This is a genomic window from Streptomyces sp. NBC_00414, from assembly GCF_036038375.1.
In the GTDB taxonomy this organism is placed as follows: domain Bacteria; phylum Actinomycetota; class Actinomycetes; order Streptomycetales; family Streptomycetaceae; genus Streptomyces.
Map to the genome: position 1 here is coordinate 3786819 of NZ_CP107935.1, position 461373 is coordinate 4248191.

Here is a 461373-nt window from a genome sequence, read left to right on the forward strand (position 1 = left end):
TGGCGGGCGAGAACGGCAACAAGTCGCGAGCGCCGCTTAGCACTCCTCCTACCGCGCTCTTGACCGATCCGGCCATGGATTTGATTCCGTTGATCAAGCCACGGATAATCGACTGCCCAGCGTTGTAAAGGAAAGAGGCCGCACCGGATAGGGCGCCGACCACTCGTCCTCGGATGCTGGATACGGTGGAAGAAATCCCGCTCACCGCCGAAGCCACAGCGTTTCGTGCGCCGTTGATTCCGCTGGTGATGATGCTCTTGATCCAGCTCCACGCTGCGGACGTTGCAGACTTCACGGAAGACCAAGCGCTAGAGACCCTGGAAGAGATGGCCCCTGTCACAGTGGAAATCGTGCTTCGCACGGCATTGATCTTCGAAGTGACTTGGTTTTGCACCCACTGCCAAGCGGCAGAGGTAGCCGACTTGATGGTATTCCAGTGCTTGATCAGAAGCCCCGGACCAGTGAAGTTCAGGAAGAGGTTCTTCAGGAAGTTGAAGCCGCGCGAGACAACCGTCTTGATGAACTCCCAAGCGGCAGAAGCAGCTACCTTGATCGCGTTCCAACAGACCTTCCAAAGCCTCTGGAACCAATCGGTCTTGGTCGCGATGACGACGATGACCGCTACGAGCGCCAAAATTCCAAGGATGATCCACGTAACCGGGTTGGCCAGCAAAGCGGCCGTCCATGCCCACGTGGCCGTAATGAGAGGCCACATTGCGGTTCCCGTCAGCATCGACGCAATGCGGAATCCGAGCAGAGCTATCTTCAGTGCCGTAATGGCGGCAGCAATAGCCAGGATGACCGGAGGTGGAAGCTTGGACACGAATTCAGCGATAGCGGCCAGCGCCGGAAGTGTGATACCAGCCAGCGGAGCAAGCGCCATAACTAACTTGCCGACCGTGACCGCAATGCTCCCGAGCGTCTGAGCAATGATCGGACCGTTCGTCTTCACGTAGTCTATGAAGGTTTTGAATCCGCTGCTCTGTCCGAGCTGTGCTCCCCATGCGGCGAACTTGGCTGTGAGGTCTGCCAGACCACCGGACATGGTGACCGACATAGGCATGAAGGCGTTGAGGATGCCTACGAAGCCAACTGCGATGTTTTTGAGGATCGTCAGGAAGTTGTTCAGCGACCCACCTGCGTGATGCTGAGCGCCCTTGGCGAATTCCCTGAAGACCGCGCCGGCCTGTCCCTCGCCCAACGTGTCCAAGAATTGCTTGAACTGAAACGAGGCGATGCGAACGAACGGTGTCAGCTTCGGCAGAGCCGACCGCAGCATATTGATGCCCTTGGTGTAAACCGGCATCGTGCTGCTAGCCAACGAGTCGGACCACTCCTTGTGCTCGGTCTTGAGGGCCGAGAGGGCAGTAGCCGTGTCTCGCGTCGCAGGTGGGAGTTTGGCGAGAGCCTTTTCATATGCCTGTTGCTTCTGAGTTGCATCAGCAGCTCCGTCAGCAGCGGCTTTTTGAGCTTCCTCGTAGAGCTTGGTCACCTCAGTGACCTCAGTAAGCTGCGGCTTGGCCGCTAGTCCGAAGGCACCAACGGCAGCACCAGCGGCGGAGAAAGCCGCTGTAATGCCGCCTACGGCTGCGGCTGTGGCAGCACCCGCGGCGATAGCAACCGGACCAACCAAGGTCATCTTGGTTACTAAGTTGCCGATATTGCGCATTGCGTCTTGTACGTCTGCATCGACTTCGATGTGACCTGACGCGATTAAGAATCCGGCCATTGCATATCGATCACCCTTCTGCCCTCAGTAAGTTCGTTGCGGTCTCCCTTCACCTGGGAAGTAGGCCGGTTCTAAGTTGTCTTTTTGCCGCGACTGCCTAGGCGTTCAGCCCAGTACATTGCCTTGCGGTCTTCATCGCTCAGCGCGTTTGCGCGCTTGAGCTGTTGGAGTTCTTCTCGTGACTTCGGGCGGGTCTTCTCTGCCTCCGCCTCCATTCGCGTTCTCATGACGCCTTTGTAGGCAGCCATGCGGAACGCCATTCGAAAGAAGCGCGGGCCTGACAGGTCGTACATGTCCTGGACCCCGTGAAGAGCCGAGAAGTCAGATTCGAGGTCTTCCAGATAATCCAGAATCCATGCGACTTCCTGAGCCCGCGCGACTAGTTTTTTGAGGACTCAGATCCTCCGAGGGCCAGCCGGCCAACCAGCTCCATCACTGCTTCGAACTCCTCAGTGGTGACCTTCTCGCGGTCACGTAGAACGGCGTAAGCGTCGCCACCCAGTAGTTCCTTCATCAGATTCAGTTGCGCAACCTGGGGGTCTACCCCCTCGGTTAATGCTTCCGCGTAGTCGAGCCCAACACGAGGGTCGACCTTCTTTGGAATCTGGTACTCGACGTCATCGAGAATGAACAGGGTCACCTTCTCTACCTCTGCCTTGACCTTGCCACCGATGGTGATCGGCGCAAGGTTGTCCAGAGAGGTATCGACCTTTGATGTCTTCTTTGTAGTCATGATTTGGAATCTCCTTTTGATTGGTGGTGCGATTAGTCTTCGGTGATCATCTTCCAAGGTGCAATGACCTCGCTGACGTAGAATCCTTCGAACTCGACTTCAAAGACGGTCTGGTCTTCCTTCGAGTATTTCCACTTGACGTTGTCCGTGCTGAGAACCTTGCGGATAATGAGGCGCGCACGACCGCCACCAGGCGCCCAACCGTCGACAATGAGCGCGCGGTAAGTGGGCTGAGTCGCGCTGGTCATGAACGCAGGCTCGTAGGTGTGGTAACCCGTGCCAGAAGCTACGGTTCCGTCATTAAGGACGTAGACCAGGTTTTCGAGACTTGGCTCCGCTAGGGAAACCTTCGCCTTGAATGAGCGCTCCTGAAGTCGAGCACCCATCTTGTCTACGGTCTGGTCTGCTACCAGTTCCTTGTAATCCTGCTCTACGGATAGCTCGCAACCGTCCATGGTGAATCCCAAGTCGGTCCAAGCTCCGGAAGCGGGTGGTGTTGCATAGGCCGATGCGGCGGGCTCGGTAGCGCCAAAAGCGCCAATGTAGAGGGTCGCGGGACCCATGACTAAAACGTCTTCGTTTGCCATTTGGTTTACCCCTTTCTTGGGTATCAGTCAGTTGTGTTCCAGACGAGTTCGAAATCAACGGTGTACTTCGCATACTCGGCTTCATCTCCAAAAACCCTTCGGGGAGCCTGGATGACGGTTGCTTGCAAGGTGCGAGCGTGGGGAGCCCCTGTCACTGACAGGGAGAACACTCCTGGGGTGAAACCCCAGCAACCTTCGGAAATGGTTTCCGCTAGGTCGCACGCCTTTCCCCAAGGAGGGGTCTGCTTGGCTGGATTAACCGCCCAGCACACTGCGGTGATTACCGGCCTGCGAAGCCGGTAGTACGTGTGGCTTGAGTCGCCGGTAACGGTGATCTGCACGAATCCGTCCGTAGACCAAGTGGCTTGGTTCTGCGGAAGGGTGGTGCCCACGTTGGTCAGTCCAAGGGAGTGGAGCCACGCACGGGCCACTAGTTCATCGTTGGCGAAGGTGATTGCCATACAGGCTCTCCTCTCTGCTAGCGCTTTTGGTAGAGGGCTCGACGCATGAACCACTGAGCGCGTGAGCCAGGGTGATTTACCTCGTTGACCGGATGCTGTGCGCCCTCCCAATTGAGGGCACCTCCGGCTTTGGCCTTGATGGGGTGAGGGGAAGTGCCCTCTTCAACGAAAATGGCGTACTTCAACGTCCTCGCGCCGATTCGCGCTTCAAGCCCGTTGACTTCCCAATCCAGATCGTTGCGGAGCCGTCCTGTCTCTACAGGTGCGTAACGGACCATGTCCCTGTGAATCTCGCGCGCAATGCGCGTCAGGAAGTCGTGTCCGGCTTCCTCTACGTGCTTTGGCCAACCGGGGTTGACGCGTAAGCGGTAGTTCTTGGGCATGTTGTTTCACGGCTCCTTCTCTTTGCGAGTTGAGGAAGATGTTCACGGGCCCTGTCTGCCAGGACTGTTTCCGTACGCCATCTGTAATGGATGTTCATTTATGTGGTGCGCTTGAGATCCAATTTGGTATCCAGCACACAGACTGGGTTCCTTACTCGGGTTGCCGAGACGATGACCCAGGTCTCTTGGTATTTCTCGTCATAGATGCGGTCGTTGGTCTGCACGTCGACTTCAGAGCCGACACGGCCAACGGCTTTTCGGATGACGCGGGGCATGCCCGAAGTCTCCGTAGTGGCGTCCTCGTTCATCTCGATGATTGAGGCTGCGATGCCTGAGCCGGCTACCGTGTCGTTGTCCACCGGATCACCCCAGTCGTCTTCGGTTTGCCCGCGATAAATGGTGATGGTGGTTGTGGCTGATGCAATCATTTCGACACCCGCCTAAAGATCGATCGGACGCCAGTCCGTACGGTCATCGTCCAGATCAGCGTTAGTTGTGTTGAGGTAGTTCGGCACGTAGTTAGCGGCTCCCCCACCCATGGGGCGGATGTATGTGTTGCGATTGCGTTTCCAGGACAGACGGTCAATGCATCGCTTCGCCATGGGGGCGAGGATCATCGAGTTGGCGTGTCGGTTGTCGACCGACAAACCGTCTTGCTGGAAAGCCTCAAAGTCTGAGTTCGTGAACTGGTCAGGATGCGCGTTCATCCACGCTGCCTGATAGGCGACCGCGGCCTTGAGGAGACGAAGGTTCGTTGTGGAGATGATTCCTAAGTCCGAGGCGTCTTCGGTCGTATCAGCAAAAATCTCAATGAGTAGCTGAGCCATGTCTACTTTGGCCTCAGTTACAGTTACTTCGGTGTAGGCGAGAACATCGCTGGTTGTGCACCAGGCCATTTCGTCACCACCCTTCATGGCTAGAGACCAAGACCGGAGAGGGAGAGGAGATAGGAACTCCCTCTCCGGCGTTCTTGATCAGGCGACTTACGCGGTCTTCTCCAGAACCGCCACAGCCGCAGGGTGAGAAACCTCGAATGCCTTACGCACACGTAGCTTCAATGCGGTCTGGTCAGTGCTGTCGTGAGCACGCGCACGGTCGACCAATGCCTCAGGAGATAGACGGTCACCGCGCATAAGAGCGTCAGTGTCACCAACCACAACGAGAACGGGGTTACCGGCGGGCGCTGCGGAACGAGTCGCAGAAGTCTTGGCTCCGTTGCTCCAAGCAACCGGAATACCAAACAGAGTGTCCGGAGTACCGGCGATTCCCTGAATGAAGATCGGCATACCGGATGTGTCCTTGGCACCACGGAATACGGCACGGAACGCGTTGTGAGCGACAACGAGAGCGCGTGATGAGTTGAAGTAGAGACCCTGCTCAACCTTGGCAACAACGCTGGAAAGCTGGTCGTACGCGGCAGAGGCAGTTCCGTTGTATGCAACGTAGTTGTCGTCTGCTGTGTAACCCTCACCAGTCTCACCATTGGTACGAACGGTCTTGTAGACAGAGGTGAACGGAACAGTGGTTCCGTTGGCAGCAGCGGTAACGGCTAGACAAGAGTTGTCGAACGCGACGGCATAAGAAGTTGCCCAGTCAGTTGACTTGACGGAAATAGTGTTGATGACGGAGTCAGCGTCTGACAGGTCATCTTCGTCAATCTTGAACTGTCCGGTGAACTTCACCGCGTCGAGTAGGACGTAGTCGTTGACGCTTGAGTCGTCGGTGTAAGTTCCACCGGTACCAACGTCGGCTCCGAGAGAACGGAGTACGCGCTGAGTGTCAGTGGTCATATTGAAGGCGCGTGCGTAGGTCTCAACGGCAGAGTTCTGCGAGACACGCTGTAATGCTTCACTGGACCACTCGATGGGAATCCAGTTGGTTAGAGATACAGCCATGAGGGAGGCCAACCTTTCTAAGTAGTTTCGATAGATCGCCTCCACTCGGCAGTAACCTGGGACTTTGAGCGCGGTCCCTGCGCGCTAGGGGTTAGTTGAAGAAAGTTCCGTTTTCGATACGGCGCCTTGCTTCGTCCTCCCAACTTCCAGTATTGGAAGCCTTGGATACGGTCTTCTTACCGGCACCTGCGGTGTTCGCATCGGGCGCCTTCTGACGCTGACGCTTGAACAACTCGGGGTAGTCGGTTCTCAGAGACTCGATCTGCTCAGATAGACCCTCGATGCCGTCCTCATCAATGAGCACGGAAGAGGTGTCGATGAATCGGGCGAGACGCCCGAGCTGTCCGGCCGGAACCCCGGCACCAGCGAGACCGCTGTAGATAGCCTCGTATTTCTTGGCGAGGCCGGTCTCCACAGTCTTGGTGTCGACCGGTTGAACTACCGGCTTGGCTGCGTCGTCGACCACCGCGGCACCCTCGATGCGGTTGCCGTTCTTGTCATAGCCGAGTTCACGCAGAAGACGCTTACGGGTCGCAGCCTCAGAGTTGGCCTTTTTGGCCTCTGCTGTAATGCGCTCCCACTCGTCACGAGCGGGCGGTGCCCAATCCTCAACGTCGGTGTCGTCATCGATCACGTCGTCTTCGAGGTCATCGGCTGAGTCATTCGATGTCGTTGCTGTCATGTGGTTCTACTCCTTTTAATGGGTCCCCATCCTGGGAAACTTTCGTGTTGGTATCGGTGGTCGGCTCTTCCTGAGCCAGCCACTCGTCAATGGTTCGGCTGTCGTATCCGGCCTCAGACAGAAGCTCGTCACGAGGTACGCCAAGCTGCATCTTCAGAAGCAACATCTGAATACCGTTCAGGTCATTGATGTTGCGGACCGGACGCCAATTCACCTGAATCGGGGTTCCGGTGTCCTCTCCCAGCACCTCTAAGGCGAACTGGTAAGAGCGACGGATTGTTGAGCCGAAGCTTCGCTGTAGGTGCTCGACGCGGTTGTACATGGACTCATTGGCCACACGTCGGCTCTCGCCGGAGATTGCGTCTCCGGTGCTGTCGAACGCCTGGAACGGAATCTGTGTCGCTTGAGCCAACACCTTGATGTAGCGGTCGAGAGGCTTCAAGAAGTGATCCGGATTAGCAGCCTCGAACTGTCCGACTTCCTTGTAACCCTGAAGATTCCAGAGGGCGTTGGGGGAAGCGTCTAGTTGGCTCTGTACGGGTACCTCGGGGTTGGAGCCGTCCCTCGGATGCTCCGGGGCGAAATCGCCGCTCTGAGAGCCACTGAGGTCTGCCGCAGGGTCGACCAGTGCATAGCGCTGCGGGAAGGACTGGTAGTCCACGGTCGCCAAGTGGCTGCGAACCAACTTGTCGATGGCGAGCTGCGGGGCGTACGCGTTCACGTGCAGCGGGATGCCGTACGGGCGCGCGGTCCTGTAGTGGAAGTACGGCACCTGTCCGAAGGGGTTCGGCAGGTGAGCCGGCGCCCCATCCTCAGTGAACGGAATCCACTTCGCACGCTTGGGGTCCTTGGGCACCTTGCCCTTGTGCACCCAGCGTTCGATGTGGTCAGGGAAGTACTGGTTCGCACGGATGCGCAGGGTCTCTTTGGCTCCGGTCTCCCATGACTGAATCGCCCGGTCCATCAGGGTCGGGTTCTCCACGCTGTAGAAGACGCGGGCGGTACGGGGGTCCTGCTGTTCCATGCGGACACCGACGGGGGTTCCCTCGATGTCGGTGTCAGGCCAGACGAACAAGTACGCGTCGCCCAACTTGCATGCGTTCAGCAAGAGGACCGGTAGCTCTTCGTCAAGGTCGTTGGAGTCGCGGACGTCGTCCAGGACGTTGTCAAGACTGTTGTTCTCGACGGTCACAGAGTTCAGGTGAAGGAGATCTGTGAGCGCGTCTACCGCGATGTGTGCCAGATTGAAGCTCGGGAAGTCGTTCAGCCCGAAGCGGTTGAGAAGTTGCGCAACCCGTGGGCTCGCATATTTCTCCTCGATGTTGCCTTGATAAAAGGCATCCGCCCGGTCGTACTCCGGTCGTGCTTGGCACAGTTCGAGATAGTCGACATGGAGGGTGTCCAGGCCGATTAAGTCAGGTTCAGAACCTGGCTCTACAGGCATACGCATACAGCTCACCTAAATTCTTGGTAACTCGACCTCCTTTGGAATGGGCGAAACCTGCCGTGATCCGGAGTTCATAGGAATGGGGGTAGCGCCACACCTGGCAACTTGTTTGAGCACGCTCCACAACCGGGAGCGTGAGAATGAGGGGTGAACCAGCCGAGGGAATCGGCAGAGGGCACTACGAGGAACCTCGGCTGGTCGACTGGGGTAGAGAGGCGTCCCGCCCCTGGCTCTACGAACACGGCTCTGAAAGGACGAAAGAAGCCGTATAGGTGTCGGAGTCACAGGAGCGGAACGCTATCTTCTCTCACTTCATATTATAAAGGACATTTCTCAAGTGACGTTCTGCATCTCGGAACTAGGTGGGATAGCGCATGTCCATGCGGGCCACCCTGCGCTTCTCCGGCTTGAGAGACCTCAAGACCGCTCCCCCAATGGCGTCCGTGATGTCGTCGCCCATGTTGGGGTAGGTGAACATCTCGGTCTCCGCTTGGTGGAAGCGATCTAGGTGATACACCAGCGGGTTGGGTCGGTACTGGTAGAGCTGCAAGAGACGGCCGGCTCGTACTTCTTTGTTCTCAGAAGCCTTGTACGTGACGGTGCGGATGCGCAGATCCTCAAACACTTCCTTGAAGAGGTCTCCACCCTGGTTCGTCTCAACCAGGAGGCACGTCGCCTCTGGGAAGGACTTCATGACACCTTCGAGGTAGAGCTTCAGATCCTTACCCGTCATGCGGACACCCACAGCGAGCTTCACCAGGGCCCGCATGGGGTCTTGGTCGGTAGCTGAGGCGATGCCCACCACGGCCACACCCGTCAGGTCGGACTTCAGGTTGCCCTTCGACACGATGGGGTCCACGGAGATGTACGTCCCGACGTCACACGGGAAGTCCGCGTAGCGGATGTCTCCGGGCTGCCACAGCAGACCCGCAGCACCAAGGGGGTCGTTCTCGAAGTTGAGCTTGAACGACGACGTGTGCCTGATCGCGTTCATCTCGTCCAGGTCGAACAGGGGGTTGTCCGGCCACACCGAGGACTCGGCGCCCGTGGTGGGGTCCTCGATGAACGGCTTGTGGTGGTGGACCTGAAACCGCTCCTCCTGGACCCAGTCAAGGTCTGTGGAGGTCTCCCCCTTGGCGTGCCTCACAGCGTCGTGCACGCATGATCCATGCATGGTGACTGTCCCCGTCCAGACGACGTCTGCACGGCGGTTGAGAAGCAGCGTGGCGTTCTGAATCGTGGTGAGGCGCTGAGCCTTCATGTAGGCGGAGTAGTTGGCCGCGTCGGGCTCGACGTCGTCGATGACGATGCAGTCCGGTCGGAGGTTTCCCACCTTCATACCGAGGTTGCTGGAGTCGATTCCCTTCGCGATGAACACGAAGCCACTGCCACAGAAGCGCGCTCCCGCAGAGTCCCCATCCGACATGCCTCGCACGCGCCTCTTGGGGGCGCACAGCTCCGGGAAGTCCTCACGTAGGCGCTCGTTCTCGTCCAACTCCTTGCGGAACGTGCGGAGATGGCTCTGAGCCTGCGTGTCGGCGTTGGCGAACGCCACCGTGAACTTGCTGTACCCGTACGCAGCCCACCAAATCGGGAACACGAGATACCACCACGTGGACTTTCCCAGGTTCCTGGGAGCCACGATGATGTGCCGGTTCTCAGCGGGCTTCTTGGGCCCGGGGCGGTTCCACTGCTTGGCTAGCTCTGCCCACTCCTCATGGACCGGGGAGAAGCTGATTTCCCCCGTGTCCGGATCGCGTACCGAGTCGGGTAAGTACAACAGCGCGAACCTGATGGGGTCATCCTTACAAGCGAAGCGGCGATACTCCGCGCTGCTAGCCAGTGCTTCAGGGTCCAGGTCTTTCATATGACGCTCAAAAATGGGGTCCATCGGTTTCCTCTCGTGGTGGGGTGTCCTCCCGTCGGTGTGCGGTTGGCATGGGTGGGGCGGGGTTTGGGTTTTCGCGACTGGTCAGAGATTGGAATGCCGCTTCTCCTGTGCTTTTCCAGGATTGTCAAATCTAGGTGTACCCCCCATCCACTTTGCTTTCACTAACTCGCCCCAACTAAGTTCGACGTTTTAGCGGCCAAGATCGGCTCTGACCAGTGCATCCTTATGCGATGCATAACGAGCGCGCATGGATATGCGGTCGCGCGTCGGGAGGGAAGCAAGCAGACCGTGCGTACGGTCTGGCATTCCAAGATCACCAAGGCTCTGAAAGAAACTGCCAGGGCTGTGACCTGCAACGATGTGCTTGGCTGGCCTGGACGCGCGAGATCGCGAGGGGAGCAAGGAGAGCGGCCGTACCCCGCCGGCCGAACTCATTGCCTCAGGCAACCATTGGTCGTGAGGAAAGACCAGCACGCTTATGCACTGACGCACGGTCACGAATCGGGGTGCACAGAAATGGCCAGCGGAATTAGTCAGCGGTTCCGAGAATTCGCTTAGCATCTTTGATTGCCAGTTCTTCCATTGCATTGAGGATGGATGGTTCCACTACAGATGTAGTAGTTACGGTGTGCTCGGTCTTGGTTGGCATATTGAGTCCCCATAGCGAGGCACGTCGTTCGGCAATGCGACCGAGGGCAGTATCAACCTTGAGCAATGGGTCGATGTCCTTTACGGGCTCGCCTGTGGCCGTGTCGATGACTACCTTGCCGTGACTGACAACCTTGTACTTCTCGTCCCTGAGAGCCCACAGGAGGGCTTCACGGCGGTTGAGCTTGTCATCCTCGCTCTTACGCATCTGCTCTGCCATGGGGACCGTGAGACCGTCAATGTATTCCTTGATGAGCGTGCGCACGGTTTCACGCGAGACGCCCAACTCCTCACCAATGGCGGTATTGGATTTGCCTTTCAGGCTGAGTTCATAGGCTTTTAGTCGCACTTCGGAACGCTGAGCCGGATTACCTAACTTGCCATAACGCTTTGTAGCCATAGCTTTTCCTTTTCTGTATAGGGGTGAATAGTGGGTGCATAAAGAATAGATAAGGAACAAAAGGCGGGTAAACTCCAGTGCCTTTTAATCCAGGGTTGAATAGCAAATTTGCAGGGTAAATGTGGGTAGAGGGGTCAAAGAATCATGGAAAAAGTTTTCCGAATCGGCTTGACATACACAAAACAGAGGGGTAAGGGGTCAATGCGCCCTTTGGTCCTTACCTAAATGATAAACCCCAACCCCTTTCCCGCCTTCCGCAAGTCGCATGAGCTGCTAAGCAACCGCTTAGTTGGTAACTCGCATAGGGCTTGATAGCCGATCCAGGTGCCTTGCAGCCCCCCTCAATGGCAAGTCGACCCTTACATTTCCCTTATCTCCTACCCCATCTCCTACCCCTTCTCCTACCTTTTCGGGGCTATCTCCTACCTTTTTGGCCCTATCTCCTACCCTTCTCCTACCTCGATTTTCTTTACCTACAACGCTCTGACCTGCACTTATATATATTTTCTTCTTTATTTTTTAAGAAAAGGTAGGAGAGTAGGAGTAGTTATAGAGAAAAGTTCTGTGAGATTAAGGAGGGGATATCTCTTCTCTGAAAAAACTCTTCGCGAATTATCTCCTACCTCTCCTACCTTTTGGCCCGAAACCGCCTCTGACCTGCGGTTATATAGGTAGGAGAAGACTCGATTCATCTCCTACCCCTGGGCTAAAAGGTAGGAGATAGCTCTCCTACCCGCACTCCTACCACCCCTCCTAACCGACGGTCGACGTGCCGCTTACGTCCGGCACCCACCACCAAGACCGGAGAGAAGCATTCCGTTCGCCCACCGATTAGGCCGATTGACTGAAATCACTGGGCCTTTGGGGTCTCTCACCTGCACCGGAGCTTGCAGCTACTCACGGTTACCTCAATGAAGCCAACTGTGCGCGACAGATGCGTCCACCGCGCTCTAGGGTTTTCGACCAGCGGCGCCCAACTCCCTAGTTCAGACACCCCGGTGCGGGGTGTCCTCGGGGTGCCCGGAAACGAGAGGCAGTACAGCGCATGGACGTAGGCACGTGGGTGTTGGTGGCGACGGGGGCTCTCGTCGGAGTGGGGGTCGTCGCGTCCCACGCGAGCGACACCGCGGTGAAGGTGATCAGCTCGGTCGCGAAGGTGCGCGACGCCTACCGCGCGTTCCGGGGGCGGTAGTCCCCTACCGCCCCACCCACGAGATCTGCTGAGAAGTCTCAATCCGAGGGTGCCGAAGATCGCGTTTTGGTCGTTGCCCCTCAACTGACGTACCTACGTTGGACGTGCTCCCACAGGGCGACCGACCGCAGCACGGTCGGACCGAGCAGCGAGAGGCGACCGAGTTCGTGAACGTAAGCGCGTTGGTGGTACTGGTGACAGGGGTGATCGTCGCGTTGGGGCTCTTGCTGGTATGCCTGAGTGACACAGCGGTGAAGACAATCCAGTCATGGGGCAGGGTCCGGGACGCTTGGAGGGACTTCCGAGCGGGGTAACCCACCGCCCAACCACCGCGGGCGGCCCCGGTCCGGCCCCACACCGGACCGGAACCCCCGCTCGCTCGCCCCCACCGGGGTGGGACCAGGCGAAGACGACGGTACACAGAGCCCTCGGAGACCAACGCGGGGGCGCTCCGTATGCACCCCGGACGCGTCGAGCCTCCCCGCTCCTGGTCGTCCCCGAGCTGCACCACGTACGGGCGCGTGACTCCCGCGCCGGCCCAAGCGCTGAGGTTCCTCAAGTCCGGCATGCCGCACATGGCGGGTTGGGCATCCTGCCCTCATGACAACCGCGCAATGGGCCCTGTTGGTGGCCTGTGGCAGTGCCCTCTTCACGGGCTTCAACATGTTGGCCTCATGGGCCACCTACCGACGTGTCCCTCCACGCTTGATCGCCAAGCCAAAATTGGTTTGGGATAGAGACTGGGATACCGGAAGCAAGACTCTCGAAATGATGTTGATCTTGATCAATCGAGGCCAAAGCCCCATCACCTTCCCAACCGGTGGGGTTCTGCAAATACAGCAGATTTCAAAGTTCTGGTGGAAAAGTCGTGGGGATCGCGGTCGGTATATCGAACGGACCTACTTCCCTCTCCCGGAGAATCCGCAGGTACCTGCCCACGACGGAACCCGTATTGTGTACAGATTTACTGATGAGGAGGTACACGTTCACCGTTTCCACCGAGATGGTTTCTACCGCGCACGAGTACGTGTTCAGCTAGCCGATAATTCCTGGGTGGTATCCAAGTGGACAGGCATCGACATTCCCTGAAGCCCTCCCGTGGGTAACTCAGTCGGAATCATAATCGGGGCTCTTCGGGCACTCGGGGTTCCGGCACGTCTCGAATCGGATGTAGTGCTCGGTGGGCCCCGTGCTGAACGAGTCTGGGGTAAGCCAGTCGACCTTTCGAGCCTCCCCGCACTCCGGACACGGTGACTCGTACTCGGCTCGTTCTTCGTCGCTGAACGCTCGTTGCTGGGTCATCTCTCCACGGTAGAACTACATGCGGTGTTAGGCCCCGCAGATACTCCTACGTTCGGGACCGATCCCACGAACCTATTCACGGGGTCCGGTCGACCCCCAAGGGCGGCAGACCGTACCTCATACATGGGCCGAACCACGACACGGGGCACGCACCACCAGGGCGAGACCCCCTCGACGCGCCCTCAACAAATTGCACGGGCCCTCTGAGGCCCTGCGAGGTCTGGCCGGCGGGTGAGTGCCGGACCCGCGGTCGACCCCTGTACGGGCCTCTGGGGGCCGCCTGGGAGCCGCTTGACGTCGGAATTTTTTGAGTGGTTCTATCCGCTTCCCACCCCGGATCAAAGCGGAGGAACCCATGTTTTCCAGGTCACCAGAAGCCAAGGCGCGTAAGGCCGAGAAGCAGGAAGCGAAGCGGGCCCTGGCCGCGTGGCGGGAGGCCCACCCTGCGGAGAAGACGATGCGCGGAGCGTCCATGCTCAAGCCCTGGCCGTCCTCGGAGTACGGCATCACGCGGTACGGGCCCGTGCTCGGAGCCACCGCTGAGTTCTTCGACGCGGGTGCGCACAAATCCTGGACAGCAACCCGTCTCGTAGCGGGTGCCGCAACCCTCGGCGCGTCCGCTGCACTCACGGGGCGTAAGAACAAGGGTGCCGCATCGGTGGTCCTTGTCTACGCGGACGGGGACGTGAGGAACTTCCCGCTCTCCGGCGACCGCACCGTTCTGATAGCGGCGAAGAGTTATGTCACGGCGTTCAATGCCCTTGCCGCTCAGCTTGCGGCAGAGCAGTCCGCACAGGGGCTCTGAAAATCCCTCGATAAACCCCAGGTAAGTAGGCTCCGGCTAAAAAAGTTGCGGAAAGGCAAACCGGACATTACTGGTATACTTATATCAATGCAGTTCAACAAGGAATAACCCTCGAAAGGACCCTCATGCATCGCGTATCAGAACCATCCTCCTACAACCGAAAAATGGCAGACCACGCACGCTTAGCGTGGGAGATCTACCAGTCCACCACCAAGGGTCAAGGGACGATGGAGGAATTCATTTGGGATCTCCTTACCCTGGTCAAGGTGGATGACCTCCACTGGGAGGACGCTCAGGGAGAGCTATGGGCTCTCCGTTTGGCCCACGAGGCTTACTACGACGAGAGCCAATTTGAACCCGACGAGTGGGACGACAAGCCGTTCCTACCCTGGGCATCCTGATACACCCCTACCTTGCACACACCTTTTGAAAGGAACCACCATGTCCAAGTACGACCTTGAAGCACGTGAAGCACGCGAGATGATGGCACTTGAGCAGGAGAAGCGCGAAGAGCGTGAAGAAATGGAAGCGCAGTTGGCGTATCTCGATAGGAAGGACGCCTATCGTCGCGCAATGTGCCCGTGCGACGAATGCGGTGCGAAGCGCCAAGCGCACACCCCTATGCCAACGCCTTAATTAGCTCCACACGCGGGCAACCGCACTTGCGGAAAGCGGCGAAGGATCATTGCCGTACCATATGTATTACAGGTTGAGAACCGGTCATGCAGACCGGGATTTTCTTTCGCCGCTTTCCGTTTACAACACAAACAAACCTAAGGAGATTCACCATGATGGTGCCCAAAGCATTCCGTATCGAGGATTACAAGGCCCGTGCCGTACACGACTACGCCACCAGGGCTCGCAAGTCCGATGGAGAGTTACTGCGGGACATCGTTTCCCGATACCTGGAAGACCAGGGATATGACCCGTACGACTACATCGAGCCCACCACAGGCTCAACCCGCAGCAGCAATCACTAACCCCCACCCAACCTATGACCCGCTGTCGGGTCGAAAAGGAGTGTCGCTATGACTCACCCATTATTAACCTCAGCTCTTGACTATCTGGCCAGGGGACGAAAAATCCTGCTCATGTCCTCGGACAAGATCCCCTTAGGACTGTGCACCGATTGCGCTCCCTACAAGAGCCACGCTGCACACCGTGAAGTGTGTGCTTGCATTAAAGATCCTTACGGCGTATGCCACTCCTTCTACAGCGCCACCGATGATCCCGCAGTCCTAACCGATTGGTTGACTGGTGATTACGCAGACGCTCCTTGTATCGCTCAGGCCACGGGGACCCCCAGCGACATTTTCGTCATGGAGATTGACCTCAAGAACGGCGGATTGGAGAGCCTAGAGAAGCTGATTGACGAACACGGACCGATCCCCGAAACCGAGATGCACCTGTCCCAGTCGGGCGGCACTCACTACACGTTCCCCATGCCTGAGGGTATGGACGTACGCAACCACACGGGCGAGCACGCACCGTGGCCCGGAATCGATATTAAGGGAACGGGCGGATATGCCCTTCTGCCGCCCTCTCGTGGCGAGAAGGGGCAATACCGCGTCCTGAGTTCTGCGAAGCCGGCACAGGCCCCTCAGTGGCTTCTCGACCGCATCGCGGAGCTACAGCAGCCCCGTAAGCCGAAGGGTCCCGTTAGGGTCTACGACCTTGCCGAGGCTGAGGAGATGTCCGAGGACGTGCGACGCTTCGTCGAAGCGCGTCTGAATCGCATCATCACCGCCGAGGATGGAACACAAAACAACACCCTGTTATGGGTGGGACATCAGCTCTTCTCACTCGTCTTTGCCGAGTTGGCCGATGAAGACTTCATCCGAGAAGCGCTCGCAGATGCCGCGTACAAAGGGGGTCACCCCGACCACCGCGCGGTAGCCACCATCGAGAGTGCGTTCAACCGCGCTGAGCAAAACCCCGATAGTGTGGAAGATTTGTTGGGCACGTCGGGCAACGTCTACAAAGGGTGCTTCACCCGTCGCTACTCGCTTGATCTCCCTGGGAACTACAGCCGATTACTGGCCAAGCACGGAGACAATTTCGGGTACATGACCGACCGCGGAGTGTTCGCCGCGTACTCGGAGCGCACGGGGTTCTGGAAGCTAGGACGCCCGTCCGAAAGCGCTAAGGACAAGTCTCCCGTTCAGCACTTGGTCACGGATGTGTTCTTCAATCTGAGGGAGACCGAGGGCGACCAGTGGCCAGACGAACCGATGGTTCCAGGCAAAGACACCACGTGGAAGGACGTGTTCGAGGGCTTCTGTAAGAGGGCCAATGCCAATACAGCCGCTCAGGACTCCGTCTTGAAGGTGTTGAACTACGAGACACCGAGCAACGCCAACGAATACATCAGCTCGCTCTCGTCCAAGGAGTTCGACGCTCAGGGTGACGTTCTTCCGTTCCGCAATGGCGTGTTGGAGCTGGAGAGCGGAAAATTCCGCAGGACCCGCAAGGAAGACAAGGTGACCACCTACCTTCCGTGGGATTACGCGGGCTCTACTGATTGCACTAACTTCCTAGAATTTTTGAAGCGCGCTCAGCCCGACCCCGCTGTCAGGGATTACCTACAGCGCCGTGCGGGGTATGCCCTGTCTGCCTCCACCTCGGAGAAGAAGTTCTGGATTGACCAGGGTATCGCGGACGCGGGTAAGTCCACGTACGACCTGATCTTGAGTGAGATCCTGGGACCGTTTGCGTACTCCGCTGACAAGAATCTCTTCTATGCCAGTGGCGAGGAGAACCCCGAAAAGAAGGGGAACCTTTTCCACAAGCGCATGGTGCTGCTCGATGAGTGGGATTCACGACAGAAGATCAACTCTTCCTTGATCAAGAGTATCGCTGCGGGCGGACCGGACAACGGACGATTCCTCTACGGGGACCCGTTCGGCTTCAACCACACGGGAAAAGTCTTCATCACCACGAATGCCAACGTGAAGATGGACCTGGACTCAGGACTCATCACTCGCCTTGTGGTGGTCCCGTGGAACGTTCCGATTACTCCGACTCAGAAGACACAGCAGCAGTCCTTAACTGGTGGCGTTGATTTCTTCCGTTGGGTCGTGGCGCGTGAGCGCATGGGCATCATCAATTGGATGGCTGAGGGTTACCGCATGTGGCGTGAACGTCCTCTGTCGGTCGACGTGCCGGAGAGTATTCAGGAGACCACTCGTGCGTATCTCGACAACAACCCTGTGAACGCGTATTTCTTCGACAAATGGGTTCGCACCAGTGACCCCAAGGACAAAGTGAAGTGCTCCGACTTCCACAGGATGTTCGTGGAGTCCTACGACGGGGATGACCGACTTGAGTGGACCGTCAAGAAGGTTACTCAAACCATCATCGGATTACAAGTTGAATATAAGAAGTCCATCAATTTCGGAGTCAATCCGGAGACCGGTAAGAAGGAAGTCACCTCAGGCTTCACCGGAATTAAACCAAAGGAGAAGTGACATGGCTAGGAAGCACGTTTGGTACACGAACAAGAACAGCAAACCAGAAGTGGTGAGGGCTTGGGCTGATGAGTTCAGCTTGTCTGTATCTCACGAATGGCCGCTTTGTTTCTGTGTCTTGTTCAAGAGCGGTGAAACTTCCGTAGTACACAAGTTGGTATGCATGGACTACGAAGATGTTTTCTCCCATGGGCACGTGATCCGACGTTATGAAAGGTCGCCGGAGGGTCTGCTTTTCCACCCGTACCGAAGCGACAGGGGACAGCATGCCGAAGAACGTCTGAAAATCCACCTGAACAGGCTGGAAACTGCTCTGGAACGACTGGGCTACAGCCTTTTGTTCAGCACGGAAAACGACCCTTACAACCCCGGCATGTGCGCGACTTATTTCATCTATCCCAAAGATTGGCCAACGTTCCTGAACGTGTGCCTCCCTCAGGAAGTACCTATGCGGGAGGGATTGAGGGCATGACCCATGGAAGACAACTTAGGCGACTTACCCTCAGGTGAAGCAGAGGCCCGTGAAGCCGAGGTTCATTTCAACAGGATCACGGCAACAGCAGCCCGTGCCACTGCCATTGTCGGTAGCGATTGGAGGGACGATGCGTCTTGCGCGTCGCACCCTGATCCCGAACTGTGGTTTCCGTCGACCGGGCATCCGCTCAACAAGCGTGTGCGTGAGGCAAAGGCGATTTGCCGCGCGTGCCCGGTCAAGCTCACGTGTCTACGGGCGGCATGCCTCATGCGTCCGCTCGGGATTTGGGGAGCGACCACCCACGGCCAACGCAAGGACCACAAGCACGATTTCGACGCTCTGTCCAAACTGACCAACATTTAGCCCAAGGGTGAGTAGCCCCCACCCTGCACGCCATACGTCACGCTGCGGGATCAGCAGCACCAGTAACCACCGGGATGAGGTGAAGCCACTGAACTAATTTCTTCCGAAAGGATGCATCACCCTGAGTATCAAAGATCTCACCACCATCGCGTTCATGGGCAACGAAATGGTCATTGTCTGCACGATCTGCAACCCGACTGCCCGCGTCTGTGGCGGAGCGATGTACACCGCCAACAGTTGGGGCAACAAGGCCATTGCCGAGCACTTCAGGATTCACGCCGACTACTCGGACGGCACCAAGGATGACACCATGGCAGTCAGCTCCATCTAGGACATGAGAAAGCCCCCACCCGAAACGGTGGGGGCTTCTTTGTGCCTGCGCCGCTCTGAGCCGGCCTCAGACGCTCGGGGTGGCGTCTGCCTTCACGGAGGCCACGAACGCGCCCCAGGGAGCCGCAGAGAAAATCAGGGCCGGACCCTCGGGCCTCTTACTGTCACGGACGGGAACTATGCCCGGGACGTTGGCGCACTCGACACAGTTGTTGTCTCCGTTTGAGTAGCTGGACCTGAACCAGTCGTACTCAGTTGTGGTGGAGTCGCTGATAGCTGACATCGTCAGTCCATTTCCTTGATGTGCTCTTTGATGAGAGAGAGTGACTGTTCCACGGGGAGCGCTTCCGAGTTGAGCCGACGGAACAACGCCGTGTAGAACTCGACCTGACTCGGGTCCTCGTAATAGACGATGCTCATGAGATCGTCCCGATAGACAATGTCGGTCTCAACCGGCTCCGGGAACGCGAGAATTCCGAACGGTCCGTAAAGTGCGACATTGATAGACGCGCTGGACGGGAGTACTTGGATTTGGATATTCGTCTCTCGCGCCATGGCGAGAAGCGATTCAAGCTGTTCCCGCATGATGCCGTTACCCAGGTCCGGCTTTAGGGCCGCTTCCGCGATAACAGCCCACATACGCAACGGAGTTGAGCGGGCAAAGGTTTGTCGCCTCTGTCCTCTCACCTTGACCTGGGCGGCAACGTCCGCATCTGATTTATCCGGGCTCTGCATCCGCACGACCGCTTCCGTGTACGCGGGAGTTTGCAGAAGCCCCGGAAGAATGGACGTCTCGACCAGATACAGATCCGACGAGTCCCACTCAAGAGCAATTAGGTCGCTATAGGCCGAGTTCAGCGAACCCTCGTACTGGCTCCACCAACCGCGCTCCCGCCCGTTGCGGGCGAGATCTTGGAACCGTGCGCGCCGGGTTTGATCATCGATCCCGTAGAACTCGAAAAGTGCTTTGAGGTCAAGGGATCGGACGCCACTCTGTGCAGATTCGATCCGGCTGACCTTTGATTCCGCGCAGTCCAGCACTCCGGCCGTTTGAGCAAGGGTCTTCCCTGCTGCCTCTCTGGCCTCTTTCAGCATCCGACCGAGCCGCCGTTGCCGCACGGTCGGATTGCGGTTGACTGGCACGTTTGTGCCCCTTCTGGTCGTCGTCAGGTCTCAGTCTCGCTTCTGGCTTACCCCACAGCAAACACAATGCGTGACTCTCAAAGTGGGGACTTGCACCGTGGGGTGACTTTCCCCCACTGTAGGGATTGTTCCGGAACGCAGGGAGCAACTTGACAGGTCGTCAAGTGCTCTGAGTGGCACGGCTGGTTGGAGAGGTGATCATGAGCGGATTCCGCACAGATCGGATGCGCTACCCGAACCGAAGCGCCTACGTGAAGACGGCACGCGACCGCGTCCGAACCGTCGCCACCGATTGGGGGTTGGCTGAGTCGGTGGTCGACGATCTCGCCCTGGTCGTCTCGGAGCTGGTGACCAACGCCGTGCTGCATGTCGGCCCTGTCGGTAGCCGAGAGATCGGCGTAACGCTCTTCCTGAACCCGGAGTACGTCCGTGTGGAAGTCCGGGACTCGGGGACCGGACTCCCGGTCGTGAAACCCCTGTCAGCAGGGGAACCAGACGGACGCGGTCTGATCCTGGTGCGGCATCTTGCAGACCGCTGGGACGCGCTCCCTCAGGTAGTCGGGAAGATCGTGTTCGCCGAGATCGACCTGAAGTCCTCAACTCCCCTTGCAGGATGCGGAGTTGGCCATGTTTAGGCTCCGGAAGAGTCGACCCCCGCCTGAGCCGGCGAGGGGCACGGCGTACGAAGGTTCGCCGCAAGGTTGGTGGTCCGAGTACGGCGGTCTCCTGGACGTTACATCCGGGGTTGTGGTGCTGCCCCCAGGGACGCCGTTACCGCCGTGCCCCTTCCCCTGCGATCAATGCCGGATCAAGGGGCTTGGCTATGGCCCTTCGGACGACTGATCCCGACACCCTGTCCGCCGAGTGCGCCGTAGCCCAGAGACCCGGTTACCGGGACCTCCACAAGGAGTGTCGGCAGACGGAAGACGTGCCCTTGATCCACGGGGGCGGAATCCTGCTCGTTCGCCGGTGTCGGTGTCTCTGCCACCGGTACAACCGCTAGGGAGACAGCACATGAGCCGTCCGCCTGAGGGCTCTGATCGACAGGCGAGAGCCGCTTACTGCCGTTGGGAAGGCAAGAGTTTCCCGTTCATCGCTTCGGTGTTCGGCTACCCCTCGCCCGAAGCAGCAGAAGCGGACTACGTGGCCTACATGGAGTTCCGCAGGGTCACGCGAGAAGCAACACAGGCGCCGGACTTTCCGGCCGTCTGACCCCCGTTACGGGTCCGTATGGCGACCACACCGCGTCAGGGTCGTGAACCACCACAGACGAGAGGGGCAGCCTCCCACCCCCGAGGGGCTGTCCCTCTCTTGCACCCCACAGACGGGGCCCTCCTAGAGTCGGCGCTAGGAGGGCCCTCTGTTGTCCTCAGACAGCCTCAGAGCAGACCAGAGCCCCAACCCTCAGGCAATCCAGGGTTGGGGCTCTCAGGACGTCTGACAGTCGTTACGCAGCCTGCCTCAGGTGCTCCCTCAGCAAGGGCTCAGGGACGTACGTCGACAGCGCGCTTGCCGCATCTTCGCCCTTGATCTCGTCGCGCATCTCCCACCCGACGCGGTACCAAAGACCGGTCGGCCCACGGCGAATCTTGGTGCGCCACCCCAACATGCGCGCCCGACGTGTCTGGGGATCACCCTCCGTCTGAGCCCACCAGTCCGCGAACGTCGTACCGGTGTCCCGCCACCCCCAAGTAGCTTTCTGCTTCGGCCCGTTGGCCAACTTCTCGTGTTCCTGAGCCGTCTCCGCAGCCATGGCGGCGAACTCGGATGCTGACAGGTGGCCTGTCTTGAACTCTGTACTGAGCTGGTTGAGGCGCCCTTCCAGCACGGCCAGTTCGACGGCCGATTTGTCATCGGAGAGCTTGATCTTTTCTTGGATGGTGTACGTCCCCACCTGCCGCAGGAAGATGTACGCGACTTCCTTGTAGATCTGCTCTGCCGGGTACGACTGTCCGGCGCATGCAGGGATGCCCTTGGACTTGTTCCCCTGGCAGCGGAAGCGAGCGCGCTTGTTCCCGCTCGCCTTCACGAAATACAGCGGTTGCTCGCAACCAGCACAGAAGATCACGCCGAGAAGCGGGCTCGTGTTGGTCGCGCCCTTCACGTACTTGACGGTCGCGACGATCTCTTGCAGTGCTTCGAACTCCTCCGGGGTGAGCACCGGCACGGACCGCAGGATCGGTGTCCCGTCGGCGTTGCGCTCCACGCTTCCGTCTCGCCTGACGTACTCCCCGAGAAGGTTCCGGTTCGTGAGCACGGCCTGTACGGACGTGGCTGTCCACTTGGACCCACGGGGCTTGGCTTTTTCCTTGCTCAGCCGCGTGTTTGTGCTGCCTGCCGCACCCGCGCGCATGCGCGCGATGTCCTGCGACGTCGGGACCTTGTTGTCGTTCAGCCACTCAGCCACCGCAGAGAACGACCGGATCTCCTGGAACTTCTCGATCATCTTGAGCAGCCATGGACCGTACTTGGGGTCAAGTTCGAGCGTGTAACCCTCCCCGTCCTCAGCAGCTACGGCGACGCGTCCGAACGGCACCAGACCACCAGGCCAACGGCCCTTGATCCGCATCGCAAGCCGAGAGTTCGAGATGCGCTCCTTGATCATCTCTAGCTCGGCTTCGGCCAGCACGGCGAGGATCTTCGCGATGGTGCGACCCCACGGCTTGGAGAGGTCAAAGCCCTCTTCCACCGACACGAGGGACTTCCCGTGTTCGTCGCACCAGTCCAGGAGATTGGAGAGGTCCCGAACGGACCGCACGATGCGGTCCAGCTTGAACACGTAGATCACATCAAAGTCATCGACGTGTTCCTTGAGCCACTTCCCGAGGTGCGGACGGTCCCATGGGCTGAAACTTGCCGAGACGTCCAGGTCAACAGCCCAGTCAACCAACTCGATCTCGTCCGCAACGCAACGGTTGTGGATCTTGCGACGTTGCGTGTCTTCACCAGTCTGATTGACGTTGCCGACCGACAGTCGGATGACACCTAGCGCTCGTTTCGTCACGGGAAGCCCCTCTCAGGTGGGGCACCCCGAGGTCTCCTCTACCTCCGTCGCGTGACCAACCGACCAGGCAACGTCTCAAAACGGGACGATATTCCCGCGTCATATGAAACGTCCCTGGTCAGAGCCCTACAGCGTCGGAGGAAAGTCCCCGGACCGTGCCCACCGTCCTCTTCCCGGACGGTTCGACGCTGACGAACCCTTCGCTGGCGCAGGTCAAGCAGAAGATCGGCGCCTAGGACCTGTTCGGCAGGTGCCTCAGACGGCCGCTCCGCGCGTCGGCAGGGGCTTGCCGTACCAGAGCTCGATCAGACGGGCCGCAATCGAGATGCCGTACGGAGGCAGGACCTCCCCGGACTCGAAGGCGGCCCGCAGGTCTTCGCGGGAGAACCAGCGTGCTTCCTCGATCTCCTCGCCGTCGACGTTGATCTCCGCCGAGGTCGCCCGGGCCATGAAGCCCAGCATGAGGCTGGAGGGGAACGGCCAGGGCTGGCTGGCGATGTACTCGACCTCGCCGACGGTGATGCCGGCCTCTTCGAAGACCTCGCGGCGCACCGACTGCTCGATGGACTCCCCGGGCTCGACGAAGCCGGCGAGGGTGGAGAAGCGGCCCTCGGGCCAGTGCACCTGACGGCCGAGCAGGATGCGGTCCTCGTTGTCCGTCACGGCCATGATCACGGCGGGGTCGGTACGGGGGTAGTGCTCGGCGCCGCAGGCGGGGCAGCGGCGGATGTGGCCGGCCGCGGCGATCACGGTGCGTTCACCGCAGCGGGAGCAGAAGCGGTGCAGCCGCTGCCAGTTCTCCAGGGCGACCGCGTGCACCATGAGGCCCGCGTCACGGGGTGACAGGAGCAGGCCCGCCTCGCGCAGACCCGCCGCGCGCGCGGACTGGTCCATGCGGCCGGGCAGGGTGTCCTTCTGGAGCGCGAAATAGCTCACGCCGTCGTCGTCGGTGCCCAGGAAGTAACGGTGTGCCTCGGTGAGGGGCGCTTCGAAGGACGGGGTCATGACGAGTTCGGTGGTGCCGTCGGACGTCTCGTCGATGAGGACCTGACCGCCGGAGACCACGAAGGCGCGGGTGGTGGGGTGGCTCCACGCCGCGGCGAGCCAGGCCTCGTCGAGCCGGTGGTGGGCGGCCCGGTCGATGCCGCTCGGGGCGGTGAGCGAGATGGGACGGTCGGCGGTGTGGTCGGTCCAGGTGGTCACGGGTGCTTCCAACTCCCCCGGTGAAACGGTTGGTTCGGCGGGCTGTTCAGCCGGATGTCCGGATGTACGGCAGGACGTGTGCGGCGGGGCTTCTTCAGTGTGCATCTCGCCAGTTCCGGGCCAGATCGCCCCACAGGTGGGCGGAGGTCTCGACGCCTTTGAGGAGGAGGTCCAGTTCGACCTTCTCGTTGGGGGCGTGCCAGCCGTCGGACGGGACCGAGATGCCGAGGAACAGCACCGGGGCGGCGAGGACGTCCTGGAGGTCCGCCGCGGGCCCCGATCCCCCTTCGCGGGTGAAGAGGATCTCCTTCTCGAAGGCGCGGCCCATGGCGCGTACGACGGACTGCAGGGCGGGGTGGTCGAGCGGTGTGAGGCACGGGCGCGTGGCGGCGCCGAAGGTGATCTCGTGACGGATCCCGGCGGGCAGTTGCTCGGCGGCCCAGCTGCGGACGGCCTTCTCGATGTGGTCGGGGTCCTGTCCGGCGACGAGCCGGAAGGAGAGTTTGACCATCGCGGAGGACGGGACGATCGTCTTGTTCCCGGGGCCCTGGTAGCCGCCGCCGATGCCGTTGACCTCTGCGGTCGGGCGGGCCCAGACGCGCTCCAGGGTGGTGTGGCCGCTCTCTCCGTGGGTGGCCGTGGACCGGGCGGTGCGCAGCCAGCGCTCCTCGTCGAAGGGCAGCTCGGCGAAGAGTTCCCGCTCGCGGTCGGTTAGCTCGGTGACGCCTTCGTAGAACCCGGGGATCGCCACGCGCGCGTGCTCGTCGTGCAGGGCGGCGACGAGGCGGGCGACGGCGGTGGCCGGATTGGGCACGGCGCCGCCGAAGGAGCCGGAGTGGATGTCCTGGTCGGGCCCGTGCAGCCGGATCTCGCACTCGGCGAGGCCGCGCATGCCGGTGCAGACCGTGGGGGTGTCCTCGGACCACATGCCGGTGTCGGAGACGATCACCGCGTCGGCGGTCAGGCGGCCCTTGCGGGCTTCTACGAGAGCACGGAAGTGCGGGGAACCGGACTCCTCCTCGCCCTCGATCAGCAGCTTGAGGTGGACCGCGGGAGCGGTGCGGCCCGTGGCGGCGAGGTGGGCGCGGACGCCGAGTGTGTGGAAGAACACCTGGCCCTTGTCGTCGGCCGCCCCGCGCGCGTGGAGGCGGTTTCCGCGGACGACGGGCTCGAAGGGGTCGGTGTCCCAGCCGTCCTCGCGGGCGGCGGGCTGCACGTCGTGGTGGCCGTAGACGAGGACCGTGGGTGCCTGCGGATCGTCGGAGGGCCACTCGGCGAAGACTGCGGGTGCGCCGGGAGTCGCCCAGACCTCGCAGGTCGGGAAGCCCGTCTCCTGCAGTTTCGCGGCAAGCCAGTCGGCGCTGCGCCGTACGTCCGCGGCGTGCTCGGGCTGGGCCGAGACGGACGGGATGCGCAGCCATTCGGCGAGGTCGTCGAGAAAGGCTGCGCGGTGCTGCTCGATGTACGCGCGGACGGCGCTGTCCGGAGTCTTGCTCATGGTCACGAGCCTATCCGTCCACGCGTGCGTGCTGGTCCGGCGGTTCGTCGGGAACCCCTTCGGGTGGATCTTCCAGGAGGAGCCGCTCCAGCGCGGCCCGGTCCGGCAGGCTCTCGGGGCGTACGACTTCACCGCTGCGCACGTACAGGAAGGCCGCCCGTACGGATTCCAGGGGGATGCCGTGCTGCTCGGCCCAGGCCAGCCGGTAGACGGCGAGCTGGAGGGGATCGGCGGTGCGGGTGCGGCTGGTCTTCCAGTCGACGATCTCGTACGTGGTGGTCCCTGCCCCGTCTCCGTCCTCGCCGTCGCCGCCCTCTTCCTTGTAGACGGCGTCGATCCGGCCCCGTACGACACGGCCTGCGATGGCGAGCTGGAACGGGGCCTCGATCCGGTGGGGCGTGCGGTGGGCGTAGGGGGTGCGTTCGAAGGCGTTCTTGAGGGCTTCCAGGTCGCGTTCGTCGGCGATCTCGGCCTCGGTGCCGGGCAGCTCCTCCGGCTCCAGCATCGGGAGCCGCAGCTCTTCGAAGCGGGCTTCGACCCAGGCGTGGAAGCGGGTGCCGCGGCGGGCGGCGGGCTGGGGCGGGCGTGGCATGGGGCGCGCCAGTTCGGTTGCGAAACCTTCCGGGTCCGCGGCCAGGCGCAGCAGCTGGGACGCGGTGAGAGAGGCCGGCAGGGGGACGTCCGTGACGCTCTCGCGGGCGCGCAGGAGTTCTCCGGTGAGGGCGTCGAGGTCGCGGTCCCAGGAGGCGATGGTGCGGGCTTCCTCGGGGGTGAGGCGCGTGGTCGCAAAAGGGTGCGGGCGGGCGTCCGGGGCGGGGCTGGGGTGCGGGACCCGTGGGCGGTTCGCGGTCCACGTGTCCCGGTCGTCAGGGTCCTCGTCCGCGAAATCGGCCTCTTCGTAAGGAGGCGCGTCGGTGGAATGTCCGTCCCCGTAGGAAGGCGCGCCGGTGGAGGGGCCGTCTCCGTAGGGGGGCTCGTCGGCGAAGTGGTCGTCCCCGTAGAGAGGCTCGTCGTCGTCCGGCGGGGGCGGCCAGTCCGGGTCGTCGTACGGGCCCGGGTCATCGGGAGCCGAAGGGTGCGCCGTCTCGTGGGAGTGGGCGGACTCCAGGTGGGCCAGCACCGTCTGCGCGGCCTCGCGGCGGCGGGCCATCGCCAGGTCGTCGAGCGGGAGCGGCCAGGCGTGGTCACCGCCTGCCGCCTGAAGTGCGGGGTTCTCCTCGTCCTCCTCCGGTTCGTCCTCCCAGGCCTCGATCTCGCCGTGCCCGGCCGCGCAGTGCTCGTACAGGGCGTGCAGGAAGTCGGAGGGGCCGCGGGGCTTCTTCTGGGAGGGGCCCCACCAGTGGCCGGAGCCGAGCAGCAGGGAGCGGGGGCGGGTGAAGGTGACGTAGCCGAGGCGCAGTTCCTCGGTGTGCTGGTGCTCCTTCATGGCCTCGTGGAAGGCCTTCATGCCGCGGGAGTCCCAGGCGTCGATGTCGGGCAGGGTGTCGGCGTCGCCGCGCAGTTCGTGCGGGAGGACCTTGCCCTGGGCAGTCCATTTCTCGCGGCCCTGGCCACTGGGGAACGTGCCGGTGACGAGCCCGGGGACCACGACGACGTCCCATTCCAGGCCCTTGGACTTGTGCGCGGTGAGCACCTTTACGGTGTTCTCGCCGCCCGGCAGGGCGTTGTCGAGGCCCTTCTCGTACTGGGCGGCGGTGCGCAGGAAGCCGAGGAAGGCGAGGAGGCTCGCCTCGCCCTCGTTCGCGGCGAAGGAGGCGGCGACGTCCAGGAAGTTGGACAGCGTCTCGCGGCGGCGGGCGGCCAGGGCGTGCGGGGACGCGGAGAGCTCCACCTCCAGGCCGGTGGTGGCGAGGACCCGGTGAAGGACGTCCATGAGGGGGTCGGCGAGCGAGCGGCGCAGGTCGCGCAGTTCGGTGGCGAGCCGCGCGAACCGTACGCGCGCGTCGGCCGAGAACGGCAGCCCGTCGTCGTCCCCGTCACCGCCGAGGGGTGTCTCCAGGAACGTTTCCAGCGCGTCCGCGAGGGAGATCACCTCGGCCGGGTCGACGCCTTCGACTGCCGCGGCGAGCCGCAGGTCGGGGTCGTCGTCGGCGTCCACGCGCGTGTGGGACACGAGCCGCCGGGCCCGGCGGCCCAGGAGGGCGAGGTCGCGGGCGCCGATGCGCCAGCGCGGTCCGGTGAGCAGGCGGACCAGGGAGGCGTTGGCCCCGGGGTCCTGGAGGACCTCGCAGACGGCGACCAGGTCGGCGACCTCGGGCAGGTGCAGCAGTCCGGAGAGCCCGACGACCTCCACCGGGACGTCGCGGGCGACGAGCGCGCCCTGGATCTGGGCGAAGTCGGTGGCGGTGCGGCACAGGACGGCGATCTCGCCGGGGGCCTTCCCCGTGCGTACGAGATGGGCGACGGAGTCGGCGAGCCAGTCCATCTCCTCGGCGTGGGTGCGCAGCAGGGCGCAGCGCACCATGCCGTCGCGCTCGGCGCCGGGGGCCGGGCGGAGGGCCTCCACGCCCGCGTGCATGGCGCGCAGGGGTTCCGCGAGGCCGTTGGCGAGGTCGAGGAGGCGGCCTCCGCTGCGGCGGTTCTCGCTGAGCGACTGGCGGGTCGCGAGGCGGCCGTCGGGGTGCGCGAAGTGTTCGGGGAAGTCGTCGAGGTTGGCCACGGAGGCGCCGCGCCAGCCGTAGATGGCCTGGCAGGGGTCTCCGACGGCGGTCACCGGGTGGCCCGTGCCGCCGCCGAACAGGCCCGCCAGGAGGATGCGCTGGGCCACGGACGTGTCCTGGTACTCGTCGAGGAGGACCACCCGGAACTCGTCGCGCAGGATGCCGCCGACCTCGGCGCGGGTGCGCGCGAGGGTCGCCGAGAGGGCGATCTGGTCGCCGAAGTCGAGGAGGTCGCGCTCGCGCTTGGCCTTCCGGTAGCGGCTCACCAGCTCGGTCAGTTCACGCCGGGCGGCTGCCGCCTCCGGGACCTTGCGCAGGTCGGGGTTGGTGAGCTTGACGCCCTCCAGCTCGTGCAGCAGCCGGGCGTCGTACGCGCGCAGTTCCTCGGGGCGTACGAGGTGTTCGGAGAGCTCGGAGTCGAGGGTGAGGAGGTCGCTGACGAGGTCGGGGAAGGACCGGGTGAGCGACGGGTAGGGGCCGGGTGCCTCGCGCAGGACGCGTGCGGCGAGCTGGTAGCGCGTGGCGTCGGCGAGGAGGCGGGCGGTGGGTTCGAGCCCGATGCGCAGCCCGTGATCGGTCAAGAGTCGGCCGGCGAAGGCGTGGTAGGTGGAGATCACCGGCTCGCCCGGCGGGTTGTCCGGGTCGATCACGTCCGGGTCGGTGACTCCGGCCTTGATGAGCGCCTTCCGTACGCGCTCGGCGAGTTCGCCCGCCGCCTTGTTGGTGAACGTCAGGCCCAGGACCTGCTCGGGGGCGACCTGTCCGGTGCCGACCAGCCACACCACGCGCGCGGCCATCACCGTGGTCTTGCCGGAGCCCGCTCCGGCCACGATCACCTGCGGGGCGGGCGGTGCGGTGATGCAGGCCGTCTGCTCCGGGGTGAACGGGATACCGAGGAGCTCCTTGAGCTGCTCGGGATCGGAGATACGGGCTGGCACGTGAGAGAGGCTAGCCGCGCCCACTGACAGTCGGTGCCCATTCGGCGGCCGGGCGGGAGGATGCGCAGGTCAGCACACGTGGTGCCGTATGTCACTTCACATCACTTCGTACGCAGGGGCCGGCGTTTGACCCGCATCGCCGCGCAGGCGGCGGACACCCTTCGGACAGCTGCCCGGGGCCCGCCCGCTCACTCGACGACGTGGCGTCCCTCCGGGCGGGCGCTGCACGAGGCCCGGAACGCGCAGTGCGTGCAGTGCTGGCCGGTCGTCGGCGTGAACCGTTCGTCGAGGACCTTGCCCGCGGCGGTGGCGAGCAGGTCGCCGACCCACTCCCCCTCCAGCGGCTGTTGGGCCTGCACCTTGGGCAGGGTCTCGCCGCCGTCCTTCTTGGGGGCGCCCTGGCGGAGCTGGACGAGTTCGGCGCCGCCGGGCTCGGGGCGTGCACCGTCGAAGGCCTCGTCCACGGCGCCCTCGCCGACCGCGAGCTGGTAGACGGCGAGCTGCGGGTGGTGGGCGACGTCGGCGGCGCTCGGTGCCTGCTTGCCGGTCTTGAAGTCGACCACGTAGGCGCGGCCCTCGGCGTCCCGCTCGACGCGGTCCATGGAGCCGCGGATGCGCACTTCGTAGGAGCCCGCTTCGAGGGTGACGTCGAAGTCGTGCTCGCTGGCCACCGGAGTGCGTTCGGCGCGGTCCATGACGTGCCACTTCAGGAAGCGTTCGAGCGCCACGCGCGCGTGCTCCTTCTCCTGCGCCGACTTCCACGGCGCGTCGAAGGCGAGCGCCTCCCACACGGAGTCGAGGCGCTCCATGAGGACGGCGAGGTCGGCGGGCGTACGACCGGAGGCGACCTCGTCGGCCAGGACGTGCACCACGTTGCCGAAGCCCTGGGCGACGGTCGCGGGGGCGTCGGCCTTCACCTCGCGGCCGAGGAACCACTGCAGGGCGCAGGTGTTGGCGAGCTGGTCGAGGGCGCTGCCGGAGAGCACGACGGGATGGTCGCGGTCGCGCAGCGGCACCTTGCTCTCGGTGGGTTCGTACATGCCCCACCAGCGGTAGGGGTGCGCGGACGGCACCAGGGGGCGGCCGTCCTCGTCGCCGAGCGCGGCGAGCCTGCCCAGGCGGCGGGCCGCCGCCTCCCTGAGGGTGGCCGAGACGCGGGGGTCGACCGTGGTGGCGCGCAGCTCGGCGACGAGTGCGGCGACGGACAGCGGCCGACGGGGGCGGCCCGTTATGTCCTTGGGCTCCGTGCCGAGTTCGGTGAGGAAACGCGAGGGCTGGTCGCCGTCGTCGGCCGGGGCCTTCACGGCGGTGACGACGAGCCGTTCACGCGCGCGCGTGGCGGCCACGTAGAACAGGCGGCGCTCTTCGGACAGGAGCGCTCCGGGGGTGAGCGGCTCCGCGAGACCGTCACGTCCGATGCGGTCGGCCTCCAGGAGGGAGCCCCGGCGGCGCAGGTCGGGCCACAGACCCTCCTGGACGCCCGCGACGACGACCATGCGCCATTCCAGGCCCTTGGAGCGGTGCGCGGTCATCAGACGCACGGCGTCGGGGCGCACGGCCCTTCGGGTGAGGGTGTCGGCCGCGATGTCCTGGGCCTCGACCTCTTCGAGGAAGTTGAGGGCTCCGCGGCCGCCGGTGCGCTCCTCGGCGCGGGCCGCGGTCGCGAACAGCGCGCACACGGCGTCGAGGTCGCGGTCGGCGTTGCGTCCGGCCGCGCCGCCGCGCCGGGCGGCCCGCTCCAGGCGCTGCGGCCAGGGAGTGCCGTCCCACAGCTCCCAGAGCGCGTCCTCGGCCGTGCCGCCCCCCGCCAGGCGCTCTCGTGCCTTGCGCAGGAGGGCGCCCAGGCGCTGGGCCCCGCGCGCGTACGAGGGATCGTGGGCGACCAGCCGCTCCGGCTCGGCCAGCGCCCGCGCGAGCAGCACGTCGGAGGGCGGCGGCACGTGGTTGCCCCCGGCGCGCTCCTCCTCGCGCAGGGCGCGGCCCAGACGGCGCAGATCGGCGGCGTCCATACCGGCCAGTGGGGACGCGAGGAGGGTGAGCGCGGTCTCGACGTCGAGCCACGGCGTCTCCGCGACGGACTGCTCCTCCGAGGGGGCGTCCTCGGAAATCGCCTCCTCCGGAGTGGGCGTTTCCGAGACAGCCTCCTCCGGAGTGGGCCCCTCGGCTCGCTCAGCACCTTCGGAGCCCGGCTCTTCGGATCCGGCCGTTTCGTGGTCGGCCGTCTCAGATTCGGCCGTCTCGGTTCCGGCCGTCTCGGTTCCGGCCGTCCGGGACTCGGCCGCCTCGGACTCGCCGGTCCCGGGTTCGGTCGTCCCGGGCTCACCCGCCGACACCGTCTCCTGTGCCGTCTCCCCCAGCTCCGCCGCGGCCACCGCCTTGAGGGCCGTCAGCAGGGGCGTCACCGCCGGTTCGTGGCGCAGGGGCAGGTCGTCGCCGTCGATGTCGAGGGGGACGCCGGCCGCGGTGAGCGTGCGGCGGATCGTCGGGATGGTGCGGGACCCGGCGCGTACCAGGACGGCCATGTCCTTCCACGGAACGCCGTCCTCCAGGTGGGCGCGGCGCAGGATGTCCGCGATGTTCTCCAGCTCCGTACCGGAGGTCGGGTACGTGTAGACCTCCACGTGGCCGCCGTCCCGTACGGGGGCGAGTTCCCTGTGGGCGCGTACCTTCTCCGCCGGGAGACGGGTCAGGGGCATGCGCTGGGTCAGCAGCCTGGTGGCCTTCAGCAGGCCCTCACCCGACCGGCGGGACGTCCTCAGGACCTCGACCGGCGCCGGGGTGCCGTCCGCGCGCGGGAAGATCTCCGGGAACTCCAGGATGCCGTTCACGTCGGCTCCCCGGAACGCGTAGATCGACTGGTCGGGGTCACCGAAGGCCACCAGGGTGCGGCCGCCTCCCGCGAGCGCGTCCAGGAGCCGCAGCTGGGCCGGGTCGGTGTCCTGGTACTCGTCCACGAAGACCGCGTCGTACCTCTCGGCGAGCCGCTCGGCCACGCCCGGGCGCCGGGCGAGCAGCACCGCGCGGTGCACCAGTTCCGCGTAGTCGAGCACTCCCTGCATGTCGAGCACGTCGAGGTACTCGGCGAGGAAGGCGGAGGCGGCCAGCCAGTCGGGGCGGCCGATGCGCCTGGCGAAGGTCTGGAGGGCGTCGGGGCTCAGGCCCAGCTCACGGCTGCGGGCGAGGACCGCGCGGACCTCGTCGGCGAAGCCGCGTGTCGTCAGACAGGCGCGCAGTTCGTCCGGCCAGCGCACATGGGCGAGGCCGAGCCGCTCCAGGCCGGGCTGGCCGGCGAGCAGTTCCCGTACCGCCACGTCCTGTTCGGGGCCGGAGAGCAGCCGCATCGGTTCCACGAACAGGTCGGTGTCCTGGTGGGCCCGGACCAGGGCGTAGCAGAAGGAGTGGAAGGTCGTCGCCTGGGGCGCGCGGGCCGCTCCTATGCGCAGCGCCATGCGGTCACGCAGTTCCACGGCGGCCTTGCGGCTGAACGTCAGTACGAGGATGCGCTCGGGGTCCGCGCCGCGGGCGATCCGGGCCGCCACGGACTCGACCAGCGTGGTCGTCTTGCCGGTCCCCGGACCTGCGAGAACGAGCAGCGGACCCCCCTCGTGGTCAACCGCCGCGCGCTGGGCTGCGTCCAGCAGAGGGGGAGCCACCCGCACCGGCGGGGTACGCACCAGCCGGTAGGCGCCACGGGCCCCCTGCCGACCCTGGGGGTACGACAGGCGCCTGGTGGAGAAAGAGGAGCTCACGTGGTTCGCCGGTCCTGGTGGGTGTGCTGGGGGTTGTCACTGTCGACGCGGAACGCCGTCGGTGAGGGATCGTGCTCGGGCGACGGGTGGGAGATCGGCGGCGCGAGGTGGGCGGTGGCAGCGGGATGAAGGGGGTGCGTGCCGTCGACGCTACGCCGGTGGATGCCGTGGAAGCAGCGCTTCCCCGGGTTCCCTCCCGGCACCGGCGTCTCCCGCATCACGAACGTACGGCATGCCGCGGGCGTGCCCGCATTCCCCCGTACGGGTCACCTGTCCCCCTCCTGCCGGTCCCGTGCCGGAAGCTGTCGGGTGTGACCCTCCGCGCGATCGCCGCCGTCCCACCTGGCCCGTTTCATGTCGATGCGCGGAAGGTGGCCCTCGGAGGCCCTGCTCGCCTCCTTGAGGGGCGTGCCTTCGGCCCGGTAGTTCTCCAGCGCCCTGAGTTCGTGGCCGGGGAGCAGCGCCCCGTCCGCGCGGACGACCCGCCACCACGGAACGGCTCCTCCGTAGAGGGCCATCACGCGTCCGACCTGTCGCGGACCGCCCTCCTCCAGCCATTCCGCGACGTCTCCGTACGTCATGACGCGCCCGGGCGGAATCTGCTCGGCGACATCGAGGACCCGCTCCGCGTACTCCGGCAAGGCGTCCGCCGGGAGGCTCTGCTCGCTCATCCGGTCCATCCTGCACCACCCCGCCGACAACGTGACGCGGCGGCGACTGTGCGTATCCCTCGCCCAGGAACAGCGCTTCAGGCAGACTGTGCGCCCCCGCATTGCACCCTGATGCCCCCCTGTGTCAGCGGGGCATGCCACCATCGTGCGGGCGGTTACTGGTGATACGAGACCAAGAAGAGACGATGAAACAGCAGGGTGTGCACCCCGAAGACGCGGAGGGCACCTCTGAGGTTTCGTCGCGCCCGGATTCCGGCGACGATACGGACGAGAGCCTTCCGCGGACATCAGAGGCGTCCGGGACGCCCGTGACGTCTGTGACATCCGTGACATCCGTGAATCCGGATACGTCCCGGAAGAAGGACATGCGCAAGGAGAGCGGAGCCGAGGAGACCGACGGCGCGGCCGGCGTCGACGACGACGCCCCCGCCGAAGAGGTCGAGGGCGACGAACCGTTGCTCCCCGCGCGCGTGCACCGTCCCTCCGACCTGATGCGCCTCCTGGTGGGCGTCCTCGCGATCGCCGTCCTGCTGTCGATCGCCGCGTTCGCGCACGGCACGACGTCGGGGCTGGCGCAGGACATCAACAAGGGCACCGACGAGGCACCCGACCTGCTGATCAAGATCGCCGGGCTCGCGTCGAGCATCGCGATCCTCCTGGTGCCGGTCGCCTTCGCCATCGAGCGGCTGATCAAGCGGGACGGGCTGCGGATCGCCGACGGTGTGCTGGCCGCGGTCCTCGCACACGGGGTGACGCTCGCCACCGATCTGTGGGTCGCCAAGGGCGCCCCGGACTCGATCCAGAAGGCGCTCACGCAGCCCTCTCCCGGCGACATCCACGCCCTGACGGACCCGGTGCACGGCTACCTCGCGCCGGTCATCGCCTATATGACGGCCGTCGGAATGTCGCGGCGGCCGCGCTGGCGTGCGGTCCTGTGGGTCGTGCTGATGCTCGACGCCTTCTCCATGCTGGTCACCGGCTACACGACCCCCTTCTCGATCATCCTCACGGTACTGATCGGCTGGAGCGTGGCGTACGGGACCCTGTACGCGGTCGGCTCACCGAACGTCCGGCCCACGGGCCGGACCCTGATGGCGGGCCTGCGGCACGTCGGCTTCCACCCGGTGAGCGCCGCGCGGGACGAGACCCCGGAGGCCGCGGACGGCGACCGTGGCCGCCGGTACTTCGTGACACTCCAGGACGGCCCACCACTGGACGTCACGGTGGTGGACCGGGAACAGCAGGCGCAGGGCTTCTTCTACCGCGTGTGGCGCCGCCTGACGCTGCGCGGCATCACCACGCGCCGCAGCCTCCAGTCGCTGCGCCAGGCACTGGAGCAGGAGGCGCTCCTCGCGTACGCGGCCATCGCGGCCGGAGCCAACGCGCCGAAGCTGATCGCGACCTCCGAGCTGGGTCCGGACGCCGTGATGCTGGTCTACGAGCACATCGGCGGGCGCACCCTCGACGCACTGCCGGACGAGGAGATCACCGACGACCTGCTGCGCGAGACCTGGCACCAGGTGCAGGCGCTGCAGTCTCGGCGCATCGCGCACCGCAGGCTGGCCGGCGACGCGATTCTGGTGGATCGTTCCGGCACGGTGATCCTCACGGACCTGCGCAACGGCGAGATCGCGGCCGGTGAACTGATGCTGCGCATGGACGTCGCCCAGTTGGTGACCACGCTCGGCCTGCGGGTCGGCGCGGAGCGCGCGGTGGCCTCCGCCGTCGGTGTGCTCGGCCCGGACGCGGTCGCCGACTGCCTGCCCATGCTGCAGCCCATCGCGCTCACCCGCTCCCACCGCGCGACGTTGCGCAAGCTGGCCCGGGAGCGTTCGGAGCGCGAGCGCGAGGCGGTCCTGGAGGCGTCCCGGCAGGCCAAACTGGCCCGCGCCGCGGAGCACGAGGCCACTCCCGAGGAGACCAGGCCCGTCCTGGAGAAGCCCGACAAGAAGGCCGTACGGGCCGAGCAGCGGGCCGAGAAGCGGGCGATCGACGAGGCGCTGGACGAGGCCCGTGAGGAGGATCTGCTCACCCAGATCCGCCACCAGGTGCTGCTGATCAGACCGCAGGCACCGGTCGAGCCGGCCCGTCTGGAGCGCATCCGTCCGCGCACGCTGATCAGTTTCATCGCGGGCGCGTTCGGCGCGTACTTCCTGCTGACGCAGCTCACGCACATCGAGTTCGGCACGCTCTTCGACAACGCCAAGTGGGGCTGGGTCGCCGCGGCCGCGCTCTTCTCGATGTTGAGCTACTTCGCCGCGGCCATGAGCCTGCTGGGCTTCGTGCCCGAGCGGGTGCCGTTCGTCCGGGCCGTGGCGGCGCAGGTCGCCGGCTCCTTCGTGAAGATCGTGGCACCCGCGGCGGTAGGCGGTGTCGCGCTCAACACACGGTTCCTCCAGCGCGCGGGGGTCCGGCCGGGACTCGCGGTGGCGAGTGTCGGCGCGTCGCAGCTGTTCGGACTCGGCTGTCACATCCTGATGCTGCTGTCGTTCGGATATCTGACCGGTACCGAGAAGACACCCTCCTTGTCGCCGTCCCGGACGGTCATCGCGGGTCTGCTGACCGTCGCGGTCCTCGTCCTCGTCGTGACCTCGGTGCCGTTCCTCCGGAAATTCGTGGTCACGCGCGTGCGGTCGCTCTTCGCGGGTGTCATCCCGCGCATGCTGGACGTCCTCCAGCGACCGCAGAAGCTGATCACCGGCATCGGAGGCATGCTTCTGCTGACAGCCTGCTTCGTGATGTGCCTCGACGCGTCGGTCCGGGCGTTCGGCACCGAGGACATGCCCGCCATCAGCATCGCCAGCGTGGCCGTCGTCTTCCTCGCCGGAAACGCGCTCGGCTCCGCGGCGCCCACCCCGGGCGGTGTGGGCGCGGTCGAGGCCACCCTGACGGTCGGTCTGATCGCCGTCGGACTCCCCAAGGAGGTCGCGGCTCCCGCCGTCCTCCTGTACCGCCTTCTCACCCTGTGGCTGCCCGTGCTGCCGGGATGGTTGTTCTTCAACCACCTGACGCGCAAGGGCGCGCTCTAGGCCCTGCCGTCACAGCGGGACCCGGGAGCGGGCGGGAATTCTCACCCGCACGGCCCGCGCCCCGAGCGGCCCGCTCTGAGCGACCTCAGGATGGGTTCATGCCGAACCCCTCCCCGCCGCGTGCCGCCGTTCTGACCGCCACCGCCCTCCTGCTGCTGGCGGCGCTCGCCGGATGCGGCGAGGACGGCGGCTCCGAGGACGAGGATCTGTCGGCGCAGAAGCTCAGCTGGAAGGACTGCCCGGAACCGTCCGAGTCCGAGGGCGGCGGAGACGCTCCGTCGCCTCTGCCGGACGGCGACAACTGGAAATGCGCCACCCTGAAGGCACCCCTGGACTGGGACAAGCCCAAGGGGGACACCATCGGGCTCGCGCTGATCCGCGCGGAGGCGAGCGGCGCCAAGGACCGGCGCATCGGCTCCCTGCTCTTCAACTTCGGCGGTCCCGGCGGCTCGGGCGTGACCACGCTCCCCGCGTTCGGCCAGGACTACGACCGGCTGCGCACCCGCTACGACCTGGTGAGTTTCGACCCGCGCGGTGTCGGCCGCAGCGCCGGTGTGAAGTGCGAGGACAGCGAGCAGCTCGACGAGTACTTCCAGCAGGACGCCACCCCGGACGACGCCGCCGAGCAACGGGCCCTTGTGGACGGCACGAAGGAGTTCAACAAGGCCTGCGAGAAGAACTCCGGCAAGGTCCTCCCCCACGTGCGCACCACCGACGCGGCCCGCGACATGGACCTGATGCGCCACGTCCTCGGCGACGACCGGCTGCACTACTTCGGCATCTCGTACGGGACCGAACTGGGCGGCGTGTACGCGCATCTGTTCCCCGAGAAGGTGGGGCGGGCGGTCTTCGACGCGGTCGTGGACCCGACGCAGAACTCCGAACAGGGCTCCCTCGGGCAGGCCGAGGGCTTCCAGCTGGCGCTCGACAACTTCGCCGAGGACTGCGCGTCCAAGGCGGACGATTGCCCGCTCGGTGACAGCGCGCAGGACGTGAAGGACCGGATCGCCAAGCTGTTGAAGGACCTCGACAGCAAACCGATCCCGGGCGTCTTCCCCCGCAGCCTCACCCAGACCGCCGCCACGAGCGGCATCGCGCAGTCCTTGTACTCCAAGGAGTTCTGGGAGTACCTCACCGAAGGGCTCCAGCAGGCGTACGACGGGGACGGCAAGGTTCTGATGCTGCTGTCCGACTCGATGAACGGGCGGAACCAGGACGGCGAGTACAGCAACATCAGCGCCGCCAACGTCTCCATCAACTGCGCCGACGACAAACCGCGTTACACCGCCGCCGACGTGACGGCGAAGCTCCCGGAGTTCCGGAAGGCCTCTCCCGTCTTCGGCGACTATCTGGCGTGGGGCATGGTCGGCTGCACCGACTGGGCGGTGGCGGGCGACGCCGACCACCCCGATGTGAGCGCGCCCGGCTCGGCGCCGATCCTCGTGGTCGGGAACACCGGCGACCCGGCGACACCGTACGAGGGCGCCCGGAAGATGGTGGACGCGCTCGGCAAGGGGGTCGGTGTCGAGCTGACGTACAAGGGACAGGGGCACGGGGCGTACGACAGCGGGAACAAATGCGTGCGTGACGCGGTGAACGGCTATCTGCTGAACGGCGGGGTCCCGACGGCCGGCACGGTCTGCTCCTGAGGTGAAACTCGTGAAACAGCAGGTCAGAGAGTTATCCACAGGGCTCCACGGTGCTCGCGGAGATCTGCCTAATATGGCCTGACTGTCATCCGCGACATCCGGCGGACGACGATGCGAGGGGGGAAGTTCATGGCGCGTATCGCACGGTGGACGGCACTGGCCGCCGCCGCGTTGCTGGTGGCCGGCTGCAGCGGCTCGTCGGGGGACGACGGCGGGGACGACAAGAACGACGACGCCGGCAGGCCGCCGGGCGCCGCCTCCTCCGCCGACACGATGCCGGGACTGCCCGCCTCCCTCACCTCGCAGAAGCTCGACTGGAGCAGGTGCAAGGCCACCGAGACCGGTCCCGCACCGGGCGGGGACTGGCGGTGCGCGACCCTCAAGGTGCCGCTCGACTGGGCGAAGCCGGCGGGCGAGACCATCGGACTGGCGCTGATCCGCAGCGAGTCGAGCGGATCGTCGGACGACCGCATCGGCTCGCTGTTGTTCAACTTCGGCGGACCGGGCGGCTCGGGCGTGGACTACCTGCCGCCGTACGGGCCGACGTTCGCGAAGCTCCACGAGCGGTACGACCTGGTCAGCTGGGACCCGCGCGGAGTCGCCGCCAGCGAGGGGGTGCGCTGTCGCGGCGACAAGGAGGTCCAGGCGGCCGAGGCGGTCGACACCACTCCGGACACCGCCGCCGAGGAGACCGCGTTCTTCAAGGACGCCACGGCCTTCGGCGAGGGCTGTCAGAAGTCCGCGGGCAAGCTCCTGGGACATGTCTCGACGACCGACACGGCCCGGGACATGGACCTGATGCGGCACGTCCTGGGCGACCGGAAGATGCACTACTTCGGCATCTCGTACGGCACCGAACTGGGCGGCGTGTACGCCCACTTGTTCCCCAAGAACGCGGGACGGCTGGTCCTGGACGCGGTCGTCGACCCGAGCGCCGGCACGGTGGGCCACGCGGAGAACCAGGCGCGGGGTTTCCAGCGCGCTCTGGAGGACTATCTGGAATCCACGGGCCAGGACCCCGAGCAGGGCTCGCAGAAGATCGCGGCGCTGCTCAAGCGGATCGACTCCGAACCGCTGCCGACCACGAGCGGCCGCGATCTCACCCAGCAGCTCGCTCTCACCGGCATCGTCTACCCGCTCTACAGCAAGTCGTCCTGGCCGGCCCTCACCAGCGCGCTCGAAGCCGCCGAGGACGGTGACGGTACGGAGCTGCTCGCGCAGGCCGACAGCTACAACGACCGTGACGCCTCGGGCAGCTACGGCACGACCACGCATTCCCAACGGGTCATATCGTGCCTGGACGACAAGGAGCGGCCGACGCCCGAGGAGGCGAAGAAGCGGCTCCCCGAGTTCCGGAAGATCTCGCCCGTGTTCGGGGACTCGATGGGCTGGGACACGGCCGGCTGGTGCCACGACTGGCCGGTGGCCGGGCAGTACGAGACGCCGGAGGTGAGCGCGCCCGGCGCGGACCCGGTCCTGGTGGTGGGCAACACCGGCGACCCGGCGACACCGTACGAGGGTGCTCGCAAGATGGCGGACGAGCTGGGCGAGGGCGTCGGTGTGCAGCTCACCTGGAAGGGCGAGGGGCACGGGGCCTACGGGAGCGGGAGCGACTGCGTCGACAGCACGGTGGACGACTACCTGCTGGACGGATCGGTACCGGACGACGGCAAGGTCTGCGGTTAGTAGGAGGTCTGCGGTTCGTGGCGGCCTCGGCCGCCCGGGCGACGGAAAGGGGCCCGGCACACGCGGTGCCGAGCCCCTCCCCACAGACGGTGCGTCTAGTAGATCGGCTTCTCCGGCTCGATCTGGTTGACCCAGCCGATCACGCCGCCGCCCACGTGCACGGCGTCCGAGAATCCGGCCGACTTGAGGACCGCGAGGACCTCCGCGCTGCGGACACCCGTCTTGCAGTGCAGGACGATCTTCTTGTCCTGCGGGAGGGTCTCCAGGGCGGTGCCCATGAGGAACTCGTTCTTCGGGATCAGCTTGGCGCCGGGGATCGAGACGATCTCGTACTCGTTGATCTCGCGGACATCGATGATCTCGATGTTCTCGCCGTCGTCGATCCACTCCTTGAGCTGCTTGGGAGTGATCGTCGAGCCGGCGGCCGCCTCCTGCGCCTCTTCGGACACGACGCCGCAGAAGGCCTCGTAGTCGATGAGTTCGGTGACGGTGGGGTTCTCGCCACAGACCGCGCAGTCCGGGTCCTTGCGGACCTTGACCTGGCGGTACTGCATCTCCAGGGCGTCGTAGATCATCAGGCGGCCGAGGAGCGGCTCGCCGATGCCCGCGAGGAGCTTGATGGCCTCGTTGACCTGGATGGAGCCGATGGACGCACACAGCACGCCCAGGACGCCGCCCTCGGCGCAGGAGGGGACCATGCCCGGGGGCGGGGGCTCCGGGTAGAGGCAGCGGTAGCACGGACCGTGCTCGGACCAGAAGACGGAGGCCTGGCCGTCGAAGCGGTAGATCGAGCCCCACACGTACGGCTTGTTGAGCAGCACGCACGCGTCGTTGACCAGGTAGCGGGTCGCGAAGTTGTCCGTGCCGTCGACGATCAGGTCGTACTGGCTGAAGATGTCCATCACGTTCTCGGCTTCGAGCCGCTCTTCGTGCAGGACCACGTTCACATAGGGGTTGATGCCGAGCACGCTGTCGCGGGCCGACGCGGCCTTGGAGCGGCCGATGTCCGCCTGGCTGTGGATGATCTGGCGCTGCAGGTTCGACTCGTCGACCTCGTCGAACTCCACGATGCCGAGCGTGCCCACGCCCGCGGCGGCCAGGTACATCAGCGCCGGCGAGCCCAGGCCGCCGGCGCCCACACAGAGCACCTTGGCGTTCTTCAGCCGCTTCTGCCCGTCCATGCCCACGTCGGGGATGATCAGGTGGCGGGAGTACCTGCGGACCTCGTCTACGGTGAGCTCAGCAGCTGGCTCGACCAGGGGTGGCAGCGACACGGGGACTCCGTTGGTCGGTCAATCACTACAGTTGTTCTCCCCGTAACACTGCCACGCCCTTCTTCATTCCGAGACACCCGTTCCGATCCGCGAGACGAGTTCGTCCCAGTAGCCGGGCAGGCACTCCCAGGGATCGGCCGAACCACCGCGGTCCGTGCGGTCGGTGAAGTAGATCGTCGAGGCCCCCTGCCAGCGGGCGATGCGCAGCGCCTCGTCGAGATGCCCTCGGGGCATGCCGTGCACGAAGTGGCAGAAGCGCTCGGGCGGGTACTCGGCGGTCCACTCCGCCACCTGCGACCAGCGGTAGTCGCTCCAGGGCCCGGAGAAGGTCACCAACTGGTCGGCGGTCTCGGCGTAACCGGGATACGGGTGGGTGCCGTGGCCGAGGACGAGGTGGCCGTCGCCGGTGAGTGCCCGCAGGGTGTCGGTCGTGCGCCGGATCTCCGGAAGCGCCGTCCGCTCCGTGGGACAGCGGTCCAGGAGGAAGCCGTCGACCTGGTACCAGTCGAGATAGCGATGTGCCTCGGAGACGAGTTCGCCGAAGGCGCGTGCGCCGTACGTCACGTCCAGGTGGCCGAGGACGCGGACGCCCGCGTTGCGCAGGCGTCCGGCGGCTTCGAGACAGTGGGGGTCGGGGCGTGCGCCGGGGCCGTCGGAGACGTTCAGGACGACCCAGTGCAGCGGGGTTCCGGGGCGGGTGAGCCCGCCCCATTCGACCGGGGCGACCAGGGGGTGCGCATAGCCGGGGACACCGAAGCCCATCCTCAGGTCCGTGCTCGCGGTGCCCTTCGGTGTGCTGGTCAGATACGGCATGCGGCCTCCATCCAGATGTCGGCGAGGGATTCCTCGAGGTTGATCCGGGGCCGCCAGCCGAGCCGGTCGCGTGCGGTGCGCACGTCGGCCTGCTGCCAGCTGCCGCAGCCGTCCGGGTAGGGGTACGCGGCCGGGGCCGTGTGCTCTGTTTCGGAGCGGGGGTGGCCGATGGATGGCCGGGTGGGGCCGGGAGTTCCGTCGAGTTCGTGGAGGGCCCCGCCGTAGCCGGCGACGCGCGCGAGGACGGACGCGGCGTCGCGCAGGCGTACGGCACGACCGGATCCGATGTTGATGACGCCCTGTGCGGCGGAGAGGGAGGCGGCATGGACGGCACGGGCGACGTCGCGTACGTCGATGAAGTCGCGCTGGACACCGAGACCGGCCAGTTTGAGTTCGCCGTCGCCGGACTGCATGGCGCGGCGCATCCCTTCGGCGAGGCGTCCGAGCGGGGAGCCCGCCGGGGTGCCGGGTCCGCACGGCGAGAACACCCGCAGGACGACGGCGTCCAGACCGGATCCGAGGACCAGTTCGGTGGCGGCGAGCTTGCTGACGCCGTACGGGCCGCCGGGTCGGGGCACGGCGTCCTCGGCCGTGGAGGAGCCGGGCTGGCTGGGGCCGTACTCCGCGCCGCAGCCGATCTGTACGAGGCGCGCCCCGCAGCCGCTGCGGCGCAGTGCCTCACAGACGGTGGCGACGGCGACGGTGTTGTGCCGGGTGAGCTCGCGGGCGCCGCCGCGGGTGGCACCGGCGCAGTTGACGACGACCCCGGGGTGCACCGCGTCCAGGAAGCGGGTGAGCGCTCCCGGGCTGCCGCTGGCGAGGTCGAAGCGTACGTCCGCGTCGTCACCCCGGCCGAGCGCGGTGAGCTGCACGGCCGGGTCGGCGAGGAGTCGGTCGGCGACGAAGCGGCCCAGGTAGCCGTTGGCTCCGATCAGCAGCACCCTCATCGGGCGGCTCCCGGGGTGGACTCTCCGATGCGGAGGGTGATCATCTGGCGTTCTCCTTCAGGGTGTTGCCGTGGGTCGTTCGGAAGGCCCGCGGTGTCGGCCCCGCGGGAAGGGGTGCGCTCGGCGCGGAGTTCCATCAGGAATCTCCTGGGGCCGAGAGTCGGTGGCGGTTCACGGCGCGTCGCCGTGTGCCGCGTGGGCGGAGGCCCGGGTGAGGGTCCTGGTCGAGTGGAGCAGGAGCACGAGCGCCCCGGCCCCGCACACGAGAGCCGGGATCGCGCCCGCCCCCCAGGCCTCGGTGACGGCCTCGACCGGCACGGCCAGCGCCTCGCAGCCGGGCAGGCGACCCCCGAAGACGCTCAGGAGCGCCGTGGCCTCGGCCACGCCCGCGGCAGCGAGGACGACGGCGGGAGCGTGCCTGAATCCGTGCACGGTGAGGAGTCGGGCGAGCATGAGGAGCGCGCCGAGGGCGCCGGCTCCGGCGTATGCGGCGGGCTCGTCCAGTACCGCCCCGCACAGGGCGAGCAGGCCGCCGAAAGCGCAGAGGAACAGTCCGAACACGCCCAGGAGCAGGGGCCGCACGGAGGCGGCGAAATCCTCCAGGGCCCGGCTGGTGGCAAGTCGGCGCCGGGCGCGTACGGCGAAGAGGTGCGCGCACCAGGCCGCCGGGGCGCAGGCCGCGCTGAGGGCCAGGACGGACGAGAGGGCGATCGGCCAGGAGCTGCCGGAGCTGCCGGTGGGCGGTCCGTCGGGGCCGCCCTCGATGCCGGCGGAGAGCAGGCCGTCGCCGAGGAGTGCGTAGGCGACGAGCCAGTAGGTCCAGGCGCGGGTGGGCGGTGTCGGGGACCATACCCGCGTGGCGCGCAGGGGGCCTCGGCTGCGGGCCGCGCGCACGCCGAAGGCCACGGCGAGTACGCCCACGACGGTCACGGCGAGGCGCGGCCGGCCCTCGGTGTACCGCAGCCCGGTCACGACCGCCGCGCACAGGGCGCCCGGCAGCAGCGTGAGGACCGCCCAGTCGGCGCGTGCCCCGGGGGTGTCGGGTGTCTCGGACGGCGGTGCCGTGTCACCGGCGCGGGGTACCCGCGCGTACATCTCCTCGGCGAGGGAGAAGACGTCCCGGTGCCGGAACTGGGTGGCGGTCCGGTCGGTCACGCCGTGCGCCTCCAGGCCGGCCGCGATCTCCAGCGGGTCCACCGCGCGCTCGCACAGCTGCCGATGGCGATGCATCAGAGCCTTCACCGGGTCGGCGGCGCCGCGACGGGCGGAGGGCGTGCGGTCGGAAACCTGCCCGCCGGAAGGCTGCCTGTCAGCAGGTTGCCGGTCGGCAGGTTGCCCGTGGGGAGGCTGCTGCCGGTCAGAAGGCCGGCGGTCGGCGACCGTGGTGGAAGCCTCCGCGACCGTCACGGCGTCCCAGGCGAGCCGGGTTTCCGTCGTCGTCGATGTTCCCTGCCCGGTATGCGCGACGCGTGCCGCGCCGGGCGGGACAGCCGAGTCCGTCGGCCGACCGGGGCGCGCGCCCGTCGTTCCCGCTTCGGCCGATCGTGCGTCCGCGATGCGCGACTCGCCCAGTTGAACGTCCACGACCCGTGTCTCGCCGGGCTGGATGTCCACCACCTTGGTCTCGCCCACCTCGGCGTCCATGGCCCGCGCATCCCCCCGGTCTCCCGACTTCCCGATGTTCGTGCCCTCGGCGCCGACACCCGCACCCACAGCGGCACCGGCACCGGCACTCGTCGACCGCTCCTCGGACCGTGCGTCCCACGCACCACGACGCGCGCTCACCACGCCCCCTCCCCCGCGGGCACCGGCTCGCCCGGAGCTCCGGACGTGGCCGACGCGGTGGACGTGGCGGACGTCGTCGGAGTGACGGACACGGCGGGGCCGGAGCTGGAAGCGAGCCCCAGCGGTACGCCGCGTACCGGCGGTCCTGCCGCCCAGCCCGGCCCCGGTCTTCCGGGCACCAGCCGCGTCCCCGGTTCCGACCACCGTCCCGGCACCTGTGCCTCGACGGGTATGGCGAACGGAAGGGGCTCGCCCGAAGGGTCGACCACGACCCGTCGGACCGGACAGCGCGAGACGATCTCAAGGTAAATGCTGTGAAATGCCGTGATGTTCTGCTCGACGGTGAACAGTTCGAGCGCGCGGGCACGGGCCGCGGCGCCGAGGCGCGACCGGCGCTCCGGGTCGCGCAGCAGGGAGACGCAGGCCTCGGCGAGCGCCCGCGGATTGCGGGGCGGGACCACGAGCCCCGTACCTCCGATGACCTCGACGACCGCGCCGACGTCCGTGGACACCGTGGCGCGTCCGGAGAACATCGCTTCGACGAGGCTGATGGGGAAGCCCTCGACGACGCTGGACAGGACGACGAGGGCGCCCGCCGCGTACGCCTCCGGGAGGGTCGGTGCCTCCGGTCCGCCGATCTCCTCGAAGGAGACCGGGTTGTCGCCGACGGCGTGCACGCCGTCGGCCTCGTCGGGGAAGAGTTGCGCGGCCAGCGCCTTGCAGTGGGCCAGGTATGTGGCGCCCTCCGGCCCGTCGGCGGGCGCTCCGACGATCCGCAGCCGTGCCTTCGGCTCCTCCTTGCGGATGTCCGCGAAGGCGTGCAGCAGCGAGATCAGGTCCTTGGCGGGCTCGATGCGTCCGACCCACACCAGGGTGTCCGGGTCGGCGTGTTCGACGCTCTCGCCCACCTCCGAGAAGCGGGACGCCTCCATGCCGGGGTAGACGGTACGGATCCTGGTCCGGTCGGCGCCGCAGCGCTCCTGCCAGCGGCGGGCGTGCGTGTTGCCGGGCGTGATGATCGCGGCCTGCCGGTAGGTCTCCGCGGCGAGCCGGCCGTGGAACGCCGCGAGGAGGGCCCGCGCCGGGGCCGACGCCGCGCCTCCCCGCAGATCCTCACGCGGGCCCAGATAGTGCGCCCGCAGTTGCACTCCGTACTCCGTGACCAGCAGCGGGACGTCCGAGAAGTGGCGGGCGAGCAGCCCCGGGAGGGCCGCGGCGCCGCCGGACGTGGCGTGGCACAGGTCGACCGAGCCGAGCCCGTCGCCCTCGTACCAGTCGAGGGAGAGCGGGCGCAGCGCGCGTTCCACCTGGGCGGCGACGGTGAGGAGGTCCGGCACGCGTGCGGTACGCGCGGCGCGCAGTGCGCCGGGCGCGCGGCAGGCGCGTTCGAGGGCGCGCACCGCGGCCTCGGAGCGGAGGGCGCCGACCATGCCGCCCTCGTCCCGGGCGAGTTCGGCGAGTCCGTACAACGCACTGCCGAAACGGTCCGCCGCGCCGGCCGGGGCCTCCTCCACGCGATGTCCGGCCTCGGCGGAGGCGCTCTCCGCGGCGCCGCCGAGTGCGTCGGCCGCGCATATGGCCGCCGCCAACTCCCCGTAGTGCTCGGCGAACCGGCGCCGGGACCGGCGTCCGTATCCCACGCCGTCCTGGTCCGCCGTCCAGAGCGGGGCGGTGCGCACGCGGCTGACCTGGGAGGGGAGCTGGATCCAACCCTCGTCCTCCTGTTGCTCGCTGCGACTCAGGGCGTAGATGTCGAACTCGTGCTGCCCGAGCCCGCGCACGAGCCGGTCGCACCAGAGCCTGGCCTCACCGCTCACATACGGATAGCCACCCTCCGTAAGCAGTCCGATGCGCACGTGCGCACCCCCGATCTCCCTTGTGGGGAGCCGCCGTTGACCCGGCGGCTCGCAGCGGGACGAACGTATGCGGACATGGCGGTGGCGCGATGGACGGTTGTCCATCGCACCACCAGAAGGGGTGAACGGTCGTAACTTTCCCGTGCGGGTCGCGTTCCGTCGCGCTAAGAGATCAACCGAACACGTTTCGTCATACCGCGGCCAGTTGTTGACGGGCGGCTCGACGGCTCTCGCGGCGGGCGGCGGCGACCGCCGGATCCAGCGCGGGGACGGCGGCGAGCAGCTGCTTCGTGTACGGGTCCCGGGGCGACTCGTAGACCTCGTCGGCGGATCCGTACTCGACGATCCGGCCGCGGCGCATCACCGCTACCCGGTCGCTGACCTGGCGTACCACGGCGAGATCGTGTGCCACGAAGACCAGGGCGAGGCCGAGTTCCCGCCGCAGCTCGTCGAGCAGGGCGACCACCTGGGCCTGGGTGGTGACGTCGAGCGCGGAGACCGGCTCGTCGCACACGATGACCCGGGGATCGGCGGCGAGTGCCCGCGCGATGCCGACGCGTTGGCGCTGGCCCCCGCTGAACTCGTGCGGGTAACGGTCGTAGTGCGCTCCTTCGAGCCCCACCCGTTCCAACAGCTCCCTCACACGATTCCGTACGCCCCCTTCGTCCCGTTCACCCCGGGCCCGGAGCGGGTCGGCGATCGACTCGCCCACGCTGCGCCGGGGGTTGAGGGAGGAGACGGGATCCTGGAAGACCATCTGCACGTCGGGGCGTACTCCGCCGCCGGGGCTGATGCTCCCCGCCGTCGGTTCCAGCAGGCCGACCAGCATGCGGCCCAGTGTCGTCTTGCCGCTGCCGCTCTCCCCCACGATGCCGAGCGTCTCGCCCCGGCGGACGGTGAGCGACACGTCGTCGACGGCCGCGAACGCGCGCTTCCCGCGCCCGAACTCGCGCCGCAGACCGACCGCCTCCAGGACGACCTCGGAAGCCGAGGTCCCGGAGGCCGCGGTCCCGGGGGCAGCAGTCCCGGGGGCCGCGCCGGACGCCGTGACCGACGCACCCCCCGCGGGCACCACGCGCGCCACCTCGACCCCGGCCGCCTCGATCCCGGCCGCCTCGACCCCCTGCACGTCAGCCCTCGCCACGTCGGTCCCCGCCACGTCCACACGCGGCAGGCGCGCACGGGGTACGTCCACGCGGGGCACCGCGCCCAGCAGTTCGCGGGTGTAGGGCTGCGCGGGGGCTCCGAGGACCGTGGCGACAGGGCCGTGTTCGACCACGCGCCCGTGTCGCATGACCAGGATGTCGTCGACGCTCCCGGCGGCGACACCCACGTCGTGCGTGACGAGCAGGAGGCCCATTCCGGTCTCCTCCCGCAGCGTGTGCAGCAGATCGAGGATCTGGGCCTGGACGGTCACGTCCAGCGCGGTGGTCGGCTCGTCGGCGATCAGCAGGTCGGGCTCGCAGGCCAGCGCCATGGCGATGAGGGCACGCTGGCGCATCCCGCCGCTGAACTCGTGCGGGCGGGAACGGGACCGCCGGCCCGCGTCCGCGATCCCCACGCGGTCCAGTACCTCCACGGCACGCGCGCGTGCCGCTCGCCGTGACGCACGCGTGTGCACGCGGTACACCTCGGCGATCTGGTCCCCGATCGCGTAGTACGGGTCGAGGGACGACAGCGGGTCCTGGAAGACCATCGCGGCCCGCGCGCCGCGCAGCCGCCGCAGTTCGTCGTCCGACGCGCGCTGTACGTCGACTCCGGCGACCTCGACGGAGCCGCCGACGTGCGCGCCCGTGCCCCGGTGCAGCCCCAGCAGGGCCGAGGCGACCGTGGACTTGCCCGAGCCGGACTCTCCGACCAGGGCGAGCGCCGCGCCCCTCGCCAGCCGGAAGGAGAGCCCGTCGACGGCACGCAGTTCGCCGAACCCGACGGTGAGATCACTTACTTCGACCAGCCCCGCCCCGGCCCCGTCCGTCGAGCTCACACCCGTACCACTCGTCGAACTCACACCAGTTCCACCCGTCGGACTCATGCCAGTACCACCCGTCGGTCGGCCACCGCGTAGAGCACGTCCGCGAGGGCGTTGGCGATGACGACGAAGAATCCGACGACCAAAACCATCCCGACGACCACGGGAAGGTCGACGACATCGACGGCGTGGACCAGCTCCCTTCCGATGCCGGGCAGCCCGAAGAGCGTCTCGGTGAGCACGGCGCCGCCGACGGCCGAACCGACGTTGTTGGCGTTCAGCGCGATGACCGGGGCGAAGGCTCCGCGCAACGCGTGCCGCCCGATGACCGAGCGCTCGCCGACGCCGTACGCGCGGAAGGTCCGGATGTGGTCCTCAGCCAGTGTCTCCAGCATCGAGGACCTGGTCAGCCGGGCGAACGCGGCGGCCTCGATGAGCGCGAGGGAGAGCCACGGCAGCAGCAGGTTCCACGCCCACTGTTCGGGGTCGTCGGTGAGGTTCACGTACTGCGGGAAGGGCAGCAGTTCCAGTTCGCCGCAGACGACGATCATCAGGACCAGGCCGATGACGAAGACGGGGGTGGCCACGCCCACGAGCGTGATGCCGGTCAGCACCCGCTCGGAGAGCCGCCCCCGCCGCCACGCCGAGAGCACGCCGGTGCCGACGCCGAGGATCAGCCACAGCACCATCGACCCGAACACCAGCGACAGGCTGACCGGCAGTTTCGTCAGGATCAGCTCGGTGACCTGCTGGTCGCTCTGGTACGACAGCCCGAGGCAGGGCGCCGGGCAGTGCTCCACCGCGGTGCCGGTCGAGTAGTCCTGGCCGGCGACGAGCCCTTCCAGGAAGTGCCAGTAGCGCACGTACAGCGGATCGTCGAGGTGCAGTTGGTCGGCGACCTGCTGGACCTGGGCGGGCGAACAGCGCGGGCCGCAGGTGATCTGGGCGACGTTGCCGGGGGTGACGTAGAAGATGACGTAGATGATCACCGAGATGGCGAGCAGGGTGATCAGGACGCCGACGGCCCGGCGCAGGACGAACCCCGTGAACCCGTTCATGAGGCACCTCCCCGCTCCGACCCACCGGCCGTCGCCGCCTCCTGAGACCCGCCGATCCCCTCGGACCCGTTGGCTTCCTCAGACCCGCCGGTCCCCTTGAACCTGTTGGCCTCCTCAGACCCGCCGATCCCCTCGAACCCGCCGATCTCCTCAGACCGCTCAGCCGCCTTGGCCGCCACGACCCCAGTGACCCCGGTGATCCCACTGCCCACAGTGACCCCCGCGCCCCCCTGGGCCACCTTGGCCTCCCGCCGCCTCCCCGTCCCCACCCGCAGCCGCGAGGCGGCACGCGGGTCGAGGGCCGTGCGCACCCCGTCGCCGAGGACGGTCAGCGCGAGCACGGTCACGAAGAGCGCCCCCGCCGGCAGCAGTAGGTACTGCGGTGCGGCCTGGTACCAGACGTCGGCCGCGGTGAGCATCTGCCCCCACGACGGCGTCGGGGGCTTCACACCGACGCCGAGGAAGGACAGGGCCGCCTCGACGCTGATGTTCTGCGGGATGAGGATCGCGGCGTACGTGATGACCGGCGCGGCCAGTCCCGGCAGCAGTTCGCGGCGGGCGATCCGCCAGGTGCCCCAGCCGCTGAGCCGGGCGGCGGAGACGTAGTCGAGCCCCTTGAGGGTGAGCGTCTGCGCGCGCACGATCTTCGCGATGTTGCCCCAGGCGATCAGGCCGATGACGAGGGCGACCAGAACGGGCCGCGGGAAGCTCGACGGCACGATCGCGAGCAGCGCCAGCGACATGATCATCAGCGGCATGGCGACGATGATGTCGGTGAACCGGCTGAGCAGCTGGTCGACCCAGCGGGTCCCGAGCGCGGCCGCGACTCCCATCACCACGCCGATGACGATCTGCACGACGGTCGCGGCCAGCGCGACGCCCAGCGAGACCCGGGCCCCGTACACCAGCCGGGCGAACAGGTCGCGTCCGGTCTGCGGCTCGACGCCGAGCCAGTGCTCGCCGCTGATGCCGCCGAACGATCCGACGGGCACACCGCCGCGCGCGGAATCGATCAGGTCGGGGTGGTACGTGGTCGGGTCCTGGCCCTCGATCGCGGTGAGCAGCGGCGCGGCGAGCGCGACCAGGACGAGCAGGGCGACGACGCCCGCCGCGACGAGCGCGGCGCGCCGGGCGCGCAGCCGACGCCAGAACTGACGGGCCCCCGAGGCCCCCGTGGGGACGGGCAGATCCGTCCCCACGGGGGCCTGGGAGGCGACGAGTACGTCACTCACGGCGCTACTTCACCGAGGCCTGCGAGATGTCCAGCACCCCGGTCCAGTCGCTGATGACGATGTTCTTGACGTCCTTGCCGTACAGGCGCTTGTAGACGGGGTGGAACAGGGGCACGGTCAGTGCCTGCTCGCCGATCTTCTTGTCGAGCGCGCCCCAGCGGGTGGCGGCCTCATCGAGGTCGGTCAGCTTGTTGATGGCGTCGATCTCGGCGTTGACCGACTTGTCGTCGAGGAAGCCGGTGTTGAAGTTGGCGCCGTCCTTCACGATCTGCCGGCCGTCGAAGATCGGGGCCAGGAAGGGGCCGCCCGAGGGCCAGTCGGCACCCCAGTGCGCGAGGAAGAAGCCGGGCTCGGTCCTGGCGTTGTGGATCTTGTCGCTGTAGTCGTTGTCCTCCAGGCCCTGGAGTTTGACGGTGATGCCGGCCTTCTTCAGGGCGTCCTGGATGGCGGTCGCTATCTCGGGGCTGGTCTCGAAGTCCTTGGCATTGGAGTGGGTGAGCGTCACGGTCAGGCCCTTCGCGTGGCCGGCCTCCTTCAGCAGTTCCTCGGCCTTGGCCGCGTTGCCGGACCTGCCCGCCGGGAAGTGGTCGTACGCGGTGTAGCCGAAGGACTTCTGGTTGGGCAGGTAGGTCGTCGCGGCCTCGGCCAGGGAGGACCCGCCCGCCGCGTTGATCACGGAGGAGCGGTCGATGGCGTACGAGATCGCCTGGCGCACCTTCGGGTCGTCGAACGGCTTCACCTTCGGGTTGAAGGCGATGTAGTTCGTGTAGCCGAAGTGCCCGGTGCCGACCCGCTCGGCGAGGTTCTTGTCACCGCTGACCTTGGCGAGTTCGGCAGGACCGAGGTTGGTGTCGGTGGTCACGGCGGCGGCGTCCGCGCCCTGGGAAGAGGACAGCCGCTGGTTGATGACGGACGAGTCGAGCCCGGACCGTACGTCGATCTTGTCGGGGTAGGCCTTGCGCTCGGCGTCCGTCGACGCGGACCAGTGCGTGTTGCGCTCCAGGGTCAGCCGCTCGCCGTCGTTCTCGTTCTCGACGACCTTGTACGGGCCGGACGAGACGGGGTGCTCCTCGTACTTCGTACCCGTGTCCTTGGCCTCGGGGACGGGCGCGAACTGCGTCTGCGTGGCGAGGTAGGGGAACTCGCCCTCGGGCTTGTTCAGGCGGAAGACGATGGTTCGCTCGTCGGGCGTCTCGATGGAGTCGAGGCCCTTCTTGTCCTTGTAGGGCCCCTGGTAGTCGGCCCCGCCGATCAGCCAGTCCCTCAGGTAGGGCGCGCCGCCGGAGAGTTCGGCCGCGAAGGACCGCTCGATGCCGTACTTGATGTCGGCGGAGGTGATCGCGGTGCCGTCCTCGTACTTGAGGCCCTTCTTCAGGGTGTACGTCCACACGGTCGCGTTCTCGCTGGGTCTGCCGGTGTCCGTGGCGAGGTCGGGGACGACCTTGGCGCCCTCGGCCCCGTCCTCGCGGTTGCGCGTGGTGAGCGTACGGAAGACGAGGGAGGGGACGTTGCCGCCGCCGGAGGTGTAGAGCCGGGCGGGGTCGAAGTCCTGCTGCGGGTCGGAGTTGAGGACGGTGAGGGTGCCGCCCTTGGCCGGCTTGGCGTCCGCACCGCCGGCTGTGGCCTTGGCATCGTTGTCTTCCGGCCCGCAGGCGACTGCGCCCGCTGCCACGGCGAGGCTGACGGATACGGCGGCCAGACGGCGCGCTGTGACGGACGATCGACGCATGGGAGGAAACCCCTCGGAGAATTCGGCGAATACCGCGCGCGAACAGGGCGCAGTGGGAGGAAAATCGCGGAAATCGCCCCGAGGGCACGCTGGCACAAGAGCACGAGGGCACGCCGGAAAACACCCGGCACCGAAATCTCGGTGCCGGTGAGAAAAGCGGGAGAAGGCCGACGCGCGCCAGGGGCGAAGGTCAGCGACAGAGAATGTCGGCCACGCAGAGCGCGGTCACGCCGAACAGCGCCAGCTCAAGGGCTGCGCGTGCGGAGATGTGACGAGGCGACATGCGAGAAAATATGAACGAACTTTCCCCGCCTGTCAATGTGAGCCGCCCGCCCCTCGACCACGCCTCGGCCGCCCCCGCGGCCCTCCCGCTCAACTCGACGGGAACGGCCAGGGGTTGGGCTTGCACTTGATCCCGTCGTGGTTCAGGAACTTGGTCTGCTGCTGCATGACGGGGGCGAGCCCGCCGTCGACACTGCAGCTCACATGCCCGTACCCGAGCCGGTGCCCCACCTCGTGATTGATCAGCATCTGACGGTACGAGTACATCTTGTCCCCGTATGTCTCGGACCCCTGGGCCCAGCGATATGCGTTGATCATCACGCGGTCGGTGGCGGCCGAGTCGCAGGAGACGTTGTCCACGGTGGTGTCGAGACCCGACTTCGCGCACCAGAACGCGGTGGTGCCGGGACTGGCCAGCGTGATGACGAAGTCGGGCTGCCCGGAGGAGACCCGCTCGAAGGTACGGCCGCCGTCGTGGGCCCAACTCCGCTTGTCGTTCAGGGTTTTCTGCACGGCCTGCGCGAAGAGCTTTCCGTCGAGGCCGAGGGATTTCTCGACGTCGACGCGATAGGTGTATTTCTGTCCGCTTCCCGGCGCCTTGTCGAAGCCGGGGACCGCGTCGAATTTCCCGCCGCCCTTGAGTTCGGCCGCCAGGGGATACTTCTCCGCCATCTGCTGGGCGTACGACAGCGTGACCGGCGGCTTCGCGGAGGGGGCGGGCCGCTTGTCGGTGCGCGACGCGGAGTCCTTGGCCTCCCGGTCGGCGCCGCCGGACGCCTGTGAGCGCGCGGTGTCGTCCTCGCCGCCGTCGGCGACCTGGCCCGCCACGACTACGGCCAGCACGGTGGTGACGGCGGCGGCCGCGATGCCGGTGAAGGCCCGGCCCTTGCCGCCCTTGGTCTTCTCCGGCCGGGCGTCCGGCGTGCGCGGATCCCGGGGCGGCGCCTTGTGCTCGACCTCCTCGTCCCAGTCTGTGACGGGAGTGAAGGGGTCCGCGCGGAGCGCCGCCGCCACCGGGGTGGTGGCGCGGGGCGCGGAGGGGGCGCCGTTGCCGCCGAAGGTGTCGTTGTTGCCACCGAAAGCGTCGACGTAGGCCTGGCGGGGGCCGTTCGCTCCCGCCCCCGCCGGCCCGTACCGCTGCCCGGGGATCGGGGCGCCCGGCCGGTCGCGGGGCACACCTTGGCCCGGGCCTTGCGGGGACGTCCGGGGTACGCCGTACCCGGTGCCCGCCCTCGCCTCCCCCCAGCCGCCGCCCGGCTCCCGCTGCTCGGGGTGACCGCCGCGGACTCTGGGCGCGCCCTGAGTCGGGGTGCCCTCGGCGGGCCGCGGCGCACCCTGCGCCGTACCGCCGTCGGGCAACCGCGGAAAGCCATGAGCGGGGGTCCCGTCCTGGAGACGCGGGAACCCGTGCGCGGGAGTGCCGTCCGGCAGCCGGGGGAATCCGTGGGCCGGGGTGCCGTCCTGGAGGCGCGGGAACCCGTGGGCGGGTGTCCCGTCGGGCAGGCGCGGGAATCCTTGCGCGGGCGGACGGGGAGTTCCCTGGCCGGACGGGCCCGCGGGCCCTTGCGGCACCCAGCCCTCAGGCAGGCGCGGCACCCCCCGAGCGGGCGCTCCGCCCATCGGCGCCGCCGCGGGCTGCTGCCCGGCGGGCGGCCGTCGGCGCCCCGCCGCACCCGCGGTCGCCGCTGTTCCTGGCGTCCCCGGCTCCGGCCGGGCAGCCGGAACCGCGGGAGGGGCGGCGGTGTCGCCCTTGGGGGCGGGCCCGCGCCGGCTGTGACGTCCCACGTCCCGCTTCAGCTCCTTGCGCCGGTAGCGCCGGTGTCGGTCAACTCGCCTGTGTCCGCGAGGAGTTCGCGGAAGGCCGTGGCCATGGTCTCCGGGTATTCCATCATCGCCACATGCCCCGCGTCAGGCAACGTCAGCAACCGCGAGTCCCGGAAAGCACGCGCCGCACGCTGGGCCATACGGTACGAGACGAGTTGGTCGCGACCCCCGTAGACAAGGAGTGTAGGTGCGAGCACCCGCTCGGCCTGGCGCCACAGCCCGTGCTGGCCGCCCAGCGTGTACGCGTTCACGATGCCGCGTGCCGAGCGTGCCATGACGTCCCAGAAATAGGGAAGCGCGAGCCGCCGCTCCATCTCGTCGACGGCGTTCTGGAACCCCTCGGGCGTCACCATGCCGGGATCCCCGTAACAGAGCGCGGTGACGCCCCGTACACGCTGCTCGGCGGTCCAGCCCCTGGTGAACCTGGTGAACAGGGCCGCCACACCGGGCAGGGCGAGCAGCGCCGTCGGTACCGCGCTGCGCTGCACCCGCAGTTCCGGGAGCGCGGGCGAGACGAGCGTGAGCGTGCGGACGAGATCGGGCCGTACGGCGGCGACGCGCGTCGAGACGGCGCCGCCCAGCGAATTCCCGAAGAGGTGCACGGGCCCGCGCTCGGCCGCGTCGAGATAACGGATGACCGCCCGCGCGTGTCCGGTCACCGAGTAGTCGCCGTCGTCCGGCGGCGGCGAGTCGCCGAAGCCCGGCAGGTCCACGGCCTCACTGTCCACGAGACCGTCGAGGAGCGGCATGAGCGCGGACCAGTTCTGCGAGGAACCGCCCAGCCCGTGCACGTACAGCGCGGGCGGCAGCCCTTCCCTGGCCGGCGGCCTCGAACGGACCGTCAGCGTGATCCCGGGGAGCCCGACCGTACGCAGTCGCTCCCCCGCCGCCACCCTGACGGAACTGACCTTCGGCGCAACGGAAGTGGCCAGCACTGACGGCAGTTCGGTCGAAGACATGCAGCAATGTTACGAGACGATCACGCACTGGATCGTGTGTTCGCCGTCACAGAAGGAAGTCATGCCCCGGACGGCCACCGGTCCCGTCGCGGGGCGGATCGCGTAGCGCCTCCACCGCAGGTCTCATAGGCTTCGTGAATGAGGGCACTCGTACCCATGCAAGAGCGCACTCGCACAGCTCGGGAAGAGGACTCATGACTGTCGACCCCACCGACCCCGAGGCACTTGAGGACACGGACGGCACCGACGCGACCGAGATCGGCGTGGAGGCCCCCGAGGCCGACGCCGCCGAGCAGCAGACGGACCTCGCGCCCCGCCGGGACGACCCACTGACCGACACGGACACCGACAACGCCAGCGAGGCGGACCTCGTCGAGCAGGCGAGGGTCGTGGAACTCGACGAGGACGACTATCGGTGACCCCGCTCCGGGGCGCCCGACCGCCGTTCCCGGGCACCCGCCGGGAACTGGTGAGGTCGCCATGCCCCCGTATGGCGTGATCTGCACTGTTTCACCGGCGTCCGGTCCGTGAAATTCTCCGCTCGCACCGCGCACACCACGGTTACCGAAAAGTACGATGGCCGCGCGGCGCTCACCGCATGTGGACGATCTTGGGAGGCGGCGTGACAGCCATCGAGCAGACAGAGGCGGCACGCCCGCGGGGCACACGCCTGCCGCGCCGTGCCCGACGCAACCAGCTCCTCGGCGCCGCCCAGGCAGTTTTCGTTGCGCAGGGATATCACTCGGCCGCGATGGACGACATCGCCGAACGCGCGGGCGTCAGCAAGCCGGTGCTCTACCAGCACTTCCCCGGCAAGCTGGACCTCTACCTGGCCCTGCTTGACCAGCACTGCGAGTCGCTGCTGCACGCCGTACGGACCGCGCTGGCGTCCACCACGGACAACAGCCTGCGCGTACGGGCCACCATGGACGCCTATTTCGCGTACGTGGAGGACGAGGGCGGCGCCTTCCGGCTGGTCTTCGAGTCGGACCTGACGAACGAGCCCGCGGTGCGCGAGCGGGTCGACAAGGTCACGTTCGAGTGCGCCGAGGCGATCTGCGAGGTCATCGCGGAGGACACCGGTCTGTCCAAGGCCGAGTCGATGCTGCTCGCCTCGGGCCTGGGCGGACTCGCCCAGGTGGTGGCCCGTTCCTGGCTGCACAGCGACCGCAGCGTGCCGCGCGACCAGGCGGTGCAGCTGCTGACCTCGCTGGCGTGGCGGGGCATCGCGGGTTTCCCCCTGCACGGCAGCGAGCACCACTGACCGCGGCCGACCCCGGCGGATCACCGCCGGCCGCCGTTTTGTTCCCACGGGGTGTTCGCTCCTGGCGTTCTCGGGCGGAGCATGTACGTCCCCTCACCGGGCTAATGTGTGCTGCGTACGGCGCGGAGACACGCGCACATCAGTGACCGTCGGAGGGACATAGCCGTGGAGGTCAAGATCGGCGTGCAGCACGCGCCCCGCGAGATCGTTCTGGAGAGCGGTCAGACCCCGGAAGAGGTCGAGCGCGCGGTGTCCGAGGCGCTGGCAGGCAAGTCGCAGCTGCTCAGCCTCGTGGACGACCACGGCCGCAAGGTCCTGGTACCGGCGGACCGCCTCGCCTACGTGGAGCTCGGCGAGCCGACGGCCCGCAAGGTGGGCTTCAGCGCGCTGTAGGTCGCGGGACAGACGTAGGAGCAGGACAGGAGAGGGGTTCGGCGGCTTCGGCCGCCGGGCCCCTTTTCATGTCCGCCCCCACGCCCGCGCGCTTCACAGATGGAACACAACTCTTCCACACGGGAGGATTGCATTCCGCAGGTCACGGGTATGACGGGCTACGACCGAAGTGCACACAGCCGTGCGGAAGGGACCCCCCTCATGTTCTTGGAAGCGCTCGGCTCGGCCATCCTCGGTCTGGCCCTCGCCTGGGCGGCGGCATACCGCCTGCCGCACCGCCTGCCGGCTCGCAGCCTCGTCCTCTCGACGGGCGTCGCCGGCGGCCTCTTCGGCGCCTTCCTGACCCACACCGCGCTGGGATCCGTCGGTTTCCTGCCGGTGATGCTCGGCGCGGTCGCGGTCGCGGCGGCCTCGCTCTCCCTGCTCCTACGCCCAGCGGGAAGACTCCACCGCCACCACTCGGCCACCGTCTGAAGGACGACGACTGAGGGGCGGCCCCCAGAAGATCGCCCCGCCCCGTTCAGGGGCCCGGGGAGCGGCGCGGCCGACCCCGACGGACCCGCGGACAGGAACCCACGGTCCCAGGCACCCCCCAAGGGGCGCGGGGAACGGCGCACTCAGCACCCGCCGACCCACACCCGAAAACCCACGACCCCAGACACCCCCTCAAGGGGCGCGGGGAACGGCGCAACCAGCCCCGCCCTCCCGCAGACGACCAATCGCCGGCCCCGGGGGGGGGCAAAGGCTCAGGCGGCCAGCCCCAGCGCAGCCATCCTCTTCGTGTGCGCCTCGGTGATCCGCGAGAACATCCGTCCCACCTCGGCGAGATCGAACCCGTCCGCGACCCCACCGACGAGCATCGTCGAAAGAGCGTCCCGGTCGGCGACCACCCGCTGCGACTGCGACAGCGCCTCACCCATCAACCGCCGCGCCCACAGGGCGAGTCGACCGCCCACGCGCGGATCCGCGTCGATGGCGGCCCGTACCTTCTCGATGGCGAACGAGGCGTGTCCCGTGTCGTCGAGGACGGCGAGCACGAGCTTGCGGGTGTCGGCGTCGAGCCGGGCCGCGACCTCCCGGTAGAAGTCACTGGCGATCGAGTCACCGACGTACGCCTTCACGAGCCCTTCCAGCCAGTCGGACGGCGCCGTCTGCTTGTGGAACCCGTCGAGCGCGGCGACAAAGGGCTCCATCGCCTGGGTCGGCTCCGCGCCGATCTCCGTGAGCCGGGCCCTGAGCTGCTCGAAGTGGTGGAACTCGGCCGAGGCCATCTTCGCCAGCTCCGCCTTGTCCCCGAGCGTCGGCGCCAGTTTGGCGTCCTCCGCGAGCCGCTCGAACGCCGCCAGCTCCCCGTACGCGAGCGCGCCGATCAGATCCACGACCGCGGCACGGTACTGGGGGTCCACGGAGGCCGTGGCCCAGTCCTGGGCGGCGACTCCGGTGGGTTCGGCGGGTGCGTCGGAAGATTTGGCAGGCGTCGTCATGAAGCGCACAATAGCCCGCTCGCCGCACGGCGTAAGGCCCTGGTCAATCAGTGTGACGACGACTACGTGACCAAATCGGCCATCGCATATGCGCGGATCCAGGGTATGGTGGTAATGCGCTCGCTGAGTTGATCTACGTAACTCGACGGGTCCGCACGAATGAGGATGCCCGGTCGGTGGCCCGATCGGCTCCGACCCGACAGCCCTCCCAGCCCGTACGGCACAGTGCGTACGGCATGCGGAGGGACCCTCAGCGGTACGAACGCTTGAGCGTCGGCAGTGGTCCCATGCCACCCGGCTGCTGGTCAATAGCGGCCGACGTCCCCGGCACGGTCCCCGACACGACCCCCGCGCTCGCCTCGCACCGCGTACACAGAAGAGGCAGCACCCTGACTACTTTCCGAGACCTCGGGATCCTTCCCGAGACTGCCGAGGCCCTTGAGGCCGTCGGCATCACGAGTCCCTTTCCCATCCAGGAGATGACGCTCCCCGTCGCCCTCGCGGGCAACGACGTCATCGGCCAGGCGAAGACCGGCACCGGCAAGACGCTGGGCTTCGGCCTCCCGCTCCTTGAGCGCGTGACCGTCCCCGCGGACGTCGAGGCCGGCCGGGCACAGCCCGAGCAGCTGACCGACGCCCCGCAGGCCCTCGTCGTCGTCCCGACGCGCGAGCTGTGCACCCAGGTCACCAACGACCTGCTGACGGCCGGCAAGGTCCGCAACGTACGCGTTCTCGCCATCTACGGCGGCCGGGCGTACGAGCCGCAGGTCGAGGCCCTCAAGAAGGGCATCGACGTCGTCGTCGGCACCCCGGGCCGTCTGCTGGACCTCGCGGGCCAGAAGAAGCTCAACCTGAAGCACGTGCGCGCCCTCGTCCTCGACGAGGCCGACGAGATGCTCGACCTGGGCTTCCTGCCCGACGTCGAGAAGATCATGAACATGCTTCCGGTCCGCCGCCAGACGATGCTGTTCTCGGCGACCATGCCGGGTGCGGTCATCGGCCTCGCGCGCCGCTACATGTCGCAGCCCACGCACATCCGCGCCTCGGAGCCGGACGACGCGGGCGCGACCGTCCGGAACACCGCGCAGTTCGTCTACCGCGCGCACAACATGGACAAGCCCGAGCTCGTCTCGCGGATACTGCAGGCCGACGGCCGCGGTCTCGCGATGGTGTTCTGCCGTACGAAGCGCACGGCGGCGGACCTCGCCGACCAGCTGCAGCAGCGCGGGTTCGCCTCCGGCGCGGTCCACGGCGACCTCGGCCAGGGCGCCCGCGAGCAGGCGCTGCGCGCGTTCCGCAACGGCAAGGTGGACGTGCTCGTCTGCACCGACGTGGCCGCGCGCGGCATCGACGTCGAGGGCGTCACGCACGTCATCAACTACCAGTCCCCCGAGGACGAGAAGACGTACCTGCACCGCATCGGCCGTACGGGCCGCGCGGGTGCCAAGGGCATCGCCGTCACCCTCGTCGACTGGGACGACATCCCGCGCTGGCAGCTCATCAACAAGGCGCTGGACCTCGGCTTCCCGGACCCGCCGGAGACGTACTCCACCTCCCCGCACCTCTTCGAGGAGCTGAAGATCCCGGCGGGCACCAAGGGTGTCCTGCCGCGTGCCGAGCGCACCCGTGCCGGTCTGTCGGCCGAGGTCGTCGAGGACCTCGGTGAGACCGGTGGACGTGGCGCACGCGGTCGCGGTGGCCGTCCGGCCGCCGCCGCTCCGGCCTCGGCCCCGGTCGCCGAGCGCGAGCGTGACCGCGACCGTCCGGCGCGCACCCCGCGCCGCCGCCGTCGTACGCGCAACGGCACGGCGCTCGACGCCGCGGAGCCCCAGAACACGCCGCAGACGGCGGCGCAGACCGCGCCGGGGTCCGTGGCGGAGAGCACCGACTCGGGCCCGGCGACGGAGTCGCGCAGCGCGCGCCGGCGTCGTCGTACGCGTACCGGAGGCGGGTCCGAGGCTGCCGCGAACGCGGTCGCCACCGCCGAGGGCACGGCCGTCGAGATCCCCGAGCCCGCTGTCGTACCCGCTGTGGCGCCGGCTGCCGTACCGGCCGTCGAGCCGGTGGCGGACGGCGAGGCCAAGCCGCGCCGCCGTCGCACCCGTCGTACGGCGGAGGCCGCACAGCCCGAGGTCGCCGTCGTCGAGGAGGCCCCCGCGGCCGAGCCGGCCGTCGTGACCGAGGCCGCCGAAGCCGTGGTGACCAAGCCGCGCCGCCGCACCCGCAAGGCCGCGGTCGCCGAGACCGCCGTTGCCGCGGTGGACGCCGTCGTCGACCCGGTCGAGGCCGTCGAGGCCAAGCCGCGCCGCACCCGCAAGGCCACGGCCGCGGTCGCCGCCGAGGCGGCCCTGGACACGGCCGAGACCGCTGAGGCCAAGCCGCGCCGTCGGACCCGTAAGGCCGCCGTCGCCGCCGAGAGCGCCGAGGTCACCGCGGTCGCCGAGGCCGGTATCCCGGCGCAGGCGACCGAGGAGCCCGAGGCCAAGCCGCGCAGGCGTACGCGCAAGGCCGCCGAGACGGTTCCCGCCGCCCCGGCCGCCGTGGCCGCTCCGGTGGAAGAGGCACCCGTCGCGGAGACCAAGCCGCGTCGGCGTACGCGCAAGGCCGCCGAGACCGCGGTGGACACCGCCGAAGGCACGACGGTCGAGGCGCCGGCCGCCACCGCGACCAAGCCGCGTCGTACGCGCAAGGCCGCCGCACCCGCGGAGGCCGCCGAGGTCGCCGTGGACACGGCCGAGACCGCCGAGGCGAAGCCCCGCCGCCGTGCCCGCAAGGCCGCGGTCGCCGAGGCCGACATCCCGGCCCAGGCCACCGAGGCCGCGGCGGACGTCGCCGAGGCTCCGGTCAAGCCGCGCCGCACCCGCAAGACGGCCGCCAAGGCGACCGCCACGGACGCGGTCACCGAGTCGGTCACGGCCGAGCCGGAGGCCAAGCCGCGTCGCCGCGCGCGCAAGACGGCCGCGACCGTCGAGCCCGCGGAGGGCTAGGTTCGTGTCCGACGGCCCGGTCCCCCTGGCATTCGCCTGGTGGGGGCCGGGCCGTCGGCGTTCCACCGTGTGGCCGCCGGGCCCGGTGCGGCCTCGGACGCCCGGTGCGACCGCCCGGCATGCCGCTCGTCAGGTTGCCCGGATAGCCTCGTTCCCATGAGCCGGCCCTTCACCTTCGTCCCGCCCTCCGGGGCCCGCGCGTATCGCCTCGGCACCGCGCGCGGGGAGTTCGCCGTGATCGACGCGGGCAGCCCCGCGAAGGGAACCGTGCTGCTGCTGCCGGGGTTCACCGGCAGCAAGGAGGACTTCATCTCGCTGCACGAGCCACTGGCGGCGGCCGGGTACCGGACCGTCGCGGTGGACGGTCGCGGCCAGTACGAGACACCCGGCCCGCGCGATGACGAAAAGCCTTACGCTCAGGGCGAGTTGGCGCTCGACGTGCTCGCACAGCTCGACGCGCTCGCCGGTGGACCCGGGAGTCCCGGCGGTCCGGAGGAACGTTTCCACCTCCTGGGCCATTCGTTCGGCGGGCAGGTGGCCCGCGCGGCCGTCCTGCTGGCGCCGGCCCGCTTCCGGTCCCTCACCCTGGTGTCCTCCGGGCCTGCGGAGATCTCCCCCAGCCAGCAGCAGCGTGTGAAGCTGCTGCGGGACGCGCTGACCGTGATGGACATGGCGCAGGTGTGGGAGGCCATCCGGGCGCTGGAGCCGCCGGAGGACGCCGAGGGCGAGCTGGACGCCGGCCTCGACGACCAGGAGGACCTCAGGCGGCGCTGGCTCGGCAACAGCCCGGCCCAGCTCGCCGCCGCGGGACGGCAGCTGTGCGAGGAGTCCGACCGCGTGGCCGACCTGGCGGCCCTGCGCCTGCCCGTGCACGTCCTGTCGGGCGAGAGCGACGACACCTGGTCGGTCCCGCTCCTCGACGACATGGCCGCACGCCTGAAGGCACACCGCACGATCGTCCACGGCGCCGAACACTCCCCCAACGCCGACCGCCCCCTGGAAACGGCCAAGGCCCTGGCCACATTCTGGAACCAGCTGACCTAGACGACCCCGCAAGGGGCGCGGGGAACTGCGCGCTCAACCCCCACCAGCCCGCAGATCCATCACCGCCGAGCCCTCACCCCGCTCCAGCGAAGCAAAGCGCAGCGCATCGCAGCCGTTCAGTACTGCCCTTGAAGGTGCTCCCAGAACCCGTCCCGCAGCGCCCGCCGCAGATCGGCCTGCCCGCGCAGCGAGTACTGCAGCAGCCCCTCCGACTCCACGAGCAGCTCCTGATCGACCGGCCCGGGCAGATACGGATGCCCGGGCAGCAGCTCGGCCAGCGACTCCCGCCCCCGCTCGGACAGCCACTTCGCGGCGATCTGCGCCCCCACGAACCGCACGTCCTCCCGGGCGGGTCTGGCCACCGCCGACGTCTCGTACGAGGTGCCGGTGCGCCGGGCGACGTACGGCTTGAAGAAGTCCAGGTCGAAGGTGCGCTGGCTGTCGACCTCCCACAGCAGCGGCTCCGCCTGATTGCGGCCCTCGGGGGCCTCGATGCCCCAGAGATGGACCCGGGCCCCGTACCCCTGTGCCGCCTCGACGGCCGAGACCAGGTCCTCGTCACCGCCGATGAGCGCCGCGTCGCTGATGGCGCGGTGCCGGGCCAGTGACTCCAGGTCGGAACGGATCAGGGAGTCGACGCCCTTCTGCTGGTTGTTGGCGTTGAGGTTGCCGAGCCGGACCTTGACGTCGGGCAGTTCGGCGATGGACTGCTGCTCCGCCGTGTGGATGCGGCGCCGCGCCCCGTCGTACCAGTAGACGCGCAGCAGCCTGCTGTCCGCGAAGATCGTGCGGGCCCGGTCGATGAGCGCGTCGATGAGCCCCTCGGCGTCCAGCTCGAAGGCCCGGCGGTCCTCCGTCCCCGCCACGAGCCGGCCCGCGGCGGCGTAGAGATACCCGGCGTCGACGAAGATCGCGTGGGTCGACGGCGTCTTCGCCACCTCGGCGAGCATGCGCTGGAGCAGCTCGTTCGAGCGGTCGATGCGCGCGCCGAGGTCGGCGAAGTCGTCGGTTGCCGCGAAGTCGTCATTCATATGCGCCTCATTGTCGCAGGCCGTCACTGTGCGTACACAGGCGGTTCCCATACTCGCAAGTAATTAGACGTTCGAAAGTTTTCTTTAGCGTAGGGAATGTTCGTGACAAACATCCCGTTGACTCCTATGGGAACGCGGGACACAGATGACTCGCTCACCCACCCCACCCAGTAGTTCTCCTTCAGGAGGATGACCAGACGAAGGGAGAAGCCCTTGCGCTTCGAAATCATGCGACTCGACGACGTCGACGGCACGCCCGTGGACAGCACCGTCGTGGACGCCGCCTCCGTCAACCGGATCGTTCAGCAGGCCGCCGCCATCGGGCAGCGCCTCTGGATCCGCCCGGCCGACACCTCGGCCTCATAACAGCGGTTGTACGGCAGTCTTCACCGACAGTCTTCGAAACCCCCGTCCGGCACGATGCCGGGCGGGGGTTTCGCGTTCGGCCGCACGCGAACCGCCCGCCGACCGCGCTCCAACCGCCCTTCGGGCGCACCTCAGCTGTTCTGGACGACCTGGGTGACGCCGTTGATGATCTGCTGCACGGCGATCGCGGAGAGCATCATGCCCGCGAGCCGTGTGACCAGCACGACACCGCCGTCCTTGATGACCCGGATGATCAGCAGCGAGTACCGCATCACGATCCACAGCACGACATGGATGGCGAGGATCGCCGCCCACACCGACACCTGGGTCGCCACGCTGTCGGCCTTCTGCACGGCGAGGATGACGGACACGATCGCGCCGGGGCCGGCGAGCAGCGGCATCCCCAGCGGTACGAGGGCGACGTTGACGTCCTTCGTCTGCTTGGGCTCGTCCGTCTTGCCCGTGAGCAGGTCGAGCGCGATGAGCAGGAGCAGCAGGCCGCCGGCGATCATCAGCGCGGGGACCGACACGTGCAGGTAGTTCAGGATCTGGTGGCCGAGCAGCCCGAAGACGGCGATGACCCCGCCGGCCACGCAGACGGCCTGGAAGGCCATCCGCTTCTGCACCTTGGCCGGGCGGCCGGATGTCAGCGCGAGGAAGATCGGGGTGATCCCGGGGGGATCCATGATCACGAAGAGGGTGAGGAAGAGGGAGCCGAAGACGGCGAGGTCGAACATGAGGAGTTGCGCCTTGCTGAGGTGTCGAAGGTGAGTGGGGGGGGCGGACGTGGGTGGGGTGAACGCGTCCGGGGCCGCCGCGGGTGCGTCGTGGCTGGTCTCGCCCCGCGGCGGAGCCGCATATCGGCACAGCCCCGCGCCCCTGCGGGGCCCCACCGGGCGGAGTGTTACGCGCTCGCGGGTCCGCCCGCGCCCGGGACGGGGAACGCGCCCGTCGCCCGGCGGGTGATCTCGGCGTAGATCTCGGGGTCCGTCGTGTACTCGCCGAGCTCGCACGCCTTGCGGCTGCCGTGGTAGTCGCTGGAACCGGTCGTCAGCAGCCCCAGTTCGCCCGCGAGCCCGCGCAGTCGGGCCCGGGTGGCCGCGTCGTGGTCCATGTGGTCGACCTCGATCCCGTCGAGCCCGGCCGCGGCCAGCTCGGCGATCGCGGACTCCGGCACGGTCCGCCCCCGCTTGGCGGCGGCGGGATGCGCGAAGACGGTCACCCCGCCCGCGGCCTTGACCAGCCGGATCAGCTCGAAGGGGTCGGACTCGTGCTTCTTGATGTGCGCCCGGCCGCCGTCGGCGAGCCACTCGCCGGTGAACGCGTCCGAGACGGTGGGCACCACACCCAGTTCGACCATCGCGGTGGCGATGTGCGGCCGGCCCACGGACCCGCCGGCCGCGATCCGCGCCACCTGCTCCCAGGTGATGGGCACGCCCAGTTCCCGCAGGCTGCCGATCATCGCCTGGGCGCGGGGCACCCGGTCGTCGCGTACGAGTTCGCGCTCGCGGAGCAGGTCCGGCTCGTCGGGGTCGAAGAGGTACGCCAGCATGTGCAGGCCGACGCCGTCGAGGCGGCAGGAGAGTTCGGCGCCGGTCACGAGCGTCAGTCCGGCGGGCAGGGCCGCGATGGCCTCGGCGTATCCGCGGGTGGTGTCGTGGTCGGTCAGCGCGACGACGTCCAGACCGGCCGCCGACGCGTTGCGCACCAGCTCGGCCGGGGTGTCCGTACCGTCGGAGGCCTTGGAGTGGCAGTGCAGATCGATGCGCACGAGCGGACTCCAGACACGGCCAGGACGAGGGGAACCGTCCAAGGATAACTGGATCAGGAACAGCTCCTGTCACACCCGCGGCAGGGGGTCGCCCCCTACACCTGCCCTCAGGGGCACGAGGCCCCGAAGCCGCCCGACCGGCGGAGCCTACGGTTCCAGGATCCGCGGGGACAGCGCCCCTATGGGCAGCAGATCCACTTCCGCGCCGGCGTCCCGCAGATCCGTCAGCACCAGTTCGTCGTACATCATCATTCCCGACTGCTCGGGCCACACGACCGCCCACAGCCACAGCCCGAGCGCCTCACCGGCGAAGACCGCCCGGTCGCCGGGCACCCCGGGGACGTGCCAGAGAGGCGTCGGCCGCCCCGCGGCCAGCACCTTCGCCTGGGCGGGCTTCTCGACGTTCATGTACGGGCCCGGGTCGAGCCCGTCGATGCCCGCGTACCGCGCGCCGAGCCCCACGCCCAGTTCCTCCGCGACGAGCATCAGCTCCCCGAATCCGCCGAGCGGCCCGGGGCCCGAGCAGGCCACCGCGGTCGCACGGCCGCCGCTGCGGTCGTCACCGGCGAACGCGGCACCCGTGAAGAGCCAGCCGACGGGCAGCGGCCACGGCATCCACACCGGCACGCGCGCACGGCGCACGACCACTTCGAGCGCCTCGACGCTGGGCGGGATCACGGGCTGCAGCGGATGCACGATGCCGTGCACGTCGCACTGCCAGGAGTCGGCAAAGAGGCCGGGAGCCCTGACCCGGCCACCACACTTCGGGCAACTGGGTTCGCCCCTCATAGGGCACAACGGTCCTCCCCGTCTTTCGCCGCGTCAAGGACGATCACCCGTCCGGCGCGCGCCTGTCACCTGCCCGCCGCGCCCTTCCGCCGCACAGAAGTAGATGTAGCTTGCATTCATTAGCCGATCTAACTTATTATGTGTATACGCCAACCATCTCTCCGCGAGCAGTACGAAGGAGCGGGCATGAACAGCAGCACGGGAGGCCCCACCGAAGGGGACACCTTCGACGCGGGGGCCACGAGCCTCCTGCGTCAGCCGAAGGCGGTCTGGGCGACCGCCGGGGCATCCGTCGTCGCCTTCATGGGCATCGGCCTCGTCGACCCGATCCTGCCGTCCATCGCCAAGGGCCTGGACGCCACCGCCGGCCAGGTCTCCCTGCTCTTCACCTCGTACTTCCTGATCACAGCCCTCGCGATGCTGGTCACAGGCTTCGTCTCCAGCCGGATCGGCGGCCGCCGGACCCTGCTTCTCGGCCTCGCGCTGGTCGTGGTCTTCGCCGGACTGTCCGGCACATCGGGCTCGGTCGGCGAACTCGTCGGCTTCCGGGCGGGCTGGGGCCTCGGCAACGCCCTCTTCGTCTCCACCGCCCTCGCCGTCATCGTCGGCGCGGCGGCCGGCGGCAGCGCCGCGGCGATCCTGCTGTACGAGTCCGCCCTGGGCCTCGGCATGGCCTGCGGACCCCTGCTGGGCGCGCTGCTCGGTGACGCGAGCTGGCGCTACCCGTTCTTCGGCACCGCGTTCCTGATGGCGATCGGGTTCCTGTGCATCACGGTGTTCCTCAAGGACCAGCCGAGGCCCGCGCGGAAGACAGGCCTGCTCGACCCGCTCAAGGCGCTCGGCCACGGCGGCCTCGCCTCGGTCGCCGCCTCCGCCTTCTTCTACAACTACACGTTCTTCACGGTGCTGGCCTTCACCCCGTTCGTGCTGAACATGACCCCGTACAAGTCCGGCGCGGTCTTCTTCGCCTGGGGTGTGCTGCTCGCGGTGTTCTCGGTGCTCGTGGCGCCGCGCGTGCAGGCCCGGTTCGGCTCGCTGAAGGTGCTGGGCGGCTCGCTGGTGCTGCTCGCGGCCGACGTGCTCGTCCTCGGCTACGGCAGCCACACCACGGCGGTCGTCTGCACGATCGTCTCCGGCGCCTTCATCGGCGTGAACAACACCGTCTACACGGAACTCGCCCTCGGGGTGTCGGACGCGCCCCGACCGGTGGCGAGCGCCGGCTACAACTTCGTGCGCTGGTTCGCGGCCGCCGCGGCGCCCTTCTTCGCGCCGAGGATCGAGGGGTGGACCGACATCCACATCCCGTTCGTGGTCGCGGCGGTCACGGCGGCACTGGGCGCGCTCGTGGTCCTCGTACGCCGGGACGCGCTCACGCACGAGGCGGAGGAGCTGGAGGAGCGGCACGCGGTGGAGGACGGTGTCACCGTCTTCGCGAACTGAGCCCCGCACCCACAGCCTTCACCGAGTGTGAGATACCCAACTGACCGGTTCTGGTCGGCCGTTGGGGGGTCAGTCCAGGGAAACGGACTTGCGTGCGGGATCGCGCAGGTCCGTTCCGCTTGCCAGCCAGCGCTCCTGGAGCGCCCCCGCGCCGTGCACCCGCTTCCACGCGGCCTCGTTCGGCGTCATGGGCAGCAGCGGCAGGAACCGTACGGGGTCCAGGGGTGCGTCGAGTTCCAGATCCTCGACCAGGCCGCCCGGCTCGGCGACCAGGACGGAGGTGAAGGGGGCGCCCGGCCACAGCGGATCGCCCACGTCGAGCGAGGCTCCCGGGGCCACGACCAGGCCCTCGACCTGCGGGGACGCGGCCAGTACGGCGAGGGGGCGGAGCACCTTGTCGGTGTCGACGGCACCTGCCCGCACCGACAGGACCAGCTCGGCGCGCGGTCCCGCGACCGGGTCCACGACGACCGCCGTGGGGTCCGCCATCGGCTGGGCGGACATGCCGAGCGTCGCGTACCGGACGATCCCGGTGGGGGCCGTACCGGAGGTGTCCAGGTCCGTGAAACGGAGCACCTCGATGCGGTCGGTGCCGAGGAAGGTCACCGCTGCGCGCGCGTCCGGTTCGCCCAGCGCGCTGCGCAAACGGGCTTCCACCAGAGCAAGAACATCAACCATGCGCCGAGCATAGAACTCGTCAGCAGCGGGCAAAGCGACGACTTGACACTTCAGTCGGCTGATACTCTTGGCCGCTGGCCGGGGCAGCACGCAGAAGCGTCGCTCTCAAGTCCCGGCCCACGTCTCGACGCATGAGACTCCCCTGCGGGGGATGGACCTCCCCTACGGGGGACCGGCCGGAGGAGGTGGGGCTCCATGGATCGAAGTCGACCAGGTAGTACCACCCGCTCTTCCGGCTGCTGAGTTCCTCTCAGCTTCCCGAGCTCACGCTCTGCCGGCTGCCACCTCTCGCGCTCGTGTCGTTTCCCGCACTCGCGTCATGGCCGGTCCGGTACACCACGGAAGAGCACTTCGTTTTCCCTGATCTGTCTGAATTTTTCTGATCTGTATCAGTAGCGAAGCCGCCACCGTGACGGTGCGGTGCTCCCCGCTTTGTGGACGTGCCAAACATCCGCAGTCAGGACGTCCCCATTCCGGGCAGTTCCAACCGTCGTCGGCGGCCTTCGTTCGCGAAGGAGCCACCCATGTCGATGATCCACAACCTGCGTGCCGCGGTCCGCCCCTCGCTCCGCAAGGACGGCGGCGCGTACGACACCACCCGGTCCGCCGCGGAGAGTTCGGCCGTCGTGGACTGCGCGGTCTACCGCGACGGCGTCCGCCTGCCGTCCGACGACAGCCTCACGCCACGTATGGCGATCCGTCAGGTGCGGCGCGACGGAGGGTTCGCGTGGATCGGCCTGCACGAGCCCACCGAGGACGAATTCTCGGGCGTGGCAGCCGAGTTCGGGCTGCACCCGCTCGCCGTCGAGGACGCCGTCCACGCCCACCAGCGGCCCAAGCTGGAGCGGTACGACGACACCCTGTTCGCCGTCTTCAAGACCATCCACTACGTCGAGCACGACGAACTCACCGCCACCAGCGAGGTCGTGGAGACCGGCGAGGTGATGTGCTTCACCGGGCGGGACTTCTTCATCACCGTGCGGCACGGCGGGCAGGGCTCGCTGCGGGCGCTGCGGCACCGGCTGCAGGACGACCCCGAGCTGCTCGCCAAAGGCCCCTCCGCCGTACTGCACTCCATCGCCGACCATGTCGTGGACGGCTACATCGCGGTCGCGGACGCCATGCAGGACGACATCGACGACGTCGAGACCGAGGTGTTCTCGCCCGGCCGCCGGGGCGGGGTGTCGCGCGGTGTCGACTCCGCCCGGATCTACCAACTCAAGCGTGAGGTCCTGGAGTTCAAGCGCGCCGTGTCGCCGCTGATGCGGCCCATGCAGCTGCTGAGCGAGCGGCCGATGCGGCTGGTCGACCCCGACATCCAGAAGTACTTCCGGGATGTCGCCGACCACCTGGCGCGGGTGCACGAGCAGGTCGTCGCCTTCGACGAGCTGCTCAACTCGATCCTGCAGGCCAACCTCGCGCAGGCGTCCGTCGCGCAGAACGAGGACATGCGCAAGATCACGTCCTGGGCGGCGATCGTCGCCGTGCCGACGATGGTGTGCGGGGTCTACGGCATGAACTTCGAGCACATGCCCGAGCTGCACTGGCGGTACGGATACCCCGCGATCATGGGCATCACGGTGGTGCTCTGCCTGGGGATCCACCGGACGCTGAAGCGCAACGGCTGGCTCTGAGGGGCCGTACGGGGCCACCGCTAGGGTGGCCCTCATGACGGATCAGGCTCTTGCCGAACAGGCCCTTGTCGAGGAGGCCACCAAGAAGTCCGGGCTCATCTGGGTGCGGGGAAGCGGTGTCCCGTCGCTGGATCCCCAGGACCAGGGAGCGCCGACGCGTGCGCTGTGGCACGTATGGCACGACGGGGCGGTGTGCCTCGTCGGGGACGGTCCCGGTGAGCAGCCGCTGCCCGGGCTCGTGGACGGCCGGGAAGCAGTCGTCACGGTCCGCAGCAAGGACAAGGGCGGGCGGCTGGTCTCCTGGACCGCGGCGGTCGTGGAGCTGGCTCCCGGGTCCGAGGAGTGGGCCGTTGCCGTCGGCGAGCTGAAGGGGAAGCGGTTGAACGCGCCCGACGGTGAGGCCATGACGGAGCGGTGGGCTCGCGAGTGCCGGGTTCTTCGGCTGACGCCGACGGGTTCGACCGCGGCGTTGCCCGAGGGGTCCTTGGCGGCGGCGCCTGTGCCCACGTCGGCGACCACGCGGCAGGCTGCGCCGGCGGGGTTGCAGCGGTTGCTCTTCAAGAAGCGGGGGCGCTGAGCGCTGCGCTTCGCGGGTGGGGGTGGGTGTTCGGCTGCGAGGCCGGTGGGGGTTGCTCGCGCAGTTCCCCGCGCCCCCAAAAACGCTTTCGCCTGCGGGCGCATGAGGGTTGCCCGCGCAGTTCCCCGCGCCCCCAAAGACGCTTTCGCCTGCGGGCGCGTGAGGGCTGGCCGCGCCGTTCCCCGCGCCCCCAAAGGGCGAAAGGCAGGGGCGCAGCCCCGCTTTTCAGGGGCGCGGGGAACGGCGCAGTCTTTGCCTTGAGGGGCGCGGGGAACTGCGCGGCCAGCCACAGCGGGCCCGCACCCGCCCACGGCCTTTCAGGGGCGCGGGGAACTGCGCGGGCACCCCCACCGGCCCGCAGCCGGATACCCGCCCACGGCCCTCGCCGCCGCGGCGGCAGGCGGAGGGTCAGGACGGTGGGAGCTGTTGGCCGTAGTCCACCGTGTCGGCCTTGTCCGGCGCCTTCAGCGCGAAGTCCTTGCCCCAGTCGGTCAGACGGATCGTGCCCGCGTCACCGGCCCGCACCAGCAGCAGGGGATACGGCTTGCCCTCCAGGGAGATGTCGATCTGACCGCCGGAGCCCTTGTCGCTGGTGAGGCGAATCGTGCGGGTGCCGTTCAGCTCGTGGTGACCGTCGGTGGCGAGCTCCCCCTGCAGGGAGAGCAGCCCGTCGAGCAGCACGTCCTTGTCGGTGAAGACACTGAGCTGCCGGTACGCGGGGTCACCCTTGGGGACCTTCACGTACATGCCCTCCAGCTTCCCCGCCGCGGCCGTGTCGGACGTACTGTCGTCGCTCTTGCCGTCCTGGTGGGTCCAGAAGTCCGCGTCGGCGTTGATGAAGAGGTGCTCGTCCACCCGCAGCAGGCGGAACGTCACGCCCTTCGAGGTGACCGATCCCGTACCGCCGTCCTTCTTGAGCTGCATGTCCAGCTTGTAGGTCCGCTTGTTGCTGACCACGGCTCCGGACAGCCGTACCGTCTCGGCGGCCTTCGCGGCCGACTGGGTCCGGCTCTGGATCTTGGCGGGGGGAAGTTTCCCGACCCCGTTCGTCCCCGCGTCCGGATCCTCACCGCCGCACCCCGTCACCCCTGCCCCCGCCACGAAGAGCGCGCACACTGCCCTCGCCAACGCGGCCTTACGGGTTCGTCCCCGGGGAATCGCAGTCACAGGTGGCGCTGCCTCTCGTGCGGTTGTCCTCAACGGCGTACCGCAGCGTACCGGGGCCCACTACGCCACTCGGAGTCAGTCCGTCCGCACCGCTCACCAGGGCGTATCCGACCGGGACGGGCTAGCCTGAAGCCCACCCGAGCGGACATGACACTCCATAACGCCCGAACCGAAGCCCGTACGAAGAAGGAGGCGCCCGGATGGCGGCAGGCGCCCCCAGGATCTTCGTCTCGCACCTCGCCGGTATCGCCGTCTTCGACCCCAACGGCGACCAGGTGGGACGCGTGCGCGACCTCGTCGCCATGCTGCGCGTCGGACGGCGGCCCCCACGGCTGCTCGGCCTCGTCGTCGAGCTGTCCACCCGGCGCCGCATCTTCCTGCCCATGACCCGGGTGACCGGCATCGAGTCGGGCCAGGTCATCACCACCGGCGTACTGAACGTCCGCCGTTTCGAGCAGCGCCCCACCGAACGGCTCGTGCTCGGCGAGCTCCTCGACCGGCGCGTCACGCTCGGGGAGACCGGGGAACCGCCCGAAACGGTCACCGTCCTGGACGTCTCCATCCAGCAGTTGCCCGCCCGCCGCGACTGGGAGATCGACCGGGTCTTCGTACGGAAGGGGCGGGCGGGCAGCACGTTCCGGCGGGCCAAGGGCGAGACGCTGACCGTCGAGTGGTCGGCCGTCACCGGGTTCTCGCTGGAGGAGCACGGGCAGGGCGCCGAGAACCTGCTCGCCACCTTCGAGCAGCTGCGCCCCGCCGACCTCGCGAACGTCCTGCACCATCTGTCCGCGAAGCGGCGCGCCGAGGTCGCCGCGGCCCTGGACGACGACCGGCTCGCCGACGTCCTGGAGGAGCTCCCGGAGGACGACCAGATCGAGATCCTCGGCAAGCTCAAGGAGGAGCGTGCCGCGGACGTCCTGGAGGCCATGGACCCCGACGACGCGGCCGACCTGCTCGGCGAGCTGCCGGAGGAGGACAAGGAGCGTCTGCTGGCTCTGATGCGCCCGGACGACGCGGCGGACGTCCGGCGGCTGATGGCGTACGAGGAGCGCACGGCGGGCGGTCTGATGACGACCGAGCCGATCGTGCTGCGGCCCGACGCGACCGTCGCGGACGCGCTCGCCCGGGTGCGCAACCCCGACCTCTCCCCCGCGCTGGCCGCCCAGGTGTACGTGTGCCGCCCGCCGGACGAGACCCCGACCGGCAAGTACCTGGGGACGGTCCATTTCCAGCGCCTGCTCCGCGATCCGCCGTACACGCTCGTGGGCTCGATCATCGACGACGATCTGCAGCCGCTGGACCCGGAGGCCGTACTGCCCGTCGTGGCCGGCTTCTTCGCCACGTACGACATGGTCGCGGCGCCCGTCGTCGACGAGAGCGGCTCACTGCTCGGCGCGGTCACCGTGGACGACGTCCTCGACCACATGCTGCCCGAGGACTGGCGGGAGCGGGAGTTCCACTTGGACGAGGAGCCGGTCGGATCCGGCGCCGAGGAGGTCCCCGATGGCTCCTGAGCGCGAGGCCCGCGAACGGGCCGCCACCGGGACCGGTGCCGCCGCCCGGCCGCGCCTGCGGCTCGACCAGCCGCAGCCGCCGCGGCGCAGGTTCCTGCCCGAGTACGACCCGGAGGCCTTCGGACGGCTCTCCGAGCGGATCGCGCGGTTCCTGGGCACGGGCCGGTTCATCGTCTGGATGACGTTCGTCATCATCCTGTGGGTGGTGTGGAACGTGTCCGCGCCCCGCGATCTGCGCTTCGACAACTACCCCTTCATCTTCCTGACCCTGATGCTCTCGCTCCAGGCCTCGTACGCCGCCCCGCTGATCCTCCTCGCGCAGAACCGGCAGGACGACCGCGACAAGGTCAATCTCGAACAGGACCGCAAGCAGAACGAGCGGTCGATCGCGGACACCGAGTACCTGACCCGGGAGATCGCCGCGCTGCGCGTGGGACTCGGCGAGGTCGCCACCCGGGACTGGATCCGCTCCGAGCTGGAGGACCTGGTCAAGGAGCTGGACGACCGGCGTTCCGACGGGTACGGCGGCGGGCCCGGCGAGGGCCGGGGCGTATTCCCGGCAGAACACCCGCGGAGACGTGACGTAGACGACCGGTGACGGGGCTTTCCGGCCCCCGGGCCGGGCGCCGTACCATCGACACCATGGCTACGGAAGACGCGGTGCGTGAAGCACTGTCGACGGTGAACGACCCCGAGATCCAGCGACCCATCACCGAGCTGGGGATGGTCAAATCGGTTGAGATCGGTGCGGACGGTTCGGTTGCGGTCGCGGTGTACCTGACTGTCTCCGGGTGCCCCATGCGCGAGACCATCACGAACAACGTGACCGAGGCCGTCGCACGCCTTGAGGGCGTCACGCGCGTCGACGTCACGCTGGACGTGATGAGCGACGAGCAGCGCAAGGATCTGGCGTCCGCGCTGCGCGGCGGCCAGGCCGAGCGGGAGGTCCCCTTCGCCAAACCCGGCTCGCTCACACGCGTGTACGCGGTCGCCTCCGGCAAGGGCGGCGTCGGCAAGTCGTCCGTGACGGTCAACCTCGCGGCGGCGATGGCCGCGGACGGCCTCAAGGTCGGTGTCGTGGACGCCGACATCTACGGCCACTCCGTGCCGCGCATGCTCGGCGCCGACGGCCACCCGACCCAGGTCGAGAACATGATCATGCCGCCGTCGGCGCACGGCGTGAAGGTCATCTCGATCGGCATGTTCACCCCCGGCAACGCGCCGGTCGTGTGGCGCGGCCCGATGCTCCACCGCGCCCTGCAGCAGTTCCTCGCGGACGTGTACTGGGGCGACCTGGACGTCCTGCTCCTGGACCTGCCGCCGGGTACGGGCGACATCGCGATCTCGGTCGCGCAGCTCGTCCCGAACGCGGAGATCCTCGTCGTGACGACGCCTCAGCAGGCCGCGGCCGAGGTCGCCGAGCGGGCCGGCTCGATCGCCGTACAGACCCACCAGAAGATCGTCGGCGTGGTCGAGAACATGGCGGGCATGCCGTGCCCCCACTGCGACGAGATGGTCGACATCTTCGGCACGGGCGGAGGGCAGTCGGTCGCCGACGGGCTGACCCGCACCACGGGGGCGACCGTGCCTGTGCTCGGTTCCATTCCCATCGACGTGCGGCTGCGCGAGGGCGGCGACGACGGCAGGCCCGTCGTCCTCACCGACCCCGACTCTCCGGCCGGGTCGGCCCTGCGGGCCATCGCCGGCAAGCTCGGGGGGCGGCAGCGGGGTCTGTCGGGCATGTCCCTGGGCATCACCCCCCGGAACAAGTTCTAGACCTTGGGCCGGGCCCCTGGCGGGGGCCCGGCGATGTCTGTCCGGGCCGAGTGGAACTGCGCGGGCCGACCGCGGGGTGGCCGCGCAGTTCCCCGCGCCCCTGAGAGGGGCCCCTTGCGGGGGCCCGGGCGATGTCTGCGCCAAGTGCAACCGTGCGGGCCGACCACCGCCGACCGCGCAGTTCCCCGCGCCCCAAAAAACCGAAGCCGCGCCCCAGCCTCCCGTCGTCGGCGGAGGGCGCGAGGACCCGCGCAACCCACCAGCCTTTCGCCTCAGGGCCGCGAGGAACCGCCCGCAGCCCAGCCCCCACAGACCCCGGTGCATCGGCCGGAATCCCTCAAGGGGCGCGAGGAACCGCGCAGCTCAGCCCCCACAGACCCGCACAACCCATCCGCCGCAAGCCCCGCAGGGAACCGCACGACCGGCCCCGGCCCCCCGCCCGCACCCGCCGTAACACGCGTGGGAGGGGCCACCGTAAGCAAACGGCGCCCCCTCCCACGCAGCCCGCCGCCTAGGCGTACGTGCCGATGTCCTTGATCATGGCGAAAGCCACCCCGTACGCGCTCATCCCCCGCCCGTACGCCCCCACATGAACCCCTTCCTGCGTGGACCCCGCGAGGACCCAGCCGAACTCGGATTCTCTGTAGTGGAAGGGCGTCGGCACCCCGTCCACGGGAAGGGACAGCGTCGACCAGTCGGACCCCGACAGGTCGTCCGCGAGGACCCACGCCGTCTCGGTCTGCTGGTCCAGCCAGTCGTCGCGCAGGGTGTGGTCCATCTGCCCCGGCCAGGTGAAGGACAGCAGCCCCACCCCGGCGAGCCAGGCCGCGGAGGACACCGAGGTGGCCTCCAGCAGCCCCGTACCGTCGGCGCTGCGCCGCACGGGGTTGGCCGCGACGGTCACCACGACCGCGAACCGCTCCTTGTCCTCGGTGGACTCACTGCGTACCGACGGTTCGTCACCGTGCCCGATCGAGCCGTGTTCGATGGCTCCGTCGGCCGCGGCGCCGACCTGCATCAGCCAGCGCGGACCCGTGAACGCCTCGTCGAGGCCGTACCACGGGAAGGGCGCCAGCAGGTAGCCGTCGACCGTACGCCGGGCGGAGGGGAGCTGTTGTCCACCCTCCGCAGCCGGCGCCTGCGCGCCTACCCGACTTGTCGTCTCCATCTGCCCGTACGCCTCCTCGCTCTGGTCGGACCGGGCGGCCCGCCCCCCTTCGGGCGTCCTTCCGGTCCGCACAACAACTAGGCAGGATAGCCACAGGTCCGCGGCGGACCGGGAAACCGGTCGGCACATGGCTCACATACGCACCTGATCCGGCCCATCCCGAACGGGTCATGAACAGGTCGGAACCCAGGCGAAGTACGGGGAGACGGACGGCGTTCGACTGAAAGTGAAGCGCTTTCCGGACGGCGGGCGCGCCGCCCGGGAACGGACCGCGGGCGTACGCCCCGGACGGGACCCGGGAAGCGTCAGGTCGCGTCGGCGTCGAACGGCGGGTGCTCCTCCGGCGCGAGCTTCTCGCGCTTCTTCGTCATGTCGACGGTCCCGCCGGTGGAGCCCGACGAAGGAGTGGAGGAGGACGGTGTCTCGGACTCGCGGCCGTGCACGGCGTCCGTGACCTCGGCCATCTCCTTCTTCAGGTCGAAGCCGTTACGGATCTCCTTGAGCCCCAGCTCGTCGTTGTCCAGCTGCTTGCGGATGAACGTCTTGGGGTTGAGGTCCTCGAACTCGAAGTCCTTGAACTCCGGTCCCAGCTCCTCGCGGATGTCCGCCTTGGCGCTCTCCGAGAACTCACGGATCTTGCGAATGGTCCGCGTGACGTCCTGGATCATCTTCGGGAGCTTCTCCGGACCGAAGACGAGCACGGCAAGGACAACGAGCGTGACCAGCTCAAGCGCTCCTATGTCATTGAACACCTTGCAGCTCCTTGTGATGTCCTCGGCGCTCGGCAGGTCGTACGTGGTCCGGGCCGGGTCCACGGTACCCGGGGTTCCTGTCCGTCCGGTACTGTCCTGGGCCTCCGGACCGCCTGTGCGCGGCGGGTTTTCCCGGTTGTTTGCCTTGTGGGGCAGGGGGCCGGGCGGTTTCCTGTGAAGTTCCTGTCGGATTCGTGATCCGCCGTCCGCGCCCGCTTCCGGCCCGGTTCACCCGCTGTACGCATCGGCCGCCCACCGGGTCAGTTCCCGTCGGCCGAGCCGAGGACGAGGGTGACCTTCCGCTCCCTCCCGTCGCGCTCCAGCGTCAGCTCAAGCCGGTCGCCGGGCCGGTGGGAACGCGTCTTGACGATGAGCTCCTCGCCGGAGTGCACCCGCCGGCCGTCGACCTGGGTGATGACGTCGCCGGCCCTGATGCCGGCCCGGGCGCCCGGGCCGCCTCGCGTGACCGCCGAGCCGCCGTCGTTGCCCTTGGTGCCGACGCGGGCGCCGTCGCCTGAGTACTCCATGTCGAGCGTCACGCCGATCACCGGGTGGGTCGCCCGGCCCGTGTTGATGAGCTCCTCGGCGACGCGCTTGCCCTGGTTGATGGGGATGGCGAAGCCCAGCCCGATCGAACCGGACTGACCGCCCTCCAGGTCGGAGCCGCTGTCGGCGGAGCGGATGGCGCTGTTGATGCCGATGACCCGGGCCTTGGAGTCGACCAGAGGGCCGCCGGAGTTGCCGGGGTTTATCGGGGCGTCCGTCTGCAGCGCGTCCACGTACGAGATGTCGCTGCCGTCGCCCTCCTCGCCGCCCGCCGTGATGGGGCGCTCCTTGGCGCTGATGATGCCCGCGGTGACGGTGTTCTCCAGGTCGAAGGGCGCGCCTATGGCGACGACGGGGTCGCCGACCTGGACGCTGTCGGAGTTGCCGAGCGAGAGGGGCTTGAGGCCGCTGACGCCGCTGACCTTGACCACGGCGAGGTCGTAGCCGCTGTCGTGGCCCACGACCTCGGCCTTGGCGGTCTCGCCGCCGCTGAAGGTCACCGATATCTCGCCGCTGCCGTCCGCCGGTTCGACGACGTGGTTGTTGGTGAGGATGTGGCCGCGCCGGTCGAGGACGAACCCGGTGCCGGTGCCCTGCGCCTCCGAGCCGCTCACGTGCAGCGTCACCACGCTGGGCAGCGCGCTGGCCGCGATACCCGCCACGCTGTCCGGTGCCCGTCCCCTGGCCTCGGCTCCGGCCTGTGGCAGCTCTACGTCGTCGATCCCCCCGGTGCGCTCCAGATAGGCGCCCACGGCCCCTCCTACGCCTCCTGAGACGAGGGCGAGCAGTGCGGCGCCGAGGACCAGGGCGCGCCTGGTCCGCCTGCGGCGCCCGCTCGGCGCCTCGGCGGCGGCTCCGTGGTGCTGGAGGGGCGCGGCGGCCCAGGGGTCGTAGTTCTGCCAGGGGGCGTGGGGAGCGGGGTCCTGCGGGGCCGGGTCCTGTGGGGTGGAGGCCTGGTGCGGGGCGGAGCCATGGTGCGGGATGGGCGTCTGCGGCGCCGGCACATGAGGAGCGGGCACATGAGGAGCAGGCGTGTGAGGAGCAGGTGTATGGCCGGCGGACGTATGACCGGCGGGCGCGTGAGTGACAGGCGCGTGCGGGGCGGGCTCGTGCAGAGCCGCTGCAGGCGCAGGGGCGGCGGCTCCGGGTGCGGCCTCCAGGGGAGCGTCCTGGGGTGGCGCCACGGCCTTCACCGTCGTGCCGTGCGCGGGTGTTCCGGGGTGCTGCACCGGCGGGGCGGGCGCCCAGGGGCCGGGCCCGCCGTACGGCGGTGTGCTGTAGGGGTCCGGATCGTGCAGGGGCCTGGGCCGCTCACCGGGGGCGGGCGCGCTCGCACCACCGACCGTGCCACCGCTCACGTCACCCGGGAACGGCCCGTCGGCCGGATGTCCCGCACCCGCGACAGCGGTCGCGCCCGCGCCCGTACCAGCGGGCTTCTCCAGCTCGAAGTCGCCGTCCATGTCTCCCCCGTGCGACCCGCTCGCACCGTCCCCCGTGGAAACCGGGTCCGCCGAAACGGAATCCGGCACGGGGGTGCGTGGCCGGCTCCACCACTTCGGCTTCGTGGGCTTCCCCTCGTCCATGCTCTCCCCACACCTGACCCGCGGCACGGCATGTCGGCGGTCGCCGCGTCGTCTCGACCTCCGCGCCCGGATCCCAGCGGCGGGCGCGGCCCATCCCTGGATTCAACCAGGTTCGCGGGCCGCCGCGCAGAGGGCCGGTTCAGCCCGAGGAGGAAGGAGCGGGTGAGGCGGACGGGTCGAACGACGGCACGGCCGACAGCACGGACGCCTCGAACTCCGGTCCCGACGACCATGTGGTCAGCGTGACCTTCGGGGCCGGCGCGAACGGACGTATGAGTGGGGACATCGCGGCGGCGCCCGCCACCACGGGGGTGGTCAGCGCGTGCACCGAGCCCTTGTCCCGCTCGCCGGCCGGGGGCAGTCCGGGAGCCGGCACACCGGGCAGCAGCGGCGCGGACATCTCGGTCTGCGCGCCTCCCTCGGCGCCGAAGGAACGCTGTCCCTGGGCGAGCAGCGGTGCGAGGGACCGGCGGCGCTGCGAGTCCGAACCGGTGGCACCGGTCGTGCTCGACGTGCGCATCGGGGTCACGTTGCTTCCCGTGCCCGATCCGCCGCGCGCGTCCGCGGTGTCGGCCGGGACGCCGGTCGACACCCCGCCGAGCGCGATCGCGGCCAGCGAGACGGCACCGGCCGCGGCGGCCGCGAAGCGCAGTCCCCGGGAGGCGGAGCGCTCGGCCTCGCGCCGGCTGATGTCATGGATGCGGAATCCGCGCTGCTCCGAGGGCAGCACGGTCGCATGGGGGCCGGAGGGCATGTAACCGAAGGAGTCCGGTGTCATGTCGAAGACTCCGGACGCTCCGAACGCTCCCCGGCCCAGTCGCGGGCCGTCGCCGTCCGGGTCACCTCCTCCGGGGAGCCCCTGCAGTCTGGCCAGGAAACTCTCGGAAGGGGGCGGCGGGGCGACCTCCGCGAACACGTTCTTCAGTCGTCGCTGCTCGTCGGCCTCCGACTTGCACTTCGCACAGGTGGCGAGGTGGGACAGGACGCGCTCGCGCGCCTCATGCCCCAGCTCACCGTCCACCAGGGCGGAGAGTCGGTCGCCGAGATGCTGCTCGGCAAGGGGTCCGTCGGCAGGATTCAGCCGTGATCCAGTCACGCGCTCGCGCCCCCTCCTCCCAGAGCGGGCACTCCGGTCACCGCGAAACCGCGGCGCTCGGCACGGGCCTCGGGAGAACGGTGGGCGAGCGCCTTGCGGAGCTGGGAGCGGCCGCGGTGGATGCGGCTGCGGACCGTACCGAGCTTGACGCCCAGGGTCGCGGCGATCTCCTCGTACGAGAGTCCCTCGATGTCACAGAGGACGACCGCCGCGCGGAACTCCGGCGCGAGGGTGTCGAGGGCCTGCTGGACGTCCGCGTCGAAGTGCGTGTCGTTGAAGACCTGCTGCGGGGAGGGCTCACGGCTGGGCAGGCGCTCGGCCGCGTCGTCGCCGAGCGCGTCGAAACGGATGCGCTGCTTGCGGCGGACCATGTCCAGGAAGAGGTTCGTGGTGATGCGGTGGAGCCAGCCCTCGAACGTGCCGGGGGTGTAGGTCGACAAGGAGCGGAAGACCCGGACGAAGACTTCCTGCGTCAGGTCCTCGGCGTCGTGCTGGTTGCCCGTCAGGCGGTACGCGAGCCGGTACACCCGGCCGCTGTGCGTGCTGACGATCTCCTCCCACGTGGGGGGAGTCCACGCCTGCGAGTCCGCGTCGGACGTGAAGGTCGCGGTCTGAGCGGAGTCAGCGATGCGGGATCGGTCAGCAGTGTTGTTCACGGATTTCGGCTCCCCCGACGATCTGAGCAGGCGCCGGAGCACCCCTCCTCGATCCACAGGTTCAGCCGCACCTCCCCTGTCGGCTCTGGTGGTGTCCAGTGGAGCCCCTACCATAGCCACCTCGCCCGTTAGCTCCGGATAAGCGGTTTTACGAGAAATTGATACGCGCTCATATGGCTGCGCCGGCACTCGCCGGCCGTCCTGCTCCATACGCCACCCCCGTGCAGTTCCCCGTCCTCGATCCCCACCCTCTCTAAACGCCTGGTCCCATCTGCGGGTTCCCGGCGGCAACGGATACAGTCACGCCCAGGCAACCACGGGGACAGGAGAGGGCCATTACCGGCAACCGGCTGACGAGCTGGGCGTTCGCCGACGCCTTTGTCGCCGAGGACGAGGCACTGCACTGGGCCCGGGACCGGGCCCGGGAAGCAGGCCTGCGCTCGGTGTCGCCCGGCACGGGCGCCGCGCTGCGACTGCTCGCCGCCACCGTGGACGCCAAGGCGGTCGCGGAGATCGGTACGGGAACCGGAGTCTCCGGTATTCATCTGTTGCACGGGATGCGGCCGGACGGCGTACTGACGACCGTGGATCCGGAGCCGGAGCACCAGCAGTTCGCCCGCCAGGCCTTCCGCGCGTCCGGCTTCGCCAGCAACCGGGCCCGCTTCATCCCGGGCCGCGCGCTGGACGTGCTGCCCCGGCTCGCGGACGCGGGGTACGACCTCGTCTTCTGCGACGGTGACCGGCTGGAGTGCCTCGACTACCTCGCTGAATCGTTGCGCCTGCTCAGGGTGGGCGGCCTCGTCGTCTTCGAGGGCGTCTTCGCGAACGGGCGGACCGTGGAGTCGGGCCCGCAGCCCACGGAGGTGCTGCGGCTGCGCGAACTGCTGCGCGCGATCCGCGAGAGCCAGGAGCTGGTTCCCTCGCTGCTGCCGGTCGGCGACGGCCTGCTGTGCGCGGTCAAGCGCTGATCCCGTCCCGCCCGGACGCCCCGTAACCCCTCGAATCCCTTACGGCCCTTGCCTTCCCCCTTGCCATTCCCCTTTGCATTCCCTGCGGCCTTCGAAGCCCGGGAAGCCCCCTGTGATCCCTCACGGTCCCGTGGGACACCACTGCCCCGGCATCGCGTGGATGCCGGGGCAGTGGAAGGGTATGGTCGCGTTCCGCGTCAGCCGACGACCTTCTTGAGGGCGTCGCCGAGCGCGTCAGCCTCGTCGGGGGTCAGCTCGACGACGAGCCGTCCGCCGCCTTCGAGCGGAACGCGCATGACGATGCCCCGCCCCTCCTTGGTCACCTCGAGCGGGCCATCGCCCGTTCGCGGCTTCATGGCCGCCATGCTCGTTCCCCTTCCTGAAACCAGCTCATCGTCGCCGACGGCCCCATTGAAGGGCACGCATCCTCTCGTCGGACACGCGTCACCGGCATCGAACACATTGCTTCCAAGCCATTATCCCGCATCTCAGGACCCGATGACCAACATCAGTCGGCATCGCTTGCGCAACGCGCTCGATCAAAACCACCCAATTCGGCGGTGTGGCTGCGATACTGCGCCACCGCATGGACTTTCGGACACCGGAATTCTTTGACGCAGGTCACATGTACGAACCCCGCCACCCCTCATGATCTCCGCCATGCTGTCCTCGGAAGCAGTACGTACCGACGGGTACGACGGAGCCGCGACACCTGAGGGGACCATCATGGCCGACACCGTGCTCTACGAGGTGAGCGACGGACTCGCGACGATCACGCTGAACCGCCCCGAGGCGATGAACGCGATGAACACCGGCACCAAGGTCGCCCTCCGGGAGGCGGCGCGGTCGGCCGCGGCGGACGAGTCCGTACGGGCCGTGCTGCTCACCGCCGCGGGCGACCGGGCGTTCTGTGTGGGCCAGGACCTCAAGGAACACGTCGGCGGCCTGCTGGCGGCGCGCGAGTCGGGCTCGGGCGAGGGCGTCATGAGCACGGTCCAGGAGCACTACAACCCGATCGTGCGGGCCCTGACCGGCGCGGCGAAGCCGGTGGTGGCGGCCGTCAACGGCGTCGCGGCCGGAGCGGGTTTCGGATTCGCGCTCGCCGCGGACTACCGCGTCGTCGCCGACACGGCCTCCTTCAACACGTCCTTCGCCGGGGTCGCGCTCACCGCCGACTCCGGGATCTCCTGGACGCTCCCCCGGGTCGTCGGCCCCTCCCGAGCCGCCGACCTGCTGCTCTTCCCGCGCAGCATCACCGCGCAGGAGGCGTACGAGCTGGGGATCGCGAATCGGATCGTGCCCTTCGCCGAACTGGCCGCGGAGGCCGTGAAGGTCGCCCGCGGGCTGGCCGAGGGGCCGACTCTGGCGTACGCCGCGCTCAAGGAGTCCCTCGCCTTCGGGCTCACGCACTCTTTGGACGAGACGCTGGAGAAGGAGGACGAGCTGCAGTCGCGGGCCGGGTCCTCCGAGGACCACTTGATCGCTGTGCAGGCGTTCGTCGACAAGGAGAGGCCGAAGTACCTGGGCCGGTAGCGGGGGGGGTGGGTCGGGTCATCGGGTGGGTCGGGTCATCGGGTGGCTCTGGACGCGCAGTCCGCCAAGTGGTCGTCGACCAGGCCGCACGCCTGCATCAGGGCGTACGCCGTCGTGGGGCCCACGAAGCGGATTCCTCGCTTCTTGAGGGCCTTGGAGAGGGCGGTCGACTCGTCGGTCACGGCCGGGACGTCGGACAGCGTCTTCGGGGCCGGGCGCGTGTCCGGGTCGGGGGCGAAGGACCAGATCAGGTCGTCCAGTTCGCCCGGCGCCCAGTCGACCAGCACGCGCGCGTTGGCGACCGTCGCCTCGATCTTGGCGCGGTTGCGGATGATCCCCGTGTCGGCGAGGAGGCGCTCCTTGTCGGCGTCCGTGAAAGTCGCCACGTCGGCGATCCTGAAGCCCGCGAAGGCGGCTCGGAAGCCCTCACGTCGACGCAGGATCGTGATCCAGGACAGACCCGACTGGAAGGCCTCCAGACACAGCCGCTCGTACAGCGCGTCGTCGCCGTGGACCGGACGGCCCCACTCCTCGTCGTGGTAGGCCACGTAGTCCTCGGTCGACAGGGCCCAGGGGCAGCGCAGGGCCCCGTCCGCCCCCTTCAGGGCGTCACTCACCGGTGGTCCTCCTCCGCGGGCTTCTCCAGGGAGGTGGCCGGGGAGGACGCCGGGATCGAGCGGGCCCCGGCCAGCGCGGCCTCCAGGTCGGCGATCCGGGCGTCCCGCTCGGCCAGTTCGGCGCCGAGGCGGGCCAGGGCGTCGTCCACGTCGGCCATCCGGTAGCCGCGCAGGGTCAGGGGGAAGCGCAGTGCCTCCACGTCGCCCCGGTGCACGGGACGGTCCAGGGGCAGCGGGTCCCGCAGACGCTCCGGCAACGCGTCGGGAAGCGCGCCGTTGTCACCGCCTCCCACCACGGAGAGGGTGACCGCGCCGACCACGACGACGAGGGCGACGACCAGGAACAGGAACATGAACATCTCTGAGGTCCCCACGCTCTGATGCCGACGCGGGGCGCGTCGGCACGGTAAGTGTCAGGCACCGATCGTGCCATGCGACTCTGACCGTTAGGGTCGCAGGCGGTCCGACAGCGACAACTACTGGGAGAGGTCACAGGGGATGCTCAGGCTGGGCAGGCGCGAGTTCGACGCGCACGAGCCGGTGATCATGGCGATCGTGAACCGGACCCCGGACTCCTTCTACGACCAGGGGGCCACCTTCCGCGACGAGCCGGCCCTCGCGCGCGTGGAGCAGGCGGTGTCCGAGGGAGCCGCCATCATCGACATCGGCGGGGTCAAGGCCGGGCCGGGCGAGGAGGTGACAGCCGAGGAGGAGGCGCGGCGGACCGTCGGATTCGTCGCCGAGGTGCGGCGCCGCTTCCCCGACGTGATCATCAGCGTCGACACCTGGCGGCACGAGGTGGGCGAGGCCGTGTGCGAGGTCGGCGCGGACCTGCTGAACGACGCGTGGGGCGGGGTCGATCCGCGGCTCGCCGAGGTCGCCGGGCGGTACGGGGTGGGGATCGTGTGCACGCACGCGGGTGGCACACAGCCTCGTACGCGGCCGCATCGCATCGCCTACGACGACGTCATGGCCGACATCCTTCGGGTGACGGTGGGGCTGGCCGAGCGGGCCGTGTCCTTGGGGGTGCCCCGGGAGTCAGTGCTGATCGATCCCGGGCACGACTTCGGGAAGAACACCCGGCACAGTCTTGAGGCGACGCGGCGGCTCGGGGAGATGGTGTCCACCGGGTGGCCCGTGCTGGTGTCGCTGTCCAACAAGGACTTCGTGGGGGAGACGCTCGATCGGCCGGTCAAGGAGCGGGTGGTGGGGACGCTCGCGACCACCGCCGTGTCGGCTTGGCTGGGGGCTCAGGTGTACCGGGTGCACGAGGTCGCCGAGACTCGGCAGGTTCTGGACATGGTGGCGTCGATCGCGGGCCACCGTCCGCCGGCGGTCGCCCGGCGGGGGCTGGCGTAGGGATTTCCTCGCCCCCGCCGCCCCTACCCGTCCCGTCACTGATCGGGGGCGCTGCCCCCAGACCCCCTCTGTCCTCAAACGCCGGACGGGCTGGATTTTCCAGCCCGTCCGGCGTTTGAGGACCGCGGGTTCGGGGGCCGGCCCCCGAGGCAGGGGCTGAAGCCCCGCCTACCTCCCCGCCTCCTTCGACACCAAAGACACCGCCTCGTCCACGTCGTCCGTGAGGTGGAACAGGAGCAGGTCCTTCTCCGAGGCCTTGCCCTGGGCGATCAGGGTGTTCTTGAGCCAGTCCACGAGCCCGCCCCAGTACTCCGTACCGAAGAGCACGATCGGGAAGCGGGTGACCTTCTGGGTCTGCACGAGGGTGAGCGCCTCGAAGAGCTCGTCGAGGGTGCCGAGCCCACCGGGCAGCACCACGAACCCCTGCGCGTACTTGACGAACATCATCTTGCGGACGAAGAAGTACCGGAAGTTGAGGCCGATGTCGACGTACTCGTTGAGCCCCTGCTCGAAGGGCAGCTCGATGCCGAGGCCGACGGAGATGCCCTCCGCCTCGCAGGCGCCCTTGTTGGCGGCCTCCATGGCCCCGGGACCACCACCGGTGATCACCGCGAAGCCCGCCTCGACCAGACCGCGGCCGAGCGCGACCCCCGCCTCGTACTCGGGCGAATCCGCCGGTGTGCGCGCCGAGCCGAACACACTGATCGCGGCCGGGAGTTCGGCCAGCGTGCCGAAGCCCTCGATGAACTCCGACTGGATGCGCAGCACGCGCCAGGGATCGGTGTGCACCCAGTCCGACGGCCCGCCGGCGTCCAGCAGCCGCTGGTCCGTCGTGCCCGCCTGCACCTGTCCCCGCCTGCGCAGCACGGGGCCCAGCTGCTGCTCCTCCGGTGGCCGATTGCTGCCCTGGGGGTTGCCGGTAGCCATGTCCGCTCCCTCCGCTTGCCGATCGTTCCACCTCAGCGTAGATCTACGCGGGTTACGGAGGGGGGACCTGAGCATGTCCGCCACGAACCGCCGTAGCGGAACCAGGGGGTCCGGGGGGTTCGGAGGGGGGACCAAGGGGGCCAGGGGCCGGTCGGGCCGTCAGGCGTCGTCAAACGCCGTCAGGCCGTCAGCCAGGCCCTCAGGCGTTCCTCGCCCGCCAGGATCTTTGCGGTTTCCACCCTTTCGTCCCTCTTGTGCGCCAAGTGCGGGTTGCCGGGGCCGTAGTTGACCGCCGGGACGCCGAGCGCGCTGAAGCGGGAGACGTCCGTCCAGCCGTACTTGGGCTGGGGAGTGCCGCCCACCGCCTCGATGAAGGCGGCAGCGGCCGGGTGGGACAGACCGGGCAGCGCGGCTCCGCTGTGGTCGTCGACGACGAACTCGGCGACACCGCAGTCGGCGAAGACCTCGCGGACGTGCGCGAGGGCCTCCTCCTCGCTGCGGTCGGGGGCGTAGCGGAAGTTGACGCTCACCACGCACTCGTCGGGGATGACGTTGCCCGCCACCCCGCCCGAGATCCCGACCGCGTTGAGGCCCTCGCGGTATTCGAGGCCGTCGATGACCGGGTAGCGCGGCTCGTAGGAGGCGAGGCGGGCCAGGATCGGGGAGGCCGCGTGGATGGCGTTGGAGCCCATCCAGCTGCGCGCGGAGTGCGCCCGCTCCCCCGTGGTCCTCAGCAGCACCCTGAGGGTCCCCTGGCAGCCGCCCTCGACCTGCCCGTCGGAGGGCTCCAGGAGGACCGCGAAGTCGCCCTCCAGCCACTCGGGGTGCGCCTCGGCCACGTGCTTGAGGCCGTTCAGGTCGGCGGCGACCTCTTCGTTGTCGTAGAAGATGAAGGTGAGGTCACGGTTGGGGGCCGGCACCGTGGCCGCGATCCGCAGCTGCACCGCGACGCCCGACTTCATGTCGCAGGTGCCGCAGCCCCAGAGCACCCCGTCGTCGTCCAGGCGCGAGGGCACGTTGTCCGCGATGGGCACCGTGTCGATGTGCCCGGCCAGGATCACGCGCTCGGCCCGGCCCAGGTTCGTACGCGCGACGACGTTGTTGCCGTACCGGTCGACGGTGAGGTGCGGCAGGGCGCGCAGGGCGGTCTCGACGGCGTCCGCGAGGGGCTTCTCCGTGCCGCTCTCCGAGGGGAAGTCGACGAGCCGCGCGGTGAGCCGGGCGGCGTCCAGCGTGAGGTCAAGTGGGGTGTCGGCCATGCCGTCGACCCTAACGCGCCGGGCGGTCCCGGCCCTCCCGGCCGGCTTCTCCACACCTTCACAGAACCCCGACAGTACCCTCCAGTACCTTGTACGCGTGCCTGAGCCGTCCCCCACTTCCGCCGCCCCCGTGCGCCGAGGCCGCTTACTCCGTTCCGGAGCGGCCCTCGTCGTGCTGCTCGGCGTCGCGGCCTACCTCACCGTGCAGTACCTGACCGGCGGGAGCGGAGTGCCCAAGTGCACGGTCGTCTCGGGCAGAAGCGACGGCGCGTCGTACGAGTTCACGGCGGAGCAGGCGGTGAACGCGGCGACGATCTCCGCGGTCGGCACCAACCGCGGCATGCCCGAGCGGGCGGTCACGATCGCCCTCGCGACGGCGCTCCAGGAGTCCGCGCTGCGCAACCTCGGCCATGGCGACCGGGATTCACTGGGCCTCTTCCAGCAACGGCCCTCTCAGGGCTGGGGCACCGAGAAGGAGATCCTGGATCCGGCGTACGCGGCGGGTGAGTTCTACGAGCACCTGGACAAGGTGCGGGGGTACGCGCGACTGCCGCTCACCGTCGCCGCGCAGCGCGTCCAGCGCAGCGGCTACCCCGAGGCGTACGCGAAGCACGAGCCGGACGCGACGCTCCTCGCGGCGGCCCTGACCGGGCGCGCCGCCGCCACGCTCACCTGCGAGGGCCGCCCGGACACCCGGCCCGGCGGCCCGGAGTCTGTGCGCACGGCGCTCGTACGGGACTTCGGGCGCGGGGTGTTCCAGGAGGCGGGCGCCGCGGTGGCCGCCGGCCCTTCGGCCGATCCGGCCGCCGATGCGGCTGCCACGCCCTCGGCCGCGCCGTCCACCGCCGCGAGCGGTTCCGGCGGCACGGGGACGGTGACCGTGCCCGTCCCGAAGACCGCGGCCGGCGGGGGCGGGGAGCGGCAGCGCGGCTGGGCCCTCGCACACTGGGCCGTGGCCAACTCGTCCGCGCTGCATGTCGAACGCGTCTCGTACGCGGGCCGGGTGTGGCGGGCCGGGAGCACCCGGAGCGAATGGCGGGACGACGACCCGGCTTCCCGGAACGCCACGGGCGAAGTCCGAATCGTCACCGGGCAGTAGTACCGGGCAGCAGTGCGGACCGTCACCCGTTGGTGGCACTTCCGGCGTGCCGCGTCGACTGCCCGTCCCAGTTTTCTGCGGGCTTTCCGCGCACCTGTCCCACGCTTGGCCCGCGGGCGGCAAATCCCTTGCGGGCAAAGGGCCGTAGGGATTCGTCAGACTTTCCGCCCGGCCCTTCTTTGCCCGGGTTTCTCCGCAGCCGATAATGCGACGCATTACCAACTCTTTACTTCGGGCCACCGCAACCTTCGCGGACTTCGAGCGGTAGTCACTGCGTCCGAGCCCGGAACGATCAACAGCCGGTCGATCGACAGCCGTCCGACAGCCAGTCGGTCAACTGCCGGGCACGGTGGAACATTTCATCGTTCTCTTCCGTCAAAGGAGCACCATGTCCCTCCCCCTGACCCGTCGGATCGCCCGTGTCGCGCTGCTCATCGCGGCTGGAGCGGCGCCCGTGGTCGGTGCGGCCGGCTCCGCGAGCGCGGCCGAACTGCCGGCCACCCCCGACCTCGGCGGCCTCAGCGCGCTGGACAACGCGGGCACCACCGTCGACGGTGCCGCGCAGAACGCCACCGGGATGGCCGGCGACACGGGCAGCAAGGCCGTGAAGAAGGCCGTGCCGACCGCGGGCAAGACGAGCGGCAAGGCCGTCAAGACCGCTACGCCCGCCGCGCAGAAGACCGCGGGGGACGTTGCCGGGACCACGGGTGACGTGCTCGGTGACACCGCGGGGTCGGCCACCGGTGGCGGGCTGCCGACCGACGCGGTCTCCAAGGGCGGGCTGCCCACCGAGGGTCTGCCGCTGCAGGGGCTGCCGCTCGGCTGATCGGCCTGCGGCCGGGTCGGCTTGTGCGGTGAAGGGGTTCAGGGGGGTTCCCCTGGGCCCCTTCGCCTCTTCCCGGGCGCGGGCGCCTGCGGCGCTGTGGCGCTGTGGCGCTGTGGCGCTGTGGCGGGGTGATGGTGGGGGTTGGCGGTCAGGTGCGGGTCCGTCGTTGCTGGGCGCGCAGTTCCCCGCGCCCCTGAACGGCGGCCCTTCGGGCGCCGATGGATGCTGGGCGTCGGCAGACCGTGGATGGCCTCAGGTTGTGGGGTGTGTCAGGCGGGATGTTGCTGCCCGGACCCTTTCGTCTGTTGCTGTGAGGGCTACTCGGATGAAGTGGGCGCCTGCCGGGCCGTAGAAGTCGCCCGGGGCCACCAGGATGCCGAGGGTGGCCAGGTGGGACACCGTGTCCCAGCAGGATTCGTCGCGGGTCGCCCAGAGGTAGAGGCTCGCCTCGCTGTGTTCGATACGGAAGCCGTGGCTCACGAGGGCTTCCCGGAGGGCCTTGCGGCGGGCCGCGTACCGCTCGCGCTGCTCGTGGACGTGGGTGTCGTCCGAGAGGGCGGCGACGGTGGCGGCCTGCGTGGGCGCGGACGTCATCATGCCGCCGTGCTTGCGGATCTGGAGCAGATCGCCCAGGACGGCGGGGTCACCGGCGAGGAACGCCGCCCGGTAACCGGCGAGGTTGGACCGCTTCGACAGCGAGTGGACCGCGACGATCCCCTCGTACGAGCCGCCGCTCACCTCGGGGTGGAGCACCGAGACCGGGTCGGCCTCCCAGCCCAGCTCGATGTAGCACTCGTCGGCGAGGACGAGGATGCCGTGTTCGCGCGCCCAGGCCACGATCCGGGTCAGCTCCTGCTGGGAGAGCACCCGGCCCGTGGGGTTCGACGGGGAGTTGAGCCACAGCAGCTTCAGGCCGGTGGGGTCCAGCTCGGTCGGGTCGTCGTAGGCGACGTGGTCCGCGCGGGCCAGCCGGGCGCCGACCTCGTACGTCGGGTACGCGAGGCGCGGGTAGGCCACCCTGTCCCCCGGGCCGAGTCCCAGCTGGGTCGGCAGCCAGGCCACCAGTTCCTTGGAGCCGACCACCGGCAGGACGTTGCGGTGGGTGAGGTCACGGGCGCCCAGCCGACGCCCGCACCAGCCGACCAGGGCGTCCCGCAGTTCCGGTGTGCCCCACACCGTCGGATAGCCGGGCGAGTCGGCGGCCTCGACCAGCGCCTTCCGGATCAGCTCGGGCACCGGGTCGACGGGGGTGCCGACGGAGAGGTCGACGATGCCGTCCGGGTGGGCGGCGGCCGTCGCCTTGTAGGGCTCCAGCTTGTCCCAGGGAAAGGCGGGAAGCCGGTCGGAGACTGCGGACACGGTTTCTGGCTCACTTTCTGCACGGCGAGAACGGCGCCGAACACGACGGCGAAACACGGCGGTCCCGTACGGCCGCGGGCCGTACGGGACCAAGGCGGCACTCCCCCGGCCGACGCCGAGGGGACCGCGAACGCACGAGTCGCTTACTGGTTCTGCGGCGGCAGCGCTGCGACGAAGGGATGGTCGCGCTCGATGAGTCCCAGCTTGCTGGCACCGCCGGGCGAGCCGAGCTCGTCGAAGAACTCGACGTTCGCCTTGTAGTAGTCCTTCCACTCCTCGGGAGTGTCGTCCTCGTAGAAGATCGCCTCGACCGGGCAGACCGGCTCACAGGCACCACAGTCGACGCATTCGTCCGGGTGGATGTACAAGGACCGGGAGCCCTCGTAGATGCAGTCGACCGGGCACTCCTCGATGCACGCCTTGTCCTTGACGTCGACACAAGGCTGCGCGATGACGTAGGTCACGCTGTCGTTCCTCCTCGATAGGGCGCTGGCGAGCCGTCTTCAGGCTCCGCCACCTGGCGCGCGGGAGCGCGGCGTCGTCGATGCCCGCACCTAGTATCTCCGTTCTTGGGCATGATCCGAACAGGAGGGTTGGACTGAGCTGTGGATTTCTCTCCACACTTCCGGCTGGAGGTCCGTGTCACCCCCGCTGACGTGGGCAAACGTGTATCGGTGCGACGGTTGCGCGAAGGAGCCCCCGAGGGTGAGAAGTTCACCGACACGGTCGGTGTTCTCACATCCTGGGACAACGGTGTGCTGCTGATCACACGCCGGTCCGGGGAAAGCGTCCACATTCCGGAATCGACGCTGGTCGCGGGCAAGGTCGTCCCCTCCGCGCCGGCCCGCAGACGGGGCCCGGCGGCCTCGTACGAAGAGCTGGCGCGGGTCGCCGCCCGGGCCTGGCAGCCGGTGGAGCGTGAGCGGCTCGGAGAGTGGGAACTGCGCGCCGCGTCCGGTTTCACGCGGCGCGCCAACTCGGTGCTGCCCCTCGGCGGTCCCGGCGTGCCCCTGGACGAGGCGCTGTCGCTCGTACGGGAGTGGTACGCGGCCCGGGGGCTGCCCGCGTACACGCAGACGGCCACGGGCGCGCAGGGCACGCAGGAGTCGCTGTGCGCGGAGCTGGAGTCTCGGGGGTGGGTGCGTGAGGTGTCCGCGGAGCTGTGGACCGGGGCGCTGGCGCCGGTGGCGGACCTTCCGGACCCCGGGCCCGACCGGCCGGTCGCGTTGTCGCGCGAGGCGGACGAGGGGTGGCTGGGGCGGTACCAGCGCAAGGGGGTGAGCGAGGTGGCGCTGAAGGTGCTGGGCAGCGGGCCCTCGGTGTGGTTCGCGACCGTGCCCGGCAGTGAGCCGGGCGTGCCCGCGGCGATCGGCCGTTGTGTGGTCGACGGCCGCTGGGCCGGGTTCGCCGCGGTGGAGGTGGATCCCGCGCTGCGCCGCCAGGGCCTCGCCACGACGGTCATGACGGCGCTCGCCCGCCGGGCCCTGGCGGAGGGCGCCTCGGCCGCGTGGCTCCAGGTGGAGACGGACAACAAGGCAGCACGCTCCCTCTACACCCGAATGGGCTTCACCCCCCACCACGCCTACCACCACTACCGAGCCCCACGAGCCCCGAGCCCCACAAGGGGCGCGGGGAACAGCGCGAGCAACCCTCACCGGCCCGCACCCGACAACACACCCGCACCACCTCCCACCGGGGGCGCGGGGAACGGCGCGACCAGTCACAACGCTCACGCACCCGACAGCACCCCGGCACCATCCCCCACCAGGGGCGCGGGGAACTGCGCACCCAACCACGACGCTCCCGCACCCGGACGCACCCCGGACGCACCCCGGAAAGTCCCCCACGCCTCCCGCAGGGAACTGCGTGGCGGAGCCACCGACCGGTATCGATCGGCGTGAAAGGGCACGAAGCAGCTATGCGTCCACTACATCCCCCCGACCCGGCGCGAAGCGCCGAATGGCGGCGGCGGTTCGGCGAAGAGGCACGGGCCGACCGCCCCGACCTGTCGGCCCTGTGCCTGCTGGTGGGCGCCCAGGCGGACGGGGCGCTGACCGAGGCCGGACTGGACGCGGCCCAGATCGAGCTGGACCGGCTGGCCGGGGAGCTGCCGTTCCGGCCGGGCGGACCGCGTTCCTGGGCCACGGCGCTCTCCGAACACCTCGGCGGCCTCGGGTTCCGCGGCTCACCCGGCGACTACCAGCGGCTGGAGTCCTCGCTGCTGCACAAGGTCCTGAGCCGGCGCCGCGGACTGCCCATCCTGCTCTCGGTGGTGTGGATGGAGGTCGCGAGGAGGGCCGGGGCGCCCGTCTACGGGGTCGCCCTGCCCGGTCACTTCGTCGTCGGCTTCGGCCCGCCCGAGCAGCAGGTCCTCGTCGACCCCTTCGACGGCGGCCGCGTACTGACCGGCACCGACGCCGAACTGCTGGTGGCCGGCGCCACCGGCTCACCGCTCGACCCGTCGATGCTCTCGCCCGCCGATCCGCTCGACGTCGTCCTGCGCATCCTCAACAACATCCGGGCCTGGGCCGCCGCCCGCCCCGAGCGCTCCGACGTCGCCCTCTGGGCGGTCGACCTCTCCCTGCTGCTGCCCTCGCACCCGGCCCGCCTGCGCTACGAGCGCGCCCAGCTCCTCGTCCAGCGCGGCGACTTCCTCACGGGCGCCACGGAACTCGACGCGTACGCGGAGATCGTGGCCGCCGTCGACGAACCGGCGGCGGCCCGCGTACGGAGCCAGGCGCACGCGGCCCGCGCGATGCTCAACTGAGACCCGTCCCGCACTGTCAGGACCTCTCGGCGGCATTGCCAGGGCCTCTGGTGTCGTTGTCAGGGCCCCTTGACGGCGTTGTCAGGCCCCCTTGGCGGCCAGTTCCTCCAGCGTCCGGGCCACCGACCCGAGGAAGGCGGCGTACGCCCGGGCGCTGCACGGCAGTTCGGGGTTCCAGGGCCGTACGGTCGCGGCGGCGGTCAGGGCCTGCCAGGCGGGTACGGAGTCCAACTCCGCAGCCGGGGCGGCGTTCCCCCGGACGTCCGCGAGGACCAGGTCGGGAGCCAGTGCCACCGCCTGCTCCCAGGTGGTCGTGGCCCAGTTCGCGCCGCCCTCGCCCGGCTCGATCAACTCCACGCCCAGCTCGGCCAGACGACGCAGCTCGGGCCAGGCCCGGGGACGGGCGAGATGCACCTGGCCCGGCCCCGCGGCCGACAGCGCGAGCACCTTCGGCGGCACCGGGACCACCGACCGTACCGCCGACCGGACAGCGCCCTCCGTCTCCGCCAACTCGTGCTCGTGACCGGCCGGTTCACCGCCGAGGGCTGCGGCCAGTGCGGCGAAGCGCGCCAGGATGCGGGGCAGCGAGGTGTCGGCGCCCACCGCGAGGGCGAGTACGGGCGCGCCCGCCCGTTCGGCCGCCGCCTCCGTGACGGCGTACGGCTGCTGTCCGTCGTAGGTGACGTCGACGACCAGGTCCGGCCGCACGGAGGCTATCGCCGAGCTGTCGAGGGTTCTGCCCGCGCCCAGGTAGGGGACGTCCGCGAGCGAACCGGACTTGGCCCGGTCGGGCTCGTCGCCGTCGTGCCCGGATCCGTACACCGCTACGGGCCGCACCCCCAGGTCCCACAGCCCGGCGCCCGCGCGTACGTACGCGGCGACCCGCTCGGGCCGCCCGGTGCGCCCGGTGCGCCGAACCGTGATTCCCCGGTCGTCCGTGAATTCCCAGCCCATACGGCATCCGCCCCTTCGGCACCCGCCCAGCGCGGCCCTCTCGGGCAACGATGCGGCGGAGGTCCGAACAGGACAAGAGGGCACCCGGCCATCACCGGGTGCCCTCTCGACCCTTCGCTCGACCTTTCGCGAAGCTGGGTTCTACGTGGGGTTGGTCTCGATCACGCCGACGCGGTCCGTCGCCGACTTGCCCAGGAGCGCCTGGCGCAGTGCGCCGACCACGTCCTGCGGGGTCACGGCGGTCTTCTTGCCGTTGCCCCGGGCGATCGTCACACCGTCGAACGCGCCGCCGTACAGCTCCTTCAGCGCGGGCAGGTCGTAGTAGTCGACCAGCTTGCCCTCGGGGGTGGCCTTGACGCCGAGGAACTTCCACAGGGAGTTCTCGGGGCTGAACTGGACCACCGCCGTGCCCGCCTTGACGGTCACGAGTCCGGACATCGCGGGCTGCGCGAACTCCTTCATCATGCGGTCGACCTCGGCCTTGGAGACCTTGGGCTCCTTCGCCGTGGTGGGCACCCGCACGGCGGGCGACTTCCCGGTCTCCACCTGGGTGCGGTACGCGTCCTCGACGGCGTCCGTCGACCGGCCGATGTCGATTCCCTTGCCCGCCTTGCCGTACACGGCGACGGCCTTGCCCGACTGGAACTTGATCGTGCCCTCGGTCGCCGAGCCCGAGCCGCCCGCGGCCCCTTCGAGCGCGGCGGCCAGCTTCTCCTCGTCGACGGGCATCACGGGGGCGACGACCCGCTCGTTGCCGAACAGCGAGCCGATCACCGAGACGGGGTTGTAGTCGCTGCCCGCGGCGGCCCGCACCGTGGCCTGGCTGTCGAGCTGCAGCCCGGCCTGGTCCGGCTTCAGCGCGACGGTGTCGCCCTCGACCGACAGCTGGAGCGGCTTGGCGGCCCGCGCCTTGAAGGCGTCGTCGAGCTTCTGGACGGCCTCGTCCCGGGTGCCGCCGCCGATGTCCACGCCGAACACGCTGGTGCCCTTGGGTACGTCGGAGTGGTTCATGAGCAGCCCGGCGCCGTACGCGAGGCCGCCCAGGGTGACCACGCCGGTGACGAGCAGCACCAGCTTGTTGCGCCCCTTTTTCTTCTTCTTGGTCCGGGCGGCCGCGGGCGCGGCCGGTGAGACCGGTTCCGGCAGCTTCGGGGGCTGGTGCGGCAGCGGGCCGTCGGTGTGCGCGCCCGGTCCGAACGGCGAGTTCGGGGCGGGGGGCACGACGGGGATGCCGCTGGTGAGGGTGTGCCCGGAGACGTTCTCACCTGCGCCGCCGTAGCCCGGCGCACCCGGTTCGGGCGCGGGGACCTGCGGGGTGAGGATCGCGGTGTCGTCGCTCATCCCGCCACCGGGACGACCCGCGCCCGAGGGGGTACCGGGGAAGGCGGAGCCGCTCTGGGCCCCCTTGCCGCCGGGGAAGCCGGAGGCGTCCGGGGCACCGGGAGCGCCCGGACCGCCGGGTCCGGGGTTGCCGGGGGCACGGTGACTGCCGGGACCACCGGGGCCGGCAGGGGCGCCGGGGTTGCCGGGAGCGCCCTGGCCGCCGGGGGCACGGTGGCTGCCCTGACCGCCGGGAGCACCGGGGCCCGCGGGACCGCCGGGGAAGCCCTGCCCGCCGGGCCCGCCCGGAGCACCGGGTGCCGCCAGGGGTGTGCCACCGCTTACGGGTCCACCGGTCGGGCCCGAGGGCCCGCCCTGACCGCCCTGGCCGCCGTCGGAGAAGTACGGGAGGCCGTCGCGGCGCGGCTCGCCGCCGCCGTCGCCCGCCGGGTACGGCGACCCGCCGGGCCCGGAGCCCAGCGGCCCCGCCGCCAGCGCCCGGGACACGTCGAAGGAGCCGGTGCCGCCACCGTGGCCGGGTGCCACCGGTCCGGTGCCGCCCGCGCCGGGCAGCCCCGCGCCGTTGGTACCGCCGGGCCTGGCTCCGCCGGGCCGGGCCGCGGGGGCGCCGGCACCGCCGGGCCGCGCCGCGGGCGTACCGGAGGGAGCAACTCCCGCACCGGCACCCGTCCCGGGGCCCTGGGTGTTCGAACCGGCGGCCATTCCGGCGCCGTTGGCGTTGCCACCGCCCGGTCCGCCCTTGGGCGCACCGGACTTGCGCGGGGCGAACCAGTCGCTCGGCTTTCCGTCGGGGCCGGTACCGGCGCCACCGGCGCCGGGCATGGGGTGGGACCCGGTGTCGGAGTCCACGGGGCCGCCCGGAAGAGCGGCCGGTCCGGCGTCCGGGGAGGCGGGCCGGGACGCACCTGTGCCGTCGGAGGACTCCGCGCTCGCCACGGGCGTGCGCACGACGACCGGCGGAATCGGCCGGGATCCGGGGATGTTGATACGGATCCGCGTCGTCAGCGTGGTCTCGGTCTTGGGCTGTTCCGGCCGGTCACCGGCGGTACGAGCCGCTTCGGCGGCGGCTTCGGACACCGTCGGCGTTCCGTACGGCGGAGTCCCCGACGGGTATGCGGTTCCGCCGCGCCCGTTGGGCCCGGAGGACGAACTGTCAGTTTCACGACTCAAGGCAGGTTCTCCTGGTTGGCTCCACCGCCCGGTTACTCGACCTCGATTCGGGCGGCTCGGCGGCGCGCTCCACCATACTGGCCACTTGTCTCCCGCATCTTGCGGCCATCGGGGAAACCCACACCGGACTTGCACCTGCGCGCTGTGGCGAAGTGGTACGTCACTTGCCAAGTCGGGCGGCGGCGCCGCCTGGTTGCCGCCCTTGGCCAAGGGTGGCGCACATCACAGCGACAGCCATCCCGCCGAGCAGGAAGAGATAGGAGCCCGCTCCCGCGGCGAAGAGGAAGTCGCCCTCGGGGCGGCTCGCGGTGAGCAGGACCACGGCGATCATCCAGCCGGCCGCGGGCGCGACCGCCCCGGCCCGGCCGCCGGTCGCCCGCGATCCCCCCAGGAACAGCCCCGCCGCACCGGCCAGCGCGAGCAGCAGCCCGCCCGGGAACCAGCCCGACTGGACCAGCGCCCCGGCCACCGCGACCACGGCGCCGAGCACGAAGAGCCCCAGGTGGACGACGATCCGGGCGGCCGAGGGTGCCCGCAGGGGCTGGGCGAGCACGGTGCCCGCGTTCGACCGGTCGGCGTACGACCTGTCCGCCGTGTTCATCGGGTCCCGCCCTCGGTGGTTGCTTCAGTAATTCCTGCGAACGGATCCGCGAACGGATCCGTGATTCCCGCGAACAGATCGGTCTCACGTGCCGTACCGGCGCGCTCGCCGCGCACCAACTCGTAGTACTCCACGAGGAAAAGGGGCTGCGCGAGCCGGTTGGAGAGGGCGAACCACGGTTCGGCGACCTCGATCTGGGTGGCGTGCGCCCGCATCGCGGCGGCCTTGGCGGCGCCCTGGGCGGTGCCGTCGATCTCCGTGGTGATCACCGGGTCGTCCACCACGCCCGGCACGTCGTCGATCGCTGCACCGGCGGGGAACGGCAGTTCGCCGAGTACGCCCTTGAGACGGGCGAAGCCCTCTTCGGCGACGGAGCGCGGCACGCGGTTCCAGTAGATCTTCGTGATCGTCCACGGTTCGCCGAGGCCGGGCCCGAAGTCCGGCTCGGCCGCCAGGTCGGCGGCCCGCATGGCGACGCGGTGGGCCTGGATGTGGTCCGGGTGGCCGTATCCGCCGTTCGGGTCGTAGGTGACGAGCACCTGGGGGCGTACCTCGCGGATCACCCGGACCAGGTGCGTGGCGGCCTCGTCGACGTCCGCACGCCAGAAGCAGCGCGGGTTGTCGTTCTCCGGGACGCCCATCATCCCGGAGTCCTGGTACCGGCCGACGCCGCCGAGGGAGCGGACGTCACGCACGCCCAGCTCGCGCATCGCCTCGCCGAGCTCCGCCAGGCGGTGCTCGCCGAGGTCCGCTCCCGACAGATGCGCGAGTCCGGGCGGGATGACTTCGCCCTGTTCGCCGAGTGTGCAGGTCACGAGCGTGACCTGGGCGCCCGTGGCCGCGTACCTGGCCATGGTCGCGCCGTTGTTGATCGCCTCGTCGTCCGGGTGCGCGTGCACCAGGAGCAGACGCCCGGCGGAGCCGTCGGGGGGTCCCCCGGGCCGGCCGCTGGAAGAGGGCAGTTCCGTCATGGGCCCCACCCTACGAGGCGGGTGACCAGGTCAGAACTTGATGTCCCCGATCATGCCGGCGATGTTCGTGGTCAGCTCGTTGATCGTCGGAGCGATCGTCGAGCTGGCGAGGTAGAAGCCGAGCAGGACGCAGACGATGGCGTGAGGCGCCTTCAGGCCTGATTTCTTGACCAGGATGAAGACGATGATCGCCAGTAGCACCACCGCCGAAATCGAAAGTGCCACGGCGGCTCACCTCCAAAGATCCCAGGGACAACGGGGGGTGGGGTCGAACATTGGGGGGCAGCAAATCCATACAGCAGCCAGCAGGTTGATACCCACACAGCGCTAGTGATCATAACTATTCGTGCGTGCGCATTGATCGGCGCACGGCCGCACAAGGGGGCGCATGGCCAATATGGTCGGAGCATGACGACCGAGCCTCTCTCCTTTCCGCGCCGGCAGGCGCGCACCCTGCGTTTCACGCTGGGCGCGCCCCGCGCGTTCACCGTGGCGCCCGACGGTTCGCGTGTCGTGTTCCTGCGCTCCTCGTCCGGCACGGACCGGGCGAACCAGCTGTGGGTCCTCGACGTGGCGAGCGGCACGGAGCGCCCCGCAGCCGATCCGGGGGCGCTGCTCGGGGGTTCCTCCGAGCGGCTGTCGGCGGCGGAGCGGGCCCGGCGCGAGCGCAGCCGCGAGGGTGGCGCGGGCATCGTCGGCTACGCCACGGACGCGGCCGTGGAGTTGACTGCCTTCGCCCTGTCGGGGCGGCTCTTCACCGCCGAGCTGAGGGCCGGAACGGCGCGTGAACTGCGGGTTCGCGGACCGGTGATCGATCCCCGCCCGTCCCCCGACGGGCGCCTCGTCGCGTACGTCGCCGGGGGCGCCCTGCGGGTCGTCGGCGCCGAGGGCGAGGACGACAGGGCGCTCGCGGAGCCCGAGTCGGAGACGGTGACCTACGGGCTCGCCGAGTTCGTCGCGGCCGAGGAGATGGGCCGTTCGCGGGGGTTCTGGTGGTCCCCGGAGTCGGACCGGCTGCTGGTCGCCCGGGCCGACGACGCCCCCGTACGCCGCTGGTGGATCTCGGACCCCGCACACCCGGAGCGGGAGCCGCAACAGGTCGCGTACCCGGCGGCGGGTACCGACAACGCGGAGGTGCGGCTCTTCGTGGTGGGGCTCGACGGGGCGCGCACGGAAATTCTGTGGGACCGGGCCCGTTACCCCTATCTGGCGCGAGTGCACTGGTCGGCCGCCGGGGCTCCGCTGCTGCTCGTGCAGGCCCGGGACCAGGCAAGTCAGCTGTATCTGGCCGTCGATCCGGACTCCGGGACGACCCGGATGGTCCATGCGGACGAAGATCCAACTTGGCTTGATCTTTTCCCCGGTGTGCCGAGCTGGAGCCCGAGCGGACAGCTCGTGCGGATCGCCGACGAGGGCGGGGCGCGTGTGCTGGCGGTGGGCGAGCGCCCCCTGACGGGACCGCAGTTGCACGTGCGCGCCGTGCTCGACGTGTCGGACGACGACGTGCTCGTGTCCGCGTCGGCCGGGTCGGCCGCGGCCGACCCGGAGATCGGGGAGGTGCACGTCTACCGGGTCAACGACCTCGGCATGGAGCGCGTTTCGCAGGAGCCCGGCGTGCACTCGGCGGTCCGGGCGGGCGGTGTGACCGTGCTCGTGTCGGCCGTGCCCGACCGGCCGGGAGCCCAGGTCCAGGTGGTGCGCGACAGCGGCCGGAGGGAGCCGGGGAGCGCCCGCGCCAAAGGCCGGACGGAGGCCTTGACCGTGGTCTCGTACGCCGAGCACCCCGGAATGAGCCCGCGCGTGCACCTCACGGAAGCCGGTGAGCGCCGGGTGCCGTGCGCCGTTGTGCTCCCCACGGGTTACGAGAGCGGTCCGCTGCCCGTCCTGATGGACCCTTACGGCGGCCCGCACGGGCAGCGCGTGCTGGCCGCGCACAACGCGTACCTCGCTCCTCAGTGGTTCGCCGATCAAGGTTTCGCCGTGGTCGTGGCGGACGGGCGGGGCATGCCGGGCCGCTCACCGGCCTGGGAGAAGGCGGTCAAGGACGATCTGGCGGCGGTCGTCCTGGACGACCAGATCCACGCGCTGCAGGCCCTCGCCGAGCGTTTCCCCCTGGATCTGACCCGGGTGGCGATCCGCGGCTGGTCGTTCGGCGGCTATCTCGCGGGGCTCGCGGCGCTGCGCCGCCCGGACGTCTTCCACGCGGCCGTGGTGGGCGCGCCGGTCACCGACCAGCGGCTGTACGACACCCACTACACGGAGCGGTACCTGGGCGATCCGAACCGGCAGCCCGAGGTGTACGCGGCGAACTCGCTGATCGACGACGACGGCCTGGTGGGTGCGGTCGAACCGGCGCGGCCCATGATGATCGTGCACGGTCTCGCCGACGACAACGTGGTGGTCGCGCACTCCCTGCGGCTGTCCTCCGCGCTGCTGGCCGCGGGCCGCCCGCACGAGGTGCTGCCGCTGTCCGGGGTCACGCACATGACCCCGCAGGAGCAGGTCGCCGAGAACCTGCTGCTGCTCCAGGTGGACTTCCTGAAGCGGTCGCTGGGACTGCGGTAGGGCCACCGCACCGTGCGGCCGGGTCCGGCCGCCCGCACGGCCTCTATCGCAGAGCTCGGACGAGCAGGTCGACCAGCCGCCGGTAGGTGTCCTGCGAGCCGGACACCTGCCCTATCCCGCCCGCCTCCAGGTGGACCGCGCCGTGCAGGGCCGTCCAGACCACCTGCGCGGCCTCCCCCGCGTCGGCGAAGCCCCGGGGCGTGCGATGTCCGGCGAGGTCCTGGACCAGCTCGATCAGGACCTCGAAGACCGCGTGGCCGTACACCGACGCCTCGGAGCCCGTCCGGGCGACCGGTCCGCCGCCGCCGAAGATGAGCGCATAGCGCTGCGGATGCGCGAGCGCGAAGCGCCGGTATCCGTCGCAGGCCTGACGGAAGCGCGGCTCGGGATCCACCGACCGGTCCACGTCGACCGCCTGCCAGAGGTCGTTCAGAGCCCGGACGGCCAGAGCGCCGAGCAGTCCGTCCTTGTTGCCGAACCGGTTGTACACCCCCATGGGCGCGACCTCCGCCTCACGGGCGACCGCGCGCACGGTGACGCCGGCCAGGCCCTCGCGGTCGAGCACGCTCTGCGCCGCGTCCAGCAGCACCTCGTACAGCCGTTCGCTCGCCGTACGGCGCCTGGACGGCGGACCTGCTCCGGCGCTCATCCGCCCCGCTCCTCCTGTTCGGGCCACCCGGCGGGCCACCCTGTATAACATCGTTCTACAGGGTGCCTCGTCGTGCCCACCGTGCGGCAACCGGAGTGATCACTCGTGCGATCCCACGCATGGACGCGATCCGATCCATGGGCGGCCGGCGGCACGCTCACCGTGGCGGTCGCGCTGGCCGTGGGCGCGGCGTCCGCGGTCTTCGGCGACCATGCCGGTTCGGCGACACTGTGGGGGATCGTCGCCCTGGGAGCGGTCGGCCTCGTCCTGGCCGTGCGGGCGTGGAGTCCCGCCGTCGCCGTCGCCGCCCTGCTGGCCGCCCTGGAGGTACGCGATCCGGCGCCGTGGGGCACCTGGGCGGTCGCCGGAGGGTTGCTGTTCCTGTTCACCCTCCGCCGCCCCCGCTTCGACGCGATCGCCGCCGGCGCGGTGGTCGCGGGCGGCACGATGCTCGCCGCGTACAACCCGTACTCCCCGTGGCAGGACAGCGGCAGCGTCGGAGCGTTCGGGATCGTCACTCTCGCGGCCGCCATGGTCGGGGTGGGGCAGTGGGTGCAGGCGCAACGGCGCTACGTCGTCGCGGAGATGGGGCGCCGGCGTCAGGAAGCCGAACGCCGGCGGGAGGAGGTGGCCCGCCACGTGGCGGAGGAACGGCTGCGGATCGCCCGCGAGCTCCACGACAGCGTGGCCCATCACCTCGCGGTGGTCAGCGTCCACACCAATGTCGCCAAGGCCAATCTCGACTCCTCGCGGGAGACATCCAGGCGCGCCCTGGACGAGGTGCAGGCCGCCACCCGGTCGGTGATGGAGGAACTGGGAGTCGTCCTGGGCGTCCTGCGCGCGTCGGAGTCCGAGGTCGCCCCGGCCGCCCCCGTGGACGTCACCGTGGTCGACGAACTCCTGGAGAGCTTCGAGGGCATCGGGCTGAAGGTCGAGGCCGAGGGGCTGGACCACCTGCTCGCCCTCGCCCCGGTCGCCCGGACCGCCGCCCGGCGCATCCTCCAGGAGTCACTCACCAACGCACGGCGGTACGGCGACGGCGGCGCCACCGTGACAGTGGACCCGCCGGCCGGCGGATACGTCACTCTGTCGGTCCGCAACCCCTGGGTACCGCGCGAGACCGAGTCCGCCGGAAGCGGGCTGGGGCTCGTGGGCATGGAGGAGCGGGTCCACGCGCTCGGTGGCACCTTCCACGCGGGCCCGGACGCGAAGGGATTCCTGGTGGCCGCACAACTCCCGGCCGCCGCGCCGCGAAGAACAGCGAAGGAGACATCCGGATGAGCGTCGTACGCGTACTCGTCGTCGACGACCAGGTCATGATCCGCTCCGGTATACGGGCCCTTCTGGAGACCGGCACCGGAGTCGACGTCGTCGGCGAGGCGGCCGACGGGCGCCGGGCCGTCGACATGGCGCGGGCCCTCGTGCCCGACGTGGTCCTCATGGACCTGCGGATGCCGGTGCTCGACGGGGTGGGAGCGATCACCCGGCTGCGGGCCGACGCCGTCACCGCGGACATCGGGATCCTGGTGCTGACCACCTTCGACACCGACCAGGACATCCTGGCCGCCCTCCAGGCCGGGGCCAACGGCTTCCTCGGCAAGTCGGCGGACCACGAGGAACTCATGCGGGCGGTCGAGCGGGTCGCCGCGGGCGGCTCCTCCCTGTCCGCCGTCGCGACGGACACCGTCGTCGGGCACCTCACCCGCACGGCACGCGAGCAGCGGCCGCCGGAACCGGTCTCCCCCGAGGACCTGCGCAAGGCCGGGTCCCTGACCTCACGCGAACGCGAGGTCACCGTGCTGGTCTCCCAGGGACTGACCAACGACGCCATCGCGGAGCGTCTGTTCATCTCGCCGCTGACGGTGAAGACCCACGTGAACCGGGCCATGAGCAAGATGCACGTCAGGGACCGGGCGCAACTCGTGGTCGCGGCCCTGCGGGCGGGCCTGCGCGAGGACTGACCGCTCCGGGCGGCGAAGCCCCACGGCCGACGAACCACTGCGGGCGGAGGAGAAGCGGGGAGCCGGAAGTACACCAGCGGCGGTAGATCCGCTACCGCCGCTGTGCGACGACCACCGGGCACCTCCCGGCGGAGGCTGGGCACCGGTCGCACGAGCGGCCCGCGCACCGCTTTCCGCAGGAGTCCCGATGTCCCGATTGTTGTCCAGGATCGGCGCGTTCAGCGCCGGTCACCGGCTCGTCGTCACCGGAGCATGGTTCGTTCTGACCGTCGTCCTCACCGTCGTGACGATCAGCGGGGCGAAGTTCTCCGACGCCGAGTTCAGCATCTCGGGCGCCGAGTCGACCACCGCGCTCGCCACGATGAAGAAGGCGTTTCCCGAGGCGGACCCCGGCGCCGGCGAACTGATACTGGTCGTGGAGGCGCCCGACGGCACCTCCCTGACCCGGCCGGCGGGCCGGGAACTGGTCGCGGGCCTCGTCTCGCGCGCCACCGGCGTCCCCGACGTGAAGTCCGCCGCGGACCCGTACGCGAAGGGCCGTCCTTATGTGTCGGAGGACGGTTCGGTCGCCGTCTCGACGCTCACCGTCGACCTGGAGGCGGACCAGGCCGTCGTCGAGGGCGACCTCCGGGAGGCCGCGGCACCCCTGACGGACCAGGGATACCGCGTCGAACTCGGCGGGGCCCTGGACGACGGGCCGCCCGAGATCGCCGGCGTCACCGAAATCGTCGGCGTCGTGGTCGCCTTCGTCGTGCTGCTGCTGACCTTCGGCTCGCTGGCCGCTGCCGGCGCGAACATGCTGACCGCCCTGAGCGGGGTCGTCGTCGGCGTCCTGGGCATTCTCGCGTGGTCGGCCACGGGCGAGGGCATCCAGTCCACCACGCTGATCATCGCGGTGATGCTCGGGCTCGCCGTCGGCATCGACTACGCCCTGCTGATCCTCTCGCGGTTCCGCGACGAGCTCCGCCGGGGCGCCGACGTCGACGCCGCCGTGGCCCGTGCCTCCGGCACGGCCGGCACCTCCGTGGTGGTGGCCGGGACCACCGTGGTCATCGCCCTGACGGGGCTGGCGATCGTCCGGATCGCGTTCATCACCGAGATGGGGCTCGGTGCGGCACTCGCCGTGGTCGTGGCCGTGGCCGCCTCGCTCACCGTCGTACCGGCCGTGCTGAAGACCCTCGGCCACCGGGCGCTGCCGCGCAGGGAGCGCCCGGCACGGGGCGCGGCGTACGCGGCACCGGCGGCCGAAGCGGCCGGAACACCGGCCACGGAGACCGCACCGGACGCGGGGGCGGCATCCGCCGCGCGGGGGCCGGGCGGCAGGCGCGGGACGGGCCTGCTGGGACGCTGGGCCCGGGTGGTGGTCGACCGGCCCGTCCTCACGATGCTGGGCAGCACCGTCGTCGTCGCCCTGCTCGCCGTTCCGGCCCTCTCGCTCAAGACCGAACTCGATCCCCCGGGCGGCCCCGACCCGGCCAGTTCCCAGCGCGCGGCCTACACCACGGTGAGCGACGCCTTCGGCGCCGGCGAACAGAACCCCCTGGTGGTGCTCTTCGAAGGCCCGGACGCGGCGGACACCGCGGCCGGCACGGCGAGGCGGATCACCGCGCTGAAGGGTGTGGCCGACGTCAGTCCGGTCCAGCGCGCCGAGGACACGGGTATCGCCTTCCTCGCGGTCACCCCCGACCACGGCCCGACCGACTCGCGCACGAACGACCTGGTGAACTCGCTGCGCACGGCGATGGACGACGTGGCGGGCGCCGAGGTCTCGGTGACGGGCCAGACCGCGGTCGACGTGGACGTCAACGAGGCGCTCTCGTCGGGCCTGATCATCTATCTGATCGCCGTGGTCGGCCTCTCGCTGCTCCTGCTCACGCTCGTGTTCCGTTCCGTCATGGTGCCGCTGCTGGCCACCGCCGGGTTCCTGATGTCCCTGGCCGCGGGCCTCGGCGTGACGGTGGCGGTGTTCCAGTGGGGCTGGGCCGGCGCGCTGGTCAGCCTGGACGAGGCCAGGCCGCTGGCCAGTCTGACGCCTCTGATCGTGGTGGGCGTGCTGTTCGGCCTCGCCATGGACTACCAGGTGTTCCTGGTGGCCCGTATGCACGAGGCGCACCGCAGCGGACTCCACACCCGGGCGGCCATCGTGCGGGGCTTCGGGCAGGCCTCGCCCGTCGTCGTCGCGGCGGCCGCGATCATGGCGTCGGTGTTCGCCGGCTTCGCCTTCAGCGGCGGCGACCAGATGGTCGCGTCCATCGGGCTGGCCCTGACCGTCGGGGTGCTGGTCGACGCGCTCGTCGTCCGCATGCTCCTCGTACCGGCGGCCCTGCGGCTCCTCGGTGAGGCGAGCTGGTGGATACCCCGCGCGCTGGACCGCGTACTGCCGGACATCGACACGGAGGGTTCGTCCCTGGACCGGGAGGAGCCGCAGGTGGAGGACGGGCCGCGACAGGAACTCGCCGGGTCCGCGCGGCCCTAGCGGATCCGGGGGGGGACGGCGACCGGCCGGGGAGACATGGCGCTCCCCGGCCGGTCTACGGCACCCGCACGGCCGTACGCTGTTCAGAGTGACGCGTCCGTATATCGGTGCCGGGTCGGCCAAGTTGCCTGCGTGTTAACGAAGTTGATGCGTATTTGTCAGTCTATTTCAGCCCGTCCGTCGGCTCGTCCGGGAACTTTCCCAGGGTCTTGCCCGGCGGTTCCACCGGCTCCTCGGGCGGCACCACCTGCTTCTCCTCCGCAAAGTGGCAGGCCGAGTCGTGGGCGGCTGGGCCGGCCTCGTAGCGGAACTCAGCGGGCACCGCGAGCAGCGGGACCTCCATCGCGCAGCGCTCGGCGGCCTTCCAGCAGCGGGTGCGGAAGCGGCAGCCGGAGGGGATGTTCGCGGGCGAGGGCACGTCGCCGAAGAGGATGATCCGCTCCCGGTGCGCGCGAGCCTCCGGGTCCGGGACGGGCACGGCGGACAGCAGCGCCTGGGTGTAGGGGTGCGTCGGGTGGTCGTAGATCTCCTCGTCCCGGCCGGTCTCCACGATCCGCCCGAGGTACATCACGCCGACCCGGTCGGAGATGTGCCGCACGATCGACAGGTCGTGCGCGATGAAGACGTAACTGAGGTGGAACTCGGTCTGGAGCCGGTCCATCAGGTTGATCACCTGCGCCTGCACGGACACGTCGAGGGCGGACACCGGCTCGTCCGCGACGATGATCTCCGGGCGCAGGGCGAGACCGCGGGCGATGCCGATGCGCTGGCGCTGGCCGCCCGAGAACTGGTGCGGATAGCGGTTGATGTACTCCGGGTTGAGTCCGACGACGTCCAGCAGGTCCTGGACCTGCCGCCGCCGGTCGCCCTTCGGCGCGACCTCGGGGTGGATCTCGTACGGCTCGCCGATGATGTCGCCGACGGTCATCCGGGGGTTGAGCGAGGTGTACGGGTCCTGGAAGACCATCTGGATGTTGCGGCGGACCGCCTTCAGGGCGCGGCCGGACAGCTTGGTGATGTCCTCGCCCTTGTACCGGATCTCGCCCGCGGTCGGCTTCTCCAGGTTGACCAGCATCTTGGCGACCGTCGACTTGCCGCAGCCGGACTCGCCGACGATGCCGAGGGTCTCCCCGGCGACGAGGTCGAAGTCGACGCCGTCGACGGCCTTGACCGCGCCGACCTGTTTGCGGAACACGATCCCCCGGGTGAGCGGGTAGTGCTTGACGAGGCCGCGCACCTGGAGGATCGGCTCGCCCAGCGGGGCGTTCAGGTGCTCGGCCACCGCGCCGTTCTTCCGCTCAGCCATTGAGGCACTCCCTCCAGAAGTGGCAGGCGCTCGTACGGCCCGGGCCCGCCTCGGTCACCTCGTACAGGGGCGGTACGTCGGTGCGGCAGACGTCCTGGGCCATGGGGCAGCGCGGGTTGAAGGCGCAGCCCGGCGGGATGTGCATCAGGTTCGGCGGCAGGCCCTTGATCGCGTAGAGCTCCCGGCCCTTCTGGTCGAGCCGCGGGATCGACTCCAGGAGACCCTTCGTGTACGGGTGCGCCGGGGCCTTGTAGATGTCGTGGACCGGGGCGGACTCGACGATGCGGCCCGCGTACATGACGGCGATGCGGTCGGCGACGTCCGCGACCACGCCGAGGTCGTGGGTGATGAGGATGAGGCCCATGTTGAGCTCGCGCTGCAGTTCGGCGAGTAGGTCCATGACCTGCGCCTGGACGGTGACGTCGAGGGCGGTGGTGGGTTCGTCGGCGATGATCAGGGCCGGTTCGAGGGCCAGCGCCATCGCGATCATGATGCGCTGGCGCATACCGCCGGAGAACTGGTGGGGGTAGTCGCCCACGCGGGAGGCCGCGCCCGGGATGCGTACCCGGTCCATCAGTTCGATCGCCTTCGCCTTCGCCTCCTTGCGGGACGCGCCCCGGTGGACCGTGAACATCTCGCCGAGCTGGGCGCCGACGCTGAGCACCGGGTTCAGGGAGGACAGCGCGTCCTGGAAGATCATCGCCATCTGGGCGCCGCGGACCTTGCGCCGCTCCTCCTCCTTGAACTTCAGGAGGTCCTGGCCCTTGAAGAGGATCTCGCCCGCGGTGATCTTCCCGGGCGGGGTGTCGAGGATGCCCATCACGGCCTGCGCGGTCACGGACTTGCCGGAGCCGGACTCGCCGAGCACGGCGAGCGTCTCGCCCTCGTCCACGCTGTAGGTGACGCCGTTGACGGCCTTGGCGACGCCGTCCCGGGTCCTGAACTCCACGTGCAGGTCGCGCACTTCGAGCAGCACGTCACTCACCTCAGCTTCGGGTCGAGGGCGTCGCGCACCGCGTCGCCGAGCATGATGAACGCGAGGACGGTGACGGCGAGCGCCCCGGCCGGCCAGAGCAGCGCGTGCGGCGCGGTGCGGATGTACTGGGAGGCCGAGGAGATGTCGATGCCCCAGCTCACCGTGGGCGGCTTCAGCCCGACGCCGAGGTACGAGAGGGTCGCCTCCAGCGAGATGTACGTCCCCAGCGCGATGGTCGCCACGACGATGACCGGGGCGATCGCGTTGGGCGTGATGTGCCGCAGCAGCATCCGGGAGTTGGAGGCGCCGAGCGCGCGGGCGGCCTGCACGTAGTCGTTCTGCTTGGTGGTGATGACCGACCCGCGGGCGATGCGGGAGATCTGCGGCCAGCCGAGCAGCACCATGAATCCGATCACCGGCCAGACCGTGGAGCTGGTGACCACGGACAGCAGCACCAGACCGCCGAGGACGACGGGGATCGCGAAGAAGATGTCGGTGATACGGGAGAGGATCGCGTCCCACACCCCGCCGAAGAACCCGGCGAGCCCGCCGAGCACCGAGCCGAGGATCGCCACCCCGAGCGTGGCGCAGACGCCGACGGTGACGGAGACCCTGGCCCCGTACACCGTGCGGGTGTAGACGTCGCAGCCCTGGCCGTTGTAGCCGAAGGGGTGCCCCGGCTGGGAGCCCTCCTGGGACTTGGCGAGGTCGCACTTGAGGGGGTTGCCGGAGGCGATCACCGAGGGCCAAAGGGAGATGACCAGCAGGAAGAGAATGATCAGCCCCGAGATGATGAAGACGGGGTTGCGCCGCAGGTCGCGCCAGGCGTCGGACCACAGGGACCGGGGCCGGTCCTGCGGGCCCGTGCCGTCGGGTCCTCCCGGGGACTTCTGCAGGGAGGCGCCCTCCTCCGTGGCGAGGTCCATCGCGCCGCCCATGCCGGTCGCGGCGATGGCGCCGTCCTCGGGGGCGCGGCCGCCTCCCGACAGGTGCGGCCCGGGCGGCATGGCGGGCAGGGGCCGGTCCGGCGGCGGCTGCTCGGGCGGCGTCGGCTGCTCAGGCATAGCGGATCCTCGGGTCGAGTACGGCGTACAGGAGGTCGACCAGCAGGTTGGCCACCAGGAAGACGAGGACGAGGACGGTCACGAAGCCGACGACGGTCTGGGTGTTCTGGCGCAGGATCCCCTGGTAGAGCTGGAAGCCGACGCCGTGGATGTTGAAGATCCGCTCGGTGACGATCGCGCCGCCCATCAGCGCGCCGATGTCGGTGCCGATGAAGGTGACCACCGGGATGAGGGAGTTGCGCAGCAGGTGCCGGGTGATGACCCGGCGCCGGGGCAGTCCCTTGGCGACGGCCGTACGGACGTAGTCGGCACGCCGGTTCTCGGCGATGGACGTCCGGGTCAGCCGGGTCACATAGGCGAGGGAGACGGACGCGAGGACCAGGCCGGGCACGATCAGCTCGTCGAAGGGTGCGTCCGAGGAGACGGACGGGCTGATCCAGCCCCACTTGACGCCGAGCAGCAGCTGGAGCAGCAGGCCGGTGACGAAGGTCGGCACCGAGATGACGACGAGGGTGATCAGCAGGACGCCGGTGTCGACGGGCCGGCCGCGGCGCAGTCCGGTGATCACGCCCAGCGCGATGCCGATGACGACCTCGAAGACGATCGCGACGACGGTGAGCCGGATGGTGACCGGGAAGGCGGTCGACATCAGCTCGGTGACCTCCTGCCCGTTGAACGCGGTGCCGAAGTCGCCGGTGAAGACGTTGCCCATGTAGGTCGCGTACTGCTGCCACACGGGCTTGTCCAAGCCGAACTCCTTACGCAGCTGGGTCGCCGTGGCGGGGTCGCACTGCCGGTCGCCGCACAGGCCCGCGATGGGGTCGCCCATCACGTTCACCATCAGGAAGATCAACAGGGTGGCGCCGATGAAGACCGGGATCATCTGCAGCAGACGCCGGATCACATACCGTCCCATGAGGGCTCCGGAGGTAGGCGGGGGCGCGCGCCTGCTTTCTTGCCGAAGTGCGCGCCCCCGTGGCTCAGCTGACCTTGATCTCGTTGTAGACGGGCAGGCTGAACGGGTTCAGCGCCACGTTCGAGATCCGGTCCGAGTAGCCGGCGCTGCCGTTCTGGTACCAGAGCGGAATGGCGCCCATGTCGTCCCGCAGGACCTCCTCGGCCTGCTGGAACAGGCTGATGGCCTTGGGCTGGTCGGTCTCCGCGTTGGCCTTGTCGACGAGGTCGTCGAACTCCTTGCTGGTCCACTTGCCGTCGTTGGACGAGGCGTTGGTGTAGTACAGCGGCTGCAGGAAGTTCTGGATCAGCGGGTAGTCCATCTGCCAGCCCGCCCGGAAGGGGCCGGACATCTTGGACTGGGTGATCTGGTTGCGGAAGTCGGCGAAGGTGCCGACCGGGTTGCCCACGCAGGCCTTGTCGTTGCCGAGCGCGTTGTTGACGGAGTTGCAGACGGCGTCCACCCACTCCTTGTGGGAGCCGGTGTCCGCGTTGTACGAGATCTTGACCTGGCCGCCGGGCAGCCCGCCGCCGTCCGCGATCATCTTCTTGGCCTTGGCGGGGTCGTACTCGCAGGCGTCACCGCACAGGCCCTCCTTGAAGCCGCCGGCCTCGCCGAGGACGGGCGAGGTCCAGTCGGTGGCGGGGGTACGCGTCTTCTGGAAGATCGTCTCGGTGATCTGCTTGCGGTTGATCGCCATGGACAGCCCGGTGCGGACCTTCTCCATCCCGTCCTTGTCCCAGTTCTTGTCGTAGAACGGGAAGGCGAGGGTCTGGATGATGCCGGCGGGCGTGTTGATGTACCGGTCGCCGAGGTCGCTCTTGGCGTTCTTGAGCTGGGCGGCGGGCACGTCGTCGACGAGGTCGAGGTTGCCGGCCATCAGGTCCGTGTAGGCGGTGTTGTTGTCGGTGTAGACCTTGAGGTCCACCCCGCCGTTCTCGGCCTTGTCCTCCCCCGGGTACTTGTCCCACTTGCGCATCTTCATCACGGAGCCCTTGGCGTACGAGTCGATCGTGTACGGGCCGTTGCCGACCGGCTTCTTCAGCCAGGTGGCGTGGTCGTCGAAGAACGCCTTGGGCAGCGGCGCGAAGGCGGCGTAGCCGAGGGTGTCGGGGAAGGTCGAGAACTTCTGGTTGAGCTTGACGGTGAAGGTGTTGTCACCGGTGACCTTGAGCCCGCTCAGGGTGTCGGCCGTCTGCTTGCCGCCGTCCTCCGGGTGGACCTTGTCGTAGCCGTCGATGTACCCGAAGAAGTACGCGTTCTTCTGGTTGTTCTTGAGGCTGGCGCCGTAGTTCCAGGCGTCCACGAACGACTTGGCGCTGACGGCCTCGCCGTTGCTGAACGTCCAGCCGCTCTTGACGGTGACGGTGAAGTTCTGCGAGTCCGAGGTCTCGATCTTCTCGGCCAGCATGTCGTTGGCCTTGCCGGTCTCGGCGTCGTAGCGCTTGAGACCGCGGAAGAGCATGTCGAGGACCTTGCCGCCCTGCACCTCGTTGGTGTTGGCGGGCTCCAGGGGGTTCTGCGGGTCGCCCCACGACGAACTGAGGACCCCGGAGCCGTCGCCACCGCCGCCGCTGTCGCCCCCGTCCCCGCCTCCCCCACAGGCCGTCGCCGCGAGGGCTGCCGCCGTCGCGCATACGGCCCATCGGGCGTGTGTGGCTCCACGCATGGAGTGCCTCCTCATCGGTGCGCTGCGGCTCCGGCGCCGGAGCCGTACCTTTGCGCCCAATATCGGTGCAGAACTCACATAGCGCATATTTGCCGGGCCACATGGGTGCACGCGGTAGCCGGCATGCGGGCCGGTGGGGACTGATCCCGCAGTTCCCCGCGCCCCTGACGGGGCACGGAGTGCCCGCGCCTTCGGGGGCGCGGGAAGCTGCGCGGCCCACCCCCACCGGCCGGCACGCCGCCTACCCTGGAGGCATGGACTACGCGAAGATGCGCGCGATCACCGAGGAGCTCACGGGGTTCGCCGAGCACCTTGAGGGGGCGTGGAACGTGGAGATCGGGCCCTCGGGCCCCTTCCTCGCCATGATGAGCCCGTCCAAGCGTCACGAGGGGACAGTGCGCCGCATCCGCAACCAGCTCAACGAACAGCTTCCCGCCACCCACCCCGGCTACGTGTACGAGAACGGCCCCGAGATCGAGCACCCGCCGATCGGACGCATGCGGCGTCCGGACGCCGTCGTCATCCCCGAGGACGTCCCCGACGAGGAGGGGCTCGCCGTCGACGCCACACGCGTGCCGGCCGTGGTCGAGATCGTCTCGCCGTCCAACCCGGACAACGACTACACGGAGAAGCTGGCCGACTATCCGGCGATGGGCATCGGCCACCACATGATCGTCGACCCTCGCACGGGGACGATCGAGGTGCACTCCGCCCCCTGCAAGGGCCGGTACCAGGACAAGAACGCGTACATCTTCGGGGACTCGGTGCCGTTCAGCGCCTGGAAGGTGGAGACCGGGGACTTCCGCCGCTATGGCAGGGCCGGGGACGGCGTGAGCTGACGAGTCAGTCGGACTCGCCCCGTTCCACGCAGAACTCGTTGCCCTCCGGGTCCGCCAGGAGGAACCAGCCGCCGCCGTCCGGGCGCGTGTGGTCCGCGATCAGGCGTGCGCCGAGGGCGAGCGCCCGTTCGACCTCCGCCGCCCGGGTGCGGCCCGTCGGCCGCAGGTCGAAGTGGATGCGGTTCTTGGCCGTCTTGCCCTCCGGGACCCGGACGAAGAGCAGGCGCGGGCCTCCGTCGGGGTCCGAGATCAGCGCCTCCGGGTCACCCGGCTTGTCGTCGTCGGCCAATGGCCGGCCCAGCAACTCGCTCCAGAACAGGCCGAGATCGTAGGGATCGCCCGTGCAGTCGAAGGTGATGCTGTGGATGGCGGGGTTCCGTGCGGGGGTTCGGGTCATGGGCGGAGATTTTCGCGGATCCCTTTGCCGATGTCGAACGGTTTTCGACCCCGCCGCGACTTCCGGTGGCGCCCCCGGTTTTCACGGACGCCCTTCGAAGATGTCGGGCGAATGGCCTGCCCGGCGCCCGAGTTCGAGCATCCTCAGAAGTTCCTCACATGACATGACAGAACACGATCAACAACACTATAAATGTTGACGCACGGGAAATCAGACCGGCCCGGCAATGAGCAATGAGCAATGCAGAACATTCAATACGGGGGAAAAGTGAATATCAAGAGGGCTCTCTTCGCCGGTTCGATCGCCTCGACCATGGCCTTCGGCCTGGCGGTCAGCGCTCCCGCACCTGCGGCGCAGGCCGAGGCCGGTGGCCGCTGGTACATCGTCAACCAGTACAACGGGAAGCGCGTCAAGGGGACCGGGTACAAGAAGAAGTTCGTTCTTGCCACCTGTAGGAAGAAGGACGCCTTCCACTGGAACAACTACGGTTCCTCGAAGTACGCCAACTTCAGCGCGACCACCTTCGCCGGAGCCGCGTGTCTCGCCCACAACGGCAAGAACAAGCCCGTCTGCCTGAGTGCGTGCCAGGGCGGCGCGGGAACGGGCGCGTGGGGTCTCGCCTCACTGAACAACGGGGCCAAGACGCCGATCGCGCACACCAAGTGCGGGTACATGCAGGCCGTGAGCAAGACCGCCCTCAAGTGCGGTAAGCGGCCCGCCAATCAGAAGAAGATGACCTGGATCATCAAGTATTCCCTGTGACGGGTCGAATGCGACAGTGACCGCGAAAGGGCGGCACCGTCGATTGCTCGACGGTGCCGCCCTTTCGTCGCAGCCGTCGAACAGCGGCCCGGCAGCCGCGAAGTCCACTTCGGAGCCGGTCCCGGGCCATCGTTCTTCGCGGTCGCCGCCTACGCGCCCGTCGCCCCGTCCTCCAGCGCCCTCAGCGCCGGGTCGAGGACGATGTCCTCGGCGCGGGCCTCGGTCGTCGGGTCCTCCGGGAAGTGGCACGCCGTCAGGTGGCCCTCACGGTTCCCGGAGATCTGGACCAGCGGCGGCTCGGACGTCGCGCACTTGTCCTGCGCCTTCCAGCAGCGGGTGCGGAAGCGGCAGCCGGACGGCGGGTGGATCGGCGAGGGAACGTCGCCGGAGAGCCGGATCCGCTCCCGCTCCTGGGGCTCGTCGTCGAGCGCGACCTCGGGGACGGCCGACAGCAGGGCGTGGGTGTACGGGTGCCGGGGCCGGTTGTAGATGGAGTCGCGGTCGCCGACCTCCACCACCTTGCCCAGGTACATCACCGCGAGGCGCTGCGAGAAGTGCCGGACGATCGCCAGGTCGTGGGCGATGAAGAGGAAGGCGATGCCCATCTCTTCCTGGACCTTCTGCAGCAGGTTGACAACCTGCGCCTGGATCGACACGTCCAGGGCCGACACCGGCTCGTCCGCCACGATCAGCTTCGGGTTCAGGGCCAGCGCGCGGGCCACGCCGATGCGCTGGCGCTGGCCGCCGGAGAACTCGTGCGGGAAGCGGTTGTAGTGCTCGGGGTTGAGACCGACGAGCTCCAGCAGTTCACGCACGCGCTTCTCGACGCCGCCCGCGGGCTTGATCCCGTTGACCTCCATCGGCGACTTGATGATGGTGCCGACGGTCTGCCGCGGGTTCAGCGAGGAGTACGGGTCCTGGAAGATCATCTGGATCTCGGACCGCACGGGCGCCATCTGCCGGCGCGAGGCGTGCGAGATGTCCTGGCCCGCGTAGGTGATCTTGCCGGCCGTCGGCTCCAGGAGCCGGGTGATGAGCCGGCCGGTCGTCGACTTGCCGCAGCCGGACTCGCCGACCAGGCCGACGCTCTCGCCGACTCCGACGGTCAGGTCGACCCCGTCGACGGCCTGTACGGCCCCGACCTTGCGTTTGATCGGGAAGCCGCCGTATATGGGGAAGTGTTTCGTCAGGCCCTCGACCTTGAGAAGCGCCTCCTTCGCCGAATCGGCCGGACCCTGCTGTGCTGGGAGGGTGAGGTTGTCGCTCATGTCTCGGTTCTCCCTAGCGCAGCCGAGGCTGGATCTGGTCGATGAAGATGGTCTGCTTCTGCTCGGCCGTGAGGTGGCACGCGGCGGCACGGCCGTCGGCCAGCGAAGGACGCTCGTCGGCACAACGGTTGCCCGCCACCTCGTCCTTGAAGGCGCAGCGCGGGTGGAAGGGGCAGCCCGGGGGCGGGTCGAGCAGCGAGGGCGGCGTACCGGGGATCGGCGACAGCATCTCGTGGATGTCGCCGTCCAGGCGCGGCATCGAGCTGAGCAGACCCCAGGTGTAGGGGTGCTTGGGCGAGCGCAGCACCTCACGCACGCTGCCGCGCTCCACGGCGCGGCCCGCGTACATCACCAGCAGGTCGTCGGCCATGTTCGAGATGACGCCGAGGTCGTGGGTGATGAAGATGATCGCGGTGCCGAACTCCTGCTGGAGGTCCCTGAGCAGGTCGAGGATCTGCGCCTGCACGGTGACGTCGAGCGCGGTGGTCGGCTCGTCGGCGATCAGCAGGTCGGGGTCGCACATCAGCGCCATGGCGATCATCGCGCGCTGCCGCATACCGCCGGAGAAGTGGTGCGGATAGTCGTTGAAGCGCACCTGGGGCTGCGGGATGCCGACCTTGTCCAGCATCAGGACGGCCCGCTCCTTGGCCTCCTTCTTGGAGGCCCCGGTGTGCTTCATGAACGGCTCGGACAGCTGCCGGCCCACCGTGTAGTACGGCGACAGGGCCGTCAGCGGGTCCTGGAAGATCATCGCCATCTTGTTGCCGCGGAGCTTCTCCAGCTCCTTCTCGTGCGCGGTGACGAGTTCCTTGCCGTCGAGGACGATCTCACCCTCGACGGTCGTGCTGCGCGGGCTGTGCAGCCCGAGGATCGTCAGGTTGGTGACGGACTTGCCGGAGCCGGACTCGCCCACGATGCCCAGGGTCTTGCCGCGCTCGACGTCGAAGGAGAGGCCGTCGACCGCCTTGACGATGCCGTCCTCGGTGGAGAACTGCACCTTCAGATCGCGGACCGAGAGAAAGCTTTCCGGGCCGGTCGGGGCCGGCGCGCCCTCGGTCTTGGTCAGTGTGGTCACGGTGGTTCGTTCTTCCTAGGAGAGCCGGACGCGCGGATCGACGTACGCGTAGACGATGTCGACGAGGATGTTCAGGATCAGGATGAAGAAGGCCCCGAACAGCATGACGCCCATCGTCAGCGGGAGGTCCTTGTTGACCGCGCCGTCCACGGCGAGGCGTCCGATGCCCTGGAGGGAGAAGGTCAGTTCGGTGACCACACCACCGCCGAGCAGGGCGCTGATGTCGATGCCGAGGACCGTGACGATCGGGATGAGGGAACCGCGCCAGGCGTAGCGGAAGAAGACGTACTTCTTCGACATGCCCTTGGCGCGGGCGGTCCGCACGTGCTCCTCCGCCAGCTGCTCGATCATGGAGGCGCGCGCCATACGCGTGTACTGCGCCGTGAAGATGGTGGCCATCACGATCATGGGGAGCGACAGCCCGATGAGCCAGTCGACCGGATTCTCGGTGAACGGCACGTACTTGGGGTCCTCCATCCAGCCCGTGCTGTAGACGAAGATCGTCAGCACGATCGGTCCGAGGAAGTAGATCTGGAACGAGCTGAGGACCATGGAGGCGCCCGTGGCGACCTTGTCCGTCACGGAACCGCGCTTGTAGGCCGCGAGCATGCCCGCGCCGAGACCGATCACGAGGAAGACGACGATGGAACCGAGGGTCAGCGACAGGGTCAGCGGGAAGCGGTCCATGATCGTGTCCCAGACGAAGTCGCCCGAGTAGAACGACTGTCCGAGGCAGGGGGCCGCGCAGTGGCCGTCCGGGAAGTCACGGCCGACCACGATCCCGGACATGAAGTCCCAGAACTGGGTCGCGATGGGCTGGTCGAGTCCCAGCGCGTGGCGAATGTCCTCCAGCCTCGCGGGCGAGCAGTCCTTGCCACAGGCCAGGGAGGCATAGTCGGACGGCGCGGCGACGAAGAGGAAGAACGTCGCGGCGCCGATGAGGAACAAGGTCACGACGGCACCGACTGAGCGCCGGAAGATGAACTGAAGCATGGCGGGGAGGCTGCTCTCTGCGGAGGCGGCGGGCGGTTTCACGGAACCGCGGGAGTGCGCTCCGCCTGGTGCGCACTCCCGCGATCAGCCGTAGAGAGTTACGACTTCAGGAACAGGCGGGTGACGTCGATGTAGCTCGACTCGGTGCTGTAGCGGGCACCGCCGATGTTCGAACCGTAGAGCTGGAACTGCTTCGTGTACCAGAGCGGGGCGCCCGGGTTGATCTTCTCCAGGATGTAGTGCTGCGCTTCCTTCCAGGTCGCGGCAGCCTCGGTCGGCTCCTGGCCGAGAGCCTTCTTGATCAGCTCCTGGACCTTCGGGTCGTTGATGTGCGAGTAGTTCGGCGCACCGTCGGCGATCTGGTCACCGTCGTAGATCGGCGTGACGACCGTGCCCGGGGACGGCCAGTCCTGGCCCCAGCCCGAGACGTACATGTCGTACGGGTTCTTGAGCTTGCCGATCTGCTCGTAGTAGCTCGCCGAGTCGATCTCCTTGGAGACGACGTCGATGCCGACCTTGCCCAGCGCGTCCTCGATGGCGACCTTGCGCTTCTGGCCCTGCTCGGTGTTGCCGTAGGCGAAGACGAGCTTCTTCTCGGCGGCGGGAACGCCCTTCAGGAGCTCCTTGGCCTTCTCGATGTTGCCGGACGGCGTCTTGAGACGGCCGTACGGGTCGTAGGTGGCCTCGTAGCCCGGCAGGGTCGGGGCGAACAGATTCGGGGCCACGTCGCCGCCGTACGCGCCACCCTCGCCCGCGATCAGGGACTTGGAGTTGATCGCGTAGGTGACGGCGTCACGGACCGTCTTGTTCTTGACGCGGTCCAGGTTGAACGTCAGCGTCATGACGTAGGGCTGGTAGCCCTTGATCGTGCGCTTGTTCACCTCCGGGTCGCCGATGACGTCCTGGATCTGGGTGGCGTCCACACCGCCGGTGAACTGGATGGCGCTCTTGGCCGCACCCTGGTCCGATATCAGACGCTTGGTCTGGGTCGACTCGGTGACACCGAAGTCGAAGTTGAAGCCGTCCACGTACTGGTGGCGCACCGAGTCGGTCTTCGGGTCCCAGTTCTCGTTCTTGACGAGCTTGAGGGCCTTGCCGACCTTGTACTCGGAGATCTTGTACGGACCGGTCGAGACCGGGGCCTTGTCGTACTTCGCCTTGGTGTCGGTCTTCTCCGTGACGACGGAGTAGCCCGGCATGGCGAGCGTCTGCGGAAGGTCCGGGCGCGCCGTGTCGAAGTGGAAGACGACGGTCTTCGCGTCCGGGGTCTCCAGGACCGAGTCCGGCAGGTGCTTCTTGCCGAAGCCGCCGTCCGGGAGCGCCTCGCGGTACTTGGCGCCGCTCAGCCAGGTCTGCAGGTAGGTCGGCCCGTCGAAGATGAACTCGGCGTACAGGCGCTCCACCGAGTGGCGGATGTCGGCCGAGGTGATGACGTTGCCGTTCTCGTCCTTGATCCCGTCCTTCAGCGTGAAGGTCCAGGTCTTGCCGCCTTCGGAGGACTTGCCCGAGTCGGTGGCGAGGTCGCCGACGACCGAGACGTTGCCCTTGCCGTCCTCCTCGAAGTTGGTCAGACCGCGGAAGAGCAGGTTGGCGACCTGGCCGGCGTCGGAGACGTAGATCTGGCCCGGGTCCAGGTGCGAGAGGCCCGCCTCCTGGTAGACCTGGATCGTGCCTCCGCTCTTGGCACCGGCGACCTCTTCGGCGGGACCGTTCGACGCGGCGGCGTCGGCGTAGGTGACCGCCTTCGACTGCGTCGAGGCTTCCTTCTGGTCCTTCTTCGAGTCCTTGCCCGAACTGGTGCCCTTGTTCTCCGAGCATCCGGTGAGCGCGAGGGACCCGGCCGCGACGGCGACCACTATGGCTCTGGCTCTGCGCGAGGTGAGCGACTTCATAACGGTGTAAGCACCTACCTGTCGGTTGTTATCCATGAGTACTGCCTGACGCGGCTGGTAGGCCGACGCGGGGGCGGCAGTCACCCCCCACCAATGGACGGTTCAGCGCCCGGACTTGGGGTCGAAGGCATCCCGTACGGAGTCTCCGAGGAGGTTGAAGCACAGGATGAAGATCACCAACGCCATGCCCGGGAAGAACATGAAGGCCGGGTCCTGCTCCGCGTACTTGGCGCCGGCGGCGAACAGGCGCCCCCAGTCCGGAGTCGGCTCGACGAAGCCCACTCCCGCGAAGGAGAGGAAGGCGATGGTGAGGATGGTGCTGGGCAGCTGATACGTGAACTGCACCAGGATCGGCGAGACCACGTTCGGCAGGATCTCCTTGCGGACGATCCGCCAGGGCGAGGCCCCGGAGACCTTGGCGGCCTCCACGAACTCCCGTTCGCGCAGGGACAGGACGGTGGAGCGGACGAGCCGCGCCATTCCCATCCAGCCCAGCACCCACAGCACGATCAGGATGGCAACCGCCCGGAAGTACGTGGGGGTCTCTTCCTGGGGATCCACGAAGAACGCTGTGACGACGGGCATGAACGCGATGAAGAACAACTGCTGCGGGAAGGAGAGGAAGAAGTCGGTGACGCGACCGATCCAGTAGTCGGTACGGCCGCCGAAGTAGCCGCCGACGAGACCGATGAGGACACCGCTGAGCATCACCAGGACGGTCACACCGAGCGCCATGAACAGCGAGGTGCGCATGCCGTACATCAGCATGGAGAACAGGTCACGGCCGTACTGCGGCTCGACGCCGAACCAGTGCTCACCCGAGACACCGCCGAGGTAGCCCAGCGGCAGCCCGAACTCGTCGAGGACGGGGGAGTCCGCGTAGGTGGGGTCCTGGCCGTACAGCGTGTACGGGTCGGTACCGCTGATGGCCGTCAGCACCGGTGCCAGAAGAGCGACCACGAAGAAGAAAATCACTACCGCGGCGCAGAACATGCCAGTACGGTCACGCTTGAAGCGCTGCCACATCAACTGCCCGGGGGAACGCCCCACGAGCTTTCGGCTCTTGGCGGCCTCGACGTTCGGCTCAAGCTCGGGGTCCAAGGCGATCGACGGCCCGGAGCCCTCGGCCTTGGTTGGACTGGTCATCTTTGTTCTTCCCCCGGGGGATGGAGAGTTGAGCGCAGCACAGATACCGGCAGGTTCTGTGGTTTCAGGGAACTTTCACCAAGTGGGTCAACGCGCGTCAAGGGCGGAAGACATAGGGATCTCCCTACCGTCGAAATTTTGAGCAAAAATTGCAGAGAATGACACCTACGCGCGCTTGACAGGTGAGATCAGATTCCGGCAATTCGGTCATCTATCAATAAAATTTCGTTTACGTGTCCGAAACTTGATTGGGCATTGACCGATATGCGAACGGCGCCGCACCCTTTCCGTCGTTGTCCGAACTGAGCCGTTTTCGGCATGCGGGTACGCCGAAGGCCCGGCTCCCCGCAATGCGGACAACCGGGCGCTTCGGTGAACAGTCGGCGAGGCCTCGTACAAGGCCCTCACGGGCCCCAGGAGCGTGCTCCCGGGGCCGGACGGGGCTGGGTCAGCCGTGCTTGGCGCGGCTCGCGGAGCGGGCGCGCTCACGGCCGTCCAGCTTGACCTTGCGGATACGGACGGCCTCGGGGGTCACCTCGACGCACTCGTCGTCGCGGCAGAACTCCAGGGACTGCTCCAGGGAGAGCTTGCGCGGCGGGACGATCGCCTCGAACGAGTCGGCCGCGGCCGACCGCATGTTGGTGAGCTTCTTCTCCTTGGTGATGTTCACGTCCATGTCGTCGGCGCGCGAGTTCTCGCCGACGATCATGCCCTCGTACACCTCGGTGCCGGGGTCGGTGAACAGCACACCGCGCTCCTGGAGGTTCGTCATCGCGAACGCGGTGACGGAGCCGGAGCGGTCGGCGACCAGCGAGCCGTTGTTACGGGTCGTCAGCACGCCGAACCAGGGCTCGTGACCCTCGTGGATCGAGTGCGCGATGCCCGTGCCGCGCGTACCGGTCAGGAACTCCGTACGGAAGCCGATGAGGCCGCGGGACGGCACGACGAACTCCAGCCGGACCCAGCCCGAGCCGTGGTTCGACATGTTGTCCATCCGGCCCTTGCGGACGCCCATGAGCTGCGTGACCGCGCCCATGTGCTCCTCGGGCACGTCGATCGTCATGCGCTCGACGGGCTCGTGGACCTTGCCGTCGATCTCCTGCGTGACCACCTGCGGCTTGCCGATGGTCAGCTCGAAGCCCTCACGGCGCATCTGCTCGACCAGGATGGCCAGCGCCAGCTCACCGCGGCCCTGGACCTCCCAGGCGTCCGGGCGCTCGGTGTCCAGGACACGCAGCGAGACGTTACCGATCAGCTCGCGGTCCAGACGGTCCTTGACCTGCCGGGCGGTGACCTTGCGGTCCTTGACGGCGGCCTTGGCGTCCGCGCCCTTGCCGGTGGCACCGCGGCCGACCATCGGGGAGGTGTTCGTACCGATGGTCATCGAGATCGCCGGCTCGTCGACCGTGATGAGCGGCAGCGCGATCGGGTTCTCGGGGTCGGCGAGGGTCTCACCGATCATGATGTCCGGGATACCGGCGACGGCACAGATGTCACCCGGGCCCGCCTTCTCGGCGGGCTTGCGGGTGAGCGCCTCGGTCATCAGCAGCTCGGTGATGCGGACGTTCGACATGGTGCCGTCACGCTTGATCCACGTGACCGTCTGGCCCTTGCGCAGCTCGCCCTGCTCGACGCGGAGCAGCGCGATACGGCCGAGGAAGTTGTCCGCGTCCAGGTTGGTGACGTGCGCCTGGAGCGGGGCCTCCTCGTCGTAGGACGGGGCCGGGACGTGCGACAGGATCGTGGAGAAGAACGGCTCCAGGCTGTCGCTGTCGGCCGGGACCGTGCCGTTCTCCGGCTTGGTCAGCGACGCGACACCGTCACGGGCGCACGCGTAGACGATCGGGAACTCGATCTGCTCCTCGTCGGCGTCCAGGTCGAGGAAGAGGTCGTACGCCTCGTTCACGACCTCGTCGATACGGGAGTCCGGGCGGTCCGTCTTGTTGATGCACAGGATGACGGGCAGGCGGGCCTGCAGCGCCTTGCGCAGCACGAAACGGGTCTGGGGCAGCGGACCCTCGGAGGCGTCGACCAGGAGGACGACCGCGTCCACCATCGACAGACCGCGCTCGACCTCACCACCGAAGTCGGCGTGGCCGGGGGTGTCGATGATGTTGATGGTGATGACGTCGCCGCCATCCTTCGGGTGGTACTTCACCGCCGTGTTCTTGGCCAGGATCGTGATGCCCTTCTCACGTTCCAGGTCGTTCGAGTCCATCATGCGGTCGTCGAGCGACTCGGCGGCGTGCGCGGCGAAGGCACCGGCCTGCTTGAGCATGGCGTCGACCAGGGTGGTCTTGCCGTGGTCGACGTGGGCGACGATGGCGACGTTGCGGATGTCGTGGCGCGTGGCCATATTGAGGCGCTTCTCCCGGAGTGAGTTGACGGCCATCCGCTTCGCGGGGCCCTGCCGGGCTGAAACGTGCCACGGCCTTACCCCCCATGGTACGGGTGCGCTGCCGCTTGGGCTTCGCGGGCCGGATCGGTCGGCCTTCACAGTGCGGGTGGGCGGGGGCTTGCCGCGCCGTTCCCCGCGCCCCTCACGGGGCCCGGGGAACGTCTGTCACCTGCGGTTTTGTTATTTCTTCAGGAAACCCATGTCCTCGTAGAAGGGGGTCTGGAAACCGAAGGCGCCTGCGTTGGCCAGACCGTTACGGGCCGCTGTGAGCTGGGGGCGCTGGTAGAGGGGGATCGAGCCCGCCGCGGCCCAGATGCGGGCGTCGGCCTTGCGGACCAGCGAGCGGGACTCGTCCGCGTCGAGTTCGGCGACGGCCTGGTCGAACAGCTGGTCCACCTGGTCGGTGCCGACCCTGGTGAAGTTCTGCTCGACGTTCAGGGAGCCGTCCGCCGCCGGGACCGGCTTGGCGTAGATGGGGCGGGCGTCGGTCGCGGGGAACGCGGACGCGGGCCAGGAGTAGAGCGCCAGGTCGTACTGGCCCGAGGCGATGTGGTCCTTGAAGTAGCTGTCGTCGGCGACCTTGGAGATCTCCGTGCGGATGCCGACGCGGTCCAGCATCCGGGCGATCCGGTCCCCGACCGCCCGCAGCGACTGGGATCCCGGGCCCGACGGGAGCACGAAGCGCAGCGACAGCGGCTTGCCGTTCTTGGCGAGCGGCCCCGCCGCGGCACTCCCCGGGGCGCGGGTACCCCTCGGCGCGTACGCACCCGGGGCGCCCCCGGGCCTGAGCTGCTGCTTCCCGTCCTGGGCGAGGTGCTTCTCCGCCCGGCTCGCCCCGTCCCGCTTCCCGGGCGCGAGCACGGTGGGACTCTCGCCGTCCGCGGGCTTGTCGTCCGTCCCGCCGACGATGTACGTGCCGTCGTCCCCGGAGCCGTCCCCGTCGTCCGAGTCCTTGGCGTCCTTGGCGTCCTTGGCGTCCTTGGAGCCCTTCGACGCCTTCGAGCCCTTGGCTGCCCCGGAGGCCTCGGCACCGGCCGCCTTCTTGGGCTTCTTCTCCTCCTTGAGGGGGCCGCCCACCACCCACCCGGCGTCGGAGAGCAGGGCCTGCGCCTCCGCGGTGTCCTGGCCGCCGAGCGCTCCGCTGTTGTCGGCGTACGCGCGCTGTCCGGCGAGCGCGAGATGGCTGCCGACCGGCTCGGCGGGCAGTCCCAGGGGCTCCAGCACGGCCTTGGCGAGCTCATCCCGGTCGAGGGCGCGGGCCACCGCCCGGCGGACCCGTTCGTCGGCGAGAGGGCCCTCCGAGCCGTTCAACGCGAGCTGGGTGAAGGCTGGTTCGAGGGACTTGCGGACCGTGAATCCGCGCAGGGAGGACTGCTGGCCCGCGTACTTCAGGGCCGCCTTGGCACGCTTCCTGCGGGCCGTGGTCTCCTCGTCGGCCGCCTCCTCGTCGGAGCCGTGCGCGATCGCCCAGGAGCGCAGTGCCCTGCCCGGTGTGAGGGCGGCGCCGGGGCCCTGGGCGAGCGGAGCGCCCTCGGCCGCCTTCCCCTCCCGGCCGGCGGTGGTGATGCGGTGGGCCTCGGCCGCGTCGATCTCGGCCAGGTCGAGCCGGCCGGCGGCGAGTGCGGCGGCACGTTTCTCCCGGGGCACGGCGCGCAGGACCAGCTCGGAGAGCTTGGCGGGGCGGCCCCACCAGCGGGGGTTGCGCTTGAGGGTGACGTCGCCCGACCTGCGGTCGACCGTGTCGATGGCGAAGGGCCCCGCGGTGACCTTCAGCCTGCGGCGGGCGCTGTCGTTGAAGGCGTCCGGGGTACCCATGACGTCCTTCGGGTACAGCGGCGAGAACAGCGACTGCCAGTCCGCGTACGGCTTCTTGAAGGTGACCCGCACCTCCAGGTCGTTCGCACCGCGTTCGATCTTCTCGATGCGGTCGTAGCCGGCGTTGCGGGCGGTCCAGTACGCGGTGTCCTTGCCGGACAGGGCCCGCCACTGGGCGGTGAAGTCCGCGGCGCCGATCTCGCGGCCGTCGCTCCAGACGGCCTGCTGGTCGAGCTTGTAGAGCACGACCTGCCGGGGCTCGCGCTCGACGACCTTCGCCGACTCCAGGTAGTCGGGGTTGCGCTGCGGCCGGCCGTTCGCGTCGAGCCGGTACAGGGCGGGCAGTACGGCGCCGGCGACCCGGGAGGTGGCGGCGTCCGCGTCCGCCTGGAAGGTGTTCAGGGTCTCCGGGACGTTGTCCACGGCCCAGTGCACGGTGCCGCCGTCGGCGACCAGGTCGCGCTTCGCGGACGCGATGTCCTGGCCGGCGGCGGGCTTGCCGGCCGCGTCCTGCTCACTGCACCCCGCGAGAGCGGGCACCGCGAGGACGCCCGCCGTGAGGAACGCTACCGAGCGCGTCACCGCGCGCAGTCCGACGCCGTCGTGGGACATGACTGGTACCTCCGGGGGGCCGCTCCACGGGTGAACACGGATGGTCTGATCACGTTTGGCGGTATTTGGAGTTGATCAGATCTATGCGGCCACTGAAGAGGAAAGGTTCCGGCACCGGGCGGCGACACGGCGGCGGGCGCGGGGAAGCCCACCCGTGCGGCGCAATGCCCCGGGCCCACGCGCCGGAGTGCCGCCGCACCCGCACGCCCCCTGGCGGGCTTCTGCCGGATCTCCCCAATCCATGCACGTCCCTTCCCACCAGCTGGTGTGACGCGCGACACTCGCAGGCGCATGAACGTTGCCGCCTTGGGCCGATGGGTCCGCGGAAGTGAGGGCAAGTCATGTCCGTGCACGACGACCTGACGTCAGTCCAGCGCTGCCTCGACGACCTGGTGAGGTCGGTGAAGCGCCTGGAACAGCAGCTGAGTGGCGGCGGCCTGGAGATGCGCAGAGTGCGTACCGACGCCGATCACCTGCGCGAGAGCGTGGCACTGCTGCGCGAGGCCGCGCCCGGCCTCGCCAAGCCGAAGCGCCCCGACCTCGTCTCCATCCCCGACACCCCGTACGACACGACCCTGTGGACGGACTCCGACGACGAGGGTCTCGGCGCCCGCGACCGCCACGCACCCTGATCCCGATCCCCGACCGGAGCTCTCCTTGGCCACTGGTACGGAACCCCATCTGAAGAGCGGCGGCGTACGGAACCGTACGCGCGCCGCGATCACCGCCCCGCATCTGCGGACCGACCGCTGGTGGCTGGCGCCCGCCGCGACCGCGGCCGGGCTGCTGGCCTTCGTCGTCTACTCGACCTGGCGGGCGTTCTCGAACAGCGACTACTACGTGGCCCCGTACGTCTCGCCGTTCTACTCCCCGTGTCTGGCGGAGAACTGCGAGCCGATGAGGAACGGGCCCAACTGGGAGATCTTCGGCAGCTGGTGGGGCCTGTCCCCCGCCCTGCTCGTGCTGATCTTCCCGCTCGGCTTCCGGCTGACCTGCTACTACTACCGCAAGGCCTACTACCGGGGCTTCTGGGCCTCGCCGCCGGCCTGCGCGGTCGCCGAGCCGCACAAGAAGTACTCCGGTGAGACGCGCTTCCCGCTGATCCTGCAGAACATCCACCGCTACTTCTTCTACGCGGCGGTGCCGGTCGCCGGGATCCTCACGTACGACACGGTCCTCGCCTTCCGCAACGAGGACTACGAGTGGGGCCACATGGGGCTCGGCACCCTCGTGTTCCTCGTCAACATCGTGCTGATCTGGGCGTACACCTTCTCCTGCCACTCCTGCCGGCACATCGTGGGCGGCAAGCTCAAGCACTTCTCCAAGCACCCCGTGCGCTACCGGACCTGGCAGCTGGTCGGCCGGCTGAACGCCCGTCACATGCAGCTCGCCTGGGCGTCCCTGGTGAGCGTGGCACTCGCCGACTTCTACGTGTACCTGGTCGCGTCCGGCGTCTTCGACGATCCGACCTTCTTCTAGACGATCCGGCCCTCCTCCCTCAGATAACTCAGACAACTCCGACAGATAAAAGGTGCATCTGATGTCCGTGGTCGACCGGCAGGAGTGGGACGTCGTCGTGGTCGGTGCCGGAGGAGCCGGCCTGCGCGCGGCGATCGCGGCGCGGGAACGCGGCGCGCGTACGGCCGTCATCTGCAAGTCGCTGTTCGGCAAGGCCCACACCGTGATGGCCGAGGGCGGCATCGCGGCGGCCATGGGCAACGTGAACTCCGGCGACAACTGGCAGGTCCACTTCCGCGACACCATGCGCGGGGGCAAGTTCCTCAACCAGTGGCGGATGGCCGAGCTGCACGCCCAGGAGGCCCCCGACCGCGTGTGGGAGCTGGAGACCTGGGGCGCCCTCTTCGACCGTACGGCGGACGGGCGCATCTCCCAGCGCAACTTCGGCGGGCACGAGTACCCGCGGCTCGCACACGTCGGCGACCGTACGGGCCTGGAGCTGATCCGCACGCTCCAGCAGAAGATCGTGTCGCTCCAGCAGGAGGACTTCAAGGAGACCGGCGACTACGAGTCGCGCCTGAAGGTCTACCAGGAGTGCACGGTCACCCGGATCCTCAAGGAGGGCAGCCGGGTCTCCGGGGCCTTCTGCTACGCGCGGGAGTCCGGCCGCTTCTTCGTCCTCGACGCGCCCTCGGTCGTGGTCGCCACCGGCGGCATCGGCAAGTCCTTCAAGGTGACGTCGAACTCGTGGGAGTACACCGGCGACGGGCACGCGCTGGCGCTGCTCGCCGGGGCGCCGCTGCTGAACATGGAGTTCGTGCAGTTCCATCCGACGGGCATGGTCTGGCCGCCGTCCGTGAAGGGGATCCTCGTCACGGAGTCGGTGCGCGGGGACGGCGGGGTGCTCAGGAACTCCGAGGGCAAGCGGTTCATGTTCGAGTACATCCCGGACGTGTTCAAGGAGAAGTACGCGCAGTCCGAGGAGGAGGGCGACCGCTGGTACGAGGACCCGGACCACAACCGGCGCCCGCCCGAACTGCTCCCCCGCGACGAGGTGGCACGGGCCATCAACTCCGAGGTGAAGGCGGGCCGCGGCTCGCCCCACGGCGGTGTCTTCCTCGATGTCTCGACCCGGATGCCCGCCGAGGTGATCCGGCGCCGGCTGCCGTCCATGTACCACCAGTTCAAGGAACTCGCGGACGTCGACATCACCGCCGAGGCGATGGAGGTCGGGCCGACCTGTCACTACGTGATGGGCGGGATCGCGGTCGAGTCGGACACCGCGGCGGCCCGCGGGGTGCCCGGCCTTTTCGCGGCCGGTGAGGTCGCGGGCGGCATGCACGGCTCCAACCGGCTCGGCGGGAACTCGCTCTCCGACCTGCTGGTGTTCGGGCGGCGGGCCGGACTGCACGCCGCTGAGTACGCCACCGGCCTCGCCGGGGTACGTCCTCTCGTGGACGACGCCGAGGTCGACGCCGCCGCCGCGGAGGCACTGCGGCCCTTCTCCGCCGAGGGGCCCGCGCCCGGCGAGGTGGAGGACGGCCGGCCGGCGGAGAACCCGTACACCCTCCATCAGGAGCTCCAGCAGACGATGAACGACCTCGTCGGCATCATCCGCCGGGAGGCGGAGATGGAGGCGGCCCTGGAGAAACTCGCGGACCTGCGGGTACGGGCCAGGCGGGCCGGGGTCGAGGGGCACCGGCAGTTCAACCCGGGCTGGCACCTCGCGCTGGACCTGCGGAACATGCTGCTCGTCAGCGAATGCGTGGCACGGGCCGCGCTGGAGCGCACCGAGTCGCGCGGCGGCCACACCCGGGAGGACCACCCGGCGATGGACCGGCAGTGGCGGCGCGTCAACCTGCTCTGCCAACTGACCGATCCGACCGGCGGCCTGGCGGCGACCGACCCGGTGCACGGCCAGATCGACCTCGTCCGGGAGACCACCGAACCCATCCGACCCGACCTGCTCGCTCTCTTCGAGAAGGAAGAGCTGGTCAAGTACCTCGCCGAAGAGGAGCTCTACGAGTGAGCAGCTATGAGGCCCGCTTCAAGGTGTGGCGCGGGGACGTCGAGGGCGGCGGCCTGGAGGACTTCGGGGTCGAGGTGAACGACGGCGAGGTGGTCCTCGACATCATCCACCGGATCCAGGCGACCCAGGCCCCGGACCTCGCCGTGCGCTGGAACTGCAAGGCGGGCAAGTGCGGTTCGTGTTCGGCGGAGATCAACGGCCGGCCGCGGCTGCTGTGCATGACCCGGATGTCGGTGTTCACCCGGGAGGAGACGATCACCGTCACTCCCCTGCGGGCGTTCCCCGTGATCCGCGACCTCGTCACCGACGTCGGCTTCAACTACACGAAGGCGCGGGAGGTGCCCGCGTTCGTGCCGCCGGAGGGCCTCGGCGCCGGTGAGTACCGGATGATGCAGGAGGACGTGGACCGGTCGCAGGAGTTCCGCAAGTGCATCGAGTGCTTCCTGTGCCAGGACACCTGCCATGTGGTGCGCGACCACGAGGAGAACAAGACCGCGTTCGCCGGTCCGCGCTTCCTGATGCGGGTGGCCGAGCTGGACATGCATCCGCTGGACGCGGCCGACGAGAGCGGCCTCGACCGAAAGAAGACCGCCCAGGACGAGCACGGCCTCGGCTACTGCAACATCACCAAGTGCTGCACCGAGGTCTGCCCCGAGGGCATCAAGATCACGGACAACGCGCTGATCCCCCTGAAGGAACGCGCGGTCGACCGCAAGTACGACCCGCTGGTCTGGCTGGGTTCGAAGATCATGAGGCGTTCTTCGGGCGAGTGACCCGCCGGGGCGCGGCCCGGCGGGTCAGAACAGGCTCAGCAGGGCCTCCGCCGGGTCCGCGAGGCCCGCTCCGCCGTTGGGCAGGGGCAGTTCGAACCACACCGTCTTGCCCCGGGGTGTGCGGCGCGAGCCCCAGGCGGCGCTGAGGAGGCCCACCAGCTGGAGTCCACGGCCGCCCTCGTCCGTGTCGCGGGCCCGGCGGCGGCGCGGCTGGACGAGGCCGGCGTCCCAGACCTCGCAGACCAGCGTGCGGTCCAGGAGGAGACGCAGGCGGATCTCGCCCTCGCCGTAGCGCAGGGCGTTGGTGACGAGTTCGCTGACGAGCAGTTCGGCCGTGTCGACGAGCGGCTCCAGGTCCCAGCCGACCAGTTGGTTGCGGGCGAACTCCCGTGCGCGGCCCACGCTTCTCGGCTCACGCGGCAGCGTCCAGTCGCCCACCGACTCGGCGGGCAGCCCCTGGACCCGGGCCATCAGCAGGGCGATGTCGTCCTCGCCGTGATGGGTGTCGAGGGTGTTGAGGACGTGGTCGCAGACGTCCTCCAGCGGGGCCGAGGGGTCGGTCAGGGCGCCCACGAAGGCCTGCAGGCCCTCGTCCAGGGGGTGGTCGCGGGATTCGACGAGCCCGTCCGTGTAGAGCGCCAGGAGGGCGCCCTCGGGGAGTTCGACCTCCACCTCCTCGAAGGGCTCACCGCCGACGCCCAGAGGCATGCCCGGCGGTACGTCGAGCATGAGCGCGCTCTCGCCCGGTTCGACCAGGACCGGCGGGAGATGGCCGGCGTTGGCGAACGTACAGCGGCGGGTCACGGAGTCGTAGACCGCGTACACGCAGGTGGCGAGGTACACCTCGGAAAGGTCGGCGTCGCGGGACTGGCGGGCACCGCGCGTAGACTGCTGGGTGCCGCCGGGCGTGCCCAGGCCGCGGGCGATCTCGTCCAACGCGGAGAGCACCTCCGCCGGTTCGAGATCGAGCAGTGCCAGCGTGCGTACGGCCGTGCGCAGTTCACCCATCGCGACGGCCGCCCGCAGGCCGCGCCCCATCACGTCACCGACGACCAACGCCGTGCGGTGACCGGGCAGTTCGATGACGTCGAACCAGTCGCCGCCGACCTCCGTGGCCGCGTTGCCGGGCAGGTAGCGGCAGGCGATGTCCAGGCCGGAGGCCTCGGGGTCGCCGGGCGGCAGCAGGGAGCGTTGGAGGATCAGGGCGCGTTCGTGCTCGCGGCGGTACAGGCGCGCGTTGTCCATACAGACGGCGGCGCGGGCGGCCAGCTCGACCGCCAGGGCCCGGTCGCGTTCCCCGAAGGGCTCGCTGCCCTTCGTACGGGAGAACTGGACGATGCCGACGACCGTGTCGTGGGCGACCATCGGCACCGCGAGCGTGGACTGGATCAGCCCGCCCTCCTCGGCGGCGACGAACTGCGGCTTGGCGGTGCGCAGGGCGTCCGCGCAGGAGGAGTTGAAGGAGAAGCGATGGACCGCGCCGACGCTGACGGGCTTGCGGCCGCCGATGAAGGGCGCGTCGGACACGGCGCTCGCGTACGCCACCCGGCGCAGTTCGGCGCTCCCGTCCGCGAGGCCGGGCGGGGTCTCGTCACCGGCGAGCAGACCTTGGTAGAGGTCGACGGAGGCCAGGTCGCAGAAGCCGGGGACGGCCACGTCGAGAAGTTCGCGGGCCGTGGTCTCCAGGTCGAGCGAATTCCCTATACGCGCTCCCGCCTCGTTCAGGAGGGCGAGATTGCGCCGGGCCTGCGCGGCCTCCCGGGCGGCGGCGCGGCGCGCGGTGATGTCCGTACCCAGCCAGGCGATGCCGATCGGACGGCCCGAACCGCCGTGCACGCGGTAGAGGTTGATGGACCAGTGGCGGCGCTCGGTGGAGCCGGGCACGGTGCCGGTGACCAGCATCTCGGTGACGGAGTCGCCCGTCTCCAGGACCCGGCGCAGTATCGCCGACACGCGATCGGTCTCGCCCGGCGACAGATAGTCCTTGACCGTGCGTCCGCGGTGGTCGTCGACGGTGCCGCCGAAGATCGAGGCGAACCGCTGGTTGGCGCGGCGAATCCGCAGGTCCGGGTCGATCAGGAGGAAGCCGAAGGGAGATTGACCGAAAATGGCCTGTGAGGCGGCGAGGTCCGTTTCGATGCTGCGGAGCGTGCGTACGTCCACGACGATGCACACGGCGGCCCGTTCGCCCTCCTCGGTCCGCGTCGGCATGACGTAGACCTCGGCGAGTCCCTCGATGATCCGGCCGCTGCCCTCGGGGTCGGGCAGCCGGAAGGGGACGACACCGGTCCACTCCCTGCCGTCGAGGACCTCCGCCATCTTCCGCTGGCCGAAGTCGCGCCGGTCCTCGGCGACGAAGGCCTCGATGGGGTCCATGCCCACGGCGCGGTCGGTCGGGATGCCGAAGAGCTGCTCGGCGCGCAGGCTCCACTGGTCGACGAGGCCGTCGGGGCCGATCGAGAACGAGGCGACCTTGATGTAGTCGTAGATCGATCCGGGCGGGCTGCTCTGCCACACGACCTCACCGGGCACGTCGCCCGGCGCTCCGTCCGACGGTCCGCCCCGCGCTCCGTCCGACGATCCGTCCCGCGTTCCGTCCGATGCCGCGCCCGCCGCCGCGCTGTCCGCCGCGGGCGTCGCGTCATCGCCTGTCGTCGCATCAGCCATCGCGCCGCCCGACGGGTCCTCGGACTCCGTGGCCTTCGCTGGTATCTCGCTCACGCGAACCGTCCCCTCCAGCTCACCGCGCCCGGCACCGGTCACCGACAGCGGCTGCCCGCAGTATCCAGCACTACGGAGCCGCACAACACGGTGTTCACGATCACAGCACGGTCCCGATGCTTTTAGGCCCGGCTGCGACAAACACTCCCAGTCTTCTAACCACGTGGCACCCCGTCGAACCACCGTCCCGGTCCGTCTCTGCACGCGAGACGGACCCGACCGCTCGCGGCCCCCTCCCGGCAGGCCGCCGATCAGTCGTCGATCGGCCGCCGATCAGCTGGGAACGGCCAGCTCGAACCAGACCGTCTTGCCCGTTTCACCTGGTCTGGTACCCCAGCGGCGCGAGGAGTTCGCCACCAGCTGGAGCCCGCGGCCGGTCTCGTCGTCGGGCTGGGCGGCGCGCTCCCTGGGCGGGTCGGGCAGCGGGTCGGAGACCTCCACCAGCAGGGCGTCGAAGTGAGCCGAGGGGCGTATGAGGCGTACACCGATGGGACCGGTCGCGTGCCGCAGGGAATTGGTCACCAGCTCGCTGACCAGCAGCACCGTCACATCACTCAGGAGATCGAGTCCCCAGGCGCGCAGTTGGCCCCGGACGACGGCGCGCGCGGTCCTGACGGCGCCCGGCTCCGCAGGGAAGGTCCACTCGGCGACATCGCCCTCGGTGTGAATCACGCAGCTCACTCCCAGGCCTGAAGCGGACCATGTCCGGTTTCATGGGGTTAATGGGCACATACCCGATATCCTGGGCGAAGTACCGTGGGTGCGGGCGTGCTGTGGCACGAACGGCGTACTCCGGGCTCGCATCACTCTCCACACGCGCCCCGCGAGGGGGAGCGTCCCACGTACGGTGCGCGTATCGCACCCCTGCAGACTTGAGTGCACGAAGTTGCGATGGTCACACCTGTTGTGGAGTGCGTGTTTTGCGGCGGGGCCTTTTTCCGCCCCCGCCGCCCCTACCCTCCCCCATCGTTACCGCATGGGGGCTGCGCCCCCTCGCCCCGTATCGCGCTGACGCGCTCGTCCTCAAACTCAAACGCCGGACGGGCTAGGAGACAGCCCGTCCGGCGTTTGAGGACCGGGGGTTCGGGGGCTGGCCCCCGAGGCAGGTAGGGGCGGCGGGGGAAACACCCCACACGCCTCGCGCGACTTCGCGCACCGCGGGTACGTCCTGGTCCAGCCAGTCGACGTCCCAGAGCTCGTCGGCGGACAGCCAGCGCAGCTCGTCATGGTCCTGAAGGGCTGCCGGCGCAGGCGACCCGGGCAGCAGCCGGACGGTCCAGACGCGCAGGACGTACGGCGCCCGAAGGGCGAACTCCCCCGGCACCCGCTCCACCGGCTCGGCCTCGACCCCCAGCTCCTCACGGAGCTCCCGCACCAGGGCCTGCTCGGGACCCTCCCCGGACTCGACCTTCCCCCCGGGCAGTTCCCAGCGCCCGGCCAGCTCCACGGGCGCACTGCGCCGCGCGGCGAGAAGGCGCCCGCCGCTCAGCACGGCGGCCCCCACCACGACGATCCGTTCGGTCATGCGCCGGAGCCTACGGGAGCCGCAGGAACCCTCCCGCGCCGATCACGGGGCGGCGGTCACCTGGCGGTCGGCAGTCACCTGACGGTCGGCAGTCACCTGGCGCCGTTCTGCGCGATCCGCTCGACCAAGTACAACTGCTTGTGTCCGCGGCCGTCGAGGCTGTCCGCGATCTTCTGGGCCTCGGCCCTGGTCGCGTACCTGCCGATGCGATAGCGGTTGCCGTTGTCGTCCTGCCGTATGACGAGCCAGGGCAGTGTGATCGTGCCGTCGTTCATCGCGCCCCTCCACTCCCCGCCCCCGGTTCGCGCCCGACCCCGTCCGATAAGGAAACCGCAATCCGCATATGCCCGAGCCTACGCCTAACCTTCACGCAGCGAATACGGCTTTTCACAAAGAGGTATGCGCTAGGTAAGCAACCGGCCAGGGCTCGGAGGGCGCATCCTCCTGGATACGCCCTCTGACGCCCCGTCGGCACCCCGTGAGGGTCCTGTCAGCAGGCCGGAGACCGGTCCCGGCGGTGTCACGAGAACGACCGGAATCCACCGGCACGGGCCCACCGCCGGGCGGGCCCTACCTCACCGGCAGGTGGTACGCGATCCGGTACCGGTCCGCCGGCACGACGACGTCCGCCGTCTCCACCGGCCGGCCCGACGCGTAGTACGTGCGCTGGATGACGAGCACGACATGGCCCGGCACTCCCCCGAGCGCCGACAGCTCCTCGGCGAGACCGGGCCGGGCGCCCACCTCCTCCGTGACGTTGTCCACGACCACGTCGATGGCGGCCATCCGCTCGACCACTCCCATCCCGCCGAGGGGGCCCTCCTCGGGGAGCATCACCGGAGTGCGGCCCGTGACGACGAGGGGCTCCCAGGAGGTGGAGAGCATCATCGCCTCGCCCGCGTCCCGGAAGACGTACTTGGTGCACATCACCCGCTCACCGGCCTGGATGCCGAGCCGCTCGGCGACGGCACCGCTCGCCTCCGCCTGCGCGCTGTGCGACTCCCACGTACCGCGCGCGGCCGGGTCGGCCTGCTCCTGGCGGAACGGGGTCGAGCCGTTGTCCGACCGGTATCCGGAGCGGGCGACACGGCGGGGCACCGGGCGCTCGCGCACATACGTGCCCGACCCGGACCGGCCTTCGACCAGCCCCTCGGCCATCAGCACCTTGCGGGCCTCCAGGGCGACCGTGTCCGAGACCCCGTACTCCTCGCGGATTCTCGCCTGGGAGGGGAGTCGGGTGTGCGGTGGCAGCGATCCGTCGACGATCTTCTTGCGAAGATCGCCTGCGACGCGCAGATACGCCGGCTGCTCACCGAATGTCACTGGCCACTCCCTCAGGTTGTACAGACAGCAACAGGGTGGCAACCGTGGGTTGTGCCAGGCAAGTGAAGGCCAAAGAATCACTCGATGTGATGACGGAAGAGCGCCGGGAAACCGTCGGAAGCCGTCGCGAGGGCCGCCGGGTGAGCCCTCGGGGCGTTACGCAGGCACTTTCTCCCCTACTGCGGGTGGCTTCACACCTCCGCGCCGCCCCCTCCCGAACCGTCTCCCGTACCGCCCCCTGTACCGGCGTCCTCACCGGTGCCGTCCTCGTACTCGGGCGGCGGGGTCGACTCAAGCCCCAGGGCCTTGCGCGCGGTGACCGTCTTCTTCGCGTCGGTGAGGTCCAGTGCCGTGCCGTAGTGCTCGTAGAAGGTGTCCGCGTCGGAGGTCTTCGCCGCGTCGGCCCACTCCTTCTTCGCGGACTCCAGATGCCTGACGAGCGTGGCGACCGGCTCCTCGGCGTCGGCGGGCCACTCGTGGCCGCGGAGCATGCCGACCTGCTCGGTGATCGCACCCGAGACCCTGGTCGCCCACGCCTTGTGACCGGGCAGGTCGTCCTCGACGTACTCCTCCTCGGGCGCCGCGTCCATCGCCTCGTTGAGGATCCGGGCCGCCTTCAGATAGGTGAGCTGGTGGGCGTCGAGGGTCGTCGAGTCCTGGCGCAGGGAGCCGGTGAGACTGCCCTTCTCGTCCACGTTGCCGAACACACAGCTGATCTCGCGGTCCCCGAAACCCCAACTGCCGCTCGTGGGCGTGAAGTAGTAGATGTCGACGTCGTCCGGGATGGCCCAGGAGTCCATCGCGTAGGCGTACTGGAGCGAGTAGCACTTGTCGTCGGCGGCCTCGGTGACGGCGTCGTCGCCCGGGTAACCGCCGTCCGCCATCTCGAAGTTCGCGTAGACCTCGCCGTCGTGCTCGTCCTCGCAGGGCACCGTGTCCACGTCGTAGGCCATGCCCTCCAGGGAGCCGCCCGGCGTGTCGAAGCACTGGCCCTTGTCCAGGGAGAAGGCGGCGCCGCTGCCGCCCGCGTCCCGCGCGCCCTCCTTGAAGCCCTCCCAGAACCCGGCCGCGCCGCCGGTGGCCAGCGCGAGTGTGAGGAGCGCGGCGCCGACACCGGACAGGATCATCCCTGCGACGGCCATGCCCTTGCCGCGTTCGCCCTTCTTCTTGATCTGCACCAGCGCTACGGATCCGAGGATCAGGCCTATCAGGGGCAGGAAGCAGAGGATGCCGAGGACCAAGGCGGAGATGGCGAAGCCGTTGATGGGGGCGGGGCGGTTGTACGGGGAGTAGCCGTGCCCCCAGGGCTGGTATCCGTACGGGCCCGGGGCCGGGGCTTGTCCCTGGCCGGGGTACGCACCGTACGGGCCTGGGCCCGGGCCCTGTGGCTGCTGGGGCCCGGGGGGCGGGGGTATCTCCACTTGTACGGTGCTCCTCGTCCGGGTGGTGTGGTGCGTGGTGGTGTGGTGCGTGTTGTGGTGCGTGGTGGTGGTGTGGAACTGGCGTGCGACAAAGCGCATGTTAAGCGCGGTGTGGACGGGGGCGGAACAGCCTTTCTCCGCCCCCGCCGCCCCTACCCGTCCCGTCACCGACTCGGGGGCGCCGCCCCCGAACCCCCGGTCCTCAAACGCCGGACGGGCTGAAGGATGTCGCCGGACCGGCGGACATCTCTCAGCCCGCCCGCGAATCTTCAGCCCGTCCGGCGTTTGAGGACGAGCGCGTCAGCGCGATACCGGGGGCGAGGGGGCGCAGCCCCCGTGCGGGACGGGAACGGGTAGGGGCGGCGGGGGCGAGGAAAAACCCTCGTCCCCGCGGCGGGCCGTACCGCGGGGGCGAGGGGGTCAGGGGGCCTCAGGTCAGAACTGCAGGCCCCACGAGTTGATGTATCCGGTGTCGAGCGACGCGTTGTCGCTCACCCGCAACGTCCACGTCCCGTTCGCGACCTCGGACGACGCGTTCACCGTGTACGTGGTGCTGATGTTGTCCGTGGACCCACCGGCCCCGTACGCCTTCAGCGTGTACGCCGTCCCGTCGGGAGCGACCAACTGCACCTGGAGGTCACCGATGTACGTGTGGACGATGTTCACCGGCACGCTGAGCGCAGCGGGCGCGTTCCCGGTGACCCCGCTCACCGTGACGGGCGAGTTCGCGGTGGAGTTGTCGGCGATGGCGTAGTCCGCCGTGTTCTCGAAGTACGAGCCGGGCGGCGGCGTCGTACCACCGCCGACGCGCAGCAGCCGGTTCGGCGAACCGGTGCCGGGGCTGGTGACGACCCCGGTGGTGGCGGCGGCGACCAGCGCGCTCTGGACGGCGGCCGGGGCGGCGGTGGGGTTGTCCGCCAGATAGAGGGCGGCGGCCCCGGCGACATGCGGGGTCGCCATCGACGTACCGGAGATGGTGTTGGTCGCGCTGTCGCCCGTACCCCATGAGGAGGTGATGGACGAGCCGGGGGCGAAGAGGTCGAGGACGGTGCCGTAGTTGGAGTAGCTGGCCTTGGCGTCGGTGCTGGTGGTGGCGCCGACGGTGATGGCCTCGGTGACCCGGGCGGGTGAGCGGGTCGAGGCGTTGGTGCTCTCGTTGCCGGCCGCGACGGCGTAGGTGACGCCGGAGGCTATGGAGTTGCGTACGGCGGTGTCGATCGCGGTGTCGGCGGTGCCGCCGAGGCTCATGTTGGCGACGGCCGGCTTGACGGCGTTGCCCGTCACCCAGTCGATGCCCGCGACGACCTGGGCGGTGGTCCCGGAGCCCGAGTTGTTGAGGACGCGGACGCCGACGATCCTCGCCTTCTTGGCGACGCCGTACGACGTGCCGCCGACCGTGCCGGCGACGTGCGTGCCGTGGCCGTGGCCGTCCTGGGCGGTGTTGTCGTTGTCGACGGCGTCGTAGCCGTAGGAGGCCCGGCCGCCGAAGTCGGTGTGGGTGATGCGGACGCCGGTGTCGATGATGTAGGCGGTGACGCCCTCACCCGCGGTGTCGTCGTAGGTGTAGCTCTGGTTCAGCGGGAGGGCCGCCTGGTCGATGCGGTCCAGGCCCCAGGAGGGCGGGTTGGGCTGGGTCGTCTCGATCGAGAAGACGCGGTTCTGGACGACGGAGTCGACGGCCGGGTCGGCGGCGAACCGCTTCGCCTCGGCCGCGCTCGCCTCGACGGCGTAACCGTTCAGGGCCTTCTTGTACGTGCGCTCGACGGTGGCGCCGTACTCCGCGGCCAGGGCCCTGCCCTCCGCCGAACCGGCCTTCGCGGCGTCCGCGTGGAGGGTCACGATGTAGCTGTTGGCGATCGCGCCGGGCGCGCCCGCGTACTGGATCCGGCCTTCGGGGCCCGCGGCGTGGGCCTGGGCCGGGAGCGCGGTGACCAGGCCGGCGACGAGAGCCGCGGAGCCGAGACCGATACCGGCAAGTCTTCGCCGGGCATGACGCATCACTGCCATCTGAGGGATCCTCCTCGATCGATGGTGCGCGGGTGGTGCGGTGACGTGCGCGGACGGTGCGCTGGTGGAGACGGTGCGGATGAGGCACACACGGTGGTGCGGTCGTGCACTCACGAGGTGGTGCGGGTCGCACAGGCACACCGGAGGCAGGTTCACTCCGGCTCGTTCGGCGCACCGAACCGTGCGCCCAGCCGAAAGATTGCGGCTCGCACAGGAAATGCACAAGAGTCCTGCACGGACGCAACACAGCTGCCATATGCCAGTCATGACAGCCCGTCACCGGCCGAGGTGCCCGGGACCTGTCCTAACCTGCGCAGATGACTCCCTTGCCGGATTGTTTCTGCCCGGTGGACGGCACGCGCGTCCCCACGGACTCGCTCGCGTGGTGCTGCCCGGTCTGCCGCGGCCCCCTCGACCTGGACTTCGCGCCGACGCCCGCGACCCTCAAGTCCCTCACCGGGAGGGTGAATTCGCTCTGGCGTTACACGGAGTGCCTGCCGCTGTCGGCGCCCTCGGTGTCGCTGGGCGAGGGCCGCACCCCGCTGGTCCCGCTCCGGGAGGGCGTTTCGGCCAAACTGGACTTCCTCATGCCGACGCTCTCCTTCAAGGACCGCGGGGCCGTCGTGCTCGCCGAGCTGGCCCTGCGGCTGCGGCCCCGACGGGTCGTCGCGGACAGCAGCGGCAACGCGGGCACGGCCGTCGCCGCGTACTGCGCCCGGGCCCGGCTGTCGTGCACGGTGTACGTCCCCGAGGGCACGTCCGCCAAGAAGCTGGAGCAGATCGGCGCGCACGGGGCCCGTCTTGAGGTGGTCCCGGGCGACCGGGAGGCGACCGCGTGGGCGGCCAGGAAGGCGGCGGACGAGGAGGGCACGTTCTACGCCTCGCACGTCTTCAACCCGTACTTCCTGCACGGTACGAAGACGTACGTCCACGAGGTGTGGGAGGAGCTCGGCGGACGGCTCCCCGAGGTGCTGGTCGTGCCCGTCGGGAACGGCACGCTCCTGCTCGGCGCGGCACTCGCCGTCGCCGAGCTGCACGCGGCGGGCCTGATCGACCGCCGACCCGCGCTGTACGCGGTCCAGTCCGCCGCGGTCGCCCCGCTCGCCCGTGCCTGGCAGGACGGCGCGGACGATCTGGTGGGGGTCACCCCGGCGGCCCCCACGTTCGCCGAGGGCATCGCGATCCCCCACCCGCCGAGGGCACGCCAGATCCTGCGGGCGGTACGCGAGTCGGGCGGCGCGTTCCTCACCGTGACGGAGGACCAGATCCGCCACGCCCAGACCGACCTGGCCTCCCAGGGCCTGTACGTGGAGTCGACGGGCGTCGCCTGCTGGGCAGCGGTCCGAGACGGCGCCCTGGGCCCCCGCACAGCAGTAATCCCCCTATGCGGCGCAGGCCTGAAATCAGGCCCGGCAACCCCCCACCACTAGGGGCGCGGGGAACGGCGCAGTCTTTCGGCTTTCGGCTTTCAGGGGCGCGGGGAACGGCGCAATCCTTCGGCTTTTACCTCTGGCTCCTGGGGCCGCGGCGAACGACGCGGCCTTCCGCCTTTCGGCCTTCAGGGGCGCGGGGAACGGCGCAATCCTTAAGGCCCGCCAGGAACCACGCGGCCCGTCAAAGCCAACCGCTCCTGCTCCTCCTCCACGATCCGCCGGGCGATCGCCCCGTCGGAGACATCAACCGCGTCAGGCGTGGCCTCAGCCACATCACTGCGCCGCGCATACGCGTCGAAGAGCCGCGCCTTGCTCTCAAGAATCCGCAGCAGCCGATCGTCCACACTGTCCGCCGCCAGCAACCGGTGCACCTGAACCGACCGTACCTGCCCCATCCGATGGGCCCGCGCGACAGCCTGATGCTCAAGCGTCGGCTTGACCTGCGGCTCGCACAGGATCACCACGGACGCCGCCTGCAGATTGAGCCCGACCCCGCCCGCCTCGATCTGACAGAGCAGCACCGAGTGCCCCGCCGCGGCGGCGAACTCGTCGACGAGCTGCTGCCGCCGCACGGCCGGCACCCCACCGGCCAGCGGCCCCAGCACCACATCGCCCAGAGCGTGGTGCACGGTGGCGAGCACGTCACGGAAGTACGAGAAGACGACGACCTTCAGCTCGTTCGCGGCGGCCTCGGTCACCAGCTCCCGCAGCCGCTGCAGCTTCGCCGACTTCTCCGCGTGCACGTACGCGGCCCTGCGCATCGCCATGAAGTTCCCCGCGGCGACCGCCTCCCGGTAGGCGTCCTGGTCGGCTGCGCCGAACTCCTCCCACTCGTCGACCTGGACCAGGGCGGGCAGTTCGGTGAGCACGTCCTGCTGGTTGCGCCGCAGGTAGGCGGGGGCGACGGACCTGCGGAAGGTGTGCGGGCCCGCGACGGCGTCGCTGCCCTGGATCTTCGGCACCAGGTCGGGCTGGAGATAGCGGACGAGCGTACGGAACTCCTCGACGCGGTTCTCCATGGGCGTGCCCGTGAGGAACAGGACGCGCTCGCAGCGGTTCGTCCAGCGCGCGACGGCACGGGAGCGGCGGGCCTCGGGGTTCTTGACGTAGTGGGCCTCGTCGACGACGAGCGCGGCGGGCGCGTCCAGCGGGTTCTTCTCGGCCTTCTTGGGGTCCGGCAGGCTGTGGAGGACGTCGAAGGTGGTGACCGCGACACCCCCGTGCTCACGCCACTCGGCGTACGCGTCCAGCCGGTCGGGGCCGTGCACGGGCACCGCGCGCAGGGTGCTGCGGGAGCCGATCTCCCGCGTCCAGTTGATCAGTACGCTCGCCGGGCACACCACCAGGAAGTGGCGGTGCCCGTCGGCGGCGAGGTGCGCGAGTACCGCGATGGCCTGGATCGTCTTGCCGAGCCCCATCTCGTCGCCGAGGACCACCCGGCGCTGGGCGAGCGCGAACCGCGCGCCGAAGGACTGGTAGCCGCGCAGCGAAACCCGGCGGTGGGTGTCGTCGAGCCCCTGCGCGTGCACCCGGTCGGCGACCTCCGCCGGCAGGAAGCCCTCGGACGCCTCGACGTCGGGCGTGCTGCCGGCGATCTCGGCGAGCTGGCTGTAGTACTCCGCGGACCGCAGCTCGAAGTCCACCCACGCCTCGGCGTCGGACGCGGACTCCCGCAGCAGGTCGGTGGAGGCCTGACTGAGCAGCATCGGTACGTTCTTGGAGACGGCGTCGGCCACGAGCGAGCGCAGTTCGCCCACCGCCGCGAGCGCGCTCTCGCGCCCGGCCCTGCCCACGAGGGCCATCCGCAGTCGCCCGCCGGCCGGCCGCGCCACCGGGAGGAGTCCCGCGAGCTTCCGCCGCAGCTCGGTGGCGGCGTCCACGGCCCGGCGCAGGTCGGGCCCCGCCTCGACGATCCGCCGCAGCGCGATGACCAGGGCGGTGGTCCGCGGCTCCGGGCGGTCGATGTCGATCCGTACGGACACGGTCTCTTCCAGCGCGCGGGCGATCTGCCGGGCCGCCGCGAGGGCCTGGTCGGCGGTCTGCGCCCCGACTCCCGGGATCTGCCGCAGCTCGTAACGGCTCGCCTCGAACACCGGCCGCACGCTGCCGAATCCGGCGCTCTCCAGGGCTCCGAGCCGCAGCCGTCCCTCGGTGACGTCCTTGAGCCGGGCGACGGGAATGCCTTCCAGTTCCTGGGCGACCAGTTCGGCGAGGAGCGGCGCGAGGGCGGCCCGTACCTGATCGACCGCCCTGACGTGGTCGGCGAGCACGTTGCGCGCGAGCCCGCCCAGCCGCTCGCCCCGCGCGACGACCTCCCGCGCCTTGCGCCCCGCCGTCACGGGGCTGCCGACCGCCCTCTCGCCCTCCGCCATGACGCCCCTCATACCCCCGCAGAACCCACGGACCCCGATCGAGCGGTCATCCTTGCACGGGGGTCCGACACCGGGGCCGGACCGTGGACGCGCGCTCAGTCCCGGCCGGTGTCCCCGCCGGTGTTCCCGCTGGTGTTCTCGTCGGCGTTCCGGCCGGTGTTCTGACCCGCGTCCTCGTCGGTGTTCGCCAGGAGCGGCGCGCACTGTGCCGCGAGGCCCGCCATGCCGTAGGCCCGTGCGCTGCGCAGCGCCTCCCGCAGGAGGTGCCGTGCCTGGGCCTCGTCGCCGGGACGGCCGAGCCGGCGCAGGGCGCGGGCCTGGGCCAGCCGGAGGCGGGCGAGTTCCGGCTGCGACGAGCGGGCCGGTACGGCGGCCTGCCGGAAGTGGCCGAGGGCGGTCTCCGGCTCCCCCGCGGCCAGGGCCAGCAGACCGCGGGCCCGCGCGGTCGAGCCGACCAGCACGGTGGGCCAGCCGGCGAGCGCGATCTGCTGCCCGTCGTGCGGTGCCAGCCGCTCGCGGAGCCCCGGCAGAAGCTCCCTCAGCCGGGCCTCGTAACCCCCCTGGACGTCCAGGGCCGCGCAGACCTCGGCGAGTACGACGAGGGTGGGGACCGCCCAGCCGGACGGCGGGAAACGGCTGAAGGCGACGGTGTCGGCGGCGAAGCCCGCCAGCAGGTCGGCGCCCTCGGCGTGCTGCCCCGTCTCGCAGAGGGCGAGCGCGAGGCCCGCCCGCCAGATGGGGAAGTAGGCGTGCCGTTCGACGTCCTCGGCCAGGTCCGAGGTGAACAGCTCCGCCATCCGGCCCTGTTCGCGCAGCAGCCAGAAGGCCTGGCCGAGGCGGGTCTGGCGCAGGGTGTCGGCGGGTACCGCGAGATCGGCGTGCAGGCCCTCGATGTATCTGGACGACTCGACGAGGATCCAGTCCGCCGCTCCGTCGAACCTGCCGTGCCACAGGTCGAGCAGGGCGTCCAGGGTGTGCCGCTGCCAGGTGGCGAGGACACTGTGGGTGTCGGCCGCGTACTTGCGGTACTGGCTCGCGGTGGCCAGTGCGCTGTAGACCCTGCCGGTGCGCAACTGGTCGATGACGAGGGCCATGAGCGCCTCGCCGCGGAAGTACGGGGAGTCGAGCCGGACCGCCGCGTCGTGCAGTTTCTGGGACAGGGTCAGGGCGTCGGCGGCCGGGGTGAAGTCGTATCTCGCCCAGCGGCATTCGGTGAGCACTTCGCAGCGCACCTCGTCGTCCCGGCCGTCCGCCGATAATCGGCTCAGTGTGTCGTCGGCCAGCCTGGCCCCTTCCTCGGGGCCCACCCGGCCGGCCGCGGTGTCCTCGCTGACCGCCATGGACACCTTCTTCGCCAGGTGTGCGGTGAGGCGCAGCCGCAGGCCGGTCGCCTCCGCTCCGCCGTCGCCCTGTAACTCGGCGAGGTTGTTCCTGATCAGATGCAGCAGTTCGTGGTCGACCTGCCCGGGGTCCGACCAGCGGCGGGCCATCCTGATCACGGCCTCGGCCTGGGCCCGCGGATTGCCTGCGGCGCCGTGCAGCGCGGCCCGGTAGAGGCGGTCGGCCTCCCGCATGTCGCCCGTGGTGTGGCTCAGGTCGCCGCGTCTGAGGAGCCGCTCGAACTCGTGGTGGCGCCGGGTGCCGGCCTTGAGCCCGTCGCCTGCCCGGGCCGCTCCGGCCGCTCGTCCGCCGGGCCCGGCCCGCCCCGGTAAGGGCCTCGGTAAGGGGTCGAGGCTGGGCGGAACCAGGCCCTTCAACGTCCCCTTGGCGTCCAGCACCTGGTCGCACAGCTGTGCCAGCTCGACGGACGCCCGTCGCTGACCGGTCTCGACCCGGCTCAGGAAGCTGCGGCTGCAGTGCACCTTGTGGGCCAGTTCGCTGAGCGAAAGCCCTGCTGCAACCCGGCGGCGGCGCAGCTCGGCACCCAAGGCGTTGTCTTCGATGGTCATCCCCCCAACAGCCCGCCGTCCGCCTCGTGTTGCCAAATACGCGCTGGCAACAGCCGGCCACTCCACACAGCCGCGAAAACGAACGAACCTGTCCGTGCGGAGCTTATCGGGAGCAAGGGCTTGGTCACCGGCAGACAGGAGCACCGGCCACCGGCGGCACCAGCGTGCCCGCACGGTGTCGGCCCGGCCCTGTCGAACGGTGCCGGTGACCCGCACAGGTGCGGCCCATCCGGACGGGCCGCACGAGATCGTCGCCGGCGAGCGCTCTTTGGGGGAAGAGGCTCGTCGGCGGCGCCCTGTCCGACCTGGGGCGAAGCGGGGGCGGGGCATTCGGTCCGGGGCGCACGGGGGGCGCTCCGGACCAGCGCTCGTACGCCGTCCTCGCGGGTCCTAGACTCGCGGGTCCTAGATACGGGCGCCGCGCGGCCGTCGGAACGCGAAGGCCGCGACCACTCCGCCCAGCAGCCCGAAGAGATGTCCCTGCCAGCTGACCCCGGTCGCCGTCGGCAGTACGCCCCACAGGATCGAGCCGTACACCGCGCCGACGAGCAGTCCCACGACCACGTCACCGATGCGGCGGTCCACGAAGCCGCGGACCAGCAGGTAGCCGAAGAGACCGAACACGACACCGGAGGCGCCCGCGGTCAGGGAGTGTTCGGGCGCGGTGAGCCAGACGCCCAGGCCGCTGACGAGGACCGTCACGGTGACGACGGCGAGGAAGCGGCGGGTGCCGGACAGCGCGGTGAGGAAGCCGAGGACGAGCAGCGGCAGGCTGTTCGCCGCGAGATGGTCGAAGCCGAAGTGCAGGAAGGCGGCGGGCACGATGTCACGCAGCTCGCCGAACTCTCGCGGGGTGATGCCGAAGGTGTCCAGGGCGTGGCCGGTCACCGCGTCGATGCCCTCAAGCACCCACAGCAGGGCGACCCAGCCGCCCGTCAGCAGGGCCGCGCTCTTGGCCCGCTCACCGCGCGACACCGGGGCGGGCAGGCTCACACCGTGCGGTCCGTACGCCATGAAGACCTCCTGACGGCCCTTGGGCGCCCACGCGTCGGGTACCGCTGTGTACCGCTCAACGCGCGGGAGGCTCCCCCCGGTTCCCGCCCGCGGTGCCCCTCGGCCCCGGTCGCGCGCGGCTGTCCCCCGTCCGAGCTACGCGCAGGTGTCCACCGAGCGGTGACGATTCCCGGTCCACGGATCCATAGCTTTCTACCCAGCCCGCGGCGCTCCGGCCGCGACCTGGAGTAGGAGTTCTGATGAGGCTGGTCCGGCAACTCGTGGCCGTCGCGGCGGTCGCTTTCATCGGCGGTCAGGGAGTCACCGCGGCGAAGGGCGAACCGTGGCTCCAACTGGCCATCGGGATACCGGCGGCCGTGCTCGCGGTGTTCGTCTACCGGTGGGTGGTGGGGCGCACCGAGCGGCGCCCGGTCACCGAACTGGCCCTGGAGGGCGCCCCCGCCGCGCTGGGCCGCGGAACACTGATCGGCGTCGCGCTGTTCGGGGCAGTCATCGTGAACCTCTTCACCTCCGGGTACTACGAGGTCGACGGCCTGCACCCGGTGACGGGCGCGGTGGGTCTGCTCGGCTTCATGGCCGCCGCCGCGGTGACGGAGGAACTGGTCTTCCGCGGCGTCCTGTTCCGTGTCACCGAGGAACACACCGGTACCTGGATCGCGCTGCTGCTGACCGGCACGCTGTTCGGCCTGTCGCATCTGCTCAATCCGAACGCCTCCGTGTGGGGCGCCGCCGCCATCGCCGTCGAGGCGGGCGGCATGCTCACCGCCGCGTACGTCGCCACCCGAAGCCTGTGGCTGCCCATCGGCCTGCACTTCGGCTGGAACTTCGCCGCGTCCGGCATCTTCAGTACCGAGGTCTCGGGCAACGACACCCCGCCGGGGCTGCTGGACTCCTCGATGTCGGGCCCGTCGCCGCTCACCGGCGGCGACTTCGGCCCGGAGGGAAGCGTGTACTCGGTGCTGTTCGGCGTGCTGACGACGATCGCCTTCATGTGGCTGGCCCGCCGGCGCGGCCATGTGGTGCCCCGTGGCGGGCGCGCCGATCGGGCCGGCACCACCGCTACACTCCCCCGATGATCGGGATGATCAGCCTGCGGCGGGCCCCGCAGTGGTGGCGGCAGGCCCCGGAACGGTGGCGGCGGGCCCCGAAGTGGTGGCGCCGGGCCGACGTCACGACCCGGGATCTTCCGCTCGGGCTGTTGTGTCTCGCGCTGTCGTTCCTGCCCGACTTCCACGGGACGCAGATCGGCGGCCTGCCGAACCGCCCCTTCGACGGCCTGGCCCTGGTGGCGGTCGCCCTGGAAAGCCTGCCGCTCGCCGTGCGCCGCCGGTGGCCCGTCGTCTGTCTCGCCCTGGTGTCGGCCGGCTTCGCCGTGGACCAGCTCCGCGGCTACCACGCGTTCGCGGGCACCGCGCTGCCGATCGCGCTGCTGAGCGCGGGGGCCCACCTGCGACGGTACCGGCGTACCGCCGCGGTCGTCTTCTCCGTGGCGTACGTGCCGTTGGCGGTCGCGTTCTCCCGGGTCGTCCAGGGCGAGCCGGGTGAGCCGCCGAGCGAGCTGGTGACGTTCTATCTGGCGCTGGTCCTGGCGTGGGGGCTCGGGGCGTGGCTGCACTCCACCCGGGTCGCGAACGCCGAACACCGGCTGCGTATCGCCGAGGACACCCGCGCCACCGAACGCGCCCGCATCGCACGCGAGTTGCACGACGTCGTGACCCATCACGTGACGGCGATGGTCGTACAGGCCGAGGCCGCGCGCTATCTCACCGCCTCGCCGGAACGCCTCGACCAGTCCCTGACGGCCGTCACCGACACCGGGCGGCGGGCCATCACCGATCTGCGGCACCTGCTCGACCTGCTCAACCCCGACCACGGCACAGGCACAGGCACCGGCGCCGGCCAGGGCGCCGGTCACGCCCCCGGGGCGAGGACGCCGCCCGTCGGCAGGCTGCTCACGCTCGTGGAGCGGACGCGCCAGGCAGGGCAGCCGGTGGAGTTCACCGAGGAGGGCACCCCGGCGGAGTCGACCGGCAGCGCGGAACTCGTCGCGTACCGGGTCGTGCAGGAAGCCCTGACCAACGCACTCAAATACGCTCACGGCAGCCGCACCTCGGTCCGGGTGCGGTACACCGAAAGGGAGATCACCGTGGAGGTCGGTACGGACGGTGCCGGCTCGGGGGCCGGGTCCCCCGGCGGGAGCGGGCGGGGACTCGCCGGTCTCCGCGAGCGGGTCGACGTCCTGGGCGGCGACTTCAGCGCGGGCCCGCGGCCGGCCGGCGGCTTCGTCGTACGGGCGCGCATACCCGCGGGGAGCCCTTCGTGACCGCACCCGTGACGGCACCCGCGACCTCACCGATCCGGGTCCTGGTCTGCGACGACCAGGTACTGATCCGCACCGGCCTGGTGACGATCATCGACGCCCAGCCCGACCTGGAGGTGGCGGGCGAATGCGGGGACGGCCGGGCCGCGGTCGACCTCGCCGCCCGGGTGCGCCCGGACGTCGTGGTGATGGACGTACGCATGCCGGTGCTCGACGGCATCGAGGCCACCCGCCTGCTGGCCGGCGCCGGGGTGCCGCATCCCGTCAAGGTCCTCGTGGTGACCACGTTCAACCTGGACGAGTACGTGTACGAGGCGCTGCGCGCGGGGGCGAGCGGCTTCCTCCTCAAGGACGCGCCCCCGGCCCAACTCCTGCACGGGATCAGGACGGTGGGCGCGGGCGCGGCCCTGCTGGACCCCGAGGTGACCCGCCGGCTGGTCGGCAGGTACGCGGCCCGTATCCGCCCCGCCGACAGCGGCGCTCCGCAGGACGTCCCGCTGACACCGCGCGAGCTGGAGGTCCTGCGCCTCATCGCGAACGGCCTCTCCAACAGCGAGATCGCCGCGACCCTCGTGATCAGCCCGGAGACGGTCAAGACCTTCGTCTCCCGCATCCTCGCGAAGCTCAACCTGCGCGACCGGGTCCAGGCGGTCGTCTACGCGTACCGCCAGGGACTGGTGACCTGAGGCCGTACGACGTGAGGGGCGCCCACGGACTTCCGTGGGCGCCCCTCACTTGCGGTGGCCGGGGTCCGCGGCCCCGGTGGGGTCAGGACGAGGCGGACGTCCCCGCGGACCGGAGCTGGTGGCGCGTGCAGAGGCGTCCCCGGCGCTTGGCCAGGCGCAGGAACACGACCGTGGGGACGGTGCAGACGAGGATGGCGAAGATGCTGGCCTCCGGTCCGAAGCCGCCTCCGGTGATCGCCTCGGGGCCCGACAGGACACCGTGGAGCAGGCCGGTGGGCTGGTCCTCGTTGCCGGAGACCGTGACGCCGAAGATGCCGCTCAGGGCGAAGTTCCAGCCGAAGTGCAGGCCGATCGGCAGCCACAGCGTGCGGGTGGCTGCGTAGACGGCGCCGAGCATCAGACCGGCCTCGACGGCGATGGCCAGCGCGCCCCACACGGTGGCACCGGAGTTGACCAGGTGAAGGCCCCCGAACAGCAGGCCCGAGATCACCATCGCGCCCCGCGTACCGGCGAGTTCCTCGACGAGGCGGAAGATGATGCCGCGGAAGAGGATCTCCTCGACGACCGCGACCCCCGCCATCATCCCGAGGACGGTCACCGCGCCGCCGACGGACACCCCGCCCTTCGTGCCGTATCCGCCGAACAGGGCGATCAGCGCGAGAGTCGCGACGAAGAGTCCGAGGCCGGTGGCGGCGCCGACGCGCAGGCCGGACGCGGCCACGGTGGTGTCCAGCTCGACGGCGGGGCGCTGTTCGAGGATCCGTACCGCCGCCGCGTACACCGTCAGGGCGAGCACGGCGGCTGCCGCGCCGAACAGCAGGGACAGCACCGGGTTGTCGCCCGCCACGCTCCTCATCCCCGCGGCGAGGCCCGTCACCAGGACGAACAGCACCACCATGACCACCAGCCGCACGCCGGCCGGCCACACCCTGCGCGTGCGCGTCGGCTCGAACGGTGTCCGCGAGTACTGGTCCTTGACCCACCGCACTGCCTGCGTGTTCCAGAGCGACATGACGTTTCCCATCGTCGACCGGCGGCCCGGCCGCCCCTGCATCTGGGGAAACGCTATGAGCGGGACCCACTCCGGAACGTCCCGCCGGGGTGGGCATTGCTTGTCGCTCGCGTGGGGGACAACGGGGCGCCGCCGCCGACGATCAGGCGCCGCTGTCCGGGATCAGGAACAGGTGGATGGACTGGTCCTTCGTGCGGAACCGCTTGTTCCGTGCGTCTTCTTCGCCCGGTCGGACACGATCACCGCATGGTCGGCCGGGACCCAGGACACGCCCTCCGGATTGCCGTAGGCCGTACGCCCTTCGCCGTCGGTGGGGAGGCGGTGGACCGTGCCCTCGTCGACCTCCCACTTCCTGGTGGAGACGCGGCCCACCCAGAGCGCGGACGACGCCTGCGACAGGACGGCGATCCGTCCGTCGCGCACCGACACGCTGCTGTAGTCCTCGAAGGGCAACGACCGGGGCAGCCGGATCACGTCCGTCCTGATCCAGCGCTCGCCGTCACGCCGGAAGACCTGGATACGGCCGCCGCCCGGCTTCCTGCCCTTCTTTCCGCCCGCACAGCGGTTTCCCTCGCACAGGGCGAGGAGGTACCCCGTGCCGGAGCGCTCGACCGGCTCCAGACGCTCCATGCCCTAAGACGTGGAACGTGAGCGGCGACGGGGTACCCCGTTCCTGGGGCGACAGGAGCAACTACGCCAGCGGCGAGGGCCAGTTCCACGAGATGTCGCAGGTGGAATCGGGCGTGCTGACCCCGGACACCACACTGGTGACCCTGACCATCGGAGGCAACGACGGCGCCGCCTTCCAGGACGCCGTCATCGCCTGCTACGCCATCGGCGTCTGTGAGACAGGCGACTACACGGCGAGGATCGACAAGGCGGTCGCCGACACCAAGATGCTCATCGAGAAGATCGACGATCCCGGTTACGCCGAGACCGCCCAGATCGTCCTCATGGGCTATCCGAGCATCGTCGGGGACGAGAGCTGCAACGGTGCCGACGTCGCGGTACTGAACGACCTCGCCGACCATCTCCGGGACAAACAGGCCGCCATGGTCGCCGACCTCAAGAAGGCCGGCGTCAAGGTGGCGTACGCGGACTCCATCGCCAAGTTCGAGGGCCACGGTCTCTGCGACAGCGACGAGTGGGTCAACGGCATAGTGACGGGCCCCGAGGGGGAGGGCGACTTCCACACGGGAGACGACGTCCAAAAGGTCTGCTGGTGGTTCAACACCTGCCTGAGCCGTGAGGCCTTCCACCCGAAGCCGTCCGGCACGACCGGATACGCTGCGGTCATGCGCGACACACTGGACTCCATCGGCTACAAGGGAAGTTGAACGGCCGCCGGTGAGCCACGGATCTGACGCGCCCGAGGACGGGAAGCGGGGACACCGCTTCCTGTCCTCGGGATGTCTTGTCGTACTGGTCGTCGCGCTCTGCCTGCTGGGCGCGCTCGTCTGCAACCTTGTCTCCCAACGGAAGAGCGCCGACCACCGGGCCCTCGATCAGATTCAGGCCTCCGTCGAGGACGCGCGCGAGCGGCTGCGCTCGGCGGCCTCGGACGGAACCCTGACGGACGAGGAGATCCAGCAGGCGCTGCGGCTGTCCCAGGCGTCCGCGCGGGACACCGTGCGCACCGAGGACACGGTGACCGTCAAGGCTCTGGTGCGCGGGACGCACGCGTCCGCGGTCGGCGGCGGGGAAGTGACACGCTGCCACCGGTTCCGGGTGGTGTTCTCCGCGAAGGGGACGACGGTCGGCGACGGGCCGGCGAAGAACTGCGACGAGTGATCGCCCAGCCGCCACGAGCACCTCGGGACCACACGCACCCCGAGGGGGAAACCAGCAGGGGCCCGCCCTCACCGGCGAACCCCCGCTGACCTGAGTCCTTCTGACCTGCACCCTGCCGACCTGCGCTTTCCGAAGCCTCGGAAAGCAGCGCGGCCTCCGGTCACACGTTGAAGCGGAACTCCACCACGTCCCCGTCCTGCATCACGTAGTCCTTGCCTTCCATGCGCGCCTTGCCCTTGGCGCGGGACTCGGCGACCGAGCCGGTCTCGACGAGGTCCTCGAAGGAGATGACCTCCGCCTTGATGAAGCCCTTCTGGAAGTCGGTGTGGATGACTCCGGCGGCCTCGGGGGCGGTGGCGCCCTTCTTGATGGTCCAGGCGCGGGATTCCTTAGGGCCTGCCGTGAGGTACGTCTGCAGGCCGAGGGTGTTGAAGCCGACGTGCGCGAGCCTGGCGAGGCCGGGCTCCTCGACTCCGACGGACTGGAGGAGTTCCATGGCCTCCTCGTCGTCCAGCTCCGCGAGGTCCGACTCCAGCTTGGCGTTCAGGAAGATCGCCTCGGCGGGGGCCACCAGGGCGCTCTGCTCGGCCTTGAAGGTCTCGTCGACCAGCTCTTCCTCGTCGACGTTGAAGACGTACAGGAACGGCTTGACCGTCAGCAGGTGCAGGTCGTGGAGGAGGGCCTCCTGGTCCGAGCCCTGCGAGATGCCCGCGGCGAACAGCGTCTGTCCCGCGTCCAGGATCTCCTTCGCCGCCTCGATCGCGGTCACCTTCGCCACGACGTCCTTCTTGATCCGCGACTCCCGCTGGAGGCGCGGCAGGACCTTCTCGATGGTCTGCAGGTCCGCGAGGATCAGCTCGGTGTTGATCGTCTCGATGTCGTCCTTGGGCGAGACCTTGCCGTCCACGTGCACGACGTTCTCGTCCTTGAAGGCACGGATGACCTGGCAGATCGCGTCGGACTCGCGAATGTTCGCGAGGAACTTGTTGCCGAGCCCCTCGCCCTCGCTCGCGCCGCGCACGATGCCGGCGATGTCGACGAAGTCCACGGTGGCGGGGAGGATCTTCTGCGAGCCGAAGATCTCCGCCAGCTTGGTCAGCCGGGCGTCGGGGACGCCGACCACACCCACGTTCGGCTCGATCGTGGCGAACGGGTAGTTGGCCGCCAGCACGTCGTTCTTGGTCAGGGCGTTGAACAGGGTCGACTTGCCGACATTCGGCAGACCGACGATTCCGATCGTGAGCGACACGTTGCGACTTCCCGTACGTGAGGTTGTGGGGCGAGGACTGGGGCCAGGAGGGATGCTCGGGCCGATCCACCAGTCTACGGCGTGCGGCACCTCGCACCGGCGACGTATCGAACGCTTGGCCAAGGTCGGCCAAAGCGCGTGTCTAGGGGGTCATTCCGCACATAACCCGACCTAAGTTGGACCAGTGGAGCAACACAGGACACGTCCTCCCCAGTCACAGCCGTCACGAGGCGGCTCACCGCTTCCCCCGCAGGCCGGGCGGGGCGGTGCCCGTACGGCCCGGCAGGCCGGGGCCGGTGTCCCCCGTACCGCGAAGTCCGTCTCCCCGCTCGTGCAGGCGGTGCGCCGGTTTCCCAACCCCCGGCTCACCGGACTGGGCAGCGGGCTGTTCTGCACCGCGTCGATGTTCGCGCTGGCCTGTCTGATCCAACTGCTGTTCGGGGCGTCACTCGTCGTCTACGGGGTGCTCTTCCTGCCGGTCTGCGTGCTGACCGCGGTGTGGGTGCGGCGGGCCGACCTCGTCACCGCGGTCGTCGCCGTGCCGATCGCCTTCGCCGTCGGCCTGCTGCCCATCGCCGACAGCGACGGCGGCTTCGGCGGCCGGCTGATGGGCCTGGTCACCGCCCTCGCGATGCACGCGGGCTGGCTGTACGGCGGCACCCTGCTGGCCGGGGCCATCGTGACCGTGCGCAAGGCGCGGATGATGACCCGCAAGGCCGCACAGCGACGCCGTACGACCTGACGCCCTTCGACCCGACGACGCTTACGGCTTACGGCTTACGGCTTACGGCTTACGGCTTACGGCTTACGGCTTACGGCCGGGCTAGTCCTTCTGCGCCGCCCGCATCGCCGCGCCCACGATCCCCGCGTTGTTCTGCAGCTGGGCCGGCACGATCTCCGCCTTGATGCCCTCGATCAGCGGCAGGAACTTCTGCGACTTGCGGCTGACGCCGCCGCCGATGATGAAGAGCTCGGGCGAGAAGAGCATCTCCACATGGGCGAGGTACTTCTGGACGCGGTGGGCCCAGTGCTCCCAGGAGAGGTCGTGGTCCTCCTTGGCCTTCGTGGAGGCGTGCTTCTCGGCGTCGTGGCCGTTCAGTTCGAGGTGTCCCAGCTCCGTGTTCGGGACGAGGATGCCGTCCACGAAGAGGGCGCTGCCGATCCCCGTACCGAAGGTCAGGAGGAAGACCGTGCCCTTGCGGTCCTTGCCGGCGCCGAACTGCATCTCGGCGACGCCCGCCGCGTCCGCGTCGTTCAGCACCGTCACCGGCAGGCCGCCCAGCCGGTCGCCGAGCAGGGCGCGCGCGTCGGTGTCGATCCAGTCCTTGTCCACGTTGGCCGCCGTGCGGATGGTGGCGCCGCCGGTGACCACACCCGGGAAGGTGATACCGACCGGGCCCGTCCAGCCGAAGTGGCCGACGACCTCCTTCACGCCGTCCGCCACCGCGTCGGGTGTCGCAGGGTGCGGCGTGAGCACCTTGTAGCGCTCCTCCGCCAGGTCGCCCCTGTCCAGGTCCACGGGAGCGCCCTTGATCCCTGATCCGCCGATGTCCACGCCGAAGATCTGCATGGCTCTACGTTACGTCGTGGGACGGACAGTCACTCGGCCGAGGGGGTGGTTCCCGTGCGCTCGGCCACCAGGGCCGCCGCCTCCGCGCGCAGGTCGCGGCGCAGCTCCTTGGGCAGGGAGAACGTGATGGACTCCTCGGCGGTCTTCACCGTCTCCACGTCCCCGTAGCCGCGCTCGGCCAGCCACTCCAGAACGCCGTCCACCAACACGTCCGGGACCGAGGCGCCGGAGGTCAGGCCGACCGTGGTGACGCCCTCCAGCCAGGCCTCGTCGATCTCCGAGGCGAAGTCCACCAGGTGCGCGGCGGAGGCGCCGGCGTCCAGGGCGACCTCGACCATCCGGATCGAGTTCGAGGAGTTCTTCGAACCCACCACGATCACCAGCTGAGCGTCCTCGGCGAGCTTCTTCACCGCGATCTGACGGTTCTGCGTGGCGTAGCAGATGTCGTCGCTCGGCGGGGAGACGAGCTGCGGGAACTTCTCCTTGAGGGCGTCCACCGTCTCCATGGTCTCGTCTACCGACAGCGTGGTCTGGGAGAGCCAGACGACCTTGGACGGGTCCCGGACCTCGACCTTGGCGACGTCCTCGGGGCCGTCGACCAGTGTGATGTGGTCGGGTGCCTCACCGGACGTGCCGATGACCTCCTCGTGGCCCTCGTGGCCGATCAGGAGGATGTCGTAGTCGTCGTTCGCGAACCGGACGGCTTCCTTGTGGACCTTGGTGACCAGCGGGCACGTCGCGTCGATGGTGGCGAGCTTGCCGGCCGCGGCCTCGTCGTGGACGACGGGGGCGACGCCGTGCGCGGAGAACATGACGATGGCCCCCTCGGGGACCTCCGCGGTCCGCTCGACGAAGATCGCGCCCTTCTTCTCCAGGGTCTTCACGACGTACTTGTTGTGGACGATCTCGTGGCGGACGTAGATCGGGGCCCCGTACTGCTCCAGGGCTTTCTCGACGGCGATCACGGCACGGTCGACACCCGCGCAGTAGCCACGGGGGGCGGCGAGGAGGACACGGCGGCCAGTCGAAGCAGTCATGCGTCCCATCGTAAGGCCGCGCCCGACAGGTCAAAGATCGCGTCCGCGGGGAGACTGGTCGGGGGCCGGGGAGCTGAGCGGGGGCGGGCGCGTCACGACTCTCGGGAGGCATGGATGTCCGGCACGGATTCACCGGCCCGCGCGGCCGACGGCGAGCAGGGGCTGCGGCGCAGCCTCGGCTTCCGTGACCTGGTCGTCTACGGGCTGCTGTTCATCGCCCCCATGGCGCCGGTCGGTGTCTACGGGACCCTCGACGCCAGGTCGCACGGGGCGGTCGCGCTGGTCTACGTCGTCGCCACGGTCGCGATGGCGTTCACCGCGTTCAGCTACGCGCAGATGGTGCGGGTGGTCCCCCAGGCCGGTTCGGTGTTCGCCTACGCGCGCGCGGGGCTCGGCAAGGAGGCCGGGTTCATCGCCGGGTGGATGGCGATGCTGGACTACCTCCTCATCCCGGCGGTGGCGTACCTCTTCTCCGGGATCGCGATGAACTCCCTGGTCCCGGGCGTCTCGCGGTGGGTGTGGACGGCGCTCGCGGTCGTCGTGACGACGCTGCTGAACCTGTGGGGGGTACGGGCCGCCGCGCGCGTCGGTTTCCTGGTGCTGGCGATGGAGATCGTGGTCCTCCTTGTCTTCTTCGTGTCGGCGATCGTGGTCCTCGCGCGCGACGGGGCGCAGCGGGGGTGGCTGTCGCCGTTCTCCGGAGACGGGTCGCAGGGGGCGTTCGCGCTGTCCGCGGTCCTCGGAGCGGTGTCGATCGCGGTGCTGTCGTACCTCGGTTTCGACGCGATCGCCTCCTTCGCGGAGGAGGTCACCGGCAGTTCGGAGAAGGTCGCGAGGGCGGTGCTGTTCTGTCTCGCCCTCGCCGGTGTGCTGTTCATCGCGCAGACGTACCTCATCGCCCTTCTGGAGCCGATGTCGTCGGCGCAGCTCGCCGACGATCCGGTCCGGCAGGGGTCGGCCTTCTACGACGCCGTGGACGCCTCGGTCGGTACGTGGCTGCACGACCTGGTGGCCGTGAGCAAGGCGATCGGGGCGGCGTTCGCGGCGCTGGCCGGGCAGGCGGCGGCGGGACGGCTGCTGTTCGCGATGTCCCGGGACAGGCGGCTGCCGCGGGTCCTGTCGAGGACGGACTCCGGGGTGCCGCGTGCCGCTCTGCTCTGCGCGGCCGTCATCACGCTGGTCGCGGCGGTGTGGGCCGCGCGGCGCGACGACGGGATGGACCACCTGGTGTCTGTGGTCGACGTCGGCGCGCTGACCGCCTTCACACTGCTGCACGCGAGCGTGGTGGGGTGGTTCGCCGTGCGGCGGCGGGGCGGGGCGGTCGTGTGGTGGCGGCATGTGCTGGTGCCGGTCGTCGGGGCGGCGATCACCGTCCTGGTGATCTTCGAGGCGTCGGGGGCGGCGCAGGTGGTGGGGGCGGTGTGGTTCGTGGCGGGGGTCGCGGTGCTGATGGCCCAGCGGACCCCTGCGGGTGCCTGAACTCGTGTGCATCCCCACCCCCGGGGCTCCGCCCCGGCCCCCACCGGACGTCCGAGCGCCTCGCTCGGGAGCACCCCGGCCCCCGCCGGGACGGCCGAGCATCTGGGTCGGCTGCGGCCCGGCCCCCGTGCCGGGACGGCTGAGCGTCTGGGCCGGGCACGCCCCGAACCCCGCCGGAACGGCCGAGCGCCTGGGTCGGCTGTGGCCCGGCCCCCGTGCCGAACAGCTGAGCGTCTTAGCCGGGGCGCGCCCCGACCCCGCCGGAACGGCCGAGCGTCTCAGTCGGGCGCGCCCCGGCCCCCCGCCAGAACGGCCGAGCGCGTTGGCCGGCTGCAGGCCGGTGGGGGGCTGATCGCGCAGTTCCCCGCGCCCCTGACGGGGCACGCCCACCTTTAGGGGCGCGGGGAACGGCGCAGTCTTTTCGCCTTTCAGGGGCGCGGGGAACGGCGCAGCCTTTTCGCCCTTCAGGGGCGCGGGGAACGGCGCAGTCTTTTAGGGGCGCGAGGAACTGCGCGGCCGGCCCCCACCGGCCCGCACCCGGCCAAGGAAGACAACCGACCCTGTCGGAGCCGCCCGCTAGGCTCACCGCATGGCTCTCAACACGTCCGCCGACACCCCCCTCCCCGTCGGCGAGGTGTCGCGGCTCATCGGGGGATGGATCGACCGGCTCGGCGCGGTGTGGGTCGAGGGACAGATCACCCAGCTGTCCCGCCGCCCGGGCGCCGGCGTCGTCTTCCTGACGCTGCGCGACCCGTCGCACGACATCTCCGTGGGAGTGACCTGCTACCGGCAGGTGTTCGACGCCGTCGCCGACGTGGTGAGCGAGGGCGCCCGCGTCGTCGTCCACGCGAAGCCCGAGTGGTACGCACCGCGCGGGCAGCTGTCGCTCCGGGCCGTCGAGATCAAGCCGGTGGGCGTCGGCGAACTGCTCGCCCGGCTGGAGCGGCTGAAGAAGTCCCTCGCCGCGGAAGGCCTGTTCGCCGCCGACCGCAAGAAGCCGCTTCCGTTCCTGCCCCAGCTCGTCGGTCTGGTCACCGGTCGCGCCTCCGCCGCCGAGCGTGACGTCCTGGAGAACGCGCGCCACCGCTGGCCGGCCGTCCGCTTCGAGGTGCGCAACGTCGCCGTGCAGGGCGTCCACGCCGTTCCGCAGGTCGTCCAGGCGGTGAAGGAGCTGGACGCCCTCGATGACGTCGACGTGATCATCGTGGCGCGCGGCGGCGGCAGCGTGGAGGACCTGCTCCCGTTCTCGGACGAGCAGCTCGTACGGACGGTCGCGGCCTGTCGTACGCCTGTCGTCTCGGCCATCGGTCACGAGCCCGACAACCCGCTCCTGGACCACGTGGCCGACCTGCGCGCCTCCACCCCGACCGACGCCGCGAAGAAGGTCGTGCCGGACGTCGGCGAGGAGTACGAGCGCGTCCGGTTCCTGCGGGACCGTGCCCGCCGGTGCGTCGGGAACTTCATCGAGCGCGAGGAGCGGGGCCTCGCGCAGGCGCTGGCCCGCCCCTCGATAGAGGATCCGCACCGGATGGTGGACGAGCGGGCCGACCACGTCGCCGCGCTCCTGGACCGCGGCCGTCGCACGCTCGGCCATCTCCTCGACCGGGCCGGCTCGGAGCTGACCCACACGCACGCGCGCGTGGTGGCCCTCTCCCCCGCCGCGACCCTCAAGCGGGGTTACGCGGTCCTGCAGAAGCCCGACGGCCACGCCGTCCGGTCCCCGGACGAGGTGACGGCGGACGAGCCCCTGCGGGCGCGGGTCTCCGAGGGCGAGTTCACGGTCCGGGTCGCACAGGTGGAACAGGCCGAACAGGCCGAACGGGTCGACGGCTGAGGCAGGACTCGATGTCCGAGGCAGGATCTAGGGTGGGCGCATGACCAGCGTGACCAGCAAGACGGACGAGGCTCTGGGGTACGAGCAGGCGCGGGACGAACTCATCGAGGTCGTCCGGCGCCTTGAGGCGGGCGGTACGACGCTCGAGGAGTCGCTCGCCCTGTGGGAGCGCGGCGAGGAGCTGGCGAAGGTGTGCCGGCGGTGGCTCGACGGCGCCCGCGCCCGCCTGGACGCGGCGCTGGCGGAGGAGGAGAACGACGACAACGACGACTCGGCCGCGGCGGACGCCGACTCCCGGTAGACCGGGGCGGCGCAGGGCCGAGGGCGCTCGGTCCCCTCGCTCCGAGGTGAATGGTCTGGCCATGTATCTGTGAAGCGGATCACTCTGGTCCACTTTTGGTTGAAGCTTAAACCTAATCGGCGTACGGTCGGCCGTGTCAGCCGATCCCTCACAGGAGTTGATCCCCACGGGATCCGACGCACGCTCCGAAAAGGTTTTTCCTCATGTCTCTCGTTCTTGACCCCGCCGCCCAGGACCTGCTGTTCCGCGAGGCCCGCACCGCCAACGCCTTCACCGACGAGCCGGTGACCGACGAGCAGGTGCAGGCGATCTACGACCTGGTCAAGTACGGCCCGACCGCCTTCAACCAGTCGCCGCTGCGCATCACCCTGGTCCGCTCCGCCGAGGCCCGCGAGCGCCTCGTGCAGCACATGGCCGAGGGCAACCGGCCGAAGACGGCCACCGCGCCGCTCGTCGCGATCCTCTCCGCGGACAACGAGTTCCACGACGAGCTGCCGCAGCTCTTCCCGCACTTCCCGCAGGCCAAGGACGTCTTCTTCGCCGAGCGCCCGGCCCGTGAGGGTGCCGCCGCGCTCAACGCCGCGCTGCAGGCCGCGTACTTCATCATCGGTGTCCGGGCCGCCGGCCTGGCCGCCGGCCCGATGACGGGCTTCGACTTCGCGGGCGTCCAGAAGGAGTTCCTCGACGGTGACCACACCCCGCTGATGGTCGTCAACATCGGCAGGCCCGCCGAGGACGCCTGGTTCCCGCGCTCCCCCCGCCTTGCGGCCGACCAGGTCATCACGACGGTCTGACCCGGCCCGCCCCGGCAGGACCGAAGGACGTGCGAGAGGCCCCCGGCACTGCCGGGGGCCTCTCGCACGTCCTGTCGACCGGGAAGCGGCGCTCAGGAGCGCGTCACCCAGGAACGCTCAGGACGTCCTGAGCGATTGCGCCATCTTCGTCAGCTGCGCGAACGACGCCGTGCCGGTGACCACGGTCGTGGAGTTCTTCTCCCGGAGCACCAGGGCGTCGTACTTCGCGCCCTTGTACCGCTTCCAGGACTTCTCGCCGATGCGCTGGGTGACGTTCGTCTCCTCGGCGCCCTGGCTGGTGTCGTCGATGAACGTGCCGGGCTTCTGAGTGGACTGCTCGATCGCCACGTACTCCCCGTCGGGGTCGTGGAAACCGAGGTGCCACGCGTCGAAGTCGTCTCCCCGGAACCTCACCGAGGTCGCCTTCCAGTCCGCGGACAGACCCTCGGGCGCCGCCACCGGATACGTGGCCGCGCGACGTGCCGTGAGGAGCTCCACGCGGTAGTCGACCCGTTCGAGAGGGGGCTCCGAGTCGTCATTGGGGATGAACACGTAGATGAAGCCCACGACGATGCCGATCAGGCCCAGCGACAACACCATGTCCCGGACCGTCTGCTTGCCTTTCATACCTGCCACGACCCCATCGTCGCAGGTGTACTGGTCCGCTCATCCGTGGGGCCCCCTGCTCATTTTGTCGGACTGAGGATAGAGTCGGCCCGAACCCTCATCCGGCCGTCGCCGTATCAGAAAGGTGCGCTCCGATGACCGAGCATCACTTGCCCTCCGAACTCGTGGTCCCCCCGGAGGCTCCCGACCGCAACCTCGCGCTTGAGCTCGTGCGGGTCACCGAGGCCGCCGCGATGGCCGCGGGCCGCTGGGTCGGCCGCGGCGACAAGAACGGCGCCGACGGCGCCGCCGTGCGGGCCATGCGGACCCTCGTCTCCACCGTCTCGATGAACGGCGTCGTCGTCATCGGGGAGGGCGAGAAGGACGAGGCCCCGATGCTCTTCAACGGGGAACGCGTCGGGGACGGGACCGGACCCGAGTGCGACATCGCCGTCGACCCCATCGACGGGACGACGCTCGCCGCGAAGGGCATGACCAACGCGATCGCGGTGCTGGCCGCCGCCGACCGCGGCACCATGTTCGACCCGTCCGCGGTCTTCTACATGGACAAGCTGGTCACCGGCCCCGAGGCCGCCGACTACGTCGACATCAACGCCCCCGTGTCCGTGAACATCCGCCGGGTCGCCAAGGCCAAGCGCGTCACGCCCGAGGACGTCACGGTCGTCATCCTCGACCGGCCGCGCCACGACGGCATCATCAAGGAGATCCGGGAGACCGGCGCGCGCATCAAGCTCATCTCCGACGGTGACGTCGCGGGCTCGATCCTGGCGCTGCGCGAGGGCACGGGCATCGACCTGCTGCTCGGCATCGGCGGTACACCCGAGGGCATCATCTCGGCCTGTGCCGTGAAGTGCCTCGGCGGCACCCTCCAGGGCAAGTTGTGGCCCAAGGACGACGAGGAGCGGGCGCGCGCGGTCGACGCGGGGCACGACCTGGACCGCGTGCTGCTCACCGACGACCTGGTCTCCGGCGAGAACGTCTTCTTCGTGGCCACCGGGATCACCGACGGCGAGTTGCTGCGGGGAGTGCGGTACCGGCCCGAGACCGCTACGACCGACTCGATCGTGATGCGGTCCAAGTCGGGGACGGTGCGGCAGATCAACTCCGAGCACCGGCTGGCGAAGCTGCGGGCGTACAGCGCGATCGACTTCGACCGGGCGAAGTAGCTCCGCCGGTCGAACCGTTGCCGCGGGCCGTTGCCGGCTGCGGGGCCGCCGTGGCACACCGATGGGGCGTCCCTTGTGCGGAGGGGCGCCCCATCGGTGTGCCAGGCCCTAGCCGGCCGCGGCTATCGTCCCCGAGGTGTGGGCCGCCTTCTGGAGGTCGAGGTCACGGCGCCGGCGCCGGGCCAGGACCACACGGCGCTCGGCGGCGGTGAGGCCGCCCCAGACGCCGTACGGCTCGGGTTGCAGCAGTGCGTGTTCCCGGCACTCGATCATCACCGGACAGCGCGCGCAGACCCGCTTCGCCGCTTCCTCGCGGGACAGCCGGGCCGCTGTGGGTTCTTTCGAGGGTGCGAAGAACAGCCCGGCCTCGTCGCGGCGGCACACGGCCTCCGTGTGCCAGGGGGCGTCCTGATCCCTCTCACGCACCGGCACCGGCTGGGGCGGAACGGCAGCGACCTGCAGGGACTGATGCGGCGGATGCAGCACGGTCTACTCCTGACGACGGCTTCGCGAGCGAGAGACGATGCAGCAAGGCCTACCCGCTGTGCGCGCGCCTATGCACTCAGTTCGCAAGCGCGGGAGATCCCGTCCGGCACTCGACCGCCGCTCCTGGACCGCGGCCTTCCGGTAGCCGGCGATTCGCGACCGTCAATGCCCGAGATGTTTGCGCAACCGGGCGTTCACCTTGTCGCTGACGCGGTCGAGGATGTCCTCGATCAGCTTGCCCCGCTTGGGTTTCGCCTCGATGCTCCCCAGCACGGCCAGTCCGTCCACGTAGACCACGGGAGCGTCCTGCTCTCCCGAATCCAGCGTGTCCACCTCGAAACTGCCGAGGACTCCGCCACCGCTGCCGCGCAGCGACACGTTCTCCGGGACGCGGATCTCGACGCTGCCGAAGACCGAGATCGCCTTGATCACGACCTGCTGGTGCTCGAAGAGCGCCTCGCTGAGGTCTATCTCCACGCTGCCGAAGATCGCGTACGCGTGCGTGCGGCGGCCCACGCGCCAGCGGCCTCTGCGCACGGCCGCGCTGAACACCGCCACCACGTTCTCGTCGGCCACCGGGGGGATCGCGCCCGGGGCGGGGCGGTTGGGGGCTGCCGTGAACGCGGTCGACGGGCCGGTGCGGTGGGCCGCGGGCAGGTCCCGCACCAGCGGTTCCAGCTCGCCCACGGTCTTCGCGCGGAAGACCTCCTCGACCCGCTCCGCGTGCTCCTCCGCGGTGAGGCGGCCCTCGGCGTGAGCATCGCGCAGCATGTCCGCGATCCGGTCGCGGTCCGCGTCCGAGGCCCGCAGGTCCGTGTGCTTCCTCACGTCGGGCTCGGTGCGCTTCCGAAGGTCGGGCTCGGTGTGCTTCTGAAGGTCCACGGCAGCAGCGTACCCAAACGCGATAGATCGCGACTAGAGGGTGTGGACGGCGGGTGTGGACAGCGAGTGCGGAAGACGAACTGAGCCTTACCTCACAAGCCCGGTGTCCGAGGCAGGTTCTACGCTGGTGGCGCCGCCAACGGAGGCCGGCCGCTGTCTGTCGATGAAGGATTTGGCGAGATGCCTGAGTTCGCGTACACCGATCTGCTCCCCCAGGGAGAGGACACCACCCCCTACCGGCTGGTGACCTCCGAGGGCGTCTCCACTTTCGAGGCCGACGGGCGCACGTTCCTCAAGGTGGAGCCGGAGGCCCTGCGCGAGCTGGCCGCCGAGGCGATCCACGACATCCAGCACTACCTGCGGCCGGCGCACCTCGCCCAGTTGCGGCGCATCATCGACGACCCCGAGGCGTCGAGCAACGACAAGTTCGTGGCGCTGGACCTCCTGAAGAACGCGAACATCGCGGCCGCCGGCGTGCTGCCCATGTGCCAGGACACCGGCACGGCGATCGTGATGGGCAAGCGCGGCCAGAACGTGCTCACCGAGGGCGGTGACGAGGCGGCCCTGTCCCGCGGCATCTACGACGCGTACCTGAACCTGAACCTGCGCTACTCGCAGATGGCCCCGCTGACCATGTGGGACGAGAAGAACACCGGCTCGAACCTCCCGGCGCAGATCGAGCTGTACGCGGCCGACGGCGGCGCCTACAAGTTCCTCTTCATGGCCAAGGGCGGCGGCTCGGCCAACAAGTCGTTCCTCTACCAGGAGACGAAGGCCGTCCTGAACGAGGCCTCCATGATGAAGTTCCTGGAGGAGAAGATCCGCTCGCTCGGCACGGCCGCCTGCCCGCCGTACCACCTGGCGATCGTCGTCGGCGGCACGTCCGCCGAGTACGCCCTGAAGACCGCGAAGTACGCGTCCGCGCACTACCTGGACGAGATCCCGGACGAGGGTTCCGAGCTGGGCCACGGCTTCCGGGACAAGTACCTGGAGGAGAAGGTCTTCGAGCTGACGCAGAAGATCGGGATCGGCGCGCAGTTCGGCGGCAAGTACTTCTGCCACGACGTGCGCGTGGTGCGCCTGCCCCGGCACGGCGCGTCCTGCCCGGTCGCGATCGCCGTCTCCTGCTCGGCCGACCGCCAGGCCGTCGCGAAGATCACCGCGGAGGGCGTCTTCCTGGAGCAGCTGGAGACCGACCCGGCGCGGTTCCTGCCCGACACGACCGACGAGCACCTGGACGAGGCCGGTGACGTCGTGCGCATCGACCTGAACCGGCCGATGGACGACATCCTCGCCGAGCTGACGAAGTACCCGGTGAAGACCCGGTTGTCGCTCTCCGGGCCGCTCGTCGTGGCGCGGGACATCGCGCACGCGAAGATCAAGGAGCGGCTGGACGCGGGCGAGGAGATGCCGCAGTACCTGAAGGACCACCCGGTGTACTACGCGGGGCCCGCCAAGACCCCCGAGGGGTACGCGTCCGGGTCGTTCGGGCCGACCACGGCCGGGCGCATGGACTCCTACGTGGAGCAGTTCCAGGCGGCGGGCGGGTCGCGGGTGATGCTGGCGAAGGGGAACCGGTCGCAGCAGGTCACTGACGCGTGTGGCGCGCACGGGGGGTTCTATCTCGGGTCCATCGGCGGGCCCGCCGCCCGGCTCGCGCAGGACTGCATCAAGAAGGTCGAGGTCGTCGAGTACGAGGAGCTGGGGATGGAGGCCGTGTGGAAGATCGAGGTGGAGGACTTCCCGGCGTTCGTCGTGGTCGACGACAAGGGCAACGACTTCTTCAAGGACCCGGCGCCGGCTCCTACGTTCACGACGATTCCCGTGCGAGGTCCTGGGCTCTAGGGTTTTTCGCCCCCGCCGCCCCTACCCTCCCCCAGTCTCGGCTTCGCTCGACCGGGGGGACCCCCATCGTCACTGCATGGGGGCTGCGCCCTCTCGCCCCCGTTGTCCTCAAACGCCGGACGGACTGAATACGTTTCAGCCCGTCCGGCGTTTGAGGACCGGGGGTTCGGGGGCGGCGCCCCCGAGGCAGTGGACGGGAATGGGTAGGGGCGGCGGGGGCGATATACCTCGTATGACCGACTACCGCATCGAACACGACTCCATGGGCGAGGTCCGCGTCCCCGCGGACGCGAAGTGGCGGGCCCAGACCCAGCGCGCCGTCGAGAACTTCCCGATCTCCGGGCAGCATCTGGAGCGCGCCCACATCGAGGCCCTGGCACGGATCAAGGCGGCCGCGGCCAAGGTGAACGCGGGCCTCGGCGTGCTGGACAAGGACATCGCGGAGGCCATCCAGGAGGCGGCGGGCGAGGTCACGGACGGCAGGTGGGACGAGCAGTTCCCCGTGGACGTCTTCCAGACCGGTTCCGGGACGTCGTCCAACATGAACACCAACGAGGTGCTCGCCACGCTGGCGACGGAGCGGCTCGGCAGGGACGTACACCCGAACGACCACGTCAACGCCTCCCAGTCCAGCAACGACGTCTTCCCGTCCTCCATCCACATCGCGGCGACGGCCGCCGTCACCCGCGACCTCATTCCCGCGCTGGACCATCTCGCCGCCGCGCTGAGCCGTAAGTCGCAGGAGTTCGCCGATGTGGTGAAGTCGGGGCGGACCCATCTCATGGACGCCACCCCGGTGACGCTCGGCCAGGAGTTCGGCGGGTACGCGGCCCAGGTGCGGTACGGGATCGAGCGGCTGGAGGCCTCGCTGCCGCGGCTCGCCGAGCTGCCGCTCGGAGGGACGGCCGTGGGGACCGGCATCAACACGCCGCCCGGGTTCTCCGCCGCCGTGATCGCCGAGGTGGCGCGGGCCACCGGGCTGCCGCTCACCGAGGCGCGCGACCACTTCGAGGCGCAGGGCGCGCGGGACGGGATCGTCGAGACCAGCGGGCAGCTGCGGACCATCGCCGTGGGCCTCACGAAGATCGCGAACGATCTGCGGTGGATGGCCTCCGGGCCGCGCACGGGTCTCGCGGAGATCGCTCTGCCCGACCTGCAGCCGGGCTCCTCGATCATGCCCGGCAAGGTGAATCCGGTGATTCCCGAGGCCGTGCTGATGGTGGCCGCGCAGGTGACCGGGAACGACGCCACGATCGGGGTCGCCGGAGCCTCCGGCAACTTCGAGCTGAACGTCATGCTGCCCGTCATCGCGAAGAACGTCCTTGAGTCGGTCCGGCTGCTCGCGAACGTCTCCCGGCTGCTCGCCGACCGGACCGTCGACGGGATCACGGCCGACCGCGAGCGGGCCCGGGAGTACGCCGAGTCGTCGCCGTCGGTCGTGACCCCGCTGAACAAGTACATCGGGTACGAGGAGGCCGCCAAGGTCGCCAAGAAGACCCTGGCCGAGCGGAGGACCATCCGTGAGGTCGTCCTGGAGTCGGGGTACGTCGAGCGCGGCGATCTCACCCGCGAGCAGTTGGACGAGGCCCTGGATGTCCTGCGGATGACACGGCCGTAACGTCGGCCGGCCATCGGGCGAACCATGGCGCTTACCGCAGCGTCGTATGCCTCGGGCACCTAATATCTGTTCATGGCAGAGGGTGGAGCGGTGACACATGTGGAAGCGGGCGGTTCGGCGGCGTACTGGAACCCCGGGAGTCAGATCCTGTGGCGTTACCGGGAGAACGCCGGCGATCGCCTCCACATCGTCCGTCCCGTGACCGTCGTGCGGGACGACAGCGAGCTGCTCGCCGTGTGGCTGGCCCCGGGGACGGAGTGCGTGAAGCCCGTCCTCACGGACGGGACGCCGGTGCACGCGGAGCCGCTGGAGTCCCGCTACACCAAGCCGCGGACCGTGCAGCGCGACCGCTGGTTCGGCACGGGTGTCCTCAAGCTGGCGCGGCCGGGCGAGCCCTGGTCGGTGTGGCTGTTCTGGGAGCCGGGCTGGCGGTTCAAGAACTGGTACGTCAACCTGGAGGAACCGCTGGCCAGATGGGACGGCGGGGTCGACTCCGAGGACCACTTCCTCGACATCTCGGTACATCCCGACAGGACTTGGGGCTGGCGCGACGAGGACGAGTTCGCGCAGGCCCAGCGGGACGGCCTGATGGACGCCCGGCTGGCCGCGCGCGTGGGGGAGGCCGGGCGTGCGGCGGTGGAGGTGATCCGGGGCTGGGGCCCGCCGTTCTCGGACGGCTGGCAGCGCTGGCGCCCCGATCCGGCCTGGTCCGTACCGTCCCTGCCGGACGACTGGGATCGCACGCCCGCGCACGTGTCCACATGAGACCCTTGATGCGCCCCCGTGGTAGAACCGTAGGATCGTCCTCCGCAACGAACAGTCAGGGTCGGTGTCCAGCACCGGCGTTGAGGAGTGGTGGTCGGGTGGCGGGCGGGTGCGCTACGGCAACTCCCGCAACGGGCGCTGGGCTTGACCGAACGTCACCGAGGGGCGGCAGGACGTGAGCGAGCGGCACGAGGGTCACAGCGGTACGGACCGGAGCCGGCGAATCAGACCGTTCCCGCCGGTGTCCGAAGGTCATTCTTCTGAGAGGCTGTCTGATCACGCGGGGATTCCGTTCCTGGGGCACGCATTCCGGGTATCGGGTTCTCTGCGGGACGAACTGCACGCACGGCGCGCAGCACCGGACGGATGGATTCGACACGCGTGACGGAGCACCCCACCTCTCATGAGCGCCGACAGCCGAACGCTGCCAGGCCGGCGGCCCCCGCGGACCCTCGCGGGGCGCTCCTGCGTACCCCGGAGCAGCCCGTACCGGGCTCACCCGGTTTACCGGCGCAGGGACGATCTGCCGGGACCCCCGCATCGCCGGGGGCCGTCGGTGTGCCCGGTCCCGACAGCCCGGGCCCGATCGGCACGCCCGTGACCGCGGACGCACGTGCCGCCGCCACGGGCACGCCCGCCGCGTCGGGGTCCCCGGCCGGCAGCCAGGGCCCGCCCGCGCCCTCGGGAGGGCACGGGCCGACCGACGCGCCCGCCGGTTCCGGGCCCGAGCACGCCCAGACGTCGGCCACCGAGCCCGATCCGCACCGGCCGCGGCCCGCGCCCGAGGCCATGGGCGCCCAGTCCGGCGCCGAGGCCACCGGCCGGCAGGGCGGCATGGACCGGCGTACGGGGCAGAGTTCGCAGGCGCCCGGCACACCCATGCCCATGCGCCGGGACGGTGACCGGCTGCGCTTCGTGGGGGCCGCCACCCGGCGGATCGCCCGCGGCATCGACCTCGACGAGATCGTGATGGGTCTGTGCCGGGCGACCGTGCCGACCTTCTCGGACGCGATCCTGGTCTATCTGCGCGACCCGCTGCCGGTGGGCGACGAGCGGCCCACCGGGCCCGTCGTGCTGCGGCTGCGGCGCACCGACCGGATCCCGGAGGACCGGGACACCGAGGGCTTCCTGCTGCCCGCGCTGCAGCCCGAGCCCGACGTCGGCATCACCGCCGAGCTGTGCACCGTACGACCCGGTGGCGCGCTGAACGAGGTGCTGCGCGGCGTGCGGCCCGTGTTCGCCGACGCGCCCGCCGCCCGGGCCGCGCTGCCCGAACTGATCGGCGACGACCTGACCGTGCCGGGCGGCCAGCGCGCGATCCTCGCGCCCCTGCGCGGGCGCCGTCGGGTGATCGGGGCCGCGCTGTTCCTTCGCCGCCCCGACCGGCCCGCCTTCGAGACCGACGACCTGCTGGTCGCGGCCCAGCTCGCCACGCACAGCGCGCTCGGCATCGACAAGGCCGTGCTGTACGGCCGCGAGGCGTACATCGCGGACGAGCTGCAGCGCACGATGCTGCCCGAGACCCTGCCCCGGCCGACCGGTGTGCGGCTGGCGTCCCGCTATCTTCCGGCCGCCGAGACCGCCCGGGTCGGCGGCGACTGGTACGACGCGATCCCGCTGCCCGGCAGCCGGGTCGCCCTCGTCGTCGGTGACGTCATGGGCCACTCCATGACCTCGGCGGCGATCATGGGCCAGCTGCGCACGACGGCGCAGACCCTCGCCGGGCTCGACCTGCCGCCGCAGGAGGTCCTGCACCACCTGGACGAGCAGGCCCAGCGCCTGGGCACCGACCGCATGGCGACCTGCCTGTACGCGGTGTACGACCCGGTCGCGCACCGCATCACCATCGCCAACGCGGGTCACCCGCCGCCGGTGCTACTGCATCTGGGCGGGCGGGCCGAGGTACTGCGCGTACCGCCCGGCGCCCCCATCGGCGTGGGAGGCGTGGATTTCGAGGCGGTCGAGCTGGACGCGCCCGCCGGCGCCACCCTGCTGCTCTACACCGACGGCCTGGTCGAGTCGCGGCTGCGTGACGTGTGGACCGGGATAGAGCAGTTGCGCGAGCGGATCGCCGCGACCGCCCAGCTGACGGGACCGGACCATCCGCCGCCCCTGGAAGCGCTGTGCGACGAGGTGCTCGACATGCTCGGCCCGGGCGACCGGGACGACGACATCGCGCTGCTCGCCGCCCGCTTCGACGGGATCGCGCCGAGCGATGTCGCCCTGTGGCACCTGGAGCCCGAGGACGCGGCGCCCGGCCGGGCCCGCCGGCTGGCCCGCAAGGCGCTGTCCCGCTGGGACCTGGAGGAGCTGACGGACTCCGTGGAGCTGCTCGTCAGCGAGGTCGTCACCAACGCCGTGCGCTACGCGACGCGGCCCGTCACGCTGCGTCTGCTGCGTACCGACGTGCTGCGCTGCGAGGTCGGCGACGACGTTCCGCAGCTGCCGCGGCTGCGGCAGGCGCGTGCCACGGACGAGGGCGGGCGCGGCCTCTACCTGGTGAACAAGCTGGCCAGGCGGTGGGGCGCGACCCGGCTCAGTACCGGAAAGGTCGTCTGGTTCGAGCTGAACCACAGCTGAGCCGGACCGGAGCCGAGTCGGATCCCGGCTGAGGGGTACCCAGGCGTCACGCCCCTCAGCAGTCACTCGGCGACCCCGGAACCGAGCCGGAATCCAACCGGAATCGGACCCCGTCCAAATGTTGCCGACATCTCGTCGGCGGAGTTGACTGCTGGGTGTGCGAAGCGATCAATCGACTCTCTTCTCGAACGGGAGGACGCTCGTGACGCAGGCCCCCGACAAGGCTCCGTACACCACGAACAACGTCGGGATTCCGGTGGAGAGCGACGAACACTCGCTCACCGTCGGCCCCGACGGCCCGATTCTGCTCCAGGACCACTACCTCATCGAGAAGATGGCCCAGTTCAACCGGGAGCGGGTGCCGGAGCGGGTGGTGCACGCCAAAGGCAGTGGCGCGTACGGATTCTTCGAAGTCACCAACGACGTCAGCCAGTTCACCCGGGCCGATCTCTTCCAGCCCGGCAAGCGCACGGACATGCTGGCGCGCTTCTCCACCGTCGCGGGTGAGCAGGGCTCCCCCGACACCTGGCGCGACCCCCGTGGTTTCGCGCTGAAGTTCTACACCGAGCACGGCAACTACGACATGGTGGGCAACAACACGCCGGTCTTCTTCGTCCGTGACACGATCAAGTTCCAGGACTTCATCCGCTCGCAGAAGCGCCACCCGGTCACCGGGCTGCGCAGCAACGACATGCAGTGGGACTTCTGGACGCTCTCGCCCGAGTCGGCACACCAGGTGACGTGGCTGATGGGCGACCGGGGCGTGCCGAAGACGTACCGCCACATGAACGGCTACTCGTCCCACACGTATATGTGGATCAACGGCGCGGGTGAGCGGTTCTGGGTGAAGTACCACTTCAAGACGGACCAGGGCATCGACTTCCTGACCCAGGCCGAGGCCGACGAGCTGGCCGGTTCGGACGCGGACAAGCACCGCCGTGACCTGTACGAGTCGATCGAGTCGGGGAACGCGCCGAGCTGGTCCCTCAAGGTCCAGGTCATGCCGTTCGAGGACGCGGCGGACTACCGCTTCAACCCCTTCGACCTGACCAAGGTCTGGCCGCACGGCGACTACCCGCTGATCGACGTCGGCCGGATGGTCCTCGACAAGAACCCCGAGGACTACTTCGTCCACATCGAGCAGGCCGCCTTCGAGCCGTCCAACCTGGTGCCCGGCATCGGCCCCTCGCCGGACAAGATGCTGCTCGGCCGGCTCTTCTCGTACCCGGACACCCACCGGTACCGGATCGGCCCGAACTACGCGCAGCTGCCGCCGAACCGGCCGCACTCGGCGGTGAACTCGTACGCCAAGGACGGCCCGATGCGGTACGTGCCGTCGAACGCGGCGCGGCCGTACGCGCCGAACTCGTACGGCGGTCCGGCGGCCGACTTCGGGCGGTTCGGCGACCCGGCGAGCTGGCAGACCGCGGGTGAGCTGGTGCGCGAGGCGACGAAGCGGCATCGCGAGGACGACGACTGGGGGCAGGCCGGCACGATGGTCCGGCAGGTCCTCGACGACGCGCAGCGGGAGCGGCTGGTGACGAACGTCAGCGGGCATCTGTCTGCCGATGTGTCGCCGCCTGTGCTGGAACGGGCGTTCCAGTACTGGCGGAACATCGACAAGGAGATCGGGGACCGGATCGCCAACGCGGTCAGGGAGGGCTGAGCGCCGCTCTTCGTTCGAGCGGCGTCGTGGCTCGTGCCGGTGGGGAACTGCGGGCCGATCGTGGCCGGTCGCGCAGTTCCCCGCGCCCCCTGAAGGTGACAGATTGCGCCTTTCCCCGCGCCCCCTGACAGGGCGCGGGTCAGTCGTCCGAGCGTGGGTCGTCGGGGTCCGGGGGTAGTTCTATGCCGCTCGGGGATGACGGGGCGCTCGTCGTCGGGGTCGGGTCCTCGTCCGACGGGGTCTCCTCCGGGGTGCTCTCCGGGGCGGAGGTGCTCGTCGGCGGCTTCGTCGTCGGATCCTTGGTGGACGGTTCCGCGGACGGGGTCGTCGGCGTCGGCGTGACCGTCGGCGTCGGGGTGGGCTTGACCGCCGCACCCTGGTCCGTGTCCAGGTCGAACTTGGTGACGTCACCCATCGCGTCGAAGGTGTACGCGGCCCAGATCTGCGCGGGATAGCCACCGCCGTTGACGCGGCCCTTGCCGGGCAGGAGGCCGGTGGCACCCTGCATCGTGACCTGCGCGTGGCTCTTCGCGTCCTCGCCGAACATCCCGACCGAGGTGACGAGGTCCGGTGTGTAACCGGTGAACCAGGCCGACCGGTTGAAGTCGGACGTACCCGTCTTGCCCGCGACCTGCTGGCCGTCCCGGGCCGGGTTGTCACGTACCGACGTCCTGGCCGTACCGTCGTCGACCACGCCCGTCAGGATCGAGGTGACCGTGTCGGCGGCCTCGCGGCTGATGACCTGATCACCGATCGCCTCCGGGATCTTGACCGCGCGGTCCTTGTGCTCGACCGACTTCACGAGGGCCGGGGTGACCTTCTTGCCGTGGTTGTCGAGTGTCGCGTAGACACCGGCCATCTCCAGCGGGCTCGCGCCCATCGTGCCGAGGGTCTGGGCGGGCACCGACTTGACGCCCTCGACGTCCATGCCGAGCTCGCCCGCGGTCTTCATCACCTGGTCCATGCCGACGTCGACACCCATCTGGGCGAAGACCGAGTTGATGGACTTGTTCATCGCCGTCTGGACGTCGACGTCGCCGTAGTCGACGTCGTCCTCGTTCGGCGGGGAGAAGCCGACCTTCGACCCGTTGTCCAGGACGGGACGCTTGCTCGTGCCGTCGTAGATCGTGTTCGCCGTGATCGGGTCGTCGTCCTGGGTCGTGGCGTCCTTGTCGACGGCCGCGGCCAGGATGACCGGCTTGAAGGTGGAGGCGGGCTGGTAGTCGCGGCGCGTGGCGTTGTTCGTGAAGTGCTTCACGTAGTCCACGCCGCCGTACATCGCCAGGACCCGGCCCGTCTTCGGGTCGACGGAGACGGCGCCGGCCTGGATGTCGGCGTCCACGTCCCGCTTCTTCCCGTCGAGCTTGCTGGTCAGCTTGGCCTTGACGGCCTTCTCCAGCTGGGCCTGCTTCTTCTTGTCGATGTTCAGCGTGATGGTCCAGCCGCCCGCCTTGACCAGCCTCGCGGCCTCGTCCATGTCGGTGGCCGTGCCCTCCTCGACGAGCCGCTTCTCCAGCGTCGTGTTGGCTGCCTCCACCAGGTAGCCGGCCTGGCCCTCAAGACCGGGTGCGCCCTTGGGGTCCTTCGGCACGGGGAACGTCATGTCGTCGCGCTTGGCGGAGTTCAGCCAGCCCTCCTCGACCATGTTGTCGAGGACGTAGTTCCAGCGGTCCTTGACCAGTTCCTTGCTGGTGTCGCTGGCCACCGCCCAGTCGTACTGGCTCGGGGCCTGCAGCAGGGCCGCGAGATACGCGCTCTGGGCGACGTTGAGCTTGTCCGCGTCGACCTGGTAGTACGCCTGCGCCGCGGCCTGGATGCCCCACGCGTTACGGCCGTAGTAGCTGGTGTTGATGTAGCCGGCGAGGATGGCGTCCTTGGACTGCTGGCGGTCCACCTTCAGCGAGATGACCAGTTCCTTCAACTTGCGCGTGACGGTCTGGTCCTGCGTGAGGTAGTAGTTCTTGACGTACTGCTGGGTGATCGTCGAGCCGCCCTGCTTGCCCTTGCCGGACAGGGTGTTGAGCAGACCGCGGGCCGTGCCCCTCAGGTCGACGCCGGAGTCCTTGTAGAAGGACTTGTTCTCGGCGGCGACGAAGGTCATCCGGACGCCCTTGGAGACCTGGTCCAGGTCGACCAGTTCGCGGTTGACCTCACCGTCGCGGGCGAGCGTGTCGCCGTTGCTGTACTTGTAGACGTTGCTCTGCTGCACCGCGGCGGCGTTCCCCTTGGGAACGTCGATCATCAGGTAGAGCCCGACGAAGGCGGCCATCACGAGCAGGCAGAGGCCGAAGAACGTGCCGAGCATCTTCTTCCAGGTGAAGAAGCGGCGTATACCGCTCTTGCCACTCTTGCCTTCCGCCTTGGACGAGCGTTTCGGCGCGCCGCGGTGTCCACCGCGCTGCCGCGCTCGTCTCTCATCCGCTCGTCCCATGGATCCGTCCGCTCCGCTTCCGTCTCTCGTGTCTCACAGGTTCATCGCTCGGGTCAGCTCAGCAAACTAACACCGCAGCTGAGGACAAACGTCTGCCGATCCGGCCTTTTACGGACGTGAGAATCAGCACCCACCCCTATGGAACCGACGATTCAAGGGCTTGGAAGGTTGCTGTGACGGGTAAAGTGATATCACTTAGCTAGCCAGCAGGACCGGGCCGGACGTCCGCACGCCGGCCGAAAGCACCACGAAACGGGGGAACACCCATGTCCACACACGACTCTCCAGGCACGGACACAGGCGCGGGGGCAGGCGCGGGGGCGGGAACGGGGGCGGACACCGCCGATGTGCCCGCGATGCCCGCTCCGCGCGTACGGGAGGTCTCCGCGCACAGCATCGGTGGCGGGCTCGCGCTGCTGCTCGGGCTCGTCGGACTGCTGCTGGGCGCCGCGATGGTCGTCTCCGCGACCGCGGTGGACGCCACCGGCGGCAAGGCCGTGCTCATCGTGGCCGGCATCCTGATCGGCCTCGCGGCCTTCGTCGCCATGTGCGGTCTGAACATGGTGGCGCCCGGCGAGGCCCGCGTCGTCCAGCTCTTCGGCCGCTACCGCGGCACCATCCGCGAGGACGGGCTGCGCTGGGTCAACCCGCTCACCTCCCGTACGAAGATCTCGACGCGGGTCCGCAACCACGAGACGGCGGTCCTCAAGGTCAACGACGCCTACGGCAACCCGATCGAGCTCGCCGCCGTCGTGGTGTGGCGGGTGGAGGACACCGCGCAGGCGAGCTTCGAGGTGGACGACTTCCTGGAGTTCGTCGCCACCCAGACCGAGGCGGCCGTGCGGCACATCGCCATCGAGTACCCGTACGACGCCCACGACGAGGAGGGCCTGTCGCTGCGCGGCAACGCGGAGGAGATCACCGAGAAGCTCGCGATCGAGCTCCGGGCACGCGTGGACGCGGCGGGCGTGCAGATCATCGAGTCGCGCTTCACGCATCTCGCGTACGCCCCCGAGATCGCCTCGGCGATGCTCCAGCGGCAGCAGGCGGGTGCGGTCGTCGCAGCGCGGCGCCAGATCGTGGACGGCGCGGTCGGCATGGTCGAGGCCGCGCTCGCCCAGATCTCCGAGCGGGACATCGTCGAGCTGGACTCCGAGCGGAAGGCGGCGATGGTGTCGAACCTGCTGGTGGTCCTGTGCGGTGACCGGGCGCCGCAGCCCGTCCTGAACACGGGGTCCCTCTACCAGTGACCTCACCTGCGGAGGAGACCCCTCCGACTCCCCCTACGCCCCCTCGGCGTCCGCAGCAGCGCAAGCAGGTGCTGCTGCGGTTGGATCCGCTGGTGTACGAGGCGTTGGCGCGGTGGGCCGGGGACGAGCTGCGGTCCGCCAACGCGCAGATCGAGTTCCTGCTGCGGCGGGCGCTGGGCGAGGCGGGGCGCCTGCCCGGCGGGGCGGGGCCGATCCCCCGGCGGGGGCGACCGTCCCTCTCCGAGGAGGACGAGGAGTAGCGCGCCGTCGTTGACCGCGGGCCCGGTGAGGGCCGGCCGCGCAGTTCCCCGCGCCCCTGAAAAACGGGGCTGCGCCCCCTGTCGCGCTTGCGCGCTCGTCCTCGAACGCCGGACGGGCTGAAGATGCCGCCGGGCCGGCTGCGTCTCAGCCCGTCCGGCGTTCGAGGACCGGGGGTTCGGGGGCAGCGCCCCCGGGCAGGTGCTCCACCCCCAGTCACAGAACCGTGACAATCACCTCTGACCTGCGAACCCGTACGCCCCGAAAGCAGCTATCCACCACGCGTATACACACGGTGTATACGCCGTGTGTAGAGTGCTCCGCATGTCCATCGGTCACACGCTCCTAGGACTCCTGGAGTCCGGCCCCCGACACGGTTACGACCTGAAGCGGGCCTTCGACGAGAAGTTCGGTCACGACCGGCCGCTCCACTACGGCCAGGTCTATTCGACGATGTCCCGACTGCTGAAGCACGGCCTCGTGGAGGTCGACGGGATAGAGGCGGGCGAAGGCCCCGAGCGCAAGCGGTACGCGATCACCGAGGCCGGCGTCACCGACGTCCAGCAGTGGCTCGCGACGCCGGAGAAGCCGGAGCCCTACCTCCAGTCGACCCTCTACACGAAGGTCGTCCTCGCCCTCCTGACGCACCGCGACGCGTCCGAGATCCTCGACACCCAGCGCTCGGAACACCTGCGCATGATGCGCATCCTCACCGACCGCAAACGCAAGGGCGATCTCGCCGACCAGCTGATCTGCGACCACGCGCTCTTCCATCTCGAAGCCGACCTGCGGTGGCTGGAACTCACCGCCGCGCGTCTCGGCAAACTCGCTGAGGCGGTGACCCGATGACCCCTGCAGGCTCCCTGCTCGTGGCCCACGACCTGCGCAAGGCGTACGGCCCCACGAACGCCCTCGACGGCGCCGAGTTCTCCATCCACCCGGGCGAGGTCGTCGCCGTGATGGGCCCCTCGGGCTCCGGCAAGTCGACCCTCCTGCACTGCCTCGCCGGCATCGTGACGCCCGACTCGGGCTCCATCATGTACAACGGCCGCGAGATGGCGACCATGAACGACTCCCAGCGCAGCGCGCTGCGGCGCTCCCAGTTCGGGTTCGTCTTCCAGTTCGGCCAGCTGGTGCCGGAGCTGACCTGCGTCGAGAACGTGGCCCTGCCGCTGCGCCTGAACGGCACCTCCCGCAAGGAGGCCGAGCGCACCGCCCTGGCCTGGATGGAACGCCTGGAGGTCGACGACCTGGCGGGCAAGCGGCCCGGCGAGGTCTCCGGCGGCCAGGGCCAGCGCGTCGCCGTGGCCCGCTCACTGGTCACCAGCCCGCGGGTGCTGTTCGCCGACGAGCCCACCGGCGCCCTCGACTCGCTCAACGGCGAGCGGGTGATGGAGCTGCTCACCGACGCCGCCCGGTCCACCAACGCGGCCGTCGTCCTCGTCACCCACGAGACCCGGGTGGCCGCCTACTCGGACCGCGAGATCGTCGTACGCGACGGCAAGTCCCGGGACATGGAGCGCGCCGTATGAGCGCCCGCCCGTCGACCGCCGTCGCCCCGCCCGAGGCTCCGCCGCGACCGGACGGCTGGGAGGACCGCGACACCCCCAGGCTGCGGCAGTGGTCCAGGGACCTGGCCATGGGCGTCAAGTTCGCGTTCACCGGCGGCCGCGAGGGGTGGGTACGTGTCCTGCTCACCGGTGTCGGTGTGGGACTCGGCGTGGCGCTGCTGCTGCTCACCACCGCCATCCCGAGCGCGATGCAGGCACGGTCGGACCGTGAGTACGCGCGGATGGACCTGGTGATGAACGGCGCCGAGCCGGCCAAGTCCGACAACACGGTGCTCGTCGCGAACGTCGGCACCGAGTTCCACGGCCTGGACGTGCGCGGCCGCCAGTTGGAGCCCGAGGGGGCGCGGGCGCCGCTGCCGCCCGGGATCGACGAGTTCCCGGCGCCGGGCGAGATGATCGTGTCTCCCGCGCTGAAGGAACTGCTGGACTCGAAGGAAGGCAGCCTGCTGCGCGAACGGCTTCCGGACCGCGTCACGGGGACCATCGGCGAGAGCGGCCTGATCGGCCCGGCCGAACTCGCCTACTACGCGGGCGGCCAGAACCTGGCCAAGTACGACGAAGGCTCCCGCATCACACGGATCGACACCTTCCACGGGGTGAAGGCGCCCTCCGAGGAGATGGACCCGGTCCTTCTCCTGCTCGTCCTCACGGTCTTCGTGGTGCTGCTGATGCCCGTCGGCGTCTTCATCGCCGCCGCCGTACGCTTCGGCGGCGAGCGGCGCGACCGCAGGCTCGCGGCGTTGCGGCTGGTCGGCGCCGACGGCCGGATGACCCGCCGGATCGCCGCGGGCGAGGCGCTCGCCGGGGCCGTCCTCGGGCTGCTCTTCGGCGTCGGCTTCTTCCTGATCGGCCGCCAGATCGCCGGTTCGGTCGAGCTGTTCGAGATCAGTGTCTTCCCGAGTTACCTCGACCCGACGCCCGTACTCGCCGTCCTGATCGCCGTCGCGGTCCCGGCCGCCGCGGTCGCGGTGACGCTGCTCGCCCTGCGCGGAGTCGTCATCGAGCCGCTCGGCGTGGTGCGTACGGCCAGGCCCGCGCGGCGCCGGCTGTGGTGGCGACTGCTGCTGCCGCTGGGCGGTCTCGGCCTGCTCGCTCCGATGATCGGCAAGGGCAACGAGAACGGCGACTTCAACGAGTACATGGTGACCGGCGGTGTCGTCCTGCTCCTCGTCGGCATCACCGCGCTGCTGCCGTGGGTCGTGGAAGCCGTCGTGGCCCGGCTGAACTCGGGGTCGGTCTCCTGGCAGCTGGCCGTACGCAGGCTGCAGTTGAGCAGTGGCACCGCGGCCCGCATGGTCAACGGCATCGCGGTGGCGGTGGCCGGTGCGATCGCCCTGCAGATGCTGTTCGCCGGTGTCCAGGACGACTTCACGAAGCCCACCGGCCAGGATCTCTCGCGCGTCCAGATGGAGGTCTACGTACCGAAGTCCGTCTCTCTCGCCGACGCCGGGCGGAAGCTCGCGGACACCCGCGGTGTGCGCGGCGCCGTCGCGCTGTCCGACGCCACGCTGGGCGAAAAGGCGAAGAACCCCGACACGTCCTCGCTGATCACGGTCGGCGACTGCGCCGCCCTGCGCGAGGTGGCGAAGCTGCCCTCGTGCCGTGAGGGCGATGTGTTCGCCGTGCAGGGGGTCGAGTACGACTCGGAGACCCCGAGGTTCGCCAAGCCCGGCAAGAAGCTGATCATCGACCCCTCGTACGACGACGTCACGAAGGGTGCGGAGGTGCCCTGGACCGTGCCGCAGGACATCAAGAAGGCCGATCCGCGCAAGGACCCGTCGGGTTGGGAGCGGGGCGGCTTCCTGATCACCACGAGTGCGCTGCCCGCCGCCGCGACCCCGGCCACCAGCGGGGTGATCCAGCTCAAGCTCGACATGACGGTCCCGGACGTGCGCGAGATCGTGCGCAACACCGCCGCGAAGGTCAGCCCGCTCACGGAACCCGTGACGTTCACGGGAAGTGAGCGGTCGGAGCGCTTCGACTCCATCCGCACCGGGCTGTTCGTCGGCGCGGCCTGTGTCCTCGCGCTGATCGGGGCGAGCCTGCTGGTCTCGCAGCTGGAGCAGCTGCGCGAGCGCAAGAAGCTGCTCTCGGCACTGGTCGCCTTCGGCACCCGGCGCCGCACGCTGAGCCTGTCGGTGCTGTGGCAGACCGCGATCCCGGTCGCGCTGGGCCTGCTCCTCGCCGCGGTGGTGGGCCTCACCCTGGGCGCGGTCCTGCTGAAGATGACGGACACCGCGGTGACGGTGGACTGGCTGAGCGTCCTGGCGATGACGGGCTTCGGCGCAGCGGTGGTCCTGGCCGTGACAGCCCTGAGCGTCCCCCCACTCCTACGCCTGATGCGCCCGGACGGCCTACGCACGGAGTAGCCCCCGCTGCTTTAAGGGGCGCGGGGAACGGCGCAATCTTGTCGCCTTTAGGGGGCGCGGGGAACGGCGCAATCCTTCGCCCTTAAGGGGCGCGGGGAACGGCGCAATCTTTTCAGGGGGCGCGGGGAACGGCGCGACCAGCCACGACGCGCCCGCACCCGCACCGCCCCCACGCCTCCCAGGCGAAGCCGTTGCCATACCGGGTCACAACACCCGCACAGGCAACGGCTTCACCGCTTCCCGAAGCGCCCCCGCCAACTCCTCGTACTCCCCCGCCCGCGCAGCCCCACCCCGCATCGCAAGCGCCACCCGCCGAGTCGGAGCCGGCTCCGCGAAATACCCCGTGAGCAACTGATTGCTGCGCGCCGTCTCGACCCTGACGGCCGTACGGGGCAGCAGCGTCACCCCGAGACCGCCCGCGACCAGTTGTACGAGGGTGGAGAGCCCCGCGGCGGTCGTGGTGACCGGCGCGTCCGCCCGCCCGGCCTCCCGGCAGATGTCGAGGGCCTGGTCCCGCAGACAGTGCCCCTCGTCCAGCAGCAGCAGATTGAGCTCGCGCAGCGCCTCGCGCGGGATGCCCTCCCTGCCGCCCAGCCGGTGGTCGAGCGGTGTCACCAGCACGAAGTCCTCGTCGAACAACGGCAGTTCGACGACCCCGGGCACCCCGAGGGGCACCGCGAGCAGCAGCAGATCGAGCCGCCCCGTGGTGAGCCCCTCCAGCAGGTTCGACGTCTGCTCCTCGTGGACCTGGAGGTCGAGCGCCGGATAGCGGTCGTGGACGAGCCGCAGAACGGTCGGCAGCAGATACGGCGCCACCGTCGGGATCACCCCGAGCCGCAGCACCCCGGTGAACGGCGCCCGCACCGCCTCGGCCTCCTCCATCAGCGCGCCCACCTCGTCGAGCACCGCCTTCGCCCGTACGGCCAGCCGCTCGCCCGCCGGCGACAGGAGCACCTTGCGGGTCGTGCGTTCCAGCAGCGTCACCCCGAGGGTCTCCTCCAGCGTCGAGACCGCGCCGGACAACGCGGGCTGGCTCATGCCAAGGGCCGCCGCCGCATCCCGGAAGTGCAGATGTTCGGCCACCGCGGTGAAGGCGCGCAGCTGCGAGAGGCTGGGCTGCCTCTTCCTGACGGGGGGCACGGGCGGTCCTCTCGCTTGTCGCGCTCACATGCACTGATAGCTGTTTTCGATCAACAAGAGCGAGTGTAGCTATTTCCCTAATCAATGCACTCTGTGCCACGATCGAGAGCGTCCAACCCATGAGGAAACCCCTTAAAAGAGGGGTTTTCTTTGTTGCAAGGAGAGCGCGTGCTCACTGTCGGTGACAAGTTCCCCGAGTTCGATCTGACTGCCTGTGTCTCGCTGGAGAAGGGCGAGGAATTCGAGCAGATCAACCACAAGACGTACGAGGGTCAGTGGAAGATCGTCTTCGCGTGGCCGAAGGACTTCACCTTCGTGTGTCCGACCGAGATCGCCGCTTTCGGCAGGCTGAACGACGAGTTCGCCGACCGTGACGCCCAGGTCCTCGGCTTCTCCGGCGACTCCGAGTTCGTGCACCACGCCTGGCGCAAGGACCACCCGGACCTGACCGACCTGCCCTTCCCGATGATGGCCGACTCGCGGCACGAGCTCATGCGTGACCTCGGCATCGAGGGCGAGGACGGCTTCGCCAAGCGCGCCGTCTTCATCGTCGACCAGAACAACGAGATCCAGTTCTCCATGGTGACCGCCGGCTCCGTCGGCCGTAACCCCAAGGAGGTCCTGCGGGTTCTGGACGCGCTGCAGACCGACGAGCTGTGCCCCTGCAACTGGACCAAGGGCGAGACCACCCTTGACCCGGTCAAGCTGCTGGCCGGTGAGTGACCCATGTCCCTCGACGCGCTGAAGTCCGCGATTCCGGACTACGCCAAGGACCTTCGGCTGAACCTCGGTTCGGTCATCGGCAACTCCGATCTTCCGCAGCAGCGGCTGTGGGGCACGGTGCTCGCCTGCGCCATCGCCTCGCGGTCGCCCCGGGTTCTGCGTGAGCTGGAGGAGGAGGCCAACGCGAAGCTTTCGCCCGAGGCCTACACCGCGGCGAAGTCCGCCGCGGCGGTCATGGCGATGAACAACGTCTTCTACCGGACACGGCATCTGCTCTCCGATCCGGAGTACGGGACGCTGCGGGCCGGTCTGCGGATGAACGTGATCGGGAACCCGGGGGTGGAGAAGGTCGACTTCGAGCTGTGGTCGCTCGCCGTCTCCGCGATCAATGGGTGCGGGCAGTGTCTTGACTCGCACGAGCAGGTGCTTCGAAAGGCCGGGGTCGATCGGGAGACGATTCAGGAAGCGTTCAAGATCGCAGCGGTTGTGCAGGCCGTGGGGGCCACGCTGGACGCGGAAGCCGTTCTCACGCAGTAGCCTGCGGCTCGCTCAACTGGCCCCGTTTCTCTCGCCCCCGCCGCCCCTACCCGTTCCCGTCCCGCACGGGGGCTGCGCCCCCTCGCCCCCGGTATCGCGCTGACGCGCTCGTCCTCAAACGCCGGACGGGCTGAAGATTCGCGGACGGGCTGGAGATGTCCGCCGGTCCGGCGACATCCTTCAGCCCGTCCGGCGTTCGAGGACCGGGGGTTCGGGGGCAGCGCCCCCGAGTCGGTGACGGGACGGGTAGGGGCGGCGGGGGCGAGGAAAAGCCCTAAGCCGGGGGCGGCGGCGGAGCGTCAGCCGGAGGCGGGGGCTCCGGCGTCGCCGTGGAGCCGTGGGGCGCCGGCGCGTACCGGAGTGACGCCTCGCTGGAGTGCGACCGCAGGTATCCCACCACCGTGTTGGTGACCGCGACGAGTGGCACGGCGACCACCGCGCCACCGATCCCCGCGACCATCCCACCCGCCGCCACGGAGAGGACGACCGCGAGCGGATGCACCCGCACCGCCCGCCCGAGGATGAACGGCTGCAGGATGTGGCCCTCGATCTGCTGGACGGCGAGCACCACGGCCAGCGTCATGAGGGCGGTGAAGACCCCCTGCGTCACGAGCGCGACCACCACCGCCAGTGCCCCGGAGATGACGGCACCGACCAGCGGGATGAACGCGCCCAGGAAGATGAAGACGGCGAGCGGGACGGCCATCGGGACATCGAGGAAGAAGATGCCGAGGCCGATGAAGATGGCGTCGATCAGAGCGACTATCACCGTGCCGCGGACGTACGCGGTGAGGGTGCGCCAGGCCCGCGGTCCCGCTCCCGCCACACCCGGCCGCGCCGCCGCCGGGACGAGCTTGAGCGTCCACTCCCAGATGCGCTTGCCGTCGTAGAGCAGGAAGAGCGTGGAGAACATCGTGAGGAGGATGCCGGTGAGCGCCTCGACGATGACGGTGACGCCTTCGAGCCCCGCGGACGTGATCTCGTCGGTGTTCGCCCCGACCGCCTCGCGCAGACTCTTGGCGATGTCCCTGATCTGGTCCTCGGTGACATGGAACGGGCTGTTCAGCAGCCACCGCTGCAGCTCGTCGATGCCGTCCTGGATCTGGTCGGCGAGGTTGTTGATGTTCTCCATGACCTGCCAGACCACGAACCATCCGACCAGCCCCATGATGACGAAGCCGAGGATCGCGGTGAGCGCGGTGGCGAGCCCGCGCGGAAAACCGTATCTGCGCAGCCGGGCGACCGTGGGCTGGAGCAGGGCGGTGATGAGCAGCGCGGAGACGAAGGCCAGGACGACCAGTTGTACGGCGCTGATGACCCGCATCAGCACCCAGACGGTGCCCGCGAGGACGAGCAGCCGCCAGCCCGCCTCGGCGGCGACCCGCATTCCCCACGGGACCGCGGTGGCGGGATCCGGGCGGACGTGACCGGCCGTGCCCGCGGGAGAGGCCGGCGACCGGGGCGAGGACGAGGCGTCCGCACCGCCCGCGTCGTCCTTGCGGATCTCGTCGTCCTCTTCGGCGGCCGCGCGGCGCGCGTCCAACCGCTCTCCCACTTCGGTGAGTCCGGCACCGATCCGGCCGAACCAACCTGGCACTCGCGACATGATCCGTCCTCTTCCCCCGTTGCTCCCCACCACTCCTCCCTGGAGTCCCTGGAGTCGTCGGCATCGACCGTACATGGCAGAAGCCCCCCACCGTAGGACGGTGAAGGGCTCCGCGGGGTTGAGCCGTGGCGGCTCAGTAGTAGTTGTTGGCCTGCCAGAAGTTCCAGGCCGCACACGGGCTGCCGTAGCGGCCGTCCATGTAGCTCAGGCCCCACTTGATCTGCGTGGCCGGGTTGGTCGCCCAGTCGGCACCGGCCGAGGACATCTTCGAACCCGGCAGGGCCTGCATGAGGCCGTACGCGTCGGATGTGGGGTTGTCCGCCTGGTAGTTCCAGCTGGACTCGTGGTCGACGATCCGGCTGAAGCACGCGAACTGGTCCGCCGGAACGAGCTGGCGGGCCATCTCCTGGACCTCGGCGGCCGTGTACGACGCCTTCACGGTGAAGCTGGCGGCGTCGCGCTTGGCGGAGCGGCTGGCGACCTTCTCGGCCTCCTTGCGCTCCTTCGCCTCCTGCTCGGCCTTCTCCGCGGCCTGCTGCTTGGCGACCGCGTCCTTGGCGGCCTGCTTGCGCGCGGCTGCCTCGGCGTCCTTCTTGGCTGTCGCGTCTGCCGCGATGGCCTGGGAATCGGCCTGCTGTGTCAGAGAGGCTGTCTGCACCTGCGCCTGCGCGCCCGCGGGTATGTCCGCGAGGAGCGTCGAGCCGCTCGCCGTTGCCTCGGCGTCATCGCTCGACGGAGCGGTGCTGCCCGAGGCAACACCGGTTACGGCGCCGACAGCGGTGACTGCGGTGGCCGAGGCCACTGCGAGCCCACGGACCGAAATCCGGCTCACACGGTTTCCTTCCAGCATCGACCGCTACAGGTGACCCTCGCGGACGCAATCTTGCCCCTGCCACTGGCCTCCCAACTGCGGGGTCACGGGAGGCACGGGCCCGGTGGGCAACTCCCTTGCGGGGAGTGCCGCGTGGTGCTCGGGCGGCATACGACGGCGTTATGGAGTTCTGAGGTTCTTGCTGTGCTGTGCCGCTGGGGGTACAGGTGTGTCGTATGCGGGGCCTGACAGGAGTGAGACTCTGCCGTACGCCTACGCCGGGAGGCAATTCTGTGTTGGGTGTGAAAGCTCACACCTCGTTTGCCTCAGAAGTTTTTCGGAAACGAGAGCGCAGCAAGACGCCGCCCGGCTAGGCTTTTCGCCTTTGCCGGACGGCGCCAACTACCGTGTAGCCGCCATCCGTCGGACAGACAGGACGGGTGGGGGCAGCGGGTGTCAGATCTGTCCGTCCTCCAGCATTTCGGTCACAAGGGCGGCAATCTGGGACCGCTCGGACCTGGTGAGTGTGACGTGCGCGAAGAGCGGATGGCCCTTCAGTTTCTCCACGACGGCCACCACACCGTCGTACCGCCCGACCCTGAGGTTGTCCCGCTGGGCCACGTCATGGGTCAGGATCACCCGTGAATTCGAGCCGATTCGGGACAGAACGGTCAACAGGACGTTCCGTTCCAGGGATTGGGCCTCGTCCACGATCACGAACGCGTCGTGGAGGGACCGGCCGCGGATGTGCGTGAGCGGCAGGACCTCCAGCATGCCGCGGGCGGTGATCTCCTCGATGACCTCACGGCTGGTGACCGCGGAGAGGGTGTCGAAGACCGCCTGCGCCCAGGGGCCCATCTTCTCGGACTCGGAACCGGGCAGATAGCCCAGCTCCTGCCCGCCGACCGCGTACAGCGGCCGGAAGACCATCACCTTCTGGTGCTGGCGCCGTTCGAGCACCGCCTCCAGGCCCGCGCACAGGGCGAGCGCCGACTTTCCGGTGCCGGCCCGTCCGCCCATCGACACGATCCCGATGTCCGGGTCCAGGAGCAGATCCAGCGCGATGCGCTGCTCCGCGCTGCGGCCCTTGATGCCGAAGGCCTCCCGGTCGCCGCGTACGAGCCGGACGTTGCCCTCGGCCGTCACACGTCCCAGCGCCTTGCCGCGCTCGGACTGGATCATCAGACCCGTGTGGACGGGGAAGTCGGACGCCTCGGGGACGTACAGGCTCTCCTGGTCGAAGAGGAGGTCCACCTGTTCGCCGGAGAGCGTCAGTTCGGACATTCCGGTCCAGCCGGAGGAGCCCGTGATGGCGAGTTCCGCTCGGTACTCCTCGGCGAGGAGACCGACCGAGGAGGCCTTGATCCTCAGCGGGAGGTCCTTCGACACGACGGTGACGTCGAAACCTTCCGCCTGCAGATTGCGGGCGACCGCGAGGATGCGGGAGTCGTTGTCCCCCAGGCGATAGCCGCTCGGCAGCACGCTGGGGTCCGAGTGATTGAGCTCGACACGGACCGTCCCGCCCAGCTCCCCGGTGGGGATGGGGGCGTCGAGACGGCCATATTTCACCCGGAACTCGTCGAGCAGACGCAGGGCCTGCCGGGCGAAGTAGCCGAGTTCGGGATGGTGCCGCTTGGCCTCCAATTCCGTGACCACGACGATCGGCAGCACTACTTCGTGCTCGTCGAAGCGGTTCATGGCGTGCGGGTCGGCCAGCAGGACGCTGGTGTCGAGAACATAGGTGCGCCGGTCTGGCATACGGCGCTTTGTGCTGGTCACCACGGAAGGACGTACCCCCTCGGATGAGGTCGGGGAGCGACGGAGGAGAGCTGGACCGGTTTCCGGCACCGATGCACGGGCCGTGAACCGGCCCTCCGCCTCGTCCGTACTGACCGCACGGTCGCGCTGGTGCAAAGGGCCTCCCGGGCGGACGGCCCCGTGCCGTCCGCTGAGATACGACACCCGTGATTCGGGCGTCGACCTGGAGGCTTTATGCCCTCGAACGAGCCATGCCATGCCAGCACACATGGCGGCGCCCTGGTGAACTCCTCATTACTTCCACCCCAAAGGGGCAATCCCCGGCCGCGCGGCAGCCCCTGACGGAGGGGCCGCCCCGGTCCGTCATCCGCCGTAGCGCCGGTGGCGGGCCGCGTAGTCACGCAGGGCGCGCAGGAAGTCGACCTTGCGGAAGGCCGGCCAGAAGACCTCGCAGAAGTAGTACTCGGAGTGGGCCGTCTGCCAGAGCATGAATCCGGACAGCCGCTGCTCACCACTCGTACGGATCACGAGGTCGGGGTCGGGCTGGTCGCTCGTGTAGAGGTGCTTGCCGATCATGTCGACGCTGACGTCCTCGGCGAGTTTCTCCAGCGAGGTGCCCTTGTCGGCGTGGTCGAGGATCATCGAGCGCACGGCGTCCGCGATCTCCTGCCGTCCGCCGTAGCCGATCGCGACGTTGACGAGTATCCCGTCGACCCGTGCGGTGGACTCCTCGGCCTCCTTCAGGACGGTCTGCATCCGCGAGGGCAGGATGTCCGGCGTGCCCACGTGGTGCACCCGCCAGCGGCCGTCCGCGGCGAGGGAGCTCACGACGTTCTCGATGATGCCGAGCAGCGGTACGAGTTCTTCCTCGGGGCGGTCGAAGTTGTCCGTCGACAGCAGCCAGAGGGTGACGACCTCGACGTCGGTCTCGGAGCACCAGCCGAGGAACTCCTCGATCTTGTGGGCTCCGGCCCGGTGCCCCTGGGCGGCGGTGCTGCCGGCGGCCTTCGCCCAGCGCCGGTTGCCGTCCATGATGACCCCGATGTGCTTGGGCACCTGGTCGTGGTCAAGGTGGCCTTCCACCCTGCGTGCATAGAACCTGACCAGCAAGCGGCGCAGGTTGTCGCGCAGGTTCACGTTTTCGTCAGCCCCTCCGTGCAGATGGCAGTCCCCGAGGGCGACACCCTACCCCCGCCCGAGCGCCTCTCCCCCTTGGGGTGCAAGGCCTCCCGGCCGATGGGCGAGCCCGGTGCGGGCCGGGAGCGGGGGCGGGCGGCACGACGCGACGGCGGCTCTGGGGCGTACGCCCGGCGCGTGGCAGCGCACAAAAAAACGGGCCGGTCCGTGGGGGGGAGACGGACCGGCCCGAGGGGGGGTTTCCACCATAACCCTTCGTAAGTGATGTCGCGCGCATCGGCGTGCCACAACTACTCTCCGGAGTCGCCCGACAACGCCTGGGTGGGAGTGGAGGCGTTCATTCAGGGGCAGATCATGGCCGATTCCCAGCGAATTCGAAGGAGATCGAGGATAATTCGAAGAGAACCAGGGGGTTCGCACGAGGATATGGGGCGTTGGGCCATCCGCCTCGGACGTACGCCCCAAGAGTGACGCGGCCCGGTGGCGCCCGCCCCCGGCCCCGCGAATCAGCGGGCGTGGCAGGCACCGCGCAGCCCCCTCCGCAGCGCGGTGCCGTCCCGCGCAGCTTTGCTGACGCGAATTGCCTTGGTCCGAACTTACGGGACCGCGGAGAGCGGAATGAGCCAATCGGCATAACGATGTGGAAACTCTGTGAGCGTTTCCGGGATTTTTACAGCTCACCTCCCCCCGAACAGACGACAGTTGACTCACTTTGCTCACTCTTGGGTATTTACGGTAGTCAATTTCCTTCATGTACCTATCACCCGATTCACCCCTGAACGTGAGTTCGCCTCCACCTGCCGACGGCGTCAGGAAGCGGACAGGATCTGGCCTGGTGCGGGTCTAGCGTCGCCGCCATGACATCGAGGATCACTTGGGACGAGGCGAGCGCGCGGCGCTACGGCCGCCAACTGCTGCGGGTGCCCGCGCAGTCCGGGACATCCGTCGCCGAGGTCGTGTCCACGCTGCTCGCGGTGCACGCGCAGGTCCTGTCGGCGGCCGAGCTCTCCGTGGCGCTGCGGCTCGACGGCTCGACCCGCCAGGACGTGCGCTCCGCGTTGTGGGACGACCGGAGCCTGGTGAAGACGTACGGCCCGCGGGGCACGATCCATCTCCTCGCCGCAGACGAACTGCCCCTCTGGAGCGCCGCGCTGACCGCCGTGCCGGGCGGTACGTCGATGCCCTCCGCGGTGCGCATGACCGCCGAGCAGGAGGATCAGGTCGTCGCGGCGGTCGGTGACGCCCTCGACGGGCGGCAGCTGACCATCGACGAGCTGTCCGAGGAGGTCGTGGCCCGCACCGGCCCCTGGGCCGGGGACCTCGTGATGGAGGCCTTCCAGGGCAAGTGGCCGCGCTGGCGTCAGGTGATGCACCGCGCGGGCCAGTCCGGCGCCCTGTGCTTCGCCCCCGACCGGGGCCGCAAGGCCGCCTACACCCGGCCGCCCCGCTTCGACCCGCTCCCCGCGGCCGAGGCCCTCGCCGCACTCGTACGCCACTATCTGCACGCGTACGGTCCCGCGACCCCGCAGCACTTCGCCAAGTGGGCCGCCGCGCCCAGGGGGTGGGCCGCCACCCTCTTCTCGTCGCTGGCCGCCGCCGGGGACATCGAGGAGGTCGACTTCGAGGGGACGCCCGCCTGGGTGGTGGCGGGCGACGACGACTTCCCCACCGAGGCCGTGCGGGGAGTGCGGCTCCTCCCCTACTTCGACGCGTACGCCGTCGCCGCCCAGCCCCGCGAGCGGATGTTCCCCGGCGCCGCCTACCGGCGGGCCCTGGCCGGCGGACAGGCGGGGAACTTTCCCGTGCTGCTCGTCGACGGGGTGGTCGCGGGTGTCTGGCACCAGCGGCGGCAGGGGAAGCGGACGACGGTGACGGTGGAACCGCTGGGGCGGCTGACCGGCGCGCAGGAGAAGGAGCTGGGCGGGCAGGTCGAGCGGGTGGGCGAGATCCTGGAGGCGAAGCCGGAACTGCTGGTGGGGAAGGTGACGGCGGGGGCACACGCCTGACGCCGTCCGGCCGCGACCAGGGCACGGCCTAGTCGCGCCAGGCGCTCTCCCGCAGCAGGCGCAGGCCGTTGAGGCCGACCAGGACCGTGGAGCCCTCGTGGCCCGCGACGCCGAGGGGCAGCGGCAGGTGGCCCGCCAGGTCCCAGACGACCAGGACGCTGATGAACGCCCCCGCAAGGCACAGGTTCTGGACGACCAGGCGCCGGGCGCGACGGGAGAGGGCGACCGCCTTGGGGACGACCGTGAGGTCGTCGTGGACGAGTACGGCGTCCGCGGTCTCCAGGGCCAGGTCCGAGCCCGCCCGGCCCATCGCGACACCGGTGTGGGCGGCGGCCAGGGCGGGGGCGTCGTTCACACCGTCGCCCACGAAGAGCACCCGGCCGCCCAGGTCCCGTACCGCTTCCGCCTTCTCGTGCGGGAGCAGGTCCGCGCGCACGCCGTCGGAGGGGATACCGGTCCGCTCGGCCACGGAGCGGGCGGCCCGTGGGTTGTCGCCGGTGAGGAGAGCGGGCGCGGCGGTGGTGAGGCGGTTCAGGGCGGAGACGGCCGCGGGGGCACCGGGGCGGATCCGGTCGGCGAGGAGCAGCCAGCCCGCGCGTACGCCGTCCACGCGCACCACGACCGCGGTGCCGTCGGTGTCGGGGACCGCCGCCCCCTCGCCGAGGCGCTCCGGCGAACCGACCGCCACCTCGCGTCCGGCCACGGTCGCGGTGACCCCGCACCCGGGCGCGGACCGGAAGTCGGACGCCCCCTCGGACTGCGTCCCGTGCGGGAGGTCCTGGGCGGCGGCCACGATCGCGCGGGCCAGGGGGTGCTCGCTGCGGTGTTCGGCGGCGGCCGCGAGGGAGAGCAGCTCGGTCTCCGAGAAGCCGGCTTCGGCTTCGGGGAGCACTTCGACGAGGTGGGGCGTGCCTTCGGTGAGGGTGCCGGTCTTGTCGTAGGCGACGCGGTCGGTCTGGCCGAGGCGTTCCATCACGACGGCGGACTTGATGAGCACGCCGTGGCGGCCCGCGTTGGCGACGGCCGACAGGAGCGGCGGCATCGTCGCCAGGACCACCGCGCACGGCGAGGCGACGATCATGAAGGTCATGGCCCGCAGGAGCGCGCCGGTGAGGTCGGCGCCGAAGGCGAGCGGGACGGCGAGGACGAGGACGGTCGCGGCCACCATGCCGAGGGCGTAGCGGTGTTCGATCCGCTCGACGAAGAGCTGTGTCGGGGCCTTCGTACGGGACGCCTCCTCGACCAGGGCCACGACCCGCGCGATGACCGTGTCCGAGGGGTCACGTTCGACACGGACGCGCAGGGCTCCGGTGCCGTTCAGGGTGCCGGCGAAGACCTCGTCGCCCGCCGCCTTGGACACGGGGAGGGGTTCGCCGGTGATGGTCGCCTGGTCGATGTCGCTCGCGCCGTCGAGGACACGGCCGTCGGCGCCGACGCGCTCACCGGGGCGTACGAGGATCACGTCACCGATGGCGAGCCCGGCCGCCTCGACCGTCTCCTCCCCCTCTTCCTCCGTACCGCTCACGGCGTGCAGCCGGGTGGCCGTCGGGGGTGCCAGACCGAGGAGGCCGCGGACGCTGTCCTCGGTGCGTGCGGTGGCCAGGGCCTCCATCGCGCCCGACGTGGCGAAGATGACGATGAGCAGCGCGCCGTCCATGACCTGGCCGATCGAGGCCGCGCCGAGCGCCGCGACGATCATCAGCAGGTCGACGTCGAGGGTCTTCCCACGCAGCGTCCTGAGCCCTTCGAGCGCGGGCTCCCAGCCGCCGGCCAGGTAGGCGGCGGCGTACAGCGGGCCCCACAGCCAGGCGGACCCGCCGAGCAGTTGGAGCGGCAGCGCGAGCAGGAAGGCCGCCGTGGAGAGGGCGGCCCAGCGGGCTTCGGGGAGGGCGAGGAGGCGCGTGCGGACGGGCCGCACGCGTGCCGGAGCCGGAGCGGGGGCGAGGGCGGGCGGGGCTGCGGGGGTGGATGCCGGGGCGGACATGCGCGTCACCATACAGGAACACATGAACAGGTCTTCATTCATACCTTCCACTTCGGACCTCGCGTCTCGGACCTCGTGCCTCGTGCCTCGCGCTTCGGGTTCTGTGCTTCAGGCCTCGTGGCCCGTGCCGACGGATGCCGATGGGTGGGGCGGGCGCCTCGCTACGATGGCGGCATGGGTCATGGGGTCGATGCGAAGAGCAGCATCCGCGACCGTCTGGACGCCGTCGGCGCCGCGGACGTCGCGGCGACGCTCCAGGCCCTGGCCACGCCCTCCCGGCTGCGCATCCTGGCGCACCTGCGGGAGGGCCCGTGCGCGGTCGGCGAACTCGCCGAGGCGGCGGACCTGGAACAGTCGGCGTGCTCCCACCAGTTGCGGCTGCTGCGGAACCTGGGGCTCGTCACGGGAGAGCGGCGCGGCCGGTCCATCGTGTACGCGCTGCACGACGACCATGTGGCGGAGCTGCTGGAGCAGGCGTTGCATCACGTGGAGCATCTGCGGCTGGGGCTGCGGGACGGGGCGTGACCGTCCCGGTGTGACGGGCCGGTGATCGCGCGCGGTCAGGCTTGGGGCTTGCGGGCCTCGAAGGCTTCGGGCTTGCGGGCCTCGAAGAGGTGGCGGGTGCTGTGGGCCACGAACGGGCCCTCGGCCTCGATCCGCTCGTGCAGGCTCAGCAGTCGGGGCCGATAACGGTCGACGGTGAAGCCGGGCACCATCCACACCACCTTCCGCAGGAAGTGCACGACGGCCCCGATGTCCTGGAACTCCATCCGCAGCCGCTCCGCCCGCAGGTCGACGATCCGGAGGCCGGCCGCCTCGGCGTCGGCGCGCTCGCGGTCGGGGTGGCGGTGGTTGCGCCCGGCCTCCGGCTGCGGGCCGAGGAAGTACTCGATGATCTCGAAGACGCTGCCGGGGCCCACGTGCTGGGCGAAGTACGTGCCGCCGGGCCTGAGGACACGCGTGATCTCCGTCCAGTGCGGCGTCACCGGATGCCGGCTCACGACGAGGTCGAAGGCCTCGTCGCCGAACGGCAGCGGGGCGTCCTCGGGGGCGGCGACGACGACCGCGCCGCGCGGGTGGAGCAGGGCGGTGGCCTTGGCGACGTTCGGGGGCCAGCCCTCGGTGGCGGCGGTGAGCTTCGGCAGCTTCCGCGCGGACGCGAGGACTTCGCCGCCGCCGGTCTGGATGTCGAGAGCGGCCTGCGCCCCGGCCAGGCGCTCCCCCATGGCTCGCGCGTACCCCCAGGAGGGGCGCTCCTCGGTGGCCCGTCCCTCGAACCACGAGAAGTCCCACCCCTCGGTGGGGGCGGCCTCGGCCTCGGCGACGAGTTCCTCGAAGGTCTGCATGGGGCGATGGTGACAGGGGGTGCCTGGGTGCCGCGACAGGTTTCCCCTGGGGCCTGGGGTTACTCCTGCGCCGGTTCCTCCTCGTCGAGTACGAGGAGGGTGTGGACGTCGTCGCCGTGCCGGACCGTGCCCGCCGGGCGGAAGCCGTGGCGTTCCAGGAGGCGGACCGAGGCGGTGTTCCCGGCGAAGGGGTCGGCGTGGAGCGGGCGCACGCGCTCCTCGCGAAGGAAGAGGGCGAGGGCCTCGGTGCCGATGCCTCTGCCCCAGTGGGGGCGGCCGAGCCAGTAGCCGACGAAGCGCCGCCTTGCCTCGCCGTCGCCTTCCCCGTCCCACCAGGCGACGATGTGACCGGCGGGGGCGCCGTCCACGTCGACCGTTCGTACGAGGACGGTGTCGTCGCCGAGGATGCGGTTGGCCCAGTGGGTCATGAAGCGCTCGCGTGGCCGGGCCGGGAACCGTGACCGCCGGCCGGCCTCGGGATCCTGTTCCTGCTCGAAGAACGCCTCCAGGTCGGCTTCTTCCACGATTCTCAGCCGTACGCGCGGCTGTGCGGGCGGTTGTCCGTGCGCGTCGTCGCTCACACCGAGGGAGTCTGGCACCGGGCACTGACACTCGGCGTGGGCGACGACGGTGCGGGGACCCGGCGGCTCAGGGGACGAGGGGGCGTACCTCTTCGGCGGTGAAGCGGATGAAGCCCTCGGGGTCCGGTTCGTCCGCGGTGGGCTGGAGGATCACGGTGTCGGCGCCGGCGTCCGTGAGGCGTTGCACGGCCTTGGCGACGGCGTCGGCGTCACCGGCGACTCCGAGGTCCGGGACCGACGCGACGCCTTCGGCCGCCAGCTCGGCCTGGAGGCGGGCGGTGGCGCCGGGGCCGGTGGCCGTGAGGAGGTAGACGACCACTTGGTGCGCGTCGGTGCGGGAGGCCGACGCGCGCCCTTCGTCGATGAGCTGACGAGCTTTCCGTACGCCGTCCGGTGGCGTGCTCGCGGTGAGGATGGTGCCGTCCGCGGCCTCTCCGGAGAGCTTCAGCGAGCGGGGGCCGGTGGCTCCGGCGAGGATCGGCACCGGGGCCGGCGGGGGCCAGTCGAGGGCGACGGCGTCGAGCTTCACGTACCGGCCCTCGGTGGTGACGCGTTCACCGGCGAGCAGTGCGCGCAGCGCCGCGAGGTACTCGCGCAGCAGCGTCACGGGGGACTCGGCCCGTGCTCCGACCTGCCCCATCCAGTCCTGTACGCCGTGGCCGACGCCCAGGACGGGCCGGCCCGGGAAGAGCCGGTGCAGGGTGGCGGTCTCCATGGCGGTGACGGCCACGTTGCGCAGCGGGACGGGGAGGAGGCCGACTCCGACACGCAGGCGGTCCGTCCACGCGAGGGCGGCTGCCGCTGCGGAGACGCCGCCTTCGAGGAAGCAGTCCTCCCAGAGCCAGAGTTCCTCCAGCCCCGCGTCCTCCGCCGCGCGGGCGACGGCTCGCAGACGTTCTGGGGGCAGTTGGGGCCGGAAGACAGCACCGAGTGAGGTCATGGGGCCTTCCTACCCGGGGGGTGGGCGGGGCTCAACCTGTTTGTCGGATCATTCCGCCTGGTTCGCCGGGGGCTCACCGTCGGACGCGTCCGTCTGCGGAGCGACGTACGTCCCCCGCTGCGGGACGGTGAAGACGAGGCCCTCCTCCACGATCACCGCGATCGCACGACGGACCGTCGTACGCGCCAGGCCGTACTGCTGTACGAGCTGGGTCTCACTGGAGATGGGCCTGTTCGGCTGCCACTCGCCCCGCGCGATCCGGGCACGCAGGATGCCCGCGAGCTGCCGGTAAGGCGTGACGGGCCCGTCGTGATCGATTTCAGCGTCCGGCTGGAAGTCCATGATCAGGAAGCCCCCGGCAGCGGGTCGGCGACGAAGGTGCCCTTGCCGTGGACGGTGACGATGAGTTCGCGCTCGCGCAGCACCTGGGCGGCGCGGCGCACCGTCAGGTACGCGACGCCGTATCCGGTGGCGAGGTCGCGCTCAGGAGGCAGCCGCGCGCCGGGCTGCAGCTCGCCCGCTGCGATACCGGGCGGCGATGTGGTCGGCGATGGCGACGTACACAAGTTGCGGCCCTTGCGGATCAAAGTCCGGAATCTTGTTCTGGTCACTCATAGAGCCACCGTAAGCATGCTCGACCTACGGTAACCATGAGTGAGCTATACATAGCTTCACTGAGCTTGAACCGTCGAGACGCAAGAGACCCCGGCGACGGATGTGAGCCGTCCCGGGGCGTGGTCGACGTCTCGTAGGAGCGCCAACGTGCTGGACCTTACCCTTCGCATGCTTGCCTGGATGCTGCGCATCTGCACCCCACGGCCCCGGGGTCGACACCGTCTCGGCGCGCTGCCGCCCCTGCGGTTCATCCCGGTCCCCCCGCCCCGCTTCGCGGACCACCGGCTCCAGCGTGGGCGCCGCAGAGCCGTCTACCTCGCGACGCTCGGCATCGATGTGGGCCCGGCCCGCATCCACGGCGTACGCGTGGCGTCCCGATGACGCGCCCGGCGGTACGGATGTGCGCGCGCTGCGAACGCACCACAGCGGAGCCGGTCCTGGTGCACGAAGTACACGCGGCGACGGGCCCCGGCTTCAACGTCTACGCGTGCCAGGAGTGCGCCGGCCACTACCCGCCCCGCAGGGACCCGTACGAACTGCTCGAAGCCGAGCCCCGCCGATCCCGCCTCACCCTTCGCGTCTACAGGGTCGACGCGGACGGCACCGTGTCCGAGGAACGGGACAAGGTTGAAGTCCTGGTACGCGGCGGCGCGCTGCCGGTGTCGCTCACGTCGGCGTTCCCGCCGTGCGGATGCCCGCGCTGCCGAGCGCGGTAGCCAGACGTAAACCGGTTCACACAGCGCCCGCTCAGGCCTCCTTCGGGAACGTGACCTCCACTCGGCGGTTCTTGCGGCGGCCCTGTTCCGAGGTGTTGTCGGCGATCGGGTAGTCCTCGCTGTAGCCGCGGACCACGAAGGTGACGTTCATTCCACCCAGGTCCGCGGCCAGTTCCTCGTGGACGACCTCCGCCCGCCTCTTGGAGAGGGTGAGGCCGTGCGCGTACGAGCCGAGGTTGTCCGTGAAACCGAAGACGCGGACGTTCGTGGCCTTCTGGGTCTTGATCTCGGCCGCGATCGCCGCGATGCGGGAACTCGCCTCCGGGTTGAGCTTCGAACTGTCCTTCGGGAAGAGAACCTCCGCCTGCAGCGCGAACGTCACGTCCTCGTTCGTGTCCTCGCGCCGCTCCTCACCGCCCAGGTCCTCGACGACCGACTTGATGTCGAGCACCCGCGCCGCCGCGAGCGTCGCGCCGTCGGCCAGCTTCAGCCCCGGGCTGTTCGCGTCGACCTCGGGTGGCGGGGACGTGCTGACGCTGCCCGGCGGCGCGCTCGGGTCCTCGTCGTCCGCATGGGCCGAGGTCAGGGGCGTCATGAAGACCAGCGTCGTGAGGGCGGTGAGGGTGATCGACGTGGTGCGGAGGGTGAGAGGCATGGTCACTCGCCCTCGGGGAGTTCGATGGAGGCCGGGGGCATCGTCGGCACCTGGAACTGCACGCTGCTCGTGCCGTCCGGAGGCGCCGGGAACTGGGCGAACCAGTCGGCGGACTGGCCCTGGTCGATGCCACCTTCGAACTTCGTGCACAGGCAGCGTCCTTCGGTGTCCCTCAGGACGAAGTACTTCTTCTTGCCCGCCTGATCGACGACGCTGGCTCCGGCCAGGGACCCGCCGTTCTTCTTCAGCTCCGTCTCGTCGCTCTTCCATTCACTGGCGAGCCAGATCCCGGACGTAGCGTTCGTCACTTTGCCCTGAACGGTGAGGAACCCGCCCTCGTCGCGTTCGGCGGAAGTGACCGTCAGCGTGATGCCGTTGCTCTTGACCTCGGCCAGCGTCTGCTCCGGCTCGGCTTCCGCGGAGTCCTTGTCCTTGTCGTCGCCCTTGGCAGGAGCGGAGGACGACGCCTTGTCGGACTTGTCGTCGTCGCCGCCTCCACCGCAGCCGGCCACCGTGAGGACCAGCCCAGTCGTGATCGCCACCGCGGCCAGCGCCTTGCGGCCCCGCATGGTGTGCCGAAAGTCCATTGGACGGCTTCCTTTCACTCGGCCAGATGCACAGAGAACAGCACGGACGCGTCGGGAAGGTCGTCCAAATCGAAATCTTCGGGGTCGATGTCCACGGTTTCGCCGTCACAGTCCAGTGTGACGGGTTCCGTAGGGTCGGCGTCGACGTCGAAGTCACACCGCGGTTCGATGACAGCGGTGGCGTCCGCGTTCGCGTGCTTGGTCTCCGTACCCGGAATGATCGAGTCGCCCACCGTGTAGTTCGTCTTGACGGCCACCCGGAATCCGGGCAGGGCATCGACGGTGGCGGGCTGGGCCGGGCCTTGCACAGTCGAGTCGTTGTCGGCAGCCAGCTCCTGCGCCGCGGCCGTGGCTGTGGTTCCGATGCCCTCGAACTTGTCGCCGTCGAGCCAGTCCAGCCAGTCGTCCTCGACGCCGATAGCGCCCTCCAGGCGCTCGATCAGCTCGTCCCTGGCATCCTGTGCGGCCGCCAACGCAGCGGCGTCCGCCGCAGATTGTGCTCCGTTGCGAGCGGACGCCGCCTGAGCGAACGCGAAGAAAGCGAACGCGGCGAATAGCAGGATGCCCGTCAGCCAGATGTAGATGGGGAGCGTCGACCCCCGGTCACCGCGGAAGTCAGGTCGGGTCAGCCGCCTCCGATGACGTCGTTGACCGCGTTGCCGATCGCCTGGGAGATCTTTCCGTCCAGGCCCAGCTGGTCGATCAGGGTGTAGATCCCGGCGATCAGGATCATCAGCCCCGCGTATTCCACGAAGCCCGCTCCTTGGTCCCGGTCCCGGCCCCGCATCCGACCGGATACGGTCCGGGCCCACGACTCGAAGGCCCGCTCCACGCCCAACGTTGCCTTCAGCGTCAAGTCCTTCGCCACCATGGCCCCTACTCTCCCACCCAAAACCACTACCGTCCCGCGCACCGTACGTGAGAACCCGCCTACTGCGGGTGGGTCCAGGGGCCCAACTTCCCGTTGTCGGAGTCACCGGTTCCACCCCCCGTGGGCCGTGCCCAGCCAGTAGGCGATCGCTTCGCTGCGCGAAGAACTGTGCAGCTTTGCGAAGATGCGGTTGATGTGATTCTTCACCGTCTTCTCGCTGATGAAGCACGTGGCGGCGATCTGCTGGTTGCTCATGCCGGCCGCGATGAGATCCATGACCTCCACCTCCCGTGAACTCAGGTCGTGATCAAGGCGGTTGTGACCGCGGCGGTGAAGTCCCGTCGCATAGATGGGGCGAGCCTTTGACGACTGTGCCACAACCGATTGCAGATGCGAAGAGTTTTGGTTCGGTTCGTACGAAACACCGAGCGAATCCGACACATCGACGGCGGACGAGGTGAAGGCCGCCGTCCCGTCGCGCACATCCCGTACCGCGGTGATCAGTTCGTCCGCGGTGAACTCCCCGTGCACGAGGTAGCCGACGGCGCCCCGGCGCAACGCCTCGGCCACCACCTCGGGTTCACGGCTGTACGTCAGCATCATCACGGGGGCGAGCCGGGCCAGCGCGGGCAGCGCGGTCAGGCCGTCGGTGCCGGGCATGCGCACGTCCAGGAGGATCACGTCGGGGCGCTGACAGGTCGCGGCGGCGACCGCCTCCGCACCGTCGGACGCCTGGGCCGCGACCCGGATGTCCGGGTGGGCGTTCAGCAGGGCCGCGAGGCCGGCCCGGACGACCGGGTTGTCGTCGGCCACCAGCACTCGCAGGGGCGGGCCGGGAAGTGCCTGGTCAGGCATGTGCGGCCTCCTCTTGGGGAGTCTGTGAGGGGATTGCGGACAGCAGGCGGGTGAGCGGGAGGTTCACCGTGACCTCCGTGCCTCCGCGTTCGGCTCTGTGCAGCCGGATCTCCGCGCCCACGGTCGCCGCGCGCTCCAGCATGCCCAGCAGGCCGAAATGGCCGGTTTCCGCCAGGACTTGTACGTCGTCCAGGGATACGGCCGTACCGGCGCCGTCGTCCCGCACGGTCAGGCGCAGGGCGGAGTGCGTGGCGGCGAGGACCACTTCCACGCGGGTCGCGCCCGCGTGGCGGTGCGTGTTCTCCAGTGCCTCCGAGACGATCGCCAGGAGTTGGCGGGGCGCCCCCGAGGGGAGGGGGCCGGGGACGGCCGGGGACGACTTGTGCGTGAAGGTCGCCCTGATGCCCGTACGGGACTCGAAGTCGGCCACCCTGGACGCCAGTTCCGTCACCGTGTCCGTCGGTGCGGTGGACATGTCCGTGTGGGCCCGTAGGTCCGTCAGCAGTTCCCTGGACTCCGTCGCCGCCCTGCGTGCCGCTCCCGCCACCGCGGTCGCCTGGGACTTGAGGGTGCGGGGGTCGGCGTCGTGGTCCGCGGCGACCGCCAGGGCCTCCGCCGACAGCGCGAGGCCGTGCAGGGTCTTCGCCACGGAGTCGTGCATCTCCCGGGCCAGACGCGCGCGTTCGGACTCGACGGCCTCCGCGACCGCCAGACGGGAGTTCGCCTCCGCGAGCGCCTGACTCGCCGCACCGAAGTGGAACATCAGGTTCCGCAGCGTGACGCCGATGATGCCCGCCGCGACGCAGAACCCCGCGATGAGGAGGGTGCTGGCACCGGTGCCGGGGCGGTGCTCCCACGCCCTGAACACCGTCAGCAGCACCACCAGTTGCAGTCCCGTGAAGACTCCTGAGCCGCGCCAGCCGTACAGCAGACCCGAGAGGAGCGGGGTGCAGACCGCCGCGTACGCGAGAGGAGACGCGGGGGACGCCGTCAGCAGGAGTACGGCGCCGAAGACCAGGTCCACCGCCATGAGGGTCGGGTGGGCCAGGAGTCGGGGGGCGAATCTGTCCCAGTCCCTGAGCATGGCGTACGAGCCCATCACGCCCAGGACCGCGGCGGTGACGACGGCGTGACGGGGGAGGCCGTCGGCGGCGTTGGCCGTCGCGAAGGGGGCGCCTATCGCGATCAGGGTGAGGCGGATGGCGAACGCCTGGCGGCACAGGGCCTGGAGGGCGTTGAGCTGGAGGCGGATGCTGGCTGGCGCTGTCGCGTCGTCTGCGAAATAACCTGCGGCTTGCGGGGCGGGGACGAGCGTCTTGAAGGTGCGGGTCCGCTGTGGCCGGGCGCGCCGTTCCCCGCGCCCCTGGAGAGGCCCCCGAAGGGGCCACCCGCGCTTCCAGCTGCCGGCCGTCATCTCAGCGTCCCAGGATCGAGCCGAAGTTCGTGCCGGAGCCCAGGAACATGCCCGTGGCGATGAGGATCATCGTGGCCGGGAGCATGAAGACCAGCGTGACCATCGTCGCCTTGGGGATCGTCTTCGCCGCCCGGCGGCGGGAGTTCTGGGCGTCGGTGCGGCGCATGTCCGTGGCGAGCTGGATGAGGGTGTCGGCGATCGGGGAGCCCAGTTCCTCGCCCTGCTGGAGGGCCGAGACGAACTGGGCCACCTGCTCGGAGGAGTTGCGCCTGCGCAGTTCGTCGAAGGCCTGGCGGCGGCTGACGCCCATGTCCATCTGGCGCAGGGTGATGCGCAGTTCGTCCGCCCACGGGCCCTCGTAGTGGTCGGCGACGCGTTCCAGGGCCTGGCGGAAGCCGAGGCCCGCCGACACCACGACCGCGAGGACGTCCAGGAAGTCGGGGAGGGTGCGGTCGATGACCTCCTTGCGTTCGCGGATCGCCTGCCAGATCAGGGCGTCCGCGGCCAGCAGACCGAACGCCAGCGCCATCAGGGCGAAGAGGGTCCGGCCGTTGCTGAGGAAGATCAGGAAGAGCAGGGCGCCGAAGACCCCGTACACCGCCCGGCGGGCCGCGTAGCGGTTCAGGGTCAGGCCGCCGGGGTTGCCCGCCATGTCGATCCGGCGCCGTTTGGCGTCCACCCGGCGGGGGCCCATCAGGCGCAGCACGAGCGGGGCGAAGCGCATGCCGAGGCGGTCGACGGCCGAGTCCGCCTTCGAGACGCGGGTCCCGCCGACCTCCAGCGCGAGGGCCATGTCGCCGGGGAGCTTGGCCTCCGCGCGGTACATGCGGACGCCGAGGAGGATGCCTCCGACGGCCAGGCCCATCAGTGCGGCGAGCAGCAACGCGATCATCCTGGGCTCCTCCTCATCCGTCGCCTCCTGACCCGTCCACTCCTCATTCCCCGTCCCCTCCTCATACTTCGATCTTGCCGAGGCGGCGGATCACGAAGAAGCCGATCGTGTAGAGGCCCATGGCGATCAGCACCAGGGTCTGGCCCAGTGGGGAGCCGGTCACCTTGGCCAGGGCGCCCTCGTTCGAGGAGTTGATGAGGAGGAGCGAACCGAGGCCGAGGAGGGGCACGGTGAACGCCGTCGCGTTGACCTCGGAGAGCATCGTGCGGACCTCGCGGCGGGTCTCCTTGCGGTCCTCCAGGGTCTTGGTGAGGTTCCGCAGGGAGTTGACGACCGTGCCGCCCGCCTTGTTGGAGAGGACCAGGGTGGTGACCAGGACGACCAGCTCGCGGGACGGGAGGCGTTCGGCCAGCTCGCCGAGCGCGTCGTCGACCGAGCGGCCGAGGGTCAGCTGGTCGGCCACGCGGGCCAGCTCCTCCCCCGCCGGGGCCTCCAGTTCCTCCGCCGCCATCGCGAGGGCCGTGCGCAGGGCGAGACCGGCCGCCGCCGCGTTGGCCAGCAGCCGCGCCACGTCGGGAAGCTGGTTGATGAACGCCTCGATGCGCTTCTGACGCTGCCAGTTGAGGAAGATCGCGGCGCTCCAGACGCCCACCACGCCCGCGATGGGGCCGAAGAACGGGGCCAGGGCCGCGGCCGCGATCAGCCAGAGCGCGACGACCACGACGGCGACGTACGTGAAGAACTCGCCCGCCGTCAGGTCGAGTCCCGTGGCCGACAGGCGCAGCTGGATCTGGCGGCCCAGGCGGGTGCGGCGCAGCCTGCGGTCGACGGCGGCGAAGCGGCGGGCGCGGCCGGCGGCGGTGCGCAGGGGGCCGCCGCCGGAGAGACGGTCGACGAGGGCCTGGCGCTGGGCGCGGCCGGACGCGTACGTGTGCACGCCCGCGACGGCGAGCGTGCCGCACAGCATGGTGGCGCCGAGGGCGAGTGGCACCGCGTTGTTCACGGCTCGCTCCTCTCGATCGAGACCGAGACGGCTCCGGTGGGGGTCATCCGATGGCCTGCCTGGTGTTGAGGACGTCGATCGCCTCCGCCACTCCGAAGGCGGGCGGCAGCGGCTCGTTGGCGACGTACAGCTTCTCCGCGACCGAGCGGGGCAGCGGGAGGTGTTCGAAGTGGCCGTGGACGACCCGGTCGGGGCCGGTGGGGCGCGGCACGAAGCGGGTCACGGGCACGATGCGGAACTGCTCGCGGCCGTGCGAGACGAGCAGCGCGATCTCGGTGACCTTGCGGGAGCCGTCGGCGTGCCGGGTGAGCTGCACGACGACGTCGACCGCGGAGTTGATCTGGTCCTTGAGCGCCTCGAACGGGATCTGCACCTCGGACATCGAGCCGAGGGTCTGGAGCCGCATCAGGGCGTCCTCGGCGGAGTTCGAGTGGACGGTCGCGAGGGAGCCGTCGTGGCCCGTCGACATGGCCTGGAGCATGTCGAGGGTCTCGCCGCCGCGGACCTCACCGACGATGATGCGGTCGGGGCGCATGCGCAGCGAGTTGCGGACCAGGTCGCGGATGGTGATCTGGCCCTTGCCCTCCACGTTCGGGGGGCGGGATTCGAGGCGGATCACATGCTCCTGCTGGAGCTGCAGTTCCGCGGAGTCCTCGATGGTGATGATGCGCTCGTGGGACGGGACGAGCCCGGAGAGCGCGTTGAGGAGCGTGGTCTTGCCGGAGCCCGTACCGCCACTGACGATGACGTTGAAGCGGGCCCGGACGAACGCGGCGAGCAGCATCAGCATCTGCTCGTCGAGCGAGCCGAGCCCGATGAGTTCGGGGAGCGTGTACGCGCGGGGGAAGCGGCGGATCGTGAGGGTGGGCCCGGTGAGGGCGAGCGGCGGGATGATGACGTTGACGCGCTCCCCGGTGGGGAGGCGGGCGTCGACCATCGGGTTCGACTCGTCCACGCGGCGGTTGACCGTGGAGACGATGCGCTCGATGGTCTGCATCAGCTGCTCGTTGGAGGCGAAGCGGAGCGGCAGCTGCTCCACGCGTCCGGCGCGCTCCACGAAGATGGAGTCCGGGCCGTTGACCATGATCTCGGTGATCGACGCGTCGGCGAGGAGCGGTTCGAGGACGCCGAGGCCCAGGGCCTCGTCGACGACCCTGCGGATCAGCTGGGAGCGCTCGGTGGTCGACAGGACCGGGCCCTCCCGGCTGATGATGTGCCCGAGGACGCGCTCCAGGCGTATGCGCCGCTCGGCCGCCGCGAGGCTCGACATCTCCGCGAGGTCGATCTCCTCCAGCAGCTTGGCACGGTAGACGGCGACGAGGTGTCCGTCCTCACGGCCGGCTCCGCCCTCTTCGGGGGCGGCGATACGGGCTCGCAGGCTCATGTCTTCAACTCCTCTCGGTCGTGAGGTGGTTCGGTCTGTCGGTCGTGCGGTCCGTCGGTGTCGCGGTCGTGCGGTCAGTCGTCGGTGGGCATCGTGGCGTCGCGTTGCACGGTCACGCTCGGCAGGAGGGGGATGACGGCGGGGACCTGGAGCGTGACGGTCGCCGTGGTGACGTCCTCGCCCGCGGCGGCCGACACGTTCGGGCTGAGCCAGCCGCTCGCCGCCGCCTGGCCCGCCGCGGCGCCGTCGTCACCCTGCGAGGCGGCCCGCGCCGCTGCCCGCGCCGCCGAACCGGCCTGGTTGATGCCGTAGCCGATCAGGCCGAGCTGGATGGCGGCCATCCCGATGAGCAGGAGGATCGGCAGGAATCCGGCGAACTCCAGCATGGAGACGCCCCGGTCGTCCCGCGCACGTTTCCGTAAGCGTGCCAAGGGTCGCTTCATCAGTCGTCCCCCTCCAGCGCGGCTCCCGCCTCGCCCTCGACCGTCCAGCCGGCGTCGAAGCCCGGGAAGAACAGGGGCACCTGAGCGGTGACCGTGGCCTTCATGACCGGTCCTTCGACGCCGCAGTTGATCCCGGCGCCGTCCCACGCGCCCGGCAGGTGCTCGCTGCCGGCCTCCTGGCAGGCGCCGCCGTACGCCCCCGGGGTGACCGCGTTCGCGGCGGTCGCGGCCCGCGCCGCCTCGTCCGCCGCGTTCCCGGCCAGGGAGTACGTGTAGCCGTACAGCACGCACTGCCACAGGATCGTCATCACGACCAGCAGGATCGGGAACATGCCGGCGAATTCGAGGGTGACCGCGCCCCGGTCGCCTCCCTTGCGGCGCAGTGAGAGGGAGCCCTTGTCCGAGGAGACCTTGCGGCGCCGGCCACCGCCGCCGGCGGGCTGCTCGGCCATCAGTCCCAGCTCGCCCGCCAGCGCCCACAGCGCCTGCTTGACCGTGGAGCGGGCGTCCAGGTCCTGCATGCGGCCGGCGTCCACGACGGACTGGAGTTCCTTGAAGGCGGCGGGGACCGTGGTGCGGACGACCTTGGTGCCGGTGACGCGTTCGACGAGGGAGGGCTGTATCTCCGTACCGCGGGCGAAGCGGTTGACGACCGTGCGGGTCTCCTCGGCCTTGCGGATCTGGAGGCGGTCCCACATGCGGACCATGCGTTTGGCGGCGCGGACGGCGACGACGTCGGGGGTGACCAGGAGCAGGGCCTGGTCGGCGAGTTCGACGGCGGCGGCGTTCGCGGCGTTCAGCTGGGCGCCGCAGTCGACGACCACGAGGTCGTAGCGGGAGCGCAGGGCGCCCAGGACCTGCCGGGCCACCCGGTCGGTGATCTCCTCGCCGCGCTCGCCCTCGGCGGGGGCGAGGAGCAGGCCGAGGCCGGTGTCGTGGGTGTAGACGGCGTCCTGGAGGACCCGCGGGTTGATGTCGCTGATCGCGGCGAGGTCGGCGATGGAGCGGCGGAACTGCACGTCCAGGTAGGAGGCGACGTCGCCGGACTGGAGGTCCAGGTCGAGCAGGGCGACCGAGCGGCCCGAGGCCTGGGCGGCCAGGGCGAGCTGGACGGCCGTGACCGTGGCGCCGACGCCGCCCTTCGCGCCGGTCACCGTGACGATCGTGCCGCCCGGTCCCGCGTACAGCTCGGGGGCGGCGCTGCCCAGGTGGCGGCGCATGCCGGTGGACCAGGCGGCGGCGGCCTGGACGCGTTCGGCGAGGGCGTCGTAGCCGAGCGGCAGGCCGACGATGCCGCGCGCGCCGCAGTCCATGGCGGCGGTGAGCACACCTGTGCTGGTGTCGGCGGTGATGAGGACGACGCCGACGGCCGGGAAGCGCATGACCAGGTCGCGGATGACGTCGAGTGCGGGGACCGGGCCGATTCGCTCGTGGACCAGGACGACTTCGGGCAGTTCGTCGAGGGATTCGGCGGCCAGCCGGGCCAGGGTGTCCAGCAGGGCCGTGGTGTCGGCGACCGGCGGGGCCGGTTCGGCGTCGGCGAGCTGGCTCAGGAGTGTGCTGAGGGCGCGGGCCGAGTCGATGTCGCCGACGGCGGGCAGGATGCGGATGGTCATCGGCACGGCCCCGTACCGGACGGCCTCGGGCGGACTGAGCGCATCACGGCCTCCTACTTGTCCTCGTCGAGGGTGTACGAGCGGTCGCCGGGGGCGACGGTGGCGTCGGCGCCGCCCGCGATCAGGGCGAGGCGGACGTGTTCGGCGAACGACTCGGCGTACGCGACGCGCTGGGCGTCGGCGGTGTCGAGGGCGAACGTGATGGGGACGGCCTCGTTGGCGGTGCGGCGGCGGTCGTTGCTGGACTGGCCGGGGTCGAGCGCGGTCAGCTTGCCTACGTCGATGACGCGGGCGTTCTGCACGATGACCTTCGACTGGTCCTTGCCGTTGTCGCTCTCGTCCTTGAACGTGGCGTAGATGTTGACCCGCGAGCCCGGGTTGATCTTGCCGGCCACACCGGTCGCCGCGTCGATCAGGATCGCGATCTCCTGCTGGCCCGCCTCCAGGGCGGGCCGGTCGACGATCATGTCCGTCTGGAGCAGCGAGCCCTTCTTCAGCTGGGTGACGGCGATCTTGCCGCGGACCTGGGAGAGGTCGGTGACCGCGGTGGACGAGAGCCATCGCTCGGGCATGGAGACCTTCTCGAACTGGTCGGCCGACAGCCCCTTGTAGGGGGCGATGTCGTCCTTCAGCCGGTATGCGGTGACCTCGGGGCCGACCTTCGAGTTCACGTCGCGGATCACCGACAGCACTCCGGCGAAGGCGCCCACGGCGCACAGGACCGAGAGGACCAGCAGGATGACGCCGCGGCGCTGGCGCGAGTTCACTACATCTCACCTCGTGGGGGCGGTGCCGAGTTCAAGGGGAATTCACCGGTGGTGCGGGGTCTTGCAGGGTTTTCACCGTTATTCAGGTGTACGCGCTTGGCGTGCGGGGCTCACGTAGCCCCTCGGGGCAGGGCGCGTACCGAAGAGGCTGCCCGCACGACGGCCTTCGGAAGCTCGTTCGACGAGGGTGGCAGCAACGGCGCCGCGCAGAAACCGCAGCGGTCGCCGATCAGCTCAAGGCCGCACCAGCGGCACTCCTCGCGCCGTACCGAGGAGACCAGTTGGTACAGCACGGACACGTCGTAGAGGCCCGCGGCGAACTCGGCGACCTTGGCCGTGCCCCACCAGCGGGTCGACTCGGCGGGCAGCGGCACGGTCGCGACCCCCTGCACGTGCCAGGCGGGGGCGAGCGTCCCGGTGAGCCAGTCGGCGGGCAGCTGCCCCGCCGCGACGAGCATCCGCGTCCCGAACTCGGGCCCGGTCAGCTCCTCCTGGCCGACGCGCACCAGCTGGGGCCGCGGAGTGGCCAGTACGGCGAACTGGGCGCCCGGCACCCATGACTTGGCGTGCGACCTGAGCGAGACCGGGATCCGGTCGAGCTTGGCGACCGAGTTGAGCAGGGCGCCCGAGTAGATGTAGTGGGCGAGCAGCCGCGCGGAGGAGGCGAGCACTCCCGGGCTGAAGTCGCAGACGGAGAGCTGGCGCAACTGCTGGGCGAGCAGGGCGAGACCGAGCGGCGGCAGGTCGAGGGCGAGCAGCGCGACGCGGTCGCTCTCCAGGACGGAGCGCACGGCGTGCAGCCGCCGGGTGACGTTGTCCGACGTGGAGGCCGGATACAGCGCGATCACATAGCCGTGCTGCTCGATCAGCGCGTGCATGGCGGTGATGGAGCTTTCGAGGCTTTCGAGGGGCTGGACGGCGGCGGGCGGGATCTGCCGGTCGTGCGGCGGGAGCACCAGATCGGAACTGGTGACGGCTATCGCGGTCGGCACGCTGCACACCACCCCGTTCACTGGGACGGGTGGTCAACCGCGTCCCAGATCGCCCCTGTATCGCCTGAATGTTGTCGCGAATGTCGCCATCAATCCCTCACGGACGGACACAACTTGCCACTGTGGCGTCCTTCCGCAACTGCACCTTATCCACGGCATGCGCCGCTCAACACCGGATCCTTGAGATCAATTCACGCAAGGTGCGCGTGTGATCCACACAGAGTGATCCGCACATGCCTCAACTCCGCAGCGCGGCAGGCGCGTTGACCTCGCCAAAGGTCTTGACAACCTGATTGGTCTGGACCAGTTTGGAGAGGCGACGGTGGCCACCGTGCACGCACTGTGCTCGTCCCCTCCCCACCCCCACTCCCCCACCGGAGGCCCCAGTGGACCGCGTATCAGGCATGCCCAGACGCAGACGGACCTGGGCCGGCGCCCTCGCCGCCGTGCTCGCCGCGTCCGCCCTCTCTCTCGCCGGTGCCGGCCAGGCCTCGGCCGCGGACGTCAACAACACCAAGAACGCCGGATACGAGTCGGGACTCTCCAACTGGACCTGTTCGGCGGCCAGCGGCGCCACCGTCTCCTCCCCCGTGCACGGGGGCGCCGCCGCCCTGAAGGCCACCCCGGCCGGACAGGACAACGCCCGCTGCAGCCAGACCGTGGCCGTGAAGCCCAACTCCGGCTACTCGCTCAGCGCGTGGGTGCAGGGCGGGTACGCGTACCTCGGCGCGAGCGGCACCGGGACGACCGACGTGTCGACCTGGACCCCGGACTCCTCGTCCTGGAAGCAGCTGACGACGTCCTTCACGACGGGCGCCAACACCACCTCCGTGACGGTCTACACCCACGGCTGGTACGGGCAGGCGGCCTACTTCGCCGACGACGTGTCCGTGTTCGGACCCGACGGGGGCGGAGGCGGCGACCCCGACCCGGTGGTCCCCGCGACCCCCGCGGGCCTGAACGTGGCGTCCACGACCTCCTCCTCCGTCTCCCTCGCCTGGAACCCGGTGTCGGGCGCGAGCGGCTACAACATCTACCGCAGCGGTACGAAGGTCGCGGCCGTGACCGGCACCTCGGCCACCGTCACCGGGCTGGCAGCCTCCACCTCGTACTCCTTCCAGGTCACCGCGACGAACACGGCCGGTGAGTCGGCGAGGTCGACCGCGGTCACCGGGACCACCAAGGCCTCCTCCGGCAACGGGGGCAACCTGCCCAAGCACGCGGTGACCGGCTACTGGCAGAACTTCAACAACGGCGCGACCGTACAGAAGATCTCCGACGTGCCGTCCCAGTACGACATCATCGCGGTGTCCTTCGCCGACGCCACGACGACGCCGGGCGCCGTGACCTTCAACCTCGACTCGGCCGGGCTCGGCGGCTACACCGTCGACCAGTTCAAGGCCGACGTCCAGGCCAAGAAGGCCGCGGGCAAGAAGGTGATCATCTCGATCGGCGGCGAGCGCGGCACGGTCGCGGTGAACGACGCCGCCTCGGCGACGAACTTCGCGAACTCCGTGTACGCGCTGATGCAGACGTACGGCTTCGACGGCGTCGACATCGACCTGGAGAACGGCCTCAACGCCACCTACATGACGCAGGCCCTGCGGTCCCTGTCCGCGAAGGCGGGCTCCTCGCTGATCATCACGATGGCACCGCAGACGATCGACATGCAGTCCACGTCGAACACGTACTTCCAGACGGCCCTGAACATCAAGGACATCCTCACGGTCGTCAACATGCAGTACTACAACAGCGGTTCGATGCTCGGCTGCGACGGCAAGGTGTACTCGCAGGGCTCGGTGGACTTCCTGACCGCCCTCGCCTGCATCCAGCTGGAAGGCGGCCTCGCCCCCTCCCAGGTGGGCCTCGGCGTCCCTGCCTCGACCCGCGGCGCGGGCAGCGGATACGTCTCCCCGGCCATCGTGAACAACGCCCTCGACTGCCTCGCCAAGGGCACGAACTGCGGCTCCTTCAAGCCGTCCAGGACCTACCCGGACCTGCGCGGCGCGATGACCTGGTCGACGAACTGGGACGCCACGGCGGGCAACGCGTGGTCGAACGCGGTGGGACCGCACGTGCACGCGCTGCCGTAGCGGCAGGCCGACGGGCTCACGTGTGAGTGGTTCGGCATCTCGGCGCCGCACCGGTGTGTACGCACCGGTGCGGCGCCGCGTCGCGTTCCGGAAGGGTCCCGGCAGTCCCCGACAGTGCGGCCCACCGCGTCTGAAACATTTCCGGGGGCCCACCGCGTCAATGGAGTGAGGGCGGCACGGGCGAACACAGGGGGAGTGCATGAGACCGGTCGGAGCGGGGCTGCACGCGGGCGAATACCAGGAGTTCGCGTCGGCGCGCGTGGGGCACCTCTACCGTTCCGCCTGCCTGCTCACCGGGGGCGACACCCATCTCGCCGAGGACCTGGTGCAGGAGACGCTCGGCCGGCTGTACGTCCACTGGGGCCGGGTCTCCCGCGTGGGCAACCCCGCCGGGTACGCCCAGACCGTCCTCACCCGCACCTTCCTCACCCACCAGCGGCGGCGCAGCAGCAAGGAACGCGCCACCGACGTGTTCCCCGACGTCCTGGACACCCCGGCCGCCGACGCCGACACACCCCTGCGGCTGACCCTGATCGAGGCACTGGGGCGGCTGTCCCCCAAGGACCGGGCCGTGGTCGTCCTGCGCTACTGGGAGGACCGCAGCATCGAGGAGACGGCCGACGCCATGAACGCCAGTTCGGCCGCGGTACGCACCCGCTGCGTACGCGCCCTCGCCAGACTGCGCGCCCTGCTCGGCGAGAGCCTGGGCGAGTACGCGGCGCCCTGAGCCCGTCCCCTCCTCCGAGACCTCCCACAGCCTGTGACCCCGCGGTCCTCGGCCCTTCCGAAACGGCGAAACGGTGATGTGCCATGTCTGTTGAACACGACGAGATTCCCTTCGACGACCGGCTGGGCGCGGCCCTGCGGCAGGCCGGCGACTCCTTCGAGACCGACGGGACCGCCCTGGTCGCCGCCGGACGGGCCCGCGGCCGGCGGCTGAGACTGCGGCGGCGCGCGGCCGTCGTGGGCGGCGTGACCGGTATCGCCCTCGTGGGTGTGGGCGGGGCGCTGCTCATGCCCTGGGACGGCGGCCGGGGCACGGAGCCGTCCGTGGCCTCGGGCGGTACCCCCGTCCCGGACGGCACCGTCGTCACGCCCGACCGGGGCCCCATGTCCGGCCCCGAACTGCTCCGGACCCTCGAATCGCTGCTCCCCGAGGGGACGTTCAGCGTGAAGGAGGCCCGCTCCACCGATCACCCCCTCGGCCCGTACGCCCATCTCGTGTTCGACGACGGACACGGACAGGCGGCGGTCGAGGTCGGCCTCGGCCGGATCGAGGCGGACAGCGAGAAGGCCGAGGAGGTGACCACCTGCCCGGACAAGATCCTCGCGCGCTACGACGCCTGCAAGCGGAGCGAGCTCCCCGACGGCTCCGACCTCATGATCCTTCAGGGCTACGAGTACCCGGATCGCCGCGCGGACACGAAGCACTGGTACGCGCAGCTCGTCACCCCGCAGGGCCAGCAGATCAGCGTGACGGAGTGGAACGCGCCCGCCGAGAAGGACGCCCCCGTCACCAGGCCGAACCCCCCGCTCTCCCCGGCGCAGTTGAAGTCCGTCGTGACGGCGGAGGAGTGGCGCTTCGCCGTCGACGCCATCCCGAAGAAGCCGTCGGGCGCGGAGGCGGGCACGGAGCCCGCTCCCCCGGCGGCCGGGGGCCGGGTCAGGGCCACGCTCGTCTCACTGCTTCCCAAGGGTGTCGAGGTGACCTCGAAGGGCGCCCCGGGCACCGAGTACACCTACGTGGTCGTCGACGACGGCAAGGGCAGGAGCCTCGTCCAGATCAACGTGCAGCACGGCATGTCGGACGCCGAGGACCAGCTCTTCGGCCCCGACGCCGAGACACTGCCCGACGGCACGAAGGTCGCCACCCAGCAGGGGCCCGGCGAGAAGGGCGGCTCCGGAGTCGTCATGTGGACCGTCGACACCCTCAGGACCGACGGGCTGCGTGTGGTGGTCAGCGCCTTCAACAGCGGTGCGCAGAACACCGCCGCGACCCGTGACACCCCCGCGCTGACCATGGAGCGGCTCAGGAAGATCGCCACCAGCGGGAAGTGGCGGATCGTGTCGGGCAGGCCCTAGAACCCGGGCAGGCTCTGGAACTCGGGCAGGCTCTAGAAGAACTCCGCCCACGGCTGGTCCCAGATCTGCTTCACGCACAGGACGACGAAGAGCAGGCCGGCGATCGTCAGCATGGCGTTGCTCAGGAGGCCGTTGCGCCACTCGGGCGGTGTGCGGGAGGAGTTGAGGAGCCAGACCAGGGTGAGGGCCAGGAAGGGGAGGAAGGCCGCGCCCAGGACTCCGTACAGGATGATCAGGCGGAAGGGCTGGCCCTCGAAGAGCAGGACCATGGGCGGGAAGGTCAGCCAGAGGAGGTAGGCGCGGAACGGCCAGGACTTCTCGTGGGTGCCGGATGCCACCTCCTCGCCCGAGGCCGGGTTCGCGTCGGCGTCGGTTTCCGGGTCCGCGTGCGCGGTCTTCGCGGCGGACGCGGCGGCCCTGTCCTTGCGGAAGCGTTCCACGAAGTCCGCGAACATCAGGCTCACGCCGTGCCAGACGCCGATCAGTGAGGTGAAGGACGTGGCGAAGAAGCCGATGAGGAAGAACTTGGCGGTCGCCGTGCCGTACTCGTCCTCAAGGATGTCGCCGAGCTGGATCAGGCCCTTGTCGCCGCTCGCGATCGCGATGTTGGAGGAGTGCAGGATCTCCGCCCCGACGAAGAGCATGGCGATGACGAAGATGCCGGTGGTGATGTAGGCGACGCGGTTGTCGAGCCGCATCACCTTCATCCAGCCGGTGTTCGTCCAGCCCTTCGCGTTGACCCAGTAGCCGTACGCGGCGAGCGTGATCGTGCCGCCGACGCCGCCGATCAGGCCGAGCGTGTTGAGGATCGAGTCCTTCTCGTCGGGCAGCACCGGCAGCAGGCCCGCGAACGCCTCGCCCAGGTGGGGCGTGACGCGGATCGCCAGATAGACCGTGACGACGAACATGACGCCCACCAGGACCGTCATGACCTTCTCGAAGACCGCGTACTTGTTGAACCAGACGAAGACCAGACCGACCAGGCCGGTCAGGATGGCCCACCACTTGAGGTCCATGACGTCCGGGAACAGTGCCTGCAGGGGCAGCCCCGACGAGGACATGGCCGCCGCCCCGTAGACGAAGCCCCAGATCACGACGTACACGACGAAGAACCACGACGTCCAGCGGCCGAGGCTCGCCCAGCCGTCGAAGAGGGTCCGGCCGGTGGACAGGTGCCAGCGGCCCGCGGCCTCGGCCAGGGAGATCTTCACCAGGCAGCCGATCACGGCGGCCCACAGGAGGGTGTAGCCGAAGTTCGAGCCCGCGATCAGGGTGGCGACGAGGTCACCCGCGCCCACGCCCGTCGCGGCGACCACGATGCCGGGGCCGATGTACTTCCAACTGGATTTCCGGGGGCCGGCCACGCCCTTTCCCGGTGTCCCTGGTCCCGTTGTGCTGCCCGAGGGTTCCGGAGTGCCGCCCGAGCCCTTGGTGTCCGCGTGTCCCGAGGTGTCCGCCATGCCGATCAAGAAAGCGTAAAGAGATCCGGGACACAAGAGGGCGTGCGCCGATCCCCACCTGATGTGCACAGGATGAACTGCCTGTTCGAGGGGCGTTCGGGCGGTGGGGGCGGTTCGATTTCGGCCTGATTCCGGTACCGGCCCGCGGTCCGGCCTTGACCCGGACATGCCATGGCTCCACGATGAGCGCCACACCGCACAGCCATCCCCCGCTCCAATCCCCACATTTCCGGTGATCCCGGATTCCATGGAGAAAACAGGAGGATCCATGCGATTTCGTGACAGACGTAGGCGGCGCAGCGCTGCTCTCGCCACGCTCCTCGCCCTGGCTCTCGCGGCGCCCGTCGCCGCCATGACCGACGCGGGGGCCACCCCCGGGGCGGCCCCCGCCTCCGACACGGACGAGATCCGCCAGTACGAGATCCATGTGCACGGCAGCACCTCCGCCGTCCGTACGGCCATCGCGCGGACCGGTGTGTCGATCGACGAGGCCGACGAGGAGACCGTCGTCGTCTCGGGACGCGCCGCCCAGGCCAGGAAACTGCGGCAGCTCGGATACGAGGTGACCTCCCTCGGCTCCGCCCCGGACCGGTCGAGCGCCGCCGACGCCGACGTCGGCATCCTCGACTTCCCCTCGGCCGACTCGCGCTATCACAACTACGCCGAGATGAACACGGAGATCAACCAGCGCCTGTCCGCGTACCCGGGCATCATGAGCAAGCGCGTGATCGGGAAGTCCTACTCGGGCCGGGACATCATCGCCATCAAGATCAGCGACAACGTCGCCACCGACGAGTCCGAGCCCGAGGTCCTGTTCACCCACCACCAGCACGCGCGCGAGCACCTCACCGTGGAGATGGCGCTCTATCTGCTGCGCGAACTGGGTGCCGGGTACGGGTCGGACTCCCGCGTCACGAACATGGTGAACAACCGTGAGATCTGGATCGTCCCGGACCTCAATCCGGACGGCGGCGAGTACGACATCGCCACCGGCGCGTACCGGTCCTGGCGCAAGAACCGGCAGCCCAACAGCGGCAGTTCCGCTGTGGGGACCGACCTCAACCGCAACTGGAACTACCGCTGGGGCTGCTGTGGCGGCTCGTCCGGTTCCACGTCGTCCGAGACCTACCGGGGCTCGGCGCCCGAGTCCGCTCCCGAGGTGAAGGTCGTCGCCGACTTCGTCCGCAGCCGGGTCGTCGGCGGCACCCAGCAGATCAAGGCGGGCGTGGACTTCCACACGTACAGCGAGCTGGTGCTGTGGCCCTTCGGGTACACCACCGCGGACACCGCGACCGGGATGACGGCCGACGACCGCAACGCCTTCGCCGCGGTCGGGCAGAAGATGGCCGCCAGCAACGGGTACACGCCCGAGCAGTCGAGCGACCTCTACATCACGGACGGGTCGATCGACGACTACCTCTGGGGCAGCCAGAAGATCTTCGGCTACACCTTCGAGATGTACCCGTCGTCCAGTGGCGGGGGCGGGTTCTATCCGCCCGACGAGGTCATCGAGCGGGAGACCTCGCGGAACCGGGATGCCGTGCTGCAGCTTCTGGAGAACGCCGACTGCATGTATCGGTCCATCGGCAAGGAGGCGCAGTACTGCGCCTGACCTCCGGTCGACCGCAGTGGATGCGGTGGAGTGAGGTTGTGGGGAACTGCGGGCCCGTCGTGGCTGGGCGCGCAGTTCCCCGCGCCCCCTACGGGGCGCTCTCCTCGGCGGGTTCTGCGGCCTCGTCGTCCTCGAAGTAGGTGTCCAGGACCTCGTCGAGGCTGGTCTCCCACTCCTTGAAGCTGGATCGCGACGTCGCTTCGATCTCCAGGGGGTACCAGCGGCGGTCGGGCGTGTGCACCGTGATGGTGAAACGCTTTCCGAAACGCGGGGACTCCGTCTCGACGGCGCCGATCTCGTCCCAGCGGAACTCGGCCTCCTGGTCGTCCAGGGTCAGCCGTACGCCGCTGTGGTCGGCGACGATCCTCGCGCGGCGGTCGGCGGCCTCGAAGACGGGGCCGCCGCCGTCCGGAGACTCGTCGGACTTGTCGGAGGGCTCGTCGTCCGAGGACTCGTCGTCCGAGGGCTCGTCGTCCGAGGAATCTCCTGCGGCGGGCTTCCCGCCGGAGGGCTTCTGTGCGGAAGACTTTTCGGGTTCCTCCTCCGGGGCCTCGTCCTTCGAGGCCGGGGTCTTGGACGCCGGGGCCTTGGAGACCGACCGCTTCTCGGAGGCCGTCTCTTGCGAGACGGCCTCCTCGGTGGTCTCCGCGGGCTCGGCGTCCTTCGGCGCGGCGGGGCGCGGGCCCGTGATGCCGGGCACGAACGCCGGGTCGACCGCGGCGCCTTGCAGGGGCTGGATGTTGGGTCCTATGCGCTGCTCCACAGCGGGCAGTATGGTCGACGATCCTGTGCCAGGAACAGTCGGGCTCCGGTTCGTCCCGCTACATCGTTATATGAAGACGCTCAGTGCCGCCGCCATCGTGAAGCCCGCCACCGACAGGACCGTTTCCAGGACCGTCCAGGACTTGAGGGTGTCCCGTTCGGAGATGCCGAAGTACTTGGCGACGATCCAGAAGCCGCCGTCGTTGACGTGCGAGGCGAAGATCGAGCCCGCCGAGATCGCCATGATGATCAGTGCCAGGTGTGCCTGGGAGAGGTCCTGGCCCTCGACCAGCGGGACCACGATGCCGGCCGTGGTGACGATGGCCACCGTCGCCGAGCCCTGGGCGACCCGCAGGACGACCGAGATCAGGTAGGCCAGCACGATGACCGGCAGGCCCACGTCGTTGAAGGTGTCCGCCAGCGCGTCCGCGATGCCCGAGCCCTTGAGCACGGCGCCGAAGACTCCGCCCGCGCCCACCACCAGGAGGATGTTGCCCACCGGCTTGAGGGATGACGTGGAGACCGTTTCCAGGGACTTGCGGGACCAGCCCCGCCTGATGCCCAGCAGGTAGTACGCCATCAGCAGCGCGATCGTCAGCGCGACGAAGGGGTGGCCGAAGAACTCGACGACCGAGCGGAAGGTCGAGGGGTCCAGCGCGATCGAGGAGAACGTCGCGGCCAGGATCAGCAGCAGGGGCGTACCGATGATCAGGAAGACCGTGGGGAGGGGGACCGGCTGTTCCGCGTAGTCCTCGGGCTGGGGCTGGGTGGTCGTCGCGACGGTTGTGGAGCCCTTGCCCGTGACCGTGTCGTCGGGCGCTCCCGTCGAGCGGGCTGCCGCTCGGCGTGCCGCGCGCTCCTCGGCCACTGCGGCCTTCGCTTCGTCCGCCGCCTCCAGCATGTCCTGCGGTACGGGGACGAAGAGGCGCTTGCCGATCCAGGCCGCGTACGCCCAGGCGGCGAGTACGGCCGGGATGCCGACGATGATGCCCATCAGGATGACCCAGCCGAGGTCCACCTTGAACAGGCCTGCGGCGGCCACCGGGCCGGGGTGCGGGGGCAGGAACGCGTGCGTCATCGACAGGCCCGCGAGCAGGGGCATGCAGTAGAGAAGGATCGACTTGCCCGAGCGCTTGGCGGCGGCGTAGACGATCGGCGCGAGGACGAAGATGCCCACGTCGAAGAAGACCGGGATGCCGAAGATGAGGCCGGTGAGGCCCATCGCGAGCGGGGCGCGCTTCTCGCCGAAGAGGTTCAGCAGGCGGGTGGAGAGCGCTTCGGCTCCGCCTGACACCTCCAGGATCGCGCCCAGCATCGTGCCGAGGCCGATGATGATCGCGACGTGGCCGAGGATGCCGCCCATGCCCGACTCGATCATCGAGACGGAGGCCGATCTCTGGACCGTGCCGAAGAGTTCCGTGACCGACAGGCCCGCGGAGAGACCCACGGCTATGGAGACCGCGAGCAGTGCGACGAACGGCTGGAGTCTGACCTTGATGATCAGGACCAGCAGAAGGACGATGCCGAGCGCCGCGACGGTCAGCAGGCCCGCTGTGCCGTCCAGGAGGAGGAGCAGGCCTCCTGTGTGGGGTGGGACTTCTGGGGCTGGTGGGGCGGCTGCGAGGAGGGATGACATGGGGAGGGCCTCTTTTTCGGGGCAGGGTGCGGAGTTCCGTGTTTTTGGGCAGGGGGGATCGCCGTACGTCGTGCGGGGTGTTTGTGGGGGGTGGTGCTTGTTGTCGCCGGGTGCGGGCCGGCGGTCCCCGCGCCCCTGAGGGCGCGGGGTCACAGTCAGTTCAGTACTGCCAGTGCGTCGATCTCGACGAGGAGGCCGGCGGGCAGGCCCACGTACACCGTCGTGCGGGCCGCCGGGGGTGCGGTGAGGTTCTGCTCCTCGAAGTACGCGTTGTAGATGGCGTTCATCTCCGCGAAGTGGTCGACGTCGGTGAGGTAGACGCGGATCATCATCGCGTCGTCCCAGGAGGCGCCGCCCTCTTCGAGGATCGCCTTCACGTTGGCGAGCGTCTGGAGGGTCTGCTCGCGCAGCGTGGGGCCCGCGGGTGTCGGGGGCTGCCCCTCGACCGCGGGCAGGAAGCCGACCTGGCCCGCGACCTGGAGGATGTTCCCCTTCCTGACGCCGTGCGAGAACTTGGCGGGCGGGGTCGTGTGGGTCTTCGGGGTGAGGGCGGTCTTGTCGGTCATGAGCTGGTTTCCTTCGTCGGGGTCTTGCCTGAGTACTCGGCGCTGATGGCCTCCGCGGTGCGGCGGACCAGGGGGAGCAGTGTGAGGAGTTCGTCCGCGGTGACGACCACGTTCGGGGCCGAGACGGACATGGCCGCCACGACCCGTCCGTCCGTGCCCCGGATGGGGGCGCCCACGCAGTTGATGGACTCCTCGTGGCCTCCGAGGTCGGTGGCCCAGCCCTGTTCGCGGACCTTGTCCAGCTCCCGCAGGAAGGCGGGGGCGCTGGGGGTCGAACGGGACGTGTACATGGGGTAGTCGAGCTTCTCCGCGAACGTGCGTCGCTCCTGCTCGGGGAGGTCGGCGAGGAGCAGCTTGGCAACTGCGGCGACTGTGATGGCCACGGGTTTGCCGATGCGGGAGTACATGCGTACCGGGTAGCGGCTGTCGACCTTGTCGATGTACAGGACTTCGCCGTCCTCGTGCACCGCGAGGTGGACGGTGTGGCCGCAGTTCTCGTTGAGGCGTACGAGGTGGGGGTGGGCGATCTCCCGCACGTCGAGGTTCTCCACGGCTTCCTGGGCGAGTGCGAAGAGGCGGGCGCCCAGGCGGTAGCGCTGGTCGGACTGGCGGTAGACCAGGCCGTGTTCGTGGAGGGTGCGCAGGAGCCGCAGGGCGGTGGATTTGTGGACGTCGAGGCGGTCGGCGACCTGTCCTAGGTCGGCGGGGCCCTCGGCGAGCAGCGGCAGGATGCTCAGCGCGCGGTCGACGGTCTGGCTCATGGGGTCGGTACCTCCTCCTGGGCCCGGTCTGCGGCGTTCGTCCAGCCGGGGCCGAGTCGAAGTGTCCCCCACGCGTTGTCGTCCAGGGCGGCGAGGCGGTCGGCGTGGTCGCGGGAGGGGGGTGCGGCCAGGTCTCCGGGGACGGTGAGGGCGGCTGCGGCCATGAGGTGGCCGTGGCGGAGGCGGTGTTTCGGGGGGAGGCCGCGGAGGGTTGCCGACAGGAAGCCTGCGGCGAAGGCGTCGCCCGCGCCTACTGGGGCGATCACGTCCACCTTGAGGGCGGGGGCGTCGGTGACGGTGTCGCCCACGCCTTCGCTTGTGGGGTGGGGCGGGGGCGCGCCGGGGGGTGTCCGTCCTCGGTCCGGTGCGGAATCGGGGGCCTTGGAGGCGAGGGCGGTTGACGCACCGGCGCCTGCGGGCGAACACCCCCCGGCGCGCCCCCTTGTCGCCGTACGCGGGTGACGGTCCGCCTCCGCTTCGAAGAGGGTGGCTCCCGCGCTGCCGTTCTTGACCACCAGCACGTTTGGTTCCGGGAGTGCTTCCCGGATCGCCTGCGGGCCGCCTGTGATGCCCCACGCCGCCTCTGCCTCGTCCTCGCCCACGAAGACCAGGTCCGCGCCTCGGGCCAGGGCGAGGAGGGTGGTGCCTGCCGTGGTGGCGTCCGGCCAGAGGCCTTCTCGGTAGTTGACGTCGAAGGAGATCAGGGGGTGAGGGCTTGTCATCGACCTCGACGTCAGGGTCTTGAGGAGGGACAGGCAGTCCTGGGAGAGGGCTGCTGTGATGCCGGAGAGGTGGAGGATGTCCGCCGCGTGGAGGGCGTCCAGGTCGACGGTGGTGGGGGACATCGCCGCGGCGGCGGAACCGGTGCGGTAGTACGCCACCTCGTGGGCGTCGGTGGCCCGGTCGCCGGCCGTGCGGAAGTAGATGCCGGTGGGGCGGGTGGGGTCGCGTCGTACGGCTGAGGTGTCCACGCCGTATGACGCGATGGTCTCCAGGAGGTGGTCGCCGAAGCCGTCCGCGCCTACCCGGCTGACCCATCGCGTGGTGTGGCCCGCGGCCGCCAGTACGCACGCCACGTTTGATTCCGCGCCGCCGATCGCGCGCTCGAACGACGGCACGTCGGCGAGGCGGCCCGGGCGGGACGGGAGGAACGTGACCATGGACTCGCCGAGTGTGACGACCTCCGCGGCGGCCGGGGGTCGCTGGGTGTCGTCGTGTTCGGGCGGTCCGGTGCGGGTCACGATGGCTGGGGCTCCTCGTCACTGCCGTGGGTCTGGGCGGCTCCGTTGACCCGGCGTTGGCCGAGATGTTAGACAGCAGTAAGCGCGATACGCAATGGCCGTTGCGGAGAATGCAATGGCCTCTATGAGGGAGGCTTTATGGCCGCCGACTCCGCCTCTGCCAACGGTGTGGAACGTCTTGCCGCGCTTGCCGACGAGCGTGTCGACCACCGGTTCAAGGGCCTTCCGCCCGACGCCGAGGGGCTGACCGTCGGTGAGCTGGCCGCCCAGCGCCGCAATCTCTTCAGTGGTGGGTTCACCACGCCGCTGCTCGCCCTCTCCGCCGAGCGCCTCGAGCACAATCTGCGGCTCATGGAGACGTACGCGGAGCGGCATGGGCTCGTCTTCGCCCCGCACGGCAAGACCTCTATGGCTCCCCAGCTTTTTCGGCGCCAGATCGAGCACGGCGCCTGGGGCATCACTCTCGCCGTGCCGCACCAGGTGCGGGTCGCCCGGGCCTTCGGCGTGCAGCACATCTTCCTGGCCAACGAACTCGTGGATCCGGCCGCGCTTGCCTGGATCTCCGCACAGCTCGCCGCCGACCCCGGGTTCCGGTTCGTGTGTTACGTCGACTCCGTGCGTGGAGTGGAGTTGATGGATGCCGCGCTGCGGGGGGCCTCCCGTCCGGTTGACGTCGTCGTTGAGCTGGCCGCCGGTGAAGGGGCCCGGACCGGTGTGCGGACCGAGGCCTCGTGCGCGGCGGTCGCCGACGCGGTCGCCGGTGTGGACACGCTTCGGCTGGTGGGGGTCGCTGGGTACGAGGGCGAGGTGCCGGACGCCGACCCGGAGCGCGTGCGGGCGTGGCTGCGGCGGCTGACCGCCCTGGCCGTGGACTTCGACAAGGCGGGGCGGTTCGCCGCGTCGGGGCTGGACGAGATCGTGGTGAGCGCGGGCGGCAGCGCCTGGTTCGACGCGGTGGCCGATGTCTTCGCCGAACTGCCCGAGCTGTCACTGCCCGTGCTGAAGCTGCTGCGTTCCGGGGCGTACGTCTCGCACGACGACGGGCACTACCGGGAGGTGACGCCCTTCGTACGGATTCCTGAGGAGGGCGCCCTGCATCCTGCCTTCCGGCTCTGGGCGCAGATCGTCTCACGGCCCTCCCCCGAGCAGGCCTTCGCCAACGCGGGCAAGCGCGACGCGGCGTACGACCTTGATCTGCCCGAGGTGCAGGTGGTGCGGGGGGAGAACGGCGAGCGGCCGGCGGACGGCATCGGCGTCACCTCCCTGTCCGACCAGCACGCCTGGATCCGTACGGGCGAGGGAGCCGAGCTTCAGGTCGGCGACTGGGTGGGGATGGGGCTCTCGCATCCCTGCACCTCGTTCGACAAGTGGCAGCTGATCCCCGTGGTGGAGCAGGACGGCTCCGTCGTCGACTACATCCGCACCTACTTCTAGGAGCCCGCCATGATGGATGTCGTCATCCGTGACGCGGACGTCGTCGACGGCAGCGGAGGCCCCTCCTACCGGGCCGACGTGGGCATCGAGGGCGGCAGGATCACCAGCGTGGTCCAGGAGGCGGCTGCCGCCGGGTGTCTTCGGCCCGTCGCCCGTCGCGTGGTGGACGCCGAGGGACTCGTCCTCTCCCCCGGCTTCATCGACATGCACGCCCACAGTGATCTCGCTCTGCTGCGGGACCCGGACCACAGTGCGAAGGTCGCGCAGGGCGTCACGCTTGAGGTCATCGGGCAGGACGGGCTGTCGTACGCGCCCGTCGACGACCGCACGCTCGCCGAGGTGCGCCGCGCGATCACCGGCTGGAACGGCAACGGTGACGACATCGACTTCAGCTGGCGGTCGGTGGGCGAGTACCTCGACCGGCTGGACCACGGGTTCGATGGTGAGGGCATCGCCGTCAACGCCGCCTATCTCATCCCGCAGGGCGCCGTGCGGATGCTCGCCGTCGGCTGGGACGACCGTGCGGCCACCCCGCGGGAACTGGACCGGATGCGGCAGCTGGTCGCCGACGGCATGCGTGAGGGCGCGGTCGGCATGTCCTCGGGGCTCACGTACACCCCCGGCATGTACGCCAAGGACACCGAACTGACCGAGCTGTGCCGGGTGGTGGCGGAGTACGGCGGCTACTACTGCCCGCATCACCGCTCGTACGGCGCCGGCGCGCTCGACGCGTACCGGGAGATGGTGGAGCTGACGCGTGAGGCGGGCTGCCCGCTCCATCTCGCCCACGCCACCATGAACTTCGGCGTGAACAAGGGCAAGGGCGCTGAGCTGCTGGAGCTGTTGGACGAGGCGCTGGGGGGTGGGGCGGACATCACGCTCGACACGTATCCGTACACGCCGGGGTGTACGACTCTCGTGGCCATGCTGCCCAGTTGGGCCAGCGAGGGTGGCCCTGAGGCGATCCTTGCCCGGCTGGGGGATGCGGAGACCGCCGAGCGGATCCGGCATCACATGGAGGTGGTGGGGTCCGATGGGTGTCATGGCGTGCCCATTGAATGGGACACCATCGAGATCTCGGGTGTCGCCGATCCGGCGCTCGCGTCCTATGTGGGCCTGACGGTTCAGGACTCCGCGGACGCGCGCGGTGAGGCGCCGTGGACGACCGCCCGCCGGTTGTTGCTCGACGACGGTCTCGGGTCGACGATCCTGCAGCACGTGGGGCACGAGGACAACGTGCAGACGATCATGCGGCACCGCGTTCACACCGGTGGCTCGGACGGCATCCTGCGCGGTGACAAGCCGCATCCGCGGGCGTACGGCACGTTCCCGCAGTATCTCGGCCGCTATGTGCGGGAGTTGGGTGTGCTGAGCCTGGAGGAGTGTGTCGCTCATCTGACGTCGCGGCCCGCGGCTCGGCTGCGGCTGCCCGACCGTGGTCTTGTACGGGAGGGCTACCGCGCCGACCTGGTTCTCTTCGACCCGGAGACCGTGGCCGCGGGGTCGACCTTCGACGTGCCGCGTGCGCTGCCGGTCGGCATCCCGCATGTCCTGATCGACGGGCGCTTTGTCATCGAGGACGGGCGGCGCACGGATGTGCTGGCGGGACGGGCGGTCCGCCGGACTCCTCGCTGACCGCCCGCCGACCGGCTGTTACGGCTTGGGCAGGGTGCACCCGGCGGCGTTCAGGTCGAGCTTGCTGTCGACGCCGAAGCAGGCGGGTATCTGGTAGGTCTCCTGCCCGTAGTTGATGCCCGCGCGGACGGTGACCGTGCCGTTCTCGTCCACCTCGCACGGGTTGTTCTCGGTGCAGCGCCCGCCGTCCTCGTTGCCGGTGTTGTTGACGGCGACGACGTTGCCGGTGGCGTTGTCGACCACGGGCGAGCCCGAGGTACCGCCGATGGTCTGGCAGGCGGAGGTGTAGCGGACCGAGTCCTTCCAGGTCCAGTCGCCCTCCTTGAGGCGGTAGGCGAAGCCGTCGATGTTGCAGGCGTACGTGCGCTTCCAGTAGCCGGAGACGACCGTGATGGCGGTGCCGGCCACCGGGTGCGTGTCGTTGAGCGTCAGCGGGCTGATGCCGTACGAGCTGGTGATCTGCCCGTACGTGGTGGTGAGCTGGTAGAGCGAGACGTCCGTGTCGGTCATCGTGGCGTACGCGATCTTGCCGGCCCGCAGGGTGGCGACGCGGGTGCCGGCGGAGTTCAGCAGACCGAAGGTGCGGCTGGAGGCCCGGTCGACGATGACCTCGCCGGCCGCGGGGAATCCGGTCTCCAGGCAGTGGCCGTTGGACATCACCAGCGCCGGGTCGTCGGCCTCCGAGTCCGGGAAGCGCACGACGGAGCCGGAGCAGTTGCTGAGCGAGACGGTGCCGGCGAAGTTGACGGCCTGGACGGCCGCGGGCGCCTTGGTGTCGGTCGAGGTCTCCGTGGCGGCCACCGCCGGTGCTGCCAGGCCCGTCCCTGTGATCATCAGGGCGCCGAGCGCGGCAAGGAGAGGCTTTTTCATGTGGGGGTCCCCTCGTGTGACGTGAGCGGCCGGAGATCTTCCGGCCACTTCCCGTTTTTGTCATGCGCATTCTGAGGCGAACAGATTCCGACGAACAAGGACCCATTTCCAGCCGCCGGAAGCCCCAGCAAGAAAGCAGGGCTCGCACGGATGGCCCACTCAAGGGCGCGGGCGGCCCTTTAAGGGGCGCGGGGAACTGCGCGACCAGCAACGACCGACCGGCACCGACACACCGACGGCCACCCCACCCCCCTAGGGGCGCGAGGAACTGCGCGACCAGCCCCGACCGACCCGCAGCCACGCGTCGGCGTCCGCCCCAGACCCCCCTAGGGGCGCGGGGAACTGCGCGACCAGCAACAACGAACCCGCACCCACACACCGACGACCACCCCACCCCCCAGGGGCGCGGGGAACTGCGCGACCAGCCGCACCCCACCCAGGCCGAGCCAAACACCCGCACCCCCCGGAGGGGCCACGTGGTGGAAAACACGCCGCGACATCCATTACCCGCCCGTAAGCTCACGGACATGCAGGTGATCCAGTCGACCAAGCTCGCCAACGTCTGTTACGAGATCCGGGGCCCGGTGCTTGAGGAGGCGATGCGGCTGGAAGCGGCCGGCCATCGCATCCTCAAGCTGAACACCGGAAACCCGGCAGCCTTCGGCTTCGAGTGCCCGCCGGAGATCCTGGAGGACATCCTCCGCAACGTCTCGTCGGCGCACGGCTACGGAGACGCGAAGGGCCTGCTCGCGGCACGCCGCGCCGTGGTCATGCACAACCAGACGCTGGGCATAGAGACGGACGTCGAGCACGTCTTCATCGGCAACGGCGTGTCCGAGCTGATCGTGATGGCGATGCAGGGCCTGCTGGACGACGGCGACGAGGTCCTCGTACCGGCGCCGGACTACCCCCTGTGGACAGCCGCCGTCTCCCTCTCCGGCGGCACCGCCGTGCACTACCGCTGCGACGAGCAGTCCGCCTGGATGCCCGATCTCGCCGACGTGGAGCGGAAGGTCACCGACCGCACCAAGGCGATCGTGATCATCAACCCGAACAACCCGACGGGTGCCGTGTACGACGAGGCGATGCTGCGGGGGCTCACCGACATCGCCCGCCGCCACAACCTGCTGGTCTGCTCGGACGAGATCTACGACAAGATCCTGTACGACGAGGCCGTGCACACCCCCACCGCCAAGGTCGCCCCCGACCTGCTCACCCTCACCTTCAACGGGATGTCGAAGGCGTACCGCGTGGCCGGGTACCGGGTGGGATGGATGGCGATCTCCGGGCCGCGGGCGCACGCCGACTCGTACATCGAGGGGCTGACGATCCTCGCCAATATGCGGCTCTGCGCGAACATGCCCGGTCAGCACGGTGTCGTCGCCGCCCTCAGCGGCCGGCAGACCATCAACGATCTCGTGCTGCCCGGCGGGCGGCTGCGCGAGCAGCGGGACGTGGCGCACAAGCTGCTGACCGACATCCCGGGCGTGACCTGCGTGAAGCCCAAGGGCGCGCTCTACCTCTTCCCGCGCCTCGACCCGAAGGTCTTCAAGATCAAGGACGACCGGCGGATGGTGCTGGACCTGCTGCGCACCGAGAAGATCATGGTGGTGCAGGGGACGGGCTTCAACTGGCCGGAACAGGACCACTTCCGGGTCGTCACCCTGCCCACGACAAGGGACCTGACGGACGCGGTGACACGGATCGGGAACTTCCTGGAGAAGTACGCCCAGAACTGACACCCGGTCACCCTGCGTGGTCACCCGGTCCCACTTTCGGAGTCCGCTCAACTTTAGACGAAATCTAAGCTAGGATGGCTTCCTGTCAGAGCACAGGAGGCCATCTCCCATGTACGAACCGATCCGCACCAAGTCGGTCCACACGATGGCCGGCACCGCCGACTTCCCCCACCGGTCGCGCGAGGAGGAGCTGGACATCCAGCTCGCCGGTCATCTGGCGGCCCTGCTCGCGGTCACGGACGAGCTCCGTGGCCTCGAACCGTCTGCCGAGCTCGATGTCGCCGCGCAGCGGCTGGCCGAGCAGGTGACCCGGCTGCGCGGCGGGCTTGCGCCGGCCCGCGCGGCGGTCGCCGCCACCGGTCGCGGGCCGCTGCCCGCCGCTCTGCATCAGCGGGCGCACGCCCTTGCGGGGCGCGCTCTCGTCGTCGCGGCGTCCCGGGCGGACACCGCGGGCGCGATCCTGGCCGCCGAGCGCATGGATGTGCACGCGGCGGCCTTGGCGGCGCCGGCGTCAGCCCTCACCGCCCTCTGAGCCGAGGGCTTCGAAGCCCTCGGGCTTCCCCTGTCGGCCCCGGTCCGCGCGCACCCGCAGCGACGTGCGGGCCGGGTGCCACGCATGTCGGAAGGGCCGCACCCTTGAGGGGTGGGGTCCTTTCGTTCTTGAGCGCGGCCTCTTCTTCCGGGTGCGTCCGGCTGTTCTTCCCGAGCGGGTCGGTGAGGGCCTGTCGCGCCGTTCCCCCGCCCCCACCGGGGCACCCCTGGCCTGATAGGACGCCGGCGTTCCGGTTGCGTACTGGGATGGGGTGGTCACCCCCTGTTCATCCGAAGCAGCGAGGAACGTCGGGTTCCGGGAGCAGGCTCCGGGTGTGAGACGAATCATCGCCATCGTCCTGGCGGTATTCCTGATCGGCGGAGTGGCAGCAGCCGTCGTAGCGGGCCGCGAAGAGCAGGACAGCAGCACGGCAACGAAGACCGTGCGAGGAGTGATCGGGTCGGAGAAGGCGGAGTTCTTCGCCGACCCTGATGTGGTGAAGGCCCTGGCTGCCAGGGGCTACACCGTGGAGACGGAGACCTCCGGGTCCTGGGCCATGGAGGGACTCGACCTCAAGGGGTACGACTTCACGTTCCCCTCCAGTCAGGCGCCCGCCGGGGAACTGGCCTCGAAGTACCACGTACGGCAGCCCCTGCCGCGCCCCTTCTACTCGCCGCTCGTGGTCGTGGCGCACCGCAGCGCCGCCGGAGTACTGGCGGACAACGGCCTCGCGACGCTGGGCGGGAAGGGCAACGGCACCCTCAAGATGGGCGCCTATCTCAAGGCCGCCGGGGGCGACCGGACCTGGCAGCAGCTCAAAGGGGCCGGAAAGCATGGTGAGTTGAGCGGCACGCTGTTCATCTCCACCACCGACCCGACCAGTTCGAACTCGGGCGCCCTGTATCTCGCCGCCGCCTCCTACGTCGCGGATGGCGGCCGGGTCGCCGACGGCGCCGCGGCCGTCGACCGTACAGCGCCCCTGATGCGCAAACTGATCAGCGTCCAGGGGTCGCAGCAGACCAGCACGGACGCGGCCTTCCGGGACTTCGTCAGCGGCGTCGGAAACCCGCTGGTCCTCGTGTACGAGTCCCAGGTCGCCGCGCTCCTCGCCGAAGGCCAGGGTGCCGACGACCTGGTCGTTCTCTACCCGGACACCACCGCCAACAGCGATCACACAGTGGTCCCCCTCACGGCGGAGGGCCGCGCCCTCGGTGAACTGCTGGGGACCGACGAGGAGTTGCGCAGGCTCGCGGTGCGGCACGGGTTCAGGCCCCAGGGCGCGGCCGTCGAGTTCACGGCGGCCACCGACGCCCACACCACGTATCTCAACCAGAAGCTGACCGGTGTCCGGCAGGTGCCCGTGCCCGCCTCCAAGGTGCTGCACGAGATGGCGCGCCGGGCCCGGGACTAGGGGGAACAGCAAGTGGGCAACACCGAGGACACCTTCACTCTCACTCCTCCGGAGGCCGTCGCGGCCGTGCCGAAGGAGAAGGCCGGCGGGCTCGTGCCGGTCGACGATTCCGTACGTACGGACATGGCGCGCAAGGCCGCCGAGTACGTCGACGGGCTCGCCGCGCTCGACGCCCGCTCCCCCCAGTTCGCCGGGAAGATCGGCGAGATCGTCGCACTCGGCTCGGGCGAGATGCGCGGGGCCGCCGCCCAGTCGAACCGCATGCTGGAGCGTACGGTCCGCGCCCTTCCCGCGAACGGCGAGGACGCCCAGTCGCGCGTCTCGTCCTCGCTCGTCGAACTCCGGCGCACCGTGCAGGATCTGGACCCGCGCGAGCTGCCCGGCGGCAGGGCACGCAAGCTGCTGTCCCGGCTGCCGGGCGGCAACAAACTCCGTGACCATGTGGCCAAGTACGCCTCCGCGCAGGGCACGTTGAACAAGATCGTGGGCTCGCTGCGCGGCGGCCAGGACGAACTGCGGCGCGACAACGCGGCCCTGCAGACCGAGCGTGTCCGTCTGTGGGACTCGATGGGCAAACTCCAGGAGTACGTCGTCCTGACCGAGGCCCTGGACGCGGCCGTCGAGGGCCACATCGGTGGGGTGGAGGCGCTGGATCCCGCGCAGGCGGACACCCTGCGCGCCGACGTTCTCTTCCCCGTACGGCAGAAGCACCAGGACCTGCTCACCCAGCTCGCGGTGTGCGCCCAGGGCTATCTGGCCATGGACGTGGTCCGCCGCAACAACGAGGAGCTGATCAAGGGCGTCGACCGAGCGGCCACCACCACGGTCTCCGCGCTGCGCATCTCGGTCATGCTCGCCTCCGCCCTGGACACCCAGCGCAAGGTCGTCGAGCAGGTCAACGCGCTGCGCGGCACGACGGAGGACCTCATCCGCGGCAACGCGGAGATGCTCGCCACCCAGAGCGGCGAGATCCAGCGCATCGCGGCCGACCCCGCCGTGGGGGCGGAGACCCTCCGCTCGGCCTTCCAGCAGATCTACCAGACCCTCGACACCATCGACACGTACAAGGCCCAGGCCACGGAAACGATGGCCGCGACGGTGGAGTCCCTGACCGCGGAACTCCAGCACGCCACGACGTACTTGGAACGCAGCCGCTCCCAGGGCGCCTTGGAAGGGGGGCTTGGGTGAACCCGACTGTGGGCAGGCGTTCCGCAGGGCGATGGGGCCCCCGCACGAGCGGAGCCGAGCGTGGGGGAGGGTGGGCACGGACCACCCGCCTGGCCGCAGCCGCCATCGCGTTGGCATTGGTGACAGCCGGATGCACGTCGGCCGTGGAAGAGCCGAGCGCTTCGAACAACGAGCCGGAACCCGGCACCCTCCGCGTACTCGCCTCCAGCGAACTCGTCGACATGAAGAGCGTCCTGGACCAGGTCCACAAGGACACCGGCATCACGGTCCGGCCCACCTACATGGGCACACTCGACGCGGTCGACCTCCTGGCGAAGGGCAGGGCGAAGGGCGTGTACGACGCGATCTGGCTGTCCTCCAACGACTACCTGCGTCTCACTCCCGCCGCAGCGAAGCAGGTCGTGTCCCAGACCCCGGTGATGTCCAGCCCGCTGGCCATCGGGGTGAAGAACGCCACCGTACGGAAGCTCGGCTGGAAGCCGCAGGACGTCACCTGGGCCGACATCGAGAAGGCGGTGCGCGACGACGGGCTGACCTACGGCATGACCGACCCGTCCCGCTCCAACTCGGGTTTCTCCACCCTCATATCGGTGGCCTCGGGTCTCTCCGACGCCCAGTCGGCGCTGACGGACGCGGATGTGGAGGAGGCGACGCCCCGGCTGACGGAGTTCTTCAAGGGGCAGAAGCTGACGTCCGGGTCCTCGGGCTGGCTGGCCCAGGCGTACGACCGGCGCGGTGACGTCGACGCGCTGCTCAACTACGAGTCGGTGCTGAAGTCGAGGAAGGACCTGACGGTGATCCGCCCGCGCGACGGCGTCGTCACCGCCGACTATCCGCTGTCCTCGCTCGCGTCCACCAGTCAGGAGGTCCGTGACGACGTCCGCCGGCTCACCGAGGCCCTGCGTACCCCGGCGACCCAGCGGCTGATCACCGACCGGACGCTGCGCCGGCCCGTCGTGCCCTCCGTGCCGCTCGCGGCGGGGCTCGACAGTTCCCGGCGGCGCGAACTGCCGTTCCCGGGCGGCCGTTCCGTCGCCGACGGGCTCCTCGACTCCTACGAGAACAAGCTGCGCCGCCCCTCCCGGACCGTGTACGTGCTCGACACCTCGGGCTCGATGCGTGAGGACGGGCGGCTCGGCCGGCTGAAGAAGGCGCTCACCGACCTCACCGGCGACTTCCGCGAACGCGAGGAGGTGACGCTCATGCCGTTCGGCTCGGCCGTCAAGAGCGTACGCACGCATGTGGTGCGGCCCGGGGACCCGCGTTCGGGGCTCGACGCGATCCGGCGTGACACCGAGGCGCTCACCGCGGAGGGCGACACGGCGATCTACACGTCGCTGCAGAAGGCGTACGAGCATCTGGGGGCCGACGACGACACGTTCACGTCGGTCGTGCTGATGACGGACGGCGAGAACACGGAGGGCGCCGGCCCGGCGGAGTTCGACGGGTTCTACGGCCGGCTGTCCGGGGACGAGCGGCGGATCCCCGTCTTCCCGATCCTCTTCGGCGACTCCGACCGCGGCGAGCTGGAACACATCGCCGACCTGACCGGCGGCCGTCTCTTCGACGCCCGGAAGGGCTCGCTCGACGGCGCCTTCGAGGAGATCCGTGGCTACCAATAAGTCTCCCGCCAACAGGTTTCTCGGCTACCTGGAGTCCCGAAAGAACCTCACCGGGAGCGCCTGCGGGATCGCCGGTCTCGGGCTGACCTTCGCGGGAGTGGCGGGTGTGTACTGGCCGGTCGTCGTCGCGGGCCTGTACGGCGCGGGTGCGCTGGTCGCCCCGCCGGAGCGGCCGCCCTTGCCGGACTTCCCGGATCCTTCCGCCCAACTGGACGGCATCCGTGAGGACTTCGGGAAGCTTCGGGCCTACCTGGCGGACGTCGAGCTGCCGCCCGCGGCCGCCGGCCGGCTCACCGAGCTGACCGAGCTGCTGACGGCGCTCCTCGACCCCGGGTGGGTCGCTGAGATCCTCGCGCGCGACCCGGAGGGGGTGCACGCGCTGTCCCGGGCCGTGCGGACCGATGTCCCGGAGGCCGTCGACACGTTCGTACGGACGCGGTGGTGGGCGCGGTTGGCGCCCGGTACGGAGGCGCCCGAGCGGCATCTCGAACGGCAGCTGGGGTTGCTGCACGAGGAGGCGGAGGCGCTGGCCGCCGGGCTGCGCGAGACGGAGGCCCGGCGCCAGGAATCCCACACCCGCTATCTGGAGGACCGGGCGTAGCCGAGGGCCCGACGGAGGAGGGGCGGGGCTCACCCGGCGCCGAACTCCGCGACCGCCCGTCCCACGATCGCCTCCAGCTGCTCATGGTGCGCCCCGCGCCAGTACGCCCGCCCGCACTCCCCGCACCGCGCGAACACGTCGTACGAACGTCGCGTCCCCCCTTCGAGCTGCTCGGCGACCTCGTCCTTGGAGGCCGCCGCCAACAGTCCGTTGCACGCGGTGCACCGGCTCCACGGCCGGAGTTCGGGCGCGAACCGGCCCAGTACGTCCCGTAGTTGCTCGTCGGGCCGGGTGCTGTAGACGAACGCCCCGGCCCACAGCTCCCGGCGCCTGAGCAGCCCCCGGTCCCGGCTCAGCAGGACCCGCCGCTCGGCCGCCGACCTCGCCGCGAGCGCGGGATCGCCGATGTCCAGCGACTCGTAGGCGGCGTCGACACCGAGCAGTCGGAGTCGGCGCGCCAGCGTGCCGAGGTGGACGTCGAGCAGGAAACGCAAAGGGGCGCCCGGGACCGGCTGGGGGCGCTCTGCCGCTCGTACCTCGACGGAGTCCGCCGCCGCCGGCAGATGCGAGACGGCCACCGTGCGGCCGTTCACCACGAGTTCGCCGACCTCGGTCAGCGGAACGCCGAGCGACTCGACGACATGGCCCAGCGTGGACGAGCCGTCGGTGGCGACGGGCGTGGCCCCCGCCCGGCGTCCGTGCGGGACGAACACCCGTAGTCCTGGGGCGAATTCGACGTGGATCTCCGGTCCGTTCACCGGGTCAGGATGACATGCGGGCCGGGCCCGTGGCCTCAGGGTTTCCCCGGAGCGAGCCCGTGCTGCAGGACGTTCAGGGCCCGCTCGACGAGGTCACCGAGGTCGTCCTCGTGCCGGTGCTCGGCCCAGTACAGGGTCACCTCCATCAGACCGCCGACGAGGGACATCGCGAAGACGCGCACCTCGAAGCTGTCGGGTGCCCGGCCGGTGCGTTCGCCGATGACCTGGCAGAGCAGATGCCCGGTGACGGACATGCTCTCCATCATCCGTGAACGCACGGAGGGCACCTCGACCATCAGCCGGGTCCGCAGCCGGGTCACCTCGGGTTCTTCCGAGGTGCCGAAGGCGATGGACTTCCGGAACACGTGCCTGAGGGATTCGAGCCACGGTTCGTCCGCCGGACGGGCCCGCAGGTCCTCCACCAGGAGCGGGTCGAACTCGTCCGTGAGGACGATGTCCTCCTTGGTCGGGAAGTAGCGGAAGACCGTGGACGGCGACACCTCGGCCAGCTCGGCGATCTGCTCGATCGTCGTCGCGTCGTACCCCTGGTCCTCGATCAGCCGGTACGTCGCGTCACGGATGGCCGTGCGCGTCTTGATCTTCTTGCGCTCACGAAGTCCCAGCTGGGCGTGGGGGGCGGGAGTCGGAGTACGTGCGGCCGTCATGGGGGTCATTGTCGGCCATCGGCCGGGGCCGGTGCCATGTCCGGGTCGGTCACGTCCGAGTCGGTCACGTCCGAGTCGGTCACGTCCGAGTCGGTCATGTCCGGACCGGCGACGTCCTGGAGGGCTGCTACGGCGCCGGTCGCGCCCAGAGCGGTGCCGGTCGCGTCCGGAACAGTCGTGTCCGGGCCGGTGACACCCGAGTCCCCCGCGTCCGGGTCCGCCGCGTCCGAGTGTTCCGTGTCCGCGTTCGGCAGGAACGCTCCCGCCAGCAGCGCCGCGACGAGCGAGGCGATCCCGCACACCAGCAGGACGAGGCCCATGCCGTGGACGTACGCCGTGTCCGCGGAGGTCAGCAGATCGGCGGCACCGGTGCGGTCGGCGACGAGATGGGCCGCGACCACGGACTCCCCCGCCGTGTCCGCCGCCCGCTCGGGCAGTCCGGTCACATCGAGGCGGTCCCGGAAGGTTCCGGCCAGCAGACTGCCGAGCAGTGCGATGCCGATCGCCCCGCCGACCTGGCGCAGCGTCATGAGGAGCCCGGACCCGCTGCCCGCCCGGTCCGCGGGCAGGGCGCCGAGGGCCCCGTCCATCGCCGGGACGATCGCGAAGCCGAAGCCGAGGCCCGCGACCGACAGCCACAGCGCGGTGAATCCGTACCCGGACTCGACCGTCGTACGGCTCCCGAGGAACGCGGCGAAGGCCAGCACCACCAGTCCGGCGCTCACCACGCCCCGTGCCCCGAACCGCTCCACGACCGGCTGGGCCGCCCTGGCGGCGACCATCAGGCCGCCCATCATCGGCAGCAGGCGGACACCCGTGCCGAAGGCGTCGTTGCCGAGGACGGCCTGCAGATAGGGCGGCAGCACGAACATCAGGCCGGACAGGACGAACATCACGAGCGTCGCCGCGACCGAGTTGAGCAGGAAGCCGCGGTGCGTGAGCAGGGACATGTCGAGCATGGGGCGGGCCGAGCGGCGTTCGCGCCGGACCAGCGCGGTGAGCAGGAGTACGGCTCCGGCGATCAGGGCGAGCACGAGGGGGTCGCCCCAGCCACGGGTCGGCGCCTCGATGATCGCGTAGATGAGGGCGCCCAGTCCGGCCGCGGTGAACACGGTGGAGACCACGTCGACCTTGGGAGAGGCGGGGTCGCGGGTCTCCGGGAGGAGGAAGAGGCAGGCGGTGATGCCGATCGCGGCCATCGGGATGTTGATCAGGAAGACCGAGCCCCACCAGAAGTGGTCGAGCAGCCAGCCCCCGATGATCGGGCCGAGCGGCATGCCGAGCGCGGCCGCGGCCGAGATGATGCCGACCGCCTTGGTGCGCTCGGTGGGCGGGAACAGCGAGGGCAGGACGGACATGGACAGCGGCATCACCAGCGCGGCGCCCACGCCCATCACCGCGCGGGCGACGACGACCCAGGTCACGTCGCCGGCGAGGGAGCCGACCAGCGAACCGGCGAGGAAGACGCCGAGTCCGGCCATCAGCATGCGGCGGCGCCCGAACCGGTCGCCGAGCAGTCCGGCGGGCAGCATCAGCGCCGCGAACACGACGATGTACGCGTCCGCCATCCACTGCTGCTCACCGGTGCTCGCGCCGAGCTGACCGGCCATCGTCGGGAGCGCCACGTTGAGGATCGTCATGTCGAAGCCGAGGACGAGCATGCTCGCGACCAGGGCGCCCAGGGCCCACCAGCGGCGTGGGTCCAGTGCGGCGGGGACGGATTGCTTGGTGACAGTAACCATGAAATGAGAGTAACTCTCAAAAGGTAGCCGCTGTCAATGCGTGAAGGTGGGATGCAGGGTGCGGTCGGGCGTCGGCTGCGGGCGTGAGGGCCGAGGGCGCGCAGTTCCCCGCGCCCCTGGCGGGGCGGGGCGCGGGGCCCGGGGCCCGGGGCCCGGGCATGCGAAAGGGGCCCCGCCGCGCGATGCGGTGGGGCCCCTGCCGGAGAACTGCCGTGGCTATCCGTACTGGTAGGCCACCATCGAGATGCCGATGTAGTGCGCGATGAACGCCGCGAGCGTGAGCGAGTGGAAGACCTCGTGGAAGCCGAACCAGCGCGGTGACGGGTTGGGTCGTTTGAGTGCGTAGATCACGCCGCCGGCGCTGTAGAGAAGTCCGCCCACGATCACCAGGACCAGCACGGCGATGCCTCCGGCCCGCATGAAGTCGGGGAGGAAGAAGACGGCGGCCCAGCCCATCGCGATGTAGCAGGGGGTGTAGAGCCAGCGGGGCGCGCCGATCCAGAAGACACGGAAGGCGATGCCCGCGAGCGCCGCGCCCCAGATGCCCCACAGCAGCCACTTCCCCTTGCTCTCCGGGAGCAACAGCATCGTCAGCGGTGTGTACGAGCCCGCGATGATGAGGAAGATGTTCGCGTGGTCGAGTCTGCGCAGCACGCCGTCCATGCGCGGGCTCCAGGTGCCGCGGTGGTAGATCGCGCTGACCCCGAACAGCAGGCAGGCCGTCAGGACGAAGATCGCGCAGGCCGCTCGGGCACGGGTCGAGCCGGCGAGTGCCGTCAGCACCAGGCCGGAGACGAGGACCGCCGGGAACATTCCGGCATGCAGCCAGCCGCGCAGTCTCGGTTTGACGGGGTGCGGCAGGGAGAGCGCTTCGGCGACGCGGTCGACTACCGGCGTGTCCGCTGAGGCGTCGGGGCTGGGCGCAGTCATGGATCCATCGTACCTACGGAACCGTAAGTTACGTATCAGCCGACCGCCGGAAGCACGCCGAGTGGCCAGCCTCTCACGAGGGTGCCGAGCCGAAGTGCCAGGTGGGCAGGAAGAGCACTTCTCACGCGTGCGGCAACAAGTGGTGATGCTCACGCTGCTCAGGTGTGAGGCCCTCTGGACATATGCGCGCGCCCGTCGGATGATCAAATGAGTGCGGTCGGCACCGGATGAGCGCCAGGAAGATCGATATCCACCGAAAAGATCGATAAAGGTCGGTCAGGATCGGTGATCATCGATTACGTGAAGCATCCGGGTCGCAGCCCCCACGGGGCACAAAAAACAAAAACCCCTCATCTAGGAGCGATCGTGGCGCGCGACATCGCGGCTCCCTCTTCCACCGTCCCCACCAACCATCAGGAACTGATCTCGTGGGTCAACGAGATCGCCGAACTGACGCAGCCGGACAGTGTGGTCTGGTGTGACGGCTCAGAGGCCGAATACGAGCGACTGAGCGAGGAGCTCGTCCGCAAGGGCACCTTCAAGAAGCTCGACCCGATCAAGCGCCCCAACTCCTACTACGCCGCCTCCGACCCGACCGATGTCGCCCGGGTCGAGGACCGGACCTTCATCTGCTCCGAGGACGAGGCCGACGCGGGCCCGACCAACCACTGGAAGGACCCCGCCGAGATGCGGGAGGTCTTCCAGGGCAAGGAGGGCAACGGGGGGATCTTCCGCGGCTCGATGCGCGGCCGGACGATGTACGTCGTGCCCTTCTGCATGGGCCCGCTCGGCTCCGACCTCTCCGCCATCGGCGTCGAGATCACCGACTCCGCGTACGTCGCCGTGTCCATGCGCACCATGACCCGGATGGGTCAGCCGGTCCTGGACGAACTCGGCTCCGACGGGTTCTTCGTGCGTGCTGTGCACACGCTCGGGGCGCCGTTGCAGGAGGGCGAGGCGGACGTGGCGTGGCCCTGCAACTCCACGAAGTACATCTCCCACTTCCCCGAGACCCGCGAGATCTGGTCGTACGGCTCCGGCTACGGCGGCAACGCGCTGCTCGGCAAGAAGTGCTACGCCCTGCGTATCGCCTCCGTCATGGCCCGTGACGAGGGCTGGCTCGCCGAGCACATGCTGATCCTCAAACTCACTCCCCCGCAGGGCGAGTCGAAGTACGTGGCCGCCGCCTTCCCGAGCGCCTGCGGCAAGACGAACCTCGCGATGCTGGAGCCGACGGTCCGCGGCTGGACCGTGGAGACCATCGGCGACGACATCGCGTGGATGCGTTTCGGCGAGGACGGCCGGCTGTACGCCATCAACCCCGAGGCCGGTTTCTTCGGTGTCGCGCCCGGCACCGGTGAGCACACCAACGCCAACGCGATGAAGACACTGTGGGGCAACTCCGTCTTCACCAACGTCGCCCTCACCGACGACAACGACGTGTGGTGGGAGGGCATGACCGAGGAGACGCCCGCCCATCTGACGGACTGGAAGGGCAACGACTGGACCCCCGAGTCCGGCGTCCCGGCCGCCCACCCGAACGCCCGCTTCACCACGCCCGCCGCGCAGTGCCCGATCATCGCGCCCGAGTGGGAGGACCCCAAGGGCGTGCCGATCTCGGCGATCCTCTTCGGTGGCCGCCGCGCCACCGCCGTGCCGCTGGTCACCGAGTCGTTCGACTGGAACCACGGGGTCTTCCTCGGGGCGAACGTCGCCTCCGAGAAGACCGCCGCCGCCGAGGGCAAGGTCGGTGAGCTGCGCCGCGACCCCTTCGCCATGCTGCCGTTCTGCGGCTACAACATGGGCGACTACATGGGGCACTGGGTCAATGTCGCCAAGGGCAAGGACCAGGCGAAGCTCCCGAAGATCTACTACGTCAACTGGTTCCGCAAGAACGACGAGGGCAAGTTCGTCTGGCCCGGCTTCGGCGAGAACAGCCGGGTCCTGAAGTGGATCGTGGACCGGCTCGACGGGCGGGCCGAGGGCATCGAGACGCCGATCGGTGTGCTGCCGGCGAAGGGCGCGCTCGACACGGAGGGTCTCGACCTCTCCGAGGCCGACCTCGACTTCCTTCTCACCGTCGACAAGGAGGTCTGGCGTGAGGAGGCGGCGCTGGTGCCCGAGCACCTGAACACGTTCGGTGAGCACACGCCGGTCGAACTGTGGGACGAGTACCGGGCCTTGGTGAAGCGCCTCGGCTGAAGCCCGGCCCATCCTCTGAGGGCTGCCGCCCCCAGGCCCCCCCCTTCGGCCTGGACGGCCTCGTCCTCAAACGCCGGACGGGCTGAAAAATCAGCCCGTCCGGCGCGTGTGCCATATGGCTGGGGCGCGACCGGCGTCTTTAGGGGCGCGGGGAACTGCGCACCCAGCCACGACGCGCCCGCACCTCAGCGGCTGACATCCCCCCTTCCGCAGGCCGTGCCGTCCCCGTTGCGGTCCAGGCGCAGGGGATCGTCCTTGCCGTTGATCTTCAAGGGGCCGTAGTCATTGGACTTCAGCCAGGCGCAGCGGGACGCCGTCGTGTTCTTCACCTTGGCCGGGAACGCCGTCGGGACGCAGACGTTGGCGGAGCCGTAGTGGCGGTCGCACCCGGCAATGGTCGGGCTGACCTTCGCCGAGGCGCGCTTCTTGCGGGGCTTCTCGACCTTCCCCTCCAGCGAGTCCGCGAAGGAGTGGACGTGGCCCGAGGGTGCGGCCAGGGCGGTCGGCCCTTGGAGGTGGACCCACTTCGCCACCGACGGCACGCCGTTCGCGTCGACCGCGAAGAGCATGTACCAGCCGGGCGGGGCGAGGTTCGGGTTGCTCGTCACATTCAGGTCGACGTTGTTGCCGTCGACCGAGAGCGGCAGGTCCACGAAGCGCTGGTTCGGGTCGGACGAGTGCGTCACCGCGGCCGGGCGGATCAGCTCCGCCCTGGCGATGGGCCGGTCGACCGTGATGCGCTGCGTGTCCCCGTACGTCCACTCGTTGTCGATGAGTGAAGTGATCGCCGGGCGGGGGCCCTTGAGCAGGTAGGGCGGGGTGTAGACGGACACGTTGTGGTTCCAGGTGCCGTTGCCCGGGTTGTCGCCGGTGGCCATCACGCGGCCGTCGGGGAGCAGGAACGCGGACGAGTGGTAGCCGCGGGCCTCGGGGTCGGCGGCCACCGGGTCGAAGGTGTTCGTCGCGGGGTCGTAGAGCGACGACTCGTGGACCGGGTCGGCGCGGTTGTGCAGGGCGCCGCCCGTCTCCAGGACCTTCCCGTCGGGCAGCAGCACCGCGGAGACGTACATCTTGCCCTGGGCGCCGGTCTGCGGGACCTTGCCGTTGCCCAGGTCGACAGTGCCCTGCGGGAGCGGCGGACCGGCGACGTACGCCGGGTCGGCCGACTTGAGGTCGATGACGTCGGTCAGCCGGTTCGCGTCGGGGTTCGAGTCGATGTTGCCGCCGCCGATGGTGAGGACCTTCTGGTCCTGGGCCGGGGGCAGCAGCACGCTGGCCGACTGGTCGCGTTCGTCCTTGCGCTGCAGGCCGGGGACCTGGGTGGTGGTGTTGGCGTCGTAGTCGTAGATCGCCGAGCCGGTGCCGGGGATGTTGTTGCCGAAGGTGTGGCTGCCCGTGTAGAAGAGGCGGCCGTCCTGCATCAGGACCATCGTCGGGTACAGGCCCCAGTACGACCAGGTCTGGTTGACCTGCCACAGCGGCAGCCACTTGTTCTCGGCGTCCGACCAGCGCTCGGCCGTCACGGACCCGGTCGAGTCCTCCTTCAGCCCGCCGAAGGAGATCACGTCACCGTTGCCGAGGATCGTCGCCGAAGGGTACCAGTGCCCGTCGTTCATGTCATTGGTCTTGCTGTACGTCTCGGTGACCGGGTCGAAGGTGTACGAGTCCTTGTAGCCCTGGTAGCCGACCGTGCCGTCGGCGGACGGATAGCCCTTGTTGCCGCTCATGACCAGCACCCGGCCGTCGTCGAGCTGCACATGGCCCGCGCAGAACATGTCCTTCGGCGTGGGGATCTGCTTGTACGTGCCGGTCACCGGGTTGTAGACGGCGCTGGTGAACGTGCCCGCCTCGAACATCTCCTCGCTGTTGCCCGAGCCCGCGATCAGCAGCACCTTGCCGTTGTTGAGGACGACGGAGTGCATGGAGCGGACCGGGTTCCGCGTGGGCAGGACGTCCCAGCGGCCGTCGGCGCACTGCTCGGCCGTGCCCGTGCACACCGGATCGGGTATCGGGTCGGCGACCTGGTCCATCGTGTAGTCGTCGGTGGTCACGGAGCCGGTGCCGTAGACGGAGACACCCCAGCTGATGCGGTCGGTGCCCGCGGGGACCTCGGGGGTACGGACCGTCGCCTCGGACCAGCCCGCGCTGATCGGGAGCGTCTTGAGGTCCGTCCAGTACTGCCAGCCGGCGGTCGTGTCGTGCCGGAAGAGCGTGAGGGAGGTGTCCGGGGTCGTCGACCTGTACCAGAGCCCGAGGTCGTACTGCTTGCCGACGCTCACCACCGGCGCGCACTCGGCGGACTCGGTGATCAGCGCCTTGCGGTCGCCCTCGGTACGGCGGGTCAGCTCGACCTTCATGGCCTTGGAGCCGGTGTGGGCGCCGCCGACGGTGGAGAAGGTGAAGTCGTTGTCGCCCCAGCCGGACTTCTCCCAGCAGTACGGCATGCCGTCGCCGCCCGTGCCCGCGGTCTCGAAGCCCGGGTTCTTCACGAGGTTGGCGGCGGAGGCGGGCTGGGGGACGGAGAGGAGCAGCCCCGAGGTGAGGGCTCCCACGGCCAGCAGGGTGGTGCGGCGGGTCGGGCGCAGGGGATGTCTTGGACGGTCGGGTCGTCCGGGCTTCGGAGCGGGTCTGCGGAACATCAGCTGGGTCTCCTTGCTGTGCGGCTCCTTGCGCGGCGGCTCTCCTCGGCCGCCGTGTCTGTTGCGCGCCCTCCCTTCCGCGGCAGATAGACCAGTGCCTCCGTGCCCACGAACCGCAGGACGAAGGTGGTCACCAGGGCGAGTGCCGTGGCGGTGAGCGCGCTCATGCCGAACCGGCCCACGAGCAGCGCGATCAGCGGAATGCGCAGCACCAGGTCGGCGTTGGCGAGCAGTGCGAACCGGCCGGCCCTGTCCCACCAGTGCCGGTGCCGGCGTCGGTCCCGGAAGCAGAGGTGCTCGATGAGCAGGAAGTTCCAGGCGACCCCGAACTGGTTGGCGACGATCTCGGCGGGCAGGTAGTGCATCCCGGCCGCCGTCAGGGCCCACAGGCCGAAGAGGTTCGGCAGGAAGCCGGTCGCACCGATCAGCCCGAAGACCACCATCCGGGCCACCGGTGAGGCCGTGCGCAGTCCGGCGAGGTGCCGCAGGAAGCGGAGGCCCTCCTGTGCGCTCGACTTGGACTCGCCGGCGAACCGGTCCTGGAAGACGAACGGCACCTCGGTGACCTGGCGGGGCCGGGACCGTACCGCCATTTCGAGCAGGATCTTGTAGCCGAGGGGCTTCAGGACGTCCGCGGTGACCGCGCTGCGGCGGATCGCGAAGAAGCCGCTCATCGGGTCGCTGATGCCGCGCAGCCGGCGCGGGAACAGCGTCTTGGTCAGCCAGGTGGCGCCGCGCGAGACGGCGATGCGGTAGCCGCCCGCGAGTCCCTCGCGGCTGCCGCCCTTGATGTAGCGGGAGGCGACGACGAGCCCGGCGGGCGCCCGCTCCCCCGCGGCGACCAGCTCCGGGACCAGGGACGGCGGATGCTGCAGGTCGCCGTCCATGACGACGATCCAGTCGGAGGTCGCCGCGCGGATGCCCTCGACGACGGCCCCGCCGAGCCCGCCGACGGGCTCCTCGCGGTGCAGCACCGTCACCGGGTACGGACAGTCCCGGGCGGCCTCACGGATCACCTCGGGGGTGTCGTCGGTGGAGTCGTCCACGAACACGACCTCGCAGGGCAGCCGCCCGGGCACCGAGGCGGTGATCTGCCGCAGCAACTCGCGTACGTTCGCGGACTCGTTGAAGGTCGGCACGACGATGGTGACCGCGCCCGGCTCGGGGAGCGGGGAGGCCGCGCGCAGCGCCGGGTCGCTCAGCTCCCCCGGGACGATGGACTCGTACGTCATCGGTCGCCGCCTTCCGTGGCCGCCGCGTCGGCGGAGTCGGCCGCGCCCGTGGTGCTTGCGCCACTCGCCGTGCTCGCCCTGCTGGCCCTGCTCTCCGGGCCGCCGCCCTCGATCCGGCGGATCTCGATGCGGTCCGGGCCCTCGCCGAAGGTGGCGACCGGGGTCGAGTGCTTCATCGCCTGCTTGACGTTGGGCAGGTCGACGGCGTCGCGCCGCACGGTCGGGGAGGCGACGACGTAGTCGAGGTCGCGCCAGCCGCGCGGCATGGTTTTCGTCACCGCGGGGTCGAGGTCGGCCTTGTAGAACCAGATGACGCCGAGGCCGGGCCGGTAGCCGGCGTGCACGAGGTCGAGCCAGAGCGCGTCGTCGACCAGGACCCGGGTGTCCTCGGGGTGCTCGACCTCGGTCGCCAGCCACTGGGACGCGGCCCGGTAGGGGGCGTTGGCGTCGGTGGTGACGGCGGTGCGGGCTCCGTCGTACCAGCGCGGCACGACGTACACGGCCGAGGCGGCGACGAGCAGCGCCGCGACCGCGTACCGGCCCCGGGTGACGTACGTGCTCTCGTCGGCGGCGCGCCGTCTGCGCAGCACCCCGTGCGCGACGCTGGCCGTGCCTCCGGCGAGGACCAGTGCGAGGAACGGCAGTGCCTGGATGACGTACATGGCTGGCAGGTAGCCGGTCGGGCGCAGGGCTACCAGGGCGAGGATCGCGACGGTCAGGGCGGGTCCGGCGAGCGCCCGCGCGGTGACCGACCAGCGCCAGGTGACGAGGAGCAGCAGCGCTCCGGCCAGGCCGCCCAGCGGCAGGATGCGGTCGTAGTAGAGCCAGGACCGCAGGACCTCGTGCGAGCCGGAGCCGGTGTCGAGGATGAAGCCCGAACCGGGCCTGGTCAGCTGGTATTCGAGCCCGTCCCACAGCGACACGTGTCCGGCGCCGGGGAACAGCTCGCCCTTGAGGAGGGCGAAGAGCGGGTACGACATGCCGATCAGGACGCAGGCCGTGACGGCTCCGGTGAGGGCGAACTTGCGGGTGTCGCGGTGGCTGTGGCGCCACATGGTGACGAGCACGGCGGGCAGGACGAAGATCATCGTTTCTTTGGTGAGGACCGCGGCCGCCGCGGCGAGTCCCGCCCCGAAGTGGTGCCAGAGGTGGCGGCTCGGGGAGGCGGCGAGGCAGAACGCGAGCAGCGTCCACATCACCGCGATGTTGTCGAGGAAGATCTCACGCTGGAGGACGACGGACAGCGGCGAGAGCCCGAACAGCAGCACTGCGAGCGCCGCCGCCCAGCGGGGCAGGGACAGTCGGCGGGCCAGTACGTGGACGAGGACCGCGCTCACCGCGCTGACCAGGAGCATCACGATCCGCATCGAGCCGACCGTCATCGACTCGGGGCTGATCAGGGACGGGATCCAGGTCAGCACGGCTATCTGTATCCAGCCGAGGGGCGGGTGGTCGTACCAGTACGTGTAGTGGGCGAGGCCGTCGCCCTGCTGCACGGACCAGGCCTGGGCGAGGTAGGTGCCCTCGTCGTCGCTGAGGGTCGGGTAGTCGGCGATGTTCCAGCCCTGCACGGTCATGACGACCACGAGGAGTACGCCGCACAGGATCAGGTCGGCCTTCGAACCGCGCGGTCGGGACGGCGTCGTTCGAGGGGTCGAACCGGTTTTGGGGACAGGTGTGCGCTGCGCGGGGACCTTGGGGGTGGTCACCGCGGGAAGGGTGGAGGTCACGCAGGAACGTCCTCTCGGGACCCGCGGGCCACGGCCGCGGCTTCGGTGTCGGCATCGGTGTCGGCGCCGGTCAGGGTGTCGGGTTCGATGTCGGCGCCGTTGCCGATGTCCTTGCCGAGGTCGTTGCCGGTGTCGGTGAGGTGTGCGCCGACGTGGCTGGTCAACTCCCAGTCGTTGCGGCCCCGCTGCTCGCGCCAGACGGCACGGACGGCCGCTCCGGCGAGGAGCACCTGGTAGAAGGGGCCGCCGACGACGAGCTTGAGGTAGTGGACGAAGCGGACGCGGAGCCCGTACTGCTTGCCGAAGTCGTGCAGTCCGACCAGTTCGAAGACGAAGGTGACGAACGCGGTGACGGCCGGCAGGAAGGTGATGAAGGCGATGCCGACGGGGACGTCGAGGAAGAGCGCGACGGCCACGTTGAGCGGGATGATCACGCCGGAGATCGCCTGGAGGTACGGCGTCATCAGGGTGTAGCGGGCGAGCAGTCGCCGGCCGAAGCCGGGCAGCTGCTTCCAGTCCTTCTTCCGGTAGACCTGCAGGAAGCCCTGGTTCCACCGGGTGCGCTGCTTGAGCAGCGACATCAGGCTGCCGGGTGTCTCCTCCTTGGTCACCATGTCGGAGTCGTACGCGACGACGACCTTCTTGCCTACGCTGGACAGGCGTACGCCCAGGTCGCAGTCCTCGGCGAGGCAGTCGGGGTCCCAGCCGTCGGCCTCCCGCAGGACGTCCGTGCGGACGAAGACCGTGTTTCCGCCAAGCGGAATGAAACCTTTCTGCGCATGCAGATGAAGCCGCGAGCGGAACCAGAAGAAGTACTCCAGGCAGTTGCGCAGGCTGTACCAGCTGGAGTGGAAGTTGATGAGCTGGACGCCGCCCTGGACGACGTCCGCGCCGGTGGTGCGGAAGGCGTGGTCGACGTGCGCGAGCAGCTCCGGGTGGACCTGGTCCTCGGCGTCGAAGACTCCGACGACGTCGCCGCGGCAGTGCGGCAGCGCCGTGTTCATGGCCTTCGGCTTGTTCTTCTTCTCGTGCGTGTCGACGACCACGCGGACGCGCGGGTCGCGGGCCTCGGCGTGCCGGGCCACCGCGGTGGTGTCCGGGTCGTCGTGGCCGACGATCACGATGATCTCGAAGTCGGTGTGGCTGGATTCCAGCAGGCGCTGGATGGTGTGGTCGAGCACGGCCTGTTCGTGTCTCGCGGGCAGCAGTAGCGAGAAGGACACGTGCTCGCCCCCGTCCGGACTGCTGAACCGGGTGGAGGCGAGCACCTCGGGCGTGCGCCACGCGTGCATCTGCCACCACAGGGTGAAAGCAGCCATCCAGAAAAGGGCGAGCGAAACGACAGCGATGAAGACAGACGCCAGCAAAAGATCCCCCCAGGATCCCCAGAACCCCCTGTCACGACAGGGAGTAACTCCTGTCGTGTCCGGGACAGAGACTATGGGGATTCTGTGAAGTCCGGGAGGTGTTCTGATAAATAGCGTGTTTCGGAATGCTCGGTCGACTAGTGGGACGTATCCGAACACCTGCGCACATTGAGCCTCGGCGTGCCGGGTGTTTCCCCTGCTCAGCGCCCCAGTGCCGCCCGGAGGCGGTCGACATCGGTCGTCGGGGCGTCACAGGTGAAGTTACGGCAGACATACGCGGTTGGTTCATTGTCGACAAGAGATCGGTTTGCGAGCAGGGGGAGTTCGTCACTGTCCGCAGTGCCCACGGCGACGACGGCGCCGGGCGCGGTGGCCAGCAGGGCGGCGCGGTGCAGCTCCTGGGTGGCCGGATTGTCACCCGGTCCGACGACGGCGACCTCGCGCGGCCCGTCCAACTGGGCCTCCGCGGTGGCCAGTCCCCAGCCGATGAACCGCGGGGCGCGCGGACCGAGCGCCTTCACCACGCCCAACGCCCGCTCCGCGGCGGTCCGATGGGCCTGCGAACCGGTCTGGGCCGCGTAGCTCAGCAGGGCTCCGGCCGCCGCGCTCCAGCCGGAGGGCGTGGCGTTGTCGGTCGGGTCCTGCGGGCGCCTGATGAGCTTCTCGGCGTCGGCCGCCGTGTCGTACAGGGCCCCTGACTTCTCGTCGGTGAACTGCACGAGGACGTGGTCGAGCAGGAAGCCGGCGAACTCCAGCCAGACGCCCTCGCCGGTGACCGAGGCCAGCGCGAGGAAGCCCTCCGCGACGTCCGCGTAGTCCTCCAGCACCCCCGCGTGGGCGCCGGTCCGGCCGTCCTTGCTGGTACGGGCGAGCCGCGCGTGCTCGTCGAGATGGAGCCGCACGAGGAGGTCGGCCGCCCCGAGCGCCGCGTCGACGAGGTCGGGCCGGTCGAAGTACGCGCCGGTCTCGGCGAGTGCGGCGATCGCAAGACCGTTCCAGGCGGCGACGACCTTGTCGTCGCGGCCGGGGGCGGGCCGGCCGTCGCGCGCCGCCTTCAGCCGGACCTTGACGGACTCGATCCGCTCGGCGTCGAACACGCCCTCGTTCTGCGGCAGTTGAAGTACCGAGGCGCCCTCCTCGAAGGTGCCCTCCGCCGTCACGCCGAAGTGGTCGGCGGCGAGTTGCGCGTCCTCGTCGCCCAGCACCTCTCGCAGTTGCTGCGGAGTCCACGCGTAGTACGCGCCCTCGACGTGCTTCCCCGTGCCGTCGTCGCTGTCGGCGTCCAGCGCGGAGGCGAACCCGCCCTCGTTCGTGCGCAGTTCGCGGACCATGAAGTCGGCCGTCTCCAGGGCGACCCGGCGGGCGAGGTCCGAGCCGGTGGTCCGCCACAGGTGTGCGTACACGCGGCACAGCAGCGCGTTGTCGTAGAGCATCTTCTCGAAGTGGGGCACGACCCACTCGCGGTCGACGGAGTAGCGGGCGAAGCCGCCGCCGAGCTGGTCGTAGATACCGCCGCGGGCCATGTGCTCGCAGGTGTCGGCGGCCATCTGCAGCGCGCCCTCGGACCCGGTGCGGGCGTGGTGGCGCAGCAGGAACTCGACTGCCATGGACGGCGGGAACTTGGGCGCCTGGCCGAAGCCGCCGTGGGTGGCGTCGTAGTCGCGGGTGAGCCCGAGCAGCGCCTGCGCGAGGTCGCCCTCGCCGGGCACCTGTGCGTCGCCGAAGCCGATCTCGCGGCCGGCGAGATCGCGCACGATCTTCCGGGCGACCTCGTCGACCTCGTCCCGTCGGTCGGTCCACGCGCTGCTGACGCCTTCGAGGACCTGCCGGAAGGAGGGGCTGCCGTGCCGGGGCTCGGGCGGGAAGTACGTACCGAAGTAGAACGGCTCGGCGTCGGGCGTGAGGAAGACGGTCATGGGCCAGCCGCCGTGCCCGGTCGCCGCCTGCACGGCCTCCATGTACACCGCGTCGACATCGGGCCGCTCCTCGCGGTCGACCTTGACGCTCACGAAGTGCGCGTTGAGGTAGTCGGCGGTCCGCTGGTCCTCGAACGACTCGTGAGCCATCACGTGGCACCAGTGGCAGCTGCTGTAACCGACGCTGAGCAGGACCGGTCTGCCCGTCCTGCGCGACTCCTCGAAGGCCTCGGCCGACCAGGGCCACCAGTCGACGGGGTTGTCGGCGTGCTGCAGGAGGTAGGGGGACGTCTCGTGGGCCAGTCGGTTCGGCATGGGGTCCATCCTGCCGCAGTACCCGGGACGCGGCGCGGATCACGGGACGCGCGGCGGATCACACCGGTCGCGCGTGACGGATCACCGGGGCGCGCGGCGGATCATCGGGGTCCGGCAGGGGTAGGTACTGGGTTTCCGGCGGGCGGTGGGTACCGGGTCCGGACTGCCCGGACGGGCGTGAGCATGCCAGGGAACGCGCCAGTGGCTCTCTCGCCTTCCCCGCTCATCCGCAGGACACTTGACCAGGAAAGCCGTTGTCGGCGGAGGGGGACGCGAAATGCGGGACAGCCATCGGGCGGAGGCCGAACGGCTGTTGGTCCGGGCCGTGGAGGAGGAGGTCCGGCGGTCGGGCGGGCGGGTCGACGGGAACGTACTGCTGTCGCGGGCGCGGGCCGCGCTGGACACCATGGCGCAGACGGCCGCCGAGGAGTACGAGGCCTACGCGAAGGCGGCGGACGAGGCGGAGGCGGGCCGGCTGACCTTCGGGCAGCGCTACGCGCGCGAGGGCGCCGGAACTCCCCTGCTGGTCGCGGCCGTCGCGGCGCTCGCGGCCGTGGTGGCGGACCTGGCACTCGGCACCGGCGGGGGCACGGCCGTGGGCGCAGGCGTGATCGTCGGCGCCACGGGCGCCGCGGCCACCGTGGCGAAGGTGACGGCCTCCCATCTGCCGGCCGCGAGCCGCCGCGCGGGAGCCCTCGGCCAGCCCGGCGGCCCCGAACAGCTGCGCCTGACCTGGCTGACCGCCCTGGAGGTCCGTGGGATCCGGCCCTTCTTCGACCAGCAGCGCGTGTTCAAGGCGGCCACCGGAGCGAAGAAGGGCGCGCCCCAGCTGCGGCGTACGGACAAGAGCGCGGCGGCCCGCCGGCGGAGCGTCCTGGAGCAGTCGTTCGGGCAACTGCCGGAGCCGGTCGGGCCGTTCGCGGGCCGGCGCCAGGAACTGCTGCGGATCGCGCAGTGGGTGCACGCGGCCCGCGCGAGCACGGAGACCAGGCCGACGGTGGTCGTCCTGCACGGCGCGCCGGGCTCCGGCCGCAGCACCCTCGCCGTGCGCGCCGCGCACGAGCTGAAGGACCAGTTCCGCGGCGCGTGCGTGGTGGACCTGCGGGGCGACAGCCCGGAGGAGCCGCCGCTGACCACCCGCGACGCGCTGCTGCACCTGCTGAACCGGCTGGGCGCGCCCCGCGAGCAACTCCTCTTCCGCGAGCGCTCCTCGCAGGACCAGCAGGTCCGGCGGCTCGCCGAGCTCTACCACCAGCATCTGACGGGCCTGCCCGTCACGATCGTGCTGGACGACGCGAGCGACCTGGAGCAGGTCCGCATCCTCGTGCCGGAGCGCTCCGACAGCCTGGTCGTCGTCACCGCCCGCAAACCCCTCGACCTGCCCGCCGACCTGCCCGCCTGGGTGCACCAGCTCGCGGTGGAGCCGCTGGCCGCGCCGGGCGCCGAGGAGCTTCTGAAGGCCTCCGCCCAGGACGACTCCTCCCCGTACGACGCCGAAGCCTCCGACGAGATCAGGGAGTTGTGCGGCGGGCTGCCCCTGGCGCTGCGCGTCGCCGGCTCGTCCCTCGGCCCGCGCACGCCCCGCCGGCTCGCCACCGACCTGGCGGCGTACGGCCCGGTCGAGCCCGTCGAACGGGTGCTGTGGCTGCGCTACACGGACCAGCCCGACCCGGCGCGGCGGCTGCTGCGGCGGCTCGCCCTGGCGGGCCGCGCCTCGCTGGGCGCCGCCGCCGCGGCCGCCCTGCTCGCGACGGACGAGCCGGAGGCGACCCGCCATCTGGAAGCCCTCTCCCGCGCCGGTCTGATCGACCACGTCCGCGGCAGCCGCTACCGCCTGCACGATCTCGTACGGGCCTTCGCGCAGGCCCGTCTGCTCGACGAGGAGGACCCGGCCGAGCGCACGGCCGCGCAGGAACGTCTCATCGTGAACTACGGGGAGCTGGCCGACTCGGTGATCCGCCTGGTCGACGGCAAGACGTCGACCCGTGCCGACCAGTTCGGGCCGCACGGGTTCACCTCGCTGGACGCGGCCCTGCGCTGGCTGGACGACGAGTCGAGCTTCATCACGGCGGCGCTGCGGCACGCGGAGGGCGTGAACCAGGCCGCGGTGCTCAACCTCCTGGGCGCTCTGTGCGACTACTGCCTGCTGCGCGGCGACCTCTACCGGCTGGGCGAGATCAGCGAGTTGACCCAGGCCGTCGACCAGGGGCTGCTGGTGCGCTCGGTCCAGTGGCGCACGGGCATCGCGGCCCGTCAGCTCGGTGAACTCGACAAGGCCCGTACGACGCTGACGTCGGTGGTCGACCTCTACTTCGAGGCCCACCACGACGCGGGCGCGGCCCGGGCGCTGTGCTCGCTCGGCATCACCCTCCACCACCAGGGCAACCTCACCGAGGCGGCCTCGAAACTCCAGGAGGCCCTTGACCTGCAGGCCTCCCCCGACCTCGCGGCGGACCGGGCCTGGACGATGCACGCGCTGGCGGCCGTGGAGCGCGACCGGGCGAGGCTGCGCGAGGCGCTCGACCTGCTCACCCGGGCCCTGGACCTGCACCGCGAGGGCGAGTCCGTGCACGGCGAGGCGTGGGCGCACTACCAGCTCGGCCAGCTGGGCCTGCGCATGGGCGACGTACCGCGTGCCGAGTCCGAACTCCGCGACGCCCTCGACCTGTACGGGCGCACCCGCGACCCCCGCGGGGAGGCCTGGGCGCTGACCCAGCTGGCCCGGGCCCGGCTGGTCGACGGCGATCCGTCGGCCGCCGTGGACGGTCTGCGGCAGGCGGCCTCCCGCCACCGCGAGAACGAGGACGCCCGGGGCGAGGCCTGGACGGTCTACTACCTGGGCCAGGCGCTGGAGGAGACGGGCAACCTCGACCAGGCGGTCCGTGAGCTGGAGCGGTCCCGGACGATGTTGTCGCGGATCCGCGACGTCTACGGTCTGGCCTGCGCCCGCCACCACTCGGCGCGGGTGACGCGCGACCAGCGGGCCGCGCAGACCGGCTCGCTCCGCAACTCCGGTTTCGCCCGGCAGCTCCTGGTCGACGCCCGGGCCGACTTCCACCGGATCGGTGTCGCCCACGGGGAGGCGTGGACCTGCCTGGAACTGGCGGTGGTGGACGCGGGCAACGCCCGTACGCAGCCGGCGCTGGCCCTGTGCGACGAGGCGGCCTCGCTCTTCGCCTCCTACGGCGACCGCCGCGGCGAGGACTGGGCCCGCTTCCTGCGCTGCACGCTCCTGCCGTACGCCTCCCCCGGAGGCGTCGAGGTGGGCACGGCCGTCGCCCAGGAGGAGCTGTCCCAGCTGTCCCGCACCGGCCATCCGGCCCGCGACGGAAAACTGGACGACTACATCGAGGCGTACCAGCTGCTCCTCGAACGAGGAGTCCAACTGGAAGCCGGCTGGCAGGCCTGGCGCCTGGGAATGGTCCCGAACCGCCATGCGCGGGAGGTCATGGGGGTGCCGGTCACGGCGGAGCGGGCGTGAGGGCGCCGGCCCGTGCGGGGTCCCCAGGGTGCCGCTGATCCGGTGATGCCCTCGGGGCATCACCGGATCGCCGCCTCACCGGGTCAGGACGCCGGGCCGGGGCCAGCCGTCGCCTTCTCGGAGGGGGCCGCCTTGGGGTCGGCGTCCTCCTTGAAGTCGACCCTCCCCAGCTGCCGGTTCATGCTCTTCATCAGGCCCCAGACCGCCAGGGCCATCACCGCGAAGACGATGAAGCCGAGGACACCGGGGGTGACCTTGTTCTCGTCGACCTCCTTGGCCAGGGGGACGAGGTGCGTCAGTGCCAGGCTTGCGCTCATATCAGGCATTGTCGCGGATGCCCGCGAAGAGGTCGTCCTCGGGGAGGGATGTGTCGACGAGGGACTTCGCCAGCTCGTACTCCTCCGTCGGCCAGACCTCCCGCTGGAGCTCCATCGGGACGCGGAACCAGCCGCCGTCGGGGTCGATCTGCGTGGCGTGCGCGATGAGGGCCTTGTCGCGGATCTCGTAGAAGTCCGCGCACGGCACGTGCGTGGTCAGCGTGCGCTCGGTGCGCTCGAACTCGTCCCACCGCTTGAGCCAGTCCCCGTACGGCGACTCCAGGCCCCGGTCCAGCATGGCCTGGTGCAGCGCCTCGGTGCGCGGGCGGTTGAAGCCCTGGTTGTAGTAGAGCTTCTGCGACCGGTACGCCGGGCCGAACTCCGACTCCGGGTACTTCTCGGTGTCGGCCGAGCCCTCGAACGCCACCATCGAGATCTTGTGGGTCATGATGTGGTCGGGGTGCGGGTATCCGCCGTTCTCGTCGTAGGTGGTGATCACCTGCGGACGGAACGAGCGGATCTTGCGGACCAGCTCGCCCGCGGCCTTGTCGACGTCCTCCAGGGCGAAGCATCCCTCGGGCAGCGGCGGCAGCGGGTCGCCCTCGGGCAGGCCCGAGTCCACGAAGCCCAGCCACTCCTGCTTGACGCCGAGGATCTCGCGGGCCTCGTCCATCTCCTTCTTGCGCACCTCGTGGATGTGCTCCTCGACGTACTTGTCGCCCTGCAGCTTGGGGTTGAGGATGGAGCCGCGCTCCCCGCCCGTGCAGGTCACGACCAGCACGTCCACCCCCTCGGACACGTACTTCGCCATGGTGGCCGCGCCCTTCGACGACTCGTCGTCGGGGTGGGCGTGAACGGCCATCAGTCGCAGCTGGTCAGTCAAGACTCAATCCTCAGTAAGTCGGCGCCCCCGTGTGAAACGGCGCAATCCGTAGGGGTCGTCCCGTAGGGACGTCGATGAGGGGCGGCGGTCGGGTGACGGGTGGGAGCTTCTATAGTGACCGAACCGGCGGGCAAAAAATTCCGGGTCCCGGCCCGGCACACCCGCCTCGGAAAGGACGATCATGAGTACGGTGCAGCTGCCCGAGGGCCGGTACGGTCGCTCCGCGGACGAGCGCTCCGACCGCAAACTCAAGATCATCGGTTCCGTGCTCGGAGCGGCGCTGCTCGCGCTGATCGGCTATTTCGCCTTCCACTACGTGGCCGGCAACAAGATCAGCGCCGAGGTCATCAGCTTCGACGCCTCGGACTCCGCGGTGAAGGTACATCTGGAAGTCCGCAAGGACTCGGGCGTGACGGGCTACTGCACGATCCGCTCCCAGGCCGAGGACGGCTCCGAGGTGGGCCGCGCCGACTTCCGTTTCGACCAGGACTCGACCCGTGTCGACAAGGTCCTCACGCTCCGCACGACGGCCCCCGGCACGACCGCGGAGCTTCTCGGCTGTCACGCGGACTGACTGCCGGGCCGCGGTCGCCGGACGGGTCGGACGGGCCCGTTTCGGCCCCTGCCGGACCGTGCGACCCACCGTCCGCACGGGGTCACACACGACACTGACGGATGTCACTCCCGGCACCTCCGCAGTGACCTGCGTGGACGTAATTCTGATGGGTTATGTCCTCCCCCTTCGCCCCGTGAATTGTTAGGCTCGTGGTTTCGCCCACCCGAGAAGGAACATTCTTCTGGGTAGGGCGATGCTTTGTATTCCCAGTACCTACGAGGAGCACCTGTGACCCAGACCAGCGAGAACGTCACCTGGCTGACCCAGGAGGCGTACAACCAGCTCAGGGCCGAGCTGGAGCACCTGTCTGGTCCTGCGCGCACGGAGATCGCAGCCAAGATCGCGGCCGCGCGCGAGGAGGGCGATCTGCGTGAGAACGGCGGGTACCACGCGGCCAAGGAGGAGCAGGGCAAGATGGAGCTCCGGGTGCGCCAGCTGACCCAGCTCCTGGAGAACGCCAAGGTGGGCGAGGCTCCGTCGGCCGGTGGTGCGGTCGCGCCCGGCATGGTCGTGACCATCGCCTTCGACGGCGACGAGGACGACACGCTCACGTTCCTGCTCGCCTCGCGCGAATACGCGAGCTCCGACATCGAGACGTACTCCCCGCAGTCCCCGCTGGGCTCCGGTGTGAACGGCAAGAAGATCGGCGAGGACGCCCAGTACGAGCTGCCGAACGGCAAGCTCGCCTCGGTGAAGGTCCTCGAAGCCAAGCCGTACGCCGCGTAACCCCGTCCGGCGCGTCGTCCTGGCGAGAGCCCCCGGTGCCTGGGCACCGGGGGCTTCGCCGTGCCTGCGCGCCGGGGGCTTCCCCCGTGGCTGCTCAGCCGGTCCTGTTCAGCCGGCCTATTCAGCGGTGCCTGCTCAGCCGTCCGCCTTGCGGTACTTGCGCACCGCCAGGGTCCGGAAGAGGACGACGATCAGCACGGACCAGATCACCGAGGCCCAGACGGGATGCTGCATGGGCCAGGCGCCGGACTCCACGACACCCGGGTTGCCGAACAGCACGCGGCACGCCTGCACCGTGGCACTGAACGGGTTCCACTCGGCGATGTGCCGCAGCCAGGGAGTCATCTGGCTGGAGTCCACGAAGGCGTTCGAGATGAACGTGACCGGGAACAGCCAGATGATCCCGCCCGAGGTCGCCGCCTCGGGGGTGCGCACGGACAGACCGATCAGGGCTCCGATCCAGGTGAACGCGTACCCCAGGAGGAGCAGCAGACCGAAGGCGCCCATGACCCGGGCGGCGTTGGTCGGCTCCGCTGAACCGGTGCGCCAGCCCACGAGCAGCGCGACGATCGCGAGGACGAGCAGGGTGATGGCCGTCTGTACGAGGTCGGCGACGGTGCGGCCGGTCAGTACCGCGCCGCGGGCCATCGGCAGGGAGCGGAAGCGGTCGACGAGCCCCTTCTGCATGTCGTCCGCGATGCCGGCGGCCGAGCCCGCCGTGGCGAACGTGACCGTCTGCGCGAAGATGCCCGCCATCAGGAAGTTCTTGTAGACGTCCGGGTCGGTGGTGCTCCCGATCTGCATCGAGCCGCCGAAGACGTACGTGAACATGACCACGAACATCACCGGCTGGATGATGCCGAACAGGATCATCTCGGGGATCCGGGTCATGCGGATCAGGTTGCGCTTGGCGACGACCATGGAGTCCCGGACGGACTGCCCGAGGGAGCCTCCCGGGGCCACGGTCCGCACGGGATCGGTGACGGCGCTCACTTGGCGGCCTCCTTCTTGCGCTTGGATCCCTTGGACCCCTTGAGTCCCTTGGTGTCGGTGCTCTCGCCGTTCTCCGCGTCCTTCTGCTCGGCGAGGTGGCCCGTCAGGGACAGGAAGACGTCGTCGAGGGTGGGGCGGCGCAGACCGATGTCGTCGATCTCGATGCCGCGGGCGTCCAGCTCGCGGATGACCTCCGCGAGGAGCTTCGCTCCGCCGGAGACGGGCACGGTGAGCCGGCGGGTGTGGTCCTCGACGGTGGTCTCGCCCTTGCCGAAGCCCCGCAGGACCTCGGCGGCGGTCGCGATGTGCTCGCGCTCGTGCACCACGACCTCCACCCGCTCGCCGCCGGTACGGGCCTTGAGCTGGTCGGAGGTGCCGCGGGCGATGACCTTGCCGTGGTCGACGACGCAGATGTCGTGCGCGAGGTGGTCGGCCTCTTCGAGGTACTGGGTGGTGAGCAGCAGCGTCGTACCGCCCGAGACCAGCTGTTTGATGACCTCCCACAGCTGCTGGCGGTTGCGCGGGTCGAGGCCGGTCGTCGGCTCGTCCATGAACATGACCGGCGGCGAGACGACGAGCGCCGCCGCGAGGTCGAGCCGGCGGCGCATACCTCCGGAGTACGTCTTCGCCGTCCGGTCGGCGGCCTCGGTGAGGTTGAACTGCTCCAGCAGCTCGACCGCGCGGACCTTCGCCTGCTTCGCCCGCATCTGGTAGAGCTGGCCGACCATGTGGAGGTTCTCGCGGCCCGTCAGATACTCGTCGACCGCGGCGAACTGGCCGGACAGACCGATCGAGCGCCGTACCTCGTTCGGGTGCTTGAGCACGTCGATGCCCGCGACCGTCGCCCTGCCGCTGTCGGGCCGCAGCAGGGTGGTGAGGCAGCGGACGGCGGTGGTCTTGCCCGCTCCGTTCGGCCCGAGGAGGCCGAGGACCGTGCCCTCCGGGACATCGAGATCGACGCCGTCCAGAGCCCTTACGTCGCCGAAGGTCTTCACCAGGCCTTCGGCGTAGATGGCGCCTGGCATGTGAGTCTCCCAAGGGTTGGGGATCCTGCGGAAAGTATGAACAAGGCGACTAGTTTCGCCTGTTTTGCCCCATCCGGCGAGCGAATATTTCGCCCGCGCGGACGGCCAAGGCTCGTATGGTCATGGCCCATGCGCTCATGACCCGTGCGGTCATGGTTCGTGCGGTCACGGCCCGTGACGAGAGACACACCATAACGCGATGTATCGCGTTTCCTCAAGTGGTTTTCCGCACTTGCTCGTCCCACCCGGATCCCGTCCGCTCCCGGCCCCGTCCGCACCCGGCCGCGACCCCGGCCGACGACCGTGCTGCTCAGTCGATGACCGTGTAACCCGCTCGCCGCAGCGCCGAGTTCACCTCGGCGCAGTGCTTCGGCCCCTTCGTCTCCAGGTGCAGCTCGACCTCCACCTCCGTGAGCCCGAGCCGTGGATCGGTCCGTACGTGGCTCACATCGAGGACGTTAGCGTCCACCACTGACAACACCCCGAGAAGCGTGGCCAGAGCGCCGGGCCGGTCCGTCAGCCGCAGCGTGACCGCGAGGTAGCGGCCGTTGGCGGCCATGCCGTGCCGCAGGATGCGCTGCATCAGCAGCGGATCGACGTTCCCGCCGGACAGCACCGCGACGACCGGGCCCTCGAAGGCGTCCGGCTCGCTCATGATCGCCGCGACCGGGCTCGCGCCGGCGGGCTCGACGACCAGCTTGGCCCGCTCAAGGCACAGCAGCAGCGCACTCGACAGCGCGTCCTCGGAGACCGTACGGACCTCGTCCACCAGATCGCCGATGATCCCGAACGGCACGTCCCCGGGGCGCCCGACCTTGATCCCGTCGGCCATCGTCGCCGGGTTCTCGACCGACAGCGGACGCCCGGCCGCCAACGAGGGCGGGTACGCGGCGGCGCCCGCCGCCTGCACGCCCACGATCCGCACGTCCGGCCGCAGCGCCTTCACCGCGACCGCGATGCCCGCGGCGAGACCGCCACCGCCGATCCCCACGACGATCGTGCGCACCTCGGGGCACTGCTCCAGGATCTCCAGGCCCACCGTGCCCTGCCCGGCGATGATGTCGGGGTGGTCGAAGGGGTGGATGAACACGGCGCCCGTCTCGGCCGCGTACTCCTGCGCGGCGGCCAGCGTCTCGTCGACCACCGTGCCGTGCGTGCGCACCTCGGCGCCGTAGTGCTTGGTCGCCGCGACCTTCGGCAGCGGGGCGCCCGAGGGCATGAACACCGTGGAGCGCACACCGAGCAGCGAGGAGGCCAGGGCGACGCCCTGCGCGTGGTTGCCGGCACTGGCCGCGACCACTCCGGCGGCCCGTTCCTCGGGAAGGAGCCCGGCGATCCGCACGTACGCGCCGCGCAGTTTGAACGAACCGGTGCGCTGGAGGTTCTCGCACTTGAAGTGGACCGGCGCTCCCACCAGCCCGGACAGGTGCCTGCTGCCCTCCATGGCGGTCATCCGTGCCACGCCCGAGAGCATCTTCTGGGCTCCGCGCACATCGTCGAGGGTCACCAGCGGCAAGGAGTCAGCCGTGCGATAGCTCATGACCGTCAGTCTCGCAGTTCATACCGCGCCACATCGGACGTGACCAACGTCCGAGACCGGGTTTCCTCAGCGCCGGTACGGCCCGCCCCCCGTCCGCGTACTCTGTCCCCCAACCCAGCCCCACGCATGAATAGAGCCCCCGGCCATGCCCACAACACCTGAAATGTCGATGGACATGACGACCGTCGGTGACACCGGTCTTCTCGAAACGCTGCAGCACGAGGTCGCGGTGTTCGCCCGCCGTGCCGAACAGACCCGGCTCGGCGGAGTCGGGCAGGTGCGCAACTCGATGGACCGCGCCGCGTACCTGCTGCTCAACCGCCTCGACAAGGAAGGTCCGATGGGCGTCAAGGCGCTCGCCGCGAGCATGGGCATCGACTCGTCGACGGTCACCCGGCAGGTGGCCCCGCTGGTCGACACCGGCCTCGTCAAGCGCACCTCCCACCCGGAGGACGGGCGTGCAGTGGTGCTCCAGCTGTCGCCGCGCGGACTCTCCCGTCTGGAGGAAGTACGTTCCTCCAGGCGCCAGTTGATGGCGGAACTGACCCAGGAGTGGTCGCCCGAGGAGCGCGAGGCCTTCTGCACGCTGCTCACCCGCTTCAATGTCGCGCTCTCCACCCGCATGGCCGCGTCGCCGTCCGTAGAGGCACCGGCGACCTCCTGACCGCCCGCACCACGCCCCGCCGCCCACGGGCCGCGCCGACGGAACCGGCCGCACCGTCTCGTACCGCCCTCTTGACCAGGGGCCCGCGCCTGGCCTCATATGAGATCGGGTCCGACGTACGCGGCTGTCCTAGGCGTACGTCTCCAGGGTCCGGTTTCCCACCGTCGGGAGGCGCGGTGCGAGAACGGCAGGCGTTCCGGAACGCCCGCCGTGCCCGGGAGTTCGAGGCGTTCGTCGCGGGCGCGGCAGGGCGGTTGATGCATGCCGCCACGCTGCTCACCGCGGAGCCCCCGGACGACAACCCGCGCGCGCGGCGCCTGCTCACCGCGGCCCTGGCCCACACGTACGCCATCTGGGACCGCCTGCACGGCGAGGACCCGTACGACCGGACCCGGCAGTATCTGGCTGTGCGCTTCGCGCGCGGGGCCTGGCATCAGTACGGCGGCCTCGGCCGGGCGCACCTCCGTGGCCGCCCGCCCCCCGACAGCGCCCTGCGGCACCTCACCCCTCAGGAACGGCTGATCGTCGTGCTGCGCATGTACGAGGGCGTCGCCGAGGAACAGGCCGCCGCGCTGCTGGGGCTGCCCACCGAACGCGTACGGACGATCTGTGCCCGTGCCATGGCCACGTTGCTGCATCCGCCCCGGGAGGCCGCCCCGCCGATCGCGAAAGTGGTGCCTTCATGAGCCCGATCAGCCGCAGGGAGGCCGATGTCCGGCGCATCCTGGAGGAACCGCAGCCGCCCGTACCACGGGATCTCCACACGGAGGCCGTCCGCAGGGGCGGGCGGATACTGCGCCGCCGGACGATCGCCCGGCGGCTGACGTGGCTGGTGCTGCTCGCGGCGACCGTGGCCCTCGTGGTGTGGCTGTCGGTCGCCCAGCCGTGGGTGGAGCCGCCGTCGGAGACGACTCCACCGCTGACCGGCTGGTGAGGCCAAGGGGTTATCCCAGGGCCTGCTTGAGGTCCTCAAGGAGGTCGTCGATGTTCTCGATGCCCACGGAGAGGCGTACGAGGTCGGCGGGGACCTCCAGGAGGGACCCGGCCACGGACGCGTGCGTCATCCGCCCGGGGTGCTCGATCAGGGACTCGACGCCGCCCAGGGACTCCCCCAGGGTGAACACCTTGGCGCGGTTGCAGACCTCGACGGCCGCCTCCTCGCCGCCCTCGACCTGGAAGGAGACCATGCCGCCGAACGACTTCATCTGCTTGGCGGCGGTCTCGTGACCGGGGTGCTCCGGAAGGCCCGGGTACAGGACACGCGTCACGCGCGCGTGCCGGGTGAGCATCTCGGCGACCTTGGTGGCGTTCTCGCTGTGCCGGTCCATCCGGACGGCGAGCGTCTTGATGCCGCGCAGCACCAGCCAGGCGTCCATGGGGCCGGCCACGGCGCCCATCGCGTTCTGGTGGTAGGCGAGCTCCTCGCCCAGTTCCTGGTCGGCGACCACGAGGGCGCCGCCGACGACGTCGGAGTGGCCGCCCATGTACTTGGTCAGCGAGTGCACGACGACGTCCGCGCCGAGCGCGAGCGGCTGCTGGAGGTAAGGGCTGGCGAAGGTGTTGTCGACGACCAGCTTGGCGCCGGCCTCGCGCGCGACGTGCGAGAGCGCGGCGATGTCGGTGATGCCGAGGAGCGGGTTGGAGGGGGTCTCCACCCAGACGACCTTGGTCTTGGGGGTGATGGCGGCCCGTACGGCCGCGGGGTCGCTGGTGTCGGCGACCGACCACTCCACCCCCCACCGCGAGACGACCTTCGCGAAGAGACGGAACGTACCGCCGTACGCGTCATTGGGGATGACCACGTGGTCGCCGGGACTGAGCAGCGTACGCAACAGGCAGTCCTCGGCCGCCAGCCCGGACGCGAACGCGAGCCCTCGGCGGCCGCCCTCCAGGGCCGCGAGGTTCTCCTCCAGGGCGGTCCTGGTCGGGTTGGCGCTGCGGCTGTACTCGTAGCCGCCGCGCAGACCTCCGACGCCGTCCTGCTTGTAGGTCGAGACCTGGTAGATCGGCGGGACGACCGCGCCGGTGAGGGGATCGGCGGTGTTGCCCGCGTGGATCGCCACGGTTTCGAAGTGCTGACTGATGTGCCTGTCGCTCATGGGCTCCGAGGGTAGTGCGCCCGCGGGAATTGTGCCGACGGACGTCCGTCCCCCGAGGTTTTCCACAGGAGTCGCCGCCCTGGTTGGCCAATTGTCGGACGCGTCTGGTTCGCTTGTGGCATGGAAATTCTCTGGGTCCTGATGGCGCTGCTCATGATCGGGTTCGCCGTCGGGCCGATCATGATGCGCAGGCGTGCCGGTATCCAGCAGGTCGCCCCCGGCGACCCGGACGCCGCCGACCCGGCGAACTACGGCTTCCTGCGCCAGGAGGAGCTGGACATCCGCATGCCCGGCCCCGACCAGGATCTCCTTGAGGTCCTCGACCTGGTGCAGCGCAGCCAGGACTACCGCGCGGCGTCACAGCTCCTCGCGGGTACGGAGGCGGAGGGCGAGCGGCGCTGGCAGCGCGTGCAGGCCTTCGCGGGCGCCGCGTCGCTGGAGCTGCAGCAGCGCCCCGGCGGTGTGAGCGACACCCCCGGCGGGCAGTGGCTGCGGGTGTGGCGGACCGAGCAGCCCAAGGACGCGGGCGGCGCGGCGGTGCACGCGGAGTTCCTGGTGCAGCAGGCGTGGCGTACGTCGTCACCGGGGACGGACGAGTTCCGGATCATCATGGAGGAGGCGCGGTCGGCCTGCGGTGACGCGGCGCTGCTGGCTCCCGGCGACCCGATCCCGTACATCATCGAGCTCTCCGTGGCGCGTGGACTCGCCTACTCGCAGCCGGAGTTCGAGAAGCTCTGGCTGAAGATCCTGGACCGGGCGCCCGCGCACATGGGGGCGCATCTGGCGGCGCTGCACTACTGGTGCGAGAAGTGGCACGGCTCGCGGGAGACGGCGTACTCGTTCGCGGAGGCCGCCGCCGCGCGCGCTCCCAGGGGTTCCCTGCTCGCCGCGATGCCGCTGTTCGCGGTCTTCGAGCACCTGCCCGAGGTGAATCTCGTCAGCGGCTTCTACCAGAGCGAGGTCGTGACCAAGGCGGTCCACGGTGCGCTCTTCGCGGTCCACTCGGCCCGCGCGGACGACCCGATGCTGGCGCACGTCCGCCATCTGCTGATCTTCTTCCTGGTCCGCGGCGAGCGCTGGACCGAGTCGATGAACCAGCTGGTGCACGTCGACGGCCACGTGGGCGCCCTGCCCTGGACCCTGACGCCCGACCCGGCGGCGGACTACGCGGTGTACCGGGCCCTGTCTGTGGCGGGGTACGAGGCGAACGGCGGGAGCCCGGCGACGCTGCCGCACTGAGCGGGGGCCCGACGGTCCGGGCGGGCGCCTGACGGTCCCGGCGGCGGCCGATGGCCGGTGCCGGTGCCGGGCCGCCTCGGAATGCCGGATGGACCTACGACGTTCCTCCGCCGGATGCCATCGCGGACATCGCCGCCGCTGCCGCTGCCGCTGCCGCGGTCGCTGTCGCTGTCGCTGTCGCTGTCGCTGTCGCTGTCGCTGTCGCTGTCGCCCCATCGTCGAGGAGGGCCCGTGTTCCCGCACAGCCGTAGCCCGAAGCTGCCCACCGCCGAGCAGGCGCTGCAGGGCCGCTCCGAGCGGATGTACTCCGTGCCCGAGCGGCACACCGTGCTCGGCGGCCCGCTGCTCGGCCCGTACCCCGAGGGCCTGGAGATCGCCGACTTCGGTATGGGCTGCTTCTGGGGCGCGGAGCGCACGTTCTGGCGGCTCCCGGCGGGGATCTTCACCACTCTGGTCGGCTACCAGGGCGGCTTCACCGAGCACCCGGCGTACGAGGAGGTCTGCTCGGGCCTGACGGGCCACACCGAGGTGGTCCGTGTGGTGTACGACCCGGCCGTGATCCCGTACGAGAGCCTGCTGAAGGTCTTCTGGGAGTCCCACGATCCCACCCAGGGCTTCCGCCAGGGCAACGACGTGGGCACGCAGTACCGCTCCACGGTCTACACCCACACCCCGGCCCAGGCCGTCACGGCGGAAGCCTCCCGCACGGCGTACCAGAAGGTCCTCACGTACTCGGGCCACCGCACGATCACCACGGAGATCCTGCCCGCGGAGGGCCGCCCCTTCTATCCGGCGGAGGGCCACCACCAGCAGTACCTGTCGGGCAGCAAGAACCCGGACGGGTACTGCGGACTGGGCGGGACGGGGGTCGAACTGGGCGACCCGTTCGAGACGAACTGGGGAACGTCCTGCCCGACGGGTATCGCCCCGGCGCCCGGGACCGCGGAGCGGTAGCCGACGGCCCTGATCCGGTCGGCTGCCTTGTGCGTGACGGTTGCGTGGCGGTCGCCTACTCCAAGCGGCCGTCGGTGCCGACGAGGGACTCGCACGCGTCGCAGAGCGTCAGCTCTATCAGCCGGGTCTCGCGCAGTCTCCCGGCGGCGCCGCAGCACTCGCAGACGTGCGCGCTGGCGGCCGTGAACTCAGTTACCAGTTCGTCGAGCCTGTACGTCTCCTCGGACGTCCAGTTCCAGCCGCGCTTCCGTGCCCGCGGAAACGCCTGGAAGGCCAGAACAGCCCACTTCTGCTTGACGGCCACAAGCTCGTACTCAGGAAACTCCGCGACGACCGCCTCATGGCACCGCAGCACCAGCGACCACCACCCCGGCCCCACGTCGAATGAGAAACAGGGGTCCTTCAAGTGCTTCCTGAGCGGCTCCAGCACATCAGCAGACACCTCCATGGGACGACCGCTCATCTCCCTGATCCCTTCATGCCGATCGCGTATACCCGTCCGGGACACACCGCAGTGAGGGCCCGTCGCCTGCTGACGCATCGCAGTCTCCGAGGCGATTCGCAAGCTGCCGAGAACGCCCCTGTGGCTCACCGGTCGAGTCAGGCACCACGGTCGGCAGCGATCGTGCGCACAGCCCGTGAGCACGCCGCCCACCGTGCCCCGTTTCTGGTCCGCACCACCTTGACCGGCGGCTCCGGACACGGATGGCCGTGCCATGTGCACCGCGCCTCCCGAAAGGACACGCTCCGGGGGTCCAGCCCTTCGGGAAAGTCCGGCCATTCGTCAACCGACGTCATGCCGTGAGGCTAGTCGTGACCGGCGCGCCCGACGGCGGTTTCGCGCGGGCACCGCTGGACGTGCACGGGCAACTCGTCAGCACCGTCCGGGAACGGGCTGACGGAGACGGCGACCAAGCGGAACTCGCCCCCCGCTCCGCCCAGTTCGGAGTACGGCTCCCAATCGAGCGTGTACTCGCCCCGCAACACGCACGTGTTCCGCTCGTAGGTGCCCTCGGCCCACAACAGTGTGCCCGCGAGTTCACGCCCCTGATGGATCCTGAAGTCCCGATCCCGAGTCGGCCCTCGGCCGGGGCCAGGTGGCTTCCACAGGGACGCGTCGTTGGTCAGCATGATGGCCAGACCGTTCTGGTCCGTCCGGCGGCAGAAGTGCTCCAGCCTCGCTATGTCCCGAACGAAGTTCAGACGAGCGAGGTCTGTGGCGGCATGCCCCTTCAAGACGTAGTCCTCGGCCGGAGTGCCCGCCGTGCCCGTCCATCCGCGGGTGAAGTACTTGAACTCGATCGCGGTACGGGCCGACGGGCCGATGCACAGGAGATCCAGGTATGCGCTTCTGTCCGACAGCCTCTGCGGCACCTCAAGCCGGGAGTGCACGTCTGGGGTCAGCTCCCACAGGGCCCGGGCGAAACTGTGCTGAAGGTCGGCCTCGGAGTGGAAGACCGGTCTGTGTCGCCTCAGTTGTTCGATGACGTCGCCGAGTGAGGTCCGTCCCGCGACAGTTGGGCCGTCGGCCATCGGTGCCATGTTCACCGTGCCATTGAAGTGGTTCCTCAACGGAAGTCTCAAGGCACGTCGCCGCAAGGTCCGTTCGGGTACCACAGGCCATGTCGCATAGCGCCCGTTGCGAAGCAGCTCAGTGAACGGCGGTCGAAAACCAGTAGCAGTCCGGTCGCGGCCGGCCCCACTCTGTACGGCATGGAAGAACCGCACCGCCGGATCCGTGCGGTCCACTCGGAATCCACGATCACCGTCTACCAGGCGTACACCCCCGGTATCGGCCTGCCCGCCGCCCGCGAGGGCCGCTTTCCCGCCGCCTGGAAGCGTGACCGCATGACGTGGATCAAGCCGTCCTTCATGTGGATGATGTACCGCTGCGGCTGGGGCACGAAAGCGGGGCAGGAGACCGTCCTCGCCGTCGAGATCACCCGTGACGGGTTCGAGTGGGCACTGCGCCACTCCTGTCTGTCGAGCTACGTGCGCGGGGTGCACCCCGATCGCGCCACCTGGCAGCGTCAGCTCAAGCGGGCGCCTGCGCGTATCCAGTGGGACCCCGAACGGGATCTGCACCTGAACCCCTTGCCGTACCGCTCCCTTCAGCTCGGTCTCTCCGGTGAGGCCGTGCGCCGCTACGCCGACGAGTGGACGGTCGCCATCCATGACGTGACCCCACTCGCCCGTGAGATCCACGCACTCGTCAGCGGCGGAGACCTCGACTCGGCGGCCCGGCTGCTGCCTCAGGAGCGTCCCTACCCCGCGGCGGCCGACCTGCGCACGGAAGGCGCATCCGGCGGGCCGCCGGCTGTCAAGCCTTTCAGGCTCGTCTGAAAAGGGCAGCGGGCTCGTCCTCGGCGTATCACGATTCCCTGCATGCTGATTCGTCGAACATTGCGGATGATCGTCGTGCTCGCTCTGGCCCTCGCCGGTGCGATCGGGGGTGGTGCGGGGGCGGCGCAGGCCGAGGGGAGCGGGTCGTCGCACGATCGGCAGTTGTTGTTCTACAACCATTCCTACGGCGTCCTCGACCGGGAGACCGCCGACGCCATCGAACACTCCGACTACCTGCGGGACTTCGCCGACTTCGAGGTCCGCACCACGACCGGTACCGGCGGCCAGACCTGGACCGGCCGCTACCTGTACGGCCGCGAGACGTACCTCGAACTGTTCGGGGTCGGTGACCTCGCCGGCCAGGACGGCACCCTCGGCTCCGCCGGTCTGGGCCTCTCGACCGAGCAGGCGGGCGACCTGGCGACGGTCACCGAGCGGCTGAAGGACGAGGGGGTCGCCGATCCCATCGAGTTCCTCCAGACCCGGGACTTCGGTGACGGGGTGCCCGTGCCGTGGTTCGACGCCATCCTCACCGCCACCGAGTACGACGCCTTCGGAGCCTGGGCGATGGAGTACCGGCCGGAGTACTTCGCCGATCCTCGCAGCAGGACCGAGCCGGCGAGTTCTCCCGGTGACGTCGGCCGGGAACGCTACCTTCCCGACGGCTACCGCTCCCACCTGATGCGTGACGTGACCTCCGTCCACCTCGCGGTCACCGAGGGCGACCTCGCCGACACCGTGCCGCTGCTGCGGGCCGGCGGGTTCGGCGTCCGGACCGTGACGGGCGGTGGCGTCGTCGCGGAGCGTGGCGGCACCACCCTCCGGTTCACCGCCGTCCCGCGCGAACAGGCGGGGTTGCGGCAGGTCGAGATGTCGCTCAACCGGCCGGTGCGGGACCGGCACGTGGAGCGGATCGGTCATTCGGCCCTCACCGTCGGCCCCGGCAGCCGTGCCGTGTGGACGTTCCCCGACAACGGCACCCGGTGACAACGACATCCGCTAGGTGACCCGGTCCCCGGGAACCCCACGAGCCCGTCCGGCGTCTTGGCTGCCGTCAGCGTAGAACCGCACGGAGGTCAGGCCAGTCCATGGCGTACGACGGAAACCAGCCGACCGACGACCGGGCGCCCGACGGCCCGAATGACAGCTCCGGCGGGCAGCGGAGCGGCGGCGTGGGCGCCGCTCTCGCTGTCGTCGGGCGCCACCGGCGCGCGCTGTACGGCTTCACGCTCCTGGTGTCCGCCCTGACGGCCGTGCTCGGCCTCGCGATCCTGGCCGGCGGATTCGCGGCGGCCTGGGACACCTTCGAGGGCGTACGGGACTACGCGGACGCCAACATCGCCAACGAGGACTCCTACTCGGCCTACGCCGAGAACGCCCGGCCCGAGCTGGCAGAGGTCGGCCTCATGATGCTGCCGCTGTTTCTCGTCCTGGCACTCCTCGTCGTGTCCGTGCTGCACAGCGCGTACGCCGTCGGCGACGCCCACGCCACCCGCGACGGCGGACCGCTGACCCTGCGCAAGCTGTGGCGGCGTACCCGTCGCCGCCTTCCCGCCGCCGTCGCGGTCAACGCGCTGACCGGGCTCGCCGTGGGCGCCGTGGGAATGGTGGGCCTGGTGCTGTGGAGCCTCGTCGACGGCGGCAAGGTGCCCGGCGTCGAGCCCACGGCCCTGCACGAGACCGCGAGCCCGCAGTACACGCTGGTGGGCTGGGTGCTGCCGATCGCCCTGTGGTGCCTGGGCCCGCTGCTGTACTACCGGCTCTCGGCGGCCACCGCCGAGACGGTGCTGGAAGCCCGTTCCCCGTTCGCCGCGTTGCGCCGCTCCTGGGTACTGACCCGCCGCGCGCGATGGCGCACCCTCGGCCTGGGCACCCTGGTCACCGGAGCCGCCGTACTCGTCTTCACGTTGGCCCTGTACGCGGCCGCTCCCCTGGTCCACTTCGCCGGGCTCGGCATGCTGTGGCTCAGCGGTGACAACGTGTGGATCACCGGCGTGCTGGTGATGGTCCTGCCGTCGGCGATCGCCCTTCTCCTGCTGCCGCCGCTGGTCATGCCGCTGGTGTGCGCGGTGTTCGCCCGTCTCCATGGCGACCTGCGGCAGCGCGAGGAGGCCCGCCGGCCACAGGGTGCGTGACCGGCGGGCCTGATCGGCGGGGCGCCGGGCGGTCAGCCCTCCGCGCGGGCGGGCAGCCGCCATCCCGGACGCGGGAAGTGGCAGGTGTAACCGTCCGGGTAACGCTGCAGGTAGTCCTGGTGCTCCGGCTCGGCCTCCCAGAAGGGGCCGACCGGCTCCACCTCGGTGACGACCTCGCCCGGCCACAGACCGGACGCGTTCACATCCGCGATCGTGTCCTCGGCGATCCGCTTCTGCTCGTCGTCCACGTAGTAGATCGCCGAGCGGTAGCTGAGGCCCAGGTCGTTGCCCTGGCGGTTCTTGGTGCTCGGGTCGTGGATCTGGAAGAAGAATTCCAGGAGCGTACGGAAATCGGTCCCCGCGGGGTCGAAAAGGATCTCGATGGCCTCCGCGTGCGTGCCGTGGTTACGGTACGTCGCGTTCGGCACGTCTCCCCCGGTGTATCCGACCCGGGTCGCCGTCACGCCAGGGAGTCGGCGGATCAGGTCCTCCATCCCCCAGAAGCATCCGCCCGCCAGCACGGCCCTCTGTGTCTGCGCAGCCATTGCGGCCCTCCACTTTTCTGTCAGCTCGGTCACTCGGGCCGCTCGGTTCACACACCACCGGCGTCCATGCCCACTCACCACAACGCGCGAGGGTTCCGGGCGATTCCGCGCACGTCGCTCCGGGCGGTTCCGTACCTGTCGGCGCGACCGGCTCCGTACCGTCGGTCCGACCGGCTCCGTGGGCGGTGAGCGCCCCAGCCCTCCGGCAAAGGAGGTCACTGGAGGTCACAGGAGGTCAACGCGGGGCAGGGGCCCCTCGACGTCGCCGAGAGACCCCTGCCCTAGTTCTGCCCGCTGATCTGCCCGCTGATCTCAGCGCGTCACACGCCGGGCTTTCGCTCGGCGGGCGTTGGCACCGTGGGCGTTCACACCGTGGGCTTGTAGAAGGTGTACGTGGCGGTGTACGGGACGCTGACCTGGTCGGTGCCGGTGCAGGCCGTGGTGGGGGCGACGCCGCCGGTGGTGCCGAGGCGCTGGATGTAGGAGACGTCGGCGAAGACCCCGGCGCCGCGGGTGGCGGTCGACTTCAGCAGCAGCTCGGGGATGGTTCCGGTCTTGGGCGAGGTGGCGACGGCGGCGGCGTTCACGGCGCTGCCGTCGACCGTGGACACCCAGACGGGGCCTCGGGAGTGCAGGGCGACCGGACGGTGGGAGTGGTCGTTCCTGGCCGAGAGGGTGGCGGCGGGCTCCAGCAGCTTCCACGCGCCGTCGGTGCAGGTGTAGGTCTGGACACCGGTGGCGGAGAAGACGCCGGTGAGGCGGTTGCCTTCGGGGACCTTCAGCACGTCGGGAACGTCGACGCCGACGCGTACGGGCTGGGAGACCGCGGCCTGGCCGGCCGACGCGCCGGAGAGCGTGCCGGCGGTCACGGCGGCGAGAGCCGCGGTGGTGAGGACAAGACGCTTGGCGAGCTTCATCGAATGTGTCTCCAGAATAATTTCTGAACGAGGTCACGGGCGCGGAGGCGGACGCCGTTCCGCCGTGCCGGAATCGTTGACGAGACGACAGATCGGGCCGCCGGGCTGAGCGCGCAGCACGTGACGGAGCAAGGAGTATCACCGCCGTGTTCCGTCTTGGCGAGGGCCTGCGGGGCATACGGCCGGTCACGCCACGGCGGACTCGGGGACACCCCCCTTGCCCCACCACCTCCTCAAGCAGCCTCCGCGAGAAGGCTCCCCCCGAGAAACCTGCTCAAGAGACCTGACTCAAGAGACCTGACTCAAGAGACCTTGGGAATGGCGGAGTTGGGGTCGACACCCGCGAACGCCAGGCCTATGACGAAGCCCGCGACCTCCTCCAGTTGGCGGACCCGGTCCAGGGACCCCAGCGTCGCCGGCGCTCCGCCGACGTCACTCACCAGCTCGCCCACGGCCCGCAGGGCCGCCGGATCGTCGCCGCACATCGCCACGGTCGCGCGGGGTCGGCCGTCATCGCCGGCGCTGGTCCACAGGCCGGCGGGAAAGAGGTGGAACGCCTTCACCACGTGGGCTCCCGGAGCAAGCCCGGCGATCCGCTCCGCCATCGACTCGCCCTCGCCGGTGAGCAGATCGCCGACACCGTGCGCGACGGCGTTCGTCGGGTCGATCAGAGGCGTCCCCGCGAGTACGCCGTCGGACGCGCCCGCCAGTGCCAGCATGTCCTCGACGCCGTCCCAGGACACGGCGAGCAGGACCGCGTCGCGGCCCGTGACCGCCTCGCGCGGAGCGACGGCCCTCGTCCCGTGCCCCAGTCGCTCGGCGAGCTTCTCCGCCTTGACCCGCGATCGTCCGCCGATCGACACCTCGTGTCCCGCGCGGATCCAGCCCTCGCCCAGGGCCGCCGCCAGTGTTCCCGTTCCCAGGATCCCGATGCGCATGGTCGCCACCTCTCGAACCGCAATAATTCGTGGTCGGTTGACCAGCCACGGTAAGGACCACGTCACGCACCGATCGGTGCGTGACGGCGCGCGATGATGGCGGTGAGATGACTGACGACGACGCGCACTGCTACGACCTGGTCGCCGACTGCCGGTTGCGCGCGGCCACCGATCTGTTCGCCCACACCTGGGATCCCGTCGTGCTGGCGGCCCTTCGCGCGGGACCGTGCCGGCGCCGTGACCTGCGGGCCGCGATCGGAGGCATCAGTGACAAGGTCCTGACCGACACGCTGCGCCGCCTGCTCGCCAACGGCCTGGTGGACCGCCAGGTCCACGCCGAGGCGCCGCCCCGCGTCGGGTACGCCCTGAGCAGGCTGGGGCGGAGCCTGGTCGAGGGCCCCATGGAAGCACTCGGCCGCTGGGTGGACGAGCACGGTGACGAGCTGCTCGAAGCCCAGGAGGCCGGAGAAACACATGAAGTCCATGAGATGCACGAGGCGCAGGCCCGCTAGAGGGGGCTACTCCACCTCTATGCCGTGGTCCTGGACGAGTTCCGTCAGGCCGCCCCGGTAGCCCTTGCCGCCGAGGACGAAGTCCCAGTCGCCGCCTGCCCTTCGGCGGAACGAGCCGAGCACCAGGGCGGTCTCGCGCGGTCGCCCGTCGGAGACCTCCAGCTGTCCCAGTTCGGACATCGCCGGGTCGAGCAGCCGGATGCGGGCGTCGGTGAAACCGGAGAGATCGGCGTCCGGATTGACCTCGGGGTCGACCGCGGCCACGAGGACGAAGCGGTCCGCCCGCTCCGGCAGCCCGTCGAAGGAGACGCAGATCGCGGCCTTGTCGGGCTCGGTCGCGGGAAGCGTACGCACCGAACCGTCAGGGGTCTGCGGGTTGTTGAAGAAGACGAAGTGATCGTCGCTGAGGACGCGGTTGCCGGAGCAGACGAGAGCGCACACGTCCAGGGCGACACCACCGGTCCACGACATGCCGAGGACGTTGTAGTCGTCGGGCAGCCGGGAGCCGGTGCCCGAAGACCCCGACCCCGCCGACCCTGTCGACCCAGCCGACCCCGCGCCGCCGCCCGGACGGTCCGGCTCGCCCAGCCGCCCGCGCAGCCCGTGCCGGTGCAGCAGATCGACCAGCTCGGGGCCCGAGACGAGTTCGAGCGGTTTGCCGTTGGCGAAGGTGTGCGAGCCGGGGCCGAAGCCCGAAGTCGTGACCAGGACGCTCTTGTTGGCGCCCGCGTCCTGCACGGTCCCGTACAAGTCCCGTACGGCGGTGGGGGGAACGGTGTTGCGGTACCTCTTCACCTGCACGACGATCTTGCCGCCGCGGATCGGTGCCGGATCGAGCGCGTCGACGTCCACACCGCCGTCGCCCGAGCGCTGGGTCGTCACGGCCTGCATGCCCATGGCCCGGAAGAGTTCGGCGACGAGGTTCTCGAAGGCGATCGGATCCATGGCGTACAGGTCCGGTTCCTCGTCGCCGCCGTGGGCGACGACGCGGTTCCCGACGTCCTGCGGCCGGCGGCTCAGCCGTACGGGTGTCAGCTGGTCCGGCCGGGCCGACAGCTGTCCGCGCAGGGCGTCGGACAGGCAACTGCCCGCTTCCACCTGTGCGAGATGCAGGTCACGGAACGCCGAGCGGGTGGCCATGACGGTCGCGAGGAAGATCTGACCGGGCCGGCCCGTCGTCGGGTCGTGTCCGTCCACGAACCCGTTCAGGGTCACCGATTCGAGGGCGCCCAGCTCGTCCGCGGCGAAGAGTTCGTGCAGGACGAGCAGCATGCACTGCGCGAGGACGTCCCGGTACAGCGCCCGCCGCTGGCTCACGGGCCGCGCGGTCTCCTTGTCCTGGTCGGTCCCGGACACGTAGCGGACGGACTTGACCTCGGGGACGATGCCGAAGCCGGGCAGCTCCCAGTCCAGCACCAGTTGTCGGGCCGCCGGGTCATAGGCTGCCGCGACCTGGCGCGGCAGGTCCTCCGGCCAGGCCTTCGAGGCGTAGAGAGCGGCGGAGAAGTACTCGATCACCGCGTCGGGATCCAGGCGCCGGACGCCCTCGACCACCTCGGCGACGCCCGCGTTGTGACGGCGCACCTCGGCCAGCTGGGCGTCGGCCCACTCCTGGTACTGCCGCTGGTAGGCGGCCAGTTGCTGCTGCCTGCGCGCCTCCGCGGTCCGGGCCGCGTGCCAGTCCTGCTCGAAGCGCGCCCTCGCTTCGGCCTGCGCCTGGGCCCGGCGGTTCGCGGTCCAGCCGCTCTGCACCTGGTACTGGCCGGCGTCCGGCATGCGTACCGGCTGCGCCAGCGGTCCCGGGGCGAAGGGCTGGACCTCTTCGGGCCGCATGAGCGAGGACGCCCTGAAGGCGGGAGTGCGGCAGCCCGCGGCGAGAAGTCCCTGCAAGGAAGCGACCTGCGCGTCCAGTTCGTCGGTACGGCGTTGCGCCTCCGCCTGCCGGTACTGGCGGTGGCTCTGGGCCGCTCGCCGCTGGTAGGCCAGCGTCTGCTGCGCCTCCCGCCTGCGCTGTCCGGCTTCGACTTCCAGCTGGCGCTGTTGCTGCCGTTGTACTTCGGCCCAGACGCCGACAAAACCAGTAGAGCGACGAGACATGTGCTGCAGGCCCTCCCCAGGACGTTGACAGCCTCAAGGGAACCCGGCAGGTGTGCCGACAGCGGCGCCTACCCCCGCGCCCCGCTCCCCGCTCCCGTAAGGCCTGGTAAGTATCTCCAAACTGTGGCCGTTCGGGTCCTCGAAGTACGTGCCGCGACCGCCGTCGTTCGTGTTGATCTCGCTGACGCGGCGGTGGTACGGGTCGGCCCAGTAGGTGAGGCCGGCGTCCTGGACGCGGGCGAAGATCGTGTCGAAGTCGTCCTCCGAGACCAGGAACGCGTAGTGCTGGGGCGGGATGGAACCGACGGCGTCCATGTAGTCGAGGGTCACGCCGTTCGGGATCTGCACGGGGATGAAGGGGCCGTACGGAGGGCTCACCTCCAGGCCGAGGATGTCGGCCAGGAACCGGGCCGAGGTCTTCTTGTCGTGGGCGGCGACGATCGTGTGGTTCAGCTCGACGGTCATCGTGCGGGCCTCCTCGGCTCGTCGGAACACCTTCGCTGTCCGTCCACGCTAGGCGTCCGCACGGCGGGGCGGCACCCCCCCCCCCCCCCCCGCAACCCGCACAGGCCCTGACCGGCGCCCTGATCCTGCTCACAGCCGACCTGACCGCCCGCACGCCGACGCCCCCACTGGAAATCCCAGCGGGGGCACTGAACGACGCAACCTTGCAGCTTCCAGGGGCGCGGGGAACGGCGCAGTCCTTTGCCTTTCAGGGGCGCGGGGAACGGCGCAATCTTTCAGCTCTTAGGGGCGCGGGGAACGGCGCAGTCCTCTGCCTTCGAGGGGCGCGGGGAACGGCGCACCCACCCCCCACGCACCCGCAGACGAAATCGCACCCAGCGAAACTAGATCGTCGCGGCGTCGATCACGAACCGGTACCGCACATCACTACCGAGCACCCGCTCGTACGCCTCGTTGATCTCAGCCGCACTGATCAGCTCGATCTCCGCCCCGAACCCGTGCTCCGCACAGAAGTCGAGCATCTCCTGCGTCTCCTGGATCCCCCCGATCCCGGACCCGGCGAGGGTCTTACGCCCACCGATCACGGAGAACAGGTTCAAGGAAACCGGCTCCTCGGGCGCGCCCACGTTCACGAACGCGCCGTCCGACCGCAGCAGCGACAGGAACTTGTCCAGGTCCAGCGGAGCGGAGACGGTGGAGAGGATCAGATCGAACGTGCCGCGCAGTTCCTCGAAGGTCTTCGGGTCACTGGTCGCGTAGTAGTGGTCGGCGCCCAGCTTCAGCCCGTCGTCCTTCTTGCGGAGCGACTGCGACAGCACGGTCACCTCCGCACCGAGGGCGTGCGCGATCTTGACGCCCATGTGTCCGAGGCCGCCCATACCGAGGATCGCGACCTTCTTGCCGGGGCCGGCGTTCCAGTGCTTGAGCGGGGAGTACGTGGTGATGCCGGCGCACAGCAGCGGCGCGGCCTCGTCGAGGGCCAGGCCCTCGGGGATACCGACGGTGAATGCCTCGTCGACCACGATGTGGGTCGAGTAGCCGCCGTAGGTGATCTCGCCGTTCCTGTCGACGGCGTTGTACGTGCCGGTGTTGCCCTGGGTGCAGTACTGCTCCAGGCCCGCCTTGCAGTTCTCGCACTCACGGCAGGAGTCGACCATGCAGCCGACGCCCACGCGGTCGCCGACGGCGAACTTGGTGACAGCCGAGCCGACCTCGGTGACGATGCCGGCGATCTCGTGGCCGGGGACCATCGGGAAGATGGCCTCGCCCCAGCCCTCCCGGGCCTGGTGGATGTCGGAGTGACAGATACCGGCGAACTTGATCTCTATCAGGACGTCCTGCTCGCCGACCGGGCGACGCTCAATGGTGGTGCGCTCCAGCGGAGCCTTGGCGGCGGGTGCGGCGTATGCGGCGACAGTGGTCATGCGGAGGGTTCTCCTAAGGAGGGGGTCTGCGCCCGGCCTGCCTTCCGGCCGGGTACGGCGTCCAGCCTGCCCCGTATGCCGACCTTCACCCAGACCACGGTGTTTCGTACGTCCACTGGTCCTACTACTGGCGGGGGCAGGTTCGTAGGCGTACGACCGTGTAGCACCGTGAATACTGGACGTATGGACGAACAGCCCTCTCAGGAGCCCACCGGCGGACCCGGACAGGAACCGGGGCGGCGGCTGGACCGGCGTGCCGAGCTCAGTGAGTTCCTGCGCACCCGCCGGGCGCGGCTGAAGCCGGAGGACGTGGGGCTGCCGGACTTCGGGCGGCACCGCCGGGTGCCGGGGCTGCGCCGCGAGGAGCTGGCGCAGCTGGCCGGGGTCTCCGTGGCGTACTACACCCGCCTTGAGCAGGGCAACGGGCGGAACGTGTCGACGGAGGTGCTCGACGCCATCGCGCGCGCTCTGCAGCTGAGCGGGGCCGAGCACGCGCATCTCACGCATCTCGCGAAGCCGAAGCAGCACAAGAAGAAGGTGTCGGCCCGGCCGCAGCAGGTGCGGGTGCCGCTGCGGCAGCTGATCGACACCTTCGACAGCGTGCCCGCGTACGTGGTGGGGCGGCGCTCCGACATCCTCGTGTGGAACCGGATGTCCGCGGCCGTGTTCGGGGACTGGTCGCAGATGCCCGCGCAGGAGCGGAACTGGGCGCGGATGGTGTTTCTCCGGCCCGAGTTCCGCGAGCTGTTCGTGGAGTGGGAGCAGAAGGCGTCCGACATGGTGAGTTTTCTGCGTATGGACGCGGGGTGCCATCCGGACGATCCTCGGCTGTCGGCTCTGGTCGGGGAGCTGTCCGTGAAGAGTGAGGAGTTCCGGCGGCTGTGGGCGACGCATGACGTCAAGGAGAAGAGTCACGGGGTGAAGCGGCTGCATCATCCTCTGGTCGGTGAGCTGACGCTCTCCTTCGAGACGTTCAAGCTCGTCGACGACGAGGAGTTGTCGATGGTCACGTACCACGCGGAGCCGGGGTCGCCCTCGGCGGAGGCACTCCGCTTGCTGGCCAGCTGGGGAACGGACGCCGTCCAGGCGGGTTCGTCGGCGCCGCGAGCGTAGTCAGGGGCTCCGCCCCCGAACCCCCGCTCCTCAAACGCCGGAGGGGCTGAGACATCCGAAGGGGCTGAGGATCGGGGCGCGGCCCCATCTTCAGGGGCGCGGGGAACTGCGCGGCCAGCCCCCACCGGCCCGCAGCCGAAACCCACCTCCAGCCCGTCCGGCGCTTGAGGACAACGGAGATCAGCCCTGGTACGGAGGAGCTGAACCCCACGTCCACCGCGGAACCGCCTGCTCCGCAGGAGCCACCGCGTCCGGCCCGGAGAAGTACACGGCCAACCGCGTCCCCCACTCCGCGTACGCCACGAACGCCGAGCGGAACTCGGCGTCCGTCGGCAGCCCCGCCTCGTCCGCCGCGTCCTGCAGCAGATTGACCCAGCGCCGGCGCTGCGCCTCGGTGATGCCCTTCCCCAGGTGCTTGGCGACCATGTGGCCGTGTCCGCCCTGCGTCTCGGAGTAGGCGGGCGGCCCGCCGAAGACCTCGCCGAACCAGGACGCGACATGGGACGCGTGCTCGGCGGCGAGCCCTTCGAAGACGGGGGCGAGGACGTCGTCCTTGAGGACCTTGGCGTAGAAGGCCTCGGTGAGCCGGGTGAAGGCCTCGGCGCCCCCGGCCCACGCGTACAGGGTCGGCACCGCCGCCCCCGTGCCCCGTACCGTCGTCGGTTTGTAGTGGCGCATCTCCTCGATGGACCCGTCGAAGGGGCCCACCTCGGCGATGAAGTCGGTGAAGAGCTCGGACCCGCGGAAGCCCTCGACGTGGTCCTCGGTGGACGTCCAGGTGATGCGGAGCACGAAGTGCTCGAAGTCCTTCTCGCAGCGGGCCAGCTCGTAGTCGACGCACTGCGGGGCCGCCGCGAGGTGCGCGGTGGCCCGGGTGTACGCGGCGAGGAACTGCGGCGACTGCTGCTCGGGAATGAGGTAGCGGATGTACTCAACGGTGTGCGAGGTCATACCCCCCGCATACCCGAACGGCCCGCCGACAGCTCTCTTCGGCGGACCGTTCGTGTATTTCAGCGTTCAGCGAGCCCTACGGCTCACTTCCCGTAGTACGCGTTGTAGATCGAGATCGTCGACTTGTTGCCCTTCTTGTCGGCGATCTTGGCGTGGAACGAGATGCCCTTGCCCTTGGCGGGGTTGGTGATCGCGATCTTGCCGTTCTTGACGGTGACCTTCTTCCAGGTCTGGCCGTAGTCGTACGACACGTACACCGCCAGGGACTTCAGGTTCGAGCCCGCTGCCGAGCCCTGGACGGTCACCGGGACGGAGACCTTCTTGTCCGCCGGTGCCCTGCTGTCCAGGCCCACGGCCGCGTCGAAGCGGATCGAGGACGCGGGCAGCTTGGCCAGGTCGGCCTTCTTGGAGCGGAAGGTCCAGCTGGCGTCGACGCGGGTGGAGGCCGCGGCGACCTTGACGGTCCGCTTGACCGAGGTGGTCAGCTTGTACGAGGCGTCACCGGCCGGAACCTTGAAGATGCCGTCCCCGACCAGCGGGTCGCTGTTCGAGCCGACCTTGGCGCCGTTGCGGTAGAGGGTCGTGGTGACCGACGAGTAGAGCGAGGAGCCGGCGTGGGTCTTGCCGTCGGCGAACAGCGGCAGGTAGCCGTAGATGCCGTTGCCCTCGCGGTAGAGCCCGAAGGAGGAGGAGAGGCGCGGGCCGAAGACCGCCGTGTTGAAGGTCTTCTCGTAGCTCTTGCCCGCGCCGAGGGTCTGCGGGGTGCCGAGCGTGTAGAAGGCCTCGACGATCGGGAAGCCCCACTCGTCGAGCCCGCCGTGCTGCTCGAAGTCGAGGTTCCACTTGACCCCGCCCGCGGTGGACAGGTGCACCGTCCGCGTGCCGGGCAGCGTCTGCTGGATACCGATCGCGGAGGAGCCGGAGCTGCCGGGCAGGCTGCCCCAGGCGGTGATCGCGCCCTTCTTGCCGCTCGACGAGGCGCCCAGACCGGTCTTCACCGTGGCCAGTTCGCTCGCCTTGTAGTGCTTGGTGTAGCCGGTGGCGAGCTGCTTGACCTTGGCTCCGGCGGTGGTGTCGTACTCCTCGGCGGGCTTGGCCCAGTGGCCGTCCCACTGCTGGTACAGCGTGCCGTCCGTGATCTGCGGACCCGCGTGCGCGGCACGGAAGTTGGTGTACGTGTCCAGCCACCAGCCGAACGAGTAGCTGCCGTTGCCGGCGTCCACCGTGTAGTCGGCGGAGGCGAACTCCGACTTCACCGCCGCGTCGGGCACGGTGATGTCCACCGGCTTGGCGGTCCGCGCGTCCACCGTGATGGTGGCGCTCTTGTCGATGCTCAGCTTCGGCTGGGCCACCCAGTCGGTGCCCTTGCCGAAGTCCTCCGGGTCGACGAAGAACGCCGAGTCGAGGATGTAACCGCCCTTGGGCACGCGGACCTTGACGGTGCCGGACGCGTCGTAGGGCGAGTACCACTTCTCCTGGGCGAGCCCGGAGACACCGGCGAGGTTGGTGTTGTACTCCTTCGCCGGGTTGCCGTCACGGTCGATGAACTTGAGGGTGACGTCGTACGACTCCACCTCGCGCTGCACCGCCGCCGCCGTGCGTACGCTCTGGCCGCCACCGGTGGCGGTCACGTACGCGGAGTAGGCGCCGTCGACCGTACCGCCGAGCTTGCTGTTGACCGTGAGGTCGGCGGAGGCCGTGCCGCCCGCCGGAACGGTCAGCGTCTTGGCGCCGAGCGTGAAGAAGCCGGCCGGTGCGGCCTGCCCCTTCGGGTCGGTGGCCGTCACGGCGAGGTTCAGCGTGACGTCGGCCGTCCCGAGGTTGCGGTATGTGACCTTCTCGGTGACCGGGGTGTCGTCGGTGTGCGGCCACTGCTGGACGCCGAAGCTCACCGAGGACGGTTCGGCGACCACGGTCTGCTTGATGGCCTCGCCGACCTGGATCCGGCCCGAACCCTGCTGGAACGGCGTGTACTTGCCGCCCTTCGCCGAGCCGGTCAGCGCGCCCTTGAGCTCGGTGTACGTCCAGCCGGGGTGCTGCTGCTTCAGGATCGCCGCGGCGCCCGCGACATGCGGGGTCGCCATCGACGTACCCGAGATGGTCACATAGCCGGCCGGCTTCTCGCCGACCTCCTTGGCTATGACGCTGCCCGGGGCCGAGGCGGCCGTGATGTCCACGCCGGGCGCGGTCACGTCGGGCTTGATCTGCCCGTCGAGACCGGGGCCCCTGCTGGAGAACGAGGCCAGCTTGTCCGCGTCGTCGACGGCGCCCACGGTGAGCGCGGCCTCCGCGCTGCCCGGCGAGCCGATCGTCTGCTCGCCGAAGTCGCCGTCGTTGCCCGCGGCGATGGCGAAGAGGATGCCCTTCTCCTTGGACAGCTTGTTGACCTGTGCCTCAAGGGGGTCGATGTCGGGGGTGTCCCCGCCGCCCAGGCTGAGGTTCACGACGTCGGCGCCCTGCTCGGCCGCCCAGTCCATCCCGGCGAGGATGCCGGAGTCGTCGCCGTAGCCGTTGTCGTCGAGCACCTTGCCGTTGAGCAGCTTGGCACCGGGCGCGACGCCCTTGTACTTGCCGGCCGACTTGGCACCCGTACCGGCCACGATGGACGCGACGTGTGTGCCGTGGCCGTACTTGTCGGTCGCGTCGGCGGCGGCGGAGAAGTTCTTCGCGGCGACGACCTGGTTCTTGAGGTCGTCGTGGGTCGCGTCGACACCGGTGTCGAGGACTGCGACCTTGATGCCCTTGCCGTCGTAGCCCGCGGCCCACGCCTTGTCGGCGCCGATCTGCTTGACGGACTTGTCGAGGCTGGCCTTGCGGACCCCGTCGAGCCAGACGTGGGCTATGCCGGAGGCGGTCCTCGCGCCGCCCGCCCGCGTGTCGGTGACCGCGGCCCACAGGTCGGGCGCGTCGCCCTTGGGCGTCAGCACCGCGTCCGCGTTCAGCGACTTGAGGGTCCTGCGGACCTTGGTGTCGCCGGCTTCGCGGACGTCCGCCTTCGCCGCCGCGGCCGCGCCGCGGTAGCCGACGATCAGCTTGAGGCCCTGCTCCTGGGCCTTGCGGTTGGCCGACTTGTTGAGTTCGGTGACGTCGAAGAGCCGCTGGTCGAGCTTGCCGCCGGCTATCAGCCGTGCCGCGTCGGCCGGCACGACGAGGGTGTGCCCGTCGGCCTTGCGGATCTGGACGGGTATCCCCTCGCGGCCCTTGGCCCGCTCCAGGCCGATGACGCGGCCCTTGCCGTCGACGACGACACGGTCGCCGGTGATCAGGGTGACGCGGTGCTTGGGCGTGGTCTGTACGGCCTGGTCACCGGCCGTACGCTCGGCCTCCGCCGACGCCGGGCTGGTCATGCCCGCCGCCAGGGCCACGGCCGCTGCCGCGGCGATCGTGGCCGCGCACGCTCTCTTCACTTGTCTGCGCAAGTCTCCCCCTGGAGATCAGGTCCGGGATGAACCCCCGTTCATCCGGCCGGGGGACATCCCGTACGCATGCTCGCGCGTAACCCCCCGGAATACTCAGTATGCCGGGGGGTGAACTGGTGCTCAATAGTGAGACTGCGGTCAAGAGTTGGCGTTTTCCTTGACGGTGATCTTCCCCTTCCGGATCGTGGCGACCCTCGGGGCCTTTTTCGCGAGCGCGGAATCGTGCGTGACCATGATGAAAGTGAGCCCGTGCTCCTTCCACATGGTTTCGAGTACGTCCATGATCTCGTCGCGCATGGACTCGTCGAGGTTGCCGGTCGGTTCGTCGGCGAGCAGCACCTTCGGCTGCTTGACCAGGGCACGGGCGATGGCGACGCGCTGCTGCTGGCCTCCGGAGAGCTCGGCGGGCAGATGCCCGGCCCGCTCGGCGAGCCCCACCGACTCCAGCGCGGCGGCGGCCCTCTCCCGGCGTTCCCTCACCTTCACCTTCAGCGGTACGAGGGCGGTCTCCACGTTCTCCTGGGCCGTGAGGGTGGGAATGAGATTGAAACTCTGGAAAACGAATCCGATGTTCTCGCTGCGGACGTTCGTCAGTTTGGTCTCGGACAATCTGGCGAGATCTGTTCCGTCGAGTTCTATGGATCCGGAGGTGGGGCGGTCGAGGCCGCCGAGCATCTGGAGGAGGGTGGACTTGCCGCCGCCGGTGGGGCCCTGGATGACCAGGCGGTCGCCGTCCGCGATGGTCAGGTCCACGCCCGCGAGAGCGTGCACGGTCTCCTTGCCCCGCTTGTACTGCTTGGTGATGCCTCTTAGTTCGTACACGTAGGACTCCTGGGCCGGGGCGCTCCGCTGGGGGCGCGGTATGAAAAAGTGCGGGCCGTCCGTGGCTGGTCGCGCAGTTCCCCGCGCCCCCGAGGGGCCGGGGTGCGGGGCCGCCCGTAGGTGTTCGGGCTACTCGACCCTGCGCAGGGCGTCCGCCGGGCGGAGGCGGGAGGCCCGCCAGCCGCCGAACGCGCCGGCGATGAGGCCGCCGGCCACCGCGAGGCCCACCGCGATCGCGATCGTGTCGAGGGCGACGGGTGCCGTGAGCGTCACGTCGAGGGCCTTGGACGCCGCCTGGCGGGCCGGGCCGCCCATGCCGCCGCCACCGGGGCCTCCACCGCCGCCGGGGCCGCCCATGCCCCCGCCCGTGGAGGCGAGTTCGGCCTGGAGGGTCGGGCTGATCGCGGTGACGGCGTACGCGCCGCCGAGGCCGAGGGCGATACCGAGGACGCCGCCGACGAGCCCGTTGACGACGGCCTCGCCGACGACCTGCCGGGTGACCCGGCCGGACTTCCAGCCGAGCGCCTTCAGCGTGCCGAACTCGCGGACGCGGCGCGAGACCGCGGACGAGGTGAGCAGTCCGGCGACCAGGAACGCGGCCACGAGCACCGCGATCGACAGCCACTTGCCCACGTTCGAGGCGAGGTCGGAGGCGGTGGACAGCGACCCGGAGACCGTGTCGGCGAGGTCGGCCGACGTCGTCACCGTCGTACCCGAGATGTTCTTCTGGATGGTCGACTTGACGGCGTCGATCTGCTGCGAGTCGGACGCCTGGACGTAGATCGTGGTGACCTTGTTCTTGGAGTCGCTGAGCGTCTGCGCCTGCCTGAGCGGGATGTACAGGTTGGCCGCCGCGTCACCGCTGTCGGGGGTCGCGATGCCGATGACCTTGTACTTGACGCTCTTGACGGTGACGGTGTCACCGAGTGCGAGCTTCTTCTCCTTGGCGTAGGACTTGTCGGCGACCACGACTTTCGCGTCGGTCTCGGAGGTCTTGAAGGTACGGCCGCTGGTGATCTTCGAGGAGGTCAGCGGGCCCAGCGCGGGCTTGGTGACGTCCGTGCCGTAGACCGAGTAGTTGTTGACGTCGAAGTCGGCGCCGCCGCCCTCGACCCGGCCCTGCGGGGACTGCTGGGCACCGGGGCCGCCGCCCTGCTGGTTGCCGCCGCCCCCGCCCTGCTGCTGGTCCTGCCGGAACTCGCCCCGCTGGAACTGGCCGCTGACCTTGATGACCTGGAGGCTGAGCCCGCCGACGGCGTCCGAGACGCCCTCCTGCGTGTCGACCTCGGAGACCGTGCTCGACGCCAGGGTCTGGAAGCCCTGCACCATGACGCGGTCGCTGCTCTGCTCCTCGTCGGAGTCACCGTCCCGGGCGTCGAACTGGAAGCGCGGGCGCTCACCCGTGCTCGACCGGGCCTGGGCCGCCTTGGTGACCGTCATGTCCGTGCCCAGCCCGTACAGCGACTGGAGGACCTTGCCCTGCGCCTTCTCCATGCCGGACGACACGGAGCTGACCACGATGACCAGGGCGATGCCCAGGGCGAGTCCGGAGGCGACGACGAGCGCCGCCTTTCTGCGGCGGCGCAGTTCGCGCCTCAGATAGGTGAAGAACATGGCCGCAAGCTAGGTACGGCGCGTGATGGCGGGATAAGCCCCGCATAAGAGAAGGATGAGAAGGCTGTGCAGAACCCCGGAGCCGTCCCCGGGGACGCTGTGCGGATCTCCGGAACCCTGTGGGAAAACGCCGAGGGCGGCTGCTCCTGACGAGCAACCGCCCTCGGGACGAGGCGTGTTCGGGTCGGACGGCCAACCGGTCGGGTCAGACGGCCGAACCGGCCTTCCACGCCGCCCAGTCCAGGTTCCAGCCGTTGAGGCCGTTGTCCGGGGCGACGGTCTTGTCACCGGTGTTCCGCACGTCCACGACGTCACCGACGATCGAGTGGCTGTAGAACCAACCGCCCGGGGAGTTCGTGTCGTTGGCGCCCTTGGTGTCCGACAGGCCCACGCAGCCGTGGCTGGTGTTGACGCTGCCGAAGATGGACTTGGCGCCCCAGTAGTTGCCGTGGATGAAGGTGCCGGAGTTCGACAGCCGCATCGCGTGCGGGACGTCCTTGATGTCGTACTCGCCCTTGCCGTCGTCGTCCGTGAAGCCGACGGTGGCGCCGTTCATCCGGGTCTCCTTGAACTTCTCGGAGATCACCATCTGGCCCTGGTACGTCTTGTTCTCGGGCGAGCCCGCCGAGATCGGGATGGTGCGGATCGTCTTGCCGTTCTGCGTGACCTTCATCGTCTTGGTCTTGGCGTCGACGATCGAGACCTGGTCGCGGCCGATCTTGAAGGTGACCGTCTTCTGCTGCACGCCGTACACGCCCTCGGCACCCTCCACACCGTCGAGCTTCAGCTTCAGGGTGACGGTGGAGTTGCCCTTCCAGTACTCCTCGGGGCGGAAGTCCAGGCGGTTGGCGTTGAACCAGTGGCCGACGACATCCTGGCCGCTGGTGGAGGAGACGGTGATGCCCTTCTGGACGTCCGCCTTGTTCGTGATCGCCTTGTCGAAGTTGATCGAGACCGGCATGCCGACGCCGACGGTGGAACCGTCCTCGGGCGTGAAGTTGCCGATGAAGCTGTTGGCCGGGGAGACCGTCGTGAACGACGCGTTCTCGTGGGCGGCGCGGCCGTCCGAGTCCTTGGCCGTCGCGGCGATCTTGTAGGCGGTGGCGCGCTCCAGCTGAGCGCTGGGCTTCCAGGTCTTCTTGTCCGCGGATATCTCGCCCTCGACGGCGGCACCCTCCGCCGTCTTCATGGTCACATCCGTCAGTGTGCCCTTGGTCACAGTGACCGCGGCCGCGCTGTTGATGGAGGCGTTGTCGGACCCGTCCTTGGGCGTGATCTTGATCTGGGCCTCGGACGTCTTCTTCGCCGCCGCCTCGTCGACCTTGGACTGCGAGGAGCCGTCACCTTCGTCGTCGCCCTTGGGGTTGTCGCCGCCCCCTCCGCTGCACGCAGAGAGCATCAGCACCCCGCCGAGCAGTGCGGACGCGACCGTCAGGCCCTTGCGCCGCTTACTGTCCGTCATCACACGCTTCTCCATCGTTGCCGAATCCCCAAAACACCGAGAGTCCCCGTAACACCAATTAACGCTACGACCGGTTCGTCCCGTTCCACATCCATCACGGGTGTGGGGCATGCCACGTCGATCCACAGGGATACGCCTGGTGCGGGTGTCGGTCACTGCGCCCCTTGAGACGACAGAACCCCGGGTGGCGGTTGCCGCCCGGGGCCATGAATCTCCCAAGTGGTGTCAGCCGGTCGCTTCTTCCTCGTCCGAGGCGTCATCATCCTCGTCCAGGTCCCAATCCGGCGAATCGGGGTCGTAGTCGACGTGCTCGCTGCTCCACGAGGCCTGGGCGAGTTCGACCCCGGGCAGGTCCGCGACCAGGTCGAACGGGTCCACGAGGTACGCGAGCGCCTCGGCCGTGTTGTGCGTCACCGTGGTCTCGGCGTGGGCCCGCTCGTCGGCCGGGATCTCGGAATCCTCGGCCATGCTGCTCAGCGCCGCCTTGGTGAGGGCGCCCTCGTCGTCGACCTCGACGATCAATTCGACGTGCAACCGTACAAAACGTGATGTCTCAGGTGTGCTCATACGTGGGAGCGTACGGCTCATGGCCACCGTGACTTTCCTGTGACCCGCACCTTTCACTAACATCGCCCCACACGGCCAATTCGCCAGCGTCACAAGGGGATCGATATTCCGTGTCCGCACGTCGATCGTTGCTGACCGCCACCGCCGCGGGGACCCTCCTGGGTGCCCTGTGGTTCGTCCCGTCCGCCAACGCGACGGACGACAAGCCGGCGCAGCACAGAACACAGACGACGACCACGACGGTGGTCCGCACCGCGGCACACACCTCCACGGACACGTCCGGGGAGGCCGCCACAGAGGAAACCGGTACGACCGAGGACACGGCCACCGAGGAGACCCGGACCCGCCTGGCCGACACGGGAAGCTTCGACACGACCCCGTACGTGGCGGGCGGCACGCTGTTCCTGGCCCTGGGGGCCGGGTTCGTCGTCTACTCCGTCCGCAGAGAGCGCATGACGGAGTTCTGACACGGGGCGCCCGAGGGCGCCCCGTCAGGGACGCGGGGAACCGCGCGACCGGCCACGGCGAACCCGCAGCCGCCGCACGACGCTTCCCCCCGAGCGCCCGGTCGGAGCCTCAGGCGGACCTGCGCCCGCCACCCTGCTGCCCACCGCGCGTACGCCCCGCGGCGGCCCCACGTCCACGGGACGCGCCCCCGGCGCCGGACCCGGTGCGAGCAGCGCCGCCACCGGACCGCGTACCGGAGGACCGGGTACCGGCGGCAGCCGCCCCGCGGCCACCCCCGCCTCCGCCACCGCCACGCCGTGCACGGGACTTCCCCTGCGACGGCTGGGCGACCGTGGGCTCCGGCACGGGGATGACGACCGGGACCCCGGACGGCTCGCGCGCGCCGGTGATCCGTACGAGTTCCTCGTCGCTGGACCTGACGCGGGCCGTGTGCGGGCTGATCCCCGCGTTGGCCATCAGCTGGGTCATGTCCCGCTTCTGCTCCGGCAGGACCAGCGTGACGACGCTGCCGGACTCTCCCGCCCGGGCCGTACGGCCGCCGCGGTGCAGGTAGTCCTTGTGGTCGGTCGGCGGGTCGACGTTCACGACGAGGTCGAGGTCGTCGACGTGGATCCCGCGCGCCGCCACGTTGGTCGCGACGAGTGCGGTCACCAGACCGGTCTTGAACTGGTCGAGCGTGCGGGTGCGCTGCGGCTGGGAACGCCCGCCGTGCAGCGCGGAGGCCCGTACGCCGCTCGCGAGCAGCCGCTTGGTGAAGCGGTCCGCCGAGCGCTTGGTGTCGACGAAGAGGAGCACGCGCCCGTCACGGGCGGCGATCCGCATCGCGACGGCCTTCTTGTCCGTCTCGTCGGCGACGTGCAGCACGTGGTGCTCCATCGTCGTCACCGCGCCGGCCGAGGGGTCGACGGAGTGCACGACGGGGTCCGTGAGGTACATCCGCACGAGCTTGTCGATGTTCTTGTCCAGCGTCGCCGAGAACAGCATGCGCTGGCCGTCCGGCTCGACCTGGTTGAGGAGCGCCGTCACCTGGGGCATGAACCCCATGTCGGCCATCTGGTCGGCCTCGTCGAGGACGGTGATGCTCACCTGCGCGAGGGTGCAGTCGCCCCGGTCTATCAGGTCCTTGAGACGTCCCGGCGTGGCGACGAGCACCTCGGCACCGCGCCGCAGCAGAGCGGACTGCTTACCGATGGAGAGCCCGCCGACGACCGTCGCGAGCCTCAGGTTCACGGCCGTGGCGTACGGCGTGAGTGCGTCGGTGACCTGCTGCGCGAGTTCACGCGTGGGCACCAGGACGAGCGCGAGCGGCGCCTTGGGCTCGGCGCGCCGGCCGGCCGTGCGGGCGAGCAGCGCGAGGCCGAAGGCGAGGGTCTTGCCCGAGCCGGTGCGGCCCCGGCCGAGGATGTCGCGTCCGGCGAGGGAGTTGGGCAGCGTCGCGCCCTGGATCGGGAAGGGGTCGGTGACACCCTGGGCGCTGAGCGTCTTGCCGAGCGCGGCCGGCATGTCCAGCGCGTCGAAGGACTCGACGGAGGGCAGTGCGGGCGTGAGCGTCTGCGGCAGGGTGAACTCGCGCGGCGGGGCGACCTGCGCGATCGGCTTCTTGCGTACGTTTCTGCCGCCGCCGTTCGCGGTGGCCGCCTGGCCTCCGCCACGTGTGCCACGAGAGCCGCGAGAACCCCGGGAATTCGCCGGTCGCCCGCCGGTGGGTCGTTCAGGACGTTCGGATCGAGTCATGCTGGATCTGGAATTCCTTCCTGGGCCGCACGGTTTCCCGTGCTTTCACGGTTTCCCGTGCTCTGGGACACACGGACAGCACAAGCCGGGGCCCGCACCCGAAGGTGCGGACCCCGGCTCGCGTGATGCGCGTCCCGGAATTAGGCGGGAACGATGTTCTCCGCCTGCGGGCCCTTCTGGCCCTGCGTGACGTCGAAGGAGACCTTCTGGCCCTCCTGCAGCTCACGGAAGCCAGAGGTGGCGATGTTGGAGTAGTGGGCGAAGACGTCGGCGCCGCCGCCGTCCTGCTCGATGAAGCCGAAGCCCTTTTCGCTGTTGAACCACTTCACGGTGCCAGTAGCCATGTCATTTCTCCTTGGATAGGTGTGGCTCCCATCCGGAAATGACCGGAAAAACAAAACGCGCCTGAGAGAGAATCCTTTCAGGCGCACAAGTTAATGGGTACCAAAAACGTTTCGCTATGAACCCTAGCACACGAAGCGGCGGGGCTGTCGTGGCCGACACGGCACACGCCTGCCCCGCCCGCTCGGACCGGATTTCCGCCGTCCGCCGGACCCTCAGGCCAGCGGGCCCGTCACCGGTTCGACCGCCGCGACCAGGTGGCCGCCACGCACGAAGGCGTCCGCCGCGGCCAGGTCCGGGGCAAGGAAACGATCCGGCCCGGGGCCCGCCACTCCGGCGGCCCGGACGGCCGTGACGGCGGCCCGCGAGGCCGGCGCCGGGGTGAGTCCGGCACGCAGCTCCACGGCGCGTGTGGCGGCGTACAGCTCGATGGCGATGATCCGGGTCAGGTTGTCGACGGCCGTGCGGAGCTTGCGGGCGGCCGACCAGCCCATCGAGACGTGGTCCTCCTGCATCGCGGAGGACGGGATGGAGTCCGCGGAGGCCGGTACGGCGAGCCGCTTCATCTCGCTGACCAGGGCGGCCTGCGTGTACTGGGCGATCATCAGGCCGGAGTCGACGCCCGCGTCGTCCGCGAGGAAGGGCGGCAGGCCGTGCGAGCGGTTCTTGTCGAGGAGCCGGTCCGTGCGGCGCTCGGCGATGGAGCCGAGGTCGGCCGCGGCGATGGCGAGGAAGTCCAGCACGTACGCGACGGGCGCCCCGTGGAAGTTGCCGTTCGACTCGACGCGTCCGTCGGGCAGGACGACCGGGTTGTCGACGGCGGAGGCCAGTTCGCGCTCGGCGACCAGCCGGGCATGGCTCATGGTGTCGCGTCCGGCGCCGGCCACCTGCGGGGCACAGCGCACCGAGTACGCGTCCTGCACCCTCGGCGCGTCGTCCTGGTGATGGCCGGTCAGCTCCGAACCCTTCAGCACGGCCAGCATGTTGGCGGCGCTGACGCTCTGGCCGGGGTGCGGCCGGATGGCGTGCAGTTCGGGCGCGAGGACCTTGTCGGTCCCGAGGAGCGCCTCCAGGCTGAGGGCGGCGGTGATGTCGGCGGACTTGTAGAGGTTGTCGAGGTCGGCGAGGGCCATGATCAGCATGCCGAGCATGCCGTCGGTGCCGTTGAGGAGGGCCAGGCCCTCCTTCTCGCGCAGCTCGACGGGCTCGATGCCGTGCTCGGCGAGCAGTTCACCGGCCGGGCGGACCTCGCCGTCCGGGCCCTCGGCGTCCCCCTCGCCCATCAACGTCAGGGCGCAGTGGGAGAGCGGCGCGAGGTCGCCGGAGCAGCCGAGCGAGCCGAACTCGTGGACGACCGGGGTGATTCCGGCGTTGAGGATGTCGGCCATGGTCTGCGCGACGGACGGGCGTACGCCGGTGCGGCCGGAGCAGACGGTCTTGAGCCGCAGGAACATCAGGGCCCTCACGACCTCGCGTTCGACGCGCGGCCCCATCCCGGCGGCGTGCGAGCGCACGATGTTGCGCTGCAACTGGGCCCGCAGCTCCGGGCTGATGTGCCGGGACGCGAGGGCTCCGAAGCCGGTGGAGACCCCGTACACCGGCTCCGGCTTGGCCGCCAGCGCCTCCACGATCTCGCGGGCCGCGGCGAGCGCCGCCACCGCCTCGCCGGAAAGCTCGACCCGGGCGCCGCCGCGCGCCACGGCCAGCACGTCGGACGCGGTGACCCCGCTCGTCCCCACCACCACAGAGTGCATATCCATATTCAGGAGCGTACGCAGTGAATGCGATGGTGTCACTAGTGGGTACGGGGTTGGGTCCTTACATCTCGGTCACACCGAGGCCTCCCGCCCGGTCTACCGGCGACCGCGGAACCTCCGGCGTTCGGCCGCCGCGGGCGGGGGCGCGTCGGCGAGGCGTACGACGGGGTCGTCGGGGCCCTCACGGCCGGCGACCACGGGCTTCGTGGCGCGTACGGCCTTGGCGCGGTACTGGGCCGCGTCGGCGAGGCGGAACAGGCGGCGGGCCGAGCGGACGGGCCCGAGCGGATCCCCGGTCGAGGCGATCCCGCAGGCGACCCCCTCGCCCAGCTCCAGCTCACCGGCGCGGCGGCACAGCTCGTCGGCGACACGGACCACCTCGTCGGCGGCGGGGCCCACCGCGAGCAGACAGAACTCGTCGCCGCCGAGGCGGGCCGCGAGCGTGCCGGGGAGCATCGCGCCGCACAGGGACAGCACCGACCCGAAGCGCTCCAGGAGCCGGTCACCGACCGCGTGCCCCCGGGTGTCGTTGACCCGCTTGAGCCCGTTCAGATCACACACCACAAGGCTCACGACCACGCCCCGGGCGCGGTGGCACTCGATGGCCTCGTCCAGCCGCATGTCCACGGCCCGGCGGTTGGCGAGACCGGTGAGCGCGTCGGTGAAGGCGAGCCGCCGCGCCTCCTCCAGCCGTTCGGTCTGCGCGATCCCGGCGGCGACCACGGAGGCGAGGACGGTCGCGAAGTCGGCGTCGGCACGGTCGAAGACGAGCGCGCCGGCCGGCCGGGCGACATACAACTCGCCCCAGGCGCGCCCGTGCAGCACGATCGGCGCGACGACGCAGCACCCGCGCCCGCGCCGCCTGAGCGCGGCGACTCTCTGATGGCAGTACTCGGCGCGCCCCGCGGCCGGGCCGTCCGCCGTCTCGACCCAGGCGTTGGGCTCGCCGCCGCCCACCCAGCGCTCGTGCAGGAACTCGGTGATCTCGGGGAACTGATGCACGGGGTACGCCTCCCGCTCCGGGAACTCCTCCTCGTCCGGGGCCCGCTCCCCGGTGTTCACCAGGACACGCAGCCGCCCCAGCTGCCGTTCCCACACGGACAGCGCGGCGAAGCTTCCGCCCAGCGCCCGGCGGGCCCCGTCCGCCGCCGCGCGCCACGACTCCCGCGGGGCCTGCGCGGCGGCCATGCCCTGCGCCAGCGCCACCACGGCCCTCAGTCGCACATCGTCACCACCCATTACCCTAGGTTAGGTAGGTTTGCCCGACTTTGAGATGTTGACGCGGCGAACAGGGGTTTCCCCGCGGGCGGCCGACTGGAATGATCGGCCCCGGAAGTTAACCCACGTTAACCGGGAGGGCGACATGACGGAGCAGGCCGACCACGCCGACCAGGACTCGACACGACGGTTCGGGGAGTACGTGGCCGTGCGGCGCCACGCCTCGTACGTCGCGGAGCTCTCCCTGGACCGGCCCAAGGCCATGAACGCCGTGTCCTCCGAGATGGCCCGCTCCATCGCCGCGGCCTGCGAGGCGCTGGCCGCCGACCGGGACGTACGCGCGGTGGTGCTGACCTCGACCCACGAGCGGGCCTTCTGCGTCGGCGCCGACCTCAAGGAGCGCAACTCCCTCACGGACGCCGAGCTGGTCCGTCAGCGGCCGGTCGCGCGGGCCGCGTACACCGGGGTGCTGGAGCTCCCGATGCCCACCGTGGCCGCCGTGCACGGCTTCGCCCTGGGCGGCGGCTTCGAACTGGCCCTGGCCTGCGACCTGATCGTGGCGGACGGCACGGCCGTGGTGGGCCTGCCCGAGGTGTCGGTCGGCGTCATCCCGGGCGGCGGCGGTACGCAGCTGCTGCCGCGCCGGGTGGGTGCGGCGCGGGCCGCCGAGCTGATCTTCTCGGCGCGGCGGGTGGAGGCCGGGGAGGCGCGTCGGCTGGGGCTGATCGACAGTCTGGTCGGGGACGGGGAGGATCGGGCGGAGGCGTTGGCGCTGGCCGCGCGTATTGCCGGGAACTCGCCTGTGGGGCTTCGGGCCGCCAAGCGGGCGTTGCGGTTGGGGCACGGTCTTGACCTCCGTGCGGGTCTTGAGATCGAGGACGCCGCGTGGCGGTCGGTCGCGTTCTCCGGGGACCGGGCGGAGGGGGTGGCGGCCTTCAACGAGAAGCGACGCCCGGAGTGGCCCGGGGAGTAGTTTCCTCGCCCCCGCCGCCCCTACCCGTCCCGTCACTGCATGGGGGCTGCGCCCCCTCGCCCCCGCAATCGCGCTGACGCGCTCGTCCTCAAACGCCGGACGGGCTGAAGATGTCGCCGGTCCGGCTGCATCTCAGCCCGTCCGGCGTTTGAGGACCGGGGGTTCGGGGGCAGCGCCCCCGAGGCAGTGGACGGGAACGGGTAGGGGCGGCGGGGGCGAAACAAACCCCCGGCACCCCACAACTCCCCGTTCGGGTGACGTGACGCCACACACCCCCCGAACCCCCCGCACACGTGCATAACCTGCGCACCCGGGGGAGGGATCCACATGACGAACACGGCGACCCAGACGAGGACCGAGACGGAATCGGAATCGGAATCGGCGGCAACGCCGACCCCCCGCGGCCGCCACCGCAAACCCCGCCCCCACCGCACCCTCCTCGCAGTCGGCGGCCTCGCCCTGGCCGCCGGCGCGCTGAGCATGCTGCGGCTGGCCGTCCCGGACCCGTCGACCGGAGGCGAGCGGGTGGAGGCCACGGACCTCGACCCCAGCGGCTCCGGCGCCGCGGAGAACCCGGCGCAGGACGACACGGGACCGGAGACGGGCGCGGCAGGACCGACGAACGCGTCCCCCTCCCCCACGACGGCCACCGGAACACCCCGCACGACACCCACACCGACAGCGACATCGACGCCGGTATCGCCCCCGGCGCGGACGAACCCGACGGCAGGGGCGGCGGCAGGGGCGGGAAGGACAACAGGCCCGGCAGCCGCCCATCCCCCACCCACACGCACCCGCCCCGTCCAGGGCTCCCGCCCCGGCGGCACCGCTGCCGTACCTCCCCCGGAAGCCGCGGCACGGCAGCCCGCGCCCCGGCCACCCACCGCCACCGAACCCCCGGCACCGGTGGTCCCGCCCCAGGGCTCCTCGCCGGGCGGCGGCATCTGCGTACCGATCGTGGGGCTGTGCGTCGACAACAGCGCCCCGTAGGAGGCGGGCCCTACTCCCGGCGGCTCATCAGCCAGGGCTCGACCACGCCCAGGCCACGCACGGCCCGCTGCCACATGGGCTGGATCCCGAAGCGGTACGCGGGCGGCTCCTCGCCCTCCTTCTCCGCGGCGACGGCCTCCTCGACGGCCACGGCCTCGGAGGCGGGCGCGTCGCCCGTGCGGATGAGCTCCTCCGCGAAGGCTCCGTCGACCAGGACCGCGTCCTTGGGAGCTATCGACGTGAGCCGCGACGCGAGGTTCACGGTCGTACCGAACACATCGCCCATGCGTGTGGTGACCGTGCCGAAGGCGATGCCCACCCGCAGCTCCGGCATCGTCTCGTCGTTGGCCATCGTCTCGATCAGGCGGAGCGCGATCTCGGCGGCGACACCCGCGTCGTCGGCCGCGTACAGCACCTCGTCGCCCAGGGTCTTGATGAGCCGTCCCCCGTGGGCGGCGACCAGGTCGGCGGCGGTGGTCTCGAAGGCCTCGACGAGTTCGCCGAGTTCCTCCTCCTCCATGCGCCGGGTCAGGCGCGTGAAGCCGACGAGGTCGGCGAAGCCCACGGCGAGGCGCCGGTCCACCATCTCGTCGTCGTCCGCGGCCTGCACCACCCGGCCGGTCGCGGCGGCGAGCTGGCGCCGCCACACGTAGATCAGGAACTCCTCCAGCTCGGGCAGCAGCAGCTCGATGAGGGGGTAGGTGACCTCGGTGCGCGTCATGCCCGGCTCGGGAGGCTCGGTGAGGCCCTCCAGGAACGAGTCGATCTGCCACTCGGCCAGCCGGGCGGTGGTCTGCCCGGTGGAACGGGCCACCTGGACCGCCATCGCCTCGCTGAGCAGCCCGGCCTCGACGAGACCGGCCAGCCGTCGCAGGGCCAGCACGTCCGCCTCGGTGAGCGCCTTGGCCTGGCCGATGTCGGCGAAGCCCATGGCCCGCCAGAAACGGGAGGCCAGCTCCATGGAGACGCCCGCGCTGCGGGCCGCCTGGAAGGGGGTGTAGCGCCGCTCGGCGCCGAGGATGAGCTGTTCGAGCCGGAGCGCCAGCGGGTCCTCGTCGGACTCGGCGACGGGCTGGTCGGTGCGGCTGTCCTGCACGCCTGACCGGCCGTTCTGCACGTCCGTCCGGCCGTCCTGCGCGTCCACTGGGTCCTGTTCCTCTTCCTCCACGCGCGCGTGGAGCTCGGCGCGGCCGACCCGCGCGGCCGCCGTGTCGGCGACAGACCCGGCGGTACGCCCCGGCTCACCGTCGGCGGCGGGGCCACCCGTGTCCGAACCGCTGTCGTCGACCGTCACGCCTGCTGCCCTTCCGATCTGCCGCGGTCAGGTATCGACCGGCCTCAACTCTACGGCAGGTGTGCTGTGGCTCACTCCCGACTGCCGGGGCCGGACGGCCCGTGACCCACTCCGTCCACGTACGTCCGGCGGCCCACTCCCTGTCGTACGGCCCGGGTACGTCCCTTGCTCATCACCGGCACGAACGGGCGCGGATCACACGGAACACCCCGCGTACCCCGCTGGCCCCGTCAGCCACCTCTATCCCTTGCGTGTCTTCCATCCCTTCCGCCACTCTCGCCCCTTCTGTCACCCCTGGCACTTCTGTTTCACTCGTTCCCCGGGGATCCGGCCGGGCGCAGGTGCACGATGTCCCCGGCTCCCACCGGCTGCTGCACCCCTTCCGCGGTGGCCAGCACCAGCCGTCCGTCGCCGTCGACGGCGACCGCCTCCCCGGTGATCGACCTGTCCCCGGGCAGTTCGGCCCGCACCTCCCGTCCGAGCGTCGCGCAGCCGGCGGCGTAGGTGTCCTGAAGGCCGGAGGCGGCTGGGTCGCCCGCCACACTCCGCCACTTCTCGAACCACTGTTCGAGCGAGCGGAGGACGGTCCGCAGGATCGTGTCCCGGTCGGTGGTCGTCGCCCCCGCGAGGGCGAGCGATCCGGCGCCCGGCACGGGCAGCTCGTCCGCGCGGAGCGTGACGTTGATGCCGATGCCGACGACGACCGCGTCGGTCCCGGCGCGCTCGGCGAGGATGCCGCCGACCTTGCGCTCCTCGCCCTCCACCGTCACCAGCAGGTCGTTGGGCCACTTCAGGGCCGTGTCCACACCGGCCGACCGCGAGAGCCCCGTCGCCATCGCGACCCCGGTGAGCAGCGGCAGCCAGCCCCAGCGCTCGACGGGGACCCCGGTGGGCTTCAGCAGGACGGAGAAGAAGAGGCCCGAGCGGGCGGGCGCCGTCCACTGCCGGTCGAGGCGCCCCCGCCCGGCGTTCTGCTCCTCGGCGACCAGGACCGTGCCCTCCTCCGCCTTGCCGTCCGCGGCGAGGGCGACGAGGTCGGAGTTGGTGGAGCCGGTACGGGCCACCACCTGGACGTCGGACCAGAGCCCTGCGCGCCCCCCGTCGCGCACCAGCGCGCGGCGCAGCGCCACGGCGTTGAGCGGCGGACGGTCCAGGTCGGACCACCGATTGCTGTTCGCGTCTGAATCATCTCGCGGCGTCATGCAACCCACCCTAGGTGTGGTAAACGCCGCACTGCCGAACGGTAGGCACGCCACTACGCTACGGATGAGTAGCCAATCCCCCATCTGAGCCCAACCCCCTTCTGAGCACCTCACCCTCACGTCCCCACTGAGCAGGCAGGGAGCCGCATCCCGATGTCCGAGCCGGAACAGCAGCACGAGATCGACATCCACACCACCGCGGGCAAGCTCGCGGATCTGCGGCGCCGCATCGACGAGGCGACGCACGCCGGCTCGGCGCGTGCCGTCGAAAAGCAGCACGCCAAGGGCAAGTTGACGGCTCGTGAGCGGATCGATCTGCTGCTGGACGAGACGTCGTTCGTCGAGTTCGACGAGTTCGCGCAGCACCGCTCGACGGACTTCGGCCTGGAGAACAACCGCCCGTACGGGGACGGGGTCGTGACCGGTTACGGCACGATCGACGGCCGCCCGGTCGCCGTGTTCTCCCAGGACTTCACGGTCTTCGGCGGCGCGCTCGGCGAGGTCTTCGGCCAGAAGATCATGAAGGTGATGGACTTCGCGCTGAAGACCGGCTGTCCGGTCATCGGCATCAACGACTCGGGCGGCGCCCGCATCCAGGAGGGCGTCGCGGCGCTCGGCATGTACGGCGAGATCTTCCGCCGCAACACCCACGCCTCGGGCGTGATCCCGCAGATCAGTCTGGTCGTCGGCCCGTGCGCGGGCGGCGCGGTCTACTCCCCCGCGATCACCGACTTCACGGTGATGGTCGACCAGACCTCGCACATGTTCATCACCGGGCCCGACGTCATCAAGACGGTCACCGGCGAGGACGTCGGCTTCGAGGAACTGGGCGGCGCGCGCACCCACAACGCGGTCTCCGGCGTGGCCCATCACATGGCGGGCGACGAGAAGGACGCGATCGAGTACGTCAAGTCGCTGCTCTCCTACCTTCCGTCGAACAACCTCAGCGAGCCGCCCGCCTTCCCCGAGGAGGCGGACCTGACGACGACGGACGAGGACCGCGAGCTCGACACACTGATCCCGGACAGCGCGAACCAGCCGTACGACATGCACACGGTGATCGAACACGTCCTGGACGACGCCGAGTTCTTCGAGACGCAGCCGCTGTTCGCGCCGAACATCCTCACCGGCTTCGGCCGGGTGGAGGGGCACCCGGTGGGCATCGTCGCCAACCAGCCGATGCAGTTCGCGGGCTGCCTGGACATCGACGCGAGCGAGAAGGCGGCCCGCTTCGTGCGCACCTGCGACGCCTTCAACGTCCCGGTCCTCACCTTCGTGGACGTGCCGGGCTTCCTCCCGGGCGTCGACCAGGAGCACACGGGCATCATCCGCCGCGGCGCCAAGCTGATCTACGCGTACGCGGAAGCCACCGTCCCCCTCATCACGGTGATCACCCGCAAGGCCTTCGGCGGCGCCTACGACGTCATGGGCTCCAAGCACCTGGGCGCGGACCTCAACCTCGCCTGGCCGACCGCCCAGATCGCCGTCATGGGCGCGCAGGGCGCGGTGAACATCCTGCACCGGCGTGCCATCGCGGCGACCCCGGAGAGCGAGCAGGAGGCCACCAGCGCCCGGCTGATCCGGGAGTACGAGGACGCGCTCCTCAACCCCTACACGGCGGCCGAACGCGGCTACATCGACGGCGTGATCCTGCCCTCCGACACCCGCTCCCACGTCGTACGCGGCCTGCGGTCGCTGCGGTCCAAGCGGGAGTCCCTGCCGCCGAAGAAGCACGGCAACATCCCCCTCTAGTCCGGAACACCCCCTCTAGTCCGGCTGGGAGCCGTCATGAACATCAAGGTCGTACGGGGCAACCCGACCCCCGAGGAGCTGGCCGCCGCACTGGCGGTGGTCAGGGCCCGCGCCGCGGCGGCGGCCACGGCCCCGCCCGGCGCGGCGCAGGAAAGGGACGCGTGGTCCGACCCGTCCCGGGTCGCCCGGAACCGCCTGCCGATCCCGGGCCCACAGGCCTGGGCCCACACCTTCTGGCCCCGATAGGGGCAGCCCGGTAGGCGCGGGGCTGTGACATTCTGCGGCTCCGCCGCGGGGCGCGCCCGGCCCCCACCGGCCCGCGGTCAGAGAACCGAGCTGACGACTTCGGCCATCACCTGATACCCCGCGTCATTCGGGTGCAGGTGATCGCCGAAGTCGTACGCCCCGCACAGCACATCGGCCCCACCGGCCGCGCCCAGCGCCCGGTGCAGGTCGGCCACCCCGTCGTACTCCCCCGAGCGACGAATCCACTCGTTCAACTCGTGACTCACCTTCGCCGCCCGCTCCCCCCAGTGGTCGGACCCCCCGAAGGGCAGAAGCGTCGCCCCCACGACCCGCACCCCCCGGGACCGCGCCTGCCGTATCAACTCCCGGTGCCCCGCGACGAGCTCCCCCGCCTCGACACGCGGCGCGGGCCGATACGTGGGCTCCGACGGTGCCTCGCTGAACCCGATGTCGTTGAGCCCGAGCAACACGACGAGGGTGCCGACGCCGGCCCTGCCGAGCACGTCCCGCTCCAGCCGGTGGACGCCCTTCTCCCCGTACCAGGCCGAGTCGTTGAGCAGCAGGTTCCCGCCGATGCCCGCGTTGAGCACGGGCCGCCCGGTGCGCGCGGCGAGGGCGTCGGACCATCTGCGGTTCGCGCCCGGCGTGGACCCGAACCCGTCGGTGATCGAGTCCCCGAAGAGCGCCACGCCGTCGGTGCGCCCGGCGGAGAGATCGCCTGCGCCGACATCGACGCCGGACAGGAAGTACCAGGACTCGGTGGTCTCGTCGAAGCCCGCGCCCCCGGTGTCGTCCAGCAGGTCGCCCGCGCCCCGGTAGCTGGTCGCGAAGGCCTGCGCGTGGAAGGTGGCGGGTCCGGTGACGGCGTCGAGGTGCAGGGTGACGGTCACCGATTCCCCCGCTTCCACGGCGAGTTCGGCCGCGTCCCCGACGGTCTCCGCGCGCGCCGGGATCTCGGCGGACGCGGACCCGCCGAAGGTGAGCCGCACCGGTTCGGACCGTACGGCGGCACCGAGGTCCGCGCGGGCGAGGCTCGCGCCCGCGATCCGCAGCGGGGAGGTCCCGTACACGTTCGAGAGGCGGATCCGGACGCGGTCGCCGCCCGCGGTGAGGCGGACGACCTGACGCAGCGACTGGCGCCAGAAGCCCTCCTGCGACCAGTTGGGGGTGAAGCCGGTGCTGGGCGACTGCGGAGAGGCGGTCCAGGCGGTGGTGAACACAGCGATTCCCTCCTAATGGGATCCTAGTCCCTTTAGTGATGGAGGCAACGGTAGCAGCGATCGACCCACTAATGGAATCAGAGACCCTTTAGCTAAGATGAGTACGCGTACTCAGGCGTCCGCGTCCGGGCCGGAGTCACCATCGTGGAATGTTGTGGTCCGATCCGGAGAACGAGCCGCCGAAGGAGCTGCGCGACATGCAGGACATGTTGCGGCGGCTCGGCGTTCTCATGGCGCTGGCCGTGGTGCTCGCGATGATCATCCTCGGCCTGATGTGAGCCCGGCCCGATGCGGGCTCGGCCTGATGTGAGCCGCCGCGGCCCCGCCGATACGCTGACCGCATGACTGATCAGCCACGCCGCAGGCTCGTTCTCGCCTCCCAGTCCCCCGCCCGGCTCGGACTGCTGCGGCAGGCCGGGCTCGACCCCGAGGTCATCGTCAGCGGGGTCGACGAGGACGCCGTGACCGCCCCGACCCCCGCCGAACTGGCACTCGCCCTCGCCGAGGCGAAGGCGTCCGTGGTGGCGGCGCGGCCCGAGGTCATCGGCGCCCTGGTGATCGGCTGCGACTCGGTGCTCGAACTGGACGGCGTGGCCTACGGCAAGCCGGCCGACGCCGAGGAGGCGACCGCGCGCTGGAAGTCGATGCGCGGCCGGGCGGGCATCCTGCAGACCGGCCACTGCGTGTGGGACACGGCGGCCGGCCGGCACACGTCGGGCGTCGCGTCCACCGTCGTCCGCTTCGGCGAACCGACCGACGCCGAGATCGCCACGTACGTGGCCTCGGGCGAACCGCTCCATGTCGCCGGGGCGTTCACGCTCGACGGCCGCTCCGCCCCGTTCGTCGACGGCATCGACGGCGACCACGGCAACGTCATCGGGCTCTCGCTGCCCCTGGTACGCCGTCTGCTGGCGAAACTGGGCGTCGGCATCACCGACTTGTGGACCCCGCGCGAGAAGTGACCTACGAGAAATGACGTACGAGAGCTGACGCGGGAGACCGGCCCGCGGGCCGGGCCCCGGTGGGTCAGGAGGCCGAAGGCGCCGGGGGCGGAGGCAGGACACCGTCCTCAGGACTCGCGGGGCCCGGATCCGGCTTCACCTCGGGCGCCGCGGCGTCTCGGCGGTCGTACGTCATGAAGATGAGCACGATCAGCCCGAGCACGACCATCATGAAGGCGAACGCGCCCCAGCCCACCAGGCCGACCGTGAACGCCCCGAGCAGGGCGTGCACCACCGCCGCGCTGATCAGCAGGATGCGGCCGATGCCCGCGGGCGCCCGGTCACGCAGGCCGACGCGCAGCGCGGTGAAGCCGCAGAGCGCGAAGTAGAGGCCGAAGAGCAGGCCCGCGACCTTCGACGACGTGGACATCACGTCCGGGTCGAGCCCCGCCAGGGACATGTCCTGCCGGTCGACGACGACCCCCATGAACCAGTTGACCCACGCGATGCCCACCGCCTCCACGAAGAGCACGATCGCGGTCACCCATGCCACCGGTCTGCGGACCACCGGCCCCCACCCACTTTCGACTTCCGCCCGAGCAGGGCCGCTGTTACCCCAAGTACGTTGGAGACAGCCAGCACGCTACTAACGAGTAAACCCTGGGACAAGGGATCTGCGGAGGGCAAAGAATCGTTGGGCCATTCGTAGGGACTCCACAAAGAAACGGAGTGTCGCGCAGCACGCTCTCACAGAGACCTTGACCACATCGGCGGGCTAGGGTTCAAGGCAAGCCCCCTGCGTACCGAGGTGCGACAAGGGATTTCGCGGGCGAGCGGGCCTTGTATCACGCTCCGTGTGGGCAAGCTCACCATCGGGGACGGGTCGAAACGACGTGTCGGCAGTCCCTAAACTCGGCTTGTTTCAAGGAGAGGGAGCCAACGTGCGCAAGGTGTTGATCGCCAACCGAGGCGAAATCGCTGTTCGTGTCGCCCGGGCGTGCCGCGATGCCGGTATCGCGAGCGTGGCGGTGTACGCCGAGCCGGACCGGGACGCACTGCATGTGCGGGCCGCGGACGAGGCGTTCGCGCTGGGCGGTGACACCCCGGCGAGCAGTTATCTCGACATCGCCAAGGTGCTGCAGGCCGCCAAGGACTCCGGGGCGGACGCGATCCATCCCGGATACGGCTTCCTCTCGGAGAACGCCGACTTCGCCCAGGCCGTCCTGGACGCCGGGCTGACCTGGATCGGCCCGCCGCCGCAGGCGATCCGCGACCTCGGTGACAAGGTCGCGGCCCGGCACATCGCCCAGCGCGCCGGCGCGCCGCTGGTCGCCGGTACGCCGGACCCGGTGCCCGGGGCCGACGAGGTCGTCGCCTTCGCCCAGGAGCACGGGCTGCCGATCGCGATCAAGGCCGCCTTCGGCGGTGGCGGCCGTGGTCTGAAGGTGGCCCGCACCCTCGAAGAGATTCCCGAGCTGTTCGACTCGGCGGTGCGCGAGGCGGTGGCCGCGTTCGGCCGCGGCGAGTGCTTCGTGGAGCGCTACCTCGACAAGCCCCGCCACGTGGAGACCCAGTGCCTGGCCGACTCCCACGGCAACGTGGTGGTCGTCTCCACCCGTGACTGCTCGCTGCAGCGCCGCCACCAGAAGCTCGTCGAGGAGGCGCCCGCGCCGTTCCTCTCCGACGCCCAGGTCGCCGAGCTGTACGCGTCCTCCAAGGCGATCCTCAAGGAGGCCGGGTACGTCGGCGCGGGCACCGTCGAGTTCCTGGTCGGCGCGGACGGCACGATCTCCTTCCTGGAGGTCAACACCCGTCTGCAGGTCGAGCACCCGGTCACCGAGGAGGTCTCCGGTATCGACCTCGTCCGCGAGATGTTCCGTATCGCCGACGGCGAGGTGCTCGGTTACGACGACCCGCCGCTGCGCGGGCATTCCTTCGAGTTCCGCATCAACGGCGAGGACCCGGGCCGCGGCTTCCTGCCCGCCCCCGGCACCGTCACCACCTTCGCCCCGCCGTCCGGCCCGGGCGTGCGCCTGGACGCGGGCGTGGAGTCCGGCAGTGTGATCGGCCCGGCGTGGGACTCCCTGCTCGCCAAGCTGATCGTCACCGGCGCCACCCGTGAGCAGGCCCTGCAGCGGGCCGCGCGTGCGCTGGAGGAGTTCACCGTGGAAGGCATGGCCACGGCCATCCCCTTCCACCGCGCGGTCGTCGCCGACCCCGCCTTCGCCCCCGAGCTGACCGGGTCCGCGGATCCCTTCACGGTCCACACCCGCTGGATCGAGACCGAGTTCGTCAACGAGATCCCGGCGTTCACCGCTCCCGCGGACTCCGACCTGGACGACGAGCCGGGCCGTGAGACGGTGGTCGTCGAGGTCGGCGGCAAGCGCCTCGAAGTCTCCCTGCCGTCCTCACTGGGCATGTCCCTGGCCCGTACGGGACTCGCGGCGGGCGCCCGCCCGAAGCGGCGCGCGGCCAAGAAGTCCGGCCCGGCCGCCTCCGGCGACACCCTCGCCTCGCCCATGCAGGGCACCATCGTGAAGGTGGCCGTCGAGGAGGGCCAGGAGGTCAAGGAGGGCGACCTGATCGTCGTCCTGGAGGCCATGAAGATGGAACAGCCCCTCAACGCCCACCGCTCGGGCACCATCAAGGCCCTGGCCGCCGAGGTGGGCGCCTCCCTCACCTCCGGCGCGGTCATCTGCGAGATCAAGGACTGACCCGGCCCACCCGTCATTCCCAGGCGCCCGGCGGCAGAATCCTCTCCGCCGGGCGCTTCGGGTACCTGGGACTGTCGCGCCCCGTCGGGCGCCCGAAGGGGCGCGGGGAACTGCGCGACCAGTCCCCACCGGCCCGCAGCCTCCGGACGGCCGTCACAGGGCCGCCGAGACGGCCTCGCACCCCTGGCCGGAGGCCATCGCACCCCTGGCCGGAGGCCATCCGGCAAGAGAGGGCAAGCTGAACCCATGGCCAACCCCCCGGCAGGGATGCGCGCGGACGCCCGCCGCAACCACACCCGCCTGATCGCGGAGGCACGGGCCACGTTCGCCCAGCACGGCGCCGACGCCTCCCTGGAGGACGTGGCGAAACGCGCGGGCGTGGGCATCGGCACCCTGTACCGGCACTTCCCGAACCGTCACGCCCTGCTGAACGCGGTCTTCGCCGACGCGGTGAGCGATCTGCTGAACCGCTCGCGCGAACTCCTCGACGACCCGCAGCCGTGCACGGCGCTCGTGGACTGGCTGCGCGCCGTCATCACTCATGCGAGTGAGTACCGCGGGCTGTCGCGCGCGCTCATGTCGGCCTCGCACGACGAGGCCTCGGCGCTCGCGCAGTGCAGCGGCCCGATGCGCGAGGCGGGCAGTGCCCTCCTCACACGGGCGCAGCGGGCAGGCTCCGTACGCACCGGTGTCTCCATCGGTGATCTGCTTCAGCTGACCAACGCGATCGCGTTGGCCGCCGAAGAGACCCCGGGTGACCCGGAGTTGGCCGACCGCCTGCTGGCGCTGACACTGCGGGGCCTCAAAGCCTGACGCCGCGCACACCGGACGGGACTACCGGCGCGGCGTCTTCAGCCGTTCCGGCAGCCGCTCCGGCGCACGCACCGGCACACGTACCGGCGTCGGGCCGACGTACGCGCTGACGTACGGACTGGACCGCCGTCCGTCAGCCCCGGCTCTGTCGCGTCAACGTCTGCGCATATCCGCGACGCGCGCCCGCTCGCTCTGGGCCTGATCGCCCAGCACCGCCGCGGCGCTGCGCAACTGCGGTGCTCCGCCGGGCACCTGGCCGCGTCGGGGGCCGGGCAGCGGCACGTCCCGGCGCGGCGGCTGGCGCCCCGCCGGGACCGTATCGCCGCCCGATCCGCCGGCTCCGGCCACCGCGATCTGTACGCCCTGGTCGGCCAGGGCCTGCAGTTCGGTGGCCGCGCGGTCGTCCTGGGCCGGTGGCTCGTCCGTGACCAGCCGAGTGATCACATCGGTCGGCACCGTCTGGAACATCGTGTCGGCGCCGAGCTTGGTGTGATCGGCCAGGACGACGACCTCGGCGGCCGCCTGGACGAGCGCGCGGTCGACGGAGGCCGACAGCATGTTGGAGGTGGACAGGCCGCGTTCCGCGGTCAGCCCGCTTCCGGACAGGAAGGCCCGGGAGACCCGCAGCCCCTGGAGGGACTGCTCGGCCCCGCTGCCCACCAGGGCGTAGTTGGAACCGCGCAGGGTGCCGCCGGTCATCACGACTTCCACACGGTTGGCATGGGCCAACGCCTGGGCCACCAGCAGGGAGTTGGTGACGACGGTCAGCCCCGGCACCCGCGCGAGCCGGCGAGCCAGCTCCTGCGTGGTGGTTCCCGCCCCCACCACAATGGCCTCGCCCTCTTCGACGAGGCCCGCGGCAAGGTCGGCGATGGCCGTCTTCTCAGCGGTCGCGAGATGAGATTTCTGCGGAAAGCCGGACTCCCGCGTGAAGCCGCCCGGCAATACCGCACCGCCATGTCGGCGGTCGAGGAGTCCTTCTGCCTCCAGTGCACGCACGTCCCGCCGTACGGTCACTTCGGAGGTCTGGACGACGCGGGCGAGCTCACGGAGCGACACGGCTCCATTTGCTCGCACCATTTCGAGGATCAATTGGCGACGTTCTGCAGCGAACACGAAACTGACAGTAACCCCAACGACCGTCTGCTTTCAGCAGTTTTCGCCGAATAACAGAAGTTGTTCGCATGGCCGGACCCGAAGTGGTATACGCGCCTAATCACGGCGACTATGCCGCGCGAATGGTCCGCGACTCCCCGTGACCGACGGGCCCGCCACTCCCTGTGACCAGCGAGGAATCGCTATTCGTCTCAGCCCTCGCCCGTGGACTTCCGGGTGTGCAGCTGCCGGGCCACCTCGGCGATCGAGCCCGAGAGGGACGGATACACGGTGAACGCCTTCGCGATCTGTTCGACGGTCAGGTTGTTGTCGACCGCGAGGGAGATCGGGTGGATGAGTTCCGAGGCGCGCGGCGCGACGACCACACCGCCGACGACGATCCCGGTGCCCGGACGGCAGAAGATCTTCACGAAGCCGTCCCGGATGCCCTGCATCTTGGCGCGCGGGTTGCGCAGCAGGGGCAGCTTCACGCAGCGGGCGTCGATGACACCGCCGTCGACGTCGGCCTGCGAGTAGCCGACGGTGGCGATCTCGGGGTCGGTGAAGACGTTCGACGACACCGTCTTCAGGTTGAGCGGGGCGACCGCGTCACCGAGGAAGTGGTACATGGCGATACGGCCCTGCATGGCGGCCACGGAGGCGAGCGCGAAGATCCCGGTGACGTCACCGGCCGCGTACACGCCGGGGGCGGTGGTCCTGGAGACCTTGTCGGTCCAGATGTGCCCGGACTCGCGGACCTTGACCCCGGCCTCCTCCAGGCCCATGCCGTCGCTGTTCGGGATGGCGCCGACGGCCATCAGGCAGTGCGAGCCGGTGATGACGCGGCCGTCGGCGAGCGTCACCTCGACCCGGTCGCCCACGCGCTTGGCGGACGCGGCGCGCGAGCGGGCCATGACGTTCATGCCGCGCCGCCGGAACACGTCCTCGAGGACGGCCGCCGCGTCCGGGTCCTCGCCCGGCAGCACGCGGTCGCGGCTGGAGACGAGCGTGACCCGCGAGCCGAGGGCCTGGTAGGCGCCGGCGAACTCGGCGCCGGTGACACCGGAGCCGACCACGATGAGCTCCTCGGGGAGCTCGTCGAGGTCGTAGACCTGGGTCCAGTTCAGGATGCGCTCGCCGTCCGGCTGCGCGTCGGCCAGCTCGCGGGGGTGCCCGCCGGTGGCGATGAGCACGGCGTCGGCGACGAGCGTCTCCTCGCTGCCGTCCGCGGCCCGTACGACGACCTTGCGCGAGCCGTCCAGGCCCTGCATGCCCTCCAGCCGGCCGCGGCCGCGCAGCACCCGCGCCCCGGCACGCGTCACGGAGGCCGTGATGTCGTGGGACTGGGCGAGCGCGAGCCGCTTCACACGGCGGTTGACCTTGCCGAGGTCGACACCGACGACCCGCGCGGGCGTGTCGATGTGAGGGGTGTCGTCGGCGACGATGATCCCCAGTTCCTCGTACGAGGAGTCGAAGGTGGTCATCACCTCGGCCGTCGCGATGAGGGTCTTGGACGGCACGCAGTCGGTGAGCACCGACGCACCGCCCAGGCCGTCGCAGTCGACGACGGTCACCTCCGCGCCGAGCTGCGCGGCCACCAGGGCCGCTTCGTATCCGCCGGGTCCGCCGCCAATGATCACGATCCGAGTCACGTACTCCATTGTCCCGCACGCTTCAAGGTGCTTCCGCCCCGGGGGCTCCGTCCGGGTGCCGCGGGTGTGCGATCCGGGTGGCACGGGCGTGCGAACCGGGGCTCCGGTTACGGGAGAGTCACATGCGTCGGCTGCCGTACCCTCGGTCCCATGTCGCTCTACGCCGCGTACGCCGGCAATCTCGACCCGCGGCTCATGACGCGCCGCGCACCCCACTCGCCGCTGCGCGCCACGGGGTGGCTCAACGGCTGGCGGCTGACGTTCGGCGGCGAGCACATGGGCTGGGAGGGCGCGCTGGCGACCATCGTCGAGGCCCCGCGTTCCCAGGTCTTCGTGGCGCTGTACGACATCGCGCCCCCGGACGAGGAGTCCCTGGACCGCTGGGAGGGTGTCGGCCTCGACATCTACCGGCGGATGCGCGTACGGATCCACACGCTGGAGGGCGAGGAGTCGGCGTGGCTGTACGTCCTCAACGGTTACGAGGGAGGGCTCCCCTCGGCCCGTTACCTCGGCGAGCTCGCGGACGCGGCGGAGTCGGCGGGCGCCCCGCACGACTACGTGATGGAGCTGCGCAAGCGCCCCTGCTGACCCACGGGCCCCTGCTGTCGGCGGGTGTCGACAGGCTTTGGCGGAAACAACAAGACAACGATCGCAAACCCGTGACCATCAACATCTACGCGCGTAGGCCCTGAGCGGCTACCCTCATGCGCGTGAACGCATCTCTTCTTCCGGACGACATCCAGGGCGACCCGTACGCCGCCGCCGACGCCGCCGCCGCGCGCCTGCGGGAACTCTCGGGCGCCGAGACCCACGACGTCGCCCTCGTGATGGGCTCCGGCTGGGCGCCGGCCGTGGATGCCCTCGGCGACCCCGATGCCGAGTTCCAGGTCACCGACCTGCCCGGTTTCCCGCCGCCGGCGGTCGAGGGGCACGGCGGCACGGTCCGCTCGTACCAGATCGGCGACAAGCGGGCGCTCGTGTTCCTGGGCCGCACCCACTACTACGAGGGCCGCGGGGTCGCAGCCGTCGCGCACGGCGTCCGGACGGCCGTGGCCGCCGGCTGCAAGACCATCGTGCTGACCAACGGCTGCGGCGGCCTGCGCGAGGGCATGCGCCCCGGGCAGCCGGTTCTCATCAGCGACCACATCAACCTGACGGCGACGTCCCCGATCGTCGGCGCGAACTTCGTCGACCTGACGGATCTGTACTCGCCGCGGCTGCGGGCGCTGTGCAAGGAGATCGACGCGACGCTCGAAGAGGGCGTGTACGCGCAGTTCCCCGGCCCGCACTACGAGACGCCGGCCGAGATCCGGATGGCCCGCGTCATCGGGGCGGACCTGGTCGGGATGTCGACCACGCTCGAAGCGATCGCCGCGCGGGAGGCCGGGGCGGAGGTGCTCGGCATCTCCCTGGTGACGAACCTCGCCGCGGGGATGACGGGTGAGCCGTTGAACCACGAGGAGGTCCTCCAGGCGGGCCGGGACTCGGCCGCGCACATGGGGGCGCTCCTCACCCAGGTCCTGGACCGCCTGTAGTTTCCTCGCCCCCGCCGCCCCTACCCGTCCCTTACCTGCCTCGGGGGCGCTGCCCCCGAACCCCCGGTCCTCAAACGCCGGACGGGCTGAGATGCAGCCGGACCGGCGGACACCTTCAGCCCGTCCGGCGTTTGAGGACGAGCGCGTCAGCGCGATACCGGGGGCGAGGGGGCGCAGCCCCCATGCGGGACGGGAACGGGTAGGGGCGGCGGGGGCGAAGAAAGTCCCCGGGCCGGGGTACACCGACACGTACGACGAACGAAGAGAGGTCGACCCTCGTGCAGGACGAACTCATCGCGCGGGCCAAGGCATGGCTGGCCGAGGACCCGGACGCGGACACCCGCGAGGAACTCGCGAAGCTCATCGACGCCGAGGACACCGCGGAGCTCACCGCACGCTTCTCCGGCACCCTCCAGTTCGGCACGGCGGGCCTCCGCGGCGAACTGGGCGCGGGCCCGATGCGCATGAACCGCGCGGTCGTCATCCGCGCCGCCGCCGGCCTCGCCGCGTACCTGAAGGGGAGGGGGCAGACGGACGGCCTCGTCGTCATCGGCTACGACGCCCGCCACAAGTCGACCGACTTCGCCCGCGACACCGCCGCGGTCATGACGGGCGCGGGCCTGCGCGCCGCAGTGCTCCCCCGCCCCCTCCCCACGCCCGTACTCGCGTACGCCATAAGGCATCTGGGCGCGGTGGCGGGCGTCGAGGTGACGGCCAGCCACAATCCGCCGCGGGACAACGGCTACAAGGTGTATCTGGGCGACGGCTCCCAGATCGTGCCCCCTGCGGACGCGGAGATCGCCGCCGAGATCGCCGCGATCCGGAGTCTGGCCGACGTGCCCCGCCCGGACTCCGGCTGGGAGACCCTCGACGAGGGCGTCCTGAACGCCTATCTGGAGCGCACGGACGCGGTGCTGGCCCCCGGCTCCCCGCGGACGGCCCGCACGGTCTACACAGCGATGCACGGCGTCGGGAAGGAGACCCTCCTCGCGGCGTTCGCCCGGGCCGGCTTCCCGGAACCCGTCCTCGTCGCCGAGCAGGCCGAGCCGGACCCCGACTTCCCCACCGTCGCCTTCCCCAACCCGGAAGAGCCCGGCGCGATGGACCTCGCCTTCGCGAAGGCCCGCGAGACCGACCCCGACCTGATCATCGCGAACGACCCCGACGCGGACCGCTGCGCCGCGGCCGTCAAGGACGGCGCGGACTGGCGCATGCTGCGCGGCGACGAGGTGGGCGCGCTCCTCGCGGCACACCTCGTCCGCCGGGGCGCGCGGGGCACCTTCGCGGAGTCGATCGTCTCCTCGTCCCTCCTCGGCCGCATCGCCGGGAAGGCGGGTCTGCCGTACGAGGAGACCCTGACGGGCTTCAAGTGGATCGCCCGGGTGGAGGGTCTGCGGTACGGCTACGAGGAGGCGCTCGGCTACTGCGTCGACCCCGACGGCGTACGGGACAAGGACGGCATCACGGCGGCCCTCGCCATCACGGAGCTGGCCTCGGAGCTCAAGGCGGAGAACCGCACGCTCCTCGACCTGCTGGACGACCTCGCCGTCGAGCACGGCCTGCACGCCACGGACCAGCTCGCGGTCCGGGTGGACGACCTGTCCGTGATCACGGACGCGATGCGCCGGCTGCGCGAACAGCCGCCCACGCACCTCGCGGGCCTGTCCGTCACCAGGGCCGAGGACCTCACCCTGGGCACGGACGCGCTCCCGCCCACGGACGGCCTGCGCTACACGCTGGACGGCGCCCGCGTCATCGTCCGGCCCAGCGGTACGGAGCCGAAGCTGAAGTGCTACCTGGAGGTCGTGGTGCCGGTGGACACCCATGACGGCCTCCCGGCGGCGCGCGCGAAGGCGGCGGAGCTGCTGTCGGCGGTCAAGCGGGACCTGTCGGCGGCGGCCGGCATCTGAACCGCCTGACGGACCGGGGGCGGCGGTGCCGTCGCCCCCGGTCCGTCAGAGGCCGTACCGGCTCTTCAGGTGGCGCCAGAAGTCGCGGAGCATCCATTTGTCGAACTCCGTGATGTAGGTGGCGCTGCCCGCGTTCATGAGGAAGCAGCACTGGCCCGTCGGCGTCCAGTCGTAGAAGTCGTCGAGGCCGAAGGTGTGGCCGACCTCGTGCAGGTAGATGTGGATGTCCTCCTGGGCCAGCGCGCCCGTGAAGTACTCCTGGCCGACCCGCTGGCCCCAGTCCCCGCCGGCGCCGCCGCCGAAGCCCTTGGTCAGCCAGAGGGACTGGTCGTAGTGGCGGGCCGCGCCGCCGGGGCACTTCGAGTAGTCGCCGTCCTGGTGGAAGAACCGGCCGCAGTCGGGCGCGCACTGCGGGGCGCCCCCGCTGTCGAGGTTTCCGGCGTAGACGTCGACGGAGTTGTCGGTCCACTGGAGCGTGGAGCGGTTCTTGACCGCCCAGCCGACGATGTTGACCGGCACGCTGGTGTAGGGCCAGGCGTTGTGGCCCGTGCCGTTGTCCAGCATGGCCGCCGTCCACTTGCCGAACTGCTTCTTCAGCGCGGTGTGGATCCGGTCCCGCAACGCCGTACTGACCGGGGCGTCGGACTCCCAGCGGACGCAGTAGTTGATGCTTCCCCGGTTGGCCATGACCTGGTCCCAGCCGTAGTTGCGGAAGCCGTAGAGGTCCGGGTAGGTCGACGAGACGTGGTTCCAGACCTCGTCGAGCGGCTGCACCAGGTTCGCGGGCGGGTTCCACTGGTCGGCCGCCTGCGCCGCCGGGGCCGCCGGTGTGAGGGGCGAGGCGGCAAGCGCGACCAGCGCGGCGAGGACGGTGACCAGACGTGCCAGATGTCGGCCCGGACGGTTTCCCAGATGTCTGCGCACGGTGAACTCCCTTGGTGGGGGACGGGATTTCACCCCTGGGTCGCCACCGGCGCCCCTGCGGTTGCCCACCGTGCCCGCCGCGTTCCGCTCAGCCCCACACCACCAGCACCGCCGCCCACAGCAGAGCCAGCACGACGGCCAACGGCCACAGCGGACGGCCGCGTTCGGGGGCGGTGCTCTCGCCGGTGGGACGCAGCGCCGGGTCCTTGCGCATGGCCGACAGTTCGGCGGCCAGCGCGTCGTACGGATGGACCAGTCCGCGTCGCCGCTCGAACCACGCCCAGCGCGGCGCCGCGACCGACCAGCCGTCGTCCCGCCAGCGGAGCTTCAGCTCGAAGGACCGGCGGCGTACGGAGCGGAAGTCGTCCCAGGGGACGTGCCGGGGGCCGCGCAGCCCGGTGACCCACAGGCCGGAGCGGTCCGCCGTGATGCGCCAGGCGAGTTTCACGGGGACGCGGACGGCTCCGTAGAGACCGAGTGCGGCGGCCAGGCCGAGCTTCCAGGAGGGCAGGTCGGCCTCGGTGAACCCGGCCCAGGTGAGCCAGACGCCCCACTGCACCAGCAGCGCGGCGGCCACCCAGTCCAGCCAGCCCGCACGCCAGCGGCGCACCGGGGTGGGGACGCGGTCCACGACCGACTCCCTCGCCTGTTCCTCCAGTTGGCGGTTCTGCTGCTCGCGGGCCTTCTCCCTGGCGACCCGCCGTGCACCGGCGCTCGGCGACAAGGGGCGGACCGGTCCCGCCGACCACTCCGTCAGCGGCGGCTGGTCGGGGTCCTCGTCGGCGCTGAGGACCACGACCTCGGCGCCGTCGAAGGGGGCGCCGAAGAGGACGGCCTCGCGGACCGGCCCGGGGAGGTCGTCGTCCACCGCGTCGAGGAGCCGTTCCAGTTCCTCGGCGTCGGCATCGGCGGAGTCCGGCTCACCGTCCTCGTCCTCATCGTCGTCGTCCTCTTCCGATTCACCGTCGTACGAGGTCAGTTCGACCGTGAACAGCGGCCGTACCGCCGCCAGGTCGTCCGCCGCGTACACCTCCGTGGTGCCCTGCGCGTCGTCGCGTACGAGAACGCGCAGTACGGGTGCGGGGGCGCGGCGCAGCGCGACGGCCCGGTGGCGGCCGAGCCACGCCGAGACCAGGGCGGTCATGCCGAGCCCCGCCAGGTAGAAGGCCATGACCCAGGAGCCGCGCTGGTCGTCGGCCGTACCCCACAGACCCGCGGTGGCGCCGGTGAGCAGACCGACACCGAGGACCACGAGGCCGAGCGGGAGCAGGAAGCGCCCGCGCCGCACGGTGGCGTCGGCGTCCGGGACCTGTGCCGTGCCGTCCCCGGCGGCCTCCAGGGCCTGTTCCAGCTGGGCGCCGCGGGCCCGCAGGCGGACGGCGACGGCGGCCCAGGAGGCCACCACCACGAGCGCTCCGACGGCCGTGACGCCCCAGGGCATGGACGGCGCCTGTACCGCGAGTCCCAGGAGCAGCGCGGGCGCCCCGGCCCAGACCAGTTCGGGCCGCGCGAGCACCCACAGGACGTAGACCGCGAAGCCCGCCGCGACGAAGGGCCACAGTCCGCCGAGCATCGCGGCCCAGGCGCCCGCGCAGAGCGCGAGGGTGGTCACGGCGCCCGCGATCGACCTGCGGACCCGCAGGAACGTCCAGCGCGGCGGCAGCACGGCCGACCAGCCGGCCGCCCGCCCGGCCGTCCAGTCCCGGCAGTCGTCGGGTATCGCGGCCGCGGGCAGTCTCAGCGGCTCGTCGTACGACACATGCACTCCTGGATCGCGTGGGAACGCCGGTACCGACACCGGCGCGGGCACCGGTGGTGACAGTAGCGACCGGAACGACCCGCTCAGGCCGGCGGACGCCCCGGCCCCCGATGCGGGTGCCGCCCTCTCGTACGGGCCGGCGTGGCCATCGCCTCAAGTCGGGCCCGCTTCAAGCGCGGCGTCCGACCGCGGCGGGCGCCGGGCGGCGGTTCCTTCCGCGCGGGGTGGAGCGGGTGTTCAGCCCGTCGCCAGCAGGATCGCGAGCAGGATCGCGCCGGCCGCCGCGGGGGCCACGATCTCGTAGGCCCACCGCACCGACACGTCGCCCTGGGCCTGCGGGTCCTTGGCCCGGGCCTCCGCCAGTTCCCGCAGTTCGTCGATGATCTGGTCGCCCTGGGCGCGGACGGGTCCGGTGGCCACCGGGGTGGTGTGCGGGGACTGTCCGCGGCGGCCGAGGGCGCCGCCGGTGTCTCCACGGGCCTCCTTGCGAGCGGCCCTGTTGCGGGCGCGCAGGGAGACCGGCACGGCCCACACCTGGTACTTGGTGCCGGCCTTGTCGAGCACCTCGTTCGAGTAGCCGGACCGGAAGGTCTCGACCGTTCCCCAGGGCAGCATGATCACCCGGAAGGGGTTACGGATACGCATCCGTCGCTCGTTCGCGTACACCGCCGGGCGCAGGGTGAAGGCGGCGACCAGCGGCACCACCAGCAGCAGTGCGGCCAGGGCCACCCACGGGGTCCGGCCCTCGCCCGTGACCAGCGCGTCGATGCCGAGCCAGCCCGCGATCGCGAGCAGGAGTACGCCGCCCGCGACGCCGGAGGGGGACCGGTAGACGCGGTCCTTGAACTGGGGTTCCGGGGTTTCCGGTGCGGAGGGCTGGTGGTCCGGGGTCGTCATGCTGCCGATTCTGCCTGACCGCGTCCGCGGGGTCGCTCCGCGGGGGAGGGGGGCGCCGTTTGTTGCTGCGGGCCCCCGGCGGAGCCCGCCACCCAATTCCCCACGCCCCTCCCGGGCCCCGACCCGTGCGGCCGTCGCCGGCCGCGGGCCCGGCACGGGTCACCCGCGCCATCCCCCGCACCTCTGACGGGGACTCCTGAGCGAGCGCCGTCATCACCTGCGAGCCCGGCGGGGGCCAAGCGCGCCGTTCCCGCGCCCCTGACCGGGCTGCCCCGCATGGGCGGCGTCGTCGGCTGCGGGTGTGCGGGGGTTGCTCGCGCAGTTCCCCGCGCCCCCTGATGGGGCATCCCCGGGCCGGGGCCCCGTCAGGGGCGCGGGGAACTGCGCGGCCAGCACCCACCGGACCCGCGGACAAGCACGCCCTCACCCCCACCCCGCCAGGGGCGCGGGGAACTGCGCGCTCAGCCCCCACCGGACCCGCGGACAAGCACGCCCCCCGACCTCCCACCCCATGAGGAGCGGCGCGGCCAGCCCCCACCGGGCCCGCGGACGAGCACGCCGCTCCACCCCCGCCCCGGGCAGGGGGCCCGCAGTGGGCCGCCCGCAAGCGGCCCACTACACGCCCACCCAGGGGTGTACAGCCGCTACGCGCGTAGATATGCTCGTCTGGTGACCATGCCCACCACCACACCCCCCGCAGCCCACGCCCTCACGGACGTGACCGCGTCAGACAGCGCACTGCGCCGCTTCCTTCACGGGCTGCCCGGCGTCGACACGGTCGGCCTGGAGGCGCGCGCCGCCTCGCTGGGTACCCGTTCCATCAAGACGACGGCGAAGGCGTACGCCATCGACCTCGCCATCTCGATGGTCGACCTGACGACGCTGGAAGGCGCGGACACCCCCGGCAAGGTCCGGGCGCTCGGCGCCAAGGCAGTCCACCCGGACCCCACGGACCGCACCGCCCCGACGACCGCCGCCGTCTGCGTCTACCCCGACATGGTGACCGCCGCCAAGGAGGCCGTCGCCGGCTCCGGCGTACTGGTCGCCTCCGTCGCGACCGCCTTCCCCGCAGGCCGCGCCGCGCTCGACGTGAAGCTGGCCGACGTGCGGGACGCCGTCGCCGCGGGTGCCGACGAGATCGACATGGTCATCGACCGCGGCGCGTTCCTGTCGGGCAGGTACCTGAAGGTGTACGACGAGATCGTCGCCGTGAAGGAGGCCTCGGGCGCCGCACGCCTGAAGGTCATCTTCGAGACCGGCGAGCTGTCGACGTACGACAACATCCGGCGCGCGAGCTGGCTCGGCATGCTGGCGGGCGCGGACTTCATCAAGACCTCGACGGGCAAGGTCGCCGTCAACGCGACGCCCGCGAACACCCTGCTGATGCTGGAGGCCGTCCGCGACTTCCGCGCGCAGACCGGGATCCAGGTAGGTGTGAAGCCCGCCGGCGGCATCCGCACCACGAAGGACGCCGTCAAGTTCCTGGTGCTGGTCAAGGAGACCGCGGGCGAGGACTGGCTGGACAACCACTGGTTCCGCTTCGGCGCGTCCTCCCTGCTGAACGACCTGCTGATGCAGCGCCAGAAACTGGCCACCGGCCGCTACTCCGGCCCCGACTACGTGACGGTGGACTGATCCATCATGGCTTCCGCATTCGAATACGCACCGGCGCCCGAGTCCCGCTCCGTCGTCGACATCGCCCCTTCCTACGGCCTGTTCATCGACGGTGAGTTCACCGAGGCGGCCGAGGGCAAGGTCTTCAAGACCGTCAGCCCGAGCACCGAGGAAGTCCTCTCCGAGGTCGCCCGGGCCGGTGAGGCGGACGTCGACCGTGCCGTCAGGGCCGCCCGCGGGGCCTTCGGGAAGTGGTCCGCGCTGCCCGGCTCCGAGCGCGCCAAGTACCTCTTCCGCATCGCCCGGATCATCCAGGAACGCAGCCGCGAACTGGCCGTCCTGGAGACCCTGGACAACGGAAAGCCCATCAAGGAGACGAGGGACGCCGACCTCCCCCTGGTGGCCGCGCACTTCTTCTACTACGCGGGCTGGGCCGACAAGCTCGAACACGCCGGCTTCGGCACGGCCCCCCGCCCCCTCGGCGTCGCCGGTCAGGTCATCCCCTGGAACTTCCCGCTCCTGATGCTCGCGTGGAAGATCGCCCCGGCGCTCGCCACGGGCAACACGGTGGTGCTGAAGCCCGCCGAGACGACCCCCCTGTCCGCCCTGTTCTTCGCGGACATCTGCCGCCAGGCGGGGCTGCCCAAGGGCGTCGTCAACATCCTTCCCGGTTACGGCGACGCGGGCGCGGCCCTCGTCGAGCACCCGGACGTGAACAAGGTGGCCTTCACCGGCTCCACCGCCGTGGGCAAGGCCATCGCCCGCCAGGTGGCGGGCACGAAGAAGAAGGTCACGCTCGAACTGGGCGGCAAGGGTGCGAACATCGTCTTCGACGACGCGCCCATCGACCAGGCCGTCGAGGGCATCGTCACGGGCATCTTCTTCAACCAGGGCCAGGTCTGCTGCGCGGGCTCGCGGCTGCTGGTCCAGGAGTCGATCCACGACGAACTGCTCGACTCCCTGAAGCGCAGGCTCTCGACGCTGCGCCTGGGCGACCCGCTCGACAAGAACACCGACATCGGCGCGATCAACTCCGCCGAGCAGCTCGCGCGGATCTCCTCGCTCGTCGAGCAGGGCGAGGCCGAGGGCGCCGAGCGCTGGTCCCCCGCCTGTGAACTGCCGTCCGCCGGTTACTGGTTCGCCCCGACGCTCTTCACGAACGTCACCCAGGCGCACACCGTCGCCCGCGACGAGATCTTCGGCCCGGTCCTGTCCGTCCTCACCTTCCGCACCCCGGACGAGGCGGTCGCGAAGGCCAACAACAGCCAGTACGGCCTCTCGGCGGGCATCTGGACCGAGAAGGGCTCCCGGATCCTGGCGGTCGCGAGCAAGCTGCGCGCGGGCGTCATCTGGTCCAACACGTTCAACAAGTTCGATCCGACCTCGCCGTTCGGCGGCTACAAGGAGTCGGGCTACGGCCGCGAGGGCGGTCGCCACGGCCTGGAGGCGTACCTCGATGTCTGACAAGCCGAAGAACACCAAGAACACCAAGAACACCGAGAAGGCCGCCCAGACCGAGAAGAACGGGCAGGCCGAGAAGAACGGGCAGGCCGGACAGGCCGAGGCGCAGCGCCTGAGCGTCTTCAAGACCTACAAGCTGTACGTCGGCGGGAAGTTCCCGCGTTCCGAGAGCGGCCGGGTGTACGAGGTGACTGATCCCAAGGGCAGGTGGCTTGCCAACGCGCCCAGGTCGAGCCGCAAGGACGCCCGTGACGCGGCCGTCGCGGCCCGCAAGGCGTTCGGCGGCTGGTCCGGCGCGACCGCGTACAACCGCGGCCAGATCCTCTACCGCGTCGCGGAGATGCTGGAGGGCCGCAGGGACCAGTTCGTACGGGAGGTCGCGGAGGCGGAGGGCCTGTCGAAGTCCCGGGCCGCCGTCCAGGTGGACGCGGCGATCGACCGCTGGGTCTGGTACGCGGGCTGGACCGACAAGATCGCCCAGGTGGTCGGCGGCGGGAACCCGGTGGCGGGCCCGTTCTTCAACCTCTCGTCCCCCGAGCCGACGGGTGTGGTGACGGTCCTGGCCCCCCAGGAGTCGTCGTTCCTCGGTCTGGTCTCGGTACTCGCCCCGGTGATCGCGACCGGCAACACGGCGATCGTGATCGCGAGCGAGAAGTCCCCGCTCCCCGCCCTGTCACTGGGCGAGGTGCTCGCGACCTCGGACGTCCCGGGCGGTGTGGTCAACATCCTCTCCGGCGGTACGGCGGAGATCGCGGCCCCGCTCGCGGCCCACCAGGACGTCAACGCGATCGACCTCGCCGGCGCCGACGAGGCACTCGCGAAGGAACTGGAGATCGCGGCGGCCGACAATCTCAAGCGCGTCGTCCGTCCACAGCCTGTGGATTACTTCGGCACGCCCGGCATCGAGCGCCTCACGGCCTTCCTTGAGACGAAGACCGTCTGGCACCCGACGGGCGCGCTGGGCGCGTCCGGCTCGTCGTACTAGGCCGCGACAGGACGTAGCTGTCACAGCGGGGCGGGCCCACCAGAGCGGGAGAGCCGCGCTTCCCCACCGTCCGGGGGAGGCGCGGCTCTCTCTCGCGTCGCCCGGCGGCTCCGTACGGTTCAGCTGCTCAGCAGCGTCGTCACCTGGCCCACCACCGGCACGGCACCCAGCGACTGGGCCTGCGCGACCGGCGCCGTCAGCATGGTCGTCGCCATCGGCGGGAAGTCGGCGATCTGGGTGCCGAGCCCGTTGTCGAGCGGGTCGACGCCCGTGCCCGCCAGCGGGTTGGGCTTGAGTCCCGCGACCGGTCCGGTCACGTACCCGACGGTCCCGGTCAGCGCCTGGAGTCCGGCCTGCGGGTCGATGTTGCCCAGCGAGGTCGGGCGGGTGCGGATCACGTCCACCACGGGGTCGGTGTCCGCGACGGCCGCGGTCGCACCGGCACCGACCGCGATCCCCGCGGTCGTGAGGGCCAGCAACGCGCGCCGGGCGGTCGGGTTCTGGTAGGCCGAGTGTCGTGCCATGACTGCTGCCACCTTCTGCTGCGTAAAGTAATCAGGTCGACACGTAGGGTAGTTGAGGGGTGACGTGCACTCCAAAGACGACCCGCGGGCTCGGCCGGGAGCGGATGATGCCGCACACTGGTGTCTCGTGAGTTCCCATCTCCCGAATTCCCCGGCAACCGCCCGTGTCGTGCTGCTGTGCGGCCCCTCCGGCTCCGGCAAGTCCCTTCTCGCGGCCCGCTCCGGCCTTCCGGTGCTGCGGCTAGACGACTTCTACAAAGAGGGACACGACCCGACGCTGCCGCAGGTGGCGGGGAGTTCGGACATCGACTGGGACCACCCGCTGTCCTGGGACGCGGACGTGGCCGTCGCGGCGATCGCGGAGCTGTGCGGGACGGGGCGTACGAACGTTCCCGTGTACGACATCTCGCTGAGCGCGCGCACGGGGTCCGAGGTCGTCGACTTCGAGGGGACCCCGGTCTTCATCGCCGAGGGCATCTTCGCGGCGGAGATAGTGGAGCGGTGCCGGGAGGCGGGGCTGCTGGCCGACGCGCTGTGCCTCAGCCGGGGGGCCGTGACCACGTTCCGGCGGCGGTTCCTGCGGGATCTTCGCGAGGGCCGCAAGTCCGTGCCGTTCCTGCTCCGGCGGGGGTGGCGGCTGATGCGGGACGAGCGGTCGATCGTGTCCCGGCAGACGGCGCTCGGCGCGTACGCGTGCGATCGCGACGAGGCGCTGGCGCGGTTGGCCGCGGCTTCCGGCTCCGCGGCGGAGGTTGTGGGTGACGTGCGGGTGAGTGGGGGCTGATCTCGCGCCGTTCCCCGCGCCCCTCAAGAGCAAAAGATTGCGCCGTTCCCCGCGCCCCTTGAAGAGTGCCGTTCCCGCGCCTCTGAAGGCAAAAAGCAGCGGGATCGGTTGGGCCCCCCGGCCCTTCCGGTCCCGCTGCTTCTCGTGCTCCCCCGTGGTCCCCCCGGACCCCGTTGGTCTCCCCCCGGTACTGCTCCCCCGAGCCGTCCGCCGCCTCCCCCGAAGTGACGGACCGCCCCTTGTCGTCCGCCGCCTCCCCCCGGAGTTGCGGACTTCCCCCCGTGCTGTTCGTCGCCTCCCCCGAAGTGACGAACTCCCCCGTGCTGTCCGACGCCTCCCCCCGGAGTGACGGACAACCCCCCTCGGCCTTCAGGCGACGAGCTCCCCGAAGGACTCCTCCTCGTCACGGCCGAAGCTGAGGACGTCGTCCTCGCGCAGCCGGCGGAGCGACCGCCAGATGCTGGACTTCACCGTGCCGACACTGATGTCGAGGATCTCCGCGATCTCCGGGTCCGTGCGGCCCTCGTAGTACCTCAGGACCAGCATGGTGCGCTGGAGTTCGGGGAGCCGGGCGAGCGCCTGCCACAGGACCGCGCGCAGTTCCGTGCCGCGCATCGCGTCCGTGTCGCCGGCCGTCTCCGGCAGCTCCTCGGTCGGGTATTCGTTCAGCTTGCGGCGGCGCCACGCGCTGATGTGCAGATTGGTCATCGTGCGGCGGAGGTAGCCCCCGACCGCGGCCTTGTCACTGATGCGGTCCCACGCCCGGTACGTCGAGAAGAGGGCGCTCTGCAGCAGGTCCTCGGCCTCGAAACGGTCGCCGGTCAGGTGGTAGGCGGTCGCGTACAGGGAGGCGCGGCGCTCCTGGACGTAGGCGGTGAACTCCGCCTCCGACACCGAGTGCCGCTCCCCCGTGACCTCCCCGTACGCCGCCCCCGTTCCCCCGTGGGCGACCCCCGTGCCGCTTCCCCCCGTATGTGCGTCAACCACCGTCATGTACGACCCGGTGTGCTGACGCCCGGTGCCGCGAGCGCACCCCCGCCCGCTCACGGCACCGGACTTCTCGGTGCTCCTCGTGACGTCGTGGAGCCGCGTGACAACTGCGCCAGTGCTGGTGCTGTGCAGCGTGTTCATCTCGCGCCCCCCGTCGTGGAGTTCCGGTTCTCCGGTACTTCGCTTGCTTCGTTGCCTGTTTCGCTGTGGTGCTTCCTTGCCTGTGACCAAAAGCTTGCCGGGGCCACTTCATGACGGTGTCCCCCGACTGTCACAGACCTGTCACAGGGCCCGGTGCCGGATATTGCACAGATCGATCACAGAGAAGCGTCGTACGGCTACTCATCCGGCACACTCGGCACGCACTCGTACGCGGGACATGTGTGGGAGCGCTCCAACAGTCGATACCCGCCCACGTCATGGGACAGAATGACGTCCGTGCCTTCCCTGTTGCTGATCGAGGACGACGACGCCATCCGGACGGCCCTGGAGCTCTCACTGACGCGCCAGGGACACCGGGTGGCCACCGCTGCCACCGGCGAGGACGGTCTGAAGCTACTGCGCGAGCAGCGGCCTGATCTGATCGTTCTCGACGTGATGCTGCCCGGCATCGACGGATTCGAGGTGTGCCGGCGTATCCGCCGTACGGACCAACTACCGATCATCCTGCTGACCGCGCGCAGCGACGACATCGACGTCGTGGTCGGGCTGGAGTCCGGCGCCGACGACTACGTGGTGAAACCGGTGCAGGGGCGGGTGCTCGACGCCCGGATCCGGGCCGTGCTGCGGCGCGGCGAGCGCGAGGCGAACGACTCGGCGACCTTCGGTTCGCTGGTGATCGACCGTGCCGCGATGACCGTGACCAAGAACGGCGAGGACCTGCAGCTGACGCCCACCGAGCTGCGGCTGCTGCTGGAGCTGAGCCGGCGGCCCGGCCAGGCACTGTCGCGTCAGCAGTTGCTGCGGCTGGTGTGGGAGCACGACTACCTCGGTGACTCACGGCTGGTCGACGCGTGTGTGCAGAGGCTGCGCGCGAAGGTGGAGGACGTGCCGTCCTCGCCGACGCTGATCCGTACCGTGCGCGGCGTGGGCTACCGGCTGGACAATCCTCAGTGACCAAACCGCAGGACAAGCTCCGTGGCTGGGCCGCGGCGCGCCGGACGGTCATGGCGGGGCTGCGCTTCACCAGTCTGCGGCTGCGCCTGGTCGTGGTGTTCGGGCTGGTCGCGCTCACCGCCGCCGTGTCGGCGTCGGGGATCGCGTACTGGCTCAACCGCGAGGCCGTGCTCACCCGTACGCAGGACGCCGTGCTCGGTGACTTCCAGCAGGCGATGCAGACCCGCGCCAGCACCCTGCGGCAGCACCCCACGCAGGGGGAACTGCAGCGTGCCGCCCGGCAGATGGCCAACAGCAGCCAGCGGTTCAGCGTGCTGCTGATCGCCCAGGACGAGAACGGCGGAACCGTCCGCGGCAACTCCGACCTGGACACCTTCACGCTGGAGGACGTACCGCAGTCCCTCCAGAAGGCGGTGAACAAGGAACAGAAGATCTCCTCGCACAACAAGTACGCGTACCACCTGTACTGGCAGCGGACCGTGCAGGGCGACAAGCCGTATCTGGTGGGCGGTGCCAAGGTGATCGGCGGCGGGCCGACCGGGTACATGCTCAAGTCGCTCGAACCGGAGGCCAAGGACCTCAACTCGCTCGCCTGGTCGCTGGGGATCGCGACCGGGCTCGCGCTGATCGGCTCGGCGCTCCTCGCGCAGGCCGCCGCGACGACCGTACTGAAGCCGGTGCACCGGCTGGGCACCGCCGCCCGGCGGCTCGGCGAGGGCAAGCTCGACACCCGGCTGCGGGTGTCGGGGACGGACGAACTGGCCGATCTGTCACGGACGTTCAACCGCACGGCGGAGGCGCTGGAGAAACGGGTCGCGGACATGAGTGCCCGCGACGAGGCGTCCCGGCGCTTCGTGGCGGACATGTCGCACGAGCTGCGGACCCCGCTGACCGCGATCACCGCGGTGACCGAGGTGCTGGAGGAGGAGCTCGACGCCGAGACCGGCAGCGTCGACCCGATGATCGAGCCCGCCGTACGGCTCGTCGTCAGCGAGACCCGGCGGCTGAACAACCTCGTGGAGAACCTGATGGAGGTCACCCGCTTCGACGCGGGCACCGCCCGGCTCGTCTCCGACACCGTCGACATCGCCGACCAGATCACCGCGTGCATAGACGCGCGTGCCTGGCTGGACGCGGTGGAACTGGACGCGCGGCGCGGCATCATGGCGCACGTCGACCCGCGCCGCCTGGACGTCATCCTCGCGAACCTCATCGGCAACGCCCTCAAGCACGGCGGTTCCCCGGTGCGCGTGTGCGTGCGCGAGGAGGGCGCCGACCTGGTGATCGAGGTGCAGGACCACGGCCCCGGCATTCCCGAGGACGTCCTGCCGCACGTCTTCGACCGCTTCTACAAGGCGAGTGCCTCCCGGCCGCGTTCGGAGGGCAGCGGCCTCGGCCTGTCCATCGCCCTGGAGAACGCCCACATCCACGGCGGCGAGATCACCGCCGCGAACTCGTCCAAGGGCGGCGCGGTCTTCACCCTGCGCCTGCCGCTCGACTCCTCCGAGCCGAAGGACTCCGAGGATCCCGCGGACCCCGGGGTCGAGGACACGGGCCGGGCCGACGCCGACCACGCCGACCGCACCGAGGGGGGCGTGTGATGCCCGTACAGGACACCCGGGACAGTCAGGACACGCCGGGTATACGTGCTCCACGTGTGACTCGTTCGACCCGCGCGGCCCTCACGGCCCGTGCGACCCATGTGGCGCGTCTGGCGCTCGCCCTGCCGCTGCTGGCCGTGGTGCTGGCCGGGTGCGGTATCCGGGCGACGGAGGTGCCGACCGACTTCGGGCCCGCGCCCTCCCGGGTGCCGTGCGCCCTGACCGGTCCCGACATCGGTACGCAGTCCTCGCGGGGCATCCTCGTCCAGGTCTTCCTCGTCTGCTCCTCGCAGCTCGCGCCGGTCGACCGGACCGTACGCATCGAGGCGGGGCCGGCGGAGACGGACCGGGTCCGCGCCGCGCAGGCCCTCCTCGACGAGCTGTCCGAGGCCCCGTCGGACGCGGAGAAGCAGGCGAACTACTCGACGACCGTGCCGAAGGCCCTGACGGTGGACGGCCCGCTGGGCACCGACCCGGGCGACGCGCTCCGGCTGAGCACGGCGCCCGCGGAGCTGACGCCGTACGCCCTGGCGCAGATCATCTGTACCTTCAGCGACTCCGAGGCCGCCTCCGACGACGGCACGGTGACCCTGGGCGGCCCGGGCACCGGCGCGCCACGGCGCTACGAGTGCACGGAGGCCGTGCGCACCCGGCCGGGCACGGAGACCCCGCCCTCGACACGGACCGACGGGTCCTGAGCCCTTCCTGAGGGCCCCGGCCGGAGCGCCGCTGTGGCGCACGCCTCACCCGCGCGGGCCAAGCGGCGCCGTCACACGGAACCGATCCTGCCGGTGCCCGCGTCTTGGGGATCGTGCAGCGTCAAGGCTCGAACGGCAGAACCGCCGTGAACCGCGTCCGTGCGACGGGAGGTCTCCTCCTCGTCGCACACCTCGCGTTTGTTGCCTGGTTCATGCTGCGGCCCCTGGATGTGCCCTGGGTGAGCGCCGCGAACCTGCGTCCCTTCGCGACCATCAGGGCGGATCTGGCGATGGGCCCCGAGGCGGCGGCCTGCGCCATCGGCAAGGGTCTCCTGCTGCTGGCCCCGCTCGGGGTGCTGCTGCCCATGGCCGGCGGCCGGCTCCTCGTCTCCCCGCTGCTGTCCCTGATGCGTACGGTCGCCGCCGGAGCGCTGCTGTCGCTGGGCATCGAGCTGCTGCAGACCGGGGTGCCCGGCCAGGTCGTGGACGTCGACTCGCTGCTGCTGAACACCGTGGGCGTGGGGCTGGCCCATCTGGCCGTCGTGCCCGCCGCCCGGGCCTCGCTGCGCCGCCGGGCCGAGACGCGCAGCCGGGCCGCCGCGCTGCGCCGCAGGGAGGCGGCCCAGGAGTCGGCTCAGGGTCTGACCCCGACGATTCCCAGGGTCGGGATCGCTCCGTAGAGCGACGCTCCCCCTCCTTCGGATCCGTAACTTGGATGTCAGACGGGGCAGCCGCACAGGAGGCCCCGAAACCATCCGACGACCTCATGAAGGAGTCGCAATGAACCGCCTTGCCCGCCCCACCGACGGCCGGATGATCGGCGGAGTGTGCGCAGCGCTGGCTCGGCGCTTCGGTACCTCCGCGACCACGATGCGCGTGATCTTCCTGGTGTCCTGTCTGCTGCCGGGCCCGCAGTTCCTGCTCTACATAGCCCTGTGGATCCTCTTCCCCGCCGAGGGCAAGGCGGCCCGCACGGCCTGGTGACGCGTACGGCCTGGTGACGCGCACCTGAGCACGCCGATGGGGCGCACCCGAGCGGGGGTGCGCCCCATCGGCGCGTACGAAGGCGGTGTGTGCCGGGTTCAGCCCAGCGGGATGCCGTTCACCGGGGTGCCCTGCGTGGGCAGGCCCTGGATGGGCAGTCCGCCGAGCAGACCGGCGACAGGTGCGGCGGGACCCTCGGCGAGGAGGTTCGCGACGGCCGGCTGGGCGGCGGCGACACCGCTGCTGAGAGCGTTCGTACCCTGGGTGAGGGACTCGCCCGCGCCGGGCAGGGACTTGGCGAGCCCGTCCACCGGAAGCGAACCGGCGGCGTTGCCGAGCGCCGGGGTCTCCGGGAGCGCGGGGGCGGCGTTGGCGGCACCGGCGCCGGCGACGGCGAAGGCGGCACCGAGAGCGGCGACACCGAGGGTCTTGGCAGCAGACTGCTTCATCTTCGTCCTTGCATGCTGTGACGGGGATTCGAGCGGTCCGAAACGGTAATCACGTGCGAGCGCGCCCCGCAAACATCGAAAAGCGGCCGAGTCGTCACCACCCGGCCGCTCCCCGTCCCCCGATTTCAGCCCTCTTCGCCCACAGAACCGCTGGTGGAGGCGGTTTGCTGGAACAGCCATTCGGACTTCAGTTCGGCATATCCAGGCTTGATCACGTCATTGATCATGGCCAGTCGTTCATCGAAAGGAATGAATGCTGATTTCATCGCATTGACTGTGAACCACTGCATGTCGTCGAGCGAATAGCCGAACGCGTCGACAAGGTGCTCGAATTCCCGGCTCATGCTGGTGCCGGACATCAAGCGGTTGTCGGTGTTCACGGTGGCGCGGAAATGCAGCCGCCGCAGCAGCCCGATGGGGTGCTCGGCGTACGAGTCGGCGGCGCCCGTCTGGAGATTGGAACTGGGGCACAGCTCCAGGGGCACCCGCTTGTCGCGTACGTACGAGGCGAGGCGGCCCAGTTTCACCGTGCCGTCGTCCTGCACCTGGATGTCGTCGATGATGCGCACGCCGTGCCCCAGCCGGTCGGCGCCGCACCACTGGAGCGCCTGCCAGATGGAGGGGAGCCCGAAGGCCTCGCCCGCGTGGATCGTGAAGTGGTTGTTCTCCCGCTTCAGATACTCGAAGGCGTCCAGGTGCCGGGTGGGCGGGAAGCCCGCCTCGGCGCCCGCGATGTCGAAGCCGACGACGCCCAGGTCCCGGTAGCGGTTGGCGAGTTCGGCGATCTCCAGGGAGCGGGCCGCGTGCCGCATGGCGGTCAGCAGGGCGCCCACGCGGATCCGGTGGCCGTTCTCGCGAGCCCGCCGCTCGCCTTCCCGGAAGCCCTCGTTGACGGCCTCGACGACCTCTTCGAGGGTGAGTCCGGCTTCGAGGTGCTGCTCGGGCGCGTACCGCACCTCGGCGTAGACGACGCCGTCCTCGGCGAGGTCCTCGGCGCACTCGGCCGCGACGCGGAACAGCGCCTCACGGGTCTGCATGACGGCGCAGGTGTGCGCGAAGGTCTCCAGGTACCGCTCCAGCGAACCGGAGTCGGCGGCCTCGCGGAACCAGATGCCGAGCTTGTCGGCGTCCGTCTCCGGGAGGCCGGTGTACCCGAAGTCCCGGGCGAGGTCGACGATCGTCCCGGGGCGCAGGCCTCCGTCCAGGTGATCGTGCAGCAGGACCTTCGGCGCCCGGCGGATCTGCTCCGAGCTCGGGGTGTTCTTGGTCTGGCTCGTCATTTCCGCACTCTAACGCCTACGCGCGTAGATATCCCCTCGCGCGGATCCGTCGATATGTAACGGTGACCGTGCGGACGGATGGCGTACACCATCACTTCTGACACTGTTTTGTCATGGCACAGCAAGCGACGCCGGTTCGCACGGCACGGCTGGGGCGGGCGTTCGGCACGGAGCCGACGGCGGTGAGCGGCGTGGTGCTGCTGCTGCCGGGCGGCGAGGAGACCTCCGCCCGCAGGCCGTCACCCATGCTGGCGGCCGCGTCCGTAAGGGCGTTGGGCCGCCGGCTCACCCGCGCGGGACGCACGGAGGGGCTGGTCGTGCACGTGGTGCACTACCGGTTCCGCGGCTGGAACGGGAGCGAGGCGCATCTGGCGCAGGACGCCGCGTGGGCCGCGGACGAGGTCGTACGGCGGTACGGGGACGTGCCCGTCTGCCTCGTCGGGGTGGACATGGGCGGGCGGGCCGCCCTGCGCGCGGGAGGCCACGAAGCCGTCAACTCCGTGCTGGCGCTGTCCCCCTGGCTGCCCGAGGAGGATGTCGCGGCGCCGCCCGAACCGGTGAAGCAGCTCGCGGGGCGGCGGGTGCTGATCGTGCACGGCACCAACGACGAGCGGGCCGATCCCGAGTTGTCGTTCCGGCTCGCGGCGCGCGCGAAGAAGGCGAACCGGGACATCTGCCGGTTCGAGGTGCACTCGGACGGGCACGCGCTGCACGCGTTCCGGGACGAGGTGTACGCGCTCGCGGAGGACTTCGTGATGGGGGTGCTGTTCGGGCGGTCGTTCTCACGCCCCGTGGAGGACGCACTCGCGGCTCCGCCGCCGCTGGGCCTGCGCATGCCGCTCGCCTCGGGCTTCGGGCGGTCGCTCCGGCGCCGGTGAGGTTCCCAGGTCGGCATCGGGCATGACGGTCCATGACTCTGCCGGCCCGTCCTGAGTGCGCGGTGGGTCGGCGGTGAACAGGCGGTGACCACGCCGGCCCGGGACGTGCCCCACGCCGCCGCGTGCCACCTCCTGACCGCCGGTCGACGAACGATCCGCCGGCGGGAGCTGCCCGAACGCACGACACGATCCAGCCGAACTCACTACCACTGAGCCACGTCCGGGCTGATCATGCGAGGCATGACGATCACTTCACGCCGTGGCGTGCTCGCCGCCCTCGTGGGTTCTGCGGCCACCATCCCGCTCGGCGGCACGGCCGCCGCCTCCCGCGCCGCCGCGCCGGCCACCGCTCCCGTCGCCGCGTCCACGTCGGTCGCCCCCTTCGCCTCTCCGACAGCCGGTTCGGCCCCGGCCGGCTCCACCGTCGCCCATGCGCCCCTGGGCCCCGCCCACTTCAGCGGTCTCACGCTCGCCCCGTCTCTCACCGTGACCGTGCTCCCGGGCGCCCCGGCCCGCACCGAGGTGACCTCCGGCGGCACCCGCGTCGCACTGCTCACGCACGGTGCCCGAACCGTGCTGTTGCCCGGCCCGATGCGGACGTTCACGGAGAACAAGAAGCCCTTCGCCGACGACTTCGGGCGCACACTGCCCGACCCGTCCCTGCCCGCGGACAAGCGCGTGTACTGGGGCTCCTCCCCTGGCGGCGGCAGCTGGTCCACCCTCGGCCCGACCGACGCCGACTACTCGGTGGTGCCGGGCACCGGAATCATCACCCTCACCACCGACTACGCGAGCCGTCACGCCAGCGTCCGGGACGACGGAATCACCGACGTCGATGTACGTTCCGTAGCGCGATTCGACAAGGTACCGACCGGTGAGGCCTGTTCGTACGCCCTCTCCTTCGGCTATCAGGACCCCCACAACAACTACCGGGCCCGACTCTCCTTCGTGACGTCCGGCGCGGTCCAGTTCCGGCTGGAGAAGGAGGTCACCGACAAGGTCACCCGGCTCGACACGGCCGTGACCCTCGCCACCGACGTGCCCGCGGGCACCGACCGGACGATCCGGGTCCGCCGCGAAGGCACTCGCATCCTGGCCAGGGCATGGCGTTCCGCGGACACCGAGCCCTCCGCCTGGACCTTCGACGTCACCGACCCCGACCCCGAGCCCACCCTCGCCAAGGGCCGCGTCGGCCTGCGCGCACTGGCCAACGACGGCTGCACCAATCTCCCCGTCAAGCTGCTCGTCAGCCGGTTCCAGGTGGACACGGCGAACTGGGCGGCGCCCCCGACCGTGACCCACGGCGACTGGGTACGGGTCCTGCCCGAGCCCTTCGACGGTGTCTGGAACCCGGAGCTGGAGCAGGTCATACGCGGCTGGTCCGGATCCACCGCTCCGGACGTCCTCGCCCACGCCGCGATGTTCCTCTCCGGGGCCGCCCCCGTAGCGGCCGGCTCCGGCCCTGCCGAGGGCCGACAGGTGCTGGGCGAGGCAGGGTACGGGTACCTCGATCAACAGGGACAGCGCTTGGAGGGCGCCGACTTCCACGAGTACATGAACACCGGCTGGACCTTCCCCGACGGCGTACACACAGGTCCCTCCACCAGACAGGTCGGCAACCTCGACTGCTCGGGCTACACACGCATGGTCTACGGCTACCACATGGGCGTACCGATGGCCTCGGGCCAGGACACCTCCGGGACCCGGCTCCCCAGAAGATCCCGGGACATGGCCGAGTACTCACCGGGCGTCCGCATCGCGCGCACCGACGGCACGGCGCCACCCGCCGCACTCCAGATCCAGCCTGGCGACCTGGTCCTGTTCAACGCCGACTCGGGCGACGACAACGAGACGGCCACGGTGGACCACGTCGGCATCCACCTCGGCGAGGACACCGCAGGGCAGCGCCGTTTCCTCTCCAGCCGCAAGACGGCCAACGGACCCACCATGGCCGACCTGGGCGGCGCCTCACTGCTCGACGGCACCGGCGCCTATGCCAGGACCCTGCACACCGTGCGTCGGATCTGAAGAGGGCGGCGGACGCCCCGGGTGGATTCCCCTGATTCACGTGACTCGACTTGACCGCGCATGCCTGCCGTGCCTACCGCGATCAGCGACGACGCGGGGGGGGGACGGTGCCGCGCGGTCACCTCGAACACCTGCTGATGACAACGCAGTCGCGGAACGTCGGGCTACAGGTGATGCCGATGGATCGCGAAGGCGCCGCCGTTCAGACCGTGACATCCGCCGCTTCGCCACGGCGCGCGATCGGGAGCGTGCCGTCGGCTACGAGTTCGCTCACCGCGTGGCCGTGCTCGCGGACCAGGTAGTCCATGGCGTGCTCGGTCGAGGACTGGTACTCCAACTGCTCCCCGTAGAAGCGCAGCCGCTCCTGGCAGTCCTCGATGATCTCGCCCCAGGTCTTGACCCAGATACGGAACCTGGGCTGGGAGAGGGCGCATCCGGGCAACCGGTCGGACTGGTGGGCAAGTTGTCGCAGCCCTTCGTCCATGCTGTTGCCGACGAGCCAGAAGTCCCAGGACACGGCGGTGTCGCGGAAACGGTCGGCCTTGACGACAGCCTGGGCGTAGCCGTTGATCTGTCCGAACTCAGTCATGGACAGGACGGTGCTCGGCCGCTTCAGCTCCACGACGAGGTGGTGCCGCTCGCCCCTTCCGCGCCTTGCCGCCTGCGAGAGCATGAGATCGACGCGGCCCCGCCGACCGTCTTCGCGTAGGACGGTCTCCGGTACGAGGTCCTCACGCCCGAGCAGGCGGCAATGCTGTCGCAGCACCTCGTCCAGGCTCCGGTCACTGGCATGCAGGCCGTACTCCTCGCCGAACACCCAGCATTCCTTCTCCAGGATGCTGTGCAGCTCGCCGTGTTCCTTCACCCGCTGTCTGGCCTCCCCGTCGAAGACGAGGTGTTCGAGGGCGCCCAGGAAGTCCAGGCGGTTGGTGGCTGTCGCGGAGGCCTTGACCAGGGTGGCCAGAGGTGTGCGGTCGAGCAGCCTACCGAGCTCCTCCCGCTCCTGCTTGGAGAGGGCGAACAGTTGCTCTGCGATGCGCAGGACGTCGCCCGGCTCATGGGCCAGTACGGACCTCAGGAGCGCGAAGGTGGTACGACGTGACGACGTGCTGCCTCGCGGAAGATGGCGGATCACCGTGGTCGCCACCGCGTCGAACGTCTCGCGTTCCGTCCGCTCGCGCTCGCCCGAGGGACTGCCCGTGTATGGGTAGATGCCCTCTCGCTGCCATTCGGTGACCTGTTCCATCCGCCGTTCGTCGGCGCGTGAGCGGAAGTGCTCCCGCAGCGCCTCGCGTGCCGCCGCCACGGCTTCGGAGGGGGTGCCGTCAGGAGCCCAGTCGGCGAAGGCGAGGTCGTCCGCGTCCAACTCGTCGAAGCCGGCCCACGAGAGGTGGGCGGTGAACTCGAAGCCGGGCGCTTGGATGCCGGGCTTCAGCTGGGCCCGCGACATGCCCTCTCCGTCACAGAGGAAGAGCGCCCGGGTCACCGGCCTGCGCCATTCGATGACCTTGAGCTGCGGGGGTTCGCCGTGCCAATCACGTGGCGAGGGCAGCACATGGTTGCGCACGTGCCGCTGCTCCGAGGCAGGGTCCAGTCGTCGGCCGTCGTACTCGATGTATACGTCCGGGTACTTCTCCAGATACGTGGCGAAGGCGGCCGTCAGCGCAGAGCGGGTGCGGTCGTCGCCGAGTACGTCCAGTTCCTCGCCGCCGAACGCCTCGAAGAGCGTGCCCGGGGGATCGTCAGTGGGCTCCGGTTCGCCGATGTCGAACTCGTCCATGGAATGCCGGTCGGACTCGATCAGCAGACGGTGTCGTCCCTCGATGCCGTCGCTGACGCTGGTCCAGCGAACCTGGGTGCCCAGCGCGAAGGCACGGACACGGCCCCGCCCGTTCTTGCCGTGCAGGGCCCGTTTCTTGACCGGGGTGCCCTGCGCCCGCTTCTTCCAGGAGGCGCCGATGGGTCGGAAGTACTCCTCGCAGTACTCGGAGCACATTCCGGAACCGTCGTCCTCGACACGGACCCTCTCCACCCCTCCGAGGTCGTTCCGCTCCAAGGTGACGACGACATGCCCGGCGTCGGCGTCGAGGGCGTTCCACACCAGTTCCTCGACCGCGCCGACCGGTTGACGCAACCGCGCCAACTCCGCGACGTGCTCTCGGCTGGTCTCCAGCCGCACCTTCACCATGGATCGCGCCCTCTCCTGCGATGTGCCCCGGGACGGGGAGAGCCAAGTCTGCCCTCCTGAACGTGGTTGACGTGCGCCGGTGGAGCGGAACCGCCCCGGGAGAGTGAGCGGGTCATCAGCCGCATCGGGCCACTCTCAGGATGGCCGCGACCGGTTGCTGCCCGTCACTCAGGGAGCAGGTTGCCCCTTCTCGACAGCAGGAACCTCTTGAAAGCCGCCACCGGGGGTGTGTCCGGGTGGCCGTCCAGCCAGGCCACTCCGATTTCTCTGGCCGCTCTCGGGGCCGTGACCGTCAGTTCCACGACTCCCGGGCGGGGGACGGCCGGTGGGGGCAGGAGGGCCACTCCCAGGCCTGCCGCGACCAGGCCGCGCAGCGTCTCCGCCTCCTCGCCCTCGAAGGCGACCCGGGGGCGGAAGCCCGCCTGTCGGCAGAGGTCGTCCGTGATGCGGCGCAGGCCGTAACCGGGTTCCAGGGTGACGAAGGCCTCGTCGGCGGCCTCGGCGAGACGGATACGGCGGCGGGAGGCCAGCCGGTGGTCGGCCGGGACCACCAGTCGGAGCTTCTGTTCGTCCAGGCGGCGGCCCACCAGGTCGGGGGCGTCCGGCACGGGGGACGTGAGGCAGAGGTCGAGTTCGCCGGAGCGCAGGCGCTCGATCATCGCCTCGCCGTAGTTCTGGACGAGGCTGAAGCGGACCCGGGGATGGTCGACGCGGAAGGCCCTGATCAGCGCGGGCACCGTCTCGGAGCCCATGGTGTGCAGGAAGCCGAAGGCGACCTTGCCGGTGGTCGGGTCGGCGTCGGCCCGTACCTCGTCGGCGGCCCGCTCGATCTCGGCGAGGGCCCGTTCGACGGAGCCGAGGAACGTGCGGCCGGCCGGGGTGAGGGAGACCGTCCGGCCGCGGCGGGCGAAGAGGTCCACTCCCAGGTCCTGTTCGAGGCGGACCATCGCCCGGGACAGCGTCGACTGCGGGACCTGCATCTCCTGCGCGGCCCGCGTCACGTGCTCGGTGCGGGCCACGCCGGCGAAGTACGCCAGGCGTGGAGCGAGCACCATGACGATGTCTTCTGTGTCACCGGACGGTGACAGGCGTCCCTCTGACCTCTGCTGATGCATCACGGGAACGATTATGGCGGTTTCATGCATTGGACGGATGAGTAGGAGGTCCTTAGGTTCGAAGCATGCCTTCCGCCAGTACCGGGGCGTCCACCAGCGTGGTCGCCTCCTCCGCCGCCGTCACTCCCACCGAAGTGGTCCCCGTCGACACCCGGCTGACCCCGGGCGGGCCCGGCTACCGGCGGATGAGCTTCGCGCTCTTCCTCGCCGGGGTCGCGACCTTCGCGCTCCTCTACTCCACCCAGGCCCTCCTCCCCCTCATCTCCGGCGACTTCGGAGTGACGGCGAGCACGGCGAGCTGGACGGTGTCGGCGGCGACCGGCGCACTGGCCCTGTTCGTCCTGCCGCTGAGCGCGCTCTCCGAGCGGTTCGGGCGGCGTACGTTGATGACGGCGTCCCTCGCGGTCGCGGTGACCGTCGGACTGCTGGTGCCCTTCGCTCCTTCGGTCGGCTGGCTGGTCGCGCTGCGGGCCGTCCAGGGCGCGGCACTGGCCGGGCTGCCGGCCTCGGCGACGGCGTACCTGGCGGAGGAGGTGCGCCCGAAGGCACTGATCACCGCCATCGGCCTGTTCGTCGCGGGCAACAGCGTCGGCGGGATGAGCGGCCGTGTCATCACCGGCTGGGTCGCGCAGGAGTGGGGCTGGCGGGTCGCCGTCGGCACGATCGGCGTGATCGCGGTGGGCTGCGCGGTGGCCTTCCGGCTGCTGCTGCCGGCGCCCAAGCACTTCAAGGCCGGTTCGCTGCGCCCCGCGGTACTGGTCCGCACCGTCCGCTCCCACCTCGCGAACCCGCTGCTGCGCAGGCTGTACGCGATCGGCGCGCTGTTCATGACGGTGTTCGGCGCCGTCTACACGGTGATCGGCTACCGCCTCACCGACGCCCCGTTCTCCCTCCCGCAGGGCCTCATCGGCTCGATCTTCCTCGTCTACCTGGTCGGTACGGTCTCGGCGTCGACCGCCGGGAAGCTGGTGGGCCGGCTCGGCCGACGCGGCGCGCTGTACCTGGCGGGTGCCACGACGACCGCGGGTCTGCTGGTGTCGCTGGCCGACTCGCTGCCGCTCGTACTGCTCGGGCTGGTGCTGATCACGGCCGGGTTCTTCGCCGGACACGCGGTGGCGTCCTCCTCCGTCAGCCACACCGCGAAGGAGGGCCGCGCGCAGGCCTCGGCGCTCTACCAGTCCGCCTACTACCTGGGCTCCAGCGCGGGCGGCACGCTCGGCGCGGTCGCCTACCACTCCGGCGGCTGGGCCGGGACGGTGGCACTCGGCCTGCTCGCGGTGGTCGGGGTCGTGGGGATCACGGTGCTCGGGTCGCACGCGGCGCGGACGCGGCGACAGCTGGTGGCCGTTCAGCACTGACGTCCCCAGAACGGCCGGGGGCCGACCGGGGTAGCCGGGGAGCAACCGGCGAACATGTGGGTGCAGGTCAGGACAGTAACTGTCCTGACCTGCACCTTTTTCGTCTCGGGGGGCCATTGTCAGTGGGCTGCGGTAGCTTCCGGGGTGTCGGTGCCGCAACGAGGCGGCGAGTGCGCGACGAGGACGTCCGCGCGACGGACAAGGCCACAGGGGTGGGTTGGCTATGAGCGACGGTACGGCGACGGTGGAAGACCTCGACGTCCGGCTGGAGAAGCACCGGGTCGAGCTGACGGGGTACTGCTACCGGATGCTCGGCTCGTCCTTCGAGGCCGAGGACGCGGTCCAGGACACGCTGGTGCGCGCCTGGCGCAGCTACGACAAGTTCGAGGGCCGCTCCTCGCTGCGTTCGTGGCTGTACCGGATCGCGACCAATGTCTGCCTGGACATGCTGACCGCGGGCAACAAGCGGGCCCGGCCCATGGACCTGACGGAGTCGACGCCGCTCGCGCAGGCCGCTCTGACACCGCGCGCGGACAACACCTGGCTGGAGCCGATGCCGGACGCGCGCGTGCTGCCGACGGTCGGCGATCCGGCCGAGGCCGCCGTGGCCAAGGAGTCGGTGCGCCTCGCCTTCATGGCCGCCCTGCAGCAACTGCCGCCCAAGCAGCGGGCGGTACTCATCCTGCGCGAGGTCCTGGCGTGGAAGGCGAGCGAGGTGGCCGAACTGCTCGGCACCACGGTCGCCTCCGTGAACAGCGCCCTCCAGCGGGCCCGCGCCACGCTCTCGGAGAGCGCGGAGAGCGGAAGTGCCGCCGCGCGGGCCGCCACCTCCGACCCGCTCGACGAGGAGCAGCAGAAGCTCCTGGAGCGCTATGTCGCCGCCTTCGAGGGGTACGACATGACGGCGTTGACGGCGCTCCTGCACGAGGACGCCGTGATGACGATGCCGCCGTTCGACCTGTGGCTGACCGGCCCCTCGGACATCACGGGCTTCATGACGACGCTCGGTGCGGCCTGCGCGGACTCCCATCTGGTCCCGGTCGCGGTGAACGGGCTGCCGGGGTTCGCCCAGTACAAGCCGGATCCCGAGACGGGCGGTCACACGGCGTGGGCCGTGCAGGTGCTGGAGATCTCAGAGGGGCGGATCACCGGGTTCCACTGCTTCCTCGACACTCAGCGGTGGTTCCCGCTGTTCGGGCTGCCCCTCCACCTCGAAGGGAAGGCCGACGAGGGCGAGCAGCGCCCGTAGGGCGGGGTCCGGGGCGCGGAGTCTGATCCGGCCCCCGGCGCGGCGGGCGGCCAGCTGCATCCTGGCCAGTGCGTCGATCGTCGTCAGGCCCGGCGGTCCGAGGCCTGCTACGTCGCAGACGACGATGTGGGCTCCGGAGGGCTGCAGCCTTGCGCGCACGGTCTCGCACAGCCTCGGCACGTCGTCTCGGGCGACGGGGCCGGGCAGTACGAGTACGGCGGGTGTCGTGGCGTCCACGTTCGGTAGACCGGGGGGACGGGCGGAACTCATCGCTGACGGGGTGACCTGCGGTCGGCTGGGGGGGGTGGACAGGTCGGCGGTCGGGTGCGGGCCGGTGGAGGCTGGTCGCGCGGTTCCCCGCGCCCCTGAAGGGGCCGGCCCGGGTTGCTCCAGGTCACATTGACCTGGGCATGTCTTGGCACAGAGGGTTGGGTGTATGCCCCATGAATCTGTGGCCGTCGTGCCGCGAATACCGGATCGCCGCCGCTGCCTCGCCGGGCATCCCCGGGAGGTGCCGTGCAAGGGGTGCTGAACGGGTTCGCGGTCATCGCCGTCGTCATCGGGGTCGGCTATCTGATCGGGCGTCGGGGATATCTCGGCGACAACGGGCGCGAGGTGCTGACCAAGCTCGCGTTCCACGTCGCCACGCCCGCGCTGCTCTTCACCACCCTCGCCCAGGCCGACCTGTCGGTGATCCTGTCCAACCGGCTGCTGGTGACCGCGGTCAGCACCTTCGCGGTGGCCGGGGTGTTCGTCGCGGTCGGCGCGGTGCGCCGGTGGGGCGTGGGCCGTACGACGATCGGGGCCCTGTGCTCCAGTTACGTCAACGCGGGCAATCTCGGTATCCCGATCGCCGTGTACGTCCTCGGGGACGCGTCACTCGTGGCGCCGGTCCTGCTGTTCCAGCAGATCGTGATGACCCCGGTGGCGCTGACGGTCCTCGACCTGTCGGGCGCGGGCGAGAAGCAGTCGGTCTGGCGGCGGGTGACCGCCCCCGTCCGCAATCCCGTCGGCATCGGCTCCCTGTCCGGGGTGGCCGTCTCGGCGAGCGGTCTGACCGTCCCGGGGCCCGTCATGGATCCGCTGACCCTGATCGGGAACATGTCGGTCCCGGCGGTGCTCCTCGCCTTCGGGATCTCCCTGTGCGGCAGCACCATGCCGGGGCGCGGGGCCGACCGGGCGCCCGTGCTGCTGTCCGTCGCCCTGAAGTCGGTGGGACAGCCGCTGGCCGCGTGGGCCCTGGCGGCGGGGGTCTTCGGCCTGCGGGGCGAGCACCTGCTCGACGTGGTCGTCACCTCGGCCCTGCCGGCCGCGCAGAACCTCTTCACGTACGCCTCGCGCTACCGCGTCGGCGAGGTCCTGGCCCGCGAGTCGATCCTGCTCTCGACGATGCTGGCGGTGCCGGTGCTGGTGGTGATCGCGGCGTTGCTGGGGTGATACCCGTCAACGGGCGCTCAGTGGACGGGAAACACGCTCGTGTCGAGCTTGAGGTCGAAGGGCTCCGGCAGCACGATCTGCTCGCCGAACTTTCCGGCTTGCAGCACCCGATAGACGTCCCCCTGGGGCTCGCCGTACAGCGTGACCGTGGGTCCGCCCGGCGCCCAGCGGTCGACGAGCAGATAGAGGGGGATGCCCGCAGCCGCGTAGGCGGCGGGCTTGCTGACGCGATCGTGCTGGGCGTTGGACTTGGAAGTGACTTCGACGACGAGTTCGGCTGCACCGGCCGGAATGTAGTTGCCGGGGCCGTCGACCTCCCCCGTGGGCACCACGACCAGGTCCGGAATGAACATCCCGAGACGCGACGGCACCGCGCTGGAGAGGGTCTGGAAGATCCCCCAGTCATGGGGAATTGCCGCATACAGGCGGCGCTGAACCGCAGCAGTGATCAGGTTGTGCTGATTCGCGGGAGTAGGCGACACGGTGACGATCCCCTCAATGATCTCCACCTTGCTGCCCTCGGGCCACTCCATCTCCTCCCGGAACCGGACGAGGTCGTCCCAGTTCCGCTCGGGCTCGTGGTCGACGGTGAGTGCACTCATGGCGGTCTCCTATCGGTACGTCACCGATCACAGCATGCCGAACGGGACCGGCGGCCGTCCACCGATCCCGTTCACCCGAAGGGGGAACCCCCAGGTCAAGCCGTACGTCAGGCGATACGTTCCAGCACCACCGGTGCCGCCGTGAACGCCGTCCCGGGGGCCGCCACGTCGTACGAGCCCTCGACCGCCTCCAGCGCGTACGCGAAGCGTTCGGGGGTGTCCGTGTGGAGGGTGAGGAGCGGCTGGCCCTCGGTCACCGTGTCGCCGGGCTTGGCGTGGAGTTCGACGCCCGCGGCGGCCTGTACCGGGTCCTCCTTGCGGGCGCGGCCCGCGCCCAGGCGCCAGGCGGCGATGCCGATGTCGTACGCGTCCAGGCGGGTCAGGACGCCCGAGGCCGAGGCCTTGACGACGTGCTGTTCGCGGGACGTGGGGAGTGCCGCGTCCGGGGCGCCGCCCTGGGCCGCGATCATGCGGCGCCACGCGTCCATCGCCGAGCCGTCGGCCAGCGCCTTCGCCGGGTCGGCGTCCTTGATGCCCGCCGCGTCCAGCATCTCGCGGGCCAGCGCGAGGGTCAGCTCGACGACGTCCGACGGGCCGCCGCCCGCCAGGACCTCCACCGACTCGCGGACTTCGAGGGCGTTGCCGGCGGTCAGGCCGAGCGGGGTGGACATGTCGGTGAGGAGCGCGACGGTCCGTACGCCGTGGTCGGTGCCGAGGCCGACCATCGTGGAGGCCAGTTCGCGGGCGTCCCCGATCGTCTTCATGAAGGCGCCGGTGCCGACCTTCACGTCCAGGACGAGCGAGCCCGTGCCCTCCGCGATCTTCTTCGACATGATCGAGGAGGCGATCAGCGGGATCGCCTCGACCGTGCCGGTCACGTCACGGAGCGCGTAGAGCTTCTTGTCCGCGGGGGCCAGGCCGTCGCCCGCCGCGCAGATCACCGCGCCGACCGAGTCCAGGACGGAGAGCATCTCGTCGTTCGAGAGCGCGGCGCGCCAGCCGGGGATCGACTCCAGCTTGTCGAGGGTGCCGCCGGTGTGGCCGAGGCCCCGGCCCGACAACTGCGGGACCGCCGCACCGCAGGCCGCCACGAGGGGGGCCAGCGGGAGCGTGATCTTGTCGCCGACGCCGCCCGTCGAGTGCTTGTCGGCGGTCGGGCGGGACAGGGACGAGAAGTCCATGCGCTCGCCGGAGGCGATCATCGCGGCGGTCCAGGTGGAGATCTCCCGGCGGTTCATGCCGTTGAGCAGGATCGCCATGTTGAGGGCGGCCATCTGGTAGTCGGCCACGTCACCGCGCGTGTACGCGTCGATGACCCAGTCGATCTGCCCGTCACTGAGCTCGCCGCGGTCCCGCTTGGTACGGATCACGGAGATGGCGTCCATCGACGACGAAGTCATGGCTTCCCTTCGGTAGTGCGGCGGCCCCTCCCGGTGTCCTGACGACACACGATGCGAAGGGGCCGCGGATGTCACGTGGATTACCTGGTGAGGTGCTCGGGCCCGAAGGCCTGCGGCAGCATCTCGGAGAGCGGGAGGAGACCGGCCGGGGTCTCCAGGACGAGATCGGGGCCGCCGAACTCGTACAGCAGCTGGCGGCAGCGGCCGCACGGGACGAGGATCTCGCCGCGGCCGTCCACGCACGTGAAGTGCGTGAGCCGGCCGCCCCCCGTGTTCTGGAGCTGCGAGACCAGGCCGCACTCGGCGCACAGCCCCAGCCCGTACGAGGCGTTCTCCACGTTGCAGCCGGAGATCACCCGGCCGTCGTCGACCAGGGCCGCGACACCGACCGGATAGCCCGAGTAGGGGGCGTACGCGCGGGACATCGCCTCGCGCGCCACCTCCCGCAGGGTCTTCCAGTCGACCTCGGGCGGCTCGGTCCCGGCCGTCGTCACTTTCCTTGACCCCGTCGGTACGGCATGCCGTCCGCCTTCGGCATCCGCAGGCGCTGCGCGGAGAGCGCGAGGACCAGCAGCGTGACGACGTACGGGGTGGCGGTGACGACCTGGTTGGGGACCTCGTTGGTGGTGGTGTACCAGAGGAAGACCAGGACGCCGATGAGCGTGGTGACCGCCGCGTGGACGTACCGCTTCTTCCATACGAAGTACGCGGCGCCGATGACCAGCAGCAGGGCCAGCAGGAGCAGCAGCGCGTGGACGTTGGTGCCGCCGCCGCGGAGCTTGAGGCTGTCGGTGTAGCCGAACAGGCCCGCACCGAGGGCGAGTCCGCCCGGCATCCAGTTGCCGAAGATCATCGCGGCGAGGCCGATGTAGCCGCGTCCGCCGGTCTGGCCCTCCAGGTAGATGTTGGAGGCGACCAGGGAGAGGAAGGCACCGCCGAGTCCGGCGAAGCCGCCGGAGATGACCACGGCCAGGTACTTGTACTTGTAGACGTTGACGCCGAGGGATTCGGCGGCCACCGGGTTCTCGCCGCAGGAGCGCAGCCGCAGCCCGAAGGAGGTGCGCCACAGCACCCACCAGGTGGCCGGGACGAGCAGGACGGCGACCACGGTGAGCGGCGACAGGTCGGTGAAGAGGCCGCCGACGAGACCGGCGAGGTCGGAGACCAGGAACCAGTGTTTGCCGTTGAGGGTCTGCAGCCAGTCCGAGAGACCTGGGATGTCGAAGGTGCCGAGCGAGTCGACGGGCGGCGACTGCTTCGACGTACCGCCCTCCTCGCCCTCGAAGGCGAAGGTCGACAGATAGCGGGTGGCGCCCAGGGCCAGGATGTTGATGGCCACACCGGAGACGATGTGGTTGACGTTGAAGGTCACGGTGACGATCGCGTGCAGCAGGCCGCCGAGGGCGCCGCCGATGATGCCGAACGCGACACCGGTCCACGGGCCCCACTGGAAACCGGCCCAGGCACCGAACCAGGTGCCGAGGACCATCATGCCTTCGAGGCCGATGTTGACGACGCCCGCGCGCTCGGCCCACAGACCGCCGAGACCGGCGAGGCCGATCGGCACGGCCAGGCGCAGGGCGGTGGACATCTGGCCGGTGGAGGTGATGCCGTTCGCGTCGGTGATGAGGCGGACGGCCGAGACGAGGACCAGCAGGCCCGCGATGAGCAGGAGCAGGACCGGGAGCGAGATACGGCGGCGGCCCCGGGCGGGCTTCGGCGCCTGCGGCTTGGCGACGGTCGAGGTGCTCATCGGGCAGCCACCTCCTTCTTGGAGTTGTCGTTGGCGGCGGCGGCCAGTTCGGCACCGACGCGCCGCTGCTGGCGGCGCAGGCCCCAGACGCGTACGGCCTCGTAGGAGACGACGACCGCGATCACGATGAGACCCTGCATGATCACCGCGATCTCCTTGTCGTACGCCACCGGGGTCGCGTAGTCGAGAGCGGGCGAGGCCTTGTCGAGGAAGGCGACCAGCAGGGCGGCGAAGGCGATGCCGACCGGGTTGTTGCGGCCGAGCAGCGCGATGGTGATGCCGGTGAATCCGAGGCCCGTCGGGAAGGACAGGCTGTAGGTGTGGGCGTCGCCGAGGAGGATCGGCAGGCCCGCGAGGCCCGCCATGCCGCCGGAGATCAGCATCGCGGTGAGGACCATGCGCTTGGCGTCCACGCCGGAGGCGGCGGCCGCGGTCTCGGAGGCGCCGGTGGCGCGCAGGTCGAAGCCGAAGCGGGTGCGGTTGAGGACCAGCCAGTAGAGGACACCGGCGAGTACGGCGATCAGCGTGAAGCCGTAGATCTCGCCCGCGTCGCCCATGTCGAAGCCGGGGAACCAGCCGGACTCCTTCATCACGCCGGTGGTCTGGTTGTTGCCGAGCGGCCGGCCCCAGACCTCGGTGAGGGTGAGGTAGCCGATGAGGCTGGTGGCGATGGCGTTGAGCATGATCGTCGCGACGACCTCGCTCACTCCGCGGGTCACCTTGAGGACACCCGCGATACCGGCCCAGAAGGCGCCGGTGAGCACGGCGATCAGCATCAGGAACGGGATCTGCAGGGCGGCGGGCAGCGAGACGTGCGCGCCGACGACCGCGGTCATCATGGCGGCGAGGCGGTACTGGCCGTCGACGCCGATGTTGAAGAGGTTCATGCGGAAGCCGACGGCGACCGCGAGGGCGGCGAGGTAGTAGACGCCGGCCTGGTTGATGATCAGGACCTGGACGTCGGCGAAACCGGCCTGCTCGAACATCAGGGTGTACGGCTCGATCGGGCTCTTGCCCGAGGCGAGCAGCACGAACGAGGTCAGCACCACGGCCGCCACGAGCGCGATGACCGGTCCGGCCACCGCGAGGAGCACTCGCTCCTTGTCGAACTTCTTCATCGGGCCTCGTCCTCCGGGGCTGCCTCTGCGGCTTCCGCCACCTGGCTTGACTGCTGTTCGTGCGTTACGTGCTCCAGGTGTCCGGAGGCCGCGCCGGTCATCGCCGAGCCCAGCTCCTCCGGAGTGACGGTCGCCGGGTCCGCGTCCGCGACGAGCCTGCCGTTGTAGATCACCCGGAGGGTGTCGGAGAGGCCGATCAGCTCGTCCAGGTCGGCGGAGATCAGCAGCACCGCCAGCCCCTCGCGGCGGGCCTCGCGGATCTGGTCCCAGATCGCGGCCTGCGCGCCGACGTCCACACCGCGGGTGGGGTGGGCGGCGATCAGGAAGCGCGGCTTGTGGCTCATCTCGCGGCCGACGATCAGCTTCTGCTGGTTGCCGCCGGACAGGGAGGCCGCCGTGACGTCGATGCCGGGGGTACGGACGTCGTACTCCTCGACGATGCGGCGGGTGTCGGCCTGGGCGCCCTTTATGTCGAGCCACATGCCCTTGCCCTTGGAGTTGGGCTTCTCGGTGACGTGGCCCAGGATGCGGTTCTCCCAGAGCGGGGCTTCGAGGAGCAGGCCGTGGCGGTGGCGGTCCTCGGGGATGTAGCCGACGCCCTGCTCACGGCGCTTGCGGGTGGGCCAGGAGGTCATCTCCTCGCCGATGAAGCGGATGGTGCCCGAGTCGGCGTTCTTGAGGCCGATCAGGGCGTCGACCAGTTCGGTCTGGCCGTTGCCCTCGACGCCGGCGATGCCCATGACCTCACCGGCGTGGATGGTGAAGGTGACGTCGTCCAGGACGCGCTTGGCGTCGCCGCCGGCCGCGTCGAGCGCGAGGGATCCGGCGGCCGGGGTGTCACCGACGGTGCCGGTCTCGCCGAGCGAGGCGCCGCCGGCCGCGTACACGGTGAGGCTCTCGACCTGGATGACGGGCTTGTCGGTGACCGTCGACTCGGCGGTCTCCGGCGTGGGCAGTTCGCTGCCGACCATCATCTCGGCGAGCTGCCGGGAGGTGGTCTCGGCGGGGACGGCCGTGCCGACCGTCGTGCCCCGGCGGATGACGGTGATCTCGTCGGCGACCGACAGGACCTCGCCCAGCTTGTGGGAGATGAAGATGACGGACAGGCCCTCGGCCTTGAGCTCGCGGAGGTTGTCGAAGAGCGCGTCGACCTCCTGCGGCACGAGGACGGCGGTGGGCTCGTCCAGGATCAGGATGCGGGCGCCGCGGTAGAGGACCTTGAGGATCTCCACGCGCTGGCGGTCGGCGACCCCGAGGTCCTCGACGAGGGCGTCCGGGCGCACCCCCAGCCCGTACCGCTCGGAGATCTCCCTGATCTTCTCGCGGGCGGCGCCGCCGATGCCGTACAGCTTCTCGCTGCCCAGGACGACGTTCTCCAGGACGGTGAGGTAGTCGGCCAGCATGAAGTGCTGGTGGACCATGCCGATGCCGCGCGCGATGGCGTCGGCGGGGCTGGCGAAGGTCACCTGTTCGCCGTCGACCGCGATGGTGCCCTCGTCCGGCTTCTGCATGCCGTAGAGGATCTTCATCAGGGTGGATTTGCCGGCCCCGTTCTCGCCGACGAGGGCGTGCACGGTGCCCTTGCCGACGGACAGGTGGATGTCGTGGTTGGCGACCACACCGGGGAATCGCTTGGTGATCCCCGCCAGTTCGACCGACACGGGCGACTGGGACGACGGTGACTGTGCGGCGAGCGGAGGGCTGCTGGACGCGTCGATGGCGTACTCCTTGGAAAAGGGGCCGATCTACGCGCGTAGCGCCCCTGCTTCAACTACTACTGCGGAGTCGGATGTTCTGGATATATCCAGGAGCATCCAGGCATATCAATGCCTCCCGGACAGAACCGGATCATCCGCCGCGCGAACGGGGCGCGAGAAGGCCATCCTTCCCACACCCCGTTTTCGCGACCGTAACGCTGCCATTACAGCGCCCGATTGACCATGGTTACCGCGGACGGTTACTACGAGGTCTTGACCTTGATCGTGCCGTCGTTGATGCCCTCGGTGGCCTTCTTCAGGGCCGCCTGGAGCTTGGCGTCAGCCTTGAAGTCGGGGTTCGAGTCCGCGAGGCCCACGCCGCCGGTCTTGAGGGAGGCGCGCACCACACCGGTCTCGGGCTTGCCGTCCTGGACCGACTTGGCGAGGTTGTAGACCGCGCCCGCGACGTCCTTGGTGGCCGAGGTGAGGATGAACTGCTTGTACGCCTTGAGGGCGTCCTGGCTGTACTGGTCGGAGTCGACGCCGATCGCCCACACCTTCGCGGCGGAGGCGGCCTCGATGACACCCTGACCGGACAGGCCCGCGGCGTGGTAGACCACGTCGGCGCCGTCCTCGATCTGGCCCTCGGCGGCGGTCTTGCCCTTGTCGGGGCTGGCGAACCCGCCGTCCTCGGCCTTCTCGGTCAGGAACTGCGAGACGACCTTGACCTTCGGGTTGGTGTCGGCGACACCCTGCTTGTAGCCCGCCTCGAACTTGTGGATCAGCGGGATGTCCACGCCGCCGACGAAGCCGACGGTCTTGGACTTGGTGGTGAGGGCCGCCGTGACGCCCGCGAGGTAGGAGGACTGCTCCTCGTGGAAGACCATGTCGGCGACGTTCTTCTTGTCGATCGTCTCGTCGTCGACGATGCCGAACGTCGTCTTCGGGAACTTGGCGGCGACCTCGGCGACGGCCGGCGCGTAGGCGTAGCCCACGCCGACCACCGGGTTGTAGCCGGCCTTGGCCAGCGTCTGCAGGCGCTGCACCTTGTCGGCGTCGGACTCGCCGTCGGTGGGCTCGACGGCCTTGGAGCCGTACTTGAACTCCGAGGCGGCCTTCTCCATTCCGGCGGTCGCGGCGTCGTTGAAGGACTGGTCGCCCTTGCCGCCGACGTCGTACGCGAGGGCGATGCCCTTGCTCTTGCCGTCGCCGCTGTCAGCGGCGTCGTTGGACGTGCCGCCGCAAGCAGCGAGGGCGGCGGTGAGGGTAGCGGTCGCAACGCCCGCGACAGCGATTCGGGACACCCGGCGCATGGAACGTGACTCCTTTGTGCAAGCGCCCATACCAGGCGCTGGTTCCGCCGCAGCGTAACGCGCGTAGACCAGACGGAAAACCCCTTCTGTCCGGTCCGTTATCGAGCTGTGGCCACAGATGCCCCACAGACTACGGAACGTCGTACGCCCCTTGCGGGAGGCAAGGGGCGTACGACCTGCGAAGCGTGCCCCTCGGCCGGGGTGGTGTGCGGGGCGGGGGTGCGTGGTGCGGTGGGTGGGTGGCGGGCCGGGTGACCGAGTGGGAGGTGCGCGCGTGTCGTCGCTGCGGGCCGGTGGGGGTTGGGCCGCCCGGTTCCCGCGCCCCTGAAAGGCGGCGGCTGCCCGGCCCGCACCGCGCGGGTGCCTCCAGGCGGGGACCGAGGGGGCACAGACACACGGTGAGCGGATCCCCCGGCCAGACGGCCCTGAAGCGGCGCGGGGACCTGCGTGGCCCCACCCAGACCGGGCCAGACCAGGCCACCCCTACCACCAAGGGGCGCGGGGAACTGCGCGAACGCCCCCACCGACCGGCGGCCGGGAGCGCGGTCCCGTCACCGCGCCCAGCGCGTCCGCGCGCCCCGCACAGCCCGGTGGGAGTGACCCCTGCGACCCAGGGCCACCCCCACCAACTCCAAGGGGCGCGGGGAACGGCGTGGCCGACCCCACCGGCCCGCAGCCGACGGCGCACCCGCGCCGCCCCACACGCACAGCCGGAGGCGTTACTCCGTCTTGACCGTTACCTTGCCGCTGATGATGTCTTCCTTGGCCTTGTCGACGGCCGCGACGACATCGGTCATCTCCTTGTACTTCGGGTTCGAGTCGGCGAAGCCCACGCCACCGGTCTTCAGGTCGCCCCGGTGCTCACCGGAGAGCGGCTTCCCCTCGATGACGGACTTGGTCACCTCGTAGACGGCGCCGCCGACGTCCTTGAGCGCGGAGCCCAGGATCCAGTCCTTGGACGCGGCGAGGGCCTTCTGCTTGTACTGGTCCGAGTCCACGCCGATCGCCCAGACCTTCTCGGCCGCGGCCTCCTGGATGACGCCCTGCCCGGACAGACCGGCCGCGTGGTAGATCACGTCGGCGCCGGCCTCGACCTGGCCGCTGGCGGCCTCCTTGCCCATGCTCGGGTTGGCGAACCCGCCGTCCTCGGGCTTCTCGGTGAGGTACCGCTTCTCGATCTTGATCTTCGGGTCGACCGACTCGACGCCCTGGACGAAGCCCGCCTCGAACTTGTGGATCAGCGGGATGTCCACGCCGCCGATGAAGCCGACGTGGTCCTTCTTGCTGGCCTTGGCGGCGGCGACACCGGCGAGGTAGGAGGCCTGCTCCTCGGCGAACACCATGTCGGCGACGTTCTTCGCCTGCACCTGGGCGTCGTCGATGACGGCGAAGGTGATCTTCGGGTACTTGGCGGCGACCTCCTTGACCGCCGGGGCGTAGATGTAGCCGACGCCGACGATGGGGTTGTAGCCGGCCTTCGCCATCTGGGTCAGCCGCTGCACCTTGTCGGCGTCCGACTCGCCGTCGCTCGGCTCGATGTCGTTGCCGCCGATCTTGAATTCCTTCCGGGCCTTCTCGAACCCGGAGTAGGCGGCGTCGTTGAAGGACTGGTCACCCCGGCCACCGATGTCGTAGGCGAGCCCGATGCCCTTGCCCTTGTAGCCGGAGCCTGAGCCGGACTCGGTGTCGCTGCCCGAGGACTCGTTGCTGGTCTCACCGCAGCCGGCGGCCGCGACGACGACGACCGCGACGGCGACAGCGGCTTGTGAAAGCCTGGTTCTCCGAGAAATCCGACGCATGAGAGAGCACCCCTTACATTCCCCAACGGCGCCGTTGCCGACGCTGACTGCGGCGCACAGTAACGCGCGTAGACGGGGAGGGGAACGGGGTTCTTCACTGCCGTTATCGATTCGTGCCGACGGCCGGTTACGAACGCCCGCCGCCGGTTACATGCGAGTGACACAAGGGGACGAAGGGGTACCGACCGGGGCACCCCTTCGTCCGTGCGTCACCTGTCACCGCGTGTCAGCGGCGCTCGTCCAGGAGGGCGGCGGCCGTGAAGAGCTCGACGCCCACCGTGATGGCCGACTCGTCGGCGTCGAAGTCGCCCTGGTGCAGGTCCCGCACGGTCCGCTCGCCCGGTGTGCGCACCCCGAGACGCGCCATGGCGCCGGGCACGTGCTCCAGGTACCAGGAGAAGTCCTCCCCGCCCAGGCTCTGCTCGGTGTCCTCCACGGAGTGGACCCCGAGCCGGGCGGTCATCGCCGCGCGCAGCAGATCGGTCGTGTCCGGGTCGTTGACGACCGGCGGCACCCCGCGTACGTAGCTGATCTCGGACTTGGCCCGGTGGAGCGTGGCGACCTCGTCGATCGCGGCGTGCACCAGATCGGGGGCGGCGTGCCAGGCCGCGAGGTCCAGGCACCGTACGGTCCCGGAGAGTTCGGCGTGCTGCGGGATCACGTTGCAGGCGTGCCCCGACTCGATACGTCCCCAGGTCAGGGAGAGTCCGGAGCGGGCGTCGACCCGCCGGGCGACGACGGCCGGCACGTCGACCGCGACCCGGGCGGCGGCGGTGACGAGATCGGTGGTGAGGTGCGGTCGCGCGGTGTGCCCGCCGGGTCCGTCCAGCGAGACCTCGACCCGGTCGCAGGCGGACGTGATGGGCCCGTACCTGAGTCCGATGCGGCCGGCGTCGACCCTGGGGTCGCAGTGCACGGCGATGATCCGCCCGACACCGTCGAGACCGCCGCCCTTGATGACCTCGGGGGCGCCGCCGGGAAGGACTTCCTCGGCGGGCTGGAAGATCAGGCGTACGGCCCGGTCGAGCAGGCCCCGCTCGTGCAGGTCCGCGAGGACGAGGGCGGCGCCCAGCACGACGGTCGTGTGCACGTCGTGGCCGCAGGCGTGGGCCCGGTCGGGCACGGTCGACCGGTACGCGCACCCGGTCTTCATGTCCGGGATGGGCAGGCCGTCGATGTCCGCGCGCAGGGCGAGCACGGGAACGGCGGGGTCCGGTACTCCGATGTCACAGATGAGCCCGGTTCCGGTGTCGAGCACGCGGGGCCGCAGACCGGCCCTCTCCAGCCTCTCCTTGATCGCGGCGGTGGTGCGGAACTCCTGGTTGCCCAGCTCCGGGTGCCTGTGCAAGTCACGTCGGAACGCGACGAGTTCGGCGCGCAGATCCTCGGACAGCGTGCCGGGAAGTGCTGCTCCCCCGGACGACGCCTCCTCGATCGACGCTTCCCCGGTCGATGCTTCCCCGGACGAATCGGCCTCGGACTCTTGCGACATCAGTTGGTTCACCCTCTGAAGGGTAGGGCGACGCGACCGCCAACTGCCCTGCGATCAACAAAACTTCAACCCGTTCGGGACAGGAAATCTAGCCGCGTGGCGCATACAAATGGACTGGCTTGGGTACACTCGCCCAGCTTTCCGGGTCGCTGTCTCCCACGCCTGCCCAGGCGGATCCGGATCCGGCCTTCCTTGTGGGAAAACCTCCGGGCGGCGGCGCCCATTCCCGGGTCCCCGGAAACAGGCTCTCTACGCATACCACGCATACGGACGCCCGAACGGTTCCGTTCACCTGCCGGACAGCGCCACGGCCGGCGGACCCGGGTTCGGGCCCTACGGGGCCCACCGCTATGGTCACCGGCCGTGACCGAACCCGACTTCATCACGAACACGCGCGCTTCCTACGACGCGATGGCGGCCGACTACGCGCGGGCCTTCCCGGACGAGTTCGGCGGGCAGATCCTGGACCGGGCGGTCCTCGCCGCGTTCACCGAGCTCGTGCGGACGGAGGGGCCCGCCTCCTGGGGGGCGGTGCCGGCCGGTTCCGTGGCCTCCGCGGCCTCCGTCCCCACCGCGTCCGCCGGTGTGGCGCCCGTCGCCGACATCGGCTGTGGGCCCGGGCATGTGACGGCCCACCTGAGCGCGCTGGGCGTGCCGGCGTTCGGCGTCGACCTGTCCCCCGCCATGGTGGCCCTGGCCCGGGAGGCGCACCCGGAGCTGCGCTTCGCGGTGGGTTCGATGACGGCCATGGACCTGCCGGACGGCGTGCTGGGCGGAGTCGCCGCCGTCTACTCCACGATCCACGTCCCGGACGACGAACTGCCCGCCGTCTTCCGGGAGTTCCATCGGGTACTGGCCCCGGGCGGGCACGTACTGCTGGTCTTCCAGACGGGGGACGAGCGTGCCCGGCTGACCGAGCGGTTCGGCCGTGCCATCTCGCTCGACTGTCACTGGCGGGATCCGGGTGTGGTGGCCGGGGTGCTGGAGGGGGCGGAGCTGTCGGTGCGGGCGCGGGTCGAGCGGGCGCCGTACGAGGACGAGAAGCTGCCGCGCGCGTTCCTGCTGGCCCGCAGGCCGCCCGCCCCGGTGGCCGGCTGACGACGGATTCCGCCCCCGCCGCCCCTGCCCTCCCCCGTCTCGGCTTCGCTCGACCGGGGCCCCATCGTCACCGCATGAGGGCTCGCCTCCCTCGCCCCCGGATCGCGCCTGCGCGCTCGTCCTCAAACGCCGGACGGGCTGAAGATTGCAGGGGCGCGGGGAACTGCGCGGCCGGCCCCCACCGGGCCCGCAGACGGAAGTCCGCTCCGGCCCGTCCGGCGTTTGAGGACAGGGCGTCAGACGGTCCTGACCGTCGACAGGCGGTGAACGTCCCGGGCCGTGTCCGTGACGCCCGAGAGGAAGCCCTGGGCCCGAGGGGAGGCGTTCTCCGTGAGCCACGCCGGGTCGATGTCGAAGACGGCGACCTTGACCTCGGTGCCGGCCAGCGCCAGCGGCAGGGTGTGGACGACCGTGGAGGGGAAGCTGAGGATCGTGCGGCCGATGGGGCCCCGGCGGGCGATCAGTTCCAGGGGAAGGTCCGGGCGGACGATCTCCAGGCCGGTCTCGACGGCCAGCCGGTGCAGCTTCTCGGGGCTCTCCCTGCGGTGGGCGAAGTAGCGGGTGGCCCCGTAGGTGCCGACCAGCCCCTTCACCGCTTCCAGGTAGCGGTCGGGGTCCACGACCCCCGTCTCCACCAGGGACGTGCCGACCAGGTCGGAGCCCTTCGTGAGGCGGGGAGGGCCGAAGCGGGCCCGGGTCCAGGCGAAGTCGTTGGCCGAGATGTCGACGCCCTCGGGCGTCTCGGTGATCGGCATGGAGGAGAAGACCTCCACCCGCCGTCCCGCACCGGGGGTGAGCCGGCGGCGGGCCCGGGCCGAGACCGGTGCGAAGACCAGGTCCCGGGCCCCGGGGCGGCCACCGCGCCGGTGCCAGCGCACCAGCCGTTCGCCGCGCGCCAGCTGGGAGACGAACTCCATGGTCGCGGTCCCGTCGTCCACGACGACGAGATCACGGGCGCGGGTGATGGTCAGCAGCAGCTGTACGTATCGCGAGAAGGGGTCGCCCATCACGATGCGCCGTGCGCGCCGCAGCAGCGGTGCGAGCCCGCCGACCGTGTGGAAGGGCGCGGTCGCGCCGCCCCTCGCCTCCTCCCAGCGCACTTCGTACCCCTCGTCCCTGGCCAGCTCGGCCATGCGCCTGAGCTGCCCGCGGGTCATCGGGTCGGTGGGCGACAGGACGACCAGGGTGAGTCCGGTACCGGCCTCACCGGGCCTGGCGTCACCCGTCCTGCCTGCCTTGCCCGAACCTCCGGGCCTGCCCGACCGGCCGAACCTGCCGGCCCCGCCGGGCCTGCCGGCTCCCAGTTCCGGGCCCGGGGGTCCGGAGGTCCCGCCCGTGCTCCTGAGGGCTGCCGCCTTCAGGGCATGCGCGTGCGCCCACTCCAGGACGTTCAGGAGCTGCACCGGGCTTTCCACGAAAGCCAGCGTGGCGGGTGACTGGGGGCCGGTGGACCCGGCGCGGGGACTCATCGACGTACGACCGTCGCTTCCCTGGAATCGGAAGGGGTGGGAGTGACGAAGGGGTGGGGGTGGTCCGGACCGCGTCGGGCTCAGACCGCGACCGGCTCGCCCGCGGCCGCGGCGATCTCCGCCTCGGCGACGACGCCCGAGACGCGGCGCAGCTTCTTCATCGGGCCCAGCTCGGACTCGTAGACCTTCTTGACGCCGTCGCCGAGGGAGGCCTCGATGGTGCGGATGTCGCGGACGAGGCGGGTCAGGCCCTGCGGCTCGACGGAGGCGGCCTGGTCGGAGCCCCACATCGCGCGGTCCAGGGTGATGTGGCGCTCGACGAAGGTGGCGCCGAGGGCGACCGCGGCGAGCGTGGTCTGCAGGCCGGTCTCGTGGCCGGAGTAGCCGATCGGGACGTTCGGGTACTCGGCCTGCAGGGTGTTGATGACGCGGAGGTTGAGCTCCTCCGCCTGTGCCGGGTAGGTCGACGTGGCGTGGCACATCAGGATGTTGTCGCTGCCGAGGACCTCGACCGCGTGGCGGATCTGCTTCGGGGTCGACATGCCCGTCGAGAGGATGACGGTGCGGCCCGTGCCGCGCAGGGCGCGCAGCAGCTCGTCGTCGGTCAGGGAGGCGGAGGCCACCTTGTGGGCCGGTACGTCGAACTTCTCCAGGAAGGCGACGGCCTCGGTGTCCCACGGGGAGGCGAACCAGGCGATGTTCTTCGACTTGGAGTACTCGTCGATCTGGCGGTACTCGTCCTCGCCGAACTCCACACGGTGGCGGTAGTCGATGTAGGTCATGCGGCCCCAGGGGGTGTCGCGCTCGATGTCCCACTGGTCGCGCGGGGTGCAGATCTCCGGGGTGCGCTTCTGGAACTTCACGGCGTCGCAGCCGGCCTCGGCGGCGGCGTCGATCAGCTTGAAGGCGTTGCCGAGGTCGCCGTTGTGGTTGATGCCGATCTCACCGACGACATAGACGGGGTGACCCGGGCCCGCGGTCTTCGAGCCGAACGTGCGCAGACGGGAGTTGGAGCTCATGGTGACGAAGTTCCTTACTTGTCGAGGGAGTCGAGAGAGGGGCCGAGGATCCAGCTGGCGATCTCTCGGATCGCGCCGTCGCCACCGGGGACGGTGGTGACCGCGCGTGCGGCGCCGCGTACGACGTCGTGGGCGCTCGCGACCGCCACGGGCCAGCCGACGAGGGCGAAGCACGGGAGGTCGTTGACGTCGTTGCCGACGTAGAGCACGCGCTCGGGCGCGATGCCCTGTTCCTCGCACCACTGCTTCAGTGCGAGATCTTTCCGGTCGATGCCGTGCAGCACGGGGATCTTGAGCTTCCGTGCGCGGGCGGCGACGACCGGGTTCTGTTCCGTGGACAGGATCAGCATCGACAGGCCGCTCCTGCGGAGGGCCGCGACACCGAGTCCGTCCCCGCGGTGCACGGAGACGAACTCCCGTCCGTCGGAGTCGATCAGCACCCTGTCGTCGGTCTGGGTGCCGTCGAAGTCGAGGACGACCGCGTCGATGTCCTGCGCGGTCGGGAGGGCGCCGGGCCGGTTCGCGTCGAAGAGCGGCGCGAGGGCCCGGGCGCGGGCGAGGTCGTGCGGGTCGTCGATCTCCAGGACCCGCGCGGGGTCGGTGCGGACGAGTTCCGTCCGGCCGAAGAAGCGGTGCTTGTGCTCGCGCAGTCCGGCCGCGTCCATGGCGTACGCGGCGCCGGTCTCCAGGAGGTCCTGGGGCCGGTCCTGGCGGCGCGGGCGGAAGGACTTGTCGTGGTTGACGCCGTAACCGCCGTCCGTGGCGGTGGTGTTGGCGACCGTCGTGGCGCCGCCGACGGACCGGGTGAGTTCGGTGTCGACCGCGGCCGGGTCGTCGTCGGCGTCCCGCCAGATGAACCCGTGGAAGGGCGCCACGGTCAGCGCGGTGTCCGCGCCGTTCTCCACGACCGCGCCGGCCACTCCGTCAATGTCCTCGCGGACGATGAAGGGGCTGGTGCACTGCACGAGGAGTACGGCGTCGACGGCGGAGCCGTGCAGGGCCTCGTGGGCGTCCATGGCGTGCAGGACGGCCGCCTCGGAGGTCGCCGTGTCGCCGGCGATGGCGGCGGGCCGCAGCACGACCTCGGCGCCCGCCTCGCGGGCGGCGGTGGCGATCGCCTGGTCGTCGGTGGAGACCACGACGTCCGTGACGAGCCGGGCCGCACGGCACTCGCGCACCGCCCGGGCGACCAGCGGCACACCGCCGACGGGCAGGAGGTTCTTGGAGGGGACGCCCTTGGAGCCGCCCCGCGCCGGAATCACCGCGAGCACACGGGGCACTGACTTCAGCCGTCCGGCTGCCCCATGGCCCGCTTCGGACTTGGTCATTACCTGTACTCCTTGATCGACGGTCGTCGCGTCCCGAAGGGGCGCGGGGCTGTACCGATGACGGCTGCGCCGTGTGGGCGTGCCCGGCCACGACGGACCCCCGGGTTCGAACCGGCCCCCGCCGCGGAGCGGAACGTCACAGCTCCCCCATCCGCCGGATGACCGGAGCCACCCGCTGCACCCCGTGCCGGTAGGCACCCCGTGCGGCGCGCCGCACGATCTGCCGCACGGGCCCCGGCTCCCGTTCGGCGTCGGGCGCGCCGGGCAGCGGACTGCCGTCCGGGGCGAGGTGGTGACGGGCGAGGATGCCGGGCAGGTAGCCGGGCGCGGTGGCAGGCGTGTAGTAGGGGGCGAGGTCGGGCAGCGTGCCCCCGCCGAGCAGAGCGGCGATCCGCTCGCGGGCCGCGTCGAAGGCCGTCTCGTACGAGCCTTCGCCGGCGGCCGGTCCCCCGCCGGAGACGGATCCCGCGGCGGCGACGCCCTGCCGGGCGACCCACCGCTCGTCGGGCGTCGGGATGTGCCCGTCGTCCAGCCGGTCCCAGGAGGCGAGGCAGCCGGAGCCCACGAAGTGGTGGTTGCCGAGCGACTCGCGCACCCCGAGGTCGGTGAGGACGACGGTGGGGATCCGGCGGTGCAGGGATTCCAGCGCCGCCGTGGAACTGACGGTGACCAGCAGGTCGGTACGGTCGAGGACCTCGCCCATGTGCCCGTACACGAGGCGGAAGTTGGCGGGCGGGCCGCCCGGGATCCGCTCCGCGAGGCGCTGGTAGGGCTGCTCCTCGATGTGTGTGGTGTGCTCGCCCGGCTTGGACCGCAGCTTCAGCAGGACCTCGCGGTCCGGATGCAGCCGGGCGTGCTGGATCAGCCGGTTCAGCAGATACGTACGGTCCTTGCGGCTCTCCGGCACGGAGGGCTGCGCGGCGAAGACGACCGTGTAGGGCCTGCGCCCTTGCTTCGCAGACGGGTCGTGCTTCTCGTACGTGGCACCGCCGAGGAACGGCAGCGCGACCTCGGTCACCGAGGAGGCGTCGGCGCCCACTCCCTCGTACACGGCGGTGAAACGGTCCGCGTCCTGGCGGGAGTTGGCGAGGACCAGGTCCGCGCCGTGCCGCAGCAGCAGCCCGTCGGCGAGCTTCTCGTAGACGACACCGACATAGCCGGTGACGACCACGGGCCGCTCGGTGCTCCCCGTCGCCGCGCGCTCCCGCCACTGGTGGGAGAGCCCGTGCAGCATCGCCTGGACGCCGCCGCCGACGAGGGACAGCACGAGGACGTCGTACGCGGCCTCCTCGCGGGCCATCTCCCGCAGGAACTCGACCGAGGTGACCTCCCGGAGGGAGTCGGCGCGGACGCCGACCTCTTCGAGCTGTCGGGCGGTAGGGGTGGCACGGCCCCTGAGGAGGTAGCCGTCGAGCCTGATGTCCGAATCGGCCGGTGCGATACGGTTCGCGGTGAGCGCGCCCCATTTCCACCGGGTGTCGGAATCGGCGAGGACGGCCACTCGCAGGGACTTCTTGGTACTTGCTGGCACACCGAAGACGCTAGGAAGCGATTCCGATCACCGGCCCAACCGGAATACAACAAAGGGTTAACAGCACACCGCCGAATGGCGAATCGGCCTCGGATCGGCACGCAATAAGACCTGGTTCACCATTCCGCCACGTGTCGTTCACCTGACATCTCACCGGCGGTCAAGACGAATGCCGGGCCGCCGCCTAACGTCACACGGGTGGTCAAGCTCTCCGTCATCGTGCCGTTCTACAACGTGCAGCAATATGCGCCCGACACCCTGAAAAGTCTGCGTGCGAACGCACGCGACGACTTCGAGTTCATTCTCGTCGACGACTGTTCCCGCGACGAGACGCCGGACATCCTCGCGCGCGCGGAGCGCGAGCTCCCGGGCGCGGTGCATGTCAGACACGAGCAGAACGGGGGGCTGGCCACCGCGCGCAACACAGGCATCGACGAGGCGCGTGGCGAGTACCTCACGTTCCTCGACGGGGACGACTGGCTCGCCCCCGGCTACTACGAGCAACTGCTCGCCTCCATAGAGGGGCTGGGCTGCGACTTCGTGCGCACGGACCATGTCCAGTGCACCGCGCGGGCCCGCACCCTCCACCGTGTGCCGCACGGCAGGCGCGGTGTCGTACTGGATCCGCGCGAGGCGATCCTGCCCGCCGACCGCTCCACCTCCGTCGACTACGCGTACGCGTGGGCCGGCATCTACCACCGCCGGCTGGCCGACCGGGGCCTGCTGCACTTCACCGACGGGCTGCGCACGGCCGAGGACCGGCCGTGGATCTGGAAGCTGCACCGGGAGGCGGAATCGTTCGCCACGGTGGGCCTGCTCGGCGTGTTCTACCGGCGCGGTGTCGCCTCGTCACTGACGCAGATCGGTGACGTACGGCAGCTGGATTTCATTCGCGCGTTCGACCAGGTGGTAAGTGAGACGGCACAGGACCGGGACGCGGATAAACTCCTGCCGAAGGCCGTGCGGACCTACTGTGCGATTATTTCCCATCATCTGGGATCCATCGAAAGGTTCGAGCCGCCCGTGGCACGGAAACTGAAGTCGATGAGTGCCGTCGCATTGCGGCGTATGCCGCAGGACGTCCTCGATGACGCCCTCGACTCCATGGACATACAGCGCGCGACGCGACTGCGTCGGCTGCGCCGTCGTCCGGCCGCCGCGGGGGTGTCCGCGTGACGACCCAGATCTTCATGGCGTCGACGCTGTACGGCACGGCGACGCTCGCCGCGGCCGTCGACTCCGGCTGCTTCCGGCCCGCGGACCGCCGCATCCTGCTCGTCTCCAACAACTCGGCGACGCCCGAGACGACACCCGGCGTCGACGAGATGCCCGGCTTCACGCAACTGCGCGGCCGGTTCGACGACGTGATCTCGTGGAACGAGACCATCTCTCCCTTCCACCCCGGCGGTTGGGCCCCGCGGCTCGACGACGTACCCCTGTGGGAGCGGCATCTGCGGCTCGCCTGGGGGCTCGGTGACGACGACGTGGAACTGACCGTCGAGTCGATCCAGGTGAACCCCGCGCTCGGCCTCACCCAGATCTTCACCGGCGCCCCCGTCACCGTCTACGCCGACGGCCTGATGAGCTACGGCCCGACCCGCAGCAAGATCGACCCGCTGGTCGGCACCCGGATCGACCGGCTCCTCCACCTCGACCTGGTGCCGGGCCTGACTCCGCTGCTGCTCACGGAGTTCGGCGTCGAGCCGGAGATCGTGCCGACCACGACCTTCACCGACGTCCTCACCGAACTCGTCAAGACCGGCGACGACCTGCCGGCCATCGACGAACCGGCCCTGCTGCTCGGCCAGTACCTCTCCGCCCTCGGCATCCTCACCGCAGAGGAGGAGGAGGACCTGCACGTACGGATGCTCAAGGGCGCCGTCGAACTCGGCCACGAGCGGCTGGTGTTCAAGCCGCACCCCAGCGCGCCGGCCCGCTGGTCGCGCGCCCTGGAGAAGGAGGCCGAGCGGATCGGCGCCGACCTCACCGTGCTCGACACCCCGGTCCTCGCCGAGGTGCTCTACCAGCGGATGCGCCCCGCGCTGGTCGTCGGCTGCTTCTCCACCGCACTGCTCACCGCCTCCGCGCTGTACGGCCTCCCGGTCGCCCGCATCGGCACCGGCCCGCTCCTCGAACGCCTCACCCCGTACGAGAACAGCAACCGCGTCCCCGTCACGATCGTGGACGCCCTGCTCCCGGAGCTGACGGACCGCGCGGCGGTCCTTGAGCAGCGCGAGGGCATGACCGCCGACGAACTGTCCGAACTCGTAAGAGCTGTGGGCTTCGCCATGCAGCCCAAGATCTACCCGGACACCCGGCCGGACGCCGAGCAGTACCTGACGCGGCGTCTGAACACCCACACCTGGCGTTACTTCAAGCGGCGACGCCTCACCTCACTGGGACTGCCCGGCGCGGTGCCGGCCCAGCTCGCCTTCATTCCGCGCAACGCGACCGTACGACGTGTGGCCAAGCGCGCCCGATCCCTGAAGAGGGCAACGCTGGGATGAGCACCATCAATTCGTCGCCCGCCCCGACGGCCGCTCCCGCGGCCGAGGCGGGCGACAGCACCGCTGTCCCGCCCCGGATAGTTCCCCGCAAGCACGCGCCGCGGCTGCGCGCGCTCGACGGGCTCCGGCTGATCGCCGCGCTGATGGTCGCCGCGTACCACTACGGCGGCCGGGACGGCGAGGTGAGCGAGGCCTGGGGCACCTCGCCGCAGCTCCAGTTCCCCACGCTGCACACGTGGTTCGCGTACGGCTGCCTGGGCGTGCAGGTCTTCTTCGTGATCAGCGGCTTCGTGATCTGCATGAGCGGCTGGGGGAGGACCCTGCGCTCGTTCTTCGCCTCGCGGGTCTCCCGGCTGATGCCGGCGTACTGGGCGGCGGTCGTCCTCGTCACGGCCGTCTTCGCCCTTCCCGCGGTCGCGTACCACGCCGTCTCCCCCAGCGACGCGCTGGTGAACATGACGCTCCTGCAGCAACCGCTGGGCGCCGACCGGGTGCTCGGCGTCTGCTGGACGCTCTGGGCGGAGGTCCGCTTCTACGCGCTGTTCGCGCTCTGTGTGGTCCTGCCGGGTGCGACGCGGCAGCGCGTCATCCTGTTCTGCGCGAGCTGGACCCTCGCCGCGGCGATCGCCCAGGAGGCGCGGCAGCCGCTGCTCGACCTGATCCTGATGCCCGAGTACGCGCCGTTCTTCATCGGCGGCATCGGCCTCTACCTCGTCCACCGCGACCGGCGCGACGCGTACGCCTGGGGCATCGTGGGCGTCAGCTGGCTGATCGGCCAGCACTACGCGGTGGCGACGCTGTGGCACGCGCCCGATCCGGACTTCTTCTCGAACCGGACCTCGACCGGGATCGTCCTCGTCGTCACCCTCGGCTTCCTGGCGGTCGCCGCGGTGGCGCTGGGCTGGCTGAGCCGGGCGAACTGGCCCTGGCTGACGGTGGCCGGGGCGCTGACGTACCCGTTCTACCTGGTCCACGAGCACCTGGGCTGGGTCGCCATCAAGGCCTACCACCAGAGCCTGGGCCTCCCGTCGTACGCGACCGCGGCGCTGACGGTCGTGACGATGCTGACCCTGGCGTGGCTGCTGAACCGCTACGTCGAGGACCGGTTGACGCCGCGGCTGCGCTCGGCACTGTCGAAACCGCGCTGAACGTCCGCGAGGATCTCGCCGAGCGCGTCGCCGGCCTCGTCGATGAGGTCGGCGAGTTCGGACATCCGGCGGGCGAGTTCGGCCCGGGCGGCGGGGTCTGGGACGAAGTCGACGAGCGCCGGGGCCGACTCGTCCGGGTCAGTCGGTTCCACGGCGTGCCTCGATCCCGGCCAGCAGCAGCATGAGCCCCTCCTCGAATCCCTCGTCGTACCCCTCGAAGATGGCTGAGCCCGCGGCGGCCGACAGGGGGTGGTCGGCGAGCATCTCGGCCCGCGCGTCCACGTCGTACCCCTCGCGGCGCTCGCCCGGCAGGGGATACACGCCCTGCTCCTCGGTGACGAAGCCCAGCGTGTACAGGTACGCGGTGGTGAAGGCGCGTACCGCCTGCCGGAGGGTGAACCCGGCGTCCACGAGGGCCCGCAGGTTCTCCTCCATCTGGGCGGCGTGCTCGGTGCCGGTGAAGCGGGAACCGCTGAAGACCTTGGCCCCGTCGCGATAGCTCAGCAGCGCCGCGCGCAGACCGCGGTTGGCCATCAGGAGCCGCTCGCGCCAGTCCGTGTCCGGCGGGATCGAGGTACCGGCGATCATCCGCCGGTACATCTGCGTCGCCATCTCGTCCAGCAGCGCCTGCTTGTCCTTGAAGTGCCAGTAGAGGGCGGGCGCCTTGACGTCCAGCTCCTTGGCGATGACCCGGAGGCTGAGGCCGTTGAGCCCGACCTCGTTCAGCAGACGCAGCGCCGTGTCGGCCACCAGTGTTCGGTCGATCTTCCCTACAGCCACGGTCGCACCCTATCCGGAGGCCCCCCCTTGACAGCTTAACGGCGTTAAGCGCATCCTCGACCCATGGAACTTAACGACGTTAAGGAGATGCCCGCCGTGAATGCTGTCGTGGACACTGCCGTGAACTCTGTCGTGGACACCGCCGCCGTACCGGCCGAGACCGATGTGCTGATCGTGGGCGCCGGGCCCACCGGACTGGCCCTCGCGCTCGACCTCGCCCGGCGCGGCGTGCGCGCCCTCGTCGTCGAGCGGTCCGCCACCCTCTTCCCGGGCTCGCGGGGCAAGGGGATCCAGCCACGCACGCAGGAGGTCTTCGACGACTTCGGCGTGCTGGACGCGCTCCGGGCGGGGGGCGGCACGTACCCCGTCGGGATGATCTGGAAGGACGGCAGGCGGCAGGGCGAGCACCGCATGTTCGACGAGGTGGAGGCGACGGAGGCCGAGCCGTACGCGGGCTTCGCGCTGATGGTGCCGCAGTGGCGGACGCAGGAGATCCTGTTCGCGCGGCTGGCCGAGCTGGGCGGCGGCGTCGCCTTCGGCCGGGAGCTGGCGGGCCTCGCCCAGGACGCCGACGGCGTGACGGCGAGCTTCACGTCCGGCACCCCGGTGCGCGCCCGCTATGCCGTCGCCGCGGACGGCGGCCGGTCCGTCGTACGGCGCGCGCTGGGCATCGGCATGACCGGCGAGACCGTGGACCCGGCTCCGGCACTGGTCGCGGACATCCGCGTCACCGGCCTCGACCGCGACAACTGGCACTTCTTCCCGCCCACCGACACCACCGACGACGAGGGCGGCGGCAAGGGTGCCGGCAGGAACGGCCGGGGGCTCCAGGGCGGCTTCCTGGGGATCTGCCCCCTGCCCCACACCGAGGACTTCCAGCTGGCGGCCGGCTTCGCGGACCCGTCCGCCGAACCGGACCTGTCCCTCGACGGCATCCGCAAGCTGGTCGCCACCCGGACGCACCTGTCCGCGGACGACGTGACCGAGGTCCGCTGGGCCTCCGACTTCCGGCCGCGTGCCGCGATGGCGGACCGGTTCCGGGACGGGCGGGTCTTCCTGGCGGGCGACGCGGCGCACGTCCACTCGCCCGCGGGCGGCCAGGGCCTCAACACCAGCGTCCAGGACGCCTACAACCTGGGCTGGAAGCTCGCGGCCGTGCTGCGGGGGTCCGCTCCGGCCGCCCTCCTCGACTCGTACGAGGCGGAGCGGATGCCCGTCGCCGCGCAGATGCTGGGCCTGTCCACCGGTGTCCACCGCGGCGAGGTGCGGCGCGGTGCGGCCACCCAGCAACTCGGCCTCGGCTACCGGGACTCGGCGCTCGCGGTGGAGACCCGCCCGGACCTGCCCGAGGGGGCCCTGCGCGCGGGCGACCGCGCACCGGACGGCACCCGGGCCGGGATCCGCCTCTTCGACGCCTTCCGGGGCCCGCACTGGACACTGCTCACGGTCGGCACGGACACCGAGGTGCCGGACCTCCCCGGCACCCGCACGGTCCGCTTCCCCGCCTACGAGGCGTACGGGACCGGGGTGTTCCTCGTCCGCCCCGACGGTTACGTGGGCTGGGCGGGCGAGTCGGCGCGGGGCCTCGCGGAGTACGCGGCGCTCGTGGGCGTCAGCGCCCAGGCCCCGTCCTGAGCGGACCTGCCCCGAACGGACCCGTCCTAGACGGAGCCGGCGAGGGACAGCTTGACGGCGAAGCCCAGGAAGAGGGCGCCGGCGGCGGAGGTGGCCCCCGCGGACAGCCTCCTGCGCCGCCGGAAGGCGGCGGCGAGCTTCGTCCCGCCGAATATCAGCGCGCTGAGGTACAGGAAGCTCGCCACCTGGGCGAAGGCACCGAGCACGACGAAGGAGACGGCCGGATACGCGTAGCCCGGGTCCACGAACTGCACGAAGAAGGCCACGAAGAACAGGATCGCCTTCGGGTTGAACAGACTGATGACGAGTGCCCGCCGGAAGGGCCGCTCCTCGACGGCCGGCGGGGCTGCCTCCTCGGCTTCGCCCCGCTCCCGCCGGGTCCGCCACATCTCCCACGCGGCCCGCAGCATCCCGAAGGCCAGCCAGGTCAGATATCCGGCGCCCGCGTACTTCACGATCCCGAACACCAGGGCGTTGGTCTGCAGCAGGGACGCGACACCGGCCGCGGACAGCGTCATCAGCACCGCGTCACCGCACCAGACCCCGGCGGAGGCCTGATAGCCGGTCCTGACGCCCCGTCGCGCGGCGACGGACAGCACGTAGAGCGAGTTCGGCCCCGGCAACAGGACGATCAGCACGAGACCCACGAGATAGGTGGGGAGATCCGTTACGCCAAGCATGAAAGGCAGTGTCGCATCCGGGTATGACACCGCACGATGGGGTTCTGCCGGATGAGACAGCCGCTCGGATGTCGCCGCGGCACATCGGACCGGGACGAGGACCGGATCGATGGGCGGCGCGATGAGCAGCGGGGGGTTCACATGCGTACATCAGGTGTGTTGCGTTCGTCAGGTGTGTGGAGATCAGCCGCGGCGGCGACGGTGCTGGCGGCACTCGTCGCGGTGAGCGGGTGCACCATCCAGCCGGCCGGCCCACCGGGCACGTCACCGGCCGCCACGCCGCCGTCCGCCGGTGCGTCGTCACCGGCCGGCCGCTCCCCCGGCGACGCCAAGCCGCCGAGTTCCGCCGGGCAGCCCGCGTCCGAGGTCCTGTGGTCGCCGGGCGACCGGGGCAAAGACGTACGGGAGTTGCAGGCCCGGCTGCGCGAGGTCCTGTGGCTCTACGAGGGGCCGACGGGGACGTACGACGCCTCGACGGTCTACGCCGTCAAGGGTTTCCAGGGCAAGCGCGGCCTGCCGAGGACCGGCACCACGGACTCGGTGACCTGGCAGCGGCTGCTGGGGATGACGCACGAACCGGGCAAGTGGGATCTGTACGCGTCCGGCGGCCAGCCGGCCGCGAAGCCGGACCCGCGCTGTATGACGGGCCGGGTGCTGTGCATCAGCAAGACCAGCCGCACCCTGCGCTGGATGATCGACGGCCGGACGGTCTCGACGATGGCGGTGCGCTTCGGCACGGAGTACACACCCACCCGAGAAGGTGTCTTCAACGTCTACTTCAAGTCGCGCCATCATGTGTCGACGCTCTACGACTCGCCCATGCCGTACGCGATGTTCTTCAGTGGCGGCCAGGCGGTCCACTACTCCGCGGACTTCGCGGGGACGGGCTACTACGGGGGCTCGCACGGCTGTGTGAACGTACGGGACGAGGGGAAGATCGCGGCGCTGTTCTCGCAGGTGAGGAACGGCGACAAGGTCGTCGTCTACTGGTGAGGGACCCGCGGCGGAGAAGGTGTGCGGGCGCGGGCGGGACCGGGGGAACGTGTCCCGCCCGCGCCTCTGTGCACTGAGCCGTGAGTACGGGGGGAACCCCGGCTCGTGCGACAGCCGATGACCAGTCGGCTCGCTTATTACTGCGTCGGGACGGCTGAAAATGTCACACCGGGACGACAAAAGCGTGTAGACGGAACGAAAGCGCAGGTCAGGAGCGGGAAGCCACCGGCGAGGTCACCCCGGGGCCGCCCGAAGGCCGCCCGACAGATCAGGGAGAGAGCACCCGGGAGGGCACCGAGGCCAGGGGCTCGTCGAGGGTGCTGATCCGCGGGGCCGGGGCCGCCGCGTCGTCCTCGCTCCGGAACGTGCCTGTGTGGCCGCGGTCGTCCCCGCCGTGGCCGCCGCCGTCACCACCATCGCCGCCGCCGTAGTCGCCGCCGCGGTCGTCCCCGTTCCCGTTGCCGCTGCCGCCCTTGCCCGCGTCTCCGCGTCCGGACCTGGGGTCGCTCCAGTCGTCGCCGGAGTCGTGGCGGTTCCGGTCCTTCAGGATGGCCCTGCAGTACTTCTGCACCTGCTCGGCGCCCCGGGCCGCGTCCTCCAGGGTGCGTCTGCGCCCGGCGTCGAGCTCCTTGCCGTCACGGTAGTCACGGCAGGCGGAGGCGATCTTGGCCCACCGCGTGCCCGGCCGGTCCTCCCGCCGGGTCTCGTCGGAGTCGGGCTGCGCGCCGGTACCCGTGTTCCCGTGTGCCTCGCCGCTCGGGGCGGAGCTCTCGCCGGTCGGCGCGCCGGCGCTGCCCTCGGGCCGCGGATCGTCGCCGCCGCGGGTCTCCCCGGGGGACGGCGTGACGAGCGGGCGGTCCGGGGTGACGGCGGCCGTCGCGGAGGCGCCGGGTTCCGGTTCGCCGCCGCCGAAGGCCAGGACACCGGCGGTGGCGGCCACGGCGACTCCGCCGATCATCCCCGCGGCCAGCGCGGCGGCGAATCCGTAGCGCACCGGGCGGCCCCACAGGGAGGGGGCGCGGCGGTCCGTGTCGGAACGGCGGATCTGGACGAGCCCCGCGTCCAGGAAGTCCGGGGAGGCTCTCTGGGACGGGAAGGGCGCGGAGGAACGCGTACGGGCGGCCCCGGCGAGGGCCGCCTCCTCGCTCCGGCCGGAGCGCGCCGTGCGGAACGCGGCCAACGCGGCGTCCTCGCCCGGGAGTTCAGCACTGTTCGGCGCGGTTTCGGCACTGAGCGCGCCCAGGGAGCCGAGTGCCTCGGCGAGCCGGTCGGCCTGGCCGCGGATGTCGGCGTCGACGGCTTCGAGCGGCTCTCCGCGCAGCAGTCGTTCCGCCGCGTCGCGGTCCAGCCACCGGCCAGGGGGCCTGGGGTTCTCCCCCGGGAAGACACAGCGCTCGTCGCCCATCACATGTCCTTCTGCGTCCGCGAAGGCGTATGCGTCACACCGGCGGACGTCACCGCGCGGGTACGCGGCTCTGTGTGCGGGGGTCTCTGCTGGGGTACGGAGGCCAGGGAGCCCACAGATTCCGGATCGGCCGTCTCCGGATCCGCGCCGAGCAGTTCCGCGAGGCGTTTCAGCCCGCGGTGCGCCGCCGTGCGGACGGCGCCGGGCCGTTTGCCGAGGGTGTCCGCGGCGGTCTTGGCGTCGAGGCCGACGACGACGCGCAGCACGACGGCTTCCGCCTGGTCCTGCGGGAGCTGGGCGATGAGGGAGAGGGTGTGGCCCGTGGCGAGCGCCTCGATGGCCTCGCCCGCGGTGTCGGACTCGGCCGCCCTGCCGGTGAGTTCGCTCTCGTCGCCGCCCGTCGCGGGGCGCCGGCCGCGCATGCGTATGTGGTCGAGTGCGCGGTTGCGGGCTATCCGGGCCGCCCAGCCGCGGAACCGGTCGGCGTCCCCGCTGAACCGTTCCAGGTCCCGGGCGATCTGCAGCCAGGCCTCGGACGTCACGTCCTCGGCGTCCGGGTCACCGACCAGCGTCCGCACATACCCCAGAAGCCGTGGATGCACGGCTCGGTACACAGTCCGGAACGCGGTCTCGTCCCCGTACTGTGCGGCAAGCACCGCGGCGGTCAGCTCCGCGTCGTCCCCCAGCACCGCGCCCCTTATTGCGCCCAGCCGGCACCGCTCTCGCGGACCGGGTTCTCTCCGTCGTGGTCTCTCGGTTGATGGTTGCGGTCCTGCCCCGCATCCGGCGCGAAATGCACGTTACGGCTTGAAACCAGGGCGCGTCCATGTCCGTACAACTTGCAACTAACTCGTTGCGGCGTGGGGTGTGACACAAAACGCACCGTCGGCGCTGAGGAGAGTACGGGCCGCCGCGCGGCCCGTGCCGCGCGACGGCCGGGGCCTCTCCTGTGGGGGGTGGCGGCCCCGGCCGTTGCCATCGGCGGAGCGGGCGGCCCCAGGTCTCAACCGCTCCCGCTCTTCGCACTCTTCGCGTTTTTCGCGGCCTTTGTGGCCTTTGCCGCCTTCGGAGTTTTCGTGGTGCCGCCGCCCGGCGTATTCGACGGCTCGGCCGATTTGCTCGCCTCGGGTTTCTTCGTCTTCTCGGCTTCTCCGGCGCCCTTGCCGTTGTTCTTCTTCTGCTTCTGCTGCTTCGTGTTCTGCTTCTGCTTCGCGCCGGTCAACCGCGCCTCGCAGTACGCCGCCACCTCGTCCTCGCCGCCCGCGGCCCGGATCAGCCGCTGCCAGGCGACCGAGTCGAGGGCCTTGCCCCGCTTCTTCACGGAGTCGTACGCGCGGCAGTGGGCCTCGGTGTCCTGAGCGGTGGAAGGGCCGTCGGTCGGTCCCGGCCCGGACGGACCGGGCATGCCCGCGCCGGCACCACTGCCGGCGTCGGCCGCGGCGCTGCTCGACGGGCGGTTCCCGTCCCGCTCGCCGCCCTCACCGCGCTCGCCCGCGCCCGAGCCGATGGCCGCGACCGCCACCCCGCCGAGCGTCACGCTCGCCGCCAGCGCGACCAGCGTCGCCCGCGGCGACCAGCCGCGCCGCCGCTCGCCCGCGGGCCGCCAGTCGTCCCGCCGCCGGGTGCGCGCCGCCCCGTGCGCCCCCTCGTCCCGTGCGTCCCGGAACGCGGCGAGGGCCCGCTTCTCGGCCTCGGCGTCCGCCTCCTCGCCCCGTACGGCGGCGGCGAGCAGGGCACCGAGGTCCGGGCGGTCGCTGCCGCCCTCCCGTTCACCCATGTCCGAATCCACGAATCCACCCTCGCCGCCCGGGGACCGGTTGCCGTTCATCCCGACTCCCCCAGCGTCCGGGGCCCGTCTTCCGTCACACCCTCGGCGTCGAGCCGGTGGCCCAGCCGCTTCAGGCCCCGGTACGCGGCGGTACGTACCGCGCCGGGGCGTTTGCCGAGGACCCGCCCGGCCGCGGGGCCGTCGAGACCGACGACGACCCGCAGCAGTACGGCCTCGGCCTGGTCGCGCGGCAGGGTCGACAGGAGTTCGAGGGCGTACTGCGTGCCGAGGGACTCCAGGGCCTGGTCGTCCGTGCTCTGCGCGGCGGGCAGGTCGAGCATGTCGTGTTCGAGTTCGGACGCCCGCGGCCGTACCTTCTGCCGCCTCAGATGATCGAGTGCCCGGTGCCGGGCGATGGTCGCGGTCCAGCCGCGGAACCCCGCCCCGTCCCCGCGGAACCGCCCCAGATCCCGGGCGATCTCCAGCCACGCTTCCGAGGCCACGTCCTCCGCCTCGCCGCCGACCAGGCCCCGCAGATACCCGAGCAGTCCGGGCTGCACGATCCGGTACGCGACCGCGAAGGCGTCCTCGTCCCCCTGCTGGGCCCGCGCGACGGCCACGCCCAGGTCCCCGTCGGACGACCGCACGCCGCGGGACTCCCCTCCCTGGCCCAACACTGCCCCGTTCGCACCGGGTTCGCACCACGCGGTACGGACCACTGTGCTCGCACACCCTCAAGGTCATCTGCGCCGGACGACGCGGAAACGTCACAGCTCGCCGGTCGCGCCGCCCGTTCCAGCACACCCGGGGAGTCCGGCCCTGGACCGCCCGTGCAGCTGCAGATAGAACGTGCGCAGGGACTCCCGCTCCCCCGCCTCGAACCGCTTCACGACCTTGCCCAGCGGGTTCCACACCCGCCCGTCGGGCATCCGTATGCCCACCGGCTGGCCGAACAACTCCCGCTGCCCCTGATCGAACTCGACCCACGCGGCACCGGCCCGCCGCACCAGCACCTCCCCGGCGTACACACCGAGCCCGAACAGCACCCGCCCCACCGCGGCATGGTCCCGGCCGCTCCCGCGCAGCCCGTCGACGATGAAGTCGACGACGCGCAGGCTCGCCACCGAGTAGTCCAGCGGCAGCCGACTGCGGGCCGTGACGTCGCGTACGAACCCCGCCGCGTGCTGCCGCATGCGCACGTCGGCCGACAGCCGCCGGGCCGGGCGCGCGGGCTCTTCCGACTCCGCACTCGTCCCCTTCACCGCTCGCGCTCCCTCACTCGCTCACGTCCGGGCCGCCAGAGCCACGGCCGGTCCGCAACACCAAGCGGGTCGGGCGCCTCGAACATCACACACCCTCGAAGTGATATAGGTCACGCGGCAATTCACCGGAACCCGTACAACCATCCACCTCTCCCAGGCGTCTTGCCGCGCCTGCAGTGACGTACCACACACCCTTGTTGGGTGATGTTCACTCCGGAGTTGGCGCTGAATTAAGAAGCCACCCTTGTGACGGGTGGGTTTTTTGTGCTGCTTTTCTAGGGGTGGGGTATTTGAGTCGCCGGACGACCCATGCGTACAAACCGCTGAGTCTGAAGCGGAGAGCGTGGCTGACGACAGGGGCCGTGGTGCTGGCCGGGGCGGGCGCCGTGACGTACGCCGTGGCGAACCCGGGCGACGACCCGTCGGCGGACGCCGCGCGCGGCAAGCGTCCCGTGAAGGTGCACGAGCTCGCGATGAGCAGCGACGGTACGGGCCGCCGCGAGGTGGAGCGGACGAGCACCCAGCGGTTCTCGCTGCTCGGCATCTCCTGGACCGGCGCGAAGGCCGAACTCGACGGCAGCGCCCAGGTGCGGACCCGCGCCCTCGACTCGGGCGAGTGGACCGGCTGGCAGAACCTGGACCTGGAACCCCACCCGGTCGACAGGACGGAGCCGGGCGCCAAGGACGCGCGCGGCGCGTCCGATCCGCTCTGGGTCGGCCCGAGCGACGGCGTCGAGGCACGCGTGGTGACGGCTGGGGGCACCTCCCGGACGGAGTCCGGGGGAGGCTCGGCGAGTTCCGGGCTGCCCAAGGGACTTGAGCTGAGCCTGGTGGACCCGGGCGTGACCTCCGCCGAGGCGAGGAACGAGGCGCTGGGCACGACCACGGGTCTCTCGATGGACGGCGCCGCCTTCGCCGCCGAGGATCCGACCGGCTCCCCTGCCGCCGACGCCGCCTCGGGTTCCGCGTCCCCGGCGGATCCGGCGAGCACGGGCCCCGCGGACGCGGCTCCCGCGACCGGTGATCCCGCGTCGCCCTCCGAGAGCACCACGGGAAGCGCCTCCGAGAGCGCGTCGGAGAGCGCCCCGGCCTCCCCGACGCCCGACCCGGTCCCGTCCCCGCCGCCGTCCACCGTGACGCAGCCGCACATCGTCTCCCGCGCCCAGTGGGGCGCCGCCGAGTCGACGGTCAAGGACGCGCCGGAGTACATCGAGAAGGTCAGCGCGGTCTTCGTCCACCACACGGTCGGTTCGAACGACTACAGCTGCGCCGAGTCCCCGGCGCTGGTGCGCGGCATCATGGCGTACCACGTGCAGACCGAGCTGTGGAACGACATCCGCTACAACTTCCTGGTCGACAAGTGCGGCCGGATCTTCGAGGGCCGCGCGGGCGGCGTCGACCTGCCGGTGCGCGGCGCCCACACGTACGGCTTCAACGGCGACTCGGCGGGCATCGCCGTCCTCGGTGACTTCGAGGGCGCCGCCGCCACCTCCACCACCGCGGCGAAGGCCGCGGGCAGGCCGACCCGGGCCGCCCTGGAGTCCGTGGCGCGCGTCGCCGCGTGGAAGCTCGGCCAGTACGGCGGCAACCCGAGCGGCCAGGTCACCCTGACCGCCGCCGACGACACGGGCGTGTGGAAGGCGGGCGAGCAGGCCACGCTGAACACGATCTCCGGCCACCGCGACGGCTTCGCCACCGAGTGCCCCGGCAAGAACCTCTACTCGAAGCTGAGCGAGATCCGCCGGTACGCATCGAGCCCCGGTAAGAACTCCGCGGTCCCGACGGCCGACTTCAACGGTGACGGCATCAGCGACCTCGTCGCCGCCACGCCCAAGCAGGGCAGCGGCTGGCTCACCCTCGTGCCGGGCGGTCTGAACGGCCCGGTCGCAGCCTCGAAGGTGAAGCTCAACCAGGGCACCGCCGAGGTGCCGGGCGCCGCCGAGTCGGGCGACCAGTGGGGCACGGCCACCGCCTGGGGCGACATCAACGCCGACGGTTACGCGGACATCGCCATCGGCGCCCCGGGCGAGGACGACACGACCGGCCACGCGGACCGTGGTGCCGTGACGATCCTGTACGGGCCCAAGTTCAACTCCGGCGCCGACACCATGGCGCTGGGCGACGACTACGAGCCGGTCTCCGCGCGGTTCGGCGCGACCGTCGCGGTCGGCGACTTCAACGCCGACGGCAAGGCGGACGTCTTCACGGCGGCCACCGGCACGGGCGGCAACTGGGCGGCCCGCTTCGACGACGGCCACGAGGTCGCCGGCGACCTCACCACCGCCTCCGGCGCCCTCGCGTACGCGGACGCCGCGACCGGTGACTTCAACCGGGACGGCTACGCGGACGTGGCGCTCAACTACCGCGACGCGTCCGGCGCCGGCAAGGTCACCTGGTTCAAGGGGTCCAGGTCGCTGGGCCTGTCGAAGGTGTCCACGCTCTCCGTGAAGGGCGGCCGCTCGCTCGCCGCGGGTGACGTGAACGGCAACGGCTACGACGACATCGTCATCGGCCAGCCCAACGCCACCGAGTCCGGCGCGATCTCCGGCGGCCAGGTCACGATGGTCCCGGGCACGTCCGCCGGCTTCACCACCACCGGGCTGACGAAGATCACCCAGAGCACGACGGGTGTCGAGGGGGCCAACGAGTCCGGTGACGCGATGGGCGCCTCGGTCTCCGTGGGCGACTTCAACGCCGACGGGTTCGCGGACGTCCTCACCGGCGCCCCGAACGAGGACATCACCCGCAGCGGCGCCGACAAGGCCGACGCGGGCGCCGTCTGGCTCCTCAAGGGCGCCTCGACCGGCCTCACCGGTACCGGCTCGCTCTCCTACTCCCAGGACACGACGGGCATCGCCGGGTCCACGGAGAAGGGCGACAAGCTGGGTTCGTCCGTCTCGCTGACGGACTTCTCCGGCCAGGGCCGCGCGCACCTGCTCATCGGCGCCGAGGGCGAGGACGCGTACAACGGCACGCTGCTGTACCTGCCGAGCACCGCCTCGGGCGTCTCCGTCGCCAGGTCGGCGTACTACGGCGTCACCCAGCTGGGTACGGCGACAGCCGCGCGACTGGGCCAGGTCCTGACCCCGTAGAGCCGCACCCCGCACGGACACGTGAGAGGCCGGGACCCTGGTTCGTTCGCACAGGGTCCCGGCCTCTCCTGTCCCTCCGGAAGGGCTCAGACGCGTCCGCGGGCCCGTCGGGACACCACGGCGCGCAGGACGCGGCGGCCCTCGGTGGTGAGCTCCCGCGCCTGGCGCAGACCCGCGGGGCCGTGGGCCGACACGAGTTCGAGGACGCTGATCTGGCGGCGCAGTTCGGCGGCGACGAGGGGCGACATGTCCTGCGTACGGCCCTCTCGCCGGTCCCGCACCGAGGACTCGCCGTCGGACTCGGCGCGGGCCGTGGCGTCCAGGAGCCGGTGGATCCGGAGCGCGGCGACCGAGCAGTCGTCGGCCCACGTCAGCAGGTTCCCGGCGGTCCGCTCCGCGGGGGCCGCGCCGAGCATGCGCTGGGCCAGGGCGACGGCCTCGCCCTCGGCGGACGCGTTGTCCTGCGGGCCGTCCGGTACGTAGAGCTTGGCGCGCACCTGCTCGACGCACTCGCCCCAGTCCCGGAACCCCTCCTCGGACTCGGCGAGGCTCGCCCACAGGGGGCGCAGGATCTCGTCGTCGCCGCCCAACAGGGGCACGCACCTGTCCAGGCACGCCAGACCGCCGACCGCGAGACTCAGCTCGTCGGCCTGAGCGATCAGTTCCACCAGGCTCATCACGCCTCCCTCGGTGGGCCGCCGCTGGTTGCGGAGCCCGCACTTCCCCTTACTGCGTGCACGGTGGCCGGAACGTCACAGTGCGAAGTGGCCGAAATCTACATGGGGATGACGCCCAGTCGGTCCAGGAACCGGAAGAAAAGCATCTCGGCCGAGGGGTTCGCGTCGGATCTGAGGACGTCGAGGAGACGTTCCTCGGACGCGTCACGGCCCGATTCGGCGGCCCAGGCGACGGCCCGCAGGACGGCGTCACCCGGTTCCAGGAAGAAGTCGTCGACGGCCAGGCCGTCCTCGTTGCCGCCCAGGTACCCGGCCATCGCGTCCCTGGCCAGACAGGTCGTCCAGGCCCCGCTGCCGGGCGCGGCCGCCTCGACGACCACACAGTCGCTGTCCATGACGTATCCGAAGAGCGCGGGCGCGCCGGTCTCCTCGGCCAGGTCGTTCATGTTGCCCACGTCCCCGGCACCGCCGTCGGGAGCGTTCGGGTACTCCCAGACCTGCCAGCCGTCGTCCGTCGTCTCGTGCAGGGTCATGCCCACCGCGCCCGACAACGCGCGTAACTCCGCGAGCGGACGCTCGCTCCTGCCCACGACGAAATACCCCCAGTAGCCCATGCCGCTCCCCCCGGTATGTCGGTTCGGCCAGCGCCGAATACACCACACACGCACAGTAGTTCGCCACCGGAACACGCAAGCCGCGTCAACTACACGGCTACGGCCAAGGCGCCGCCGCGGGCCTTCTCGTCCTGCATACGGGTCAGGCGCAGGATCACGAGAACGGCGAGGACACCGGCGATCAGATGGACCGCGTCCGCGAAGACCACCTGCCCGGCGGCGTCCCGTATCTCATCGGCCGTCTCGGCCAGGCGGTAGGAGGTGGCGGCCGTCCGGTCGGCGACCAGCGAGACGACCCAGAGCGTCCACCAGGTGTTGACCAGGCCGTGGGACGCCCGCCCGGCCGGGCTGCTCGCGTCCCAGACGTCCTCCATGATCCGGCGCGGAAACCACAGGTTGACGATGGGCACGAACCAGCTCCAGCAGGTCCAGCCGCGCTTCATCCGGTGCCCGAACGGGTTGAACACCTCGGCGTTGACCCGCGCCCGCTGGAACCAGACGAGGAAGAGGACCGCGGCCACGACGAGCGCGGTCACCTGCACGATCCCGGACGCGGTGTAGAGGGTGTCCGTACGGTCGATCTCCGCGGTGGGCACCGCGCCGAACCCGTCGCCCACCAGCCGGTCCGCGACGTCGTACGTCAGACAGCCGGCCCAGACCGCGAAGAGGTCGGCGGCGGCGGCCACCCCGACCGCCACGGCGGCGGCCTTCCCGAGCCCGACGGGCGAACGCAGCCAGGCGGGGCCGTGCGGAAGGTGCATGGGCGTGGCGCCGTACGCTCCCGCCTGGGCCGGGTGGACGGGGTGGACGGGCTGAGCCGTGGCGCCGACGCAGTTCCGGCAGAGGGTGCCGCCCGGCGTCGGGGCGTTCTGATGGCAGTGGGCGCAGAGCATGGGTGAGCGGTCCCCCGAGGGTGCGTGCACAAGGCGCAGAGCGTGAACCGGGCGCAGTGCGTGGACGGGGCGCGCCGAAGAGGCGCGCGAAGAAGCCGGGCGCGCCCTCTCCCCAGAGGCCTCGCGCGGCCTGGGGAACATACGGTCCGCGCACCCCGCCCGTCCACTCGGAATCCGGCCGACGCGCAGGTCGGCCACCGTGCGGACCGGCGGCCGGACCGGACCCTCCCGGACCGGCCGCCGCGGACCGGACGGTCCCTCAGCCCAGCTTCCCCGCCAGCCCCTTGAAGTCGGCCCACGACGACGTGGGGGTGCGCGGGTCCCACAGCTTCTGCGTCAGCGCCCGCAACGGCATCCGGATCCCCGCCGCCACCTGGGCCTGCGTCTGGGAGCCCGAGAGGTCGCACCAGACGGCGAAGGACGCGCCGAGGATCTGGTCGTCGTACTCCTCGGGCACCGGCTTCGTCCCGCGTACGACGAGGGGCGTCCACTGCTCGTAGATGCGCTGTCCGGTCGGGTAGACGAAGGTGTTGGGCTGCCCGAGGACGTAGTAGAGGTACTCGTCGTTGTAGTTGAGCATCTCGCGCCCGAACCGCAGGTACTCCGTGGGCTGCCGTGCGCCTATCTCCTTGCCGGTCCAGTACGCGACCTGGAGGTCCTCGTCGGCCTGGACGGTGCCCCCGGCGAAGATCCCGTCGTTCCAGGCGCGCATGGTCCGGTCGTGGCCGCGCACGGTGTCGGCCCGGTCGTTGAGCCACCCGGTCGCCAGGTCGGCGATCCCCGCACCGGATCCGTACGCCTTCGTCGCGGCGGCGGCCAGCTGCGGGTAGGAGGCCGAAGGGTTCGCCACCGTCAGCGCCTGGTACTCGTCGGCGCCGAGGTGCCAGTACCGCCCGGGGAAGAGGTCGGCGTACTCGTTCAGCAGTTCGTCCACGATCTTCGCGGCGGCGGGCTTGGAGATGTCGAGCGCGCCCTTCGAGGCGACACCCGCGGTGTTGCGCAGTTGGAGGTCCGGGTGCGCGGCTATGACCGCGCCGAGGTGTCCGGGCGAGTCGATCTCGGGCACGACGGTGATGTGACGGCTGGCCGCGAGCGCGAGGATGCGCCGCACCTCGGCCTTCGTCAGGTGCTCCTTCGAGACGATCTCGGGGTGCGAGTCGGAGGCGATCCGGAAGCCCTGGTCGTCGGAGAAGTGCAGACCGAGCTGGTTGTACTTGAGATCGCCCAGCTCACGTATGCGGTCCTCGATCCAGGCGGCGGTGAAATGCTTGCGCGCGATGTCCAGCATGAACCCGCGCTGCGGCTTGGCCGGCGAGTCGCGTACGACCCCCTCGGGCGCCGTGGCGTTCCCGTGGACCTCCTGCTTGAGCGTGCGGGTGCCGTGGAAGACGCCCGCCTCCTCCGTACCGCTGATCCGCACCCGCCCGTCCTCGACCCGCAGCGTGTACGACTCCGCGTTCGCGTCCTCGTCCGTGAGGTTCAGCCCGACGTCCCCGGCGCGCGCCTCGCCCTCCCCGGCGTAGGTCAGTCCCAGTTCCTTCGCGAGCAGCCGTCCCTCGTCGGCGAGCGCCCCGTCGCCGACGACCACGCGTCCGCCCTTCGCCGGGCGCCAGCCCGGCCCGCGGGCGGCAGTGTGCTCGCGCACGGCCGGGATCGTCCGGGGCGTCCGTGACATCGGATACGTCCGACTGGGTGAAGGGGTCGGGGAGGCGGCAGGCGCCAGAGCGCTTCTCCCGCCGGAGGGCCGCCGGGTCGAGGGCGTGCCCGAGTCGCCGCTCGGCCAGAGCCCGACGGTCAGCGCGGCACCCGCCACGACCGCCACGACGCCCGCACCGACCAGCAGAGGCTTCCTGTGGGCCGAAGCCGGCCCTCTGCGCCTACGCCGCCCATTCACCACGGACCACTCACGCTCCGATCGCTCTCCGAGACCTGTCCCCGTATCCCCGTACGCTGTACTTCCGCTGTGAACCTAAGCCCCCTTACCCGGTGCCGCCGTCCACCATCTGTCCTGAAACTCTCCCTTACGGGTGAAGTTCGGGCATCTCTCGGACAGCTCCCGCCAAGTCTCGATAGCGTTGAAACCACATCTCTCACTTGATTCCCTTGCTTCTCCCGATCCCCTGCCGAACCACGCGTGGCGCGCATCCGGGCGCCGCCGAACCGCCGAGGAACCCACGCTGCCCGCGCACCGTCCTTCCCGTCTCCCCGGCCAGGCCGTCGCCACACCGGAGTCGCCCGGACACCGTCCCACCGGCCTGGACCGGTTCAACGCCCTGCCCGTGGACCGCGCCGAGCACACCCTCCTGGCCTGCTGCGGCAGCTACCGCTGGGCCCGCCGCGTCGCCGCGCACCGCCCCTACCCGGACCTGGACTCCCTGCTGGCCGCGTCCGACGAGGCGGCGTACGACCTGACGCCCAATGACGTCGCCGAGGCCCTGGCCTGCGAGTCCCTCACGCTCCTCCCGGACGGCGCGTACTCCGCCGCGCACACGGCCCTGAGCGCCGCCCACGCGGCGTACGAGAGCCGTTTCGGCCATGTTTTCGTGATCTGTCTGGACGACACGGCCCCGGAGGACTCCCCCGACCTGGTCCTGACCGAGATCAGCTCCCGCCTCACGAACGACCCGGACGAGGAGCGGGCCCACACCACAGAAGAACTACGCCGCCTGGCCAGAGGCCGCCTGACCAGATCACTGAGGGGCGCGGCCTCCCGCCTCTAGGGGTCGCGGGGAACGGCGCAGTCTTTGCCTTTCAGGGGCGCGGGGAACGGCGCAGTCTTTTTGTCTTGAGGGGCGCGGGGAACGGCGCAGTCTTTTTGTCTTGAGGGGCGCGGGGAACGGCGCAATCTTCTGACTTTGAGCCGCACGGACAACGGCACGGTCCCCCGACCCCAGGGGCGCGGGGAACGGCGCAGTCTTCGGCCTTCAGGGGCGCGGGGAACGGCGCAGTCTTTGGCTTTGAGGGGCGCGGGGAACGGCGCAATCTTTCAGGGGTGCGAGGAACGGCGCGTAAAGACAACGCATCCGGAATAGCCCATACGTACCTCTTTGCCTGCCAGTTCGATCACATCGGTAGGCCCGCCGTAAACGTTCCGACAACACGTCGCTACGATGGCCAGGGCCGGTGGACCGTACCCGGCCGGGCCAGGTCGACATCGAAGCCGGCAGGCCCCAATCCCCGCTCCCGGAGGGTTCTTCCGTGCCGGCTGGAACGCTGTACCGCGGCCGGGAAGGAATGTGGTCCTGGGTGGCTCATCGAGTCACCGGCGTCCTCATCTTCTTCTTCCTGTTCGTACACGTCCTGGACACCGCTCTCGTGCGTGTCTCCCCCCAGGACTACGACAAGGTCGTAGCCACCTACAAGACGCCGATCGTCGCGCTGCTGGAATACGGCCTCGTCGCCGCAATCCTCTTCCACGCGCTCAACGGCCTGCGCGTGATCGCCGTCGACTTCTGGTCGAAGGGCCCGCGCTACCAGAAGCAGATGCTCTGGACCGTCGTCGGCATCTGGGTCGTGCTGATGATCGGGGCCCTGTACCCCGTCCTCGGCCACGCCGCTCGTGAAGTCTTCGGGAGCTGACGCGCAAGATGTCGAACAACACAGGCACCACCGAGAAGGCCGCGTCCGGCATCGGACCCGTGGAGGGCGCGTCCCTCTACGACGTCGACAACCCGGCGCCCCTGATCGAAGCCCCGCGCAAGCGGACCAGGAAGACCCCGAAGTCCACCCGCGGCAACTTCGAGATGTACGGCTGGCTGTTCATGCGGCTGTCCGGCGTCGTCCTCGTCGTCCTGGTCCTCGGCCACCTGCTCATCCAGCTCGTCCTCGACGGCGGCGTCTCCAAGATCGGCTTCGCCTTCGTGGCGGGCCGCTGGGCCTCCCCGTTCTGGCAGGTCTGGGATCTGTTGATGCTCTGGCTGGCGATGCTGCACGGCGCCAACGGCCTGCGTACGGTCATCAACGACTACGCGGAACGCGCGGACACCCGGCTGTGGCTCAAGGGCCTGCTCTACACCGCCACGGTGTTCACCATCCTGCTGGGCACGCTGGTGATCTTCACCTTCGACCCGAACATCCGCTAGGCACGGGGCTGCGAGAATCATGAAGATCCACAAGTACGACACCGTCATCGTCGGCGCCGGCGGCGCCGGAATGCGCGCGGCCATCGAGTCGACGAAGCGCAGCCGGACCGCCGTGCTGACGAAGCTCTACCCCACCCGCTCCCACACGGGCGCCGCGCAGGGCGGTATGGCCGCCGCGCTGGCGAACGTGGAGGAGGACAACTGGGAGTGGCACACCTTCGACACGATCAAGGGCGGCGACTACCTGGTCGACCAGGACGCCGCCGAGATCCTGGCGAAGGAGGCCATCGACGCGGTCCTCGACCTGGAGAAGATGGGCCTGCCGTTCAACCGGACCCCGGACGGCACCATCGACCAGCGCCGTTTCGGCGGTCACTCCCGTAACCACGGCGAGGCCCCGGTCCGCCGGTCCTGCTACGCGGCGGACCGCACCGGCCACATGATCCTCCAGACGCTCTACCAGAACTGTGTCAAGGAGGGTGTGGAGTTCTTCAACGAGTTCTACGTCCTCGACCAGCTGCTCGTGGAGGTCGACGGCGTCAAGAAGTCGGCCGGCGTCGTCGCCTACGAACTGGCGACCGGTGAGATCCACGTCTTCCAGGCGAAGGCCGTGATCTACGCGTCCGGCGGCACCGGCAAGTTCTTCAAGGTGACGTCGAACGCGCACACGCTGACCGGTGACGGCCAGGCCGCGGTGTACCGCCGGGGCCTGCCGCTGGAGGACATGGAGTTCTTCCAGTTCCACCCGACCGGCATCTGGCGCATGGGCATCCTGCTGACGGAGGGCGCCCGCGGTGAGGGCGGCATCCTCCGCAACAAGGACGGCGAGCGCTTCATGGAGAAGTACGCGCCGGTCATGAAGGACCTCGCGTCCCGTGACGTCGTCTCGCGCTCCATCTACACGGAGATCCGTGAGGGCCGCGGCTGCGGTCCCGAGGGCGACCACGTCTACCTCGACCTCACGCACCTCCCGCCGGAGCAGCTGGACGCCAAGCTGCCCGACATCACGGAGTTCGCCCGTACGTACCTCGGCATCGAGCCCTACACGGACCCGATCCCGATCCAGCCCACCGCGCACTACGCCATGGGCGGCATCCCGACGAACGTCGAGGGTGAGGTCCTGGCGGACAACACCACGGTCGTCCCGGGCCTGTACGCGGCCGGTGAGGTCGCGTGCGTCTCCGTGCACGGCGCCAACCGCCTGGGCACCAACTCGCTGCTCGACATCAACGTGTTCGGGAAGCGCGCGGGCATCGCGGCGGCGGAGTACTCCTCCACCGTCTCGCACATCGAACTGCCCGAGGACCCGTCCTCGCTGGTCGTCGCGCAGATCGAGCGGCTGCGGTCGTCCACGGGCAACGAGCGCGTGGCGGACATCCGCCGCGAGCTGCAGGAGTGCATGGACGCCAACGTCATGGTGTTCCGCACCGAGCAGACGATCAAGACGGCCGTCGAGAAGATCGCCGAGCTGCGCGAGCGCTACCTGAACGTGTCCGTCCAGGACAAGGGCAAGCGGTTCAACACCGACCTCCTGGAGGCCGTCGAGCTGGGCAACCTGCTCGACCTCGCCGAGGTCATGGCCGTGTCCGCGCTCGCCCGCAAGGAGTCCCGCGGCGGTCACTACCGCGAGGACTACCCGAACCGCGACGACGTCAACTTCATGCGCCACACCATGGCGTACCGCGAGGTCGGCGACGACGGCACCGAGTCGATCCGTCTCGACTACAAGCCGGTCGTCCAGACCCGCTACCAGCCGATGGAGCGTAAGTACTGATGGCAACCCCGACCCTGGACAAGGCCGACGCGGCCGGCACGCCCGAGCCCGGCTTCGCCGACTCCCCGTACATCACGGCCACCTTCCGCATCCGCCGCTTCAACCCCGAGAACTCGGCGGAAGCGGTGTGGGAGGACTTCCAGCTGGAGATCGACCCCAAGGAGCGTGTCCTCGACGCGCTGCACAAGATCAAGTGGGACCAGGACGGCACTCTGACGTTCCGCCGGTCCTGCGCGCACGGCATCTGCGGCTCGGACGCCATGCGGATCAACGGCAAGAACCGGCTGGCCTGCAAGACGCTGATCAAGGACCTCAACCCCGCCAAGCCCATCACGGTCGAGCCCATCAAGGGCCTCACCGTGCTGAAGGACCTGGTCGTGGACATGGAGCCCTTCTTCCAGGCGTACCGCGACGTGATGCCGTTCCTCGTCACGAAGGAGACGAACGAGCCGACGCGCGAGCGTCTGCAGTCGGCGGAGGACCGGGAGCGGTTCGACGACACGACGAAGTGCATCCTCTGCGCCGCCTGCACGTCCTCGTGCCCGGTGTTCTGGAACGACGGCCAGTACTTCGGCCCGGCCGCCATCGTGAACGCCCACCGCTTCATCTTCGACTCGCGCGACGATGCCGGTGAGCAGCGCCTGGAGATCCTCAACGACAAGGACGGCGTGTGGCGCTGCCGCACGACGTTCAACTGCACGGACGCCTGCCCGCGCGGCATCGAGGTCACAAAGGCGATCCAGGAAGTGAAGCGAGCCCTGATCACCCGCCGCTTCTGACCTTCCCGACCGCACGCGACGAAGGCCCCGCCTCCGGATTCCGGAGGCGGGGCCTTCGTCGCGGCCGGGCTGCTCGTACCCGTACCCCTACCAGCGCAGTTCGCCGGTCTCGTCCTGGAGGGTGCCCGTGGGGCCGTTCGTGTCGAGGGTCGCCAGGCGTACGACTGTCGCGGCGCTCTCCTCCACCGGGCGTCCGATTCCGAGGGCCGCGGTCATGTCGGTGGCGGTGGTGCCGGGCTCAAGCGCGTTGAACTTGATGCCCGGCTGGGACTTGGCGTACTGGACCGTGAGCATGGTCGCCGCCGACTTGGAAGCGGAGTACAGCGCGAAGGGCACGTTGAATTCCGGCCGGTCGGGGTTGTTCACCGCCCAGAACGATCCGAGGCTGCTCGACACGTTGACCACGTTGGGGTTCGAGGACTTGCGCAGCAAGGGAAGCGCCGCTTCCGTGACCCGCACCACTCCCACCGCGTTGGTGTCGAACACGCGCAAAGCCTCGGGACCGTCGATGGTCTGATTTCCGAGGACGCCCGCGTTGTTCACCAGGACGTCGAGCCGGCCCTCGGCCGAGTCGATCGTGGCCAGCGCCTTGCTCACCGACGCGTCGTCGGTCACGTCGAGTTGCACGAATCGCACGCCGAGCGTCGCCGCGGCCTTCTCTCCCCGCTCGACATCACGAGCACCTATGTAGACGACGTGGCCCAGCTCCGAAAGCTGCTTGGCCGTCTCGTAACCGATGCCCTTGTTGGCCCCGGTGATCAGTGTGATGGTCATTGCGTATCCTCACTTAGTATAGGAATTGCGTGGATTGGCCAAGGTTTAATGGCTATTTGCTTCATTTGCCCAACTTGCCCCGATTGGGGAGTCAGGCGGTCAGTTGCCGGAGGAGTTCGCCGGCGTCGTGCAGGGCGGTCATGTGCACGAAGCGCCCGTCGCGGACCTGGTAGACGGCGTACTCGACGATCTCGAACGAGGCACCGGTGGGAGCCACGCCGAGCCACTCCTTCACCGGCGTACCGGTGTTGACCAGACGCGCGGCCAGACGGTCGCCGTCGAAGAGCAGTTCCTTGAGCTCCCAGTGGAGGTCCGGAACCGCGTCCACGTCGCGCTTCTGCACCGCGAGGAGGTCGTCCCGGGTGGCCGGCTCACCGTTCAGCGTGGTCCGGTCGTTGATGAACTCGGCCATGCCGTCGACCTTGTGGGCGTTGAGCGCCTCGATGTAGCGCAGGTAGAACGCCCGCAGATCACTGTCGGACATGAGGTGACCCTTCGGTGGGATGCGGGGGATGCGGAGGATGGGCAGGATGCGTGGGAAGTGGGTGCCCGGGGGGGGGCGGTCGTGCCTCTCAGATCTGGTTGAGGCCGCCGTCGACGTACAGGCTCGAACCGGTGACGAAGCTGCTCTGCCCGGAGGCCAGGAAGGCCACGGCGGCGGCGATCTCCTCCGGGCGTCCGAGCCGGCCCAGCGGCACCCGCGTCGCCAGGTGCCGCTTGAACTCCTCCGGGGTGGCGGTGAGTCCTGCCAGGGCGGGCGTGTCGGTCGGGCCGGGCGTGACGGTGTTGACCCGGATGCCGCGGCCCTTGAGTTCGCTGGCCCAGGTCCGGGCGAAGGACCGGGTGGCGGCCTTGGTCGCCGCGTACACGCCGAGCCCCTCATCGCCGACGTCCACGTTGGTGGAGCCGTTCAGGATGACCGAGGCGCCGTCGTTGAGCAGCGGGAGCGCCTTTTGCACGGTGAACAGCGTGCCCCGGACGTTGATGCCGAAGAGGGTGTCGAAGTGCTCCTCGGTGACCTGTTCGAGCGGCGCGAGCGAGGCGACGGAGGCGTTCGCGAACAGGACGTCCAGGCCCTGCCCCCGGGCGCGGATCGTCTCGTAGAGGCGGTCCAGGTCGGCCAGGTTCGCGATGTCGCCGGTCACCGCGGTGACCGATGAACCGATCGCTTCGACGGCCGCGTCGAGTTCGGTCCCGCGCCGGCCGGTGATGAACACGTGCGCGCCCTCGGCCGCCAGCCGTACGGCACCGGCCAGGCCGATACCGGTGCTGCCCCCGGTGACGAGAGCGGTCTTCCCATCGAGCAGTCCCATGCGACCAACCCTTCCGAGTTCTGTAGCGATCACTGCAGAACTCGAACGGTAGCACTTCTGTAGCGATCCCTACAGAAGGCGTAGACTGTGGGGGTGGACACGGAGAGGAAACAGAGCGGCCCTGTCGGCCGGCCGCGGGGATTCGACGCCGACGAGGCCCTTGAGCGCGCCATGCTGGTCTTCTGGGGGCACGGCTACGAGGGGGCCAGCACCGCCAACCTGACGAGCGCGATGGGCATCTCCACCACCAGCATGTACGCGGCCTTCGGCAACAAGGAGAAGCTGTTCCGCAAGGTCCTGGAGCGCTACACCGAAGGCCCGAGCGCCTACCTGGTCCGGGCCCTGGAGGAGCCGACCGCCCTCGGCGTCGCCACCGCGATCCTGGCCGGAACCGTGCGGACCACCACACGCCCGGCCGGCCCTCAGGGGTGTCTGGGCGTCCAGAGCGCCCTGAGCGTCAGCGACTCCGGGCAGGAGATCCGCGACCTCCTCGTCGCCTGGCGCAACGACGGATACTCCCGCGTCCGGGAGCGGTTCCAGCGAGCCGTCGACGAGGGCGACCTGCCCGCGGGCACCGACGCCGGCCTGCAGGCCCGCTACCTCACCACCTTCGCCCACGGCCTCGCCGTACAGGCCGCCGGCGGCGTCTGCCGCGACGAACTCCAGAAGCTGGCCGACGCCGCCCTGCGCAACTGGCCACTCACCTGAGCCACCCGCGTCGGCACCCCGGGGCGCCACACGAGTGACCGCCCGGCGTCCACCCCGCCGCCTCCCCCGTCACCTCCGCCCGGCGACCTAATCTGACGACATGTCAGACGATGAGTCGTACGAACTGCTCGGTTTCGACAACGTCCTCCTCCCCGTCGGCAATCTCGACGAGGCCGTGGACTTCTACCGGCGGGCCGGGTTCGCGGTCGGGTTCCGGCTCGACGAGGCCGGGATCGCCGGGCTGAAGGTCGGCAAGGAGACCCCCGGCGTGCTGCTCCGCCTGGAGGGGGAGCTCGGGCACCGGCCGCCCGCCTGGGCCTCGCCCCGGGTGTGGCTGGAGGTGCGGGACGCCAGGGCAACGGCGGACGCGCTCGCCGCGGCGGGCGTCCAGCCCCTCGACGCACCCCTCTCCGTGGCCACCGGCTGGACCGTCGAGGTCGCCGACCCCTGGGGCAACGTCATCGGCTTCACCGACTACACCAAGCGGCCGGAGCTGGCCCGCACCGGCTGAGACCCGGTCCCACCCGCTGAGCCGCACGTCACACCCACCCCTCCCGCAGATGACTTGAACGTGTTCAAAAACAGGTCTACATTCTCTCTCGACAGCCTTTTGAACACGTTCAAGAAGGCGTCCGAGAAGAAGAGAAGCAGTCGAGAAGGGGCGGGGACATGGACCTCACGGTCGTTGCGTATGTCATATATCTGCTGATCAGCGTCGCGCTGACGATCTGGGTGGCACGGACGCTCAGCCACAACGGGCGGATCTTCCTGGCCGATGTACTCCAGGGGAACGAGAAGCTCGCGGACGCCGTCAACCACCTCCTGGTGGTGGGCTTCTACCTGGTGAACCTCGGCTTCGTGGTGCTCTATCTGAACCAGGACGACGAGATCGCCGACGCCCGCGGCGTCTTCGAGGCCCTGTCGACCAAGCTCGGAGTGGTGCTCCTGGTCCTCGGCGCCATGCACCTGGGCAACGTGTACGTGCTCAACAAGATCCGCCGCCGGGGCGTCATGGAGCGCGAGCAGCAGCCGCCCGTGCCGCCGCAGGGCTGGGTCGCGCCGGCGGGCAGGGCGTGACCCCGGTGGCAACCGCCGCAGGCCCGGACCGGGACGCCGTACGCGTCCCGGTCCGCGGGCTCACCGTCCTGTACGACGCCCAGTGCTCGCTCTGCGCCTTCCTGCGCGACTGGCTCGTACGGCAGCGGCAGTTGGTCCCCCTGGAGCTGGTGGCCGCCGGTTCGGAAGAGGCCAGGCGCCGCTACCCCGGGCTCGACCACGCCGCGACGCTCGACGAGATCACCGTGATCGGGGACTCGGGCCAGGTGTACCTGGGGACCGCCGCCTGGGTCGTCACCCTGTGGGCGCTCGCCGATCACCGCCCGACGGCCCACCGGCTGAGCACCCCGGCCGGGGCCCGTCTGGCGCGGGGCGTGGTGCTCGCCGCCGCCAAGTGGCGCGAGGGACAACGGGCCCGCCGGGAGGGGTACTGGGGCGGGGGCGCGTACACCGCGGCCGGCGGATGGTCGTACGTCCCGGCCCTGGGCTGGACCTACAACCCGCCCGCCTGCGACAGCGACACCTGTCCGCCTCGTTAGGCTCTGTCCCGTGCCAGCAGCGAAAGACAGTGCCCCCAGCCCGGACGGCCCCGCGGTGCCCGAAGGCCACGCCGTGCCCGAGGGCTCCGGCGTGGCCGGCGGCCCCGGCTCCCCGCGTACGCCCGCCAAGAGCGAGCAGACCCGGGCCCTGATCCTGGAGACGGCGATGCGCCTGTTCCAGGAGCGGGGTTACGAGAAGACGACGATGCGGGCCATCGCCAAGGAGGCCGGGGTCTCCGTCGGCAACGCGTACTACTACTTCGCGGGCAAGGAGCACCTGATCCAGGGCTTCTACGACCGTATGGCCGTCGAGCACCGGGCGGCGGTCCGTGAGGTCCTGGACCACGAGCGGGATCTGGAGGCGCGGATCGCCGGGGTGCTGAAGGCGTGGCTGGACGTGGCGACGCCGTACCACGAGTTCGCGGTGCAGTTCTTCAAGAACGCCGCCGATCCGGACAGCCCGCTCAGTCCGTTCTCGCCCGAGTCGGAGCACGCGCGCCTGGAGGCCATCGGCGTCTGCAGCGAGGTGCTCAGCGGCTCCAAGGCGAAGATCCCGGAGGAACTGCGGGAGGTGCTTCCCGAGTTGCTGTGGCTGTCCCAGATGGGCCTGGTCCTGTACTGGATCTTCGACCGCACGGAGGGCCGCGAACGCAGCTACCGCCTCGCCGAACGCGGCGCCCGCCTCACCTCGCTCGGTGTCTCACTGGCCCGCTTCCGGGTGCTGCGGCCCCTGGTCCGCGAGGTGCACGAGCTGTTCACGGACTTCCTGCCGGGGATGACGAACGCGTTGCCCGATCCCGCCGAACCCGCCAGGAAGTCCACGAAACAGCGCCCCTGAGGCGCCCCGCGCGGTCAGTTCACCGCGTCCACCTCGTCCTCCGCCAGCTCCACGTCGTACACCAGCGGTTCCGCGCCGACCATCACGTGGCGGGCCCGGGACGGGTGTTCCGCGGCCGTCACGGCCAGCAGGTACGAGCCCGCGGACGGGACCGAGACGATGTACGAGCCGTCGGCCAGCGAGGTCACCCGGTCGAGCTGACGGCCGCCCTTGGAGAGCAGGGTCAGCGCGGCGCCCTCGACGGGCGCGCCGTCCGGGGTGCGGACGAAGCCGTGGATCACGGTGGAACCGCCGTCGGCGCCCTTGGCGTCGGCCACGCGCGCGTGGGGCTCGGGAACGGCCTCCTCCCGGGGCTCGACCGCCAGGTGCGGCAGCCGCTTCTCCAGGCCCGCGGGCAGCCACCAGTTGGAGTTGCCCAGGAGGTGCATCGCGGCCGGCACCAGGGCCGTACGCAGGATGAACGCGTCCAGGGCGACCGCCGCCGCGAGCCCGATGCCCGCCATCGCGCCCTCCATGTCACCGCTGAGCACGAACGCGGAGAACACGCAGATCATGATCAGGGCCGCGCAGTTGATGACCCGGCTGGTCTCGGCGAGGCCGACCCGCACCGCGCGCGCGTTGTCCTTGGTGTGCACCCATTCCTCGTGCATGCGGCTCACCAGGAACACCTGGTAGTCCATCGAGAGCCCGAAGAGCAGCGACAGCATGATGACCGGCAGGAACGCGGTGATCGGCCCCTCCTTGCCGATGCCGAGGAGTTCCGTGCCCCAGCCCCACTGGAAGATCGCGACGAGCACTCCGAAGGAGGCGGCTGCCGCGATCAGGTTCATCAGGGCGGCCGTCAGCGGCACCACCAGGGAGCGGAAGGCCACCATCAGCAGCAGGAAGCCGAGCGTGATGATCGCCGCGACAAAGTAGGGCAGCCGGTCCCCCGTGACGGCCGCGAAGTCCTTGAAGACGGCGGTCACCCCGCCCACATGGGCCTCGGTCCCGGACGCCGGGATCACGTCGTCGCGCAGCCGGTCGATGAGCTGGTCCGTCTTCTCGGACTGCGGTGACGTGGTGGGCACGACCTGGATCACCGTGATGCCCCGGGCGGGCGGTGCGGCGGCGACCTGAGCGACCCCGTCGGTCGAGCGGATGGTCGAGACGAGCGCGTCCGTGTCCGCCCCGGCCCTGCCGTCCCCGCCGTCCACGACGACCTGGAGCGGCCCGTTGAAGCCGGGCCCGAAGCCCTCGGCGAGCAGGTCGTACGCCTGCCGGGTGGTCGTGGAGTCCTGGTGGTTGCCCTGGTCGGTGGCGCCGAGCCGGATCGACAGGACGGGCAGCGCCAGGACCGCCATCACGACCAGGGCGCCCGCGGCGATCGCCCGCGGCCGCTTCTGCACGTACGAGGACCAGCGGGCGGCGAGGCCGCTCGCCTCCTCCGACTCCGGTCCCTCGGCGGCCAGCCTGCGGCGCTGCCTGCGGCTGAGCACGCGCATGCCGAGCAGTCCCAGGAGCGCGGGCAGCAGGGTGGTCGCGGCGAGCACGCTCAGCACGACCGTCAGCGAGGTCGCGACGACCACACCGTCCAGGAAGCGCATGTTCATCACCAGCATCCCGGCGAGCGCGATGCACACGGTGCCGCCGGCGAACAGGACGGCGCGCCCCGAGGTGTTGAGCGCCGTGACGGCCGACTCCTCGGGTTCCATGCCGCGCAGGATGCCCCGGCGGTGGCGCGTCACGATGAACAGGGCGTAGTCGATGCCGACACCCAGGCCGATCAACGAGCCGAGCAGCGGCGCCACTTCGGGCACGTCGGTGACATGGCTGAGCAGCGAGGTCGCCATCAGACCGGTGCCGAGGGCGGCGATCGCGACGACGAGCGGCAGCAGCATCGCGAAGAGCGAGCCGAAGGCGAGGAAGAGGACGACCGCGGCGGCCAGGATGCCCACCATCTCGGCGATGCCGGTGGGCGGTTCCTGGGTCCGGGTGATCGCCTGGCCGCCCAGTTCCACCTGGAGCCCGGCACGTTCGGCGTCCTGCGCCGTGTCGACGACGTCCTCCACGAGCGCCTTCGGCACGCCGTTGGCCTGTTCGGTGAAGGTGATCTGGGCGTACGCGATCCGCCCGTTCCCGCTGATCTGCGGGGTCCCCTGGGCGGCGTACGGGCTGCTGACCTCGCCGACGCCCTTCATGCGCCCGATCTCCTCCAGCGCGGGCTCGATCCGCGAGCGTACGGACTGGTCCCGTACGGTCCCGTCGTCGACCTTCCACACCACCGTGTCGGTGTCGCCGGACCGCTCCGGGAATGCCTTCTCCATCAGGTCGTACGCGCGCGTGGAGTCCGTGTTCGGAAGGGTGAAGGTGTCCGCGTAGTTCGTGCCCGCGGCGGAGCCCGCGAAGCCCAGCCCCAGCAACGCCCCCACCCACAGAATCAGGACCACCAGCCGGTGCCGATAGCACCACCGTGCCAATGTCGTCACGCCTCAACGCTCCTTAGTCGGTCAGTCGGTCGGTCCCCCAGGTCCTGCGGCTCAGCATCGGGGCGGCGCGGTCCCCAAGACATGACCCGGCCATGACTCACAAGGAACTCCAAAGGGGGAGCCGGTCCCGTTGTCGGTGCCCGCGCCGATACTGGGGGCATGACCGCTCACGAGGGGGCGACCGTGCTGGTCGTCGAGGACGAGCCGAGCATCGCGGACGTCCTGACCATCGCCCTGCGCTACCACCGCTTCGAGGTGATGACGGCCGGGACCGTCCGCCAGGCGCTGACCATGGCCGAGCGCACCCGCCCGGACGCCGCGCTCCTCGACGTGATGCTCCCGGACGGCGACGGCCGGGCGCTGGGCCGTGAACTGCGCGTGAAGCAGCCCGACCTGGCCCTGGTGTTCCTCACCGCGCGGGACGCGCCCACGGAGATCGTCGGCGCGCTCTCCTTCAGCGACGACTACATCACCAAACCGTTCAACATCGACGAGGTGATCGCCCGGATCACCGCCGTCCTGCGCCGCACCCGGCCGGCCGACGTCCTGCCCGAGCGCCCCCCGCTGCGCTACGGCGACCTCGAACTGGACGAGACGACGTACTCGGTGCACCGCGCGGGCCGCACGGTCGAGCTGACCCCCACCGAGTACGCCCTGCTGCGCTTCCTCGTGCGCAACGGCGGGCGGATCGTGCCCAAGGAGCAGCTCCTGCGGCACGTCTGGCAGTACGAGCACCCGGCGGAGTCGACCGTCGTGGAGACGTACATCAGCTATCTGCGGCGCAAGCTCGACGCCCTGGGCGCCCCGGTGATCACGACCCGGCGCGGCGTCGGATACGGGCTCGCATGATCCTCCAGCGCTGCCGCGGCCACGGCCTCCACTCGCTGCGCGGCAAGCTGACGGTGGCCAACGTGGCACTGCTGGCGCTCGGCATCGTCATGGCGACGGCGGTGAGCCTGATGGGCATGCGGTACTACCTGCTCGACCAGGTCGACTCGGAGCTGCTCCGGATGCGGGACTCGCTGGAGAGTACGCAGCTGACCGCGCGGCAGATCGACTCGCTGAGCGCGCTGGCCTTCGTCCGGGAGGGGAGGGCGCCGGAGGCGCAGGGCCCGCCGGACGCGGACTCGCTGTTCGCGGTGGTCGACCCCGAGGGCCGGGCCCTCACCCTCGGCACCTTCGAACCGACCCCGAACCAGCGTGCGCTCGCCGCGGCGGTGGGCCGTCCCCGCGAACTCACCGGCGACGCGGACCCGCGCGACGTGACGGTGGACGGTTCCCCGTTCCGGGTGATCGGCGCCTCCCTGCCCGACGGGTCCGTGATCCTGGTCGCCGGCTCGACCGACGCGCTGCACAAGGGAATGGCCAAGGCCCTCAAGCTCGACCTGTTCTTCGGGGTGCTGCTGCTGGCGCTGCTCGCCGTGCTGACGATGTGGAGCGTGAGCCGGCGCCTGCGGCCCCTGGAGGACATGGTGGAGACCTCCTCGGCGATCGCCGAGGGGGATCTGGCCCGCCGGGTGCCCTCCAGCCACCACCCCACCCAGGAGGTCGAGCAGCTGCGGCTCGCCCTCAACTCGATGCTCCAGCAGGTCGAGTCGGCGTACCGCACCCGGGAGCGGAGCGCGGCCCAGCTGCGCCGGTTCGTCGCGGACGCCTCGCACGAGCTGCGTACGCCGCTTTCGGCGATCCGCGGCTATCTCCAGCTGTACGACAAGGGCATGCTGCGGGAGCCCGCCGAACGCAAGCGCGCCTGGGACCGGATGACCGGGGAGGCCGACCGCATGGGGCGGCTGGTCGACGAACTGCTCACCCTGGCCCGCCTCGACCAGCAGCCCGAACTGCGCTTCAAGAACGTCGACCTGAGCCGTCTGGTGCGCGACGCGGCGGAGGATCTGCGGGCCCAGCAGCCCGGCCGCCCTGTCTCGGTGAGCGCCGAGGGAGCCCTTCTCGTACGGGCTGACGAGTCGGGTCTGCGGAAGATCCTGGGCAACCTCGTGGCGAACGTGCGCACCCACACGCCTGCCGATGTCGCGGTCGCCCTCGCGCTGGAGCGGGTCGAAGGGGTCGTGCGGGTGTGCGTCGCCGACGAGGGGCCGGGGCTGGCCGAGGAGGATGCCGCGCGCATCTTCGACCGGTTCTTCCGGGCGGGCGGGGGTGCGGGGAGCGGGCTGGGGATGGCCATCGTGCAGGGGGTCGCGGCGGCGCACGGGGGTGAGGTGACGGTGCGGACCTCGCCGGGGGCGGGGCTGGCGGTGACGGTGACGCTGCCGTCCGGGCTGTGTGCGGGGTGAGTTCCTCCGGGGGTGCGTGGTGTGGTGCGGGCCGGTGAGGGCCGGCCGCGCGGGGCTCACCGGGGCGCCGGGGCCGGGGCCGGGACCAGGGCCCAGATGGTTTTGCCGTGTCGGCCCCGGCTCCAGACACCCCACGCCGTCGTGAGGCTCTCGACCAGCCGCAGCCCCCGCCCCGACTCCTCGTCGCGCTCCCCGACCGGCCGCAGCCGAGGCTGCACGGCGCTCTCGTCGGACACCTCTATGAGGCAGGACCCGTCCGCGAGCGTGGTCACCGCGACCTCGAACTCCCGCTCCAGCAGCGGCGCGTGCCGCACCGCGTTCGTCGCGAGTTCGGACACGAGCAGCACCACGTCCTCGTACGCCTGCTCCCCCGCGCTGTGCCCCCAGTTGGACAGATGGTCGCGCACCCGGCGTCGCGCGAGTCCGACAGAAGCCGGGTGCCGGGGCAGCCGGAAGGAGTTGCGTCTCAACACGTTTGCTCCTCACCCCGCGCACGCCTCCGTCACATGATGCTGCGTGACGCGGGCCCGATGCGTCACGCGCGCAATTGCAACCCTGCGTGAACGCGTCAGGCGGCCGGCGGCCGGATTCCGCCGGGGCTCCACAACCGGAACACCCGGTGCCGTCCGGCAGGGACGCCGACCGGTCTCGTCCCCACTGCTCAGCACACGTTTCACCCGCTGCCGCGGCCCGCCGATCCGCACCTCGCGCGTGCCGGTTCACCGGATCCTGTGAAGGTCTCCCGCCGTACGGTCGCGGCCGTACGCGCCGCCGACTGGCCAGAAACCAGCTGGTCGGCGCCCTCGGACCGGCCCCTCAGGCCTGCTTGGAGGCCAGCTCCACGACCGTGATGTCGGACGGCGCCCCCACCCTGGTGGGCGGCCCCCAGGCACCGGCGCCCCGCGACACGTACAACTGGGTGTCCCCGTAGCGCTCCAGACCGGCGAGGGTCGGATTGGCCAGGTCGGCGATGAAGTTGCCGGGCCATAGCTGCCCGCCGTGGGTGTGCCCGGAGAGCTGGAGGTCCACCCCGTGGTCCACCGCGTCGTGGATCTGCACCGGCTGGTGGGCGAGCAGGACACACGTGCGGTTCCGGTCGCGGTCCCCGAGGGCCTTCACGAAGTCGGGCCCCTGCCCCTCGTCCTCCCCGGCGATGTCGTTGACACCGGCGAGGTCGAAGTGGGCCAGCTCGGTGCGGGCGTTCTCCAGCGGCCGCAGCCCCAGTTCCCGTACGCGCGCGACCCACTCCTCGGCGCCGGAGAAGTACTCGTGGTTCCCGGTGACGAAGAACGAGCCGTGCCGTGCCCTCAGTTGCGCGAGCGGCGCGGCGGCGGGCCCGAGGTCCTTCACACTGCCGTCGACGAGGTCGCCCACCACGGCGATCAGGTCCGGCTGCGTCGAGTTGATCGTGTCGACGACCTTCTGGGCGAAGCCGCGCCCCAGCACGGGCCCGAGGTGGATGTCGCTGACGACGGCGATCCGGTACCCGTGGGCGGACCTCGGGAGCTTGGCCAGCGGCACGGTGACCCGCTTCACCTTGGGCCCGCTCAGGACGCCGTAGGTCCCGTACCCCACGGTGCCCGCGGCGGCGACCGCGGCGGCCCCGCCCACGACACGTGAGACGAAGAGACGGCGCGAGGGGCTCGCGGGCGCGGGTTCCCGTGCCGACGCCGACGTCGGCGTCCCGGAGGGCGGTTCGCTCTCCCGGCCCGGAGCCTCAGCCTGCGCGGGTACGGGCGCCCCCGCCGGTACGTGTGCGGCCTCGCGCACGTCCGACGGCTCCGGCTCCGGCGCGGGCGCCGAACGCCGGTCCAGCGCCCTCCGCAGCAGCGGCCGTACGGCCTCGCCGACCAGCAGCGCCAGCATGAGGTAGATCGACAGCGCCATCCACAGGAAGCCGGGCCAGGCCAGCACCTGCTGCAGCCGGAACGGGGCGCCCGTCCGCTCGGACGCGACCGCCGCGAACATCAGCAGCGGCCCGCCCACGACCGCGATCGTGCCCACCCGCCGGGAGACCCCGGGCCGCGCCGTCGTGTCGCGCACGAGCCGGCGCCACAGGTACCAGTGCAGCCCCCCGAGCACGGCCAGGGCCAGGACCATGAACACGACGACCAGGATGACCACGCGACGACTCTCCCGTTATGACGTTACGACGTTGTGCGTCACGGCGTGCCGGCGTGACGCGTACTGCGCGTTGGGGCGTTACGACGACGGCGCGTGACGCAAGGCTCGGACGCCACGCAACCCGATGCCCCCGACGACCGTCCCCAAGACAAAGGAGACGACGGCGAGTGTCAGGTGCACCCAGAAGTACCCGGTCGGATCGCCCGCGTCGTCGAAGGCGAGTCCGCTGCCGTCCTTCCACAGGTTCTTGATGAAAGTGATCCAGATGACCCAGCTCCACGCTCCGAACGCGAGCAGGAACCAGGAGACGGGACGGCTGAGCTTCATGGGTTCAGTATCGCCGTCCTCGAACGGAACCGGCGCCCGGGGTGGCGAGGAGCACGGAGCACGGCGCGGTGGCGGAAAAGCCGCTGCCGGAAAGGGCCGTGGCGAGGAGGCCCCCGCGACTTCCCGCGCGACGCCATGTACGTTCTCGACCGTGCCCGCCATGAAAAAGACCGCCAAGTCCTCCTTGCTGGTCACCTCCGCCACCCTGTTGTCGTTCTCGCTCGCGCTCGCGGTGACCGCCACCGCGCCCGCCGCCGCAGCCGCGGCGGACAAGCCGAAGCCGTCCCCGTCGGCGAGTCCCTCGGCCACCCCGCCGGCGGACATGTCGTCCGTGGGCGGCGCCCAGCTCGGACAGCCCGGGACCCAGGCGAATCTCGGCACCGGCGCGCCGGTCCTCCCGAAGGATCTGAGCGCCCGCTCCTGGATCGTCGCGGACGCCGAGTCCGGCGATGTCCTGGCCTCGCACAACGCGCACTGGCGGCTGCCTCCGGCGAGCACGCTGAAGATGCTGTTCGCCGACACCCTGCTGCCGAAGTTCCCCAAGAAGCAGAAGCACAAGGTCGTCCCCTCCGACCTGGCCGGCATGGGCGTGGGATCCAGCACGGTCGGCATAAAGGAGGACGAGACGTACTCGGTGCACGATCTGTGGCTCGGTGTCTTCCTTCGCTCCGGCAACGACGCCGTCCATGTCCTGTCCGCGATGAACAACGGTGTCGACCAGACCGTCAAGGACATGAACGCGCGCGCCGAGGAGCTCCAGGCGCTCGACACGAACGTGGTCAGCCCGGACGGCTACGACGCGAAGCGGCAGGTGTCGTCGGCGTACGACCTGACCCTGTTCGCCCGCTCCGGCCTGCAGAACGAGGACTTCCGGGAGTACTGCTCGACGGTCCGCGCGCAGTTCCCCGGCGAGACGAAGAAGAACAAGAAGGGCAAGACGACGCGCGGGTCCTTCGAGATCCAGAACACCAACCGGCTGCTGACCGGCGACTACGACGTCGACGCCTACCAGGGCATCGCGGGTGTGAAGAACGGCAACACCACGAACGCGGGCGCGACCTTCACCGGGGTCGCCGAGCGCGACGGCAAGGTCCTGCTCGTCACGGTCATGAACCCGGAGAAGCAGGAGCACGACCAGGTCTACAAGGAGACCGCGCAGCTCCTCGACTGGGGTTTCAAGGCCTCGGGCAAGGTCTCCCCGGTGGGCGAGCTGGTGCCGCCGAAGAGCGCGGACACGGGCGCGCAGCCGGGTGCGAACGCCTCCGGCGAGGCGGGCGGTTCGGGTGACGGCACGGGTAAGGGCTCAGGCAGGTCCAAGGCGGCGTCGGCCTCGTCGAAGACGGACGGTTCGGGCGGTGTCGGCATCGCCCTGGCGATCACCGGCGGCGTCCTCGTCCTGCTCGCCGCCGGTGTCTTCGTGATCAACCGCCGCTGGCCGCTGCCGGAGCTGATGCGTCGCCGCCGCTGACGTCCGCGTCGGCGGTGCCGTCCGCCACGGCCTGCTCCTCCGGGGTCTTGTGCTGCGTCGCCGTCCAGGCGGCGCAGAAGAGCAGCAGCTTGGACGTGAAGTTGATCCACAGCAGCAGTGCGACAGGCACACCGAACGCGCCGTACATGCTCTTCGCCGCGACTCCCTGGATATAGCCGCTGAGCAGCAGTTTCAGCAGCTCGAAACCGGCGGCGCCGATCAGTGCGGCGACGACGAGGCGGCGGCGCTCCGGCTGGACGCCGGGGAGCAGCGTCAACAGGTACAGGAGGAGCAGGAAGGCGGCGAGGACGGCCACGGCGAACGCGGCCACCCGCAGCAGCACCCCGCCCCAGCCGCCCTCGTCGATCCCGAGCTGCTCCGTCGTCCACCCCACCGCGGTCGACGCGAGGGTGGAGGCGGCGATCGTGACGAGCGCGGCGCCGCCGAGGCCGACGAGTACGCCGCCGTCCACGAGCTTGCGCAGGATCGGGTTCTCCTCCTCGTCCGGCAGCTCCCAGACCGCGCGCAGGCATTCGCGCATCGAGCCGACCCAGCCGATGCCGGTGAACAGCAGCAGGGCGCCCGCGATGAGTCCGACCGTGCCGGCGTTGTCGACGAGAGCGCCGATGTCGAGCTGTTCGGCGATGCCGGGGATCTGCTCGGTGATCTTGTCTTCGAGCGTCCGCACCCCCTTCTCGTCGAGGGTCGCGGCGGCGATCGCGGCGGCCACCGTGATCAGCGGGAAGAGCGCGAGGAAGCTGATGAAGGTCATCGCGGCGGCGAGCCGCGTCCACTTCACCCGGTCCAGCCGTTCGTACGAGCGCCACGCGTGCGTGACCATCAATCGCGCGACCCACGGGCCCACGCCGGGGAGCTTTTTCAGCCAGTCCATGATCCGACTCTGCCCTCGCCTCGGAAAACCAATGTCCTGGTACCCCAGAAGCGTAGGACCGTGGCGAGCACCATGCCGATGCCCGCTCCGGAAACGACGTCCGCGCGCGGGGAGGTGAACCCGAGGCCGTAGTGGCTGATGAGGATGCACAGCAGCTGCACCAGGGCGCCCGCGATGTTCACGCCGAAGAAGATCCCGTACTGGAGCAGGCCGGCGGTCGTGTGCCGGTACGTGCCCAGCGCGTTGCCCGCGTACGCGACCGAGCAGCCCGCGACGAACGACAGGGCCTTGGCGGTCAGCGGGTCGAGGCCGGCCGGACCGCGCAGCCAGAGGAAGAGGGCGAGGTCGGCGGCGTACGCGAGGAGGCCCGCGGCGGCGAAGCCGAGCAGTTCCCGGCGCTGCGGCCGACCGGTGCGGAGTGGCGGCGCCTGGCTCACCAGTTGGCCACCGCCAGGCCGTACATGGCGACCCAGGCCACGCCGATCAGGGCGAGCGCGCGGTCGCGCAGGACCACGTCCTCGGGTTCGCCCGCGGTGCCCCGGTCGGCGAAGACCGCGTACCGCAGGACGGCGAGGATGAAGGCGACCATGGAGAGCTGCCGCCAGGGCAGCACGCTGGTGTGCGGCACCCCGCCCTCCTCCAGGGCCCACAGGCAGTACCCGAGGACGGCGACGGAGGCGGCGAGCTGCCAGACGAAGCGCAGGTAGCCGACCGTGTACTCGGTGAGCAGCGCGCGCGTGGCGCCCGCTTTCCCGGCCATCTGGACGGCCTCGGAGTAGCGCTTGGCGGACACCATGAACAGCGCGCCGAAGCCGGTGGTGATCAGGAACCAGCGCGACAGCGGGATGCCGAGCGCGAGTCCGCCGATCATGGCCCGCATCAGGAACCCGGTGGTCACCACGGCCAGGTCGACGACCAGGACGTGCTTGAGGCTGACGCAGTACGCGAACTGCATGCCCAGGTAGGCGGTGAGCAGCGCCGAGGTGAGCGGCGAGCACACGAAGGCGGCCACGGTCGGGGCGACGACGGCGAGCACGATGCCCACGGCGTAGGCGACCGGTACGGGCACCTGTCCGGTGGCGACCGGCCGGTGGCGCTTGACGGGATGGGCGCGGTCGGCGTCGGCGTCCCGTGCGTCGTTGACCAGGTAGACACTCGCGGCGCAGGCCGTGAACAGCGTGAAGACGAGGGCGACCTGGATGAGGGCGTGACGGGAGAAGAGCTCGCCCGCGGCGGCCGGGGCGGCGACGACGAGGACGTTCTTGACCCACTGTTTGGGACGGGCGGTCCTGATGAGCCCCTTCAGGAGGCCGCTTCTCCGCGGGGCGGGCAGTGTTCCCTGTGTCCGATCCGGGCTCTCCGGAGCCTTCAGGACGGCCGTCTCAGCCATGGTCGCGGCCTCCCTTCATCCAGCGGGCACCGAGGCGGGCCGTCGCCGCGCCGAGGGCGGCGCCGGCCGCGACGTCCGAGGGGTAGTGGACGCCGACGACCACCCGCGACACGCACATCGCGGCGGCGAGCGCGGGCACCACGCGTGCGCCGAGCGCTCCGAAGGCCACGGCGGCCGCCACCGCGGACGTGGCGTGCGAGCTGGGGAAGGAGTGCCGGCCCGCGGTGCGGACCAGCGGCTCGACGTGGTGGGGGCGCGGACGGCGTACGAGCCTTTTCACGCCCATGCTGGCGAGGTGCGCGCCCGCGGTCAGGGCCGTGCCGCGCAGCCAGGCGCCGCGCCGCTCCCGGTCGGCGGCGGCTCCCGCGAGGCCCGCCGCGAGCCACAGCGCGCCGTGCTCGCCGGCCAGGGACAGGGCCCGCGCGGCGGCGGCGACGCGGGGGCCGGTGCCGCGGGCGTGGAGGGCCGTGAGGATCCGGTGGTCCAGGTCAGGGCGCTCGTCGTGGTGGTCCATGTGGACTCACTGTTCACGCCGACACCGCTGGAACTCCGGCAATATTGAGCGACATCCCATTAATCACCCATTTCGGGGAGGAAAGGGAACTAAAGCGACGTCAGGTGACTAACTGCACCTTCCTCTCGATACGGTCACTGGCATGTCTACCGACACGGTTTCCGTCACGGGGTGGGGCCGCACCGCTCCCACCGTCGCCCGCCTGGTGCGCCCCCGTTCGTACGAGGAGGCCGTGGCGGCCGTCCGGGAGTGCGGGGCCCGCGGAGGCATCGCGCGGGGCCTGGGACGGGCGTACGGGGACGCGGCGCAGAACGCGGGCGGGGCCGTGTTCGACATGACGGGCCTGGACCGCGTCCACGCGATCGACGCGGAGGGCGGGACCGTGCTGTGCGGCGCCGGTGTCTCGCTGCACCGCCTCATGGAAGTGCTGCTGCCGCTGGGCTGGTTCGTACCGGTGACCCCGGGGACCCGCTACGTGACGGTCGGCGGGGCGATCGGCGCGGACATCCACGGCAAGAACCACCATGTGTCCGGCTCGTTCGCCCGGCACGTCCTGTCCTTCGAGCTGCTGACCGCCGACGGCGAGATCCGCATGGTGGACCGGGGAACACCCCTGTTCGACGCCACGGCGGGCGGGATGGGCCTGACCGGCGTCATCCTGACGGCCACCGTCCGGCTGCAGCCCGTCGAGACGTCGTTGATGTCCGTCGACACGGAACGCGCCGTCGACCTCGACGACCTGATGGCCCGCCTCACGGCCACCGACCACCGCTACCGCTACTCGGTCGCCTGGATCGACCTGCTGGCCCGCGGCGCGTCCATGGGCCGCTCGGTGCTGACCCGCGGCGACCACGCCCCCCTGGAGGCGCTGGCCGGCCGCGCACGCGCGCGCAGGGCCCCGTTGGAGTTCCGTCCCGGGCGCCTTCCCGCCGCGCCCTCCTTCGTCCCCGAGGGCCTGCTCGGCCGCACCACGGTCGGCCTCTTCAACGAGCTCTGGTACCGCAAGGCACCCCGCGCGCGGGTGGGCGAACTCCAGCGGATGTCCGCCTTCTTCCACCCCCTCGACGGCGTGCCGCACTGGAACCGCGTCTACGGGCGCGGCGGTTTCGTGCAGTACCAGTTCGCCGTCGGGTACGGGCAGGAGGAGACCCTGCGCCGGATCGTGCACCGCATCTCGCAGCGCCGCTGCCCGTCCTTCCTCGCCGTCCTGAAGCGGTTCGGCGAGGGTGACCCGGGCTGGCTGTCCTTCCCGATGCCCGGCTGGACCCTCGCCCTGGACATCCCCGCGAACCTGCCGGGGCTCGGCGGCTTCCTCGACGAGCTGGACGAGGAGGTCGCCGCGGCCGACGGGCGGGTCTACCTCGCCAAGGACTCCCGGCTGCGGCCCGAGCTGCTCGCGGCGATGTATCCGCGGCTCGGCGAGTTCCGGGCGCTGCGCGCGGAGCTGGACCCGCGGTCCCTCTTCACCTCCGACCTGTCCCGGCGCCTCGGGCTCTGACCCCGGCCATCCGCCCTGTCGGCCCTCTCCCCATAGGAGTTCGGTTCCATGAAGGACGCCTTCGGCATCCCCCAGTCCCTGCTCGTCCTCGGCGGCACGTCCGAGATCGGGCTCGCCACCGCACGGCGGCTGATCACCCGCCGCACGCGCACGGTGTGGCTCGCCGGCCGCCCCTCGCCCGGCCTGGAGTCGGCCGCCGCCGGACTGCGCGAACTCGGCGCGGACGTCCGTACCGTCGACTTCGACGCGCTCGACCCCGACGCCCACGAGGCCGCACTCGGCAAGGTCTTCGCCGAGGGCGACATCGACATGGTCCTGCTCGCGTTCGGCGTCCTCGGCGACCAGTCGCACGACGAGAACGAGCCCGGCTCCGCGGTACGGGTCGCGCAGACCAACTACACGGGCGCCGTCTCTTCGGGGCTGGTGTGCGCGCGGGCGCTCCAGACACAGGGCCACGGCTCCCTGGTGGTGCTCTCCTCGGTGGCGGGCGAGCGGGCCCGCCGCGCCAACTTCATCTACGGGTCCAGCAAGGCGGGCCTCGACGCGTTCGCCCAGGGCCTGGGGGACGCGCTGTACGGCACGGGCGTCCACGTGATGGTCGTACGCCCCGGCTTCGTCCGCTCCAAGATGACGGAGGGCCTGGAGGAGGCGCCGCTCGCGACGACCCCCGAGGCGGTCGCCACGGCCATCGAGACGGGCCTGCGCCGCCGCTCCGAGACGGTGTGGGTGCCGGGCGCGCTACGGGTGGTCATGTCGGCCCTGCGACACGTCCCGCGGGGGGTGTTCCGCCGCCTGCCGCTGTAGTCGTGCGGGCCCCAGGGGGCGGGGCTGTGCCCTTGAGGGGCGCGGGGAAGCGCGCGGACGACCACGTCACGCCCGCGGGCGTCCTACCTGTCGAGCGACAGGATGACGGTCCTGCTCGTCGGATCACCGCTCCCGCCGACCTGGACGTGGCCCACGCCCAGAACCTGGTCGGTCCCCGGCACGGCCACCACGGCGGTCAGCGACAACGACTGCCGGGAGTCCGCCCGGACCCCACCCCCGTCGGGCAGCCGGGGCCGCCCGATCTTCGTACAGGCCCCGTCGCCGGTGACGTACCGGCTGTCGTCCAGGAGGAGCCCGCCGGTGCCGTCCCGGGCCACGGGGACGCGGCCGGCGCAGTCGCCCTTCGCGTCGGCCACCTTGCTCCACCGGGAGCCGTCCCAGCGCAGCCGTACCACCCCTTCCTCCGGGTCTTCCTCCAACCCCTCGCCGCCGTTGAAGCTGTGCGCACCGTACGCACGGACGTCGTCGGCGGCGAAGGCGAGGATCCGGGCGATTGAGGCGCTCGGCTCGGCGGGCACCGGGTCCGGGAAGCGGTATTCGGGCATGTCGGCCTGCCGCCAGGCCCTGCCGTCCCAGTGCACGGCGGCCGGCTGCTGCATCTCGTGGCCGTCGGTGCCGTCACCGGTGCTGCGGTGTCCGGCCGCCCACAGGTCGTCGGGGGCGACGCCGTCGAGGGACGTGGCGGTCACGGTGCCGGGCAGCGTCACGGCGGTCCACCGCGTGCCGTCCCAGTGCTGGAACCGGGACCCGGTGGCCAGGACCCAGAGGTCGTCGGCGGCGAAGGCTTTCACCTCGGTGATCCGGCCACCGCCCGGAACCGCCGGAAGAACGCTCCACCTCGCGCCGTCCCAGTGGGCGGTCCGCGACGAGGTCGTGTCCTTCACCGAGGCCGTCAGCAGGAACCCGCCGGAGCCCAGGCCGTCGAGGCGCGCCTGGTGGATGCTGTCGCCGAGCACCTCGGGCATCGGCTGCCGCTGCCACCGCGTGCCGTCGCGGTGGAGCAGGAATCCGTCACTGTCCGGCTGCTCGGTGGAGGACGGGTCGGCCCTGTCCGTGACCGTGCCGACCGCCCAGACGTCGTCGGCGCCGTTCGCCATCACGTCCGACAGGCTGCCCTCGTCGAGGATCTCGTCGTACGCCCAGCTGAACCCGGACGTCCCGGCGGCCGGTGCCGAGGACGGCTTCGCCCCGCCGTCGCCGCCGTCGTCGATACCGCATCCGGTCAGCGCGAGGCCGAGAACGGCAAGCCCCGTCATGATCCTGCGCATGATCCCCCAGCCGCTGGTCCGGCGTGTCTTCGCGACCGCCCGGTCGGTCCCGTGTGTCGCCGTGACCGGTGCGGTCAGCAGGCCGGGAGCGGGCCTCGTGCCACGTGGGCCGCCTGGGGCGGTACGACCGCGCCCCCGAAGACGTAGTCGCGCAGCCTGCGCCACACGCCGTCGGGCCCCTGCTCGTAGAGCGCGAAGCCGGTGCACGGCCAGTGCGCCTCGTACTCCGCGAGTTCCTCGAAGGCGCGGTCCATCGCCTCGTCGTCGATGCCGTGCGCCACCGTCACATGGGGGTGGTACGGGAACTGCAGCTCGCGCGCCACGGGCCCGGAGGCGTCCCGGACCTGCTTCTGCAGCCAGGTGCAGGCCTCGGCGCCCTCGACCACCTGCACGAACACGACCGGGGACAGCGGACGGAAGGTTCCCGTCCCGTGCAGCCGCATCGAGAAGGGGCGGCCGGCGGCCGCGACCTCGACGAGATGCGCCTCGATCGCGGGCAGGTCCGACCGCTCGACGCCGGTCGGCGGCAGCAGTGTGACGTGGGTGGGAATGCCGGACGCCGCGGGGTCACCGAAGCCCGCGCGCCGCTCCTGGAGCAGGCTGCCGTGTGGCTCCGGGACCGCGATCGACACACCGATCGTTACGGTCCCCACGTCGTCTCCTGTCGTTGTGTCTGTGTTCTGTTCTGCCGTCTTGGCGTTCTGGTGGGGCAGGGGCTGCTGCCGGTTCGGCTATCGACTGTACGACGGTGCGGGCCCGTAGCGGATGCCGTGCCGGTGTTGTCCTGATCTCGTCCCGACCGCCGTACGGGCTCCCGCAACGGCGGCCGGTGTCCGGCGATCAGTGCTTGGCGGGCAGGAAACCCACCTTGTCGTACGTCTGGGAAAGCGTCTCCGCGGCGACCGCGCGGGCCTTCTCCGCGCCCTTGGCCAGGATCGAGTCGAGCGTCTCCGGGTCGTCCAGATACTGCTGGGTGCGCTCCCGGAAGGGCGTCACGAAGTCGACCATGACCTCCGCCAGGTCCGTCTTCAGCGCACCGTAGCCCTTACCGACGTACTTCTGCTCAAGTTCGGCGATACCGGTGCCCGTGAGGGTGGAGTAGATGCCCAGCAGGTTGCTGACGCCCGGCTTCTCCACGGGGTCGAACCTGATCACCGTGTCCGTGTCGGTGACCGCGCTCCTGACCTTCTTCGCGGTGGCCTTCGGCTCGTCGAGGAGGTTGATGAGGCCCTTCGGCGTCGACGCCGACTTGCTCATCTTGATCGACGGGTCCTGAAGATCGAAGATCTTCGCCGTCTCCTTGAGGATGTACGGCTTCGGCACCGTGAACGTCTGACCGAAACGGCCGTTGAACCGCTCGGCGAGGTCACGGGTCAGCTCGATGTGCTGGCGCTGGTCCTCGCCGACGGGAACCTCGTTGGCCTGGTACAGCAGGATGTCCGCGACCTGCAGGATCGGGTACGTGAAGAGACCGACCGAGGCGCGGTCGGCGCCCTGCTTGGCGGACTTGTCCTTGAACTGGGTCATGCGGGCGGCCTCGCCGAAGCCGGTGAGGCAGTTCATGACCCACGCGAGCTGGGCGTGCTCGGGGACATGGCTCTGGACGAAGAGTGTGCAGCGCTCGGGATCGAGCCCGGCGGCCAGCAGCTGGGCGGCGGCGAGCCGGGTGTTCGCGCGCAGGTCCGCGGGGTCCTGCGGAAGGGTGATCGCATGCAGGTCCACGACCATGTAGAAGGCGTCGTGGGACTCCTGCAGGGCCACCCACTGGCGGACGGCGCCGAGGTAGTTGCCGAGGTGGAACGAGCCTGCGGTGGGCTGGATTCCAGAAAGCACACGGGGACGATCAGAGGCCATGCTCACCATTCTCTCAGGTGCCGGGGCCCACTCCGGAACTGGTCGGAAACAGGTGGGAACCGATCCGTCTCCGGCGGTGTAACAAGAGATCGTGCCGCCGCGACCGGGGCGTGCCCGTACGGCCGCGGCCGGAGCGGGCCCGTACGAACACCGCGCTCGGTTCGGGCCAACGGCCGCCCTCCGTCGTCGCCGATGAGACGAGGAACACAGTCGGCACCCTGCGGATACGCCGCGCGGCGGCCCGGCATGGGCCGGGGCCGCCGCGGGAGTCACGACAGGAGCTGAGCGAGTTGCGAGACGGCCGGGGCCGGAACGCCCGGGGCCGGGACGGGCGGGATCTCAGCCGAGGTCGATCTCCGGGTACAGCGGGAAGCCGGTCAGGAGGTCGGTCGCGCGGTGGGAGATCTCGTCCGCGATCTTCGGGTCGAGGACGTGCTGCGCCTTGGAGGGGGCGCCCTTCTTGGTGGTGCCCGGTTCCGTGGTGGTGAGGACGCGGTCGATCAGGCCCGCGATCTCGTCCATCTCGGTGGCACCGAGACCCCGGGTGGTCAGCGCGGGCGTGCCGATCCGGATGCCCGAGGTGTACCAGGCGCCGTTGGGGTCGGCGGGGATCGCGTTGCGGTTGGTGACGATGCCCGAGTCGAGCAGGGCCGACTCGGCCTGGCGGCCGGTGAGGCCGTAGGAGGAGGCGACGTCGATGAGGTTGAGGTGGTTGTCCGTGCCGCCGGTGACCAGCGTGGCGCCGCGCCGCATCAGGCCCTCGGCGAGGGCGCGGGCGTTGTCGACGACGGCCTGGGCGTAGTCGCGGAACTCGGGGCGGCGTGCCTCGGCGAGTGCGACCGCCTTGGCGGCCATGACGTGCGGAAGGGGGCCGCCGAGGACCATCGGGCAGCCGCGGTCGACCTGGTCGGCGAGCGACGAGTCGCACAGGACCATGCCGCCGCGCGGGCCGCGCAGCGACTTGTGGGTGGTCGTGGTGACGATCTGGGCGTGCGGCACCGGGTCGAAGTCCCCGGTGAGGACCTTGCCGGCGACGAGGCCGGCGAAGTGGGCCATGTCGACCATGAGCGTGGCGCCGACCTCGTCGGCGATCTCCCGCATGATCCGGAAGTTCACGAGACGGGGGTACGCGGAGTAGCCGGCGACGATGATCATCGGCTTGAACTCGCGGGCCGAGACACGCAGGGCCTCGTAGTCGATGAGGCCGGTCGTGGGGTCGGTGCCGTAGGAGCGCTGGTCGAACATCTTGCCGGAGATGTTCGGGCGGAAGCCGTGGGTGAGGTGGCCGCCGGCGTCCAGGGACATGCCGAGCATGCGCTGGTTGCCGAAGGCCTGGCGCAGCTCGGCCCAGTCGGCCTCGGAGAGGTCGTTGACGTTGCGGACGCCGGCCTTCTCCAGGGCGGGGGCCTCGACGCGCTGGGCGAGGACGGCCCAGAAGGCGACGAGGTTGGCGTCGATGCCGGAGTGCGGCTGGGCGTAGGCGTGCTCGGCGCCGAAGAGCTCGCGGGCGTGCTCGGCGGCGAGGGCCTCGACGGTGTCCACGTTGCGGCAGCCGGCGTAGAAGCGGCGGCCGATGGTGCCTTCCGCGTACTTGTCGCTGAACCAGTTGCCCATCGCGAGGAGGGTGGCCGGGGAGGCGTAGTTCTCGGAGGCGATCAGCTTGAGCATCTCGCGCTGGTCGGCGACCTCCTGCCCGATGGCGTCGGCGATCCGTGGTTCGACGGCACGGATCACTTCGAGGGCGCTGCGAAAGGCGGTGGATTCGGTGGAAAGGGGCTCTGGCATGACGGCCTCCGGACGTGGCGTTCGGCGTTCACGGTTCGGCCCAGGCGCACGGCACACAGTTCCCGGGCCGCTCCCCGATGGTCGATCCCATCCCAGCGCGCCAGTCACGGCCCGTGGATCAGCGTACCGGGAGCGCCCGGAGGAGGGGCTCCGCCGTCCACCATGCGAGCGACGGCAGAGCCCGGTCGTGACCGGGCCCTGCCGTGGGCCAGAACTCGTGGGCCAGAACTCGTGGGTCGGAGGATCGTGGGTCGGAGGTCGCGGGTCAGAGGATGACGTGCGGCAGGAAGCGCGCGTACTCGTCGGTGATCAGGCCGGACGACTCGCGGATGCCGAGGCCCGCCGACTCGTGTCCGACGACCCAGGCGCCGAGGACGACCCGGTTGCCGTCGAAGGACGGCAGGGGCGCCAGCTCCTGGTAGCAGCAGGCCTCTTCACGGACGACGGGACCGGCACCCGGCTCGTGGACCGTGACGCCGGCGCCCTCGCGGCCGAGAAGGGGCTTGGCCACGTACCCGCCGGTGGTGGCCAGTTCGCGTGGGCCGTCGAGGTAGGCCGGGAGGAGGTTCGGGTGGTCCGGGTACAGCTCCCAGAGGATCGCGAGGAGGGCCTTGTTGCTGAGCAGCATCTTCCAGGCGGGCTCGATCCACATCGTCGTACCGGTACCGCCGCCGTTGTCGAGGGTGGCGAGGACGTGCGGGGCGAAGCGGTCGGTGGTGAGCCACTCCCAGGGATAGAGCTTGAAGCAGCTGCGTATGAAGCGGAGTTGCTTGTCGACGAAGCGCCCGGAGAGGCGGTCCCAGCCGATCTCCTCCATCGCGATCCAGGCGGTGTCGAGGCCGGCCTGCTCCGCCGTCTCCTTCAGATACCCGACCGTCATGAGGTCCTCGCCGAGTTCGTCGGCGGCGGAGTGCGCGAAGTAGAGGGGGCTGCCCGGCGGGAGGAGAGCGGCCTGCTTCCGCCAGGCTTCGACGAGCCGTTCGTGGAGGGAGTTCCACTGGTCGGCGCCGGGGAAGCGTTCCTCCATCCAGAACCACTGGGGGCTCGCGGCCTCGACGAGCGAGGTGGGGGTGTCGGCGTTGTACTCCAGGAGCTTCGCCGGGCCCGTCCCGTCGTAGCGGAGGTCGAAACGGCCGTACAGGGACGGGAGTTCGGCGCGGCGGCGCCAGGCCTCGGTGACCGTCTCCGCCACCCGCGGGTCGGTGATCCCGAGGTCGGCGAGGCGGTCCTCGGCGACGATGTGCTCGGCCGCGGCCAGGCACATCGTGTGGAGTTCCTCGACGACCTCCTCCAGCGCCTCGACCTCGGGCAGGGAGAAGACGTAGTGGGCGGACTCGTCCCAGTACGGGCGCAGGGAGTCGTCCGGGTAGCGGGTGAGGGGGTAGATGAGGCCCTGGTCCTCGACGGTCTGCTGCCAGCCGGGGCGGGGTTCGATGGTGCGGCGTTCCACAGTCGCGCGTCCGTAGATCCGTGGGTACGTTCCGGTCAGCCGCCGCCGCTGCCCGAGTCCGAGCAGCCGAAGCCGTCCCGGTCGACGGCCTCGCTGCGGCTGAAGGTGCCGTCCTCGGCGCGGCCGGCGGTGACGTCGGCGTCGTAGTACCAGTCGGCGTCGTAGGCGTTACTCCCGCCGGTGCCGCCCGTCCCGCGCTTCTTGCCCGACGACGAGGAACCGGAGCCCGACGCGCAGTGCCTGTCGGCGACGATCTTGTAGCTGCCCGAGTAGTCGTAGCTGTCGCGGTCCACACAGCGGCGGTCGGGGTCGGACCCGCACGAGGTGAGGGCGGTCGCGAGGATGCCCATTCCACCCAGTACGACCGTGCTGGACCGTAGTCTTCTGCGCTGCTCCGCCATGTCTCTCCCCCGTCCGGCCCGTTCCGCGGGCCCGTATGTCTGACATGGTCAGCGTAAAGATCGCGTGGCCCGGTTGTACAAGCGGCTCCCCGAACTCTCCTTCCCCTACAGTCGCTTTGTGCTCTTTGGAATGCTGTGCGCCCTTGGTGCGTCGGTGTGCTTCGGGACCGCGACGGTGTTGCAGGCGATCGCCGCGCGGGCGGCCGGGCCGGGCGCGGAGTCCTCGGGCGCCGAATCCTCGGGTCCCTCCGGTGTGGACGCGGCCCTGTTTCTGCGGGCCGTGCGCGAGTGGCGGTATCTCGCCGGGCTCGCGCTCGACGGGGCCGGGTTCGTCCTGCAGATCGTGGCCCTGCGGTCGCTGCCGATCTACACGGTGGGGGCTGCGCTCGCCGCGAGTCTCGCGGTGACGGCGGTGGTGGCGGCCTGGCTCCTCGACGCGCGGCTGAGCAGGATCGAACGGGGCGCGGTCGCGGTGGTGTGCGCGGGGCTCGCCATGCTCGGGTTCACGTCCGGCGCGGAAGGCGACGAGACCGGTCCGACGGCGCTCGGGTACGCGATGCTGGGCACCGCCTTCGCCGTACTGCTCGTCGGGGCGCCGGCCGGGCGGCTGCCCGGGCGGGGGCGGGCGCTCGCCCTCGGGCTGGGCGCCGGGTTCGGGTTCGGCGTGGTGGAGGTGTCGGTCCGGCTCATCGACGACCTCAGTCCCTCGACGCTGTTCACCAACCCGGCGGCGTACGCGCTGCTGCTGGGCGGAGGCGCCGCGTTCCTCCTGCTCACCTCGGCGCTCCAGCGCGGTTCGGTGACGACGGCCACGGCGGGGCTGGTCGTCGGCGAGACCGTCGGGCCGGCCCTGGTGGGCGTGGTCTGGCTGGGCGACCGCACCCGCGAGGGCCTGGCCTGGGCGGCCGTGCTCGGCTTCGCCGTGGCGGTGGCGGGCGCGCTGGCGCTGGCGCGCTTCGGGGAGGCTCCGGCGGACGCCGCGAAGCCGGGGCCGAAGCCGGGGCCCGACCACCGCCCCACGGCCCCACCGGGCTAAGGAAGTGCCCCGCACAGTGCCTCCAGCGCTCCTGGCCAGCCGCTGTCCGAGGGGGTTCCGTAGCCGACGACCAGGGCGTCCACCGGAGGGGGCGCGGCGGCCGGGTGGCGGTAGCTGGTGAGGCCGTGGACGGCCAGGCCGTGCCAGGCAGCCGCGCGGACCACGGACTGCTCTGTGCCGGGCGGGAGCCGCAGCACCGCGTGGAAACCGGCCGCGATACCGGTGGCCGTGACCGACGGGGCGCGGGCCGCCAGGGCCTCGACGAGCTGGTCGCGGCGGCGCCGGTACCGGAGACGGGAGGCGCGCACATGACGGTCGTACGCGCCCGAGGTGATGAACTCGGCCAGTGTCAGCTGGTCCAGGACCCCGCACGACCAGTCCGCGCCGCCCTTCGCCGCCATGACCTCGGGTGCCAGGTCCGGCGGCAGGACCAGCCAGCCGAGGCGCAGGCCGGGGGCGAGGGACTTGCTGGCGGTGCCGAAGTACACCACGCGGTCCGGGTCGAGGCCCTGGAGCGCGCCCACGGGCTGCCGGTCGTAACGGAACTCCCCGTCGTAGTCGTCCTCCAGGATCAGCCCGCCCGTGCGTCGCGCCCAGTCGACGACGGCGGCGCGGCGGTCGGGGCGCAGCGGCACGCCCATCGGGAACTGGTGGGCGGGCGTCAGCAGCACTCCGCCCGGGGTGCCGCCCGCGTGAGCGTCACGGTCCGCCAAGTCGTCGGTCCGGGTGCCCAGTTCGTCGATCGGCAGCGGTACGGACCCCAGCCCAGCCCGTTCGATCAGGCCCCAGTGCACGTCGAGCCCGTACGACTCCACCGCGAGCGTCCGGGCGCCCCGCCGCCGCAGCACCTCCCCGAGCAGCATCAGCCCGTGGACGAAACCGGAGCAGATGAGGAGGTGTTCGGGGTCGGCGCGCACACCGCGGGCCCGGGCGAGGTAGCCCGCGAGGGCGGTGCGCAGTTCGACCCGGCCGCGCGGATCCCCGTATCCGAGGGCGTCGTTCGGTGCCGCGGTGAGGGCGCGGCGGGATGCCTTGAGCCACTCGGCGCGCGGGAAGGAGGCGAGGTCCGGGGTGCCGGGGACGAGGTCGTACGCGGGGCCCCGGGACGAGCGGGGCCGGCGCGCGGCCGAGGCCGGGACCGCCGGTACCGTCCGCTGCGCCACACGGGTGCCCGAGCCCTGGCGGGCGGTGAGCCAGCCCTCGGCGACGAGGTCGGCGTACGCGTCGGCGACCGTGTTGCGGGCGATGCCGAGGTCGGTGGCGAGGGACCGTGACGACGGCAGCCGGGTGCCCGGTGCGAGCCGCCCGCAGCGTACCGCCTCCCGCAGCGCGTCCGTGAGGCCTCTGCGCAGGCCGGAGCCGGTACGCGCCACGTCGACATGCAGATCCACTCCGAAAGTGGCCCATGATTCAGCCATGGAAATGGACCATACCCCTGGGCTGCTTCGCTCGTAGGGTCGACATCATGACGACGACGCAGACCCCCACCACGGCCACCGACACGACCACGACCACGACCACCGAGGAGGGCGCCGCGAAGGACGGCTCGTACGCCCCCGAGGAGGCTCCCCGGCTCCAGTGGGCCAAGTTCGCCCCCGAGGTCTACAAGGCCATGGTCGGGCTGGACGCGGCTGCCCGGCGGGGCGTCGACCCGGTGCTGCTGGAACTGGTGAAGATCCGCACCTCGCAGCTCAACCACTGCGCGTTCTGCCTCGACATGCACACGAAGGACGCGATCGCGGCGGGCGAGAGCGTGGAGCGGATCGTGCAGCTCAGCGCGTGGGAGGAGTCGCGGCACTTCTACACGGAGAAGGAACTGGCGGCGCTGGCGCTGACCGAGGCGGTGACGGTCCTGACGGACGGCTTCGTCCCGGACGAGGTGTTCGAGACCGCCGCCCGGCACTTCGACGAGACCGGACTGTCCCAGCTGATCGCGTCGATCACGGTGATCAACGCGTGGAACCGCTTCGGCGTGACCTGCCGCCTCACGCCGGGCCACTACACGGCAGGACAGTACAAGTGACAGCAGTGACGGATACGAAGGCCGCGGCTTTTCGTGCGTTGCACCACGGGCGCCCGCCCGGTGATCCGCTGGTCCTTCCCGGTCCGTGGGACGCCGCCAGTGCCCGTGTGTTCGTGGACGCCGGCTTCCCCGCCCTCGCCACGCCGAGTGCGGGGGTCGCGGCGTCGCTCGGGTACGAGGACGGGGCCACGCCCGCCGACGAGATGTTCGCGGCGGTCGCGCGGATCGTCCGGGCCGTCGAGGTGCCGGTGTCCGCGGACGTCGAGGACGGGTACGGGCTCGCTCCGAAGGAGCTGGTGGAGCGGCTGCTGGAGACGGGGGCGGTCGGGTGCAACCTGGAGGACTCCCGTGACGGTGTCCTCCAGGACCCCGTCCGGCATGCCGAGTGGCTGGCCGAGGTGCGGGGGGTCGCGGGCGACCGGCTCTTCGTCAACGCGCGCGTCGACACGTTTCTGCGGGGGGTCGCCGATCCGGGGGCGGCGGTCGAGCGGGCCTCGCTGTATGTCGCGGCCGGGGCCGACTGTGTGTATCCGATCGGTGCGCCGGCGGAGGCGCTGCCGCTGTTGCGGGCCGGTGTTGCGGGCCCGGTCAACGTGTCGGCGTCGCTTTCGGGGCTCTCCGCCCGGGAGTGGGGTGGGTTCGGGGCGACTCGGGTCACGTACGGGCCGGGGTTGCAGCGGGCTGCCACGGTTGCGCTGCGCGAGCTGGCGGGGACGCTGTGACCGGCTGCGGGCCGGCGGGGGCTGATTGCGCCGTTCCCCGCGCCCCTTGGGCGCGCCTTTGGGGGCGCGGGGAACGGCGCAATCTTTTAGGGGCGCGGGGAACGGCGCAGTCTTTTGGCTTTCAGGGGCGCGGGGAACTGCGCGGGCCCCCGCCGCGGCGCAGGCGGACAGGGCTCAGCTGGTGAGCCAGGGCCTCCACGTCCGCTCATGGCTTCGTACCCACTTCTTCGCCGCCTCCTCCGGAGACAGTTTCCGGTCCGCGATGAGGAGGGACACCTCGTTCTGGTCCTCGGTCGTCCACTTGAACTTCTTCAGGAACGCGGCGGCCCCGCCACGGGACTTCGCGAAGTCCGAGTTGAGGTACTTGCGAAGCGGCGTGTGCGGATACGCGCAGGCGACCGCCTCCGGATCGACGTCGCAGCCCTCCTTGTACGCGGGCAGCTTCACCTCCGTCATGGGCACCTTCTCGAAGAGCCACTGCGGCGCGTACCAGTACGTCAGAAACGGCTTCTTCTCCTTGGCGAACTGCCGCATCTGCGTGATCTGGGCCGCCTCCGAACCGGCGAACACCACCTGGTAGTCGAGGTCCAGGTTCTTCACCAGGGCCTTGTCGTTCGTGACGTACGAGGGCGAGCCGTCGAGCAACTGCCCCTTGCCGCCGCTCTCCGCGGTACGCAACCGGTCGGCGTACTTGTTCAGGTTCTTCCAGTTCGTCACGTCGGGGTGCTGCTTCGCGAAGTACGTCGGTACGAACCAGCCGATGTGCCCGGTGACCCCGAGGCCGCCGCCGTCCACGATCGTCTTCTTGTCCTCGACGTACCGCTGCTGCTGCTCGGGGTGTCCCCAGTCCTCCAGGATCGCGTCGACGCGGCCCTGGCTGAGCGCGTCCCACGCGGGGACCTCGTCGACCTGGACGGTGTCGACGCGATAGCCGAGTTCGTGCTCCAGCAGGTACTGCGCGACGGCCACGTTGGCCTGCGCGCCGACCCAGGACTGCACGGACAGGGTCACGGTCTTGGCGCCCTGCGCGTTGGCGAAGGGCGAGGCCTGCTCGGTCATGTCGGCGGCCCCGCAGCCGGTCAGCACCAGCAAGGAGCAGCCGACCGCGAGCACACCGGTCGTACGTGTACGCATATCAGGCTCCCGTCCTTGTACGGCGCTGCGTGGGTTGGGTGACCCGGTCGAGCATCAGGCCGAGGCAGACGATCGCCCCGCCGGCCACCAGACCCGTGGCCAGGTCGCCCTGGGCGAGGCCGAACACGACGTCGTAACCGAGCGCGCCACCGCCGACCAGGCCGCCGATGATGACGACGGCGAGGACGAGGACGACACCCTGGTTCACGGCGAGCAGCAGGGCGGGGCGGGCCAGCGGCAACTGGACCTGGCGCAGTTGCTGCCAGCCGGTCGCGCCCATGGAGCGCGAGGACTCCATGGCCGCCGGGTCCACGTTGCGCAGGCCCTGTGTGGTGATGCGGACGACGGCGGGCAGCGCGTAGACGACCGCGGCGGCGACCGCGGGGGCCCGGCCGACGCCGAAGAGCGCCACGACGGGGATCAGGTAGACGAACTGCGGCATGGTCTGGAAGACGTCCAGGACGGGGCGCAGGAGCCGTTCGCAGCGCTCGCTCCGGGCCGCCGCGACGGCGGTGCCGAAGCCGAGGACGAGGGTGACCGCGACCGCCGCGAGGACCTGCGAGAGCGTGTCGAGGGACGGCTGCCACACGCCGAGCACACCGATCGCGGCCATGGCGAGGACGGCGGTCAGGGCGGTGCGCCAGGTGCCGATCAGCCAGGCGAGCGCGGCGACGGTCAGCAGGACCGCCCACCAGGGCAGCCACTGCAGGCCGTCGCGCACCGGGTTCAGGACCCCGGTGGTGAAGTGGGCCGCCCAGTCGGCGGTGCCGCCCACGTAGGGGACGCCGGAGTAGAGGTGGTCGGTCATCCAGTCGACGGCGCGGTTCACCGGCTCGGCGATGTTCACGATCCAGCTCTCGGGCCAGTCGAGCCTTCCGGCCAGGCGCGCGGCGACCGCGACGGCCACGGCGGCCACGGCCGCGTAGACCCAGCCGCTCCAGCCGCTCCAGCGGGGGTCGGCCTTTTCATGCCCCTCCCCCGCCGCTCCCGTCACCCGGTCCAGGACGACCGCGAGCAGCACGATCGGGATGCCCGCGGAGAGCGCGGCGCCCACGTCGACCGAGGCGAGTGCCTGGTAGACGCGGTCACCGAGGCCGCCCGCGCCGATGACGGACGCGATGACGGCCATCGACAGGGCCATCATGATGCTCTGGTTGAGGCCGAGCAGGAGTTCCTTGCGGGCGAGCGGCAGCCGGGCCGTGAACAGCCGCTGCCGTGCGGTGGTGCCCAGGGACTCGACGGCCTCCATCACCCCGGCGTCCGCGCCGCGCAGGCCGAGCGCGGTCAGGCGGGCCATGGGCGGGGCCGCGTACACAACGGTGGCGAGGACCGCGGCCGGGACGCCGATGCCGAAGACGAGGACGACCGGCAGGAGGTACGCGAAGGCCGGGAGCACCTGCATGGTGTCGAGGACGGGGCGCAGCGCCCGGTACGTGCGGTCGGAGAGCCCGGCGGCGAGGCCGAGCAGCGCGCCGAGGGCGACGGACGCGAGGACCGCGACGGCCATGAGCGCGAGGGTCTGCATGGTGGGCACCCACATGCCGAGCAGGCCGCAGGTCAGGACCGCGGCGGCGGTGCCGAGCGCGAGCCGCACCCCGGCGACCCGCCAGGCGACCAGTGCCGCCGCGGCCGTGACGCCCGCCCAGCCCGCGGCGAGCAGGACGAGGTAGACGGCGCGCACGGCGAGGACCACCGCGTTCGAGACGTGCCCGAAGAAGTAGAGGAACAGCGGGTGGCTGTCGCGGTTGTCGATGATCCAGGTGCTGGCCCGGCCGAGGGGTTCGGTGAGGTCGACGGTGAGGGCGTGCGGCCAGCTGCCGCTCGCCCAGCGGGCGTCGGCCAGCGGCACGAGGACGGCCGCCGCGACGGCGAGAACGACGAGCTTGCCGGCGGCCCGGTTCCTGAGGAACCCGAGGAAGCCGGGCAGGACGGTCCGGGGAGCGGAGGCGGTGGCGGTGGCGGTGGCCATCAGGCCGCCCCCTCGGAGACCGTCGCGGAGGACCGGGCGTCCGTTCCCGCGACCACCTCCAGCAGCGCGTCCGAGTCCACGACTCCGAGACAGCGCCCCTGGTCCACCACGCGGGCCGTCTGCCCCGAGCGGGCGACCGCCTCGATGGCCTGCGAGACCGTGGTCTCGGGCGACAGCGCCGGACCCTCGCCGGCCTCCTGCGCCGACGCGGCCCGCATGGCTCTGCGCACCGTCATGACCTGCTCGCGCGGCACGTCCCGGACGAACTCGCGTACGTAGTCGTCGGCGGGCGAGCCCACGATCTCCTCGGGCGTGCCCAGCTGGACGATGCGGCCGTCGCGCATGAGGGCGATCCGGTCGCCGAGACGCAGCGCCTCGTTCAGGTCGTGGGTGATGAAGACCATCGTGCGGCCCTCCTCACCGTGCAGCCGGATCACTTCTTCCTGCATGTCGCGCCGGATCATCGGGTCGAGCGCGCTGAACGGCTCGTCGAACAGCAGGACCTCGGGATCCACCGCCAGCGCCCGCGCGAGTCCGACGCGCTGCTGCTGGCCGCCGGAGAGCTGGCCGGGCCGCCGCTGCTCCATGCCCTCCAGGCCGACCTTCGCGACCACTTCCCGCGCCTTCGCACGCCGCTCGCGCTTGGACATGCCCTGGACCTCGAGTCCGTACGCGACGTTGTCGAGCACGGAACGGTGCGGGAGCAGGCCGAAGTGCTGGAAGACCATCGCGGCACGGTGGCGGCGCAGTTCGCGCAGCCGCGCCCTGTCCATGGCGCGCACGTCCTCGCCGTCGATGACGATCGTGCCGGCGGTCGGCTCGATGAGCCGGGTCAGACAGCGTACGAGGGTGGACTTGCCCGAGCCGGACAGGCCCATGACGACGAAGACCTCGCCCTTGTGCACATCGAAGCTGACGTCCCGGACGGCGGCCGTGCAGCCGGTACGGGACCGGAGTTCGGCGGCGGAGAGGGCGGCGAGCTCGGGGTCGGCGGGGACCCGGTCGGCCTTGGGTCCGAAGACCTTCCACAGGCCGTCGACGGAGAAGACGGGTTCGGCGCCCCCGGCGCCCCTACCCTCACCCTCGGTGCCCCCGCGCTCGGCAGCGGTCTCCTGAACAGTGGTCGTCGTACTCATCACGCACCGCCTCCCAGCAGGTCCACGCACTTCTCGCCGACCATGAGCACCCCGATCATCGGGTTCACGGCGGGCATGGTCGGAAAGACGGACGCGTCGGCGATCCGGAGGCCTTCGAGGCCCCGGACGCGCAACTCGGGGTCCACGACGGCGAGTCGGTCGTCGGGCGCGCCCATCCGGCAGGTGCCCGCCGGGTGGTACACGGTGTGGGCGACCTTGCGCGCGTACTCGCTCAGCTCCTCGTCGCCGGTGACCTCGGGTCCGGGGCACACCTCGCGCTTGAGCCAGTGCGCGAGCGGCTCGGCCTTCGCGATCTCGCGGGCGATCCTGATGCCGTCGACGAGGGTGCGGCCGTCGTAGTCGTCCTCGTCCGTGAAGTAGCGGAAGTCGAGGGCGGGCTTCTCGGCCGGGTCGGCGCTCGTCAGGTAGAGCCGGCCGCGGCTGTGCGGCTTGGGGATGTTGGGGGTCATCGAGACGCCGTGCGCGGGGCGTTCGTAGCCGAGGCGCTCCGGATTGTCCGTGAACGGGATCTGGTAGAAGTGGAACATCAGGTCGGGGCCCGCGCGTTCGGGGTCCCGCCGCACGAACAGGCCCGCGTCGGAGTCCATCGCGGAGTTCTCGGGGATCGGCCCGTCCGTCTCCCAGACGATGACCGACTCGGGGTGGTCGAGCAGGTTCTCGCCGACGCCCGGCAGATCGTGGGCCACGGGTATGCCGAGCTTTTCGAGGTCCTCGCGCGGCCCGATGCCGGAGTGCAGCAGCAGCCGGGGCGAGTCGACGGCCCCGGCGCACAGCAGGACCTCGCTGCGGGCCCGTACGAGGAGTTCGTCGCCGTCCTTCGTCGTCACGTGGACCCCGCGGGCGCGGGTCCCGTCCAGCTCCAGCTTGTGCGCCCAGGTCTCCAGGTAGAGGTGGAGGTTGGGCCGCTCGTCCATGACGGGGTGCAGATACGCGACGGACGCGCTGGAGCGCTTGTTGGTCTCCGGGTGGTACGCGAGGTCGAAGAAGCCGACGCCGTCGGTGAACGGCTTCTTGTTGAACCCCTCCACACGCGGCACGCCGAGCGTCGCCTGCGCCGCGTCCACGAAGTCGCGGGCGATGGCGTTCCGGTCCTTCTCGTCGACCGGGACGATGTTGTTGCGCAGGCGCGGGAAGTACGCCTCCATGGGGGCCGAGCCCCAGCCCTCGGCGCCCGCGGCCTCCCACTCGTCCCAGTCGGACGGCAGGGGCTTGAACGCGATGAGGGTGTTGTGCGAGGAGCATCCGCCGAGGACCCGGGCGCGGCTGTGCCGGATGTGCGAGTTGCCGCGCGGCTGCTCGGTCGTCGGGTAGTCGTAGTCGAGTTCCCCGCCGAGGAGGCCCATCCAGCGGCGCAGGGTCAGGACGTCGTCGCGGCCGACGTCACTGGGGCCGCCCTCGATGACGGCGACGGTGACGTCGGGGTTCTCGGTGAGCCGGGAGGCGATGACGGATCCCGCGGTGCCGCCGCCGATGACGACGTAGTCGTACGTGTGCTCGTTCTCGTGTCCGTTTTCGTGCCCGTTCTCGGGCTCGTTCTCGGGCCTGTGCTGGTGCTCGTGGGCGTTTTCGGGCATGCGGAGGCGCTCCAGGGTGCCTTGTGCGGTGGGAAGTTGACGGGACCGGGGGCCGGGGGCGGGGTCGCGGGGTGTCAGCCGCGACCCGCCGGCCGGGCGGTGGCGGGCGTCAGCCCGCGAACCACCGGACCGGCTTCGGCGCGAGGTTCTGGTACACGTGCTTCGTCTCGCGGTACTCGGCGAGGCCCGCCGGACCCAGCTCGCGACCGACGCCGCTCTTGCCGAAGCCGCCCCACTCCGCCTGCGGGAGGTAGGGGTGGAAGTCGTTGATCCAGACGGTGCCGTGGCGCAGCCGGCCGGCCACCCGCCGGGCGCGTCCCGCGTCGGCGGTCCAGACGCCTCCCGCGAGCCCGTACTCCGTGTCGTTGGCGAGCGCGACGGCCTCGTCCTCGGTGCGGAAGGTCTCCACCGTCAGGACGGGCCCGAAGACCTCTTCCCGGACGACGCGCATCTCGCGGTGACACTGGTCGAGGACGGTCGGCTCGTAGAAGTAGCCGGTGGCGGGGCGCACGTCGGAGGGGTCGGGGCGGGCGCCGCCGGTCCGCAGCACCGCGCCCTCCGCGAGCGCGGAGGCCACGTAGTCCTCGGTCTTCTCACGCTGTTCGGCGGAGACGAGCGGGCCGCACTCGACGCCCTCCTCGGTGCCGCGGCCGAGCCGGATCAGCTCGGCCCGCCGCACCAGTTCGGCGACGAAGCGGTCGCGCACCGACTCCTCGATGATGAGCCGGGAGCCCGCCGAGCAGACCTGGCCGCTGTGGATGAACGCGGCGTTGAGTGCCTGGTCGACGGCGGTGTCGAAGCCTTCTTCGGTGGCGCAGGAGTCGGCGAAGACGACGTTGGGGTTCTTGCCGCCGAGTTCGAGGGCGACCTTCTTCACGGTGACGGCGGCGGCCTGCGCGACCTTCGTACCGCTGGCGAGGCCGCCGGTGAAGGAGACGAGGTCGACGTCCGGGTGCTCGGCGAGACGGGCGCCGACGCTGTGCCCGGGGCCGGTGACGAGGTTGGCCACTCCGGCGGGCAGCCCGGCCTCGACCAGCAGCCCGATCAGGGCGACGGTGGTCAGCGGGGTGATCTCGCTGGGCTTGATCACGAAGGTGTTCCCTGCCGCGAGGGCGGGGGCGACCTTCCAGCTGGCCTGCAGCAGCGGGTAGTTCCAGGGCGTGATCATCGCGCAGACGCCGAGGGGTTCGTGCACGACGACGCTGTGGATGTCGTCCGAGCCGGCGTCGACGACACGGCCGCCGCCCTCTCCGACGACGAGGTCGGCGAAGTACCGGAAGGCGTCGGCGACGCAGTCGATGTCGACCCGCCCCTCCTCCAGCGTCTTGCCCGCGTCCCGGCTCTCCAGGAGCCCGAGCGATTCGCGGTCGCGGACGAGGAGGTCGGCCACGCGGCGCAGGAGGGCGGCGCGCTCCGTGACGGGTGTCCGGGGCCACGCTCCGTGGTCGAAGGCACGCCGGGCGGCCTCGACGGCGGCGTCCGTGTCCGGCACCCCGCCCTCGGCGACCTCGGCGAACGGCTTCGCGTCCGCCGGGTCGATGATGTCCCGCGTGGCCCCCGAGGCGGCGGCACGCCACTCTCCGTCCACGTGAATCGTCTGCTGCGCCTGGTGTCCCGACATGATTCGGTGCTGCCTTCCGTTCCTGTTCCGTGCCCCTGTGTCACACGCATGTCACTCTCGGGGGCCGGGTGCACCTGCCCCTCTGCCCGGATGTCATGCGCACCCCGTCGCCGAAGTGCGCGGGGTCACTGACAAGCCCGCCGAAACGTGGACACTCCAGCCGGTCTTTGACTAAAGTCAAAGGTTATGGAGTCGGCATCAGCGTCAGTGTCCGCGTCTGTGGTGTCCGCGGCGCACGTGACCACCCTGCGTCGCTTCAACCGGTACTTCACGCGCCGGATCGGCGCGCTCGACGACCACTACCTCGGGCAGGACCGGCCGCTCGGCGAGGCCCGGCTGCTGTACGAGATCGGGACCGGCGCGTCCTTGAGGGAACTGCGCACCCGGCTCGGCCTCGACGCCGGATATCTGAGCCGGATGGTGCGCGCGCTGGAGAAGCAGGGGCTCGTGCGGGTCACCGTGCATCCGGCGGACAGCAGGCTGCGCCTGGCGGAGCCCACACCGGCCGGGCGGGCCGAGCTGGCGGAGCAGAACAGCCGGGCGGACGGCCTGGCCGAGGGGCTGCTGCGCGGGCTGGACGACACACAGCGGGAGCGGCTGACCGAGGCCGTCGCGGTCACCGAGCGGCTGCTGCGACTGGCCGCGATCACGGTCGGCACCGTCGACGCCACGTCGGCCGACGCACGCGCCTGTCTCGGAGGCTTCGCCGCCGAGCTCGACGAACGGTTCCCCGAGGGCTACGGGACGACCGACCTCGTACCGCCGGAGCGGATCGACGCCTTCCTCGTCGCGTACGAGGAGGAGCGTGCCGTCGGCTGCGGGGTGCTCTGCGCGCTCGACACGGACACGGCCGAGATCCGGCATCTGTGGGTGCGCCCGGACGCCCGCGGGTTGGGCCTGGGACGACGGCTGCTGACCGAACTGGAGCGCGGGGCCGCCGGACGCGGCCACCACGTCGTCCGCCTCGACACGCACAAGGTCCTCAAGGAGGCGGCGGCGATGTACCGGACCGCCGGATACACCGAGATCCCGGCGTACGACGACAATCCGCACGCCGGGTACTGGTTCGAGAAGCACCTGCCCCGCTGACCGGTCTGGCGGCCCACCGGCTCAGGAGGCTGAACGCACTGATCCCCGGGCGACTGCCCGGGGATCGGTGGAAGGACGAGCGGGGCCTAGATGAGGCCGAGGGCGCGAACCGCCTCGCGCTCCTCCGCCAGCTCCTGCACCGAGGCGTCGATGCGGGCGCGGGAGAACTCGTTGATGTCGAGGCCCTGGACGATCTCGTACGAGCCGTCCTTCGTGGTGACGGGGAAGGAGGAGATGAGGCCCTCCGCGACACCGTACGAACCGTCGGACGGGATGCCCATGGAGGTCCAGTTGCCGTCCGCCGTGCCGTTGACCCAGGTGTACACGTGGTCGATGGCGGCGTTCGCGGCCGAGGCGGCGGAGGAGGCGCCACGGGCCTCGATGATGGCCGCGCCGCGCTTGGCGACGGTCGGGATGAACTCCTCGGCCAGCCACTTCTCGTCGTTCACGGTCTCGGCGGCGTTCTTGCCGGCGATCGTGGCGTGGAAGATGTCGGGGTACTGGGTGGCGGAGTGGTTGCCCCAAATGGTGAGGCGCTGGATGTCCGCGACCGTCGAGCCGGTCTTCTTCGCGAGCTGCGTGAGCGCGCGGTTGTGGTCCAGACGCGTCATCGCGGTGAAGCGCTCCGCCGGTACGTCCGGGGCGGCGGCCTGGGCGATCAGGGCGTTGGTGTTGGCCGGGTTGCCGACGACGAGGATCTTGACGTCGTCCGCGGCGTTGTCGTTGATGGCCTTGCCCTGGGGCTTGAAGATGCCGCCGTTGGCCTCCAGGAGGTCACCGCGCTCCATGCCCTTGCTGCGGGGGCGGGCGCCGACGAGCAGACCGACGTTCGTGCCGTCGAAGGCCACGTTCGGGTCGTCGGTGATGTCGATGCCCTGAAGGAGCGGGAAGGCGCAGTCGTCGAGCTCCATGGCGGTGCCCTCGGCGGCCTTCAGCGCCGGCGTGATCTCCAGAAGACGCAGCTTGACCGGCACGTCCGCGCCGAGCAGCTGGCCGGAGGCGATGCGGAAGAGCAGGGCGTAACCGATCTGGCCGGCCGCGCCGGTGACGGTGACGTTCACGGGAGTGCGGGTCATGGCGTTCTCCGTAGGGCAGCTGACGGTGGGGCGTCCCTGCCCCGGGGTACTGAATCCGCTCCCGTCGCCACGATGATCGATCATCGCTGCCGATGATCGATCTCTCGGCGTCAAGAGAGATCCAGCGGTCAGGCTATCGCGCATCCGGGATCCCGGACGGCCGGGTCCGATGTGGCCCGTCCCACAGGGGCGATCGGGGAGCGCTGCCGGAGGACGCGGCCGGAGAGGGCGGCCGTCGATCCTGGAGAGTGGGCCGACGACCGCCGGGCCGGGGTGCCGGTCGGCGGGGAGGGCCGGCTGTCCGCCCTCCCGGCGAAAGGCCGGGATCCCGTGGGGGTACGCTCCGCCTGCCCCGAAGTACGCCGGGCATTCCTACCTACAGCGATCGAATGCTGACGTGCTGCGATCACGCGGCTGACGTGCGACGACCGGCCGCTCGCGGGCGCACCGCGCTCTGGCGTGTCGCTCGCGGGCGCACTGGCGGCACCGCGAAACGTCCTCCGACGTCCTCCGACGGCGACGGGCGCCCGACTCGGTGGAGTCGGGCGCCCATCGGACCGAACCCCCGAAGGGACCGGTCAGGGTCGTGCGTTGTTACTTCACTTCACTTCACTTCACTTCACTTCGTGCAGCCTTCCACGCCCGACTTGAGCGTCGCGCAGGCCTTCGCCGCGGTGGCGTTCTTCACCGCGACCATCGGCGTGTAGGCGTCGGTGTCCGTGTCGACCTGCGCGGTCTGCGCGGCGGCCGACCCCGCCTTTATCCGGACCGTGTCCCCGGCTCCGGCCGCGGTGATACGCGCCCAGGCGGCGCCGCACGTCTCGCTGTAGCGGACCTCGACCTGGGCGGTGCCGACGACGGCCTTCTCCACGGTCTGCGCCAGCGTCCCGCCGCAGCCCATGTTCTCCGGGTCCTTGCCCGCGCAGTCGGCGCCATTGCACTCGACACCGGCCGGCAGCTCCTTGCTCACCGTCGGGCTCGGGGTCGGCTTGGCCTCGTTCCCGCCCTTGCCGTCACCGCCGGAGCTCGTGACGTACACGGCCACGGCTATCAGCACGAGCGCGCCCACGACTCCCGCGAGGAACATGGTGAGCCGCCGCTTGCGCCGCTGCCCGTCGGGCGAACCTCCGGATCGCGACCGCGCGTCCCGCGGCGGACCCCCGGCCGGAGCGTCGGGACCCGCGGGGCCGGCCGGGCCGGCCGGCCCGAAGCCTCCCGCCGGACCGTAGCCGGAGGCACCGGACGCGCCGGCTCCCCTGGGCCCGGAGACACCGGACGATCCCGGCGGCGAGGCGACGACTCCCCAACCGCCACCCCGCGAATCCGCACCGGCGCTCGCACCGGCACCCGTGCCACCACTGCCGGCACCCGCCCCGGCCCCGTACGGCGGCCTGCGTTCGTCGTCCCGGGCAGGGCTCTGCGCCGGACTCTGCGGAGGCACCGTGGGTGCCACCCCGGCAGGACCGGCGATGCCCGGCTTGGGCGCGGCCGTCGCGTTCCCGCCGGCGCGCGCCTGTTTCCCGCTCTTTCCCCCCTTGGCCGGAGTCGGCCCGAACTCCCCGAGCGCGGCGCGCGCCTGGGAGATCCGGATCGCCTCCATGGTCATGTCGTGGCGCATCTCCGAACGGCTCCAGGCCCGCTCGGCCAGCTCCCACATCGTCGTCAGATGGACCGGATTGGTCCCGGTCACCTCGGCCAACGCCACGATCGCGCCCTTGGGCGCGAGCAGGCGGCCGTTCAGATACCGCTCCCAGGACGTCTTGCTGTATCCGGTGCGGTCGGCCACGGCGGCGATACTCAGCCCGCCGCGATCGACCAGTCGGCGCAACTGACTGGCGAACTCCCTTACCTGCGGATCGAGTTCATCCGGCAAGGGCCTCCAACGAGGCATTGCTACCCCCCTCTTCCCCCCGTACGTGCTGGTCTTTTCCCGCGTGTGAAGCCTCTGCCGAGTCCCCGTTCCGGCTACCCACAGGGATGCGCCCGGCCAGGATCTCAGTTCCCGGGATGGGGGCGCACGGGAGCATTCGGGCCTGTGGGCATGCACCGTTGCATGCCCCCTGGTCTGCGGTCCAGTGTCCCACCGACTTGTCTCTCGGCCGACGCGATGGTCCGGCCGGTGCACGAGGACGTCCCGGAGCGTCCCGATTGCCCACGTTATCCATGGTCTTGGGGGTGATCGCCGCACATCCTCGAACTTGTCAATACATCGACACGCGGGGAACACATGCGCGATCTCATGCGTCACTCACGTCTTCACGGGGATCACGCGCACGCCAGGGGCGGAGCGGATCGTCGACGTTCACCACCGTCGCCGCGAAGCGACGGCCGACGCCGGTCCGCCAGGCTATCGACGGAAGCGGCGGCGCGTACGCCGATCGGCATCGTGCCCCGCACGCGGATGGTGCCGGAACCGTCACCGCCCTGCCACAGGGGACTGACGGCTATTGAACAGCCATTGGCACGTCCATGACCCTTGAATCCAGGCGGCGCCCCTCCGCGCTCGGGGGAGTGGACGGGCGCCGCCGCTCACACCCCGGGGCCCGGGCCCCGGCGGGGCGCGGGGAACCGCGCGCCCGGCCACGACGGACCCGCGGATCCCGATGGCGCCGAAACCCGACGGCGCCAGAACCCGACGGCCCCAAGGGGAGCGCTTACGTCCTGATCGTGAAGTGCAGCGTGTCGTCCAGGAACGGGAGCACCAGCCAGGGGTTGGGCTGCGCCATCATCGAGAGCAGCACGATGGCCATCCCCAGGACGCCGTACGTGACGAGGTCCGTGAACCGGGAACGGACGGCGAGCATGCCCACGTCGGGCAGCATCCAGCGCATGGCGGCACCCACGAGCAGCGCGACGCCGATCAGCATGGTGCCCGCCTTGAACGCGTCGAGCGCGGTCAGCAGCAGGCCGAGCCCGACCAGGCCGGTGACCGCGAGGATCGGCCACTGCCGTGCGGGCGCGGGCGCGCCGCGGGAGGCCGCCCTGCCGCCGCCCTCGGGCCGCGCGGTGTCCCTGGTGAAGAGCGGGAAGCGCCGCGTGACACGCCGGGGCTCCCCGTCGGGACCGGGCGCGCTGACGGCGTCCCGGACGGTCAGCTCGTCGTCCTCGGCGGAAGGAGCGGCGGGGTCGCCGGTGCCGGCTTCGGCCTTTGCCCCAGCCTTGGCCTCACCCTTTGACTCAGCTTCGGCCTCCGATGCCGGTGCGGCCGCGGGGACGGCTGCCGATTCCGGTGCCGGGGCCGGCTGAGCGGCATCCCGCTGATCCGGCGTCCCGTTCCCGGCCGGAGCCGAGGCAGGGGCCGTGGCCGGGGCATCGCCCGCGGCCGGGGCGTCGGTCTCGGCCGGGGGCACGGCGTCCGGGTCCGCCGGGGCTCCCGGCGCGCGCTCAGCCGGCACTGCGTTCCGCCGCCTCGACCACGTTGACGAGGAGCTGGGCGCGGGTCATGGGACCCACTCCGCCCGGGTTCGGCGAGATCCACGCGGCGACCTCGGCCACCCCGGGGTGGACGTCGCCCACGATCTTGCCCTCGGCGTTGCGGGAGACGCCGACGTCGAGGACGGCCGCCCCCGGCTTCACGTCCTCGGGGCGGATCAGGTGCGCGGAGCCCGCCGCGGCGACGACGATGTCGGCCTGGCGCAGATGCGCGGCGAGGTCGCGCGTACCGGTGTGGCACTGCGTGACCGTCGCGTTCTCCGAGCGCCGGGTGAGCAGCAGCGGCATCGACCGGCCGATGGTCACACCGCGGCCGACGACCACGACCTCGGCGCCCTTGATCTCCACTCCGTACTGCCGGAGCAGGGTGAGGACGCCGTTCGGGGTGCAGGGCAGCGGGGCCGGCTCGTTGAGGACGAGACGGCCGAGGTTCATCGGGTGGAGCCCGTCCGCGTCCTTGTCCGGGTCCATCAGTTCGAGGATGCGGTTCTCGTCGATGCCCTTGGGAAGCGGCAGCTGGACGATGTACCCGGTGCAGGACGGGTCCTCGTTGAGCTCGCGGACGACCGCCTCGATCTCCTCCTGCGTGGCGGTCGCGGGCAGTTCGCGCTGGATGGAGGCGATACCGACCTGCGCGCAGTCGCGGTGCTTGCCCGCGACGTACTTCTGGCTGCCGGGGTCCTCACCGACCAGGACGGTCCCGAGTCCGGGCGTGATGCCCTTCTCCTTCAGGGCCGCCACGCGGGCGGTCAGATCGGACTTGATCGCGGCTGCGGTGGCCTTGCCATCGAGAATCTGGGCGGTCATGGACCCATCCTCCCGGATGACGGGGTCCGGGTTCCAATCCGGCCCCCCGCGGCCTCCCCCGATGCCCTGCCCGGCCCCGCCCCGCCCTGTTCCGCGGCCGCCGTGCCCCTGCCCCGGGCGGGCCCACCGCCGCTCCGCCCCGTGTCCCGCTTCGTCCCATGATCGACGATGTTGCACTTGCACAACACACACGGCATCCGGCTGGACAAATAAGTGAAGCGTTAAGGACGATGAATGCACAGTGCCGCGGACAGTACCGGGGGGACGAACCGCATCTGTAGAACTTTCCTCCGAAATGTGCCGCGTCGTCCCCGCACTTGACGCAACGACGGAGGAAAGACGCCATGAGTTTCGGCGATCCGAACAACCCCTACGGCCCGCCGCCGCAGGGTCAGCAGCCCGGTTACCCGCCCCAGCAGCCCCAGGGCCAGCCCGGATATCCGCCCCAGCAGCCCCAGGGCCAGCCCGGTTACGGCTACCCGCAGGGCGTCCCGCCGCAGCAGCCCGGCTACGGCTACCCGCAGCAGCCGGCGTACCCCGGCTACCCGGGCGGGAACCACATGCCCATAGAGATGCCGGGTCTGATGAAGACCGCGCGCGTCCTGCTGTTCATCCTGGCGGGCTTCCAGATCCTGTTCGGGATCATCGCCGGTATCGCCGTCGGCGCCGCGCAGGACGTGTCGAACGGCATCGGCAGCGGTGACGACACCGACACCCTCGCGGGCCTGGGCTTCGTGCTCGCGGCGTTCCTGGTCGGCATCGGCGCCCTGTCCATCTTCCTGGGCGTCAAGTTCAAGAACGGCGGCAGCGGCATCCGCGTCACGACGATCGTGTACGCGTCGCTGATGATCCTCGGCGGTCTCGTCAACACCGTGCAGGGCGGCGGCGGTTCCGGCACCTTCGGCGGGATCATCTCCCTCGCCATCGCCGGCATCATCCTCGCCTCGATGGTGAACAGCGCCGCTTCCACCTGGTTCAACCGCCCGCGGTACTGACCTCGGGAGACGGCGCGCACCCGCCGTTCACACACCAAGGGCCGTGTCCCGCCTCGCGAGGGGGGACACGGCCCTGGTGCGTACCGGAGCGATCGCCGGTCGGTCCCCGAGCGGCGACCGCCGGTCGGGCTCTAGTGGAAGAAGTGCCGCGTCCCCGTGAAGTACATGGTGACGCCGGCCTTCTTGGCCGCCTCGGCGACCAGTTCGTCACGGACCGAACCGCCGGGCTGGACCACTGCCTTGACGCCGGCCGCGGTCAGGACCTCCAGGCCGTCGGGGAACGGGAAGAAGGCGTCCGAGGCGGCGAAGGAGCCCCGGGCACGCTCGGCGCCCGCCCGCTCGACCGCGAGCCTGGCGGAGTCGACCCGGTTGACCTGGCCCATGCCGACGCCGACGGAGGCGCCGTCCTTGGCGAGGAGGATCGCGTTGGACTTGACGGCACGGCAGGCCCGCCAGGCGAAGGCCAGCTCGTCCAGCTCGCCCTGCGAGAGGGGCTCGCCGGTCGCCAGCGTCCAGGAGGCCGGGTTGTCGCCGTCGGCCTGCAGCCGGTCGGTGACCTGGAGGAGCCGGCCGCCGTCGATCTGCTTGACCTCGACCGGCGCGGCCGGACCCTGGTGGGCGCGCAGCACGCGGATGTTCTTCTTCTTGGCGAGGGCCTCCAGCGCGCCGTCCTCGTACTCGGGCGCGACGATGACCTCGGTGAAGATCTCGGCGACCTGCTCCGCCATCTCCTTGGAGACCGGGCGGTTGACGGCGATGACGCCGCCGAACGCGGAGAGCGGGTCGCAGGCGTGCGCCTTGCGGTGCGCCTCGGCGACGTTCGCGCCGATCGCGATGCCGCACGGGTTGGCGTGCTTGATGATCGCGACGCACGGGTCGTCGTGGTCGTACGCGGCACGGCGGGCTGCGTCCGTGTCCGTGTAGTTGTTGTACGACATCTCCTTGCCGTGCAGCTGCTCGGCGTCGGCCAGGCCGCCGCCCGACGCGCTCTCCACGTACAGGGCGGCGCCCTGGTGCGGGTTCTCGCCGTAGCGCAGGGTGTTGCGCTTCTCGAAGGTCGAGCCGATGAACTCGGGGAAGTCCGAGTCGTCGGCGGGCGCGTACTCGCTCGCGAACCAGGAGGCGACGGCCACGTCGTACGCGGCGGTGTGCTGGAAGGCCTCGGCGGCCAGGCGCTTGCGGGCGTGCAGGTCGAAGCCGCCGTCGCGGACCGCGGACAGCACGTCGGCGTACCGCTCGGGGCTGGTGACCACGGAGACGGACGGGTGGTTCTTGGCGGCGGCGCGGACCATCGAGGGGCCGCCGATGTCGATCTGCTCGACGCACTCGTCGGGGGTGGCGCCCGAGGCGACGGTCTCCCGGAACGGGTAGAGGTTCACGACGACCAGCTGGAACGGCTCGACGCCCAGCTCGCCGAGCTGCTGCCGGTGGGATTCGAGCCGCAGGTCGGCGAGGATGCCCGCGTGCACGCGCGGGTGCAGGGTCTTGACGCGGCCGTCCAGGCACTCGGGGAAGCCGGTGAGCTCCTCCACCTTGGTGACGGGAACCCCGGCGGCGGCGATCCTCGCGGCGGTGGAGCCGGTGGAGACCAGCTCGACGCCCGCCGCGTGCAGACCCTGGGCCAGCTCTTCGAGTCCGGTCTTGTCGTAGACGCTGACGAGCGCGCGCCGGATGACCCGCTTGCTGCTCCCGGCCGTGCCTGTGCTGCCTGTGCTCTCGGCGGTCACTGGATAACTACCTTTCGTCCCTCGATGCGATAGCCGTTGCGGGCGAGCCGCCCCACGACATCGACGAGCAGCCTTCGCTCGACTTCCTTGATCCGCTCATGGAGAGCGGAACCGTCGTCCTCGTAGTCCTCGTTGCGGACCTCGACCACGCCCTGGGCGATGATCGGGCCGGTGTCGACGCCGTCGTCGACGAAGTGGACGGTGCACCCGGTGACCTTCGCGCCGTAGGCGAGGGCGTCACGGACGCCGTGCGCTCCCGGAAAGCTGGGCAGCAGGGCGGGGTGGGTGTTCACGCACCGGCCGCCGAAGCGGGCCAGGAACTCCTTGCCCACGATCTTCATGAACCCGGCCGAGACGACGAGATCCGGTGCGTACGCGGCGGTGGCCTCGGCCAGGGCCGCGTCCCACTCGTCACGGGTCCCGTAGTCCTTCACCCGGTGGACGAAGGTCGGCAGCCCGGCACGCTCGGCCCGCTCCAGTCCCGCGATGTTGTCGCGGTCCGCGCCGACCGCGACGATCTCGGCTCCGTAGCCGGCCACCCCCTGCGACGCGATCGCGTCGAGGAGAGCCTGCAGATTCGTACCTGATCCGGAGACCAGCACGACGAGGCGCTTGGCCTTGGCCACGGCGGGGCCCTTTCTCGGGGAGTGCCTTTGTATGGTCGTACGAATGCTTCGCGCCCTCGGATACGGGGAAGTCTACGAAGCGGCCGACCGTCAGCAACGATACCGGCACACCGGGCGGCCCCCACGGGACGGGGGCGTGGCCGGAAGGTAGCGTCTGGGGAGGAACCGCCCGGGGAAGACGGTCCGCGCAGGGGAACGCCTTTCGCGTACGGGACGTTGACCAGGGACAGGTGCGAATGTCCGGGAAGCGATCCCCGGACGCGCAGCCGGTTCCGTGGACAGTTGCCCACCGATCACCACCGCCGCACACCACCAAGGGGAAGACGCACACCTGATGCCGGACCGAAGTCTCCGACGCCCTCCGCTCCTGCTGCGCGAGCGGCGCTCCTCTCCCACTCCCCCGCGGGAGAGCGACGACATGCCCGAGAGCGGGCAGGGCTCCGCGGGCGGGCAGGACTCCGGTGCGCCGGCTTCCGGGCAGCGGCCGGAGCCGCCCCGGGCGCCGGGGACCCCCTCGGACGACAACCCCTTCGCCCCGCCGCCGGAAGGCACCCCCGACCGGCCGTGGCAGCCACGGCGGCCCGCGGGCGGCCAGGGTCAGGACGGCCCGCACGGCCAGGACGACGGCAGCTCCCCCTGGGGCAGCCAGTGGAGCGACCGGCAGCCCGGTCCCGCGCAGGGCGGCCGTTTCGGTGACAGGCCCGGTTCGGGCAACTCGGGCGGCCCCGGCGGCGGCCAGGGCGGTCCGGAAGGGTCCGGCGGCCCGGGTGCCGGTATGCGCTGGGACCCGACCGACCCCGCACAGCGGCGCGCCCGGTACGCGCTGCTGTCGGGCATGTGGGCGTTCTTCTTCGCCCTCTTCAGCTGGCCGTACATGGCGTTGCTGCTCGGCGCGCTGGCCCTCTACTGGTCGATCAGCGCCCTGCGCACCAAGCCGCGTTCGGCGAACCCGGACACCCCGGCGCCGTCCGGCCAGGGCTCGAAGCCCCAGACCACCGCGGCGATCAGCGGCCTGGTCACGGCGTCCCTGGCACTCGCCATGGTCGCGCTGACGTTCACGGCACAGCTCGTGTACCGCGACTACTACACCTGCGTGAACGACTCCCTCACCAACACGGCGAAGAAGTCCTGCGACAGCCTGCTGCCGGACGAGCTGCAGGGTCTGCTGGGCACGCGCGACTGACCCGGGTCCCACGGGGCGCCATGCGGCGGGCACGGCTGGACGAGGCGTGCTGAGCCGGTCGGTCCGGAGGTTCGGTCGTCAGTCCGGGGGGTCGATCCGGTCGACCGGGGTGGACGCCTTCTTCAGCGCCGCCCAGCGGGCCTCGCGCGAGACGTCGTCGTGCCAGAGGGAACCGACGGGTTCGGCGGGCGGCAGGAAGTCGTACGGCTCGAAGTCCGGATCGGGAACCGGACGACCGCCGGTGGCTTTCCCCGGCTTCTTCCCCTCAGCGCGCCGCCCGGACCGCAGCCGCGAGAACCAGGAGGTTCGCGAGGACGACTCGGGCTCGGCGGTGCGGGCAGGGCCGGGCCGGGGCCCGGTCACCGGTTCGGCGGAGCCGGAGGGACCCCGGGGCGGGGGCGACGGTGTGGACGCGGGCGGGGGCTCCGCTGCGGATCCGGATGCGGCCAGGGGGCTCTGCGGGTCCTGAGCCGAAGGCGCCTGGGTGGGCGGCACCTGGGCGGGCGATGACTGGCCGGACGGGGCTCGGCCAGGCAGCGCCCGGGCCGACGGCTCGGGCACCGAGGACTCCTCGGCCGGGGACTCGCGCACCGGAGCCTCCGCGGCCGGAGACCCGTTCGCCGAAGGCTCCGCGGTCGCAGACCCGTTGTCCGGAGGCCCCGCGGTCGCAGACCCGTTCAGCGGGGGCTCGGGCGCCGGGTGCCCGTTCGCCGGGGGCACCGGAGGTTCATGGACCAGGAACTCGTAGATCGAGTGCTCGCGGGTCTCCCGGGTCGGCTGTTCCTTGGGCGCCTCCCCGTCAGGCGCCTGCCCGTCGGCGGACGGTCCGTGGGCTCGCGCACGCCGAGTCCAGAGCCCCCGCCCCCAGAGCCCGCGCCCCCCTGCCCGGAATCCGCGTACCCGGAGTCCCCGTAGCCCGAGGCCCGAGCCCCGGAGCCCGTGCGCGTCGGAGCCCCGTACGCGCGGCGCCCGGGTCCGGGGCTCGCGCAGGCGCCAGGAGCGCAGGGCCAGGCCGGACGGCAGGCCCACCACCGCGATCCAGGCCGCCGCGGCCGGCCCCGTCTGCCACCAGACAGGGCCGAAGTCGGCGAGCGCGGCCACCCCGAGGGGTCCGCCCGCCAGGGCCGCGAGGGCGCCGAGAGCCAGACCGCACAGGACCGCCGCGAGCGCCAGGGCCCCGGCGGTACGTCCGGCCGACCAGGCCGCCTCCCGCCGGGCGGCCACCGAGGGTGCGCCCTCTCCCCCGCCCGGCGTCGGGGCCGGCACCGACGCCGTACCCGCCCTGCCCGCCCGCTTGCGCCCCGGCACCCCCGCCCCGACCGCGAACCAGGCGACCACCACTCCGGCCACCAGGGGCACGGCACCCGCGGCCCAGTTCAGCGGGGTTCCCGGGCCCGCGTCCGGAACGACCGCCAGCAGGGGAAAGGGGGGCAGCCGTGAGCCGGGGTCCGACAGCAGCGGCCCCGCCGCGTGCCCGGCCCCGAGCGCGAAACCGGGGCCGAGTGCGTACGCGGCGCCCCACACCGCCGCGTTCGGGACGAGGGCCAGCGCCAGCAGCAGCACCGCGAACCGGCCCGACCAGCTCTCCGTGAGCTGCAGGAACGACAGCCGCGCCGCGCCTCCGTGCCACACCAGCGAGGCACCGACGAGTACGGCCCCGCAGCCCACGAGCACCGCGGCCCCGGCGGCGGCGGCGCGTACGGCGGCCAGGGGGCGGGACCCGGCCGCGAAGGGATCGAGGGGAAGTCCGCCGAGCGCCCGGCGCAGGGGCCGCAGGGACGGCGGTACGGGCCCGAACGGCCGCCCGTGCGCCGACCAGACGCCCGCACCCGCCGCCGTCACCACGAGCAGCGGCGGCAGCAGGACGACGGACGCCCAGGCGGGGCGCGGCTCACCGCCGGAGGCGTACACCGCCGCGGCGGCGCCGACCGCCACGTACCCCAGGACGGCTCCGGCCCACGCCGTGCGGGCGGGGGGCGGCACGGCGGTGTCGCCGCCGTCCGCCGCGTCGCGCGCCGCGCGGTGCAGCAGCCACACGGGCAGCGCGACCAGGAGCAGCGGGGTCACACCAATGGGTGCCGGTACGCCGGACAGCGTGTCCGCACGGACGAGTTCGGCGCCGTGCGCCAGCAGCCACAGCCCGGCGGCGACGTGCAGCGCCCCGTCGGGGCCGCTGTCCGGGTAGGGCGAGCTGATCCACAGGACCGTCACCAGTACGGCGAACGCCGCCAGGCCGAGGCCCGCCGCGAGCGCGCCGCCGACCAGGCCGGCGGCCAGTCCGGGCGACCGTTGCCGCAGCCGGACGAGCGGCGGCGGCAACGACGGGCTGCGGTCCGGGCTGCGATCAGGGCTGCGGTCGGTCATCTGGGTCACGCCCGCCATGCTCCCAACGACACGCGCTTTCCCGTCGTAACAGGCGAACCTCGGATGTGTCGCTCAATATACGTTTTATGTACTTTTACGTACGAAAGGGTGCCCGGTGACGCAGACCGCTGCCCCTGCCGACGCCGGTACCGAGGCGGAGGCCGAGACCGAAGCCGGTACAGACGACGCCCTGACACCCGCTCAGGCCTTCGACGCCCTTTACGCGTACGCCGCCCCCGCCCTCGTACGGCAGGCGTATCTGCTCACCGGGCGGCGCGAGCTGGCGCGGGAGTCCGTGGAGCGGGCCTTCCAGCTGGCGTGGCAGCGCTGGCCCGAGGTGGCGGTCGACCGGGATCCGGCGGGCTGGGTGCGGGCGGCGGCGTACGAGTACGCGATGTCCCCCTGGCACCGGCTGCGGCTGCGCCACCGGACCCCCGAGTCGCCGCCCGTCGCCCTGGACGACCGCCGGCTGTTGTCCATACTGCTGAGCCTGCCGCCCGTGTACCGGCGGACCCTGCTCCTCTACGACGGCGTCGGGATCGGGCTGCCGGAGACCGCGGCCGAGACGGAGGCGAGCACTCCGGCGGCGGCGAACCGGCTGCTGTACGCGCGCGCCACCGTCGCCCGGCGGCTCCCCGAGCTGGCGGAGAAGGAGGAACTGCGGCGGCGCCTCGCGGAGCTCGGCGGCACGGAACGGCTGCGGACCGCGCCGAAGCCCGTCGTCGTGCGCTCGGGCAGCGAGCGCCGGGCCCGCCGCTGGACCCGCGCGGCCATCGCCTTCACGGTCCTGATCATCGGTTCCACCGCGTTCACGCTCCACACGGCTCCCGACCACTACGAGGCTCCGCAGGCCCCGGCCACGAAGGTGCCCGGAGTTCCGCCGCGTTCCGGCCCCGCCCCGCTGTCGGCGCGGGACCTGGAGCTGCGGGCCAAGCTGCGCGGCATGTTCGGCGAGGGCCCGGAGAGGCTTCTGCCGCAGCTGCGCTGAGCGCCGCCGGGGCACCTGAGCGCCGCCCGGCAACGCGGGCGGGCCCGCACCCCTGGTGGGGGTACGGGCCCGTCGGCGTAACGGCGAGCGGTGAATCCGGCTGGTCAGCCGGCGAGGATGGCGCGGGCCAGCTTCGCCGTCTCGGTCGGCGTCTTGCCGACCTTGACGCCGGCGGCCTCAAGGGCCTCCTTCTTGGCGGCGGCCGTGCCGGAGGAGCCGGAGACGATGGCGCCGGCGTGGCCCATGGTCTTGCCCTCGGGCGCGGTGAAGCCCGCGACGTAGCCGACGACCGGCTTCGTCACGTTCTTCGCGATGTAGTCCGCCGCACGCTCCTCGGCGTCGCCGCCGATCTCACCGATCATGACGATCAGGTCGGTGTCGGGGTCGGCCTCGAACGCGGCGAGCGCGTCGATGTGCGTCGTACCGATGACCGGGTCGCCACCGATGCCTACGGCCGACGAGAAGCCGATGTCACGCAGCTCGTACATCATCTGGTACGTCAGCGTCCCGGACTTCGAGACCAGGCCGATACGGCCCGGCTTCGTGATGTCGCCCGGGATGATGCCGGCGTTGGACTGGCCCGGGGTGATGAGACCGGGGCAGTTCGGGCCGATGATGCGGGTCTTGTTGCCCTTCGACTTCGCGTACGCCCAGAAGGCGGCGGAGTCGTGGACGGCGATGCCCTCGGTGATGACGACCGCGAGGGGGATCTCGGCGTCGATGGCCTCGACGACGGCGGCCTTGGAGAAGGCCGGCGGCACGAAGAGGACGGACACGTTGGCGCCCGTCTTCTCGATGGCCTCGGCGACCGTGCCGAAGACGGGGATGTCGGTGCCGTCGAAGTCGACCGACGTGCCGGCCTTGCGCGGGTTCACGCCGCCGACGATGTTCGTGCCGTCGGCGAGCATGAGCTTGGTGTGCTTCATGCCCGTGGCGCCGGTCATGCCCTGGACGATGACCTTGCTGTCCTTGTTGAGGAAGATAGCCATGGCTGTTCTGTCCCTCGTCCCTTACTTCGCGGCCGCGAGCTCGGCGGCCTTGTCGGCCGCGCCGTCCATGGTGTCCACGCGCTGCACCAGCGGGTGGTTGGCGTCGGAGAGGATCTTGCGACCCAGCTCGGCGTTGTTGCCGTCGAGACGCACGACCAGCGGCTTGGTGACTTCCTCGCCCTTGTCGGCGAGCAGCTGCAGCGCCTGGACGATGCCGTTGGCGACCTCGTCACAGGCGGTGATGCCACCGAAGACGTTGACGAAGACGGACTTGACGTCCGGGTCGCCGAGGATGATCTCCAGGCCGTTCGCCATGACCGCGGCCGAGGCGCCGCCGCCGATGTCGAGGAAGTTGGCCGGCTTCACGCCACCGTGGTTCTCACCGGCGTACGCGACGACGTCGAGGGTGCTCATGACGAGACCCGCGCCGTTGCCGATGATGCCGACCTCGCCGTCGAGCTTGACGTAGTTGAGGTTCTTCGCCTTGGCGGCGGCCTCGAGCGGGTTGGCCGACTCCTTGTCCTCGAGAGCCGCGTGGTCCGCCTGGCGGAACTCGGCGTTCTCGTCGAGGGAGACCTTCCCGTCCAGCGCCAGGACGGCGCCGGAGGCGACCTTGGCGAGGGGGTTGACCTCAAGAAGGAGGGCGTCCTCGGCGACGAAGGTGTCCCACAGGGTCACGAGGATCTCGGCGACCTGCTCGGCCACCTCCGCCGGGAACTTCGCCAGGGCCACGATCTCGCGGGCCTTCTCGATCGAAACGCCCTCCACGGCGTCGACCGGGACCTTCGCGAGGGCCTCGGGGGTCTTCTCCGCGACCTCCTCGATGTCCATGCCGCCCTGTACGGACGCCATGGCGAGGAAGGTGCGGTTCGTGCGGTCGAGGAGGTACGAGACGTAGTACTCCTCAAGAATCTCCGGGGCCGTCTCGGCGATCATCACCTTGTGGACCGTGTGGCCCTTGATGTCCATGCCGAGAATGTCCGTCGCGCGAGCGACGGCCTCGTCCGGGGTCGCGGCCAGCTTCACGCCGCCGGCCTTGCCGCGGCCACCGACCTTGACCTGCGCCTTGACGACGGACTTGCCGCCAAGTCGCTCGGTCGCCGCGCGCGCTCCTTCAGGCGTGTCGATGACTTCACCGGCCAGCACCGGTACACCGTGCTTGGCGAAGAGGTCCCTCGCCTGGTACTCGAACAGGTCCACGCGCGTCCGTCCCTATCAGGTAATTCGCGGTTCGTTGTCTGCGTGGGCGTGCCGCGAGGGCAACGTGACTGCGCGGTCACAAGGAGGGCGTGAGCACGGTGGCCGGCACGCGGCATGTCCGTCTCGCAGGTTATCCCCGCCGGTGGTGGGGTCGTAAATCGCAGATCACACCTGGGCGGTGATTACGGTCACAGATTGCCGGAGTAAAGGGCCTCACCAGGCTGGGGTTTGCCTGGTGAGGCCCCTCGAACAGCCCCTGAAACTGACCTGAGGGGCGTGGGGCCGCCGGTCCTCACCCCAATGAGGACCGCCCGGCCCCGACCGCAGGGTCCCGGCCGCACGGACCGAACGGATTTCGGCCGTACGGGCTGACGCCCTGCGGAGTCGGAGGTGACTCGGGTGCGAAGCGGACGGGTTCCGACGGCTCCGGGACCCCTCCGGAGAGATCCGGAGGGGCCCGGAGGGGTGACGTACGGGCGGCCGTCGGGCTCGGCCGCACGTCAGCGGCCGTCAGGGGGCGTCCGGCGCCGTCAGACGCCGTATGCGGAACCGCCGTGGACGGGCGGCAGGTAGCCCGGCGTGACGGACTCGGCGACGTCCCGGACGCCGCCGACCGCGTTACCGGCCAGCGGGCCGGCGTCGGATCCGACGGTTCCGGTCAGGTCGCGTGCGAACGGAGCGGCCTGTCCGGCCACGCCGGCCGCGACCGGGGCGACCTCGTCGGCCACGCCGTGCGCGAACGGCCGGATGTCGCCCGTCACGCCGTACGCGAGCGTCGTGGCGCTGCCGCCGACTCCGTCCACGACCGGCTGGACGTACTGGACGACGGTGTCCACGACCGGGTGCACCGCGCCGCAGACGCCCTCCGCGAAGGGGGGCACCTGCCCCGTCACGCCCCGTGCGAACGGGCCGACCCGACCGGTCACTCCGTACGCGAGCGGCGGCACCTCGCCGACGACACCGCCCGCGAAGGGGCCGACGTGGCCCACCGCTCCGTCGGCGAGGACGGTCGCGTCGCCGACCGCCCGCCCCGCGACAGGGAGCACGCCGTCCACCGCCGTGGCGGCGACGGGCGGAAGTACGGAGGCGACGGCCTCGTCGGCGACCTGGGCCACCAGGCCCGTGGCGTACGGCGGGACGTCCGCGACCACACCGACGGCGTAAGGGGCGACATTCCCGACGACGCCGGTGGCGTACGGCCCCGCGCTCCCGACCACGCCCGTCGCGTACGGGGTCACGTCGGCGGTGACCCCGTCGGAGTACGCGTGCACGTCGGCCACCGCGCCGAGGGCGAGACCGGTGGCGTCGCCCGCGGCCCGGCCCGCGACCGGGACCACGCCGCCGACGGCACCGGCGGCGACGCGGGTGACCCCGGACACGGCCTGGCCGGCGACGGGTGCGACACCGGCGACCGCCTGGCCGGCGATGGGCTTGACCCCGCGCACGGCGGTGCCTGCGACGGGCGGCAGCACGGCGTCGGCCGTCTCGTGGACGACGGCCTGCTCCCGCGCCGGCTCCGGCTCCAGCTCCAGCTCCAGCTCCGGGGCGAATGCCGACAGGGGGCCGAAGAGGTAGTCGACCTCGGCCTGGGGACGGGGTGCGGTGACGTCGGCCGACTCGACCGCGTCGGTCGCGTCGACCGAGTCGGTCGCCTCGGCCGCCTCGGTCGCGTTCTTCGTCCGTGCGACCTGGTGCGCGGGCAGCTCGGTTTCGACGTGGTGGCGGGCCCGGTCGGCGGCCTGGGCCGTGGAGGTGGCGGCCTCCCGCGCGGCCGGGACGGGGGTCTTGTCCGCGACGGTGCCGGTCACCTCGGTGACGGTGTTGCCGGCCGTGTCGACCGTGTCGTCCACGGAGACGGACACGTCGGGTACGGCCGCGGAGGTGGCGGGCGGTTCGTCCGCGCTCGCGACGGCGGAGCCGAGTGCCCACGCGCCGGTGACTCCGGCGGCTATGACGATGGAACGGCGAATGTTCTTGTTCATGCGTGCGTCAGATCCTTCGGATACCGAGAATTCGGGACGGCCGGTGGGGAGGGAGGGGCCGGACGTCCGGAGGGGCCTATGCGCCGCGTCGGTGGAGGGGAGTCGGGCACCGACACCTGTGGCAGCAGCCCACGTCCGGGGCGGGTCCGGCTGATCGCGTCCCGGGAGGGGAGCGATCGGCAGGTCTCTGCGAGGAAGGCCGGCTCTAGCCGGGGAACGCCGGAATGTCCCGGTGCCGGTCCCGGGGCCCGGCCGCGGTGACGTCCGCGGCGGCGCCGGGCACCAGCGTCGGCCGGGCCCTCTCGTTCAACGTGACGGCCTGCGCGTCGCCGTGCCTCGGCGACCCGTTGTCGACCCCGAGATGACGCCCCGACGCACCCGTGGGATCGCCGTCGGGGACCTGGTGCACGGGCGCCTGTCCGACCCCCGTCGCCCGGGTGTTCCCGGCGTGCCCTCGGTGGCGCACGTCTTCACCGGCCGCCGCGGGGACAACGGCGACCCGCGGCCCGTACACCGCGACACTCTCGCCGCGCGACTGCTTCCCGGCCGTCTGCCGCTCGTCCGGCGCCTGCTGCTGCTCGTCCGTCGTCCCGCCCGGCTGCTGCGGCGCCGCCGTACCGGCCGGCAGGGTCTCGCCCGGAACCACGGGCAGCGGCAACGGGAGCCCCGGCAGCTCCGGAGCGCCCGGGAGTGTGGGCAGTTGGGGCAGCGACGGCCACCACTGCGGCGGGGCCGGCTGCTCGCCGATCCCCCCGGCCGGCCCGTCGCCCAGCCCGTCACCTGTCCCGTCGGTGATCTGATCCACCAGATCGCCGACAGGCTGGACGACGCGCTCGGCGACCGGCCGCACGAGAGACTCCGTCACCGGCCTTACGACGCGCCGGACTTCGTCGGTCACGGACCGGGGCTTCGCGTCCGGCGACTGCTCGCCGGTCCTGTCCCGCTGCGTACCCGCCGCCGGCCCCTCGGCCGAACTCGTCACCGACCGGACCACCTCAGTGGGCTTCTTGGCCGGTACGAGGCCGTCCGCCGCGTGCGCCTGCTCCCCGCAGAGGAGCCCGAGCCCGAACAGCCCGCCCACCAACAGCACCACTTGCAGCGCACGCCGCCCCGCCGTCCCACGCGTCACGCGCGGAGCGGTTTCGGGCGGTGCAACTGACAGGGCCAAGACGGGGAGAGCTTCCCGTGCGGAGGAACAAGGCTGGGGGTCGAGCCGGGGTGGGGGCGTGGCCGCGAGGCTGTGCGCCCCCGAAGGCCCGCCGATCCTCGCACGGGACTCCCGAGGTTGCGCAAGCCCTCTGTTACCGATGGATACTCATGTCCGCTTTTTCCGTCGCCCCACCGCTCCCGCTCTCTCCCCTGCTCCCCCAGCTCCCCCCATCTCCCGTCCCCGTGTCTCTATCGGCCCGGGCCGCCGGAGTCCGGTATCGGCAGCGGGCGCTTCTCGATCGCCGCCGCCATCACCTCCGGGAAGAGGTCGGGCGTACAGGCGAACGCCGGTGCACCCAGGCCCGCCAGCGCCGCCGCGTGATCACGGTCGTACGCCGGGGCCCCCTCGTCGGACAGCGCGAGCAGCGTCACGAACTGCACCCCCGACGCCTTCATCGCGGCGACCCGCTTCAGCATCTCGTTCCGGATGCCCCCTTCGTAGAGGTCGCTGATGAGCACGACCACGGTGTCGGCGGGGCGCGTGATCTGTGACTGGCAGTACGCGAGCGCCCTGTTGATGTCCGTGCCGCCGCCGAGCTGCGTGCCGAAGAGGACGTCGACCGGGTCGTCGAGCTGGTCGGTGAGGTCGACGACGGCCGTGTCGAAGACGACGAGCCGGGTGTCGATGGACCGCATAGAGGCCAGCACCGCGCCGAACACCGACGCGTACACGACCGACGCCGCCATCGAGCCCGACTGGTCGATGCAGAGGACGACCTCCTTCTTCACCGACTGCGAGGCACGTCCGTAACCGATCAGCCGCTCGGGCACGATCGTGCGGTACTCGGGCAGATAGTGCTTGAGGTTGGCCGCGATCGTGCGGTTCCAGTCGATGTCGTGGTGGCGCGGCCGGTTGATACGCGCACTGCGGTCGAGCGCCCCCGTGAGAGTCGCCCGAGTACGCGTCGCGAGTCGCTTCTCCAGATCCTGAACCACCTTGCGTACGACAGCTCGTGCCGTTTCCTTGGTCGTCTCGGGCATGGCCTTGTTCAGCGACAGCAGGGTGCCGACCAGGTGGACGTCGGCCTCCACGGCCTCCAGCATCTCCGGCTCCAGGAGCAGGGCGGACAGACCGAGGCGGTCGATGGCGTCCCGCTGCATGACCTGGACGACGGAGGACGGGAAGTACGTGCGGATGTCCCCCAGCCACCGGGCGACGGCCGGCGCGGACGCCCCGAGCCCCGCCGAACGCTCCTGCCCCGCCCGCGCCCTGCCGCCCTTCCCGTTCCCGTACAGCGCGTCGAGCGTCCCGTCCATCGCGGCGTCCCGCCCGGTGAGCGTGCAGCCCGTGCCGTCCGCGTCCTCCCCGCCCAGCACGAGCCGCCAGCGCCGGAGCCGCTCGTCGGTGGCACCGGCCTGGTCGCCCACACCGGCCGTTTCGGCGTTCACGGCATCCGTACTCATCGGCCCACCCCCGCAAGGTCGTTGTCCACGTCTGCCTCGTCCAGCCCCAGCAGCAGGCGCAGCACCGGAAGTACGGCGTCCGCGCGGTCCTCGTCGAGGTCGGGTGCGAAACCGGGTGTCCCGGAGACGGTGTCCGCGACGCTCCCGCGCGGACCCGGGCCACGCCGGACCAGCTCGCCGAGGGTGCGGCGCACCCCGGGCTCGTACGCCGAGAACGTGCGCCGCAGCAGCGGCAGTACGTCGGTGAAGGCGTCCCCCGGCACTCCGGTCAGCCAGGAGTCGACCAACGCGAGCAGGCGCTCGTCGTGCACGAGCAGCATGCCGCCGCCCGAGCCCCCTCCGACGAATCCCTCGATCCACGCCGCCGCGTCCCCTGGCGCGGTCCCCGGTGACAGGACGAGGCCCATGAGCCGCGCCGCCTCCTCCTGCCCCAACTCCCCGTCGTCCAGCAGCAGCCGCACAGCCCGGCCCCGGACGACACCCGGAACGGTGTCCCGCGCGCAGAGCGTGCCCAGCACGGAGTGCCACCGGCCGCGTATGCCGGCACGGGAGTCGCCCGCGCCTCCCCCGGTCCCAGCGGCTCCCTCGGCCCTCTCGGTCTCCTCGGCCCGCTCGGTCCCCTCGGCCAGGAGTCCGACCGCGCCGTGCACCGCGTCGACGTGCCCTCGCATCTCCTCGGCGGCCTCGGTGTCGAGAGCGGCGCATGCCGGGGGCAGCCCGACGAAGACCCGCTCCGCGAGTCCGGCGGCGACCTCGGCCAGGGCCTGGGTGCCCGTGCCCCGTACGTCGCCGTAGCGGAGGGAGCGGACGAGGGCGGGCAGCGCCTGGGCGAGGTGGCCGACGTCGGTGTCCAGGGCGGCCCGGTCGGCGAGGATCCGCATCACCACGGGGAGGGCGTCCGGGAGTTCGGCGAGGAGGCAGCGCTCGGCGAGACCGGTGACGTCGGCCAGCGACCGGGCGCCGACGGCGTCCGACTCGGCCTTCGCGGTCGCGGCGGCGATCACGGTCGTACCCCACACGCCCGCCTCGGCGACCCGTACCGCCAGCTCCGGTTCCCAGCGCAGCCGCCAGGTCTCCCGGAACGTACCAGTGCTGCCGCGCGACGCGACCGGCTCTCCCCAGCCGACGCCGAGGAGGCGCAGCCGGTGCAGCAGCCTGCTGCGTCCGCCGTCGGTCTCCTTGCGCAGATCGAGCTCCAGCTCCCTCTCCTGTGCCTCCGGCTTGAGCCGCAGCCGCCGCTGGAGCCGGGCGAGGTCGCGCTGGAGCGGGACCGCGGGCGCCGCCGCCGGTACCTCGCCCAGGACGTCGCCGACGACGAGCCGGTCGTGCACGAGCGCTAGCGGTACGTCCGAGCCCTCGCACATCACGGCCCGTACGGCGTCGGTGGTCTCGGTGAGGCCCGGCAGGGGGCGGCCCCGCATCGCCGCGAGCGTGTCGGCGAGCCGCACCGCCTCGATGACGTGCGCGGAGGAGACGGGCCGGTCCTCGTCCCGCAGCAGCCTGGCCACCTTCGTCATCCAGCGCTCTATGGGGCGGTCGGCCGCGGCGAACAGATGCCCGTACCAGCCGGGCGAGTCGATGCCCGCGCCGTAACCACTCATGCGGGAGAGCCGCCGGTGGGTCCAGGGCACCCAGGTCATGTCGGCCTTCACCTTGGGCAGTCCCTTGAGCAGGGCCCGGTCGGCGGCGACGGTGGTCCGCTGCCGCAGCGCGGGCACGTGCCAGGCGCCGCACACCACGGCCACGTCGTCCCCGAACTCCCGCTGGGCCGCCCGCACCTGGAGCCGCATGTAGGCCTCGCGCACGAGGTCCCGCTCGTGTCCCCCCGCTCCGTAGACCTCCCGCAGCGCCTCCATGGCCTCGCCGAGCACCTCGAACGGTGCGAACGCGTCCCCTCCCCGCACCCCCCGGTGCTCGATCACGTCCTCCCACCACCGCTCGGGGTCGTCGTACCCGGCGGTCTCGGCGAGCACGGCGAGCGGGTCGATCCGCACGGCCTCGGCGGGTTCGGAAAGAAACCCGTCCGGCTCCCCCTCGCCCTCCCCCGCCCCTTCCTTCACCCGCACCTCTTCCTTTTCCTCCTCCCGCTCCCCTTCCTCGCGTCCCCAGGCGAGTGTGTGCGTGGCCGGGAGGTCGATGAAGCGGGCCGGCACCTCGTGTTCCAGAGCCCAGCGGATGGCCACCCACTCCGGTGAGAACTCGGCGAGCGGCCAGAACGCCGACCGCCCCGGCTCGTCCACGACGTGGGCGAGGAGCGCGACGGGCGGCCGCATGTCCTCGTCGGCGGCGAGCGCGATCAACGCGTCGGCCTCCGGCGGCCCTTCGAGGAGCACCACGCGCGGGCCCGCCGCGTCGAGTGCCGCCCGAACCGCCCGCGCCGAGCCGGGCCCGTGGTGACGCACCCCGAGCAGCAGGGGCCCGGGCGTCCTGCGGACCTCGGCCGCGCTCCCCGCGGCCCGCCCGCTCACGCGCTCACCTCCCGGCACGCCCGGTAGAAGTCCTTCCAGCCGTCACGCTCGCGGACGACCGCCTCCAGATACTCCTGCCAGATGACACGGTCGGCCGCCGGATCGCGGACGACGGCGCCGAGGATGCCCGCCGCCACGTCGCCCGCGCGCAGGACGCCGTCCCCGAAGTGGGCCGCCAGGGCGAGTCCGCTGGTGACGACGGAGATCGCCTCGGCGGTGGACAGCGTGCCGCTGGGCGACTTGAGCTTCGTACGGCCGTCGGCGGTGACGCCGTCGCGCAGCTCGCGGAAGACGGTGACGACGCGGCGGATCTCGTCGATGCCGTCGGGCACGGCGGGCAGGTCCAGGGAGCGGCCGATCTGGTCGACGCGGCGCGAGACGATGTCGACCTCGGCGTCGGCGCTCTCCGGCAGCGGCAGCACCACCGTGTTGAAGCGGCGGCGCAGGGCGCTCGACAGGTCGTTCACCCCGCGGTCGCGGTCGTTGGCCGTCGCGATGAGGTTGAAGCCCCGCACGGCCTGCACCTCCGAGCCCAGCTCCGGTATGGGCAGGTTCTTCTCCGACAGGATCGTGATGAGCGTGTCCTGTACGTCGGCGGGGATGCGGGTCAGCTCCTCGACCCGGGCCGTCATGCCCTCCGCCATCGCCCGCATGACCGGGCTGGGCACCAGGGCGTCCCGGCTCGGGCCGTGCGCGAGCAGTTGCGCGTAGTTCCAGCCGTAGCGGATCGCCTCCTCCGGTGTGCCGGCCGTGCCCTGCACGAGGAGGGTGGAGTCACCGCTGACCGCCGCGGCCAGATGCTCGGACACCCATGTCTTCGCCGTACCCGGTACGCCGAGCAGGAGCAGCGCCCGGTCGGTGGCGAGCGTGGTCACGGCGACCTCGACGATGCGGCGCGGTCCCACGTACTTCGGCGTGATCACCGTGCCGTCCGGCAGCGTGCCGCCCAGCAGGTACGTCGCGACGGCCCACGGTGACATCCGCCAGCGGGCGGGGCGCGGGCGGTCGTCCTGCGCGGCCAGCGCGGCGAGCTCGGCGGCGAACGCGTCCTCGGCGTGTGGCCGCAGCTCCTCGCCCTTGTCCGGCGCGGACACGACCGCGGACGTACGCGCGCCTTCGGACCCGGCTCCGCCCCCGCTCGTGGGCGCGGGGCCGGACTGGTGGTGGTTCGGGTCGACGGATGTCGGGTCGACGGACACGGACATGGAGCGGTCCCCCTTGCGGCTCGGCCGGTTCGGATCTGGTTCCACCGTGCACCACGCCACTGACAATCGGCTCTGACCTGCATAAACGCCTCCATCACAGGCGATTGTCAGTGGTGGGATCTACCTTCGGACGCATGACTCAGCAGGGGGTGCGCTGGACCGCGGATCAGGTGCTGGCACTGGCGCCTGACACCGCGTCACGCAAGGCGGGCAGCAAGCTCGGCGCGGCCGGGCCGTGGTCCGAGGCGGGCAGTTCCGACGAGGGGGCGGTATGGGGACTGTGCAGGGGAAGCGGCAGCAAGCCGTACCGGACGGTGATCGACATCGCGGACTCCACCGGGCCCGCGTACAAGTGCAGTTGCCCGAGCCGCAAGTTCCCGTGCAAGCACGCGCTGGGGCTGCTGCTGCTCTGGTCCGGCGAGGACGGCGCGGTGCCGCGGGGGCAGGTGCCGGACTGGGCGAACGAGTGGATCGAGGGCAGGCGCAAGCGCGCGGACGACAAGCGGGCGGAGGGCGCGGCCGGTTCGTCGCCCGCGGCTGATCCGGAGGCGGCACGGCGCAGGGCCGAGCGGCGCGCCGAGTGGATCACCACGGGGGCGTCGGAGCTGGAGCAGCGGCTGACCGATCTGCTGCGGGGCGGTCTGGCCTCGGCGGAACAGGCGGGGTACGGGCTGTGGGAGGAGACGGCGGCCCGCATGGTCGACGCGCAGGCACCGGGACTGGCGGCGCGGGTGCGCGAGTTGGGTGCCATACCGTCGTCCGGGCCCGGCTGGCCGGTGCGGTTGCTGGAGGAGTGCGCGCTGCTGCACCTCCTCGACCAGGGGTGGCTGCGCCGTGCCGCGCTGCCCGAGGGGCTGGCCGCGACGGTCCGTTCCCGGATCGGGCTGCCCGGCTCGGCGGACGGCCCGCCGGTGCGCGACCGGTGGCTGGTGCTGGCCCAGTACGACACCGCGGACAGCCGCCTCACGACCCGCCGTGTCTGGCTGCACGGGGCCGAGTCGGGGCGCACGGCCCTGCTTCTCTCGTACGGGGCGGCCGGGCGCGCGCCGGAGCTGTCGTTGCCCGTCGGGCTGACGCTGGACGCGGAGGTGTCCGCGTATCCGGGTGCGGGGCAGTTGCGGGGGGCGCTGGGCGAGCGGTTCGCCGCTCCGGCGCCCACGGGGTTCCGGCCGCCCGGGGTGGACGTGGCGCGGGCCGTGGCCCGGTACGGCGAGGCGCTCCGGGACGACCCGTGGCTGGAGTCACGACCCGTGACGCTCGCCCGCGTCGTACCGACTCCGGACGGCGACGACTGGCAGCTGGCGGACGCCGACGGAGAGCTCGCCCTGCCTCTCACCCCGGCCGCCAGGTCCCGCTCCGGCCTGTGGCGCCTGGTCGCCCTCTCCGGGGGCGCTCCGGTGACGGTCTTCGGAGAGTGCGGCCACCGCGGCTTCTCCCCTCTCACGGCCTGGCCGGAAGGCCCGGGCGAGGCGGTGACCCTGTGCTGACGGCACCGCGCTCCGGCCTTCTCACCGCCCCGTGGAAGGGGCGCCCATGACGAAAGGGACGCTCATGCCCAGTACCCCCGCTCCCACAGGGGCGCCCGCCGGAAGCCACTGGGAGGAGCTCGTGACCGTGGCCCTGCTGGGGACCACACGGCGTACGCCGCCGGGAGTCACGGCCGGGCGCGACGCACCGACGGCGCTGCTGGACGCGGCGGCGATGGAGACCGTACGGCGCCGGGCCGGGATGCGGCCGGGGCGGGCGGCGGCCCGGGTCGAACCCGCGGCGGAGGACTCTCGTCCCGCGCTGCCGCCGGCGGCGGCACGCCGGCTGACGATGCTGCTCGCCGACCGGCCGGGGGCGGGGAGCGGGGGCCGCAGGGGGACGGCTCCCGATCTCATGGAGCTGCTCCCGCAGTGGCTCGCGACGGCCAACCGGCACGGTTACGCGGCTCCTCCGCAGGCGCTGCCCGCTCTGCTGGACGCGGCTCGGGGGCGTACGGACATCCGGCCTGCGGTGCTGGCGTTCGCGGGGCCGCGCGCCCTGTGGCTGGCCCGGCTGAACACGGACTGGCGGTTCGCGCTGCGGGCGGCGCCGGGCGGCGGGGCGGTGCTGCCCGGGCCCGAGGAGCCCGAGCGGATACGCGCCCTGTGGGAGGAGGGGCTGTTCGCCGAGCGGGTGGCGCTCCTGGCGGCGGTCCGGGCGCGGGACGCGGCGGCCGCGCGGGACCTGCTCGCCACGACGTGGGCGTCGGAGCGTGCCGAGGACCGGCTGATGTTCCTCGACTCGTTGCGGACGGGACTGGGTGCGGCGGACGAGCCCTTCCTGGAGGGGGCGTTGGCCGACCGGAGCCGCAATGTGCGGGCCACCGCGGCCGAGTTGCTGTCCGCGCTGCCCGGCTCGGCGCTCGCCGGGCGGATGGCGGAGCGGGCGGGGTCCTGCGTCGCGATCGACCACACGCGCGGGACGCCGACGATAGCGGTGGAGGCGCCGCACGAGTGCGATCCCGGCATGGAGCGGGACGGTGTGGTCTCCAAGGCTCCGGCCGGCCGGGGGGAACGGTCCTGGTGGCTGGGCCAGTTGGTGGAGTCGGCGCCGCTCGGCACCTGGTCGCGGCGGCTCGGCGGGCGCACGCCGGAGGAGATCGTGGCGCTCCCCGTGGCCGACGACTGGCGGGACGAGTTGCATGCCGCGTGGTGCCGGGCGGCGGTGCGGCAGGGGGACCCTTCCTGGTCCAGAGCGCTGCTGGGGACGTCGGCGGCGCCGGAGGCGGGCGGGCCTGGAGCGGTGTCCCTCGCCGAGCGGGCGAAGCTGCTCGGCACCCTGGGGGCCGGGGAGCGGGCCGAGTGGGTGGCGGGGTTCATAGCCGTGCACGGGCTGTCGGAGGCGTTCCAGCTGCTCGGGGTGTGCGCGGTGCCCTGGGCCGGCCCGTTGGGGCGGGCGGTGGTGGACGCGCTCAACATCGCGCGGGACGCGGGGAGTTATCCATGGAGTTTCAGCGGGGTCATGGGACTGGCCGAACGCTGTCTGGACCCGGCGGAGGCCGTCCGTCTCGAAGCGCTCACAGCCGTCCCCGACGAATCGGAGAACGCGGCGCCGGGCGCCGGAGGCTACTGGGCCGAATCCTTCCAGCGCCTGGTCACCACACTGCGCCTACGCGCGGCAATCCAGACAGAACTAACCGAACCGTGACCCCGCCCGCCACGACCGCCCGGCCCCGGCTGCCGAACGCCCTCCGCACCGACCCGCCCACCCAGGGGCGCGAGGAACTGCGCGACCAGCCCCCACGGGCCCGCACCCACCCACACACCCCAAGCACCCCGACCGATCCGCCCACTCAAACCCCCATCGCCCAGGGCGCGAGGAGCTGCGCGACCAGCCACAACCGACCCGCTCCCACCCACTCGCACGAACCGCCCCCACCCCCCGCCAACCCGGCGGAGCCCTACGCGGGCTGTCGGACGTTGGCCCGTACCCACTCCACGACATCCGTCACCGCGGCCCCGGGCGGGAAGATCTCGGCAACCCCGTCCGCCTTGAGCGCCGCGACGTCGGCCGGGGGGATCACCCCGCCGCCGAACACCTTGATGTCCTCGGCGTCGCGCTCCCGCAGGAGCGAGACGACCGCGGTGAACAGCGTGCTGTGCGCGCCGGACGGGACGGTCAGACCGATCGCGTCGGCGTCCTCCTGGATCGCCGTGGCCACGACGTGCTCGGGGCTCCGGTGAAGGCCCGCGTAGATGACCTCCATACCCGCGTCCCGCAGCGCCCGCGCCACGGCCTGAGCCCCGCGACCGGGTCCGTCGGGCCCCGGTTCGGCCACCACCACGCGGATCGGACCGGCTGCCACACCCATCACTGCCTCCATGAACCGACTGCACCGACCGCACCGACCGCACCGACCGCACCGACCTGCGGAGATCCGTTCCGCGAAGATCCGTTCACCAGAGACCCGTTCCGCGAGGATCCGTTTCGACCGGCGCCCATCTCGGACATGCCCGGCACAGCCGCTCCGCCCCGCACGGGCCGGAGAAGTGAACGAGCGTTATTGCCAGCATCCCGTACCCGGCAGTTTCGCGGTGGAGGGCGAGGGGGAAATCACACGGTGGGACAAGTTCGCAGCGCATCGATCCCGCACACCGCGACACACGGTTCGCACCCGGGACGAACGCAAGGGAAACCGCTACGAGGTCTCCGTACCTCCGCGCCGTCAGCCGCGCGACGGGGTGGTGCGGCGCATCGGCGATCGCACGACGACGGGCACCCCGTCGCTCCACCGGTGTCACCCACACCGCACGTGCACCGTCGCCGTCCTCACCCATCGGCTTCCCACGAGGGCACACGGGGGACAGAGGGTTCCTGCCGTGCGCCGACGGGAGGTCGGCCATGAAGGTCACCAGGGCACTGCTGCCCCTTATTCCACTCTGCCAGCGCCTGCTCCCCACCAGGCTGGCCGGGCTCTCACTGACCTTGCTGAAGGCGACGGCCCTGGAGATCGCGATCCTCGCCGGCCATCTCGTCCTCTACCCCTCCGGCATCGCCCCGGAGCGCCGCCGGTCCCCGATCCCCACGCAATCCCTGGCCGACCTGCCCGACCCGGACCTCTGTACGGACAGCACCGCCGACGCCGCCCGGCTGCCCGCCCCGGACAAGCCCCCTGTCGTCCTGCTGCACGGCTTCATAGACAACCGCTCGGTCTTCGTGCTCCTGCGCCGTTCCCTGGCCCAGCACGGCCGGCAGCAGATCGAGTCGCTCAACTACTCGCCGCTGACCTGCGACATACGGACCGCGGCCGAGCTGCTCGGCCGGCACATCGAGGAGATCTGCGAGCGCACCGGCCGTCAGGAGGTGGACATCGTCGGGCACAGTCTCGGTGGACTGATCGCGCGCTATTACGTGCAGCGCCTCGGCGGTGACGTCCGCGTCCGGACTCTGGTCACTCTGGGCACACCGCACTCGGGCACCCGCGTCGTGCCGCTGATGAACGCGCACCCGATCATCCGGCAGATGCGCCCGGGCTCCGGCGTACTTGAGGAGCTGCGCAAGCCCGCCCCGCACTGCCGTACGCGGTTCGTGAGTTTCTGGAGCGACCTCGACCAGCTGATGGACCCGCTGGAGACGGCGTGCGTCGAGCACCCGGATCTGCTCGTGCAGAACGTACGGGTGAGCGGAATCGGACATCTCGCCCTGCCGGTGCACCCGGCGGTCGCGGCCGGCATACGCCAGGCCCTGGACGCCGAGGAGGAAACCGCCCGCGCCGCCGCTCACACCGGCGGACTGACAGTGGCGTGACCAGGGGCCCGGCCGAGGCGATCCGGACGGAGACGCTCGGCCGAGGAGACACAGCCGGAAGGGCACAGCCGGGGCCTGACCGGAAAGGCCCAACCGGAATCGGACGTCCGGCGGCGATCCGTCCCGAACCGGGGCAACGGGGAGCGGCCGCAAACTCCTTGAGCGGAAGCCGGGTTCGGCTTCCCAGGCGACTTTTCTTCGAACGTTCATCGAACGCAAGGCCAAAGCTCTGCCCATCCTCCGCCGAAAGGCGGCCGAATGCCCGTTTCCTGAGAGGAGGAAACCTGCCGAAGATTGTCGCGCCCGCATACCGCCGGGTACAGTCGCCGCACTGCTCTGCCAGCCCCTGTTGTCGAGGCGAAAGAGAAGTTGGTGAACGACCGTCACCCGTCGGGGACCGTAACTCCCCCGGCTCCGGCTCCCGAAGCCGCCTCGGCGCATTACGCGTCCCATGGCCAGCAGGGAGTCCAGTACGGCGACTTCACCATGTACGACGGATATCCCGCCACCGGTTTCGACCCTGCCGCCACCGGCTCGTACGGCACGACGGGCGGCTACGACACGACAGGCGCCTACGCGGCGGCCACGTTCGACACCGACCCCCTCTTCGGCGATCTGCCCGGCAACGGAAGCGGAACCGACGGAAGCGGCGGCGGAACGGGTTCGTACGGCACCACGACCGGGGCATCACCCAGCGGTAACTGGAACGATTCCACCGGCGGGCAGCAGACGCTGAACTACGACCCGTACGCGGCCCAGCACCACGCCGCCTACGAGACCGGCAGCTACGACACGAGCGGTGTCTGGCCGGAAGCCGGTTATCAGCAGCTCGGCGAGATCCCGACGCAGGCCGCGGGCCCCGACGGCACCGGGCAGTGGGACGCGAACGCCTGGCAGCAGGCCGGGCAGGCCGAACCCACCCAGCAGTGGACGGCGCCCACCTTCGAGACGGGCACGTACGACGCCACGGCGTGGAACTCGGACGGCGGCGAGCAGCCCCAGCCCCACACCCAGCTTCACCCGCAGGCGCAACACGAGTCGTACGACCAGCACGATCCCTACGACCAACACGAGTCGTACGACCGGCAGGACGCGTACGACCGGCGTGAAGCGTTCCACCAGCAGGCCACCGCCACGTTCGAGCAGGTTCCTTTCGAGGAACGGGTCACCGCGCAGAGCGAGTTCAAACACTCCGGCCGTACGGATGATGTCGATGCCCTCGCCGACGCGGATCCCGACTCTCACGCTCGCACCCACGATCACCCCGACGACGAGCCCGACCTGCTCGACGGCGTGGAGGAGATCACTCCCGCCGCCGCGCCGGGGTCCCGTGCCGCGTCCCGCGCGGCGGGCCGTTCCGCTTCCCGGTCGCGCCGCCGCCCGCCGCCCAAGCGTTCCGCGCTGCTGACGATCGCCGTGCCGTCGGCGTGTGTGATGGGTGTCGCCGGCATCGCCGCCGCGTCCGTGACCGGTGGCGACGGCGGAGACGATGTCCAGACGACGGCCGCCGCACCCGATGCGAGCGCCGTGAAGCCGTCGGCCGCGAACAACAAGCTGGACGCCCAGCTCGAAAGCCTCTCCGCGGACGCGGACGACTTCGCGGACCGGGCGAGCCGCACGCAGGAACGTATCGACTTGAAGGCCGAGCAGGCCGCCGAGAAGCAGAAGGCGGCGGCCGACGCGGCCCGCAAGGAGCGACTGCGGCCGAAGTTCGCGCTGCCGGTCGCGCGGCACGGGCTCAGCGCCTACTACGGCCAGGCCGGCGTCAACTGGATGTCCGTGCACACCGGTATCGACTTCCCCGTCTCGTACGGCACGACGGTGATGGCCGCGACGGACGGCACCGTCCGCACGCAGTGGAACAGTGCCTACGGGAACATGATCGTCCTGACGGCCAAGGACGGCACGGAGACCTGGTACTGCCACCTCTCCACGTACAAGGTCGCCTCGGGGACGGTCGTGAAGGCCGGCGACCCGATCGCGTACTCCGGCAACTCCGGCAACTCCACCGGCCCGCACCTCCACTTCGAGGTCCGCCCCGGCGGCGGTTCGGCGATCGACCCGCTCCCGTGGCTGCGCAGCCACGGAATCGACCCCACCTAGCCGGACCGCGAACGTCCGACGGCACACGGCCGTCGGACCGGCGGAGCCGCCCGATCGACGGCCCTGCCCGACTCCGCCGCCTGCTCAGGCGCTTCCGCCCGCTCCGGCTTCCGCCCGCTACAGCTTCTCCACCGGCGCGTACCGCAGCAGCAGGCGCTTCGGCTTCTCTCCGCCGAAGTCGACCGTCGCCTCCGAGTTCGCCCCCGTGCCCTTCACTCCGACCACCGTGCCGAGGCCGAACTGGTCGTGGGTGACCCGGTCTCCGACAGCCAGCGACACCACGGGCTTCTCCGCGGAACCACGCCGCGTCGCGAAGCCGGACGCGCCCGAGGCCGCCGAACGGGAGCGGGAGGAGGACAAGGAGGCCGCCACACCGCCGACCGGGCCGGAGGCCACCGCTCCCATGGAGCCCGTGCGCTTCCAGTCCAGATGCGCGTCCGGGATCTCCTCAAGGAATCGGGACGGCGGGTTGTACGAGGGCTGCCCCCACGCGCTGCGCATCGACGCCCGCGTCAGATACAGCCGTTCACGCGCGCGGGTGATGCCGACGTACGCGAGCCGGCGCTCCTCCTCCAGCTCCTTGGTCTGGCCGAGGGCGCGCATGTGCGGGAAGACGCCGTCCTCCATACCGGTCAGGAAGACGACCGGGAATTCGAGGCCCTTGGCGGTGTGCAGGGTCATGAGGGTGATGACTCCGGAGCCGTCCTCGTCCTCGTCGGGGATCTGGTCGGAGTCGGCGACCAGGGCCACCCGCTCCAGGAACGCGGCGAGCCCGGTCGGCGTACCGCCCTCGGCCTCTCCTTCTCCCTCGGCCTCTCCCTCATTCGCACCGGCATCCGCACCCGCGACGACGCCCGCGCCACCGGCCGCCTCCTGCTCGAACTCCAGCGCCACGGAGGCGAGTTCCTGGAGGTTCTCGATGCGGGTCTCGTCCTGCGGGTCGGTGGAGGCCTGCAACTCGGCGAGATAGCCGGTGCGTTCGAGGATCGCCTCCACGACGGTCGCCGGTCCGGCGCCGGACTCGACGATCGTACGGAGGTCCTCCATCAGCGTGTTGAACCGCTTGACGGCGTTGGTCGAGCGGGCCGCCATGCCGTACGCCTCGTCGACGCGGCGCAGCGCCTGCGGGAAGCTGATCTTCTCGCGCTGGGAGAGCGCGTCGATCATCGCCTCGGCGCGGTCGCCGATACCGCGCTTGGGCACGTTCAGGATGCGGCGCAGCGGTACGGAGTCCTCGGGGTTCGCGAGCACCCGCAGGTACGCGAGGACGTCCCGGACCTCCTTGCGCTCGTAGAAGCGGACGCCGCCGACGACCTTGTAGGGCAGGCCGACCCGGATGAAGATCTCTTCGAAGACACGGGACTGGGCGTTCGTGCGGTAGAAGACGGCGACGTCGCCGGCCTTCGCGTCGCCCGCGTCGGTGAGACGGTCTATCTCCTCGGCGACGAACTGCGCCTCGTCGTGCTCGGTGTCGGCGACATAGCCCGTGATGCGCGCGCCCGCGCCCGCGTTCGTCCACAGGTTCTTCGGGCGGCGCGATTCGTTGCGCTCGATGACCGCGTTGGCGGCGGTCAGGATCGTCTGCGTGGAGCGGTAGTTCTGCTCCAGCAGGATCGTCGTCGCGTTCGGGTAGTCCTCCTCGAACTGGAGGATGTTGCGGATGGTCGCGCCGCGGAAGGCGTAGATCGACTGGTCGGCGTCACCGACGACGCACAGCTCGGCCGGCGGGAGGTCGCCCTCCGACGGCGGCACGTCCTCGGGGTGCGCCACGGGGTCCGTGGCGCTGCCGACGAGCTCCCTGACGAGGGAGTACTGCGCGTGGTTCGTGTCCTGGTACTCGTCCACAAGGACGTGGCGGAAGCGGCGGCGGTAGTGCTCGGCGACGTCCGGGAAGGCACGCAGGAGGTTGACCGTCGTCATGATCAGGTCGTCGAAGTCGAGCGCGTTCGCCTCGCGCAGCCGCGACTGGTACATCGCGTAGGCCTGGGCGGCGGTCTTCTCGAAGCCGTCGGAGGCCTGGGCGGCGAAGTCCTCCTCGTCGATCAGCTCGTTCTTCAGGTTCGAGATCTTGGCGCTGAAGGACTTCGGCGGGAAGCGCTTGGGGTCGAGGTCCAGGTCACGGCAGACCAGGGCCATGAGGCGCTTGCTGTCGGCGGCGTCGTAGATCGAGAAGGACGACGTGAAGCCGAGCTTCTTGCTCTCTCGGCGCAGGATCCGCACGCAGGCGCTGTGGAAGGTCATCACCCACATCGCGTTCGCCCGCGGGCCCACGAGCTGCTCGACGCGCTCCTTCATCTCGCCCGCGGCCTTGTTCGTGAAGGTGATCGCGAGGATCTCGCCGGGGTGCACCTTGCGCTCGCCCAGCAGGTGCGCGATGCGGTGGGTGAGCACCCGGGTCTTGCCGGAGCCGGCGCCGGCCACGATGAGCAGGGGTGAGCCGTGGTGGACCACCGCCGCGCGCTGGTTCTCGTTCAGCCCGTCCAGGAGCGCGGCCGGGTCCACGAGCGGCCGGGGGGCGCCGTCGCGGTAGAACCCGTCCCTGCTCGGAGGCACGTCGAAGCGCCCGCCGAACAGGTCGTCCGGAGCGTGGTCCGGCTCCTCGTCGTCGGGCGGCGGCGGGGGCTCGTCCTCATGGGCCGGAGGGGGCTGGAGGTCCGCCAGGAAGCTGTCATCAAAGAGGCTGCTCATCGCTCTCCGAGTCTAGGCGCCCCCACTGACACCCCGCCGCCACCCCGGAAACTCGGCGGAATCCGTCCCGGACGACCAGCGGGCAGACCTTCACCCACAATGACGGCCCCGCCACTTTCCGCGACTGCCCGACCGTCCGCCCACCCGACCGTCCGGCCACCCGGCCGACAGGGAACTTCGCCTCGTACATGAGCACCCGGCGGGTGACGTACGTATAACCCGGACGAGACAGGCCGGACACCCCGTCGACAGCCCGTACGCATTGCCCGGATCACCCGGATCACGAGAATCACCCGGATCACCTGGACGCTCGCCCCGCCCCGACAGGTCTGGCCGATTGGCGACCAACCCCTCCAACCACGCGGAGGCGCGTGGAGTTCGCCACTCCACGACACGGCCGCCCCACCCCTGCACCACTCGGGACAACTCGCTGCAGATCGCAATCAATTGACCTCGGCGAGCAGGATTCGAGGCCCAGGTCACGAAAATGTATCGGGCATATCGCACATCAAACTTCACAGGTGCCACACGAATTGGCTAACTTTCGAGTAGCCCGCTCGACCCGCACCGGCGAACAACGCCGGGCCGAGCGGACTCCGCCGAATCCGGCCTGCCCTCGTGGCCTCCGGAACCGGGGACCCAACCGATCCTGGGGTGAATCGGTCCTGCTTCCTCACGGGACGAAGGACCGTAGGGCAAACCTTCCGAAGCACTCGCCCGAACCCGACAGCTAACTCGGTAGGCGGATGACGGAAGGAGACGCCTTCGTGGCGCCACACCGCAAGTCGCGGCCCCCCACCATGGGCGTACGGACGCCGGCCCTCGCCACCGCGGCTCTGACCTCGGTGGCCCTGCTCTCCCAGACGGCGGACGCCTCGCCTGCCGCGGAGCCCAGGCCGAGCACGGAGGAAGTCCAGAAGAAGGTCGACGACCTCTACCAGCAGGCGGGTACGGCCACCGAGAAGTACAACGCGGCCAAGGAGAAGACCGCCAAGCAGCGCAAGCGCGTCGTCACGCTCCTCGACGACGTGGCGCAGCGCGCGGAGAAGCTCAACAGCGCGCGCGAGGCACTCGGGACGTTCGCCACCGCGCAGTACCGCACGGGAGCCTCGGCCCCCGACTCGGCCTCCCTCCTCCTCGCGGACAACCCGCAGGACTACTTCGACCAGACCCAGCTGATGAACCGGCTGACCGCCCGCCAGAAGCAGGCCGTCGACGACTACGTCGCACAGCGGGCCGGCGCGTCGGAGAAGCGGCAGGAGGCGTCCGAGGGCCTGGAGGCGCTCACCACGACGCAGAGCACGCTGAAGACATCCAAGGCGGACGTCCAGCGGAAGCTCGCCGAGGCGCGCGAACTCCTTTCGAAGCTGACCGCCGAGGAGAAGGCCCGCCTCGCCGAGACCGAGCGGAAGAAGCAGGCCGAGGCCCGGCGCAAGGCGGACGAGCTGGCGCGGCAGCAGGCGGCCGACGCGGAGCGCCGCCGCAAGGAGACGGCGGCGCAGGGCACGGGAACCGCCACGGGTACGGGGACGGGTACGGGGACGGGAAGCACGCCGGGCTCCGACTCCACCTCCGGCACCAAGGCGGCCAAAGCGCTCGCCTTCGCCCGCGCCCAGATCGGCAAGCCGTACGTCTGGGGCGCGAGCGGCCCCGGTTCGTACGACTGCTCCGGTCTGACCCAGGCCGCCTGGAAGGCCGCCGGGGTGACCCTTCCGCGCACCACGTGGGACCAGGTCGAGACCGGCACGACGGTCTCCGTGGACAGTGCCCAGCCCGGCGACCTCGTCTTCTTCTACGACGACATCAGCCACGTCGGCATCTACGTCGGCGACGGCATGATGATCCACGCCCCGAAGCCGGGCGCGTACGTCCGCGAGGAGTCGATCTACTACATGCCGATCCACAGCGTGGTGCGGCCGGGCTAGGCGCCCACCCGCATCCGGACGGGGTACGGCACGTGTGTGCCGTACCCCGTCCGCGTTCCGGGGCGGCCCCCGGGCCGGGCCCATAGCACCGTCGCGCGCGCCGCTCCCCCACAACGCGCCCATCGGTCACCCCACCACGCCAAGTCGGTGGCAGCGGGCCCGGATCACGGTCGTACCCGGTCAGCTCATGGCCGAGTGGCACCACTTCCGTACATGCCGTTACCACCGGCGCGTCGCGAGGTTTAGCGTCCTTCCCCAGGTGACCGGCTCCCCACCACAACCGCCCGGGCCAGGGCGGCAGTCGGCACCACCGCCCGAAGTCCGGCGGCGGTCCGCTCCCCCTGTGCGGGCCGCCGCCGGACGTGCAACCAGCCCCTGGAACCGCCGCCGGGGCGCACCAGCGCCCCGGCGGCCGTACGGAAGGAACGTGGAACGCACGTGGCAGCGCACCGCAAGCCCAGACAGCGCTCACTCGGCGGCGGTACGGCCCGCACCGCCTTCACCATCGCCCTCGCGGGCGCGGCGAGTGCGACCGGGTTCGACGGGACGGGGGTGGCCGCACCCGATCTGACGCCGGCCCAGGTGAAGGCGAAGGTCGACAAGCTCTACCAGGAGGCGGAGGTCGCCACCGAGAAGTACAACGGTGCGAAGGAGAGGTCCACGAAGGCCACCGACCGGCTCGGCACGCTGCAGGACGAGGCGGCGCGCAAGACGGCACGGCTCAACTCCGAGCGGGACGCGCTCGGTTCGCTGGCGACGGCGCAGTACCGGGGCGGGGGCATCGATCCCTCGCTGGCGCTGATGCTCTCCTCGGACCCCGATCAGTACCTGGACGGCGCCGCGTTCGCCGAGCGGGCCGGCGACCGGCAGGCCTCTTCGGTCTCCCGTGTACGCACACAGCTGCGCGACATCGATCAGTTGCGCGGCGCCGCGCACATCGAACTCACCTCGCTGAAGGCGCGGCAGGCGGATCTGAAGCGGCACAAGAAGACGGTCACCGGCAAGCTCGGCGAGGCGCGCCGGCTGCTGTCACGGCTGTCGGACGAGGAACGGGCCCGCATCGGCGCGGACGACCCGGACACCGCACGCGCCTCGCGCTCCGGTACGGCCCCCCGCGGCCTCGGTGCGGGCTCATCCACGACCGCCCCCGACTCCCGGGCGGCAGCGGCGGTCTCGTACGCCTACGGGAAGCTCGGCAGCCCGTACGTGTGGGGTGCCACAGGGCCCGACGCCTTCGACTGCTCGGGGCTGATGCAGGCCGCGTACCGCTCCGCGGGCATCTCGCTGCCCCGCACGACGTACGCGCAGATCAACGCGGGCCAACGCGTCTCCCGGTCCCAGCTCCAGCCCGGTGACCTGGTGTTCTTCTACTCGGGCATCAGCCACGTGGGGATGTACGTGGGCAACGGGCAGATGGTGCACGCCCCCAACCCGTCGGCGCCGGTACGGGTGGCCCCGATCGACGAGATGCCGTTCGCCGGGGCCACGCGGGTGGCGTGAGACCCCGACAGCGCGTACGCCACCGTCGGGCGCCGTCGACCGCCCGGCCCGGCTCCAGCACACGACGGGCGGGGACGCCCCGGCCCACGGCGCCCTAGACCAGCCTTCGCGCCGTCGCCCACCGTGTCAGCTCATGGCGGTTGGAGAGCTGGAGCTTCCTCAGGACCGCCGAGACATGGGACTCGACCGTCTTGACGGAGATGAAGAGCTGCTTGGCGATCTCCTTGTACGCGTACCCGCGGGCGATGAGGCGCAGGACCTCCCGCTCGCGCTGGGTGAGGCGGTCGAGGTCCTCGTCGACGGGCGGGGCGTCCGTGGAGGCGAAGGCGTCGAGGACGAAGCCGGCCAGGCGGGGCGAGAAGACGGCGTCGCCGTCCTGGACACGGAAGACGGAGTCGACGAGATCCGTGCCGGTGATCGTCTTCGTCACATAGCCTCGGGCACCGCCGCGGATCACACCGATGACGTCCTCCGCCGCGTCCGACACGGACAGCGCGAGGAACCGGACCGGCTGCTCGGGGTCGGCCATCAACGGCGAGCAGCGGCGCAGGACTTCGACCCCGCCGCCGCCGGGGAGGTGGACGTCGAGGAGGACGACCTCGGGGCGGGTCGCCGTGATGACCGTGACCGCCTGGTCGACGTCCGCGGCCTCGCCGACCACCTCGACGCCGGTCCGCTCGGTCTGCCCGATCTCCGCCTGGACTCCGGTACGGAACATGCGGTGGTCGTCGACGAGCACCACGCGCACCCGCCGCCCGGGCGCGGAACCGGCCGGGTCCCCGGCCGAGTTCGTGTCCGGCGCACCGGCGCCCGCACCGGCCGCGCCGCCGTTCGGCCCGACCGATCCGGCCGGGCCGGCCGCTCCGGTCGGTTCGTTCGCGTCGCTCATGTCTCCGCCCTCTCCATCTCCAGCTCGACCTCTGTGCCGCCGTCCGGCACCGCGCGCAGCCTGGCGGTACCGCCGTTGCGCTCCATGCGGCCGATGATCGATTCTCTGACGCCCATGCGGTCGGCGGGTATCGAGTCCAGATCGAATCCGGGACCGCGGTCCCGGACCGACACGAAGACGGTCCTTCCCTCGACCTCGGCGAAGACCTGTACCGCGCCGCCCTCGCCACCGTACTTGGCCGCGTTCACCATGGCTTCCCTCGCGGCCTGCATCTGGGCCCCGGTCCTGTCGTCGAGAGGGCAGTCGCCGACGACCACGACCTCGATGGGAACCCCGTGCTTGTCCTCGACCTCCGCCGCGCTGCGCTTGACGGCCTCGGCGAGGGTGTCGGGCTCCTCCGCCTCGTCCTTGCCGGTGCCCTCCGGTTTGTAGAGCCAGTTGCGCAGGTCACGCTCCTGGGCGCGGGCGAGGCGTCGGACCTCGCTCGCGTTCTCCGCGTTGCGCTGTATCAGCGTGAGGGTGTGCAGCACCGAGTCGTGGACGTGCGCGGCGACCTCGGCCCGCTCCTGGGCGCGGATGCGCATCAGGCGCTCCTCGGAGAGGTCCTGCGTCATGCGCACGAGATACGGACCGGCCAGCAGCGCTATCCCGACGAGGACGGCGAGCGCGGCCTGCAGGACCGAACCGAGGTGGGCGGCGGAGCCCTGCAGGACGAATATCCCGGAGACTCCCGCGGCGACGAGCAGGACACCGGCCGCGGAGCGGAGCAGGGTGATCGTGCGCTTGCGGCGGCCGACCTCCATCCAGCGGGCCCGTCGCGCGTTGTCCGCCTGGCGCCAGACCAGGGCCACGCCCGCGCCGACGAGGACGGTGGGCCAGAGGTAGGCCTTGGCGCCGCCGCTCAGATCCACGTTCCCCACGAAGATCAGGGCCACCACGACCATCGCGAGCAGCGCGACGATCTGGCCCTTGTCGGGCTTGCGGGCCACGAGCCTGCGGCGGCCGTCGGGGGCGGTCTCGGTGGCGAGGGCGGGGGGCCTCTCGGCGTCCACGCCGCCGACTCCGAGAGGGACGAAGAACCAGAACGCCGCGTACAGCAGGGCGCCCAGGCCGTCCGACATGAACAGGCCCGCGAAGATCAGCCGCAGCCAGATCACGGGCAGGCCGAGATGCCCGGCGAGCCCCCGCGCCACGCCCCCGAGCCAGCGTCCGTCGCTGCTGCGGTAGAGCTTGCGCGGAGGCCGCGGGTCCTCGACGGTCAGGGCTGCGGCGTCCGGCATGCCATCGATGTTCACATGCCGGGCCCCGCCGGGCATCAGGGTCGACCCCCGAGACTCCCCTGATCTTCGAACCCGGCCCCGAACGGCATGAGGGTCGCGCCGGGGTGGATTTCAGGGTTCGGCCAGGGTCGTTCCGACTGCCGCCGGGCCGTCTCGGCCGTCACCATGGACGTATGAGCGATCAGCAGCACGCCTCGGCGCATCCGGGACCCGGGCCGGACCCCGGCCCCGGTCCTGGCCCGGGCCCGAGCGCGGGCCAAGACCCGGGTGCCGGGCCGCGGGACTCCGTGCCCGCGGCGGACTCCGTGCCCCCGGCGGACGCCCCGGCGCCCGCCGCCGGTGAGGAGCCGCGTGCGCCCGGGGGAAGGAGCGCGCACGAGGACCCGCTGACGCCCGAGGAGCCGGTGGCGCCCGAGGTCCCGCGCGGGTTCCGGCGCGACCGGCGGCACAAACTGCTGGGCGGTGTGTGCGCGGGGCTCGGGCGGCAGTGCGACATGGACCCGGTGATCTTCCGGATCGTGCTCGCGGTGCTCTCCGCGATCGGCGGCCTCGGCCTGATCTTCTACGGCTTCGCCTGGCTCTTCGTCGCGTACGACGACGACGAGGAGAACGAGGTGCGCAAGCTCCTCACCGGCCGCGTCGACGGCCAGGCGCTGGCGGGCGTGCTGTTCGCCCTGGTCGGCTGCGGTGTGTTCCTCTCCATGCTGAACAACGCGAGCGTGCTCACCTTCGCGGCGACGCTCTCGCTGCTCCTCGCGGGCGCCGGCTACTGGTCGCGGCAGCGCACCGACGTCCCCGACCCGTCCCCCAGCTCCCGGGTGCGCCCGGGCCGGGGAAGCCCCATCGCCGCGCAGGCCGTCGCCGACGCTCCGCCCGAGGCGCAGGCACCGCCCGTGCCCGCCGCCTTCCCCTCCTGGTGGCGGGAGCCCATCGTCAAGGACGGGACGTACGAGGGCGGCACGGGCTATCTGTGGGGCCCCAAGGGCACACGGGACCGGGACATCGCGGCGGCGATCACCATCGCGCAGGGCGGCGGCACCGACCGGGGCATACCGACGCGGGACGCCAAGCCGCGCGGCCCCAGCGGGATCGGTGGCCGGGTGTTCCTGCTCGCCTTCCTCGCGGGCGCGATCGGTACGCGCCTGACCTGGGACGAGCGGACGTTCGGCGCCAGCCTGCAGACCGGGCTGGCCTGTGCGCTCGCCGTGTTCGGCCTGGGCATAGCGGTCAGCTCGTTCCGTGGGCGTACGGGAGCGGGGACGATCTTCCTCGCGATCGTCACGGCGGGGCTGCTGGCGTGCTCGGCGGTGCTGCCGAAGGACATCACCACCCACTGGGAGCGAGTGGACTGGTCGCCGGCCACGGTGGCCGCCGTACAGGAGCAGTACGACCTCGGCACGGGCGTCGGCACGCTCGATCTCAGCCGGATCGACCTCGGCAGGGGCCGGACCGTGACGACGAACGCCGAGGTGGGCATGGGCCGGCTCAAGGTCGTCGTACCGAAGGACGCGACGGTGCGGCTGACCGTCGAAGTGGGCGTCGGCGACATCCAGTTGCCCGGTGACGACAAGCAGGACGTGGACGTGGCTCCCGGCAAGCACAAGGAACTGACACTCACGCCCGCGGACGGGAGCAAGGACGGCGGCACGCTCGACCTCACTCTCGAAGTCGGCGTCGGACAGGCGGAGATGGCCCGTGCTGCGTCATGAATTCAAGCCGGGGCGGCTGGTGGCGGGCTTCTTCCTCACCCTCACGGGCGGCGTCTACGCCGGTGACGCGGGCGGCCTCTGGGAGACCCCGTGGTTCGCGGTGATCCCCCTCGTCACGGGAGGTCTGTGCCTGGCGGCTGTGACGGGCAGCGTGTCCCACGGGATTCGGCGGCGCCACCGGCGCCGCGCGGTGCCCGCACACGACGGCACGGGCACCTCGGGCTGAGCACTGCCCCCACCCGGCTCGGGACCGGGCGGGTCGGTGACCTGCCCGGTAGGCGACGGGGGCCGGTGGCCTGTCCAGCAGGCGCGGCCGGTGCCTGCCCGGTGGGCGAAGCCGGGGCCCGCCCGCCTAGTAGGCGCCCGTCCTGCGCCTTCGGCGGGACCGGAGCATCGCGTCCACCGAGAACACGCCCGCTCCGGCGAGTACGAGGGGCAGCCAGGCCATCAGGTAGGGGAGGTCGTTGCCGTAGTAGTACGGGTCCGCGGCCCAGCTCATCGTGAGCCAGAGGCTGAGGGAGATCAGCGCCCCGCCGAACGCGGCGAGGCGGGCCAGCAGGCCGATCAGGGTGCCGATGCCCACCGCCAGCTCGCCGAAGGCGATGGCGTAGCCGAAGCCGACGGGGTTCTTGAGGGAGAGGTCGATGAGGGCGGGAATGGCCGACGAGTCACGGACCGCGCGCATCATGTCGCCGATCGAGCCCGCCCCGGAGTCGGACATGAACGCGCTGTCGGTGAGTTTGTCGATCCCCGCGTAGATGAAGGTGACGCCGAGGAAGACACGCAGGGGCAGCAGGGCGTACCGCGTGGCGGTGTCCCGCCAGTCGCCACCGCCGCCGTCGTCCGCGTATCCGGAGTGCGTGTCCATCCGCATGCCGTGAGCCATGAGCCCTCCGCCACCTCTCAACCGCCGAACGGTTCACCCCTCAACAAGACAATACGTACGGCGGCCGGTCCTCGCTCAAGGGCGGACCCACAAATTTTCACCACGTCCACCCGAACATCCCCTTTGATCCCCTGAAGGGCGGGAATTCCCTGCGTGCACGCGGTCCCGCGGGGAGGGGCCGGTCGGGTGGTCGTCCGGCGCGGAGGCCGGAGGCGGCCGTCAGTCCGTCACGTCGATCTCCACACGGTTCGTCTCCACACCCGCCGCGGTGACGACCTGTACCTCCACCCGCCCCGGCTCCACGTCCGCGGGCACCGGCACGGTGAGCACCGCGTCGGAGGGGTTGCTGAAACCGCCCGGCACCGGAACCAGCGGCACGTGCACGTGCACCGCGCCGATCCGCACCACCATCCGCGACAGCCGGTCCGCGCTCTGCGCGCCGGGCGGCACGAATCCGGCGCCCCGGATCTCGATGTCGTCGCCGGTCCTGATCGGCGCGTCCAGGTCGCCGGCCTCGCGCGAGCGGACGACCGAGAGGATCACCGGCCGGCCGCCCTCGGCGTACTTCGCGGCGACATAGGTGGCGGCCGAGATCAGAACCACCACGGCGAGCCCCCACGGCAGGTCCGGGAGCTGTTCGGGCCGCCGGGCCAGCCGTACCGCGGCGAACACGAGGGCGACGGCGCCCAGTACGGCGTACTGCGTGTCCGCGAAGCTGCCGCGTCCGGAGTCGTCGGTCAGCAGGTCGGCGGCGCGGGGCCGGTCGGCCCGTACCTTCTGCAGCCGCTGTCCGAGGACCCGCAGCCCCACCACCCGGCGCACCAGGACGGCGATCGCGCACACGACGGCGAGGACGGTCACGATGCCCGCGCCCCGGGCGAGTTCGAGCCCGGCGATCAGGGAGTCCCGCTCGGCGTGCGAGGACGCGCCGGCCAGCCGTCCCGCCAGCACCAGGACCGCGTAGACGACGAACAGCACCCAGCCGCCGGCCACCACACGGGAGGTGGAGAGCCGGTTGTCCTCACCGATGACCGGTGCCAGCACTCCGCCGCGCGCCCGGTGGAACCACGAGGCCACGGTCAGCAGAGCGGCCACGACGACCGCCGCGAGCAGTCCCGCGGTGCGCGCGGACGTCCAGCCCGCCCCGATGGCGGTGAGCGTCTGCACCAGCAGCAGGACGACCACAAGAGCCCATACGGTCATGACGGTTCGCCGCCACACGAGGCCGAGCCAGACCTCCCCCTCGGCCCGGCCGCGTTCGGCGACGAGGTCCGCGGACTGGGTCAGCTCGTCCGACACCCACTGCCGCGAGGCCCCCGCCGAGTACGCGACCGCGGCCGGCAGCCCGTGTCCCGACGCCAGTTCGTCCCGCTTGGAGAGGAACGCGGCGACGGCCCGCCGATGGCCCTCGCGTGCCCCGTGCGGACAGTCCCCGCAGGCGCAGCCGCCCTCGTGCCCGCCCCGACCGTGACCCCGGCCGGGGTCGAGCCCCGTGCCCTGTCCAGCCTCCTGCACCGCCACGCCCGTTGCCGCCTTCCGCACCGCTCCGTCGAATATCCATCGGCCGTACACCCGCCCACCGCACAACTGCGCAGCCGCACAACTGCCTTGTGACGACAGCGCATTGTGCCGTACCGCACACCCCTCGCGTCCGCCAGGTCCGGTCAGCGCGGGTGAACCCTCCACCCCCGTGTTGACCCGGCTGCGAGAATTCCCGTATGGCCGAGATCATCCAGCGCGACGGGACCTGGGCCTTCGACGGCAGCACGGTCCGGATCACCCCGGGGCTGCACCGTTCCGTGCCGCTGTTCCGGCAGACGTACGGAGAGATCGCCGTGCCCCTCGAAGCGGTCGCGGGCGTCGTCTACGAGCCCGAACGCAAGCGCGGCCGGCTGCGTCTGAGACTCCGGGAGGGCGCCGACCCGCTCCTCCAGGCGACCGGGGGCCGGCTGCCCGACGCGGCGGACCCGTACCGGCTGTCCGTGGACATCGACCGTTCGGGCGTCGCGGAGTACGTCGCCGAGGAGATCCGGCACGCCCTGCTCATCGAACAGATCCCCAAGGAACCGGCAAAGGCGTATCTCCTGCCCGGCCCGCCCGTGCCCGTCTCGGTCCGCTCCAGCGACGGCACGGTCTCCTTCGACGGAGCCAGGGTCCGTATCGACTGGAGCGACACCTCGGACCGGGTGAAGCGCGCGACGGGCCCGCGCATCATCGGCCTGCCCGATCTCGTACAGGTGGAGTGGCTGCCCAACTCCGGTTACGAGGACGGCTTCCTGCGGTTCGTGACGCACGACTCGGTGTTCTCCAAGCTGCCGCCGGAGAAGGACCCGTTCGCCCTCGACCTGTGGGGCAGCGCGCGCCGCGACCTGCTCACGGCCCTCGTCGCCACCGCGGTCATGGCCCGCCTCCCGCACCCGTCCGTCCGGGCCGCCGAGCCGGCGCGCGGGGATCCGCCCCGCCTCCTGGCCGCCGTCCAGGACTCCGTGGCGTCGTCCCGGCCGCAGACACCCCAGGCATCCCCGACAGCCCCGCAGGACCTCCACGACGTACTCCTGCGCCGGCTGCGTGAGCTGGGCGAACTGCACCGCGACGGCGTGCTCACCGACGAGGAGTTCGCGACGACGAAGGCGGCCGTGCTCCGCGACTTCTAGCGAGGCGACCGCCGGTTGGGGTGAAACGGCTCTCGGCACGGCAGGTCTCATGAGCGAACCGCATCAGAACGGCGGGCCGTCAGGACAGCAGATCCGGCTCGCTGCGGCTGATGTCCTGCCACAGCGGCTGGTAGTTGATCCACGCCACCAGGTCTCCGCCGGTCTGTTCCCGTGTCGCGACCGCCTGTTTGTGGTCGATCAGCACCGGCCGCCCCGCCGCGCACGCGGTCAGCTGCACCTGGCAGGACCGTTCCATCGACAGGAACCACCAGGCCGCCGCGTCCACCGAGTCGCCGACCGTCAGCAGTCCGTGGTTGCGCAGCACGAGCGCCTTGAACGAGCCGAGCGCGGTGGCGATCCGCCGCCCCTCCTCGGCGTCCACGGCGACCCCCGAGTACGCGTCGTACAGCGCGTGGTCCTCGTAGAACGCGCAGCTCTCCTGGGTGATCGGGTCGAGGAGCTCGCCGAGCGCGGACAGCGCGCGCCCGTGCACCGAGTGGCAGTGGGCGACCGCGACGACGTCGGGCCGGGCCGCGTGCACCTGGGCGTGCACGGTGAACGCGGCCTGGTTCACGTGATAGCGGCCCTCCAGCACCTGCCCGTCCTCGTTGGCCATCACCAGATCGCCGACGGTGACATGCTTGAAGGGCATCCCGAACGGGTTGACCCAGAAGCAGTCGCTGTACTCCGGGTCCCGCGCGGTGATGTGGCCGGAGACCCCGTCCTCGAACCCGAGGCGCCCGAAGAGCCGCAGCGCGCCCGCGAGACGTTCCTTGCGGTGCCGGCGCTCGTCGTCGAGCGACTCGTGCATGGGCGGCATCGCGAACCGCAGTCTGTCGGTGGGAAGGGGCAGGGGCGGCGTGGGCCCGTGCATATGTCCTCCAGCCCTGAGGGGCGGACTCCGTACGTGTTTACGGGCGGGAAGTTACCGGCGGTCAGCGCAGGAGAACAGAGGTGTCGAAGAAGAGAGTGCACAACCGTTGTACGAGATCGCCGGTCTGCCTGACCGGAGCCGTCACACTCGTCGGGCCCATGCGCCGACGCCCCTGGAGGAACCCCCCGTGCACAGCCTTCCCCACACGCTGCGCGGACCGCACGCCGCGACCGCATCACCGTTCCACCCGTGCCGCCCCTGCCGTCCCCGCCGCCCATGAAGAAGACCGAACGCCTCATCGCCGGCATGCTCAGACAGCTCGCCACGCGCGACGTGGTCGTCCTGGACGACCAGGGCGGATCCCCACGCCGCCTCGCCGCACTCACCTACATCGCCGTGCAGTACGGCTTCCGGTACGAGAGGTCGAGCAGGGTCGGCCAGGTCCTTCAGGTCCGGCTGGTCCGCGACCCCCGGCCCGAGGCCCGCGAGCGCGGTACGGCGGCTCTCAGCAGGCTCGCCGCGGGCCGCACCCCGGGTATGCGTCCGGGCACCCTGAAGCCCCTGCCGGACGTGGCGCCGACGGTGGATCTGCTCAAGGCCCGTATCGAGTTCGACGCCCTGGACGACGACCTCGACTGGCGCCGCAAGGCCGTCTTCATGACCGCCAGCGCGACCCTCATGGCGCTGCTGCTGATCCCCGCGGGCTGGACGGCCTCGCTCGCCGCGGGCGCCACGATGGCCGCGGTGTTCGCGGTCCTCCTGCGCCTGGAGATGATGCGGAAGGAGCGGCTGGCCCGGCGCCTGCGGTCGGCCGGCCGCAACTCCCGCAGGACCGGCCTGCGGAACTCGCTGCCGAAAAGGCGACACTAGATGTCGGGTATCGGCGCCACACTCGTCGTATGACTCGCACGACGTCGAACTGGGCGGCCTTCGTGGCCGCGGAGCGGGATCTCGCCGGGACCGTCGAGAAACGGTTCGCGGCCTTCACGCACCACATCGTCGCGACCCTCCGCAAGGACGGGTCGCCCCGCACCTCCGGCCTTGAGGTGCGCTTCCTGAGCGGGGAGCTGTGGCTCGGCATGATGCCGGACTCCCTCAAGGCGCTGGACCTGCGGCGGGACCCGCGGTTCGCCCTGCAGGCGAATCCGGGGCCGGGTACGGAGATGGCCGGCGGCGACGTACGGATCGCGGGCCGGGCCGTCGAGGTCCAGGACCCGGCGGAGAAGGCCGGATACACCGAAGAGGTGAAACCGCCGGAGCCGTTCCACCTCTTCCGCACCGAACTGACGGAGGTCGTACGGACCTACGTCGAGGACGACACGTATCTGGTCGTCCAGATCTGGAAGCCCGGAGTGCCGGTGCGCACCCTCAAGCGGACCTGAGCCCCGGGGCTGACCGGACCCACCCGGCTACCCGGCTGCCTGGCTGCCTGGCTGTCTGGCTGTCTGGCTGCCTGGCTGCCTGGGGGGATTACTCCCACTCGATGGTGCCCGGCGGCTTCGACGTCACGTCGAGGACGACCCGGTTGACGTCCGCGACCTCGTTCGTGATGCGCGTCGAGATCTTCGCGAGGACGTCGTACGGCAGTCGCGACCAGTCGGCGGTCATCGCGTCCTCGGAGGAGACGGGCCGCAGCACGATCGGGTGGCCGTACGTGCGGCCGTCGCCCTGGACCCCGACGGAGCGGACGTCGGCGAGCAGCACGACCGGGCACTGCCAGATGTCGCGGTCGAGACCGGCGGCCGTCAGCTCCTCGCGGGCGATGGCGTCGGCTTCGCGGAGCAGGTCGAGCCGCTCCTTGTCGACCTCGCCGACGATCCGGATGCCGAGACCGGGGCCGGGGAACGGCTGGCGCTGGACGATCTCGTCCGGCAGGCCCAGCTCCTGGCCGACCATCCGGACCTCGTCCTTGAAGAGCTGGCGCAGCGGCTCGATCAGCTGGAACTCAAGGTCCTCGGGAAGCCCGCCGACGTTGTGGTGCGACTTGATGTTGGCGGTACCCGTACCGCCACCGGACTCGACCACGTCGGGGTAGAGCGTGCCCTGGACGAGGAACGCGACCTCCGGGCCCTCGTCCGCGATGATCTCCGCCTGCGCCTGCTCGAAGACCCGGATGAACTCGCGGCCGATGATCTTCCGCTTCTCCTCGGGGTCCGAGACGCCCTTGAGGGCGGTGAGGAAGCGCTCCTCCGCGTCCACGACCTTCAGCTGGACGCCGGTCGCCGCCACGAAGTCCTTCTCGACCTGCTCGGTCTCGCCCTTGCGCATCAGACCGTGGTCGACGTACACGCAGGTCAGCTGGGTGCCGATGGCCTTCTGCACGAGGGCCGCGGCGACCGCGGAGTCCACGCCGCCGGACAGGCCGCAGATGGCGCGCTTGTCGCCGACCTGCTCGCGGATCAGCGCGACCTGCTCCTCGATGACGTTGCCGGTGGTCCAGTCCGGGCTCAGGCCCGCGCCCCGGTACAGGAAGTGCTCCAGCACCTGCTGGCCGTGCGTGGAGTGCATGACCTCGGGGTGGTACTGGACCCCGTACAGCTTCTTCTCGTCGTTCTCGAAGGCCGCGACCGGGACGACGTCCGTGGAGGCCGTCACCGAGAAGCCCTCGGGGGCGGCGCTGCACGCGTCGCCGTGCGACATCCACACGGACTGCTCGTCCGGGGTGCCCTCGAACAGGGTCGAGCCCGACTTCGAGACGTGCAGACCGGTGCGGCCGTACTCGCGGGCGCCCGTGTTGTCGACCGTGCCGCCGAGGGCGGTCGCCATCAGCTGGAAGCCGTAGCACATGCCGAAGACGGGGACGCCGGCCTCGAAGAGCGCGCGGTCCAGGCGGGGGGCGCCCTCCGCGTACACCGACGAGGGGCCGCCGGAGAGGATGATCGCTGCGGGGTTCTTGGCGAGCATCTCGTCGACCGGCATGGTGCTCGGGACGATCTCGCTGTAGACCCGGGCCTCGCGGACTCGGCGGGCGATGAGCTGGGCGTACTGCGCGCCGAAGTCGACGACCAGGACGGTGTCGGGGGCGGCGGCGGGGGACGCTTCTGGCACGGTTTGCCTTCCGGCGGTTTTGCAGGGCTGTGCGATTGATTCTAACGGGGGTCGGGGGGCGGGCGGCCACGGTCGGTTTCTCGGGGGCTCCGCCCCCGAACCCCCGGTCCTCGAACGCCGGACGGGCTGGAGGTGCGCGACAGGGGGTCTGGGGGCACAGCCCCCAGGAAGGCCGTCTCAGGATGCGAACCGGGTTGGACCGCGCGGAGCGCGCGGGCATACTGCTCCCATGCTCACGCACCAGACCTTCGTCTTTACCTATGGCACCCGGCCCACGGGCTGCCATGGTCGTGCTGCTTGAGCAACTGACAAGCGACATCCCAGGCGCCCCGGGCCGACAAGGCCCGGGGCGCCCGCGTTTTCCGGACCTTGCCGCTCCGGGGCACCCCACCTGAAGAGGAGCCCACGAGATGAGCACAGCCACCCCCGGCACGGCCACCACCGACAAGACCGGTGCCCGCACCGAAGAGGCCGCCGACCTGATCACCGGCGCCCGCGAGCGCATCGACGCCCTCGACGACCACATCATCGGCCTGGTCCAGGAACGCATGGCCGTCTCGGCCGTGATCCAGAAGGCCCGGATCACCTCCGGAGGCCGCCGGGTGAATCTGTCGCGCGAGATGGAGGTGCTCGGCCACTACAGGGAAGCCCTGGGCAAGCCGGGCACCGCACTGGCGATGACCCTGCTGGAGCTGTGCCGGGGCCGCATCTGAGGGCGCGTACGGCATCCCGTACGACATCCGCGTACGACGGACGTCCGGTGCACGCACGTACGCATGCCCTCTCACCCGTACGGCGCGTGACCGTCCCGCAACGGGCTTCGTTGGTCCGGTGCCTGTGTCAGCCAGGGACGGGTCCGAAGAACCACGCGTGGCTCCGCTGGAGCGGGAGGCGTACGGACGTGCGCCGTGGGACCCCGTTCCAGAGAAGTGGCCGGACGGCAGGGGACAGCAGCCCGGTCACCCAAGAGGTCGGCTCCGGGGACGCCCGGAGCCGACCGGCGGAATCTGCGCAAGGGCGGTCGAAACGGTTGCGTAGGCCGCGGCCCATCGAGCACGATGCCTAGAACACCCCGAGTCCTCGAACGACATCCGTATTGCACCGCCCCACCGCCATTGGTCGAGACCACGCGCACTCCCCCCGTGCGCCGGGCGCAGACCGGCGGACAAGCCATTAGGCGGCGCTACCCCCCGGCGCCGCCTCCCCAGGCACCGGCGCTGCCCTGACGTCGGTGCTGACCACGAAGGGCCCCGTGGATCGCCCCGCGGGGC

General features: G+C 70.4%; 404 protein-coding genes, 3 pseudogenes and 2 riboswitches (1 of these 409 cut by a window edge). Of the genes and pseudogenes, 167 read left to right on the forward strand and 240 right to left on the reverse strand.

All coding sequences use genetic code 11. The features are described from left to right. From OHS59_RS16195 to OHS59_RS16250, 12 genes are all read right to left on the reverse strand, one after another. Nucleotides 1-1729 carry the 5' portion of a phage tail protein gene (locus tag OHS59_RS16195; protein WP_328494102.1) on the reverse strand. It extends 308 nt beyond the left edge of the window, so 1729 of the gene's 2037 nt are visible here — the first part of the coding sequence; its start codon is at nt 1727-1729; its stop codon lies off the left edge, out of view. Nucleotides 1730-2108: 379 nt separating this feature from the next. Continuing rightward, nucleotides 2109-2462, reverse strand: a complete 354-nt coding sequence (locus OHS59_RS16200) for a hypothetical protein (protein WP_328494103.1) — start codon at nt 2460-2462, stop codon at nt 2109-2111. 32 nt (nt 2463-2494) lie between these two features. Then, a complete protein-coding gene (locus OHS59_RS16205; RefSeq protein WP_328494104.1) occupies nt 2495-3049 on the reverse strand; it encodes a phage tail tube protein in 555 nt (184 codons plus the stop codon). A gap of 23 nt (nt 3050-3072) precedes the next feature. Beyond that, the gene (locus OHS59_RS16210; RefSeq protein WP_328494105.1) at nt 3073-3510 is read right to left on the reverse strand and encodes a hypothetical protein; all 438 of its coding nucleotides are present in this window, start codon (nt 3508-3510) and stop codon (nt 3073-3075) included. Nucleotides 3511-3527: 17 nt separating this feature from the next. After that, on the reverse strand, nt 3528-3893 hold the full coding sequence (locus OHS59_RS16215) for an HK97 gp10 family phage protein (RefSeq protein ID WP_328494106.1): 366 nt from the start codon (nt 3891-3893) through the stop codon (nt 3528-3530). Nucleotides 3894-3991: 98 nt separating this feature from the next. Beyond that, on the reverse strand, nt 3992-4321 hold the full coding sequence (locus OHS59_RS16220) for a hypothetical protein (protein WP_328494107.1): 330 nt from the start codon (nt 4319-4321) through the stop codon (nt 3992-3994). Between the two features lie 12 nt (nt 4322-4333). Then, a complete protein-coding gene (locus OHS59_RS16225) occupies nt 4334-4807 on the reverse strand; it encodes a hypothetical protein (protein WP_328494108.1) in 474 nt (157 codons plus the stop codon). 69 nt (nt 4808-4876) lie between these two features. Further along, a complete protein-coding gene (locus OHS59_RS16230) occupies nt 4877-5833 on the reverse strand; it encodes a phage major capsid protein (RefSeq protein ID WP_328494109.1) in 957 nt (318 codons plus the stop codon). 46 nt (nt 5834-5879) lie between these two features. Then, nucleotides 5880-6470: a phage scaffolding protein gene (locus OHS59_RS16235; RefSeq protein ID WP_328494110.1), complete on the reverse strand. Its 591-nt coding sequence runs from the start codon at nt 6468-6470 to the stop codon at nt 5880-5882. Continuing rightward, entirely contained in the window at nt 6448-7920 is a 1473-nt protein-coding gene (locus tag OHS59_RS16240) for a phage portal protein (RefSeq protein WP_328494111.1), read from the reverse strand. The genes OHS59_RS16235 and OHS59_RS16240 overlap by 23 nt, the downstream gene beginning before the upstream one ends. 355 nt (nt 7921-8275) lie before the next feature. Continuing rightward, a complete protein-coding gene (locus OHS59_RS16245; protein ID WP_328494112.1) occupies nt 8276-9784 on the reverse strand; it encodes a hypothetical protein in 1509 nt (502 codons plus the stop codon). A gap of 553 nt (nt 9785-10337) precedes the next feature. Beyond that, nucleotides 10338-10856, reverse strand: a complete 519-nt coding sequence (locus OHS59_RS16250) for a helix-turn-helix domain-containing protein (protein ID WP_328494113.1) — start codon at nt 10854-10856, stop codon at nt 10338-10340. A 1045-nt stretch (nt 10857-11901) separates the two neighbouring features. On the opposite strand from OHS59_RS16250, the gene OHS59_RS16255 reads away from it, so the two are divergent. The 10 genes from OHS59_RS16255 (at nt 11902) to OHS59_RS16295 (ending at nt 18791) form a co-directional block, all read left to right on the forward strand. Then, on the forward strand, nt 11902-12048 hold the full coding sequence (locus OHS59_RS16255) for a hypothetical protein (RefSeq protein ID WP_328494114.1): 147 nt from the start codon (nt 11902-11904) through the stop codon (nt 12046-12048). Between the two features lie 600 nt (nt 12049-12648). Further along, the gene (locus OHS59_RS16260; RefSeq protein WP_328494115.1) at nt 12649-13137 is read left to right on the forward strand and encodes a hypothetical protein; all 489 of its coding nucleotides are present in this window, start codon (nt 12649-12651) and stop codon (nt 13135-13137) included. A gap of 685 nt (nt 13138-13822) precedes the next feature. Beyond that, nucleotides 13823-14155, forward strand: a complete 333-nt coding sequence (locus OHS59_RS16265) for a hypothetical protein (RefSeq protein WP_328494116.1) — start codon at nt 13823-13825, stop codon at nt 14153-14155. A 164-nt stretch (nt 14156-14319) separates the two neighbouring features. Beyond that, nucleotides 14320-14556: a hypothetical protein gene (locus OHS59_RS16270; protein ID WP_328494117.1), complete on the forward strand. Its 237-nt coding sequence runs from the start codon at nt 14320-14322 to the stop codon at nt 14554-14556. A gap of 40 nt (nt 14557-14596) precedes the next feature. Then, nucleotides 14597-14791: a hypothetical protein gene (locus tag OHS59_RS16275; RefSeq protein WP_328494118.1), complete on the forward strand. Its 195-nt coding sequence runs from the start codon at nt 14597-14599 to the stop codon at nt 14789-14791. Between the two features lie 152 nt (nt 14792-14943). Beyond that, nucleotides 14944-15135: a hypothetical protein gene (locus OHS59_RS16280; protein ID WP_328494119.1), complete on the forward strand. Its 192-nt coding sequence runs from the start codon at nt 14944-14946 to the stop codon at nt 15133-15135. A 48-nt stretch (nt 15136-15183) separates the two neighbouring features. Then, a complete protein-coding gene (locus OHS59_RS16285) occupies nt 15184-17622 on the forward strand; it encodes a phage/plasmid primase, P4 family (protein WP_328494120.1) in 2439 nt (812 codons plus the stop codon). A gap of 1 nt (nt 17623) precedes the next feature. After that, the gene (locus OHS59_RS16290) at nt 17624-18094 is read left to right on the forward strand and encodes a hypothetical protein (RefSeq protein WP_328494121.1); all 471 of its coding nucleotides are present in this window, start codon (nt 17624-17626) and stop codon (nt 18092-18094) included. A gap of 3 nt (nt 18095-18097) precedes the next feature. Continuing rightward, the gene (locus OHS59_RS44580) at nt 18098-18460 is read left to right on the forward strand and encodes a WhiB family transcriptional regulator (protein ID WP_443061447.1); all 363 of its coding nucleotides are present in this window, start codon (nt 18098-18100) and stop codon (nt 18458-18460) included. A gap of 154 nt (nt 18461-18614) precedes the next feature. Then, complete coding sequence (locus OHS59_RS16295; protein WP_328494122.1) at nt 18615-18791, forward strand: hypothetical protein; 177 nt, start codon at nt 18615-18617, stop codon at nt 18789-18791. A 66-nt stretch (nt 18792-18857) separates the two neighbouring features. Here the strand turns inward: OHS59_RS16295 and OHS59_RS16300 are convergent, their stop codons facing one another. Both OHS59_RS16300 and OHS59_RS16305 read right to left on the reverse strand, forming a co-directional pair. Next, complete coding sequence (locus OHS59_RS16300; RefSeq protein WP_328494123.1) at nt 18858-19073, reverse strand: DUF397 domain-containing protein; 216 nt, start codon at nt 19071-19073, stop codon at nt 18858-18860. A 2-nt stretch (nt 19074-19075) separates the two neighbouring features. After that, nucleotides 19076-19933, reverse strand: a complete 858-nt coding sequence (locus tag OHS59_RS16305; protein ID WP_328494124.1) for a helix-turn-helix domain-containing protein — start codon at nt 19931-19933, stop codon at nt 19076-19078. A gap of 200 nt (nt 19934-20133) precedes the next feature. On the opposite strand from OHS59_RS16305, the gene OHS59_RS16310 reads away from it, so the two are divergent. Then, nucleotides 20134-20568, forward strand: coding sequence for an ATP-binding protein (locus OHS59_RS16310; RefSeq protein ID WP_328494125.1), 435 nt, complete (start codon nt 20134-20136; stop codon nt 20566-20568). Nucleotides 20569-20947: 379 nt separating this feature from the next. Next, nucleotides 20948-21145, forward strand: a complete 198-nt coding sequence (locus tag OHS59_RS16315; RefSeq protein WP_328494126.1) for a hypothetical protein — start codon at nt 20948-20950, stop codon at nt 21143-21145. A gap of 235 nt (nt 21146-21380) precedes the next feature. Here the strand turns inward: OHS59_RS16315 and OHS59_RS16320 are convergent, their stop codons facing one another. Further along, on the reverse strand, nt 21381-22937 hold the full coding sequence (locus OHS59_RS16320) for a recombinase family protein (RefSeq protein ID WP_328494127.1): 1557 nt from the start codon (nt 22935-22937) through the stop codon (nt 21381-21383). A 149-nt stretch (nt 22938-23086) separates the two neighbouring features. On the opposite strand from OHS59_RS16320, the pseudogene OHS59_RS16325 reads away from it, so the two are divergent. After that, nucleotides 23087-23173, forward strand: a pseudogene (locus OHS59_RS16325) (NrdH-redoxin); the annotation flags it as partial. A 19-nt stretch (nt 23174-23192) separates the two neighbouring features. Here the strand turns inward: OHS59_RS16325 and nudC are convergent. The 6 genes from nudC to OHS59_RS16355 all read right to left on the reverse strand — a co-directional run bounded on the left by nudC (nt 23193) and on the right by OHS59_RS16355 (nt 33656). Next, the gene (gene nudC, locus OHS59_RS16330) at nt 23193-24140 is read right to left on the reverse strand and encodes an NAD(+) diphosphatase (RefSeq protein ID WP_328494128.1); all 948 of its coding nucleotides are present in this window, start codon (nt 24138-24140) and stop codon (nt 23193-23195) included. Nucleotides 24141-24234: 94 nt separating this feature from the next. Beyond that, complete coding sequence (locus OHS59_RS16335) at nt 24235-25638, reverse strand: dipeptidase (protein ID WP_328494129.1); 1404 nt, start codon at nt 25636-25638, stop codon at nt 24235-24237. Between the two features lie 10 nt (nt 25639-25648). Beyond that, nucleotides 25649-29236: an ATP-dependent DNA helicase gene (locus OHS59_RS16340; RefSeq protein WP_328494130.1), complete on the reverse strand. Its 3588-nt coding sequence runs from the start codon at nt 29234-29236 to the stop codon at nt 25649-25651. A gap of 188 nt (nt 29237-29424) precedes the next feature. Next, the gene (locus OHS59_RS16345) at nt 29425-32985 is read right to left on the reverse strand and encodes a UvrD-helicase domain-containing protein (protein ID WP_328494131.1); all 3561 of its coding nucleotides are present in this window, start codon (nt 32983-32985) and stop codon (nt 29425-29427) included. Then, complete coding sequence (locus tag OHS59_RS16350; RefSeq protein ID WP_328494132.1) at nt 32982-33188, reverse strand: hypothetical protein; 207 nt, start codon at nt 33186-33188, stop codon at nt 32982-32984. The genes OHS59_RS16345 and OHS59_RS16350 overlap by 4 nt, the downstream gene beginning before the upstream one ends. A gap of 63 nt (nt 33189-33251) precedes the next feature. Continuing rightward, complete coding sequence (locus OHS59_RS16355; protein ID WP_328494133.1) at nt 33252-33656, reverse strand: MGMT family protein; 405 nt, start codon at nt 33654-33656, stop codon at nt 33252-33254. A 185-nt stretch (nt 33657-33841) separates the two neighbouring features. Between OHS59_RS16355 and OHS59_RS16360 the strand changes: the two genes are divergently transcribed. The 3 genes from OHS59_RS16360 to OHS59_RS16370 all read left to right on the forward strand — a co-directional run bounded on the left by OHS59_RS16360 (nt 33842) and on the right by OHS59_RS16370 (nt 40020). Then, nucleotides 33842-36685, forward strand: a complete 2844-nt coding sequence (locus tag OHS59_RS16360) for a lysylphosphatidylglycerol synthase transmembrane domain-containing protein (protein WP_328494134.1) — start codon at nt 33842-33844, stop codon at nt 36683-36685. Between the two features lie 98 nt (nt 36686-36783). Then, complete coding sequence (locus tag OHS59_RS16365; RefSeq protein ID WP_328494135.1) at nt 36784-38334, forward strand: alpha/beta hydrolase; 1551 nt, start codon at nt 36784-36786, stop codon at nt 38332-38334. A 129-nt stretch (nt 38335-38463) separates the two neighbouring features. Continuing rightward, entirely contained in the window at nt 38464-40020 is a 1557-nt protein-coding gene (locus tag OHS59_RS16370) for an alpha/beta hydrolase (protein WP_328494136.1), read from the forward strand. 95 nt (nt 40021-40115) lie between these two features. On the opposite strand, the gene moeZ is transcribed toward OHS59_RS16370, so the two are convergent. From moeZ to OHS59_RS16425, 12 genes are all read right to left on the reverse strand, one after another. Continuing rightward, entirely contained in the window at nt 40116-41294 is a 1179-nt protein-coding gene (gene moeZ / locus OHS59_RS16375; RefSeq protein WP_328494137.1) for an adenylyltransferase/sulfurtransferase MoeZ, read from the reverse strand. A gap of 63 nt (nt 41295-41357) precedes the next feature. Next, nucleotides 41358-42107 (reverse strand): spherulation-specific family 4 protein, encoded by a 750-nt coding sequence (locus OHS59_RS16380; RefSeq protein WP_328494138.1) that lies wholly within the window; start codon nt 42105-42107, stop codon nt 41358-41360. Further along, entirely contained in the window at nt 42095-43054 is a 960-nt protein-coding gene (locus OHS59_RS16385) for an NAD-dependent epimerase/dehydratase family protein (RefSeq protein WP_328494139.1), read from the reverse strand. The genes OHS59_RS16380 and OHS59_RS16385 overlap by 13 nt, the downstream gene beginning before the upstream one ends. A gap of 171 nt (nt 43055-43225) precedes the next feature. Next, nucleotides 43226-44698 (reverse strand): hypothetical protein, encoded by a 1473-nt coding sequence (locus OHS59_RS16390; RefSeq protein ID WP_443061633.1) that lies wholly within the window; start codon nt 44696-44698, stop codon nt 43226-43228. A gap of 137 nt (nt 44699-44835) precedes the next feature. Beyond that, nucleotides 44836-46695, reverse strand: a complete 1860-nt coding sequence (locus OHS59_RS16395) for a DUF3492 domain-containing protein (protein WP_328494140.1) — start codon at nt 46693-46695, stop codon at nt 44836-44838. Nucleotides 46696-46885: 190 nt separating this feature from the next. Then, the gene (locus tag OHS59_RS16400) at nt 46886-48727 is read right to left on the reverse strand and encodes an ABC transporter ATP-binding protein (protein WP_328494141.1); all 1842 of its coding nucleotides are present in this window, start codon (nt 48725-48727) and stop codon (nt 46886-46888) included. Beyond that, nucleotides 48724-49722, reverse strand: a complete 999-nt coding sequence (locus OHS59_RS16405; RefSeq protein ID WP_328494142.1) for an ABC transporter permease — start codon at nt 49720-49722, stop codon at nt 48724-48726. The genes OHS59_RS16400 and OHS59_RS16405 overlap by 4 nt, the downstream gene beginning before the upstream one ends. After that, entirely contained in the window at nt 49719-50954 is a 1236-nt protein-coding gene (locus OHS59_RS16410) for an ABC transporter permease (protein WP_328494143.1), read from the reverse strand. The genes OHS59_RS16405 and OHS59_RS16410 overlap by 4 nt, the downstream gene beginning before the upstream one ends. Nucleotides 50955-50958: 4 nt before the next feature. After that, nucleotides 50959-52683: an ABC transporter substrate-binding protein gene (locus OHS59_RS16415; RefSeq protein WP_328494144.1), complete on the reverse strand. Its 1725-nt coding sequence runs from the start codon at nt 52681-52683 to the stop codon at nt 50959-50961. A gap of 190 nt (nt 52684-52873) precedes the next feature. Then, nucleotides 52874-52966 (reverse strand): Ms4533A family Cys-rich leader peptide, encoded by a 93-nt coding sequence (locus OHS59_RS44585; protein ID WP_385836410.1) that lies wholly within the window; start codon nt 52964-52966, stop codon nt 52874-52876. Between the two features lie 89 nt (nt 52967-53055). Further along, nucleotides 53056-54750 (reverse strand): DUF3152 domain-containing protein, encoded by a 1695-nt coding sequence (locus OHS59_RS16420; RefSeq protein ID WP_328494145.1) that lies wholly within the window; start codon nt 54748-54750, stop codon nt 53056-53058. Between the two features lie 8 nt (nt 54751-54758). Next, the gene (locus tag OHS59_RS16425) at nt 54759-55748 is read right to left on the reverse strand and encodes an alpha/beta fold hydrolase (protein WP_328494146.1); all 990 of its coding nucleotides are present in this window, start codon (nt 55746-55748) and stop codon (nt 54759-54761) included. Nucleotides 55749-55942: 194 nt separating this feature from the next. Here OHS59_RS16425 and OHS59_RS16430 point away from each other — a divergent pair, with 194 nt between their 5' ends. From OHS59_RS16430 to OHS59_RS16445, 4 genes are all read left to right on the forward strand, one after another. Beyond that, nucleotides 55943-56167: a hypothetical protein gene (locus OHS59_RS16430; RefSeq protein ID WP_328494147.1), complete on the forward strand. Its 225-nt coding sequence runs from the start codon at nt 55943-55945 to the stop codon at nt 56165-56167. Between the two features lie 203 nt (nt 56168-56370). After that, complete coding sequence (locus OHS59_RS16435) at nt 56371-57012, forward strand: TetR/AcrR family transcriptional regulator (protein ID WP_328494148.1); 642 nt, start codon at nt 56371-56373, stop codon at nt 57010-57012. 165 nt (nt 57013-57177) lie between these two features. Continuing rightward, nucleotides 57178-57405, forward strand: coding sequence for a DUF3107 domain-containing protein (locus tag OHS59_RS16440; RefSeq protein ID WP_055519750.1), 228 nt, complete (start codon nt 57178-57180; stop codon nt 57403-57405). A gap of 201 nt (nt 57406-57606) precedes the next feature. Beyond that, nucleotides 57607-57879 (forward strand): hypothetical protein, encoded by a 273-nt coding sequence (locus OHS59_RS16445; RefSeq protein ID WP_328494149.1) that lies wholly within the window; start codon nt 57607-57609, stop codon nt 57877-57879. Nucleotides 57880-58151: 272 nt separating this feature from the next. Here the strand turns inward: OHS59_RS16445 and OHS59_RS16450 are convergent, their stop codons facing one another. Further along, nucleotides 58152-58889 carry a ferritin-like fold-containing protein gene (locus OHS59_RS16450; RefSeq protein ID WP_328494150.1) on the reverse strand — a complete coding sequence of 246 codons (738 nt, stop codon included), beginning with the start codon at nt 58887-58889 and terminating at the stop codon, nt 58152-58154. Nucleotides 58890-59368: 479 nt separating this feature from the next. Between OHS59_RS16450 and OHS59_RS16455 the strand changes: the two genes are divergently transcribed. Then, nucleotides 59369-61876 (forward strand): DEAD/DEAH box helicase, encoded by a 2508-nt coding sequence (locus OHS59_RS16455; RefSeq protein ID WP_328494151.1) that lies wholly within the window; start codon nt 59369-59371, stop codon nt 61874-61876. Nucleotides 61877-62032: 156 nt separating this feature from the next. After that, entirely contained in the window at nt 62033-62920 is an 888-nt protein-coding gene (locus OHS59_RS16460) for an alpha/beta fold hydrolase (RefSeq protein WP_328494152.1), read from the forward strand. A gap of 116 nt (nt 62921-63036) precedes the next feature. Here the strand turns inward: OHS59_RS16460 and OHS59_RS16465 are convergent, their stop codons facing one another. Beyond that, nucleotides 63037-63951, reverse strand: a complete 915-nt coding sequence (locus tag OHS59_RS16465; protein WP_328494153.1) for an NYN domain-containing protein — start codon at nt 63949-63951, stop codon at nt 63037-63039. A 213-nt stretch (nt 63952-64164) separates the two neighbouring features. Here OHS59_RS16465 and OHS59_RS16470 point away from each other — a divergent pair, with 213 nt between their 5' ends. Beyond that, nucleotides 64165-64317 carry a hypothetical protein gene (locus tag OHS59_RS16470; protein ID WP_007384531.1) on the forward strand — a complete coding sequence of 51 codons (153 nt, stop codon included), beginning with the start codon at nt 64165-64167 and terminating at the stop codon, nt 64315-64317. A 131-nt stretch (nt 64318-64448) separates the two neighbouring features. Here OHS59_RS16470 and OHS59_RS16475 read toward each other — a convergent pair whose 3' ends face one another. From OHS59_RS16475 to OHS59_RS16485, 3 genes are all read right to left on the reverse strand, one after another. Next, nucleotides 64449-65054: a MarC family protein gene (locus OHS59_RS16475; protein WP_328494154.1), complete on the reverse strand. Its 606-nt coding sequence runs from the start codon at nt 65052-65054 to the stop codon at nt 64449-64451. A gap of 167 nt (nt 65055-65221) precedes the next feature. Further along, complete coding sequence (locus tag OHS59_RS16480; protein ID WP_328494155.1) at nt 65222-66088, reverse strand: PHP domain-containing protein; 867 nt, start codon at nt 66086-66088, stop codon at nt 65222-65224. Nucleotides 66089-66235: 147 nt separating this feature from the next. Then, nucleotides 66236-66877, reverse strand: coding sequence for a DUF6758 family protein (locus tag OHS59_RS16485; protein WP_328494156.1), 642 nt, complete (start codon nt 66875-66877; stop codon nt 66236-66238). Between the two features lie 186 nt (nt 66878-67063). Here OHS59_RS16485 and OHS59_RS16490 point away from each other — a divergent pair, with 186 nt between their 5' ends. Further along, nucleotides 67064-68317 carry an MFS transporter gene (locus OHS59_RS16490; RefSeq protein WP_328494157.1) on the forward strand — a complete coding sequence of 418 codons (1254 nt, stop codon included), beginning with the start codon at nt 67064-67066 and terminating at the stop codon, nt 68315-68317. Between the two features lie 69 nt (nt 68318-68386). Here OHS59_RS16490 and OHS59_RS16495 read toward each other — a convergent pair whose 3' ends face one another. Further along, a complete protein-coding gene (locus OHS59_RS16495) occupies nt 68387-68995 on the reverse strand; it encodes a suppressor of fused domain protein (RefSeq protein WP_328494158.1) in 609 nt (202 codons plus the stop codon). A 524-nt stretch (nt 68996-69519) separates the two neighbouring features. On the opposite strand from OHS59_RS16495, the gene OHS59_RS16500 reads away from it, so the two are divergent. Together OHS59_RS16500 and OHS59_RS16505 are read left to right on the forward strand one after the other, a co-directional pair. Beyond that, nucleotides 69520-70629: a magnesium and cobalt transport protein CorA gene (locus tag OHS59_RS16500; RefSeq protein ID WP_328494159.1), complete on the forward strand. Its 1110-nt coding sequence runs from the start codon at nt 69520-69522 to the stop codon at nt 70627-70629. A 34-nt stretch (nt 70630-70663) separates the two neighbouring features. Continuing rightward, nucleotides 70664-71206, forward strand: coding sequence for a hypothetical protein (locus OHS59_RS16505; RefSeq protein WP_328494160.1), 543 nt, complete (start codon nt 70664-70666; stop codon nt 71204-71206). Nucleotides 71207-71614: 408 nt separating this feature from the next. On the opposite strand, the gene OHS59_RS16510 is transcribed toward OHS59_RS16505, so the two are convergent. After that, nucleotides 71615-72373, reverse strand: coding sequence for a hypothetical protein (locus OHS59_RS16510; protein WP_328494161.1), 759 nt, complete (start codon nt 72371-72373; stop codon nt 71615-71617). Between the two features lie 200 nt (nt 72374-72573). Between OHS59_RS16510 and OHS59_RS16515 the strand changes: the two genes are divergently transcribed. The 3 genes from OHS59_RS16515 to OHS59_RS16525 are packed head-to-tail and all read left to right on the forward strand — an operon-like array spanning nt 72574 to nt 75663. Further along, nucleotides 72574-73887 (forward strand): magnesium transporter MgtE N-terminal domain-containing protein, encoded by a 1314-nt coding sequence (locus tag OHS59_RS16515; protein ID WP_328494162.1) that lies wholly within the window; start codon nt 72574-72576, stop codon nt 73885-73887. After that, nucleotides 73877-74485, forward strand: a complete 609-nt coding sequence (locus tag OHS59_RS16520) for a DUF1003 domain-containing protein (RefSeq protein WP_328494163.1) — start codon at nt 73877-73879, stop codon at nt 74483-74485. Before OHS59_RS16515 ends, OHS59_RS16520 begins: the two co-directional genes overlap by 11 nt. Nucleotides 74486-74529: 44 nt before the next feature. Next, nucleotides 74530-75663 carry an Mrp/NBP35 family ATP-binding protein gene (locus OHS59_RS16525; protein WP_328494164.1) on the forward strand — a complete coding sequence of 378 codons (1134 nt, stop codon included), beginning with the start codon at nt 74530-74532 and terminating at the stop codon, nt 75661-75663. Nucleotides 75664-76174: 511 nt separating this feature from the next. On the opposite strand, the gene OHS59_RS16530 is transcribed toward OHS59_RS16525, so the two are convergent. From OHS59_RS16530 to sigE, 5 genes are all read right to left on the reverse strand, one after another. Next, nucleotides 76175-76831: a hypothetical protein gene (locus OHS59_RS16530; RefSeq protein ID WP_328494165.1), complete on the reverse strand. Its 657-nt coding sequence runs from the start codon at nt 76829-76831 to the stop codon at nt 76175-76177. A 305-nt stretch (nt 76832-77136) separates the two neighbouring features. Next, a complete protein-coding gene (locus OHS59_RS16535; protein WP_328499230.1) occupies nt 77137-77583 on the reverse strand; it encodes a sec-independent translocase in 447 nt (148 codons plus the stop codon). Between the two features lie 260 nt (nt 77584-77843). Next, complete coding sequence (locus OHS59_RS16540) at nt 77844-79712, reverse strand: trypsin-like peptidase domain-containing protein (protein WP_328494166.1); 1869 nt, start codon at nt 79710-79712, stop codon at nt 77844-77846. Between the two features lie 139 nt (nt 79713-79851). Then, nucleotides 79852-80808: an anti-sigma factor family protein gene (locus OHS59_RS16545; RefSeq protein WP_328494167.1), complete on the reverse strand. Its 957-nt coding sequence runs from the start codon at nt 80806-80808 to the stop codon at nt 79852-79854. Further along, nucleotides 80805-81506: an RNA polymerase sigma factor SigE gene (sigE, locus tag OHS59_RS16550; protein ID WP_328494168.1), complete on the reverse strand. Its 702-nt coding sequence runs from the start codon at nt 81504-81506 to the stop codon at nt 80805-80807. The genes OHS59_RS16545 and sigE overlap by 4 nt, the downstream gene beginning before the upstream one ends. A gap of 227 nt (nt 81507-81733) precedes the next feature. Here sigE and OHS59_RS16555 point away from each other — a divergent pair, with 227 nt between their 5' ends. Further along, complete coding sequence (locus tag OHS59_RS16555) at nt 81734-82432, forward strand: O-methyltransferase (protein ID WP_281403130.1); 699 nt, start codon at nt 81734-81736, stop codon at nt 82430-82432. 197 nt (nt 82433-82629) lie between these two features. Here the strand turns inward: OHS59_RS16555 and OHS59_RS16560 are convergent, their stop codons facing one another. Next, entirely contained in the window at nt 82630-82797 is a 168-nt protein-coding gene (locus OHS59_RS16560; protein ID WP_003966491.1) for a DUF3117 domain-containing protein, read from the reverse strand. 361 nt (nt 82798-83158) lie between these two features. Between OHS59_RS16560 and OHS59_RS16565 the strand changes: the two genes are divergently transcribed. Beyond that, entirely contained in the window at nt 83159-83965 is an 807-nt protein-coding gene (locus OHS59_RS16565; RefSeq protein WP_328494169.1) for an enoyl-CoA hydratase/isomerase family protein, read from the forward strand. A gap of 35 nt (nt 83966-84000) precedes the next feature. Here the strand turns inward: OHS59_RS16565 and OHS59_RS16570 are convergent, their stop codons facing one another. Together OHS59_RS16570 and OHS59_RS16575 are read right to left on the reverse strand one after the other, a co-directional pair. Next, a complete protein-coding gene (locus tag OHS59_RS16570; RefSeq protein ID WP_328494170.1) occupies nt 84001-84582 on the reverse strand; it encodes a DNA-3-methyladenine glycosylase I in 582 nt (193 codons plus the stop codon). Then, a complete protein-coding gene (locus OHS59_RS16575; protein ID WP_328499231.1) occupies nt 84579-84941 on the reverse strand; it encodes a DivIVA domain-containing protein in 363 nt (120 codons plus the stop codon). The genes OHS59_RS16570 and OHS59_RS16575 overlap by 4 nt, the downstream gene beginning before the upstream one ends. Nucleotides 84942-85080: 139 nt before the next feature. On the opposite strand from OHS59_RS16575, the gene folP reads away from it, so the two are divergent. After that, complete coding sequence (gene folP, locus OHS59_RS16580; protein ID WP_328494171.1) at nt 85081-85941, forward strand: dihydropteroate synthase; 861 nt, start codon at nt 85081-85083, stop codon at nt 85939-85941. Nucleotides 85942-86109: 168 nt separating this feature from the next. Here folP and OHS59_RS16585 read toward each other — a convergent pair whose 3' ends face one another. Together OHS59_RS16585 and dapE are read right to left on the reverse strand one after the other, a co-directional pair. Beyond that, the gene (locus OHS59_RS16585) at nt 86110-86868 is read right to left on the reverse strand and encodes a TIGR00730 family Rossman fold protein (protein WP_328494172.1); all 759 of its coding nucleotides are present in this window, start codon (nt 86866-86868) and stop codon (nt 86110-86112) included. Between the two features lie 179 nt (nt 86869-87047). Next, nucleotides 87048-88127 (reverse strand): succinyl-diaminopimelate desuccinylase, encoded by a 1080-nt coding sequence (gene dapE / locus OHS59_RS16590; RefSeq protein ID WP_328494173.1) that lies wholly within the window; start codon nt 88125-88127, stop codon nt 87048-87050. 97 nt (nt 88128-88224) lie between these two features. Here dapE and OHS59_RS16595 point away from each other — a divergent pair, with 97 nt between their 5' ends. Together OHS59_RS16595 and OHS59_RS16600 are read left to right on the forward strand one after the other, a co-directional pair. Beyond that, nucleotides 88225-89226, forward strand: coding sequence for a heavy metal transporter (locus OHS59_RS16595; protein ID WP_328494174.1), 1002 nt, complete (start codon nt 88225-88227; stop codon nt 89224-89226). A 388-nt stretch (nt 89227-89614) separates the two neighbouring features. Further along, nucleotides 89615-90052, forward strand: coding sequence for an ATP-binding protein (locus tag OHS59_RS16600; protein ID WP_328494175.1), 438 nt, complete (start codon nt 89615-89617; stop codon nt 90050-90052). A gap of 252 nt (nt 90053-90304) precedes the next feature. On the opposite strand, the gene OHS59_RS16605 is transcribed toward OHS59_RS16600, so the two are convergent. Then, nucleotides 90305-91411 (reverse strand): bifunctional succinyldiaminopimelate transaminase/glutamate-prephenate aminotransferase, encoded by a 1107-nt coding sequence (locus tag OHS59_RS16605; RefSeq protein ID WP_328494176.1) that lies wholly within the window; start codon nt 91409-91411, stop codon nt 90305-90307. A gap of 143 nt (nt 91412-91554) precedes the next feature. After that, entirely contained in the window at nt 91555-91875 is a 321-nt protein-coding gene (gene fdxA / locus OHS59_RS16610) for a ferredoxin (protein ID WP_019058397.1), read from the reverse strand. Nucleotides 91876-92016: 141 nt separating this feature from the next. Here fdxA and OHS59_RS16615 point away from each other — a divergent pair. Both OHS59_RS16615 and OHS59_RS16620 read left to right on the forward strand, forming a co-directional pair. After that, a pseudogene (locus tag OHS59_RS16615) lies at nt 92017-93036 on the forward strand (GNAT family N-acetyltransferase); the annotation flags it as partial. Between the two features lie 293 nt (nt 93037-93329). Beyond that, nucleotides 93330-94178: a transglutaminase-like domain-containing protein gene (locus tag OHS59_RS16620; protein ID WP_328494177.1), complete on the forward strand. Its 849-nt coding sequence runs from the start codon at nt 93330-93332 to the stop codon at nt 94176-94178. A gap of 81 nt (nt 94179-94259) precedes the next feature. Here OHS59_RS16620 and OHS59_RS16625 read toward each other — a convergent pair whose 3' ends face one another. The 5 genes from OHS59_RS16625 to OHS59_RS16645 form a co-directional block, all read right to left on the reverse strand. Continuing rightward, nucleotides 94260-95132 (reverse strand): ABC transporter substrate-binding protein, encoded by an 873-nt coding sequence (locus OHS59_RS16625; protein ID WP_328494178.1) that lies wholly within the window; start codon nt 95130-95132, stop codon nt 94260-94262. A gap of 141 nt (nt 95133-95273) precedes the next feature. Further along, complete coding sequence (locus OHS59_RS16630; protein WP_328494179.1) at nt 95274-97643, reverse strand: hypothetical protein; 2370 nt, start codon at nt 97641-97643, stop codon at nt 95274-95276. Between the two features lie 160 nt (nt 97644-97803). Then, nucleotides 97804-98244 carry a DUF6113 family protein gene (locus tag OHS59_RS16635; RefSeq protein ID WP_328494180.1) on the reverse strand — a complete coding sequence of 147 codons (441 nt, stop codon included), beginning with the start codon at nt 98242-98244 and terminating at the stop codon, nt 97804-97806. Beyond that, on the reverse strand, nt 98241-99215 hold the full coding sequence (gene mshB, locus OHS59_RS16640) for an N-acetyl-1-D-myo-inositol-2-amino-2-deoxy-alpha-D-glucopyranoside deacetylase (protein ID WP_328494181.1): 975 nt from the start codon (nt 99213-99215) through the stop codon (nt 98241-98243). Before mshB ends, OHS59_RS16635 begins: the two co-directional genes overlap by 4 nt. Before the next feature lie 30 nt (nt 99216-99245). Beyond that, on the reverse strand, nt 99246-99440 hold the full coding sequence (locus tag OHS59_RS16645) for a hypothetical protein (RefSeq protein WP_107020199.1): 195 nt from the start codon (nt 99438-99440) through the stop codon (nt 99246-99248). A gap of 183 nt (nt 99441-99623) precedes the next feature. On the opposite strand from OHS59_RS16645, the gene OHS59_RS16650 reads away from it, so the two are divergent. Beyond that, the gene (locus tag OHS59_RS16650) at nt 99624-101780 is read left to right on the forward strand and encodes a S9 family peptidase (protein WP_328494182.1); all 2157 of its coding nucleotides are present in this window, start codon (nt 99624-99626) and stop codon (nt 101778-101780) included. Between the two features lie 43 nt (nt 101781-101823). Here OHS59_RS16650 and OHS59_RS16655 read toward each other — a convergent pair whose 3' ends face one another. Continuing rightward, a complete protein-coding gene (locus OHS59_RS16655) occupies nt 101824-102429 on the reverse strand; it encodes a TetR/AcrR family transcriptional regulator (RefSeq protein WP_328494183.1) in 606 nt (201 codons plus the stop codon). 105 nt (nt 102430-102534) lie between these two features. Between OHS59_RS16655 and OHS59_RS16660 the strand changes: the two genes are divergently transcribed. From OHS59_RS16660 to OHS59_RS16670, 3 genes are all read left to right on the forward strand, one after another. Next, complete coding sequence (locus OHS59_RS16660; protein ID WP_328494184.1) at nt 102535-103710, forward strand: sensor histidine kinase; 1176 nt, start codon at nt 102535-102537, stop codon at nt 103708-103710. Beyond that, nucleotides 103707-104390 carry a response regulator transcription factor gene (locus OHS59_RS16665; RefSeq protein WP_328494185.1) on the forward strand — a complete coding sequence of 228 codons (684 nt, stop codon included), beginning with the start codon at nt 103707-103709 and terminating at the stop codon, nt 104388-104390. The genes OHS59_RS16660 and OHS59_RS16665 overlap by 4 nt, the downstream gene beginning before the upstream one ends. Nucleotides 104391-104577: 187 nt before the next feature. Further along, nucleotides 104578-106866, forward strand: coding sequence for an MMPL family transporter (locus tag OHS59_RS16670; RefSeq protein ID WP_328494186.1), 2289 nt, complete (start codon nt 104578-104580; stop codon nt 106864-106866). A 163-nt stretch (nt 106867-107029) separates the two neighbouring features. Here the strand turns inward: OHS59_RS16670 and OHS59_RS16675 are convergent, their stop codons facing one another. From OHS59_RS16675 to OHS59_RS16695, 5 genes are all read right to left on the reverse strand, one after another. Further along, on the reverse strand, nt 107030-108172 hold the full coding sequence (locus OHS59_RS16675; protein ID WP_328494187.1) for an ABC transporter ATP-binding protein: 1143 nt from the start codon (nt 108170-108172) through the stop codon (nt 107030-107032). After that, on the reverse strand, nt 108165-109148 hold the full coding sequence (locus OHS59_RS16680) for an ABC transporter ATP-binding protein (RefSeq protein WP_328494188.1): 984 nt from the start codon (nt 109146-109148) through the stop codon (nt 108165-108167). The genes OHS59_RS16675 and OHS59_RS16680 overlap by 8 nt, the downstream gene beginning before the upstream one ends. 5 nt (nt 109149-109153) lie before the next feature. Further along, nucleotides 109154-110155 carry an ABC transporter permease gene (locus OHS59_RS16685; RefSeq protein WP_328499232.1) on the reverse strand — a complete coding sequence of 334 codons (1002 nt, stop codon included), beginning with the start codon at nt 110153-110155 and terminating at the stop codon, nt 109154-109156. Nucleotides 110156-110204: 49 nt separating this feature from the next. After that, nucleotides 110205-111128 carry an ABC transporter permease gene (locus tag OHS59_RS16690; protein ID WP_328494189.1) on the reverse strand — a complete coding sequence of 308 codons (924 nt, stop codon included), beginning with the start codon at nt 111126-111128 and terminating at the stop codon, nt 110205-110207. A gap of 64 nt (nt 111129-111192) precedes the next feature. After that, nucleotides 111193-112836, reverse strand: a complete 1644-nt coding sequence (locus OHS59_RS16695) for a peptide ABC transporter substrate-binding protein (protein ID WP_328494190.1) — start codon at nt 112834-112836, stop codon at nt 111193-111195. 254 nt (nt 112837-113090) lie between these two features. Between OHS59_RS16695 and OHS59_RS16700 the strand changes: the two genes are divergently transcribed. Further along, the gene (locus OHS59_RS16700; protein ID WP_328494191.1) at nt 113091-113675 is read left to right on the forward strand and encodes a Uma2 family endonuclease; all 585 of its coding nucleotides are present in this window, start codon (nt 113091-113093) and stop codon (nt 113673-113675) included. Nucleotides 113676-113679: 4 nt separating this feature from the next. Here OHS59_RS16700 and OHS59_RS16705 read toward each other — a convergent pair whose 3' ends face one another. After that, entirely contained in the window at nt 113680-114072 is a 393-nt protein-coding gene (locus tag OHS59_RS16705) for a VOC family protein (protein WP_328494192.1), read from the reverse strand. A gap of 267 nt (nt 114073-114339) precedes the next feature. Between OHS59_RS16705 and OHS59_RS16710 the strand changes: the two genes are divergently transcribed. After that, on the forward strand, nt 114340-114834 hold the full coding sequence (locus OHS59_RS16710; protein ID WP_328494193.1) for a hypothetical protein: 495 nt from the start codon (nt 114340-114342) through the stop codon (nt 114832-114834). Between the two features lie 149 nt (nt 114835-114983). Here OHS59_RS16710 and OHS59_RS16715 read toward each other — a convergent pair whose 3' ends face one another. The 7 genes from OHS59_RS16715 to OHS59_RS16745 form a co-directional block, all read right to left on the reverse strand. Next, nucleotides 114984-116102 (reverse strand): ABC transporter ATP-binding protein, encoded by a 1119-nt coding sequence (locus OHS59_RS16715; protein WP_328494194.1) that lies wholly within the window; start codon nt 116100-116102, stop codon nt 114984-114986. A gap of 13 nt (nt 116103-116115) precedes the next feature. After that, on the reverse strand, nt 116116-117177 hold the full coding sequence (locus OHS59_RS16720; protein ID WP_328494195.1) for an ABC transporter ATP-binding protein: 1062 nt from the start codon (nt 117175-117177) through the stop codon (nt 116116-116118). 15 nt (nt 117178-117192) lie between these two features. Further along, nucleotides 117193-118170: an ABC transporter permease gene (locus tag OHS59_RS16725; protein ID WP_328494196.1), complete on the reverse strand. Its 978-nt coding sequence runs from the start codon at nt 118168-118170 to the stop codon at nt 117193-117195. Nucleotides 118171-118268: 98 nt separating this feature from the next. Next, nucleotides 118269-120062 carry an ABC transporter substrate-binding protein gene (locus OHS59_RS16730; RefSeq protein ID WP_328494197.1) on the reverse strand — a complete coding sequence of 598 codons (1794 nt, stop codon included), beginning with the start codon at nt 120060-120062 and terminating at the stop codon, nt 118269-118271. 102 nt (nt 120063-120164) lie between these two features. Further along, nucleotides 120165-121208 (reverse strand): ABC transporter permease, encoded by a 1044-nt coding sequence (locus OHS59_RS16735; RefSeq protein ID WP_328494198.1) that lies wholly within the window; start codon nt 121206-121208, stop codon nt 120165-120167. Between the two features lie 448 nt (nt 121209-121656). Beyond that, nucleotides 121657-123564 (reverse strand): translational GTPase TypA, encoded by a 1908-nt coding sequence (typA, locus tag OHS59_RS16740; protein WP_328494199.1) that lies wholly within the window; start codon nt 123562-123564, stop codon nt 121657-121659. A 222-nt stretch (nt 123565-123786) separates the two neighbouring features. Continuing rightward, on the reverse strand, nt 123787-126033 hold the full coding sequence (locus tag OHS59_RS16745; protein ID WP_328494200.1) for an ABC transporter family substrate-binding protein: 2247 nt from the start codon (nt 126031-126033) through the stop codon (nt 123787-123789). A gap of 341 nt (nt 126034-126374) precedes the next feature. On the opposite strand from OHS59_RS16745, the gene OHS59_RS16750 reads away from it, so the two are divergent. From OHS59_RS16750 to OHS59_RS16765, 4 genes are all read left to right on the forward strand, one after another. Then, nucleotides 126375-126665: a hypothetical protein gene (locus tag OHS59_RS16750; protein ID WP_328494201.1), complete on the forward strand. Its 291-nt coding sequence runs from the start codon at nt 126375-126377 to the stop codon at nt 126663-126665. Between the two features lie 25 nt (nt 126666-126690). Further along, entirely contained in the window at nt 126691-127512 is an 822-nt protein-coding gene (locus tag OHS59_RS16755; protein ID WP_328494202.1) for a hypothetical protein, read from the forward strand. Between the two features lie 61 nt (nt 127513-127573). Then, nucleotides 127574-129520: a fumarate reductase/succinate dehydrogenase flavoprotein subunit gene (locus tag OHS59_RS16760; protein ID WP_328494203.1), complete on the forward strand. Its 1947-nt coding sequence runs from the start codon at nt 127574-127576 to the stop codon at nt 129518-129520. Continuing rightward, entirely contained in the window at nt 129517-130293 is a 777-nt protein-coding gene (locus OHS59_RS16765) for a succinate dehydrogenase/fumarate reductase iron-sulfur subunit (RefSeq protein WP_328494204.1), read from the forward strand. Before OHS59_RS16760 ends, OHS59_RS16765 begins: the two co-directional genes overlap by 4 nt. Before the next feature lie 24 nt (nt 130294-130317). Here the strand turns inward: OHS59_RS16765 and OHS59_RS16770 are convergent, their stop codons facing one another. The 7 genes from OHS59_RS16770 to OHS59_RS16800 form a co-directional block, all read right to left on the reverse strand. Beyond that, nucleotides 130318-133014 (reverse strand): SpoIIE family protein phosphatase, encoded by a 2697-nt coding sequence (locus OHS59_RS16770; RefSeq protein WP_328494205.1) that lies wholly within the window; start codon nt 133012-133014, stop codon nt 130318-130320. Between the two features lie 273 nt (nt 133015-133287). Next, the gene (locus tag OHS59_RS16775; RefSeq protein WP_443061448.1) at nt 133288-133686 is read right to left on the reverse strand and encodes an ATP-binding protein; all 399 of its coding nucleotides are present in this window, start codon (nt 133684-133686) and stop codon (nt 133288-133290) included. A 373-nt stretch (nt 133687-134059) separates the two neighbouring features. Further along, nucleotides 134060-134539, reverse strand: a complete 480-nt coding sequence (locus OHS59_RS16780) for a (deoxy)nucleoside triphosphate pyrophosphohydrolase (protein WP_328494207.1) — start codon at nt 134537-134539, stop codon at nt 134060-134062. A gap of 92 nt (nt 134540-134631) precedes the next feature. Beyond that, nucleotides 134632-134814, reverse strand: a complete 183-nt coding sequence (locus OHS59_RS16785) for an SPOR domain-containing protein (RefSeq protein WP_328494208.1) — start codon at nt 134812-134814, stop codon at nt 134632-134634. Between the two features lie 295 nt (nt 134815-135109). Next, the gene (locus OHS59_RS16790) at nt 135110-135862 is read right to left on the reverse strand and encodes a GntR family transcriptional regulator (protein WP_328494209.1); all 753 of its coding nucleotides are present in this window, start codon (nt 135860-135862) and stop codon (nt 135110-135112) included. A gap of 191 nt (nt 135863-136053) precedes the next feature. After that, on the reverse strand, nt 136054-137382 hold the full coding sequence (locus OHS59_RS16795; protein ID WP_328494210.1) for a DUF4190 domain-containing protein: 1329 nt from the start codon (nt 137380-137382) through the stop codon (nt 136054-136056). Nucleotides 137383-137718: 336 nt separating this feature from the next. Beyond that, nucleotides 137719-139290, reverse strand: a complete 1572-nt coding sequence (locus OHS59_RS16800) for a S8 family peptidase (protein WP_328494211.1) — start codon at nt 139288-139290, stop codon at nt 137719-137721. A 317-nt stretch (nt 139291-139607) separates the two neighbouring features. Between OHS59_RS16800 and OHS59_RS16805 the strand changes: the two genes are divergently transcribed. After that, nucleotides 139608-140720, forward strand: coding sequence for a threonine synthase (locus OHS59_RS16805; protein WP_328494212.1), 1113 nt, complete (start codon nt 139608-139610; stop codon nt 140718-140720). A gap of 155 nt (nt 140721-140875) precedes the next feature. On the opposite strand, the gene OHS59_RS16810 is transcribed toward OHS59_RS16805, so the two are convergent. From OHS59_RS16810 to OHS59_RS16820, 3 genes are all read right to left on the reverse strand, one after another. Then, the gene (locus OHS59_RS16810) at nt 140876-143095 is read right to left on the reverse strand and encodes a DEAD/DEAH box helicase (protein WP_328494213.1); all 2220 of its coding nucleotides are present in this window, start codon (nt 143093-143095) and stop codon (nt 140876-140878) included. Between the two features lie 95 nt (nt 143096-143190). Then, nucleotides 143191-145044 (reverse strand): helix-turn-helix transcriptional regulator, encoded by a 1854-nt coding sequence (locus OHS59_RS16815; protein WP_328494214.1) that lies wholly within the window; start codon nt 145042-145044, stop codon nt 143191-143193. 405 nt (nt 145045-145449) lie between these two features. Beyond that, complete coding sequence (locus OHS59_RS16820) at nt 145450-146058, reverse strand: rhomboid family intramembrane serine protease (protein ID WP_328494215.1); 609 nt, start codon at nt 146056-146058, stop codon at nt 145450-145452. 239 nt (nt 146059-146297) lie between these two features. Here OHS59_RS16820 and OHS59_RS16825 point away from each other — a divergent pair, with 239 nt between their 5' ends. The 3 genes from OHS59_RS16825 to OHS59_RS16835 are packed head-to-tail and all read left to right on the forward strand — an operon-like array spanning nt 146298 to nt 149064. Continuing rightward, nucleotides 146298-147134, forward strand: a complete 837-nt coding sequence (locus tag OHS59_RS16825) for a CPBP family intramembrane glutamic endopeptidase (RefSeq protein ID WP_328494216.1) — start codon at nt 146298-146300, stop codon at nt 147132-147134. A gap of 5 nt (nt 147135-147139) precedes the next feature. Further along, a complete protein-coding gene (locus tag OHS59_RS16830; protein WP_328499233.1) occupies nt 147140-148381 on the forward strand; it encodes a sensor histidine kinase in 1242 nt (413 codons plus the stop codon). Beyond that, complete coding sequence (locus tag OHS59_RS16835; protein WP_328494217.1) at nt 148378-149064, forward strand: response regulator transcription factor; 687 nt, start codon at nt 148378-148380, stop codon at nt 149062-149064. The genes OHS59_RS16830 and OHS59_RS16835 overlap by 4 nt, the downstream gene beginning before the upstream one ends. A gap of 82 nt (nt 149065-149146) precedes the next feature. On the opposite strand, the gene OHS59_RS16840 is transcribed toward OHS59_RS16835, so the two are convergent. Both OHS59_RS16840 and OHS59_RS16845 read right to left on the reverse strand, forming a co-directional pair. After that, entirely contained in the window at nt 149147-150076 is a 930-nt protein-coding gene (locus OHS59_RS16840) for a CPBP family intramembrane glutamic endopeptidase (protein WP_328494218.1), read from the reverse strand. 162 nt (nt 150077-150238) lie between these two features. Then, a complete protein-coding gene (locus OHS59_RS16845) occupies nt 150239-150706 on the reverse strand; it encodes a hypothetical protein (protein WP_328494219.1) in 468 nt (155 codons plus the stop codon). Nucleotides 150707-150723: 17 nt separating this feature from the next. Here OHS59_RS16845 and OHS59_RS16850 point away from each other — a divergent pair, with 17 nt between their 5' ends. Both OHS59_RS16850 and OHS59_RS16855 read left to right on the forward strand, forming a co-directional pair. Further along, nucleotides 150724-151413, forward strand: coding sequence for a hypothetical protein (locus tag OHS59_RS16850; protein WP_328494220.1), 690 nt, complete (start codon nt 150724-150726; stop codon nt 151411-151413). Nucleotides 151414-151423: 10 nt separating this feature from the next. Continuing rightward, on the forward strand, nt 151424-151867 hold the full coding sequence (locus OHS59_RS16855) for a hypothetical protein (protein WP_328494221.1): 444 nt from the start codon (nt 151424-151426) through the stop codon (nt 151865-151867). A gap of 160 nt (nt 151868-152027) precedes the next feature. Here the strand turns inward: OHS59_RS16855 and ychF are convergent, their stop codons facing one another. Then, a complete protein-coding gene (gene ychF, locus OHS59_RS16860; RefSeq protein ID WP_328494222.1) occupies nt 152028-153116 on the reverse strand; it encodes a redox-regulated ATPase YchF in 1089 nt (362 codons plus the stop codon). A gap of 184 nt (nt 153117-153300) precedes the next feature. On the opposite strand from ychF, the gene OHS59_RS16865 reads away from it, so the two are divergent. Next, nucleotides 153301-153858: a DUF6542 domain-containing protein gene (locus OHS59_RS16865; protein ID WP_328494223.1), complete on the forward strand. Its 558-nt coding sequence runs from the start codon at nt 153301-153303 to the stop codon at nt 153856-153858. A gap of 81 nt (nt 153859-153939) precedes the next feature. On the opposite strand, the gene ppgK is transcribed toward OHS59_RS16865, so the two are convergent. Continuing rightward, nucleotides 153940-154686: a polyphosphate--glucose phosphotransferase gene (ppgK, locus tag OHS59_RS16870; RefSeq protein ID WP_328494224.1), complete on the reverse strand. Its 747-nt coding sequence runs from the start codon at nt 154684-154686 to the stop codon at nt 153940-153942. A gap of 29 nt (nt 154687-154715) precedes the next feature. Continuing rightward, nucleotides 154716-155732 (reverse strand): 4-hydroxy-3-methylbut-2-enyl diphosphate reductase, encoded by a 1017-nt coding sequence (locus OHS59_RS16875; RefSeq protein ID WP_328494225.1) that lies wholly within the window; start codon nt 155730-155732, stop codon nt 154716-154718. Between the two features lie 105 nt (nt 155733-155837). On the opposite strand from OHS59_RS16875, the gene OHS59_RS16880 reads away from it, so the two are divergent. From OHS59_RS16880 to OHS59_RS16895, 4 genes are all read left to right on the forward strand, one after another. Continuing rightward, nucleotides 155838-157202, forward strand: coding sequence for an APC family permease (locus OHS59_RS16880; RefSeq protein WP_328494226.1), 1365 nt, complete (start codon nt 155838-155840; stop codon nt 157200-157202). Nucleotides 157203-157791: 589 nt separating this feature from the next. Next, a complete protein-coding gene (xseA, locus tag OHS59_RS16885; RefSeq protein ID WP_328494227.1) occupies nt 157792-159036 on the forward strand; it encodes an exodeoxyribonuclease VII large subunit in 1245 nt (414 codons plus the stop codon). Between the two features lie 49 nt (nt 159037-159085). After that, complete coding sequence (locus OHS59_RS16890; protein ID WP_443061634.1) at nt 159086-159337, forward strand: exodeoxyribonuclease VII small subunit; 252 nt, start codon at nt 159086-159088, stop codon at nt 159335-159337. 203 nt (nt 159338-159540) lie between these two features. Next, nucleotides 159541-160131, forward strand: a complete 591-nt coding sequence (locus tag OHS59_RS16895; protein WP_328494229.1) for a malonic semialdehyde reductase — start codon at nt 159541-159543, stop codon at nt 160129-160131. A gap of 117 nt (nt 160132-160248) precedes the next feature. Here the strand turns inward: OHS59_RS16895 and OHS59_RS16900 are convergent, their stop codons facing one another. Continuing rightward, nucleotides 160249-160767 carry a DUF4245 domain-containing protein gene (locus tag OHS59_RS16900; RefSeq protein ID WP_328494230.1) on the reverse strand — a complete coding sequence of 173 codons (519 nt, stop codon included), beginning with the start codon at nt 160765-160767 and terminating at the stop codon, nt 160249-160251. Between the two features lie 125 nt (nt 160768-160892). Here OHS59_RS16900 and glpX point away from each other — a divergent pair, with 125 nt between their 5' ends. Continuing rightward, nucleotides 160893-161924, forward strand: a complete 1032-nt coding sequence (gene glpX, locus OHS59_RS16905) for a class II fructose-bisphosphatase (protein ID WP_328494231.1) — start codon at nt 160893-160895, stop codon at nt 161922-161924. 108 nt (nt 161925-162032) lie between these two features. Here glpX and OHS59_RS16910 read toward each other — a convergent pair whose 3' ends face one another. Next, on the reverse strand, nt 162033-162410 hold the full coding sequence (locus OHS59_RS16910) for a WhiB family transcriptional regulator (RefSeq protein WP_328494232.1): 378 nt from the start codon (nt 162408-162410) through the stop codon (nt 162033-162035). Between the two features lie 162 nt (nt 162411-162572). Next, nucleotides 162573-163292, reverse strand: a complete 720-nt coding sequence (locus tag OHS59_RS16915) for a DUF1707 SHOCT-like domain-containing protein (protein ID WP_443061449.1) — start codon at nt 163290-163292, stop codon at nt 162573-162575. A 180-nt stretch (nt 163293-163472) separates the two neighbouring features. Between OHS59_RS16915 and OHS59_RS16920 the strand changes: the two genes are divergently transcribed. The 5 genes from OHS59_RS16920 (at nt 163473) to OHS59_RS16940 (ending at nt 171766) form a co-directional block, all read left to right on the forward strand. Next, entirely contained in the window at nt 163473-165137 is a 1665-nt protein-coding gene (locus tag OHS59_RS16920; RefSeq protein WP_328494233.1) for a fumarate hydratase, read from the forward strand. 232 nt (nt 165138-165369) lie between these two features. Beyond that, a complete protein-coding gene (locus OHS59_RS16925) occupies nt 165370-166755 on the forward strand; it encodes a class II fumarate hydratase (protein ID WP_328494234.1) in 1386 nt (461 codons plus the stop codon). 72 nt (nt 166756-166827) lie between these two features. After that, entirely contained in the window at nt 166828-167520 is a 693-nt protein-coding gene (gene fomD / locus OHS59_RS16930; protein ID WP_328494235.1) for a cytidylyl-2-hydroxypropylphosphonate hydrolase, read from the forward strand. A gap of 381 nt (nt 167521-167901) precedes the next feature. Then, a complete protein-coding gene (locus OHS59_RS16935) occupies nt 167902-170100 on the forward strand; it encodes a SpoIIE family protein phosphatase (protein ID WP_443061450.1) in 2199 nt (732 codons plus the stop codon). A 202-nt stretch (nt 170101-170302) separates the two neighbouring features. After that, nucleotides 170303-171766 carry a catalase gene (locus OHS59_RS16940; protein ID WP_328494237.1) on the forward strand — a complete coding sequence of 488 codons (1464 nt, stop codon included), beginning with the start codon at nt 170303-170305 and terminating at the stop codon, nt 171764-171766. A gap of 139 nt (nt 171767-171905) precedes the next feature. Here the strand turns inward: OHS59_RS16940 and OHS59_RS16945 are convergent, their stop codons facing one another. Continuing rightward, a complete protein-coding gene (locus OHS59_RS16945) occupies nt 171906-174197 on the reverse strand; it encodes a transglycosylase domain-containing protein (RefSeq protein WP_328494238.1) in 2292 nt (763 codons plus the stop codon). 266 nt (nt 174198-174463) lie between these two features. Between OHS59_RS16945 and OHS59_RS16950 the strand changes: the two genes are divergently transcribed. From OHS59_RS16950 to OHS59_RS16970, 5 genes are all read left to right on the forward strand, one after another. After that, entirely contained in the window at nt 174464-175447 is a 984-nt protein-coding gene (locus OHS59_RS16950) for an SPFH domain-containing protein (RefSeq protein WP_443061451.1), read from the forward strand. Continuing rightward, complete coding sequence (locus OHS59_RS16955) at nt 175444-175707, forward strand: hypothetical protein (RefSeq protein ID WP_328494239.1); 264 nt, start codon at nt 175444-175446, stop codon at nt 175705-175707. Before OHS59_RS16950 ends, OHS59_RS16955 begins: the two co-directional genes overlap by 4 nt. Before the next feature lie 322 nt (nt 175708-176029). Next, nucleotides 176030-176554, forward strand: coding sequence for a PadR family transcriptional regulator (locus tag OHS59_RS16960; RefSeq protein ID WP_328494240.1), 525 nt, complete (start codon nt 176030-176032; stop codon nt 176552-176554). Continuing rightward, complete coding sequence (locus OHS59_RS16965; protein ID WP_328494241.1) at nt 176551-177237, forward strand: ABC transporter ATP-binding protein; 687 nt, start codon at nt 176551-176553, stop codon at nt 177235-177237. Before OHS59_RS16960 ends, OHS59_RS16965 begins: the two co-directional genes overlap by 4 nt. A gap of 107 nt (nt 177238-177344) precedes the next feature. Further along, complete coding sequence (locus OHS59_RS16970; RefSeq protein WP_328499236.1) at nt 177345-179645, forward strand: ABC transporter permease; 2301 nt, start codon at nt 177345-177347, stop codon at nt 179643-179645. Nucleotides 179646-179849: 204 nt separating this feature from the next. Here the strand turns inward: OHS59_RS16970 and OHS59_RS16975 are convergent, their stop codons facing one another. Beyond that, the gene (locus OHS59_RS16975) at nt 179850-180785 is read right to left on the reverse strand and encodes a LysR substrate-binding domain-containing protein (protein WP_328494242.1); all 936 of its coding nucleotides are present in this window, start codon (nt 180783-180785) and stop codon (nt 179850-179852) included. 168 nt (nt 180786-180953) lie between these two features. On the opposite strand from OHS59_RS16975, the gene OHS59_RS16980 reads away from it, so the two are divergent. Together OHS59_RS16980 and OHS59_RS16985 are read left to right on the forward strand one after the other, a co-directional pair. Beyond that, a complete protein-coding gene (locus OHS59_RS16980) occupies nt 180954-181508 on the forward strand; it encodes a peroxiredoxin (protein ID WP_328494243.1) in 555 nt (184 codons plus the stop codon). 3 nt (nt 181509-181511) lie between these two features. Continuing rightward, a complete protein-coding gene (locus OHS59_RS16985; protein ID WP_328494244.1) occupies nt 181512-182045 on the forward strand; it encodes an alkyl hydroperoxide reductase in 534 nt (177 codons plus the stop codon). A 274-nt stretch (nt 182046-182319) separates the two neighbouring features. Here OHS59_RS16985 and OHS59_RS16990 read toward each other — a convergent pair whose 3' ends face one another. The 4 genes from OHS59_RS16990 to OHS59_RS17005 form a co-directional block, all read right to left on the reverse strand. Beyond that, nucleotides 182320-183651, reverse strand: a complete 1332-nt coding sequence (locus OHS59_RS16990; RefSeq protein ID WP_328494245.1) for an AI-2E family transporter — start codon at nt 183649-183651, stop codon at nt 182320-182322. A gap of 133 nt (nt 183652-183784) precedes the next feature. Then, on the reverse strand, nt 183785-184501 hold the full coding sequence (locus tag OHS59_RS16995; RefSeq protein WP_328494246.1) for a lytic transglycosylase domain-containing protein: 717 nt from the start codon (nt 184499-184501) through the stop codon (nt 183785-183787). 417 nt (nt 184502-184918) lie between these two features. Then, nucleotides 184919-186244 carry a PhoH family protein gene (locus OHS59_RS17000; RefSeq protein ID WP_107020261.1) on the reverse strand — a complete coding sequence of 442 codons (1326 nt, stop codon included), beginning with the start codon at nt 186242-186244 and terminating at the stop codon, nt 184919-184921. Between the two features lie 339 nt (nt 186245-186583). Then, nucleotides 186584-187357 carry an isoprenyl transferase gene (locus OHS59_RS17005; protein WP_328494247.1) on the reverse strand — a complete coding sequence of 258 codons (774 nt, stop codon included), beginning with the start codon at nt 187355-187357 and terminating at the stop codon, nt 186584-186586. Nucleotides 187358-188214: 857 nt separating this feature from the next. Between OHS59_RS17005 and OHS59_RS17010 the strand changes: the two genes are divergently transcribed. Beyond that, entirely contained in the window at nt 188215-189363 is a 1149-nt protein-coding gene (locus OHS59_RS17010; RefSeq protein ID WP_328494248.1) for a winged helix DNA-binding domain-containing protein, read from the forward strand. 28 nt (nt 189364-189391) lie between these two features. On the opposite strand, the gene OHS59_RS17015 is transcribed toward OHS59_RS17010, so the two are convergent. Beyond that, entirely contained in the window at nt 189392-191359 is a 1968-nt protein-coding gene (locus OHS59_RS17015; RefSeq protein WP_443061452.1) for a heavy metal translocating P-type ATPase, read from the reverse strand. A 162-nt stretch (nt 191360-191521) separates the two neighbouring features. On the opposite strand from OHS59_RS17015, the gene OHS59_RS17020 reads away from it, so the two are divergent. Further along, the gene (locus OHS59_RS17020; protein WP_328494250.1) at nt 191522-191872 is read left to right on the forward strand and encodes an ArsR/SmtB family transcription factor; all 351 of its coding nucleotides are present in this window, start codon (nt 191522-191524) and stop codon (nt 191870-191872) included. Nucleotides 191873-191907: 35 nt separating this feature from the next. Here the strand turns inward: OHS59_RS17020 and OHS59_RS17025 are convergent, their stop codons facing one another. The 5 genes and pseudogenes from OHS59_RS17025 to OHS59_RS17045 form a co-directional block, all read right to left on the reverse strand. Next, nucleotides 191908-192693, reverse strand: a complete 786-nt coding sequence (locus tag OHS59_RS17025; protein WP_328494251.1) for a class I SAM-dependent methyltransferase — start codon at nt 192691-192693, stop codon at nt 191908-191910. A gap of 59 nt (nt 192694-192752) precedes the next feature. Next, nucleotides 192753-193274 (reverse strand): GNAT family N-acetyltransferase, encoded by a 522-nt coding sequence (locus OHS59_RS17030; protein WP_328494252.1) that lies wholly within the window; start codon nt 193272-193274, stop codon nt 192753-192755. A gap of 67 nt (nt 193275-193341) precedes the next feature. Next, a complete protein-coding gene (locus OHS59_RS17035) occupies nt 193342-194214 on the reverse strand; it encodes an LLM class flavin-dependent oxidoreductase (protein WP_328494253.1) in 873 nt (290 codons plus the stop codon). Nucleotides 194215-194262: 48 nt separating this feature from the next. Beyond that, complete coding sequence (locus OHS59_RS17040) at nt 194263-194556, reverse strand: winged helix-turn-helix domain-containing protein (RefSeq protein WP_328494254.1); 294 nt, start codon at nt 194554-194556, stop codon at nt 194263-194265. A 2-nt stretch (nt 194557-194558) separates the two neighbouring features. After that, nucleotides 194559-194829 (reverse strand): annotated as a pseudogene (locus OHS59_RS17045) (GntR family transcriptional regulator). Between the two features lie 147 nt (nt 194830-194976). Between OHS59_RS17045 and OHS59_RS17050 the strand changes: the two are divergent. Continuing rightward, nucleotides 194977-195210: a hypothetical protein gene (locus OHS59_RS17050; protein ID WP_328494255.1), complete on the forward strand. Its 234-nt coding sequence runs from the start codon at nt 194977-194979 to the stop codon at nt 195208-195210. A gap of 59 nt (nt 195211-195269) precedes the next feature. Continuing rightward, nucleotides 195270-195545, forward strand: a complete 276-nt coding sequence (locus tag OHS59_RS17055; RefSeq protein ID WP_328494256.1) for a hypothetical protein — start codon at nt 195270-195272, stop codon at nt 195543-195545. 31 nt (nt 195546-195576) lie between these two features. Here the strand turns inward: OHS59_RS17055 and OHS59_RS17060 are convergent, their stop codons facing one another. The 13 genes from OHS59_RS17060 to OHS59_RS17120 form a co-directional block, all read right to left on the reverse strand. Further along, nucleotides 195577-196200: an OmpA family protein gene (locus tag OHS59_RS17060; RefSeq protein ID WP_443061453.1), complete on the reverse strand. Its 624-nt coding sequence runs from the start codon at nt 196198-196200 to the stop codon at nt 195577-195579. Nucleotides 196201-196202: 2 nt separating this feature from the next. Beyond that, nucleotides 196203-196787: a hypothetical protein gene (locus OHS59_RS17065; RefSeq protein WP_328494257.1), complete on the reverse strand. Its 585-nt coding sequence runs from the start codon at nt 196785-196787 to the stop codon at nt 196203-196205. 14 nt (nt 196788-196801) lie between these two features. After that, entirely contained in the window at nt 196802-197416 is a 615-nt protein-coding gene (locus OHS59_RS17070; protein WP_328499238.1) for a pilus assembly protein TadG-related protein, read from the reverse strand. Then, nucleotides 197413-197658, reverse strand: coding sequence for a hypothetical protein (locus OHS59_RS17075; protein WP_328494258.1), 246 nt, complete (start codon nt 197656-197658; stop codon nt 197413-197415). The genes OHS59_RS17070 and OHS59_RS17075 overlap by 4 nt, the downstream gene beginning before the upstream one ends. Before the next feature lie 102 nt (nt 197659-197760). Continuing rightward, complete coding sequence (locus OHS59_RS17080; RefSeq protein WP_328494259.1) at nt 197761-198513, reverse strand: response regulator transcription factor; 753 nt, start codon at nt 198511-198513, stop codon at nt 197761-197763. Beyond that, nucleotides 198506-199927 (reverse strand): sensor histidine kinase, encoded by a 1422-nt coding sequence (locus OHS59_RS17085; protein ID WP_328494260.1) that lies wholly within the window; start codon nt 199925-199927, stop codon nt 198506-198508. Before OHS59_RS17085 ends, OHS59_RS17080 begins: the two co-directional genes overlap by 8 nt. Nucleotide 199928: 1 nt before the next feature. Then, entirely contained in the window at nt 199929-200819 is an 891-nt protein-coding gene (locus OHS59_RS17090) for a DUF5936 domain-containing protein (protein ID WP_328494261.1), read from the reverse strand. 61 nt (nt 200820-200880) lie between these two features. Beyond that, complete coding sequence (locus OHS59_RS17095) at nt 200881-201786, reverse strand: type II secretion system F family protein (protein ID WP_328499239.1); 906 nt, start codon at nt 201784-201786, stop codon at nt 200881-200883. Nucleotides 201787-201865: 79 nt separating this feature from the next. Then, on the reverse strand, nt 201866-203206 hold the full coding sequence (locus OHS59_RS17100) for a CpaF family protein (protein ID WP_248777596.1): 1341 nt from the start codon (nt 203204-203206) through the stop codon (nt 201866-201868). Between the two features lie 74 nt (nt 203207-203280). After that, nucleotides 203281-203649, reverse strand: coding sequence for a TadE/TadG family type IV pilus assembly protein (locus tag OHS59_RS17105; protein ID WP_328494262.1), 369 nt, complete (start codon nt 203647-203649; stop codon nt 203281-203283). Beyond that, nucleotides 203649-205265, reverse strand: a complete 1617-nt coding sequence (locus OHS59_RS17110) for an AAA family ATPase (RefSeq protein WP_328494263.1) — start codon at nt 205263-205265, stop codon at nt 203649-203651. The genes OHS59_RS17105 and OHS59_RS17110 overlap by 1 nt, the downstream gene beginning before the upstream one ends. Nucleotides 205266-205318: 53 nt before the next feature. After that, nucleotides 205319-206032 (reverse strand): Flp pilus assembly protein CpaB, encoded by a 714-nt coding sequence (cpaB, locus tag OHS59_RS17115; RefSeq protein WP_328494264.1) that lies wholly within the window; start codon nt 206030-206032, stop codon nt 205319-205321. A gap of 110 nt (nt 206033-206142) precedes the next feature. Further along, on the reverse strand, nt 206143-207024 hold the full coding sequence (locus tag OHS59_RS17120; RefSeq protein ID WP_328494265.1) for a hypothetical protein: 882 nt from the start codon (nt 207022-207024) through the stop codon (nt 206143-206145). Nucleotides 207025-207428: 404 nt separating this feature from the next. Between OHS59_RS17120 and OHS59_RS17125 the strand changes: the two genes are divergently transcribed. The 3 genes from OHS59_RS17125 (at nt 207429) to OHS59_RS17135 (ending at nt 211199) form a co-directional block, all read left to right on the forward strand. After that, nucleotides 207429-209117, forward strand: a complete 1689-nt coding sequence (locus tag OHS59_RS17125) for a chitinase (protein ID WP_328494266.1) — start codon at nt 207429-207431, stop codon at nt 209115-209117. A gap of 199 nt (nt 209118-209316) precedes the next feature. Further along, nucleotides 209317-209844: a SigE family RNA polymerase sigma factor gene (locus OHS59_RS17130; RefSeq protein WP_328494267.1), complete on the forward strand. Its 528-nt coding sequence runs from the start codon at nt 209317-209319 to the stop codon at nt 209842-209844. Nucleotides 209845-209927: 83 nt separating this feature from the next. Beyond that, the gene (locus OHS59_RS17135) at nt 209928-211199 is read left to right on the forward strand and encodes a hypothetical protein (RefSeq protein ID WP_328494268.1); all 1272 of its coding nucleotides are present in this window, start codon (nt 209928-209930) and stop codon (nt 211197-211199) included. 32 nt (nt 211200-211231) lie between these two features. Here OHS59_RS17135 and OHS59_RS17140 read toward each other — a convergent pair whose 3' ends face one another. Beyond that, nucleotides 211232-212659, reverse strand: coding sequence for an Nramp family divalent metal transporter (locus OHS59_RS17140; protein ID WP_443061454.1), 1428 nt, complete (start codon nt 212657-212659; stop codon nt 211232-211234). Between the two features lie 268 nt (nt 212660-212927). Between OHS59_RS17140 and OHS59_RS17145 the strand changes: the two genes are divergently transcribed. Beyond that, nucleotides 212928-214271, forward strand: coding sequence for a M14 family metallopeptidase (locus OHS59_RS17145; RefSeq protein WP_328494270.1), 1344 nt, complete (start codon nt 212928-212930; stop codon nt 214269-214271). 88 nt (nt 214272-214359) lie between these two features. Here the strand turns inward: OHS59_RS17145 and OHS59_RS17150 are convergent, their stop codons facing one another. The 5 genes from OHS59_RS17150 to OHS59_RS17170 form a co-directional block, all read right to left on the reverse strand. After that, nucleotides 214360-215034 carry a hypothetical protein gene (locus OHS59_RS17150; RefSeq protein WP_328494271.1) on the reverse strand — a complete coding sequence of 225 codons (675 nt, stop codon included), beginning with the start codon at nt 215032-215034 and terminating at the stop codon, nt 214360-214362. 66 nt (nt 215035-215100) lie between these two features. Continuing rightward, the gene (locus tag OHS59_RS17155; RefSeq protein WP_328494272.1) at nt 215101-216669 is read right to left on the reverse strand and encodes a GntP family permease; all 1569 of its coding nucleotides are present in this window, start codon (nt 216667-216669) and stop codon (nt 215101-215103) included. Between the two features lie 155 nt (nt 216670-216824). After that, nucleotides 216825-217235: a RidA family protein gene (locus tag OHS59_RS17160; RefSeq protein ID WP_328494273.1), complete on the reverse strand. Its 411-nt coding sequence runs from the start codon at nt 217233-217235 to the stop codon at nt 216825-216827. Next, entirely contained in the window at nt 217232-217996 is a 765-nt protein-coding gene (locus tag OHS59_RS17165; protein WP_328494274.1) for an IclR family transcriptional regulator, read from the reverse strand. Before OHS59_RS17165 ends, OHS59_RS17160 begins: the two co-directional genes overlap by 4 nt. Continuing rightward, a complete protein-coding gene (locus OHS59_RS17170) occupies nt 217993-219156 on the reverse strand; it encodes a sugar kinase (RefSeq protein WP_328499240.1) in 1164 nt (387 codons plus the stop codon). Before OHS59_RS17170 ends, OHS59_RS17165 begins: the two co-directional genes overlap by 4 nt. 219 nt (nt 219157-219375) lie before the next feature. On the opposite strand from OHS59_RS17170, the gene OHS59_RS17175 reads away from it, so the two are divergent. Both OHS59_RS17175 and OHS59_RS17180 read left to right on the forward strand, forming a co-directional pair. After that, the gene (locus tag OHS59_RS17175) at nt 219376-220671 is read left to right on the forward strand and encodes an amino acid deaminase (protein ID WP_328494275.1); all 1296 of its coding nucleotides are present in this window, start codon (nt 219376-219378) and stop codon (nt 220669-220671) included. Nucleotides 220672-220680: 9 nt separating this feature from the next. Beyond that, a complete protein-coding gene (locus OHS59_RS17180) occupies nt 220681-222306 on the forward strand; it encodes an N-acyl-D-amino-acid deacylase family protein (protein ID WP_328494276.1) in 1626 nt (541 codons plus the stop codon). Between the two features lie 18 nt (nt 222307-222324). Here OHS59_RS17180 and OHS59_RS17185 read toward each other — a convergent pair whose 3' ends face one another. After that, on the reverse strand, nt 222325-223176 hold the full coding sequence (locus OHS59_RS17185) for a S1 family peptidase (protein WP_328494277.1): 852 nt from the start codon (nt 223174-223176) through the stop codon (nt 222325-222327). A gap of 527 nt (nt 223177-223703) precedes the next feature. Between OHS59_RS17185 and OHS59_RS17190 the strand changes: the two genes are divergently transcribed. The 6 genes from OHS59_RS17190 (at nt 223704) to OHS59_RS17215 (ending at nt 230269) form a co-directional block, all read left to right on the forward strand. Continuing rightward, complete coding sequence (locus OHS59_RS17190) at nt 223704-224915, forward strand: pyridoxal phosphate-dependent aminotransferase (RefSeq protein ID WP_328494278.1); 1212 nt, start codon at nt 223704-223706, stop codon at nt 224913-224915. Nucleotides 224916-225024: 109 nt separating this feature from the next. Continuing rightward, nucleotides 225025-225447, forward strand: a complete 423-nt coding sequence (locus OHS59_RS17195) for an SCO4983 family protein (protein ID WP_328494279.1) — start codon at nt 225025-225027, stop codon at nt 225445-225447. A gap of 334 nt (nt 225448-225781) precedes the next feature. Next, complete coding sequence (locus OHS59_RS17200; protein WP_328494280.1) at nt 225782-226858, forward strand: hypothetical protein; 1077 nt, start codon at nt 225782-225784, stop codon at nt 226856-226858. 12 nt (nt 226859-226870) lie between these two features. After that, nucleotides 226871-228046 (forward strand): toxic anion resistance protein, encoded by a 1176-nt coding sequence (locus tag OHS59_RS17205; RefSeq protein ID WP_328494281.1) that lies wholly within the window; start codon nt 226871-226873, stop codon nt 228044-228046. Between the two features lie 119 nt (nt 228047-228165). Beyond that, nucleotides 228166-229668 carry a substrate-binding and vWA domain-containing protein gene (locus OHS59_RS17210; protein WP_328494282.1) on the forward strand — a complete coding sequence of 501 codons (1503 nt, stop codon included), beginning with the start codon at nt 228166-228168 and terminating at the stop codon, nt 229666-229668. Then, complete coding sequence (locus tag OHS59_RS17215) at nt 229655-230269, forward strand: hypothetical protein (RefSeq protein ID WP_328494283.1); 615 nt, start codon at nt 229655-229657, stop codon at nt 230267-230269. The genes OHS59_RS17210 and OHS59_RS17215 overlap by 14 nt, the downstream gene beginning before the upstream one ends. A gap of 29 nt (nt 230270-230298) precedes the next feature. Here the strand turns inward: OHS59_RS17215 and OHS59_RS17220 are convergent, their stop codons facing one another. The 4 genes from OHS59_RS17220 to trhA form a co-directional block, all read right to left on the reverse strand. Next, a complete protein-coding gene (locus OHS59_RS17220) occupies nt 230299-231027 on the reverse strand; it encodes a Mut7-C RNAse domain-containing protein (RefSeq protein ID WP_328494284.1) in 729 nt (242 codons plus the stop codon). A 35-nt stretch (nt 231028-231062) separates the two neighbouring features. Then, complete coding sequence (locus OHS59_RS17225) at nt 231063-231692, reverse strand: TetR/AcrR family transcriptional regulator (RefSeq protein ID WP_443061455.1); 630 nt, start codon at nt 231690-231692, stop codon at nt 231063-231065. Nucleotides 231693-231697: 5 nt separating this feature from the next. After that, nucleotides 231698-233434: a DHA2 family efflux MFS transporter permease subunit gene (locus OHS59_RS17230; RefSeq protein WP_328494286.1), complete on the reverse strand. Its 1737-nt coding sequence runs from the start codon at nt 233432-233434 to the stop codon at nt 231698-231700. 216 nt (nt 233435-233650) lie between these two features. Then, on the reverse strand, nt 233651-234364 hold the full coding sequence (gene trhA, locus OHS59_RS17235) for a PAQR family membrane homeostasis protein TrhA (RefSeq protein WP_328494287.1): 714 nt from the start codon (nt 234362-234364) through the stop codon (nt 233651-233653). A gap of 366 nt (nt 234365-234730) precedes the next feature. Here trhA and OHS59_RS17240 point away from each other — a divergent pair, with 366 nt between their 5' ends. Then, nucleotides 234731-236566, forward strand: a complete 1836-nt coding sequence (locus OHS59_RS17240; RefSeq protein ID WP_328494288.1) for a phosphoenolpyruvate carboxykinase (GTP) — start codon at nt 234731-234733, stop codon at nt 236564-236566. A 185-nt stretch (nt 236567-236751) separates the two neighbouring features. Here OHS59_RS17240 and OHS59_RS17245 read toward each other — a convergent pair whose 3' ends face one another. From OHS59_RS17245 to OHS59_RS17265, 5 genes are all read right to left on the reverse strand, one after another. Next, complete coding sequence (locus tag OHS59_RS17245) at nt 236752-239205, reverse strand: galactose oxidase-like domain-containing protein (RefSeq protein WP_328494289.1); 2454 nt, start codon at nt 239203-239205, stop codon at nt 236752-236754. Beyond that, nucleotides 239205-240437 carry a glycosyltransferase family 2 protein gene (locus OHS59_RS17250; protein ID WP_328494290.1) on the reverse strand — a complete coding sequence of 411 codons (1233 nt, stop codon included), beginning with the start codon at nt 240435-240437 and terminating at the stop codon, nt 239205-239207. Before OHS59_RS17250 ends, OHS59_RS17245 begins: the two co-directional genes overlap by 1 nt. Next, nucleotides 240434-242167 carry an ArnT family glycosyltransferase gene (locus tag OHS59_RS17255; RefSeq protein WP_328494291.1) on the reverse strand — a complete coding sequence of 578 codons (1734 nt, stop codon included), beginning with the start codon at nt 242165-242167 and terminating at the stop codon, nt 240434-240436. The genes OHS59_RS17250 and OHS59_RS17255 overlap by 4 nt, the downstream gene beginning before the upstream one ends. Then, nucleotides 242164-243534: a glycosyltransferase gene (locus OHS59_RS17260; RefSeq protein WP_328494292.1), complete on the reverse strand. Its 1371-nt coding sequence runs from the start codon at nt 243532-243534 to the stop codon at nt 242164-242166. The genes OHS59_RS17255 and OHS59_RS17260 overlap by 4 nt, the downstream gene beginning before the upstream one ends. 200 nt (nt 243535-243734) lie before the next feature. Continuing rightward, nucleotides 243735-245765 carry a thioredoxin domain-containing protein gene (locus OHS59_RS17265; protein WP_328494293.1) on the reverse strand — a complete coding sequence of 677 codons (2031 nt, stop codon included), beginning with the start codon at nt 245763-245765 and terminating at the stop codon, nt 243735-243737. A gap of 277 nt (nt 245766-246042) precedes the next feature. Here OHS59_RS17265 and OHS59_RS17270 point away from each other — a divergent pair, with 277 nt between their 5' ends. Continuing rightward, on the forward strand, nt 246043-249246 hold the full coding sequence (locus OHS59_RS17270) for a tetratricopeptide repeat protein (RefSeq protein WP_328494294.1): 3204 nt from the start codon (nt 246043-246045) through the stop codon (nt 249244-249246). Nucleotides 249247-249329: 83 nt separating this feature from the next. Here OHS59_RS17270 and OHS59_RS17275 read toward each other — a convergent pair whose 3' ends face one another. Together OHS59_RS17275 and mca are read right to left on the reverse strand one after the other, a co-directional pair. Then, nucleotides 249330-249572 carry a hypothetical protein gene (locus tag OHS59_RS17275; RefSeq protein ID WP_328494295.1) on the reverse strand — a complete coding sequence of 81 codons (243 nt, stop codon included), beginning with the start codon at nt 249570-249572 and terminating at the stop codon, nt 249330-249332. Then, nucleotides 249565-250446, reverse strand: coding sequence for a mycothiol conjugate amidase Mca (gene mca, locus OHS59_RS17280; protein ID WP_328494296.1), 882 nt, complete (start codon nt 250444-250446; stop codon nt 249565-249567). Before mca ends, OHS59_RS17275 begins: the two co-directional genes overlap by 8 nt. 181 nt (nt 250447-250627) lie before the next feature. On the opposite strand from mca, the gene OHS59_RS17285 reads away from it, so the two are divergent. Both OHS59_RS17285 and greA read left to right on the forward strand, forming a co-directional pair. After that, complete coding sequence (locus OHS59_RS17285; RefSeq protein ID WP_328494297.1) at nt 250628-251020, forward strand: DUF4307 domain-containing protein; 393 nt, start codon at nt 250628-250630, stop codon at nt 251018-251020. Nucleotides 251021-251290: 270 nt separating this feature from the next. Then, nucleotides 251291-251788, forward strand: coding sequence for a transcription elongation factor GreA (gene greA, locus OHS59_RS17290; RefSeq protein WP_189769428.1), 498 nt, complete (start codon nt 251291-251293; stop codon nt 251786-251788). Nucleotides 251789-251923: 135 nt separating this feature from the next. Here the strand turns inward: greA and OHS59_RS17295 are convergent, their stop codons facing one another. The 3 genes from OHS59_RS17295 to ilvA all read right to left on the reverse strand — a co-directional run bounded on the left by OHS59_RS17295 (nt 251924) and on the right by ilvA (nt 255346). Further along, the gene (locus OHS59_RS17295; protein WP_443061456.1) at nt 251924-252781 is read right to left on the reverse strand and encodes an ABC transporter permease; all 858 of its coding nucleotides are present in this window, start codon (nt 252779-252781) and stop codon (nt 251924-251926) included. Beyond that, nucleotides 252778-253806: an ATP-binding cassette domain-containing protein gene (locus OHS59_RS17300; protein ID WP_328494298.1), complete on the reverse strand. Its 1029-nt coding sequence runs from the start codon at nt 253804-253806 to the stop codon at nt 252778-252780. Before OHS59_RS17300 ends, OHS59_RS17295 begins: the two co-directional genes overlap by 4 nt. 310 nt (nt 253807-254116) lie before the next feature. Beyond that, nucleotides 254117-255346 (reverse strand): threonine ammonia-lyase, encoded by a 1230-nt coding sequence (gene ilvA, locus OHS59_RS17305; RefSeq protein WP_328494299.1) that lies wholly within the window; start codon nt 255344-255346, stop codon nt 254117-254119. A 163-nt stretch (nt 255347-255509) separates the two neighbouring features. Here ilvA and OHS59_RS17310 point away from each other — a divergent pair, with 163 nt between their 5' ends. The 3 genes from OHS59_RS17310 (at nt 255510) to OHS59_RS17320 (ending at nt 256944) form a co-directional block, all read left to right on the forward strand. Continuing rightward, nucleotides 255510-256010 carry a MarR family winged helix-turn-helix transcriptional regulator gene (locus OHS59_RS17310; RefSeq protein ID WP_328499242.1) on the forward strand — a complete coding sequence of 167 codons (501 nt, stop codon included), beginning with the start codon at nt 255510-255512 and terminating at the stop codon, nt 256008-256010. Nucleotides 256011-256186: 176 nt separating this feature from the next. Beyond that, entirely contained in the window at nt 256187-256696 is a 510-nt protein-coding gene (locus OHS59_RS17315) for a sigma factor-like helix-turn-helix DNA-binding protein (protein ID WP_328494300.1), read from the forward strand. After that, a complete protein-coding gene (locus OHS59_RS17320; protein WP_328494301.1) occupies nt 256693-256944 on the forward strand; it encodes a hypothetical protein in 252 nt (83 codons plus the stop codon). Before OHS59_RS17315 ends, OHS59_RS17320 begins: the two co-directional genes overlap by 4 nt. Before the next feature lie 10 nt (nt 256945-256954). On the opposite strand, the gene OHS59_RS17325 is transcribed toward OHS59_RS17320, so the two are convergent. Next, nucleotides 256955-258109, reverse strand: a complete 1155-nt coding sequence (locus OHS59_RS17325) for a cystathionine gamma-synthase (protein ID WP_328494302.1) — start codon at nt 258107-258109, stop codon at nt 256955-256957. A gap of 120 nt (nt 258110-258229) precedes the next feature. On the opposite strand from OHS59_RS17325, the gene OHS59_RS17330 reads away from it, so the two are divergent. Beyond that, on the forward strand, nt 258230-259348 hold the full coding sequence (locus OHS59_RS17330; RefSeq protein WP_328494303.1) for a hypothetical protein: 1119 nt from the start codon (nt 258230-258232) through the stop codon (nt 259346-259348). Nucleotides 259349-259579: 231 nt separating this feature from the next. Continuing rightward, on the forward strand, nt 259580-260302 hold the full coding sequence (gene msrA / locus OHS59_RS17335; protein ID WP_328499243.1) for a peptide-methionine (S)-S-oxide reductase MsrA: 723 nt from the start codon (nt 259580-259582) through the stop codon (nt 260300-260302). Nucleotides 260303-260357: 55 nt separating this feature from the next. On the opposite strand, the gene OHS59_RS17340 is transcribed toward msrA (OHS59_RS17335), so the two are convergent. Continuing rightward, nucleotides 260358-260765: a hypothetical protein gene (locus tag OHS59_RS17340; protein WP_328494304.1), complete on the reverse strand. Its 408-nt coding sequence runs from the start codon at nt 260763-260765 to the stop codon at nt 260358-260360. Nucleotides 260766-261109: 344 nt separating this feature from the next. Then, on the reverse strand, nt 261110-261844 hold the full coding sequence (locus OHS59_RS17345; protein WP_328499244.1) for a hypothetical protein: 735 nt from the start codon (nt 261842-261844) through the stop codon (nt 261110-261112). Nucleotides 261845-262015: 171 nt separating this feature from the next. Here OHS59_RS17345 and OHS59_RS17350 point away from each other — a divergent pair, with 171 nt between their 5' ends. The 3 genes from OHS59_RS17350 (at nt 262016) to OHS59_RS17360 (ending at nt 264780) form a co-directional block, all read left to right on the forward strand. Further along, nucleotides 262016-262645 carry a DUF4291 domain-containing protein gene (locus tag OHS59_RS17350; protein ID WP_328494305.1) on the forward strand — a complete coding sequence of 210 codons (630 nt, stop codon included), beginning with the start codon at nt 262016-262018 and terminating at the stop codon, nt 262643-262645. Between the two features lie 66 nt (nt 262646-262711). Then, nucleotides 262712-263632, forward strand: a complete 921-nt coding sequence (locus tag OHS59_RS17355; RefSeq protein WP_328499245.1) for a DUF5829 family protein — start codon at nt 262712-262714, stop codon at nt 263630-263632. Nucleotides 263633-263733: 101 nt separating this feature from the next. Then, on the forward strand, nt 263734-264780 hold the full coding sequence (locus OHS59_RS17360; protein ID WP_328494306.1) for a hypothetical protein: 1047 nt from the start codon (nt 263734-263736) through the stop codon (nt 264778-264780). 32 nt (nt 264781-264812) lie between these two features. On the opposite strand, the gene msrA (OHS59_RS17365) is transcribed toward OHS59_RS17360, so the two are convergent. The 3 genes from msrA (OHS59_RS17365) to OHS59_RS17375 form a co-directional block, all read right to left on the reverse strand. After that, nucleotides 264813-265325, reverse strand: coding sequence for a peptide-methionine (S)-S-oxide reductase MsrA (gene msrA / locus OHS59_RS17365; RefSeq protein WP_328494307.1), 513 nt, complete (start codon nt 265323-265325; stop codon nt 264813-264815). A 365-nt stretch (nt 265326-265690) separates the two neighbouring features. Then, a complete protein-coding gene (locus tag OHS59_RS17370; protein ID WP_328494308.1) occupies nt 265691-266242 on the reverse strand; it encodes a DUF3455 domain-containing protein in 552 nt (183 codons plus the stop codon). A 302-nt stretch (nt 266243-266544) separates the two neighbouring features. Further along, nucleotides 266545-267180, reverse strand: coding sequence for an NADPH-dependent F420 reductase (locus tag OHS59_RS17375; protein ID WP_328494309.1), 636 nt, complete (start codon nt 267178-267180; stop codon nt 266545-266547). A 107-nt stretch (nt 267181-267287) separates the two neighbouring features. Between OHS59_RS17375 and OHS59_RS17380 the strand changes: the two genes are divergently transcribed. Then, nucleotides 267288-267692 carry a winged helix-turn-helix transcriptional regulator gene (locus tag OHS59_RS17380; RefSeq protein ID WP_328494310.1) on the forward strand — a complete coding sequence of 135 codons (405 nt, stop codon included), beginning with the start codon at nt 267288-267290 and terminating at the stop codon, nt 267690-267692. 6 nt (nt 267693-267698) lie between these two features. On the opposite strand, the gene OHS59_RS17385 is transcribed toward OHS59_RS17380, so the two are convergent. From OHS59_RS17385 to OHS59_RS17395, 3 genes are all read right to left on the reverse strand, one after another. Next, entirely contained in the window at nt 267699-269789 is a 2091-nt protein-coding gene (locus OHS59_RS17385) for a restriction endonuclease (RefSeq protein WP_328494311.1), read from the reverse strand. A 33-nt stretch (nt 269790-269822) separates the two neighbouring features. Further along, nucleotides 269823-270254 (reverse strand): VOC family protein, encoded by a 432-nt coding sequence (locus OHS59_RS17390; RefSeq protein WP_328494312.1) that lies wholly within the window; start codon nt 270252-270254, stop codon nt 269823-269825. Between the two features lie 383 nt (nt 270255-270637). Next, nucleotides 270638-271678, reverse strand: a complete 1041-nt coding sequence (locus tag OHS59_RS17395) for an NAD(P)-dependent alcohol dehydrogenase (protein WP_328494313.1) — start codon at nt 271676-271678, stop codon at nt 270638-270640. A gap of 183 nt (nt 271679-271861) precedes the next feature. Here OHS59_RS17395 and OHS59_RS17400 point away from each other — a divergent pair, with 183 nt between their 5' ends. Continuing rightward, a complete protein-coding gene (locus OHS59_RS17400) occupies nt 271862-272791 on the forward strand; it encodes a helix-turn-helix transcriptional regulator (protein WP_328494314.1) in 930 nt (309 codons plus the stop codon). Between the two features lie 180 nt (nt 272792-272971). On the opposite strand, the gene OHS59_RS17405 is transcribed toward OHS59_RS17400, so the two are convergent. The 6 genes from OHS59_RS17405 to OHS59_RS17430 form a co-directional block, all read right to left on the reverse strand. Further along, complete coding sequence (locus OHS59_RS17405; RefSeq protein WP_328494315.1) at nt 272972-273742, reverse strand: group II truncated hemoglobin; 771 nt, start codon at nt 273740-273742, stop codon at nt 272972-272974. A gap of 83 nt (nt 273743-273825) precedes the next feature. Continuing rightward, the gene (locus tag OHS59_RS17410; protein ID WP_328494316.1) at nt 273826-277149 is read right to left on the reverse strand and encodes a S8 family peptidase; all 3324 of its coding nucleotides are present in this window, start codon (nt 277147-277149) and stop codon (nt 273826-273828) included. Nucleotides 277150-277299: 150 nt separating this feature from the next. Beyond that, complete coding sequence (locus OHS59_RS17415) at nt 277300-277983, reverse strand: ABC transporter ATP-binding protein (RefSeq protein ID WP_328494317.1); 684 nt, start codon at nt 277981-277983, stop codon at nt 277300-277302. A gap of 129 nt (nt 277984-278112) precedes the next feature. Continuing rightward, nucleotides 278113-279597 (reverse strand): ABC transporter permease, encoded by a 1485-nt coding sequence (locus OHS59_RS17420; protein ID WP_328494318.1) that lies wholly within the window; start codon nt 279595-279597, stop codon nt 278113-278115. Between the two features lie 205 nt (nt 279598-279802). Next, nucleotides 279803-281074, reverse strand: coding sequence for a L,D-transpeptidase (locus tag OHS59_RS17425; protein WP_328494319.1), 1272 nt, complete (start codon nt 281072-281074; stop codon nt 279803-279805). A gap of 210 nt (nt 281075-281284) precedes the next feature. After that, nucleotides 281285-281626, reverse strand: coding sequence for a hypothetical protein (locus OHS59_RS17430; protein WP_328494320.1), 342 nt, complete (start codon nt 281624-281626; stop codon nt 281285-281287). A gap of 110 nt (nt 281627-281736) precedes the next feature. On the opposite strand from OHS59_RS17430, the gene OHS59_RS17435 reads away from it, so the two are divergent. Beyond that, a complete protein-coding gene (locus OHS59_RS17435) occupies nt 281737-282093 on the forward strand; it encodes an LAETG motif-containing sortase-dependent surface protein (protein WP_328494321.1) in 357 nt (118 codons plus the stop codon). A gap of 109 nt (nt 282094-282202) precedes the next feature. On the opposite strand, the gene OHS59_RS17440 is transcribed toward OHS59_RS17435, so the two are convergent. The 4 genes from OHS59_RS17440 to OHS59_RS17455 all read right to left on the reverse strand — a co-directional run bounded on the left by OHS59_RS17440 (nt 282203) and on the right by OHS59_RS17455 (nt 287166). Further along, entirely contained in the window at nt 282203-283828 is a 1626-nt protein-coding gene (locus OHS59_RS17440; protein ID WP_328494322.1) for a DEAD/DEAH box helicase, read from the reverse strand. A 140-nt stretch (nt 283829-283968) separates the two neighbouring features. Further along, nucleotides 283969-284172 carry a cold-shock protein gene (locus tag OHS59_RS17445; protein ID WP_003969786.1) on the reverse strand — a complete coding sequence of 68 codons (204 nt, stop codon included), beginning with the start codon at nt 284170-284172 and terminating at the stop codon, nt 283969-283971. Between the two features lie 213 nt (nt 284173-284385). Continuing rightward, nucleotides 284386-285924, reverse strand: a complete 1539-nt coding sequence (hutH, locus tag OHS59_RS17450; protein ID WP_328499246.1) for a histidine ammonia-lyase — start codon at nt 285922-285924, stop codon at nt 284386-284388. A gap of 99 nt (nt 285925-286023) precedes the next feature. Further along, the gene (locus tag OHS59_RS17455) at nt 286024-287166 is read right to left on the reverse strand and encodes a GGDEF domain-containing protein (RefSeq protein WP_328494323.1); all 1143 of its coding nucleotides are present in this window, start codon (nt 287164-287166) and stop codon (nt 286024-286026) included. Between the two features lie 124 nt (nt 287167-287290). On the opposite strand from OHS59_RS17455, the gene OHS59_RS17460 reads away from it, so the two are divergent. Beyond that, entirely contained in the window at nt 287291-288118 is an 828-nt protein-coding gene (locus OHS59_RS17460) for an enoyl-CoA hydratase/isomerase family protein (protein WP_328494324.1), read from the forward strand. Between the two features lie 327 nt (nt 288119-288445). Further along, nucleotides 288446-289108 (forward strand): hypothetical protein, encoded by a 663-nt coding sequence (locus OHS59_RS17465; RefSeq protein ID WP_328494325.1) that lies wholly within the window; start codon nt 288446-288448, stop codon nt 289106-289108. 10 nt (nt 289109-289118) lie between these two features. Here the strand turns inward: OHS59_RS17465 and OHS59_RS17470 are convergent, their stop codons facing one another. Then, nucleotides 289119-290204, reverse strand: a complete 1086-nt coding sequence (locus OHS59_RS17470; RefSeq protein ID WP_328499247.1) for an adenylate/guanylate cyclase domain-containing protein — start codon at nt 290202-290204, stop codon at nt 289119-289121. Nucleotides 290205-290710: 506 nt separating this feature from the next. Next, the gene (locus OHS59_RS17475) at nt 290711-291604 is read right to left on the reverse strand and encodes a biotin--[acetyl-CoA-carboxylase] ligase (protein ID WP_328494326.1); all 894 of its coding nucleotides are present in this window, start codon (nt 291602-291604) and stop codon (nt 290711-290713) included. Nucleotides 291605-291757: 153 nt separating this feature from the next. Between OHS59_RS17475 and OHS59_RS17480 the strand changes: the two genes are divergently transcribed. Continuing rightward, nucleotides 291758-293356 carry an acyl-CoA carboxylase subunit beta gene (locus tag OHS59_RS17480; protein ID WP_328494327.1) on the forward strand — a complete coding sequence of 533 codons (1599 nt, stop codon included), beginning with the start codon at nt 291758-291760 and terminating at the stop codon, nt 293354-293356. Nucleotides 293357-293392: 36 nt separating this feature from the next. Beyond that, nucleotides 293393-293602 carry an acyl-CoA carboxylase epsilon subunit gene (locus OHS59_RS17485; RefSeq protein ID WP_328494328.1) on the forward strand — a complete coding sequence of 70 codons (210 nt, stop codon included), beginning with the start codon at nt 293393-293395 and terminating at the stop codon, nt 293600-293602. Between the two features lie 77 nt (nt 293603-293679). On the opposite strand, the gene OHS59_RS17490 is transcribed toward OHS59_RS17485, so the two are convergent. Then, nucleotides 293680-294822: an SGNH/GDSL hydrolase family protein gene (locus tag OHS59_RS17490; RefSeq protein WP_328494329.1), complete on the reverse strand. Its 1143-nt coding sequence runs from the start codon at nt 294820-294822 to the stop codon at nt 293680-293682. A 149-nt stretch (nt 294823-294971) separates the two neighbouring features. On the opposite strand from OHS59_RS17490, the gene mmpB reads away from it, so the two are divergent. Continuing rightward, the gene (gene mmpB, locus OHS59_RS17495; RefSeq protein WP_328494330.1) at nt 294972-295100 is read left to right on the forward strand and encodes a morphogenic membrane protein MmpB; all 129 of its coding nucleotides are present in this window, start codon (nt 294972-294974) and stop codon (nt 295098-295100) included. Nucleotides 295101-295163: 63 nt separating this feature from the next. Then, nucleotides 295164-295784 carry a Maf family protein gene (locus OHS59_RS17500; protein WP_328494331.1) on the forward strand — a complete coding sequence of 207 codons (621 nt, stop codon included), beginning with the start codon at nt 295164-295166 and terminating at the stop codon, nt 295782-295784. A 64-nt stretch (nt 295785-295848) separates the two neighbouring features. Here the strand turns inward: OHS59_RS17500 and OHS59_RS17505 are convergent, their stop codons facing one another. Then, nucleotides 295849-296331 (reverse strand): hypothetical protein, encoded by a 483-nt coding sequence (locus OHS59_RS17505; protein ID WP_328494332.1) that lies wholly within the window; start codon nt 296329-296331, stop codon nt 295849-295851. Nucleotides 296332-296704: 373 nt separating this feature from the next. On the opposite strand from OHS59_RS17505, the gene OHS59_RS17510 reads away from it, so the two are divergent. Both OHS59_RS17510 and OHS59_RS17515 read left to right on the forward strand, forming a co-directional pair. Further along, entirely contained in the window at nt 296705-298477 is a 1773-nt protein-coding gene (locus tag OHS59_RS17510; RefSeq protein WP_328494333.1) for an acetyl/propionyl/methylcrotonyl-CoA carboxylase subunit alpha, read from the forward strand. Nucleotides 298478-298723: 246 nt separating this feature from the next. Further along, the gene (locus OHS59_RS17515) at nt 298724-299290 is read left to right on the forward strand and encodes a TetR/AcrR family transcriptional regulator (RefSeq protein WP_328494334.1); all 567 of its coding nucleotides are present in this window, start codon (nt 298724-298726) and stop codon (nt 299288-299290) included. A 153-nt stretch (nt 299291-299443) separates the two neighbouring features. Here the strand turns inward: OHS59_RS17515 and OHS59_RS17520 are convergent, their stop codons facing one another. Both OHS59_RS17520 and OHS59_RS17525 read right to left on the reverse strand, forming a co-directional pair. Next, a complete protein-coding gene (locus tag OHS59_RS17520; protein ID WP_443061457.1) occupies nt 299444-300370 on the reverse strand; it encodes a DeoR/GlpR family DNA-binding transcription regulator in 927 nt (308 codons plus the stop codon). 227 nt (nt 300371-300597) lie between these two features. Continuing rightward, nucleotides 300598-302046 carry an NAD(P)H-quinone dehydrogenase gene (locus OHS59_RS17525; protein WP_328494336.1) on the reverse strand — a complete coding sequence of 483 codons (1449 nt, stop codon included), beginning with the start codon at nt 302044-302046 and terminating at the stop codon, nt 300598-300600. A gap of 141 nt (nt 302047-302187) precedes the next feature. On the opposite strand from OHS59_RS17525, the gene OHS59_RS17530 reads away from it, so the two are divergent. The 3 genes from OHS59_RS17530 (at nt 302188) to OHS59_RS17540 (ending at nt 305482) form a co-directional block, all read left to right on the forward strand. Continuing rightward, entirely contained in the window at nt 302188-302625 is a 438-nt protein-coding gene (locus OHS59_RS17530; RefSeq protein ID WP_107020348.1) for a gamma-glutamylcyclotransferase, read from the forward strand. A 122-nt stretch (nt 302626-302747) separates the two neighbouring features. Next, nucleotides 302748-303572: a purine-nucleoside phosphorylase gene (locus OHS59_RS17535; RefSeq protein WP_328494337.1), complete on the forward strand. Its 825-nt coding sequence runs from the start codon at nt 302748-302750 to the stop codon at nt 303570-303572. Nucleotides 303573-303850: 278 nt separating this feature from the next. After that, the gene (locus tag OHS59_RS17540; RefSeq protein ID WP_328494338.1) at nt 303851-305482 is read left to right on the forward strand and encodes a phospho-sugar mutase; all 1632 of its coding nucleotides are present in this window, start codon (nt 303851-303853) and stop codon (nt 305480-305482) included. Nucleotides 305483-305527: 45 nt separating this feature from the next. On the opposite strand, the gene OHS59_RS17545 is transcribed toward OHS59_RS17540, so the two are convergent. The 3 genes from OHS59_RS17545 to OHS59_RS17555 form a co-directional block, all read right to left on the reverse strand. Next, entirely contained in the window at nt 305528-306406 is an 879-nt protein-coding gene (locus tag OHS59_RS17545; RefSeq protein ID WP_328494339.1) for a hypothetical protein, read from the reverse strand. 88 nt (nt 306407-306494) lie between these two features. Next, nucleotides 306495-308165 carry a hypothetical protein gene (locus tag OHS59_RS17550; RefSeq protein ID WP_328494340.1) on the reverse strand — a complete coding sequence of 557 codons (1671 nt, stop codon included), beginning with the start codon at nt 308163-308165 and terminating at the stop codon, nt 306495-306497. Between the two features lie 237 nt (nt 308166-308402). Continuing rightward, the gene (locus tag OHS59_RS17555; protein ID WP_328494341.1) at nt 308403-309062 is read right to left on the reverse strand and encodes a PH domain-containing protein; all 660 of its coding nucleotides are present in this window, start codon (nt 309060-309062) and stop codon (nt 308403-308405) included. 675 nt (nt 309063-309737) lie between these two features. On the opposite strand from OHS59_RS17555, the gene deoC reads away from it, so the two are divergent. Genes deoC through OHS59_RS17570 form a run of 3 tightly spaced genes read left to right on the forward strand, consistent with a single transcriptional unit; the run spans nt 309738 to nt 313122 of the window. After that, entirely contained in the window at nt 309738-310697 is a 960-nt protein-coding gene (deoC, locus tag OHS59_RS17560; RefSeq protein ID WP_328499248.1) for a deoxyribose-phosphate aldolase, read from the forward strand. 6 nt (nt 310698-310703) lie between these two features. After that, nucleotides 310704-312140 (forward strand): aldehyde dehydrogenase family protein, encoded by a 1437-nt coding sequence (locus OHS59_RS17565; RefSeq protein ID WP_328494342.1) that lies wholly within the window; start codon nt 310704-310706, stop codon nt 312138-312140. After that, on the forward strand, nt 312133-313122 hold the full coding sequence (locus tag OHS59_RS17570) for an aldehyde dehydrogenase family protein (protein ID WP_328494343.1): 990 nt from the start codon (nt 312133-312135) through the stop codon (nt 313120-313122). Before OHS59_RS17565 ends, OHS59_RS17570 begins: the two co-directional genes overlap by 8 nt. A gap of 119 nt (nt 313123-313241) precedes the next feature. Here OHS59_RS17570 and OHS59_RS17575 read toward each other — a convergent pair whose 3' ends face one another. Further along, nucleotides 313242-313646 (reverse strand): hypothetical protein, encoded by a 405-nt coding sequence (locus OHS59_RS17575; RefSeq protein ID WP_328494344.1) that lies wholly within the window; start codon nt 313644-313646, stop codon nt 313242-313244. 52 nt (nt 313647-313698) lie between these two features. Here OHS59_RS17575 and OHS59_RS17580 point away from each other — a divergent pair, with 52 nt between their 5' ends. Continuing rightward, nucleotides 313699-314430, forward strand: coding sequence for a uridine kinase (locus OHS59_RS17580; RefSeq protein ID WP_443061458.1), 732 nt, complete (start codon nt 313699-313701; stop codon nt 314428-314430). A gap of 369 nt (nt 314431-314799) precedes the next feature. Here OHS59_RS17580 and OHS59_RS17585 read toward each other — a convergent pair whose 3' ends face one another. Beyond that, on the reverse strand, nt 314800-315561 hold the full coding sequence (locus OHS59_RS17585) for a SigE family RNA polymerase sigma factor (RefSeq protein ID WP_210880671.1): 762 nt from the start codon (nt 315559-315561) through the stop codon (nt 314800-314802). A gap of 297 nt (nt 315562-315858) precedes the next feature. Between OHS59_RS17585 and afsQ1 the strand changes: the two genes are divergently transcribed. The 5 genes from afsQ1 (at nt 315859) to OHS59_RS17610 (ending at nt 319819) form a co-directional block, all read left to right on the forward strand. Continuing rightward, nucleotides 315859-316536: a two-component system response regulator AfsQ1 gene (gene afsQ1 / locus OHS59_RS17590; RefSeq protein WP_099505496.1), complete on the forward strand. Its 678-nt coding sequence runs from the start codon at nt 315859-315861 to the stop codon at nt 316534-316536. Next, entirely contained in the window at nt 316533-318137 is a 1605-nt protein-coding gene (locus tag OHS59_RS17595; protein WP_328494346.1) for a sensor histidine kinase, read from the forward strand. Before afsQ1 ends, OHS59_RS17595 begins: the two co-directional genes overlap by 4 nt. 56 nt (nt 318138-318193) lie before the next feature. Beyond that, the gene (locus OHS59_RS17600) at nt 318194-318835 is read left to right on the forward strand and encodes a hypothetical protein (protein WP_328494347.1); all 642 of its coding nucleotides are present in this window, start codon (nt 318194-318196) and stop codon (nt 318833-318835) included. 113 nt (nt 318836-318948) lie between these two features. Beyond that, the gene (locus OHS59_RS17605) at nt 318949-319515 is read left to right on the forward strand and encodes a VanZ family protein (protein WP_328494348.1); all 567 of its coding nucleotides are present in this window, start codon (nt 318949-318951) and stop codon (nt 319513-319515) included. Nucleotides 319516-319615: 100 nt separating this feature from the next. Further along, complete coding sequence (locus tag OHS59_RS17610; protein ID WP_328494349.1) at nt 319616-319819, forward strand: PspC domain-containing protein; 204 nt, start codon at nt 319616-319618, stop codon at nt 319817-319819. A gap of 98 nt (nt 319820-319917) precedes the next feature. Here OHS59_RS17610 and OHS59_RS17615 read toward each other — a convergent pair whose 3' ends face one another. Together OHS59_RS17615 and OHS59_RS17620 are read right to left on the reverse strand one after the other, a co-directional pair. Then, a complete protein-coding gene (locus OHS59_RS17615) occupies nt 319918-320268 on the reverse strand; it encodes an ATP-binding protein (RefSeq protein ID WP_328494350.1) in 351 nt (116 codons plus the stop codon). A gap of 125 nt (nt 320269-320393) precedes the next feature. Next, complete coding sequence (locus OHS59_RS17620) at nt 320394-321548, reverse strand: adenosine deaminase (protein ID WP_328494351.1); 1155 nt, start codon at nt 321546-321548, stop codon at nt 320394-320396. 113 nt (nt 321549-321661) lie between these two features. On the opposite strand from OHS59_RS17620, the gene OHS59_RS17625 reads away from it, so the two are divergent. Together OHS59_RS17625 and OHS59_RS17630 are read left to right on the forward strand one after the other, a co-directional pair. Further along, nucleotides 321662-322426 (forward strand): alpha/beta hydrolase, encoded by a 765-nt coding sequence (locus OHS59_RS17625; RefSeq protein WP_328494352.1) that lies wholly within the window; start codon nt 321662-321664, stop codon nt 322424-322426. Between the two features lie 240 nt (nt 322427-322666). Beyond that, a complete protein-coding gene (locus OHS59_RS17630) occupies nt 322667-324454 on the forward strand; it encodes an NlpC/P60 family protein (RefSeq protein ID WP_328494353.1) in 1788 nt (595 codons plus the stop codon). Between the two features lie 202 nt (nt 324455-324656). On the opposite strand, the gene OHS59_RS17635 is transcribed toward OHS59_RS17630, so the two are convergent. Both OHS59_RS17635 and OHS59_RS17640 read right to left on the reverse strand, forming a co-directional pair. Further along, nucleotides 324657-326642 (reverse strand): ATP-binding protein, encoded by a 1986-nt coding sequence (locus OHS59_RS17635; protein ID WP_328494354.1) that lies wholly within the window; start codon nt 326640-326642, stop codon nt 324657-324659. A 164-nt stretch (nt 326643-326806) separates the two neighbouring features. Further along, complete coding sequence (locus OHS59_RS17640) at nt 326807-327760, reverse strand: LysR family transcriptional regulator (RefSeq protein WP_328494355.1); 954 nt, start codon at nt 327758-327760, stop codon at nt 326807-326809. 62 nt (nt 327761-327822) lie between these two features. Here OHS59_RS17640 and OHS59_RS17645 point away from each other — a divergent pair, with 62 nt between their 5' ends. Then, nucleotides 327823-329115 carry an MFS transporter gene (locus OHS59_RS17645; RefSeq protein WP_328494356.1) on the forward strand — a complete coding sequence of 431 codons (1293 nt, stop codon included), beginning with the start codon at nt 327823-327825 and terminating at the stop codon, nt 329113-329115. Nucleotides 329116-329338: 223 nt separating this feature from the next. Beyond that, nucleotides 329339-330364: a sigma-70 family RNA polymerase sigma factor gene (locus OHS59_RS17650; protein WP_328494357.1), complete on the forward strand. Its 1026-nt coding sequence runs from the start codon at nt 329339-329341 to the stop codon at nt 330362-330364. Here the strand turns inward: OHS59_RS17650 and OHS59_RS17655 are convergent. Beyond that, entirely contained in the window at nt 330248-330634 is a 387-nt protein-coding gene (locus OHS59_RS17655) for an STAS domain-containing protein (RefSeq protein WP_328494358.1), read from the reverse strand. The genes OHS59_RS17650 and OHS59_RS17655 overlap by 117 nt on opposite strands. 246 nt (nt 330635-330880) lie before the next feature. On the opposite strand from OHS59_RS17655, the gene OHS59_RS17660 reads away from it, so the two are divergent. Continuing rightward, nucleotides 330881-331801 (forward strand): AEC family transporter, encoded by a 921-nt coding sequence (locus tag OHS59_RS17660; RefSeq protein ID WP_328494359.1) that lies wholly within the window; start codon nt 330881-330883, stop codon nt 331799-331801. Nucleotides 331802-331818: 17 nt separating this feature from the next. On the opposite strand, the gene OHS59_RS17665 is transcribed toward OHS59_RS17660, so the two are convergent. The 9 genes from OHS59_RS17665 to OHS59_RS17705 all read right to left on the reverse strand — a co-directional run bounded on the left by OHS59_RS17665 (nt 331819) and on the right by OHS59_RS17705 (nt 342975). Then, nucleotides 331819-332403, reverse strand: coding sequence for a Uma2 family endonuclease (locus OHS59_RS17665; RefSeq protein WP_328494360.1), 585 nt, complete (start codon nt 332401-332403; stop codon nt 331819-331821). A gap of 107 nt (nt 332404-332510) precedes the next feature. After that, nucleotides 332511-333803: a thymidine phosphorylase gene (locus OHS59_RS17670; RefSeq protein WP_328494361.1), complete on the reverse strand. Its 1293-nt coding sequence runs from the start codon at nt 333801-333803 to the stop codon at nt 332511-332513. Nucleotides 333804-333883: 80 nt separating this feature from the next. After that, nucleotides 333884-334297 (reverse strand): cytidine deaminase, encoded by a 414-nt coding sequence (locus OHS59_RS17675; protein WP_328494362.1) that lies wholly within the window; start codon nt 334295-334297, stop codon nt 333884-333886. Beyond that, complete coding sequence (locus OHS59_RS17680; RefSeq protein WP_328494363.1) at nt 334294-335556, reverse strand: ABC transporter permease; 1263 nt, start codon at nt 335554-335556, stop codon at nt 334294-334296. Before OHS59_RS17680 ends, OHS59_RS17675 begins: the two co-directional genes overlap by 4 nt. Further along, the gene (locus OHS59_RS17685; RefSeq protein ID WP_328494364.1) at nt 335553-336674 is read right to left on the reverse strand and encodes an ABC transporter permease; all 1122 of its coding nucleotides are present in this window, start codon (nt 336672-336674) and stop codon (nt 335553-335555) included. Before OHS59_RS17685 ends, OHS59_RS17680 begins: the two co-directional genes overlap by 4 nt. Further along, entirely contained in the window at nt 336671-338392 is a 1722-nt protein-coding gene (locus tag OHS59_RS17690) for an ABC transporter ATP-binding protein (protein ID WP_443061635.1), read from the reverse strand. The genes OHS59_RS17685 and OHS59_RS17690 overlap by 4 nt, the downstream gene beginning before the upstream one ends. Nucleotides 338393-338634: 242 nt before the next feature. Next, nucleotides 338635-339684, reverse strand: coding sequence for a BMP family lipoprotein (locus OHS59_RS17695; protein ID WP_328494366.1), 1050 nt, complete (start codon nt 339682-339684; stop codon nt 338635-338637). 719 nt (nt 339685-340403) lie between these two features. Continuing rightward, the gene (locus tag OHS59_RS17700) at nt 340404-341483 is read right to left on the reverse strand and encodes a BMP family lipoprotein (protein ID WP_328494367.1); all 1080 of its coding nucleotides are present in this window, start codon (nt 341481-341483) and stop codon (nt 340404-340406) included. Nucleotides 341484-341709: 226 nt separating this feature from the next. Next, entirely contained in the window at nt 341710-342975 is a 1266-nt protein-coding gene (locus tag OHS59_RS17705; RefSeq protein ID WP_328494368.1) for an amidohydrolase, read from the reverse strand. 363 nt (nt 342976-343338) lie between these two features. Here OHS59_RS17705 and OHS59_RS17710 point away from each other — a divergent pair, with 363 nt between their 5' ends. Continuing rightward, on the forward strand, nt 343339-344073 hold the full coding sequence (locus tag OHS59_RS17710) for a class I SAM-dependent methyltransferase (RefSeq protein WP_328494369.1): 735 nt from the start codon (nt 343339-343341) through the stop codon (nt 344071-344073). A gap of 236 nt (nt 344074-344309) precedes the next feature. On the opposite strand, the gene OHS59_RS17715 is transcribed toward OHS59_RS17710, so the two are convergent. From OHS59_RS17715 to OHS59_RS17730, 4 genes are all read right to left on the reverse strand, one after another. Next, the gene (locus OHS59_RS17715; protein WP_328494370.1) at nt 344310-345542 is read right to left on the reverse strand and encodes a hypothetical protein; all 1233 of its coding nucleotides are present in this window, start codon (nt 345540-345542) and stop codon (nt 344310-344312) included. A gap of 80 nt (nt 345543-345622) precedes the next feature. Further along, nucleotides 345623-346561, reverse strand: a complete 939-nt coding sequence (locus OHS59_RS17720) for an N-acetylneuraminate synthase family protein (RefSeq protein WP_328494371.1) — start codon at nt 346559-346561, stop codon at nt 345623-345625. A gap of 14 nt (nt 346562-346575) precedes the next feature. Then, nucleotides 346576-347889: an N-acylneuraminate cytidylyltransferase gene (locus OHS59_RS17725; protein ID WP_328494372.1), complete on the reverse strand. Its 1314-nt coding sequence runs from the start codon at nt 347887-347889 to the stop codon at nt 346576-346578. 136 nt (nt 347890-348025) lie between these two features. Next, on the reverse strand, nt 348026-349420 hold the full coding sequence (locus tag OHS59_RS17730; protein WP_328494373.1) for a DUF6716 putative glycosyltransferase: 1395 nt from the start codon (nt 349418-349420) through the stop codon (nt 348026-348028). 198 nt (nt 349421-349618) lie between these two features. Here OHS59_RS17730 and OHS59_RS17735 point away from each other — a divergent pair, with 198 nt between their 5' ends. Genes OHS59_RS17735 through OHS59_RS17745 form a run of 3 tightly spaced genes read left to right on the forward strand, consistent with a single transcriptional unit; the run spans nt 349619 to nt 353075 of the window. Continuing rightward, a complete protein-coding gene (locus OHS59_RS17735; RefSeq protein WP_328494374.1) occupies nt 349619-350596 on the forward strand; it encodes a glycosyltransferase family 2 protein in 978 nt (325 codons plus the stop codon). Then, the gene (locus OHS59_RS17740) at nt 350593-351927 is read left to right on the forward strand and encodes an alpha-2,8-polysialyltransferase family protein (RefSeq protein WP_328494375.1); all 1335 of its coding nucleotides are present in this window, start codon (nt 350593-350595) and stop codon (nt 351925-351927) included. Before OHS59_RS17735 ends, OHS59_RS17740 begins: the two co-directional genes overlap by 4 nt. Next, entirely contained in the window at nt 351924-353075 is a 1152-nt protein-coding gene (locus tag OHS59_RS17745; protein ID WP_328494376.1) for an acyltransferase family protein, read from the forward strand. Before OHS59_RS17740 ends, OHS59_RS17745 begins: the two co-directional genes overlap by 4 nt. On the opposite strand, the gene OHS59_RS17750 is transcribed toward OHS59_RS17745, so the two are convergent. Both OHS59_RS17750 and OHS59_RS17755 read right to left on the reverse strand, forming a co-directional pair. After that, nucleotides 353018-353227 carry a hypothetical protein gene (locus OHS59_RS17750; protein ID WP_328494377.1) on the reverse strand — a complete coding sequence of 70 codons (210 nt, stop codon included), beginning with the start codon at nt 353225-353227 and terminating at the stop codon, nt 353018-353020. The two genes, OHS59_RS17745 and OHS59_RS17750, sit on opposite strands and share 58 nt — an antisense overlap. Continuing rightward, nucleotides 353214-353855, reverse strand: a complete 642-nt coding sequence (locus OHS59_RS17755; protein ID WP_328494378.1) for a TetR/AcrR family transcriptional regulator — start codon at nt 353853-353855, stop codon at nt 353214-353216. Before OHS59_RS17755 ends, OHS59_RS17750 begins: the two co-directional genes overlap by 14 nt. A 63-nt stretch (nt 353856-353918) precedes the next feature. Here OHS59_RS17755 and OHS59_RS17760 point away from each other — a divergent pair, with 63 nt between their 5' ends. Next, nucleotides 353919-355490, forward strand: a complete 1572-nt coding sequence (locus tag OHS59_RS17760; protein WP_328494379.1) for an FAD-dependent oxidoreductase — start codon at nt 353919-353921, stop codon at nt 355488-355490. Nucleotides 355491-355516: 26 nt separating this feature from the next. On the opposite strand, the gene leuE is transcribed toward OHS59_RS17760, so the two are convergent. After that, complete coding sequence (leuE, locus tag OHS59_RS17765) at nt 355517-356170, reverse strand: leucine efflux protein LeuE (protein ID WP_328494380.1); 654 nt, start codon at nt 356168-356170, stop codon at nt 355517-355519. A gap of 141 nt (nt 356171-356311) precedes the next feature. Here leuE and OHS59_RS17770 point away from each other — a divergent pair, with 141 nt between their 5' ends. Beyond that, the gene (locus OHS59_RS17770) at nt 356312-357163 is read left to right on the forward strand and encodes a L,D-transpeptidase family protein (RefSeq protein ID WP_328494381.1); all 852 of its coding nucleotides are present in this window, start codon (nt 356312-356314) and stop codon (nt 357161-357163) included. 268 nt (nt 357164-357431) lie between these two features. On the opposite strand, the gene OHS59_RS17775 is transcribed toward OHS59_RS17770, so the two are convergent. From OHS59_RS17775 to OHS59_RS17795, 5 genes are all read right to left on the reverse strand, one after another. Continuing rightward, nucleotides 357432-358568: a hypothetical protein gene (locus OHS59_RS17775; RefSeq protein WP_328494382.1), complete on the reverse strand. Its 1137-nt coding sequence runs from the start codon at nt 358566-358568 to the stop codon at nt 357432-357434. Further along, nucleotides 358568-359257 carry an RNA polymerase sigma factor gene (locus OHS59_RS17780; RefSeq protein ID WP_328494383.1) on the reverse strand — a complete coding sequence of 230 codons (690 nt, stop codon included), beginning with the start codon at nt 359255-359257 and terminating at the stop codon, nt 358568-358570. The genes OHS59_RS17775 and OHS59_RS17780 overlap by 1 nt, the downstream gene beginning before the upstream one ends. A gap of 314 nt (nt 359258-359571) precedes the next feature. Further along, entirely contained in the window at nt 359572-360396 is an 825-nt protein-coding gene (locus OHS59_RS17785) for a hypothetical protein (RefSeq protein WP_328494384.1), read from the reverse strand. Then, on the reverse strand, nt 360393-361010 hold the full coding sequence (locus OHS59_RS17790) for an RNA polymerase sigma factor (RefSeq protein WP_328494385.1): 618 nt from the start codon (nt 361008-361010) through the stop codon (nt 360393-360395). The genes OHS59_RS17785 and OHS59_RS17790 overlap by 4 nt, the downstream gene beginning before the upstream one ends. Before the next feature lie 93 nt (nt 361011-361103). Continuing rightward, the gene (locus OHS59_RS17795; protein WP_328499249.1) at nt 361104-361529 is read right to left on the reverse strand and encodes a hypothetical protein; all 426 of its coding nucleotides are present in this window, start codon (nt 361527-361529) and stop codon (nt 361104-361106) included. Between the two features lie 350 nt (nt 361530-361879). On the opposite strand from OHS59_RS17795, the gene OHS59_RS17800 reads away from it, so the two are divergent. Then, a complete protein-coding gene (locus tag OHS59_RS17800; protein WP_328494386.1) occupies nt 361880-364690 on the forward strand; it encodes an FG-GAP-like repeat-containing protein in 2811 nt (936 codons plus the stop codon). Between the two features lie 86 nt (nt 364691-364776). Here OHS59_RS17800 and OHS59_RS17805 read toward each other — a convergent pair whose 3' ends face one another. The 4 genes from OHS59_RS17805 to OHS59_RS17820 form a co-directional block, all read right to left on the reverse strand. Then, on the reverse strand, nt 364777-365367 hold the full coding sequence (locus OHS59_RS17805; protein ID WP_328494387.1) for a hypothetical protein: 591 nt from the start codon (nt 365365-365367) through the stop codon (nt 364777-364779). A 98-nt stretch (nt 365368-365465) separates the two neighbouring features. Beyond that, nucleotides 365466-365981 (reverse strand): hypothetical protein, encoded by a 516-nt coding sequence (locus OHS59_RS17810; RefSeq protein ID WP_328494388.1) that lies wholly within the window; start codon nt 365979-365981, stop codon nt 365466-365468. Nucleotides 365982-366070: 89 nt separating this feature from the next. Next, nucleotides 366071-366874 carry a DUF4328 domain-containing protein gene (locus OHS59_RS17815; protein WP_328494389.1) on the reverse strand — a complete coding sequence of 268 codons (804 nt, stop codon included), beginning with the start codon at nt 366872-366874 and terminating at the stop codon, nt 366071-366073. Nucleotides 366875-367133: 259 nt separating this feature from the next. Next, nucleotides 367134-368717, reverse strand: a complete 1584-nt coding sequence (locus OHS59_RS17820; protein WP_443061636.1) for a beta-N-acetylhexosaminidase — start codon at nt 368715-368717, stop codon at nt 367134-367136. Nucleotides 368718-368949: 232 nt separating this feature from the next. Between OHS59_RS17820 and OHS59_RS17825 the strand changes: the two genes are divergently transcribed. From OHS59_RS17825 to OHS59_RS17845, 5 genes are all read left to right on the forward strand, one after another. Continuing rightward, a complete protein-coding gene (locus OHS59_RS17825) occupies nt 368950-369594 on the forward strand; it encodes a 2-oxo-4-hydroxy-4-carboxy-5-ureidoimidazoline decarboxylase (protein WP_328494390.1) in 645 nt (214 codons plus the stop codon). Between the two features lie 478 nt (nt 369595-370072). Beyond that, the gene (gene sdhC, locus OHS59_RS17830; protein ID WP_210880708.1) at nt 370073-370453 is read left to right on the forward strand and encodes a succinate dehydrogenase, cytochrome b556 subunit; all 381 of its coding nucleotides are present in this window, start codon (nt 370073-370075) and stop codon (nt 370451-370453) included. 8 nt (nt 370454-370461) lie between these two features. Then, complete coding sequence (locus OHS59_RS17835; RefSeq protein WP_328494391.1) at nt 370462-370956, forward strand: succinate dehydrogenase hydrophobic membrane anchor subunit; 495 nt, start codon at nt 370462-370464, stop codon at nt 370954-370956. Between the two features lie 19 nt (nt 370957-370975). After that, the gene (sdhA, locus tag OHS59_RS17840; RefSeq protein ID WP_328494392.1) at nt 370976-372730 is read left to right on the forward strand and encodes a succinate dehydrogenase flavoprotein subunit; all 1755 of its coding nucleotides are present in this window, start codon (nt 370976-370978) and stop codon (nt 372728-372730) included. Beyond that, complete coding sequence (locus OHS59_RS17845) at nt 372730-373509, forward strand: succinate dehydrogenase iron-sulfur subunit (protein ID WP_328494393.1); 780 nt, start codon at nt 372730-372732, stop codon at nt 373507-373509. The genes sdhA and OHS59_RS17845 overlap by 1 nt, the downstream gene beginning before the upstream one ends. 87 nt (nt 373510-373596) lie before the next feature. On the opposite strand, the gene OHS59_RS17850 is transcribed toward OHS59_RS17845, so the two are convergent. The 3 genes from OHS59_RS17850 to OHS59_RS17860 all read right to left on the reverse strand — a co-directional run bounded on the left by OHS59_RS17850 (nt 373597) and on the right by OHS59_RS17860 (nt 375596). After that, nucleotides 373597-374283, reverse strand: coding sequence for an SDR family NAD(P)-dependent oxidoreductase (locus OHS59_RS17850; protein WP_328494394.1), 687 nt, complete (start codon nt 374281-374283; stop codon nt 373597-373599). Nucleotides 374284-374374: 91 nt separating this feature from the next. Next, on the reverse strand, nt 374375-374767 hold the full coding sequence (locus OHS59_RS17855) for an ester cyclase (RefSeq protein ID WP_328494395.1): 393 nt from the start codon (nt 374765-374767) through the stop codon (nt 374375-374377). Nucleotides 374768-374855: 88 nt separating this feature from the next. Next, nucleotides 374856-375596 carry an SDR family oxidoreductase gene (locus OHS59_RS17860; protein WP_328494396.1) on the reverse strand — a complete coding sequence of 247 codons (741 nt, stop codon included), beginning with the start codon at nt 375594-375596 and terminating at the stop codon, nt 374856-374858. A gap of 93 nt (nt 375597-375689) precedes the next feature. On the opposite strand from OHS59_RS17860, the gene OHS59_RS17865 reads away from it, so the two are divergent. The 5 genes from OHS59_RS17865 (at nt 375690) to OHS59_RS17885 (ending at nt 378737) form a co-directional block, all read left to right on the forward strand. Continuing rightward, entirely contained in the window at nt 375690-376304 is a 615-nt protein-coding gene (locus tag OHS59_RS17865) for a TetR/AcrR family transcriptional regulator (protein ID WP_328494397.1), read from the forward strand. 100 nt (nt 376305-376404) lie between these two features. Continuing rightward, nucleotides 376405-376815 carry a VOC family protein gene (locus OHS59_RS17870; RefSeq protein ID WP_328494398.1) on the forward strand — a complete coding sequence of 137 codons (411 nt, stop codon included), beginning with the start codon at nt 376405-376407 and terminating at the stop codon, nt 376813-376815. A 158-nt stretch (nt 376816-376973) separates the two neighbouring features. Continuing rightward, nucleotides 376974-377381, forward strand: a complete 408-nt coding sequence (locus OHS59_RS17875; protein WP_328494399.1) for a hypothetical protein — start codon at nt 376974-376976, stop codon at nt 377379-377381. After that, on the forward strand, nt 377378-377899 hold the full coding sequence (locus tag OHS59_RS17880) for a thiol-disulfide oxidoreductase DCC family protein (RefSeq protein ID WP_328494401.1): 522 nt from the start codon (nt 377378-377380) through the stop codon (nt 377897-377899). Before OHS59_RS17875 ends, OHS59_RS17880 begins: the two co-directional genes overlap by 4 nt. A 91-nt stretch (nt 377900-377990) precedes the next feature. Beyond that, nucleotides 377991-378737, forward strand: coding sequence for a TetR/AcrR family transcriptional regulator (locus tag OHS59_RS17885; RefSeq protein WP_328499251.1), 747 nt, complete (start codon nt 377991-377993; stop codon nt 378735-378737). Between the two features lie 14 nt (nt 378738-378751). Here OHS59_RS17885 and OHS59_RS17890 read toward each other — a convergent pair whose 3' ends face one another. Next, complete coding sequence (locus OHS59_RS17890; protein WP_328499252.1) at nt 378752-381196, reverse strand: MMPL family transporter; 2445 nt, start codon at nt 381194-381196, stop codon at nt 378752-378754. A gap of 168 nt (nt 381197-381364) precedes the next feature. Between OHS59_RS17890 and OHS59_RS17895 the strand changes: the two genes are divergently transcribed. Continuing rightward, nucleotides 381365-382054, forward strand: a complete 690-nt coding sequence (locus tag OHS59_RS17895; protein WP_328494402.1) for a response regulator transcription factor — start codon at nt 381365-381367, stop codon at nt 382052-382054. Then, nucleotides 382051-383496 (forward strand): sensor histidine kinase, encoded by a 1446-nt coding sequence (locus OHS59_RS17900; RefSeq protein ID WP_328494403.1) that lies wholly within the window; start codon nt 382051-382053, stop codon nt 383494-383496. The genes OHS59_RS17895 and OHS59_RS17900 overlap by 4 nt, the downstream gene beginning before the upstream one ends. 56 nt (nt 383497-383552) lie before the next feature. Here OHS59_RS17900 and OHS59_RS17905 read toward each other — a convergent pair whose 3' ends face one another. The 3 genes from OHS59_RS17905 to OHS59_RS17915 form a co-directional block, all read right to left on the reverse strand. Then, a complete protein-coding gene (locus OHS59_RS17905) occupies nt 383553-383969 on the reverse strand; it encodes an ATP-binding protein (protein ID WP_328494404.1) in 417 nt (138 codons plus the stop codon). Nucleotides 383970-384312: 343 nt separating this feature from the next. Further along, entirely contained in the window at nt 384313-385611 is a 1299-nt protein-coding gene (locus OHS59_RS17910; protein ID WP_328499253.1) for a metallophosphoesterase, read from the reverse strand. Nucleotides 385612-385698: 87 nt separating this feature from the next. Continuing rightward, the gene (locus tag OHS59_RS17915) at nt 385699-385947 is read right to left on the reverse strand and encodes an SCO4848 family membrane protein (RefSeq protein WP_328494405.1); all 249 of its coding nucleotides are present in this window, start codon (nt 385945-385947) and stop codon (nt 385699-385701) included. 151 nt (nt 385948-386098) lie between these two features. On the opposite strand from OHS59_RS17915, the gene OHS59_RS17920 reads away from it, so the two are divergent. Then, the gene (locus tag OHS59_RS17920; RefSeq protein ID WP_328494406.1) at nt 386099-387415 is read left to right on the forward strand and encodes a D-alanyl-D-alanine carboxypeptidase family protein; all 1317 of its coding nucleotides are present in this window, start codon (nt 386099-386101) and stop codon (nt 387413-387415) included. On the opposite strand, the gene OHS59_RS17925 is transcribed toward OHS59_RS17920, so the two are convergent. The 4 genes from OHS59_RS17925 to OHS59_RS17940 are packed head-to-tail and all read right to left on the reverse strand — an operon-like array spanning nt 387369 to nt 390211. Then, nucleotides 387369-388307, reverse strand: coding sequence for a YihY/virulence factor BrkB family protein (locus OHS59_RS17925; protein WP_328494407.1), 939 nt, complete (start codon nt 388305-388307; stop codon nt 387369-387371). The two genes, OHS59_RS17920 and OHS59_RS17925, sit on opposite strands and share 47 nt — an antisense overlap. Next, nucleotides 388295-388744, reverse strand: coding sequence for a GtrA family protein (locus OHS59_RS17930; protein ID WP_328494408.1), 450 nt, complete (start codon nt 388742-388744; stop codon nt 388295-388297). Before OHS59_RS17930 ends, OHS59_RS17925 begins: the two co-directional genes overlap by 13 nt. Further along, entirely contained in the window at nt 388741-389697 is a 957-nt protein-coding gene (locus tag OHS59_RS17935) for a decaprenyl-phosphate phosphoribosyltransferase (RefSeq protein ID WP_328494410.1), read from the reverse strand. The genes OHS59_RS17930 and OHS59_RS17935 overlap by 4 nt, the downstream gene beginning before the upstream one ends. Continuing rightward, nucleotides 389690-390211, reverse strand: coding sequence for a phosphatase PAP2 family protein (locus tag OHS59_RS17940; protein ID WP_328494412.1), 522 nt, complete (start codon nt 390209-390211; stop codon nt 389690-389692). Before OHS59_RS17940 ends, OHS59_RS17935 begins: the two co-directional genes overlap by 8 nt. A 142-nt stretch (nt 390212-390353) precedes the next feature. Between OHS59_RS17940 and OHS59_RS17945 the strand changes: the two genes are divergently transcribed. Beyond that, complete coding sequence (locus OHS59_RS17945) at nt 390354-391709, forward strand: FAD-binding oxidoreductase (protein WP_328494413.1); 1356 nt, start codon at nt 390354-390356, stop codon at nt 391707-391709. A gap of 48 nt (nt 391710-391757) precedes the next feature. Further along, the gene (locus OHS59_RS17950; protein WP_328494414.1) at nt 391758-392513 is read left to right on the forward strand and encodes a decaprenylphospho-beta-D-erythro-pentofuranosid-2-ulose 2-reductase; all 756 of its coding nucleotides are present in this window, start codon (nt 391758-391760) and stop codon (nt 392511-392513) included. An 83-nt stretch (nt 392514-392596) separates the two neighbouring features. On the opposite strand, the gene OHS59_RS17955 is transcribed toward OHS59_RS17950, so the two are convergent. The 6 genes from OHS59_RS17955 to OHS59_RS17980 form a co-directional block, all read right to left on the reverse strand. Then, the gene (locus tag OHS59_RS17955) at nt 392597-393790 is read right to left on the reverse strand and encodes a hypothetical protein (RefSeq protein WP_328494415.1); all 1194 of its coding nucleotides are present in this window, start codon (nt 393788-393790) and stop codon (nt 392597-392599) included. 86 nt (nt 393791-393876) lie between these two features. Continuing rightward, the gene (locus tag OHS59_RS17960) at nt 393877-394455 is read right to left on the reverse strand and encodes a 2'-5' RNA ligase family protein (RefSeq protein WP_328494416.1); all 579 of its coding nucleotides are present in this window, start codon (nt 394453-394455) and stop codon (nt 393877-393879) included. 187 nt (nt 394456-394642) lie between these two features. Then, nucleotides 394643-395656, reverse strand: coding sequence for a tryptophan--tRNA ligase (gene trpS / locus OHS59_RS17965; protein WP_328494417.1), 1014 nt, complete (start codon nt 395654-395656; stop codon nt 394643-394645). Nucleotides 395657-395995: 339 nt separating this feature from the next. Next, complete coding sequence (locus tag OHS59_RS17970; protein WP_328494418.1) at nt 395996-397441, reverse strand: glycine hydroxymethyltransferase; 1446 nt, start codon at nt 397439-397441, stop codon at nt 395996-395998. Nucleotides 397442-397472: 31 nt separating this feature from the next. Next, nucleotides 397473-397559, reverse strand: a riboswitch (ZMP/ZTP riboswitch). 147 nt (nt 397560-397706) lie between these two features. Further along, nucleotides 397707-398891, reverse strand: a complete 1185-nt coding sequence (locus tag OHS59_RS17975; protein ID WP_328494419.1) for a glutathionylspermidine synthase family protein — start codon at nt 398889-398891, stop codon at nt 397707-397709. A 35-nt stretch (nt 398892-398926) separates the two neighbouring features. Then, on the reverse strand, nt 398927-399292 hold the full coding sequence (locus OHS59_RS17980; protein WP_328494420.1) for a hypothetical protein: 366 nt from the start codon (nt 399290-399292) through the stop codon (nt 398927-398929). A 130-nt stretch (nt 399293-399422) separates the two neighbouring features. On the opposite strand from OHS59_RS17980, the gene OHS59_RS17985 reads away from it, so the two are divergent. Then, a complete protein-coding gene (locus OHS59_RS17985) occupies nt 399423-400328 on the forward strand; it encodes a hypothetical protein (protein ID WP_328499254.1) in 906 nt (301 codons plus the stop codon). Here the strand turns inward: OHS59_RS17985 and pdxR are convergent. After that, the gene (gene pdxR / locus OHS59_RS17990; RefSeq protein ID WP_328494421.1) at nt 400325-401746 is read right to left on the reverse strand and encodes a MocR-like pyridoxine biosynthesis transcription factor PdxR; all 1422 of its coding nucleotides are present in this window, start codon (nt 401744-401746) and stop codon (nt 400325-400327) included. The genes OHS59_RS17985 and pdxR overlap by 4 nt on opposite strands. A 47-nt stretch (nt 401747-401793) precedes the next feature. Between pdxR and OHS59_RS17995 the strand changes: the two genes are divergently transcribed. Both OHS59_RS17995 and OHS59_RS18000 read left to right on the forward strand, forming a co-directional pair. Then, nucleotides 401794-402351 carry a carboxymuconolactone decarboxylase family protein gene (locus OHS59_RS17995; protein ID WP_328494422.1) on the forward strand — a complete coding sequence of 186 codons (558 nt, stop codon included), beginning with the start codon at nt 401794-401796 and terminating at the stop codon, nt 402349-402351. Further along, entirely contained in the window at nt 402348-403073 is a 726-nt protein-coding gene (locus OHS59_RS18000; protein WP_443061459.1) for an isocitrate lyase/PEP mutase family protein, read from the forward strand. Before OHS59_RS17995 ends, OHS59_RS18000 begins: the two co-directional genes overlap by 4 nt. Nucleotides 403074-403247: 174 nt before the next feature. Here OHS59_RS18000 and OHS59_RS18005 read toward each other — a convergent pair whose 3' ends face one another. The 5 genes from OHS59_RS18005 to OHS59_RS18025 all read right to left on the reverse strand — a co-directional run bounded on the left by OHS59_RS18005 (nt 403248) and on the right by OHS59_RS18025 (nt 410528). Then, on the reverse strand, nt 403248-404207 hold the full coding sequence (locus OHS59_RS18005; protein WP_328494423.1) for an ABC transporter substrate-binding protein: 960 nt from the start codon (nt 404205-404207) through the stop codon (nt 403248-403250). A gap of 1 nt (nt 404208) precedes the next feature. After that, nucleotides 404209-406176: an ABC transporter permease gene (locus tag OHS59_RS18010; RefSeq protein ID WP_328494424.1), complete on the reverse strand. Its 1968-nt coding sequence runs from the start codon at nt 406174-406176 to the stop codon at nt 404209-404211. Beyond that, nucleotides 406176-407312 (reverse strand): quaternary amine ABC transporter ATP-binding protein, encoded by a 1137-nt coding sequence (locus tag OHS59_RS18015; protein WP_328494425.1) that lies wholly within the window; start codon nt 407310-407312, stop codon nt 406176-406178. Before OHS59_RS18015 ends, OHS59_RS18010 begins: the two co-directional genes overlap by 1 nt. Continuing rightward, on the reverse strand, nt 407312-408907 hold the full coding sequence (locus OHS59_RS18020) for a GMC family oxidoreductase (RefSeq protein ID WP_328494426.1): 1596 nt from the start codon (nt 408905-408907) through the stop codon (nt 407312-407314). Before OHS59_RS18020 ends, OHS59_RS18015 begins: the two co-directional genes overlap by 1 nt. A 109-nt stretch (nt 408908-409016) precedes the next feature. Then, a complete protein-coding gene (locus tag OHS59_RS18025; RefSeq protein ID WP_328494427.1) occupies nt 409017-410528 on the reverse strand; it encodes an aldehyde dehydrogenase family protein in 1512 nt (503 codons plus the stop codon). A gap of 237 nt (nt 410529-410765) precedes the next feature. On the opposite strand from OHS59_RS18025, the gene OHS59_RS18030 reads away from it, so the two are divergent. Then, entirely contained in the window at nt 410766-411617 is an 852-nt protein-coding gene (locus OHS59_RS18030; RefSeq protein WP_328494428.1) for a GNAT family N-acetyltransferase, read from the forward strand. 86 nt (nt 411618-411703) lie between these two features. Here OHS59_RS18030 and OHS59_RS18035 read toward each other — a convergent pair whose 3' ends face one another. From OHS59_RS18035 to OHS59_RS18050, 4 genes are all read right to left on the reverse strand, one after another. Continuing rightward, nucleotides 411704-412693, reverse strand: coding sequence for a malate dehydrogenase (locus tag OHS59_RS18035; protein WP_328494429.1), 990 nt, complete (start codon nt 412691-412693; stop codon nt 411704-411706). A gap of 619 nt (nt 412694-413312) precedes the next feature. Further along, nucleotides 413313-414584, reverse strand: a complete 1272-nt coding sequence (locus tag OHS59_RS18040) for a helix-turn-helix domain-containing protein (RefSeq protein WP_328494430.1) — start codon at nt 414582-414584, stop codon at nt 413313-413315. Nucleotides 414585-415347: 763 nt separating this feature from the next. Next, complete coding sequence (locus OHS59_RS18045; RefSeq protein ID WP_443061637.1) at nt 415348-416043, reverse strand: DUF3017 domain-containing protein; 696 nt, start codon at nt 416041-416043, stop codon at nt 415348-415350. Between the two features lie 34 nt (nt 416044-416077). Beyond that, the gene (locus OHS59_RS18050; protein WP_328494432.1) at nt 416078-416932 is read right to left on the reverse strand and encodes a bifunctional methylenetetrahydrofolate dehydrogenase/methenyltetrahydrofolate cyclohydrolase; all 855 of its coding nucleotides are present in this window, start codon (nt 416930-416932) and stop codon (nt 416078-416080) included. 344 nt (nt 416933-417276) lie between these two features. On the opposite strand from OHS59_RS18050, the gene OHS59_RS18055 reads away from it, so the two are divergent. Further along, complete coding sequence (locus OHS59_RS18055) at nt 417277-417927, forward strand: hypothetical protein (protein WP_328494433.1); 651 nt, start codon at nt 417277-417279, stop codon at nt 417925-417927. A 131-nt stretch (nt 417928-418058) separates the two neighbouring features. Here OHS59_RS18055 and purH read toward each other — a convergent pair whose 3' ends face one another. Both purH and purN read right to left on the reverse strand, forming a co-directional pair. After that, entirely contained in the window at nt 418059-419654 is a 1596-nt protein-coding gene (gene purH / locus OHS59_RS18060; RefSeq protein ID WP_328494434.1) for a bifunctional phosphoribosylaminoimidazolecarboxamide formyltransferase/IMP cyclohydrolase, read from the reverse strand. Then, nucleotides 419651-420280, reverse strand: coding sequence for a phosphoribosylglycinamide formyltransferase (gene purN, locus OHS59_RS18065; protein ID WP_328494435.1), 630 nt, complete (start codon nt 420278-420280; stop codon nt 419651-419653). The genes purH and purN overlap by 4 nt, the downstream gene beginning before the upstream one ends. Nucleotides 420281-420614: 334 nt before the next feature. On the opposite strand from purN, the gene OHS59_RS18070 reads away from it, so the two are divergent. Then, nucleotides 420615-421463, forward strand: a complete 849-nt coding sequence (locus tag OHS59_RS18070) for a hypothetical protein (RefSeq protein ID WP_328494436.1) — start codon at nt 420615-420617, stop codon at nt 421461-421463. A gap of 78 nt (nt 421464-421541) precedes the next feature. On the opposite strand, the gene OHS59_RS18075 is transcribed toward OHS59_RS18070, so the two are convergent. Beyond that, the gene (locus OHS59_RS18075; protein ID WP_328494437.1) at nt 421542-423845 is read right to left on the reverse strand and encodes a cell division protein PerM; all 2304 of its coding nucleotides are present in this window, start codon (nt 423843-423845) and stop codon (nt 421542-421544) included. 97 nt (nt 423846-423942) lie between these two features. On the opposite strand from OHS59_RS18075, the gene OHS59_RS18080 reads away from it, so the two are divergent. Next, a complete protein-coding gene (locus OHS59_RS18080) occupies nt 423943-424815 on the forward strand; it encodes an RNA polymerase subunit sigma-70 (protein WP_328494438.1) in 873 nt (290 codons plus the stop codon). Nucleotides 424816-424919: 104 nt separating this feature from the next. Here OHS59_RS18080 and sucD read toward each other — a convergent pair whose 3' ends face one another. From sucD to OHS59_RS18115, 7 genes are all read right to left on the reverse strand, one after another. After that, nucleotides 424920-425804 carry a succinate--CoA ligase subunit alpha gene (sucD, locus tag OHS59_RS18085; protein ID WP_107015729.1) on the reverse strand — a complete coding sequence of 295 codons (885 nt, stop codon included), beginning with the start codon at nt 425802-425804 and terminating at the stop codon, nt 424920-424922. Between the two features lie 21 nt (nt 425805-425825). Then, complete coding sequence (gene sucC, locus OHS59_RS18090; RefSeq protein ID WP_328494439.1) at nt 425826-427004, reverse strand: ADP-forming succinate--CoA ligase subunit beta; 1179 nt, start codon at nt 427002-427004, stop codon at nt 425826-425828. Nucleotides 427005-427534: 530 nt separating this feature from the next. Continuing rightward, nucleotides 427535-428986, reverse strand: a complete 1452-nt coding sequence (locus tag OHS59_RS18095; RefSeq protein ID WP_328494440.1) for a hypothetical protein — start codon at nt 428984-428986, stop codon at nt 427535-427537. Between the two features lie 205 nt (nt 428987-429191). Then, nucleotides 429192-430115, reverse strand: coding sequence for a hypothetical protein (locus tag OHS59_RS18100; RefSeq protein ID WP_328494441.1), 924 nt, complete (start codon nt 430113-430115; stop codon nt 429192-429194). A 269-nt stretch (nt 430116-430384) separates the two neighbouring features. Continuing rightward, complete coding sequence (locus OHS59_RS18105; protein ID WP_328494442.1) at nt 430385-431599, reverse strand: VWA domain-containing protein; 1215 nt, start codon at nt 431597-431599, stop codon at nt 430385-430387. Further along, nucleotides 431596-434067 (reverse strand): DUF5682 family protein, encoded by a 2472-nt coding sequence (locus OHS59_RS18110; RefSeq protein WP_328494443.1) that lies wholly within the window; start codon nt 434065-434067, stop codon nt 431596-431598. The genes OHS59_RS18105 and OHS59_RS18110 overlap by 4 nt, the downstream gene beginning before the upstream one ends. Continuing rightward, nucleotides 434064-435272 (reverse strand): ATP-binding protein, encoded by a 1209-nt coding sequence (locus OHS59_RS18115; RefSeq protein WP_328494444.1) that lies wholly within the window; start codon nt 435270-435272, stop codon nt 434064-434066. Before OHS59_RS18115 ends, OHS59_RS18110 begins: the two co-directional genes overlap by 4 nt. 134 nt (nt 435273-435406) lie before the next feature. Here OHS59_RS18115 and OHS59_RS18120 point away from each other — a divergent pair, with 134 nt between their 5' ends. Then, entirely contained in the window at nt 435407-436759 is a 1353-nt protein-coding gene (locus tag OHS59_RS18120) for an SWIM zinc finger family protein (protein ID WP_328494445.1), read from the forward strand. A 64-nt stretch (nt 436760-436823) separates the two neighbouring features. Next, the gene (locus OHS59_RS18125; RefSeq protein WP_328494446.1) at nt 436824-438446 is read left to right on the forward strand and encodes a DUF5691 domain-containing protein; all 1623 of its coding nucleotides are present in this window, start codon (nt 436824-436826) and stop codon (nt 438444-438446) included. Nucleotides 438447-438699: 253 nt separating this feature from the next. Here OHS59_RS18125 and OHS59_RS18130 read toward each other — a convergent pair whose 3' ends face one another. Then, a complete protein-coding gene (locus OHS59_RS18130; RefSeq protein ID WP_328499256.1) occupies nt 438700-439110 on the reverse strand; it encodes a cobalamin B12-binding domain-containing protein in 411 nt (136 codons plus the stop codon). 530 nt (nt 439111-439640) lie between these two features. Here OHS59_RS18130 and OHS59_RS18135 point away from each other — a divergent pair. Both OHS59_RS18135 and OHS59_RS18140 read left to right on the forward strand, forming a co-directional pair. After that, complete coding sequence (locus tag OHS59_RS18135) at nt 439641-440546, forward strand: lipase family alpha/beta hydrolase (protein WP_328494447.1); 906 nt, start codon at nt 439641-439643, stop codon at nt 440544-440546. A 372-nt stretch (nt 440547-440918) separates the two neighbouring features. Beyond that, nucleotides 440919-442649, forward strand: coding sequence for a M23 family metallopeptidase (locus OHS59_RS18140; protein WP_328494448.1), 1731 nt, complete (start codon nt 440919-440921; stop codon nt 442647-442649). A gap of 117 nt (nt 442650-442766) precedes the next feature. Here OHS59_RS18140 and pcrA read toward each other — a convergent pair whose 3' ends face one another. Next, the gene (pcrA, locus tag OHS59_RS18145) at nt 442767-445337 is read right to left on the reverse strand and encodes a DNA helicase PcrA (protein ID WP_328494449.1); all 2571 of its coding nucleotides are present in this window, start codon (nt 445335-445337) and stop codon (nt 442767-442769) included. A 587-nt stretch (nt 445338-445924) separates the two neighbouring features. After that, nucleotides 445925-446097: riboswitch (cyclic di-AMP (ydaO/yuaA leader) on the forward strand. A 7-nt stretch (nt 446098-446104) separates the two neighbouring features. Between pcrA and OHS59_RS18150 the strand changes: the two genes are divergently transcribed. Both OHS59_RS18150 and OHS59_RS18155 read left to right on the forward strand, forming a co-directional pair. After that, nucleotides 446105-447262, forward strand: a complete 1158-nt coding sequence (locus OHS59_RS18150) for a C40 family peptidase (protein ID WP_328494450.1) — start codon at nt 446105-446107, stop codon at nt 447260-447262. Nucleotides 447263-447700: 438 nt separating this feature from the next. Next, complete coding sequence (locus OHS59_RS18155; protein WP_328494451.1) at nt 447701-448762, forward strand: C40 family peptidase; 1062 nt, start codon at nt 447701-447703, stop codon at nt 448760-448762. Nucleotides 448763-448856: 94 nt separating this feature from the next. Here the strand turns inward: OHS59_RS18155 and OHS59_RS18160 are convergent, their stop codons facing one another. Both OHS59_RS18160 and OHS59_RS18165 read right to left on the reverse strand, forming a co-directional pair. Next, nucleotides 448857-449651 carry a response regulator transcription factor gene (locus OHS59_RS18160; protein ID WP_328494452.1) on the reverse strand — a complete coding sequence of 265 codons (795 nt, stop codon included), beginning with the start codon at nt 449649-449651 and terminating at the stop codon, nt 448857-448859. After that, entirely contained in the window at nt 449648-450931 is a 1284-nt protein-coding gene (locus tag OHS59_RS18165; protein WP_328494453.1) for a PspC domain-containing protein, read from the reverse strand. The genes OHS59_RS18160 and OHS59_RS18165 overlap by 4 nt, the downstream gene beginning before the upstream one ends. A gap of 173 nt (nt 450932-451104) precedes the next feature. Between OHS59_RS18165 and OHS59_RS18170 the strand changes: the two genes are divergently transcribed. Both OHS59_RS18170 and OHS59_RS18175 read left to right on the forward strand, forming a co-directional pair. After that, a complete protein-coding gene (locus OHS59_RS18170; RefSeq protein ID WP_328494454.1) occupies nt 451105-452640 on the forward strand; it encodes a PspC domain-containing protein in 1536 nt (511 codons plus the stop codon). After that, nucleotides 452627-452866, forward strand: a complete 240-nt coding sequence (locus tag OHS59_RS18175; protein WP_328494455.1) for a hypothetical protein — start codon at nt 452627-452629, stop codon at nt 452864-452866. Before OHS59_RS18170 ends, OHS59_RS18175 begins: the two co-directional genes overlap by 14 nt. A gap of 126 nt (nt 452867-452992) precedes the next feature. Here the strand turns inward: OHS59_RS18175 and OHS59_RS18180 are convergent, their stop codons facing one another. Together OHS59_RS18180 and OHS59_RS18185 are read right to left on the reverse strand one after the other, a co-directional pair. Further along, nucleotides 452993-453526, reverse strand: coding sequence for a DoxX family protein (locus tag OHS59_RS18180; protein ID WP_443061460.1), 534 nt, complete (start codon nt 453524-453526; stop codon nt 452993-452995). 219 nt (nt 453527-453745) lie between these two features. Beyond that, nucleotides 453746-455047 (reverse strand): hypothetical protein, encoded by a 1302-nt coding sequence (locus tag OHS59_RS18185; RefSeq protein WP_328494456.1) that lies wholly within the window; start codon nt 455045-455047, stop codon nt 453746-453748. A gap of 197 nt (nt 455048-455244) precedes the next feature. Between OHS59_RS18185 and OHS59_RS18190 the strand changes: the two genes are divergently transcribed. After that, entirely contained in the window at nt 455245-456180 is a 936-nt protein-coding gene (locus OHS59_RS18190) for a DUF4429 domain-containing protein (RefSeq protein ID WP_328494457.1), read from the forward strand. Between the two features lie 79 nt (nt 456181-456259). Here the strand turns inward: OHS59_RS18190 and OHS59_RS18195 are convergent, their stop codons facing one another. Continuing rightward, nucleotides 456260-457054, reverse strand: coding sequence for a class II aldolase/adducin family protein (locus OHS59_RS18195; protein WP_328494458.1), 795 nt, complete (start codon nt 457052-457054; stop codon nt 456260-456262). A 249-nt stretch (nt 457055-457303) separates the two neighbouring features. On the opposite strand from OHS59_RS18195, the gene OHS59_RS18200 reads away from it, so the two are divergent. After that, entirely contained in the window at nt 457304-457924 is a 621-nt protein-coding gene (locus OHS59_RS18200) for a hypothetical protein (protein WP_328494459.1), read from the forward strand. Between the two features lie 29 nt (nt 457925-457953). Then, entirely contained in the window at nt 457954-458436 is a 483-nt protein-coding gene (locus OHS59_RS18205) for a pyridoxamine 5'-phosphate oxidase family protein (RefSeq protein ID WP_328494460.1), read from the forward strand. Between the two features lie 88 nt (nt 458437-458524). Here the strand turns inward: OHS59_RS18205 and guaA are convergent, their stop codons facing one another. Continuing rightward, nucleotides 458525-460102: a glutamine-hydrolyzing GMP synthase gene (gene guaA / locus OHS59_RS18210; protein WP_328494461.1), complete on the reverse strand. Its 1578-nt coding sequence runs from the start codon at nt 460100-460102 to the stop codon at nt 458525-458527. A 410-nt stretch (nt 460103-460512) separates the two neighbouring features. On the opposite strand from guaA, the gene OHS59_RS18215 reads away from it, so the two are divergent. Next, nucleotides 460513-460815: a chorismate mutase gene (locus tag OHS59_RS18215; RefSeq protein WP_328494462.1), complete on the forward strand. Its 303-nt coding sequence runs from the start codon at nt 460513-460515 to the stop codon at nt 460813-460815. Nucleotides 460816-461373 lie beyond the last annotated feature (558 nt).

Coding starts and splice junctions, on each gene's coding strand:
- OHS59_RS16200 (WP_328494103.1), bottom strand. CDS start 2,462: ATGACTACAAAGAAGACATCAAAGGTCGATACCTCTCTGGACAACCTT.
- OHS59_RS16205 (WP_328494104.1), bottom strand. CDS start 3,049: ATGGCAAACGAAGACGTTTTAGTCATGGGTCCCGCGACCCTCTACATT.
- OHS59_RS16210 (WP_328494105.1), bottom strand. CDS start 3,510: ATGGCAATCACCTTCGCCAACGATGAACTAGTGGCCCGTGCGTGGCTC.
- OHS59_RS16215 (WP_328494106.1), bottom strand. CDS start 3,893: ATGCCCAAGAACTACCGCTTACGCGTCAACCCCGGTTGGCCAAAGCAC.
- OHS59_RS16220 (WP_328494107.1), bottom strand. CDS start 4,321: ATGATTGCATCAGCCACAACCACCATCACCATTTATCGCGGGCAAACC.
- OHS59_RS16225 (WP_328494108.1), bottom strand. CDS start 4,807: ATGAAGGGTGGTGACGAAATGGCCTGGTGCACAACCAGCGATGTTCTC.
- OHS59_RS16235 (WP_328494110.1), bottom strand. CDS start 6,470: ATGACAGCAACGACATCGAATGACTCAGCCGATGACCTCGAAGACGAC.
- OHS59_RS16240 (WP_328494111.1), bottom strand. CDS start 7,920: ATGCGTATGCCTGTAGAGCCAGGTTCTGAACCTGACTTAATCGGCCTG.
- OHS59_RS16245 (WP_328494112.1), bottom strand. CDS start 9,784: ATGAAAGACCTGGACCCTGAAGCACTGGCTAGCAGCGCGGAGTATCGC.
- OHS59_RS16250 (WP_328494113.1), bottom strand. CDS start 10,856: ATGGCTACAAAGCGTTATGGCAAGTTAGGTAATCCGGCTCAGCGTTCC.
- OHS59_RS16255 (WP_328494114.1), top strand. CDS start 11,902: ATGGACGTAGGCACGTGGGTGTTGGTGGCGACGGGGGCTCTCGTCGGA.
- OHS59_RS16260 (WP_328494115.1), top strand. CDS start 12,649: ATGACAACCGCGCAATGGGCCCTGTTGGTGGCCTGTGGCAGTGCCCTC.
- OHS59_RS16265 (WP_328494116.1), top strand. CDS start 13,823: ATGCTCAAGCCCTGGCCGTCCTCGGAGTACGGCATCACGCGGTACGGG.
- OHS59_RS16270 (WP_328494117.1), top strand. CDS start 14,320: ATGGCAGACCACGCACGCTTAGCGTGGGAGATCTACCAGTCCACCACC.
- OHS59_RS16275 (WP_328494118.1), top strand. CDS start 14,597: ATGTCCAAGTACGACCTTGAAGCACGTGAAGCACGCGAGATGATGGCA.
- OHS59_RS16280 (WP_328494119.1), top strand. CDS start 14,944: ATGATGGTGCCCAAAGCATTCCGTATCGAGGATTACAAGGCCCGTGCC.
- OHS59_RS16285 (WP_328494120.1), top strand. CDS start 15,184: ATGACTCACCCATTATTAACCTCAGCTCTTGACTATCTGGCCAGGGGA.
- OHS59_RS16290 (WP_328494121.1), top strand. CDS start 17,624: ATGGCTAGGAAGCACGTTTGGTACACGAACAAGAACAGCAAACCAGAA.
- OHS59_RS44580 (WP_443061447.1), top strand. CDS start 18,098: ATGGAAGACAACTTAGGCGACTTACCCTCAGGTGAAGCAGAGGCCCGT.
- OHS59_RS16295 (WP_328494122.1), top strand. CDS start 18,615: ATGGGCAACGAAATGGTCATTGTCTGCACGATCTGCAACCCGACTGCC.
- OHS59_RS16300 (WP_328494123.1), bottom strand. CDS start 19,073: ATGTCAGCTATCAGCGACTCCACCACAACTGAGTACGACTGGTTCAGG.
- OHS59_RS16310 (WP_328494125.1), top strand. CDS start 20,134: ATGAGCGGATTCCGCACAGATCGGATGCGCTACCCGAACCGAAGCGCC.
- OHS59_RS16315 (WP_328494126.1), top strand. CDS start 20,948: ATGAGCCGTCCGCCTGAGGGCTCTGATCGACAGGCGAGAGCCGCTTAC.
- OHS59_RS16335 (WP_328494129.1), bottom strand. CDS start 25,638: ATGAGCAAGACTCCGGACAGCGCCGTCCGCGCGTACATCGAGCAGCAC.
- OHS59_RS16355 (WP_328494133.1), bottom strand. CDS start 33,656: ATGAGCGAGCAGAGCCTCCCGGCGGACGCCTTGCCGGAGTACGCGGAG.
- OHS59_RS16360 (WP_328494134.1), top strand. CDS start 33,842: ATGAAACAGCAGGGTGTGCACCCCGAAGACGCGGAGGGCACCTCTGAG.
- OHS59_RS16365 (WP_328494135.1), top strand. CDS start 36,784: ATGCCGAACCCCTCCCCGCCGCGTGCCGCCGTTCTGACCGCCACCGCC.
- OHS59_RS16370 (WP_328494136.1), top strand. CDS start 38,464: ATGGCGCGTATCGCACGGTGGACGGCACTGGCCGCCGCCGCGTTGCTG.
- OHS59_RS16380 (WP_328494138.1), bottom strand. CDS start 42,107: ATGCCGTATCTGACCAGCACACCGAAGGGCACCGCGAGCACGGACCTG.
- OHS59_RS16385 (WP_328494139.1), bottom strand. CDS start 43,054: ATGAGGGTGCTGCTGATCGGAGCCAACGGCTACCTGGGCCGCTTCGTC.
- OHS59_RS16390 (WP_443061633.1), bottom strand. CDS start 44,698: ATGGACGCCGAGGTGGGCGAGACCAAGGTGGTGGACATCCAGCCCGGC.
- OHS59_RS16400 (WP_328494141.1), bottom strand. CDS start 48,727: ATGAGTCCGACGGGTGGAACTGGTGTGAGTTCGACGAGTGGTACGGGT.
- OHS59_RS16405 (WP_328494142.1), bottom strand. CDS start 49,722: ATGAACGGGTTCACGGGGTTCGTCCTGCGCCGGGCCGTCGGCGTCCTG.
- OHS59_RS16415 (WP_328494144.1), bottom strand. CDS start 52,683: ATGCGTCGATCGTCCGTCACAGCGCGCCGTCTGGCCGCCGTATCCGTC.
- OHS59_RS44585 (WP_385836410.1), bottom strand. CDS start 52,966: ATGTCGCCTCGTCACATCTCCGCACGCGCAGCCCTTGAGCTGGCGCTG.
- OHS59_RS16425 (WP_328494146.1), bottom strand. CDS start 55,748: ATGTCTTCGACCGAACTGCCGTCAGTGCTGGCCACTTCCGTTGCGCCG.
- OHS59_RS16430 (WP_328494147.1), top strand. CDS start 55,943: ATGACTGTCGACCCCACCGACCCCGAGGCACTTGAGGACACGGACGGC.
- OHS59_RS16445 (WP_328494149.1), top strand. CDS start 57,607: ATGTTCTTGGAAGCGCTCGGCTCGGCCATCCTCGGTCTGGCCCTCGCC.
- OHS59_RS16450 (WP_328494150.1), bottom strand. CDS start 58,889: ATGACGACGCCTGCCAAATCTTCCGACGCACCCGCCGAACCCACCGGA.
- OHS59_RS16455 (WP_328494151.1), top strand. CDS start 59,369: ATGACGCTCCCCGTCGCCCTCGCGGGCAACGACGTCATCGGCCAGGCG.
- OHS59_RS16460 (WP_328494152.1), top strand. CDS start 62,033: ATGAGCCGGCCCTTCACCTTCGTCCCGCCCTCCGGGGCCCGCGCGTAT.
- OHS59_RS16465 (WP_328494153.1), bottom strand. CDS start 63,951: ATGAATGACGACTTCGCGGCAACCGACGACTTCGCCGACCTCGGCGCG.
- OHS59_RS16475 (WP_328494154.1), bottom strand. CDS start 65,054: ATGTTCGACCTCGCCGTCTTCGGCTCCCTCTTCCTCACCCTCTTCGTG.
- OHS59_RS16485 (WP_328494156.1), bottom strand. CDS start 66,877: ATGAGGGGCGAACCCAGTTGCCCGAAGTGTGGTGGCCGGGTCAGGGCT.
- OHS59_RS16490 (WP_328494157.1), top strand. CDS start 67,064: ATGAACAGCAGCACGGGAGGCCCCACCGAAGGGGACACCTTCGACGCG.
- OHS59_RS16495 (WP_328494158.1), bottom strand. CDS start 68,995: ATGGTTGATGTTCTTGCTCTGGTGGAAGCCCGTTTGCGCAGCGCGCTG.
- OHS59_RS16500 (WP_328494159.1), top strand. CDS start 69,520: ATGTCGATGATCCACAACCTGCGTGCCGCGGTCCGCCCCTCGCTCCGC.
- OHS59_RS16505 (WP_328494160.1), top strand. CDS start 70,664: ATGACGGATCAGGCTCTTGCCGAACAGGCCCTTGTCGAGGAGGCCACC.
- OHS59_RS16515 (WP_328494162.1), top strand. CDS start 72,574: ATGGCGGCAGGCGCCCCCAGGATCTTCGTCTCGCACCTCGCCGGTATC.
- OHS59_RS16520 (WP_328494163.1), top strand. CDS start 73,877: ATGGCTCCTGAGCGCGAGGCCCGCGAACGGGCCGCCACCGGGACCGGT.
- OHS59_RS16525 (WP_328494164.1), top strand. CDS start 74,530: ATGGCTACGGAAGACGCGGTGCGTGAAGCACTGTCGACGGTGAACGAC.
- OHS59_RS16530 (WP_328494165.1), bottom strand. CDS start 76,831: ATGGAGACGACAAGTCGGGTAGGCGCGCAGGCGCCGGCTGCGGAGGGT.
- OHS59_RS16540 (WP_328494166.1), bottom strand. CDS start 79,712: ATGGACGAGGGGAAGCCCACGAAGCCGAAGTGGTGGAGCCGGCCACGC.
- OHS59_RS16560 (WP_003966491.1), bottom strand. CDS start 82,797: ATGGCGGCCATGAAGCCGCGAACGGGCGATGGCCCGCTCGAGGTGACC.
- OHS59_RS16565 (WP_328494169.1), top strand. CDS start 83,159: ATGGCCGACACCGTGCTCTACGAGGTGAGCGACGGACTCGCGACGATC.
- OHS59_RS16575 (WP_328499231.1), bottom strand. CDS start 84,941: ATGTTCATGTTCCTGTTCCTGGTCGTCGCCCTCGTCGTCGTGGTCGGC.
- folP (WP_328494171.1), top strand. CDS start 85,081: ATGCTCAGGCTGGGCAGGCGCGAGTTCGACGCGCACGAGCCGGTGATC.
- OHS59_RS16585 (WP_328494172.1), bottom strand. CDS start 86,868: ATGGCTACCGGCAACCCCCAGGGCAGCAATCGGCCACCGGAGGAGCAG.
- dapE (WP_328494173.1), bottom strand. CDS start 88,127: ATGGCCGACACCCCACTTGACCTCACGCTGGACGCCGCCCGGCTCACC.
- OHS59_RS16600 (WP_328494175.1), top strand. CDS start 89,615: ATGTCCCTCCCCCTGACCCGTCGGATCGCCCGTGTCGCGCTGCTCATC.
- OHS59_RS16620 (WP_328494177.1), top strand. CDS start 93,330: ATGCGTCCACTACATCCCCCCGACCCGGCGCGAAGCGCCGAATGGCGG.
- OHS59_RS16625 (WP_328494178.1), bottom strand. CDS start 95,132: ATGGGCTGGGAATTCACGGACGACCGGGGAATCACGGTTCGGCGCACC.
- OHS59_RS16635 (WP_328494180.1), bottom strand. CDS start 98,244: ATGAACACGGCGGACAGGTCGTACGCCGACCGGTCGAACGCGGGCACC.
- mshB (WP_328494181.1), bottom strand. CDS start 99,215: ATGACGGAACTGCCCTCTTCCAGCGGCCGGCCCGGGGGACCCCCCGAC.
- OHS59_RS16650 (WP_328494182.1), top strand. CDS start 99,624: ATGACGACCGAGCCTCTCTCCTTTCCGCGCCGGCAGGCGCGCACCCTG.
- OHS59_RS16655 (WP_328494183.1), bottom strand. CDS start 102,429: ATGAGCGCCGGAGCAGGTCCGCCGTCCAGGCGCCGTACGGCGAGCGAA.
- OHS59_RS16665 (WP_328494185.1), top strand. CDS start 103,707: ATGAGCGTCGTACGCGTACTCGTCGTCGACGACCAGGTCATGATCCGC.
- OHS59_RS16670 (WP_328494186.1), top strand. CDS start 104,578: ATGTCCCGATTGTTGTCCAGGATCGGCGCGTTCAGCGCCGGTCACCGG.
- OHS59_RS16675 (WP_328494187.1), bottom strand. CDS start 108,172: ATGGCTGAGCGGAAGAACGGCGCGGTGGCCGAGCACCTGAACGCCCCG.
- OHS59_RS16685 (WP_328499232.1), bottom strand. CDS start 110,155: ATGCCGCCCGGGCCGCACCTGTCGGGAGGCGGCCGCGCCCCCGAGGAC.
- OHS59_RS16690 (WP_328494189.1), bottom strand. CDS start 111,128: ATGGGACGGTATGTGATCCGGCGTCTGCTGCAGATGATCCCGGTCTTC.
- OHS59_RS16695 (WP_328494190.1), bottom strand. CDS start 112,836: ATGCGTGGAGCCACACACGCCCGATGGGCCGTATGCGCGACGGCGGCA.
- OHS59_RS16700 (WP_328494191.1), top strand. CDS start 113,091: ATGGACTACGCGAAGATGCGCGCGATCACCGAGGAGCTCACGGGGTTC.
- OHS59_RS16705 (WP_328494192.1), bottom strand. CDS start 114,072: ATGACCCGAACCCCCGCACGGAACCCCGCCATCCACAGCATCACCTTC.
- OHS59_RS16715 (WP_328494194.1), bottom strand. CDS start 116,102: ATGAGCGACAACCTCACCCTCCCAGCACAGCAGGGTCCGGCCGATTCG.
- OHS59_RS16725 (WP_328494196.1), bottom strand. CDS start 118,170: ATGCTTCAGTTCATCTTCCGGCGCTCAGTCGGTGCCGTCGTGACCTTG.
- OHS59_RS16730 (WP_328494197.1), bottom strand. CDS start 120,062: ATGAAGTCGCTCACCTCGCGCAGAGCCAGAGCCATAGTGGTCGCCGTC.
- OHS59_RS16735 (WP_328494198.1), bottom strand. CDS start 121,208: ATGACCAGTCCAACCAAGGCCGAGGGCTCCGGGCCGTCGATCGCCTTG.
- typA (WP_328494199.1), bottom strand. CDS start 123,564: ATGGCCACGCGCCACGACATCCGCAACGTCGCCATCGTCGCCCACGTC.
- OHS59_RS16745 (WP_328494200.1), bottom strand. CDS start 126,033: ATGTCCCACGACGGCGTCGGACTGCGCGCGGTGACGCGCTCGGTAGCG.
- OHS59_RS16750 (WP_328494201.1), top strand. CDS start 126,375: ATGTCCGTGCACGACGACCTGACGTCAGTCCAGCGCTGCCTCGACGAC.
- OHS59_RS16760 (WP_328494203.1), top strand. CDS start 127,574: ATGTCCGTGGTCGACCGGCAGGAGTGGGACGTCGTCGTGGTCGGTGCC.
- OHS59_RS16780 (WP_328494207.1), bottom strand. CDS start 134,539: ATGACCGAACGGATCGTCGTGGTGGGGGCCGCCGTGCTGAGCGGCGGG.
- OHS59_RS16785 (WP_328494208.1), bottom strand. CDS start 134,814: ATGAACGACGGCACGATCACACTGCCCTGGCTCGTCATACGGCAGGAC.
- OHS59_RS16795 (WP_328494210.1), bottom strand. CDS start 137,382: ATGCGCTTTGTCGCACGCCAGTTCCACACCACCACCACGCACCACAAC.
- OHS59_RS16800 (WP_328494211.1), bottom strand. CDS start 139,290: ATGGCAGTGATGCGTCATGCCCGGCGAAGACTTGCCGGTATCGGTCTC.
- OHS59_RS16805 (WP_328494212.1), top strand. CDS start 139,608: ATGACTCCCTTGCCGGATTGTTTCTGCCCGGTGGACGGCACGCGCGTC.
- OHS59_RS16810 (WP_328494213.1), bottom strand. CDS start 143,095: ATGGCGGAGGGCGAGAGGGCGGTCGGCAGCCCCGTGACGGCGGGGCGC.
- OHS59_RS16815 (WP_328494214.1), bottom strand. CDS start 145,044: ATGACCATCGAAGACAACGCCTTGGGTGCCGAGCTGCGCCGCCGCCGG.
- OHS59_RS16820 (WP_328494215.1), bottom strand. CDS start 146,058: ATGGCGTACGGACCGCACGGTGTGAGCCTGCCCGCCCCGGTGTCGCGC.
- OHS59_RS16825 (WP_328494216.1), top strand. CDS start 146,298: ATGAGGCTGGTCCGGCAACTCGTGGCCGTCGCGGCGGTCGCTTTCATC.
- OHS59_RS16830 (WP_328499233.1), top strand. CDS start 147,140: ATGATCAGCCTGCGGCGGGCCCCGCAGTGGTGGCGGCAGGCCCCGGAA.
- OHS59_RS16840 (WP_328494218.1), bottom strand. CDS start 150,076: ATGTCGCTCTGGAACACGCAGGCAGTGCGGTGGGTCAAGGACCAGTAC.
- OHS59_RS16845 (WP_328494219.1), bottom strand. CDS start 150,706: ATGGAGCGTCTGGAGCCGGTCGAGCGCTCCGGCACGGGGTACCTCCTC.
- ppgK (WP_328494224.1), bottom strand. CDS start 154,686: ATGCAGATCTTCGGCGTGGACATCGGCGGATCAGGGATCAAGGGCGCT.
- OHS59_RS16875 (WP_328494225.1), bottom strand. CDS start 155,732: ATGGGACGCATGACTGCTTCGACTGGCCGCCGTGTCCTCCTCGCCGCC.
- OHS59_RS16880 (WP_328494226.1), top strand. CDS start 155,838: ATGTCCGGCACGGATTCACCGGCCCGCGCGGCCGACGGCGAGCAGGGG.
- xseA (WP_328494227.1), top strand. CDS start 157,792: ATGGCTCTCAACACGTCCGCCGACACCCCCCTCCCCGTCGGCGAGGTG.
- OHS59_RS16895 (WP_328494229.1), top strand. CDS start 159,541: ATGTCTCTCGTTCTTGACCCCGCCGCCCAGGACCTGCTGTTCCGCGAG.
- glpX (WP_328494231.1), top strand. CDS start 160,893: ATGACCGAGCATCACTTGCCCTCCGAACTCGTGGTCCCCCCGGAGGCT.
- OHS59_RS16920 (WP_328494233.1), top strand. CDS start 163,473: ATGCCTGAGTTCGCGTACACCGATCTGCTCCCCCAGGGAGAGGACACC.
- OHS59_RS16925 (WP_328494234.1), top strand. CDS start 165,370: ATGACCGACTACCGCATCGAACACGACTCCATGGGCGAGGTCCGCGTC.
- fomD (WP_328494235.1), top strand. CDS start 166,828: ATGGCAGAGGGTGGAGCGGTGACACATGTGGAAGCGGGCGGTTCGGCG.
- OHS59_RS16945 (WP_328494238.1), bottom strand. CDS start 174,197: ATGGGACGAGCGGATGAGAGACGAGCGCGGCAGCGCGGTGGACACCGC.
- OHS59_RS16950 (WP_443061451.1), top strand. CDS start 174,464: ATGTCCACACACGACTCTCCAGGCACGGACACAGGCGCGGGGGCAGGC.
- OHS59_RS16960 (WP_328494240.1), top strand. CDS start 176,030: ATGTCCATCGGTCACACGCTCCTAGGACTCCTGGAGTCCGGCCCCCGA.
- OHS59_RS16965 (WP_328494241.1), top strand. CDS start 176,551: ATGACCCCTGCAGGCTCCCTGCTCGTGGCCCACGACCTGCGCAAGGCG.
- OHS59_RS16970 (WP_328499236.1), top strand. CDS start 177,345: ATGGGCGTCAAGTTCGCGTTCACCGGCGGCCGCGAGGGGTGGGTACGT.
- OHS59_RS16985 (WP_328494244.1), top strand. CDS start 181,512: ATGTCCCTCGACGCGCTGAAGTCCGCGATTCCGGACTACGCCAAGGAC.
- OHS59_RS16990 (WP_328494245.1), bottom strand. CDS start 183,651: ATGTCGCGAGTGCCAGGTTGGTTCGGCCGGATCGGTGCCGGACTCACC.
- OHS59_RS16995 (WP_328494246.1), bottom strand. CDS start 184,501: ATGCTGGAAGGAAACCGTGTGAGCCGGATTTCGGTCCGTGGGCTCGCA.
- OHS59_RS17010 (WP_328494248.1), top strand. CDS start 188,215: ATGACATCGAGGATCACTTGGGACGAGGCGAGCGCGCGGCGCTACGGC.
- OHS59_RS17015 (WP_443061452.1), bottom strand. CDS start 191,359: ATGGTGACGCGCATGTCCGCCCCGGCATCCACCCCCGCAGCCCCGCCC.
- OHS59_RS17020 (WP_328494250.1), top strand. CDS start 191,522: ATGGGTCATGGGGTCGATGCGAAGAGCAGCATCCGCGACCGTCTGGAC.
- OHS59_RS17025 (WP_328494251.1), bottom strand. CDS start 192,693: ATGCAGACCTTCGAGGAACTCGTCGCCGAGGCCGAGGCCGCCCCCACC.
- OHS59_RS17035 (WP_328494253.1), bottom strand. CDS start 194,214: ATGACCTCACTCGGTGCTGTCTTCCGGCCCCAACTGCCCCCAGAACGT.
- OHS59_RS17040 (WP_328494254.1), bottom strand. CDS start 194,556: ATGGACTTCCAGCCGGACGCTGAAATCGATCACGACGGGCCCGTCACG.
- OHS59_RS17060 (WP_443061453.1), bottom strand. CDS start 196,200: ATGCCTCTCACCCTCCGCACCACGTCGATCACCCTCACCGCCCTCACG.
- OHS59_RS17065 (WP_328494257.1), bottom strand. CDS start 196,787: ATGGACTTTCGGCACACCATGCGGGGCCGCAAGGCGCTGGCCGCGGTG.
- OHS59_RS17075 (WP_328494258.1), bottom strand. CDS start 197,658: ATGGTGGCGAAGGACTTGACGCTGAAGGCAACGTTGGGCGTGGAGCGG.
- OHS59_RS17080 (WP_328494259.1), bottom strand. CDS start 198,513: ATGCCTGACCAGGCACTTCCCGGCCCGCCCCTGCGAGTGCTGGTGGCC.
- OHS59_RS17085 (WP_328494260.1), bottom strand. CDS start 199,927: ATGACGGCCGGCAGCTGGAAGCGCGGGTGGCCCCTTCGGGGGCCTCTC.
- OHS59_RS17090 (WP_328494261.1), bottom strand. CDS start 200,819: ATGATCGCGTTGCTGCTCGCCGCACTGATGGGCCTGGCCGTCGGAGGC.
- OHS59_RS17095 (WP_328499239.1), bottom strand. CDS start 201,786: ATGCTGTGCGGCACGCTCGCCGTCGCGGGCGTGCACACGTACGCGTCC.
- OHS59_RS17100 (WP_248777596.1), bottom strand. CDS start 203,206: ATGAGCCTGCGAGCCCGTATCGCCGCCCCCGAAGAGGGCGGAGCCGGC.
- OHS59_RS17105 (WP_328494262.1), bottom strand. CDS start 203,649: ATGAAGCGACCCTTGGCACGCTTACGGAAACGTGCGCGGGACGACCGG.
- OHS59_RS17110 (WP_328494263.1), bottom strand. CDS start 205,265: ATGACCATCCGCATCCTGCCCGCCGTCGGCGACATCGACTCGGCCCGC.
- OHS59_RS17125 (WP_328494266.1), top strand. CDS start 207,429: ATGCCCAGACGCAGACGGACCTGGGCCGGCGCCCTCGCCGCCGTGCTC.
- OHS59_RS17130 (WP_328494267.1), top strand. CDS start 209,317: ATGAGACCGGTCGGAGCGGGGCTGCACGCGGGCGAATACCAGGAGTTC.
- OHS59_RS17135 (WP_328494268.1), top strand. CDS start 209,928: ATGTCTGTTGAACACGACGAGATTCCCTTCGACGACCGGCTGGGCGCG.
- OHS59_RS17140 (WP_443061454.1), bottom strand. CDS start 212,659: ATGGCGGACACCTCGGGACACGCGGACACCAAGGGCTCGGGCGGCACT.
- OHS59_RS17145 (WP_328494270.1), top strand. CDS start 212,928: ATGCGATTTCGTGACAGACGTAGGCGGCGCAGCGCTGCTCTCGCCACG.
- OHS59_RS17155 (WP_328494272.1), bottom strand. CDS start 216,669: ATGTCATCCCTCCTCGCAGCCGCCCCACCAGCCCCAGAAGTCCCACCC.
- OHS59_RS17160 (WP_328494273.1), bottom strand. CDS start 217,235: ATGACCGACAAGACCGCCCTCACCCCGAAGACCCACACGACCCCGCCC.
- OHS59_RS17165 (WP_328494274.1), bottom strand. CDS start 217,996: ATGAGCCAGACCGTCGACCGCGCGCTGAGCATCCTGCCGCTGCTCGCC.
- OHS59_RS17170 (WP_328499240.1), bottom strand. CDS start 219,156: ATGGTCACGTTCCTCCCGTCCCGCCCGGGCCGCCTCGCCGACGTGCCG.
- OHS59_RS17175 (WP_328494275.1), top strand. CDS start 219,376: ATGGCCGCCGACTCCGCCTCTGCCAACGGTGTGGAACGTCTTGCCGCG.
- OHS59_RS17180 (WP_328494276.1), top strand. CDS start 220,681: ATGATGGATGTCGTCATCCGTGACGCGGACGTCGTCGACGGCAGCGGA.
- OHS59_RS17185 (WP_328494277.1), bottom strand. CDS start 223,176: ATGAAAAAGCCTCTCCTTGCCGCGCTCGGCGCCCTGATGATCACAGGG.
- OHS59_RS17190 (WP_328494278.1), top strand. CDS start 223,704: ATGCAGGTGATCCAGTCGACCAAGCTCGCCAACGTCTGTTACGAGATC.
- OHS59_RS17195 (WP_328494279.1), top strand. CDS start 225,025: ATGTACGAACCGATCCGCACCAAGTCGGTCCACACGATGGCCGGCACC.
- OHS59_RS17225 (WP_443061455.1), bottom strand. CDS start 231,692: ATGACGGCCGCACGTACTCCGACTCCCGCCCCCCACGCCCAGCTGGGA.
- OHS59_RS17230 (WP_328494286.1), bottom strand. CDS start 233,434: ATGGTTACTGTCACCAAGCAATCCGTCCCCGCCGCACTGGACCCACGC.
- trhA (WP_328494287.1), bottom strand. CDS start 234,364: ATGACTGCGCCCAGCCCCGACGCCTCAGCGGACACGCCGGTAGTCGAC.
- OHS59_RS17245 (WP_328494289.1), bottom strand. CDS start 239,205: ATGTTCCGCAGACCCGCTCCGAAGCCCGGACGACCCGACCGTCCAAGA.
- OHS59_RS17250 (WP_328494290.1), bottom strand. CDS start 240,437: ATGACGTACGAGTCCATCGTCCCGGGGGAGCTGAGCGACCCGGCGCTG.
- OHS59_RS17265 (WP_328494293.1), bottom strand. CDS start 245,765: ATGCCGAACCGACTGGCCCACGAGACGTCCCCCTACCTCCTGCAGCAC.
- OHS59_RS17270 (WP_328494294.1), top strand. CDS start 246,043: ATGCGGGACAGCCATCGGGCGGAGGCCGAACGGCTGTTGGTCCGGGCC.
- OHS59_RS17275 (WP_328494295.1), bottom strand. CDS start 249,572: ATGCCTGATATGAGCGCAAGCCTGGCACTGACGCACCTCGTCCCCCTG.
- OHS59_RS17285 (WP_328494297.1), top strand. CDS start 250,628: ATGAGTACGGTGCAGCTGCCCGAGGGCCGGTACGGTCGCTCCGCGGAC.
- OHS59_RS17300 (WP_328494298.1), bottom strand. CDS start 253,806: ATGCCAGGCGCCATCTACGCCGAAGGCCTGGTGAAGACCTTCGGCGAC.
- ilvA (WP_328494299.1), bottom strand. CDS start 255,346: ATGAGCTATCGCACGGCTGACTCCTTGCCGCTGGTGACCCTCGACGAT.
- OHS59_RS17310 (WP_328499242.1), top strand. CDS start 255,510: ATGTCGATGGACATGACGACCGTCGGTGACACCGGTCTTCTCGAAACG.
- OHS59_RS17320 (WP_328494301.1), top strand. CDS start 256,693: ATGAGCCCGATCAGCCGCAGGGAGGCCGATGTCCGGCGCATCCTGGAG.
- OHS59_RS17325 (WP_328494302.1), bottom strand. CDS start 258,109: ATGAGCGACAGGCACATCAGTCAGCACTTCGAAACCGTGGCGATCCAC.
- OHS59_RS17330 (WP_328494303.1), top strand. CDS start 258,230: ATGGAAATTCTCTGGGTCCTGATGGCGCTGCTCATGATCGGGTTCGCC.
- OHS59_RS17340 (WP_328494304.1), bottom strand. CDS start 260,765: ATGAGCGGTCGTCCCATGGAGGTGTCTGCTGATGTGCTGGAGCCGCTC.
- OHS59_RS17345 (WP_328499244.1), bottom strand. CDS start 261,844: ATGGCACCGATGGCCGACGGCCCAACTGTCGCGGGACGGACCTCACTC.
- OHS59_RS17350 (WP_328494305.1), top strand. CDS start 262,016: ATGGAAGAACCGCACCGCCGGATCCGTGCGGTCCACTCGGAATCCACG.
- OHS59_RS17355 (WP_328499245.1), top strand. CDS start 262,712: ATGATCGTCGTGCTCGCTCTGGCCCTCGCCGGTGCGATCGGGGGTGGT.
- OHS59_RS17360 (WP_328494306.1), top strand. CDS start 263,734: ATGGCGTACGACGGAAACCAGCCGACCGACGACCGGGCGCCCGACGGC.
- msrA (WP_328494307.1), bottom strand. CDS start 265,325: ATGGCTGCGCAGACACAGAGGGCCGTGCTGGCGGGCGGATGCTTCTGG.
- OHS59_RS17370 (WP_328494308.1), bottom strand. CDS start 266,242: ATGAAGCTCGCCAAGCGTCTTGTCCTCACCACCGCGGCTCTCGCCGCC.
- OHS59_RS17375 (WP_328494309.1), bottom strand. CDS start 267,180: ATGCGCATCGGGATCCTGGGAACGGGAACACTGGCGGCGGCCCTGGGC.
- OHS59_RS17380 (WP_328494310.1), top strand. CDS start 267,288: ATGACTGACGACGACGCGCACTGCTACGACCTGGTCGCCGACTGCCGG.
- OHS59_RS17385 (WP_328494311.1), bottom strand. CDS start 269,789: ATGTCTCGTCGCTCTACTGGTTTTGTCGGCGTCTGGGCCGAAGTACAA.
- OHS59_RS17390 (WP_328494312.1), bottom strand. CDS start 270,254: ATGACCGTCGAGCTGAACCACACGATCGTCGCCGCCCACGACAAGAAG.
- OHS59_RS17395 (WP_328494313.1), bottom strand. CDS start 271,678: ATGACCACTGTCGCCGCATACGCCGCACCCGCCGCCAAGGCTCCGCTG.
- OHS59_RS17400 (WP_328494314.1), top strand. CDS start 271,862: ATGGACGAACAGCCCTCTCAGGAGCCCACCGGCGGACCCGGACAGGAA.
- OHS59_RS17405 (WP_328494315.1), bottom strand. CDS start 273,742: ATGACCTCGCACACCGTTGAGTACATCCGCTACCTCATTCCCGAGCAG.
- OHS59_RS17420 (WP_328494318.1), bottom strand. CDS start 279,597: ATGTTCTTCACCTATCTGAGGCGCGAACTGCGCCGCCGCAGAAAGGCG.
- OHS59_RS17425 (WP_328494319.1), bottom strand. CDS start 281,074: ATGGAGAAGCGTGTGATGACGGACAGTAAGCGGCGCAAGGGCCTGACG.
- OHS59_RS17430 (WP_328494320.1), bottom strand. CDS start 281,626: ATGAGCACACCTGAGACATCACGTTTTGTACGGTTGCACGTCGAATTG.
- OHS59_RS17440 (WP_328494322.1), bottom strand. CDS start 283,828: ATGACTCGATCCGAACGTCCTGAACGACCCACCGGCGGGCGACCGGCG.
- OHS59_RS17445 (WP_003969786.1), bottom strand. CDS start 284,172: ATGGCTACTGGCACCGTGAAGTGGTTCAACAGCGAAAAGGGCTTCGGC.
- hutH (WP_328499246.1), bottom strand. CDS start 285,924: ATGCACTCTGTGGTGGTGGGGACGAGCGGGGTCACCGCGTCCGACGTG.
- OHS59_RS17455 (WP_328494323.1), bottom strand. CDS start 287,166: ATGGGTGGTGACGATGTGCGACTGAGGGCCGTGGTGGCGCTGGCGCAG.
- OHS59_RS17460 (WP_328494324.1), top strand. CDS start 287,291: ATGACGGAGCAGGCCGACCACGCCGACCAGGACTCGACACGACGGTTC.
- OHS59_RS17465 (WP_328494325.1), top strand. CDS start 288,446: ATGACGAACACGGCGACCCAGACGAGGACCGAGACGGAATCGGAATCG.
- OHS59_RS17475 (WP_328494326.1), bottom strand. CDS start 291,604: ATGACGCCGCGAGATGATTCAGACGCGAACAGCAATCGGTGGTCCGAC.
- OHS59_RS17480 (WP_328494327.1), top strand. CDS start 291,758: ATGTCCGAGCCGGAACAGCAGCACGAGATCGACATCCACACCACCGCG.
- OHS59_RS17485 (WP_328494328.1), top strand. CDS start 293,393: ATGAACATCAAGGTCGTACGGGGCAACCCGACCCCCGAGGAGCTGGCC.
- mmpB (WP_328494330.1), top strand. CDS start 294,972: ATGTTGTGGTCCGATCCGGAGAACGAGCCGCCGAAGGAGCTGCGCGAC.
- OHS59_RS17500 (WP_328494331.1), top strand. CDS start 295,164: ATGACTGATCAGCCACGCCGCAGGCTCGTTCTCGCCTCCCAGTCCCCC.
- OHS59_RS17515 (WP_328494334.1), top strand. CDS start 298,724: ATGGCCAACCCCCCGGCAGGGATGCGCGCGGACGCCCGCCGCAACCAC.
- OHS59_RS17520 (WP_443061457.1), bottom strand. CDS start 300,370: ATGGTGCGAGCAAATGGAGCCGTGTCGCTCCGTGAGCTCGCCCGCGTC.
- OHS59_RS17525 (WP_328494336.1), bottom strand. CDS start 302,046: ATGGAGTACGTGACTCGGATCGTGATCATTGGCGGCGGACCCGGCGGA.
- OHS59_RS17530 (WP_107020348.1), top strand. CDS start 302,188: ATGTCGCTCTACGCCGCGTACGCCGGCAATCTCGACCCGCGGCTCATG.
- OHS59_RS17555 (WP_328494341.1), bottom strand. CDS start 309,062: ATGACGACCCCGGACCACCAGCCCTCCGCACCGGAAACCCCGGAACCC.
- deoC (WP_328499248.1), top strand. CDS start 309,738: ATGCCCACCACCACACCCCCCGCAGCCCACGCCCTCACGGACGTGACC.
- OHS59_RS17565 (WP_328494342.1), top strand. CDS start 310,704: ATGGCTTCCGCATTCGAATACGCACCGGCGCCCGAGTCCCGCTCCGTC.
- OHS59_RS17570 (WP_328494343.1), top strand. CDS start 312,133: ATGTCTGACAAGCCGAAGAACACCAAGAACACCAAGAACACCGAGAAG.
- OHS59_RS17575 (WP_328494344.1), bottom strand. CDS start 313,646: ATGGCACGACACTCGGCCTACCAGAACCCGACCGCCCGGCGCGCGTTG.
- OHS59_RS17585 (WP_210880671.1), bottom strand. CDS start 315,561: ATGAACACGCTGCACAGCACCAGCACTGGCGCAGTTGTCACGCGGCTC.
- OHS59_RS17610 (WP_328494349.1), top strand. CDS start 319,616: ATGAACCGCCTTGCCCGCCCCACCGACGGCCGGATGATCGGCGGAGTG.
- OHS59_RS17615 (WP_328494350.1), bottom strand. CDS start 320,268: ATGAAGCAGTCTGCTGCCAAGACCCTCGGTGTCGCCGCTCTCGGTGCC.
- OHS59_RS17620 (WP_328494351.1), bottom strand. CDS start 321,548: ATGACGAGCCAGACCAAGAACACCCCGAGCTCGGAGCAGATCCGCCGG.
- OHS59_RS17625 (WP_328494352.1), top strand. CDS start 321,662: ATGGCACAGCAAGCGACGCCGGTTCGCACGGCACGGCTGGGGCGGGCG.
- OHS59_RS17630 (WP_328494353.1), top strand. CDS start 322,667: ATGACGATCACTTCACGCCGTGGCGTGCTCGCCGCCCTCGTGGGTTCT.
- OHS59_RS17635 (WP_328494354.1), bottom strand. CDS start 326,642: ATGGTGAAGGTGCGGCTGGAGACCAGCCGAGAGCACGTCGCGGAGTTG.
- OHS59_RS17645 (WP_328494356.1), top strand. CDS start 327,823: ATGCCTTCCGCCAGTACCGGGGCGTCCACCAGCGTGGTCGCCTCCTCC.
- OHS59_RS17650 (WP_328494357.1), top strand. CDS start 329,339: ATGAGCGACGGTACGGCGACGGTGGAAGACCTCGACGTCCGGCTGGAG.
- OHS59_RS17655 (WP_328494358.1), bottom strand. CDS start 330,634: ATGAGTTCCGCCCGTCCCCCCGGTCTACCGAACGTGGACGCCACGACA.
- OHS59_RS17665 (WP_328494360.1), bottom strand. CDS start 332,403: ATGAGTGCACTCACCGTCGACCACGAGCCCGAGCGGAACTGGGACGAC.
- OHS59_RS17670 (WP_328494361.1), bottom strand. CDS start 333,803: ATGACTTCGTCGTCGATGGACGCCATCTCCGTGATCCGTACCAAGCGG.
- OHS59_RS17680 (WP_328494363.1), bottom strand. CDS start 335,556: ATGAGCACCTCGACCGTCGCCAAGCCGCAGGCGCCGAAGCCCGCCCGG.
- OHS59_RS17685 (WP_328494364.1), bottom strand. CDS start 336,674: ATGAAGAAGTTCGACAAGGAGCGAGTGCTCCTCGCGGTGGCCGGACCG.
- OHS59_RS17695 (WP_328494366.1), bottom strand. CDS start 339,684: ATGCGCCGGGTGTCCCGAATCGCTGTCGCGGGCGTTGCGACCGCTACC.
- OHS59_RS17700 (WP_328494367.1), bottom strand. CDS start 341,483: ATGCGTCGGATTTCTCGGAGAACCAGGCTTTCACAAGCCGCTGTCGCC.
- OHS59_RS17705 (WP_328494368.1), bottom strand. CDS start 342,975: ATGTCGCAAGAGTCCGAGGCCGATTCGTCCGGGGAAGCATCGACCGGG.
- OHS59_RS17715 (WP_328494370.1), bottom strand. CDS start 345,542: ATGAGTCCCCGCGCCGGGTCCACCGGCCCCCAGTCACCCGCCACGCTG.
- OHS59_RS17720 (WP_328494371.1), bottom strand. CDS start 346,561: ATGAGCTCCAACTCCCGTCTGCGCACGTTCGGCTCGAAGACCGCGGGC.
- OHS59_RS17725 (WP_328494372.1), bottom strand. CDS start 347,889: ATGACCAAGTCCGAAGCGGGCCATGGGGCAGCCGGACGGCTGAAGTCA.
- OHS59_RS17745 (WP_328494376.1), top strand. CDS start 351,924: ATGAGCACCATCAATTCGTCGCCCGCCCCGACGGCCGCTCCCGCGGCC.
- OHS59_RS17760 (WP_328494379.1), top strand. CDS start 353,919: ATGGAACTTAACGACGTTAAGGAGATGCCCGCCGTGAATGCTGTCGTG.
- leuE (WP_328494380.1), bottom strand. CDS start 356,170: ATGCTTGGCGTAACGGATCTCCCCACCTATCTCGTGGGTCTCGTGCTG.
- OHS59_RS17770 (WP_328494381.1), top strand. CDS start 356,312: ATGCGTACATCAGGTGTGTTGCGTTCGTCAGGTGTGTGGAGATCAGCC.
- OHS59_RS17775 (WP_328494382.1), bottom strand. CDS start 358,568: ATGGGCGACGAGCGCTGTGTCTTCCCGGGGGAGAACCCCAGGCCCCCT.
- OHS59_RS17785 (WP_328494384.1), bottom strand. CDS start 360,396: ATGAACGGCAACCGGTCCCCGGGCGGCGAGGGTGGATTCGTGGATTCG.
- OHS59_RS17795 (WP_328499249.1), bottom strand. CDS start 361,529: ATGCGGCAGCACGCGGCGGGGTTCGTACGCGACGTCACGGCCCGCAGT.
- OHS59_RS17805 (WP_328494387.1), bottom strand. CDS start 365,367: ATGAGCCTGGTGGAACTGATCGCTCAGGCCGACGAGCTGAGTCTCGCG.
- OHS59_RS17810 (WP_328494388.1), bottom strand. CDS start 365,981: ATGGGCTACTGGGGGTATTTCGTCGTGGGCAGGAGCGAGCGTCCGCTC.
- OHS59_RS17815 (WP_328494389.1), bottom strand. CDS start 366,874: ATGCTCTGCGCCCACTGCCATCAGAACGCCCCGACGCCGGGCGGCACC.
- OHS59_RS17835 (WP_328494391.1), top strand. CDS start 370,462: ATGTCGAACAACACAGGCACCACCGAGAAGGCCGCGTCCGGCATCGGA.
- sdhA (WP_328494392.1), top strand. CDS start 370,976: ATGAAGATCCACAAGTACGACACCGTCATCGTCGGCGCCGGCGGCGCC.
- OHS59_RS17845 (WP_328494393.1), top strand. CDS start 372,730: ATGGCAACCCCGACCCTGGACAAGGCCGACGCGGCCGGCACGCCCGAG.
- OHS59_RS17850 (WP_328494394.1), bottom strand. CDS start 374,283: ATGACCATCACACTGATCACCGGGGCCAACAAGGGCATCGGTTACGAG.
- OHS59_RS17855 (WP_328494395.1), bottom strand. CDS start 374,767: ATGTCCGACAGTGATCTGCGGGCGTTCTACCTGCGCTACATCGAGGCG.
- OHS59_RS17860 (WP_328494396.1), bottom strand. CDS start 375,596: ATGGGACTGCTCGATGGGAAGACCGCTCTCGTCACCGGGGGCAGCACC.
- OHS59_RS17870 (WP_328494398.1), top strand. CDS start 376,405: ATGTCAGACGATGAGTCGTACGAACTGCTCGGTTTCGACAACGTCCTC.
- OHS59_RS17875 (WP_328494399.1), top strand. CDS start 376,974: ATGGACCTCACGGTCGTTGCGTATGTCATATATCTGCTGATCAGCGTC.
- OHS59_RS17895 (WP_328494402.1), top strand. CDS start 381,365: ATGACCGCTCACGAGGGGGCGACCGTGCTGGTCGTCGAGGACGAGCCG.
- OHS59_RS17900 (WP_328494403.1), top strand. CDS start 382,051: ATGATCCTCCAGCGCTGCCGCGGCCACGGCCTCCACTCGCTGCGCGGC.
- OHS59_RS17915 (WP_328494405.1), bottom strand. CDS start 385,947: ATGAAGCTCAGCCGTCCCGTCTCCTGGTTCCTGCTCGCGTTCGGAGCG.
- OHS59_RS17925 (WP_328494407.1), bottom strand. CDS start 388,307: ATGGACTGGCTGAAAAAGCTCCCCGGCGTGGGCCCGTGGGTCGCGCGA.
- OHS59_RS17935 (WP_328494410.1), bottom strand. CDS start 389,697: ATGGCTGAGACGGCCGTCCTGAAGGCTCCGGAGAGCCCGGATCGGACA.
- OHS59_RS17940 (WP_328494412.1), bottom strand. CDS start 390,211: ATGGACCACCACGACGAGCGCCCTGACCTGGACCACCGGATCCTCACG.
- OHS59_RS17945 (WP_328494413.1), top strand. CDS start 390,354: ATGTCTACCGACACGGTTTCCGTCACGGGGTGGGGCCGCACCGCTCCC.
- OHS59_RS17950 (WP_328494414.1), top strand. CDS start 391,758: ATGAAGGACGCCTTCGGCATCCCCCAGTCCCTGCTCGTCCTCGGCGGC.
- OHS59_RS17955 (WP_328494415.1), bottom strand. CDS start 393,790: ATGACGGGGCTTGCCGTTCTCGGCCTCGCGCTGACCGGATGCGGTATC.
- trpS (WP_328494417.1), bottom strand. CDS start 395,656: ATGGCCTCTGATCGTCCCCGTGTGCTTTCTGGAATCCAGCCCACCGCA.
- OHS59_RS17970 (WP_328494418.1), bottom strand. CDS start 397,441: ATGCCAGAGCCCCTTTCCACCGAATCCACCGCCTTTCGCAGCGCCCTC.
- OHS59_RS17980 (WP_328494420.1), bottom strand. CDS start 399,292: ATGGCGGAGCAGCGCAGAAGACTACGGTCCAGCACGGTCGTACTGGGT.
- OHS59_RS17985 (WP_328499254.1), top strand. CDS start 399,423: ATGCTGTGCGCCCTTGGTGCGTCGGTGTGCTTCGGGACCGCGACGGTG.
- pdxR (WP_328494421.1), bottom strand. CDS start 401,746: ATGGCTGAATCATGGGCCACTTTCGGAGTGGATCTGCATGTCGACGTG.
- OHS59_RS17995 (WP_328494422.1), top strand. CDS start 401,794: ATGACGACGACGCAGACCCCCACCACGGCCACCGACACGACCACGACC.
- OHS59_RS18005 (WP_328494423.1), bottom strand. CDS start 404,207: ATGCGTACACGTACGACCGGTGTGCTCGCGGTCGGCTGCTCCTTGCTG.
- OHS59_RS18010 (WP_328494424.1), bottom strand. CDS start 406,176: ATGGCCACCGCCACCGCCACCGCCTCCGCTCCCCGGACCGTCCTGCCC.
- OHS59_RS18015 (WP_328494425.1), bottom strand. CDS start 407,312: ATGAGTACGACGACCACTGTTCAGGAGACCGCTGCCGAGCGCGGGGGC.
- OHS59_RS18020 (WP_328494426.1), bottom strand. CDS start 408,907: ATGCCCGAAAACGCCCACGAGCACCAGCACAGGCCCGAGAACGAGCCC.
- OHS59_RS18025 (WP_328494427.1), bottom strand. CDS start 410,528: ATGTCGGGACACCAGGCGCAGCAGACGATTCACGTGGACGGAGAGTGG.
- OHS59_RS18035 (WP_328494429.1), bottom strand. CDS start 412,693: ATGACCCGCACTCCCGTGAACGTCACCGTCACCGGCGCGGCCGGCCAG.
- OHS59_RS18040 (WP_328494430.1), bottom strand. CDS start 414,584: ATGCCTCGTTGGAGGCCCTTGCCGGATGAACTCGATCCGCAGGTAAGG.
- OHS59_RS18050 (WP_328494432.1), bottom strand. CDS start 416,932: ATGACCGCCCAGATTCTCGATGGCAAGGCCACCGCAGCCGCGATCAAG.
- OHS59_RS18055 (WP_328494433.1), top strand. CDS start 417,277: ATGAGTTTCGGCGATCCGAACAACCCCTACGGCCCGCCGCCGCAGGGT.
- OHS59_RS18070 (WP_328494436.1), top strand. CDS start 420,615: ATGCCGGACCGAAGTCTCCGACGCCCTCCGCTCCTGCTGCGCGAGCGG.
- OHS59_RS18075 (WP_328494437.1), bottom strand. CDS start 423,845: ATGGCGGGCGTGACCCAGATGACCGACCGCAGCCCTGATCGCAGCCCG.
- sucD (WP_107015729.1), bottom strand. CDS start 425,804: ATGGCTATCTTCCTCAACAAGGACAGCAAGGTCATCGTCCAGGGCATG.
- OHS59_RS18095 (WP_328494440.1), bottom strand. CDS start 428,986: ATGAACAAGAACATTCGCCGTTCCATCGTCATAGCCGCCGGAGTCACC.
- OHS59_RS18105 (WP_328494442.1), bottom strand. CDS start 431,599: ATGAGTACGGATGCCGTGAACGCCGAAACGGCCGGTGTGGGCGACCAG.
- OHS59_RS18115 (WP_328494444.1), bottom strand. CDS start 435,272: ATGTCCGTGTCCGTCGACCCGACATCCGTCGACCCGAACCACCACCAG.
- OHS59_RS18120 (WP_328494445.1), top strand. CDS start 435,407: ATGACTCAGCAGGGGGTGCGCTGGACCGCGGATCAGGTGCTGGCACTG.
- OHS59_RS18125 (WP_328494446.1), top strand. CDS start 436,824: ATGCCCAGTACCCCCGCTCCCACAGGGGCGCCCGCCGGAAGCCACTGG.
- OHS59_RS18130 (WP_328499256.1), bottom strand. CDS start 439,110: ATGGGTGTGGCAGCCGGTCCGATCCGCGTGGTGGTGGCCGAACCGGGG.
- OHS59_RS18135 (WP_328494447.1), top strand. CDS start 439,641: ATGAAGGTCACCAGGGCACTGCTGCCCCTTATTCCACTCTGCCAGCGC.
- pcrA (WP_328494449.1), bottom strand. CDS start 445,337: ATGAGCAGCCTCTTTGATGACAGCTTCCTGGCGGACCTCCAGCCCCCT.
- OHS59_RS18160 (WP_328494452.1), bottom strand. CDS start 449,651: ATGAGCGACGCGAACGAACCGACCGGAGCGGCCGGCCCGGCCGGATCG.
- OHS59_RS18165 (WP_328494453.1), bottom strand. CDS start 450,931: ATGCCGGACGCCGCAGCCCTGACCGTCGAGGACCCGCGGCCTCCGCGC.
- OHS59_RS18170 (WP_328494454.1), top strand. CDS start 451,105: ATGAGCGATCAGCAGCACGCCTCGGCGCATCCGGGACCCGGGCCGGAC.
- OHS59_RS18180 (WP_443061460.1), bottom strand. CDS start 453,526: ATGGCTCACGGCATGCGGATGGACACGCACTCCGGATACGCGGACGAC.
- OHS59_RS18190 (WP_328494457.1), top strand. CDS start 455,245: ATGGCCGAGATCATCCAGCGCGACGGGACCTGGGCCTTCGACGGCAGC.
- OHS59_RS18195 (WP_328494458.1), bottom strand. CDS start 457,054: ATGCACGGGCCCACGCCGCCCCTGCCCCTTCCCACCGACAGACTGCGG.
- OHS59_RS18205 (WP_328494460.1), top strand. CDS start 457,954: ATGACTCGCACGACGTCGAACTGGGCGGCCTTCGTGGCCGCGGAGCGG.
- OHS59_RS18215 (WP_328494462.1), top strand. CDS start 460,513: ATGAGCACAGCCACCCCCGGCACGGCCACCACCGACAAGACCGGTGCC.